The 445,583-nt window shown below is 67.6% G+C and carries 391 protein-coding genes, 7 tRNA genes, 1 rRNA gene, 3 pseudogenes and 1 riboswitch; of the genes and pseudogenes, 226 read left to right on the plus strand and 176 right to left on the minus strand.

Annotated elements, in window-relative coordinates:
- Nucleotides 1-90, plus strand: a 5S ribosomal RNA gene (gene rrf, locus C5B85_RS04195); the annotation flags it as partial.
- Nucleotides 91-259: 169 nt separating this feature from the next.
- Here rrf and C5B85_RS04200 read toward each other — a convergent pair.
- From C5B85_RS04200 to C5B85_RS04220, 5 genes are read right to left on the minus strand one after another with little or no spacing between them, the layout of a single operon-like run.
- On the minus strand, nt 260-1,567 hold the full coding sequence (locus C5B85_RS04200) for a DUF58 domain-containing protein (protein WP_104284811.1): 1,308 nt from the start codon (nt 1,565-1,567) through the stop codon (nt 260-262).
- A gap of 55 nt (nt 1,568-1,622) precedes the next feature.
- A complete protein-coding gene (locus tag C5B85_RS04205; RefSeq protein WP_104284812.1) occupies nt 1,623-2,576 on the minus strand; it encodes a MoxR family ATPase in 954 nt (317 codons plus the stop codon).
- Nucleotides 2,573-3,898, minus strand: a complete 1,326-nt coding sequence (locus tag C5B85_RS04210; protein ID WP_104284813.1) for a DUF4350 domain-containing protein — start codon at nt 3,896-3,898, stop codon at nt 2,573-2,575. Before C5B85_RS04210 ends, C5B85_RS04205 begins: the two co-directional genes overlap by 4 nt.
- Complete coding sequence (locus C5B85_RS04215) at nt 3,895-4,572, minus strand: DUF4129 domain-containing protein (protein ID WP_104284814.1); 678 nt, start codon at nt 4,570-4,572, stop codon at nt 3,895-3,897. The genes C5B85_RS04210 and C5B85_RS04215 overlap by 4 nt, the downstream gene beginning before the upstream one ends.
- Nucleotides 4,572-5,933: a hypothetical protein gene (locus tag C5B85_RS04220; RefSeq protein ID WP_146077838.1), complete on the minus strand. Its 1,362-nt coding sequence runs from the start codon at nt 5,931-5,933 to the stop codon at nt 4,572-4,574. Before C5B85_RS04220 ends, C5B85_RS04215 begins: the two co-directional genes overlap by 1 nt.
- Before the next feature lie 118 nt (nt 5,934-6,051).
- Here C5B85_RS04220 and mtrA point away from each other — a divergent pair, with 118 nt between their 5' ends.
- From mtrA to secA, 6 genes are all read left to right on the plus strand, one after another.
- Nucleotides 6,052-6,741, plus strand: coding sequence for an MtrAB system response regulator MtrA (gene mtrA / locus C5B85_RS04225; RefSeq protein WP_104240392.1), 690 nt, complete (start codon nt 6,052-6,054; stop codon nt 6,739-6,741).
- Between the two features lies 1 nt (nt 6,742).
- Nucleotides 6,743-8,776: an MtrAB system histidine kinase MtrB gene (mtrB, locus tag C5B85_RS04230; protein WP_258070582.1), complete on the plus strand. Its 2,034-nt coding sequence runs from the start codon at nt 6,743-6,745 to the stop codon at nt 8,774-8,776.
- Nucleotides 8,773-10,491, plus strand: coding sequence for an LpqB family beta-propeller domain-containing protein (locus C5B85_RS04235; RefSeq protein ID WP_104284816.1), 1,719 nt, complete (start codon nt 8,773-8,775; stop codon nt 10,489-10,491). The genes mtrB and C5B85_RS04235 overlap by 4 nt, the downstream gene beginning before the upstream one ends.
- A gap of 77 nt (nt 10,492-10,568) precedes the next feature.
- On the plus strand, nt 10,569-11,369 hold the full coding sequence (locus C5B85_RS04240; RefSeq protein WP_104284817.1) for a ComF family protein: 801 nt from the start codon (nt 10,569-10,571) through the stop codon (nt 11,367-11,369).
- A 111-nt stretch (nt 11,370-11,480) separates the two neighbouring features.
- Nucleotides 11,481-12,149, plus strand: a complete 669-nt coding sequence (gene hpf / locus C5B85_RS04245) for a ribosome hibernation-promoting factor, HPF/YfiA family (protein WP_104284818.1) — start codon at nt 11,481-11,483, stop codon at nt 12,147-12,149.
- Nucleotides 12,150-12,290: 141 nt separating this feature from the next.
- The gene (gene secA, locus C5B85_RS04250; RefSeq protein ID WP_104284819.1) at nt 12,291-15,239 is read left to right on the plus strand and encodes a preprotein translocase subunit SecA; all 2,949 of its coding nucleotides are present in this window, start codon (nt 12,291-12,293) and stop codon (nt 15,237-15,239) included.
- Between the two features lie 102 nt (nt 15,240-15,341).
- Here secA and C5B85_RS04255 read toward each other — a convergent pair whose 3' ends face one another.
- On the minus strand, nt 15,342-15,800 hold the full coding sequence (locus C5B85_RS04255) for an Rv3235 family protein (protein WP_146077839.1): 459 nt from the start codon (nt 15,798-15,800) through the stop codon (nt 15,342-15,344).
- Between the two features lie 148 nt (nt 15,801-15,948).
- Here C5B85_RS04255 and C5B85_RS04260 point away from each other — a divergent pair, with 148 nt between their 5' ends.
- Nucleotides 15,949-16,545 (plus strand): hypothetical protein, encoded by a 597-nt coding sequence (locus C5B85_RS04260; protein ID WP_104284821.1) that lies wholly within the window; start codon nt 15,949-15,951, stop codon nt 16,543-16,545.
- A gap of 60 nt (nt 16,546-16,605) precedes the next feature.
- On the opposite strand, the gene C5B85_RS04265 is transcribed toward C5B85_RS04260, so the two are convergent.
- Entirely contained in the window at nt 16,606-16,917 is a 312-nt protein-coding gene (locus tag C5B85_RS04265; RefSeq protein WP_104285135.1) for a helix-turn-helix domain-containing protein, read from the minus strand.
- 127 nt (nt 16,918-17,044) lie between these two features.
- On the opposite strand from C5B85_RS04265, the gene C5B85_RS04270 reads away from it, so the two are divergent.
- Genes C5B85_RS04270 through C5B85_RS04280 form a run of 3 tightly spaced genes read left to right on the plus strand, consistent with a single transcriptional unit; the run spans nt 17,045 to nt 20,687 of the window.
- Nucleotides 17,045-17,671, plus strand: a complete 627-nt coding sequence (locus C5B85_RS04270; RefSeq protein ID WP_146077840.1) for a hypothetical protein — start codon at nt 17,045-17,047, stop codon at nt 17,669-17,671.
- A gap of 1 nt (nt 17,672) precedes the next feature.
- The gene (locus C5B85_RS04275) at nt 17,673-19,175 is read left to right on the plus strand and encodes a septum formation inhibitor-activating ATPase (RefSeq protein WP_181064273.1); all 1,503 of its coding nucleotides are present in this window, start codon (nt 17,673-17,675) and stop codon (nt 19,173-19,175) included.
- A 9-nt stretch (nt 19,176-19,184) separates the two neighbouring features.
- A complete protein-coding gene (locus C5B85_RS04280; RefSeq protein ID WP_104284824.1) occupies nt 19,185-20,687 on the plus strand; it encodes a sensor histidine kinase in 1,503 nt (500 codons plus the stop codon).
- Nucleotides 20,688-20,735: 48 nt separating this feature from the next.
- Here C5B85_RS04280 and C5B85_RS04285 read toward each other — a convergent pair whose 3' ends face one another.
- Entirely contained in the window at nt 20,736-20,984 is a 249-nt protein-coding gene (locus tag C5B85_RS04285; protein WP_068476994.1) for a WhiB family transcriptional regulator, read from the minus strand.
- Nucleotides 20,985-21,163: 179 nt separating this feature from the next.
- Between C5B85_RS04285 and C5B85_RS04290 the strand changes: the two genes are divergently transcribed.
- Complete coding sequence (locus C5B85_RS04290; RefSeq protein ID WP_104284825.1) at nt 21,164-21,580, plus strand: hypothetical protein; 417 nt, start codon at nt 21,164-21,166, stop codon at nt 21,578-21,580.
- Here the strand turns inward: C5B85_RS04290 and bcp are convergent.
- Entirely contained in the window at nt 21,577-22,056 is a 480-nt protein-coding gene (gene bcp, locus C5B85_RS04295) for a thioredoxin-dependent thiol peroxidase (protein WP_104284826.1), read from the minus strand. The genes C5B85_RS04290 and bcp overlap by 4 nt on opposite strands.
- An 89-nt stretch (nt 22,057-22,145) precedes the next feature.
- Here bcp and C5B85_RS04300 point away from each other — a divergent pair.
- Nucleotides 22,146-22,218, plus strand: a tRNA-Lys gene (locus C5B85_RS04300).
- 254 nt (nt 22,219-22,472) lie between these two features.
- Nucleotides 22,473-23,780, plus strand: coding sequence for a D-arabinono-1,4-lactone oxidase (locus C5B85_RS04305; RefSeq protein WP_181064274.1), 1,308 nt, complete (start codon nt 22,473-22,475; stop codon nt 23,778-23,780).
- 144 nt (nt 23,781-23,924) lie between these two features.
- Here the strand turns inward: C5B85_RS04305 and C5B85_RS04310 are convergent, their stop codons facing one another.
- The gene (locus C5B85_RS04310) at nt 23,925-25,178 is read right to left on the minus strand and encodes an MFS transporter (protein WP_181064303.1); all 1,254 of its coding nucleotides are present in this window, start codon (nt 25,176-25,178) and stop codon (nt 23,925-23,927) included.
- A 144-nt stretch (nt 25,179-25,322) separates the two neighbouring features.
- Between C5B85_RS04310 and C5B85_RS04315 the strand changes: the two genes are divergently transcribed.
- Nucleotides 25,323-26,114, plus strand: a complete 792-nt coding sequence (locus tag C5B85_RS04315) for a thioredoxin domain-containing protein (protein ID WP_104284829.1) — start codon at nt 25,323-25,325, stop codon at nt 26,112-26,114.
- A gap of 12 nt (nt 26,115-26,126) precedes the next feature.
- Nucleotides 26,127-26,774, plus strand: a complete 648-nt coding sequence (locus C5B85_RS04320) for a vitamin K epoxide reductase family protein (RefSeq protein ID WP_104284830.1) — start codon at nt 26,127-26,129, stop codon at nt 26,772-26,774.
- Nucleotides 26,775-26,880: 106 nt separating this feature from the next.
- Here the strand turns inward: C5B85_RS04320 and C5B85_RS04325 are convergent, their stop codons facing one another.
- Together C5B85_RS04325 and C5B85_RS04330 are read right to left on the minus strand one after the other, a co-directional pair.
- The gene (locus tag C5B85_RS04325; RefSeq protein WP_146077842.1) at nt 26,881-27,513 is read right to left on the minus strand and encodes a hypothetical protein; all 633 of its coding nucleotides are present in this window, start codon (nt 27,511-27,513) and stop codon (nt 26,881-26,883) included.
- A gap of 130 nt (nt 27,514-27,643) precedes the next feature.
- On the minus strand, nt 27,644-27,835 hold the full coding sequence (locus C5B85_RS04330; RefSeq protein WP_068476980.1) for a hypothetical protein: 192 nt from the start codon (nt 27,833-27,835) through the stop codon (nt 27,644-27,646).
- A 429-nt stretch (nt 27,836-28,264) separates the two neighbouring features.
- On the opposite strand from C5B85_RS04330, the gene C5B85_RS04335 reads away from it, so the two are divergent.
- Genes C5B85_RS04335 through C5B85_RS04345 form a run of 3 tightly spaced genes read left to right on the plus strand, consistent with a single transcriptional unit; the run spans nt 28,265 to nt 34,075 of the window.
- Complete coding sequence (locus C5B85_RS04335) at nt 28,265-28,876, plus strand: TetR/AcrR family transcriptional regulator (protein ID WP_104284832.1); 612 nt, start codon at nt 28,265-28,267, stop codon at nt 28,874-28,876.
- A 22-nt stretch (nt 28,877-28,898) separates the two neighbouring features.
- A complete protein-coding gene (locus tag C5B85_RS04340) occupies nt 28,899-31,856 on the plus strand; it encodes an MMPL family transporter (protein ID WP_104284833.1) in 2,958 nt (985 codons plus the stop codon).
- Nucleotides 31,853-34,075 carry a YhgE/Pip domain-containing protein gene (locus C5B85_RS04345; protein WP_104284834.1) on the plus strand — a complete coding sequence of 741 codons (2,223 nt, stop codon included), beginning with the start codon at nt 31,853-31,855 and terminating at the stop codon, nt 34,073-34,075. The genes C5B85_RS04340 and C5B85_RS04345 overlap by 4 nt, the downstream gene beginning before the upstream one ends.
- 313 nt (nt 34,076-34,388) lie before the next feature.
- Here C5B85_RS04345 and C5B85_RS04350 read toward each other — a convergent pair whose 3' ends face one another.
- Genes C5B85_RS04350 through C5B85_RS04360 form a run of 3 tightly spaced genes read right to left on the minus strand, consistent with a single transcriptional unit; the run spans nt 34,389 to nt 37,606 of the window.
- Complete coding sequence (locus C5B85_RS04350) at nt 34,389-35,204, minus strand: sugar phosphate isomerase/epimerase (protein WP_104284835.1); 816 nt, start codon at nt 35,202-35,204, stop codon at nt 34,389-34,391.
- 55 nt (nt 35,205-35,259) lie between these two features.
- Nucleotides 35,260-35,985, minus strand: a complete 726-nt coding sequence (locus tag C5B85_RS04355) for a response regulator (RefSeq protein WP_104284836.1) — start codon at nt 35,983-35,985, stop codon at nt 35,260-35,262.
- Nucleotides 35,975-37,606: a sensor histidine kinase gene (locus tag C5B85_RS04360; protein ID WP_181064275.1), complete on the minus strand. Its 1,632-nt coding sequence runs from the start codon at nt 37,604-37,606 to the stop codon at nt 35,975-35,977. The genes C5B85_RS04355 and C5B85_RS04360 overlap by 11 nt, the downstream gene beginning before the upstream one ends.
- 164 nt (nt 37,607-37,770) lie before the next feature.
- Here C5B85_RS04360 and C5B85_RS04365 point away from each other — a divergent pair, with 164 nt between their 5' ends.
- Nucleotides 37,771-39,150, plus strand: coding sequence for a cation:dicarboxylate symporter family transporter (locus C5B85_RS04365; protein ID WP_104285136.1), 1,380 nt, complete (start codon nt 37,771-37,773; stop codon nt 39,148-39,150).
- Between the two features lie 112 nt (nt 39,151-39,262).
- Here C5B85_RS04365 and C5B85_RS04370 read toward each other — a convergent pair whose 3' ends face one another.
- From C5B85_RS04370 to C5B85_RS04385, 4 genes are all read right to left on the minus strand, one after another.
- Complete coding sequence (locus tag C5B85_RS04370) at nt 39,263-40,591, minus strand: hypothetical protein (RefSeq protein ID WP_104284838.1); 1,329 nt, start codon at nt 40,589-40,591, stop codon at nt 39,263-39,265.
- Complete coding sequence (locus C5B85_RS04375; protein WP_104284839.1) at nt 40,588-40,947, minus strand: PadR family transcriptional regulator; 360 nt, start codon at nt 40,945-40,947, stop codon at nt 40,588-40,590. The genes C5B85_RS04370 and C5B85_RS04375 overlap by 4 nt, the downstream gene beginning before the upstream one ends.
- A 425-nt stretch (nt 40,948-41,372) precedes the next feature.
- On the minus strand, nt 41,373-42,338 hold the full coding sequence (locus C5B85_RS04380) for a magnesium transporter CorA family protein (RefSeq protein ID WP_181064276.1): 966 nt from the start codon (nt 42,336-42,338) through the stop codon (nt 41,373-41,375).
- A 25-nt stretch (nt 42,339-42,363) separates the two neighbouring features.
- The gene (locus C5B85_RS04385; protein WP_104284841.1) at nt 42,364-43,602 is read right to left on the minus strand and encodes a DUF418 domain-containing protein; all 1,239 of its coding nucleotides are present in this window, start codon (nt 43,600-43,602) and stop codon (nt 42,364-42,366) included.
- 97 nt (nt 43,603-43,699) lie between these two features.
- On the opposite strand from C5B85_RS04385, the gene C5B85_RS04390 reads away from it, so the two are divergent.
- The 11 genes from C5B85_RS04390 to serA all read left to right on the plus strand — a co-directional run bounded on the left by C5B85_RS04390 (nt 43,700) and on the right by serA (nt 57,534).
- On the plus strand, nt 43,700-46,780 hold the full coding sequence (locus C5B85_RS04390) for a Na+/H+ antiporter subunit A (RefSeq protein WP_104284842.1): 3,081 nt from the start codon (nt 43,700-43,702) through the stop codon (nt 46,778-46,780).
- Complete coding sequence (locus C5B85_RS04395) at nt 46,777-47,445, plus strand: Na(+)/H(+) antiporter subunit C (RefSeq protein ID WP_082775349.1); 669 nt, start codon at nt 46,777-46,779, stop codon at nt 47,443-47,445. Before C5B85_RS04390 ends, C5B85_RS04395 begins: the two co-directional genes overlap by 4 nt.
- Nucleotides 47,442-49,007 carry a Na+/H+ antiporter subunit D gene (locus tag C5B85_RS04400; protein ID WP_068480700.1) on the plus strand — a complete coding sequence of 522 codons (1,566 nt, stop codon included), beginning with the start codon at nt 47,442-47,444 and terminating at the stop codon, nt 49,005-49,007. The genes C5B85_RS04395 and C5B85_RS04400 overlap by 4 nt, the downstream gene beginning before the upstream one ends.
- The gene (locus tag C5B85_RS04405) at nt 49,007-49,714 is read left to right on the plus strand and encodes a Na+/H+ antiporter subunit E (protein WP_104284843.1); all 708 of its coding nucleotides are present in this window, start codon (nt 49,007-49,009) and stop codon (nt 49,712-49,714) included. Before C5B85_RS04400 ends, C5B85_RS04405 begins: the two co-directional genes overlap by 1 nt.
- Nucleotides 49,714-49,998, plus strand: a complete 285-nt coding sequence (locus C5B85_RS04410; RefSeq protein ID WP_104284844.1) for a monovalent cation/H+ antiporter complex subunit F — start codon at nt 49,714-49,716, stop codon at nt 49,996-49,998. The genes C5B85_RS04405 and C5B85_RS04410 overlap by 1 nt, the downstream gene beginning before the upstream one ends.
- Entirely contained in the window at nt 49,985-50,485 is a 501-nt protein-coding gene (mnhG, locus tag C5B85_RS04415) for a monovalent cation/H(+) antiporter subunit G (protein WP_104284845.1), read from the plus strand. Before C5B85_RS04410 ends, mnhG begins: the two co-directional genes overlap by 14 nt.
- A 50-nt stretch (nt 50,486-50,535) precedes the next feature.
- Nucleotides 50,536-52,236, plus strand: a complete 1,701-nt coding sequence (ilvD, locus tag C5B85_RS04420) for a dihydroxy-acid dehydratase (RefSeq protein WP_068480740.1) — start codon at nt 50,536-50,538, stop codon at nt 52,234-52,236.
- An 81-nt stretch (nt 52,237-52,317) separates the two neighbouring features.
- Entirely contained in the window at nt 52,318-54,120 is a 1,803-nt protein-coding gene (locus tag C5B85_RS04425) for an acetolactate synthase large subunit (RefSeq protein WP_104284846.1), read from the plus strand.
- 3 nt (nt 54,121-54,123) lie between these two features.
- Nucleotides 54,124-54,630, plus strand: coding sequence for an acetolactate synthase small subunit (ilvN, locus tag C5B85_RS04430; RefSeq protein ID WP_068480690.1), 507 nt, complete (start codon nt 54,124-54,126; stop codon nt 54,628-54,630).
- A gap of 102 nt (nt 54,631-54,732) precedes the next feature.
- Entirely contained in the window at nt 54,733-55,758 is a 1,026-nt protein-coding gene (gene ilvC, locus C5B85_RS04435) for a ketol-acid reductoisomerase (protein ID WP_104284847.1), read from the plus strand.
- Between the two features lie 183 nt (nt 55,759-55,941).
- Nucleotides 55,942-57,534, plus strand: a complete 1,593-nt coding sequence (serA, locus tag C5B85_RS04440; RefSeq protein ID WP_104284848.1) for a phosphoglycerate dehydrogenase — start codon at nt 55,942-55,944, stop codon at nt 57,532-57,534.
- A 285-nt stretch (nt 57,535-57,819) separates the two neighbouring features.
- Here serA and C5B85_RS04445 read toward each other — a convergent pair whose 3' ends face one another.
- Entirely contained in the window at nt 57,820-58,353 is a 534-nt protein-coding gene (locus C5B85_RS04445; RefSeq protein WP_104284849.1) for a hypothetical protein, read from the minus strand.
- Between the two features lie 88 nt (nt 58,354-58,441).
- Here C5B85_RS04445 and C5B85_RS04450 point away from each other — a divergent pair, with 88 nt between their 5' ends.
- Genes C5B85_RS04450 through C5B85_RS04460 form a run of 3 tightly spaced genes read left to right on the plus strand, consistent with a single transcriptional unit; the run spans nt 58,442 to nt 61,095 of the window.
- The gene (locus C5B85_RS04450; protein ID WP_104285137.1) at nt 58,442-59,509 is read left to right on the plus strand and encodes a 3-isopropylmalate dehydrogenase; all 1,068 of its coding nucleotides are present in this window, start codon (nt 58,442-58,444) and stop codon (nt 59,507-59,509) included.
- The gene (locus C5B85_RS04455) at nt 59,506-60,633 is read left to right on the plus strand and encodes a branched-chain amino acid aminotransferase (protein ID WP_104284850.1); all 1,128 of its coding nucleotides are present in this window, start codon (nt 59,506-59,508) and stop codon (nt 60,631-60,633) included. The genes C5B85_RS04450 and C5B85_RS04455 overlap by 4 nt, the downstream gene beginning before the upstream one ends.
- 51 nt (nt 60,634-60,684) lie before the next feature.
- The gene (locus C5B85_RS04460) at nt 60,685-61,095 is read left to right on the plus strand and encodes a hypothetical protein (RefSeq protein WP_219819332.1); all 411 of its coding nucleotides are present in this window, start codon (nt 60,685-60,687) and stop codon (nt 61,093-61,095) included.
- On the opposite strand, the gene C5B85_RS04465 is transcribed toward C5B85_RS04460, so the two are convergent.
- Both C5B85_RS04465 and C5B85_RS04470 read right to left on the minus strand, forming a co-directional pair.
- Nucleotides 61,092-61,604: a hypothetical protein gene (locus C5B85_RS04465; protein WP_104284852.1), complete on the minus strand. Its 513-nt coding sequence runs from the start codon at nt 61,602-61,604 to the stop codon at nt 61,092-61,094. The genes C5B85_RS04460 and C5B85_RS04465 overlap by 4 nt on opposite strands.
- 100 nt (nt 61,605-61,704) lie before the next feature.
- A complete protein-coding gene (locus C5B85_RS04470) occupies nt 61,705-63,150 on the minus strand; it encodes a PucR family transcriptional regulator (RefSeq protein ID WP_104284853.1) in 1,446 nt (481 codons plus the stop codon).
- 138 nt (nt 63,151-63,288) lie between these two features.
- On the opposite strand from C5B85_RS04470, the gene gabT reads away from it, so the two are divergent.
- A complete protein-coding gene (gene gabT / locus C5B85_RS04475; protein ID WP_104284854.1) occupies nt 63,289-64,638 on the plus strand; it encodes a 4-aminobutyrate--2-oxoglutarate transaminase in 1,350 nt (449 codons plus the stop codon).
- Between the two features lie 267 nt (nt 64,639-64,905).
- Here gabT and C5B85_RS04480 read toward each other — a convergent pair whose 3' ends face one another.
- From C5B85_RS04480 to C5B85_RS04520, 9 genes are all read right to left on the minus strand, one after another.
- Nucleotides 64,906-65,718 (minus strand): sulfite exporter TauE/SafE family protein, encoded by an 813-nt coding sequence (locus tag C5B85_RS04480; RefSeq protein ID WP_104284855.1) that lies wholly within the window; start codon nt 65,716-65,718, stop codon nt 64,906-64,908.
- On the minus strand, nt 65,715-67,085 hold the full coding sequence (locus tag C5B85_RS04485; RefSeq protein WP_258070583.1) for a Zn-dependent hydrolase: 1,371 nt from the start codon (nt 67,083-67,085) through the stop codon (nt 65,715-65,717). Before C5B85_RS04485 ends, C5B85_RS04480 begins: the two co-directional genes overlap by 4 nt.
- Nucleotides 67,082-68,338 carry an alanine--glyoxylate aminotransferase family protein gene (locus C5B85_RS04490; protein WP_104284856.1) on the minus strand — a complete coding sequence of 419 codons (1,257 nt, stop codon included), beginning with the start codon at nt 68,336-68,338 and terminating at the stop codon, nt 67,082-67,084. Before C5B85_RS04490 ends, C5B85_RS04485 begins: the two co-directional genes overlap by 4 nt.
- 20 nt (nt 68,339-68,358) lie before the next feature.
- Nucleotides 68,359-69,984 (minus strand): AtzH-like domain-containing protein, encoded by a 1,626-nt coding sequence (locus tag C5B85_RS04495; RefSeq protein ID WP_104284857.1) that lies wholly within the window; start codon nt 69,982-69,984, stop codon nt 68,359-68,361.
- Nucleotides 69,981-71,093: an acetamidase/formamidase family protein gene (locus tag C5B85_RS04500; protein WP_258070613.1), complete on the minus strand. Its 1,113-nt coding sequence runs from the start codon at nt 71,091-71,093 to the stop codon at nt 69,981-69,983. The genes C5B85_RS04495 and C5B85_RS04500 overlap by 4 nt, the downstream gene beginning before the upstream one ends.
- Before the next feature lie 113 nt (nt 71,094-71,206).
- Nucleotides 71,207-72,622 carry an allantoinase AllB gene (gene allB, locus C5B85_RS04505; RefSeq protein ID WP_104284859.1) on the minus strand — a complete coding sequence of 472 codons (1,416 nt, stop codon included), beginning with the start codon at nt 72,620-72,622 and terminating at the stop codon, nt 71,207-71,209.
- Nucleotides 72,619-73,374: an aspartate/glutamate racemase family protein gene (locus tag C5B85_RS04510; protein ID WP_104284860.1), complete on the minus strand. Its 756-nt coding sequence runs from the start codon at nt 73,372-73,374 to the stop codon at nt 72,619-72,621. Before C5B85_RS04510 ends, allB begins: the two co-directional genes overlap by 4 nt.
- A gap of 3 nt (nt 73,375-73,377) precedes the next feature.
- A complete protein-coding gene (locus C5B85_RS04515) occupies nt 73,378-74,970 on the minus strand; it encodes an NCS1 family nucleobase:cation symporter-1 (RefSeq protein WP_104284861.1) in 1,593 nt (530 codons plus the stop codon).
- A gap of 122 nt (nt 74,971-75,092) precedes the next feature.
- Nucleotides 75,093-75,755, minus strand: a complete 663-nt coding sequence (locus C5B85_RS04520; protein WP_258070584.1) for a TetR/AcrR family transcriptional regulator — start codon at nt 75,753-75,755, stop codon at nt 75,093-75,095.
- Between the two features lie 180 nt (nt 75,756-75,935).
- Here C5B85_RS04520 and C5B85_RS04525 point away from each other — a divergent pair, with 180 nt between their 5' ends.
- The 3 genes from C5B85_RS04525 to C5B85_RS04535 are packed head-to-tail and all read left to right on the plus strand — an operon-like array spanning nt 75,936 to nt 79,844.
- The gene (locus C5B85_RS04525) at nt 75,936-77,306 is read left to right on the plus strand and encodes an NAD(P)/FAD-dependent oxidoreductase (RefSeq protein WP_104284862.1); all 1,371 of its coding nucleotides are present in this window, start codon (nt 75,936-75,938) and stop codon (nt 77,304-77,306) included.
- A 52-nt stretch (nt 77,307-77,358) separates the two neighbouring features.
- Entirely contained in the window at nt 77,359-78,267 is a 909-nt protein-coding gene (locus C5B85_RS04530; RefSeq protein WP_104284863.1) for a universal stress protein, read from the plus strand.
- Entirely contained in the window at nt 78,264-79,844 is a 1,581-nt protein-coding gene (locus C5B85_RS04535) for an APC family permease (RefSeq protein WP_104284864.1), read from the plus strand. Before C5B85_RS04530 ends, C5B85_RS04535 begins: the two co-directional genes overlap by 4 nt.
- Before the next feature lie 202 nt (nt 79,845-80,046).
- On the opposite strand, the gene C5B85_RS04540 is transcribed toward C5B85_RS04535, so the two are convergent.
- The gene (locus C5B85_RS04540; protein ID WP_181064277.1) at nt 80,047-81,357 is read right to left on the minus strand and encodes an LCP family protein; all 1,311 of its coding nucleotides are present in this window, start codon (nt 81,355-81,357) and stop codon (nt 80,047-80,049) included.
- Between the two features lie 201 nt (nt 81,358-81,558).
- Here C5B85_RS04540 and C5B85_RS04545 point away from each other — a divergent pair, with 201 nt between their 5' ends.
- Nucleotides 81,559-83,160 carry an APC family permease gene (locus tag C5B85_RS04545; protein WP_104284866.1) on the plus strand — a complete coding sequence of 534 codons (1,602 nt, stop codon included), beginning with the start codon at nt 81,559-81,561 and terminating at the stop codon, nt 83,158-83,160.
- A gap of 358 nt (nt 83,161-83,518) precedes the next feature.
- Here C5B85_RS04545 and C5B85_RS04550 read toward each other — a convergent pair whose 3' ends face one another.
- A complete protein-coding gene (locus C5B85_RS04550) occupies nt 83,519-84,178 on the minus strand; it encodes a hypothetical protein (protein ID WP_104284867.1) in 660 nt (219 codons plus the stop codon).
- An 84-nt stretch (nt 84,179-84,262) separates the two neighbouring features.
- On the opposite strand from C5B85_RS04550, the gene C5B85_RS04555 reads away from it, so the two are divergent.
- The 5 genes from C5B85_RS04555 (at nt 84,263) to C5B85_RS04575 (ending at nt 89,453) form a co-directional block, all read left to right on the plus strand.
- Nucleotides 84,263-85,033 (plus strand): fumarylacetoacetate hydrolase family protein, encoded by a 771-nt coding sequence (locus C5B85_RS04555; protein ID WP_104284868.1) that lies wholly within the window; start codon nt 84,263-84,265, stop codon nt 85,031-85,033.
- A gap of 254 nt (nt 85,034-85,287) precedes the next feature.
- Nucleotides 85,288-86,421: a GNAT family N-acetyltransferase gene (locus C5B85_RS04560; RefSeq protein ID WP_104284869.1), complete on the plus strand. Its 1,134-nt coding sequence runs from the start codon at nt 85,288-85,290 to the stop codon at nt 86,419-86,421.
- Nucleotides 86,422-86,462: 41 nt separating this feature from the next.
- A complete protein-coding gene (gltX, locus tag C5B85_RS04565) occupies nt 86,463-87,986 on the plus strand; it encodes a glutamate--tRNA ligase (RefSeq protein ID WP_104284870.1) in 1,524 nt (507 codons plus the stop codon).
- A gap of 226 nt (nt 87,987-88,212) precedes the next feature.
- Nucleotides 88,213-89,298, plus strand: a complete 1,086-nt coding sequence (locus C5B85_RS04570; protein WP_104284871.1) for an NAD(P)/FAD-dependent oxidoreductase — start codon at nt 88,213-88,215, stop codon at nt 89,296-89,298.
- Between the two features lie 83 nt (nt 89,299-89,381).
- Nucleotides 89,382-89,453, plus strand: a tRNA-Gln gene (locus C5B85_RS04575).
- Between the two features lie 238 nt (nt 89,454-89,691).
- Here the strand turns inward: C5B85_RS04575 and C5B85_RS04585 are convergent.
- Nucleotides 89,692-90,846, minus strand: a complete 1,155-nt coding sequence (locus C5B85_RS04585) for an FAD-dependent oxidoreductase (RefSeq protein WP_104284872.1) — start codon at nt 90,844-90,846, stop codon at nt 89,692-89,694.
- Between the two features lie 178 nt (nt 90,847-91,024).
- Nucleotides 91,025-92,227: a hypothetical protein gene (locus C5B85_RS04590; protein WP_146077843.1), complete on the minus strand. Its 1,203-nt coding sequence runs from the start codon at nt 92,225-92,227 to the stop codon at nt 91,025-91,027.
- A gap of 176 nt (nt 92,228-92,403) precedes the next feature.
- On the opposite strand from C5B85_RS04590, the gene C5B85_RS04595 reads away from it, so the two are divergent.
- Nucleotides 92,404-93,615: a carbamoyl-phosphate synthase large subunit gene (locus C5B85_RS04595; RefSeq protein ID WP_104284874.1), complete on the plus strand. Its 1,212-nt coding sequence runs from the start codon at nt 92,404-92,406 to the stop codon at nt 93,613-93,615.
- Nucleotides 93,616-93,703: 88 nt separating this feature from the next.
- Here C5B85_RS04595 and C5B85_RS04600 read toward each other — a convergent pair whose 3' ends face one another.
- Together C5B85_RS04600 and C5B85_RS04605 are read right to left on the minus strand one after the other, a co-directional pair.
- On the minus strand, nt 93,704-93,967 hold the full coding sequence (locus tag C5B85_RS04600; RefSeq protein WP_146077844.1) for a hypothetical protein: 264 nt from the start codon (nt 93,965-93,967) through the stop codon (nt 93,704-93,706).
- 73 nt (nt 93,968-94,040) lie between these two features.
- Nucleotides 94,041-94,916: a phosphatase PAP2 family protein gene (locus C5B85_RS04605; RefSeq protein ID WP_104284876.1), complete on the minus strand. Its 876-nt coding sequence runs from the start codon at nt 94,914-94,916 to the stop codon at nt 94,041-94,043.
- A gap of 304 nt (nt 94,917-95,220) precedes the next feature.
- Between C5B85_RS04605 and C5B85_RS04610 the strand changes: the two genes are divergently transcribed.
- The gene (locus tag C5B85_RS04610) at nt 95,221-97,209 is read left to right on the plus strand and encodes a BCCT family transporter (RefSeq protein ID WP_104284877.1); all 1,989 of its coding nucleotides are present in this window, start codon (nt 95,221-95,223) and stop codon (nt 97,207-97,209) included.
- 108 nt (nt 97,210-97,317) lie between these two features.
- Nucleotides 97,318-97,689: a RidA family protein gene (locus tag C5B85_RS04615; RefSeq protein ID WP_104284878.1), complete on the plus strand. Its 372-nt coding sequence runs from the start codon at nt 97,318-97,320 to the stop codon at nt 97,687-97,689.
- A 202-nt stretch (nt 97,690-97,891) separates the two neighbouring features.
- Here the strand turns inward: C5B85_RS04615 and C5B85_RS04620 are convergent, their stop codons facing one another.
- From C5B85_RS04620 to C5B85_RS04635, 4 genes are all read right to left on the minus strand, one after another.
- Complete coding sequence (locus C5B85_RS04620; protein WP_258070585.1) at nt 97,892-99,082, minus strand: alpha/beta hydrolase; 1,191 nt, start codon at nt 99,080-99,082, stop codon at nt 97,892-97,894.
- 296 nt (nt 99,083-99,378) lie between these two features.
- Entirely contained in the window at nt 99,379-99,654 is a 276-nt protein-coding gene (locus tag C5B85_RS04625; protein ID WP_104284879.1) for a hypothetical protein, read from the minus strand.
- A complete protein-coding gene (locus C5B85_RS04630) occupies nt 99,651-99,980 on the minus strand; it encodes a hypothetical protein (RefSeq protein WP_104284880.1) in 330 nt (109 codons plus the stop codon). The genes C5B85_RS04625 and C5B85_RS04630 overlap by 4 nt, the downstream gene beginning before the upstream one ends.
- A 34-nt stretch (nt 99,981-100,014) precedes the next feature.
- Nucleotides 100,015-100,794 carry an SDR family oxidoreductase gene (locus tag C5B85_RS04635; protein WP_104284881.1) on the minus strand — a complete coding sequence of 260 codons (780 nt, stop codon included), beginning with the start codon at nt 100,792-100,794 and terminating at the stop codon, nt 100,015-100,017.
- 289 nt (nt 100,795-101,083) lie between these two features.
- On the opposite strand from C5B85_RS04635, the gene C5B85_RS04640 reads away from it, so the two are divergent.
- Both C5B85_RS04640 and C5B85_RS04645 read left to right on the plus strand, forming a co-directional pair.
- Entirely contained in the window at nt 101,084-101,404 is a 321-nt protein-coding gene (locus C5B85_RS04640; protein WP_104284882.1) for an ATP-dependent DNA ligase, read from the plus strand.
- Between the two features lie 144 nt (nt 101,405-101,548).
- Nucleotides 101,549-101,875, plus strand: a complete 327-nt coding sequence (locus C5B85_RS04645; protein WP_104284883.1) for a hypothetical protein — start codon at nt 101,549-101,551, stop codon at nt 101,873-101,875.
- Nucleotides 101,876-102,404: 529 nt separating this feature from the next.
- On the opposite strand, the gene C5B85_RS04650 is transcribed toward C5B85_RS04645, so the two are convergent.
- Together C5B85_RS04650 and C5B85_RS04655 are read right to left on the minus strand one after the other, a co-directional pair.
- The gene (locus C5B85_RS04650) at nt 102,405-103,811 is read right to left on the minus strand and encodes an ArgE/DapE family deacylase (protein ID WP_104284884.1); all 1,407 of its coding nucleotides are present in this window, start codon (nt 103,809-103,811) and stop codon (nt 102,405-102,407) included.
- A gap of 74 nt (nt 103,812-103,885) precedes the next feature.
- Nucleotides 103,886-105,232, minus strand: a complete 1,347-nt coding sequence (locus C5B85_RS04655; protein ID WP_104284885.1) for an MFS transporter — start codon at nt 105,230-105,232, stop codon at nt 103,886-103,888.
- Nucleotides 105,233-105,395: 163 nt separating this feature from the next.
- Between C5B85_RS04655 and C5B85_RS19110 the strand changes: the two genes are divergently transcribed.
- On the plus strand, nt 105,396-106,670 hold the full coding sequence (locus tag C5B85_RS19110) for a helix-turn-helix domain-containing protein (protein ID WP_219819333.1): 1,275 nt from the start codon (nt 105,396-105,398) through the stop codon (nt 106,668-106,670).
- Nucleotides 106,671-106,935: 265 nt separating this feature from the next.
- On the opposite strand, the gene C5B85_RS04670 is transcribed toward C5B85_RS19110, so the two are convergent.
- The 3 genes from C5B85_RS04670 to C5B85_RS04680 all read right to left on the minus strand — a co-directional run bounded on the left by C5B85_RS04670 (nt 106,936) and on the right by C5B85_RS04680 (nt 110,823).
- Nucleotides 106,936-108,615, minus strand: coding sequence for an HNH endonuclease signature motif containing protein (locus C5B85_RS04670; protein WP_146077845.1), 1,680 nt, complete (start codon nt 108,613-108,615; stop codon nt 106,936-106,938).
- An 815-nt stretch (nt 108,616-109,430) separates the two neighbouring features.
- Nucleotides 109,431-110,312: an anti-sigma factor gene (locus tag C5B85_RS04675; RefSeq protein WP_104284889.1), complete on the minus strand. Its 882-nt coding sequence runs from the start codon at nt 110,310-110,312 to the stop codon at nt 109,431-109,433.
- Nucleotides 110,305-110,823, minus strand: a complete 519-nt coding sequence (locus tag C5B85_RS04680) for an RNA polymerase sigma factor (RefSeq protein WP_104284890.1) — start codon at nt 110,821-110,823, stop codon at nt 110,305-110,307. Before C5B85_RS04680 ends, C5B85_RS04675 begins: the two co-directional genes overlap by 8 nt.
- Nucleotides 110,824-111,130: 307 nt before the next feature.
- Between C5B85_RS04680 and C5B85_RS04685 the strand changes: the two genes are divergently transcribed.
- Together C5B85_RS04685 and C5B85_RS04690 are read left to right on the plus strand one after the other, a co-directional pair.
- The gene (locus tag C5B85_RS04685; RefSeq protein ID WP_104284891.1) at nt 111,131-111,853 is read left to right on the plus strand and encodes a CHRD domain-containing protein; all 723 of its coding nucleotides are present in this window, start codon (nt 111,131-111,133) and stop codon (nt 111,851-111,853) included.
- Entirely contained in the window at nt 111,850-112,539 is a 690-nt protein-coding gene (locus C5B85_RS04690; protein WP_258070586.1) for a class F sortase, read from the plus strand. The genes C5B85_RS04685 and C5B85_RS04690 overlap by 4 nt, the downstream gene beginning before the upstream one ends.
- 25 nt (nt 112,540-112,564) lie before the next feature.
- Here C5B85_RS04690 and C5B85_RS19500 read toward each other — a convergent pair whose 3' ends face one another.
- The gene (locus tag C5B85_RS19500) at nt 112,565-112,690 is read right to left on the minus strand and encodes a hypothetical protein (protein WP_258070587.1); all 126 of its coding nucleotides are present in this window, start codon (nt 112,688-112,690) and stop codon (nt 112,565-112,567) included.
- 96 nt (nt 112,691-112,786) lie between these two features.
- Between C5B85_RS19500 and C5B85_RS04695 the strand changes: the two genes are divergently transcribed.
- Nucleotides 112,787-113,476, plus strand: a complete 690-nt coding sequence (locus tag C5B85_RS04695) for an RNA polymerase sigma factor (protein ID WP_258070615.1) — start codon at nt 112,787-112,789, stop codon at nt 113,474-113,476.
- A 106-nt stretch (nt 113,477-113,582) separates the two neighbouring features.
- Here the strand turns inward: C5B85_RS04695 and C5B85_RS04700 are convergent, their stop codons facing one another.
- The 3 genes from C5B85_RS04700 to C5B85_RS04710 form a co-directional block, all read right to left on the minus strand.
- The gene (locus C5B85_RS04700) at nt 113,583-114,326 is read right to left on the minus strand and encodes an SDR family oxidoreductase (protein ID WP_104284893.1); all 744 of its coding nucleotides are present in this window, start codon (nt 114,324-114,326) and stop codon (nt 113,583-113,585) included.
- Nucleotides 114,319-115,323, minus strand: coding sequence for a C-terminal binding protein (locus C5B85_RS04705; RefSeq protein ID WP_104284894.1), 1,005 nt, complete (start codon nt 115,321-115,323; stop codon nt 114,319-114,321). Before C5B85_RS04705 ends, C5B85_RS04700 begins: the two co-directional genes overlap by 8 nt.
- An 84-nt stretch (nt 115,324-115,407) precedes the next feature.
- Nucleotides 115,408-116,223, minus strand: coding sequence for an IclR family transcriptional regulator (locus C5B85_RS04710; protein ID WP_181064279.1), 816 nt, complete (start codon nt 116,221-116,223; stop codon nt 115,408-115,410).
- A gap of 185 nt (nt 116,224-116,408) precedes the next feature.
- On the opposite strand from C5B85_RS04710, the gene C5B85_RS04715 reads away from it, so the two are divergent.
- The 6 genes from C5B85_RS04715 to kduI all read left to right on the plus strand — a co-directional run bounded on the left by C5B85_RS04715 (nt 116,409) and on the right by kduI (nt 122,698).
- Nucleotides 116,409-116,774 carry a cupin domain-containing protein gene (locus C5B85_RS04715; RefSeq protein WP_104284896.1) on the plus strand — a complete coding sequence of 122 codons (366 nt, stop codon included), beginning with the start codon at nt 116,409-116,411 and terminating at the stop codon, nt 116,772-116,774.
- Entirely contained in the window at nt 116,771-118,549 is a 1,779-nt protein-coding gene (locus C5B85_RS04720; RefSeq protein ID WP_104284897.1) for an ABC transporter permease subunit, read from the plus strand. The genes C5B85_RS04715 and C5B85_RS04720 overlap by 4 nt, the downstream gene beginning before the upstream one ends.
- Before the next feature lie 8 nt (nt 118,550-118,557).
- Nucleotides 118,558-119,676, plus strand: coding sequence for an ABC transporter ATP-binding protein (locus C5B85_RS04725; RefSeq protein WP_181064280.1), 1,119 nt, complete (start codon nt 118,558-118,560; stop codon nt 119,674-119,676).
- A gap of 23 nt (nt 119,677-119,699) precedes the next feature.
- The gene (locus tag C5B85_RS04730; RefSeq protein ID WP_104284899.1) at nt 119,700-120,800 is read left to right on the plus strand and encodes an extracellular solute-binding protein; all 1,101 of its coding nucleotides are present in this window, start codon (nt 119,700-119,702) and stop codon (nt 120,798-120,800) included.
- A gap of 74 nt (nt 120,801-120,874) precedes the next feature.
- Nucleotides 120,875-121,846 (plus strand): 2-hydroxyacid dehydrogenase, encoded by a 972-nt coding sequence (locus C5B85_RS04735; RefSeq protein ID WP_181064281.1) that lies wholly within the window; start codon nt 120,875-120,877, stop codon nt 121,844-121,846.
- Between the two features lie 15 nt (nt 121,847-121,861).
- Complete coding sequence (gene kduI / locus C5B85_RS04740; RefSeq protein WP_258070588.1) at nt 121,862-122,698, plus strand: 5-dehydro-4-deoxy-D-glucuronate isomerase; 837 nt, start codon at nt 121,862-121,864, stop codon at nt 122,696-122,698.
- A 108-nt stretch (nt 122,699-122,806) separates the two neighbouring features.
- Here the strand turns inward: kduI and C5B85_RS04745 are convergent, their stop codons facing one another.
- From C5B85_RS04745 to C5B85_RS04755, 3 genes are all read right to left on the minus strand, one after another.
- Nucleotides 122,807-123,559, minus strand: a complete 753-nt coding sequence (locus C5B85_RS04745; RefSeq protein WP_104284902.1) for a MerR family transcriptional regulator — start codon at nt 123,557-123,559, stop codon at nt 122,807-122,809.
- Complete coding sequence (locus tag C5B85_RS04750; protein ID WP_104284903.1) at nt 123,556-124,800, minus strand: MFS transporter; 1,245 nt, start codon at nt 124,798-124,800, stop codon at nt 123,556-123,558. Before C5B85_RS04750 ends, C5B85_RS04745 begins: the two co-directional genes overlap by 4 nt.
- 155 nt (nt 124,801-124,955) lie before the next feature.
- Nucleotides 124,956-125,897 (minus strand): zinc-binding dehydrogenase, encoded by a 942-nt coding sequence (locus C5B85_RS04755; RefSeq protein WP_104284904.1) that lies wholly within the window; start codon nt 125,895-125,897, stop codon nt 124,956-124,958.
- A 139-nt stretch (nt 125,898-126,036) separates the two neighbouring features.
- Here C5B85_RS04755 and C5B85_RS04760 point away from each other — a divergent pair, with 139 nt between their 5' ends.
- Nucleotides 126,037-126,642 (plus strand): TetR/AcrR family transcriptional regulator, encoded by a 606-nt coding sequence (locus C5B85_RS04760; RefSeq protein WP_104284905.1) that lies wholly within the window; start codon nt 126,037-126,039, stop codon nt 126,640-126,642.
- 45 nt (nt 126,643-126,687) lie between these two features.
- Here the strand turns inward: C5B85_RS04760 and C5B85_RS04765 are convergent, their stop codons facing one another.
- The 6 genes from C5B85_RS04765 to phnD form a co-directional block, all read right to left on the minus strand.
- Nucleotides 126,688-127,317, minus strand: coding sequence for an FMN-dependent NADH-azoreductase (locus tag C5B85_RS04765; protein WP_104284906.1), 630 nt, complete (start codon nt 127,315-127,317; stop codon nt 126,688-126,690).
- 75 nt (nt 127,318-127,392) lie between these two features.
- Nucleotides 127,393-128,076 (minus strand): TetR/AcrR family transcriptional regulator, encoded by a 684-nt coding sequence (locus C5B85_RS04770; protein ID WP_258070589.1) that lies wholly within the window; start codon nt 128,074-128,076, stop codon nt 127,393-127,395.
- Complete coding sequence (locus C5B85_RS04775) at nt 128,073-128,846, minus strand: tyrosine-protein phosphatase (protein ID WP_104284907.1); 774 nt, start codon at nt 128,844-128,846, stop codon at nt 128,073-128,075. The genes C5B85_RS04770 and C5B85_RS04775 overlap by 4 nt, the downstream gene beginning before the upstream one ends.
- A complete protein-coding gene (gene phnE / locus C5B85_RS04780; RefSeq protein ID WP_104284908.1) occupies nt 128,843-129,685 on the minus strand; it encodes a phosphonate ABC transporter, permease protein PhnE in 843 nt (280 codons plus the stop codon). Before phnE ends, C5B85_RS04775 begins: the two co-directional genes overlap by 4 nt.
- A complete protein-coding gene (gene phnC / locus C5B85_RS04785; RefSeq protein WP_181064282.1) occupies nt 129,666-130,517 on the minus strand; it encodes a phosphonate ABC transporter ATP-binding protein in 852 nt (283 codons plus the stop codon). Before phnC ends, phnE begins: the two co-directional genes overlap by 20 nt.
- A complete protein-coding gene (gene phnD / locus C5B85_RS04790) occupies nt 130,514-131,407 on the minus strand; it encodes a phosphate/phosphite/phosphonate ABC transporter substrate-binding protein (protein WP_104284909.1) in 894 nt (297 codons plus the stop codon). Before phnD ends, phnC begins: the two co-directional genes overlap by 4 nt.
- 127 nt (nt 131,408-131,534) lie before the next feature.
- Here phnD and C5B85_RS04795 point away from each other — a divergent pair, with 127 nt between their 5' ends.
- From C5B85_RS04795 to C5B85_RS04810, 4 genes are all read left to right on the plus strand, one after another.
- Entirely contained in the window at nt 131,535-131,879 is a 345-nt protein-coding gene (locus C5B85_RS04795; RefSeq protein WP_104284910.1) for a nucleotide pyrophosphohydrolase, read from the plus strand.
- Nucleotides 131,866-133,614: a DUF2075 domain-containing protein gene (locus C5B85_RS04800; protein WP_104284911.1), complete on the plus strand. Its 1,749-nt coding sequence runs from the start codon at nt 131,866-131,868 to the stop codon at nt 133,612-133,614. The genes C5B85_RS04795 and C5B85_RS04800 overlap by 14 nt, the downstream gene beginning before the upstream one ends.
- 712 nt (nt 133,615-134,326) lie before the next feature.
- Nucleotides 134,327-136,906 (plus strand): helicase C-terminal domain-containing protein, encoded by a 2,580-nt coding sequence (locus tag C5B85_RS04805; RefSeq protein WP_104284912.1) that lies wholly within the window; start codon nt 134,327-134,329, stop codon nt 136,904-136,906.
- A gap of 496 nt (nt 136,907-137,402) precedes the next feature.
- Entirely contained in the window at nt 137,403-138,680 is a 1,278-nt protein-coding gene (locus C5B85_RS04810) for an APC family permease (protein WP_258070590.1), read from the plus strand.
- Nucleotides 138,681-138,894: 214 nt separating this feature from the next.
- Here the strand turns inward: C5B85_RS04810 and C5B85_RS04815 are convergent, their stop codons facing one another.
- Nucleotides 138,895-139,131: a hypothetical protein gene (locus C5B85_RS04815; RefSeq protein ID WP_146077846.1), complete on the minus strand. Its 237-nt coding sequence runs from the start codon at nt 139,129-139,131 to the stop codon at nt 138,895-138,897.
- A 380-nt stretch (nt 139,132-139,511) separates the two neighbouring features.
- Between C5B85_RS04815 and C5B85_RS04820 the strand changes: the two are divergent.
- Nucleotides 139,512-140,225, plus strand: a pseudogene (locus C5B85_RS04820) (transposase); the annotation flags it as partial.
- Nucleotides 140,226-140,236: 11 nt separating this feature from the next.
- Here the strand turns inward: C5B85_RS04820 and C5B85_RS19755 are convergent.
- The 3 genes from C5B85_RS19755 to C5B85_RS04835 all read right to left on the minus strand — a co-directional run bounded on the left by C5B85_RS19755 (nt 140,237) and on the right by C5B85_RS04835 (nt 141,712).
- Complete coding sequence (locus tag C5B85_RS19755; protein WP_374953080.1) at nt 140,237-140,503, minus strand: DUF86 domain-containing protein; 267 nt, start codon at nt 140,501-140,503, stop codon at nt 140,237-140,239.
- A complete protein-coding gene (locus C5B85_RS19760) occupies nt 140,421-141,104 on the minus strand; it encodes a nucleotidyltransferase family protein (RefSeq protein WP_374953081.1) in 684 nt (227 codons plus the stop codon). The genes C5B85_RS19755 and C5B85_RS19760 overlap by 83 nt, the downstream gene beginning before the upstream one ends.
- 71 nt (nt 141,105-141,175) lie before the next feature.
- Nucleotides 141,176-141,712 (minus strand): hypothetical protein, encoded by a 537-nt coding sequence (locus tag C5B85_RS04835; RefSeq protein WP_104284915.1) that lies wholly within the window; start codon nt 141,710-141,712, stop codon nt 141,176-141,178.
- A gap of 94 nt (nt 141,713-141,806) precedes the next feature.
- On the opposite strand from C5B85_RS04835, the gene C5B85_RS04840 reads away from it, so the two are divergent.
- From C5B85_RS04840 to C5B85_RS04865, 6 genes are all read left to right on the plus strand, one after another.
- Nucleotides 141,807-142,337: a hypothetical protein gene (locus C5B85_RS04840; RefSeq protein ID WP_146077847.1), complete on the plus strand. Its 531-nt coding sequence runs from the start codon at nt 141,807-141,809 to the stop codon at nt 142,335-142,337.
- Between the two features lie 546 nt (nt 142,338-142,883).
- Entirely contained in the window at nt 142,884-145,685 is a 2,802-nt protein-coding gene (locus C5B85_RS04845; protein ID WP_104284917.1) for an AAA domain-containing protein, read from the plus strand.
- Between the two features lie 80 nt (nt 145,686-145,765).
- Nucleotides 145,766-146,848, plus strand: coding sequence for a PLP-dependent cysteine synthase family protein (locus C5B85_RS04850; RefSeq protein WP_219819336.1), 1,083 nt, complete (start codon nt 145,766-145,768; stop codon nt 146,846-146,848).
- A gap of 100 nt (nt 146,849-146,948) precedes the next feature.
- Entirely contained in the window at nt 146,949-147,905 is a 957-nt protein-coding gene (locus C5B85_RS04855) for an ADP-ribosylglycohydrolase family protein (RefSeq protein WP_104284918.1), read from the plus strand.
- A gap of 66 nt (nt 147,906-147,971) precedes the next feature.
- Nucleotides 147,972-148,565 carry a TetR/AcrR family transcriptional regulator gene (locus tag C5B85_RS04860; RefSeq protein WP_104284919.1) on the plus strand — a complete coding sequence of 198 codons (594 nt, stop codon included), beginning with the start codon at nt 147,972-147,974 and terminating at the stop codon, nt 148,563-148,565.
- Entirely contained in the window at nt 148,562-149,347 is a 786-nt protein-coding gene (locus C5B85_RS04865) for an SDR family oxidoreductase (protein ID WP_104284920.1), read from the plus strand. Before C5B85_RS04860 ends, C5B85_RS04865 begins: the two co-directional genes overlap by 4 nt.
- A 94-nt stretch (nt 149,348-149,441) precedes the next feature.
- On the opposite strand, the gene C5B85_RS04870 is transcribed toward C5B85_RS04865, so the two are convergent.
- The gene (locus tag C5B85_RS04870) at nt 149,442-149,804 is read right to left on the minus strand and encodes a zinc ribbon domain-containing protein YjdM (protein ID WP_104284921.1); all 363 of its coding nucleotides are present in this window, start codon (nt 149,802-149,804) and stop codon (nt 149,442-149,444) included.
- 105 nt (nt 149,805-149,909) lie between these two features.
- Here C5B85_RS04870 and C5B85_RS04875 point away from each other — a divergent pair, with 105 nt between their 5' ends.
- Entirely contained in the window at nt 149,910-150,335 is a 426-nt protein-coding gene (locus C5B85_RS04875) for an SdpI family protein (RefSeq protein WP_146077848.1), read from the plus strand.
- Nucleotides 150,336-150,380: 45 nt separating this feature from the next.
- Here C5B85_RS04875 and C5B85_RS04880 read toward each other — a convergent pair whose 3' ends face one another.
- The 4 genes from C5B85_RS04880 to C5B85_RS04895 are packed head-to-tail and all read right to left on the minus strand — an operon-like array spanning nt 150,381 to nt 152,639.
- Nucleotides 150,381-150,683, minus strand: a complete 303-nt coding sequence (locus C5B85_RS04880; RefSeq protein WP_104284923.1) for a cupin domain-containing protein — start codon at nt 150,681-150,683, stop codon at nt 150,381-150,383.
- Between the two features lie 43 nt (nt 150,684-150,726).
- Nucleotides 150,727-150,927 carry a hypothetical protein gene (locus C5B85_RS04885; RefSeq protein ID WP_146077849.1) on the minus strand — a complete coding sequence of 67 codons (201 nt, stop codon included), beginning with the start codon at nt 150,925-150,927 and terminating at the stop codon, nt 150,727-150,729.
- Nucleotides 150,928-150,964: 37 nt separating this feature from the next.
- Nucleotides 150,965-152,137: an NAD(P)/FAD-dependent oxidoreductase gene (locus C5B85_RS04890; RefSeq protein ID WP_258070592.1), complete on the minus strand. Its 1,173-nt coding sequence runs from the start codon at nt 152,135-152,137 to the stop codon at nt 150,965-150,967.
- Nucleotides 152,130-152,639 carry a MarR family winged helix-turn-helix transcriptional regulator gene (locus C5B85_RS04895; protein ID WP_104284926.1) on the minus strand — a complete coding sequence of 170 codons (510 nt, stop codon included), beginning with the start codon at nt 152,637-152,639 and terminating at the stop codon, nt 152,130-152,132. Before C5B85_RS04895 ends, C5B85_RS04890 begins: the two co-directional genes overlap by 8 nt.
- Nucleotides 152,640-152,752: 113 nt before the next feature.
- Between C5B85_RS04895 and C5B85_RS04900 the strand changes: the two genes are divergently transcribed.
- The 4 genes from C5B85_RS04900 to C5B85_RS04915 all read left to right on the plus strand — a co-directional run bounded on the left by C5B85_RS04900 (nt 152,753) and on the right by C5B85_RS04915 (nt 155,281).
- Nucleotides 152,753-153,817 (plus strand): LLM class flavin-dependent oxidoreductase, encoded by a 1,065-nt coding sequence (locus C5B85_RS04900; RefSeq protein ID WP_104285146.1) that lies wholly within the window; start codon nt 152,753-152,755, stop codon nt 153,815-153,817.
- Entirely contained in the window at nt 153,810-154,598 is a 789-nt protein-coding gene (locus C5B85_RS04905; RefSeq protein ID WP_104284927.1) for an NADPH-dependent F420 reductase, read from the plus strand. Before C5B85_RS04900 ends, C5B85_RS04905 begins: the two co-directional genes overlap by 8 nt.
- 108 nt (nt 154,599-154,706) lie before the next feature.
- Complete coding sequence (locus C5B85_RS04910) at nt 154,707-154,889, plus strand: antitoxin (protein WP_104240552.1); 183 nt, start codon at nt 154,707-154,709, stop codon at nt 154,887-154,889.
- Nucleotides 154,890-154,972: 83 nt separating this feature from the next.
- Nucleotides 154,973-155,281, plus strand: a complete 309-nt coding sequence (locus C5B85_RS04915) for a hypothetical protein (RefSeq protein ID WP_146077850.1) — start codon at nt 154,973-154,975, stop codon at nt 155,279-155,281.
- Nucleotides 155,282-155,298: 17 nt separating this feature from the next.
- Here C5B85_RS04915 and C5B85_RS04920 read toward each other — a convergent pair whose 3' ends face one another.
- The 5 genes from C5B85_RS04920 to C5B85_RS04940 all read right to left on the minus strand — a co-directional run bounded on the left by C5B85_RS04920 (nt 155,299) and on the right by C5B85_RS04940 (nt 161,080).
- The gene (locus C5B85_RS04920) at nt 155,299-156,606 is read right to left on the minus strand and encodes an NAD(P)/FAD-dependent oxidoreductase (RefSeq protein ID WP_104284929.1); all 1,308 of its coding nucleotides are present in this window, start codon (nt 156,604-156,606) and stop codon (nt 155,299-155,301) included.
- Between the two features lie 53 nt (nt 156,607-156,659).
- Nucleotides 156,660-157,550, minus strand: a complete 891-nt coding sequence (locus tag C5B85_RS04925) for a sugar phosphate isomerase/epimerase (RefSeq protein ID WP_104284930.1) — start codon at nt 157,548-157,550, stop codon at nt 156,660-156,662.
- A complete protein-coding gene (locus C5B85_RS04930) occupies nt 157,547-158,752 on the minus strand; it encodes a dihydrodipicolinate synthase family protein (RefSeq protein WP_258070593.1) in 1,206 nt (401 codons plus the stop codon). The genes C5B85_RS04925 and C5B85_RS04930 overlap by 4 nt, the downstream gene beginning before the upstream one ends.
- Nucleotides 158,749-159,906 (minus strand): Gfo/Idh/MocA family protein, encoded by a 1,158-nt coding sequence (locus C5B85_RS04935; RefSeq protein WP_104284931.1) that lies wholly within the window; start codon nt 159,904-159,906, stop codon nt 158,749-158,751. Before C5B85_RS04935 ends, C5B85_RS04930 begins: the two co-directional genes overlap by 4 nt.
- Before the next feature lie 136 nt (nt 159,907-160,042).
- On the minus strand, nt 160,043-161,080 hold the full coding sequence (locus tag C5B85_RS04940) for a LacI family DNA-binding transcriptional regulator (protein WP_104284932.1): 1,038 nt from the start codon (nt 161,078-161,080) through the stop codon (nt 160,043-160,045).
- A 100-nt stretch (nt 161,081-161,180) separates the two neighbouring features.
- Between C5B85_RS04940 and C5B85_RS04945 the strand changes: the two genes are divergently transcribed.
- Nucleotides 161,181-162,329 (plus strand): glycerate kinase, encoded by a 1,149-nt coding sequence (locus C5B85_RS04945; RefSeq protein WP_104284933.1) that lies wholly within the window; start codon nt 161,181-161,183, stop codon nt 162,327-162,329.
- A 53-nt stretch (nt 162,330-162,382) separates the two neighbouring features.
- Here C5B85_RS04945 and C5B85_RS04950 read toward each other — a convergent pair whose 3' ends face one another.
- Nucleotides 162,383-162,898 carry a macro domain-containing protein gene (locus C5B85_RS04950; protein ID WP_104285148.1) on the minus strand — a complete coding sequence of 172 codons (516 nt, stop codon included), beginning with the start codon at nt 162,896-162,898 and terminating at the stop codon, nt 162,383-162,385.
- Between the two features lie 53 nt (nt 162,899-162,951).
- Entirely contained in the window at nt 162,952-164,196 is a 1,245-nt protein-coding gene (locus C5B85_RS04955; protein WP_104284934.1) for a Fic family protein, read from the minus strand.
- Between the two features lie 211 nt (nt 164,197-164,407).
- Here C5B85_RS04955 and C5B85_RS04960 point away from each other — a divergent pair, with 211 nt between their 5' ends.
- Nucleotides 164,408-166,018, plus strand: coding sequence for an L-lactate permease (locus tag C5B85_RS04960; RefSeq protein WP_104285149.1), 1,611 nt, complete (start codon nt 164,408-164,410; stop codon nt 166,016-166,018).
- Here C5B85_RS04960 and C5B85_RS19115 read toward each other — a convergent pair.
- The 7 genes from C5B85_RS19115 to C5B85_RS04990 form a co-directional block, all read right to left on the minus strand.
- Nucleotides 165,988-166,179, minus strand: a complete 192-nt coding sequence (locus C5B85_RS19115) for a hypothetical protein (RefSeq protein ID WP_181064283.1) — start codon at nt 166,177-166,179, stop codon at nt 165,988-165,990. The genes C5B85_RS04960 and C5B85_RS19115 overlap by 31 nt on opposite strands.
- A gap of 695 nt (nt 166,180-166,874) precedes the next feature.
- Nucleotides 166,875-167,273 carry a VOC family protein gene (locus C5B85_RS04965; RefSeq protein WP_219819337.1) on the minus strand — a complete coding sequence of 133 codons (399 nt, stop codon included), beginning with the start codon at nt 167,271-167,273 and terminating at the stop codon, nt 166,875-166,877.
- Nucleotides 167,274-167,733: 460 nt separating this feature from the next.
- Nucleotides 167,734-170,814, minus strand: a complete 3,081-nt coding sequence (locus tag C5B85_RS04970; protein WP_104284935.1) for a glycoside hydrolase family 38 C-terminal domain-containing protein — start codon at nt 170,812-170,814, stop codon at nt 167,734-167,736.
- A gap of 103 nt (nt 170,815-170,917) precedes the next feature.
- Nucleotides 170,918-171,724, minus strand: a complete 807-nt coding sequence (locus tag C5B85_RS04975) for a carbohydrate ABC transporter permease (protein ID WP_258070616.1) — start codon at nt 171,722-171,724, stop codon at nt 170,918-170,920.
- A gap of 112 nt (nt 171,725-171,836) precedes the next feature.
- Nucleotides 171,837-172,781, minus strand: coding sequence for a carbohydrate ABC transporter permease (locus C5B85_RS04980; RefSeq protein WP_104284937.1), 945 nt, complete (start codon nt 172,779-172,781; stop codon nt 171,837-171,839).
- Nucleotides 172,781-174,142 (minus strand): extracellular solute-binding protein, encoded by a 1,362-nt coding sequence (locus C5B85_RS04985; RefSeq protein WP_104284938.1) that lies wholly within the window; start codon nt 174,140-174,142, stop codon nt 172,781-172,783. The genes C5B85_RS04980 and C5B85_RS04985 overlap by 1 nt, the downstream gene beginning before the upstream one ends.
- Before the next feature lie 263 nt (nt 174,143-174,405).
- Entirely contained in the window at nt 174,406-175,641 is a 1,236-nt protein-coding gene (locus C5B85_RS04990) for an ROK family transcriptional regulator (RefSeq protein WP_104284939.1), read from the minus strand.
- A gap of 202 nt (nt 175,642-175,843) precedes the next feature.
- Between C5B85_RS04990 and C5B85_RS04995 the strand changes: the two genes are divergently transcribed.
- Together C5B85_RS04995 and C5B85_RS05000 are read left to right on the plus strand one after the other, a co-directional pair.
- The gene (locus C5B85_RS04995; protein ID WP_104284940.1) at nt 175,844-176,506 is read left to right on the plus strand and encodes a carbonic anhydrase; all 663 of its coding nucleotides are present in this window, start codon (nt 175,844-175,846) and stop codon (nt 176,504-176,506) included.
- 50 nt (nt 176,507-176,556) lie between these two features.
- Nucleotides 176,557-177,165 (plus strand): class I SAM-dependent methyltransferase, encoded by a 609-nt coding sequence (locus C5B85_RS05000; protein WP_104284941.1) that lies wholly within the window; start codon nt 176,557-176,559, stop codon nt 177,163-177,165.
- A gap of 41 nt (nt 177,166-177,206) precedes the next feature.
- Here C5B85_RS05000 and C5B85_RS05005 read toward each other — a convergent pair whose 3' ends face one another.
- A complete protein-coding gene (locus C5B85_RS05005) occupies nt 177,207-178,568 on the minus strand; it encodes a threonine/serine exporter ThrE family protein (RefSeq protein ID WP_104284942.1) in 1,362 nt (453 codons plus the stop codon).
- A gap of 276 nt (nt 178,569-178,844) precedes the next feature.
- Here C5B85_RS05005 and C5B85_RS05010 point away from each other — a divergent pair, with 276 nt between their 5' ends.
- Nucleotides 178,845-179,915 carry an AI-2E family transporter gene (locus tag C5B85_RS05010; RefSeq protein ID WP_104284943.1) on the plus strand — a complete coding sequence of 357 codons (1,071 nt, stop codon included), beginning with the start codon at nt 178,845-178,847 and terminating at the stop codon, nt 179,913-179,915.
- A 59-nt stretch (nt 179,916-179,974) separates the two neighbouring features.
- Here the strand turns inward: C5B85_RS05010 and C5B85_RS05015 are convergent, their stop codons facing one another.
- The 8 genes and pseudogenes from C5B85_RS05015 to C5B85_RS05050 all read right to left on the minus strand — a co-directional run bounded on the left by C5B85_RS05015 (nt 179,975) and on the right by C5B85_RS05050 (nt 189,896).
- Entirely contained in the window at nt 179,975-180,943 is a 969-nt protein-coding gene (locus C5B85_RS05015; protein ID WP_181064284.1) for an FUSC family protein, read from the minus strand.
- A 99-nt stretch (nt 180,944-181,042) separates the two neighbouring features.
- Nucleotides 181,043-182,122 (minus strand): linear amide C-N hydrolase, encoded by a 1,080-nt coding sequence (locus C5B85_RS05020; RefSeq protein WP_104284945.1) that lies wholly within the window; start codon nt 182,120-182,122, stop codon nt 181,043-181,045.
- Between the two features lie 51 nt (nt 182,123-182,173).
- Nucleotides 182,174-183,981: pseudogene (locus C5B85_RS05025) on the minus strand (oleate hydratase).
- Nucleotides 183,982-183,984: 3 nt separating this feature from the next.
- Entirely contained in the window at nt 183,985-184,902 is a 918-nt protein-coding gene (locus tag C5B85_RS05030) for a DMT family transporter (RefSeq protein WP_104284946.1), read from the minus strand.
- A 3-nt stretch (nt 184,903-184,905) separates the two neighbouring features.
- On the minus strand, nt 184,906-185,610 hold the full coding sequence (locus tag C5B85_RS05035; protein ID WP_104284947.1) for a hypothetical protein: 705 nt from the start codon (nt 185,608-185,610) through the stop codon (nt 184,906-184,908).
- Between the two features lie 82 nt (nt 185,611-185,692).
- Nucleotides 185,693-187,102 (minus strand): glutamate decarboxylase, encoded by a 1,410-nt coding sequence (locus C5B85_RS05040; protein WP_104284948.1) that lies wholly within the window; start codon nt 187,100-187,102, stop codon nt 185,693-185,695.
- A gap of 71 nt (nt 187,103-187,173) precedes the next feature.
- On the minus strand, nt 187,174-189,129 hold the full coding sequence (locus C5B85_RS05045; protein ID WP_104284949.1) for a YhgE/Pip domain-containing protein: 1,956 nt from the start codon (nt 189,127-189,129) through the stop codon (nt 187,174-187,176).
- Complete coding sequence (locus C5B85_RS05050; protein WP_219819339.1) at nt 189,126-189,896, minus strand: ATP-binding cassette domain-containing protein; 771 nt, start codon at nt 189,894-189,896, stop codon at nt 189,126-189,128. The genes C5B85_RS05045 and C5B85_RS05050 overlap by 4 nt, the downstream gene beginning before the upstream one ends.
- A gap of 828 nt (nt 189,897-190,724) precedes the next feature.
- On the opposite strand from C5B85_RS05050, the gene C5B85_RS19510 reads away from it, so the two are divergent.
- Nucleotides 190,725-192,008 carry a LuxR family transcriptional regulator gene (locus C5B85_RS19510; RefSeq protein ID WP_181064285.1) on the plus strand — a complete coding sequence of 428 codons (1,284 nt, stop codon included), beginning with the start codon at nt 190,725-190,727 and terminating at the stop codon, nt 192,006-192,008.
- A gap of 63 nt (nt 192,009-192,071) precedes the next feature.
- Here C5B85_RS19510 and C5B85_RS05060 read toward each other — a convergent pair whose 3' ends face one another.
- From C5B85_RS05060 to C5B85_RS05080, 5 genes are all read right to left on the minus strand, one after another.
- Entirely contained in the window at nt 192,072-193,067 is a 996-nt protein-coding gene (locus C5B85_RS05060) for a putative zinc-binding metallopeptidase (RefSeq protein ID WP_104284951.1), read from the minus strand.
- Nucleotides 193,068-193,208: 141 nt separating this feature from the next.
- Nucleotides 193,209-194,027, minus strand: coding sequence for a carbohydrate ABC transporter permease (locus C5B85_RS05065; RefSeq protein WP_104284952.1), 819 nt, complete (start codon nt 194,025-194,027; stop codon nt 193,209-193,211).
- Nucleotides 194,024-194,938 (minus strand): carbohydrate ABC transporter permease, encoded by a 915-nt coding sequence (locus C5B85_RS05070; protein ID WP_104284953.1) that lies wholly within the window; start codon nt 194,936-194,938, stop codon nt 194,024-194,026. The genes C5B85_RS05065 and C5B85_RS05070 overlap by 4 nt, the downstream gene beginning before the upstream one ends.
- A 42-nt stretch (nt 194,939-194,980) precedes the next feature.
- Nucleotides 194,981-196,339 carry an ABC transporter substrate-binding protein gene (locus C5B85_RS05075; RefSeq protein WP_104284954.1) on the minus strand — a complete coding sequence of 453 codons (1,359 nt, stop codon included), beginning with the start codon at nt 196,337-196,339 and terminating at the stop codon, nt 194,981-194,983.
- Nucleotides 196,340-196,455: 116 nt separating this feature from the next.
- Nucleotides 196,456-197,547 (minus strand): carbohydrate kinase family protein, encoded by a 1,092-nt coding sequence (locus tag C5B85_RS05080; RefSeq protein WP_104284955.1) that lies wholly within the window; start codon nt 197,545-197,547, stop codon nt 196,456-196,458.
- Nucleotides 197,548-197,667: 120 nt separating this feature from the next.
- Between C5B85_RS05080 and C5B85_RS05085 the strand changes: the two genes are divergently transcribed.
- Complete coding sequence (locus C5B85_RS05085; RefSeq protein ID WP_104284956.1) at nt 197,668-199,026, plus strand: 6-phospho-beta-glucosidase; 1,359 nt, start codon at nt 197,668-197,670, stop codon at nt 199,024-199,026.
- 86 nt (nt 199,027-199,112) lie between these two features.
- Here C5B85_RS05085 and C5B85_RS05090 read toward each other — a convergent pair whose 3' ends face one another.
- Nucleotides 199,113-199,916: an SDR family oxidoreductase gene (locus C5B85_RS05090; RefSeq protein ID WP_219819340.1), complete on the minus strand. Its 804-nt coding sequence runs from the start codon at nt 199,914-199,916 to the stop codon at nt 199,113-199,115.
- A gap of 247 nt (nt 199,917-200,163) precedes the next feature.
- Here C5B85_RS05090 and C5B85_RS05095 point away from each other — a divergent pair, with 247 nt between their 5' ends.
- Nucleotides 200,164-200,949, plus strand: coding sequence for an SDR family oxidoreductase (locus tag C5B85_RS05095; RefSeq protein ID WP_104284958.1), 786 nt, complete (start codon nt 200,164-200,166; stop codon nt 200,947-200,949).
- 138 nt (nt 200,950-201,087) lie between these two features.
- Here the strand turns inward: C5B85_RS05095 and C5B85_RS05100 are convergent, their stop codons facing one another.
- Nucleotides 201,088-202,464: an MFS transporter gene (locus C5B85_RS05100; protein WP_258070595.1), complete on the minus strand. Its 1,377-nt coding sequence runs from the start codon at nt 202,462-202,464 to the stop codon at nt 201,088-201,090.
- 186 nt (nt 202,465-202,650) lie between these two features.
- Between C5B85_RS05100 and C5B85_RS05105 the strand changes: the two genes are divergently transcribed.
- Genes C5B85_RS05105 through C5B85_RS05115 form a run of 3 tightly spaced genes read left to right on the plus strand, consistent with a single transcriptional unit; the run spans nt 202,651 to nt 205,660 of the window.
- Complete coding sequence (locus tag C5B85_RS05105; protein ID WP_104284960.1) at nt 202,651-203,313, plus strand: response regulator transcription factor; 663 nt, start codon at nt 202,651-202,653, stop codon at nt 203,311-203,313.
- Nucleotides 203,310-204,728 carry a HAMP domain-containing sensor histidine kinase gene (locus C5B85_RS05110; RefSeq protein WP_104284961.1) on the plus strand — a complete coding sequence of 473 codons (1,419 nt, stop codon included), beginning with the start codon at nt 203,310-203,312 and terminating at the stop codon, nt 204,726-204,728. Before C5B85_RS05105 ends, C5B85_RS05110 begins: the two co-directional genes overlap by 4 nt.
- Nucleotides 204,722-205,660 carry a TAXI family TRAP transporter solute-binding subunit gene (locus C5B85_RS05115; protein WP_104284962.1) on the plus strand — a complete coding sequence of 313 codons (939 nt, stop codon included), beginning with the start codon at nt 204,722-204,724 and terminating at the stop codon, nt 205,658-205,660. Before C5B85_RS05110 ends, C5B85_RS05115 begins: the two co-directional genes overlap by 7 nt.
- 49 nt (nt 205,661-205,709) lie before the next feature.
- On the opposite strand, the gene C5B85_RS05120 is transcribed toward C5B85_RS05115, so the two are convergent.
- Nucleotides 205,710-206,981 (minus strand): DUF445 domain-containing protein, encoded by a 1,272-nt coding sequence (locus C5B85_RS05120; RefSeq protein ID WP_104284963.1) that lies wholly within the window; start codon nt 206,979-206,981, stop codon nt 205,710-205,712.
- Between the two features lie 106 nt (nt 206,982-207,087).
- On the opposite strand from C5B85_RS05120, the gene C5B85_RS05125 reads away from it, so the two are divergent.
- The 3 genes from C5B85_RS05125 to C5B85_RS19515 all read left to right on the plus strand — a co-directional run bounded on the left by C5B85_RS05125 (nt 207,088) and on the right by C5B85_RS19515 (nt 209,389).
- Entirely contained in the window at nt 207,088-207,375 is a 288-nt protein-coding gene (locus C5B85_RS05125; protein ID WP_104284964.1) for a hypothetical protein, read from the plus strand.
- 281 nt (nt 207,376-207,656) lie between these two features.
- Nucleotides 207,657-209,264 (plus strand): HNH endonuclease signature motif containing protein, encoded by a 1,608-nt coding sequence (locus tag C5B85_RS05130; RefSeq protein WP_181064286.1) that lies wholly within the window; start codon nt 207,657-207,659, stop codon nt 209,262-209,264.
- Nucleotides 209,261-209,389 (plus strand): hypothetical protein, encoded by a 129-nt coding sequence (locus C5B85_RS19515; protein ID WP_258070596.1) that lies wholly within the window; start codon nt 209,261-209,263, stop codon nt 209,387-209,389. Before C5B85_RS05130 ends, C5B85_RS19515 begins: the two co-directional genes overlap by 4 nt.
- Before the next feature lie 201 nt (nt 209,390-209,590).
- On the opposite strand, the gene C5B85_RS19120 is transcribed toward C5B85_RS19515, so the two are convergent.
- The 3 genes from C5B85_RS19120 to C5B85_RS05140 form a co-directional block, all read right to left on the minus strand.
- On the minus strand, nt 209,591-209,728 hold the full coding sequence (locus tag C5B85_RS19120; protein WP_156475896.1) for a hypothetical protein: 138 nt from the start codon (nt 209,726-209,728) through the stop codon (nt 209,591-209,593).
- A gap of 107 nt (nt 209,729-209,835) precedes the next feature.
- Nucleotides 209,836-210,645, minus strand: coding sequence for a Cof-type HAD-IIB family hydrolase (locus C5B85_RS05135; RefSeq protein ID WP_104284966.1), 810 nt, complete (start codon nt 210,643-210,645; stop codon nt 209,836-209,838).
- 2 nt (nt 210,646-210,647) lie between these two features.
- On the minus strand, nt 210,648-212,114 hold the full coding sequence (locus tag C5B85_RS05140) for a PLP-dependent aminotransferase family protein (protein WP_104284967.1): 1,467 nt from the start codon (nt 212,112-212,114) through the stop codon (nt 210,648-210,650).
- 98 nt (nt 212,115-212,212) lie between these two features.
- On the opposite strand from C5B85_RS05140, the gene C5B85_RS19125 reads away from it, so the two are divergent.
- Both C5B85_RS19125 and C5B85_RS05145 read left to right on the plus strand, forming a co-directional pair.
- Nucleotides 212,213-212,359 (plus strand): hypothetical protein, encoded by a 147-nt coding sequence (locus C5B85_RS19125; RefSeq protein ID WP_181064287.1) that lies wholly within the window; start codon nt 212,213-212,215, stop codon nt 212,357-212,359.
- 312 nt (nt 212,360-212,671) lie between these two features.
- Nucleotides 212,672-213,571, plus strand: coding sequence for a type II CAAX prenyl endopeptidase Rce1 family protein (locus C5B85_RS05145; protein WP_181064288.1), 900 nt, complete (start codon nt 212,672-212,674; stop codon nt 213,569-213,571).
- 106 nt (nt 213,572-213,677) lie between these two features.
- On the opposite strand, the gene C5B85_RS05150 is transcribed toward C5B85_RS05145, so the two are convergent.
- Both C5B85_RS05150 and C5B85_RS05155 read right to left on the minus strand, forming a co-directional pair.
- Nucleotides 213,678-214,001, minus strand: a complete 324-nt coding sequence (locus tag C5B85_RS05150; protein WP_104284969.1) for a branched-chain amino acid transporter permease — start codon at nt 213,999-214,001, stop codon at nt 213,678-213,680.
- Nucleotides 213,994-214,866: an AzlC family ABC transporter permease gene (locus tag C5B85_RS05155; protein ID WP_104285152.1), complete on the minus strand. Its 873-nt coding sequence runs from the start codon at nt 214,864-214,866 to the stop codon at nt 213,994-213,996. Before C5B85_RS05155 ends, C5B85_RS05150 begins: the two co-directional genes overlap by 8 nt.
- A gap of 80 nt (nt 214,867-214,946) precedes the next feature.
- Between C5B85_RS05155 and C5B85_RS05160 the strand changes: the two genes are divergently transcribed.
- From C5B85_RS05160 to C5B85_RS05175, 4 genes are all read left to right on the plus strand, one after another.
- Nucleotides 214,947-215,381: an Lrp/AsnC family transcriptional regulator gene (locus tag C5B85_RS05160; protein ID WP_104284970.1), complete on the plus strand. Its 435-nt coding sequence runs from the start codon at nt 214,947-214,949 to the stop codon at nt 215,379-215,381.
- Nucleotides 215,378-216,616 carry an MFS transporter gene (locus tag C5B85_RS05165; protein WP_104284971.1) on the plus strand — a complete coding sequence of 413 codons (1,239 nt, stop codon included), beginning with the start codon at nt 215,378-215,380 and terminating at the stop codon, nt 216,614-216,616. The genes C5B85_RS05160 and C5B85_RS05165 overlap by 4 nt, the downstream gene beginning before the upstream one ends.
- Before the next feature lie 193 nt (nt 216,617-216,809).
- Nucleotides 216,810-217,691 carry an SDR family oxidoreductase gene (locus tag C5B85_RS05170; protein ID WP_104284972.1) on the plus strand — a complete coding sequence of 294 codons (882 nt, stop codon included), beginning with the start codon at nt 216,810-216,812 and terminating at the stop codon, nt 217,689-217,691.
- Nucleotides 217,692-217,744: 53 nt separating this feature from the next.
- A complete protein-coding gene (locus C5B85_RS05175; RefSeq protein ID WP_104284973.1) occupies nt 217,745-218,023 on the plus strand; it encodes a Rho termination factor N-terminal domain-containing protein in 279 nt (92 codons plus the stop codon).
- A 75-nt stretch (nt 218,024-218,098) separates the two neighbouring features.
- On the opposite strand, the gene C5B85_RS05180 is transcribed toward C5B85_RS05175, so the two are convergent.
- Nucleotides 218,099-218,761: an MBL fold metallo-hydrolase gene (locus C5B85_RS05180; RefSeq protein ID WP_104284974.1), complete on the minus strand. Its 663-nt coding sequence runs from the start codon at nt 218,759-218,761 to the stop codon at nt 218,099-218,101.
- A 172-nt stretch (nt 218,762-218,933) separates the two neighbouring features.
- Between C5B85_RS05180 and C5B85_RS05185 the strand changes: the two genes are divergently transcribed.
- The 18 genes from C5B85_RS05185 (at nt 218,934) to C5B85_RS05265 (ending at nt 244,112) form a co-directional block, all read left to right on the plus strand.
- Nucleotides 218,934-219,009 (plus strand) — tRNA-Glu (locus tag C5B85_RS05185).
- 257 nt (nt 219,010-219,266) lie between these two features.
- Nucleotides 219,267-220,133, plus strand: a complete 867-nt coding sequence (locus C5B85_RS19685) for an ATP-binding cassette domain-containing protein (RefSeq protein WP_308471325.1) — start codon at nt 219,267-219,269, stop codon at nt 220,131-220,133.
- Nucleotides 220,130-220,957 carry an ATP-binding cassette domain-containing protein gene (locus C5B85_RS19690; RefSeq protein WP_308471326.1) on the plus strand — a complete coding sequence of 276 codons (828 nt, stop codon included), beginning with the start codon at nt 220,130-220,132 and terminating at the stop codon, nt 220,955-220,957. Before C5B85_RS19685 ends, C5B85_RS19690 begins: the two co-directional genes overlap by 4 nt.
- Nucleotides 220,958-221,089: 132 nt before the next feature.
- Complete coding sequence (locus C5B85_RS05195; RefSeq protein WP_258070597.1) at nt 221,090-221,986, plus strand: PP2C family serine/threonine-protein phosphatase; 897 nt, start codon at nt 221,090-221,092, stop codon at nt 221,984-221,986.
- A 2-nt stretch (nt 221,987-221,988) separates the two neighbouring features.
- Nucleotides 221,989-223,665, plus strand: a complete 1,677-nt coding sequence (locus C5B85_RS05200; protein WP_104284976.1) for an FHA domain-containing protein — start codon at nt 221,989-221,991, stop codon at nt 223,663-223,665.
- 2 nt (nt 223,666-223,667) lie between these two features.
- Nucleotides 223,668-225,431, plus strand: a complete 1,764-nt coding sequence (locus tag C5B85_RS05205) for a protein kinase (RefSeq protein WP_104284977.1) — start codon at nt 223,668-223,670, stop codon at nt 225,429-225,431.
- A gap of 131 nt (nt 225,432-225,562) precedes the next feature.
- Nucleotides 225,563-226,249, plus strand: a complete 687-nt coding sequence (locus C5B85_RS05210) for a hypothetical protein (RefSeq protein WP_104285153.1) — start codon at nt 225,563-225,565, stop codon at nt 226,247-226,249.
- 181 nt (nt 226,250-226,430) lie between these two features.
- The gene (locus C5B85_RS05215; protein ID WP_104284978.1) at nt 226,431-231,773 is read left to right on the plus strand and encodes an Ig-like domain-containing protein; all 5,343 of its coding nucleotides are present in this window, start codon (nt 226,431-226,433) and stop codon (nt 231,771-231,773) included.
- 71 nt (nt 231,774-231,844) lie between these two features.
- On the plus strand, nt 231,845-232,813 hold the full coding sequence (locus C5B85_RS05220; protein ID WP_104285154.1) for a MoxR family ATPase: 969 nt from the start codon (nt 231,845-231,847) through the stop codon (nt 232,811-232,813).
- Nucleotides 232,813-234,036, plus strand: coding sequence for a DUF58 domain-containing protein (locus C5B85_RS05225; RefSeq protein ID WP_104285155.1), 1,224 nt, complete (start codon nt 232,813-232,815; stop codon nt 234,034-234,036). The genes C5B85_RS05220 and C5B85_RS05225 overlap by 1 nt, the downstream gene beginning before the upstream one ends.
- The gene (locus C5B85_RS05230; protein ID WP_181064289.1) at nt 234,033-236,438 is read left to right on the plus strand and encodes a transglutaminaseTgpA domain-containing protein; all 2,406 of its coding nucleotides are present in this window, start codon (nt 234,033-234,035) and stop codon (nt 236,436-236,438) included. The genes C5B85_RS05225 and C5B85_RS05230 overlap by 4 nt, the downstream gene beginning before the upstream one ends.
- Nucleotides 236,431-237,282, plus strand: a complete 852-nt coding sequence (locus C5B85_RS05235) for an FHA domain-containing protein (protein WP_181064290.1) — start codon at nt 236,431-236,433, stop codon at nt 237,280-237,282. The genes C5B85_RS05230 and C5B85_RS05235 overlap by 8 nt, the downstream gene beginning before the upstream one ends.
- A 230-nt stretch (nt 237,283-237,512) precedes the next feature.
- A complete protein-coding gene (gene leuC / locus C5B85_RS05240; RefSeq protein WP_104284981.1) occupies nt 237,513-239,039 on the plus strand; it encodes a 3-isopropylmalate dehydratase large subunit in 1,527 nt (508 codons plus the stop codon).
- Complete coding sequence (leuD, locus tag C5B85_RS05245) at nt 239,039-239,668, plus strand: 3-isopropylmalate dehydratase small subunit (protein ID WP_104284982.1); 630 nt, start codon at nt 239,039-239,041, stop codon at nt 239,666-239,668. Before leuC ends, leuD begins: the two co-directional genes overlap by 1 nt.
- Nucleotides 239,665-241,035 carry a UDP-N-acetylglucosamine 1-carboxyvinyltransferase gene (murA, locus tag C5B85_RS05250; protein ID WP_104284983.1) on the plus strand — a complete coding sequence of 457 codons (1,371 nt, stop codon included), beginning with the start codon at nt 239,665-239,667 and terminating at the stop codon, nt 241,033-241,035. Before leuD ends, murA begins: the two co-directional genes overlap by 4 nt.
- Before the next feature lie 2 nt (nt 241,036-241,037).
- Nucleotides 241,038-241,844 carry a 1-acyl-sn-glycerol-3-phosphate acyltransferase gene (locus tag C5B85_RS05255; RefSeq protein ID WP_258070598.1) on the plus strand — a complete coding sequence of 269 codons (807 nt, stop codon included), beginning with the start codon at nt 241,038-241,040 and terminating at the stop codon, nt 241,842-241,844.
- Nucleotides 241,841-242,848 (plus strand): NAD(P)H-dependent glycerol-3-phosphate dehydrogenase, encoded by a 1,008-nt coding sequence (locus C5B85_RS05260; RefSeq protein WP_258070599.1) that lies wholly within the window; start codon nt 241,841-241,843, stop codon nt 242,846-242,848. Before C5B85_RS05255 ends, C5B85_RS05260 begins: the two co-directional genes overlap by 4 nt.
- 73 nt (nt 242,849-242,921) lie before the next feature.
- Entirely contained in the window at nt 242,922-244,112 is a 1,191-nt protein-coding gene (locus C5B85_RS05265) for a D-alanine--D-alanine ligase family protein (RefSeq protein WP_104285157.1), read from the plus strand.
- 64 nt (nt 244,113-244,176) lie between these two features.
- Here the strand turns inward: C5B85_RS05265 and C5B85_RS05270 are convergent, their stop codons facing one another.
- A complete protein-coding gene (locus C5B85_RS05270) occupies nt 244,177-244,674 on the minus strand; it encodes a DUF3515 domain-containing protein (RefSeq protein WP_104284985.1) in 498 nt (165 codons plus the stop codon).
- A 24-nt stretch (nt 244,675-244,698) separates the two neighbouring features.
- On the opposite strand from C5B85_RS05270, the gene thiL reads away from it, so the two are divergent.
- Nucleotides 244,699-245,844 (plus strand): thiamine-phosphate kinase, encoded by a 1,146-nt coding sequence (thiL, locus tag C5B85_RS05275; protein WP_104284986.1) that lies wholly within the window; start codon nt 244,699-244,701, stop codon nt 245,842-245,844.
- Here the strand turns inward: thiL and rsmD are convergent.
- Nucleotides 245,793-246,404 (minus strand): 16S rRNA (guanine(966)-N(2))-methyltransferase RsmD, encoded by a 612-nt coding sequence (gene rsmD / locus C5B85_RS05280; RefSeq protein WP_104285158.1) that lies wholly within the window; start codon nt 246,402-246,404, stop codon nt 245,793-245,795. The two genes, thiL and rsmD, sit on opposite strands and share 52 nt — an antisense overlap.
- A 106-nt stretch (nt 246,405-246,510) precedes the next feature.
- On the opposite strand from rsmD, the gene C5B85_RS05285 reads away from it, so the two are divergent.
- The 10 genes from C5B85_RS05285 to mutM all read left to right on the plus strand — a co-directional run bounded on the left by C5B85_RS05285 (nt 246,511) and on the right by mutM (nt 257,475).
- Nucleotides 246,511-247,572, plus strand: a complete 1,062-nt coding sequence (locus tag C5B85_RS05285; protein ID WP_104284987.1) for a MoxR family ATPase — start codon at nt 246,511-246,513, stop codon at nt 247,570-247,572.
- A gap of 60 nt (nt 247,573-247,632) precedes the next feature.
- A complete protein-coding gene (locus C5B85_RS05290) occupies nt 247,633-248,898 on the plus strand; it encodes a DUF58 domain-containing protein (RefSeq protein WP_146077853.1) in 1,266 nt (421 codons plus the stop codon).
- Nucleotides 248,895-251,363, plus strand: a complete 2,469-nt coding sequence (locus C5B85_RS05295) for a transglutaminaseTgpA domain-containing protein (protein ID WP_104284989.1) — start codon at nt 248,895-248,897, stop codon at nt 251,361-251,363. The genes C5B85_RS05290 and C5B85_RS05295 overlap by 4 nt, the downstream gene beginning before the upstream one ends.
- Nucleotides 251,363-253,513, plus strand: coding sequence for an ATP-dependent DNA helicase RecG (locus tag C5B85_RS05300; protein ID WP_104284990.1), 2,151 nt, complete (start codon nt 251,363-251,365; stop codon nt 253,511-253,513). Before C5B85_RS05295 ends, C5B85_RS05300 begins: the two co-directional genes overlap by 1 nt.
- Nucleotides 253,514-253,562: 49 nt before the next feature.
- On the plus strand, nt 253,563-254,333 hold the full coding sequence (locus tag C5B85_RS05305) for a copper resistance CopC family protein (RefSeq protein WP_104284991.1): 771 nt from the start codon (nt 253,563-253,565) through the stop codon (nt 254,331-254,333).
- 108 nt (nt 254,334-254,441) lie between these two features.
- The gene (gene coaD / locus C5B85_RS05310; protein ID WP_068484299.1) at nt 254,442-254,942 is read left to right on the plus strand and encodes a pantetheine-phosphate adenylyltransferase; all 501 of its coding nucleotides are present in this window, start codon (nt 254,442-254,444) and stop codon (nt 254,940-254,942) included.
- 62 nt (nt 254,943-255,004) lie between these two features.
- On the plus strand, nt 255,005-255,604 hold the full coding sequence (locus C5B85_RS05315) for a DUF177 domain-containing protein (RefSeq protein ID WP_258070600.1): 600 nt from the start codon (nt 255,005-255,007) through the stop codon (nt 255,602-255,604).
- Between the two features lie 41 nt (nt 255,605-255,645).
- Nucleotides 255,646-255,849, plus strand: coding sequence for a 50S ribosomal protein L32 (gene rpmF / locus C5B85_RS05320; protein WP_068484295.1), 204 nt, complete (start codon nt 255,646-255,648; stop codon nt 255,847-255,849).
- A gap of 10 nt (nt 255,850-255,859) precedes the next feature.
- Entirely contained in the window at nt 255,860-256,603 is a 744-nt protein-coding gene (gene rnc / locus C5B85_RS05325; protein WP_104284993.1) for a ribonuclease III, read from the plus strand.
- A gap of 2 nt (nt 256,604-256,605) precedes the next feature.
- Nucleotides 256,606-257,475 carry a bifunctional DNA-formamidopyrimidine glycosylase/DNA-(apurinic or apyrimidinic site) lyase gene (mutM, locus tag C5B85_RS05330; RefSeq protein WP_104284994.1) on the plus strand — a complete coding sequence of 290 codons (870 nt, stop codon included), beginning with the start codon at nt 256,606-256,608 and terminating at the stop codon, nt 257,473-257,475.
- 45 nt (nt 257,476-257,520) lie between these two features.
- On the opposite strand, the gene C5B85_RS05335 is transcribed toward mutM, so the two are convergent.
- A complete protein-coding gene (locus C5B85_RS05335; RefSeq protein WP_104284995.1) occupies nt 257,521-258,243 on the minus strand; it encodes an MBL fold metallo-hydrolase in 723 nt (240 codons plus the stop codon).
- A gap of 53 nt (nt 258,244-258,296) precedes the next feature.
- On the opposite strand from C5B85_RS05335, the gene C5B85_RS05340 reads away from it, so the two are divergent.
- A complete protein-coding gene (locus tag C5B85_RS05340) occupies nt 258,297-258,836 on the plus strand; it encodes a TetR/AcrR family transcriptional regulator (protein WP_104284996.1) in 540 nt (179 codons plus the stop codon).
- Nucleotides 258,837-258,914: 78 nt separating this feature from the next.
- Here the strand turns inward: C5B85_RS05340 and C5B85_RS05345 are convergent, their stop codons facing one another.
- The 4 genes from C5B85_RS05345 to C5B85_RS05360 form a co-directional block, all read right to left on the minus strand.
- Nucleotides 258,915-259,529, minus strand: a complete 615-nt coding sequence (locus tag C5B85_RS05345) for a LysE family translocator (RefSeq protein WP_104284997.1) — start codon at nt 259,527-259,529, stop codon at nt 258,915-258,917.
- A 42-nt stretch (nt 259,530-259,571) separates the two neighbouring features.
- Complete coding sequence (locus tag C5B85_RS05350) at nt 259,572-260,393, minus strand: AraC family transcriptional regulator (RefSeq protein ID WP_104284998.1); 822 nt, start codon at nt 260,391-260,393, stop codon at nt 259,572-259,574.
- Nucleotides 260,394-260,436: 43 nt separating this feature from the next.
- Nucleotides 260,437-260,886: a ribonuclease HI gene (rnhA, locus tag C5B85_RS05355; protein WP_104284999.1), complete on the minus strand. Its 450-nt coding sequence runs from the start codon at nt 260,884-260,886 to the stop codon at nt 260,437-260,439.
- A gap of 63 nt (nt 260,887-260,949) precedes the next feature.
- Nucleotides 260,950-261,642, minus strand: coding sequence for a bifunctional 2-polyprenyl-6-hydroxyphenol methylase/3-demethylubiquinol 3-O-methyltransferase UbiG (locus tag C5B85_RS05360; RefSeq protein ID WP_104285000.1), 693 nt, complete (start codon nt 261,640-261,642; stop codon nt 260,950-260,952).
- Between the two features lie 173 nt (nt 261,643-261,815).
- Here C5B85_RS05360 and C5B85_RS19765 point away from each other — a divergent pair, with 173 nt between their 5' ends.
- Both C5B85_RS19765 and C5B85_RS19520 read left to right on the plus strand, forming a co-directional pair.
- Entirely contained in the window at nt 261,816-261,929 is a 114-nt protein-coding gene (locus tag C5B85_RS19765) for a hypothetical protein (RefSeq protein WP_374953085.1), read from the plus strand.
- Between the two features lie 105 nt (nt 261,930-262,034).
- Nucleotides 262,035-262,214, plus strand: coding sequence for a hypothetical protein (locus C5B85_RS19520; RefSeq protein WP_258070601.1), 180 nt, complete (start codon nt 262,035-262,037; stop codon nt 262,212-262,214).
- An 80-nt stretch (nt 262,215-262,294) separates the two neighbouring features.
- On the opposite strand, the gene C5B85_RS05370 is transcribed toward C5B85_RS19520, so the two are convergent.
- Nucleotides 262,295-263,398, minus strand: coding sequence for a GNAT family N-acetyltransferase (locus C5B85_RS05370; RefSeq protein ID WP_104285001.1), 1,104 nt, complete (start codon nt 263,396-263,398; stop codon nt 262,295-262,297).
- A gap of 139 nt (nt 263,399-263,537) precedes the next feature.
- Between C5B85_RS05370 and C5B85_RS05375 the strand changes: the two genes are divergently transcribed.
- Nucleotides 263,538-267,512: an AAA family ATPase gene (locus C5B85_RS05375; RefSeq protein WP_104285002.1), complete on the plus strand. Its 3,975-nt coding sequence runs from the start codon at nt 263,538-263,540 to the stop codon at nt 267,510-267,512.
- A 36-nt stretch (nt 267,513-267,548) separates the two neighbouring features.
- Nucleotides 267,549-269,981, plus strand: a pseudogene (locus C5B85_RS05380) (DEAD/DEAH box helicase); the annotation flags it as partial.
- Nucleotides 269,982-270,064: 83 nt separating this feature from the next.
- On the opposite strand, the gene C5B85_RS05385 reads toward C5B85_RS05380, so the two are convergent.
- Nucleotides 270,065-271,171 (minus strand): TerC family protein, encoded by a 1,107-nt coding sequence (locus tag C5B85_RS05385; RefSeq protein WP_104285004.1) that lies wholly within the window; start codon nt 271,169-271,171, stop codon nt 270,065-270,067.
- A gap of 373 nt (nt 271,172-271,544) precedes the next feature.
- Here C5B85_RS05385 and C5B85_RS05390 point away from each other — a divergent pair, with 373 nt between their 5' ends.
- Nucleotides 271,545-272,429: a hypothetical protein gene (locus C5B85_RS05390; protein ID WP_146077854.1), complete on the plus strand. Its 885-nt coding sequence runs from the start codon at nt 271,545-271,547 to the stop codon at nt 272,427-272,429.
- 31 nt (nt 272,430-272,460) lie between these two features.
- Here C5B85_RS05390 and C5B85_RS05395 read toward each other — a convergent pair whose 3' ends face one another.
- Nucleotides 272,461-273,027, minus strand: coding sequence for a histidine phosphatase family protein (locus tag C5B85_RS05395; protein ID WP_104285006.1), 567 nt, complete (start codon nt 273,025-273,027; stop codon nt 272,461-272,463).
- A 99-nt stretch (nt 273,028-273,126) separates the two neighbouring features.
- Between C5B85_RS05395 and ftsY the strand changes: the two genes are divergently transcribed.
- From ftsY to C5B85_RS05420, 5 genes are all read left to right on the plus strand, one after another.
- Nucleotides 273,127-274,002, plus strand: coding sequence for a signal recognition particle-docking protein FtsY (gene ftsY, locus C5B85_RS05400; protein ID WP_068484267.1), 876 nt, complete (start codon nt 273,127-273,129; stop codon nt 274,000-274,002).
- 53 nt (nt 274,003-274,055) lie between these two features.
- On the plus strand, nt 274,056-274,433 hold the full coding sequence (locus tag C5B85_RS05405) for a hypothetical protein (protein WP_104285007.1): 378 nt from the start codon (nt 274,056-274,058) through the stop codon (nt 274,431-274,433).
- 105 nt (nt 274,434-274,538) lie between these two features.
- Nucleotides 274,539-274,934, plus strand: coding sequence for a hypothetical protein (locus tag C5B85_RS05410; protein ID WP_104285008.1), 396 nt, complete (start codon nt 274,539-274,541; stop codon nt 274,932-274,934).
- A gap of 87 nt (nt 274,935-275,021) precedes the next feature.
- Nucleotides 275,022-276,383 (plus strand): MFS transporter, encoded by a 1,362-nt coding sequence (locus C5B85_RS05415; protein WP_181064291.1) that lies wholly within the window; start codon nt 275,022-275,024, stop codon nt 276,381-276,383.
- A gap of 91 nt (nt 276,384-276,474) precedes the next feature.
- Complete coding sequence (locus C5B85_RS05420; protein ID WP_104285009.1) at nt 276,475-277,230, plus strand: SDR family oxidoreductase; 756 nt, start codon at nt 276,475-276,477, stop codon at nt 277,228-277,230.
- Here the strand turns inward: C5B85_RS05420 and C5B85_RS05425 are convergent.
- From C5B85_RS05425 to C5B85_RS05435, 3 genes are all read right to left on the minus strand, one after another.
- Nucleotides 277,211-278,392 (minus strand): sorbosone dehydrogenase family protein, encoded by a 1,182-nt coding sequence (locus C5B85_RS05425; RefSeq protein WP_104285010.1) that lies wholly within the window; start codon nt 278,390-278,392, stop codon nt 277,211-277,213. The genes C5B85_RS05420 and C5B85_RS05425 overlap by 20 nt on opposite strands.
- Nucleotides 278,393-278,488: 96 nt before the next feature.
- Complete coding sequence (locus C5B85_RS05430; RefSeq protein WP_104285011.1) at nt 278,489-278,704, minus strand: SCO4848 family membrane protein; 216 nt, start codon at nt 278,702-278,704, stop codon at nt 278,489-278,491.
- 24 nt (nt 278,705-278,728) lie between these two features.
- The gene (locus tag C5B85_RS05435) at nt 278,729-279,295 is read right to left on the minus strand and encodes a gamma carbonic anhydrase family protein (RefSeq protein WP_104285012.1); all 567 of its coding nucleotides are present in this window, start codon (nt 279,293-279,295) and stop codon (nt 278,729-278,731) included.
- A gap of 79 nt (nt 279,296-279,374) precedes the next feature.
- Here C5B85_RS05435 and ffh point away from each other — a divergent pair, with 79 nt between their 5' ends.
- Nucleotides 279,375-280,946 (plus strand): signal recognition particle protein, encoded by a 1,572-nt coding sequence (gene ffh / locus C5B85_RS05440; protein WP_104285013.1) that lies wholly within the window; start codon nt 279,375-279,377, stop codon nt 280,944-280,946.
- 108 nt (nt 280,947-281,054) lie between these two features.
- Nucleotides 281,055-281,831, plus strand: a complete 777-nt coding sequence (locus tag C5B85_RS05445) for a GntR family transcriptional regulator (protein ID WP_104285014.1) — start codon at nt 281,055-281,057, stop codon at nt 281,829-281,831.
- A gap of 65 nt (nt 281,832-281,896) precedes the next feature.
- On the opposite strand, the gene C5B85_RS05450 is transcribed toward C5B85_RS05445, so the two are convergent.
- The 3 genes from C5B85_RS05450 to C5B85_RS05460 all read right to left on the minus strand — a co-directional run bounded on the left by C5B85_RS05450 (nt 281,897) and on the right by C5B85_RS05460 (nt 284,711).
- Nucleotides 281,897-282,304, minus strand: coding sequence for a tautomerase family protein (locus C5B85_RS05450; protein ID WP_104285015.1), 408 nt, complete (start codon nt 282,302-282,304; stop codon nt 281,897-281,899).
- Nucleotides 282,305-282,492: 188 nt separating this feature from the next.
- A complete protein-coding gene (locus C5B85_RS05455; RefSeq protein WP_104285159.1) occupies nt 282,493-283,497 on the minus strand; it encodes a sugar phosphate isomerase/epimerase in 1,005 nt (334 codons plus the stop codon).
- A complete protein-coding gene (locus C5B85_RS05460) occupies nt 283,497-284,711 on the minus strand; it encodes a Gfo/Idh/MocA family protein (RefSeq protein ID WP_104285016.1) in 1,215 nt (404 codons plus the stop codon). The genes C5B85_RS05455 and C5B85_RS05460 overlap by 1 nt, the downstream gene beginning before the upstream one ends.
- A 130-nt stretch (nt 284,712-284,841) precedes the next feature.
- Here C5B85_RS05460 and C5B85_RS05465 point away from each other — a divergent pair, with 130 nt between their 5' ends.
- Nucleotides 284,842-285,909 (plus strand): LacI family DNA-binding transcriptional regulator, encoded by a 1,068-nt coding sequence (locus tag C5B85_RS05465; RefSeq protein ID WP_104285017.1) that lies wholly within the window; start codon nt 284,842-284,844, stop codon nt 285,907-285,909.
- Nucleotides 285,910-286,019: 110 nt separating this feature from the next.
- Here the strand turns inward: C5B85_RS05465 and C5B85_RS05470 are convergent, their stop codons facing one another.
- On the minus strand, nt 286,020-287,246 hold the full coding sequence (locus tag C5B85_RS05470; RefSeq protein ID WP_181064292.1) for a galactokinase family protein: 1,227 nt from the start codon (nt 287,244-287,246) through the stop codon (nt 286,020-286,022).
- A 330-nt stretch (nt 287,247-287,576) separates the two neighbouring features.
- Between C5B85_RS05470 and C5B85_RS05475 the strand changes: the two genes are divergently transcribed.
- On the plus strand, nt 287,577-289,109 hold the full coding sequence (locus C5B85_RS05475) for a DEAD/DEAH box helicase (RefSeq protein ID WP_104285019.1): 1,533 nt from the start codon (nt 287,577-287,579) through the stop codon (nt 289,107-289,109).
- Between the two features lie 169 nt (nt 289,110-289,278).
- Here the strand turns inward: C5B85_RS05475 and C5B85_RS05480 are convergent, their stop codons facing one another.
- The 12 genes from C5B85_RS05480 to C5B85_RS05535 all read right to left on the minus strand — a co-directional run bounded on the left by C5B85_RS05480 (nt 289,279) and on the right by C5B85_RS05535 (nt 303,338).
- The gene (locus C5B85_RS05480; RefSeq protein WP_104285020.1) at nt 289,279-289,950 is read right to left on the minus strand and encodes a GntR family transcriptional regulator; all 672 of its coding nucleotides are present in this window, start codon (nt 289,948-289,950) and stop codon (nt 289,279-289,281) included.
- On the minus strand, nt 289,947-290,999 hold the full coding sequence (locus C5B85_RS05485; RefSeq protein ID WP_104285021.1) for a DMT family transporter: 1,053 nt from the start codon (nt 290,997-290,999) through the stop codon (nt 289,947-289,949). The genes C5B85_RS05480 and C5B85_RS05485 overlap by 4 nt, the downstream gene beginning before the upstream one ends.
- 106 nt (nt 291,000-291,105) lie before the next feature.
- The gene (locus tag C5B85_RS05490; RefSeq protein ID WP_258070602.1) at nt 291,106-292,731 is read right to left on the minus strand and encodes a sugar porter family MFS transporter; all 1,626 of its coding nucleotides are present in this window, start codon (nt 292,729-292,731) and stop codon (nt 291,106-291,108) included.
- A 6-nt stretch (nt 292,732-292,737) separates the two neighbouring features.
- Nucleotides 292,738-293,610, minus strand: coding sequence for a sugar phosphate isomerase/epimerase (locus C5B85_RS05495; RefSeq protein ID WP_104285022.1), 873 nt, complete (start codon nt 293,608-293,610; stop codon nt 292,738-292,740).
- Nucleotides 293,611-293,622: 12 nt separating this feature from the next.
- Entirely contained in the window at nt 293,623-294,645 is a 1,023-nt protein-coding gene (locus tag C5B85_RS05500) for a Gfo/Idh/MocA family protein (RefSeq protein WP_104285023.1), read from the minus strand.
- A 26-nt stretch (nt 294,646-294,671) separates the two neighbouring features.
- The gene (locus C5B85_RS05505) at nt 294,672-295,583 is read right to left on the minus strand and encodes a sugar phosphate isomerase/epimerase (protein ID WP_104285161.1); all 912 of its coding nucleotides are present in this window, start codon (nt 295,581-295,583) and stop codon (nt 294,672-294,674) included.
- A gap of 99 nt (nt 295,584-295,682) precedes the next feature.
- Nucleotides 295,683-297,581, minus strand: a complete 1,899-nt coding sequence (gene iolD, locus C5B85_RS05510; protein ID WP_374953082.1) for a 3D-(3,5/4)-trihydroxycyclohexane-1,2-dione acylhydrolase (decyclizing) — start codon at nt 297,579-297,581, stop codon at nt 295,683-295,685.
- A gap of 56 nt (nt 297,582-297,637) precedes the next feature.
- On the minus strand, nt 297,638-298,570 hold the full coding sequence (gene iolB, locus C5B85_RS05515) for a 5-deoxy-glucuronate isomerase (RefSeq protein WP_104285025.1): 933 nt from the start codon (nt 298,568-298,570) through the stop codon (nt 297,638-297,640).
- 65 nt (nt 298,571-298,635) lie between these two features.
- On the minus strand, nt 298,636-300,159 hold the full coding sequence (locus tag C5B85_RS05520) for a CoA-acylating methylmalonate-semialdehyde dehydrogenase (RefSeq protein WP_104285026.1): 1,524 nt from the start codon (nt 300,157-300,159) through the stop codon (nt 298,636-298,638).
- Nucleotides 300,160-300,247: 88 nt separating this feature from the next.
- Nucleotides 300,248-301,156: a deoxyribose-phosphate aldolase gene (locus C5B85_RS05525; RefSeq protein WP_104285027.1), complete on the minus strand. Its 909-nt coding sequence runs from the start codon at nt 301,154-301,156 to the stop codon at nt 300,248-300,250.
- The gene (gene iolC, locus C5B85_RS05530) at nt 301,149-302,117 is read right to left on the minus strand and encodes a 5-dehydro-2-deoxygluconokinase (RefSeq protein ID WP_104285028.1); all 969 of its coding nucleotides are present in this window, start codon (nt 302,115-302,117) and stop codon (nt 301,149-301,151) included. The genes C5B85_RS05525 and iolC overlap by 8 nt, the downstream gene beginning before the upstream one ends.
- Before the next feature lie 117 nt (nt 302,118-302,234).
- Complete coding sequence (locus tag C5B85_RS05535; RefSeq protein ID WP_104285162.1) at nt 302,235-303,338, minus strand: glutamate--cysteine ligase; 1,104 nt, start codon at nt 303,336-303,338, stop codon at nt 302,235-302,237.
- A gap of 122 nt (nt 303,339-303,460) precedes the next feature.
- Here C5B85_RS05535 and C5B85_RS05540 point away from each other — a divergent pair, with 122 nt between their 5' ends.
- From C5B85_RS05540 to trmD, 5 genes are all read left to right on the plus strand, one after another.
- Nucleotides 303,461-303,670 (plus strand): hypothetical protein, encoded by a 210-nt coding sequence (locus C5B85_RS05540; RefSeq protein ID WP_146077855.1) that lies wholly within the window; start codon nt 303,461-303,463, stop codon nt 303,668-303,670.
- A gap of 144 nt (nt 303,671-303,814) precedes the next feature.
- On the plus strand, nt 303,815-304,231 hold the full coding sequence (rpsP, locus tag C5B85_RS05545; RefSeq protein WP_104285030.1) for a 30S ribosomal protein S16: 417 nt from the start codon (nt 303,815-303,817) through the stop codon (nt 304,229-304,231).
- Nucleotides 304,232-304,233: 2 nt separating this feature from the next.
- The gene (locus C5B85_RS05550; RefSeq protein WP_068484100.1) at nt 304,234-304,464 is read left to right on the plus strand and encodes an RNA-binding protein; all 231 of its coding nucleotides are present in this window, start codon (nt 304,234-304,236) and stop codon (nt 304,462-304,464) included.
- Nucleotides 304,454-305,065, plus strand: a complete 612-nt coding sequence (gene rimM, locus C5B85_RS05555) for a ribosome maturation factor RimM (protein ID WP_181064293.1) — start codon at nt 304,454-304,456, stop codon at nt 305,063-305,065. The genes C5B85_RS05550 and rimM overlap by 11 nt, the downstream gene beginning before the upstream one ends.
- 74 nt (nt 305,066-305,139) lie before the next feature.
- A complete protein-coding gene (gene trmD, locus C5B85_RS05560) occupies nt 305,140-305,916 on the plus strand; it encodes a tRNA (guanosine(37)-N1)-methyltransferase TrmD (RefSeq protein WP_104285032.1) in 777 nt (258 codons plus the stop codon).
- Between the two features lie 47 nt (nt 305,917-305,963).
- Here trmD and map read toward each other — a convergent pair whose 3' ends face one another.
- Entirely contained in the window at nt 305,964-306,731 is a 768-nt protein-coding gene (gene map, locus C5B85_RS05565) for a type I methionyl aminopeptidase (protein ID WP_104285033.1), read from the minus strand.
- A gap of 76 nt (nt 306,732-306,807) precedes the next feature.
- Between map and C5B85_RS05570 the strand changes: the two genes are divergently transcribed.
- The 9 genes from C5B85_RS05570 to dprA all read left to right on the plus strand — a co-directional run bounded on the left by C5B85_RS05570 (nt 306,808) and on the right by dprA (nt 315,578).
- Nucleotides 306,808-307,374 (plus strand): hypothetical protein, encoded by a 567-nt coding sequence (locus tag C5B85_RS05570; protein WP_104285034.1) that lies wholly within the window; start codon nt 306,808-306,810, stop codon nt 307,372-307,374.
- 202 nt (nt 307,375-307,576) lie between these two features.
- Complete coding sequence (gene rplS / locus C5B85_RS05575) at nt 307,577-307,927, plus strand: 50S ribosomal protein L19 (protein WP_068484112.1); 351 nt, start codon at nt 307,577-307,579, stop codon at nt 307,925-307,927.
- Between the two features lie 104 nt (nt 307,928-308,031).
- Complete coding sequence (gene lepB, locus C5B85_RS05580) at nt 308,032-308,910, plus strand: signal peptidase I (protein WP_104285035.1); 879 nt, start codon at nt 308,032-308,034, stop codon at nt 308,908-308,910.
- On the plus strand, nt 308,907-309,560 hold the full coding sequence (locus C5B85_RS05585) for a ribonuclease HII (RefSeq protein WP_104285036.1): 654 nt from the start codon (nt 308,907-308,909) through the stop codon (nt 309,558-309,560). The genes lepB and C5B85_RS05585 overlap by 4 nt, the downstream gene beginning before the upstream one ends.
- A gap of 12 nt (nt 309,561-309,572) precedes the next feature.
- Nucleotides 309,573-309,896 carry a DUF2469 family protein gene (locus C5B85_RS05590; protein WP_068484088.1) on the plus strand — a complete coding sequence of 108 codons (324 nt, stop codon included), beginning with the start codon at nt 309,573-309,575 and terminating at the stop codon, nt 309,894-309,896.
- A 115-nt stretch (nt 309,897-310,011) separates the two neighbouring features.
- Nucleotides 310,012-312,111 carry a RecQ family ATP-dependent DNA helicase gene (locus tag C5B85_RS05595; RefSeq protein WP_219819341.1) on the plus strand — a complete coding sequence of 700 codons (2,100 nt, stop codon included), beginning with the start codon at nt 310,012-310,014 and terminating at the stop codon, nt 312,109-312,111.
- Between the two features lie 147 nt (nt 312,112-312,258).
- Nucleotides 312,259-312,618 (plus strand): YraN family protein, encoded by a 360-nt coding sequence (locus C5B85_RS05600; protein WP_104285037.1) that lies wholly within the window; start codon nt 312,259-312,261, stop codon nt 312,616-312,618.
- Nucleotides 312,615-314,243 (plus strand): YifB family Mg chelatase-like AAA ATPase, encoded by a 1,629-nt coding sequence (locus C5B85_RS05605; RefSeq protein WP_104285038.1) that lies wholly within the window; start codon nt 312,615-312,617, stop codon nt 314,241-314,243. Before C5B85_RS05600 ends, C5B85_RS05605 begins: the two co-directional genes overlap by 4 nt.
- Before the next feature lie 6 nt (nt 314,244-314,249).
- A complete protein-coding gene (dprA, locus tag C5B85_RS05610; RefSeq protein ID WP_104285039.1) occupies nt 314,250-315,578 on the plus strand; it encodes a DNA-processing protein DprA in 1,329 nt (442 codons plus the stop codon).
- A 3-nt stretch (nt 315,579-315,581) separates the two neighbouring features.
- On the opposite strand, the gene C5B85_RS05615 is transcribed toward dprA, so the two are convergent.
- The gene (locus C5B85_RS05615) at nt 315,582-316,052 is read right to left on the minus strand and encodes a MarR family winged helix-turn-helix transcriptional regulator (RefSeq protein ID WP_104285040.1); all 471 of its coding nucleotides are present in this window, start codon (nt 316,050-316,052) and stop codon (nt 315,582-315,584) included.
- Between the two features lie 65 nt (nt 316,053-316,117).
- Between C5B85_RS05615 and C5B85_RS05620 the strand changes: the two genes are divergently transcribed.
- Nucleotides 316,118-318,241: an MMPL family transporter gene (locus C5B85_RS05620; RefSeq protein ID WP_104285041.1), complete on the plus strand. Its 2,124-nt coding sequence runs from the start codon at nt 316,118-316,120 to the stop codon at nt 318,239-318,241.
- Between the two features lie 70 nt (nt 318,242-318,311).
- Nucleotides 318,312-319,217, plus strand: coding sequence for a tyrosine recombinase XerC (locus C5B85_RS05625; protein ID WP_104285042.1), 906 nt, complete (start codon nt 318,312-318,314; stop codon nt 319,215-319,217).
- Nucleotides 319,218-319,500: 283 nt separating this feature from the next.
- On the opposite strand, the gene C5B85_RS05630 is transcribed toward C5B85_RS05625, so the two are convergent.
- A complete protein-coding gene (locus C5B85_RS05630; protein WP_146077856.1) occupies nt 319,501-320,859 on the minus strand; it encodes a hypothetical protein in 1,359 nt (452 codons plus the stop codon).
- Between the two features lie 210 nt (nt 320,860-321,069).
- The gene (locus C5B85_RS05635) at nt 321,070-321,561 is read right to left on the minus strand and encodes a murein hydrolase activator EnvC (RefSeq protein ID WP_181064294.1); all 492 of its coding nucleotides are present in this window, start codon (nt 321,559-321,561) and stop codon (nt 321,070-321,072) included.
- Nucleotides 321,562-321,916: 355 nt separating this feature from the next.
- On the opposite strand from C5B85_RS05635, the gene rpsB reads away from it, so the two are divergent.
- From rpsB to C5B85_RS05690, 11 genes are all read left to right on the plus strand, one after another.
- Nucleotides 321,917-322,864, plus strand: coding sequence for a 30S ribosomal protein S2 (gene rpsB / locus C5B85_RS05640; RefSeq protein WP_104285045.1), 948 nt, complete (start codon nt 321,917-321,919; stop codon nt 322,862-322,864).
- Between the two features lie 27 nt (nt 322,865-322,891).
- Nucleotides 322,892-323,722: a translation elongation factor Ts gene (gene tsf, locus C5B85_RS05645; RefSeq protein ID WP_104285046.1), complete on the plus strand. Its 831-nt coding sequence runs from the start codon at nt 322,892-322,894 to the stop codon at nt 323,720-323,722.
- 150 nt (nt 323,723-323,872) lie between these two features.
- Nucleotides 323,873-324,598, plus strand: a complete 726-nt coding sequence (pyrH, locus tag C5B85_RS05650) for a UMP kinase (protein ID WP_068483060.1) — start codon at nt 323,873-323,875, stop codon at nt 324,596-324,598.
- A 123-nt stretch (nt 324,599-324,721) separates the two neighbouring features.
- On the plus strand, nt 324,722-325,276 hold the full coding sequence (frr, locus tag C5B85_RS05655) for a ribosome recycling factor (protein WP_068483057.1): 555 nt from the start codon (nt 324,722-324,724) through the stop codon (nt 325,274-325,276).
- Between the two features lie 6 nt (nt 325,277-325,282).
- A complete protein-coding gene (locus C5B85_RS05660; RefSeq protein ID WP_258070603.1) occupies nt 325,283-326,473 on the plus strand; it encodes a phosphatidate cytidylyltransferase in 1,191 nt (396 codons plus the stop codon).
- Between the two features lie 55 nt (nt 326,474-326,528).
- A complete protein-coding gene (locus C5B85_RS05665) occupies nt 326,529-327,089 on the plus strand; it encodes a DivIVA domain-containing protein (protein ID WP_374953083.1) in 561 nt (186 codons plus the stop codon).
- A 94-nt stretch (nt 327,090-327,183) separates the two neighbouring features.
- Complete coding sequence (locus C5B85_RS05670) at nt 327,184-327,792, plus strand: hypothetical protein (RefSeq protein WP_104285047.1); 609 nt, start codon at nt 327,184-327,186, stop codon at nt 327,790-327,792.
- 81 nt (nt 327,793-327,873) lie between these two features.
- Complete coding sequence (locus C5B85_RS05675; protein WP_104285048.1) at nt 327,874-328,521, plus strand: transglycosylase family protein; 648 nt, start codon at nt 327,874-327,876, stop codon at nt 328,519-328,521.
- 128 nt (nt 328,522-328,649) lie between these two features.
- Complete coding sequence (locus C5B85_RS19355) at nt 328,650-329,414, plus strand: transglycosylase SLT domain-containing protein (protein ID WP_219819342.1); 765 nt, start codon at nt 328,650-328,652, stop codon at nt 329,412-329,414.
- 103 nt (nt 329,415-329,517) lie between these two features.
- Nucleotides 329,518-329,874, plus strand: a complete 357-nt coding sequence (locus tag C5B85_RS19525; protein WP_258070604.1) for a hypothetical protein — start codon at nt 329,518-329,520, stop codon at nt 329,872-329,874.
- Nucleotides 329,871-330,629, plus strand: a complete 759-nt coding sequence (locus tag C5B85_RS05690; protein ID WP_104285049.1) for an alpha/beta hydrolase — start codon at nt 329,871-329,873, stop codon at nt 330,627-330,629. The genes C5B85_RS19525 and C5B85_RS05690 overlap by 4 nt, the downstream gene beginning before the upstream one ends.
- On the opposite strand, the gene C5B85_RS05695 is transcribed toward C5B85_RS05690, so the two are convergent.
- The 3 genes from C5B85_RS05695 to C5B85_RS05705 all read right to left on the minus strand — a co-directional run bounded on the left by C5B85_RS05695 (nt 330,601) and on the right by C5B85_RS05705 (nt 334,293).
- Nucleotides 330,601-331,626, minus strand: a complete 1,026-nt coding sequence (locus tag C5B85_RS05695; protein ID WP_258070605.1) for a putative zinc-binding metallopeptidase — start codon at nt 331,624-331,626, stop codon at nt 330,601-330,603. The two genes, C5B85_RS05690 and C5B85_RS05695, sit on opposite strands and share 29 nt — an antisense overlap.
- Nucleotides 331,627-331,691: 65 nt before the next feature.
- Entirely contained in the window at nt 331,692-332,738 is a 1,047-nt protein-coding gene (locus C5B85_RS05700) for an AI-2E family transporter (RefSeq protein ID WP_104285051.1), read from the minus strand.
- An 85-nt stretch (nt 332,739-332,823) separates the two neighbouring features.
- Entirely contained in the window at nt 332,824-334,293 is a 1,470-nt protein-coding gene (locus tag C5B85_RS05705; protein WP_146077857.1) for a DivIVA domain-containing protein, read from the minus strand.
- 332 nt (nt 334,294-334,625) lie between these two features.
- On the opposite strand from C5B85_RS05705, the gene C5B85_RS05710 reads away from it, so the two are divergent.
- Both C5B85_RS05710 and C5B85_RS05715 read left to right on the plus strand, forming a co-directional pair.
- Nucleotides 334,626-337,016: a hypothetical protein gene (locus C5B85_RS05710; RefSeq protein ID WP_104285053.1), complete on the plus strand. Its 2,391-nt coding sequence runs from the start codon at nt 334,626-334,628 to the stop codon at nt 337,014-337,016.
- The gene (locus C5B85_RS05715; RefSeq protein ID WP_104285054.1) at nt 337,009-337,998 is read left to right on the plus strand and encodes a tetratricopeptide repeat protein; all 990 of its coding nucleotides are present in this window, start codon (nt 337,009-337,011) and stop codon (nt 337,996-337,998) included. Before C5B85_RS05710 ends, C5B85_RS05715 begins: the two co-directional genes overlap by 8 nt.
- Nucleotides 337,999-338,089: 91 nt before the next feature.
- On the opposite strand, the gene glgB is transcribed toward C5B85_RS05715, so the two are convergent.
- From glgB to glgX (C5B85_RS05730), 3 genes are all read right to left on the minus strand, one after another.
- Entirely contained in the window at nt 338,090-340,294 is a 2,205-nt protein-coding gene (gene glgB, locus C5B85_RS05720) for a 1,4-alpha-glucan branching protein GlgB (protein WP_104285055.1), read from the minus strand.
- A 56-nt stretch (nt 340,295-340,350) separates the two neighbouring features.
- Nucleotides 340,351-342,609, minus strand: a complete 2,259-nt coding sequence (locus tag C5B85_RS05725) for an alpha-1,4-glucan--maltose-1-phosphate maltosyltransferase (RefSeq protein WP_258070606.1) — start codon at nt 342,607-342,609, stop codon at nt 340,351-340,353.
- A 79-nt stretch (nt 342,610-342,688) separates the two neighbouring features.
- On the minus strand, nt 342,689-344,821 hold the full coding sequence (gene glgX / locus C5B85_RS05730) for a glycogen debranching protein GlgX (protein ID WP_104285056.1): 2,133 nt from the start codon (nt 344,819-344,821) through the stop codon (nt 342,689-342,691).
- Nucleotides 344,822-344,958: 137 nt separating this feature from the next.
- Between glgX (C5B85_RS05730) and C5B85_RS05735 the strand changes: the two genes are divergently transcribed.
- Together C5B85_RS05735 and C5B85_RS05740 are read left to right on the plus strand one after the other, a co-directional pair.
- Nucleotides 344,959-346,170, plus strand: coding sequence for a cysteine desulfurase family protein (locus C5B85_RS05735; RefSeq protein WP_104285057.1), 1,212 nt, complete (start codon nt 344,959-344,961; stop codon nt 346,168-346,170).
- 83 nt (nt 346,171-346,253) lie between these two features.
- Nucleotides 346,254-348,131: an ABC transporter ATP-binding protein gene (locus tag C5B85_RS05740; protein WP_219819353.1), complete on the plus strand. Its 1,878-nt coding sequence runs from the start codon at nt 346,254-346,256 to the stop codon at nt 348,129-348,131.
- Between the two features lie 78 nt (nt 348,132-348,209).
- Here the strand turns inward: C5B85_RS05740 and C5B85_RS05745 are convergent, their stop codons facing one another.
- Entirely contained in the window at nt 348,210-349,478 is a 1,269-nt protein-coding gene (locus C5B85_RS05745) for a CynX/NimT family MFS transporter (RefSeq protein ID WP_181064295.1), read from the minus strand.
- A gap of 76 nt (nt 349,479-349,554) precedes the next feature.
- Between C5B85_RS05745 and C5B85_RS05750 the strand changes: the two genes are divergently transcribed.
- Both C5B85_RS05750 and C5B85_RS05755 read left to right on the plus strand, forming a co-directional pair.
- On the plus strand, nt 349,555-350,169 hold the full coding sequence (locus C5B85_RS05750; protein ID WP_181064296.1) for a TetR family transcriptional regulator: 615 nt from the start codon (nt 349,555-349,557) through the stop codon (nt 350,167-350,169).
- Entirely contained in the window at nt 350,166-351,860 is a 1,695-nt protein-coding gene (locus tag C5B85_RS05755; RefSeq protein WP_146077858.1) for an MDR family MFS transporter, read from the plus strand. Before C5B85_RS05750 ends, C5B85_RS05755 begins: the two co-directional genes overlap by 4 nt.
- Nucleotides 351,861-351,910: 50 nt before the next feature.
- Here C5B85_RS05755 and C5B85_RS05760 read toward each other — a convergent pair whose 3' ends face one another.
- Nucleotides 351,911-352,795, minus strand: coding sequence for a helix-turn-helix transcriptional regulator (locus tag C5B85_RS05760; RefSeq protein ID WP_181064297.1), 885 nt, complete (start codon nt 352,793-352,795; stop codon nt 351,911-351,913).
- A gap of 111 nt (nt 352,796-352,906) precedes the next feature.
- On the opposite strand from C5B85_RS05760, the gene mnmA reads away from it, so the two are divergent.
- The 8 genes from mnmA to C5B85_RS19130 all read left to right on the plus strand — a co-directional run bounded on the left by mnmA (nt 352,907) and on the right by C5B85_RS19130 (nt 364,626).
- A complete protein-coding gene (gene mnmA / locus C5B85_RS05765; protein ID WP_258070607.1) occupies nt 352,907-354,103 on the plus strand; it encodes a tRNA 2-thiouridine(34) synthase MnmA in 1,197 nt (398 codons plus the stop codon).
- Nucleotides 354,100-354,576: a hypothetical protein gene (locus C5B85_RS05770; RefSeq protein WP_104285063.1), complete on the plus strand. Its 477-nt coding sequence runs from the start codon at nt 354,100-354,102 to the stop codon at nt 354,574-354,576. Before mnmA ends, C5B85_RS05770 begins: the two co-directional genes overlap by 4 nt.
- Complete coding sequence (gene ligA, locus C5B85_RS05775; RefSeq protein ID WP_104285064.1) at nt 354,573-356,951, plus strand: NAD-dependent DNA ligase LigA; 2,379 nt, start codon at nt 354,573-354,575, stop codon at nt 356,949-356,951. The genes C5B85_RS05770 and ligA overlap by 4 nt, the downstream gene beginning before the upstream one ends.
- Nucleotides 356,952-357,069: 118 nt before the next feature.
- Nucleotides 357,070-359,496 (plus strand): DUF6882 domain-containing protein, encoded by a 2,427-nt coding sequence (locus C5B85_RS05780; RefSeq protein ID WP_146077859.1) that lies wholly within the window; start codon nt 357,070-357,072, stop codon nt 359,494-359,496.
- A 90-nt stretch (nt 359,497-359,586) separates the two neighbouring features.
- A complete protein-coding gene (gatC, locus tag C5B85_RS05785) occupies nt 359,587-359,886 on the plus strand; it encodes an Asp-tRNA(Asn)/Glu-tRNA(Gln) amidotransferase subunit GatC (protein WP_104285066.1) in 300 nt (99 codons plus the stop codon).
- Nucleotides 359,883-361,409 (plus strand): Asp-tRNA(Asn)/Glu-tRNA(Gln) amidotransferase subunit GatA, encoded by a 1,527-nt coding sequence (gene gatA, locus C5B85_RS05790; RefSeq protein WP_104285067.1) that lies wholly within the window; start codon nt 359,883-359,885, stop codon nt 361,407-361,409. Before gatC ends, gatA begins: the two co-directional genes overlap by 4 nt.
- Nucleotides 361,409-362,923 (plus strand): Asp-tRNA(Asn)/Glu-tRNA(Gln) amidotransferase subunit GatB, encoded by a 1,515-nt coding sequence (gatB, locus tag C5B85_RS05795; protein WP_104285068.1) that lies wholly within the window; start codon nt 361,409-361,411, stop codon nt 362,921-362,923. Before gatA ends, gatB begins: the two co-directional genes overlap by 1 nt.
- 107 nt (nt 362,924-363,030) lie before the next feature.
- Nucleotides 363,031-364,626: a hypothetical protein gene (locus C5B85_RS19130; protein WP_181064298.1), complete on the plus strand. Its 1,596-nt coding sequence runs from the start codon at nt 363,031-363,033 to the stop codon at nt 364,624-364,626.
- A 69-nt stretch (nt 364,627-364,695) separates the two neighbouring features.
- Here the strand turns inward: C5B85_RS19130 and C5B85_RS05815 are convergent, their stop codons facing one another.
- Nucleotides 364,696-366,444: a long-chain-fatty-acid--CoA ligase gene (locus C5B85_RS05815; protein WP_104285071.1), complete on the minus strand. Its 1,749-nt coding sequence runs from the start codon at nt 366,442-366,444 to the stop codon at nt 364,696-364,698.
- Nucleotides 366,445-366,527: 83 nt separating this feature from the next.
- On the opposite strand from C5B85_RS05815, the gene dinB reads away from it, so the two are divergent.
- On the plus strand, nt 366,528-367,823 hold the full coding sequence (gene dinB, locus C5B85_RS05820; protein WP_104285072.1) for a DNA polymerase IV: 1,296 nt from the start codon (nt 366,528-366,530) through the stop codon (nt 367,821-367,823).
- A gap of 90 nt (nt 367,824-367,913) precedes the next feature.
- On the opposite strand, the gene C5B85_RS05825 is transcribed toward dinB, so the two are convergent.
- The 4 genes from C5B85_RS05825 to glgX (C5B85_RS05840) all read right to left on the minus strand — a co-directional run bounded on the left by C5B85_RS05825 (nt 367,914) and on the right by glgX (C5B85_RS05840) (nt 374,834).
- Entirely contained in the window at nt 367,914-368,201 is a 288-nt protein-coding gene (locus C5B85_RS05825; RefSeq protein ID WP_104285073.1) for a DUF2277 domain-containing protein, read from the minus strand.
- Nucleotides 368,202-368,427: 226 nt separating this feature from the next.
- Nucleotides 368,428-370,224, minus strand: a complete 1,797-nt coding sequence (gene treZ, locus C5B85_RS05830) for a malto-oligosyltrehalose trehalohydrolase (protein ID WP_104285074.1) — start codon at nt 370,222-370,224, stop codon at nt 368,428-368,430.
- A 46-nt stretch (nt 370,225-370,270) separates the two neighbouring features.
- Nucleotides 370,271-372,592 (minus strand): malto-oligosyltrehalose synthase, encoded by a 2,322-nt coding sequence (treY, locus tag C5B85_RS05835; RefSeq protein WP_104285168.1) that lies wholly within the window; start codon nt 372,590-372,592, stop codon nt 370,271-370,273.
- 46 nt (nt 372,593-372,638) lie between these two features.
- Nucleotides 372,639-374,834, minus strand: coding sequence for a glycogen debranching protein GlgX (gene glgX / locus C5B85_RS05840; protein ID WP_104285075.1), 2,196 nt, complete (start codon nt 374,832-374,834; stop codon nt 372,639-372,641).
- A 139-nt stretch (nt 374,835-374,973) separates the two neighbouring features.
- Between glgX (C5B85_RS05840) and C5B85_RS05845 the strand changes: the two genes are divergently transcribed.
- The 5 genes from C5B85_RS05845 (at nt 374,974) to C5B85_RS05865 (ending at nt 379,091) form a co-directional block, all read left to right on the plus strand.
- Nucleotides 374,974-375,306, plus strand: coding sequence for a hypothetical protein (locus C5B85_RS05845; RefSeq protein WP_068493157.1), 333 nt, complete (start codon nt 374,974-374,976; stop codon nt 375,304-375,306).
- A gap of 24 nt (nt 375,307-375,330) precedes the next feature.
- Nucleotides 375,331-375,440: riboswitch (TPP riboswitch) on the plus strand.
- A 51-nt stretch (nt 375,441-375,491) separates the two neighbouring features.
- Nucleotides 375,492-376,157 (plus strand): ECF transporter S component, encoded by a 666-nt coding sequence (locus tag C5B85_RS05850; RefSeq protein ID WP_104285076.1) that lies wholly within the window; start codon nt 375,492-375,494, stop codon nt 376,155-376,157.
- Between the two features lie 5 nt (nt 376,158-376,162).
- Nucleotides 376,163-377,689, plus strand: coding sequence for an ABC transporter ATP-binding protein (locus C5B85_RS05855; protein ID WP_104285077.1), 1,527 nt, complete (start codon nt 376,163-376,165; stop codon nt 377,687-377,689).
- On the plus strand, nt 377,686-378,540 hold the full coding sequence (locus tag C5B85_RS05860; RefSeq protein WP_258070608.1) for an energy-coupling factor transporter transmembrane protein EcfT: 855 nt from the start codon (nt 377,686-377,688) through the stop codon (nt 378,538-378,540). The genes C5B85_RS05855 and C5B85_RS05860 overlap by 4 nt, the downstream gene beginning before the upstream one ends.
- Nucleotides 378,537-379,091 carry an ATP-binding protein gene (locus C5B85_RS05865; protein ID WP_258070609.1) on the plus strand — a complete coding sequence of 185 codons (555 nt, stop codon included), beginning with the start codon at nt 378,537-378,539 and terminating at the stop codon, nt 379,089-379,091. The genes C5B85_RS05860 and C5B85_RS05865 overlap by 4 nt, the downstream gene beginning before the upstream one ends.
- A 181-nt stretch (nt 379,092-379,272) precedes the next feature.
- On the opposite strand, the gene C5B85_RS05870 is transcribed toward C5B85_RS05865, so the two are convergent.
- Both C5B85_RS05870 and C5B85_RS05875 read right to left on the minus strand, forming a co-directional pair.
- Nucleotides 379,273-379,884: a hypothetical protein gene (locus C5B85_RS05870; RefSeq protein ID WP_104285078.1), complete on the minus strand. Its 612-nt coding sequence runs from the start codon at nt 379,882-379,884 to the stop codon at nt 379,273-379,275.
- A gap of 37 nt (nt 379,885-379,921) precedes the next feature.
- Nucleotides 379,922-380,269, minus strand: a complete 348-nt coding sequence (locus C5B85_RS05875) for a metallopeptidase family protein (protein WP_104285079.1) — start codon at nt 380,267-380,269, stop codon at nt 379,922-379,924.
- 75 nt (nt 380,270-380,344) lie between these two features.
- Between C5B85_RS05875 and C5B85_RS05880 the strand changes: the two genes are divergently transcribed.
- The 3 genes from C5B85_RS05880 (at nt 380,345) to C5B85_RS05890 (ending at nt 382,338) form a co-directional block, all read left to right on the plus strand.
- Entirely contained in the window at nt 380,345-381,112 is a 768-nt protein-coding gene (locus C5B85_RS05880) for a class I SAM-dependent methyltransferase (protein ID WP_258070610.1), read from the plus strand.
- 67 nt (nt 381,113-381,179) lie between these two features.
- Nucleotides 381,180-381,710, plus strand: a complete 531-nt coding sequence (locus C5B85_RS05885; protein ID WP_146077860.1) for a hypothetical protein — start codon at nt 381,180-381,182, stop codon at nt 381,708-381,710.
- A 22-nt stretch (nt 381,711-381,732) separates the two neighbouring features.
- On the plus strand, nt 381,733-382,338 hold the full coding sequence (locus C5B85_RS05890; protein WP_104285082.1) for a phosphoribosylanthranilate isomerase: 606 nt from the start codon (nt 381,733-381,735) through the stop codon (nt 382,336-382,338).
- 98 nt (nt 382,339-382,436) lie between these two features.
- On the opposite strand, the gene C5B85_RS05895 is transcribed toward C5B85_RS05890, so the two are convergent.
- Nucleotides 382,437-383,363, minus strand: a complete 927-nt coding sequence (locus C5B85_RS05895; protein WP_104285083.1) for a LysR family transcriptional regulator — start codon at nt 383,361-383,363, stop codon at nt 382,437-382,439.
- 72 nt (nt 383,364-383,435) lie between these two features.
- Here C5B85_RS05895 and C5B85_RS05900 point away from each other — a divergent pair, with 72 nt between their 5' ends.
- Nucleotides 383,436-384,398, plus strand: coding sequence for an EamA family transporter (locus C5B85_RS05900; RefSeq protein ID WP_104285084.1), 963 nt, complete (start codon nt 383,436-383,438; stop codon nt 384,396-384,398).
- 138 nt (nt 384,399-384,536) lie between these two features.
- Here the strand turns inward: C5B85_RS05900 and C5B85_RS05905 are convergent.
- Together C5B85_RS05905 and orn are read right to left on the minus strand one after the other, a co-directional pair.
- Nucleotides 384,537-384,612: transfer RNA gene (locus tag C5B85_RS05905), tRNA-His, on the minus strand.
- A 49-nt stretch (nt 384,613-384,661) separates the two neighbouring features.
- Nucleotides 384,662-385,282 (minus strand): oligoribonuclease, encoded by a 621-nt coding sequence (gene orn / locus C5B85_RS05910; RefSeq protein ID WP_104285171.1) that lies wholly within the window; start codon nt 385,280-385,282, stop codon nt 384,662-384,664.
- 79 nt (nt 385,283-385,361) lie between these two features.
- Here orn and C5B85_RS05915 point away from each other — a divergent pair.
- The 3 genes from C5B85_RS05915 to C5B85_RS05925 all read left to right on the plus strand — a co-directional run bounded on the left by C5B85_RS05915 (nt 385,362) and on the right by C5B85_RS05925 (nt 387,875).
- Nucleotides 385,362-385,434, plus strand: a tRNA-Arg gene (locus C5B85_RS05915).
- Nucleotides 385,435-385,487: 53 nt separating this feature from the next.
- Entirely contained in the window at nt 385,488-386,645 is a 1,158-nt protein-coding gene (locus C5B85_RS05920; RefSeq protein WP_104285085.1) for a GDSL-type esterase/lipase family protein, read from the plus strand.
- Between the two features lie 63 nt (nt 386,646-386,708).
- The gene (locus tag C5B85_RS05925; RefSeq protein WP_146077861.1) at nt 386,709-387,875 is read left to right on the plus strand and encodes a hypothetical protein; all 1,167 of its coding nucleotides are present in this window, start codon (nt 386,709-386,711) and stop codon (nt 387,873-387,875) included.
- A gap of 33 nt (nt 387,876-387,908) precedes the next feature.
- Here C5B85_RS05925 and C5B85_RS05930 read toward each other — a convergent pair whose 3' ends face one another.
- On the minus strand, nt 387,909-388,298 hold the full coding sequence (locus C5B85_RS05930) for a hypothetical protein (RefSeq protein WP_181064299.1): 390 nt from the start codon (nt 388,296-388,298) through the stop codon (nt 387,909-387,911).
- Here C5B85_RS05930 and C5B85_RS05935 point away from each other — a divergent pair.
- Nucleotides 388,297-388,893 (plus strand): TetR/AcrR family transcriptional regulator, encoded by a 597-nt coding sequence (locus C5B85_RS05935; protein ID WP_219819343.1) that lies wholly within the window; start codon nt 388,297-388,299, stop codon nt 388,891-388,893. The two genes, C5B85_RS05930 and C5B85_RS05935, sit on opposite strands and share 2 nt — an antisense overlap.
- Before the next feature lie 178 nt (nt 388,894-389,071).
- Nucleotides 389,072-391,732 (plus strand): aminotransferase class I/II-fold pyridoxal phosphate-dependent enzyme, encoded by a 2,661-nt coding sequence (locus tag C5B85_RS05940; protein ID WP_258070617.1) that lies wholly within the window; start codon nt 389,072-389,074, stop codon nt 391,730-391,732.
- On the opposite strand, the gene C5B85_RS05945 is transcribed toward C5B85_RS05940, so the two are convergent.
- Entirely contained in the window at nt 391,708-392,121 is a 414-nt protein-coding gene (locus tag C5B85_RS05945) for a helix-turn-helix domain-containing protein (protein ID WP_104285090.1), read from the minus strand. The genes C5B85_RS05940 and C5B85_RS05945 overlap by 25 nt on opposite strands.
- A 113-nt stretch (nt 392,122-392,234) precedes the next feature.
- Between C5B85_RS05945 and C5B85_RS05950 the strand changes: the two genes are divergently transcribed.
- From C5B85_RS05950 to nadE, 6 genes are all read left to right on the plus strand, one after another.
- Nucleotides 392,235-392,621, plus strand: coding sequence for a nuclear transport factor 2 family protein (locus C5B85_RS05950; protein WP_104285091.1), 387 nt, complete (start codon nt 392,235-392,237; stop codon nt 392,619-392,621).
- Nucleotides 392,622-392,720: 99 nt separating this feature from the next.
- A complete protein-coding gene (locus tag C5B85_RS05955; protein WP_104285092.1) occupies nt 392,721-392,930 on the plus strand; it encodes a heavy-metal-associated domain-containing protein in 210 nt (69 codons plus the stop codon).
- 7 nt (nt 392,931-392,937) lie between these two features.
- Nucleotides 392,938-393,147: a hypothetical protein gene (locus C5B85_RS05960; protein WP_146077862.1), complete on the plus strand. Its 210-nt coding sequence runs from the start codon at nt 392,938-392,940 to the stop codon at nt 393,145-393,147.
- A complete protein-coding gene (locus C5B85_RS05965; RefSeq protein ID WP_374953084.1) occupies nt 393,144-395,426 on the plus strand; it encodes a heavy metal translocating P-type ATPase in 2,283 nt (760 codons plus the stop codon). The genes C5B85_RS05960 and C5B85_RS05965 overlap by 4 nt, the downstream gene beginning before the upstream one ends.
- Complete coding sequence (locus C5B85_RS05970; protein ID WP_104285095.1) at nt 395,423-395,737, plus strand: metal-sensitive transcriptional regulator; 315 nt, start codon at nt 395,423-395,425, stop codon at nt 395,735-395,737. The genes C5B85_RS05965 and C5B85_RS05970 overlap by 4 nt, the downstream gene beginning before the upstream one ends.
- Before the next feature lie 132 nt (nt 395,738-395,869).
- The gene (gene nadE / locus C5B85_RS05975) at nt 395,870-396,691 is read left to right on the plus strand and encodes an ammonia-dependent NAD(+) synthetase (protein WP_104285096.1); all 822 of its coding nucleotides are present in this window, start codon (nt 395,870-395,872) and stop codon (nt 396,689-396,691) included.
- Here nadE and C5B85_RS05980 read toward each other — a convergent pair.
- The gene (locus C5B85_RS05980; protein WP_104285097.1) at nt 396,688-396,972 is read right to left on the minus strand and encodes a hypothetical protein; all 285 of its coding nucleotides are present in this window, start codon (nt 396,970-396,972) and stop codon (nt 396,688-396,690) included. The two genes, nadE and C5B85_RS05980, sit on opposite strands and share 4 nt — an antisense overlap.
- 95 nt (nt 396,973-397,067) lie before the next feature.
- Here C5B85_RS05980 and msrA point away from each other — a divergent pair, with 95 nt between their 5' ends.
- The 5 genes from msrA (at nt 397,068) to C5B85_RS06005 (ending at nt 401,306) form a co-directional block, all read left to right on the plus strand.
- Nucleotides 397,068-397,589 (plus strand): peptide-methionine (S)-S-oxide reductase MsrA, encoded by a 522-nt coding sequence (msrA, locus tag C5B85_RS05985; RefSeq protein WP_104285098.1) that lies wholly within the window; start codon nt 397,068-397,070, stop codon nt 397,587-397,589.
- A 301-nt stretch (nt 397,590-397,890) separates the two neighbouring features.
- Entirely contained in the window at nt 397,891-398,442 is a 552-nt protein-coding gene (locus C5B85_RS05990) for a single-stranded DNA-binding protein (RefSeq protein WP_104285099.1), read from the plus strand.
- Nucleotides 398,443-398,492: 50 nt separating this feature from the next.
- Nucleotides 398,493-398,948: a DUF6993 domain-containing protein gene (locus C5B85_RS05995; RefSeq protein ID WP_104285100.1), complete on the plus strand. Its 456-nt coding sequence runs from the start codon at nt 398,493-398,495 to the stop codon at nt 398,946-398,948.
- A gap of 46 nt (nt 398,949-398,994) precedes the next feature.
- A complete protein-coding gene (ettA, locus tag C5B85_RS06000; RefSeq protein WP_104285101.1) occupies nt 398,995-400,677 on the plus strand; it encodes an energy-dependent translational throttle protein EttA in 1,683 nt (560 codons plus the stop codon).
- 131 nt (nt 400,678-400,808) lie between these two features.
- Nucleotides 400,809-401,306 carry a thioesterase family protein gene (locus C5B85_RS06005; protein WP_104285102.1) on the plus strand — a complete coding sequence of 166 codons (498 nt, stop codon included), beginning with the start codon at nt 400,809-400,811 and terminating at the stop codon, nt 401,304-401,306.
- A 46-nt stretch (nt 401,307-401,352) separates the two neighbouring features.
- Here the strand turns inward: C5B85_RS06005 and C5B85_RS06010 are convergent, their stop codons facing one another.
- Entirely contained in the window at nt 401,353-402,234 is an 882-nt protein-coding gene (locus C5B85_RS06010; protein ID WP_374953086.1) for an acyl-CoA thioesterase, read from the minus strand.
- A gap of 146 nt (nt 402,235-402,380) precedes the next feature.
- Here C5B85_RS06010 and C5B85_RS06015 point away from each other — a divergent pair, with 146 nt between their 5' ends.
- Both C5B85_RS06015 and gdhA read left to right on the plus strand, forming a co-directional pair.
- Entirely contained in the window at nt 402,381-403,130 is a 750-nt protein-coding gene (locus C5B85_RS06015; protein ID WP_104285104.1) for a hypothetical protein, read from the plus strand.
- A gap of 77 nt (nt 403,131-403,207) precedes the next feature.
- On the plus strand, nt 403,208-404,554 hold the full coding sequence (gene gdhA / locus C5B85_RS06020; protein WP_104285105.1) for an NADP-specific glutamate dehydrogenase: 1,347 nt from the start codon (nt 403,208-403,210) through the stop codon (nt 404,552-404,554).
- Between the two features lie 38 nt (nt 404,555-404,592).
- Here the strand turns inward: gdhA and C5B85_RS06025 are convergent, their stop codons facing one another.
- Nucleotides 404,593-405,045, minus strand: coding sequence for a globin (locus C5B85_RS06025; RefSeq protein WP_104285106.1), 453 nt, complete (start codon nt 405,043-405,045; stop codon nt 404,593-404,595).
- The gene (locus tag C5B85_RS06030) at nt 405,045-405,971 is read right to left on the minus strand and encodes a mechanosensitive ion channel family protein (RefSeq protein WP_104285107.1); all 927 of its coding nucleotides are present in this window, start codon (nt 405,969-405,971) and stop codon (nt 405,045-405,047) included. Before C5B85_RS06030 ends, C5B85_RS06025 begins: the two co-directional genes overlap by 1 nt.
- 95 nt (nt 405,972-406,066) lie before the next feature.
- Here C5B85_RS06030 and C5B85_RS06035 point away from each other — a divergent pair, with 95 nt between their 5' ends.
- Nucleotides 406,067-406,546, plus strand: a complete 480-nt coding sequence (locus C5B85_RS06035) for a glutathione peroxidase (protein ID WP_374953087.1) — start codon at nt 406,067-406,069, stop codon at nt 406,544-406,546.
- 84 nt (nt 406,547-406,630) lie between these two features.
- Here the strand turns inward: C5B85_RS06035 and pepN are convergent, their stop codons facing one another.
- Nucleotides 406,631-409,186, minus strand: coding sequence for an aminopeptidase N (pepN, locus tag C5B85_RS06040; RefSeq protein WP_104285109.1), 2,556 nt, complete (start codon nt 409,184-409,186; stop codon nt 406,631-406,633).
- An 83-nt stretch (nt 409,187-409,269) separates the two neighbouring features.
- On the opposite strand from pepN, the gene C5B85_RS06045 reads away from it, so the two are divergent.
- Genes C5B85_RS06045 through C5B85_RS06055 form a run of 3 tightly spaced genes read left to right on the plus strand, consistent with a single transcriptional unit; the run spans nt 409,270 to nt 411,378 of the window.
- A complete protein-coding gene (locus tag C5B85_RS06045; protein WP_146077863.1) occupies nt 409,270-409,878 on the plus strand; it encodes a DsbA family protein in 609 nt (202 codons plus the stop codon).
- Nucleotides 409,878-410,423 carry a ribose-5-phosphate isomerase gene (locus tag C5B85_RS06050; protein WP_104285111.1) on the plus strand — a complete coding sequence of 182 codons (546 nt, stop codon included), beginning with the start codon at nt 409,878-409,880 and terminating at the stop codon, nt 410,421-410,423. The genes C5B85_RS06045 and C5B85_RS06050 overlap by 1 nt, the downstream gene beginning before the upstream one ends.
- Complete coding sequence (locus C5B85_RS06055; protein ID WP_104285112.1) at nt 410,416-411,378, plus strand: Fpg/Nei family DNA glycosylase; 963 nt, start codon at nt 410,416-410,418, stop codon at nt 411,376-411,378. The genes C5B85_RS06050 and C5B85_RS06055 overlap by 8 nt, the downstream gene beginning before the upstream one ends.
- 13 nt (nt 411,379-411,391) lie before the next feature.
- Here C5B85_RS06055 and C5B85_RS06060 read toward each other — a convergent pair whose 3' ends face one another.
- On the minus strand, nt 411,392-417,007 hold the full coding sequence (locus tag C5B85_RS06060; protein ID WP_181064301.1) for an SCO7613 C-terminal domain-containing membrane protein: 5,616 nt from the start codon (nt 417,005-417,007) through the stop codon (nt 411,392-411,394).
- A gap of 228 nt (nt 417,008-417,235) precedes the next feature.
- Nucleotides 417,236-417,898: a DUF6891 domain-containing protein gene (locus C5B85_RS06065; RefSeq protein WP_104285114.1), complete on the minus strand. Its 663-nt coding sequence runs from the start codon at nt 417,896-417,898 to the stop codon at nt 417,236-417,238.
- A 111-nt stretch (nt 417,899-418,009) separates the two neighbouring features.
- On the opposite strand from C5B85_RS06065, the gene C5B85_RS06070 reads away from it, so the two are divergent.
- Both C5B85_RS06070 and C5B85_RS06075 read left to right on the plus strand, forming a co-directional pair.
- Nucleotides 418,010-418,459 carry a GNAT family N-acetyltransferase gene (locus tag C5B85_RS06070; protein WP_104285115.1) on the plus strand — a complete coding sequence of 150 codons (450 nt, stop codon included), beginning with the start codon at nt 418,010-418,012 and terminating at the stop codon, nt 418,457-418,459.
- Nucleotides 418,460-418,564: 105 nt separating this feature from the next.
- Nucleotides 418,565-419,989 carry a DUF2252 domain-containing protein gene (locus tag C5B85_RS06075; RefSeq protein ID WP_104285116.1) on the plus strand — a complete coding sequence of 475 codons (1,425 nt, stop codon included), beginning with the start codon at nt 418,565-418,567 and terminating at the stop codon, nt 419,987-419,989.
- Between the two features lie 28 nt (nt 419,990-420,017).
- On the opposite strand, the gene C5B85_RS06080 is transcribed toward C5B85_RS06075, so the two are convergent.
- Entirely contained in the window at nt 420,018-421,877 is a 1,860-nt protein-coding gene (locus tag C5B85_RS06080) for a siderophore-interacting protein (protein ID WP_104285117.1), read from the minus strand.
- 52 nt (nt 421,878-421,929) lie between these two features.
- Nucleotides 421,930-422,925 (minus strand): ABC transporter substrate-binding protein, encoded by a 996-nt coding sequence (locus C5B85_RS06085; RefSeq protein WP_104285118.1) that lies wholly within the window; start codon nt 422,923-422,925, stop codon nt 421,930-421,932.
- Between the two features lie 181 nt (nt 422,926-423,106).
- On the opposite strand from C5B85_RS06085, the gene C5B85_RS06090 reads away from it, so the two are divergent.
- Genes C5B85_RS06090 through C5B85_RS06105 form a run of 4 tightly spaced genes read left to right on the plus strand, consistent with a single transcriptional unit; the run spans nt 423,107 to nt 426,845 of the window.
- On the plus strand, nt 423,107-423,868 hold the full coding sequence (locus C5B85_RS06090; protein ID WP_219819344.1) for a helix-turn-helix domain-containing protein: 762 nt from the start codon (nt 423,107-423,109) through the stop codon (nt 423,866-423,868).
- 1 nt (nt 423,869) lies between these two features.
- On the plus strand, nt 423,870-424,931 hold the full coding sequence (locus C5B85_RS06095; protein ID WP_181064302.1) for an iron chelate uptake ABC transporter family permease subunit: 1,062 nt from the start codon (nt 423,870-423,872) through the stop codon (nt 424,929-424,931).
- Nucleotides 424,928-425,974: an iron chelate uptake ABC transporter family permease subunit gene (locus C5B85_RS06100; RefSeq protein ID WP_219819345.1), complete on the plus strand. Its 1,047-nt coding sequence runs from the start codon at nt 424,928-424,930 to the stop codon at nt 425,972-425,974. The genes C5B85_RS06095 and C5B85_RS06100 overlap by 4 nt, the downstream gene beginning before the upstream one ends.
- 31 nt (nt 425,975-426,005) lie before the next feature.
- On the plus strand, nt 426,006-426,845 hold the full coding sequence (locus tag C5B85_RS06105; protein ID WP_104285120.1) for an ABC transporter ATP-binding protein: 840 nt from the start codon (nt 426,006-426,008) through the stop codon (nt 426,843-426,845).
- Between the two features lie 90 nt (nt 426,846-426,935).
- Here C5B85_RS06105 and C5B85_RS06110 read toward each other — a convergent pair whose 3' ends face one another.
- Both C5B85_RS06110 and C5B85_RS06115 read right to left on the minus strand, forming a co-directional pair.
- On the minus strand, nt 426,936-428,564 hold the full coding sequence (locus tag C5B85_RS06110) for a Mur ligase family protein (RefSeq protein WP_104285121.1): 1,629 nt from the start codon (nt 428,562-428,564) through the stop codon (nt 426,936-426,938).
- A gap of 249 nt (nt 428,565-428,813) precedes the next feature.
- Nucleotides 428,814-428,890 (minus strand) — tRNA-Pro (locus C5B85_RS06115).
- Nucleotides 428,891-429,032: 142 nt separating this feature from the next.
- Between C5B85_RS06115 and C5B85_RS06120 the strand changes: the two genes are divergently transcribed.
- A tRNA-Gly gene (locus C5B85_RS06120) sits at nt 429,033-429,106 on the plus strand.
- A 71-nt stretch (nt 429,107-429,177) separates the two neighbouring features.
- On the opposite strand, the gene C5B85_RS06125 is transcribed toward C5B85_RS06120, so the two are convergent.
- Both C5B85_RS06125 and C5B85_RS06130 read right to left on the minus strand, forming a co-directional pair.
- Nucleotides 429,178-432,243: a DEAD/DEAH box helicase gene (locus C5B85_RS06125; RefSeq protein WP_146077864.1), complete on the minus strand. Its 3,066-nt coding sequence runs from the start codon at nt 432,241-432,243 to the stop codon at nt 429,178-429,180.
- Between the two features lie 44 nt (nt 432,244-432,287).
- Nucleotides 432,288-433,409: a winged helix DNA-binding domain-containing protein gene (locus C5B85_RS06130; RefSeq protein ID WP_104285123.1), complete on the minus strand. Its 1,122-nt coding sequence runs from the start codon at nt 433,407-433,409 to the stop codon at nt 432,288-432,290.
- Between the two features lie 92 nt (nt 433,410-433,501).
- Between C5B85_RS06130 and C5B85_RS06135 the strand changes: the two genes are divergently transcribed.
- Nucleotides 433,502-433,879, plus strand: a complete 378-nt coding sequence (locus C5B85_RS06135) for a helix-turn-helix transcriptional regulator (RefSeq protein ID WP_104285124.1) — start codon at nt 433,502-433,504, stop codon at nt 433,877-433,879.
- Nucleotides 433,880-433,895: 16 nt separating this feature from the next.
- A complete protein-coding gene (locus C5B85_RS06140; RefSeq protein WP_104285125.1) occupies nt 433,896-434,381 on the plus strand; it encodes an SRPBCC domain-containing protein in 486 nt (161 codons plus the stop codon).
- A gap of 76 nt (nt 434,382-434,457) precedes the next feature.
- Here the strand turns inward: C5B85_RS06140 and C5B85_RS06145 are convergent, their stop codons facing one another.
- From C5B85_RS06145 to C5B85_RS06155, 3 genes are all read right to left on the minus strand, one after another.
- Entirely contained in the window at nt 434,458-435,897 is a 1,440-nt protein-coding gene (locus C5B85_RS06145; protein ID WP_104285126.1) for an MFS transporter, read from the minus strand.
- Between the two features lie 61 nt (nt 435,898-435,958).
- The gene (locus C5B85_RS06150; protein ID WP_104285127.1) at nt 435,959-437,203 is read right to left on the minus strand and encodes a M20/M25/M40 family metallo-hydrolase; all 1,245 of its coding nucleotides are present in this window, start codon (nt 437,201-437,203) and stop codon (nt 435,959-435,961) included.
- Nucleotides 437,200-438,411 (minus strand): M24 family metallopeptidase, encoded by a 1,212-nt coding sequence (locus C5B85_RS06155; RefSeq protein WP_104285128.1) that lies wholly within the window; start codon nt 438,409-438,411, stop codon nt 437,200-437,202. The genes C5B85_RS06150 and C5B85_RS06155 overlap by 4 nt, the downstream gene beginning before the upstream one ends.
- A gap of 117 nt (nt 438,412-438,528) precedes the next feature.
- Between C5B85_RS06155 and C5B85_RS06160 the strand changes: the two genes are divergently transcribed.
- Nucleotides 438,529-439,950, plus strand: a complete 1,422-nt coding sequence (locus tag C5B85_RS06160; protein ID WP_104285129.1) for a sodium/calcium exchanger protein — start codon at nt 438,529-438,531, stop codon at nt 439,948-439,950.
- A 12-nt stretch (nt 439,951-439,962) separates the two neighbouring features.
- Here the strand turns inward: C5B85_RS06160 and C5B85_RS06165 are convergent, their stop codons facing one another.
- Together C5B85_RS06165 and C5B85_RS06170 are read right to left on the minus strand one after the other, a co-directional pair.
- The gene (locus tag C5B85_RS06165; protein WP_104285130.1) at nt 439,963-440,715 is read right to left on the minus strand and encodes a response regulator; all 753 of its coding nucleotides are present in this window, start codon (nt 440,713-440,715) and stop codon (nt 439,963-439,965) included.
- Nucleotides 440,712-442,055: an ATP-binding protein gene (locus C5B85_RS06170; RefSeq protein ID WP_104285131.1), complete on the minus strand. Its 1,344-nt coding sequence runs from the start codon at nt 442,053-442,055 to the stop codon at nt 440,712-440,714. The genes C5B85_RS06165 and C5B85_RS06170 overlap by 4 nt, the downstream gene beginning before the upstream one ends.
- Before the next feature lie 189 nt (nt 442,056-442,244).
- Between C5B85_RS06170 and C5B85_RS06175 the strand changes: the two genes are divergently transcribed.
- From C5B85_RS06175 to C5B85_RS06185, 3 genes are read left to right on the plus strand one after another with little or no spacing between them, the layout of a single operon-like run.
- Nucleotides 442,245-443,240, plus strand: a complete 996-nt coding sequence (locus C5B85_RS06175) for a tripartite tricarboxylate transporter substrate binding protein (protein ID WP_258070612.1) — start codon at nt 442,245-442,247, stop codon at nt 443,238-443,240.
- Nucleotides 443,237-443,917 (plus strand): tripartite tricarboxylate transporter TctB family protein, encoded by a 681-nt coding sequence (locus C5B85_RS06180; protein WP_104285132.1) that lies wholly within the window; start codon nt 443,237-443,239, stop codon nt 443,915-443,917. The genes C5B85_RS06175 and C5B85_RS06180 overlap by 4 nt, the downstream gene beginning before the upstream one ends.
- A complete protein-coding gene (locus C5B85_RS06185) occupies nt 443,905-445,473 on the plus strand; it encodes a tripartite tricarboxylate transporter permease (RefSeq protein ID WP_104285133.1) in 1,569 nt (522 codons plus the stop codon). The genes C5B85_RS06180 and C5B85_RS06185 overlap by 13 nt, the downstream gene beginning before the upstream one ends.
- The last annotated feature ends 110 nt before the right edge of the window (nt 445,474-445,583 follow it).

Consider the following 445,583-nt stretch of genomic DNA (forward strand, 5'->3'; position numbering starts at 1 on the left):
CCCGGTTACATTCCGAACCCGGAAGCTAAGACTCTCAGCGCCGATGGTACTGCAGGGGGGACCCTGTGGGAGAGTAGGTCACCGCCGGACTTCTTCATATGCCGGGGTTGGTTGTTGAGTGAGCAGAGATGCTCCTCGATGACCAACCCCGGCTTTTTTGTACCCAAAAACTCAGCCAACGAATGCTGCCTGCCCCGACCAATTGTCGCTGGCTGTGGCTTTCTGACGCAGTCTTTAGCCTCCCAGTGAGCCGCGGCGGCTACAAGCGGCCGGAAGCCTTCAACTCGATGTAGTGGTCAGCAATAGCCGGCGGCAACGCCGTGGGCGTCCCCGTCACTGTCTCGCCACCAAGCCGACGAACCGTCTGGCGCACCCGCTCCTGGTCCAGGAGGGCACGCTCCGCGGCAGATGCCGCGTACGTCTGCTCGCGCGTATCCCTCCGCACGGACACCTCGTGGACGTCCGGGTTGAGCACCGAGCCAAGCACAACAACGTGCTTGCTCGTCAGCTGAGGAAGAGCCGAGATGACCGGCTCAAGGGTGCCGGCGGTCTCCAAGGTCGACAAGATGACGACAAGCGAACGATGGGTGGTCACTCCACGGACGAGGCCGGGGATCGCGCGCCAATCCGTCGCGATGAGCTCGGGCTCCACGTCGGCGAGGGACTCCACCATCCGGCTCAGCAGTTCAGCTCCGGAGACTCCCTGGATGCGCGCGCGTACGCGGCGATCCCAAGCCACCACATCAACACGGTCACCAGCGCGCGTCGCGAGGGCCGCCAGCAGCAGTGCAGACTCGATCGCGGTATCCAGCCGGCTCTCGTCCGCGACGCGCGCTGCGGAGGTCCGCCCGGTGTCGATGACGATGACCACACGGCGATCGCGCTCCGGCCGCCAGGTCCGCACGACCAGGTCCTGACGGCGCGCAGTGGCACGCCAGTCGATGGAACGGACGTCGTCACCGCGGACATACTCCCGCAGCGAATCGAATTCGGTGCCCTGACCGCGGACCATGAGCCGAGTCGCGCCGTCCAGCTCCCGGAGGCGCGCAAGCCGAGACGGGAGGTGCTTCCGTGAATTGAACGGAGGCAGGACCCGCAGGACGCCCCTGTTCGGCAAGCTCACCTGGCGCGCGGCGAGGCCCATGGGCCCCCAACTGCGCAGCGTCACCAATTCAGCGCGACGCTCACCCCGACGGGACGGTTGGAGCGGGAACTCAGCGAGGCGTCGCTCGCCCGGCGACACGTCCAGCTTCGCGCGCAGCTGCGTCCCACCGGCCGTCGGCTCCCAGCCGTCGCGCGCCTCCAGGCGGAGGGTGCGCGAACCCTGGTTGGTGATGGCGACCCGGCTCACTGCATCCTCGCCCAGCCGAACCCGAGCAGGCAGATCGCGCTCGAGAGATACCTCGCGGGGCGCGCCCGCGAGCAGCACATCCGCGATGGAGGCGAGGAGGACAAAGAGGAGCCAGATCGCCAGCGTCAGATACGCCGACTCGGTCGTCTGCCCGAAGAGCACAACGGGTACGGCTCCGACCGCCGTCAGCAGGACAAGACGTCCGCTCACCACCATGTGCTCACGCTTCCCTTCAGAGTGTCGAAATGCAATGCTCCGAGCCTGCTCGAGATCAGATGGGCACCTGGACCTGCGCGAGGACGGAGCGCAGGATCGCGTCTGCCCCGACGCCCTCAAGCTCCGCCTCTGGACGCAACTGCAGGCGATGGCGCAGGACCGGGAGGGCCATGGCCTGAACGTGGTCGGGCGTCACCGCCTGGTATCCGCTCAGGTACGCAAAGGCCTTGCTCGCGGACATGAGCGCAGTAGCCCCGCGAGGGGAGACGCCCATCCGCACGGACGGCGACTGCCTCGTGGCCCTCGCGATGTCGACGATGTACGCGAGAACGTCAGCCCTGACGTCGACGGCGGCGGCCTGAGCTTGAGCCTGACGGAGTTCCTCCGCCGAGAGCGCGCTGCGCACGCCTGCCGCCCGGAGGTCTCGCGGCGAGAAGCCCGCCGCGTGCCGGCGCAGCACCTCGAACTCCGCGTCACGCGAGGGGAGGTCCAGCACCAGTTTGATGAGGAAGCGGTCGAGCTGCGCTTCCGGGAGCGTGTAAGTGCCCTCGTACTCGATCGGGTTCATCGTGGCCGCAACCAGGAAGGGGGCCGGGAGCGCCCTTGTCACGCCATCGGCGGAGACCTGGCGTTCCTCCATTGCCTCGAGCAGCGCGGATTGGGTCTTCGGGGGTGTGCGGTTGATCTCATCCGCGAGCAGGATGTTCGTGAACACCGGGCCCTCACGGAACTCGAACTCGCCAGCAGCGGAGTCGTAGACGAGCGAGCCCGTGATGTCACCCGGCATGAGGTCGGGGGTGAACTGAACGCGCTTCGTGTCGAGGGACAGCGTCTCACTGAGCGCACGCACGAGGAGCGTCTTGCCGACTCCCGGTACACCCTCGAGCAGGGCGTGACCGCCGGCGAGCAACGCGACAAGCAGACCGTCGACGGCCCGTTCCTGGCCGACCACCGCCTTCGCGACCTCGCCTCGGACTCGCTGCAGGGCTTCACGGACATCGGTGCTCATACGGGGTCTCCGGACTTCTCGGCTGGTGCGCTCGGGTCGGTTGCGCTCGGGTCGGTCGTGCTCTGGTCGGGGGCGTTCGAGGCAGGGGAGGATGTTCGAACACCGCTCGGGTCTGCCGCTGCCGCGACTGCTCGCTCGAGCGTCAGCAGCGCCTGGCTCAGGTTGAGCAGCTCGGCCTCACTGCCCGGCACGGCATCGAGCAGGGTCCAAGACACAGCGGCCCGGTTGGCGCCGAGAATCGCGGCGCTCGAGGTGATGATCTCCTGCACGTGGCTGGCGCGCGCCAATCCGAGAGACTTCGCGAGTCGCGTCGTTGTTCCGACCCTGAGGTTGTCGATGGCGCGCAGTCGCGCGCGCTGCTGCGCGTAGAGCCGACCCCGCCCATGCATCGTTTCGGACGCCTCGACGAGCACCGGGAGGCGCTCTTCGACGAGGGGACCGAAGCGGCGCCCGCGCCACACCATGACGCCAAGCAGCGTCGCAAGCGCGATGAGAATCGTCGGTGTCAGCCAAGGTGGAACGAAGGAGTCGAGGGAGGGCTCAACGCCGAATGCGGCTTCGGCGTCAGCGGCGCCGGGTACATACCAGACGAGCGATTCGGTCTGGCCGAGCACGGCAAGCCCCATGGCGGCGTTGGCGACACTCAGCACTTCGCCATTGCTCAGGTTGTCCGTCGCGCCGAGCGCGGCGAGTTCCGTCCCGGAGGGGAGGGTCGTCTCGACGTAGGCGAAGCGCTCCGATTCCGGGTAGCAGGCACTGCCGACAGTGGCTGCTTCGTCGTCGAGCTGGTAGAGCCGCGCTCCCCGCTGCGAGATCTGCGGGGCGATCTCTCCGAGCGGCAAGGTGCAGTCGGGGCCAGCATCGACGGCGTCGTCCTCCTCGCCGACCGCTCCGAGCCCGCCGAGAGTGATCGACCCGCCCAACGCCTCCAGAAGTCCCCTGCCCGGAGCGATCAAGAGAATGCGATCCGCGTCGAGCTCTGAGATACGGGCCGCGAGATCGTCGACGGCGATGCCGTCCCGGTCGTGGACAACAAGCGTGGTCTCGCCGCCAGCGTCCTCGAGCTGGGATCGCGCCTCGTCTGCGGTGGTCGCCGTGCTGGTCTGCACGCCCTGATCGCCGAGAACGGTAAAGATCGCCTTCGCGCCGTTCGGGCGAGCGGAGTCGACCTCCAGGTACGGCGAGTTCGCGTTGGCGACTCCTCCGGCGATGAGTGCGCTCGACACGGCGACGACTACCGCCCCCGCCGCGATGAGCAGCCAGGGGCGCGCGCGTCTGACTCGCTCGGAGAAAGTGGGGGTGGCACCCTGGACCTCGGTCACGACAGGCGTCCAGCCAACGGGGTCAGCGCGCTGGGCTTCGTCGCCTCGAGAGCCGAGTCGAGGCTACGCAGGTGCTGCCAATCATCCTCTGACGCACCGAGGCCGAGGTAGCGCGCCGCGTTAAAGGAGCTGGCGGCGCGATGCAGTCCGTGCGCGTGTGCGGGAAAGGCCGCTATCGTCGCGTCGGCGACAGTCGTCGCTGTCATGCCGGGGCTCAGCGCGATGACCGTTCGGTTGTTCACGGCTCGCGCCAGCGCTCGGAACTGCTCGATGACCGCAGTCTCGAAGTCCTCGCGCGCCGCCGCCGCAGCAGCAGAAGCTCGCAGCTCCTGCGCCGATCGGTTGTCACCGTCGAAGAGGTCAGGCGGAATCGTCGTACTGCGCCTGGCCCGCTGGACGAGGATCGGCCGGCCGACGAGCAGAGCGATGACACCGAGAACGACGATGGCACCGATGATGAGGGCGATCGGCGAGAAGCCGCCCGGAACACCTTCGATGGGCTGCAAGATGTCGTTCACCCAGTTCCAGAAGTCTTCGATCCAGATGTCGAGCCAAGTCGGTGAGGCCTGCGTGTACTCGCTCTTCGAGAGCTCGCGCTGGAGGAGCTCGCGCGCCGAATCCTCGTCGATGTCGAGCGGAGGCTCTGCGGAGCCGGCCCAGAGGCCAAGCAGCATCAGCGCACGTATCCCGGCGCCGCCATGGGCTGCAGCTGCTGTTCCCGCTGGACATCGAAGTGAGCGTCGGTGATCTCAGCTCCGGCGGCAGACTGCTCCGCGTACCGCTGCAGAGTGACACCCAGCCCCTCCTTGCGCATCCGCAGGTCGAAGTAGAGGATCGTCGCGTTTCCGCTCGTCAGCACAAGCACGATCGCCCCGAGCAGTACCTGGAGGGCGGACGTGACCAGCAAGATGACGGAGAACGCCACGATGGTGCCTGCGTCGGGTTCCGACGCCTGCCCGCTGGCCAGCGGCGTGAGGAGCACCTGCCCCATGCTGACCGCCAACTGAGCGACTGTCGAGACCGCCCCTGTCGCGAAGTTCAGGATCACCTGGACGACGACCACAACACCGAGGACTCGCCAGAAGTTCCCGTGGGAAAGGCCCCAGCTGCGACGGATCGCGGCGATCGGACCGAGCCCCTCGAGGACGATGGCACTCGGAGCGAACATGATTTTGATACCGACCCACACCATGAGCACAACCGTCGCACCGCCGAGCAGCAGCGTGAAGATGACGCCGAGGCCGATGGAGCCAGCGATCGTTGCTTCGTCGCCACCAGAGCCAGCGAGGACGACGAACATGATGAAGGGGATGAGCAGCCAGCCCACGGCGATGAGCAAGAGAGAGCCGACGCCGACGATCACGGCGTAGCCGATCAGGCGCCAGATGCCCCGCCATCCTGCACGCCAGGCCTCTTTGAAGCCGAGCTTCTCGCCGATGGCGCCACGTGCCACGACTCGCACAAGAATGCCCTGCAGCAGAGCTGAGCCGATGCCCGCGAGGGCCAGGCCGAAGAGCGCGGCGAGCGAGGTGAGCGTGATCGAGGAGATCAGCATCGGTGCGATGTCCTCTTGGCTTCCCGCGAACGGGATGCGCGTGAACATGAGCAAGCCGACGACGACGGGGAGCAGGCTCGCGAACAGCGTCGTGACGCCCATGACGATCACGGCGCTGCCCAACGTGGTCTTGGGTGAAGTCCGGAACAAACGGAAGGTGGCCGCGAGGGCATCGCCGAAAGCGAGTGGGCGAAGCGGGAACAGGCCGGGCGCTGGCGCCGGCATCCATTGCCCACCCGGTTGCTGACCGTAACCGGGTTCTTGCGGCGGGCCATACTGCCAGCCACCGGAGCCGGGTGCGCCGTACTGTGGCGGCTGCTGAGCCGGCCACTGCCCTCCCGCTGGCCACTGCCCTCCCGCTGGCCACTGCCCTCCTGGAGGTGCGGCGCCTGGTGCCTGCCCGCTGGGGGTCTGCGCTCCGGGGCTCGGCGGATACGCGTGGTTGGGCTCTGGTGCGTGCTCGTATGGGCCATGCGTCACCGCTCCATCGTGGCACACTGCTCGGCGCGCACTCTGGGTTGAGCCTCTGAGGCGACTATGCCCGCTACGCTGAAGGAACCGCTCGGTCTCGTGCGGGTTCTGGAACAGGGAGGGTTCTGTGGGCGAACGCATCCTCGTGGTCGATGACGACCTCGCGCTCTCGGAGATGATCGGCATCGTTCTCAGGGCCGAGGGGTACGAACCCGAGTTCTGTGGCGACGGCGCCGCTGCCCTTGGCGAGTTCCGACGGGTGAAACCGGAGCTTGTGCTCCTCGACGTCATGCTGCCAGGCCTCGACGGCATCCAGATCTGCCACCTGCTGCGTGCCGAGTCCGGCACGCCCATCATCATGCTCACCGCGAAGTCGGACACGACTGACGTGGTTCGGGGTCTCGAGGCGGGTGCCGACGACTACATCGTCAAACCCTTCAACCCGAAGGAGCTTGTCGCCCGCATCAAGACTCGCCTGCGCGCGAGCCAGCCTGAAGTGCAGAGCATCATCCGCGTCGGCGACCTCACACTGAACGTCAACGCGCATGAGGTGCTGCGCGGTGAAGAGCAGATCAACCTCACTCCCCTCGAGTTCGACCTGCTCCTCACTCTCGCGGCGAAGCCGCAGAAGGTGTTCACACGCGAAGAGCTGCTCGAGCAGGTCTGGGGCTACCAGTACAAGGCGGATACACGACTCGTGAACGTGCACGTCCAGCGCCTCCGAGCAAAGGTCGAGCACGATCCGGACCACCCGAAGATCGTGGCGACGGTTCGAGGCGTGGGCTACCGCGCTGGGAACACGACCGCGTTCTCCTGACGTGAGCGCAGTCAGTCCGCGCGCGACGAGCTCTTCTTCTCGGCCTTCCGACGTCGATACCGACGGCATCCGCGTCCCATACAGGTGGCGCTCCGCCCGCGGTGTCTGGCGCAACCTCGTTTTCCTCTGGCGCACGTCGCTGCCGTTCCGGACGATCGCGCTCTCGGTCGCCCTGACGACCGCGACGGTGCTGTCCGTTGGGTTCGTGATGTCGAACTCCATCGCGAGCGACCTGTTCAACTCGAGGCTCCGACCTCTCGTGTCGGAGACCGAGCGTGCCGTGACCGCCGCGCAGACCGTATTCGCCTCTGGCGAAGAGACGGACAGCGCCGCTCTTGAGACGCTGCAGACGCTCGCGGTTGATGCCGCGCAGGACTCGGCCGCGAACAGCTACGGCGTGATCTTCATGCAGAGCGCTTCGACGGCCGGGCAGCAGTCGAACGAGCTGCGGGCCCTCGCGAAGGGGCCCGTCTCCGCGGACCTGGTCTCGACGGAATTGCGTGCCGCCGTGAGCGCCGGGGTCGACACCACTGCGACCGGCACGACGTCGGCGTCCCCGCAGACGCACTACCAGTCGATCGCGCTCGTGGACGAGCTCGGTAACGAGGTGCCCGGCATCGTGATCGGCTCCACCGTGACGGTGCAGAGCCTGGGCCAGTACGAGATGTACTTCGTCTACTCGATGGAGGAGACGCAGCAGACCCTTGATTTCGTTCAGCGCACCCTGGTCGTCGCGATGTTCGTGCTCGTTCTCCTCGTCGCCGTCATCACCGGCTTCGTCATGCGGGCCGTGATCCAGCCGATCCGCGAGGCGGCGAAGACCAGCAGGCGCCTGGCCGCGGGGCACCTCGAGCAGCGCGTTCCGGAGTCGGGCGAAGACGATATCGCGACGCTTGCGAGATCGTTCAACGAGATGGCCGACAGCCTCCAGGATCAGATCGAGCGCCTCGCGAACCTGTCCCAGGTTCAGCAGCGCTTCGTCTCGGACGTCTCGCACGAGCTGCGCACCCCGCTCACGACCATCCGTCTCGCGGGTGGGATGCTCTTCGACCGCCGCGACGACTTCGACACGGTGACTGCTCGATCGGTCGAGCTCCTGCACGACCAGATCGAGCGCTTCGAGATCCTCCTCGCGGACCTGCTCGAGATCTCGCGTTACGACGCTGGAGCGGTGGAGATCCTGCGCGAGTCGAACAGCCTCGCCACGGTCGCCGACGATGTCATCGGGGCCATGACTCCGGTCGCCCTCGACCACAGCACGCGCCTCGTTCTGAACGCGCCGGGCGGCTACGGGGAGTCGGAGTTCGATGCACGCCGGATCAATCGCGTCGTCAGAAACCTCCTCGGCAACGCCATCGAGCACGGCGAGGCGAAGCCCATCGTCGTCTCGGTCGACTCGAACGAATCGGCGGTTGCCCTGTCAGTGCGTGACTACGGCATCGGGATGACGGAGGCCGAGCGCACCAGGGTGTTCGATCGCTTCTGGCGCGCCGACCCTTCCCGCAAGCGCACGATGGGTGGGTCCGGGCTCGGGCTCGCTATCTCTCTCGAAGACGTCCGCCTCCACGAGGGGCGGCTGGAAGTGTGGTCGGAGCCAGGCAAGGGAACGAACTTCAGGCTCACCCTGCCGAGGTTCGTCGGCGGGAAGATCATGGGCTCCCCACTCCCGCTCGAACCTGGGGATGCCGGTGCCGCCACCATCATGATCGACCAGGAAGACGTCTCCTCTGAAGCGTTTACGGACGAGGACGTGGACACCCAGCCGATCGAACTGCCCGACCTCGTCGGCATGCGCTCCTCGAACGCGGAGCCGCTCGTCTCCTCGGCCCCCACGAACTCCATGGACGTCATCGAGAACGTGGACCTGGACGAGCCGGCTCAGGTGCCAGCGCCCTGGGACGACGCTGAAGCCGTCGTCGTGACGAGTTCGGCCCCCGAGTCTGTTCCGTCGCTTCCCAGCGGGGAGCAGGACGATGCGGTGGGCACTAACGACACCGACGAGAGCCGCGAACCGAACGAGGAGGACGCGAAGTGACACGAGCAGCGAACCTGCGCAGCGCGCCACGGGCCGTCGGCGCTGCGATCGTGATCCTCGCCATGCTCGTGCTGGTCGGTTGCGCGCGCATCCCCACATCCGGACAGGTCCTCGCTGGTGAGTCCGAGCAGCAGGAGAGCGACCAGTCGTACAGCTTCTTCCCGGACGCGCCGCGAGCGGGGATGAGTCGAGAGGAGATCGTCGAGGGCTTCCTCGACGCGGGAACGGGCACGCAGAACGACTACGAGGTCGCTCGTGAGTACCTGTCGGACTCGTTCAGGCAGGAGTGGGACCCGAACGCGCGCATTCTCATCACAGCGTCTGTGCCCGACGTCGTGGACGCGGGATCTGATCGCATCGAGGCCAGCTACAAGTCATCGGCGACGGTCGACGCCGACGGCCTCTACAGCGAGCTCGGGGGAGGAACGACCGAGCGTCTCGAGTTCTCGCTCGCCCAGGATGCGGAGGGGGAGTGGAGGATCACCGAAGCCCCACCGGGCATCGTGCTGCTTAGCCAGAATTTCCGCAGCCTCTTCAAGAGCTACACCCTCTACTTCTACAACGACACGCTTTCGCGACTCGTCCCTGACGTGCGCTGGTTCGATGCGCAGCAGACCGCGATGACCAGAATCGCCAGAGCCCTGGTCAACGGGCCAGCACCGTGGCTCGCCGAGGGCAAGGTCGTCAGCGCGATCCCCTCGGGGGTATCGCTGCTCGGAGCTGTGACGGTCGAGGGTGACGTGGCCGACGTCGATTTCTCCTCAAGCCTCTCCTCGACCTCCCCGGACCAGTACTCACGGATGCTCCTGCAGCTCACGGAGAGCTTCGGCGACTTCGAATCGATCACGAGCGTCACGATGTCCATCACGGGCGTACCGATCGACCAGGAGCTCCCGCCCGACTCCGACGTTGTGGTCAACCGACAGGTGACCAGCACACCGCTCGTTTACAAGGGCGGTGAGCTCGGTTTCCTGAGCGGCAGCAATGTGACGGCGTCAGACGAGACTGCTGCCCTGCAGGGCGCGATCGCCTCGCTCGGCCCGCAGCGGGGCGCGTACTCGGCCGACGGCGACGTCGCATCCTTCGTGACGCCGAACGGCGTCTTCACGACACCCATCAAGGAGCCAGCGCCACTGCTCGTCGACGCTCGGCCCGGTCCCCTGGCGATGAGCCTCGACAGCTGGGGCTACACGTGGACAGGCGGGACCGACGGCTCGGGCCTCCGCGCCACGGACGTCGAGGATCGTCAGCACAGCTGGCTCGTCCCGGACGAGCCTGTCGGCGCAACGGGGTACAGGGCCATCGCGGTTTCCCGCGACGGAGCCAGGCTCGCTGTGCTGGAGAACACGTCCGTCGGCGTGCGCATCGCCGTCATGGCGATCGAACGCGAGCTGGGTACCAACCGGCCCATAGCACTCGGCACTCCGCTCATCCTGGCTCCTGGGGGGATCTCGCCCATTGACCTGGCATGGGTCGATGAGACGTCTCTTGCGGTGCTCGCCACGGGCAGCGACGGGCCCTCCGAGATTCGCACGCAGACGGTCGGCGGGTCGGTCAGCGTCAACGGCGCGGTGAAGGACGGCCAGCAGATCACGGGCAGCAACACGCCAGCTGGGCTGCGGGTGCTCGACAAGGACCACAATATCTACGTGCCGAAGGGCAACAGGTGGCAGCAGTCAGAGGCCGTCGTCGACTTCATCCTGACCCAGGTGTGACGGGCACAGTTCTTGCTCTTCTCCACAGGCTGACCTGACACCCGTATCCCGGGTGCGAGCCGGGCCATTCTTGCTGGATGCCACCACCGCGATGGATGTTGCCGCGCTCGACACTGACCGAGCACGTGCGTGGGCGACTTCGGAACCTGCGCGAGGCCGCGCTTGACGCGCTCGCGGTGGTGCTGCCGGTCACCTGCGCGTCGTGCGGCGACGTCGACCGGGCGCTGTGCCGAAGCTGCGCAGAGCACCTCGCCCGCATCGCCCTGGTGCGAGAGTGCGGGGTGCGTATCAGCTCCGCCGACGGCCGCCGGATTCTGGTCTTCGCCGCCTCGGACTACGTCGGGCCGACCAAGGCGCTCGTCGCCGCGCTCAAGGAACGTGGGCGAGCGGATGCGGCACGCCCGCTCGCCGTGCTCCTGCGGAAGGCAGTTGGCGCACTGGCCGAGGCCGAGACGGCGGCCGCCGACGCGTTCGACGGTAGCCAGGCTCCCGCCTGGGTCGCCGTGCTCGCCCCGTCTTCAGCGAAATCGCTTCGCAACCGTGGCTACTCGCACCTCGCGCTGCTCTGGGGACTCGCGATGCCGGGAGTGCGCAACGCGAGGGGCCTGCGGGTCATCCGACGAGTCGAGGACCAGGCGGGACTCACCGTAGCCGCGCGTGCAGAGAACCTCCACGACGCCTACCGCTCGGAGCCAGGACTCGAGGGCGTGCGGGTAGTTCTCGTGGACGACGTCGTCACGAGCGGTGCCACGCTCCGCGAGTCAGTCCGTGCGCTCGAAGCCGTCGGTGCCGTTGTCGTCGGCTGCGTTGTCATCGCCGAGGCCGTGCGCAGAAACCCGCAGAGTCGAGGGGTGGAACTCGACACGCGCGGAGAGTAGGGCATGCCTGCGAAATCGCAGACAACGGGGAGTGAATTGGGGTCTACGATTGCCGCACAGCATCACGAGGCAGTGACACTTCGGCCTCGTGCAGAACGACAGGAGAGTGACATGGAAATCACGATCACCGGTCGCAACACCGAGATCCCGGACCGCTTCCGCGAATACGCCACAGAGAAGGCGCTCGCGAAGGTCTCGCTTCTCGATGGCAGGACGCAGGCGGCGGAAATCAAGCTGACCAAGCGCACGGATCGGGCAGGGAACCTGCTCGACAAGGGCAAAGTGGAAATCACGCTCTTCGGTCCGGGCCCGGTCATCCGCGCCGAGGCCGAGGCCGGTGACAAGTACGCAGCCTTCGACCTCGCGCTCGACAAGCTCGTCGAGCGTCTCCGTCGCAACAAGGACCGCAAGAAGATCCACCGCGGCCAGCACACGCCCCTTCGCCTGCAGGAGGCTGCCGCAGACAACTTCGCGCAGGTCGACGTCGTTCCCGCTGACACCGACACCATCAGGCTCGTGGAGAACGGCGGAACCGCCTCAGAGATCGCGGCAGAGGAAGAGGTCCTCGAGGAGCTGTACTCACCCGTCGTGATCCGCGAGAAGACGTTCGCGCCCAAGCGCCTCAGCAAGGACGAAGCGGTCGACCACATGGAGCTCCTTGGGCACGACTTCTTCCTCTTCATCGAAAGCGAGTCGCTTCGCCCGAGTGTCGTGTACCGGCGCCGCGGCTGGGACTACGGCGTCATCGCGCTTGACGAGAATGAGGTTCCCGTTTCCTGACCTCCTGGTCACATGCCTCGCCCCGGTCGATGCTTCCAGCATCGCTCGGGGCGAGGTGCGTAGAATCAACCGATACGCACAGCAAGGGCTGTGCTTCGCCGCGCGCTCTCGCGCCATTGCGTTAACCAGTAGGAGCAGACCTTGGCCTCAGTTCTCGAGAAGATTCTCCGCATGGGCGAAGGGCGCACCCTTCGTAAGCTCGAGAGCGTCGCCAAGCAGGTCGGCCGCCTTGAAGAGGCGTTCAAGGAGTACAGCGACGACGAGCTTCGCGACATCACGGCCTCGTTCCGCGAACGCCATGAGGCGGGAGAGTCGCTCGACGCGCTCCTGCCTGAAGCATTCGGTGCCGTTCGCGAGGCTGCCGGTCGAGTCCTCGGCCTCCGTCACTACGACGTGCAGCTCATGGGTGGCGCGGCGCTCCACCTCGGCAACATCGCCGAGATGAAGACCGGTGAGGGTAAGACCCTCGTTGCCACACTCCCTGCCTACCTCAATGCCATCGCGGGCAAGGGCGTGCACGTCGTCACGGTCAACGACTTCCTGGCCACCTACCAGTCCGACCTCATGGGCCGCGTGTTCCGCGCCCTCGGCATGACCACCGGCTGCATCGTCTCCGGCCAGTCGCCCGCCGAGCGTCGTGAGCAGTACGCAGCGGACGTCACGTACGGCACGAACAACGAGTTCGGCTTCGACTATCTGCGCGACAACATGGCCTGGCGCTCCGAGGACATGGTGCAGCGCGAGCACTTCTTCGCGATCGTGGACGAGGTCGACTCCATCCTCATCGACGAGGCGCGCACGCCGCTCATCATCTCCGGCCCCGCGCAGGGCGACGCGAATCGCTGGTACTCCGAGTTCGCCTCGATCGTGCGCAAGCTCAAGGAAGGCCGCGACTACGAGGTCGACGAGAAGAAGCGCACGATCGGTGTCCTCGAGCCCGGCATCGACCGTGTTGAAGACGCCCTCGGCATCGACAACCTCTATGAGTCTGCGAACACTCCGCTCATCTCGTTCCTGAACAACGCCATCAAGGCGAAGGCGCTCTTCAAGCGCGACAAGGAATACGTCGTGCAGAACGGCGAAGTCAACATCGTCGACGAGCACACGGGCCGCATCCTCAAGGGCCGCCGCTACAACGAGGGCCTGCACCAGGCCATCGAAGCGAAGGAGGGGGTGCAGATCAAGGCAGAGAACCAGACGATGGCCACGGTCACCCTCCAGAACTACTTCCTCATGTACGACAAGCTCGCCGGCATGACGGGTACGGCTGAGACCGAAGCGGCCGAGTTCATGAGCACCTACAAGCTCGGCGTCGTGCCGATCCGCACGAATCGCCCGATGCAGCGCAAGGACAACCCCGACCTCGTCTACAAGAACGAGAAGGTGAAGTTCGATCAGGTCGTCGAGGACATCGTCGAGCGGCACGAGACCGGACAGCCTGTGCTCGTCGGCACGACAAGCGTCGAGAAGAGCGAGTACCTCTCCAAGCTGCTCGCGAAGCGTGGCATCAAGCACGAAGTGCTCAACGCGAAGAACCACGCGCGAGAAGCCGCCATCGTCGCCCAGGCCGGGCGGAAGAGCGCCGTCACGGTCGCCACCAACATGGCCGGCCGTGGTACCGACATCATGCTCGGCGGCAATGCCGAGTTCCTCGCCGTCGCGGAGATGACCGCCCTCGGACTTGACCCGCAGGATAACGCCGACGAGTACGACGAGAAGTGGCTCGAGGTCTTCGGGTCGATGAAGGAGCAGGTCAAGAGCGAAGCTGACGACGTGGCGGAGGCTGGCGGCCTGTACGTGCTCGGAACTGAGCGCCACGAGTCGCGTCGAATCGACAATCAGCTGCGAGGCCGTTCCGGACGACAGGGCGACCCCGGTGAGAGCCGCTTCTACCTGTCGATGACGGACGACCTCATGCGGCTCTTCAACACGGGCGCCACCCGGGCGATCATGGCCGGCGACGGCACACCGGACGACCTTGCGCTCGAGTCCCGCATCGTCTCGCGCGCCATCCGTTCTGCCCAGTCGCAGGTGGAGTCTCGCAACGCCGAGATCCGCAAGAACGTGCTCAAGTACGACAACGTGCTCAACGAGCAGCGCACGGCGATCTACAGCGACCGCCGTCGCATCCTCGAGGGCGACGACATCGCCGACAAGGTGCAGAACTTCCTGACCGACGCGATCGACGACATCATCCAGGAGCACACGGGCGACGGAACCGGTGATGACTGGGAGTTCGACGCCTTGTGGACCGACCTCAAGCAGCTTTACCCGGTGGGTATCACCGAAGAGGAGCTCTTCGAGGAAGCCGGTGGGCGCAGCAAGCTCACGCGAAAGCTGCTCGAAGAGGAGATCCTCTCGGATGCTCGGCACGCCTACGAGCGCCGCGAGGAGTCCATCGGCGAGGACGCCACCCGCGAGCTCGAGCGTCGTGTCGTGCTGAGCGTGATCGACCGCAAGTGGCGTGACCACCTCTACGAGATGGACAACCTCAAGGATGGCATCGGCCTCCGCGCCATGGCGCAGAGAGACCCGCTCGTGGAATACACGCGCGAGGGGTTCGCGATGTTCCAGCAGATGCTTGGCAGCATCCGCGAAGAGTCCGTCGGCTTCCTGTACAACCTCGAGGTCACCGTCAAGAAAGATGAGACTCCGTCGGCGAGCGACACTCCCGACGTGCAGATCGTCGCAAAGGGGCTCGATGACAAGGAGCAGACCGCTCTGAGCTACTCCGCCGCCACCGACCAGGGCGAGGTCGAGGTGCGCAACGAGCGCGGCCAGCTCAACCAGCGGGCGACGGCCGAAGCCAAGCGCCGGGAGCGCGATCTCGGCACCTCGTCCGCACTCGACCAGGCGCGTGACGAGGCCGGCGAGGAGCCCGCCGCTCCTGCCGCGAGCCCCCGGCAGGCAACGCGCCCTCGTCAGCCGGTCTCGCGGTCTGGCAACCCAGCGAAGCGTCAGGCAGCTGAGCAGTCCGAGCCGTCTGCGAGCAACGCTCCAGCAGCGGGGAGTTCCTTCGGCAAGGGTGGGACGTCCAAGCCGGGCGACCAGCCAGCTGGCAACCGGGCTCAGCGCCGCCGCAAGAAGTAGCGGCCGGCCTCAGCCGGCAAGCCGTCGACGCCGAATGTCGTGATCGCAGCGGGCGCACCACCACGTGGTGCGCCCGCTGCGTCGTGAGCTGGACGATGTTGATCAGAGGACGTGGATGGCTGACGCTCGCCAACGACGGTCGAGGCCCTCGAGGCGCACGGTGACGGCTCTGACCCTCGCGCCGAAGTCGAGGACAACCACTGCATCGACGATGTTCTCGCTTGTGTCCTGCACGCGAAGGGTGAGTTCCACGAAATTCGGGCGTCGTGTCGGTCGCCGCCGCGCTTGTCGCGCGCGTGCCGCGTGCTGGGTGCGAATGAGCAGGTGGCGGAAGACGTCGTCGGTCACCCACCTCGAGAGCTGCTCGATGTCCCGGACCCCGGCGATAACCTCCACGACGCTGCGGGCGAGGTTCGAAATAAGCGGCTTCGGGTCGGGCAGGTCGCTCGCGGCCGTCCGTTCACGAACGAAGAGCGGGTCCGCATCGATGAGTTCGCCGGCGCTCGAATGAGCCGATGATTGAGTTGCATCGACGGCGCGTAGCGCCCTGATGCTGCGCACTGGCAACATGCGGCCCCCCGAATGATCTCAGGCGATTCCCCCCGAACCGTCTGGCGACATGAAACCACGCAGGAACCTCCGCTCGCCAGGTTCGAACTCCCCTGTGGATAACTCCGCCCTCCGAAAACGAGGCCCATACGCTGGCGAGGTGCGGTGGGACGACCTTTTCGACGACCTCGCGAGCGAGTTGCAGGGTGGGCTCGACGCCGAGGCGGCACGACGCGCCGTCGAGGACGAGCGGCTCCGAGTCGGCAGGTTGACCGTGCGAGAGCGACTCATCGCTCTCGCGGAGAGCGGGGATCGTCCCGTATCGCTGCTGATGTCAGACGGTTCCATCGTGGCGGTGAGGCCGAAGTCCTTCGGCAGCGACTGGCTCTCAGCTGAACTGCTCGCAGAATCGGGTCGAGCCCGTGTCTGCATCGTCCCGACCGCCGGTATCGCGTCCCTCGTCCTCGACGAGGAGCAACTCGTCGCGAGCCTGCGTGAGCCGCGGGGGAGCCACCCGGGTGACCTCTCGGGCCGTCTCGGCCTGCCGTTCGCGCTCCGTGACCTCGGACGCCGCCGTCAGCAATGCGAGTTTGTCGTGACGACCGGGACGATCGTCGGCACGATCGACCGGGTTGCACGTGATCACCTGGACGTAGCCGTCCATGAGCGCGGTGTGGCTCGGCGGGCCAAAGACGTCGTCGCCTACCGGATCATTCCGCTTGACGACCTCCGCCTTGTGATCCTCGCTGGCGACTAGGGAGACACGACCTATGTCGTATCTCCATAGAGCAGCGGTGGGACCGGAGCAGCGGTCGGACTAGAGCAGCGGTCGGAGGCGCGGGACGATGTCGTCCTGGTCTGATTCCGAAGTCAGGAAGTCTCCCGAGTCGGCGAACTCACTCTGACGGAGCGCGGCGACACGGCGCTGGTATTCGTACTGATCGTCGATGTACTGCTCGAGCATGGTGCGCTCGACTCGCCACTCACCGACTCCACCGATGCGAATGGCAGGCAGCTCCCCGCTCTGGACGAGTCCCGTTGCGATGTCCATCGTGACGTTGAGGATCTCGCAGACCTCGGAGAGGGTCAGGAAACGGCCGATTGACTGGGGGTCAACGGATGCGTTCATGCCGTCGATTATCGCGCGCGGATCGCGGAAGGGCACGTGCTGTGGATAACTTCTGCGCCTTCTCTCACGTTGCGCCACCATTGCAGGGTCGCCGCGCTTCTGGCGACCGACGATGGGGGAGTGTTGCATGAGCACGATTAAGGGGAGAAAGCCGAGACCGTGGGTGGACCCGAGGCTCTTTCTCGGTGCTCTCCTCGTGGCCGCATCGGTGCTCGGCGTCGTCGGAGTCCTCGTCACGGGCAACCGCATGGAAATCGCCTATGCGGCTTCCTCGACGCTCGCCCCGGGGCAGCTGGTCACCGTCGACGATCTCGTTGCGGTCGAGGTCGCCCTCGGCACGAGCAGAGAGGCCTACCTGGGGGCAGAGACGGCTCCGACTGGCGACTTCATCGTGACGCAGACGGTGCAGGCCGGTGAGCTCGTGCCGCGCTCGGCCATCGGCAACGCGGATTCGAGTCGTTCCTCCGTGATCGTCGAGGTGTCGGGCGGTCTCCCGACGGAGCTCGGGTCCGGTAGCGCCGTCGAGCTCTGGTCAAGCCAGGAGACGGCGCCGGGAACGTACGGTGCGCCGGTCCTCACCTCGGCAAACGCCGTCGTCGCGAAGATCCTGCCACGGGAAGGATCTCTCTCCTCGAGCCAGGCAGATCGCGTGGAGCTGCTCCTGCCGAAGTCCGAGATCCCGGCTCTGCTCGCCGTGATCAACAATGATTCGCGTCTCGCGCTCATCCCCGTCTACCTCGAGAAGGGGCAATAGCGTGTCGCGGATTCTGCTTGCCATTGATTTCGAGATCGAGGCCCGGCTCCTGGAGGGCATCATCGCCGCTGGGCACGACATCGTCGACAGGGTCTCGGGCGGCCTCGCGGCGGCCACTGCGCTCGAGCGCCTCCGGCCGGAGTTCGTCCTGCTGCAGGGCGCGCCAGAGACGCTCACCCCGCGCAGTTTTGCGGCCTGCGCGAGATTCGGTGCCAGGTGCATCGTGGTGATCTCAAGCGACCTGGAACGTCGCAATGCCGAGGCGTTCTCCGTGACGGAGATGGTCGACGCGACTGCGAACTGGAGCGAGATCGAGGAACTGCTCACCTCAGGCGGCGGCGACGTGTCGCGCGACGTTCCGACCGGCCCAATCCCGCAGCAGTCGCTGTCGTTCGCGAGGCCGCCTGCGGAGGGCGTCCTGGCTGCTGAGGGGGCGCTGCCAGAACCGGCTGGGAGAGAGCGCCCGCCTCTCGACGCACCTACCCGGTCCGCCCGCAGGCGAGCGGACCGGGCGCGTAGAGGTGCAGACACGCGGTCTGCTGCGCGATCGAGGTCGCTGCCGGTTCCGCTGCGTCGAACACGCCCGGATGGGCGGGGGATGCTGCTGGCCGTCTGGGGGCCGCACGGCGCGCCGGGTGCATCCACCGTCGCCGCAGCGGTCGCATCCAGCGCTGCCAACGCGGGCCAGCGTGTGCTCCTCATCGACGCGGACACCTTCGGCGGTTCACTCGCCCCGATGCTCGGTATCACCGATGAGGCGCCCGGTTTCGCGGCGGCGTGCCGGCTCGCGGGGGCGGCGCGTCTCACGCTTGGCGAGCTCGAACGCATCTCAGTGTCGCGCTCGTTCGGGAGGGGAGATCTGCGTGTGCTCACGGGAATCGCGAATCCCGCGAGGTGGCCAGAGCTCTCGCGGGACCGGGTGCTCACGGTGCTCGAGAAATGCCGCGAGGTCGCCGACTTCGTTGTCGTGGACGTGGGCTTCAGTCTCGAGAGCGATGACGAGATCGCAAGCGACGCGTTCTCTCCCCGCCGCTCGGCCGCGACGTTGGCTACCCTCACCGTGGCCGACAGGGTGCTCGCCGTCGCGGACGGCCAGGCCGTCGGCCTGCAGCGATTCCTTCGGGCTCGTGCGAACCTGGTCGAGGTCGTCGGGGAGACGCCGACGGATGTGATCGTGAATCGTGTCCGAGCAGACGCGGTCGGTCTCGGCGCGGCCGGCCAGATCAAGCACGTGCTCTCGCGATTCGCGGGGATCGAGGCGAGCGCGTTCATCCCGCTCGACCAGGCGGCCTGCGATCGGGCCCTGCTGGCGGGCGAGCCGGTGACCTACGCGAGCCCGCGCTCGGTGTTCGCCCGGGCGATCGGTGCCTATGTGTCGGACACCCTGCTGACAGCGACTTCAACGGCAGGGGCGCAGGAAAGCACGCAGCAGAAGAATCCTGGAAGTGCCGTATTTCGCCGCTTCTGGCGCGGTCTTGGCGAACTGCAAGCTCAGAACTCCTAAGCTGACCGAGTGTCGAGTCTCTCATCGCAACTCCAGCGCCGCGCAAACCTCAGTGAAGCTGAGCAGTCGTGGATCCTGCAGCTGAGCGCCGATTGGCAGCTCCTCACCGACCTCTCGTGCGCGGACGTGGTGCTCTGGGTGCACACGAAAGAAGATGACTTCGTCGCCGTCGCGCAGGGCCGCCCATCCAGCGCCCCGACCCTCTTCTACCGCGACCTCATCGGGCAGCCCGTGCGCGAGCAATGGGCCGTAGCCGTGCGACGCGCCTACGAAGAGGGCATCACCGTGCGCTCTACGGAACCGGACTGGTTCGATGAGATCCCGACGCAGCTCCTCGTGACACCGGTCTTCTGCCGGCTGCCGGGTGAGGGCGTCAGCGAGCACCCGATCGCCGTCATCACGAGGCACACGAACCTCGGCAGCACTCGATCCATCACCCGCCAGGAGGAGACCTTCCGTGATTGCGCGGACGAGATCTTCGCGATGATCGAAGAGGGGGCGTTCCCCGACCCCGAGGCGCCGCAGATCTCCAGGCGAGGAGCGCCACGTGCATCCGACGGCCTCATCAGACTCGATAGGGATGGCGTTGTCACCTTCGCGAGCGCCAACGCGCTGAGTGCCATGAACAAGCTCGGGTTCGGCGGCGAGCTCGAGGGTGAGGTGCTCTCCGAGGTCGCCTCGGCCCTGGTCCACGACAAGAGCAGAGTGACCGTCGATGAAGCGCTGCCCCTTGTCGTCACGGGGCGCGCCCCCTGGATGACCGATGTCGAAGCGAGGGACATCACCGTGACGCTGCGTGCGTTGCCGCTTCGCGCGCACGGAGAACGCACGGGCGCGATCGTGCTCTGCCGCGACACGACGGACGTCAGGCACCAGCAGCAGGAGCTCATCACCAAGGACGCCACGATCCGCGAGATCCACCACCGGGTGAAGAACAACCTCCAAACGGTTGCGGCGCTCCTGCGGATCCAGGCTCGGCGCTCTCGCAGCGACGAGGCCAGGGAATCCCTGACCCAGGCCATGCGCCGCGTTTCCTCGATCGCCGTGGTGCACGACACGCTCTCGGGCGGCTTCTCTCAGACGGTCGACTTCGACGAGGTCTTCCTGCGAGTGATGAAGCTCATCACCGAGGTCTCCTCGTCCTCCAACACCGTCGTCAGACCAGTTGTCAGCGGACGCTTCGGTACGCTGCCAAGCGAGTACGCGACCCCCCTCGCGCTTGCGCTGACGGAGCTCGTCACGAACTCGGTGGAGCACGGACTCGCGGGCCAGGAAGGCGAGGTGACAGTCACGGCAGAGCAGACCCCTGGCGGGCTCTCTGTCACGGTCGCCGACACAGGCTCAGGGTTCGTGGCAGGTCGGATCGGTGCGGGACTCGGCACGCAGATCGTCCGCACGCTCGTCGAAGGTGAACTGGGCGGTTCGATCGAGTGGCACTCGGAGCCCGGCCAGGGCACTCAGGTCAAGCTGCGCATCCCCAGCAGGTGGAAACGCGAAACGGGCGGCGCGTGAACGCCGCCCGCTGGGCGATCCGCAGCCGAAGTGCGGAGTTGATCGTTGTCAGGAAGCGCGTCGTGCGCGTGCCGCGCGGCGCTTGAGTGCGCGGCGCTCGTCTTCCGAGAGGCCGCCCCAGACACCGGAGTCCTGACCGGTGTCGAGTGCGTACTGGAGGCATACCTCCGTCACCTTGCAGGAAGCGCAAACGGCCTTCGCTGCGTCGATCTGGTCGACAGCTGGGCCGGTGTTTCCTACCGGGAAGAAGAGCTCGGGGTCTGCGTCCAAGCAGGCGGCAGTATCGCGCCAATCCATCAGTGGTGCTCCTTATCGAGTGCGCCTCGCGCACAAAAACGCTCCGCTGGGAGCGAAGTTCGTGAACCCGGGATGCGGTGACTGGCCTATAGACTTGGCCTCGATTTTGCATACCTCCGGGTATCTCTACCTAGAGAAAGATTTTGCCACAGCGTGATTTTCCAGGCAAGGGGTAATTCGTGAGCTTAGGCACGGCCAAGCGTCCGGTCACCGTCATTCTGCTTGCCGGGGTGCTCATTTTCGAGGCCGCGATCCTCGCGGCGGCGACGGTCTTCCTCATCGTGGAGACGGCCGCGCAGCAGGCGGAGTTCCTGGCCTCATCCCTTGCGCTTGCTGGGCTTGCGCTGCTCGGGGCCGTGCTGCTCGCGCTTGTCGCCGTGTCCATCATCCGCCTGCGCTCCTGGGTGCGCGGGGCCGCGATCACGTGGCAGATCATGCAGCTGGCAGTCGCCTGGGTGTTCCTTCAGGGCGATATTGCTGTCTGGGTCGGCTGGGCTCTCGTGGCCGTCAGCTTGCTCGGCATCGTCGCAGCCGTGCATCCGGCAACTGCCCGCGCACTGCGCCGCGACGACGACGAGCTGGAAACGGGCCGCTAGATCTCGAGGAGCTTCAGGATGCGGGCAACGTGGCCCGCGGCTCGGACGTTGTAGAGCGCGTGCACGATGCTGCCTGCTTCGTTGATCACGAAGGTCGAGCGGATGGGCCCAACGGCCACGCGGCCGTACTTGTTTCGCTCGCCGTACGCGCCGTACGCCGTCTGGACCTTGTGGTCGGCATCGCTCAGGAGCGTGAAGTCCAAGTGCTCGGCGTCGCGGAACTCGGCGAGCTTCTCCGGCTCGTCGGAAGAGATACCGAGGATCGTGTAGCCCGCCGCACGGAGGGGCGTGTCGCTCTCGCGGAAGTCGCAAGCCTCAGCCGTGCATCCTGGCGTGAAGGCCTCGGGATACGTGTAGAGAATGACCCGCTTGCCTCGGTAGTCGGAGAGCGAGACGGAGCTGCCGTCCTGATCGGTGAGGGTGAAATCGGGGGCGCTTGCACCAGGCTCGAGGCGGGCCGGAGTTGATGTCGTCATGCCCTCAATCGTGGCATGTTGTGGTCGATTGGACTTCGAGTTCAAAACAGTGCTATGCTCTCTCGGTCGCCACGGAAACGTAACGGCACGCACCTCTAGCTCAATTGGCAGAGCAATTGACTCTTAATCAATGGGTTCTCGGTTCAAGTCCGAGGGGGTGTACGAGATAGGCCCGGTAGCTCTCGCCAGCTACCGGGCCTTCTTGCATTCAAGGTCGACGCGGGCATTCAAGGTCGACGCGGGCATTCAAGGCCGGAGCGGCATTCAAGGTCGGCGCGGGCACTCAATGTCAGCGCGGGCACTGACCGCTGGCGCGCGAGTGAGCGGGAATCTGCCGTTCTCCGAGGCGAGGTGCTGGCAGAATGGGCATGCACTGGCTTGGCGCGGATCGCGCCGACGACGAGGAGGCAGATTCCGTGACGAATGCACCCGGTGAACTTTGGGCGAACTGGCCGCGAACCGCACGGGCGACCCCCTCGAGCATCGTTGCTCCGAGGACGCCGGTCGAGGTGCAGCGGATCGTCGCGGAGGCGTACAGCAGCGGCAGGCACGTCAGGCCTGTCGGGGCGAGCCACACCTCGAACGCGCTTGCTGCCGCGCCGGACATCCTGCTCGACACACGCGGTCTCCGGGGCCTGAACTGGATCGACCTTGACAGCCACGAGGCATCGTTCGGCGCGGGGACGACGATTGCCGAGGCGGGGGCGCTGCTCGAAAGCTATGGCTGGCAACTCGAGAACTTCCCGAACAATCCGGCCGTAACGCTCGGTGGGGCCGTCGCGACGGGGAGCCACGGTACCGGCGCGCGCTTCGCGAGCCTCTCGTCGCAGCTTGTCTCCGCGACTCTCGTGTCGGGCACGGGTGAGCTCGTGACGGTCAGCGCCCATCAGGACCTCGAGCTGTGGCCATCGGTCAGGCTCAGCCTCGGCGCCCTCGGGATCTTCACGGAACTCGTCTTCCGCATCGTTCCCGGCTACCGCATCCGCACCTCTGAGGAGGAGATGCGCATGAGCGGGCTCGTCGACGAGTTCGCAGTGCTCGCCTCAGGGGCAGACCACTTCTCGGCGAGCTGGCGCCCCCACACGGACGAGGTGTTCGTGACGCAGGGCTTCCGCGAGTCAGGCGAGATCGCGGATGAGCCGACGCCGTCGCGCCGCTCGGCTTCGTTCGGCGCGCTCGGCGAAATGCTGGCGATCGGCTTGTCCAAGTCGCTGCCACTGCTCACTCCCGCCGTGAACAAGCTCGCGAACCGCGTGCATCCGGTCGGCGAGTCCACCCTCGGGCCCATGCGCGCCCTGGCCGAGCCAGCGCCGGTGCGCTTCGCGTCGCTCGAGTACTCGTTCCCCATCGCTGAGACGCCGGAGGTGCTGCGCGCGCTCGACGAGACCCTCGAGCGGTCGCACCTGCACCTTCCCTACGCTGTGCGCGTCTCAACGACCGCGGCTGACGATGCGTTCCTGTCAAACGCATACGGGCGCACGGTTGGCAACATCACGGTGCGCGTGCCATCGACGCTCGACGCGCGCCCGATCTTCACCGCTGCGGAGGACCTCTTCCTGAGCCTCGGCGGCTTGCCGCACTGGGGGAGCTTCCACACGGTGCGAGCCGAGGAGTTCAAGCACGTCATCACGCGCTTCGGTGACTTCCACACGGCGCGTGAGCGCCTGGACCCGGAGGGCGTGTTCGACAACGCCCACCTGAGGCGGGTCCTCGGAGCGCACTGAGCTGGCTGCGCGCGGCCGCGCACGACCGCGCACCTGAGTCTCGGGATGGGTTTCGAGCTTCGAATGGGTTGCATCCCATCCCGAGGTGAGGAACCCATCCCGAAGCTGTTGAGGCGAGCGAAACGCGGCGCCCTAGATATACATCTAGAGCGGTTCGTCGGCCCGCGGGTCGTTCAGATTGCGCCAGGGGCGGTCGCGCCATCTGAACGCGCCCGCTCTATGCAGGATCCAGGCCGCGAGCATCGCCCCGATGGCTCCGGATGCACCGCCCACGAGGAGCGCGGCCCTCGGCCCGAACAGCTCGACGATCCATCCCATGACGGGAGCGCCGATCGGCGTGCCGCCGAGGAAGATCGCCATGTACAGCGAGAGGACCCGCCCTCGCATCGACGGCTCGACGCTTCCCTGCACCAGGGCGTTGGCCGTGGTGATCGCGCTGAGCGACGTGAAGCCGATGGGGATGAGCGCGATGGCGAAGAGCCAGAACGTGGGGGCGAGTGCGGCCGCGAGGCAGCTGAGCGCGAAGAACACGCTTGAGGTGAGCAGCACGCGGAACCGGGCCCGCTCGCGTTTGGCCGCGAGCAGCGCGCCGCCGAGCGAGCCGATGGCAAGGATCGACGAGAGCAGCCCGAAGCTGTCGGCGCCGCCCTGGAACTCCGTCGTCGTCATGGTTGCGGTGTAGATGGGGAAGTTCAGGCCGAAAGTGCCGAGGAGGAAAACGAGCACGAGCACGGCGACGATGTCCGGCCGCCTTGCGACGTAGCGGATGCCCTCGCGGATCTGCCCGCGCCCCCGCTTCGATGGGGGAGACGGCAGCAGCTCTGAGGTGCGCATTGCCATCAGCGCCGCGATCGTCGCGACGTAGGTGAGCGCGTTGAGGAGGATCACGGGCCCTGCGCCGATCACCACCGTGAGGACACCTGCGACGGCCGGCCCGAGCATCCTGGCACCGTTGAACGACGCGGAGTTGAGTGCTACGGCGTTCGACAGCAACTTGAGGCCCACGACCTCGGAGACGAACGCCTGGCGCGCTGGCGCGTCGAGGGAGGCGGCGCAGCCGAGGAGCAGCGCGAAGACGTAGACGTGCCAGAGCTCCGCGACGCCGGCTGTGACGATCGCGCCGAGCGCCAGGGCGAGCACGGCCATGACGGCCTGTGTCCAGATGAGCACCTTGCGCTTCGAGAGTCGATCGGCGATGACTCCGGCGTACGGGGCGAGGATGAGCTGTGGGCCGAACTGCAGTGCCATGACGACGCCGAGGGCTGTCGCGTCGTTGTCGGTGAGCTCGGTGAGGACGATCCAGGCCTGCGCGGTGCGCTGCATCCATGTGCCCACGTTGGACGTCAGTGACCCCGCGAACCAGATGCGGTAGTTCCGTTCACGGAGCGAGCGGAACATCGAACTCACGGCATCTGCTCCCTGGGGGTCGTCGGGTTCTCGGGGGGGCACAATGTAATAGTTGTGGCCGCAAGTAAATATGTGAAGGTCACAAAATGATCTCACGTACAATGACGCCGGTCGTCGAACCCGAGGAGAGCCGCAATGGCAGACAAGAACCGCGAACACATTCAGAAGCTTCGCGAAGAGGCGAACGCCATCCGCAAGCAGGAAGAGGCGAGAGCAAAGCGCGGACGCGTGCTCACGCAGGTCGGCATCATCGTCGGCGCAGTCGTCGTACTCGGTGCGATCGTGCTGCTCGCAGTGTTCGGTTCGACCTGGTTCGGCAAGAAGATCGAGATCACGGCAGACGGCACGGTTGCGGTCGGGCGCCTTGACGGCTCCACCGTGGAGCAGCCCATCACGGTTGCCGACAACTCGGCGATCGTCATCGGGGCAGCGGATGCGCCGGTCAAGATCGACTACTACTTCGACTACTCTTGCCCACACTGCGTGGACTACCACGAGCAGACTGGGCCGGTCTACAACGACCTCGTGGCATCTGGTGACGTTCAGGTCACCTACCACGCCATCAACATCGTGGCACCGTACGGTGCCGAGGCCGCAGCGGCGATCGCGGCGACGGTCGCCAACGAGCCTGGCGCGTTCTTCGAGGTGCACGACGGCCTCTTCGGCATCCCGGCCGAGACGCAGACCGGCTGGGGGCCAGCAGACTACGCCTCCGCGCTCGGCCAGCTCGGCGTCACGAACCAGCAGGCGCTCGCGGACACCACCAACGGCGAGTTCTCGAGCTGGGCAGCCTCGAACACGACGGCGGCGCGTGCGGCCGGCGTGAACGGAACGCCCACCATCATGATCGATGGAGAGATCCAGCAGACGCCGCCCGACGCCGCGACCCTCATGGGGCTCGTCGGCACGGCAAACACCGGCGAATAGCGGAGGCGAGACGTGGCGAGCTCCGCTGAATTGGCTGAGGCCCTCGAGGACGAGCAAGGCAGCGAATCCAAGCTGCCCTGGCTCGTCCGCACGCCCAAGAACGTGGCATGGGCGCTTGTCGTCTTCGGCAGTGTCGGGCTGCTCGCGAGCTTCTTCCTGACCGTCGAGTACATCCACAAGCTTCAGGCGCCAACCGAGGCCCTCGTGTGCGACCTGAGCCTCTTCGTGACGTGCGGGCCTGCTATGCAGTCATCCGCTGGCGCGATCCTCGGGTTCCCGAATATCATCATCGGCCTCGTGGCGTTTGCGGTGACCGTGGCCATCGGTGCTGGCATCTTCGCCGGCGCGAGCTACCGTCGCTGGTTCTGGGTGGCCTTCCAGGTCGGCCTCGTCGGTGCCGCAGCGCTCGTCAGCTACCTGCAGTGGTACAGCGCCTTCGAGCTCGCTCGTCTCTGCCTCTGGTGCATGATCATCTGGGCTGCGACCATTCCACTCGTCTCGACGGGGACGATCTTCAACATGGTGCACGGCCACCTCGGGTCCGGCGCTCAGCGCGTGGGGGCGAAGCTCGCCCCGTTCCTCCTGACGATCATCATCGTCTGGTATCTGGCGGTCATCGCGATCGTCTTCGCCGGCCTGCTGCCCTACTTCGCGGTCTAGCCAGCGGCCGCGCCCCGGAGCGCGTACGGCACGCACGCAAAGAACCCCGGTCCGAAAGGACCGGGGTTCTTTGCTGTGCAGTTCAGTGGCGTCGTGGGGAAGCGGTTCAGGCGATCTTCCGCTCGACGCCGACGGCGGAGGAGGCGCGTGCAGCGATGTCTGCCGGGCGCGGCGTGACTGTCTCGACGAGGTCTTCGAGTGATTCCTCGGGCTTCAGAAACGTTTCGATGGCCTTCTGTCGTTCTTGCTCGCTGACGGGAGCGAGGCGAGCGGGCGCTTCCTGTCCAGACTCAAGGGCGGCTACTGTGCCGAGCGTGTTCTGGATGCGGCGAACGAGGTCGGCAACCATGATCTCCGAGAACATGGCGTCGTCGCCCGGCTCGCGGTCTGGCCGCCACTCGAGGCGGTAGCGGCCCTCGGCGCCGAACATGTCGTCAAGGAGGAGCGTGAGCTCTTCGCGTGCCTCGTCGCTCATGATGGCGCTCGGCTCTAGGAGGCGCGGCGGCTCGAGCTCGCTGCCTGGGCGTTCGAGGCCCGAGAAATTGGGGTGGCCGCCGAGCGGCATCGCCGGGCGAGCTGACGGCGCAGAGGCAGCGGGGATGGGGGCTGGAATGGCGCCCACGTGCTGCTGCGAGGGTGCAGGAAGCGTAGCTGCTCCGTGCTGGGCGGGCTGAGCCGACTCTGTCGTCGACGTGACTTCACCCTCGGGGTGTCGCCGCTTGCGGAACCAACCGAACACGGAGTCCCCTTTCTGCACAGGTTTCGAGGCTCTTGCACCGGAACAGGTCGTCTGGCCCGGAATGAGACAGCACTAGTCTCACGGCGTTCGTGCGGCGCGTCGATAGACACGCCGCACGCCGCGCGGATTGTTAGTCGAGCTCTAGCTTCTTCTGGTTCGCGTCGTCCATGACGGCACTGATCGCGAGTGCGGTGGAGATGCCCCAAGCGAGCCAGACGAGCACTGCCCGCCAGCGCTTGGTCTCCATCGATGTCTGCCGGACGACGCCGACGATGCCGAAGACCGAGGACAGGATCGCGCCGTTAGTGAGGAATTTGCGCATGGCTTCCGCTCCCTGCTTGTGCCGGGGCCGCGTCGTTGTGATGGCGCCGACGTTCTGATGGACCCCGTCAGATTAGCGGTGTCATCTGGCTGATTCGTGAAGTGCCTCGTGAGTCGCCTGGAGTTCACTCCGGGGACCCCTGGGCACCGACGGGGTCGATTCGCCATTTTTAGGCCGAATCACTGCCTTCCCTATGTGTGCAACTGATCAAATTGGTGCGGACCAAGTTATCGTTGGATCCTCATTTTGACCTTGCGACGCTGTTGGACGGGCTCATGGGGGCATCATGTCGGCGGTCGCCTCGCGTGTCGAGTCCGCGCGGCACGCCCGCAGAGCGGCCGGAGTGCTCCAGGTCGGTCGAGGTGCGCTCATTGCGCACATCCTGACCGATCGGTTGAAGTCTGACCGTTCGGTCAATAGACTCTCGGGGTGACCGAGCAGCAGCCCCCATCGCAGAGCCCTGACGCCGACCCGCCGCAGGGCCAGCAGCCCCGTTCCGCGCGGACGCACCCGACCGATCTCCTCAAGGAGGCGGCGCTCGTCGAGTTCGCCGCGCACGGCTACGAGGGTGCCTCCCTGCAGGAGATCGCGAGCAAGGCCGGCTACACGAAGGCGAACCTGCTCTACCACTTCGGCTCGAAGCAGGGCCTCTTCGAGCAGGCCGTGCTCGAAGCCCTCGGTGCGTTCGAGGAACTCGTCGACTCGCTGCAGCGCCTCGACATCGGCGCCGAGGACGAACGACTCGTCGGGCCGTTCGTCGACTTCCTCCTCAAGCACCGCCTCGCCGTGCACATGTTCGTGAACCACCGCAGCACCGGAGCCGGCGAGTTCATCGCGACAAGAGTCGACTCCATCATCGAGCGGCTTGTTGCGGCGCTGTCCGACGACGAACCCGACCGTGCGCTTCGCATCGCCATCGGGCTCGCCGGTGTCACCTACTGCCTCGCCAACGAGAGCATCCCTGGCGAGGCCCGCACGCAAGAGCCGACACGCGACGAACTCGTCGCCGCGCTCACCTTCATCTCGGCCACGCGCCGGTAGTCCACAGGCAGGCAACAGACTCATGGCCCTTCTTCTCTTCCGAATCGCCCGAGGCTCGTACCGCCACCCGTGGCGTGTGCTCTCCGCGTGGATCCTCCTGCTGGCCGTCGCGCTCGGCGTCGGCGTGGCCGCAGGCGGTGCACTCAAGGAGTCGTTCGCGATTCCGGGCACCCAGTCGCAGGCGGCGCTCGACCGCCTTGGGGAAGTGTTCCCCGAAGCGGCAGGCGCAAGCGCGAGCGTCGTCGTCGTCACCCCGGCCGGGGAGTCCGTCGAAGACGAGCCGTACAAGGGCGCGATCGAGGACGCGGCCGAGCAGCTCGGCGGACTCGACGGCGTCAGCCAGGCGCTGTCACCCTTCTCGGAGTACGCGACTGATGCCGTGTCCGCCGACGCCGAGGCTGGCATCATCCGCGTGCAGTTCGACGGCACGAGCGAGGACATCAGCGAGGCAGTGATCGCAGAGGTCACCGAGATCGGAACGTCGCTTGAAACCGCAGGTCTGCAGGTCGGCTTCGACGGGCAGATCTTCCAGAACCTCGAGTATGGGCTGACGCCGACCGAGATCGTCGGCGTCGTCTTCGCGGCCATCGTGCTGCTTGTGACCTTCGGTTCGGTGCTCGCCGCCGGCCTTCCGCTCGCCTCCGCCATCGTGGGGGTCGGTGTGACGATGGGCGGCATCCTCTTCGCCGCGAAGTTCGTGGTCGTCTCGAGCGCGACACCGCTGCTCGCGGTCATGATCGGCCTCGCGGTCGGCATCGACTACGCGCTCTTCGTTGTCTCACGCCACCGCACGCAGCTCGCGAACGGGATGGACCCGGAGGAGTCGACAGCGACCGCCGTCGGCACGGCGGGCAACGCCGTCGTCTTCGCCGGCGTGACCGTCATGATCGCCCTCCTGGGCCTCATGATCGTCGGGATCCCGTTCCTCAGCGTCATGGGTGTCGCGGCAGCCGGCGCCGTGTTCGCCGCCATGGCCGCCGTCATCACGCTCATCCCAGCGCTCCTCGGCTTCGCGGGTGAGCGGATGCGCCCCAAGGTCGGGTCGCGCGCGTTCCGCCGCGAGACGGGCGCCAACGCGAAGCCCACGATGGGCAGGAGATGGGTGCGGCTCGTCATGAAGGCGCCGCTGGCGTTCGCGCTTGCCGTCGTGGCCATCCTCGGCACGCTTGCCCTCCCCGCGCTCGACCTCAAGCTCGCCCTGCCCTCCGGTGCCTCCGAGCCGGAGGACAGCGTTGCGCACGTCGGCTACGACCTCGTCTCCGAGCACTTCGGACCGGGTGCCAACGGGCCCCTCATCGTCATGGTCGACATAACGCAGGGCGACAACGAGTCGCTCCTCGACGATCTGCAGCTCATCGCCGACCGCGTCGCCGAGGTCGACGGCGTCGAGACCGTCGGCGACCCGTTGCCCAACCTGACCGTTGACTCCGCGATCATCCAGGTGGTGCCCTCGACGGGGCCGGACGACGACGAGACGCTTCGGGTGGTCGGCGAGATCCGCAACCTCGGCGATGAGCTTGAGCTCGAGACCGGCATGAAGACCTCGGTGACGGGCGCGACGGCCATCGCGCTCGACATCTCCGACCGTCTCAACCAGGCGCTGCTGCCGTTCGCCGCCGTGGTCGTCGGGCTCAGCTTCTTCCTGCTCATGATGGTGTTCCGCTCGATCCTCGTCCCGCTCAAGGCGGCGCTGAGCTTCCTGCTGAGCGTGTTCGCGGCCTTCGGCGTCGTCGTCGCGATCTTCCAGTGGGGGTGGTTCGCCGAAGCACTGCACGTCGTGCCCGGCCCGATCATCAGCTTCATGCCCATCCTGCTCATGGCCATCATCTTCGGGTTGGCCATGGACTACGAGGTCTTCCTCGTCTCCGGAATGCGCGAGGCGTACGTGCGAAGCGGGAACGCCAGGGAGGCGGTCGAGACCGGCTTCGCAAACGGCGCGCGCGTGGTCACCGCGGCCGCGCTCATCATGTTCTTCGTCTTCGCCGCGTTTGTGCCAGAGGGGGCTGGCGTCATCAAGGCCATCGCCCTCGGGCTCGCGGCCGGCATCTTCTTCGACGCCTTCCTCGTGCGCATGACCCTGGTGCCCGCCGTCATGGCGATGCTCGGCAAGCGGGCCTGGGCCTTGCCTGCCTGGCTCGACCGGATCCTGCCCGACCTCGACGTCGAGGGGGAGCACCTCCGGCACTACCGGCAGAACGCCGAGTGGCTGCTCGACCAGCCCGACGGCATCGCGATGGACGCGCTTGTCGCCGGTGCCGAATCGACGACGACGCGCCCGGTCACCGGCGGCATCGAACGCGGCGGTGTGCTGCTCGTCGAAGGCCAGCTCGCCGAACGGCGGCTGCTCGCGGCGACCCTCGCCGGTCGCATCGCCCCCGTGAGCGGGCACGCCCACGCGCACGGGCACCTCACGCCCGGAGACGAGGGCGCGCTCATGCGTCGCGTCGCCGTCGTAGATGCCTCGTCCATCGATGCCAGGTCGGCGGAACTCACCGTGGGCGCGCTCCTCGAGGAGCGGCTCCGCCTCGGCCGCGGAGTCGCGGGGGGAGCAGTGCCAGCTGCGCTCATCGAGCAGGCGGTCGCCGAGGTCTCTGCCGCCGTTGCCAGGCTGCGCGACGGATCACCGCGTGTGCAAGCAGACACGAGCCTCGGTGACCTCCGGCCAGCATCTCGAGGTGTCGCGCTGGCACGCATCGCCCTGGCGGAAGCACCAGAGGTCCTGATCCTCGACCTCGGCCCCGGAGCCGAGGCAGAGGCGGCCATCCGCCTCGCCGCGTCCCTCCTTTCGGAGACGAGCGCACTCGCTGCGCCTGAAACGACCATCGTCCTCGGGATTCCCGGAGGACTCGACCCCGCCGCCATCGTGGGCGAGGTGCGACGCCCCGCCGGCCGCATCCGACTCGATGCCCCACCGGTCGCCTCGGCCGACGCAGAATCCACGCACACTGCATCCAGCACGCACAAGGGAGCACTCGCATGAGCGCCGCCGTTCTCCACTCCATCACGGCCGACCGCGGGGCGCTGCGTCGCCGACGCGTCCGAAACCTGCTCGTCGCGATCCTCGTGCCCCTCATCGTCGCAGGCGCATACTTCGCGGGCCTCGCCGGAGCGGAGGCCCGAACCTCGGCGATCCCGGCGATGATCGTGAACAACGACGAGATGCAGACCCCGACCGCGCCAGACGGCACGGAGACGACCGTCATCGCGGGCAGGCTCGTCGTCAGCGCGCTGACCGACCCGGACACAGCGACGGGCTTCGACTGGCAGCTCGCCAACGCCAAAACCGCGAAGGCGGCGTTGGACGACGGCTCCGCGTACGTCGTCGTCACCATCCCGGAGGACTTCTCCGCACGCATCACCGGCATCGCCGACGAGGGGGCGACGCCCGCCACGATCGACGTGACCACCGACCAGTCCCACGATTACCTGTCTCCCGCCATCGCCAACGGGCTCTCGGATGCACTCACCGCCCAGTTCGGCACGCAGGTCACCGAGATGGTCGCCGTCCAGCTCTTCGATGGCATCGGGCAGACGGCCACGTCGCTGCGAGACGCGGCGGACGGCGCATCCCAGCTGGCAGACGGAGGCACGCAGCTCGGCTCCGGCGTCGCGCAGTTCGCCGACGGCCAGAGCGAGCTCTCGACGGGACTCGTGCAGAGCGCGGACGGCGCCAGCGAATTGTCGACCGGTGTGACCACCTACGTCTCCGGCGTCGGTCAGCTCTCGAGCGGCATCACCCAGTACACGGGAGGCGTCGACCAGCTCTCGGTGGGCATCACGCAATACACGAGCGGCGCCGACCAGCTCGCGGCTGGCGTTGGGCAGCTCGCACAGCAGACTCCAGGCTTGCGCACCGGCGGCCAGGAACTCACAGATGCTGGCACCCAGCTTGAGGGCTACTCGAGCGCTGTAACGCAGGGCACCGCAACCTACCAAGAGCAGATCAGGCCGGCGCTCGTCGCGCTCAACAACTCCACGGAAGGTCTCGTCGCGTGGTGCGCTGCACTCGCCGACCCGACCCTCAAATCCGAATGCGAAACGCAACTCGAGGGCCTCGCCGGCACAACCGGCGGCGTCGACGGCCTCGTTTCGACCCTCGACGGCGCGACGGGCGAGCTCACCGCCGTGACCGACGGAGCAACCGACCTGAAGGCGCTCGGCGCAGGCCTCGTCACGCTCGCCGACGGTATCGACCAGCTCAACACCGGCGCGACGCAGCTATCGGCAGGCTCGAGCAGCCTCACCGCCGGAGCCTCCGACCTCGCGACGGCAGGCGACGAGCTCGAGAGCGGCGCCACCCAGCTCGTCACAGGCGGCACCGAGCTCGAGGCCGGCGCGAGCGCGCTCGCAACCGGACTCGGGCAGCTCCGCGACGGTCAGCAGCTGCTGGTCGACGGTGTCGCCCCCATCCAGGAGGGCGTTGGCGAACTCACCTCCGGCGCGAGCCAGCTCTCAACGGGCCTCAGCGACGGAGCAGCGCAGGCGGAGGACGCCGTGGGCGACCCCGACGCGCTCGCGGAAGTCGTCGCCAACCCTGTCCAGGCCAACCAGGCCATGCAGCACGAGGTGAGCTTCGGCGAGATCCTCACCGCCCTCATCTTGCCTCTGGCACTCTGGCTCGCGGCACTCGCGACGACGCTCATGCGCCGCCTCGTGCCCACCGAGGCCTACGCCTCGATGGCGTCGAACGCGCGCATCCTGCTCGATGCGACGAGGCGGATGCTCCTGCCGCTCGCCGCCGTGCTCCTCGCCGTCATGATCATCGCGCACGGCTTCGTCGGGGTGCCCGTCGGCGCGGCGTTCGCGACGCTCGGCCTCGGCGCGCTCTGCGCGATCGCCCTCATCGGCCTGCACCTGCTGTTCACGACCCTCTGGGGCAGGCGTGCCGCGGCCGTCGCCTCCATCGGCCTCCTGAGCATCCAGGTGCTCGCCATGCGAGGACTCGTGCCGCTCGAGCTGAAGTCGCCGTTCGTCGAAACGCTCTCGGGGCTGCTCCCCGGAACGCACCTCGCCGCAGGGCTGCAACTGGCCTACTCGGGGGGCAGCGCATCCGGAGTCGTGATGGCCGCCGTCGGCCTGCTGATCATCGCCGCGGTCTCGTTCGCAGCGGCGAGCCTTGTCATCGGGCGCAGACGACGCTCGAAGCCGTCGCTTGTTGCCGGCCTCGCCGCCGGGCGCCGCGAGCTCGTCGCCGCGTAGGCGCGCTCGGGCCGCCGGGGCGCCCAGACCGCCGGGGCGCCCAGGCCGCCGGGGCCACCAAGGTCGCCGGGGCCGGTTGTGGCCGGTTGGCCACACTCCTCGGCGTGGCCACGCGTCTCGGTGCGGCGCTGCTGCATCCGACAGTCAAAGTCTCGGGATGGGGTGCGCGCTTCGGGATGGGTTGCAACCCATCCCGAGATGAGAAACCCATCCCGAGACGAGAGTGGGGGACGGGAGCGGGAGACGAGACGAGGGCGGGAGATGAGACGGGAGTGGGAGTGATCGCTCGACGGCGTCGGGCATTGCGCGGGCGTTAGACCGTGTCGGGGACCGAACGGCCGAGCTGCAGGTGCTCGTGGGCGAACGCGACGGTCTCGCGCAGCATGCGCAGGCGGTCCGGCTCGTTCTTCGCCTTGCGCGTGTTCACTTCGGCCACGACGTGGCCTGACCAGCCGATCGAGGCGAGGTACTGCAGCGTCTCGGCGACGGGCTGGCCGCCCTCGCCGGGAGCGAGGTGCTCGTCGAAGAGCTTGTCGTTCGCCTCGGGCGCCTGGCCATCGCAGAGGTGGATGTGGCGCAGGCGGTCGCCCGCGGCCTTCGCCATCTGCAGGGAGTCGCGGCCGGAGAGGGCTGCGTGCGAGAAATCGAGGGTGATGGCGTCGCAGTCCATCTCGACGGGGTCGATGCCGGGCTTGTACGCCTGCAGGGCGCGGCCGGAGACCTTCCACGGGAACATGTTCTCCACGGCGATCTCAGTGCCGGTGTCTGCGTTGATTTCGCGGACGATGTCGAGGAAGTTCTCCGCGTATCCCGACTGCCACCGGAACGGCGGGTGGACGACCACGGTGGAGGCGCCGATGTCGCGGGCAAGCTCGGCGGAGCGCTGCAGTTTCGTGCGCTGGTCGCGGCCCCACACGAACTGCGTGAAGAGCAGGACCGGGGCGTGGACGGCCAGCACCGGCAGCTGGTACTTGTCGATGAGCCGCTTCAGCGCATCCACGCTTCGTGAGGTCTGGTCGGTCGAGATCATGATCTCCATGCCGTCGAAGCCCGCGTCGCGAGCTATCTGGAACGACGTCTCGACAGACTTCGGGAACGTGCAGGAGGTGCTCATGCCGACGGTGATCATTTTCCGGAGATTACTCCTCTCCGCTGTCCGAAAGATGACGGACCCTCCAGACGAATCAGGTGAGACGGTATTCGAGCTCGGGCCGGCCGGGCGTTCCGTACCTGGGGGTGCGCTCGGCGGCGGAGGTGTCGACGAGGTGCTCGAGGTAACGGCGCGCCGTGACGCGGGAGAGCGTCAGCTGCTCAGAGAGCTCCTTGGCTGAGATGCCGGTTCCCTCCCCGGGCGCCCTGAGTGCGGCGATGACGCTTGCGAGCGTCTCGCTCGTAAGCCCCTTGGGGAGGCTCGCGTGGGGTGTGGCCTGGCGGAGCGACGCGAGTGTCTGATCGACCTCGTCCTGACTCGACACGATGTGGTCGAAGAGGCCTGCCCGGTATTCGCGCAGGGCTTCCAGCTTCTCGGCGAAGGTCTGGAATGTGAACGGCTTGAGCAGGTAGTGGGCGATGCCGAGCGAGACCGCCTGCTTCACGGTCGCCGCCTCGCGCACGGCGGTCACGGCGATGATGTCCACGTCGTGCCCCTCAGCTCTGAGCCGTCTGGCGACATCGATGCCCGTAGCGTCCGGCATGTTGATGTCGAGGAGGACCACGTCGATGCGCTCGGCGTCACCGGCGGCGGCCGCGCGCACGGCGAGGATCGCCGCGGACGCCGTCCCAACGACCCCGACAGCACGGAACCCTGATATGCGCTCGACGTAGGAGACGTGCGCCCGCGCCGTCAGCGGTTCGTCGTCGACAACAAGCACGTGCAGAGGCGCATGCCGGGCCGCCAGGTCACCAGTCATCTGCGGTTCGCCCCTCTCCTGAAACGCCGCTCGGGGTCAGCTCAGTCCCTCGCACCGGCAGACACACGGTGAACGCGGACCCCTCGACGTCGATGCTCCCGCCTGATCTGCGCACGGCCTGCCTGACCAACGCGAGGCCAACACCGCGCCCCTTGCCGGGCTTGCCGGAAACGCCGAAATCGAAGATGCGTCCGAGGAACTCCGGGTCTGGTCCGTCTCCGCTGTCGCTGACCTCGATGAGCACCTCGCCGTCGAGCTCCTCGACCAGCACGCGAACCGCGGGGGCTGGCGTGGCGCGGGCCGCCTCGAGGGCATTGTCGATGAGGTTGCCGACGATCGTGATGAGGTCCCTCGCCGAGGCGCTCGCGGGAACCCGGGCGGGCAGGTGCAGCTCGAAGCGCACATCCATCTCGTCGGCCTGCGACGATTTGCCGAGGAGCAGTGCGACAAGAACCGGGTCCTCGATAGCGCGCACGAGGCGGTCCGCCAGCTCCTGGCTGACGTCGAGGGTAGAGCTCGCGAGCCGCATCGCCTCGTCCGGCTGGCCGAGCTCGATGAGCGCGATGATCGTGTGCAGTCGGTTCGCGAACTCGTGCGCCTGCGAGCGGAGCGCCGCCGCGAGCGTCTGCGACGTCTCGAGCTCTCCGCTGAGTTCCTCGATGCGGGAGTGGTCGCGCAGCGTGACGACCGTGCCTGCGAAGCGCGGTGCATCCTGACCCGGCCCACGCGTAACGACGGCCTCGCAGTTCACGACGAGCACGTGCCGTTCGGTGACGACGATCTCGTCGACGACGGCGTCCTCGCGCAGCAGGACGTCGCGGAGAATCTCAGGCACTTCCAGTTCCCGCACCGGCACCGGGGCGGCCTGCGGGTCGAACGGCGGCAGGCCGAGGTACTCGGCGGCCACCCCGTTCGTGAGCGCGATCCTGCCCTTCGTGTCGATGAGGACAAGCCCCTCGTCGATCGAGCGCAGCACACCCTCGTAGTAGGCGAACATGCGGGCCAGGTCCTCCGGGCCACGGTTGTCCGTCACCCGCCGCAGGTACCGGCTCAGCGCCCATGCGCCCGCGCCTCCGATGAGCAGCGCGCCAAGCGCAGACCAGAGGATCAGGGCGATGCGCGATCCCGTCGCGACGTGCGCGTTCGAGACAGTCACACCGGCCGACACGAGGGCAACCACCTCGCCGTCCGCCCAGATCGGGGCGACGGCGCGCACCGAGGGGCCAAGCGTTCCCGTGTAGGTCTCGGTGAACGTGGAGCCCGCGAGCGCCGCATCGATGTTGCCCTGGAACAGGCGACCGATCTCCTCCGGATTTCGGTGTGTGATGCGCACCCGGTCCGTGTCCATGATCGTGATGAAGTCGATTCCCGTGGAGTCGGAGATGACGATCGCGTACGGCTGGAGGGCGCTGCTGGGGTCGTCAGCCGCGAGCTGCTCGACGACAAATGGGTCGTGGGCGATCGTCTCGGCGACCGCCAGGCTGCGCAGTGCGGCGTCGTCCTCCGCCTCGCGGCGCGCATCCGCCCACACGACGGCCACGCCGATGCCGGTGAGCGCCAGGATGGCGACGAACTGCAGCACGAAGAGGCGCGTCGCGACGCTCCAGCTTGCGAATCGCACGGCACCTCCTCGGCGTCGATGGGCGGGCCGCACCTGGTCTCGCTGTTGAGGGGCGCGGTGAAAACAGTATGAACGCAAGTCGCGGTCGTCATGTCGGTGAGCGGATGCTCAATCCATCGTTCTCGACGCAGCTCGCGTCGGATCTCAAGGGAGAGAAGACAGCAATGGCGCTCACATCTCAGGACACCAAAGCCCCGCGTAAACGCGGCATCGACAAGACCCACTGGCTCTACATCGCCGTCATCATCGCCGTGCTGGCCGGCATCACCGTCGGACTCGTCTTCCCGGAGTTCGGGAAGGCGCTCAAGCCCGTCGGCGAGGCGTTTGTTGCGCTCATCAAGATGATGATCGCCCCCATCATCTTCTGCACGATCGTGCTCGGCGTCGGCTCGATCGCCAAGGCAGCGACGGTCGGCAAGGTCGGCGGGCTCGCGCTCCTCTACTTCATCACGATGTCGACGTTCGCCCTTGGCATCGGCATGGTCGTCGGCAACTTCATCCACCCGGGCGAGGGCCTGAACATCGCGAGTGCGTCCTACGAAGCGGATGCGTCGAAGAGCGAGGGGACTGCCGACTTCCTGCTCGGCATCATCCCGACCTCGCTGTTCTCCTCGCTCACCGACGGCAGCATCCTGCAGGTGCTGTTCGTGGCCCTGCTCCTCGGCTTCGGTCTGCAGAAGATGGGCACGAAGGCCGCGCCCATCATCGACGCGATCGCCCAGATCCAGGCCCTCGTCTTCCGCGTGCTCGGCATGATCATGTGGGTCGCCCCGGTCGGAGCGTTCGGAGCCATCGCGGCGGTCGTTGGAGCGACGGGCATCGACGCGGTCATCGCGCTCGGCACGCTTATGGTCGCCTTCTACATCACGTGCGCGCTCTTCATCGTGGTGGTGCTCGGCTCGCTGCTCTGGCTCGTGGCCCGCGTCAACATCTTCAAGCTCATGAAGTTCCTCGGCCGTGAGTACCTCCTCATCGTCTCGACGTCGTCGAGCGAGGTGGCGCTGCCTCGCCTCATTGCGAAGATGGAGCACGTCGGCGTCTCCAAGTCGGTCGCCGGCATCACGATTCCCACCGGGTACTCGTTCAACCTCGACGGCACGGCCATCTACCTGACGATGGCGTCGCTGTTCATCGCCAGCGCGATGGGCACGCCGCTCTCCATCGGTGAGCAGGTCTCGCTGCTGGTCTTCATGATGATCGCCTCGAAGGGTGCCGCCGGCGTCACCGGTGCCGGCCTCGCGACGCTCGCAGGCGGCCTGCAGGCCCACCGCCCCGACCTCGTCGACGGCGTCGGCGTGATCGTCGGCATCGACCGCTTCATGTCCGAGGCTCGTGCCCTCACGAACTTCACGGGAAACGCCGTCGCGACGGTGCTCGTCGGAACGTGGACCAAGGAGATCGACAAGCAGCGCGTCGATCTCGTGCTGAGCGGTGGTGCCCCGTTCGACGAGGCGACCATGAACGAGGACGTGCACGGCTCGACCGATCACTCGCGCGACGCCAAGAGCCAGCAGGTCATCGACCAGGAGCGCGTCACGGCGTAGCCCGAACCGCTCACGCACACAGACCTGTGGGGTGCGCATCCGTTTCGAAAGATTCGGATGCGCACCCCACAGGTCTGCAGCGGGGAGCGCGGGGTCCGGCACGCTCGCCGGATCACATCCTCACATCGGGCCCGACGGGGACTGGCCGCAAGCTCTTGCTCCGAGCACGAACCCGCACGAGCCCAAAAGCCAACGCCGCAGCACCGAGGCACAGGAACGGGGCGATAATCGCGAGCTTGAGTATTGCCCCACCAAGCAGAAACCCGCCCGCAATCGCGAGCGCAGCCGCAGCCGGAATGGCCCATACCTGGAGGCCCCGGATTGCCGCGAGGCACAGGCCGGTCCCGAACAGCGCGAGCGCAGCAGCTAACACTGGTGCGACCATGAAGAGGAACCCCTCCATGAAGGGCCGGATCGTCCAGCAGGCCGCGACAAGGACGAGCGCAAGGCACCAGGAAAACGCGGCCCAGATCGCGACGCTGCCCATGCGCCGTCGCACCAGCGCGGCTCCGGCAATGAACGTCGGGAGAGGGGCGAGGACGGCCAGGACGAGAGCCGAAGAGCTCCATAGCTCCGCCCCGGCGAGGTTGAAGCGCTGGATGACGAGGCCGATGCAGCCGATTGCGCCACTTGAAACTGCGGTAGCGGCGAGTAAGGCAAGGTCGCGCGAAGCGACTCCCGCGACCGCTCTCGTTGTTCCTTCTCGTTGGGAGCGAGTCACGCTTGCTGCTACGACTACCGCGACGACCAACGTGCAGGCCACAAGCGAGTTGACGCCCGATGCGCCGAGCATCACGTTCGAGTAGACGATTCCGCTGAGAATTCCGAGCGCGCCGCCTAGGACCAGTCGAAGCCAGGTGGGGAACATCTCGCTCAAGGCGCTTCCGGCGGCAATCGTCGCGGCCACCATGAAAAGAGCGGTGCTCGCGGGCCAAGTGAAGTTGAGCGGGAACAGCAACTCCTCCTCGGCGCCTGGAACCGGAAGCAGCCAGAATGCGAACTCGGCGCTACCGGTCAGCGCGCTCAGCGCGAACGCGGCCGCAGAGAGGGTCGCGGGCCAGGCGCTCATCTGTAGTGCTCGGACCAGGAGCGTGACCACTGCGAAGCCGAAGGCCGCGACTCCGGCAGCGCGCCCGATGAGGACTGCGATGAAGAGTGCGGGGGTTATCGACATGAACGTTTCGCCAGTCGTCAGTCGCTGGAGGAGCCCGACCACCGCCGGGCCGGAGAAGCTGACAACGGCTACAAGCGCCAGGGCCAGGGCGATCTTGTAGCTCGCGCGTTCGGCCAGGCCGTGCACGCGGATCGACCAGGCTTCGGTGAACTCGGGCTTCGTGGCTCCGCGTGCCGCGGCGTCGTCCTCGAGCATCCCGAGGAACACGTCGCCGTTTTCCCCGCGCCACGCTTTCGGGTACCAGCGGAGCAGCTTGCTGTAGCTCACCAGGCCACCGCCGCGCTCATGCCAGCCGTGCCTGGGCGCAACGCCGCGGTCGGCGGCGTTGCAAGGCGCTTCTCCGCCGCGCGGGCTCGAGCCAGGAGGCGCTTGGTCTCGACTTCGAGCGCCGTGCGACCCGCAGGGGTCAGCTCGTAGTAGCGACGTGCCCGACCATCGACCGTCTCCTCGCCAGCCCGCTGGATGCGGCCGTCGCGCTCGAGGCGATCGAGGGAGGTGTAGAGCGTCGTGACGCGCAGTTTCACGGCGCCGTCGCTCAGCTCGTCGGCGTCCCTGAGGATGCCGTAGCCGTGCTGGCGGCCTCCTGCCAGCGCAGTCAGGATCCAGAATGCAACTTCAGTCATGTGTGGGAATATACCCACATCGGTAATATGTGGTCAATCGACATCTGAACTGGCTGGCGAATCGAGCCTCGGACCGCCTCGGACCGCCTCGGACCGCCTCTGACGGCCTCCGACCGCCTCGGAGGGCCTCCGACCGCCTCGGAGGCGGCGAGGTGGAACACTGCCGGGTTCCGGGCGTGCTGCCAATTAAGGGGCGAAGTGGCTTTCGAGCGCGCAGCGCCAGCCAAGGCGCCGCAAGATTCCGGGGCGCGGCGAACGGCTCGCTTGCATTTCGCCCCTAAATCGACGGCGCTTGGAGCTGAGCGGGGAACGGGGCAGCTTGGAGGCGAGGCCGCCGAGGCGGGGCAGGAGGAGTAAGGCTGGGAGCGTGGGGCGAGGTGTGGGACCTTGGATGGGTGTGGCGGCTTCGGCGCAGTCCGCGTCGGCTACAGCCAGTCGCGCTTCTTGAAGACGATGTAGAGCACCACGGACGAGCCGATGACGAGGGAGACGGAGGCGATGAGGCCCTCGACCTCGTTGTGGCCGGGGAAGTCGACGTTCATGCCGAAGAAGCCGGTGATAGCGGTCGGGACGGCGATGATCGCGGCCCAGCCCGTGACCTTCTTCATGATCTCGTTCATCTTGTTGCCCTGCAGCGCGATGCTCGTCTCGATGGCCGTCGAGACGTGCTCCGCGAGCGTCTCGGACCAGTCGGCAGCAAGCGCGGCGTGGTCGCCGACGTCGGCGAAGTATGGGTGCAGCTCGGGTGCGACCTTCTCCTCGCCCTGGTGGATGAGGAGGGTGATGACCTCCTTGAGGGGGAGCGTCGCGTGGCGCAGCTTCGAGACGCTCCGGCGCAGGGTGAACGCGCGCCGCTGCACCTCGCTGGTGTCCGGCCGTTCGCTGAAGAGTCCGTCGCTGAGCGCCTCGATGACCTCGTCGAGCTGCTCGACGGAGTCGGTGTGGCTGTCGACGACAACGTCGAGGAGCCCCCAGACGAGCCACGGAACCCCGAACTCCGAGAACTCCTCGTTTTCGTCGAGCCGTTTCGTGACGTCCTCGATGGGGAAGGCGGGTTCGTGGACGGTCACCAGGATGCCGGGCAGGATGAACGCGGTCAGCCGCGAGATCGTGACGTCGCCGGTCTCATCGCACGCCGAGCTCGACAGTGTCAGCAGCAGGTGCGAGTCGAAGCGGGCGAGGCGGGGACGCTCCAGACGGGACCGCGCGTCCTCGACCGCGAGGGCGTGCAGGTCGAGGAGGCGTGCGAGCTCATCGAGCGCGCCCACCTCCTCGAGTGTCAGGTCGACCCAGGCCGTGCAGTCCCCGGATGCACGGTGCTCGGTGAGGTTCGACAGCGAGTGCTCGCCGCCGACACGCTTGCCGTCGCGGTAGAGCCTCTTGGTCTGCATGCGGCTCATCGTACGGCCGCCCGGGTCAGGTGAACGGCGCTTGCGGCGGAAGCCGCGGCGAGCTCGACGGTGCCCGACCGTAGCTGAGCCTCCGGATCGCCCATTCGGCGGGGCCGGCCTTTCCGGCCTTCTCGAGGAGAACGGCTCCGAGCAGTGTCGCGAGCCACGTCGCGGTGCCGATCAGGAAGGCACCGCCGGTGCCGACGACACCACCGAGGCCGAGCGACCAGGCGGGCATGATCAGGAGGAAGATGACGGACTGCGCAAGGTAGCCGGACATCGAGCGGCGTCCAAGCGCGGTGAGCGCCCTGATCACAGGGCTCGGCGTGGCGCCGGAGTGCTGTGTGCTGGCGACGATGAGCGCGAACAGAGCCGCGTAGCCGGCACCGGCGAGGATGCCCGTGGCCGAGTGCAGGGAACCCGCTAGGAACCAGACGGGGCCGGGGTCGAACCCGAAGGCCAGACCGAGCGCGAAAGGGATGCCGCCAGCGACCGCGGCCGAGACGCCGCCGATGGCGATCAGGCGCAGCGTGCGGGCGTGCTCCCACGGACGTTCGAGCAGTTGGTGCCTCGCCATGAGGAGGCCGAGCAGCATGGGTGGGAGGATGCCCAGCACCGTGAGGGGAGCGAGCATCAGGAACGGCAGGAACTCGCCGACGCGGATGAGGTGCGCGTCGAGGAGCGTCTCGCTCAGCACCGACGGCATCATCGGCGCCGCACCGCCGCTGAGCGCGCCGAGGCCGGACGCCGCGGCCGCGTCGCCGCTCCCGAACGCCACAGCGAGCGGTGCAGTGATGCCGAAGACGAGCCACAGCACCCAGTTCGGCGAGCGCATCAGGAGGATCAGGACGAACCCTGCGAGCGCGTAAGTGTGCATGATGTCGCCCATGAAGAGGAGCAGTCCGTGCAGGGCGCCGAAGACGAAGAGCCAGAGGTTGCGCTTCACGAGCAGGCGCCGCACGGTCGGCCACGCCGTGCCGCGCCGCTCCTCCCGTGTCACGAGCTGGTGTAAGCCGTAGGCGAACAGCAGGGAGAAGAGCGGGAAGCTGCGGTTGTCGATGAAGAGCGCGCTGAGGACGTCCGCGACCCGGTCACCGACGCTGGCGTCCAAGGGGCGGAACAGAATGCCCTGATCCCTCCCATACAGGTACACGGTGAGGTTCGCGATGGCGATGAAGAGGAGTGCGAATCCCCGAGCCGCGTCTGGGGCGAGGGCTCGTGCGCTGGTCGCCGTGGGCTGGAGTCCTGGCGCGGGAGGATGCATGCCCCAACGCTATCGAAAGACGTATTCGGCACACGCGCAGGCAACTGCCAGGTAAAATAAATCAGTCCACACCGCTGCATGAGCTCCAGGAGGCCGAATGATCGCGTTCCTGGCTATCTTCCTCGGCGCGAGCATCCTCATCCCGGTGCTCCACAGGTGGCTACGGAACGTGACGTTCCTCGTTGCCGCCGCCATCCCCGCTGCCGCCTTCGTCTGGACGGCGTTGCTCGGTCCTCGCATCCTGAGCGGCGAGGTGCTCACGGAGAGCATCCCCTGGATCCCGCAGATCGAGATCGCGATCGCCATGCGAATGGACGTGCTCGCCTGGATCATGACGCTCATCGTGACCGGCATCGGCGCGCTGGTCCTCCTCTACTGCGGGCGCTACTTCAAGCCGGACGAGCCGGACCTCGGCCGCTTCGCCGCCGTGCTGCTCGCCTTCGCCGGCGTCATGTTCGGGCTGGTGCTCGCCGACGACATCTACCTCCTCTTCATCTTCTGGGAGGCGACGAGCGTGCTCTCGTTCCTCCTCATCGGCCATTACTCGTCGAAGCGCGCGAGTCGCGGTGCCGCCATGCAGGCCCTGCTTGTCACGACGCTCGGCGGCCTCGCCATGCTCGTCGGCCTCGTCATGCTGCACGCCTCGACCGGCACGTCGCTGTTGTCTGAGATCATCGCGAACCCGCCTGAGTTCGACGGTTTCACGATCACGGCGGTGATGCTCGTGCTCGCCGGGGCCGTCACCAAGTCGGCGCTTGCCCCGTTCCACTTCTGGCTTCCCGCCGCGATGGCCGCCCCGACCCCCGTCAGCGCGTACCTGCACGCCGCGGCGATGGTCAAGGCCGGCATCTACCTCATCGCGCGCTTCGCGCCCGGCTTCGCGGAGATGCCCGGCTGGCGCGAAGTGCTCATCACGATCGGCGTCGCGACGATGCTCATCGGCGGCTGGCGTTCGCTGCGCCAGCACGACCTCAAGCTGATCCTCGCCTACGGCACCGTCAGCCAGCTCGGCTTCATGACCGTCGTCGTCGCCTTCGGCACGCGGGATGCGGCGCTCGCGGGCCTGGCCATGGTCATCGCCCACGCCTGCTTCAAGGCGGCCCTGTTCCTGATCGTCGGCATGATCGACCACCGCACGGGGACACGCGACATCCGCAAGCTGTCCGGCCTCGCGAAGGCGGCCCCAGTCCTGTTCTGGATGACGGCGCTGGCCATCGCGGCGATGGCTGGCGTGCCGCCGATGTTCACCTTCGTCGCGAAGGAGGCCATCCTCACGGCGCTCCTCGAGGCCGGCGAAGCTGGCAACATGTGGGGTTGGATCGCGCTCGTCGGGGTCATCATCGGCACCGTCTTCACGGTCGCCTACTCGGCCCGCTTCCTCTGGGGTGCGTTCGCCTCGAAGCAGGACGTCGAGCGCGTGCGGTACGTGCCGGAGCACCTCGACTTCATGTTCTCCCCGCTGGTCCTCGTCGTCGCCTCCCTCGGCCTCGGCTTCGCCTCCGGCCTCATCGATCCCGTGCTCGCCATGTACGCGGACACGCTCCCGGAGCTGCCCGGCGTCAAGCCGTACCACCTGGCGCTCTGGCACGGGTTCGAGCCTGCGCTGTTCATCACGATCGGCACCTTCATCGTCGGAGGGCTGCTGTTCGTGTGGCGGGCACCCGTCGCTCGGGCACAGGCGAAGGTGCCACCGCTCATCGAGTCGTCGCGCGGCTACTGGACCACGATGCGCGTCGTCGACGTCATCGCCGCCCGCACCACGGCGACAACGCAGCGCGGCTCGTTGCCCTTCTACCTCGCGTCGATCTTCATCATGTTCGTCGTGGCGTCCGTCTTCACGCTCGTCACGATGGATACACCGGTCCCTGCGTTCGAGACGCAGATCCGCTGGCAGGAGATCGCGATCATCCTGATCATGATCCTCGCAGCGTTCTTCGTGACGAGCTCGGAGAAACGGTTCCAGGGCGTCATCCTCGTCGGAGTCACCGGCTACGGCATGGCTGGCCTCTTCGCCCTCTCCGGCGCCCCTGACCTCGCGATCACGCAGGCCCTCATCGAGACCATCACGCTTGTCGTCTTCGTGCTCGTGCTGCGCAGGCTCCCCGCCCGCCACGGCAAGGCGCTCAAGAACCCGCCGTCGTGGCTGCGCTGGCTCATCGGCGGCAGCGTCGGTCTCGTGCTCGCCGTCGTCGCATGGATCTCGCTCGCTTCCCGCCAGGCGATTCCCGACTCGGTGTTCTTCCCCGAGTTCGCCTACAAGGGCGGTCACGGCTCCAACATCGTCAACGTGACGCTCGTCGACATCCGCGGCTGGGACACGATGGGCGAGCTCTCCGTGCTCATCGCCGCCGCTACGGGCGTCGCGAGCCTCGTCTACCTCAACAACCGAGGCCGGTCGCGCGTCGACGCGGCCCGCGGCCCTCGCTTCCTGCGTGCATCCCGCCCGGTCACCGAGCCCATCGACCTCGCCGCCGTCAGCGCGGCAGGGCAGAAGCTGGGCAAGGCGGACAAGCTGCAGGGGGAGCGCCGCAAGGTCTGGCTCATCGCCGGGAAGTCGCTCGCGCCGAACAACCGCTCGATCATCCTCGAGGTCGTCGTGCGGCTCGTGTTCCACGCGCTGCTCATCGCCTCCCTCTTCCTCCTGTTCACGGGGCACAACACTCCGGGTGGCGGCTTCGCCGGAGGTGCCGTCGCGAGCCTCGCGCTCGCCGCGCGCTACCTGGCTGGCGGCCGTGCGGAGCTCGACGAGGCCGTGAAGGTAGATGCGGGTCGACTGCTCGGCATCGGGTTCCTGCTCGCGACCCTCACGGCGCTCGTGCCGATCTTCTTCGGCCAGGCACCGTTCACGTCCTCCTGGATCGACCAGGACATTCCAGGCATCGGCCAGTTCGTCTTCGTCACGTCGACCGTGTTCGACATCGGCGTCTACCTCATCGTCATCGCGCTGGTCATCGACATCCTGCGCTCGCTGGGTTCGGAGATCGACCTGCAGATCGAACAGGACGCATCCCCTGACTCTGACACGTCAGCGGCAGAGCACGACGGCCTGCAGGGCGAGAACGCAGAGGGAGGCGAGACGGGCTTCAACACCGGCGCTCTCGCTCGTGTCAACGAAGAGGTCGGAACCGACCAGAACGACATCGAACCAGTCGAATCCGAGGAGGTGACCCGCTCATGACCCTGTCCCTTGTGCTGCTCGTTGGCATGGCAGTGCTCTACGCCTGCGGCGTCTACCTGCTCCTCGAGCGCAGCCTGACGCGCATGCTCCTCGGGATCCTGCTCGTCGGCAACGCCACGAACATCCTCATCTTCTTCATGTCGGGCAGCTTCGGTCTCGCGCCCATCTACGACGCGGATGTGGCACCCGAGGACTACTCGGACCCGATCCCGCAGGCCTTCATCCTCACTGCCATCGTCATCACCTTCGGCGTGACGGCGTTCATGCTCGCCCTCATCTACCGTTCGTGGCGCCTGGCGCAGGCCGACACCGTGAGCGACGATGAAGAGGACATCGCGATGCGAACCGCCGATCTCTCGCAGGACGACGAGGAGTTCGACGAGGACGACTCGGGCGACACCGAGTTCGGGCAGTACGCCGAGGCCGCCGTCTCGACGGCGCGCATCGACATGGGGGAAGGGCCGGACTCGGGGTCTGGCAGGGACAGCTTCGCGGAAGCCTCCCTCAAAGCCACCGAGCCGAGCAACCGCCACGAGGAGCTTGAAGAGTTCCGGGCAGGCGAGCAGGACGCCGAGGGCACCCAGCCCGAGGTCGGCCTCGATTCCGGCTCGGATGACGCCGCCAACCGCAGAGACGACAACGCAGGGGAGGGGGATCGCTCATGACCTGGCTTGTTCCCCTCATCGTGCTCGTGCCGCTCATTGGAGCGGCCCTCGCGCTGACCGCGGCCCGCGCGGCCCGTCTGCAGATCTTCATCGCGCAGGCGACGCTTGTCCTCGCGCTCGCAGTGAGCGTCGGCCTGCTCGTCGCCGTCACCACGTCTGGCGAGGCGCTTGTCGTGCAGGGCGGCGGCTGGCTCGCGCCGTTCGGCATCTCCCTCGTCGTCGACCAGCTGTCGGCGATGCTCGTCGTTGTCACCAGCATCGTGCTGCTCGCGGTCATGGCCTTCTCGATCGGCCAGGGCGCGGCGGACGGCGACGACGAGACCCCGGTCTCGATCTTCTACCCCACGTACCTCGTGCTGTCGGCGGGCGTCTACAACGCGTTCATCGCGGGCGACCTCTTCAACATGTACGTGGGCTTCGAGATCCTGCTCGTGTCGAGCTTCGTGCTCATCACGCTCGGAGGCACGACGGAGCGCATCAAGGCCGGCGTCACCTACATCGTCGTGAGCCTCGTCTCGTCGTTCATCTTCCTGGGCTCGATCGCGCTCATCTACGGCGCCGTCGGAACCGTGAACTTCGCCGAGATCGCCGTGCGCATGGCGGAGCTGCCGCAGGATGTGCAGCTCATGCTCCACATGCCGCTGCTCATCGCCTTCGCGATCAAGGCGGCGCTCTTCCCGCTGTCGTTCTGGCTGCCGGACTCATACCCGTCGGCGCCAGCTCCGGTCACGGCCGTGTTCGCGGGCCTGCTGACGAAGGTCGGCGTGTACGCGATCCTGCGCACGGAGACGCTCCTGTTCTGGGACAACGACATCTCCGTGCTGCTCATGGTGATCGCGCTGCTGACGATGATCGTCGGCATCCTCGGTGCCGTCGCCCAGGCAGGCATCCGGCGAATGCTGTCGTTCACGCTCGTCAGCCACATTGGCTACATGATCTTCGGCGTCGCGCTCGGCACCGAGCTCGGCTACGCGGCGACGGTGTTCTACATCGTCCACCACATCATCGTGCAGACGGCGCTGTTCCTCGTGACGGGGCTCATCGAGCGAATAGCCGGCTCATCGTCCCTCACGCACCTCGGCGGGATGCTCAAGCGGGCCCCGTTCGTGGCCGTGCTGTTCTTCATCCCGATGCTCAACCTCGGCGGTATCCCGCCGTTCTCGGGCTTCATCGGCAAGGTCGGCCTCTTCACGGCGGGCGCGGCCCAGGGGAGCGTGCTCAGCTACGTGCTCATCGGCGCCGGTGCCGTGACGAGCCTCCTCACCCTGTACGCGCTCATCCGCGTCTGGAACCTCGGCTTCTGGCGCACACAGGAGCAGGTCGTCGACTTCTCCTCGCCCATGACGGAGCGGATCTCCGACACCCCCGAGTCGGCCGTCGTCACCGAGACGAAGTCGTCGTCGCGGCTCATGACGATCGCGACGACCACGATGGTCGCCGTGAGCGTCGCCATCACGGTCTTCGCCGGCCCCATCTACGAGTGGTCCGAGACGGCCGCGTTCGACCTGTTCCCTGCTGAGTACATCAGCTCGGTCTCCAATGGGGAGGTGCTCAAGCCGTGATGAAGGTCAAGGAAACCAGCGCCCGTAAGCCGCGGCGCCACGCGATTCTCGTCCAGCTGCCGCTGCTGCTCGCGCTTGTCGCGTTCTGGCTCGTGCTGTGGGGGCACGTCGACGTCATCAGCGTCGTCACCGGGATCATCTTCTCGGTCATCATCGTCGAGGTCTTCTACCTGCCGGCGGTCGACCTCTCCGGCCGCATCAACCTGTGGTGGACGCTCGTCTTCTTCGTGAAGTTCGTCTACCGCCTGGTGAGCGCGTCGCTCATCGTCGCGTGGCTGGCCTTCCGCCCCGCGAAGCCGCCGCTCGGCTCCGTCATCTCGGTGCAGCTGCGCACGCGCAGCGACTTCATCCTCACCCTCACGGCCGAGGTCAATATGCTCATCCCCGGCTCGATGGTCGTGGAAGTCGACCGGATGCACTCCGTGCTGTACCTGCACGTGCTCGACGCGTCGACCGACGAGTCCGTCGAGTCCGTCAAGGCGCTCGCGCTCGACGTCGAGGAGGGGCTCGCGCTTGCCCTCGGCACACGCGACGACCTGTGGCGCGTCAACCGCGACCGCGTTCGCCGCGGTCTCGGCCCCATCGGGCAGTCGCCGGCGCAGAAGAAGCACGAGGCGATCCGCGACAAGCAGTTCGCGCACGACATGCCCGTCATCGTCAAGGAATCGGCCAGCGGCCGATCTGCAGCTCAGGAGGGGGAAAAGTGATGGTCGTCGACGTGCTCGTCTGGATCTTCGGCACGATGTTCGCCGTCGCCGCGCTCCTCGCGGTGATCCGCATCATCCGCGGCCCCTCCATCGTCGACCGCATGGTCGCCTCCGACGCGCTCCTCACGATCCTCATCTGCGTGCTCGTCGCCGACATGATCATCCGCGGGCACACGGACACGCTCCCGCTGGTGCTCGCCCTCGCGATGACCGCATTCATCGCCTCGGTCGCAGTCGCCAGGCACGTCACAAGGCAGGAGGCGAACGCCAGTGAGCGCTTCTGACACGCTTCTCGCATCGGGTGGGCTTCTTGTGGCAAACGGCCCCTTTGACGCCCTCGATGTCATCTCCCTCATCTGCCTCGGCCTTGGCGCGCTCCTCTCGCTCGCCGCGGGTGTCGGCCTCATGCGGTTCTCCGACGTGCTCATGCGCATGCACGCGCAGACGAAGCCGCAGATCGCCGGCCTCATGTTCCTGCTCATCGGCCTCGCCGTGCAGCAGACGCACCTGCCGACGATCCTCTTCCTCATCCCGATCATATTCTTCCAGATGCTCACCACGCCCGCCGGGGCGACGATGCTCGCGCGAGCTGGCTACCGGAGCAGGCAGTTCGACAACGTGCCGCTCTACGTCGACGAGCTTGCGGCCGCGGTCGAGAGCGCGCAGCGCCGCACCGATGACGAGCTGGCGCGGGCACACGCGGTTCGGACCGGTCAGCCGGAACGCGAGCCGGCGCCCGAGCACGAGGGCCTGGGGCACGGCGAGAAGTAGCGTGTCACAGCGGCGCGGGCAGAGCTTCTCCGCGGCGTAGAATGGCGGGCATGCCTGAGCCAGAAATCGACATCAAGCCACGCAGTCGGGTCGTCACCGACGGCATCGAAGCCACCACCTCGCGCGGCATGCTTCGCGCTGTCGGTATGGGTGACGATGACTGGGACAAGCCGCAGATCGGCATCGCGTCCTCGTGGAACGAGATCACCCCATGCAACCTCTCCCTCAATCGCCTCGCGCAGGGCGCCAAGGAGGGCGTGCACTCTGGCGGTGGCTACCCGCTGCAGTTCGGCACCGTCTCCGTCTCTGACGGCATCTCCATGGGCCACGAGGGCATGCACTTCTCGCTCGTCTCGCGTGAGGTCATCGCCGACTCCGTCGAGACCGTTGTCATGGCCGAGCGCCTCGACGGTACCGTGCTGCTCGCCGGATGTGACAAGTCGATCCCCGGCATGCTCATGGCATCCGCGCGACTCGACCTCTCGAGCGTCTTCCTCTACGCGGGCTCGATCGCTCCGGGTTGGGTGAAGCTCTCGGACGGCACCGAGAAGGACATCACGATCATCGACTCATTCGAGGCAGTCGGTGCCACGAAGGCCGGCAAGATGTCCGAGTCCGACCTCAAGCGCATCGAGTGCGCGTTCGCGCCAGGTGAGGGCGCCTGCGGCGGCATGTACACGGCCAACACGATGGCCTCCGTCGCCGAGGCGCTCGGCCTCAGCCTGCCAGGCTCGGCCGCTCCCGCATCGGCCGACCGCCGCCGCGACATGTACGCCCACCGCTCGGGTGAGGCAGTGGTCAACCTGCTCCGCCAGGGCATCACGACGGGCGACATCCTCACGAAGGAAGCCTTCGAGAACGCCATCGCGCTTGCCATGGCGCTCGGCGGATCGACCAACGTCGTGCTCCACCTCCTCGCGATCGCTCGCGAGGCGCAGGTCGATGTCACCCTGCACGACTTCAACCGCATCGGCGACAAGGTTCCCCACATCGCGGACATGAAGCCGTTCGGCAAGTACGTCATGAATGACGTCGACCGCCACGGCGGCATCCCCGTCGTCATGAAGGCGCTCCTCGACGAGGGCCTCATGCACGGCGACGCGCTCACCGTGACGGGCAAGACGCTCGCCGAGAACCTCCGCGACCTCAACCCGGACCCGGTCGACGGCGACGTCGTGCACACGGTCAACAACCCCATCCACGCGACGGGCGGCATCACGGTGCTGCACGGCTCGCTCGCCCCAGAAGGAGCCGTCGTGAAGACGGCAGGCTTCGACGCCGACGTCTTCGAGGGCCCAGCCCGCGTGTTCGAGCGCGAGCGCGGCGCGATGGACGCCCTCACCAACGGCGAGATCGAAGCTGGCGACGTCATCGTCATCCGCTACGAGGGCCCGAAGGGCGGACCGGGCATGCGCGAGATGCTCGCCATCACGGCGGCCATCAAGGGCGCGGGGCTCGGCAAGGATGTACTACTCTTGACGGACGGACGATTCTCAGGCGGCACAACCGGCCTGTGCATCGGCCACATTGCACCGGAAGCGGTCGACCAAGGTCCCATCGCTTTCGTCCGCAGTGGAGATCTGATTCGGGTCGACATCGCGGCTCGCTCGATCGACCTACTCGTCGACGAAGCTGAGCTCGCCTCCCGCCGAGAAGGCTGGGAACCACTCCCTCCGAAGTTCACGCGCGGCGTGCTTGCGAAATACTCGAAGCTCGTCCGCAGCGCGTCCGAGGGGGCGACCACGGGCTAGCCCCCGGAGCCTCGGCTCTGACCTTGGGGCTCGGCCCCATCGACTGCGCTCGACTCATCGAGTACAAGAAGAACGGATCTCATGACGCAGGAAACTGCCGCCCGCATTGCCGCGGCGTCACCCTCCTCCGGGCGCGAGCCCGAAATGCTGACCGGAGCCCAGGCTGTTGTCCGCACCCTCGAGAACCTCGGGGTCACGGACGTCTTCGGGCTGCCCGGCGGCGCCATCATCGAGGTGTACGACCCACTCCTCGACAGCACCAAGCTCCGCCACATCCTGGTCCGCCACGAGCAAGGCGCCGGCCACGCCGCCGAGGGCTACGCATCGGCGAGCGGCCGGACCGGCGTCTGCATCGCGACGAGCGGCCCAGGCGCAACGAACCTCGTGACCGCGATCGCCGACGCCTACATGGACTCGGTGCCGCTGCTGGCCATCACCGGCCAGGTGTTCTCGCACCTCATGGGGACCGACGCGTTCCAGGAGGCCGACATCATCGGCATCACGATGCCCGTGACGAAGCACAGCATCCTCGTCCGCACGCCGGAGGAGATTCCCGCGGCCATCGCGTCGGCGCACCACATCGCGTCGACCGGTCGCCCGGGGCCCGTCCTCGTCGACATCACCAAGGACGCGCAGCAGAAGAAGGCGCCATACATCTGGCCGGTCAAGCTCGACCTCCCCGGCTACCGCCCGGTGCTCAAGGCGCACGGCAAGCAGATCCTCGCGGCGGCTCAGCTCATCGCGCAGGCCAAGAAGCCCGTCTTCTACCTGGGCGGCGGCATCGTCCGCTCCGGCGCGTCCACTGAAGTGCAGCGCCTCGTCGAGAAGACCGGGGCACCGGCTGTCACGACGCTCATGGCCCGCGGCGCGTTCCCCGACTCGCACCCGCAGATGCTCGGCATGCCAGGCATGCACGGCACGGTGCCTGCGGTGCTCTCGCTGCAGGAAGCCGACCTGCTCATCACAATCGGCGCCCGCTTCGACGACCGAGTCACCGGCAAGTCGGCGCTCTTCGCGCCGAACGCGAAGGTCATCCACGTCGACATCGACCCAGCAGAAATCTCCAAGATCCGCACGGCCGACGTGCCGATCGTCGGCGACGCGCGCGAAGTCGCGATCGACCTCCTCGCCGCCGTCACCGACCATGCGCCCGCCGACACGGCCCGCCTCGCGGACTGGTGGACGTACCTCGACGGTCTGAAGGCCGAGTTCCCACTCGGGTTCACCAAGCCGAGCGACGGGCTCCTCTCGCCGCAGCACATCATCCAGCGCATCAGCGAGCTCACGGGGCCGGAGGCCATCTACGCCGCGGGTGTCGGGCAGCACCAGATGTGGGCAGCCCAATTCGTCAAATACGAGCGGCCGAACGCCTGGCTCAACTCCGGCGGTGCAGGCACCATGGGCTACGCCATCCCGGCCGCCATGGGCGCCAAGGTCGCCGAGCCGCACCGCACGGTGTGGGCGATCGACGGCGACGGATGCTTCCAGATGACCAATCAGGAGCTCGCGACCTGCGCGATCAACAACATCCCCATCAAGGTCGCCATCATCAACAACTCGTCGCTCGGCATGGTGCGACAGTGGCAGACGCTCTTCTACGACGGCCGCCACTCGAACACCGACCTGAACACGGGACACGAGACGGTTCGCATCCCTGACTTCGTGAAGCTCGCCGACGCCTACGGCGCGCTCGGCATCCGCGTCACGAAGGAAGAGGAGATCGACGCCGCCATCAAGCTCGCCCTCGAGACCAACGACCGCAGCGTCGTCATCGACTTCGTCGTGAGCGCAGACGCCATGGTGTGGCCGATGGTGCCGCAGGGCGTCTCGAACAGCTTCGTCCAGTACGCCAAGGAACACAGCCCGACCTTCGAGGGGGAGTAGAACATGTCGAAGCACGTACTTTCGCTCCTCGTCGAGGACAAGCCAGGTCTGCTGACACGCGTCGCCGGGCTCTTCGCCCGCCGAGGCTTCAACATCGACTCCCTCGCCGTCGGCGCGAGCGAGGTCGACGGGCTCTCCCGCATCACGGTCGTCGTGGACGTCGAGGAGTTCCCGCTCGAGCAGGTGACGAAGCAGCTCAACAAGCTCGTCAACGTCATCAAGATCGTCGAGCTCGAATTCGACGCCTCCGTCCAGCGCGAGCACCTGCTCGTCAAGGTGAAGGTCGATTCGGCGACTCGCTCGCAGGTCATCGAGGCCGTCAACCTCTTCCGCGCCCGCGTCGTGGACGTCGCCACGGACGCGCTTGTCATCGAAACCACAGGCGACACGGGCAAGGTGCAGGCGTTCCTGCGCGTCCTCGAGCCGTACGGCATCCGCGAGATCGTCCAGTCCGGCCTCGTCGCCGTCGGCCGCGGATCCAAGTCCATGACCGAGCGGGTCGCGCGCTGACCCCGCGTCGCGCATCCGCTCGCCCTGTACCGACCAGCGCAGATGTGCTGATCAGCACTCAAGAACCCACAAGCCAAACGCCAACAATCAAGGAGCACACACGTGGCTGAAATCCTCTACGACACCGACGCAGACCTGAGCATCATCCAGGGCAAGAAGGTAGCCGTCGTCGGCTACGGCTCGCAGGGCCACGCCCACGCGCAGAACCTCCGCGACTCCGGTGTCGAGGTCAAGATCGGTCTCAAGGACGGCTCGAAGTCGGCCCCCAAGGCGCAGGAGGATGGCTTCGAGGTCCTGGGCGTTGCAGACGCAGCCGAGTGGGCAGACGTCATCATGATCCTCGCGCCGGACCAGCACCAGCGCTCGATCTACACGGACAGCGTCAAGGACAAGCTGACGGCCGGCAAGACGCTCGCCTTCGCTCACGGCTTCAACATCCGCTTCGGCTACATCGACGCTCCCGAGGGTGTCGACGTCATCCTCGTCGCCCCGAAGGCCCCCGGCCACACGGTGCGCCGCGAGTTCGTCGCAGGCCGTGGCATCCCGGACATCATCGCGGTCGAGAACGACGCATCCGGCACCGCTTGGGCGACGGCACTCTCCTACGCTGCCGCTATCGGTGGCACGCGTGCCGGCGTCATCAAGACGACCTTCACGGAAGAGACCGAGACCGACCTCTTCGGCGAGCAGGCTGTGCTCTGCGGTGGCACGTCGCAGCTCATCCAGTACGGCTTCGAGACGCTCACCGAGGCCGGCTACCAGCCCGAGATCGCCTACTTCGAGGTGCTCCACGAGCTCAAGCTCATCGTCGACCTCATCTGGGAGGGCGGCATCGCCAAGCAGCGCTGGTCGGTCTCCGACACGGCTGAGTTCGGCGACTACGTCTCCGGCCCTCGCGTCATCGACCCGAGCGTCAAGGCCAACATGCAGGCCGTTCTCGCCGACATCCAGTCGGGCGCGTTCGCGAAGCGCTTCATCGACGACCAGGACAACGGCGGCGTCGAGTTCGCGGAGTTCCGCAAGAAGGGCGAGTCGCACCCCATCGAGAAGACCGGCCAGGAGCTGCGCAAGCTCTTCGCCTGGAAGCAGACCGACAGCGACTACGTCGACGGGCAGGTCGCGCGCTAAGCGTCACCATCCTTCGGCAGTTCTGAACTGCGTTGGGCCGGCCTCGAGCATCAGCTCGGGGCCGGCCCTTCTTCCCGCGGGCAGCCCGCGTGTTACGGCGACGTGGGGCGGATGCGCGTTCAGCGATAAGATCGGTTCGGCCTGCGCCCGCAGACTCCCTGTCTCCACTGGAGGATTCTTCACGTGTCAAAGCCCGTCGTTCTGCTTGCCGAGCAGCTTTCCCCCGCAACCGTGGATGCGCTCGGTCCCGACTTCGAAGTCCGCCAGGTCGACGGCACCGACCGTCCTGCGCTCCTCGAAGCACTCGCCGAGGCCAACGCGATCCTCGTGCGCAGCGCGACCCAGGTGGACGCCGAGGCGATCGCCGCGGCCCCGAACCTGAAGATCATCGCGCGCGCCGGAGTCGGCCTCGACAACGTCGACACGCCCGCCGCCACGAAGGCCGGCGTCATGGTCGTCAACGCTCCGACCTCGAACATCACTTCGGCGGCCGAGCTCGCCGTCGGCCACATCATCTCGCTGGCCCGCCACATCCCGAACGCCAACGCGTCGATGAAGGCAGGCGACTGGAAGCGCTCGAAGTACACGGGCGTCGAGCTGTTCGAGAAGACCATCGGCATCGTCGGGCTCGGCCGCATCGGCACGCTGGTCGTCGACCGCCTCAAGGGCTTCGGCGTGAACCTCGTCGCCTACGACCCCTACGTGACGCCGGCGCGCGCCTCGCAGCTCGGCGTGCAGCTCCTCAGCCTCGAAGAGCTCATGGCGCAGTCGGACTTCATCACCATCCACATCCCGCGCACGCCGGAGACGACCGGTCTCATCGGCCAGGCGGAGTTCGCGCTCGCCAAACCGGAGCTTCGCATCGTGAACTGCTCGCGCGGCGGCATCATCGACGAGAACGCCCTCCGTGACGCCCTCGAGTCCGGCAAGATCGCCGGCGCGGCCCTCGACGTGTTCGTCACCGAGCCGCCGTCGAACCGCGACCTCCTCGACCAGCCGAACCTGCAGCTCACGCCGCACCTCGGCGCATCCACCGACGAAGCCCAGGAGAAGGCCGGCGTCTCGGTCGCGCGCTCCGTGCGCCTCGCTCTCGCCGGCGAACTCGTGCCGGACGCGGTCAACGTCGCCGGTGGCATCATCGACGAGTACGTGCGCCCGGGCATTCCGCTCATGGAGAAGCTCGGCCAGTTCCTGCAGGGACTCATCGGCACCTCTCCCGTGGCCCTCGACATCGAAGTGCACGGCGAGCTCGCCCGATACGAGGTCAAGGCGCTGCGTCTCGCCGCGCTCAAGGGCTTCTTCACGAACATCGTCACCGAGCAGGTCTCCTACGTGAACGCGCCGCTCCTCGCGGAGGAGCGCGGCCTCGAGGTGCGCATGAACGTCGACGAGGACAGCGACGAGTACCGCAACGTGCTTACGCTGCGCGCGACGCTCAGCAACGGCAAGACGGTCGCCGTCTCCGGCACGCTCACTGGCCCGAAGCAGATCGAGAAGCTCGTCGGCATCAACGGCTACAGCATCGAGGTCCCACTCGCCGCGCACCACCTCGTGATGGTCTACAGCGACCGGCCGGGCGTCGTGGCCGTCTACGGCGCCGCGCTGGGCGAAGCTGGCGTCAACATCGCCGGCATGCAGATCGCGCGCGAGGAAGAGGGCGGCCACGCGCTGTCCGTCCTCACGATCGACGAGCCCGCGAGCGACGAGCTGCTTGCGCACCTGCGCGACGCGATCGGCGCATCCGAGCTGCACGAGATCGACATCGTCGAGAGCTAGGCATTCTGCAGGCGGCCCGCCGCCTCGGCCAACGCTGCCTGCGTTTTCACCCCTGCGTATTCGCAAGGTTGGAAACGCAGGCAGCGTTTCGCTTTGGGCGGATGCGCGGGGTAGCTCGAGTTCCGCGGCTTGAAGGTCGAAGCGCGCCGCGGCGCAATCGCTGCCAGCCGATTGCCCCTTTGAAGGCCCTGCTGGAGGGCGAATCGCCGGGCAGCGATGGGCGCACGCGCGGCGCAGCGCGGGGCACGGCGTCGCGGGGGCGTTGACGCGGGGTGCGGGGCGTCCTCAGTGGCCGAGGGTCGCTTTGAGGACGGAGACGGCGACGCCGATGAGGGCGAGGCCGATGCCGGCGGCGAAGGTGCGGAAGGAGGGCTGCTCGCCGCGGATGCGCTGCACCGTGAACCCCATGACCGCGAGGCGCGCGATGATGACCACCTCGGCGGCGATCTGCGCCGTCTCGCCGTGCATAACACCAAGCGCGGCGAGGCCCAGGATGGCTGCGGGGATGGACGCGGCTGACGCGATCGGCACGGCATCCCGCAGCTCATGGAGGAGCTGCGTGTGTGCGGCGCGATCTGGGCGATCGCCGGCCTCAGCGCGAGTCGAATGCCCGACCGCGTCGGCGATGAGGTGTGCGAGCAGTGTTGTGCCGCCCGTCGCCAGCACGGTGATGGCCCCCTGGCCGGGGTTCTCGCCCGCGTGCACGAGCCCGAGGAGCGTGGCGAGCACGATGATGTTGCCGTACACGTAGGCCGTGAGGCGGCTCGCGGCCCGCTCGCGGGGCAGGTCGTCTTTGCGGCGCAGGATGGCGGTGGTCATGGGGACAGACGCTAGCCCAGCTGCGGCCTAAACTGGGGGAGCCGCGAACGCCGCCGGCAGGAAAGGACGCCTCGTGTCGGAACGTGCAGTGCCGGACAAGCTCGACATCGCCGTCATCCCCGGTGATGGGATCGGCCCGGAGGTCATCGCGGAGGCACAGCGTGCACTCCGCGCGGCGCTCCCCGAGGGCGTCGAGCTGAGCCTCACCGAGTATCCATTCGGCGCGGGCCACTACCTCGAGACCGGCGACATCATCTCCGATGCGGAGCTGCACGCGCTCGCGCAGCACGACGGCATCCTCCTGGGCGCGGTCGGCGGGGACCCGGCCGATGAGCGCCTGGCTGGCGGCATCATCGAACGCGGCCTGCTGCTCAAGCTGCGCTTCGCGTTCGACCATTACATCAACCTGCGCCCTGGCGCGATCTCGAAGGGTGTCAAGACCCCGTTGAGCGACCCGGGCGAGGTTGACTTCGTCGTCGTGCGCGAGGGCACCGAGGGGCCGTACGTCGGCAACGGCGGCGTCGTTCGCGTCGGGACGCCGCACGAGATCGCGACCGAGGTGTCCGTCAACACGGCCTACGGTGTTGAGCGCACCGTGCGGTACGCGTTCGAGAAGGCGCAGTCGCGCGCCCGCAAGCACCTCACGCTCGTGCACAAGAAGAATGTGCTCGTGAACGCCGGCGTGCTCTGGCAGCGCGTCGTCGACCGTGTCTCCGCCGACTACCCGGAAGTTGCCGTCGAGTACCTGCACGTCGACGCTGCTACGATTTTCTTCGTCACGAACCCGTCGAGATTTGACGTGATCGTCACCGATAACCTGTTCGGCGACATCGTGACGGACCTTGCCGCAGCCATCACTGGCGGCATCGGGCTGGCGGCCTCGGGCAACATCAATCCCGAAGGCGAATTTCCCAGCATGTTCGAGCCCGTTCACGGCTCGGCACCAGACATCGCGGGCCTCGGCAAAGCCGACCCGACGGCGGCGATCCTCTCCGTCGTTCTGCTGCTCGAGCACTTCGGACTCTCGGACGCAGCCGCATCCCTCGAAGGTGCCTGCCGTGCCGACCTCGCATCCCGAGGTGGGGCATCCAGGAGCACCTCCGAGATCGGCGACGCCATCATCTCCCGACTGACCGCGCAAGGAACACACGCATGAGCGACACCAGCAGCACCGCCACCGCACCGACCGAGGGCGCGTCCCTCGAGTTCACGATCGAGCGCAACCCGGCTCCGGCGTCCGCCGAGGTTCGGGATGCGGTGCTCGCCGACCCCGGGTTCGGCAAGCACTTCACCGACCACATGGTCATCATCGACTGGACGGTCGCAGAGGGTTGGCACGACGCTCGTGTCGTGCCGTATGGGCCGCTGCAGGTCGACCCTTCGTCTGCGGTCTTCCACTACGGCCAGGAGATCTTCGAGGGCCTCAAGGCCTACCGCCACGGCGGGGGAGAGGTCTTCGGGTTCCGTCCCGAACGCAACGCGCAGCGCCTGCAGAGCTCGGCGCGGCGCCTCGCGCTGCCGGAGCTGCCCGAAGAGCTGTTCCTCGAGTCGGTTCGCCAGCTCGTGCAGATCGACGAGCAGTGGGTTCCGGCTGCTGGCGAGGGCAAGACGCTATACCTGCGCCCGTTCATGATCGCGTTCGAGAACTTCCTCGGCGTGCGGGCGGCGCAGACGGTGCGGTACATGGTCATCGCCTGCCCGGCGGGCTCGTACTTCTCCGACCCGACGCGCCCCGTCGACATCTGGCTCTCGCAGGAGTACTCCCGCGCCGGTGCCGGTGGCACGGGTGCCGCGAAGTGCGGCGGCAACTACGCATCGTCGCTGCTCCCGCAGGAGGAGGCGTACGCGAACGGATGCGAGCAGGTGCTGTTCCTCGACTCGTCGGAGAACAAATACCTCGAGGAGCTCGGTGGCATGAACATCGTGCTCATCAAGTCGGACGGCACGATCCTGACCCCGCTGAGCGATTCCATCCTCCCGGGCATCACGCGCGACAGCGTGCTCGAGCTGTGCGAGCGCGCCGGTCGGAAGATCGAGCAGCGCCGCATCACGATCGACGAGTGGCGCGAGGGAGTCGCCGACGGCACGATCGTCGAGGCCTTCGCGTGCGGCACGGCGGCGGTCATCTCGCCCATCGGCAAGGTCAAGTCGCCCGACTTCACGATCGAGAACCCGGTCATCACGCAGGACTCGGTGAGCATGCGCATCCGCGCGGAGCTCACGGGTATCCAGAACGGCGAGCTGCCCGACCTCATGGGCTGGACGCAGCGCCTGGCGTAGCGGCTCGACGGGCTGACGAACTCGACAAGCTGGCGGACGGCGGACTGACGCGTGGTCTACGGATGGGCTGCCCGTAAGGGCGCCGAGTACCAGGAGCGGGTCATGGCTGCGCCATCGAGGCGCGGCTTTGTGCTGCTGGTGGTGCTCGAGTTGGTTCTGGCGGTCCTGTTCCCGGTGTTCCTCGCCTTTGGCGAGTACTGGCTGGGCCCAGTGGTGCTCGTGGTCGCCGCCCTCGCGGGGTGGGCGACCACGAGGTTCCTCGTGCACGTCTCGCCGTGGCTGCGACGGGTCGTCGTGATCTGCGCGGTGCTCGGGATGCTCGCGCTTGGTGTGTTCGCGAGTCCTGTCGCCGCGATGGGGCTGCTTGCGCTGTTCGCCTACGCGGGAGGCTGGTTCTTGACGTTCGCTGTGGCTCCTGCGCGGGCGGTCCGCTGGCAAGAGGTCACGCGGGGCCGTCGCTAGCTTCTGTAGAGCAGCGCCATGTACGCGCCGCGCAGCAGCTGCACTTCGAGGACCAGCTGCTGGAAGCTCCACGCGCGCGGAGGCTTGCAGGTGATGAGCGACATGGGCCCGTCGCGCAGCTCGAGGAGCTCGATGCTTTCGATCTTGAGCGCCGTCTCTGGTCTGGCGCGGGCGAGGAGCGCCTTGACGCCGTCCTCGTCCATGTCGGCGTCGCGGGGCGCGTCGAACTCGAACGTGAGCGTGTAGATGTCGATGAACAGCGAGTCGGTGTCGTCGAACTCGTCGCGGCGACCGTCTTCGCGCTGCTCCTCGCGGTACACGTAGCCGAGTACGTCGTCGCCGGCCGGCATCGTGACGATGAGGCCGCGGCCGAGTTCCAGCTGCTGCCGGAGCGAGCGGCAGACGTGGGCGAACGCGAGGTCCTCGACGTCGATGACGTCGACAGTGATGTCGACGGCTCCGTCGTCGCCGATTTCGACGCCGTTGGGGAGGGTGTAGGTGTTCGCCATGCCGTCAGTCTCCCAGAACGGCGGGGCGGGCGAGGACGGCGGGCCGGGTGAGAACGGCGGGGCAGGTCAGAACGGCAGGGCAGGATGCACACCCGGCGGGTCACGCCCCACCGGCCCGCAGCCGCCTGGCAGCCCCAGCGAGCCACAGCTGCACGCCCTCCGCCATGATCCGGGGGTCGAGGCCGGAGATCGCCGCGATCTGGTCGAGTCGGTAGCGCACGGTGTTGCGGTGCGTGCCGAGCTCGTCGGCGACCTGGGCGATCTGCCCGGAGTGGGCGAAGTAGGCGTCGAGGGTGGCGAGCAGCATGGAGCCGTGCTCCGCGTCGTGCGCCTCGAGCGGCCCGAGGACTTCGGCGGCGAGCTCCAGCACTGGCACGTCGCGGCTCGCGAGCAGCAGGGAGGAGATGGAGAGGCGCGCGGAGGTGGCGACGTCGACGTCCTGAGGGGCTCCCTGCAACGCATCCCGAGCCTCGAAGTAGCTCCAGCGCAGCGCGAGGGAAGCGGGGTACAGGTCGCCGATGCCGATGCGCGCGGCGATGCCAGCGGAACGCGCGAGGCCGATGAACGCCTCGGCGGCGGCCGGCATGCGCGTGCGCTCGGGCGCTATGACAATGAGGCGTCCTTCGAAGACGGCAGACACCGACGACTGCAGTTCGGCTGGCAGGGGGAGCGCGGTGAGTTCGGCCGTGCGGCGCTCGTCGGTCTCCGCGATGAGTACGCGCGCGGCCTGACCCGTCGCGACGCCAAGCGCCGTCAGCCTGCGCTCCGCATCCTCGACCGTGAACATGCCCCTGATGAGGTCGTGCAGCACATGGCCGGATGCGTCTCGAGCGGCCCGCACTCGTCTCGTGTCCTGGATGAGCTGCAGGCTGAGCAGCGACCGCGCGTAGTTCACGAGTCCTTCGTTGACGCGGGGGCTCGTGATGTGGAGGGTCGCGCCCGCCGACTGCCCCGTCGAGATGGGGAGCGCATCCCACCCCGTCACGGTTTCGTCCTGCACGTCGAGGCTCCCAGCGAGCAGCTCGCCAAGGCGGGTGACGGCGACGTGTGATTTCGTGAGCCTGGCGAGGCGAGCGGCGAGGCCCTTGATCCCACCGTCGGAGAGCAGCGATGTGACGAGCTGCTGTTGCTGGCGGTGCTCGCTCTCGAGGCGCGAGTGCTGCGCGTCGGTGCTCGCCTGCGTGACCACCTTCGTGAGGGCCGCGAACGGGGTCTCGTAGGCGACCTCGAAGAGCGGGAGTCCGGCCTGTTCCGCAGCGGAGACGAGGGCAGCTGGCACGGTGTCGTGCGTGAAGCCCGTGCCGACGCCGAGCGCCACGGTGTCGGCCGCGACGAGGGACTCGACAAACGAGCGGTACGCGCGGGTGCCGCGCAGGCGCATCCCGGTCGTGAGGACCAGCTGCCTGCCCGTGAGGAACGGCTGCGGGTTGAGCAGCTCCGTCGTGGCGACCCATTCGATGCCGGCGCGCAGGGCCTGCGGCTCGCCGGTGTGCAGGGTGATGCCAAGCGATGGGTTGGCGAGAAGCGTGTCGACGGTGGCAAGCATGACCTGATTGTAGGCACCTCCTAGACGGATGCACAGAAGCGGTGAGAAGCGTCGTGCGCGTGCCCATTCGTCCCGTGGGGGAGAACCGCGTAGCCTTCAAGCCATACCAAGAGGTCGAACCCCGAGGAAGGAAGCACCGTGACGGAGTTCCGCATTGCCCAGGAGCGCAAGCTCGAAGGCGCCATTCCAGGCCCCAAGTCGCAGGCTCTGACTGCGCGTCGTGAGGCGAGCGTCTCCGCATCGCTTGTTCCCGCAGTCCCCGTGTACGCGGCAGACGTCGATGGTGCCATCATCCGCGACGTCGACGGCAACCAGTTCGTCGACTTCGGCGCCGGCATCGCCGTCACCAACGTCGGCGCGTCGCACCCCCGCGTCGTCGCGGCCGTGCAGGAAGCCGCGTCGCACTTCACGCACACCGCCTTCGGCATCACCCCGTACGAGGGCTACGTCGCGGTCGCTGAGAAGCTCATCGAGATCACGCCGGGCACGCACGCAAAGAAGGCCGTGCTCCTTAACTCCGGCGCGGAAGCCGTCGAGAACGCGGTCAAGATCGCCCGACACTCGACTGGCCGCAACGCCGTCATCGCGTTCGACCACTCGTTCCACGGCCGCACGAACCTCACGATGGCCCTCACCGCGAAGAACGTCCCGTACAAGGACGGCTTCGGCCCCTTCGCACCCGAGGTCTACCGCGCACCCATGAGCTACCCGTACCGCGACGGCCTGACCGGCGCCGAGGCGGCAGCGCGCACGATCGACGTCATCGAGAAGCAGGTTGGCGGCAACAATGTCGCGGCCATCATCATCGAGCCCATCCAGGGTGAGGGCGGCTTCATCGTCCCCGCCGAAGGCTTCCTCCCCGCGCTCGTCGAGTGGGCGAAGGCCAACGGAGTGGTGTTCATCGCCGACGAGGTCCAGGCCGGCATGTGCCGCACGGGTGCCTGGTTCGCGTCCGAGCACGAGGAGATCGTGCCAGACCTTGTCACGATCGCCAAGGGCGTCGCGGGCGGAATGCCGCTCTCCGCCGTTGTCGGCCGCGCCGAGATCATGGACAGCGTGCACGTCGGCGGACTTGGCGGCACCTACACGGGCAACCCGGTCGCCACGGCCGCAGCGCTCGCCACGATCAGCGTCATGGAAGACGAGCAGCTCGCTGCCCGCGCCCTCGAGATCGAGACCATCGTGAAGACGCGCTTCGAGGCGCTCAGCGCTGAGCTCGGCGAGAACACGATCATCGGCGAGGTTCGCGGACGCGGCGCCATGCTGGCATTCGAGTTCGTCGAGGCTGGCACGGCGACGACCACCAAGAAGCCCAACCCGGCCGCCGTGAAGGCGATCGTCGCCGACGCGCTCGGCCAGGGCGTTGTCCTCCTCTCCTGCGGCACGTACGGCAACGTCGTCCGCCTCCTCCCGCCGCTCACCATCACGGACGAGCTGCTGAACGACGGCCTCGACGTGCTCGAAGCCGCCATCCGCGCGCAGGCGTAGGACACTCCGCGCCCGTCAGGGCGCGCACCAAGCCGCCGGGCGAACGCCTCGGCACAAGAATCTCGACGCCCCGGCACATCCCGCGCCGCCGGGGCGTCGAGGTGTCTGTGCTTGCATCCGCTGCCGCCGCTGGCCCCATCCGCTGCCCCCATCCGCTGCCCGCGGGTGCACACACGCGAAAAATGCAGGTTCGTTTCGAAACGAACCTGCATTTCTCGTATGGATGCACGCGGGCGGGGGACGCGGGGGACGCGCGCGCTGCGCGGGTCAGGCGGCGGGCGCCTGCTTGGCTTTGCGCTGCGCCTTGATTGTCTTGTACGCGTTCTGTCCGGCGATGAAGAGCAGGTAGGCGCCGAAGAGGATGCTGCCGACCCACGGGTTGATGAGCACGGCGCACCACACGCCCAGGAGGCTCGTGAGGGCTGCCGTGAGGCCGATCGCGGCGGCCGCCTTGAGGTCGACGTTGCCGCGGCGGGAGTTGCCGATCGTGCCAGTGATGGTGGTGGGGATCATGACGAGGAGGCTTGTGCCCTTCGCCTCGAGGTCGCTCGAGCCGAAGAGCAGCATGAGCGTCGGCACGAGGATGACCCCGCCGCCGACGCCGATGAGCCCGGAGATGATGCCGGTGACGAGCCCGAGCGCGACCAGCATGAGCGCCGTGAGTGCCGTGATGTCGACCTGGGCGTCGCGGCTGGGGACGGCGAGGAACAGCGAGATGGCGACGCCCAGCAGGAAGACGATGAACATCCACCGCAGCACGATGAGTGGCAGCTTGTTGAGCAGCCACGAGCCGATCCACGCGCCGGCGATGGCGCCGACGATGAGGATGAGTCCCGCGATCCAGTTCACGGAGCCCGTCAGCACGTAGCCGATGACGCCGACGATGGCCGGTGGGATGATCGCGGCGAGCGACGTGCCTGCGGCGAGGCGCTGGTTGAAGGCAAGGAAGCCGGTGAGCGCCGGCACGATGATGGTTCCGCCGCCGACGCCGAGGAAGCCGGAGAGGAAGCCTGCCGCGAGGCCGATCGAGATGAGCACGATCCAGTCACGGCGGGTCCTGGTGGTGGCTGGCGTGGTCATGAAGCTCCTTGGGTGCTGCGGTGTTCGGCGCCGAGGTGGGCGACGGCTTCTGCGAGGGCGCGGATGCCGAGAGCGACGTCGCCGAGCGATACTGCCTCGTCTGGGTGGTGGCTGACGCCGTCGGGGTTGCGCATGAAGAGCATCCCGACGTCGGTGATGGCCCCGATGGCCATGCCGTCGTGCCCGGCTGGGCTGAACAGGGTCGTTGGGTCTTCCGGCCTGCCCGAGCCGAGAATACTCCGGTCCGCGGCCCTTCCGGGTACGAGGCTCGAGCGGATGCCCTCGCTCACGACGTCCTGCAGCAGCGGCGCGCAGAAGAGGGCTGGTGCGTTGTGCACCTCGCGGGTGTGCCAGCGCAGGCGCCTGCGGCCCATGATGGCGTCGAGCTCGCGGGAGATCTGGTCCCAGACGCGGTCGCGTTCGCCGTCGAACTCGCCGCGCAGGTCGAGGCTGAACTTCGCCTCTCCCGGCACGACGTTCATGGCGCCGGGGAACGCCTCGAACTGACCGACGGTGCCGATGATGTGGTGCTGTGCGGAGCAGATGCGTTCGACGGCGAGGGCGGCCTCGCTCGCGCCGAGGAGCGCGTCGCGCCGCATGTCGTATGGCGTTCCGCCTGCGTGCCTCGCCTCGCCCTCGACGACAAGCTGGAAGCGGCGGGCGGAGGCGATCGACGAGACGACGGCAAGCGATTCGCCGCGCGCGTGCAGCTCCGGCCCTTGCTCGATGTGGGCTTCGAGGTAGCCGACGAGCTCGTCGGGGCGGCGGGCGGCTCCCGCGATGCGGCCGGGGTCGAGGCCGAACTCGAGGGCGGCCTCACGCAGGGTGGTGCCGTCGGAGTCTTCGAGCTCCCACCAGGCGTCGTCCCATGTGCCGGCGACGGCGGAGGAGCCGAGGAGGGCTTTGCCGAAGCGGGCACCCTCTTCGTCGGAGAACGCGGCGACCTCCATGCCGAAGTCGAACGGAGATCGAGCGTTCGCATCCGCTCTGGCGGGTGAGTCGACCCGGCGCTGCAGGAGGCGTACGACCTCGATGGCCATGAGTACGCCGACGACCCCGTCGTAACGACCGGCATTGACGACGGTGTCGAGGTGGGAGCCGAGCATCAGCACTGGCGCATCGGGGTCTGCGGCGGGAAGGAGCCCGAGCTGGTTGCCAGCCGCGTCCTGCCTGGTCTGCAGGCCGACCTCACGCATCCACTCGGCGGCGAGCCGGTTGACGCGCGCGTGCTCGGGGGAGAGGTGCACGCGAGTGATGGCGCCCGGCGTCGACGTGATGCGCGCGAGCTCGTCGCAGCGCGCCATGACGCGGCGGGCCGCGAGCTCGAAGATCGCGGGTTCGAGGGCGCTCAGCCTGGCTGCCGTCACGAGGCGGCCCCGGGGGCGTCGAGTGGATGCGCCGCTTGGCGGAAGACGTCGGCAGCCGCCTCGACGCCGCCACCGATCGGCAGGGATGCGCCGTGCCGGCGCAGGACGGCTTCGAGCGCGACGAGGGTCGTGAGCACGGTGTCCTTCCGTGCGTTGTAGCCCATCGTGCCGATGCGCCAGACCTTCCCGTGCAGCGGCCCGAAGGACGTGCCGATCTCGATGCCGAAGTCGTCGAGCATGTCCATACGCGCCACGTCGCCGGGAGCTCCCTCCGGGATGACAACCGCGACGACGTTGTTCATCTTGTGCGCGATGTCGCCGAAGACCTCGAGTCCGAGGGCCTGCACGCCGGCGAGCATCGCGGCGCCGGCGATGCGGTGGCGGTTGATGACGTTGTCCCGGCCCTCGCGCAGCAGCACGGCCGCGCACTCGCGGGCCGCGTAGAGCATTGACGTCGCCTCGGTGTGGTGGTTGAGGCGGCGGGGCCCCCAGTAGTCGAGGATCATGCCGAGGTCGAAGTAGTTGGAGCGGATGAAGTCGCTGGCCGACTCGTCGCCCGCCTCGCGGATCCCGGCCTCGATGCGTGTGCGCGAGCGGATGACCTCGACGGCGCGGTCGGAGAGGGTGATGGGGGCCGAGCCGCTTGGGCCGCCGAGGCATTTCTGCAGGCCCGCCGTGGCGGCGTCGAGGCCCCACTCGTCGGCGAGGAACTCGTTGCCGGCGATCGACGCGGTGGCGTCTGCGTAGAAGAGCACGCCGTGCTTCGCGCAGATCGCGCCGACCTCGTCGAGCGGCTGGTTCATGGTGGTGGAGGTGTCGCCCTGGACCAGCGCGAGCAGCGTCGGCTTGACGCGCGCGATGGCCTCTTCGATTTGGGAGACGGGCACGACCTGTCCCCACGGCACCTCGACCGTGTGCACTTCGGCGAGGGCGCGTTCGGCGATCTCGGCGAGGAGGTGGCCGAAGCGCCCGAAGACGGGCACGAGCACGCGGTCACCGGGGCGGATGAGCGAGACCAGGGCGGCTTCGATGCCGGAGCGGGAGGTGCCGTCGATGAGCATGGTCGCGTCGTTGCCGGTCGCCCACACCTGCCGGTACAGCTCCTGCGTCTCGCTCATGGCCTGGGTCATGAACGGGTCGTACTGGCCGACGAGCGTGCTCGACATGGCGCGCAGCACGCTCGGGTACGCCGAGATGGGGCCTGGCCCCATGAGGAGGCGGGCGGGTGGTTCGATCGGGGGAATCGTGGTCATCGGTTTCATTCTTTCGTAGCTCACTCGCCTGCGGCGGCGGGGGTGGAAGTCGGGGTGGATGCGGCAGTGGATGCGAGTTGCCGGCCAAGTCGGACGAGGGCCATGTCGGACCCGGCCCGTGCGACGAGGCAGACGCCGACGGGGGCTGTCGGCGCACCCATCGCAGTGGGCACGCGGAGCAGCGGGGCCGAGAGCGCGGGGAGGCCGGCGACCGCCGCCGGGGTTGTCATCCGCAGCGTGGCGGTGCGGATCGCGTCGATCGTGGCGGCGTCGGCGGTGCGGCTCGGTGCGGCACCCGGCGCGGTCGGGAAGAGCAGCACGGCGTCACCCACGAGCGTCTCGAGGCGCGCCTTGAGCGGGGCGAGGGCGTCGCGCGCCGCTTGCTCCTGCGCATCGGTGATGTGGGCGGCGGCAGCGAAGCGCTCCGCGACGGCGGGCCCCGTGGAACCTGGGTGCTCTTGCAGCCAGCGCCGGTTGTTGCGCCAGGCTTCCGCGCCCTGCACGACCCGGAATGGCTCCTGGTAGCTCGCGAGTTCGCCGATCGAGACGCGCTCGACCGGGGCATCCAGCACACCGCTTGTCTCGAGCTCAAGCAGCCAGGACTCGAAGGCAGCCAAGGTCTCGGCTGAGGCAGCCGCGAGGATCTCCGTCGGCACGAGGAAGCGGGCGGGCAGGTGGTCGCCGCGCTGTCCCGCGGCGCTCGCGGTCGAGTCGGAGCCCTCGTAGGAGAGGCACCAGTCGGCGACGCCCTGCAGCGTCTCGCCGTCGCGCGTGAGCCAGCCGACGGTGTCGAACGACTGCGCGAGCGGCAGCAGGCCCTGCCGGGGGACGAGGTCGTGGGTCGTGCGCAGGCCCCAGAGCCCCTGGTAGGAGGCTGGGATGCGCACCGAGCCTGCCGTGTCGGTCGCGAGGCCGATGTCAGCCTGCCCGAGAGCGACGGCGGATGCGGGGCCGCTCGACGACCCGCCAGGCAGCGCGCCGGGAACGGTGGCGTTCGGCGGGGTGCCGAAGTGCGCGTTGTCGCCGGCGATCGAGTACGCGAACTCGTCGGTGCGGGCGATGCCGCGCAGCGAAGCGCCGCCGCGCAGCAGGTCACGCACGGCGGGGGCTGTCCTCGTCTCGGCTTTCGCCGAGTCGAGGTAGGCCGGGTTGCCTGCGCCGATGCGGTAGCCGCGGATCGCGAAGAGGTCCTTCACGGCAACCGTCAGTCCCAGAAGCGGCCCCTCCCACGCTCCCTGGAAGAGCGGGTCGCCGACGGTGCGCCAGATCGAGCGGTCGAAGGCGCGCGGCCTCGGCGTGACGTGCGCGGCGGTGATGCGCCAGCCGCCATCCAGGAGCTGCCAGAGCTGGGTCTGGAGGCCGCGGCCGCCCGTGGCGAAGAGCGAGGTGGACACGAGCAGCGCGATTCCGTCCGCCAGGGGGCGGTACTCGATGCTCTCGATCGTGCGCTTCGCGACCCCGCCGCGCTGCGAACGGAAGGCGCTGATCTGGTTGTGTCCGACCAGGAGTCCGGCGTCGTCGCCGCGCATCGTCTCGGAGCCGGGCGCGAACCAAGCGTCGAGCTCGTCGAGGTCATTCGCCTGCACGGCTCGCTCGTAGGCCTCGTAGGCCGCGAGGAGCTCGGCTGGTGGTGTGGGTGCGGTCACTCGGCTGCTCCTGTCTGCGAGTCGTCGCCCGTCGGGACGTCGGCGAAGTCGGCTTCCCGGATGCGCGCGTGCACGCCGCAGACGACGTCGACGACCTGCGAGATATCGAAGTCGGTTGCCGCCGAGAGGTACGCGTAGGCGAGGTGCTCGTCCATTCCCCACCGTGCGTGCAGCAGGTCGAGGGATGCTCGCACGCAGTGGCGCATGGCAACGTTCAGGTCTGGGTCGAGGCCGGTCGGCACGAGGTAGTCGGGGGTGCGCACGAGTGGGCCGGTGATGTCGCCGAACTCGCGGCGCGCATCCGCGGCCGGGACGACGTCGAAGGTGAGCGTCGCGCGAAGGGAGGCTTCGAGCGCGGTCAGTGCGACCTCGCCGTCGCCCTGCGCGAAGTGCGGGTCGCCGACATAGGCGAGCGCGCCGGCGACCTGGACGGGCAGGTAGAGCACGCTGCCCTCGGTGAGGAGCTTGATATCGATGTTGCCGCCGTATGGGCCCGGAGGCACCGAGTGCAGACGGCCGCCCTCCGCAGGAGCGACGCCCATGGTGCCGAGGAACGGGGCGAGTGGGAAGGCCACGCTGCGGGTGCCGCCCTCGGTGAGCGGCATCGTGCCCACGAGGCTGCCGTCGCGCTCCTCGACGGGCGTGAAGACGCTCACGGTCGTGCCGCTCCTCGGCAGCACGCCTGGCAGTGCGCCCTTGCCGTGGCGGTTCGAGACGACTCCGTACGGCACGCGAGGCTCGAGCTTCACGACCGTGATGCGCAGCAGGTCGCCTGGCTGCGCGCCGCGGATGGCGATGGGGCCTGTCACGACGTGCGGGCCGTCGTGCGCGGCGTCGCGAGCCGAGTCTCGGGCGATCTCGATGGCGTCGAGCAGCACGGCGTCGGGATGCACGCCGTGCTTCCCGAAGAATGCGACAGGGTCCTGACCCTGGTCGGGGAGCAGGCCCTCGTGGCTCACGGTGTCGATGACGACGGTGGCGCCTGGCTCGATCGTGAGCACGGGTGCGTCGTCCCGACTGGGGAGTCGACCCCAGAGCGAGGTCGCCCGCCCGGAAGGCAGGTAGCTTGTGCCCTCTCGCAGGGAGGCGCCAGGCTGCAGGATCGGCATCGGGGCGAAGGCCGGGGTGGCCGCGCCCACGCCGAAGACGTTCGCGTTCGCGTTTGCAACCGCGTTCGCACCTCCGTGCGCGATGCCTGCCGCGGCGGTTGTTCCGGTGGCGGTCATGCGGTCTGCTCCTCTTTGAGTTCCAGCGTGGCTTTGTGTTCCAGCGCGGCTTTGCGGTCCAGCCCGGCTTTGCGGTCCAGCCCGGCCGCCGTCGGTGCGGCCGGTGCGGCCGGGGCGAGCACCTCGCGCCCGCGTCGTGCGGAGAGCCCCTCGGCGCGAGTGTAGATCTGCTCACCGTGCAGGTACGTCGCGACGACGGCCCCGTGCATCCGCTGCCCGTGCCACGGGCTGATCTTGGTGCGGTACTCGAGGTCACCCTCCTCGAGGGTGTGCTCGAGCTCTGGCTCGAAGACCGCGAGATGCGCGGGCACGCCGATCGCGATGCGGCCGCGGTCAGCGAACCGGACGAGGCCGGCTGGACCGGTCGTGAAAAGCGGGAGGATCGACTCGAGGGGGATGCCGCGCCGCCGCGCCTCCGTCCAGACCGCGATGAGCCCGGTCTGCAGGCCGGCGATGCCGCCCCACGCCGTGCCGAGGTCGGGCCCGCCCTTGAGCTCGAGGGTCGCGGGGGAGTGGTCGCTCACGATCGCGTCGATCGTGCCGTCGATGACCCCCTCCCAGAGGGCGTCCTGGTTCGTGGTCCCACGGATGGGCGGGCAGCACTTGAAGCGCCCGTCGCCGTCGGGCACCTCCTCGGCTCTGAGGCTCAGGTAGTGCGGGCACGTCTCGATCGTGATGCGCACACCCTCGGCCTTTGCGTCGCGGATGACGTCGAGCGCCTCGGCGGCGGAGACATGCACGATGTGCGCGCGGGCCCCCGTGCGCCTCGCGGCGTCGACGACCGCACGGACCGCCTCGACCTCGGCGATGGGGGGCCTCGTAGCCACGAAGTCGGAGAAGACGGGGCCGGACGCCTCGCCGAGGTGCGCTTCGAGCTCGGCGTGAGCGATGAGGAGACCGTCGATGTCCGCGAGCTCGGCAAGAGCAAGCTCGAGGTCGGCGAACGACAGGTGGCCGAACTCGTCGATGCCGCTCGGCGCGAGGAAGCATTTCACGCCGACGGCCCCGGCCGCCAGCAGGGGCCGCAGCGCGCCGAGGTTCTCGGGGACTGCGCCGCCCCAGTAGGCGAGGTCGACGGCGAGCTGGCCCGCGGCCGCGGCGCGCTTCGTCTCGAGCGCGTCGACGGTCGTCGTGACGGGGATCGAGTTGAGGGGCATGTCGACGACGGTCGTGACCCCGCCGGCGGCAGCGGCCGCCGTGCCGGTCGCGAAGCCCTCCCAGTGCGTGCGCCCCGGCTCGTTGAGGTGGACGTGCGTGTCGACGAGCCCTGGCAGGAGCACCTGGGCAGGAGGTAGGACAACATCGGCGCCTGGATCGAACGGCCCGAGGCCCGTGAAGACGCCACCTTCGACGGACACCGTCGCGGGGGCGAAGGCGCCGTCGATGAAGACCCGTTCGGCGGCGATCCTCACGCGATCACCACGGCGCGGTCCTGCACCTGAACCGTTGGCAACGGCCGGGCCCTGCCTGGCCTCGCGTACTCGTCGCGCTTGCTTGTGCCAGCACCCATCCGGGACATCGCCGCGACGAGCCCGACCGAGGCCGCAACGCCGTCGATGACGGGCACCCCGACCCGCTCGGAGAGCCGAGCGCACAGGTCGGCCATGCCGGCGCATCCGAGCACCACGGCGTCGGCTCCGTCCTCGCGCACCACTCGCTCGCACCATGCCGCGATCTCCTCGAAGGCGGCTGACCCGGTCTCCTCGAGCGCCAGTACGGGGATTCCCGTGCCATACGCCGAGACGCACGCCCGTTCGAAGCCGTACCGCAGTACGAGGTCGTCGGCGCGGCCGAGGGTGCGCGAGAGGGTCGTGACGATGCCGAACGTGCGGCCCGTGAGTACAGCTACGTGCATGGCGGCCTCCGCGATGCCGACCACGGGCACATCGAGGAGCTCCCGCGCGGCGTCCAGGCCCGGGTCGCCGAAGCAGGCGATGACGTAGCCGTCGCTCCCGCCAGCCGCGAGGTCACGCTCGATGAGCTCGACGACGACGGATGCCGCTCGCACCTCGTCGAAGTGACTCTCGATGGCCTCGGGTCCCTCGCCGGGAGCCGGGCACACGGCCACGATCTCGACGCCAGGGCCCGCCACCTCCCGGGCGGCGGCCTCGACCTTCTGCGTCATCGCGACCGAGGTGTTCGGGTTGATGAGGGTGATGCGCACAGGTCAGTCCTCCTCGATCGATCCGTCGGAGATGCCGGCCGTCTCGCCCTCGAACGTCGGCATGAGCGGGCGGCGGCGCTCGAAGAGGACAAACAGCGCGAAGCCGAGGCCGCAGCCGATGAACCAGCTGAAGTCGGCGAGGTAGCTGAGGTCGAGGATGCCCGCCTCGGCGAGCGGACGCGTCAGCACCGCGATCCCGACGGTCGGCACCCCGGCGAGCACCATCGCCCAGACCGCGTTCGGGTTGAAACCCCGCTTGTACCAGTACGCGCCCGTCTCGCTCATCGTGAACATCTCGTCGACCTTGATGCGCTGCTTGCCGATCACGAAGTACCCGGCGATGAGGATGCCGAAGAGCGGGCCGATGAGCGCGCCGAGCACACCGAGCGTGTTCTGGATTGCGGCGTCGTTGTTGTACCAGTTCCACGGGGTGAGGAGCACGGAACCGACGGCGGCGATCATGCCGCCCATGCGCCAGCTGATCTTGTTCGGCGCGACGTTCGAGAAGTCGAAGGCAGGGGCGATGAAGTTCGCGACGATGTTGATGCCGACGGTCGCCGTGACGAACGTGAGGCCGCCGAGCAAGATCGCGAAGTGCGTGTCGATGCGCTCGACCGTGTGGATCGGGTCGGTGATGAGCTCGCCGAACACGGGAACCGTCGCGCTCGCGGTGAGCACGGTCAGGATCGAGAAGAACAGGAAGTTGAGGGGCAGGCCCAGGAAGTTGCCCTTCTTGACGGCCTTGTAGCTCTTCGCGTACCGCGAGAAGTCGCCGAAGTTCAGCATCGGGCCGGAGAAGTACGAGACGACGATGGCGATGGCGGTGAACATGACCGGGATGGACGCCCAGAAGTCGAGTGGTTCACCCGCGGAGAGGTTGAAGTCGATGTTCTCCCATCCCGCCTGGCTGACGAGGTAGATGGCGAGCACGATCATGACGACGTAGACGGCAGGTCCCGCCCAGTCGATGAAGCGGCGGATGGACTCCATCCCGCCCCAGAACAGTGCCGCCTGTGCGAACCAGAGGATGGCGTAGGAGATCCAGCCGAGCGCCGAGAGCCCGAGGAACGAGTAGTCGGTGCGCAGCACCTCGCTTGCCGGGATGAACTTGAGGAAGACGATGTTGAGCGACTCCGCGGCGAGGAACGTCTGCACGCCGTACCAGGCGATCGCGATGAGGCCGCGAATGATCGCGGGGATGTTGGCGCCCTTGACGCCGAAGATGGCGCGGTTCACGACGGGGTACGGCACGCCTGTCTTCTGGCTGGACTTGGCGACGAGGTTCGTGAAGAACTGCACGATGAGGATGCCCACGATGAGCGCCACCAGCACCTGCCAGCTCGCGATGCCGAGGGCGAAGAGGCTGCCGGCCGTGACGTAGCCACCGACGCTGTGCACATCCGACATCCAGAAGGCGAAGATGTTGTAGGAGCCCCAGCGCTGCTTGCGCAGGGGAGCGAGGTCCTCGTTGGCGAGCCGCGGGTCGTAGCTCGGCTTCATGTTGACGTCGTCCGCGAGGTGCGCCGCGGTGTCGGCCGCGGTGTCGGCGGCGCGCGCGGTGCTGGATGCGCCAGTCTGTGCCAGTTGATCGGTCATGCGTTGAAGTTATGACTTCACGCTTGTCCGGAGGTTTCTGCAATGTAACGCTCGTGTAAATCCACGGACGGCTTGACTGTTCAGTGAGCACTTCACGCAGTGCGCGAAGGGGAGGCGCGGTGTCAGGCTCCCGCTGCCACGCCGAGCCCGCGGACGAGCGCCTCGAGGCCTCGCTCGAACGCCTGCTCACGCAGGGCCTCGGGGGAGTGCGCCGCGACGGATGCCGCGAGCGTCGGTGCCGCATCCGCGTGCTCTCCGAGGTCGAAGATGTCGAGGGGGGCGTTGAGGTCGTACGCGGAGCCGTAGATGAACGACTCGATGGCGACGATCGCCGGCATGATGCTCGCGTCTGGCCAGCCCGCCTGACGGAGCCCTGATGCGACCCTCTCGTACATCGCGAGCGTGTCGGTCGCGCCGGCGACCGGCATCTTGGCGATCGCCTCGACGAGCGAATCGTGCTCTTTCATGACGAGGCGGTAACTGCGTGCCCACGCCGCCAGGGCCGCATCCCACGGCTCGGTCTCGAACGCGGAGGCGTCGACGGCCGCCATGAGGCGGTCCTCGATCCAGCGGAGAATCTGCCGCTTCGAATGCGCGTGGTTATAGAGCGCGGCTGGGGTCACGTCGAGCGCCTTGGCGAGCTTCGCCATCGTCAGGGAGTCGTAGCCCTCATGGGTGGCGACCCGCATGGCGGCGTCGGTGATGCGCTTCTGCGTGAGGATGCGCGTGCGGGGTCGCCCAGCACGCCGTTGTCCGTCAGACTGCACATGATCGCTGATGCTCACAGGTCCTCCCGTCACCCGACCATATCGCCTCGCAAATGCGGCTTGTCCACGAGGGCGGTCTGGACTAACGTAAATTAATCCTGTTTATTTGGGCGGCTCGGCCACAACCTTGCCACCGCCCTGAGTCACTTCGACGGCGAAGCCAGGGCGCTTGGTGCTGTCACAACGGAAAGAGCGAAAATGCAGACCATCGAACGCGACGTCGTCATCATCGGAGCTGGCCCATCCGGCCTCACCGCAGCGCGGCGCCTCACGCAGGCAGGCAAGACCGTCGCCGTCCTCGAGGCGCGCGACCGAGTCGGCGGCCGCACCTGGAGCAACATCATCGACGGCCAGTTCTTCGAGATCGGCGGCCAGTGGGTCTCTCCCGACCAGACGGCCCTGCTCGCCCTCCTCGAGGAGCTCGGCAAGGACACCTTCTCTCGGTACCGCGAGGGCAAATCGGTCTACATCAGCCCCAAGGGCGAGCGCACCGTCTACGAGGGCGACACCTTCCCCGTCAGCGAGCACACCGCCGCCGAGATGGACCGCATGATCGAGATCCTCGACGGCCTCGCCGCCGAAATCGGCGCCGTCGAACCGTGGGCGCACGCCAAGGCTCGCGAGCTCGACACCATCTCGTTCCACCACTGGCTGCGCCAGCAGTCCACCGATGAGGAGGCCTGCAACAACATCGGCCTGTTCGTCGCCGGCGGCATGCTCACCAAGCCGGCGTTCGCGTTCTCCGCCCTGCAGGCTGTGCTCATGGCCGCATCCGCCGGCTCGTTCTCGAACCTCGTCGATGAAAGCTTCATTCTCGACAAGCGCGTCGTCGGCGGCATGCAGTCGGTCAGCCAGCAGATGGCCGCGGAGCTCGGCGACGACGTCGTGTTCCTCAACAACCCCGTGCGCTTCCTCCACTGGGAAGACAACGGTGCAGGCAATGCCGCACCCGTCACGGCGGTCGCCGACCACATCACCGTCAAGGCGCAGCATGCCATCATGGCCGTGCCGCCGAACCTCTACTCTCGCGTCTCGTTCGTGCCGGCGCTGCCGCGCACGCAGATGATCGTGCACCAGCACATCTCCATGGGCCTCGTCATCAAGCTGCACGCCACGTACGCAACGCCGTTCTGGCGCGAAGACGGCCTCAGCGGCACCTCGTTCGGCGCTGGCCACCTCGTGCAGGAGGTCTACGACAACACCAACCACGAGGACGAGCGCGGCACGCTGGTCGGCTTCATCACCGACGAGGCAGCTGAAGCCATGTGGGCGCTGAGCGAAGACGAGCGCAAGGCCGCGATCCTCGGGGCCGTGGCCGAGTTCCTCGGACCGAAGGCACTCGACCCCGAAGTCTTCTACCTCTCCGACTTCGGCGCAGAAGAGTGGACCCGCGGCGCCTACGCCACGAGCTACGACCTCGGTGGGCTCGCCCGCTGGGGCGCCATCCAGCACGACCCGGTCGGCCCCATCTTCTGGTCGAGCTCCGACCTCGCGGCCGAGGGCTACCAGCACGTTGACGGCGCCGTGCGGATGGGCGAAGCTACGGCGAAGCGCATCCTCGGGTCCTGAGCGCCCTCGGCATCCTGAAATCAGCCAACATCCCAAAAATTGGAGAGGCAGCATGACGCAGCGTTTCGTAGTGGGCTACATCGCGAGCGACCGAGGGCATGACGCTCTCGCCCTCGCATCCTTCCTAGCCAAGGGCACCGACACGGAACTCATCGTCGCGATGATCACCCCGGAGACGTCGCCGTACAGTGGCACGCACCCGCTGCCGCTCGACGACGCCGACGGCATCATCGGGAAGCAGATCGACACGTGGATGAGCGAAGCCCTCGCGCAGGTGCCTGCAGGCATCGCCGCGAAGGGGGTGGTGCGCAGCGCGTCCAGCGAGGCGCAGGGCCTCCTCGACGTGGCCTCGGAGTTTGGTGCCGTGGCGATCGCCATCGGGGCGGCCACGACGGCGCTGCTGCGCCAGTTCACGGTCGGGACCGTCGCATCCACGCTCCTGCATGCCTCGCCCGTTCCCGTGGCGCTCGCACCGGCCGGTTTCGCCGAGGAAGGACCCGTCACGCGCATCACGACGCTGTTCGGGACCCGCTCGGGAGCCGCCGCGCTCATCGGCACGTCCGTCGAGAGCGCGCTCCAGCGTGACGTGCAGCTCCGCCTGCTCTCGCTGGTGCAGCTCGACCGGGTGCCGCCGAGCCAGGTGCAGGAGGTCGAGGAGTTCGTGCGCGAGTTCGGCGGTGCAGTGCTCGCCGGCCGCGCCGAGGCGCTCCTCGAGTCGGGCAAGGCCACGGTCGAGACGGTTGAGGGCGAGAGCCTCGAAGCCGCCCTCGAGCGCGCCAACTGGAAGCCGGGCGACGTCGCGTTCGTCGGCTCCAGCCGTCTCGCTCAGGGAGGCCGCATCTTCCTCGGCGCTCGCGCGCAACGTCTGCTACGCGTGCTGACCGTGCCGATCATCGTCGTGCCGCGCGCGGCGCAGCCCGCAGAGCCTCCGAAGACCCCAGAACAGGCGACCCAGCAATGAGCACAGCAGGAAACGACACCGAGCGGGGCGGGCTCAGCTCCAAGGGCCTCTCCGCCGGCAAAGTCGGCGTCATCGGCGCCACCATCATCGGCGTCTCGTGCATCGCCCCGGCGTACACGCTGACCTCGGGCCTCGGGCCGACCATCTCGCAGGTCGGAGTGCAGACACCCGCGATCCTCTTCATCGGCTTCATCCCGATGGTGCTCGTCGTCTTCGGCTACCGCGAGCTCAACTCCGCGATGCCAGACTCGGGCACGACCTTCACCTGGGCCTCGCGGGCGTTCGGCCCGTGGATCGGCTGGATGGGCGGATGGGGGCTGATCGCGGCAACCGTCCTGGTCCTCTCCAACCTCGCGGCCGTCGCCGTGGACTTCTTATTCATCCTGCTGGCGCAGATCTTCCAGAATCCGGAACTCGCCGACCTCACGACGGTGCTGTGGATCAACATCCCCGTCACGATCCTCTTCACGGCGCTTGCCGCGTGGATCTCCTATCGGGGCGTCGAAGCGACCGAGAAAATCCAGGTCGGGCTCGTCGCGTTCCAGCTCATCGCGCTCGCCTGGTTCATCATCGCCGCCTTCATGCACCTGAACAACGGCACCGCCTTCGACCCGACGCCCGTCGAGCTGTCCTGGTTCAACCCCTTCGAACTCGGGGACATGTCAATGGTCGCCGCCGGCGTCTCGTTGTCGATCTTCCTCTTCTGGGGCTGGGACACGGTCATCACGATGAACGAGGAGGCGAAGGACCCGAAGAAGACCCCGGGCCGCGCCGCCATGCTCACGATCATCATCATCATGGTCATCTACCTGCTCACGACCCTCGCAGTGCTCGTCTTCGCGGGCATCGGCACCGAGGGCCTCGGAGCCGGGAACCCGGAGAATCAGGAGAGCATCTTCGCGGCGCTCGCCGGCCCCGTCATGGGTCCGTTCGCCCTGCTGATGTCGATCGCCATCCTGTCGTCGTCTGCTGCGTCGCTGCAGTCGACGATGGTCTCCCCGTCCCGCACGCTCCTCGCCATGGGGCACTACGGGGCGTTGCCCAAGCGCTTCGCGGAAGTCAGCCCGCGCTTCAAGTCGCCGTCGGTTGCGACGCTGGCGTCAGCTATCGCCGCCGTCGTCTTCTACGTCGTCATGAGGCTTCTCTCCGAGAACGCACTGTGGGACACGATCGCGGCCCTTGGCCTCATGATCTGCTTCTACTACGGCGTCACGGGGCTCGCCTGCGTCTGGTACTTCAGGCACAGCCTCTTCACCTCAGCGAGGAACTTCTTCTTCAGGTTCCTGTTCCCGCTGCTCGGGGGCATCGTCCTGCTGTACTTCTTCTACGAGACGGCAGTGGCGTCGCTCTCGCCGTCGTTCGGCTCCGGCTCCGCGATCTTCGCGACGAGCTATGACGCTGACGGCATCGCGCAGGACGGCATCGGCCTCGTGTTCGTGCTCGGCATCGGGGTGCTGCTGCTCGGGGTCGTCATCATGGTCGTGCAGTCGATCAGGAACCCCGCGTTCTTCCGCGGGGAGACGATCCAGGTCGGCAACGACCGCGACACGCAATCCATCGAGGTGCTGAAGGACTAGCTGCACTCCCGCCCGGCCCGATCCCGGGTCGGAGACAGAAACAGAAACTGGAGTTGCGCATCCCGGTCAGTCGATCGGGGTGCACAACTCCAGTTTCTGTCTGTGCGCTCTGTGTTTTTCACTTCGTGCGCTTTGCGTTTTTCACTTCGTGCGCTCTGTGTTTTTCACTTCGTGCGCTTTGTCCTGCAGTGCTCGCGCTCGGTCAGCTCGCGCAGGTGGTGTCCTCCGCCGTCCGGCCGACGATGTCGTCCGAGAGCGTCAGCGGCTCGCTCGGCGCATCCCCCACTTCGCCGGACTGGGCCGCATCTTCCGGGGTGTCAGGGACCTGCTGGGCGGGCGCATCCGGTGCCGCGTCGTCCTGGAAAGACAGGGGGAGGTCGGCCCGCAGCGTCGCGAAGATGGCGTCGGTCTCCTCCGTCAGGGGCTCCACTCGATTCGAGTCGGCCCAGTAAGGGACGACGGGCAGCTGCAGCATGACGATGCGGTTCAGGTCGACGTTCGCGAGCGTCTGTGCCAGGGCGACGAGGCTGCTGGGCTGCGCGAGCGCCTCGTCGACGGTCATGGTTTTCGATGCGGAGTCGGCGAGCCCGTAGAGGGCGGCGGGGTTCGTGAGCGTGCCTGCGCTCGTGACCTTCCTGGCGAGGGAAGCGAGGAACGCCTGCTGGGCCTGGATGCGCCCCAGGTCGCTGCCATCGGCGAATCCGTGACGGGTGCGCAGGAACGCGAGGGCCGCCTCGCCCTGCAGGCTGTGCGTGCCCGCCGTCATGTAGAGGCCGGAGTAGTCGTCGGCGATGTCGTTCTCGACGCAGACGTCGACACCTCCGATCGCCTCCGTGATGCCGATGACGCCGTCGAAGCCGACGACGATGAAGTGGTCGATCGAGAGTCCCGTGAAGGCGCGGATCGTGTCGAGCGAGCAGAAGGGGCCGTTCTCGAGCGCGGCGTTGATCTGGGCGGCCTCCTGTGCCGGCACGAGGTTGCCCTCTGGCGTTGTGCACTCCGGGGTCGGCAGCATCGTGTCGCGCGGGATGCTGATGAGGGTCGCGTCCTCGCGATCGGCCGACACATGCAGCAGCATCATGACGTCGGACCTGGCCCCTCCGGCCTCGCCGTAGTCGGCGCTCGTCTGCCCGGCTCGCGAGTCGGAGCCCATGATCAGGATGTTAACGGCGCCGTCCCATCCGGAGATCTCGGTGCCGGTGCCGTCGGCGCGCCCGACGGAGTTGTCGGCGAGGTTGCCGACGACCTGGAAGTAGGTCGCCGAGACGAAGCTGACGCCGGCGACCATGGTCACGCAGACGACGGCGGCCGCCGCGACCATGAGTCGGCGTCGGAGGAACTTCGCGCTTGTCCGTCTGCGCCGCGACGCGTGGCGGCCGTGGCCAGTGCTCGGGCGGCGGAGGGAGGGGGTGGATGCGCGTCGCTGCGATCTCGTCGCGAGCTTCGGCTGGTCGTCGCCCTCACCGTCTAGCAGGGTCTCGACGGCGGGGTGCGGGTCTGTGGGCCTCTTCATGGTCCCTCTCGCTTCGAGGTTGATGCCCACCATCGGTCGAGGGGGAGGACACGCGCTGGCAGTTGCCAATGTCTCGCGCGCTCCGTCGGAATGCAAACCGAGTGGGGTCGAGCAGCCGCTGGCCTTTCTGTCGATTCACGTTATATTTCCGGGCCGTTTCGGCCCATTGACGGCTCTGCGGGGATGGGCCATCATCACCAAATGACAACTTCGGAATCCTCAGCGGCCGCGAAGCTCAACGAAGAGCTGCACGGCGGGGGACTGAGCGCCAAGGGCCTCTCAGCTGGCAAGGTCGGCGTGCTCGGGGCGGCCGTCATCGGCGTCTCCTGCATCGCGCCCGCCTACGCCGTCACGTCGGGGCTCGGCCCCACCATCGCGGAGGTCGGGGTGTACACGCCGGCTATCATGATGGTCGGCTTCATCCCCATGCTGCTGGTCGTCTTCGGCTACCGCGAGCTCAACACGGCGATGCCGGACTCGGGCACGTCGTTCACGTGGGCGACCCGCGCGTTCGGCCCCTGGATCGGGTGGATGGGCGGATGGGGGCTTATCGCCGCCACCGTCCTCGTGCTCTCCAACCTGGCGGCCGTCGCCGTCGACTTCTTCTTCATCATGCTGGCGCAGATCTTCCAGAACCCGGAGCTCGCCGAACTGACGCGAGTGCTGTGGATCAACATTCCCATGACTGTGATCTTCACGGCCCTGGCGGCGTGGATCTCCTACCGCGGTGTGGAGTCGACGAAGAAGGTGCAGTACGTGCTGGTCGTGGTGCAGCTCATCGCGATCGTCTGGTTCATCATCGCCGCGTTTGTGCACGTCGGGAACGGCACAGCGTTCGACGCGACACCCGTCGAGCTGTCGTGGTTCAACCCGTTCGAGGTGGGCTCGCTCGCCGCGATCTCGGCCGGCGTCTCCCTGTCGATCTTCCTCTTCTGGGGTTGGGACACGGTCATCACGATGAACGAGGAGGCGAAGGACCCGGAGAAAACGCCGGGCCGCGCATCCATGCTCACGATCTTCGTCATGGTCGCCATCTACGTGCTCATGACACTCGCCGTGCTCGCCTACGCGGGCATCGGCGAAGTGGGGCTCGGAGCCGGAAACCCAGAAAACCAGGAGAGCATCCTCGCCACGCTCGCCGAGCCGATCATGGGGCCGTTCGCGCTGCTCATGACCGTCGCCGTCATGTTCAGCTCGGCCGCGTCGCTGCAGTCGACCATGGTGTCGCCGTCGCGCACGCTCCTCGCCATGGGGCACTACGGTGCGCTGCCGAAGTCGTACGCGAGCGTCAGCCCGCGCTTCAAGTCGCCGTCGGTCGCGACCATCGCCTCGGCCATCGCCGCCATCGTCTTCTACATCGTGCTTCGACTGCTCTCCGAGAACGCGCTCTGGGACACGATCGCGGCCCTCGGCCTCATGGTCTGCTTCTACTACGGCGTCACGGGGCTCGCCTGCGTCTGGTATTTCCGCCGCTCCCTGTTCGCGTCGACGCGCAACGTGTTCTTCCGCTTCGTGTTCCCGCTGCTCGGCGGCCTCGCCCTGCTGTACTTCTTCTTCGAGACCGCCAGGGCGTCGCTCTCGCCGTCGTTCGGCTCCGGTTCAGCGATCTTCGCGACGAGCTACGACGCCGACGGCATTGCCCAGGACGGCATCGGCCTCGTGTTCGTGCTCGGCATCGGCGTGCTGCTCCTCGGCGTCGTCCTCATGGTCGTGCAGTACTTCCGCAGCCCCGGCTTCTTCCGCGGCGAGACCATCAAGACGGGCGCAGACGGCGACGCCGAGCCGGCCCCCGCGCTGCAGTAGGCGTCGGGCGGGCCTCGTGCTTTAGAGCAGCGGGCGTGTTCGCATGGCTGGACAGTCTTGCCGGAGCGCGGGACGTCATCTGTGAGTCCAGGGTTGTTCGGAGGGGGGTGTGAGGTTTGGTCGCCGTCGGCAGCCCACGGGGGCATCAAGGCGCCAGTCATTGCCGTGGTTCGATGCACCGTGAGAAGGCGATCGGGATTGGACTGCCCGAACGGGCTGAGGCGACGAGTCGATCCTCCGGCCATCCCGGTTACGGGCTCTGAGGTCGTAGAGCGCGACGTGTCTGAGGAACGCGAGCTGTCAGCTCTCCCGGATGGGGCTGTCGGACCCGGGGCCGCCGCGCCATGCGCGGCGTTTCTCAGGAGTTATAGGCGCTTAACCTACGTAGAATTGAACGCTTGCGATACGTCTCAACGCCGAGGCCAACAAGGAACGATGCCGCGAGGGTGAGCACGCTGGTGTCGACAGATGCTCTGACGAGTTCTCCCTCGCCCTCCCAGAGTCCAATCGCCGATGAAGTTCCGAAACCTAGGAAAAGCAGGCTAATGGCCATGCCGGACAGCGGCACGCCGAGCAATGCCAAGATCCGCAGAGGCTGAGAGGTGCCGGGAGGGGTCAGGTGGAGCCAGGCTCGAGTGGACCATTCCGTCAGCCAGACGAGAGTGATTCCCAGGGTGACGGTCAACGTCTCTTTAGCAAGCAGAGAGAGTCGAGAAGCGGCGTCGAGGCTTGCGACGAACTCCCCGGAGACCTGCGGGGGTGGCCAGTCGGCGGGCAGTACAGGGATTGTGCCGTCAGGGAGTGGCAGTGGAACCCGCTCTACTGATAGGCCTGCGCCCGACTCCTCGACTAGATTCTCCGCGTCGATCTCAGGCAGCCAAGATGACAAGAGGAATCGAGCAATTGCGAAGAAGGCGAAAAGCGCTATGAAGGCCAGGAGTGTTCTCAGTATTGCCGACGCCCAGCTCTTGCGCTCTTGGTTCTGGACGTTTAACTGTCGGCGCCTACTAATGGCCACAGGGTCTCCATTTCATTGAGCTGTGCATGGACCGGTCCTATCGTACCCTGCCACGTAGATAGCAGGGGGCTGTAGGCTGGCCCGGTGAAGATCGCGCGCTTCGAATACCAGGGTCAGCTCACTTTCGGCATCCTCGACGAGGAGGAGAAGGTTTACGTCAAGCTGGCGGGTGACCCCCTCTACCTCGGCTACGAGACGCTCGACGAACGCATCCCGATCGACCAGGTGCAGCTCCAGTCGCCGGTGCTGCCGCGCTCGAAGGTCATCGGCTTCGGACGTAACTACGCGGAGCACGCGAACGAGCTCGGCAACGAGGACGCCGAGGCTCCCATGATGTTCCTCAAGCCGAACACCTCGGTCATCGGTCCGCGTCACCCCATCGTCCTGCCGCCGCAGTCGGAGCGCGTCGATCACGAGGCGGAGCTCGCCGTCGTCATCGGCCAGGTGGCCCGCAACGTGCCCGCGTCCGACGCCGGCCAGGTCATCTTCGGCTACACGATCGCCAACGACGTCACTGCCCGCGATCTGCAGAAGAGCGACGGCCAGTGGGCTCGCGCGAAGGGCTTCGACTCGTTCTGCCCGCTCGGGCCGATCATCGAGACCGACTTCGATCCGTCCAGCGGGCGGATCACGGCGGAGGTCAACGGGGAGCTGCGCCAGGAAGGCGACCTCTCGCAGATGATCACCTCGGTCGCCAAGCTCGTCGAATACGCCTCGAGCGTCTTCACGCTGTTGCCCGGCGACATCATCCTCACGGGCACGCCCGCGGGCGTCGGTCCGCTGGCGAAGGGTGACACCGTCACGTGCACGATCGAGGGCATCGGCTCGCTCTCGAACCCCGTCACGGCGCGCTAGCCGCCGCGCGAGCCTCACGCAGTTCGCCGGCGTCTCGCCAGCCCATCGCTGCCAGCCGTTTCCCCTCTAACGATGTTCGTAGAGGGGGAAACGGCTGGCAGCGATTTCGTGTCCCACGGTGAACGCGGTGCCGTGCGTGTGGATGCGCGGGGGCTTGCCGGTCGACACGCCGCCCCTTGAGGTGCGTGCTGGGCCTTCGATACCCTTGCCGGCTGCGATGTTGCAGCTTCACCGCGCCAACAGGAAGCCCTTCGATGTCGTCCGATACCACTGCCACCGGCAGTTCTGCCACCGCCCGCACTGCCCCGGACGGGTTCACCGCCGAGCCCCTCCCGATTCCCGCGTCCCTCGACGACGCCTCGGCCGGGCCATTCCATGAGATGACCGCGCTGCGCAACGCCGTCGCGCGGGACACCTATGCCAGCGACGACTTCGTCCTGCCAGCTGAGGTGCTGCTGCCCGGCTACGAGCCGAGTGACTACGAACGCAGGGACGGGCGGCTCATCCGAGAGCACGGGCGGCTTGTCGGCCGCGTGCTCCTCGACCTCCCGCTGACCGAGGACGTCGAGATGGCGAAGGTCATGCTCGAGATACACCCGGATGCGCGGGGTCGCGGGTTCGGGTCCGCGGCCTATGAGGTGGGGGAGCGACTGGCGCGGGAGGCGGGTCGCACCGAGATCCGCACCTGGGTCGTGCATCGGGAAGTCGTGGGTCCGCGCATCCCGTCGCCCACCGGTGTCGGCGACGTGCCGGCTCTCGATGCGGCCGCGCAGATGCTCGTGCGGCGCGGCTTCCAGCTCGGTCAGGTCGAGCGGATGAGCGTGCTCGAGTTGGGTGAGGAGCACGACCCGGCGCTGCGGGCGCTCCGGGACGAGGCTCGCGAGGCGGTGGGCGACGACTACCGCTACGTGTCGTGGACCTACCCGACGCCAGACGAGTACGTCGACGACTACGCACAGTTGAAGGCCCGCATGAGTACCGATGCGCCGCAGGGGGACCTGGCCGAGGACGAGCAGCAGTGGGACGCCAAGCGGGTGCGCGACGAGCTCGAGGCGACGGCGCTCGCCCGAGGCGACCAGGTGCTTGTCGGCGCGATCGAGCATGTGCCAAGCGGGCAACTCGTGGCCTTCACGGAGCTGCAGCGCTTCGACGACGGCACGAAGCGCGCCGACCAGGAGGACACGCTCGTGTTGCGCGAACACCGGGGGCACCGGCTGGGGATGCTCGTCAAGGCCGAGAACCTGCTCGCGTGGCGCCTGCTGTCGCCAGCCACCGAGCGCGTCTACACCTACAACGCCGAGGAGAACCGCCCGATGCTCGACGTCAACGAGGCGCTCGGTTTCCGACTGTTCGTCAGCGAAGGCGCCTGGCGGAAGACACTGGACTGATCGCCCAGCGCCTGGCCGCGCCCCGGTAAGCTGGGGGCCTCATGACTGCATCCTCTTCTTCGCTCGTAACCACCGCAACGGGCAGCGATGTCCGCGTCCGCTTCTGCCCGTCTCCCACGGGCACCCCGCACGTCGGGCTCATCCGCACGGCCCTCTTCAACTGGGCGTACGCGAAGCACACCGGCGGCACCTTCGTGTTCCGCATCGAGGACACGGATGCGGAGCGCGACTCCGAGGAGAGCTACCAGCAGATCATCGACGGTCTCGGCTGGCTTGGCCTCGGCTGGGACGAGGGCGTCAACGTCGGCGGCCCGCACGAGCCGTACCGCCAGTCGCAGCGCACCGACATCTACCTCGACGTCATTCAGAAGCTCCGCGATGCCGGCCACCTGTACGAGTCGTTCGCGACTGGCGAGGAGATCGAGGCGCGCAACATCGCGGCCGGTCGCGATCCGAAGATGGGCTACGACAACTACGAGCGCGACCTGTCTGCCGACGAGATCGCACGCCTCAAGGAGGAGGGTCGCGAGCCGGCACTGCGCCTGCGTGTGCCGGACACCGACCTCTCGTTCGACGACCTCGTGCGCGGCGAGATCACGTTCAAGGCGGGCTCGTTCCCCGACTTCGTGCTGGTCCGGCCGAATGGCAAGCCGCTGTACACGCTCGTGAACCCCGTCGACGACGCGCTCATGGGCATCACCCACGTGCTCCGCGGCGAGGACCTCCTCTCGTCGACGCCGCGCCAGATCGCGCTGTATCACGCGCTCATCGACGTGGGAGTCGCCGAGTTCATTCCGCGCTTCGGCCACCTGCCGTACGTCATGGGTGAGGGCAACAAGAAACTCTCGAAGCGCGACCCTGAGTCGAACCTCTTCCACCACCGAGACCGCGGCTTCCTTCCGGAGGGCCTCCTCAACTACCTGTCGCTGCTCGGCTGGTCGATCGCCGCCGACCGTGACGTGTTCACGATGGACGAGATGGTCGTCGCGTTCGACGTCGAGGACGTCAACCCGAACCCGGCACGCTTCGACCTCACGAAGGCCGAGGCCATCAACGGCGAGCACATGCGCCTGCTCGCTGCCGACGACTTCGCGTCTCGCCTCGTCGCTCCGCTGCAGCTCGCCGGCGTGCTGTCGCTCGAGCCGACGGATGCGCAGCTCGAGCTCCTCGGGCGCGCGGCGCCCCTCGTGCAGGAGCGCATGCAGCTCCTCGGCGAGGCCCCCGAGATGCTCGGCTTCCTCTTCGTCGACGCCGCCGACCTCGAGGTCGAGGACACGGCCGTCGGTTCGCTCAAGGGCGACGTGACGGGTGTGCTCGACGCATCCATCACGGCACTCGACGCGCTCGACGCGCCGGATGCGTGGACCACCGAGCGGATCGAGGCTGCCCTCCGCGGCGCCCTCATCGACGGGCTCGGCCTCAAGCCGCGCGTCGCGTTCGGGCCGATCCGCGTCGCCGTCTCCGGCCGCAAGATCTCCCCGCCCCTCTTCGAGTCGCTCGAGCTGCTCGGCCGCGAGCAGTCGCTCGCACGTATCCGCTCGCTCGTCTCGCGTCTCGCGGCGTAGTTCGCGACGCGCATCCACCCCGAGACTAGTTTTCGGAGTGGAGGCATGGCGTGGCGGGGTGGGAGTGGTGGCGTCGTGGAGTCGCGGCGTCGCGCGCTCAGCGCGCCGGAGCCTTGCGTGAAACCGCCGCGACTCGCGCCGCCCTCGCACGTCGTGACGGGTGAGGCTAACCTCAGTGGATGCCCGTTCGGCCGAGCTGGCGGGCGCGAGACTCCGGGAGGACTGCATGACTGAGGCGTTGGGAACGCACTACGACGTCGTTGTCATCGGGGGCGGCCCCGCGGGGCTGCAGGCCGCGCTGATTCTCGCGCGCCACCGCTACTCGACGCTCGTGCTCGACGGCAACAGGCCACGGCATTCGGCGACGCTCGAGGCGCACGGCTTCCTCACCCGCGACCACACGGCCCCGAACGAGCTGCGGCGGCTCGGGCGGGAGGACGTCGTGGCCTATGAGGATGCGGAGATTCAGTTCGCCCAGGTGACACGGGTGCGTACCCTCAGCGACGGCGAGGCGGCGGGCGCCGGAGCCTCACAGGGGGCCGCGTTCGAGGGGTCGTTCGCGTTCGTGGCGGGTGGTGTGCCCGTCGCTGATGGGCTGAGCTTCAGCGCGGATCCGCGCGAGGTCGCGTCGCGTCGTCGGGACGGCGTGCGTGTGCCGTACCGGTTCGCCGTCGAGGCGAAGGGCGTGCGGGGCACCCCGGCCCGCGCCGTGTTCGCCCGTTCAGTCATCCTGGCGACGGGCCTCACCGAGGTGCTTCCGGCCCTGCCCATGTTGCGCGCGTTCTACGGCACGAGCATCCACAGCTGCGTCGAGTGCGACGGCTGGACGCAGCGCGATCGCCGAGTCTCGGTCATCGCGGCGCCAGGGGTGACCGACCTGTACGAGCGTGCCGTCCAGCTCACGCGCTTCAGCGGTGCCCTCACGGTGTTCGCGGGGGAGAGGCAGCTGGGTGCGCTGCAGGAGCTGGACCTCCTGGAGCGTGGTGTTGTCGTCGAGACCCGCGAGGTCGTCGACGTCGAAGGCGGGCCGGGTGGGGTCACAGGCGTTGCGCTCGCCGACGGTGACGTCGTGACGGCCGAAGCGGTTTTCGTGCGCCCGAACTACGTCGCGAAGCTCGACTTCGCGAGCGAGCTCGGCATCGAGTTCGATGGGCTTGGCCTGGTGGCGGCGGATGCGCACGGCCGTACCAGCGTGCCCGGCATCTACGCGACGGGCGAGCTGACGGGTCCTGGCCCGCAGATGCTGATCGTCGCTGCAGGCAACGGGGCGCAGACCGGTATGGCCGTCGATAGGGATTTGCTCGGCCTGTAGGTCCGGTCCTGAGCGCCCCGCGCCACGCTGATTTGATCAGCCTCCGGGAGTGCGCTATGCTCTCTGAGGCGCTTCGGTGCCAGTGGGGTATGGTGTAATTGGCAACACGGAGGTTTCTGGTACCTTTGTTCTTGGTTCGAGTCCAGGTACCCCAGCAAGTTTGAACTTCCCACAGTTCTTGAATTTCGCGCAGTCCTGTACGACACGAATTGGCCCCGCCGAGCGGGGCCTTTCGCGTTCCCGCCTCAAGATCTGTTCCTGCTTCAAGCTCTGCGGAGTCGCTCGCGCAAAGGCGTCAAATCCAGACGCAGACCCGGACCCGGACCCGGACCCGGACCCGGCCCGAGACGCGCGGGCGCGGGTGCAGACATGGGTGCAGGCGCGGGCGCAGGCTCAGCGGAAGATTCCAGCGCGGGCGAGCGAGAAGTGCGGGGCCGCGTGTGCGCGTCCCAGCGCGACGTTCGCGAGCACCTCGCCGACGGCCGGCGCGAACTTGAAGCCGTGCCCCGAGAAGCCCGCGCCGACGACGATGGGGCCGGAGCTGTCGAGGATGAAGCCCGAGTCCGGAGTTGTCGTGTAGGTGCAGCTGATGTCGACTGCAGTCTCCGCATCCGCGCCCGGGACCCACTGCCGAACGTATTCGCGCAGCTGCTCGAGCTGGTCGGGGTCTGCGGTAAAGCTCCGCTGGTCGGGATCGGTGACGGGGCCGACCCCGTGCCAGCCGACTTTGATGCCCTCGCCCGGCGTGTGCATCCCGTAGATGCCGGATGGCCACCACTCGCCGCCGATCGCGGCGCTGCGGAGGTTGAAGGAGGGGAGGAGCTCGGCTGCTGCGGCGAACTCCGGTCGGACGCTGAAGTGCGCCGGCTGCTCCTGCGTGACGACGAGCGGTGGCAAGGGCAGGTGCGCGCCGAGGAGCTTCTGCGTCCAAGCCCCTGCTGCGACGATGACGCGGCGGGCCTTGATCGAGACGGCCTCGCCCTCCGCTCCGAGCGCCGAGACGCTCACCTCATGGTCGGCCCGCGGCGTGACGTCGGTGACGCGCAGACCGTGCCGGACGATTCCGCCGTGAGCCGCCGTCTGACGATGCAGAGCGTTCACGGTGCGGTCGGCGTAAAGGCGACCGCGGGGGAAGAACCGCACGGCGTCGTCAAAGCGCAGCAGCGGCCAGCGCTCTTGCGCGACCGCGGCTGGCAGCTCCTCGGAGTCGAAGGTGCCCGCCCGGTCGTCGTCATTGCCGGGTGCCGCAGGCCGAGACCCGCGGTCGATGAAGCCGATCTCGTCGAGGAGCACGTCGCCTGAGTCGTCTTCGAGCTCCCGCCAGAGCGTGTGGGCTCGGTGCAGGAGCTCGAGGTAGTGGGGCTCGGCGTAGGCGGGGTTGAAGTTGCGGGTCGCGCCGTGGGATGCGCCGTGTCGATGGCCCGGCTCGTAACGCTCGATGAGCGCCACGCTCACTCCGCGGCGAGCGAGGCTCCAGGCAGCGGATGCGCCCATCACCCCGCCGCCCACGACAACGACTTCGACGTCGATCTGCCCAGTGAGTGACATGTCCGGCTCCCGTTTCGGCTGGCCCCGTCGCACGGGGAACATCGCCGGACGCTACCAACCCGAACGTCGTCGGGTCGTCGGACTCCATGCGGGAAGTCATCCGAGCACACGTGGCTTCAGAGTTCTAACTTCGGCTGCTTCTCCTTGATGTCGTGGGCCGTGAGTGGCGGATTCAGGACTACCTCGCGGCAGCAGTCGCAGCTTCGGCGGGCTCCGCGGGTGCGGAGACCACGACCCGGTCTTCCGTTGCCGTTGCATCCACGGCTGGTGCCGACGCAGGTGACGCCTCCGGTGCAGGTGCTGCCGCTGCTTCTGGTTCTGGCGCTGGTGCTGGCGCCGCACCGTCGTCGATCGGCTCGGCCGCGGACGCCAGGTGCGCGTAGTCGCCGAACGCGTCGACCTTGGCGCCCTGCTCGTGGAGCAGCGCAGTGAGCTGTTCGATCTGCTCCGTGGCGAGGGGGCGGCGTCTGGCACGTTCACGGCGCACGAGGAGGTCGAGGAATTGCGCTTCGTCGGAGACGACCGCGGTGCGGTCTGCGGATGGGGTCAGGGAGGCGGCGTCGGTGTGGACGGTAGCGGTGGCAGTTGAGTAGAAGACGCAAGTGTCGATGGTGATCGCCTCGCCGAGGGCTTCCTCGGCGAATCGGGCGAGCTGTGCCGCCTGCGTGAGCGCCTGACTTCGCGGCGACGTGTCGCCGAGGTGGGTGATCACACGCAGGGCGCCGTCCGCAGGCTGGTTCGATTCGTCGGCGGAACCCGAGGCGCGGCTCCCGACGATCTGGAGTGCGAAGGGCGGACGCAGTGCCGTGTCGTCGATGAGGTGCGCAAACGCAGGCACGGCGTCGCCTGGACGAACGCCGTCGAAGATCACGCCGTCCCAGGCTCGGTGGTCGACGAGGAGCGCGCCGGCGTCGGTGAGCAGCACGTGGTCGAGCTGCACGACGTGGCGGTTAGTGCTCATGCCCTGCTGGACCAGGATGAACGTGCGCGTCACGAGGACACCGTTGAGCCCGAGGGTCGCGCTCGCCTGCAGGATGGCTTCGCGCGACACGAGTTCCGTCTCGACGGACCGACGGGCGCGGTCCTTGAGGAAGTCGACGAGCATCCGCCGGTCTTCGAACGCCACTTCGTGCTCTGACGCGAGCCGCTCAAGGCGCTGCTCGCTCTCGTCCAGCACCGCCTGCTTCTGCTGCTGGAACTCCGTGTAGGCGCGCTCGGCTTCGGCGTTGAGCGCCTTCCGCTCGGCCTCGGCCGCGTTCTGGCGCTCCTCGAGCGTCGCCCGCCAGCGATTGTTGGCACGGATCCGAAGCAAGAGAGCGATGATGCCTGCGATTGCCGCCCCGAGCACAAAGCTCAGCGCAACCCACCCCTGAGTTTCCATGAGATCAGTACAGCACCGGCCGCCGACATTGCTGATGAGCGCCGTGCGGGGAGTCCGCTCGTGAGGGCGATCCGGGGAGTTCCAAGGGGAGTTTCCTCTCGAATGTCCGGGTCGGGAGAGCGGGGCCACTTCACTAGGCTGACGTGACCCCGCTTCCCCCTCGAGAGGATCCCCCCGTGCGAGTACTTGTCACCAGTTCCCGGAACACGTTTGCGCTCGACCTCATCCGCAAGCTCGGCAGCACGGGGCACACGGTGTTCGCGAGCGATACGTACGAGGGGGCCATCGGAAGCCACTCCCGCTTTCTCGCCGGACATTTCGTGACGAACTCGCCGCGATTCAACACCGATGAGTTCATCAAGGACCTCGTGAATATCGTGGAAGAACACAAGATCGACGTCATCATTCCGACGTTCGAGGAAGCCTTCTACCTCGCCGCCCGCGGACACGAGCTGCCTGACGGCACCAGCATCTTCACCGGCGGGTTCGAGCAGCTCGCCCGCCTGCACGACAAGGCCAGCTTCAAGCGCCTCGCCATCGAGGCCGGCGTGCCCGTGCCTGAGACGATCGTGGCGAACAGCCCCGAGGAGCTGCAGGCGGCAATCGATAAGTACCCGAGATTCTTCGCGCGCGCCGCATTCTCGCGTGGCGGCGTGGGACTGCTCACGAACACCGGCCCGCTTGCCGGCAAGATGTCGGTGGACGACGCGGTGCCGACGCCCGACCAGCCGTGGCTCGTGCAGCCGTTCGTGGACGGACCGATGATCTGCACGTACAGCATCGTGGTGGACGGCCGCGTGACGGCGCACTGCACCTACCGGGCACCCGAGCAGTGGGCGCACAGCACCGGCATCTCGTTCCTCGCGATCGACAGCACGGAGACGCTCGACTACACGCAGAAGCTCGTCGACACCCTCGACCCGAACTACACGGGACAGCTCTCGTTCGACTTCGTCGACAACGACGGCGGGCTGTTCGCGATCGAATGCAACCCGCGCCCCACGAGCGGCGTCATCCTGCTCGAGGCGGAAGAGGTCTCGGAGGCGTTCAAGGGCAGTAACCCGGAGACGTTCGTGGTTGCGCCCGGCGTCGAGCGTCAGGTGAAGCTGGCCGTGCTCGCGGATGCGTTCGCCGAGCCCATCAAGCACCTCCCGAAGTCGCTCCACGACCTGCTGCACGTGCGGGACGTCGGCGCCGGCTGGCATGACGAGCTCGCGATGCTGTGGAGCCCCGCGACGATCGTGCACGGGGCCCAGCTCTCGCACGGCGAGCGCAAGGAGCTGCTCGCGGCCCTTGGCGCGGACATCGTCTGGAACGGCGAGCCGATCGATGGGATGCTCCCCGAGGACCTCGCGGCGCTCGAGGCTGTGCACGCGCAGCGCGTCTGACACCCGGCCCTGGCGTCCACGCGACGGTGCTCCTCACCAGCCATGGTGAGGAGCACCGTCCTTGCATTGTCGAGTCAGGCGGAGCTGGCTAGGCGATCGCGCGGTAATGGAAGTAGTAGCCGTTGTCGGTGAAGCCGCCCTGCTGCGGGTAGTACGTGCATCCCTGGCTGATCTTCGTCCAGGAGGAGATGTACGTGATCTTCGCCGCCTCGCAGTCGCTGACCGTCGCGAACGGACCGACGCTGTAGTTCGGCGTGACGGCTTGGGCGGCGGTCGCCCCGCCGAACATGAGGCCACCCGCGACGACGGCACCGGCGATGACAGTGGACACCCGCTTCTTGAGATTAACCATGCCCGCGAACCTAGCCAGCGTGCATCCACGACTCGTCAGTGTCCCCTGGGAGACCCTGGCAATCTGGTGCGGCTCAGGCGGCCGGGCGTTCCGCTCCCGCAGCTCCCTCTGATCCGTCTGCTCCCTCCGCAGGGCGCCGTGCGTGCCGGTGCTCGCGGATGGACAGGTAGAGCCGGTGCGCGAAGATCACGAATGCGAGCCATGCGGCGCCCAGGACCCAGCCAGCGAGCACATCCGTGAACCAGTGGTGACCCAGGTAGACGCGTGACAGGCCGACGGTCAGGGCGAAGAGGACTGCGCCGAGGGCGATGAGGACGCGCGCCCGTCTCGTCTGGCGTCGGAGGATGAGCAGGTAGGCGATGACGCCGACGACGGCGACGGCGTTGAGGGTGTGCCCGCTGGGGAACGACGCCGAGGTCTCGTACGGCGGCACGGCTTCGGCCTGCTGGGGGCGGACGCGGCCGATGAGGTTCTTCCCGGCGACGGTCATGAGGAGCGACCCGCCGCCAGCGGCGACGATGAGGATGACCGGGGTCCACGACCTGCGCCGTATGGAGAGCACGAGCAGCGTGGCGATCGCGATGATGGGCATCCCGATCTGCCCGGCGATGTCGGTGTATCCGGTGATGATGGAATCGGCGACCGGCGATCGCAGGGTGATCGCGTAGTCGAGCAGCGGCTGGTCGAGGCCGGCGACCCCGTCCCTGTCGGTCACGGCCTCGTAGATCTCGGCCGCGAGGACGCTGAGCCCGACAACGATGGCCAGCCCGATCACGAGCAGCAGGATCAGGGCGCTGTTGGGGCCGACCTTGTCGCCGACGACCTGCACGCGCTTCTCGACGACGCGTCCCGCGTTTGAACGGGGCGGCCGCGGGGCGCGATTGTCGATGGTGGTGTCCTGGGCGAGCTCGCCTTGGACGCCCTGGGTGGAATCGTGGGGGTGGGTCACCGCACCAACTCTAGGTGGGGCGACTGAGGCTCACGCCGGGGTGGCGACAGTGCGTCAGTTCGAGGAGAGCCCGACTGTGCGGTTCTGCCCCAGGATGGCGTGTGCGTTGCCGTCGAGGATCTCCTCGCGGGACGGGGTCCCTTCGACATGGTGGGCGGATGGTCGTGCAGTGCCGGTTTGACGCCGACGTCTGCAGCGGGTCGCGCTTCCGCCATCGCAAGGCAGCCTCTGAGATTCCTCGGCCCTTCGGGTAACGTTGCACCCCGTTTGCCTTCCCCCGAGAGAAACGGATGATCCCCGCGCTATGAGCTCACAGGACACACCACCCTCCTCGCCCGGACCGCAGTCCGCGTCGTACGGACCGCAACGCAAGCCGGTGACGCGCATCATCCGGGAGGTGATCGACCCGGATCCGATGCATCCGGCCCTCATCCCCGGTATCGGCGTCGAGGAGACAGGTCGGGCTTTTCGAACGAACTGGTGGGTGTTCGGCGTCGCCGGTGCTGGTGTCGTCGCCGTCATCGCCTGGGCCCTCGTCGACCCGGCGAGCATCTCGGCCGTCGGCTCCGTATCACTCGACTGGGTGACGGAGAACTTCGGCTGGCTGTTCTCGCTCCTGACGATCGTCGTCGCCATCTTCATGCTCGTTGTCGGCTACGGGCGCACCGGTGGGGTGCGCCTCGGCGCGGACGATGAGAAGCCCGAGTTCTCGATGGTGTCCTGGATCGCGATGCTGTTCTCCGCGGGCATCGGCATCGGGCTGCTCTTCTACGGCCCGATGGAGCCGCTCACGTACTTCCTGGCGCCCCCGCACGGCTTCGACGTCGCCCCGGGCAGTGTGGATGCGATGCACACGGCAATCGCGCAGACCGTGCTGCACTGGGGGCCGATGGCGTGGGCATACTACGCGCTTGTGGGTGGCGCCATCGCGTACGCGGCCTACCGCAGGGGCCGACCTCCGCTGATCTCAGCGCTCTTCGACTCGGTGTTCTCGCAGCGCACGCAGGGCTGGTTCGGCCCGCTGATCGACATCTTCGCGATCCTCGTGACGCTCTTCGGCACGGCCGTCTCGCTGGGGATCGGGGCGTTGCAGATCGCGTCGGGCGTGGAGATGGTGACGGGGCTCGGAACGCTGGGCAACGGCTTCATCATCGCGGCCATCGCCGTGCTCACGGCCCTTTTCATCCTGTCCGCAGTGTCGGGCGTGAAGCGGGGCATCCGGATCCTGTCGAACATCAACATGGTCGTAGCGGGCCTCCTCGGCCTGTTCGTGCTCGTCGCCGGACCGACGCTGCTACTGGCAAACATCATCCCAGCCGCCGGCGTCACGTACTTCAGCGAGCTCGGCACCATGCTGATGCGCAACGCCTCCATGGGCGACGAGACGGAGGTGTTCATGCAGGCCTGGACCACGTACTACTGGGCGTGGTGGGTGTCGTGGACGCCGTTCGTTGGCCTGTTCATCGCGAAGATCTCTCGTGGCCGCACGCTGCGTGAGTTCGTGACGGTTGTTATCGTCGTGCCGTCCGCGGTGTGCCTTGTCTGGTTCGGCATCGTCGGGGGCACCTCGATGTGGCTGGAGACGCAGGGAGCCGGCGTGAGCGCGGCCGGTTCGCCTGAGGCGCAGCTCTTCACGCTGCTGGACGCGCTGCCGCTGGGGGCGATCACCAGTGTCGTCGCCCTGGTGTCAATCGTCATCTTCTTCGTCACGTCCGCCGACTCCGCCTCCATCGTGATGGGCTCGATGAGCCAGCAGGGTAAGGCCGAGCCGTCGCGCTGGGTCACCATCTTCTGGGGCCTCATGCTCGGCCTCATCGCCGCCTCGCTGCTGCTCGCGGGCGGGCGAGATGCGCTCTCGGGGCTGCAGGCGATCATGGTCGTCACGGCGCTGCCGTTCGCGTTTGTCGTGATGGGCATCATGTGGGCGTGGGCCAAGGACCTGCGCACGGACCCGTACATGATGCGCCGCCGCTACGCGAAGGAGGCCATCGACGAGGGTGTGCGCGCCGGCATCGCCGAGCACGGGGACGACTTCGTGTTCGGGGCGAGCGTCGTCGAGGCCGAGCACGGGGCTGGCGCCTGGCTCGATTCCGAGGACCCGGCACTGACCGAGTGGTACACCGACGCGACAACGGGGATGCTCGACATGGTGAAGGCGGACAACTCGTCGGAGCAGGGTGCGTCACCGAGCGAGCTCGAGGAGCGGGCCCGGATCGAGGCGCCGGCCGCGAGGGAGGCACTCGAGGCAGGTGAGACCGGGCGCGACGGCGACCAGGGCCGTGTCGGAGTCTGACGCGACCGCATCCTTGCAGCTCAGCGTCGTGGCATGCTCTCATCTGGACATTGCCTGCCAGGACCCGCTCCCTGCGAGGAGCGTGCCTGCCCACATGAAGGAGCCCCCATGACCGAACGCATCAACATCTCCTCTGGCTCGCCCTACGAGGCGACCGTCGGATATTCGCGGGCCGTGAAGGTCGGCAGCCAGGTCTTCGTGGCCGGCACGACGGCGCCGGGCGTCGACGCTGAGGAGCAGGCGCGGGAGATCTTCGAACGCATCGGTGCCGGGCTCGAGCAGGCGGGTGCCTCGCTGAGCGACGTCGTGCGCACGCGAGTGTTCCTCGTCGACATCGAGCGCGACTTCGACGCCGTCGGCGCGGTGCACGGCGAGGTCTTCGGCGAAATCCGCCCGGCGTGCGCCTTCATCGGCACGGCCGGCCTCGTCGCGAAGGACCTCCTGCTCGAGGTCGAGGTCGACGCCATTATCAGCGAGTAGAACGCGTCGCGGCGCGACTCCTTCCGAGAGGTTGCGGCTCGCGCTCGCGCTCGGGCTCGGGCTCGCATCCTGTCAATTTAGGGGCGAAGTGGTCCATCGGTTCGGTGAGGCCCTCGAAGTTCCGCCTAGTGCCTGGCGTGCTTTCGCTGAGCGAAGTGGGCAGAGCCCACTTCGCCCCTAAATTGATGAGAGCGCACCCGCACTACGGCCGGATCGTGCTCTCGACGAGCGTCGCGGCGCCGAGCAGCTCCGGGATGCGCGCAGCGAGTCCGCGCCTCGGCAGCCGGTTGAGGGCCGCCGCGGCTCCGGGTAGCGCATGTTCGCGGCACCGCGCGAGCGCCCGGATCGCGTTGAGCAGTGCGAGCGGGTGCGATTCGAGGGCGGAGTGGCCGTTCTCGATGTGCACGAGCACCGCATCGCGTGCTGTCGCGGCGACGCCTCGCGCGATGGGCGGCGGGGTGCGCAAGTCGCGTGTGCCCACGAGCAGCACGAGGGGCCACGGAAATTTCGGGGTCTCGGCGGCCAAGTTGAAGGGTTCGCCCGCGAAGGCGGGGAAGAAGCCGGCGATCTCCGAGTAGGTGAGGGCGGGGTCGAGGGGAAGTCCGTCTGGGGTGCCGCCGTAGCCGAGTTCCCGGAAGCCGATGACGCCGGCGAGGTCGAACTCGTAGATGCCAGGGAATCGCGCGATGGAGCGGTCGCGGGTGGCGTAGAGCTGCAGGGCACTCCAGGCAGCCGTGTGCGCGTGGTTGGCGCGCTGCCGCAACACGGGGAGGAGGAGCTCCTCGCCGCCCAGCTCGTACGCTGCCCTGGACACGTCGAGCAGGATGCGCGAGTCGACGCCCTGGTCGACGAGCGCGTGCACGGCTTCGGCCGTGGCGGTATCGCCGTGCCAGAACAGCTCGCGCACCGTGTGGCGCTCCAGGTTGAGCGACTCGGCCGACTGGAGGGCTGAGTCGAGCAGCATGCCGGCGACGCGTTCCGGGTAGCGGGCGCCAAAGGCCGAAGCGAGGTAGGTGCCGTAGGAGGCGCCGACGATGTGCGCCTGGCCGATGCCCTCGTGGTCGAGCACGGCGGCGAGGTCGTCGATGACGTCGCTGATGCGCATCGCAGACGCCGGCAGGTCCCGGCCGTGCAGGTCAGCGCGCGAGAAGCCGATGCCGCGGTGTTCGACCATGATCACGTCGAGACCACCCTGGGCGGCGCGCCTGCGGAAGCCGACGTAGGGGAGCAGCGACCCGAGCCCCGGGCCGCCGGGGATCACGACGACGGGCGTGGATGCTCGAGGCCCGGTCCGCACGTACGCCAGGTCGAATTCGGGCGTGCTCTCCGTAGCAGGGCGGCGCAGACGACGCGCGTGCCGGTCGGCGAGCTGCGGAGGAATCTGCGGGGCCACGCGCTCAAGCTAGCAGGGGAGCGCCGCGACCCTTCTGGGGGAATTCTGCGTCTCGGGTTCCTAGGTGTGCGTCCTTATCCCGCGTGTGCACGCGGTCACGCCCGGTGACGGAACGGCCAGCGCTTGTTCACCTTCGGCTGTTCGGCTGTTCGGCTGTTCGTCTGCTCGTCTGGGCGTCCTGGTGCGATGGGGCTCCGCTCGACGAACAACGACGAGAGGAACGCGCTGAGTAGCGCCAGGGTGCTGAGGCGAGGTCGCGCGCGGAATTGCGGTGGCGCTGGGGCGATTCGCGCCGCCTATCGCCGGTCGCGCGACTTGTGGCGCCGAGCGATGAGCCAGCCGGTGAGAGCCGTCATGGCTACGGCGGTCAGCCAGACCCACACGTGGGTCCGGTTGCCGGCGAGGGACAGCGGGTAGCTCTCGCAGTAGGAGAGGGAGGTGTCGGTGTAGTTGTCGACGCAGATCGTGTAGTCGTGTGTCGGCGCCAGGACCAGCGAGATCAGGACGACGATGACGGCCGTCCAGAGCCAGATGCGCGCGGTCGATCGCGGGCGGAGGAACGGAGGGGTCACGCGCTCTGGTCTCCAGTGTTCCCCTGCTGGCGGTCGACGGAGCGCGTGGTGCGCTGCTTCCGAACGAAGCGGAGCACCACCACGACCATGATGGGCGCGGCGACGGCGACTCCGACGGCGTTCAGCCAGAACGAGAAGGACGTGGGCAGCCCAGCCGGTGAGTTCCTCGCCTCAATGCAGGTCTCTGGGCCAGTTCCGAGCTGCCCGCAGTACGTCTCGAGTGTGAGCGGAAGGTAGAGCCACGTCGCGAGCGCCGCTAGCGTGAGGGCGATCACGCCCGCGACGACCCACAGGCGGATCGTCCGGCCGCGGTCGTCGAGAGTCATGTGTCATGTCTAGCGCATGTGCCGAGGATGTCGCCTACCCGACCTTGAACCCGCCGTTACTCGAGAGCACCTGCCCGTTGATCCAGGCGCCCGCAGGGGAGAAGAGGAAGCGCACCACGTTGGCGGTGTCCTCGGCAGTGCCGAGGCGACCCGTCGGGGTCGCGTCCGTGCACCACGACCGGGTCTCGTCGTCCATCCAGCCCGTGTCGACGGGGCCAGGGTTGATGACGTTGGCTCTGACGCCGCGGTCGGCGAGCTCAACGGCGGCAGCCGTGACGATGCGGTCGAGGGCGCCCTTGCTGGCCCCGTATGGCAGGTTGTCGACCGTGTGGTCGCTCGTGAGAGCGACGATGCTGGCGCAGGCGGTTCCGGGGTCGGGCACGATGGGCAGCTGCTCCGCGAACGCCTTGATCAGCAGCCACGTCGCGCGGGCGTTGACCGCGAAGTGGCGGTCCCAGCTCTCGAGATCCGTGGTGAGAATGGAGCTGTCGACGGACTCCGCGTGCGACAGCACGAGGCCGGCGAGCGGACCGAGGCCCCGCGTTTCCTCGACGAGTCGCGCCGGGACGCCCGGGTCGCTCAGGTCTCCCTGGACGAGCTCGACGGATGCCCCGAGTTCGCGGCACAGCTCCGCCACGTCGCGCGGGTCGTCGCCGGAGCGCTCGAGCCCAACGCGGTCGTCGTACGGCTGCCAGTAGTTGAGCGCCAGGTCCCAGCCGTCGCGAGCCAGGCCGATGGCGAGCGCAGCCCCGATCGAGCGCCGACGGCCCACGCCCGTGATGAGCGCGACGCGTCGCGGTGTTCTTCCGGTCATGCATCCACCGTACGAGGTGCCCTTGCTCCGAGGCGACGAGCAGCCACCATGTCGGAGCGTCGATTTCTAGGAAGGCGAGGCGGACATCTCGTGCGCCGTGTCAGCGGCGCTGCGGCTCGAACTGAGCCAGCGTCGATGTGGGAATCGGCGAAAGTGTAGGGATTGCGCGGGCGGCGTGTGACACTCGAGAGACTTCGGTCCCCAGCCCCTCCTTCACTTGTTCGGGCGCACGCCGAGCGGTCGAGACGGATCCGTCGCCTTGGTTCCTCATCATTCGAAGGCGACCCCCATGGGTTTCATGTACTACGGCAGTCAGAGCCACGAACTCGAGATCGACGACCGCTCGCTCGCTCACCTCAAGATCGCCCTGCTGAGCATGCTGAGGGCGGGGAACAGCGTCGCGTTCTCCATGTCGCGTCCCGCGGGTCAGGGCAGCGGCCGCGAGACGCTGTGGATCAGCCCGGCCACGGACCTGCGGTTCCGCTTCGTGGGCGGACGTCTGCCGGCGATCAACGACCAGTGGGTGCGCGCCATCATCGGCTCGGCCAACTCGACTGCGGGCATGCGAATCTGCCAGGAGCCTGCCGGTACGAGCTCGCTCGCGGCCTGAGCGACCTGATGTGCTTGAGCCGGTAGACCTCCTGCGCCGCCCGCCGCGCCGCCGCGCCGCTGGGTGCCCCGGGCATTTTGAAGCATGCGCGCCGCGATTGAACCATGTTCGGCCACGCCGTCGGAACGTTCTAGGCTCTGTCCTGTGAACGCGCGCGCAGACGAAGCAGGCCAGCAGTCGGAACCCGAGCTGATGCTCCGCGTACGCGAGGCGTACCTGCGCACGCGGGAACTGCGCTCGCGGCTCGCCGCCCTGCGCAGCGAAGACCTGCAGCTGCCGGATTCGCAGTCGTTGTCGCTGCGCGACCGTGCCGAGCGCCAGGCGGCCGACCGCGAGCGGCTCGAGGCGGAGCAAGCCACGAAGCTCGAGCTGGACGCCGCCGAACGGGCGCTCGCCGACGCCGAGGAAGCGGTGCAGGACTCCCTCAGCGGCAACGGCGATGAGTGGATGCACGGGGCCGGCACGCGCTGACGCGCTCTGCGCTGACGCGCGCTGACACGCTCTGCGCGGCTCGCTCGGCCCGTCTCGCGCGCCGGTCAGGCCGTTCACGCGATTGACGGCCTCATGGGCGGTGCCAGAGGCAAGGATCGGCCCGATCGGCGCGACCTGCTCCTCGCGCACCAGTTCGTCGCTGTCACTCAGTCCGGTCAGAATGCAGCACGCGCCCGGTGAGCCTATCCAGCGGGCGCTCCTCGAGGAATGCGCCGCTTACCGGCGTTCCGCTGCTCCCGGGGCACGTCGCATCGCGCGAGCTGCTGTACGTCGGCGCTGACGGGGAGGACGGATTCGTGAGCGCTGACGGGGCGCATTGAATGCAAGCTGTGACGAGCTGTGACGAGCTGTGACGAGCTGCGGCAAGCTGCGGCGAGCTTCGTCGCGCTATGACGCGCTGAAGCAGTGCGGTGCTGCGATGGGATTGCATAGCGCATGCAATCGGCCGTGCACGCTTCCGCGGTGGGGAGCGCGCACGGCCGATGAGGGGAGGGCTCGTGGGTGGCGTCTACTCGACCCCGCACCATTCGGCGATGAAGAGCGCGATCGACTTCGTGATGCGGCGAACCGATTCGAGGTTCACGCGCTCGTCGTAGCCATGGATGGCCTCTGAGATGGGCCCGTAGACGAGTGCCGGCGTGTCGGCGTACTGCACGAAGACGCGCCCGTCGAGGTAGCCGGGGGTGACAAACGACTCGAGCTTCGCCCCGCCGAAGGCGGCGCTGTGGCTGCGCTCGAGCGCCTGTTCAGCGGCGCCGCCTTCTTCGAGCACGTAGCCCTCGGCGTAGAAGCCAGTCTTGGTGGCGGTCGTGACGATGGGGTTGCCGTTGCCGTCGGCCGTGACGCTCGCGAGTGCATCGGTGATCTCTGCCCAGGCCAGGTCGGCGGTGATACCGGGGTAGAGGGCGACGCGCACGTCGACTTCGCACCAGGCTGGCACGCTGGAGCCCCAGTCACCGCCCTGGATCTTGCCGACGTTGAAGTTGATGGGGTGGTCGAGCTCCTCGAAGTATCGGTGCTCGCCCTGTTTGGCGTTCCAGGCGGCTTCGAGCTTCCGCAGCTCGCCGACGACGAAGTAGGCGGCGTCGATGGCGTTGAACCCGGTCTGCATTTCGCGCGGGTGGGTGGGCTTGCCGTCGACCCGGAGGCGCAGCCAGATGACTCCCGTGTTGGCGCGCACCAGCATGTCCTCTTCGGGCTCCGGGATGAGGACTGCGTCGGCCGAGTATCCGCGCAGGTGGGCCGAGAGGGAACCGTTGCCCGTGCACTCCTCTTCGACGACGGACTCGAAGTGGATGCGCCCGGTGGGGGTGAGTCCGGCGGCCCGAACGGCGTCGAAGGCGTAGAGGTTCGCGACGAGGCCGGCCTTCATGTCGCCGCTGCCGCGTCCGTACAGCCAGCCGTCGCGCACGGTCGCGTCCCAGGGGGAGCGGGTCCATTGGCTCTCAGGTCCTTCGGGGACGACGTCGATGTGGCCGTTGAGGATGAGCGAGTTCCCGCGCTCCTCCTGCGGCGCGAAGGTGCCGACGACGTTCTCGAGGCCGTCGTAGGAGATCTCGATGGCGCCGGCCCCGGGGTGGGCGGCGAGTTCGACGGGGTCGAGCTGCCAGCGGTCCATGGCGAGGCCGCGGCCGGCCATGGCGCCGTACAGGAGGTCCTGGGCTGACGACTCGTTGGCGCGCAGCGACGGGTGGCGCACGAGTTCCTGGGTGAAGGCGGTCTGGCGGTCGAAGGAGGCGTCGACGGCGTCGAGGATGCGCTGGCGCTGCTCGTCGGTGAGGGAGCCGGCTGGTGCGGTGGCAGCGCTCACGCTGTGGCCGGCAGTGAGGGTGCTCGTGGAGGTGTCCTCAGTGCCGGCGGCGGCGCTCGCCGCGGTGGTTGACGGAGTGGTGGAGGGGCTGGTTGGTGTGGTCATGGTCGTGTCCTGCTTTCGCCTGTGGTGCTGCCGGGCAGCGGCGCCCGGGTGGGGGAGGGTGCTCGTGTCGGCGCTCAGGAGGCGGCTTCGTCTATCTCGACGATGTCGTCGCGGAGGCGCATCCGCTCGCCGAAGGCTCCGCCGATGACGGTGATGACGCAGATGCCGATGAGGACGAGCACGGCCGGCCAGGACGACCCGTCACCGACCGTGATGAGGGCGGTGGCGATGAGCGGCAGGAAGCCGCTGATCGCTCCGGCGAGGTTGTAGCCGAGGGAGACGCCGCTGTAGCGGAGGCGGGGCGGGAAGAGTTCTGCCAGGAGGGCGCCGGTGACGGCGTAGGAGAGGGTGATGAGGGCGATGCCGATGCTGACGGCGGCGATGATGGCGATGGGGCTCTCGGTGTCGATGAGCCAGAAGAGGGGGAAGGCGGCGATGCCGGTGGTGAGGCCGCCGACGACGGTCATGCGGCCGGGGCCGAAGCGCTCGGCGAGTCGGCCGGCGAAGATCGTGACGCCGATCTGGAGGACGGCGGCGATGAGGGTGGCGTTGACCATGACCTGTCGGTCGACTTCGAGCACGTTGGTGCCGTAGGAGACGACGAAGGTTGTCATCATGTAGAAGCCTCCGACGCCGAGCATGGCGGCGGCAACGGCGACGAGGAGGCGCAGTCCGGACTTCCGGAAGAGCTCGACGACGGGAACCTTGACATGCTCGCCGGCGGCTGCGAGTTCCTGGAAGACGGGAGACTCTTCAACCTTGAGGCGGATGTAGAGGGCGATGCCGAGGAGCGGGAAGGCGAGGAGGAACGGGAGGCGCCAGCCCCACGCGTCGAAGGTCTCAGGCGGCATCATCAGCACGAGCGCGAAGGCGCCGGAGGAGACGAGGGTGCCGACGGGGGAGCCGATCTGGACGAGGGCGGCGAAGCGACCGCGCATCTTCTCGGGGGAGTGCTCGATGGCGATGGTCGTCGCGCCGCCCCATTCGCCGCCGACGGCGAAGCCCTGTACGAGGCGGAGGACGGCGAGCATGACGGGGGCTGCGATGCCGACGGCGAGGTAGTCGGGGAGGATGCCGATGAGTCCCGTCGCGCATCCGATCATCACAATCGTGGTGAGGAGGGCGGGGCGGCGGCCGTAGCGGTCGCCGATCCACCCGAAGACGACGGCGCCGATGGGGCGGGCTGCGAAGCCGACGCCGAAGGTCGCGAAGGCGGCGAGCGTGGCGCCTGCCGGGTTGAGGTCGGTGAAGAAGAGTCGGTTGAAGACGAGGGCCGCGGCGGTGCCGAAGAGGAAGTAGTCGTACCACTCGAGGGCGGTGCCGACGAAGGCGGCGAAGGCGATGCGCCGAGCTTCTTTGAGGCTGACTTTGGGTGGCGCGGTGGGCACGCTTGAGGTCGATGTCTGCGGGTCGTGGGACATGGTGGCTCCGATGTTGGGGAAAGGCCTGCATGTGAACGTGCACGTCTGCGGTGACGTTGGTGTTCCTATGCAACCCCGTCCTGGCTGGGTCGGGCAATTGTCAGGCCCACTCGATTGCACGCCTAGAATGGGCAAATGCACAATCTGGATGGGTTTCGAGCCGGTGAATGACGCGTCTGTTTCGGCGCCGTTGCAGCGCGGTATCCGCTCGTGCCTTGACGACCTGGACGAGATCACGACCCTGTACGTGATGCAGGTGCGCAAGCTCACCGGCTACGTCGAGTCGGTGATCGCGGAGCGGGATGTGCACAGCACGGCGTTCACGACGCTCGGGCTCATGTTCCGGCAGCTCGGTGGGGAGCGACTCGAGGACGAGCTGCGGGCGCACTCGAGAGCTATCGGCCGCAAGCGGGTTCGGCAGGGGGTGCCGCTCGAGTCGCTGCTGCGTGCGGTGCGAATGGACTTCCGCTTCATCTGGCAGGCCCTCAACGACCGTTTGCCGGGGGAGGCGGATCGACTCTCCGATGATGTGGTTGCGATCTGGGAGGTTGTGGAGGCGCACACGACGAGCGTGCAGTCGGGGTACATGCTCGAACTGGGGCAGGTGAAGGCGGAGCTCGAGCAGGAGCAGGCGTTCCTGTTGCGTCGTCTGCTGCGCGGTGGTGTCGACGACTCGCAGTTGCATGTGCAGGCGGCGGAGGCGCTCGAGATTCCGCTCGTTGGTCCGTACTGGGTCGCGGTTGCGCATCAGGATGCGGCGGCCACCTTTGCCGCGGACGTGCGGGCCGTTTTCCCCGCGGCCGTGTGCCTGCGCCTGGACGGTGTGGAGTTCGCGGTAGTCGCTGGCTCGTCCGGTGTGGGCTCGTCTGGTGCGGGATCGGCTGGCGTGGGGTCTACTGGCGTGGGGTCTGCGGGCGTGGGGTCTGCGGGCGTGGGGTCTACTGGCGCTGAGTCGGCCGGCCTGCGGTCTACTGGCCTGCGGTCTGCTGGCCTGTCGGTGCAGTTGGCGCTCGCGGACCTGCAGGTGGGCGTGTCCCAGTCGGCGGCAACGCTGTCGTCGCTGAGCGAGATGTGGCAGCTGGCGTCCGAGTTGGCTGAGGTGGCTGTGCCGGGACGGGCCGCGCTGCTCGCGCAGCATTGGCCGGGTCTTGTCGTGAGGCGGCTTGGGTCGGTTGCGTCGAGCCTTGCTGCGGATTCGCTTCGAGATTTCACTGTCCTGCCTTCGTCGGAGCGGGCGCTGCTGGTTGAGGCTGTCGAGGTGTACATGGCCACCGGTTCGGCGTCGAAGGCCGCGGGGGCGCTGTTCTGTCACCGGAACACGATCATGAACCGATTGGCGAAGTTCGCCTCGGTGACCGGGCTCGACCCGACGGTTCCCGATGACGCCGCCACGATCAAGATGGTTCTTGCCGCTGAGCGAAGTGCGCAGCAGGAGTGATCGCAGGACCTGACCGGTCGTGCGGTACGCGACGTCAACGTGCCTGCGGTCGAGAGTCCTGGTTTAGGCGGGCTCCTGTTTGGGAACTTCCGCTCTCCGCTCTCCGCTTTCCGCTCTCGTTTTCCGTTCGCAGGTCGCTGGTCTCTGGTCGTCTCCGGTCTCTGGTCGCTGGTCGCTGGTCTGTGGTCGTCTCTGGTCTCTGGTCGTCTCCGGTCTCCGGTCTCCGGTCTCTGGTCTCTGGTTTCCAGTCTCCCCGTCTGGGGTTTCAGGGTCTTCGGTTTGTCTCTGGGCGGGCGGCTCGGCCGCTGCTCATGCCGCTGCTGATGCCACTGCTGGTGGCGTAGCCGCGGCGGCGCGCGGTTCTGCGTGGGACGTGGTGGCCGAGGGCGGGGACGACGTGCCAGCGTCCGCTGCTGCCGTTGATGAGGACGAGTCGTCCGCGGTGGACTTCGTGGTGGTGGAAGGAGCACAGCAGGATGCCGTGTTTCACATCGGTGGGTCCGCCTTCGCTCCATTGTCGCGCGTGGTGCACTTCGCACCAGCGGACGGGTGCGCTGCACCCTGGTGCTCGGCACTGTCTATCGCGGACAGCGATGGCCCGGCGTCGGGCAGTGGTGAAAAGCCGTTGTTTGCGGCCGAGGTCGAGGATCTCGCCATTGGCGTCTCGAGTCGCGACTCGGGTGAAGCTGTCGCACAGCATCTGTGCGGCGACGCTGGGCGGGATCGGCTCCCCGGTGCGCTCGAGGTGGGGGACGTCCTCGGGGCGTTCCGCTGTTCCAGCGAGGCCGGCTTCGGTGGTCACGATGATGACCGTGGGCGCTTCGCCGCCGGTTCTGGGCGCGTCGGGTGACTCGGCGTAGGCGCGCACGACCATCGTCAACGCGTCCATGCGCTGCTGTTCGATCGACCGCGGATCCACCAACGGAACCTCGACGTCGTCATCGCTCTCACCGCCATTGGGGTCGTCGCTGTCACCCTCGCCGCCATTGAGGCCGTCGTCGTCGTCGTCGTCGTCGTCGCCGTCGCCGTCGCCGTCGCTGTCGTCGCCGCTGAGCGCGTCGCTTTCACCTCCCCAAAGTCCGTGGCAATCACTGCCGCCGCTGTCGGCCACCGACGGGAATCCATCGGATCCGAGGGCTGGGGCGAGTGGTTCCCCGCACTCGGACGTGGCTGGGAACTCCACTTTCCGCCTCGGCGAGAGCAGTGCATCGAAGACCGACAGCAACTGCTCGCCCTGCTCGGGCGTCGCCGTGAACTTGCCAACGACCGCGCCGTCACTGCGGCGAGAGATCCACAGGCCGCGCTCCTCCGCGATCTTGTCGGCCCGCGGTTCGTCGCCATCCGGGTCGAGGTATGACACCCACGTCGCGGCTTGCACCTCCAACACCTTCGGCACGGCGGGCTGCTCGTCCTCAGGGTTCAACCCGCACGCGGACGCCACGAGCTCCACCTCGGCCCGCGTCAATTCGTCGACCTCCACGCGGTTCCCGGTGTGATCCAGACCCTTCGTGATCGCCGACGCCTGCGCCACCGACATGACCCCTGAACCGACCGCGTTCGACACGGCCGCGTACCTGGGCGGGATCGGCTCGCCCGTGATGCTCATACGCTCCCGCGTCGCCGCGGCCACCCGAACGAGCGTGCTCGCCTCGAACGGCCGCACGGCGAGCACCTGCTCCAGCATCGCGGTCAGGTTCCGGAATCCCGACTTCCGCGCCACCGACTCCGCCCGCGGCGACTCATCCTCCCGCCGCAGCAACTCGCCAGCGACCTCTACCAACGCCGCGTCCAGCACGCGCCTGCGAGCCGCCAACTCCCGCAACACGACCACGATCTCCGCATCCGGAATCCCCGTCAACTGGCACCGCGCCTCGAGCAGCGCATCCACCACAGCCGTCTCCATCGACGACCGGCGATACGCCTCCTGCTCCGACTGCGATGCCACGATAACCTCCCCCAAGATCACGACCAGCCTAGCTCAAGGACCCGAATAAATCCAGTCATTCACCAGGTATTTATTCTGTGAATTGGTTGATATCTTCGAGAGTGGTGTGAGGGAATCGAGCGACGGAGTCTGGTGCGTTGCACGACGCGAGCCCCCATCGGCTGATTCGTCACCCGGATCTGCTCGACGCTTCGGTCCACCAGATCACAGACCACCGACAAAGCGCGCACCCGCACCTCAGCTCGCCCCTCTCGCGGTGGCATCTCTCATTCAGCGCCCCGGTCAGGTTGCGCTGTCGACGCGATCCGCTTCGCTCGCGGTCGCCCTGCGTTGCCTGCGCCAATGCTGGTCATAGCGCCTTGCCCTGACTCGCATCGCAATGTCCGCCATCCCGCGAAGCCGCGAAGCCGCGACGCCCGGATGACGACGCTTGCAGGGCGGTGTCCGCACCGCGATGCCCTGCGTCCCGCGAAGGTGCGAAGGCGCGACGCTAGGTTCCTCGGCCCGCGTCCAGAACGCCCACAGACATGCCGCCCAACGCCGAGGGGCCAAGTCGCGGCCGTAAGATGCCCCTCGACTTGGGGCTATGTCGCCGATGCCACGAAGTGGCTGCAAGGTGCTGCTCGACCCGGGGCTCCGCCGCCGGTGCCTCCACCTGGCCGGAAGCTACTACTCGGCTTGGGGCTATGCGGCCGCTGCCACAAGGCAGCCGGAATCGAGCCGTCGACTCGGGACTCTGCCGCCCATGTCACGACGTGATCCGAAGCTACCCCTCGACTCGGGGCTCCGCGTCCGACGCCTCCACGCAGCCGAGGCTATCCCTCGACTCGCGGCAGCGCCGCCGATGCCACGACGTCCCCGGTCTTGCCGCGGATCTCCACGCTCGTGACCTCCTCGCGGAGTGCGGCCGCGTTGACGGCGCAGTTGATCTCGACCTCTGAGCCCAGGAAGGTCCCCGAGCCGACGTCTTCGCCCGCGGCGTCGACGACGACCACCGAGTAGAACTCACCGCTCGGCAGCCCGTTGACGGTGAGTAGCGTCTCGGTGCCCCAGGTGTGAGCGACGACGCTGCCATCGATCTCGACGCCGACGGGTTCGCCTTGGAAGTCGACGGGCTCGACGGCACCGAGCGTTCCGGGGTCGCCGACTGGCGGCGGCGTTTCAGGGCGGGGGAGGAAGAAGCCGCCGACGACGCCGACCACGAGGCCGACGGCAGCGATTCCTGCGAGCAGGGCGCCTCCGAAGCGTGGACGACGCATCGGTGTGACAGGCGTGCCGCCGACCTCGCCGACCTCGTCGCGTCCACCAGCTCTATCAATGCCTCTGCGCGCGGCGACAACGTCACCTGCGTCAGCTGTGCCGGTAGCGCCAGCTGACCCATCCGCGTCAGTTGGTCCGACCAGACCAGCGGGTCGAATGTGTCGGTCCTCGTCGCCGAGTTCGCGGCTGTCGACGCCGCCATCTGCAGCCCCTAGTGCCAGCACGGCATCGCGAAGCTCGTCGCCCGGCGTCGCATCCACCCACTCGGGAAGCCCCGAGAGCTGCCCCGTGAGGGCCCGGAGTTCCTCCAGCTCCGCATCGACTGTGGGGTCGGATGCTCGCATGCGCTCGAGTTCGGCTGCTTCGGTTTCGGTCAGCTCGCCCACGAGGGCGGCGGCGATGAGCTCGGCGCGGCGGTCTGCGTTGTGGTCAGTCACGAGCTCCTCCTGTTTCGTCGAGGTGACCGCGGGCGGCGCGGAGGCCGTAGAAGACGCGGGTGCGGAGAGTGGCGACGGGCACCCCGCAGCGGGCGGAGAACTCAGCGTAGCTGTAGCCCGTCAGGTGGATGGCGACGATCGCTTCGCGCTGTTCGTGCGGCAGGCGGGCGAGGGCTTCGGTGAGTCCGAGCCCGGTGAGAGGGTCGGGTGTCTCGGCTGCCGGCTCGCCGGTGTCTGTCGGGGGATCGCTCGCTGAGATGCGGGGCAGTCGTTCGCGGGCACGCAGCGCGTCCGCGATGACGTTGCGGGCGATGGCGAACAGCCAGGTGCGCTCACCGCCCTTGGTGTGATCGAAGCTGTCGCGGGCCCGCCACGCTCGCAGGAATGTCTCCTGCACGCAGTCCTCAGCGAGCGCACGGTCGCGGAGAGCGTTGACGCTGAAGCCGAGTAGCACCCCGCCGTGGTCGCGGAACGCAGAGTGGAGGTCGAACGAGTGTGGCGCATCCGCCATCCGTGCGTGTCCTCTCGTTGTCGTCCCCCTTGCGGGGTCAACGATAACGGCACTGCTCACGGTTCCTCCCTCCGGCACCTCAACTGCGGTTGGTAGAGACCAACGGCGGTAGGTAAAGGGGTGTACTCACGGAATCGGTGCCGCGTTCAGAATCGGCGCGAAAAACTTGCGCGAAGAATCTCCGCCAAGACCTTCCGCGAAGAAGTTTGAGAAAAGTTCAGGCAGTCATGAACGCGGGAGGGATCGGCGCCGTATGCCCCTGTACGACGGCTCCACCGGGGAGCTGCGAAGCAGGAAGGCACCCCTCATGCCCAAGCACACGTTCGCGAAGTCGCTCACTCTCGGCGCCACAGCTGTCGCCGCCATCGCTCTTGTCGCTGCCGCGCCCGCAACCGCGGAGACGGAAGTCTCCGAACCCGACTCGTTCACGAGCGCCTACACGGTCATGGCGACCCCGGATGCGGTCATCAACAACGATGGCGATGTGACGCCGGGGGAGCCCGGTTCGATGGGCCAGTTCGACTTCCGTATTAACTCCGACCTGAACATCATCTGCTACGACATCACCCTCACGGGTGTGACGGGCGAATACGAGAGCCCGGCGAAGACCGCGACGCACATCCACGAAGCCGCCGAGGGGCAGGCCGGCCCGCCGCGCATCGCGTTCCCGAACCCCACCGACAACGGTGACGGCACGCGCACGAGCAGCGGCTGCCTTGAGGGTCCGTTCACGACGGGCCTCAACAGCGACGCGGGTACGGACACGGGCGAGGGGTTCACGCTCAAGCAGATCGAGGCGAACCCGGCCGGTTTCACAGGCGACTCGCACACGGCTGACTTCAAGGCCGGCGTCGTGCGCGGCCAGCTCGTGCAGGTGCCGGTCGGTGGCGTCGACACGGGCGCCGGCGGCGCTGCTGCTGCCGGTGGCCTCGACGCCACGACGCTCGGCTTCCTCGGCCTCGGTGGCCTCGCCGTGGTGGGCGCGGCTGGCGTTGCGGTTGCGCGCAAGGCTCGCGCCGCGGGTCAGTGACCACGAAGCTCGTTCGATTGCCGGGGCGCGCACTGCGCGTCCCGGCGCTCGCCGTTGCAGCTTTGCTCCTTGTGAGCGGATGCGCGGCCGCGCCGAGCGGGGTGGGTTCAGCTCGCGAGGTCACCCGGTCGCCGGCGGCTTCCACCGAGGTCACGCCGGCGGCCCCGGCCGAGGCTTCGAGTGTGGCGCCGTCGCCGGAGGCACCATCTCCCGCGGGGACGGGCGGCGTCGAGGTGCTGCCTGAAGGCATCGAGCCGACCGCCGTCTCGATCCCCGCCATCGACGTGGAGGACACGCTCATCGACCTCGGCATCGCCGCCGACGGCAAGATGGAGGTGCCCGTCGATTTCGACGAGATCGGCTGGTTCACGGGCGGCGGGAAGCCTGGTGGGCGCGGGCCGACGGTCATCGCAGCGCACGTTGATGGCCTGGCAGGCCCTGCCGCGTTCTTCCGCCTCGACGAGCTCGCTTCGGGTGACGTCGTCAACGTGACCGACGCCGAGGGCGGGGTCACGAGCTACCAGGTCACCGAGGTTGTGACCGTCGACAAGGCGGAGTTCCCGACGGCGCGCGTCTTCGGCGCTGTTCCGGGGGACGAGCTGCGGCTCATCACGTGCGGTGGCTACTTCGACCGCGACGTGGGCCACTACGACAAGAACGTCGTCGTGTTCGCGGCGGTGGTCTAAGGGCTGCTGGCGTCCGGCGCCTCGCTCAGAAGAGCGTGCCGGACGCTGTGATGATGCCGACACTGATGATGGTGCCTCTGCCGGATGCTCGCGGATGCTCGCAATCCTGATACGGCACGGCTCCGAATGGTGTGCGGATGTGTCGAAGCATCCGGGTTCCGCTCTCCGCTCTCCGGGTCGGGGGACCCTCTCCCTGTGGCGGCTTCCAAGCGTCCGACTGGAAGCTCCAGAAGTGAGGTCCGTGACGATGCTCACGCTTGAAGCAGCACCGGCAGCACCGGCAGCACCGGCAGCACCGGCAGCACCGGCAGCACCGGCAGTACTCGCCGTATCCGCCGTGAGGGAGTTGCCGAACCGCACCCGTACGAAGGCCATGGCTCAGTTCCGGAGCGTGGCCGCCCCAGACGACAGCGACGAGTTCCTCGCGGGGCTCGCGTCGCTCGGCGATGCCCGCGCCTTCGACCTGCTTGTGCAGCGATACCGAACCCTCATGTACGTCTGCGCTCGCCGGCGCCTCGGTTCCGACGCCGAGGCCGAGGACGTCGTGCAGGAATCACTCGCGCAGGCCTGGACCAAGATGTCGACTCTCAAGGACCTCGCGGCCGTGCGGTCCTGGATGCTGCGCATCGTCACATCCCGCAGCGTGGATGTGCTCAGGCGCCGACGCGAGCACGACCGGGTCGACGAGTGGGAGCCCGCAGCGTCGGAGAACGAGTCGCCGACGACAAACGCGCAGCTCGCGCTCCTTTCCGCAGCTCTCCACGTCGCCCTCTCGAACCTCCCCGAGCAGCAGCGCCGATGCTGGGTCTCGCGGGAGCTCACGTCGATGAGCTACCAGGACATCGCCGACCAGCTCGAGATCCCCGTGAGCACCGTTCGCGGGGCCATTGCGAGGGCGCGGAAGGCGCTTGCGGTTGCGATGGCGGATTGGCGGTGAGTGGAGCGGCTCGCTCTGGCAGGGCGGACTGGCGTTGATCGGGCGAGCGGGCTTGCCCGCGATTAGCGCGGCTGGACGCGCCGTCGGACTGGTTTCCCCGTTTCTCCTATCGGCCGAGCCATCCGCCGTCCACGGGCAGGATCGTGCCGTGCACGTAGTCGGCGTACGGAGTACAGAGGTACACGACGGCGTTCGCGATGTCTTCTGGCAGCGCCCACCGGCCAGCAGGGATGCGTTCGTTGAGCTGCCTGAAGCGATCGGGGTCGGCGAGCAGTGCCTCGTTCATGTCGGTCTGCACGTAGCCGGGGGCGACACCGTTGACGTTGACGCCGTGTGAGGCCCACTCGTTGCTCAGTGCCTTGGTTAGCTGCGCAACAGCACCCTTGGATGCTGCGTACGCGGGCACCCGCAGGCCGCCCTGGAAGGAGAGGAGCGACGCGAGCGTGACAATCTTGCCCTCACCCCGCGCCACCATGTGGGCTCCGAAGCCCTGGCTGAGCTGGAACACCGCGCTCGTGTTGATCTGCATGACCCGGTTGAAGTCTGCGAGCGGAAAGTCGACGGAGTCATGGCGGATCTGCGTTCCAGCGTTGTTGACGAGGATGTCGACGGCGCCGATCTCGGCGATCGCCGCCCCGATCGAGTCTGCGTCCGCGAAGTCGACCGAGACGCCCGTGAGGCTGCGCTCGAGCTCGTCGGCCAGGCGAAGGAGGCTCGGTGAGACCGGCCCGCGTTGCAATGTCGTCACGTCCGAGCCGCTCCGCATGAGCGTGGCGGCAACCGCTTCGCCGATGCCGCGCGAGGCTCCCGTGACGACGGCTTTCTTGCCATGCAGTACGTCGTCAAACATCCGCTGCCCCCTTGGGCGCCCGGGCGGCCAGCGCGAGAGCGTTGACGGTGTTCCGGACCTCGCGCCCGGCGCAGACGTCCAGGATGTTCTGCATGGCGCGGCGCTTCAACTCAGAGAATGACTCCTCGCTGTACCAAGCGGCGTGGGGTGTGAGCAGGACCTGCTCGAAACGCAGGAGCTCGCTCGTGAGGGGGAGTGGCTCCTCCTCGAAGACGTCGAGTCCCGCGGCCGAGACGATGCCGGAGTCGAGCGCTCGAACGAGCGCGGTCGTGTCGACGACCCCGCCTCGACACGTGTTGACGAGCTTGATTCCGCGCTTCATGCGCGCGAACGCGTCGTCATCGAGGATGTGCTTCGTCTGCGGGATGAGCGGCAGGTGCAGCGAGAGGATGTCAGACTGCGCGAGGAGCTGATCTGGGCTCACGACAGGCGTTCCGTCTGGTGTTGTCTCTCCCGGCCTGAAGCGTGGATCGCTCCCCATGACGTTGAGTCCGAGTCCTCGCGCCTTGCGCGCTGTCGCCTCCCCGATGAGGCCGAGCCCGTACAGGCCGAGCGTCGTCGCCGAGAACCGGTGCAGTGGCTGCGCGGGGCCGAGGTCGGAGATGCCGCGGCGCATTCCCTTGTCGAGCACGGGCAGTCCGCGCAGGAGTGCAACGATGTGCGCTATCGCGTGGTCGCTCACGTCTTCGGTGCCGTAGTCGGGCACATTGCAGACCGCGACGCCATTCGCGGTCGCGGCCTCGACGTCAACCGTGTCGACTCCGACGCCGTAGCGGCCCACAGCTCGCAGGTCCGGCAGTGCGGCCAGCACGTTCGCGGTGACGGGCGCGTACTGCGTGAGGATCGCGCTCGCGCCGCGGGCTGCGGCGATGACGTCGGCTTCACTGCTGCACTGCGCGAGAAGCAGCTCGTACCCGGCCTCGTTCGCGATGACGCGCTCGATCTCGACGCTGCCATGGTCGCAGTCGGTGATCACCACTTTTTGGGCTTGCTGCATGAGATCCTCCCGTGGACATAGAATTTTGAGACATCATTCCATAATCCAAGGTTAATGTCGCCCGCTAGGAGTTCGGGGTCGAAGCTAGAGTCCCTCTGGTGCTCCGAGGACGGCGGAGACCCGGCGGCCCGCGCGGATGACTCGGTCGCCGAGTTCATGCAGGCGCTCATCGGTGTCGAGGCGGTTCGATGGGCCCGCGATGCTCAGTGCCGCGCACACGACGCCCGAGAAGTTGAAGATGGGCGCCGCGACTCCTCGAATGCCGTCCCGGTTCTCGCCTCTGTCGATCGCATAGCCGCGGTCGCGAGTCTCCGCGAGGTCGCGGTAGAGCTGGTCGAACGAAGTGATGGTGTGCACTGTGCTCCCGACCAGGGCCTCGGGGAGGCGCTCGCGCCTCTGGTCGCTCGGGAGCTGGGCCAGGATCGCCTTGCCGATCGCGGTCATGTATGCGGGTCGTGTGTCGCCCACCTTGCTGAAGATGCGGATGGGGTTCGGGCTGTCGACGAGTTCGATGTAGACGACGTCCTTGCCTGTCAGGACGCCGAGGTGCGCGGTCTCTCCCGACTCGGCGACGAGCTCGCGGAGCACTGGAAGTGCCGCCCTGCGGTAGTCGAGGCGACTCAGGTACTCGGCGCCGAGCTTTGCCGTGAGCATGCCGAGCGAGTAGACGCCAAGCTCTTCGTCGAAGTGCAGCATGTCGCGCCTCGTCAGGGTGAGGAGCATCCGCTGCGTCGTCGCCTTGCTGTATCCGAGGATGCCGGTGCACTCGGCCAGGGTCACGCCCGGGCGCGGTGCGGCCGCGATGTACTCGAGGATGTCCATGGCCTTTTCGAGGCTCTGGGTTCCCGTTACTCGCTCCGCTGAGGTCAGCCCTCCCGATGAGATCACTCGATCAGTCATGGATTTCCATTCTTCCTGGGCGGGCTGTCGCGGCGCCATGGCGATCGGCAGTGCTCCGGCACATTTTACAAAGCTGCAACGAAATTTCTATTGCAAGTGCTCGTGAGCTTATGGGACAGTGTTTCAAATTTCAACGCGTGCCAGTCAGCTTGGAACGCAGCTCCGCTCAGAAAGGTGCATGACATATGGGCGCATTCCCCCTCGACCCAGTCAGCCAGCAGAACCTCGCCGCGATACCTCTCGGCCCCAGTGCGAACCCGGCACGCGTCATTTCCGGCGCACCGGAAGCCCACGAGCTCGTCCTCCACGAGGATGCAACCACTGAGATCGGGGTCTGGGAGATCACAGCCGGGAGCTTCCACTCGAGCAAAGTCGGCATCTCCGAGTACATGTACTTCCTCGCAGGCACCGGAACGATCACTCGAGAGTCCGGAGAAGTCGTGCCGTACCGCCCAGGGGACTACATCTCGCTGCCAGATGGCTCACACGTCGTGTGGGATGTACAGGAGCGAAGCCGCAAGCTGTACGTGATCACGCAGTCGCCAGCATGACCGTGCTCAGCCCCGAGCAAGGGCCAACGATGTCCCTGAACACGACGGGGATCCCAACCCCGCGTCCGCCGAAGCGCTCGGTGTTCGACCTGGCACGCCTTCCGAAGATCGCCCTCGCCCTCGCAGCGACTGGCTTCTTCGTGATCTTCTTCTTCTGGCCCCTCTTCGATGTGGTGCTCCGCAGCGTCAGCGTCGACGGCGTCATGAACTGGGCTGACCCCCAGTTCACCCTCGACCATTACTTGCGCATTCTGCAGGACGACTACCTGCACCTTGTCGAGTGGCGCACCGTGGTGCTCGCCTTCAACTCGACGCTCATCACCTTGCTGCTCGGATTCCCAGTCGCCTACTTCATCTCCCGCCTACCGGGCAAGGCGGCAGGCATTGTGCTGCTCCTCGTGCTCATCCCCTTCCAGGTGTCGATCGTCGTCCGCCTCTTCGCGCTGACGTCGATCCTCAGCCCGAACGGCCTCCTCAGCCAGGCAGGGCAGGCCATGGGCGGTGAGAGCTTCTCACTGCTCTACACCCAGGGCGGAACATTGGTCGGCACGGTCATGTACCTCCTGCCCTACATGATCCTCATCCTGTACTCGGGCATGACAGGCGTCGACCACAACGTGATCCTCGCGGCCAGGACCTTGGGCGCCAACGGCGTGCAGACCTTCGTCAAGGTGTTCCTGCCGCTCGTGCGCACCTCGATCCTCAGCGCCACACTGCTCTGCTTCATTCTCGCGCTCAGCTTCTTCATCGTGCCCGCCATCCTCGGCGGCCCGCAGGAGCAGACGGTCGCCGTCTACATCCAGCAGCAGATCGACCTCTTCGAATGGGGCGTGGCGTCCGCACTCGGCGTCGTCTTGCTGCTCGCCACGCTCATCCTCTATATCGCGGTTATCCGAATCGGCGGGGGATTCCAAGCGCCGGGCATCGGAGGACAGACCAAGGGGGTGAGCCAGGAGCAGCGCTTCAGCTGGACCCCCGGCACCGTCTTCACCGGGGCCGTGACCCTCGTCGCTCTGGCAGTGCTGCTGCTGCCGGTGCTCATCGTCTTCCCGCTGTCGGTGGGGGAGACGCAGACCGTGGTGTTCCCGCCGCGCGGTTTCACCCTCCAGTGGTATGGAGAAGTGCTCACCACCACAACGTGGCTCAACCCGATCGTGCGCAGCCTGCTCGTCGCGACCCTGACCGGCATCTGCTCCACTGCGCTTGCGCTGTACCTTGCTCGCGTCGTACAGACCGCAAAGTCAGAGCGCACCAAGGTGATGGTCTCAGGGCTCGCGTTTGCCCCGATCATCACGCCAGCCATTCTGCTCGCCATTGGCATCTACGCGGTTGAACTTCGACTCGACCTCGCTGGCACCATCCCCGGGCTCGTCTTCGCGCACACGCTCGTGTCGTTTCCGCTCGCCTTCGCGATGATCAACACGTCGCTGGCCTCCCGCGGGCTCGACCTCGAGACAGCCGCCTGGACCATGGGGGCATCACGCACCACGGCGTTCTGGAAGGTGACCATGCGCGGCATGATTCCCGTGCTCATCGGGGCCTTCGGTCTTGCCTTCATCACCTCGTGGGACGAAGTGGTGCTCGCGCTCTTCCTGCAGACCGGGCCGGTCAAGACCCTCCCCGTCACCATCTACCAGTACCTGGAGAGCGGCATCGTTCCCACAGTTCCCGCGATCGCCGCGATGCTCACGCTCCTGGTCGTCGCCGTCATCATCATCCAGCGCATCACGCAGTCGCGGAAGGCCGCCGCCGCGGCCCGCGCAGACAAGAAATGAGAATCGACATGTCGTCCACGAACGCAGACGCCACGGCAGGCGGCAAGCGCGGCGAAGTCAACGTCGACAAGGTGACCTGCGACTTCAGCGGAACCCGGGTTCTGCACGAGACCGACCTCACGGTCAAAGCCGGCGAGTTCTTCACTCTGCTCGGACCCTCCGGCTCAGGCAAGACCACGCTGCTCCGCATCATCGCCGGCCTCATCGACTTCACGTCCGGCCGCGTGTCGATCGACGGCTCCGATGTCACCAGACTCCCCACGCAGCAACGAGACATCGGGTTCGTCTTCCAGAACTACGCCCTGTTCCCGCACCTCACGGTGTCGCAGAACATCGCCTTCGGGCTCAAGCTGCGCAAGGTGCGCGGGCCCGCGCTGGCCAAGCGAGTCGACGAGATCCTGGAACTCACGGAGCTCGGAAACCTCAGAGATCGCCACCCATCGCAGCTCTCGGGAGGGCAGCAGCAGCGTGTGGCCCTCGGCCGAGCACTCGCGCAGCGACCACGCGTGCTGCTCCTCGACGAGCCGCTCGGCGCGCTCGACCGCCGGCTGCGGCAGGACCTCGGCTCCGAGATCCGCCGCATCCAGCAGGAGTCGGAGACCACCGCGATCTACGTGACGCACGACCAGGAGGAGGCATACATCCTCTCCGACCGGATGGGCGTGATGGAGGCGGGTTTCATTCGGCAGGTGGGTGCGCCCCGCGATGTGTACAGCGCACCGACGAGCGCCTTCGTGGCGAACTTCCTCGGCGAGACCAACACGTTCCCCGGCGAAGTACGTGGGCAGGAGGCGGGGGCGACCGTCGTGCGTGTGGGTGACTACGCGATCAGCGCGACCGGCCAGCCCAAGCTCGCCGCCGGAGAAGCCTGCACCCTGAGCGCGCGCCCCGAGCAGATCCGCCTGAGCGTCGACCTCGCCGCCGTGCCCGCGGGCTTCCAAGCCGTCGCCGACGTGACCGTCACAGAAGCCCGCTTCTTCGGCCAGACGATTCGCGTGCGCCTCTCCGACGCCAACGGCTCCTACCTTGTCGACCTCGACTCCTCAGATTCCATCCCCGAGGCCGGATCACCCGCTGTCATGAGCATCCGCTCGCACAGCGCCGTGGTTCTCCCCGCCACTCGCTAATCGCATCAACGGAAGGAACGCACATGCAGAAAAAGCTGTCCAGGTTCACCTCGATAGGTGCCCTCGCAGTAACCGGAGCCCTTGTCCTCACGGGATGCGGCTCCGCTGGCCCCGAAGCCGGCGCAGGCGGGGACTCGTCCGGGCTCTCCGGCGACGTCCTCTTCTACGACACGAGCGGTGGCGACGTGTGGGAGGGGCTCAATGAGACCCTCTTCGCCGACTTCACCACGGAGACCGGCGTCACGGTCACCGACGACTACAACGAGGCGTCGACGAAGTTCTTCGCCGCAGCGCAGAACGGCGCCGTCGACTGGAGCCTCGTGTTCCTGCCCTCGCTCAGCGACGCGCAGGAAGCTGCAGAGAAGGGCTACCTGGCGGAGATCGACACGAGCATCGTGCCCGTCGACAAGCTCGTCGACGGCACGTACTCGGAGACCGGCATCGAGGTCGGCACGTTCGGCATGGTGCTCGCCTGGAACACTGAGAGCTTCCCCGCAGACGCGCAGCCCCAGACCTGGAGCGACCTCTACGACACCACTGCGTTCCCAGGCAAGCGCTGCTTCTTCAACAACCCGCAGTACGGCTGGACTCTCGAATCCGCACTCCTCGCCGACGGCGTCGCCGCGGACGAGCTCTACCCGCTTGACGTCGATCGCGCCTTCGCGAAGCTCGACACCATCAAGAACGACATCACCTGGTGGTCGAGCGGCGCCCAGTCGATCGAGAGCTTCGAGAACGGCTCCTGCGACCTCGGCATCGTGTGGGCGAACCGCGCCTCCGTTGCGGCGCAGAACGGATTCCCCATCGACGTGAGCTGGGATCAGGCCGGTTACGCGAACAGCGTGTGGGCCATCCCCGCCGACGCACCCAACCCGGAAGCCGCGCAGCACCTGCTGAAGAGCGTCATCGAGAACACCGAGGGGCAGATCGCCTTCGGCTCACGCGTGCCGACCCCCATCCCCGCAGCCACGAAGGGCCTCGAGGTTGACGGATTCGCCGCCGAGGTGCAGCCGTTCCTTCCTGTCGGCGAGAACACCGAGACCGCGATCACGCTGGACGCTGATTACTACAAGGCCAACAACGCCGACCTCACCGACCAGTTCAACCGCTGGGTCGCGCAGTAGTCATTTGCCGGGCCCGGGGGAGTAACGCCCCGGGCCCGGCCCTCATCCCCCGACGCAGAAAGTAAGGAAGCATCGTGAGAATCGTTTGCATCGACGGCGAAGCGCAGTACTACGACATCGTGAAGCGCGACGTCATCGAGCCGCTCGCCGCGGCGGGCCACCAGCTCGACTGGTTCGAGGAGCGTTTCGCCGACGCTGACGCCACCATCGCCCGAGCGCAGGGCTACGACGGGCTCTACATCATCGGAGACCAGGGTCCGCTCCCGGAACGCCTCCTCTCCGAAGTGCCGAGCCTCAAGCAGGTCAGCTTCGTGGGCACCGGCGCCCACCGTTTCGTGAACGTCGCGGAGGCAGAGGGCCTGGGGATCACCGTCACCAACGTTCCGGACTTCGCGAGCCGAAGCGTCGCTGAGCACGCCATCGCGCTCATGTTCGCCGTCGCGCGGCGAGTGCCAGAAGGCGACCGCATCGTTCGGGCAGGCGCGTGGCAGAAAAATCAGGGCATCAAGCTGCGCGGCCGCACGCTCGGCGTTGTCGGCACCGGGGCCATCGGTCGCGAAGTCATCGAGATGGGTCACGCCCTCGGCATGGAGGTGGTCTTCTGGAACCGCACCAAGCGCCCCGAGGTCGAAGCGAGGCTCCCCGGTCGACGCGTGGAGCTCGATGAGCTCTTCCGTGTGAGCGACGTGGTCTCGCTGCACCTCACCCACACGCCCGAGACGGAAGGGCTCATCTCAGCAGAACTGCTCCGGTCGCTGCCTGACAATGCGATCGTCATCAACACCGCGAGAGACGAGATCCTCGACCGCGAGACGCTCTTCGCGCTCCTGGGAGAGGGCCGCCTCTTCGGCGCGGGCATCGACGTGTTCGAATCCGAGCCACCGCAGCTCGATCAGCTGCCGATCGATCAGCCGAACCTCATCCTCACCCCGCACATCGGCTTCCACACGGACGAGGCGGACGAGGTGTTCGCCATCGCAGGCCAGAACATCATCGCGTTCGCCGAAGGCGCGCCCCGCAACGTCGTGCGCAGCGCCGCACTCTAGCCAGCAGCATCCGACATGAAGGAATCAATGGACATCCGCCACGCCACTCACCCCGACGAGCTCGCGCACCTCAGCGACGAGCAGCTGCGGGCCCGCTTCGTGATCAGCGACCTCTTCGTGCCAGGGGAGCTCGCGCTCGTCTACAGCCACGAAGATCGCATGGTGCTCGGGGGCGCGACGCCGCGCCCGGGGACCACGCTCACCCTCGAAACGCCGGCAGAGCTGCGCGCCGAGTTCTTCTGCCAGCGCCGCGAGCTTGCCGTGACCGGACTGAGTGGCCAGGGAGTCGTCGTCGTCGACGGAACCCGCTACGCGCTCGGCCACATGGATGCTCTCTACATCGGTCGAGGCGCCCGCGAGGTCTCGTTCGAAGCAGAGGTCGAGGGCACCCGCTTCTTCCTCTCCTCAGCGGTCTCTGGAGAAGCGCACCCCACGACCCTCATTCCGAAGGCGCAAGCCCTCACGACCGAGACCGGCGAGGTGGAGCACGCGAACCGGCGCATCGTGCGCAAGCACATCCACGAAGACGGAGTGCGCAGCAGCCAACTCGTGCTCGGCATCACCGCCCCCGAGACCGGCAGCGTCTGGAACAGCATGCCGCCGCACACCCACGACCGGCGCACGGAGGTGTACGCCTACTTCGACCTCGACGAGAACGAGCGCGTCTTCCACTTCATGGGGCTGCCGGGACAGACCCGCCACGTGCTGCTCAAGGACGGCGACGTCGTCATCTCCCCAGCCTGGTCGATGCACTTCGGCGTCGGCACCACCAATTACTCGTTCCTCTGGGTCATGGCCGGTGAGAACCAGTCGTTCGCCGACATGGACCAGATCGCGGTGCCGCAGATCTAGTCGCGGAGATGCGGTCGGACGAGTGCCGACCGGTGTAAGCAGTCGGCAGCGGGGAGTGGAAAAACAGGGATGCGCCCGGAGCTCCAGGTTCCGGGCGCATCCTCTTTTCTAGGCTGCGGGCCCATCCAACCGCTCCCCGACGATCGCCATCGCTCGCTGCTGGGTCTCGTTGAGCATCGACTCGGAGTACTCGTCGAAGAGGCCAGCCGCGTCGGACAGGTCGAGCTCGGGCGCATCCGCGCGCAGCGAGCTGACGACCTGCGCGAAGGTCTCGACGAATTTCTCGACGAAGCTGACGAAATCTGCCTCGCTGGTCTCATCGCTGAGTCGGTGGAACTCGGCCGTAATGGCAACGATCTGCGGCACCAGCTCGGGATCGCTGAGCTGCTCGTAGTAGCCGACCAGGTGCGGCATCCCCTCCTCGCCGACGAGGTGCGCGAGCAGCACGGTCTGGTCGCGGTCCATCTGCTCGAGCTCGGGGGAGAGGTGGCCCGAGAGGGTGCCCATGAAGGCGGCGAGCTCCGGCGGCAGATCCGGCGTCGTGGGCAGGTCGCGCAGCTGAGCGATGAGGGCGCGCTGCGCGGTGAGGCGGTCGATCTGCGCCGCGAGTTCTGCGTCGAGCCGGTCGAGCATCGCGGGCGTATCAGCGCCGTGCTCGTCGAGGAGATTCGGCATGTCCTCGAGGGTGATGCCGAGTGCGGCCAGGCGGCGGATGCGCAGCACCCGGATCAGGTCGTGCACCCCGTACTGCCGGTACCCGTTCGACGTGCGGGGCGGCTCATCCAGCACCCCGACCTGGTGGTAGTGCCGCAGCGCGCGCACCGTGACGCCGGCGCGGCGGGCGAGCTCGCTGCTGTTCATCGCACACCACCCGCGTTCACGCTCGCTGCCTGGGGTTCAAGTGTACGAAGCGGGCGGGCGGCGAGGCCGTAGACGAACGCGCATCCCCACGCCCCGAGCAGCACTAGCGCGGCGGCGTTGACACTCGCGTATTCGGTGAGCAGGGCGGCGAGCATGATGCCGACCGACGGGGCTGCCGTCGTGAGGGCGTTCTGGGTGCCCATGATGCGGCCGCGCAGCTGCTCGGGGATGCGCTCGATCATGAGCACGCCCATGAGGCTGCCGAAGAGCCCGCTTGCGACGCCCATGACGAAGGCGCCCGCGAACACGACCCACACCGCGGTGAGCAGGCTGATGAGGCCGATGCCGACCGTCGTGCCGATCATGCCGACCACGAACCAGGCGCGGCGCGGGCCGCGGGTGCCGGCGACGGCGTAGGTGCCGCCGCCGACGAGCATGCCGAGGGCGAGCGCGCTGAGCACGAATCCGAGGAGCCCCGGCTGTTCGACCTGCGTGAAGTAGACGGGCAGCACGAGTCCCTGGAGTCCGGCGAGCACAAACACCGACACGAGGCTGAGTGCCGTGGTGGCGACGAGGAAGGGGCTTCGGAACAGGGCCCGCCAGCCGTCGCGCAGCTGCGACCATCCGGTGCCGACCGGGGTGGATGCACGCGAGCCGTCGTCGGCGACGATCTCGCCGACTGCCCTCGGGATGATGAGTGTGATGAGGGCGGCGAGGAGGGAGGTGGCGGCCGTGACCCAGAGCACGGTGGAGCCGTCGAAGAGCACCATGAGGGTTCCTGCGGCGGCGGGGCCGATGAAGATGGCGACGGCGCTGAGGCTCTCGCGCACGCCCATGAGGCGTTCGGCGCTGATGTTGCTGTGGCGCACGATCGCGGGCAGGAGTGCTTCGCGGGCCGTCATGCCCGGGACGTCGCCGAGGGACCCGATGATGCCGAAGAGCACAAACCAGCCGAGGTTGAGGCCCGAGACCAGGTCGATGATCGGCAGCGCCGCGATGGAGGCGGCGGAGATGAGGTCGGTGACGACGGATGAGGTGCGCCGGTTGATGCGATCGATGACGACCCCCATGAAAAGGCCGGCAAGCACCGCCGGGATGGCGGTGGCCGCGGCGACCGTGCCCGCCCCGAGCGCGCTGCCCGTCGTCGAAAGCACGATGAGCGGGAGGGCGATGCCCGCGATCGAGTTGCCGAGCAGCGACAGGACGTGCGAGGTGAGGTACGTGACCGGCAGGAGGTTCATGTACCCCAGCAGAAACTATGACGTTGGGGCGGGGTCAAGTGGAGGACGCACTTGTAGCCTTTTGAGCGGTGCGATGCCGTCGCCGCTCGCCTCGCCGGCGTGATCCGGAGCCGGGAGTGCCGGTGAGGCGAGCGGCGCAGTCGGGGTTATGCGTGTCAGTCGAGAATCGCGACGAGGCGGCCGTTGACGCCGCCAGCCTTGAGGCGTTCGAGGCCGGCTGGGATCTCGTCGAACGTGATCTCCTCGGCGGCGATGCGGAGGTCTCCGCTCGCGACGAGGTCGATTACGGCCTGGAGGTGCTCGGGGTTGCCGGCAACGGTTGCGCCGCGCAGTTCGATCGCGCGCGAGACAAGGTCGATGGAGTTGATCGTCCACTCAGCCTTGCCGAGGCCGACGAGCACAACACGGCCGCGGTTCTTCACGGCGCGGATCGCGCCAGTGGTCGTCGTGCCGAAGCCGGCGAAGTCGATGACGACGTCAAGGTCGCGGCCTTCGAGGGCCGACACGTCACTGTGAACTTCTTCGACGCCGAGCGACGTCGCGGTTTCCCACAGCGACTCGCGTGGCTCGACGCCGTACACGGTCGCTCCCTGCAGGATAGCGATGCGGGCGCCCATCATGCCGAGGCCGCCGAGGCCCACGATGCCGACTCGGTCGCCCGCCTTCACCTCGCCGAAGACGACAACGCCGGTGTAGGAGGTGAGACCCGCGTCGGTAGCTGCTGCGGCCTGGCCCCAGTCCATCCCCTCGGGGATGCGGACCAGCTTGGTGGCCGTGACGAGGATGTACTGCGCGTAAGCGCCGTCGCGCGAGACACCGGGTGCGTCGTCGGGGGAGATGGCGCTCGCGACGGCATCGCCAACGCTCCAATCGGTGACGCCTTCGCCGAGAGCCTCGATTGTGCCGGATGCCTCGTGGCCGAGGATCGCGGGGAAGGGGATTGTGATCGGGATCACACCCTCCATGTAGCCGACATCACTGTGGCAGAGGCCTGATGCGCGCACTTTAACCAGCACCTGACCGGGCCCGGGAGTTGGGCGTTCGATGTCGGCTTCCTGCAGGGAGCCGTGGACTTCGTTGAGCAGCCATGCCTTCATGGTCAGCCTTTCCTTCGAGCATTCGACGTTGGATGCGGCCGACGTGCAGTCCTGGGCGCAGACGCGGGAGGATGGACGCCAGTCGACATCTCGGAGTCTACGCTTTCGATAGACAGTGTCTAGTCAAGGAACGGTGAGCATGGCCACCTCTCAGGAGCGCAAACGGCAGAACCTGCGCGTCGTCGACGACGAACAGGCCCGTGCGACGAGGTCCCGTCTGCTCGCGGCCGTGCGCGAGATCGCGGCGGAGAACGTGCAAAGGCCGAGCGTGACGCTGCTCTGCGAGCGCTCCGGGGTCGCCAGGAGCACCTTCTACACGCATTTCGCGACAGTCGAGGATCTCGCCGTGCAGGCCCTGACGGAGGTGTTCGGTGAGGTGTCCGCCGACGATGTGCGGCGTCGCATCCAGCACCGCGAATCCGGACGGGATATCGCGCGCGACGGTCTCGATCGGGTTATTGCCGCACTCGAGGGGTCACGTGAACTGCTCGACTACACGATCGGGATCGGCTCGCGCGCCGCCGTGCTCGAGAGTCTGATTGGGCAGTTCGCGGCATCCACGCTGGTCACCGTCGTGACCGAGTACTCGGAGTTGGATGCGTCGGTTCAGGCGTTCATCAACGACTATGTGAGTGCCGGCACCGCGCACACGATCCTCGCGTGGATGGAGAACCCGGGAGCCCGAGGTCGCGACGATCTGATCGAGCAGCTCGTCGACCTGTTGCCGGCGCGGCTCGTCAGCTGACGATTCCGGCAATCCCCTCGTTCTGACGCGGATCGGCCCGCGCGGTCAGAGCGTCGACGCGAGTTCCCGCACCTGCTCCCGTGCCGCCTCGAACTCCCGCGCGGCGGCCTCGCTGCCCAGCGCTGGGACAACGTCGGCGAGGGTGCGGCTCGTCGCGACGACGGTGACCTCCATGCCGAGACTTTCGCCGAGCACGATCTTCAAGGCCGCCGACCCGTGGTCCCAGGACTCGCTGGGGCTGCCTGCGTCGTAGCTTGCGCCGCGGGCGGAGATGACCACGGCGGGCCGGCCGGCGAGCGGTTGAGTGGCCTCGTCGAAGGGCGAGGTGATGCCCGGCACGTGAATGTGATCGACCCAGGCCTTGAGCGTCGAGGGCATCGAATAGTTGTAGAGGGGCGCACCGATCACGACCACGTCGGCCGCGAGCAGCTCGCTGAGGAGCTCCTGCTGCAGCGCAGCCGCGGAGGCAGGCACCTCGACGCCGCCGCGAAGCCGCGGGGGCCAGTGCTGCGCGACGGACTGCAAGTGCGGGAGCTGGTCGCGGTGCAGGTCCCGATACACGACGGTGTGGTCTGCACCCCTGCTTGTCCAGGTCTCGGCGAACACCGCGGTCAGAGCGCGCGTGCGGGACGTCGTGAGGTCAGCGGAGGAATCGATGTGGAGCAGTGTTGGCACGGCAGCATCCGTTTCGCAGTCGGGTCGGGGGGAGGGGGAGAGAGCACCCCGATGGTATCGGCGTGGGGTGCTCGCTCATCCGTCTGAGGTCATCCCGCGCCACGCCACCTCGAGCCCCGCGCGGCAGCGGGCGCGAGCGGCTGGGTTGTCGAAGCGGTCGCCGCGCACGACGAGCTGGTAGTAGAAGATGCCGGCGATGAGGTCGAAGCACGCTTCGACGTCGAGGTCAGCGCGCAGCGACCCCGCAGCGACGCCGGCGCGCAGCGCGTCTTCGATCGGGCTGCGGCGCACGGAGACGTGCGACTCCCAGTACGCCTGCTGCAGCGCCCGGTCGCTCATGACGAGGCGGATTCGCTGCCGGAACCGCTGGTCCGGGTAGCTCGTCTCGTCGAGTTCGGCGGATGCCCCCATCAGGAACTCGAACATACCCGCGCGCAGGTCTTCAGCGTTTGCCAGCGGGGCCGGCATCGTGCGCCCGACGTCGAGCGCGGCCGCGATGAGCGTCGTCATCGACGGCCAGCGCCGGTACAGCGCCGCCCGGCTCACACCGCTCCGGTCAACCACCCTCGACACGGTGACGGCCTCGTCGGCGTCGATGATCGCGAGTGTCGCCGCGAGGATCTGCCCGTCGAGTTCCTCGGTGCGGGGTCGACCGGGGCCGCGCCGCGTCTCGGCATCCTTGCCCGCGGCTGGGTGCGCCGCGGCGCCCGCATCCAGGTCCACGGATGCGGGCGCCTCGGCCGTTGCGAGAGACGTCACGCGAGGGCCTTCGCCTGGAGCTGCGCGACGGTCGCGTCGGTGAGCCCTGCCGCGCGGAGCGGCGCGAGCGGGTCGCCGTGGCGCTCGCGGAGGCGCGCGAGGAGGATGCGCATCGACACGTCCATGGGTTCGGCCCCGTCGAGGAGGGACCCGTTGAGCTTCGACACCTCTTCGAGGTCCATGCCGAACTTCGCGAGCAGCACGCTCATCGTCGGGCCGATGCGGGTGAGGATCGCGCCCATGTTGGCGTCGGTCTTCGCGTAGTCGCGCACAATGTCGTCGTCCGCTGCGCCGAGCGCGAGGAGCAGCATCGCGGCGAGCACGCCCGTGCGGTCGCGGCCGGCCGCGCAGTGGAAGGCGGTAGCGCCGGGGGAGACGCCGATGATGCCGAGCGCTGCGGCGAGCTGCGGCGCGGCCGTCTCGACCATGAGCGCATACATCTCGCCCATGCCGGCGTGCGCGCTCTCGTGCTCGTCGGCGGTGGGCAGCCCGCCACCGACGCTGCCCATGAGGGGCAGGTGGTGGTAGGAGACGGCGTGCGTGGCGAGCGGGCCGCGCCCCGTGAGGGCGACCTCGTCGGCGGTGCGCAGGTCGATGACCGAGGCGAGCCCGCCCGCGGTCAGCTCGCGTGCATCCGCTTCGGTGATGACGGACAGGTCGTCGGCGCGGATCGCGAGGCCGTCGCGGAGGGTGCCGCCGGCGATGGGGGTGCCGCCGAGGTCGCGCAGGTTGACGGGCGCGGAGAGGGTGATGTCGAGCGTGGTGGTCATGTGAGTCGCTTTCGGATGAGGGCGCTGCCCTGGTCGATCAGCGTGACGAGCACGATGATGCAGATGATGATGGCGCTGAGGTGTCCGTAGTCGTACATCTTCATCGCCGTGGTGAGCTCGAGGCCGATGCCGCCGGCACCGACGAGGCCCAGGATGGTGGCGCCGCGCACGTTGCCCTCGAAGAGCAGCAGCGTGTAGGAGACGAGCAGCGGTGCCGCCTGCGGGAGCACCCCGTACTGGATGAGCTGGCGGCGGGATGCCCCGACGGCCTGCATGGCCGACATGGGGCCGCGGTCGACGGATTCCATAGCCTCGGCGTAGACCTTGCCGATGGAGCCGATCGAGCCGAGCGTCATCGCGAGGATGCCCGCGAACGGCCCGAGGCCGACCGCCGAGACGAACATGAGCGCGAAGACGAGGTCTGGCACCGAGCGGATGATGTTCATGACCCATCGCGCCGGGTAGTACATCCACTTCGGGGCGATGTTCGACGAGGCGGCGAACGCCATGAAGAGCGACAGCACGGCCCCGAGGACGGTGCCGACGATGGCCATCTGCAGGGTCTCGATGAGGAGCGAGAAGATGGTGCCGAACTTCGAGAAGTCGGGCGGGAACAGGCGCGAGAGGAACTCGCCCATGTTGATGGCCCCGTCGCCGAGCTTCGCGAAGTTGAACTCGGCGCCCGCGAACGACCACAGCAGCACGATGACGGCGACCGGGATGCCGAGCATGAAGCGCGCTCGCGGGATCGAGAAGGCCCGTTCGAGGCGGTCGCGCTCGGCGGTCGTAAGGGTGGGGGCCGTGGATGCGCGGGGCGGCTTAGGCGCGGTGGTCGTCATCGTGGGCCTCCTCGTCGTCGTAGAGCACGGAGAGCTTGTCGGCATCGAGCGCGCCGGTTGGCGCCGAGACGAGCATCTCGCCGTGGCGGAGGCCGATGATGCGGTCGGTGTGTCGGAGGGCGAGGGGCAGCACGTGGAGGCTGACGAGCACGGGGATGCCGTCGCGGGTGGCGATGTCGCGCAGCAGTTCGAGCACGGAGTCGGCGAGCTTCGGGTCGAGGGATGCGACGGGTTCGTCGGCGAGGATCACCCGCGGTTGCTGCATGAGGGCGCGGGCGATGGCGACGCGCTGCTGCTGGCCGCCGCTCAGCGAACGGGCGGGGTCTTTCGCCTTGTGCGCGATGCCGACGCGGTCGAGCAGCTCCATCGCGCGTTTGCGGTGCTCGCTGCTGAAGCCGCCGATGAGGTTGATGGGTCCCGCACTGTGGAGGGTGCCGGTGAGCACGTTCGTGAGCACGCTGAGGCGGGGGATGAGGTTGAACTGCTGGAACACCTGCCCGACGCCTGCGCGCAGCTGCCGGAGCTCGCCCCGGCGGAGGTTGGTGACATCGTGGCCGGCGACTCGTGCCGTCCCGCCCGTGATGGGGGCGAAGCCGGTGAGGCTGCGCATGAGCGTCGACTTGCCGGAGCCGGACGCGCCGAGGAGGGCGACCATCTCGCCGGGGTGCAGGTCGAGGTCGACGCCGTCGAGCACGGTCGTCTCGTCGTAGGCGACCCGGAGGCCGCGCACGGTGACGAGGGGGAGGCGGGTGAGTGCATCCATGTCGCTGGCCGTTGTGGTTGCTGGTGCGGGCGCAGTGTTGGCGCTGGGTGCTGGGGCAAGGTTGGTCATTCGAGGTCCTCGAGCTGAACGCCTGCGACGCCGGCGATCTCGACGAAGCCGTCGAAGACGGAGGGCTCGGGGTCGACGGAGACGGGGAGGCCGATGAAGCCTGAACCGAGGGCGCCGAGGGCCTCGGCGTTCTCTTCGACGAAGACGGCCTGGATGGCGTCCTGGATGACGGTGCGCTTCTCGTCGCTGAGCTCGGGGCTGCCGAGGACGCTGCCCATGACGGGCATGGGGGCGCTCTCTCCGACGCCGCGCCACTCGCCGTCAGCGAAGGGGAACATGGGTGCGCCGAGCTCGGTGAGCATGATGGAGGTGCAGGCGGCGTCGACCTGGCCCTGTTCGAGGGCCGCGAAGGAGCCTTCGTGTCCGCCGGCGAAGATCGCCTCGTAGTCGGTGCCCTGCTCGAGGCCGGTCTCGTGGAGCATGTGGACGGGCATGAAGTAGCCGGAGCTGGAGGCTTGGTCGGCGAAGGCGACGGTCTTGCCTTCCAGGTCGGTGAGTTCCTGCACGGGGGAGTCGTTCAAGACGACGCAGGTGGAGACGGGGTCTTCGCTGCCCTCCCAGGCGAGCAGCGCATCCACTTCACCCGTGTTGACGGCGAGGGCGGAGGGGAAGCCGCTCATGATGCCCATGTCGACGTGGTCGGCGCGGATCGCTTCGACGACACTGAGGTAGTCGGGCACGTCAGTGACCTCGACCGTGTAGCCGGTCTCGGCTTCGAGGAGCTCAACGAGCGCGTCGATCGGGTTGGCCTGGGTGGGGTCTTCGCCGAGGGGGATGGTGGCGATCGTGATGGTGGTGTCGTCTGCGGTGGCTTCGGCCGTCTGGCAGCCGGTGAGGGCGAGGGCGCTGACGCCCATGATGCCGAAGGCGAGGAGCGGTGAACGGCGCATGTTCGGGGTCCTTCCGAGGGATGCTCCCGGGATTTCGAGAACACCGGTATGCAAACTCGCGAAGGTGACCGGCAATTACGAGACCGGTGGACTGGAAATTAGCGCGCAGGTGAACAGTTGGGGTGGGATGGCGGTGCGGTACGTTCGAACGGTGGTGAGTGACGAGACAGCGAAAGAGATCCGAGCCTTCGTCGAGGAGCGCGACTGGTCGCAGTTCCACACTCCGGAGAACCTGGCGAAGAGCATCTCCATCGAGGCCGCCGAGCTCCTTGAGTGCTATCAGTGGGATGCTGATGCCGACGTTGTTCGCGTGCGCGAAGAACTCGCTGACGTGGTGACCTACTCATTCATGCTCGCGGATCGCCTGGGCCTCGATCTTGACGAGATCGTGCTTGCCAAGCTCGCAAAGACGCGAGAGAAGTACCCGGTCGAGCTGTCCAAGGGGCGGAGCACGAAGTATGACGCGCTTTGAGATCGAGCCCGTCCCCTTCCGCCCGGACGCGGTCCAGCGGTGCTCGGCTACTGCTGATGAGCGGCGCAGGAACTGGCCCGTGGTCTATGTACTCGACGGCCCCCGGGGTGCGCGTCGCGGCTCGGTGTATGTCGGTGAGACCATCAGCGCAGAAAGTCGACTGACGCAGCATCTCGCGAGCGGGACGAAGGCGGGCATGCGCTCGGCGCGCATCATCCTGGACGACACCTTCAATAAGTCGGTTTGCCTCGATCTCGAATCGCACCTGATTCGCTGGTTCGCCGGTGACGGCGAATACACGGTGTTGAACGGCAACGAGGGCGTCGCCGATTCCGCCTATTACTCCCGGGAGGACTACCGGGAGTCGTTCGAGGAGATCTTCGAGCAGCTGAGGGCTGAGGGGCTCTTCGAGCAGACGATTCCGGAGATCGAGAACAGCGACCTCTTCAAGCTGTCGCCGTTCAAGGCGCTCTCCCGCGACCAGGCCATGGCCGCAGACCAGATCTTGAAGGGCCTGTTCGAGGACCTCGAGCTCAAGCGCGATGTCAGGTCGATGAGCGTGGTCGAGGGGAGTCCCGGCACCGGTAAGACCATTGTGGCGATCTACTTGCTCAAGCTTCTCGCCGAGATTCGTGACTGGGATGAGAACGAACCGCGCGAATCGAACACGCTGTTCGCGGACTTCTTCGTGCCGGAGAACAAGAAGCTGCTGCAGGGCACTCGGATGGGGCTGGTTGTTCCCCAGCAGTCGCTTCGTCGTTCGATTCAGAAGGTCTTCAAGAAGACCCCGAACCTCCACCCCAAGATGGTCCTCTCGCCGTTCGGCCTCGGTAAGGTCGTCGACCCGTTCGACATTCTGTTCGTGGATGAGACGCACCGGCTCAACCAGCGGGCGAATCAACCATCGGGAGTCCTTAACAAGGATTTTGGGGAGATCAACGCGCGCCTCTTCGGCACCGATGATCCCCGCCACACGCAACTCGACTGGGTGCGCGCGCAGTCGCGGCACAGCATCTGCATGCTCGACGTCAATCAGACTGTCCGCCCGGCCGACCTCCCCAGGGAGACGATGCTGGCGCTGGTGGATGAGGTGCGGGGCGACGAGCGCCACTACCCGTTGATGACGCAGATGCGCGTGAAGGCGGGGTCGGACTACTTCGGCTTCGTGAATCGGCTGCTCCGCGGTGAGAAGGGTCTTGCTGTCCCGGATTTCGGCGAGTACGACCTGCGGTTCTTTGGCGACGTCGGCGAGATGCGTGCTGCAATCCGGGAGCGGGATGCGGAAGTCGGCCTTTCGCGCATGGTCGCTGGGTACGCGTGGGACTGGGTGTCCCGGAAGGATCGGGACGCGTATGACATAGAGATCGATGGCGAGCGGATGCGGTGGAACAGCACCGACAAGGATTGGATCAACTCACCCAACGCGTTGGAAGAGGTCGGGTCGATCCACACGGTGCAGGGCTACGACCTGAACTACGCGGGCGTCATCATCGGGCCGGACCTCAAGGTTGACCCTGAGACTGCCGAAATTCGGGCGGACAGGGCTGCGTACCGCGACAAGAAAGGCAAAGAAGCCAACAAGGTCCTCGGGAAGTCTTACGGTGACGCAGAACTGCTGGAGTACATCCGCAACATCTACGCGGTGCTCATGACCAGGGGAATGCGGGGCACCTACGTGTATGTCTGCGACTCGAGCTTGCGAACACGCATGCGCGAACGAATCGACCCGGATTGAGTGAAAAGTCTTGGTGTCATTTCCGAGACCTGAGGTGAGGTGGTCGCACTGGTTGCGCTGCGCCTTGCAACCGCACCCCGCTGGTCTTCAGATTTATCCCGCTCGGCTCGGCCTAAGCGTGCAGCAGGCGATGAGTGACTCCGCGCCAGCCGCCAAGTTTGAAGTTACGGCGACGCGGCAGCGCAGCAGTCACAGTACCCGTGCTGTTGCTAGAGCCGACGGTGATCTCAGGTTCTCTTTGCGCGGCGTCAGCGGGATCGCCGAGAGCCGGCCCTGGTCTATCACGTCAAGTTCTACATGCAACTCAGGCTTCTATAAGCACGGTGTTCGCTGTCTTTCGCTCAAGGCACCGTCGAAAGTCGGCAACGGCACAGCTCATAGGCGTGGCCATGCTCCGAGTATGATTTCGACGAAACGGAACCGGATATCTGCTGGTCGACATTGATCTCGACCTCAAAGTTTGGGGCCTCGACACATGGAAAATCCGTGCGAACTAGTCCGACCGTAGAAGGGAAACGGCACCGACCGAGATCCTCTACAAGGAGCGATTCGTCCACCGCGTGGTGTGTGAGCCAGGCCGTGCAGCGGTCTCTGCATTCCTTCGTCTTCGAGATCCGCTGTTCAGATGAGTGCCAGAGTGGATAGAGTGGTCGAGGCTAGTGTATTCGCGTGAATCTAGCTGATTCATCCACATGAATAGGGGAAAAGCGACATGCCCATCGACCTCAGTAACCTTGGACGTCGCCGAGGAGCCGTATCGACGCAACCTCGCGACATTTTCGATGCACTGCCTTCTCGCCCCTGGCCGCGGTTGAGGTTAGAGCAAGGTGAAGTGTTGAAACTCTGGCACGAAAGGCGTGCTCAGCGAGACATTGTTATCAAGCAAAATACGGGCGGCGGCAAGACCGTGGCCGGCCTCTTGATCGCTCAGTCCAGTTTGAATGAAGCGGTAGGGCCTGCTGTCTACCTTGCTCCGGACACGTACTTAGCGTCACAGGCGTTGCACGAAGGTGAGCGCCTCGGCTTGAGCGTCACGGATAATGCGCGCAGTGCGGATTTCCGCGCGGGACGCTCGATTCTCGTCACAACCTTCCAGAAGGTTGTAAACGGTCAGAGTGTCTTCGGCGTCGTCGGCGGTTCGAGGTCCGTCACGAATATTGGCACCATCGTCGTTGATGATGCCCATTCGGCTCTCGCAATCACCGAGAAGCAATTCAAGGTTTCAGTTCCTGCCTCCAGTCCTGTATATGACGCGATGTTCCGACTTTTCAATGACTCACTGAGGGATCAGGGGGAAGCTGCATGGAAAGGTGTGCGGGAAGGACAAGTCGGGGCTACGATTCGCGTTCCGTTCTGGTCGTGGAACGGGCAGCAGCTCGCTGTCAGGAACATTCTTGATGCTGCCTATTCTGAAGCTGATGGACAGGCATCTTCGTGGCTGTACTATTCGTGGCCACTCGTCTCGCAGGTGCTGCATCTCTGCGCAGCAACGGTTACTGGCCGAGAGTTCGAAATAAGGCCTCCGTGCTCCCCTATTGAACTCATACCTGCCTTTGCCAATGCGCGTCGCCGGGTCTATCTCACGGCTACCTTGTCAGATGATAGTGTGCTGGTGACAGATTTTGGTGCAAATCCGAAGGATATCGAGCGGCCAGTTACTCCGGAGCGGGCATCTGACCTTGGAGACCGTCTGATCCTAGCCCCTCTCTCAATAAACCCGTCTGTCGTGGAAGACTCTGTGCGTGCTCTGGTAAAGGACTTCTCAGTCGGTGCCTGGGGTGACGGCGAAGGTGTTTCGAGGCCAGTCAATGTGGTTGTGCTCGTGCCATCGGACAAGCGTGCCAAGCTTTGGAGTGCCTACGCAGATCGTGTTTGTTACGTCGAGGACCTCCCGGATCTGGTTGCACAATTGAAGTCTGGTGAGCAACTCGGTGTGACAGTTCTTGTCAACAAATACGATGGCGTCGATCTCCCAGGTGAAGCCTGTCGTTTACTCGTAGTAGATGGGGTTCCTTTCCCCTTGAGTCCCAGTGAGTCAAGAATGGCCGCCGCGCTCCGGGGGACTGAGACCTACGCTGCAAGACAGACACAGAAGATAGAACAGGGAATGGGGCGCGGGGTACGCGATGCTGAGGACTACTGCGCGGTGCTGCTTTTGGGTAGTGAACTAGCGCTGAGCCTCACGAGCCCCCACATGCGAGAGCACTACTCGGCGGCTACCCGTATTCAGATCGACTTAAGCCTCGATCTGGCCGACATGATCAAGAACGAAGGTCTAGAGCATGTTCGGCAAGCGCTGGGCGTGTTCCTGCGGCGTGAGCCTGCATGGTTGGAAGCAAGTCGCGGCGCGACAGCAGGCGTAGAGTATGACCAAGTCAGCGTCGTTCACGAGGTCGAGAGGGCTCGGCGCAGAGCATTCGATCTGGCTCGGGCTGGACAATTCTATGAAGCGACGCAGGTTGTTCTTGACGGAGCGCGGGCCTTGACTCCTCTCGAGCAAGGTTGGTATCACGAGGAAGCAGCCGCTTATGCCGCTCACTTCGATTCGAATCGTTCTCAAGAAATCCTGAGAAACGCACGGTTAAACAACATCCACGCATTGCTGCCCGTGACGGCCGTGCCGATTGCGAAGCTGCGCCCAAGCGCGCGCCAAGCGCAAGCACTCCATGGATACCTGAGTGCCACTTATGCGAACAGTGTTGAGCTTGAACTCGGGTTCGCCAGCGTTCTTGACTCGATCGTCTTCGATGCAGAACAAGTTGAGGCTGCGGAGCAAGCATTCATGGATCTGGGCTTGCACCTGGGATTCGCAGCTGATCGACCGGACAAACGATACGGAACCGGCCCAGATGTAGTCTGGGCTCTGCCCGACGACCAGGCGCTCGTTATCGAACTTAAATCCGGTGTTACGCGACATGATGCTCGCATCATAAAGTCAGAAGTGGATCAAGTAGCGGGCCATCTGAATTGGTGTGCGGAGAATTTCGGGGAGGAGATTACGCTTCGTCCTGTTTTGGTTCACCCATCGGCCAGTCACATGCCCAATGCTACGCCGCCGTCGGGCCTTCGCATGTTGACGCCAGACGCAGTGGAGAACCTCAAGGATCGAGTCAAGAGTTTTTCTAGGGCTGCTGCAGCGGATGAAAATTGGCTGAGTGTGGATAAGTTGCGCGAACTTCTTGCGCAGCATGGATTGACTGGCCATTCATCAATTGCAAATAGTGCGCTGGTGGCTCAAATGTCTGAGGGTTTTGTCGCGAATATCCTTCGCAATGAATCAGACGCTGGGTAAGTTGGTGTTGACAGGCAACGGAGCGCTTCGAGTGACTCTGGGTGATTGGACTGCCATTGAGCAAGTTTGTGGCCGTCGGTCCTTGCTCTGGAACTCTTCGAATCAAATTGAGCTTGCAAGCGTGGTCTCGTGCGCTGAATGGCGAAAGCAGTGCTCGTGGTTTTGTTGAAGCCGTTTCGCTGAGCTGCTCGTCGTGCGGGATTCAGAACTAACTGGTTCTGACTCGCGTCGATGCACGCGCCTAATGCGGTTCGCGACTACTGGGATTCGGACCGCACGGCGCGAGGTCAAGGTTCTTAGTAGGTCATAAATTCGCAACAGCATTCTCGATTTGTTGACGAACGAGCCGGTGTTAGGTGTTCATGCGTGAGGGATGCGAATCCTGGTGCCTGCCGCGCGTGAAACGCATGCACCCGCTAGTCGGCCACGGAATCAGGAGCCGCCAGGATCACGGCGAGTAAGCGCCCTCCTCGGCCAGCCCATGTCAAGGACACGCTTGCAAGTACTCACCCGCATGCTCGGCGTGCACAGAACCGGGTTTACGGCTATCGCGGCCGCCACCGCGATCCTGCTGCTGTTCTCCGTCGGCTACGCGTGGATGACCCCGCACGTGCCCGACGCCGGCGCCTTCTACTCCTACGTCGACCGCGGTCTCGGGCGACGCCTGGGGCTGGGCACCGCATCCATCGCCCTGCTCTCCTACGTGCTGCTCACCGTGTCGATGACCAGCTACTTGGGCGTGCAGGCCGGCAACCTCTTCGAGCTGTGGACCGGGATGCAGGTGCCCTGGTGGCTCATCTCCGCCCTCATGATCGCGATCGTCGGGTTCCTCGGCTACCGCAACATCGACCTCTCCGCGAAGGTGCTCGGCGTCGTGCTGGTGCTCGAGGTCGTCGCGGTTATCGTCATCGACGTGGGGGTGCTCGCGTCCGGGCGCGAGCTCACGACGCTGCCGTTCAGTGTCAGCGAGGCCGTCTCCGGCACACCCGGCCTCGGGCTGCTGTTCGCGTTCCTCGGCTTCTTCGGCTTCGAGGCAACGGCAGTGTTCCGCAACGAGGCCCGCGACCCCGAGCGCACCGTGCCCCGCGCTACCTACATCGCCGTCATCGCGGTGGGTGCGCTGTACTTCGTCTCGTCCTGGCTTGTCATCGCGGGCCTCGGCGCCGACAACGCGGTCGCCCTCTCGAACGAGGACCCGGCCGGAGTCGTCGTTGGTCTCGCCGGTGACGTGGTCGCGCCGATCATGGCCGACATCGTGCAGGTCCTCGTCGTGACGAGCATGTTCGCGCGCATGCTCGCGTTCCACAACATCGTCACCCGCTACCTGTTCACGCTGGGGGAGCGGGACGTGCTGCCGCGCACCCTCGCCGCCATGCACCCGAAGCACTCGGCACCGTCGCGCGCATCCCTGTGGGTGACGATCATCACCGCCGTCGTGGTTGTCGTCTCCGCGCTCGCCCAGCTCGACCCGGTGCTGCAGATCTACACCTGGTACTCCGGCGCGGGCGCGGTGGGCGTCGTCGTCATGATGACCCTCGCGAGCTTCGCCGTCGTCGCCTTCCGTGCGCGGCTGAAGCGGGATGCGGCCGAAGGGACGGCTTCGTCGTGGGTCACTGTCGCGTCGCTGGCCGGCGGCATCGGGCTGGTGTTGGTGTTGATCATCGCGATCTGGAACTTCCCGTTCCTCGTCGGCGGCGTCATCGCGGCGATCATCTGGGGTGCCGTGCTCGCAGGGTTCTTCGCGGTGGGGATGCTGCTGCCGAGCAAGCGGTGACCTGCCGCGAACTCCGTCACCTCGCGTTCTGCCGGTTCTCGGCTGCGCGCCTCAGATCTGCAGACAGAGACCCACGCACTCCGCTGATGAGCTCGCGGCCCTTGACGAGGATTCGCCACCGGTTCAGCGATCGGAACCCTCTTGCGTGAGGCGAGTGTGCGCAGGCAAGCGGCGGTACTTGTCGTGCCGCCGCTTGTCTGGCGCCCGCGTGCTACTAGAAACCGAAATCGGGCCCGTCGTCGCGCGTGCTTGGCAGTGCAGGCTCAGGGGGCCAATGTCGAGGGGTTGTCTTGGCCTTTTCCTTCTTCGCCTCAGCGCGGAGATCGCTCTCGCTAAACGGAGAGTCGGTGCGTTCGGTGAGCCGCTTGAGCACCTTCAGTGCTTGCGCGCGGGTCAGGTGGCACCCAAGCAAGAACCGCAGGGCTTCGTCGTGGGAGAGACGCTTTGTCATCATGTTTTCCTTCCGTTTCGACGAGGTTCGCAGAAACGAAAGTGGGCGTTCGGGGAGGTGGCTACGCCCATAGGGAGCCAACACGGGGCCAACGTATCGCGCTCTCGCGGGGTGGTTCACAGCAAGTTTCCAGGATAAAACAAGCATTGCGTTCGTGAATTCGCTTTTGGGTACTCACCACCGTCTTCACGATCACCCTTCTACTCACTTGCATCGTGGACCGCGGATCCTAGGACTCTGGTCGCCCCAGCCCGGTGGTGCGTCCCCATCCGGCTCTCCGCAATCGAGAGTGAAGGAGCGGGTAGCGCGTCGTTGCGCTGGTAGAGGTCGAGGCCTTACCGGATGGAAGTTCTTACACTCCCCGTCCGAAAGATCTCGACGTGCCTAACGCTACCCTCCAACTTCCTGACCTCACCGCGTTCTGCGGTCTTGACGAGCTCGGGTTGGAGGTGACCGGGCAGGTCATCTCCGAACGTCGCAGGGTGCTCGCGCGCCGGGTCCTTGAACCTAATGACTGGTGTCATCGTTGCGGTAGCCAAGGGTCGGCGCGGGACTCCATCACGCGCCGCCTCTCGCATGTGCCCTTCGGGTGGCGACCGATCGTGCTCGTGATCTCGGTCCGCCGATACCGCTGCTCCGAGTGCGCTCACGTGTGGCGTCAGGACACGTCAGCGGCCGCCGCACCGCGGGCGAAGCTCCCCCGAGCAGCGCCGCGATGGGGACTGGTCGGTCTCGTCGTCCAGCACCTCTCCGTCGCTCGCCTCGCGGAATCCTTGGACGTGTCCTGGAACACCGCGAACCGCGCCATCCTCGCCGAAGGACGAAGGCTTTTGATCGACGACCCCACGCGCTTCGATGACGTGACGGTTATCGGTGTTGATGAGCACGTCTGGCAGCACACCAAGCGCGGCGACAGGTTCGTGACCGTCATCGTCGACCTCACCCCAGTCCGTGCGAAGACGGGGCCAGCCAGGCTGCTTGACATGGTCGAAAGACGATCAAAGGCAGTGTTCACGGCCTGGCTGCAGGAGCAGACGCAGGCCTGGCGCGACCGAGTCGAGGTCGTCGCGATGGGCGGCTTCAAGACCGCGGCCGAGGCTTCACGTCAGCCTGCCCACCGGCGCAATGCGATCCCAAGCGCGGGAAGGTGACTCAGGACGACGTCGCGAACTGTCTCAAGATCAACACCGAAATACTGGTGGACGAGAATGTTGCGCAAGCCGCGGATCTGCGGCCATGGAATCTCCGGGTGCGCGTCGATGGTCTCAGTCGGCAGGTGCTTCGCTGCCTCACCGAGGATCTGCAGATTCCGCTCGAAGGCTTCGGTCGCCATGTCGAGATCGACCTGTTGGCTGTCGCGATTCTCGAGCACACCGATGTACCTCGTGCACCGATCGATGGACTGGAGGATGTCGGCGACTCGCTCGCGTCGGCTTCAACTCACAGAGGGACCGCGTCAGCCAGTGTTGCTTCCGAGACAGGACGCTTGAGAAGTTGGCGCGGGATGATGTCGATGTCATCGCGCCGAACAGCAGGCGCGTTTCTTCCATCAGTCCGGATGCGCGCATGAGGAGGTTGCCATCAACCGGGTCCATCTCCGCGAGGAGGTCAACGTCACTGTCATCACGCGCCGTCCCGCGAGCGACGGAGCCAAACAACGTCGGATTCGTCGCCCTGTACTTCGCGAGGAGCGCCAAGAACTCGACGCGACGCTCGTTGATCATCTCTCGCAGGGCGAGCGTCTCAGGAGTGACCGCGGGCATCGACATGGCCTGAGAGCACCGGCGGCCTCTCCGCAAGAAATAGAAGTTTGAGTCAGCCGATCTGGATGTCAGACACAGTCTGGCGCACCAACTTCTTCTCGTAGCTGCCTCGGCTCCCGTCCGCCAGACCGCCCGGCCCCGCGGATCCATCACCCGCGCCTGGACGAGCCGCCTCTCAGGCCAAGTTTTAGCGAGGGCCACGGCAAGCATCGCGACTCCATAAGTGCCAGGGGCAGACACCACCCCACGCAGATCCGTGCTTGAGGCGGTGACTGCGATTCCTATACTTCGGAGATCTTGACGTCGTCCGGTGCTTCCGGGGTGGTCTCGATCTCGCCAGTGGCCAGATCTAACAGGATCGAAAATCCCGTACTGGCTTCCAGGTCAACGGAGTTCTCGCGCGGTTGCCCGTCGCTGTCGGTCCCGGCAACGTAATTGCAAGCGAACTCGGCCTTGATCTGGCCCCTGAGCTCCAGTGTGCTGTCAGCGCCGGATCGCTCAACTTCCGCGAGAGCGTCTTCGAGCTCGTATGTCGGGGAGGGGGAGTGTGCGATCTCAGAGTTGGCGCCCTTATAGGTGCTCGCAGCTTCAAATAAGTAGCCAGCGATCTCGTCTAGCTTCTCGGCTAGGGCAGCCCCCGGGCTGGAGTCAGGGTTCAGGAACTCGCAAACCTCTAGCGCTTGCTTCGCCTCAGCGGGGTCGCAAGAGAAGAGAGCCGCCGGGTCGTTGTCGGGGTCAAGGCCGTGATCTTCGAGCAGAACAGCAAACGGTGTTTTCGTCGGCAGAGAGAAGTACTGGACCGATCCATGAGTGTGCATACCTGATGGTACCGGCTCGTCACCGAGCCTCGTCGAGCATCTGCCATCATGAGCCTATGAACACCGGGGGAGAGGCGCGGGCGCGCGCGATGGCATGGCAAGTGGCAGCATGATCGTCGGCGGCGTGGCCGTGATCGCGGTCCTGGTGAGCGGATGCGCGCCGACGGCCAACGAGGGCGGCTCAGCGACGACAACACCATCGGTTGCCTCAAGCGAAGCGACACCGTCGGAAACACCGCGGCCGACGATTCCCTACGGAGCGGAAGACGTCGAAGGTGACGTGCTCGCCTGCCAGAACGTGAACGCATCCGTCAACCGCATGTTCGACTTCGCCGCGGTGAACGCAAACTACAACGCGAACGAAGACGTCTTCGAGCAGTTCTACGGAGCAGCAATGGCGCTCCTCTACTCGGGCGACGGCGTCGAGGTAACCCCAGCCGTGAGCACCGCACTCGGCGCGCTCGTCGAGACCTTCACGTCAGCACCGCCGTCAACCCAAGACGGCGTCTCCGGCTACTGGGACGTCGCGAAGGCCTACACGGACGACCCCCGCCGGAGGCGAACTCACCGAGGAACTCGAAAGTGGCATCACGGCGTGCGCCGACGCCGGCTACGAATGGGTTGACTGGGCGTAGAAGCGCGTGCCGGGCCGACTGGTGCTAAATGCATTCCCCGTAGAGGCCTTGCACCACGCCGCCGGCCTGCTCGACCTCATCCGACGCGGGGAACCAATCGAGTTCGCCGAACGGCTTCTTGTTGACCATATCGGTGTGCGCCTGCTCAAGATGCGCCTTCCAAAGTGCCCACGACTCGGCGGCTTAAACAGCGTTGATGACGTCGATGCGCGCTGGATGGCGTCGACGGTGTCGTATTCAGGAATAACGACGACACCCACAACGGCGCGCTGTTCCGAGTGGTTCCACGCACTGCACGAGTCAGTCGACATCCCGCCACTTCAGCCTGCTAGCGCGAGGAACAGGACCGGGACGGCTGGGAGTGCAGCCCAGGTTCGACCAAAACCTGCGGGTTTGCTGTCGATCGCCAGAGACTCTCCAATGCAGGGAGAAGATGAGCTCGTCACTCTAGAGGTGCTCACGGGCCCTACGGCAGTTATCCACAGGGGAGCGATACCCGCTACGGTCGAAGAGTCACAGCCGACCGGGGGAGTCACATGCTGGATGCACGCAGAGTCGCGGTATTCGTGTCGGCGAAAGCCGGCGCCGAACTCAGGGATCGCACAGGTGAGATCGTCAGCGCGAGTGTCGACAGCGGGTCCTCGCGCACGCGCATTCGCTACGCCAACTCGGCGAAGGAATTCGCGTACGGCACCGAGCGGGCCCGGCTCTGCCCGGCTGGACCACAACACGACGTTCGGACGGCGAGCGTTTACATTAACGGCCAGCATCGGGACAACGTGATCGACGTCGTCGAATTCGACACCCCATATGGGCCGCAACGTCGTGTCTTCTGGCGAGAAGCCGACGGCGAGGCGCACCACCTGTACCCGGCTGAGCAGGTGCTCGTCGTTCCGTCGATGCAATCGATAGCCGGCGCATCCGTGCTCGAGTACCTCACCGCGTCAGCCAAGATGCTCCCGCCCGACGGGAACAAGCCGGACCCGACGCAGCGGCTCTACGAGCGAGGCCTCAGCGCGCCCCACAACAGCGCCCTTGCCGCGTACCTGCGCGCCGCCGACGGGCAGCTCCCGCCCAGTCTCGCGGAAAATAGTGCACCAACCATCGCCCCGTTCCGCTCGAACCTCAGCCAGCGCGACGCCCTGCAGACGGCCCTGAAATCGCAGATCTCAATCATTGAAGGCCCGCCCGGAACCGGCAAAACCGAGACAATCCTCAACATCACCGCGAACCTCATCGCGCGCGGCGCCAGCGTGGCCATTGTCTCCTTCAGCAACGCCGCAGTCGACAACGTGCGTGAAAAGCTCGAACGCGAAGGGTTCGGGTTCATGGTCGCCACCCTCGGCAGCAAGGCCAAACTGCCCGCCTTCTTCGAGGGGCAGGATGCGCGTGAGCGCGCCCGAGCCGCGTTCGCTGCCGCACCCGCCGAGCGGGTGCCCGACGACCAAGTCCTCCACGACCTGCATACAAAGCTTGAAGGCCTGCAACGAGCGGAACGGGACCTCGCGCGCCTCGTGCTCGACGAGTCCGCTCTTCAGCTCGAGCAGCGCCACTTCCTGAAGCGCCTCGCGTCGTCCGACACCCCAGACCTCTCGCACCTCGCACTGCTGCGCCGCCCCGCGTCCCGTATCCTCAGCTACCTCGTCGCCACTAGTCGAGACCGCGAGAGCGACGGGGCGCTGCGGAAGCTCGCGCGCGGCATCCGCCGGTACTTCGAGTACGGCTCCACACGAGGCGTCGACCCGCGCGACACGGCGACCGTGCTCGAACTGCACCGCCACTACTACAAGCGGCGCCTCCACGAGTACGCCACCGAGCGTGCGGCCCTGCAACAGCAACTCGAACAGGACAACCTCGAGGGCCTCAAATCGCAGCTCCGACAGGCTTCACTTGCCAAATTCCGCGCCTCGCTGCGCGAACGCTACGCAAGCGAACCCAAGCGATTCTCTGGAGCCACCTACAAGGCGCAAATCCCACAGCTGCTCGCCGAATCCCCCGTCGTACTCAGCACATGCCATTCGCTGAAGAACAACCTCGGCGGGCACCTCGTCGACTACCTCATCGTCGACGAAGCCTCTCAGCTCAACCTGCTGCCAGCCGCATCCGCGCTCGCCTGCGCCCGTAACGTCATTGTTGTCGGCGACCAACGACAACTGCCACACATAGTCGCCCCCACACTCGAGCGGTCGCCGCTCACCGCACCCAACCCACACGTCGACGTCGTCAAGCACAGCCTGCTCACCTCGGTCGGCGCGCCGGCCGGAGCCTCAATCCCGCGCACGCTGCTCCGCGAGCACTACCGGTGTGACGCGCAGATCATCGGCTACTGCAACGCCAAGTTCTACGACGGCCAACTGCTGCCGTTCAAGACAAGCGATGCCGCCGCGCATCCGCTGCGTCTGTGGACCACACCGCCAGGCAATCACATGCGATCGCCCGGCGGTAAGGCTGGCACCAATCAGCGCGAAGTTGATGTGGTCCTCGGCGACGTCATACCGACGCACTTCGCAGCACACGATCGCGACAATATCGGAGTCACCACGCCTTTCCGCCTGCAGGCCCGAAAGTTCGAGGCAGCCGATGCCACCCTCGACGTCGACACCGTGCACAAATACCAGGGCCGCGAACGCGACGTGATCATCATGAGCACCGTGCTCGACCAGACGAAGGCGGGGGAGAAGAGGCTTCAGTTCGTAGACGACCCGAAGCTCATCAACGTCGCCGTCTCGCGCGCCAAGACGAACTTCGTGCTTGTCACTGAGAACGGCAAACTGCCCGCAAGCCGCCACCTCCGAGACCTCATCGGCTACATCGAATATCAGAACCCAGACGAGCCAAGCATCGAAAGTGGCATCGTCTCCGTTTTCGACCTCTTGTACACCGAGTACGCCGCAGTGCTGGAACCGTTGGCCGCGCGAGTGAACCGCTCGTCCGAGTTCCTCTCGGAAGACATCATCGGCGCCGTGCTCGCCGACCTTTTCGCCGAAGACGCCTACACCGACCTCCGTGCGGTGCGCGAAGTGCTCCTCGAGGATCTCGTGCAGGACCCGACACTTCTCACCGAGTCCGAACTTGGCTTCGTCTGCCGCAACGCGCGCGTCGACTTCGTCATCTCCAACCGGGTCACCCATCGTGTTGTGCTGGCCGTCGAAGTCGACGGATGGGCGTACCACGAGAACAACCCCGAACAGCTTGCGCGCGACAAGGTCAAGGATGCGATCCTCGCGAAGCAGGGCGTGCCCTGCGTGCGGCTCCGAACAACCGATAGCGGCGAGATAGCGAAGCTCCGTGCCGCGCTCGATGCGCAGAACGCGTCCCCCGCCCGTTCAACTGCGTGAAGCCCCGGCCGGCGGGTCGGCAGTGTCCCCACGCAGTTCCGTCATCATGCCGCGCCGTGCATTCCCGGCATACTGAAGTAATGCCCCACGACGCTTCCCCCGACCGCCGCTGGATGCAGAACGCGATCCGGATGCTCGAGGCCGACGCCAACCGGAGCGCCGACACGCACCTCCACGTCTTCCCGCTTCCGCTCGAGTGGGGCATCGACCTGTACCTCAAAGACGAGTCGGTGCACCCGACCGGCTCGCTCAAGCATCGCCTCGCGCGCTCCCTCATCCTCTATGCGATCGTCAATGGGCAAGTCGGGCCGCGCACCACGCTCGTCGAGGCGTCGAGCGGGTCGACCGCCGTGTCCGAGTCGTACTTCGCGCGGATGCTCGGGCTGCCGTTCGTCACCGTCGTGCCCCGCACCACAAGCCGCGAGAAGATCGAGCTCATCGAGTTCTACGGCGGGCGCTGCCACTTCGTCGACGAGCCCCTGCACGTGTACGCCGAGGCCGAGCGTCTCGCCGCTGAAGTAGACGGGCACTACCTTGACCAGTTCACCAACGCCGAACGCGCAACCGACTGGCGCGGCAACAACAACATCGCCAAGAGCGTCTACTCGCAGATGACCCTCGAACGCTTCCCCATCCCGAGCTGGATCGTCGTCAGCGCGGGCACCGGCGGTACCTCCGCCACCTTCGGCCGCTACGCCAGGTACTGCGGGCACGACACCCAGCTCGCCGTCGTCGACCCGGAAGGCTCTGCCTTCTACGAGGCCTGGAAGACCGGCGACCGCACCCACGCGACCGGGCGCGGCTCGAAGATCGAAGGCATCGGCCGCCCACGCGTCGAACCCTCCTTCATCGAGACCGTCATCGACGACATGATCCAGGTGCCAGATGCCGCATCCGTCGCCGCGATCCGCGTGCTGCGAGAGAGAACCCAGCACTGGGCGGGCGGGTCCACGGGCACCAACCTCGTCGGCGCCTTCCAGATCATCGCGCGGATGCTCGCCGCGGGGGAGCAGGGCAGCGTCGTCACGCTCATCTGCGACGGGGGAGCCCGCTACGCGAACACCTACTACGACGACGCCTGGGTCGCCGCGCAGGACTGGGATCTCGAGCCCCATCTCGAGCGGATGCACCAGTTCTTCGACACCGGCAAGTGGACCGACTGACCCATCCGGGAGTGGCCTGGCGCGCTCACGTGCGGTCGCATCTCGGCACGTCAGCGCTGCATCCAGCTTCAACGTCGGTGGAGTCCGCCACAATGAGCGCATGATCCTCACCCCGGCCCAGCTCGACCGCGCTCGAGGCGCCGTTCTCGCCTCCGCAGTCGGAGACGCCCTCGGCTCCCAATACGAGTTCGGCCCGTCGCTCTCCGACGAGACACCAGTCGGGTTCGGCGTCGGGGTCTTCGGGCACGGCATCGGCGAGTGGACCGACGACACCTCCATGGCGATCCCCATCCTCCGCGCCAACGCCGCAGGCGAGTCGCTGCTCGACCCAGCCGTGCTCACGCGAATCGTGGAAGCCTGGCGGGACTGGGCGGTCGACGCGAAAGACGTGGGCGCCCAGACCCGCACCGTGCTCTCATCCATCGAGGGCCCAGCAAGCGAGGCCAAGGCGCGCGACGCCGCGCTCGCACTCCACCGCAGCGCTGGGCGCAGCGGCGGCAACGGCGCGCTCATGCGCACCGGCCCACTTGCGCTCGCCTACCTCGCTGACGGCCAGGAAGAAGCGCTCGTCGAGGCGGCCACCCGCGTCACGCAACTCACCCACTGGGAAGACGACACTGCCGACGCCAGCGTGCTCTGGTGCCTGAGCATCCGCCACGCCATCCGCACCGGCGAACTCGATGTTCTCGGTCAGGTGGATGCGCTCCCCAGCGAGCGGCGAGACCGCTGGAGTGCACTCATCGAAGAGGCGCAAGCGACGGGGTCCCACCCGCGCGACTTCGCCGCGCAGAACGGCTGGGTCGTTCGAGCCTTCCAAGGTGCCCTCGCGGCGGTCGCCGGCGCGGCAACTCCGACGGACGCCCTCGAGCGGGCTGTGCACGGCGGCAACGACACGGATACCGTCGCGGCCATCGCCGGTGCGCTTGCCGGCGCGGTCTTCGGCGCCGATGCGCTTCCCGCTGGGCTCGTCGAACGCGTCTACGGCTGGCCGGAGCTCCGGGGTGACGACCTTGTGATCCTGGCCGACGCCGCCGTCGGCGGAGTGGACGCCAGCTAGCGGCCTTCGTCGAACCCCGGGGCGAGACTTTCTGGACAACAGTCCGAAACTTGCTAGGCTCGTCGGGTGCCAACGATCGCCACGCCCCGCTCGCCCGACCCGCGCCCCGCCCGCACGCAGGCCGCGATCGTCGCCGCCGTCGAGTGCCTCTCGGCTCGCGGTGACGAGGTCACGGTGCCCGCCATCGTCGCCGAAGCCGGCGTGAGCCGCTCGACCTTCTACGCGCAGTTCCGCGACCTCGACGCGCTCGCCGTGCGCATCCTCACCGAGGTGTTCACCGAGATCGAAGCCCTGGACCTGAGCCTCCGCGCCTCAGCGACCCCGATCGAAACGGCCCGGGCGACGACCTCGCAGCTCGTCGCCGAGTTCGCGAAGCGGCGCACCCTCTACGCGGGTGTGCTCGGGAGCCGCACGACCACGGAAGCGCACCGCGCCGTGCGCGCGGCGTTCGCCGAGCAGGCCCTCGGCACGATGCGGCTCACCGTTCCCGAGGGGCTCGACCCAAAGGTCGCCGCCGAGTACGTCGCCGGCGGCAGCCTCGCCGTGATCACCGCCTGGCTGCTCAGCGAGACCCCAGAACCCATCGAGCGCGTGCAGCAGCAGCTGCTCGCGCTCCTCCCCGCCTGGCTCATCAACGACGATAAGGAAACCCCCTCATGACCCGCACCTACGTAGTCACCGGCTCCGCCTCCGGCATCGGCAAGGTCACCGCCGAGAAGCTCCGCGCCGACGGGCACACCGTCATCGGCGTCGACCTCAAGGGCGCCGACATCAACGCCGACCTCACCACCGTCGAGGGGCGGGCGGAGCTCGTCGCCCGCGCCGAAAAGCTCAGCGGCGGCGTGGTCGATGGCGTGCTCGCGATCGCCGGCCTCGTCATCCCGGCCCCCGTCACCGTCGCCGTGAACCACTTCGGCGCCGTCGCCACGCTCGAGGGTCTCCGCCCGCTGCTCGCGAAGTCAGACGCGCCCCGCGCCGCCGTCGTCGCGTCCCTTGCAGCCCTCGAAGAGGTCGACCAGCAGCTGCTCGAGCTCATCGAGTCGGGCGACGAGGCCGGCGCGCTCGCCTACGCCGACTCGCTCGGCGCCACCGCCAACGCGACCGGCTCCTCGGTGCTCTACACGACCTCGAAGCAGTCGATCGCGCGCTGGGTGCGCAGGAACGCCCCGAGTGAAGAGTGGGCGAAGGCCGGAATCGCGCTCAACGCCGTGGCCCCCGGCGTCATCCTCACCCCCATGACCGCGGCCGCGCTCGAGACCGAGGAAGGCCGCGCGGCGATGGATGCGGGTGCCCCGGCACCCTACGGCGGCCCGGCCGCCGACCCCGTCCAGGTCGCGAACCTGCTCGCCTGGCTCACAAGTGAGGACAACGGCTACGTCACCGGTCAGGTCATCTTCATCGACGGGGGAGCGGAAGCGATCCGCCGACCCGAACAGGTGTAGGTCACAGCGTCCTCAACAGGGCGGGACTGACCGGCGGCGGAGCTGGCTTCGCGCGTCGGTCAACCGTCGCGGCGTCGTCGATGGCAGGCGGGCGTCAGACGACCTTCTTCACGACGCTCGACTTCAGTTGCATCTGCCCGAACCCCGGCACCTTCGCGTCGATGTCGTGGTCTCCGACGCCGTCCGTGATGAGGCGGATGCCGTTGACCTTCGTGCCCACCTTGACGGTTCCGCCGCCAGCGCCCTTGACCTTGAGGTCCTTCGCGATCGTGACGGAGTCGCCGTCGGTCAGCACGTTCCCGACCGCATCCTTGATCGTCGGGGGTGCATCGGAATCGTCGTCAGCGGCGACGCCGGCCGCCCACTCGTGACCGCACATCGGGCAGACGAGCAAGGCGCCCATCTCGTAGGCGAGGTCGCTCGCGCACTCGGGACACAGGGGAAGCTGATCAGGCATCGAAGCTGACCTCCAGGAAATCTCACGGAACTGAACTCCGCCAACGCTAGGGCACGCGTCGATGCTCGGGTGGCCGCGGCGTTCTGAGTGCCGACGAAGCGCGACGTGCCTACCGAGCATGCGTCGCGCGGCGTCGGTATTCTTGTGCGGATGGATGCGCCCCTTGAAGTTCGAATCGTCCTGTCAATCGTCATGGCCGGTGCTGGGCTCCTCGTCATGTGGATGGCCCAGGCCGCGGCCTCCGGCCAGCTGAAGCGGAACGACATCGCGGGCATCCGGACGCCAAGCACGATGTCGAGCGACGTCGCCTGGCTCGCGGCGCACGTGCGGTCGAAGCGCGCAACGATGACCGCAGGCATCCTGGCGCTGGTGAGTGGCCTGGTGGTGCTGATTCCGATGCCAGGGCCGGTCATGATCGCGGTTGTCATGGTCGGATGCGCGGCCCTGCTCGGCTTCGTCCTCTACGGCGCCCGCGTCGGCAGCCGAGCGGCGAAGGCGGTCGGGGAGAACCCGAAGGGGTCAGCTCGGTAGACGCACGACGGCAGTCGCGCGAACGACGGCGCGACGCCGCGCGACTCAGGCTGCCGGCACTGCCTTCGCCTCGACCTCAACGAACGTGAACTCCTCGTCACTGTCGTTCACGATGTTGTGGTGGCCGCCGGCCTCGCGGCTGTAGCTGACGCCGGCCGTGCACTCCATCGCAAGCGGATCGGCCGACTCGGTCTCCACCGTCAGCGTTCCCGTCGTCCGCGGCACGACCACGTACGGCATCGTGTGCGTGTGCCAGCCGGTCTCCGCGCCGGGCGCGAAGCGCCACTCGGTCACGCGGAACCGGTCGTCGTCGACCTGGACGGTGGGGGTGGCGTTGGGGCGGCTCATGCGACGACGCTAGCGGTCCCGCCTGCGGGGCACGCGCATCCGCCTAGTTCTGCTCCTCGGCCGGGTCTTCATCTTCCTGCTTCGTCTCCTCGGTGCGGTCGCGGAGCTTATCGGCCATCGCGGCGGCGCCTTCGCGCCCGTGCTCGCCCTCGACCTCTTCGATGATGCCGCGAAGGTTCTCGTCGCCCGTCGAGGAATCGTTCGAGTCGTCGGACGCGGGGGATACGTTCTGTGGGGTGCTCATGCCGCGACCGTACGCACCGAGGCTGGACGGCGGCACATCACCGCCCGACTGCCGGCGCCCGTCGGCTCGCGTTGCGCTCGCTCCTCCCCAACCCGAGCTTCTCGATCGCCCGCACCGCATCCCGCCCCGCCCTGTTCGCCCCGACGGTCGACTGCGACGGTCCGAACCCGATGAGGTGGATGCGCGGCTCGTCGGCCACCTGCGTGCCCCGCATCGTGATCCCGCCGCGGTCGTTGCGCAGCCCGAGCCCGTCGAGGTGCGTGAGGTCGGCCCGGAACCCGGTCGCCCACAGGATCGCGTCGACCGGCGTGAACGAGCCGTCGGCCTCGCGCACGCCCTCCGGCTCGATCGCCGTGAACATCGGCCGCCGCTCGAGCGCCCCGCGCTCCCGGGCGGCTATCGCGTACGGCGACCAGCCGAGGCCCGTGTACGAGACGACGCTGCTCGCGGGCTCGCCCGCCTCGACGTCGGCAGTCACCCGCGCGATCGTGTTCCTGCCCTCGACCTCTGGGTTGAAATCGTGCTCCAGGAACACCGGCTCGCGCCGCGTGTACCAGAATGCCTGCGCCCCGCGCGAGATCTCCTCGAGCTGTTGCACGGCCGAGATGCCGCCGCCCACGATCGCGACCCGCTGGCCCGCGAACTCCTCCGCTGACACGTAGTCGCGCGTGTGCAGCTGTCGCCCCTCGAACGACTCCTGGCCACGGATACTCGGGAGCAGCGGGTTGTTCCAGGTTCCGGTCGCGTTGATGATCGCGCTGGCACGCCATATGCCGGCGCCGTCTGTGCGCACCAGGAAGTCACCGCGCGGGTCCGAATCGGCGCGCGCCGCTTCAAGTACCCGCACCGGGCGGACGATGGGCAGCGGATGTGCCTCCTCGAACTCGGCGAAGTACCGCGGCACCGCATCCCGGCTCGACTCATCCTCGCTGCCTGGCGTGCGGGCGAACGTCGGCAGGTCGAAGATGCCGTTCACGGTCGCCATCGTGAGCGACTCCCAGCGGTGCTGCCACGCGCCACCAGGCCCGGGGTTCGCGTCCAGCATGACGAAGGTGCGGTCGGCGTCCGGCGCAGCAAGCGCGCTCACGAACCCCCGTCGCTTCAGGTGGAAGCCGGCCGAGAGGCCGGCCTGACCTGCGCCGATCACGACGACCGTCGCGAAGCGAACGGCGCCAGCCGTGATCTCGTCAGTCAAGATCTCGTCAGGCACGATCCGAACCGCCCTCCTCCTCGTCGAGCCCGAGGTGCCCGCGCAGCGCATCCGTCAGCGACTCGACCTGGGCCAGCTGCTCGGGGGAGAGGGCGTCGAGGAAGAGCTCCTGGATCGCCTTGAGGTGCGGCACCGAGCCGCGCCGGAAGGCCGTTGCGCCCTCGTCGGTGAGGCTCACAACCGATCCCCGCGTGTCTTCTGGGCACGGGTCGCGGCGCAACAGTCCGCGCTTCTCCATGCGGCCGAGCTGGTGCGAGAGGCGGCTGCGCTCCCAGCCGATCGACGACGCGAGCTCGGAAGAGCGCAACGAGCGACCTGGGGCCTCGCGCAGGGCGAGCAGCACACCGTAGTCACCCGTCGAAAGCGCCGACTCGCTCTGCATGCGGCTCGCCAAGCGGGAATTGAGCACGCTTGTGGTCTCGATGAACCCACGCCAGACACGCAGCTCCTCGGTGCTGATCTGGGTGCGGGGGCTGATCTGGGTGCGCTGCTGCTTGCTCATGGGTTTCTCCGCTCGCTTCTGCCTCCATCATGCCACGTAGTTGACATATCAACTACACCGATGCATGATTGACGCGTCAACTACTTGGGAATGTGATGAGCGTGAGGGAAGCGATGAGCGCAGTGGATGCAGCCCAGTTCGGATTCGAGATCGGCCTCAACTCGTTCGGCGACGTGCCGAACGTCAACGGGCGGCCTCTGTCGGACGCCGAGACCGTCCGCCTCCTCGTCGACGAGGCGCGCCTCGCCGAGAACGTGGGCCTCGACGTGTTCAGCATCGGCGAGCACTACCGCGAGGGCTTCGTCGACTCGGCCACCCCGGTGATCTTGGCCGGCATCGCGACCGCGACCGAGCGCATCCGCCTCGGGTCGGCCGTCACCGTGCTCAGCACCAACGACCCCGTGCGCCTGTACAACGAGTTCTCCACCCTCGACGCGCTCTCGAACGGGCGCGCGCAGATGGTCGTGGGGCGCGCATCCCAGACCCAGTCGTTCCCGCTGTTCGGCTACGACATCGCCGACTACGAGCAGCTCTTCGAGGAGAAGCTCGATCTCTTCATGAAGCTGCAGCGCAGTGAGTCGGTGACCTGGTCTGGCACCGTGCGCGCGCCGCTGATCGACCAGACGCTGCATCCGACCATGCGCCCGGGCGGTATCCCCACCTGGGTGGGTGTCGGCGGCAGCCCCGACTCGGTCGTGCGTGCTGCCCGCTACGGCCTGCCGCTCATGCTAGCCATCATCGGCGGCCAGCCAGAGCGCTTCGCCGGCCACGTCGACCTCTACTACAGGGCCCTCGAGCAGTTCGGGATGCCCGCCAACCGGGTCGGCCAGCACGCCCTTGGCCTCGTGGCCCAAACCGACGAGGACGCCGCCGAGATGTGGTGGGAGTCATGGAAGCCCATGGTCGAGACGATGGGCAAGGAGCGCGGCTTCTACCCGCCCACGAAGGACCGCTACCTCATGGAGCTCGAGACGGGCGCCCTGTTCGTCGGCTCGCCGGACACGGTCGCGAAGAAGATCGTGCGTATGGTCGAGGCGCTGCGCATCAGCCGTTTCGACCTCAAGTACGACGTCATCGGCCTGCCCACGGATGCACGCGCCCAGACCATCACCCTGCTCGGCACCGAGGTCGCGCCCCGAGTTCGTGCGCTGCTCGCGAAGGAGTCCATCAATGTCTAACGTTCAGCCCTCCGCGAGTCTGCCCTCCGCGAGTCTGCCGGCCGCGAGTCTGCCGGCCGGGAGTCTGCCCACGATCGGGATCCTCGGCGCAGGCAAGGTCGGCACTGTGCTGGCGCGCCTCCTCATCGGCAGCGGCTACCGCGTGCTCATCTCGGGCTCCGGCGCGCCGAGCAAGATCGACCTCATCATCGACGTGCTCGTGCCGGGCGCGACCACCGGCATAAGCGCCGAAGTCGCAGCGCAGGCTGACGTGGTCATCCTCGCCCTGCCGCTCGGGAAGGCCCTGCCGCTCGACGGGCGCGAGGCGATTCCCCGCGACGAACTCCGCGGCAAGCTCGTGATCGACGCCATGAACTTCTGGTGGGAGATCGACGGCGTGCGCGACGACCTCAACGACCCGTTCACGGCCAGCAGCGAGCTGGTGCAGGAACTGCTGCCCGACTCTCGCGTCGTCAAGGCGTTCAACCACATGGGCTACCACGACCTCGACGAAGGGCCCGTGCCCGCCGGTACACCGGGGCGGCGTGGCATCGGCATCGCGGGCGACGAGGACGCCGACCTGGCGAGCGCCGCCAAACTCGTGGATGCGGCAGGCTTCGACCCCGTGCTCGTCGGCACCCTGCACGATAGCGTTCTGCTGCAACCTGGCAGCGAGCTCTTCGGGGCCAACTTCTCGGCGGACGACGTGCGCGCGACCGCTGAGCGATTCCCCACGACCGAGCGCGGCCTTGAGCTCGAAGCGCTCCGCGCGACCCGGGGGAGCACGGTACCAGCCGCCTGACCGCGAGCCTGAGCCGCGCCAAGCTCCCGCACACCGCGCATCCACGTGCGGATGTTGGACTGCTGGTGTGGCGCAATCGCGTCGACCCGACGAAGCGAAGGAGACCGAATGGTATTCGAGAACATCGGCGACAAGGCAGCGCAGGCGGCGAACAGCGAGCAGGGCGAGCAGTTCACCGACCACGCGTTCGACGCGGCCGGGGACCACGCTGACACGGCGATCGGCAATCAGCACGACGAGCACATCCAGAAGATGCGCGACGGAGCCGACGCGGCAGTCGGCACCGAGTAGCGGCAGCGAGCAGCGCCCCACCGCGGCACAGCCGCAGACTTCGAAGGCCCGCCCAGGTGGCGGGCCTTCGGCGTGCCCGCAACGTGCCTGCACGCTTCCCGGATGCGCTCCTCGCCGGCCCGGTCATCCTCGCCGCGATCCTCTTCGTCGCCACCGCGTTTGTCGTGCGTGCCCGGCCGCCCGCAGTGAGCCCACCGGCTGGGCTCGCCTACACGGGCGTTACGCTCGCGGCCGGCATCGGCATCATCGCGGTGTTCGGGGTCTCGTCTCTCGAGACGCACCTCCTGATCTACACCCTGCTGCACTGCCGCGCTGCCGCCCGGCGCGGCAGTGCAGCTCGCCCAGCTCGCGCGTTCGCTCTCCGAAGATGGGGCCGGGCGCGCCCTCGGTGAATGAGTCACGGATCGTCCTACCGGATGCGCGTCTGCAGCTCCTGCGCATCCGTCACGCCGTCGTCGATGACCTTGCGGGCCGCGTCGCGCAGCGATTCGTCCTCGCCGACGTCCCAGAGCAGCACGCCGACCGGGGCGCCCGACTCGTCGCGGAAGTACACGACTCGGCTCTCCTCCGACTCGCCCGACTCCGGAAGTGCCTCGACGAGCACGTCGAACTCGGGGTCGATCGTGCCAATCGCTTCCCACCGCGTACCGAACACCATGGAATAGAAGTACGGCGTGTGCGAATACGGCTCGGTGGCCCCTGCCATCGACTGCCCCGCGGCCGTGCCCATCTCAGTCGCATTATCGACGTGTTCGACCCGCGTCTGGCCGAGCACCGGGTCGGGGTAGACGGCGATATCGCCAGCAGCCCAGATTGACGGGTCGACGCTGCGCAGCAGCTCGTCGACGACGACGCCACCCTCGTCGACAACAAGCCCCGCGTCCTCAGCCAGGTCGACCACGGCCTTCGCGCCCAGCCCGAACACGACGAAGTCCGCCTCCGTCTCGGCGCCATTGTCGAAGACCACCGTCACACCGTCCGGGGAAGTCGCGGGCGAGTTGGGCCCGCTCTCTGCGTCGGCACCCGCACCCGCACCCTGATCCGCATCCAATTCCGCCGTCTCATCGAACGGCGCCTTGACCTCGGCGCGTACCGCCTCCACGCGCCCCCCCGGCACCAGCCCGACGCCGTGCTCGACGAACAGGTCCTGGAATCGCTCCGCCAGCGAGGGCGGGAAGGTGGATGCGCCGAGCACCTCGTCGGGGAAGACGAGGTCGACCTCGACGTGGTTCTGCGCGAGGGCCGCTGCGATCTCGGTGCCGATGTAGCCACCGCCGACAACCACTGCGTGGGCGCCGTCCTCGCTCAGTTCGCGGAGCCTTCGGTAGTCACTCGCCGAGCGGAAGAAGAGGATGCGAGTGCTCTCGGGCACCTCGATCTCGACGGGCTTCGACCCGGTCGCGAGCAGGAGCTTGCCGTACGTCACCGTCTCGCCGCCGTCCGTCGTGACGGTCTTCGCTTCGCGGTCGATGCCCGTGACGAGGGTGCCGAGCGTGATCTCGGCACCCGTCGCCTCGCTCGTCCCAAGCGGCGTCTGGTCCCACGTGAACTCGGGGTCGACCCAGAGCTTCTTCGACAGTGCCGGCCGTGCGTAGGGTTCGTCGACGTCGGCGCTCAGGATGCCGATCGTGCTCGTCTTGTCCAGTTCCCGGATGCCGCGAGCCGCCGCATCCGCCACCATTCCGCCGCCAATGATCAGGTAGTCGTAAGCGCTCATGCCTCGAGGCTACGAACCCAGCTCGGGTGCCTCCTGAAAGGAGCGTCGGGTGCTCACCCGAGCACGGGCACGCGCACCGGTTCCGCGAGGTGTGTGCCGACGTGCTCGCCGAAGGCCTCGACGGTGTCGGCGACGGCCTCGTCGAAGCCCTTCGCCCACAGTTCGGCGTTGAACACCTCGACCTCGACGTCGCCCGTGTACCCGGCGTCGTTCACCCACTTCGTGAGCCGCGCGAAGTCGATGATGCCTGCGCCCGGCAGGTGTCGGCTCAGCAGCACGTCGGCTGGCAGGGGAGTGGCCCAGTCGCACACCTGGTACGAGGCGATGCGGCCGTCCCTGCCGGCACGCGCGATCTGCTCTTCGGCTTCCGGGTCCCACCAGACGTGGAACGAGTCGATGACCACGCCGACGGCCGGGCTGCCGACACGGTCGGCGAGGTCGAGCGCCTGCTTGAGCGTCGACAGCACGGCCCGGTCGGACGCGTACATCGGATGCAGCGGCTCGAGCACGAGCGTCACTCCGGCGGCCCGCGCCTCCGGTGCGAGCTCGGCGATGGCCTCTTCGAGGCGGCCTCGGGCCCCCGCCAGGTCGCGGCTGCCATCTGGGATGCCGCCCGCGACCATGATGAGCGACGCCGACGAACCGGCGGCGCCGGCGGCCGCGAGAGTCGCGGCTTCGTCGATGGCCCTGCGGTTGTCGTCGATCGCGGCACGGCGTTCAGGGCCCTCGGTCATCGTCACGAAACCGCCGCGGCAGTGGCTCGAGAACCGCAGCCCCGAGTCGGCGAGGATTCGCGCCGACTCGGCCAGCCCCACCTCTGCGACCGGCTCTCGCCAGAGCCCGATGCTCTGCACGCCCTGGCGGACGGTGGCGTCGACGGCCTCCCGCAGCGAGGCGTGCTTGATCGTCGCCTGGTTGATCGACAGGCGTGGGTTCGCGGTCATGCGTCGACTCCGTTCACGTGCAGCATCGAGTGCCAACGGTGGGCTGCGAGGTCAGGTCGCTCGAGGGCGCCGCATGCGTTCGCGAGCTCGACGATGCGGGAGAGGTGCGGGAGGCTGCGAGCCGCGTGCAGGCCGCCCACCATCTGGAACGCATCCTGGTGCCCATTGAGCCAGCTGAGGAACGCGACCCCCGTCTTGTAGTAGAACGTGGGCGCCGCGAACACCTGGCGCGACAGCTCCTGAGTGGGTTCGAGGATGCGCCGGAACTCGGCCGGGTCGCCGGCATCGAGCGCCTGCACGGCTGCGGATGCGTTGGGCGCGAGCACGCTGAACGCGCCGAGCAGTGCATCCGAATAGATGCCATCCGCGTCGTCCTCGATGAGCTCGACGTAGTTGAAGTCGTCGCCCGTGAACATCGTGACCCCCTCGGGGAGGCGGGCGCGCACGGCCCGCTCGGCGTCCGCGTCCAGCAGGCTCATCTTGATGCCGCTGACCTTGTCGGCGTGCTCCTCGATGAGGTCGATGACCAGGTCGGCAGCCTGCTGCCAGGCGTCCGCGCCGAAGTAACCGCGCAACGACGGGTCGAACGCGGTGCCGAGCCAGTGCAATACCGCTTTCGACGAGACCGCGCCGAGGACCGTGGTGTAGACGCGTCGGTAGTCGTCGGGCGACTGCGCAGCGCGAGCCAGATGGCGGCTTGCCATGATGACGGGCAGCGCACCCTGTGCCTCGGCGAACTCCAGCTCCTCGAGGTAGGCGCGCTCGATCTCGTCGAGCGTCAGCACCTCCTCTGCGCGGGAATCGGTGTTGACGCCGACAGCGATGCTGCCACCCGCGTCCTTCGCCGCGGCCGAGCTGCGTGCGATGAGCTCGCGCGTCGCTGCCGCGTCAAGGCCCATGTTGCGCTGGGCCGTGTCCATGGCGTCCGCGACGCCGAGCCCCCACGACCACAGCTGCCTGCGGTAGTCGAGCGTCGCATCCCAGTCGATGTCGGCGGTCGCGCCCGGCACATTCTCCGCCGTCGCGCGCGGGATGACGTGCGCCGCCGCGTACAGCTGACGGGAGCGGAGCCCGCCCGTCGGGCGCTGGAAGGCGGGAGGCTCGAGCAGCTCGATCAGAGATGAGTCACCTGCGGGGGAGAGGAGGGCGAGGCGAGTGCCGGTGGTGTTACGCGCTGCGGCGATGAGCTCGGTGGAGTTCACTTCGAACCTGCCTGCTCCGCCAGCGACACGCGGCGGCCCGAGGCGTTCGACTCGAGGGCTGCCTCCGCGAGCAGCATGCCCGCAGCTCCCGAGCGGAAGTCGTAGTCGTGCTTCCCGTCGTCGAGCACGTAGCGGAGGAACTCGATCCACTGCAGCTTGAAGCCGTTGTCGACGGCGTCGTTCTGGGGCACCTCGATCCAGTCGGCCGAGTAGTCGTGCTCGTCGCGCAGGTCGGGGTTCCAGGTGGGCTTCGGCGTGACGTTGCGGGGCTGGACCTTCGCGCCGAACAGGCCGACGACGGCGCTGCCGTGCGTGCCGTCGACGTGGATCTCGACGAGCTCGTCGCGGTTGACGCGGACGGTCCAGCTGGAGTTGAACTGCACGATCGGGCCATCCGCGAGGTCGAAGATCGCGTAGGCCGCGTCGTCGGCAGTCGCCGTATACCGCTTTCCCGCCTCGTCGACGCGCTCCGGGATGTGCGTGCGCGTCTCGGCGTAGACCGAGGAGATCTCGCCGAAGAGGTTCTCGATGACGTAGTTCCAGTGCGGGAACATGTCGACGACGATGCCGCCGCCGTCCTCGGCGCGGTAGTTCCAGCTCGGGCGTTGCGCCTGCTGCCAGTCGCCCTCGAAGACCCAGTAGCCGAACTCCCCGCGTACCGAGAGGATCTCTCCGAAGAAGCCGCTCTCGATGAGACGGCGCAGCTTGATCAGTCCCGGCAGGTAGAGCTTGTCGTGCACGACCCCGTTCTTGACCCCGGCGGCCTCGGCCTCTTCCGCGAGGGCCAGCGCATCCGCGTAGCTCTCGGCGGTGGGCTTCTCCGTGTAGATGGCCTTGCCTGCCGCGATGGCCTTTCGGATCGCCGGGACGCGCAGGCGCGTGATGAGCGCGTCGAAGTAGACGGGGAAGTCCTCGTCGGCGAGCGCCACGTCGAGGTCGGTCGTGTACTTCTCGATCTCGTGCTTCGCGGCGAGCTCGCGGAGGCGCTCCTCGTTGCGCGCCACCAGGTAGAGCTCGATCGGGCGGCGCGTGCCGTCGGAAAGCGGAATCCCACCTTCGTCGCGCAGGGCGAGCAACGAGCGAACGAGGTGCTGGCGGTAACCCATGCGCCCCGTCGCGCCGTTGACGATGATCCCGAGCTTGTCCGTGGTCATATCCATCCTCTCGTCTGCGCCTCGGCTTTGAGGCTTCGATCAGCGTATGGGAAAGCGCTTACCGAAACAAGCGTGAGAAAGAAACGGATGCGGTGGGCTGACCGGCTGTGTGCGGCCGATTCGGTCGCTGGGTCGGTCAGCTCCGCTGCGGGGTGCTCTCGCGAATGACGACGGCCGTGTTCACGGGGAGCACGACGGGGCCGTCCTTGCCGCGCTCGGCGAGGGCGAGGCGCACTGCGCGGTAACCCATGTCGCTCAGCGGCGCGACGACGGTCGTGAGCGGCGGGGTGACGTCGCGGACAAGAGCGATGTCGTCGAAGCCCGCGACCGACACATCGCGGCCTGGCTCCTTGCCGAGGTCCCTGAGCGCGGTGAGGACGCCGGTCGCCATGAGGTCGCTTGTCGCGAAGATCGTGTCGGTGGCCGGGAACCTGGAGAGGAGTGTGCGCAGCGCCTCGTAGCCGCCGTCCCGCGTGAACGCGGTCGAGATGACGGCGTCGTCCCGGACGCTGAGGCCCGACTCGGCGAGCCCCGCGCGGAACCCCTCGACTCGATCGCGGTTCGTGAGGAGGTCGAGGGGGCCAGTGATGACGCCGAATTCGCGACCGCCCTGATGGACGAGCTGGCGCGCGAGTTCCTGCGCGCCGTCGCGGTTGCGCAGCTCGACGACGTCGAACGGGGATGGTGCCTGGGCGACGAGGACAACTCGCCCGCCGGAGGCGTCGTACGCGATCAGGTGCTCCTCGAGGGCCGCCTGCTGGGGGTCGTCGAGTCTGCGGGACCCGGTAAGGATAATGGCGCGGGGCCGCTGCCCGCGGAGCGTGCGCACGATCTCCAGCTCGCTCGTGACGCTGCGCTCGGCGGCGGCGATGGTCACGATCAGGTTCGCTTCCTCGGCGCCGCGCATGACGCCGGCGGCGATGGCGCTGAAGTAGGGGTCGGCGATGTCGCTCACGACAACCGCGATGGTCGAGGATGCGCCCCTCGCGACGGCCTGCGCACTGAGGTTCGGCGAGTAGCCGAGTCGGTCGGCGGTCTCTTGGACGCGCTTCTTGATCTCCTCGTTCACACGCCTGCCCGCGCTGCCGTTGATGGCCCTCGAGGCGGTGGCGATCGAGACGCCAGCGGCTTTCGCGACCTCGCCGAGCGTGACGTGGTTTCCGTGTCGACTCACGTGGTTCCTCCCCTGCGCGCGGCCCGGCGTGCCACCCTGACGTTCCCGAGCCTAGCGGGAAACGTTTTCCAGAATTGTCCCGGGTCGGTAGGTTGGTGGCATGCAACGCCGCACCGTCATCGCACCCGATTCGTTCAAGGGCACCGCTTCGGCGGCCGAGGTCGCGGCGGCGATCAGGCGGGGGTGGCTGCGCGCCAGGCCCGACGACGATTGCGTCGAGGTGCCGATGGCCGACGGCGGCGAGGGTACAACCGCGGCGATTGCAGGATCCGTTCCCGGCGCTCGGGTTGTCGTCGTGCCCGTCGAGGGGCCGATTGGTGCCCCGGTGGATGCGGAGCTCGTGGAACTGCCGGACGGCACCTGGGTGGTCGAGCTCGCCGAGACCAGCGGAATCGCGCTCCTGGACGCTGTTGACCACGACTCGTGCTTCCGCGCCTCGACGGTTGGGCTCGGGCAGGCCATCCGCTACGCGGCGGAGCACGGCGCTCGGCGCGTGCTGGTCGGCTTGGGGAGCAGCGCATCCACGGATGGCGGCGCGGGGATGCTGACGGCGCTCGGCGTCCGGTTCCTGGACGCCAACGGCGCCGAGGTCCCGCTCGGCAACGGCGGACTGCACTCGTTGGAGAGTGTTGACCTCTCCGGGCTGGTTCCGCTTCCCGCCGACGGTTTCGTCGCGCTGACCGACGTCGTGAATCCGCTGTTCGGGGCGCTTGGTGCCGCTGCTGTCTTCGGCCCGCAGAAGGGTGCGTCACCCGAGGATGTTGTTGTGCTCGATGCCGGGCTGGCCCGCCTCACCCAGGTGCTCGAGAGGTCACCCGAGGCGAGCGGCGACGTGCTCGCCCTCGCCGCGGAAGCGGGTTCCGGCGCGGCGGGTGGCACGGGGTTCGGGTTGCTCGCCATCGGCGCGGAGATCTCCGCGGGTGCCGTGGCCGTCGCCGAGGCGGTCGGCCTGCGCGAACTCCTCCGCGGGGCGGACCTCGTCATCACGGGAGAGGGCAGTTTTGACGCGCAGTCTGAGGCAGGGAAGGTTCCGTCGCTCGTGCGCAAGCTCGCACTTGAGGAGGGGGCGCGGTTCGGCGTCATCGCGGGTCGGATCGGCCTCGGGAGCGAGGAGCGTCAGGCGCTCGCGGCGGGAGGGGTGAGCATCCTGTCGCTGTCCGAGCTCGCGGGGTCGGGGCAGCGTGCAATGGACGAGACGCTCGAATGGCTTGAGGTCGCGGGTGAGCGGATGGCGGCGGAGCTCGCCTAGCGGGCTCAGAAGTTCGCGCGCTTCGGCGCTTCGCAACTTCGCGACTTCGTGACTCAGATGTCGAGGCCACGCGCCGAGATCGCGCGCTCGACCTCGGCGACGATCCCGGGGTCGCGTGCCACGATGCGCACCTCGTCGGCGTGCGTGCCCGAGCGTGCGATGGTGTCGACCGCGGCGGCGATCGCGTCGTCGAGCGGCCACGCGTAGATGCCGGCGCTGACGAGCGGGAACGCGACCGAGGTGGCGTCGAGCTCATCGGCGATCTCCAGGGCACGCCGATAGCAGGATGTGAGGAGCGAGCGGTCGCGCTGCCCAGAGTCGTAGTCGGGCCCCACCGTGTGGATTACCCACCGGGCGACCAGCTCGCCGGCGGTCGTGTACCCGGCGTCTCCGGTCGCGAGCCCGTCGGGGAACCTCGCGATGCAGTCGCGCAGCACCGCGGGCCCACCCGCGCGGTGGATGGCGCCGTCGACGCCACCGCCCCCGCGCATGCCGTTGTTGGCCGCGTTCACGACCGCGTCCACGTTCTGCTCAGTGATGTCGCCGAGAACTGCCACGATGCGCGTCATGAAGGCAGTCTCTCGCAGCGGCGTCAACGGATCCGGTGAATGCGGCGCTGAGATCAACGACGGGCACGTCGGGTGCCCGCCGCGAAGTCCTCCAGGGCGTCGAGGATCGCCGAATGCTGCCACACCTTCCCTCGGCGCCTGCCGGTCTGCTCCGTGAGGACGCCGCGTTCCGTCAGCAGAGACAGCGCGCGATTCGCGGTCACGGCATCGACGGCGAGGGCACGCTGCACGAAGGCCGAATCGACGATCGGCTGACCGATCAGCAACGGCAGCAGTCGCAACCCGGTCGCCTGACGGCGCACGCCCGCGAGGAGCTCACGCGATTCGTCGAACGCCGAGCGCAGTGCATCCACGAGATCCCCACCAGCTGCTGCCGCGAACCTCGCAGCCCCCGCGAAGGTGCGCACGATCGGCTCGGCGTCCCCGGCCCTAAAAGCACCGAGGGCATCGAAATAGCGATCGAGGTCGGTCAGCAGCCCAGCGGAAAGCGGCACGGTGGTCTGCGAGGCGAAGCCGCTGGCGCGCAGCATGACCTGCACGAGGGCGCGGCCCGTTCGTCCGTTGCCATCGACGAACGGATGGATCGTCTCGAATTGCGCGTGCGCGACGGCGATCTGCAGCAAGGCGGGCAGGTCAACGCGGTTGGCGAACGTGAGCAGGTCGTCGAGCGCTGAAGGGACGAGCTCGGATTGGGGTGCCACGAAGTCGGCCTCCCGCGGGCCGGCGTTTCCCTTCCCTATCCAGACGAGTTCCCTGCGAAGCCCGCCGGCATGCTCCTCCATTCCGCGCTGGTGCGTGAGCAGCTCGCGGTGCATCGTCAGGATCGCGTCGACGGACAGGCGCTCCGTCAGGGCGACCGCCGCCTCCATTGCGCGGACGTTTCCGAGGACCGTCTGTGAATTCGGGGAGGCTCCGGCACCGATCTCTGCCAGCGCAAGCTGCTTCGCGCTCACCGTCAGGTTCTCGATCTGCGAACTGGATGCGCTCTCCGTGCGCAGCAGGATCGCCGACATCGGGCCGAGGGTGGCGTTCTCCATGCCAAGGGCGAGCGAGGCGTGTCGATCGAAGTCGCTTAAGGCTCGCGTTGCATCCTCGAGGTCGGCCCCGAGCTCGCTCGTGAGCGTGGGTGACCAGGCTGCGAGCTGTGCCGGTATTGCCGACGAGTACGTGCCTGTCTGTCGTCTCACCTCGGAACGGGAAAACAAGCGGGGGTCGGATGGGCGCCAACTGTGGAGTGCCGCGCCGACTGCTGACACGGCGATCCCCGGCACGGTCGCCGTGTCCTCCTGTGTCGCCATGTCTCCATGTTAGTAACACTTATGCCGAGAAGTGTTACTAAGGAACAATCATCCTGACATCATCGCCGACGCGCAGTGTCGCGCTCGCAACACGCTGAGCCCTTCCCGTGCCGCGAAACGCTCGCACCGCGACACCCGCGGCCACTACTGTGACCAGCAGAGCCGAACACTTCCCCCGCGCTGATCGGAGCCTCCCGTGATGATTCAACAGCTGTGGATGCAGGACATCGATCCCTTCGGGAACCCGTGGCTCTCGGCGCTCGTCGCCGTGATCCCCATCGCGATCTTCCTCATCTGCCTCACGGCGCTGAAGATGAAGGGAATCCTCGCGGCCGGCATCGCCGTCGTCGCCGAGATCATCGTCGCCCTCGTGGCGTTCGGGATGCCCGCCACGGCCGTCGCCGGATCCGGCTTCCTCGGCATCCTCACGGCCATCTGGCCCATCGCGTACATCATCGTCATGGCCGTGTGGCTGTACCGCCTCGCCGTCGCCAGCGGCCGTTTCGACGTGATCCGCGCATCCATTTCCGGCATCTCACCTGACCAGCGCATCCAGGTGCTGCTCATCAGCTTCGCCTTCGGCGCCTTCCTCGAGGGTGCCGCCGGCTTCGGCGTGCCCATCGCCATTTGCGCTGCCTTGCTCGTGCAGCTCGGCTTCAAGCCCGTGAAGGCAGCCATGCTGTCGCTCGTCGCCAACGTTGCGGCGGGCGCCTATGGGGCCATCGGCATCCCCGTCATCGTGGGCGCGCAGGTCGCAGGCGTCGAAGTGCTCGAAATGTCACGCATGATGATGCTGCTCCTGCAGCCGCTGACATTCCTCGTGCCGTTCCTGCTTGTCGTCATCCTCGACGGCTGGCGCGGCCTCCGCGAGACCTGGCCGGCCACACTCGTCGTGAGCATCGTCTTCAGCGGAGTGCAAGCGTCGGTCCTCTGGTTCCTCGGCCCAGAGCTCGCCGACCTCGGCTCCGGCCTCGCCGCCATGCTCGCCCTCTTCGCCTTCGGCCGCGTGTGGCAGCCGAAGCACATCTTCCGCGAGGGTGGGGGAGAGGCGCCGGCCGTCGAACGCCACAGCGTGCGCGAGATCGCCGTCGCCTGGAGCCCCTTCTACATCCTCACCGGTCTCATCCTCGTGTGGAGCATCCCCGCCTTCAAGCAGCTCTTCGCCGCCGACGGGCCGCTCGCAGCCGCCGTCGTCAAGTTCCCCATCCCAGGTCTCACGGGGCAGATCACCCTCCCGAGCGGCGACCCCGTCGCCAGCACCTGGGACTTCGCGCCCATCAGCGCAACCGGCACGGCGATCCTGCTCGCCGTCATCGTGTCGTTCCTCACGACACCGAGCCTCAAGGCCGCCGATCTCTGGGGGCAGCTCGTCGCGACCTTCCGCGAACTCTGGCAGGCGCTTGTGCTGATCGCGCTCATTCTCGTGCTCGCGAACATCGCCAACTACTCGGGCGGCTCCGCCAGCATCGGCAGCGCGCTCGCCGCCGTCGGGCCTGTCTTCCCGCTGCTCGCCCCCATCATCGGCTGGCTGGGCGTGTTCCTCACGGGCTCGGTGGTCAACAACAACACCCTCTTCGGGCCATTGCAGGTCGCGACCGCTGGCCGTATCGGCGTCTCACCCGAGTTGCTTGTTGCCGCCAACACAGCTGGCGGTACGACGGCCAAGGTGATCTCGCCGCAGTCCATCGCGATCGCCGCGGGCGCGGTTGGGCTCTCGGGACGCGAGGGCGAGATCCTCCGCACTTCCATCGGCTACAGCCTCGGGATGCTCGCCTTTATCTGTGTGTGGAGCTACACGCTCTCGGTGCTCCTGCCCGGGTAGGCGCAGCATCCGCAGATCGCCGCTGCCGCCGCTGCCGTTGCTGCTGCCGCCGTTGCTGCTGCCGCCGTTGCTGCTGCCGCCGCTGCCGCTGCCGCCGCTGCCGCCGCTGCCGCCGCTGCCGCCGCTGCCGCCGCTGCCGCGCCGCGCTCCGCCCGCTCCAAGGGCGCAGAGTTGTGGCGTTGTGCTGTTCGGGATGCAGGCAACAGCGCTCTGCCACAACTCTGTGCCCGCGAGCCGCCTGCGTGGCGCACGCGCCACCCGCATCCGCTGCTGGCCGGGTGCTTCGGGCCACAGGATTGTGGCGTTGTGCTGTTCGGGATGCGCGGAACAGCGTTCTGCCACAACTCTGTGCCTGCGAGCCGCCCGCGAGCCGCCTGCGAGCCGCCTGCGTGGCGCTCGCGCCACCCGCATCCGCTGCTGGCCGGGTGCTTCGGGCCACAGGATTGTGGCGTTGTGCTGTTCGGGATGCGGGCAACAGCGTTCTGCCACAACTCTGTGCCCGCGAGCCGCGCGCGAGCCGCCCGCGAGCCGCCCGCGAGCCGCCTGCGTGGTGCACGCGCCACCCGCATCCGCTGCTGGCCGGGTGCTTCGGGCCACAGGATTGTGGCGTTGTGCGGTTCCGGATGCGCGGAACAGCGTTTTGCCACAACTCTGTGCCTGCGAGCCGCCCGCGAGCCGCGCGCGAGCCGCCCGCGAGCCGCCCGCGAGCCGCCTGCGTGGCGCACGCGCCACCCGCATCCGCTGCTGGCCGGGTGCTTCGGGCCACAGGATTGTGGCGTTGTGCGGTTCCGGATGCGGGCAACAGCGTTTTGCCACAACTCTGTGCCCGCGAGCCGCCTGCGCCTAGCAGTCGCAGCTACTTCGAGACGAAGAACTCCAGCGCGATCTGGTCGGGGTCCTTGAAACTGAGCGCGTAGCCGTACGGGGCCTCGACGATGCCGCTGTGCTCGATGCCGTGCTCGCTCAGGTGCCGGGCCCACGCGTCGAGCTCGTCGCGGCTCTCGACCGAGAGACCGATGTGGTCGAGCCCGGGCGAGAACGGCGAGAACGACTCCGAAGTGTCATCGCCCCGGTCGTGCTGCGTGAGACCCAGGTTCGTGCCTCCCGGCAACGCGAACAGCTTGCGGTGCAGCTGCTCGCCGTCGATCTCGGTCGCCGGCTCGAAGCCGAAGACCTGCTCGTAGAAGGCGACGCTCGAGTCGAGGTCGCGCACGGTCACTGCGAGGTGATGGATGTTCGTGAATGTGGGCATCATCGCTCATTCCTGCGCATCGGGGGTCGCGCGCTCAGGAGGCCATCTAACGCCTGCGCCGCTGGGAAGGCCCAGCGTGCAACCTCTGGGTGTCTGAGAGTCCGAGCCTCCCGGCGCCCGGTTCGATCCGGGCCAGGGCGCCCACAGGGGTGTGGCTAAGTGCGGTTGCGGCGCGTCGCAAGCGCCTTTGCCCACAACTTTGCGCCGGGCGACAGCGGGCGGCAACGGGCAGCAGCGGGCGGCAGGGTCGGGCAGCGTCGGGCAGCGTCGGGCAGCGCCGGGCAGTGCCGGGCAGTGCCGGGCAGTGCCGGGCAGTGCCGGGCAGCGCCGGGCAGCGGGAGACAGCACGGGTGTCGCCCGGACACAGCTGTGGCGAACCGGTACCCCAGGAGTCAGAGGGTCTGGTTCGCCACAGCGTCGGACCGGGCGGGCAGCGCAGACTGCGCCGCCCGGTCTCCCCAGGTCAGCTCAGTGCCGACACCCCACGGAAGCGCAGCGTGACCAGCTGGAACGGGCGCACCGAGAGCGCCAGCGCACCCTCGGCATCCACGATCGCCGTCTGGTCGACGTCTCGTTCGAGCAGGTCGGTCTCAGCGACCGACTCGAACGCGAACCCGGGCGTCACGACTGCCCGAGCCTTTGCACCGCGAGCCTCATAGAAGCGGACGACGACGTCGCCGCTCTTGTCTTCTGCGAGCTTGACGGCCTCGACGACAACCGCGGGGTTGTCGACCGTGAGCAGCGGCTCGATGGCCGCACCGCCCGTCACGGGACGCGGCCCGACGTTGAGCCGGTAGCCCTCGGCCGCCGCATCCAGCACATCCGCCCCGACTCGCACCGAGGTGCGCAGCACGTGGCGGCCCTGGTCGGCGTGCGGGTCGGGGAACGTGGGCGCGCGCAGCAGCGACTCCCGCACGAGCGTCGTCGTGCCGCCGCCGTCGCGGGTCGTGCGCGTCACGTCGTGCCCGTACGTCGAGTCGTTCGCGACCGCGACTCCATAGCCGGTCTCGCCGACGTGCACCCAGCGGTGCGCGCTCGTCTCGAACCGGGCAACATCCCACGACGTGTTGCGGTGGATGGGCCGGTTCACGTGCCCGAACTGGATCTCCGACGACGACCGTTCCGCGTGCACGTCGAGCGGGAAGGCCAGCTTCAGCAGCTTCTGCCGCTCGTGCCAGTCGACGTCCGTCGTCAGGTCGAGCGTCGGGCGGCCCGCACTGAGCGACAGCTCCTGCACGAACGTGCTCGAGCCGTCCGAACGAGACACCTTCACGACGACCCGGTCGGCGCTCTCCGTGACGACCTCGATCGACTCGACCGAGCGGATCGGGCGGCCGTGGCGCTGGTAGTGCACGTCGATGTCCCACGCATCCCACTGAGCGGGGGTGTCGCGGTATACCCAGAGCTCGGCCGCGCGCTCGCCGGCCGGAACCAGCTCGCGGTCCGCCGCGACGTCGTAGAGCGACGAGACGAGGCCGTCGGCGTCGATCGTGACCCGCACCAGCGAGTTGTCGAGCACGAGGTTGTCGCCGGAACGCGAGAGCGTCACGGCGGCGGCAGCAGCAGCAGCGGCAGTAGCAGCGGCTGGTCCGGATCCGGAAGCAGAGCCGGCACCGGATGCGCCACCGCCGAGTGCGGGCACACCATCGACCGCGTACGGCCCAGCATTCGCGAGCAGTGCCGTTTCACCGGCGCCTGTCAGCGAGCCGAGCGCCGAGGCGATGAGCGTCTCGAGTTCGCCCGCGACGCGCTCGTAGTGCTCCTCTGCGACCTGGTGCACCCAGGCGATGGAGGAGCCGGGCAGGATGTCGTGGAACTGCTGCAGCAGTACCGTCTGCCAGGCCGAGTCGAGCTCCGCGTACGGGTAGGCGGCTCCCTTGCGGATGGCAGCGGCGGTCGCCCACAGTTCGGCCTCGCGCAGGAGGTGCTCGCTGCGGCGGTTGCCGCGCTTCGTGCGCGCCTGCGAGGTGTAGGTGCCTCGGTGGAACTCGAGGTAGATCTCGCCTGACCAGATCGGGGGCTGTTCCAGTTCGGCCTCCGCCTGCTCGAAGAACGCCTGCGGGCTGGTCATCTCGACCGTTGGGGAGCCCTCGAGGTTGCGGGTGCGTTCGGCCGCCGCGACCATCTCGCGCGTTGGGCCGCCACCGCCGTTGCCGTAGCCGAACGGCACGAGCGACGAGTTGGCTTCGCCCTTCTCCTTGTAGTCGCGCTGCGCCTTGTGCAGCTCCTCTTGCGAGAGCACGGAGTTGTAGGTGGCGACGGGTGGGAAGTGCGTGAACACTTGCGAGCCGTCGATGCCCTCCCAGTTGAATGTGTGGTGCGGCATGACGTTCGTCTCGTTCCACGACGGCTTCTGCGTCAGGAAGTACTTCGACCCTGCGGCCTTCACGATCTGGGGGAGCGCTGCCGAGTAGCCGAAGGAGTCTGGCAGCCACACTTCTGGTGGTTCGATGCCGAACTCGCGGATGAAGAAGCCCTTGCCCGCGACGAACTGGCGGGCCATGGCTTCGCCGCCCGGCAGGTTCGTGTCGGACTCCACCCACATGCCCCCGACGGGAACGAAGCGACCCTCGAGGACACGCACCTTGATGCGTTCGAAGAGGTCGGGGTAGTGCTCCTTCATCCACGCGAACTGCTGCGCGGACGAGCAGGCGAAGAGGAAGTCGTCGTTCTCGTCCATGAGCGAAAGCACGTTCGAGAAGGTGCGGGCGCACTTGCGGATGGTTTCGCGCACGGGCCACAGCCAGGCCGAGTCGATGTGCGCGTGCCCGACGGCAACCAGATGGTGGGCGCTTGCGTAGGCGGGGGAGGCGAGCAGGGGGGCGAGCACCTCGCGCCCGGCCTTCGCAGTGCCGGAGATGTCGTCTGGGTCGAGCGTGTCGATGAGGCGCTCGAGCCCGCGCAGGATCTCCGCGCGCCGTGGCTGCTCCTCGCCGAGCTCGCGCCACAGGCCGTCGAGGGTCCACACGTCCTGCGCGAGCTCCCACACGGTGACGTCGCGCAGGCCGATGTCGAGGATCCGCGTGCGGTAGATGGGGGCATCGCCCGAGGTGGCGAGGTCGCCCATGGGGGTCGGCGCGTAGACCGACTCGCCCTGCACATCCGGGTTCGAAGCCGCCTCGATGTACAGGTCGATGGTCTCGCCTGGTCCGACTTCCAGCGGCACTGCGGTGTTGCGCGGCTCGATGGCCTTCAGGATGTGCCCCTCTGGGGTCCAGACGAGGCCCTCGGCCTGGAAGCCGGGGTGGCCGCTCACGAAGCCGAGGTCGACAAGCACCTCGACGCGCGCATCCGTCATCTCCCAGTCGGCGGGCACCGTACCGGTGATGTGGAACCACGTGGTGCCCCACGGGCGGCTCCACTCGGAGCCGACGGCGAACGGCGCGTACTCCTGGGCGATGGCCTCGCCGAACGGCACGGGCTCGCCCGGCACATCCCACGAGGTGACCGTGAGCGGTACGCGCTTGCGGTAGATGGCCGGAGTGAGGCGCTCGGTGACGAACCGGCGGATGCGGAGGTCGACGAACTGCGTTGGGTCAGGCATGGTGCGCCTTTCTGCGTTGAAGGGAACGTTGGGAAGTTCGAGGGTTTGGGCGCGCTCGCACCGCTCGGGCGGCGACGGCCCGGCATGCGGAGCGAGCTAGAGGTCAGCCCTTGACGGCTCCTGCGAGCGCAAACGAGCCGCCGCCGAGGCGGGACACGAGCACGTACAGCGCGAGAACCGGCAGCGAGTAGAGGAGCGAGAACGCGGCCAGCTGTCCGTAGGCGACCGCACCGTACTGGCCGAAGAACGAGAAGATGCTCACCGCGGCGGGCAGCTTGTCGGGGCTCAGCAGCAGGATGAACGGGATGAAGAAGTTCCCCCACGTCTGAATGAAGACGAAGATGAACACGACGGCGATGCCGGGGCGCATGAGCGGCACCACGATGAGCCGAAGCGTCGCCATGGCGGAGGCGCCGTCGGTCCAGGCCGCCTCCTCGAGGGAGACGGGCACCGAGTCCATGAAGTTCTTCATCATCCAGATCGCCATGGGCAGCGAGGTCGCGGCGAGGAACAGGATCGTCCCGAACATGTTGTCGATGAGGTTGAACGCCACGAACAGTGCGTAGACGGGCACCATCATTGCCGTGATCGGCAGGCAGGTCCCGAACAGCACGCCGTAGAGGAACGGCTTGTTGATGCGCGACTTGTACCTGGAGAGCGGATACGCGGCGAGGATCGCTGCGAGCACCGTCACGATCGCGCAGCCGCCGGAGAGCACGAGGCTGTTCCAGAGCGGGATGAGCGAGATCTCCGGGGTGAGGACGGCCGTGAAGTTGGCGAACGAGGGGGCTTCCGGCCACTTCACCGACAGAGTGGCGACCTCGTCGAACGACGCGAGCACCAGCCAGACCAGGGGGAGGAGGAAGACGACGCCGATGACAACGAGCACGATGTTGGCGAACCAGCTCATGGCCCGTCCGCGCGGGGCGGCCGCGCTCGTCTCGATGTGGTGAGTGCCGGTCGCTATCGACCTGGTGGTGGGCGCGGGATCAGCCGCGGCCACGGACGTGTGGGTTGTCATATCAGTCCACCTCCGGTTTGAGCGCCCGAATGTAGGCGACCGAGAAGAGCGCGCCGACCAGCAGGAGCATGGTGGCGATCGCGGTGCCGAAGCCGAGCTGACCGAAGCGGAACGCCTCCTGGTAGGCGAGGAGCGGCAGCGTGGTGCTGTCGGTGCCGGGCCCGCCGTTGGTCATCACGAAGATGAGCGCGAAGACGGAGAGCGTCTGCAGGGTCGTGAGCATGAGGTTCGTGGAGATGCTGCGGCGGATCATCGGCAGCGTGATGAGAGCGAAGCGCTGCCATCCCGTCGCGCCGTCGACCTCTGCCGCTTCGGTGATCTCCGGGGGCACGTCGTTGAGCGCCGCGCGGTAGACGAGCATCGAGAACGCGGCCCCTCGCCAGGTGTTGGCGAGGATGACGCTCAGCAGCGGCAGCGTGTAGAGCCAGTTCGGGCCGGTGATGCCGACGGCCGCGAGCATCGTGTTGAGTGTCCCCGCGTCGCTGAAGAAGGCGTACGCGGCGAACGCCGCGACGATCTCCGGCAGCACCCACGCGGTCACGACGATCGTGCTGACGGTGCTTCGGACGACCTTGTTGGACGACTGCATGAGCACGGCGAGGCCGAGCCCGAGCACGTTCTGTCCCAGGATCGCGGAAGCCACGAGGAAGACGAGCGTGATGAGCACCGACTTCGGGAAGTCGGGGCTCGCGAAAAGATCGGTGTAGTTCTGGAAGCCCACGAACTCCGCACTCGAGGCGCCGACGCCACTCAGCGAGGAGTTGGTGAAGGAGCCGTAGAACGACGAGATGACGGGGCCGAGGAGGAAGACGGCGAGCAGGCCAACCGCGGGAAGCAGCGGCACGCCGCGAGTGAGGCGCGTCACCGCCTTCCGACGCTTCGGCGCTGGCCGCCCGGCCTCGGGAGCGCGGGGCGCCCCCGAGGCCGGTGTGAGGGTGGCGGTCATCAGCTCGACGCCGACGTCGTGTTCTCTTCGCCGACGATGCCGATGACTGCCTTGTCGTAGGCGGCCGCGGCCTCTTCAGGCGTCTGCTGGCCGGTCATGACGGCCTCCATAGCCACCGTGATCGCTGCGGAGACCTGCGAGTAGTCGGAGTTGGCCGGGCGGAAGTTCGTGTCTGGCACGAGGTCCGCGAAGAACCCGAAAGTCGGGTTGGCCTCCGTGTACTCCGGCGCCTCGGCCACGTCGGTGCGCACCGGCACCTGGCTGGCGGCGACGTCGTAGCTCAGCGCGTTCTCCTGGTTCAGGGCGAGGCTGATGAAGTCCCAAGCCGCATCCGGGTTCTTCGTGCCCGCACCCATGGCGAGTGTCCATCCACCCGACATGCTCGTGACGCCAGGGTCCTGCCCGTCCTGCGTCGGCATCGGGGTGACCTGCATGACGTCTGACCACTCCGGCCACGGCTTGGAGCCCGACTCGAGCCAGGTGCCGCTCACCCAGGAGCCGTCGAGGCTCATCGCGAGCTGTCCGCTTGGGATCCAGTCGGTGTTGATGTTGGTGCCGACGTTCTTGTCGAGCGCCTCCTGCGGGGTCGGCCCGAGGCCGCCCTGGTAGATGTCGCTGACGAACTTGAGGGAGTCGATGAAGCCCTGCGAGCCCGTCACCCACTTCTGCTCGTCGGTGTTGAAGAGGTCGTCCTCGGTGCCGGTCAGCAGCATCTGGAAGCCCTGCATCGAGGCGCCCTCGGACATGGCCTTGCCCGAGTAGATGTTGAAGGGGCGGATCGCGGGGTCGTGGGCCTTCACTGCCTCGGCGGCCGCGATGATGTCATCCCACGTCTTCGGCTCCCACGGAACCTGCACGCCTGCGGCTTTCAGGATGTCCTGGTTGTACCAGAGGGCGCGGGTGTCGGTGCCCATCGGGATCCCGTAGACCTTGCCGTCGTCGCCGAGGCCCGCCTGGCGAGCGTTGTCTGGGAACTGCTCCCAGTCTGCCCAGTCCGCGACGTAGTCGTCGAGGGGTGCGAGGTAGCCGGCCTCGACGTCGGTCTTGACCATGAATGTGTCCTCGTACATGACATCTGGCGCCGTCGCGGGGGAGCGGTTCATGAGGGCGAGCTTCGCGAAGTAGTCGGCTTCCTGCGCCTCGATGGGGATGAGCTCGACCGTCATGCCCTCGTTGGCCGCCTCGTACTCGGCCTTGACCTTCTGCATGTGGTCGTCCATCTGGGTGAATTGCCCGAACTTCTGGTAGGCGACCTTGAGGGTGTTCGAGTCGCCTCCACCCGCGTCGCCTCCAGCGCATGCGGACAGTGCAAGCACAGAGGCGGCGGCGAGTGCCACGACCCCGAGTGTGCGATTTTTCATGGTGCTCCCTTGCTCCACGACCGTTCTCCGTGTGGCTCGACATCGGTGTCTCGCCTTCGGCCTGCCATAAGTAAACCGATTGGACTAACTCGTGTCAAGACAATCTTGCAAGCCTGTGGATGCAAGCCGGGGGAGGGTTCAAGGTGCGCTTGAGGTGTGCACGATGCAGGGTCCAAAGTGCTCCGCAGATGCGCTCGAGGTGCGCTCCGGGGTGCGTTTCGAGGTGCGTTCCGAGGTGCGCTTCGAGGGGCGTCCGCGTGGGCTCAGTGCGAGATCAGGAGCGCGGAGGTGTGCGGCGCGAGGCTCTGGTCGAGAACCAGGCAGCCAGCGCCGATAGCGGCGACGTCCTCGCCGATGCCGGAGTTCTCGATGTGGATCGGGTGCTTCGGGATGAGCGCGGGGTCGGTGTTCACGAGGTGCCGGATCGCGCCGAGGAGCGCCGGTTCGATCCGTCGCCAGAACGGGCCGCCGAAGACGATCGTGTCGACGTCGAGGAGGTTGACGATGGAGACGATGGCCCGCGAGATCTGCGTTGCGACGCTCGTGACGATCTCCCTCGACACCACGTCGTGCCGCACGGCGATCCCAGCGAATTCCGTGAAGAGGCGGTCGACGTCGTCGAAGTCCGCGCGGTCGACGGGGGAGTCCGCGTGGATGAGCCCGGCGGCGAGCGCCTGCTGCACGATACGGTGGGGCACCACCAGGTCGCCGACGCAGCCGCGTCGCCCACACGAGCAGACGGGGCCATCCGCCTGCACCATGATGTGGCCCATATCTCCGGCGTTGTCGCTCGCCCCGCGCAGCACCTCGTGGTTGATGACAAGCCCGATGCCGATGCCGGTGCCGTAGTAGAAGAACGCGAAGTTGTCGCGGCGGGGGCCGGAGTCGACCCACAGCTCGGCGATGGCGGCCGCGGTGACGTCCTTCTCGAGGACTACCGGGAACCCCGTCGCCTCGCTGAGGGCATCCCGCAGCGGCACGACGTCCCAGCCGTCGAGCATGGGCGGGTCGATGACGTTGCCGCGCGAGGAGTCGAGGGGGCCGGGGGCCGCAATGCCGACGCCGAGCACCTGGTCGCGCGGGATCGACTGGCGTTCGAGGATCGCCGAGATCTGCTGCGCCATGTCGGCGATGACGACCGCTGGGTCTGGTGCCGTCGGCGTCCGTGTCCGGTGGTCGGCGACGACGGAGCCCGCAAGGTCGAGCAGGGCGTACGTGATGACCGTCGGGTCGAGGTGGACGCCAACCGTGTACCGGCTCGACGCATTGAGATGCAGGAGAGTGCGCGGCTTGCCCGGCCCGGTGATGAGGCGTTCGCCCTCACGGACGAGGCCGCCGTCGATGAGGCGGCGCGTGATGTTCGAGGCGGTCTGCGCGGAGAGGCCGCTGGCCTGCGCAACTTCGACCCGGCTGAGGCCGTCTGGCGCGCGGCGGATGAGGTCGAGGATGACAGCCTGGTTGAACTCGCCGACCGCAAGCAGATTGTGTCCACGGCGCACGCGCCACCTCCCATCGACCCTGATCTTGGGAACTGACGTTCTCACATTTTCTGGAACGGCGTTGACGGCTGGCGATTCATCAGGTGAATCGTGCGCCCCGAGGGTGAGTACGCTTGGACGGCGCCACACCCCCGTGCGTGGCAGTCGCATCCGCACCGGGGTACATCTCGGCAGTCACAGGTTTCAGTACGAAGGAGCAACGATGACGGCAGCAAGAGTCTCACCACAGGAAGCCTGGGACGACCTCGTCCAGGGCAACGAGCGCTTCATCAAGGGCGACCTGCTCCACCCGCAGCAGAGCGCAGCCCGTCGTACCGAGATCTCCGGAAGCCAGGCGCCGAACGCTGCGTTCCTCGGCTGCTCCGACTCGCGCGTCGCCGCGGAGATCCTGTTCGACTGTGGCCTCGGAGATCTGTTTGTCGCTAGGAACATGGGCCAGATCGCCAACGAGAACACGACCGCGACCATGGAGTTCGCCGTTGCTGAGCTCGGCGTCGCCGTCATTGTCGTCCTCGCCCACGGCTCGTGTGGCGCGGTCAAGGCCGCCATCAATCAGACGACGGCGCACCCACGCGACGTGACGCCCGCCATCAAGGACGAGCTTGCACGCATCCAGCCTTCGGTTCAGGAAGAGTGGTTCACAAGCGACCAGTCGACGCCGTATGTCGACGAGGCGCAGATCGACCCGGACGCTGTCGGCCGCCGCCACCTCTACTCGACCATCAACGCCCTCGTGCGCAGTTCGCGGGTCATCAGCGACGCCGTTGCGAGTGGCGCGCTCAGCATCGTCGGCTGCCAGTACGAGCTCGCCGACGGCCGCGTTGCGCCTGTGACCGCGATCGGTCAGCTCGCCATCACTCGCTGAACTCGGCGTGTTGGCCTCATGGGATTTCGTGGTCACTTCGAGGTGACCGCATGAGTGCTGACAGCTCCGTTCTGGCTTACGCCGAGCGCGCCCTCGAGTACGCGGACGCGCTCGGAAGTATCGCGGCGATGGCCCAGGAGGACCGCGAGCTGATCGGGCGATGGGCGGGCGAGATCGATGGTCCCGTGCTCGATGTCGGCTGTGGACCTGGGCACTGGACGGCCTGGCTCCATGCTCGCGGTGTCGATATCGTCGGGCTCGACCCCGTTCGCGAGTTCGTGGAGATCGCCCTCGATCGGCACCAGGAGTGCGACTTCCGGCAGGGCACCGTCGAAGCCCTCGACGTCGCATCGGCGAGCCTTGCAGGCGCGCTCGCCTGGTACTCGCTCATCCACCTCGAGCCGCCCCGGATTCCGGGCGCGCTTATGGAACTCGCCCGCTGTATCCGCCCAGGTGGCGGTCTGCTGATCGGCTTCTTCGAGGGTCCAGTTGTCGCGCCGTTCGGTCACAAGGTGACGACGGCGTATGCCTGGCCCGTCGCGGAGTTCGCGCGGCTGCTCGACGACGCCGGTTTCCTCGTCGAGGAAGTGCATGTCCGCACCGACACGGGGCACCGGCCTCACGGTGCGCTCGTCGCGGTGCGTGCATCCGGTTCCTGAGGGAGCGGCCTCGGTGACGACGTGCGGAGCGCTTGCGCGCCTCACAGCGATCCGCGCCTCGAGCCCCTCCAGTCTCCGGAGTTCGAGCTGACCGCGGCCCGGTGCACGGTCCCGTGGCGATTCCAAGCACGAGCGGCAGCTCCCGTGTCCCGACTGATCCCAGTCCCCAGAACCATGCCGATCGCGATCGCGACGATCGACCCGATGGTCTGCATGAGCGTTCCTGCAGCACCCGCCGCCCCGGAAGCGGCCTCGCTCAGGCCGATGAACCCAAGCGCGCCCGGGACGAGCATCCAGTACGCGCACGTCAGCATGACCGCGGGCGGGGGCGCCGCTCTGAGGTGTGACGCAAGGTAGATGGCGGGAACCGCGACGAGCGCCCCGATCATGCCGGAGAGCTCCGTGCCAAGCAGCAGGTGCCCGAGCAGCTGCGCCGCGTAGGCGAGGGCCAGCGCGAACACGATCCACACCATCGACCGCTTGGGCGCGACCTCCGAGAAGTAGTAGCCCACACCGACGAGCAGGATTCCGACCCAAGGTGCCCACGCGCCGAGGCGCTCGCTGGAGGTGTTCTCAGTCAGGGAAGCTCCCGTCACCGTGATCCCGACGTACACGCCAAACGCCAGAAGTCCGAGACGGGCGAACCCGTAGACGAGCCGGCTCGCACCGGCCATGATCTGCCCATTGGTCAACTCGACCGCCGCTATCGTCAGCGTCAAGCCAGGCAGCAGGCTCACAAGCGCGGGCGCGACGAGCAGCAGCACGTTCCCCTCGGTGATGCTCTGGCTCGCCAGCGACACCGCGACCGTCGCCACGAACGCGGTGAGGACCGGGAGAACGAGTGAAAGGGTGCGCGCTTTCGACCCGATCATGAGGATGAGCCCCACTACTAAGCCGAGGGCGGCGTAGATCGGCACGGCAGTGGGGGTCGGGTTCATGACCATCCCGAATCCGAGTGTGAGGAGCACCTGCCCGAGCAGCGAGAGGAGGAATCCGAAGCGCGGCTTCAAGCGCGTGATGCGCTCCACCTCGCTCACCACATGTGCCGGCTCAAGCTGGTCGCTCGCGGCCCGCTGCACGAGCTCCTCGATGGAGCCGGCCTGGTCGAGACGCAGCGGTTCCCCGGTAGCCGGGAACACTGCCGTCTTCTCACTCTTCGGGTCCTCGATGATGATCAGCGTCGGAAGCACGAACACGCGAAGATCTGGCCGCCCGTACGCGCGTGCCAGTCCCTGCAGGGTCACCTCGACCTCGTTCGTGGCCTGCGACGCCTCAAGCAGCGCGGGCCCGAGTGCCCCGAACATCGCTCTCAGGTCGATGTCGCTCGAGGCGGCACCATTGTCGGCGCCGGTGGGTTCGATGGCTGCAAGCAGTCGCTGCACGCGCGTTTGGCGGAGATTCATGCGCTCGATTCACAATCCAGGCGGAGGGGTATCGCCTCTGAGTCGCGGACATTGATGCGCTTCTGCCCGTCACTCACGATCCTAGGGTTGCGAAGTACCGAAACAGGAGGCTTACCTGTGGGTGAAAACCGGGAGGGCCGCAGGTTAGTCCGCGGGTGATCTTCTGCATGTCCTCCGCGCAGAATCCGAGGTTGCAGCGTCTCCGTGCGGAAGTGTTGATGTCCACGTGGTTATCCCCAAAGAACGCGGACTGCATCCGCCGAGAGGTTCTTCTTCATGCCTGAAGATCGCAATCCTGCCCCTGGCCTGTTTCGTCGAAACCCTGTCGTGTGGGGGTTTTCTGTGGCCATCGGCTTGCTGCTCGCCGCGCTGCTCGCCACGACCGTCGTGCAGCTGCAGTCGGTGCTGCTCTCGGTGTTCATCGCCTTCTTCGTCACCCTCGGGCTTGATCCGCTCATCCGCTTGCTGCAGCGCTGGGGACTGAAGCGCGCCATGGCGATCATCACCGTGATCATCGCCTTTGTCCTGGTCGTCGCGGGGCTGGTGTGGATTGTCGTCCCCATCCTCGTCAACCAGGTCACGTCGCTAGCGACGAGCGTGCCCAAGGAGATCTCCCGCTTGAACGAGGAGGGATGTTTCGACACGATCAACACCGCGACGAATGGTGCGGCGACCAACGCCCTCGACTGGGCGCAGAAGACGGCGACCGACCCGAACACCTGGGCGACGGTCGGCGGGGGTGCGCTGAAGGTTGGCTCGAGCGTCGTCAACGGTGTCAGCACGGGCCTGTTCGTCTTCATTCTCACGCTCAACTTCATCGCGACGCTCGGCAACATCAAGAAGGCCGGCTACTCGCTCATCAACGCCTCCGTGCGACCCCGCTTCGAGGAGTACGCGGAGCGCATCATGGCCTCCGTCGGGTCCTACCTCAACGGCATGGTCGTGCTCGCGTTCATCAACGCCGTCTTCAGCGGCCTGCTGCTCGGGATCGTCGGCACTCCCTACGCGTTCATCGTGGCCGTGATCTGCTTCTTCATCACGCTCATCCCGCTCATCGGAACGATCATCACGACGATCTTCATGACCGTCATCGCCCTCTTCACCTCGCCGGTCGCCGCGCTGATCGTGCTCATCGCGATGCTCGTCTACATGCAGGTCGAGGCCTACGTCCTCACTCCGAAGGTCATGTCGAAGGCCGTGCAGATCCCCGGCTCCCTCGTGCTCATCGCGGCGCTCGCCGGCGGCACCCTGCTTGGCCTTGTGGGAGCGCTCGTCGCGATCCCCCTCGCCGCTGGCGTCGTGCTGCTGGTGCGAGAGCTCGTCGTCCCGAAAGCTGCCCGCGGGTAGCGAAGAACCAAGGACCAGGAACCAAGTACTAAGAACCAGGAACCGAGAACCAAAAGCGCCTAGCGTTCCACAGCTGGGCGTCGCAGACAGGCAACCGCGAGGCTGCCGATGAGGGCGATGACGGTGGCGAAGACGACGGACTCGAGGCGGTAGAGGCCGAGTGCGAAGGCGGAGTGCTCCGAGGCCGTCGTGAGCAGGATGGCGGGTGTGAGGAAGAGGATGAACAGCGCGTAGTTTCCGGCGTTGATGTAGGCCACGCAGAGCACGATGAAGATGGCGGCGAGCACCAGCGGGACCGGTGCTGGCAGCAGCGACACCATCAGTGCGAGAGCGACGCCAGCGACGGAGCCGAGGATGCGCGACCAGCCGCGCTGCGACTGCTGATCTGCGCTGACCGCGAGGATGACGCTGAAGGACAGCAGCGTCCACTCTCGGTAGGGGAAGTCCAGCAGCTCGGCGAGGTAGACGATCAGGAAAGATCCGATCGCGGTGACCGCTGCGTAGCTGATTCGGTCGGACAGCGGGACAACGGCTGCATCCGGCTGCTTCCTGGATTTTGTGAGCGCCGCGAAGGCAACGATGACGGCTGCTCCGATCACGGACCCCAGCATCGCCTGCCAGAGCTCGGCCCCCGACTGGGAGAGCGACGCGAACGCGAGAAGGTTCACGGGGGACCTGGTCAGGAAAGACGACTCGCCGACGGTGACGAAGGCCTGCACGAGGGAGACGAGGACAACTGCTGCCAGCGTCGCCCAGAGTCCGAGGCCGCCGACGGCGAACCCGAGCGCTGCGACGGTGAGCGACCACATGACGGAGAAGAGGCGCGTGCGCCAGCTGCCCGCGCGGACGACGCTGAGGAGGAACAGGAGAGTCAGGTAGCCAGATGTGGCCGTGTTTGGGCCGATCAGCAGTTGGCTCAGTCCGAGGATCACTGCGGCGACGGCGACCAGCGCGACGGCGACCAGCAGCTGCTTCGGGGAGATTGCGGCGCTGAGCTGCTTGTCGTTCAGCCGAGGGTTCTGCTCCACGTCGAGTACTTCTCTCTCAAGGCCTGGGCAAGTGATTTCTTGACCCATCGAGTGTGCGAACGGCGGCCCCTCTGCAGAGGGGCCGCCGCTGCGCTGGTGCTACTTCTTGCTGCCGACGTAGCCCTGCACGAGCGTCTTCAATGCGGTGAACTCGTCCTTCTTGTTGGCGACGAATTCGAGTGCCTTGACGCCGGTGGCGAGCACCTCGGTGACTTCCGGCCCGACATCGGTGAACTTGTGGCTCACGTTGCCTGCGAGTCCGCCCTCGAGGGCGAGCTGGCTGATGAGGTCGAGCTTGAGCACCTTGCTGCCTTCGGTGAAGCTCATGTCATCGAGGTCGATCCAGACGATGTTTGGGCGGGTCGTGGATTCGAACACGTACCGCTTGTTCGTCAGGTCGAGCACAACCTGCCAGATCGTCTGCGAGGCGTCCGGCTTGCCGGGTTCCGGCGTGCGGAACGGCTGTGCGGCGTTGCGGATGATGCTGAACATGGCGGCGATCGCGTCGAGCTGTGTCTTCGGCTGGACCTGGTGCTCCACGTACCAGGATGCGCGCGCGAAGCGGTCGCTCGCGAGCGTCGAACCCGGCAGGGGCTTGTCGCCGCCCAGCCCGTCGTACTGCTTGACGAGTTCGAGCTGCTTGTCGAAGGTCGGCGAGTTCGTCATGACCTTGTAGTCGCGACTGTGGTGGACCGTTGGGGTGCCGTCGGTGTACTCGATGATCGCTGAGTCGCCTGTGGCGTCATTGATCGCGAGGTGCAGCGTCGGCACGAGGTGGCCGGTGGGGTCGAAGAGCTGTGCGATCTGCACACCGGTCGACTCGGTCCATTCGACGGCTTCAGCGACGGTCGCGAAGTTGTCGAGGTAGTACTGCAGCCAGATGGCCTGGCTGAGCTGGGTTGCGGAAGCCTCTGGCTTCCCGTAGTTCGACTCTGCGAGCCACAGGATGTGGCCGGCGAACCCTTCCTCGTTCATCCCGTCGGTCGCGATGAGATCGAACGCGGTGGCGACGATGCTCCCGTACTTCGCTGTCCAGGTGAGGTCACCTGCCACGCCGTCGGTGCGTTCGATGCCCCTTGGGTACTTCCAGATGTTCGTGAGGAGGTCCATGTGGAAGTCCATGTTCCTGCCGACGATGACCGATCCGTTTGCGTTAGGCCAGACAACTCGAGTGCACATGCGTATGCGCCGTCCTTTCGTGGTGGTGAATGTGTTTGCGCTGGTGGTGCGTCAGGCGATGGCGTCGTCGCTGCGGCTGCGTACGCCGGTGTCCTGTGTGGCGGGGATGAGGCTGAAGTCCGTGAGGAGTTGTCCGAGTTCTGTTTTGTCGAAGCGGTTCACGAGGTGCCGCTTGACGAAGCTCGGCCCTGGGACGTCGAGTTGCTCGCCGTCGCGGAGGATGTTCGTCGAGTGCAGGAGGAAGCGGAGGTCGTAGGTGGAGTTGAAGACCTCGGGTACGCCGCGTTCGACGCCCAGGAGCTCGTAGGTCGCTTCCATGGCGGTGCGCACGGAATATTCCGTCGTGAAGATGCAGTCGCGCGTGGTCTCGGCAACTGGCCGATGAACGCGAAGTTGACGCTGCCCTTCGGTACGACTGCGGGCCGGTCACCTGCCTTGCGTGGCATGAAGAACGAGGTGACATACGGCATCATGACGGGCACGGTCTTGACACCGGTGGATGCGAGTTCCACGATTTCGTCGACGGGCACGCCCATGTGGAAGAGCCATTCCTGCGTGATCTCCTCGCCGGTGCAGTCCTGCATGCTCTTCTTCACGAAGGCGCCGGGGGTGTCGACGAAGAGTCCGTAGATCCAGACGACGATCTCGGTGTCCTTCTGTGCCTTGAAGTGGGGCTGACGGTTGACGGTCCAGCTCATGAGCCAGGGCGAGTCTCTGACCGTGACGATGCCGCCTGTGACGACTTTGCCGGCGAACGGGTCGCGCTCGGCGATGCGTTCGATGTACTTGGGGACCCGCTCGTCGAGCGTGGTGGCGGTGGCCGATTCCCACTTGGATTTCTGAATGTCGCCGCAGAAGACCTCTGGTCGACCGAAGGCTTCATCTTTCGCGGCGATGCTGCGCCACAGGTCCCATGCGGGTGCGGGTCCGGTGTTGAGTCGGGCAGCCGTGTGGTGGTCGCCCTGGTCGGAGTTCTCGGTCAGGGATCCGATCGTGATGTAGGCGAGGTCGTCGGCGGTGAGGTCGACGCCGCCCTCTTGGCCGTCTCGAACCCAGTCGATGCGCGTCGCCTGCTTGATGTCGCCCGCAAGATCGAAGTGCACGTCGGTGACCTTGGTGCCGTACTGGAAGGTGACGCCTCGCTCGAGGAGCCACTTCTGCATGGGGAGCACAAACGACTCGTACTGGTTGTACTTCGTGAACTTCAGTGCTGACATGTCTGGGAAGCCGCCGAGCTGGTGCACGAATCGGTGCAGGTAGAGCTTCAGCTCGAGGGCGGAATGCCACTCTTCGAAAGCGAACATCGTGCGCCAGTAGAGCCAGAAGTTGCTGCCGAGAAAGTCATCGCTGAAGATCTCGTCGATGCGCTTGTCTTCCATCTGCTCGCGTGTGGCGAGGAAGACTCCGACGATCTCCTTCTGCGCCTTCTCGGACAGGCCGAACTTGAAGTTGGTCCCCGCATCCTGGCCTTGCTTCTCGGTCACGCGACGCTTCGAGGAGTTCGGGTCGTCGAGGTTCAGCCAGTAGAACTCGTCGAGGACGCTCGCATCCTCGATCTCGAGGGACGGCACAGTGCGCAGCAGGTCCCAGAGGCACTCCATGTGGTCTTCGAGCTCGCGGCCGCCGCGAATGACGAAGCCCTTCTCTGGGTACTTGATGCCATCCAGTGCTCCTCCCGCGATGTTCATCTCTTCCAGAATGGTGATGCGGTCACCGCTCATCTGAGCATCGCGGATCAAGAAGATAGCGGCGGCAAGACTGCCGAGCCCCGCACCGACGAGCCAGGCACTTTTCTCGTCGACACGCTGGGGTTTACGCGGCCGTGCAAATGCTTCGTAGTTTCCACTGCTGTAGTGCATCGTTTACTCTTTCTCTTCGGCTTGGCTGGGGGTAGGGGTGAGAGTTCCTCGCGGTGCGTTCTCGGCACGAGCGAGGCTGAAGACGCCGAGCATCGCTGTGGCTCCCGCCAAGAGGAACGCGAGGGCGGCCCACGGGGGCGCGTTCGTGGCCTCGCGGAGGATCACGATGCCCAGAATGACGGCGATCGTGGGATCGATGACCGTGAGCCCCGCGACTACGACCTCCGGCGGATTGTCGAGGTGGGCGCGTTGAACGAAGATGACGGAGAGCCCGCCCGCAACACCTATGCCAAGAATGCTGACGATCGTGAGAATGTCTGTCGAGTTGAAGGGCATCTCGTGTGCTTTGAGGATGGCCTGCACTCGAAGGATGACGGTTTTCCCCAAGGTCGCGACGAACGCCGAATAGATTCCGCCGAGGAGGACCCAGAGAAGTGGGGGAGTAGGCCGACCCTTTCCAAGGATTTCGATGATCGCGGTCGCGAGGAGCACACTTCCCAGGGTGATCAGCACTGCGATCAGCTGCGTGTCCTCGATCGGCTCCTGCGTACTGACGATGGCGGCGACGACCACGAAGCCGCCGACGCCGATCACGCACAGGAGGATCGAACGGAGCACGGCAACGGAGGGTCGAACCTTGTGGATGACGCTCGTCATGACGACGGAGAAGACGAGCGCGGCCACGCCGATGGGTTGCACGACGATGAGCGGCGCAAAGGCGAGGCTCGCGACCTGCACGATCATGGCGACGACCAGGGCGACGCTGCCGAGCAGCCAGACGCGGTTGCGCAGCATGTGCACGGTCGCGTCCTTGCGGCCGGTCGATTTGGTCTCCGCGAGGTGCACTCCGCGCGACTGCAGGAGATTGCCGACCGCCATGAATGCGGCAGAGGCGAGGGCGAGGGCGACGCCGATGAGCACGCGCTAGCCGTTCTGCGAGGTCTGCGCAGCGGTGCGCTGTTGGCTGCGGTGGCGCGATGCTGCGCCTGGGAGCACGACGAGAGACGCGACGAAGAAGCAGATCGCGCCGGTAAACGTTCCCCAGGTCGCGAAGTCGTCATTGACCGTGTTCCCACCCGGGAGGATGAAGGAGCCGATAGCTGAGACGGCGAAGGCGACGCAGCCGACGAAGTTGATGACGACGGACCAGCAGGCGGCTGAGCTGAGCCTCCAGCTGGACCCGGTGTGGGCGAAGGCGATGAAGGCCACGCAGCCGCTGATGAGGAATGCGACGGAACCTCCAGCATCCGGGTTCCAGACGAGCTTCTCCTGCGCGGTGATGCTCTTCGCATGGAGGGCGGCGGTGGTGCTCACGTTGAAGAGGAGTGTGCCGAAGGACTGCGTGGATGCGGTGAGCCATTCCGCGCGCACCATGCGGCCGGGCGCGTATGGGACGGCGACGGCGACGGCTCCGCTGAGGAACACCTGGATGAGCCCTGCTGCGGTGAAGAACCAGGCACCGATGAAGAAGAGGAGGTTGGAGAGCTGGGATCCCATCTGCTCGCTGAGCACGGGGGCGGACCCGGCGGCGAAGAGGGCGGAGCCGATCATGAACAGCCAGCACTGCTTGACGACTGTCGGCACGAGCAGGGAGCTCGTTCGCGCGAGGGGAAGGGCGGCGCTCGTCATGTCCGATTCTCCGTGGGGTGCGTGGGGGAATTGTGGTGCACGGGCGTCGGGCGGGGACCGGTGATCCCCGCCCGGTGCTCGATCAGTGGTGGAAGTGCACGCCGCGGCCGGCTTCGCGGGGCAGGGGCACTTCGAGGGAGTCGAGGTACTCGATGTCGCCCTTGATGTCGGCCAGTAGCGAGGAAGCGAGGTCGCGGCTGAGACCAACCTTCACGACGATGCGCTGCAGGATGACATCGCTCATGTCGTCCGCCATGGGGTAGGCCGGCACGAGCCAGCCCTTCATGCGCAGGCGGTCAGCGAGGTCGTAGAGGCTCCAGTTCTTCGTGTGGCCGTCCTTCAGGACCCACGCGAACACGGGGATCGTGGCGCCTCGGCTGACGAGCTCGAACGGGCCCATTTTCTCGATCTCGGAGGAGAGGTACGTCGCGACGTCGATGGAGTTCTGCTGCACGAGGCGGTAGCCCTCGAAGCCGAGGCGGAGGAACTGGTAGTACTGCAGCAGTACCTGCGCGCCCGGTCGGGAGAAGTTCAGGGCGAGGGTGGGCATGTCACCACCGAGGTAGCTGACGTGGAAGATCATGCTCTCGGGGAGCACAGCCGTGCTGCGCCAGACGACCCAGCCGACTCCGGGGTAGACGAGACCGTACTTGTGGCCGGAGGTGCTGATGGAATTCACGCGGTCGATCGCGAAGTCCCAGCTCAGTTCGGGCTGGCAGAAGGGAGCGACCATTGCGCCGGAGGCACCGTCGACGTGGATCTTCACGTCGATGCCGGTGGCGGCCTGGATCTCGTCGAGTTTCTTGGCGAGGGCCGCGACGTCGTCGTAGAGGCCCGTGAAGGTCTGGCCGAGGATGGCGACGACGCCGATGGTGTTCTCGTCGACGTACGTCTCGAGGTCGTGTCCGTCGAGCACGAGGTGGTCGGGGGAGACGGGCACGTAGCGCGCCTCGATGTCCCAGTAGTTGCAGAACTTCTCCCACACGACCTGCACGGCCGCGGACATGATGAGGTTCGGCTTCTCCGTCGATTTGCCTTCAGCGCGGCGCTTTTCCTGCCAGAGACGCTTGAGTGCGAGGCCGCCGAGCATGCAGGCCTCGGATGAGCCGATCGTGGAGGTGCCGATGGTGTCTTCCGTGTTCGGGACGCTCCACAGGTCTGCGAGCATCCGCCAGCAGCGGTCTTCGATCGCGGCAGTACCCGGGTACTCGTCCTTGTCGATCATGTTCTTGTCCGCGGCCTCGGCGTAGAGCTTCTTCGCCTCGTCGTCCATCCACGTCGACACGAACGTCGCGAGGTTGAGGCGCGAGTTGCCGTCGAGCATGGCCTCGTCGTGCACGATCTGGTAGGCCGTCTCCGGGAGGCTCTGGTCTGCCGGGAGCTTGAACTTGTCGAAGACCGTCGCCTCGCCCGGTCGGACGAAGACGGGATTGATGTCGAGATTCGGGTTGATGTTCGTCGACTGACGGGCGCTGCTCGTGTTCTTCTCCATGGGGACTCTCTCTTCTCGTTCGGACCGGGACTTCGTGGAAGTGCAAGGGGTTCGTGGTGCTGTCGGCACGGTCAGACCTCCACCGGCGGATACAGGCGGTCCATGTTGTACTGCCGGTTCCTTCTCGCTGCCCAGGTCGAGATGGCGATGAAGGCGACGGTCATGGAGAGGATGACGATGATCGCTGTGAGCAGCCGGTCGTCGATGCCGCCGAGGATCAGCTGTCTCAGTCCGTTGTTGGTGTATGTCATCGGGTCGATGACGTTGATGTACTGGAACACGTTGGTGGTCGTCGGGACGGGATAGATGCCGCCGGCGGAGGTCAGCTGGATCATGAGGAAGGCGAGCGTGAACACACGTCCGACTGCCGGGCCGAAGACCGCGTTGAACATCTGGATCATCGCCATGAACATCATCACCATCAGCAGGAGGAACCCGTACGTTCCCCAGGTGTGCTCTGGATGCAGCCCGATGCCGAAGTAGATGACCAGGTAGAGGATGGTCGCCTGCAGGAACCCGACGAACACGGTCGGCACGTACGAGGCGAGGATCACGCGGAAGGATCCGAGGCCCTGGGCGAGTGGACGCGCCTGCAGCGGGGTGAAGAGCATCCACGCGATGATGCCGCCGACGAAGAGCGCGAGGCCGAGGAAGAACGGTGCGAAGCCGTAGCCGAAGGTCTTGGCCTCGTTGTGGATCGTCTCTTTCAGCTCCACCGGCTGGGCGAGTGCCTGAACGAAGTTCGACTGTTGGTCTTCGTCCCAGTCGGGGAAGAGGTTGAGTGCGGTTTCGGCAGCATCGGCGAGCTCGATCGTGCCAGCTGCGAGCTGGTCTGTCCCCGACGACAGCTGTGTGGCGCCTGCGGAGAGCTCGCCGAGGCCGGTATCCAGCTGATCGGCTCCAGAGCGCAGCTGATCAGCGTCTGAGGAAGCGGTCGCGAGGTCGCGCTGCACGGCGCCGTCCTCGATGGCCGTCATGATGACGTTGACGCGGCTCTCTGGGTTGTTGAATTCGCCCGCGAGCAGGTTCATGTCGGCGTGCAGGGCGTCGAAGACCGTGACGAATTCCTCTGTCAGCTTGGAGTCCTCGATGTGCGTGTGCACGCTCTCGAGGCGGGCCGCGATTGCCTGTTCGACTGGATCGTCGCTTGCAGCGAGCTCGGTCATGATGGTCTCGAGCTCACTGTCGGCTCGCGCTTGGGCTGCGGCTGCTTCGTTGAGTGCGGTCGCGATGGTGTCAGTGCTCGTGACGACGTCTGACGACAGCTCGCGCAGCTCGGCACCTGTGATCCCGGATGCGGAGATAGCGCTGTCGACGCGAGTGACCGCCCCCTGGACCGCCTCGTCGAGCGTGTCGATGGCGCCGGCAAGCGTCGCCGATCCTTCCTTCGCGGTCACCAGGTTGTCCGCGATCTCCTTTGCACCGCTGTTCGCCGTCTGCATCCCCGAGTTGAGTTCCTCGACGCTGCCGACAGCTTCCTTGAGCGTTGGGATCTCGGCCCGGACGGCTGCCAGCGCCTGGTCGAACATCTGCGCTGACACCTGCTGGTTGACCATGACGATGACTTCTTCTGCCGCGTCCTGGCCGATGATCGTCGAGAGGTAGTTGTTGGAGTCGTTGTATGTGAACTCCAGCTCTGCGGAGCGGGACTCGTTGGTGGTCACGGATGCCACGGCTTCGCTGAAGTCGGCGGGCACCGTGATCGTGAAGTAGTACTTGCCGTGGGCGAGTCCGTCGACGCCGTCCTCCTCGCTGGTCTCGGTGAGGTCCAGCTGCTTGGAGTCGATGAGGCCCTGGACGACCGAGTCGCCGGCGGTGAGCGGCTCTCCCTCGACTGTTGCGCCCTGGTCGAGGTTGATGATCGCGACCGGGATCTTGTCGACGTTGCCGAACGGGTTCCAGAACGCCCACAGGTAGAGAGCTCCGTAGAGCAGTGGCATGAGGATGACGACGGCGAGCGCGAGCCGCGGCATGCGGCCACGGTAATAGCGTTTGAAGTCGCTCCCCGGGGAGAACGCGGCGATCATCGTTCGTCTGCCTCTCGTTCGAGCACGGCGAACTCCTTGTTGGTGAGGTTGTCGACGACGATCTGCTCGCGAACTCCTGCGTCCGGCGACACGCCGTTGACATCTGCGGTGATGACCGTCTGCTCCCTGCCCAGCGCGATGAGACGGCCGAGCAGCTTGTGTGCGCTCTCGATGCTCGACAGCTTGTCGATGCCGCCGACGACGAGCACTGGGGGTTTGCGGATGTTGGCGACGGCGATGCGCAGGAGCGCACCGGTCAGCTCTGGGAGCTCCTCCACCATGGCTCCCATGCTCGGGAGCGAGTACTCGCCGAAGACGGGCGCGCAGATTCGCTCGAGATCAACGGCCTTCGACTGACGCACCCAACGGGCGCCGGGTGCGGCCCATCTGATCTGCTCGGTGATGATGTCGTGCACGCGGATGGTCTGGCCGATGCCGTCGACTTCGTCGATGTTCGCGAGCGCCGCCTGCTTGAACAGGTGGTGGGCATCGTTCTCGCGCCCGAACGATTCGAGCTGTCCGCTCGTGGGCTTCATGCGCCCCGCGAGGGTCAGGAGCAGTGCTGTTCGTCCGCGTCCGCCAGCTCCAACCAGTACGGTGACCCCACCAGATTTGACCGTGAGATCGACGGGGCCGTAGATGTGCCCCCAGGAAGCTCTGACTCCCATGCCCTGGGCGACGAGGATCGGTTCACCGGCGGCAGCGAGGTCCACCTCACGGGTCGTCGACTGCGGCTGTTCGCCGAAAAGCTGCTGTAGGTCGCTCACGCGATGCTCTCCTGACTTGTTTTCCGGTGCATTGCGCGGTTAGAGCCCGTTCTTCCCGATTTGGCTGTCTATTCCCTCTTGAATGTGCCTCTTCGAGTCATTGAAATGACCGGTTCTGCGCGGGGGGATCCGTTGCCGATCAATTGTTTTCGGGGTCATGTTCGTCACCATATCTTCGGCATTAGAACGACGGTTCGGCCTTTGGGGAATTTCATCCACGACATCGTCACCCGCATCACCCGCGTTATCACCCGGCAGATTCTGCGTCAAGCCACGCCCGGCTGTCGGGATGTTGGCGTATGAAGCCAGATCGCGTTAGGGTGAGATCGCATTTCACCCCGGAACTCACCCTCTGCCGCCAGGCAGTCTCATGTCACCCAGCGATGAAGTTGGCTTTGATGAGAAGGAATTTGGCGACCGACAAAAGGCATTCTCACTCGACCCCCAGAGTGTTCATCGGCCTGCGGCATTAATGTGCGCGCGCTCCGGTTCGTGATTCGTGGGCGCTCTCATAAGCGTCGGCAAAAACGTACCTGAGTGCCGAGAGGATCGTGAATGATGAATGCCGCAACTGCCTCGGAATCACTCGACGGCCTCAATGATGCGCTTGCGTCGAGGGATCCGAGAACGATCGCCCGGGCGGCGATGGCCGGCATCTGGCCTCTCTTCGACAACCACTACCTTGCACTCACTGCGGCAATCGAGCAGATCCCGAATTCGTTGCTGGAGGATTACCCGGTTCTTTGGGTCTTGCACCGGGTGAACCCGGTGCTCACGCATCGTCGCCCGATGTTCAAACCGAAGGTCAGTCCAGATTCCCTCCGAGCTATGTCCACGGACGAGATCGACATGCTCACCCTGGCGCAGATGATCGCCCACCGGTACAGCGGCGATGTGACGGCAGCGCAGGCGTATGCCACGCGTCTCTCCGACCGGGTCCGGTCGAAGGGAACCGATTTCCGGGAGCGGCCGGACGGGCCGCTGTGGTTCTACCACCAGCAGATCGGCTCGACGATGCTCGCCGCCGGTGATACCGGCGCCGCCCTCACTGAGCTCGCGACCTCGCACCAGATCGGGCGAATCGAACGTCGCCCTGACGTGCAGCGCCTCGCCCTGTCCCGCCTCGCCCTGGCACACGCCAAGCGCGGCTCGTTCGAGGAAGCGGAGCGGATCCTCGCCGAGTTGCCACGGCTCGCCGAATCGACGTCGCCATACTGCGAACCCAGCTATGTCTCAGAGCACACGGCGGCGGCGCTCATGGGCGCGGAGCGCATGGTCGATGACATCGACGAACAGTTGGCGCGCCTCGAGCCCTTCGACAGCATCCAGATGACCTGGCCATATGCGCTGCTCGCACGGACGCGATCGCTGATCACGCGTCACCGCCCGGAGGAAGCCCTCGAGTACGTGCACCTGTCGCGGGACGCTCACGCTGAACAGCACGGTTCCCTGGCAATCGACGTCATGAACGCGGCCTCCATCGATGCGCTGTGGGCGCTCGGCGCGAAAAAGCAGGCACGAGCGGCGGCACTGAATGGGGAGCGCAAAGGCTTCCTCGAGGCCAGCGCAGCCGTGCGCCTCGCGCTGGCCGACGACCAGCTAGATTTCGCGGAGGCGCACCTTGGGCGAATGTCCGAGCGCCGCACGCTCTCCCCGGCTCAGCACGCTGAACGGGCGCTCCTTGCCGCCTGGTTCACCGTCGCGAAGACAGGATCGCTCGACTCGGTCTCGGCGCAGCGGGTGATGCACATCGCCTATCGCCGCAACTCACGGCGGATGCTGAGCCAGATCCCGCAGCAGGTGATCACGCACGTGAGGTCAGAGCTCGATGAGCAGGCGAAGCTCTCGCTCGATGCGACGCTCACCGGCCTCGACCATATCCGCGTCCAGACACGTCCGAACTTGACCCAGGGGGAACTCCGGGTTCTGCACGCACTTCGGCGTCGGAAGACGAATGCTGAGATCGCATCCCAGCTCCACGTCTCGCCGAACACGATCAAGTCCCAGCTTGGCTCCATCTACAGGAAGCTGTCCTGTTCGACCCGGGCCGAGGCCCTTCAGGCCGCCGTTGGCTTCCAGCTGTTCACCGGCGACGACGCCGGACGGGACTGAGCGTCGTCGTCCCGGACATGCGGCATTGCGGCCCGCCGGCGACCGGCGTCTGGCTCCCGCGGGTTAGGCGTGGGCGCTCGAGGGGTCCCTCAGCGAGTGGATGAAGGCGAGCTTGTCGATGACCTTGTCCGGCAGCACAAACGGGTAGAGGTCACGCTGTCCGAGCGAGCGGTTCACGACGTTCATGGCGGTCGCGAACGGCATCCAGCTCCCCACGACGACCTCCCTGGCGGAGGCATCTGGGGCCAGAGCCGGCACGAGCTCGAAGGCGATCGCCGTCTCGAGCGTGTCCCTGATGTGCAGGTAGTGGGCCCACGTCTCCGCGAAGTCCTCGTACGGGTGCATGGTCGCGTAGCTGCTGAGGTAGTTGCTGCGCCAATTCTCCGGAGGCCCTTCCTCGTAGTGACGGTCGATCTCGGACTGGTAGTCGGCGCGCTCGTCGCCGAAGAGCTCCCGCGCCTCGTCGATGCACGAGGTCTGCTCGACGAGCTGCCACTCGTAGTAGTGGCCGCTCTCGTGGCGGAAGTGCCCGAGCATGGTGCGGTACGGCTCGGCGAGGCGCTGGCGCACCTGCTCGCGATAGCTGTCGTCGCCCTCGGCGAGGTCGATGGTGATGACTCCGTCGGCGTGGCCGATCGTGACGCTCTCCGACACGCTCGACAGCAGGTCGAATACCGGCGTCCGGCCCACCGTTGCGGGCTCGCCGTTCTCCTTGGGGCGCGTTGCGAACCCAAGCCGGGTGAGGTCGCGCAGCAGGTGCCGCTTCGATTCCTCGGCGATCGGAAAGAGCCGCAGTCCCTTCGCGTCAGCGTCGCTTGGCCGAGTGCGGGTGAGCTGACAGCTCTCGCACAGCCCGCCAGCCTGTGCGGTCAGCCACGTGCAGCCCGCCAGCTCGGCGTTGCTGCACTTCCGAAGGTCTCCGTCCCGTGCGACGTTGCCCCCTTCGACGAGCACGTCGTCGAGGCCAAGCACGTAGCCCAGCTTCGACGAGCATCGCTCGCAGGACACCGAGTCGAAGAAGACCTCGTTCTTGCACACATCGCAGTCGAACCGTCGCACGGGGAAGCCTCTCTCGGGCCGCAGCTCGGGGGTGCCGCGACGACCAGCGCATCACTGTACGCGGGGCGGGATGCGGGCCAGCGGGGCTTGACATCCTGAGCTGCCCTGGTGGCCGCCGCCCAGCTGCCCCCGCACGACGCTCTACTCCCTGACGGCCCCCTCGAGCATCCCCTGGATGAAGTGCCGCTGCAGGAACACGTAGAGCACAACAACGGGCAGCGCGACCATGATGGCGCCCGCCGCGAGTAGCGCCGTGCCTTGCGTGTACTGCCCCTGGAAGAACGCCAAGCCGAGCGGCGCCGTGCGCACGCTGCCATTCGGCGACATGACAAGCGGAATGAGGAACTCGTTCCAGGTCCACATGAACGTCAGCAGCACGAGCGTGAGGATGGCGGGCCGGCCGATCGGCACCAGCACCTGCCACAGGATGCGCATGGAACCGGCCCCGTCGAGCTTGGCCGCGTCGATGAGGGCCTGGCTGGAGGAACGGAAGTAGGTGCGCATCCAGAACGTGCCGAACGCGATCGACATGGCGATCTGCGGGAACGCGACGCCCCACACCGTGTTTGTCAGCCCGACCGTGCGCAGGTCGAAGTAGAGGGGCACGATGAACGCCTCCGTCGGCACCATGATGCCGAGCAGGAACAGGTAGAAGATGGGCGTCGCGCCGCGGAACTTCAGGGTGCCGAGCGCGTAGCCGGCGAGGATCGACGCGAGCACGGCGACGACGACCACGATCACGGCGACGACCACCGAGGTGAGCATGTACTGCCCGAACCTGGCGACCTCCCACGCCGTGGGGAAGTTCTCCCAGTGGAAGACGCGTCCCTCCTGCGCGACGCTCGCGTTCTCCGGCCCGAATGCGAGCGTGACGATGACGCTGATCGGGCCGAGGATGACCAGGCCGAAGACGCAGAGGATCAGGTAGTTCGCGACCCTCTCGAAGGGGGAGACGTTCATGCGCGGTCCCCGATCCGGTTCACGACGAAGTTGATGGCGAAGACGATGAGTGTGAGCACGGCGCCCACGGCCGTCGCTGCGCCCACCTCGCCCAGCTCGAACGCTCGCCGATACACCTCGAAGCTCGGCACGGTCGTCGACGTGCCCGGCCCGCCGCTCGTGGTGACGTAGATGAGATCGAAGGTCTTGAGCGCGGCCACGATCGTGAGCGTCAGCGCGACCGTGATCTCACCGCGCACCGAGGGCAGGGTGATCGAGAAGAACTCGCGCACCGGTCCCGCGCCGTCCAGTCGCGCCGCTTCGTAGAGCTCCTTCGGCACGCGGCTCATGCCGGCCATGAGCAGCACCGTCACGAGCCCAAGCGACACCCAGGAGCCGATGAGCCCGACGGCGGGCAACGTGAAGGTGTAGTCGCCGAGCCAGGCGCGCGTCCAGCTCTCCAGTCCCACGAGGCGGAGCAGCCCGTTGAGGGGGCCGTCTGGCGCGTAGATTTGCCGCCACGTGACCGCCACGACGACCATGGCGATGACCTGCGGCAGGAAGATCAGGGTGCGGAAGAACCCCAGGCCGCGGACCCTCGCCCGCGTGAGGATCGCCGCGAGCATGAGACCCAAGGCGAGGGGCAGAATCGAGTAGAAGAAGATGAGGACAAACGCGTGCCCGAACGCTTCCCGAAGGCGCTCGTCCTGCACGATCTGCACGTAGTTGTCGAACCCGACGAACGTGGATGCGCCCAGCCCGTCCCACTCGAAGAACGAGAACTGCACGGCCCGACCGAGCGGGAACAGCAAGAAAGTGCCGTAGAGGAGGAACGCGGGCGCAAGGTACGCGAACGGCACCCAGGCGGGGGTGCCTCTCCTGGCACCCCTCGCTGGGCGGCGTTCCCGCTCCGTCGTGCTCGAGTCAGACATACGCGGCGAGGTTCGAGCTACTCATTCGCGCTCACTCTCGGGTCACTCGTTCGCTGCAGTGAAGGCCGCATAATCGGTCTCCAGCGCCTCGGTGAACTGCTCCGGCGTGAGCTGACCGTCGATGAGCCCCTGCAGGGACTGCCCGAGCGTGTCGCCGAAGGTCGGCGTCGCGTAGTCCAAGTACGGGAGCACGCTGCCCGATTCGGTAACCTCGCCGAAGGCCCCGTAGATGTCGGCGAAGACGCCGGACTCCGGCGCGAGCTCAGCCGAGTTGTTGACGGGCAGGTTGCCGGTGTCGGCGAGGATCTGCATGGCCTCGTCGCTCGTGAGGAAGTCGATGTAGGCCGCCGCGACGTCGGTGTTGTCGGCCGCGGAGGTCATCGCGAACGGGAGGCCGGTGCCGCCGGTCGTCGCGAGCGCACCATCGCTGGTCTTCGGCACGAAGAACCCCAGGTCGTCGCCCATGCTCGCCTCGAGGTCGGCCGCGAGCCAGGAGCCCCCGATCAGGAAGACGCCGTTGCCGCTAGCGAGGGCCTGCCAGGCCGCGTCGTAGTCGGTGCCGTTGACGCCGCTGTTGAAGTAGCCGTCGTCGACCCAGCTCTTGAGCTCCGTGGCCGCCTCGACGTTCTCCGGCGTGGTCCAGCTGGCGCCAGGGTTGCCGAGCCCGAGGTTCGTGATGCTCTCCGCATCCACGTACTCACCCTGGAGCGGGCCGAACACGTGCCCGGCCGGCCACTGCTCGATGTTGCCGAGCTGCATGGGCGTCTCGCCAGCCGCCTTCGCCGTCGCGAGCGCCGCGTCGAACTCGGTCCAGGTTCCAGGCACCTCGACGCCGAGCTTCTCGAGCTTCGCCTTCGAGTAGAAGATCCCGACGACCTCGCCAACCTGGGGGAGTCCGTACAGGTTGCCCTCGCCGAACACCTTCGCGTCCTCGCTGTACGTCGAGTACTGCAGGATCGACTCCTGGTAGCGGTCGAACCAGCCGTAAGCCTCCGCGTAGTCGTCGAGCGGGCGCAGCTGGCCGGCCTCGACAAACGCGCCCATCGTGTTGCGGCCGTTGTTCGCCTGCACGACGTCAGGCGCGTTGTCGTCCGTCAACGCAAGACGCAGCGTGGTCGCCAGGTCATCGAACGCCTGCGAGTTCCGCTCGATCGTGACGTTCGGGTACTTCTCCTCGAACGCGGCGTTCAGCTCCTCTATCTGCTCGTTCTGCCCACCGCGCACCTCCTGGTCCCACACCGTCAGCGTGACGTCGCCGAACTGCGAGATATCGGTGCTGATGTCACCGGCAGGCTCGGCGGGCCCAGCCGTCTGTCCCGTGCCTGGGGCGCAACCCGCCAGTGCGAGGGCAAGCGTCAACCCGCCAGCGACTGCCGCGGTTCTCCGGTGCTTCTGGTTCATGTTCGGCTTCCTTCTTTTGCTGACTGCGGGGGAGCAGGGGGGAAAATGTCAGTGGGGGTGTGCGCAGGCCTGTTCTTCATGGCGCAGGACTGTGCCTCATGGCGCAGGACTGTGCCTCATGGCGCAGGGAAGTGGTCGATGAGCCGAAACGTGGCTTCCGCGCGGCGCACCGCCCCGGGGCGCTCCGACGGGAGCACATCCTGCAGGAAGCCGTAGCGGCTGATGAGCTCGGCGTCGCCGGAAGCCCGCGTCGTGTCCCACCAGTCGGCGATGTCACCCCAACCAGGGGCCGCGAGGGAGCCACCGAACTGCTGCACGGCGAGCGCCGAGCAGAGCGCGGAGAACGTGAGGCGCTGCTCCAGCGACCAGTCGCGCAGCGTGCCGAGCACAAAGGATGCGCCGAACACGTCGCCAGCGCCCGTCGCGTCGTACGCGCGGACCGGCACGGCGGGAACGCGGACCTCCTCGCCCGTCGCGGAGTCGATGCCGATGGCGCCGTCCTTGCCGCAGGTCACGACAACAAGCGGTACGTGCGCTGAGAGGGCGCGGGCCGCTGCGAGCGGGGAAGCCGTGCGCGTGTACTCGACCGCCTCGCGCTCGTTGGGCAGGAACGCGTAGCAGGAGGCGAGCGGCTCGAGGACGGCCGGGTCCCACGTCCCGGTGTCGTCCCAGCCGACATCAGCGAAGATCCGCGTGCCCTGCTTCGCCGCCCGCAGCCACCACGGCTCCTGCTCGAGGCTCGACATGACTCCGAGCTCAGTGAGCGCCGTGCGGCTCGAGACGCCGTCGCTCAGCAGCGCGTCGCTCGAGATCGGGCTCGGGTGCCCATGCGTGATCATGCTGCGGTCGCCGTTCTGCGCGACAGAGACCGTCACCGCGGTGTGCCAATTCTCGAAGCGCCGCGAGTGGCTGAGATCGATGCCCTCGTGCTCTTCCAGCAGCTCCCAGCACCAGCGGCCGTAGACGTCGTCGCCGAAGACCGACGCGAGCGAGGTCGTGAGGCCGAGGCGGCTGGCAGCGACGGCCAGGTTGGCGATGCCGCCCGGAGTCGATCCCATGCCTTCGGCCCACACCTCGGTGCCGGCGCTTGGTACGCCGTGCAGGTCGGTGAAGACGATGTCGAAGAAGACCGAGCCCGCGAGCACGACGTCGAAGCGCGCATCCGCGACCGTATCCGCCTGTGGCATTTCGTGGTGTGCCGAAGCCATCGCGCATCCTCTCGCTCTCAACAGCAGTGTCTGAGCTTCAAGTATGTTCGATCACTGGTGGGGCGCGCGTGCCAGTTCCCGCGCGGTGGTCGTCGACGCGAAGGTAGAGGTGATGTTCTCGTGAAACTCACGATCATCGGTGGCGGAGGCTTCCGTGTTCCCCAGGTGTTCGAGGCGGTCGCGTCTGACGAGGCCCCGGTGCGCATCGACGAGCTGGCCCTCCACGACGTCTCGCCCGAGCGGCTCGCGATCATCCGCGTCATCGTCGAGCGCATCGCGAGCGAGAAGCGCTTCGCCCCGCGCATCACCGTCACGACCGACCTCGAAGAGGCGCTGCGCGGCACGGACTTCGTATTCAGCGCCGTTCGTGTCGGCGGGACGGCCGGGCGGGTCGCGGATGAACGCATCGCCCTCGACCTGGGCGTGCTCGGCCAGGAGACCGTCGGCCCCGGCGGGCTCGCCTACGCGCTCCGCACGATCCCGCTCATGGTCTCGCTCGCCGAGACGATCCGGCGGGTTGCGCCGGACGCGTGGGTCATCAACTTCACGAACCCGGCAGGCATCGTCACTGAGGCGATGCGGGGTGTCCTCGGTGACCGTGTCGTCGGCATCTGCGACACCCCGATCGGTCTCATGCGGCGCGCTGCGGCGGTCGCGGGGGCCGGAACGACGGCGAGCGCGGGCGCTCCGAGCGGTGCGTCGACAGTGGCGTTCGACTACGTCGGCCTCAACCACCTCGGCTGGCTGCGCTCGTTGCAGGTGGACGGCGTCGAGCGACTCCCTGAACTGTTGGCTTCCGATGCCTCACTGCAGCGCATCGAGGAGGCGCGCCTGCTCGGCTTCGACTGGGTGAGGGCGCTCGGCGCGCTGCCCAACGAGTACCTGTACTACTACTACTTCACGCGCGAGGCGAACGAGAGCATCCGGGCTGCTGCCACCACAAGAGGCGAGTACCTCGACGCGCAGCAAGGATCGTTCTTCGCGAACCCCGGCTCGGACCCCCACGAATCTTGGCTGCGCACCCGTCACGAGCGTGAGGCGAGCTACATGGCGGAGAGTCGCGAGGAGGGAGAGGAGCGGGAGGTCGAGGACGTCGCGGGCGGCGGCTACGAGACCGTCGCGCTCGACCTCATGGCGGCGCTCTCGTCCGGCACGCCGGCCACGATGATCCTCAACGTGCGCAACGGTTCGCTCGTTCCAGCGCTCCCCGAGGACGCGGTGGTCGAAGTCGGCTGCGTCGTGGACGCCGACGGCGTGCACCCGTGGCCGATCGCCCCCGTCGATGGCGAGATGCTCGGGCTCATGATGCAGGTGAAGTCAGCCGAGCGGCTTGTCATCGAGGCGGCGACGCGGGGCTCTCGCGAGCTCGCGTGGCGAGGTTTTGCCGCACATCCGCTCGTCGATTCCGTGGGCGTCGCGCGCAAGCTCGTCGCCGGCTACAGCGGACACTTCGAGAGCATCGGGAAACTGCTGCGGTAGCTCCGGCCGGGAGGCGTCGGGGCGGGCGCGGCTTTCGCTCAGCCCGCCTGGCGGCGAGCACCGGCCTTTGCCGCGTCTGTATGCGGTTACTTGGCGCCCAGTGCCCGACTCATCCCACGCAGCAGGAGCTTGCGGGGCGCGAGCTTTGAGCCGAGGGTCAGGACGGTGTTCACGGGGCCGGGAACGACCGATGGGCCCGGCCTCGGCTTCTTCAGCTCGCGGAGGGTGATCGAAACGACGCTGCGCGCCGTCATGCGCGGCAGCCCGGAGCCGATGTCCTCACCGGCAACCTCGAAGAACTCGGTCGAAGTCGGCCCGGGGGAGAGCGCGACGACGCGGAGGCCTGTGGCCGCCGACTCGGCCCAGAGCGCCTCAGTGAAGCTGCGCACAAACGCCTTCGTGGCGCCATAGACGGCGAAGCCAGGCGTCGGCTGGTAAGCGGCGACGCTCGCGACGTTGACAAGGAAGCCGTCGCCTGCCCGCAGCTCGTGGATGTAGGCCTGCGTGAGGTCGACAAGCGCGGCGACGTTCAGGGCGATCCCGGCGCGAACCCGCCCAGGGTCTTCTTCGTGGAAGGCGCCGCTCGTGCCGAAGCCGGCGTTGTTGATGAGACTCGTCACGCGCACCCCTCGGCGTTCGAGCTCAGCCTTGAGCGAGGATGCGGCCCCCGGCTCCCCGAGGTCGGCTGCGATTGTCGTCACCGACACCCCAAATCTGCCGCGCAGCTCGGCGGAGAGCTCCTCCAGCTTGGCCTCCCGGCGAGCGACCAGCGCGAGGTCGCTTCCGCGCGACGCCAGCTGGCGGGCGAACTCAGCGCCGAGGCCCGAACTGGCGCCCGTGACGAGCACAGTCTGAGCGCCGAAACGGAGGGGAAGCATCCGGGAAGTCATGTCGCCAATGTACGGGCGAGTCTCTCGCGAAGGCTGCACGTCCAGCGAGCGACGTCCTCACGGCACGGGAAAACCTAGGCGGCCTACTAAAGCGGACTAATTCCGTGTCAGGTACGTGCCCTCGCCCTAAGGTTGAGATGAACCCCCTCAGTGCCCACGTTCCGCGCCACAGCAGTCTTCGCCGCGCCAGTTCTGCGGCTCATATCTCACTGAGCGATACGCTCCCTCAGCGCGAAGGACTTTCCCAATGACTCGTACGTACGTCGTCACAGGCTCAGCCACCGGTATCGGCAGGGCTACGGCCCTCAAGCTCCGAGAAGACGGGCACCGCGTCATCGGTGTCGATCTCTTCGGCGCCGACATCAACGTCGACCTCACAAACGCCGAAGGCCGAGACGAGCTCGTCGCACAGGCCACGGAGTTGAGCGGCGGCATCATCGACGGTGCCCTCGCGATCGCCGACCGCATGCGCCCATCCTCCGAGACCGTCTCCGTCAACCACTTCGGTGCTGTCGCCACGCTGGAGGGACTGCGGCCGCTGCTCTCCCTCTCCGACGCGCCCCGCGCCGCCGTCGTTGCCACGCTCGTCGCGCTCGAGGAGGTCGACAGTCAACTGCTGCAGCTCATCGAAGCCGGTGACGAGGCGGCAGCCCTCGCCTACGCCGACCAGCTCGTCTCCGACGTCACGCCTCTGGGGTCATCGGTGCTCTTCACGACCTCGAAGCAGTCGGTGGCGCGCTGGGCGCGGCAGGCCGCGACTCGACCGGAGTGGGTCGGTGAAGGTATCGCCCTCAACGTCGTCGCTCCCGGTCGCGCGTTCACGTCGATGACGGCAGGGGCCCTCGAGACGGATGAGGGAAGGGCCGCGCACGGGCGCGACGAAGCGGTTCGAGCCGGCGAGTTGACAGGGGACGCGAGCCACGTCGCGAACCTCCTCGCATGGCTCACCAGCGAGGACAACGGCTACGTGACAGGCCAGGTCATCTACGCCGACGGCGGCGCCGAGAGCACGCGGCGCCCCGCCCTCGTCTGACTCAGTCCGCGCCTCCACCACCCCGGTGCATCCCGACGACGGGTGCAGGCTCGTTCGGAAACGAGCCTGCACCCGTCGCATGGCTGCGATCCCATCGAGGATCAGCGGCCGTCAGCGAGGAGACGCGGTGCCGACGGGTCAGCGGATGCCGGCGACCTCGCGCTCGGCGCGCTTCTCCTCGCGCTCGGCGTCCTTCGCCCGCATGGCCTTCTCGTCGTCGAGCCAGTTCACGCCCTTGTTGTTGAGGAAGAAGACGTAGACGACCAGCGACGCAGCGATCGCGATGGTGACGTAGATGATGAAGAGCGGCACCTGCTGGGCTTCGCCCGCCGCCGTGTAGAGCAGAGGAGCGGTGCCGCCGAAGAGGGAATTCGCCATGGCGTAGCCGAAGCCGACGCCGAGGGCCCGGATGTGCGTCGGGAAGAGCTCCGCCTTCACGACCGCGTTGATGGAGGTGTAGCCCGTGAGGATCACGAAGCCGCCGACCAGGATGCCGAATGCCGCGAGCTCGTTAGTCTGCTGCGGCAGGTAGGTGAGCAGGAACCACGTGTAGAGCACGCCGCCGGCGCCGAAGAACACGAGCAGCGTCTTGCGGCCCACGATGTCGGAGAGCCAGCCGCCGATGGGCTGCAGCAGCATGAGCACGGTCAGCGCGATGAGGTTCAGGATCGTGCCGGAGATCACGTCGTCGCCGGCAAACGCCTTCTTGACGATGCCCGGCCCCGTCACGGAGTACGTGTAGAACGCGACCGTGCCGCCCATCGTGATGAGGAAGCAGAGGAGGAGCGGGCGCCACTGGTGCATGATGAGCTCCTTCATCGAGCCGGAGGAGCGCGACTTGCCGTCCTTGACCGACTCGATGGCCGACTCGCTGAGCGACTCATCCATGGTGCGGCGAAGATAGAAGACGACGATCGCGGCGACGCCTCCGATGCCGAAGGCGATGCGCCAGCCCCACTCGGAGATCGCCTCAGTCGGCATGGCAAGCACCATGACGAGGAGCGTCGCCTGAGCAAGCACGTGGCCGCCGACCAGCGTCACGTAGTGGAACGACGACAGGAAGCCGCGGCGTCCGCGGATCGCTGCCTCCGACATGTACGTGGCACTTGTGCCGTACTCGCCGCCAGTCGCGAAGCCCTGCACGAGGCGGCACATGATGAGGATGATCGCGGCACCCGCACCGATGACCTCGGCTGACGGGGTGAGCGCGATGACGAACGAGCATCCGGCCATGATCGAGACCGAGACGGTCAGCGCGAGGCGGCGCCCGTGCCGGTCAGCGAAGCGCCCGAAGAACCAGGCGCCGATGGGGCGCATGAGGAAGGTCACGGCGAAGATCGCCCAGATGTAGATCTGCGAGTTCTTGTCCTCAGAGTCGAAGAACTGGAACTCGAAGTAGGAGGCGAAGACCGAGTAGACGTAGACGTCGTACCACTCGACGAGGTTGCCTGCCGAGCCCTTCAGGGTGTTGGAAACTGAGCGGCGCAGGCTGCCCGGCTGTTGTGTCGTCGTCATTGACTTCTCCATCGTCGTTGATCTGCTTCTGCCATCGGGGTGGAGCCCCGGCCCCACCTCGGTGTGGGTGTACTCGACAACTTTCGGCAGTTCGCAAGGGGCGGCGGGCGGATCCTTACATTCCCTTTACGTCTTGACGAGGGGCATCGGCGGCGGTGTTGCCCGCCGCGCGCCTACCATTGGTGCATGCGTGTGCTCGTCGCCGAGGATGACGCGTCCGTCTCCGCCGCCCTCACGGCTGTCCTCGGGCGTGCCGATCACGCCTGCCTGCAGGTCGCCCGCGGCAGCGACGTGCTGCTGCAGCACCGTGACGTCGAGCTAGTGCTGCTCGACCTCGGCCTCGAGGACATGGACGGGATCGAGGTGCTCAGGCGGCTGCGTCAGGTGAGTCAGGTGCCCGTCATCGTGGTCACGGCGCGCGGCGACGAGCGTTCGACGGTGCGCGCCCTCGGGCTCGGGGCTGACGACTACCTCGTGAAGCCCGTGCGCATGCACGAGCTGCTCGCCCGTATCGACGCGGTCGCCAGGCGGCGGGCGCCGGCCACGGAGCCGGAGGTCGTGCAGGTCGGCGAAGCCCGCATCGAGCTGCTCGCCCGACGGGTGGCGGTCGGCGACGACGAGGTGTCGCTCACGCCCACCGAGTTCGAGCTCCTCGCCGTGCTCGCGAAGCGCGTCGGCCGGGCTGTCAGTCGCCAGGAGCTCCTCGACCAGGTGTGGGGTGACGCGTACGCAGCGACCTCGCGGTCGTTCGACGTGCACCTCGCGCAGCTCCGCCAGAAGGTGCCGGCCGTCGCGATCACGACGATCCGCGGGTTCGGCTACCGGCTCGAGACGAAGCCGGCGCCGTGAAGCTGCAGGTGCTGCTGCCGCTCATGCTCTTCGGCCTGCTCACGGTCATCGCCATCATCGTGCCGGCGAGCGAGGGCATCGCCGTGAACCGCACCCAGCAGCTCACCCTGCAGCGGGCGACCTCGATGGACCAGATCGTGCAGCGCTCGGAGGCGGCGGTCGCGAGCGACGACCCGACTGGGCTCGACCGCTACCTCGAGCGGTTCGCCGAGACGTACGGGGAGGCGGCGATAGTCGTCGACAGCGAAGGCCGGGTCGTGTCGTCCGTCGGCGGCGTCGAGATGGATGCTCGCGTCCAGTCCTTGGTGCTCGCCGCGTCCCGAACGGTGCCCCAACGATCGATCCCCACCATCTACCCGTGGAGCGACGACACCCACTTCATCGCCGAGCCGTTCGCGAACGGCTCGAGCGCAGCATCCGGTGCCGTTGTGCTCGAGGTGAACCAGGCGGAGGCCAAGATGCAGATCACGGGCTGGTGGGTGCTCGTCGCGCTCGCGGGCCTGCTGCTGTTGCTGCTGCTCTTCGCGGCCTCCCAGTTCTGGACGAGCTGGGTGCTGCGCCCAGTGCGCGCCCTCGACGCCGCGGCCAACGCGCTCGCGGAGCAGCGCGAGCCGGACCTCGAGGCGGCGACGGGGCCGCTCGAGCTGCGGCGCCTGTCGTCGTCGTTCGCTCGCATGTCTCGGGGGGTCGAGGATGCGCTCGAGCAGCAGCGCGGGTTCGTCGCCGAGGCGTCGCACCAGCTGCGCAACCCGCTCGCGGCGATCCGGCTCCGCATCGACGCCCTGCCGAGGGACGAGGCTGACGAGGCGGACCTGGAGGCCGTCGGCGGAGACCTCGACCGGCTCGAGCACGTCGTCGATCGGATGCTGGTGCTGGCCAACGCAGAGCACCGCGCGACCGCGGAGGCAAGCGGCAGACGCACAGGCTTCGCCGACGGCGCCGCCCGTGAGCACCTCACGTCGGCAGCCATGCTCGCGGCGCCCCACGAGGATCACTTCCGAGAGGCGGGCATGCGGTTGTCCGTCGTCGGAGTCGCCGAAGTGCGGGTCGCCTGCCGGAAGAGCGACCTCGAGGAGATAGTCGAGACCCTGCTCGACAACGCGCGGAAGTACGCGGGGGAAGGGGCGGAGATCCGCGCGGGGTTCGTGCTCGAGGAAGTGTCCGATGAGCACGAGGGTGCCGCCAGGCGCGCGGTGCTCGAGATCAGCGACGACGGTCCGGGCGTCCACGATGACGAGCTCGTGCACTTGGGCACGAGGTTCTGGCGCTCACCCGCGCACCGAGCCAAACCTGGAACCGGGCTCGGCCTCGCGATCGTCGGCGAGCTCGCGAGAGCCAACCGAGCCACTGTGGACTACGACCGAGCACCCGAGGGTGGGCTTCGAGCTCGCGTGAGTCTGGTTCGCACGTGGTGAGTCTCACGCGGCGCGGACTGCTGCTCGGCGCCGGCGCTGGGGCCGCCGCGGCGGCGACTCTCGCGCTCGGCGGATGCTCGCTCGGCCAGTCGCCCCCACGCATCCGCATGGCCTGCGGCGAGCAGGGCGGCACGTACGTGCAGTTCGGGGAGCTGCTCCGCGACGCCCTCCACGCGGACGGCATGACGGGCCTTGAGGTCGTGACTACTGGCGGAAGCCTCGCCAACCTGGCGCTGCTGCAGGCGCGAGACGCCGAGCTCGCCATCGTGCTCGCCGACGCGGCGGCCACGGATGCGCAGAACAAGGTCGCCATCGGGCGCGTCTACCAGAACTACCTGCAGTGCTTCGTGCGCAGCGACGGGCCCATCGGCGGTGTCGGCGACCTCGCCGGGCGGCGCGTGTCTGTCGGTGCGCCGCAGTCTGGAGCGGCGCTCACGGCGAGGCGGGTGCTCTCCTCGCTTGGCATGCTCGAAGGGCCAGGCGCCGCGGTCGTGTCCGAGCTCTACCTCGACGACGCCATCGCCGCGATCGAGGCCGGAACAGTCGACGCGATCTTCTGGTCGGGAGGGCTGCCGCTGCCAGCAGTGCAGAACCTCGAGGCGGGTGTCGAACTCGTCGACCTCACGAGCGCCCTCCCGGCCATCGAGCTCGAGTATCCGGGCGTCTACGCGCTCACGGCGGTGCCGGGGAGCACCTACGGAAGCGAGGAGGCTGTGCCGGCGATCGGCGTCTCCAACTACCTGCTCGCGCGTCCCGACCTGCCGGACGATGTCGCCCACTCGCTTGTCGACGTGCTCATCCGGGATGCAGCGCAGCTTGTGCCTGCGGGGTCGCTCGGCGTGCAGTACCTGACGGCCTCGAACCTCATCGACACGAGCCCCATCGCGCTGCATCCGGCCGCTCAGCGCCGGTACCGCGAGCTCTACGGGTAGCACCCCGAGAGGCGTCAGACACCCCCTAGCCCAGGCAGGAAGACGCTCCCTAGCCCAGGAAGGCGTGGGCGATCGTGAAGATCGTGACGCCAGCGAGCGCCCCCACGATGGTGCCGTTGAGGCGGATGTACTGCAGGTCGCGACCCACCATGAGCTCGATCTTCTCGCTCGTCTCCTCGGCGTCCCAGCTCGCGACAGTGTCGGAGATTATCGACGAGATCTCGTGCCGGTACCGGTCCACGAGGAAGACGGCGGCGTCGGTGACCCACGTGTCCACTCGCTGCTGCAGCTGCGCATCCGTCGTCAACCGCTGGCCGATGTCGACGAGGGCAGCAGTGACTCGCGTGCGAAGGGCGCTCTCGGGGTCAGCGAGCGAGCGGAGGAGGCCGCTCTTCGCGGCGTTCCACGCCTCCGCGGCGAGCTCGCGCATGCGGGGGCTGTCGAAGATGTTCCCCTTCGCCCCCTCGAAGCGCGCGATGAGTTCGGGGTCGTGCTGTAGCTGGTCAGAGAGGCGAGCCAGGTAGCCGTCGATCGCCGCCCGCGCGGGATGCGCATCGTCGGCGCGAACGGCGGCCACAAACTTCACGGCCTCGTTGTAGGCGGTGTTGTCGACGAGCTTCGTCGCGACCGAAGGCACCCAGGAGGGAAGGCGCCGCGAGACGAGTCCGTCGAACGCGCCCTGGTTCGCGGCGAGCCACGCGGCGGCGCTGTCGGCGGCGAGGTCGACGGCGCCGCGGTGGGCGCCCGTGGCGACGACACGCGACATCCACTCGCCGAGGGGCGGGGCCCACTGCGGCTCCACGAGGTGCTCGCGGGCGAGGTCTTCGATGAGGCCCTGGACGTCGTCGTCGCTGAGCGCCTCAAGCACGCCCGTCGCCATGATGGACGCCTCGGAGGCGATGCGCTCGGCGTGCTCCGGCTGCTCGATCCACTCGCCAAGGCGAGACGCGATCGACGTCGCCTGCAGCTTCGTGCGAACGACATCGCCGCGCAGGAACTCGGTCTCGACGAACTCGCCGAGGGTGCGCCCGATCTCGTCCTTGCGCTTCGGGATGATCGCCGTGTGCGGGATCGGGATGCCGAGCGGATGCCGGAACAGGGCCGTCACGGCGAACCAGTCAGCGAGGGCGCCAACCATGCCGCCCTCGGCGGCCGCGCGCACATACGCGAAAGCGGGCAGCTCGCGCTGCAGGGCGAAAGCGATGACAAACACGACCGCCATGAAGAGAAGGGCCCCGAGGGCGACCGCCTTCATGACCCGCAGGCTGCGTCGGCGCTCCTGATCGGCAGGGCTCAGGAGCTCGGTCGGGGTGCGCGACATGCGGTCATCCTCGCACGCGCAAGCGGGGCGGAGACTGCGCGCCGCCCCATGGCTTGCGCGGGTCTCCGGGGATTCGCCACGACAAGCGGTTCGGCACACTGGATGCATGACCTCGCACCCCCAGCGTTCGTTCCGGTCCGCAGCCGACGGTTCTTCCGCGACCTCCTTCATGTGGTGGGTCGTGTTGCTGGTCATCGGGGTGCTGAGCGGCGTCGTCTCCTCGCTGGCGTCGGCGCAGCTGGCCGTCGTCGCGGAGCACCAGGAAACGTTGGGCGTGGTGCTCTGGGCGGCGCTCATCATCAGCGGCGTGTGTGGGGTCGGCGCGTTTGTCGCCTTCATCCGCACGGCCTATGTGCTCCTCGACCGGAGCGACCGGCGCTGGAGCGGGGAGTAGCCGAGCGGGTCAGCCTGCGTCTCGTCTCGGTCGCTGCCGGTCCGGGGTGGCAGAGAATTGGGAGCGGCCGAGGGCATGCGTCAGCTCCGTAGCGTGGCTCGCTGTCGCCTACTAGGAATCCTAGGTCCCGGGCTCGCGGATTTACTCTGCTCACCAGGGGATATCCGGCGCCACGATTTCTACTAGTAAGTAGATGCGAGCTTCTTGTAAAAAACCTGGTCAAAACCTAGATTTGATCGCTGTCCAGTGCTAGGCTGGTGATGATCTTGGGGGAGGTCATCGTGGCATCACAGTCGGAGCAGGAGACGCATCACCAGTCGTCGCAAGATACGGCTGTTGTTGACACCCTCCTTGAGTCGCGGTGCCAGCTGGCGGGTCTCCCGGATGCGGAGATCCTGGTCGTGCTGCGTGAGCTCGCGGCACGCCGGCGCATATTAGATGCCGCGCTCGTGGAAGTCACTGGCGAGCTGGCGCGGCGCGAGGATGAGTCGCCGCGGGCGGAGACAGTCGCGCGGAAGTCGGGGTTTCGGAACCTACAGGCCATGCTGGAACAGGTGCTCGCCGTGAAGCCGTTCGAGGCGAAGACCCTGGTGCAGGTCGCCGCAGCCACGCGGGAGCGGATGAGCGTCACGGGCGAGCCGATCCCGCCGAAGTACGTGGCAGTGTCGCGGGCGGTGGGCTCGGGCGTCATGTCGGTGGCGCAGGCCTCGGCGATCACGAAGGGCCTGGACCACACCGGCAACCGCGTGGATGTCGACGAGCTCGCGCGTGCCGAGGTCGAGCTCGTCGCATCCGCGTGCGGCCTGAACCCGGAAGATGAGCAACCCGCGGTGCCGAAGGTGCTGGAAGTGCAGGCCGCGACCTGGGTGTCGTACCTCGACCCCGACGGCGACGAGCCGCGGGCGGACAAGATCGCCGAGGAACGCGGCCTGTGGATCGCGCAACGCGGCGATGGTGCAGTCGTGGGGAAGTTCATCGCGACGCCCGAGCAGGGCGAGCAGCTGCTTTCCGTGTTCGACGCGCTGCTCTCGCCGCGCCGGAAGGTGGAGTTTCCGGCGACATCCGACTGTGGAGAGCCAACCGCGCCAGTGCTCGGACCGGACGGACTTCCGCCGGCCGCAAACCAAGGCGTCTCTGACTGGGTCGGCTCCGATCCTGACGGTTCCGACCCTGACGGCTCGGACCTTGACGGCTCCGACTCTGACGCCTCCGACTCTGACGGCTCCGACTCTGACGGCTCCGACGAGATACTCGAAGTTCCGGTGGTGGACCCACGCTCGATCGAACAGCGGCGGATCGACGCGCTCGACATGATCCTCCGCTGCTACGCGGAATCTCCCGACGCGCCCCGTACCGGCGGTGAAGCGCCCACAATCGTGATCGTCACCGCCGAGACCGGCTTGGTAGGAGAAGCAGAACGCCCCGAAGACGTGCCTCACCTCGAGCGCACGGGGGAGCCCATCCCGCCATCGTTCGCGGCCAAGACCATGTGCGACGGCTTCATCCGTATCGCTACGCGAACCGCCACCGGGGAGATCCTCGACCTCGGCCGGAAGCAGCGCCTCTTCACTACGGCCCAGCGCCGAGCGATCTTCGTCAGAGACCGAAGCTGCCGAGCTCCCGGGTGCGGAGCGCCAGCACGCTGGTGCGAAGCGCACCACGCACGACCGTGGAGTGAGGGCGGGGTGACCGATGTGAGAGACGGCATCCTGCTGTGCTCGTTCCACCACCACGAAGTCCACCGAGACAGACTCACCCTCATCCTCCGTCCCAATGGCAGATGGAGCGTCGTCGCGACCGTCGGCCACCACGTCCGCCGCCGAAACCCACGACGCCGCACCTCCGAGAGCACCGACGCCCCACACCCCGAATGGAACCGCAGAACATGAAATCTGGATCCGGAACCACGAAACACGAAGTCGCAGGATCCGGAATGCTCGGAATGCTCGAAATGCTCGAAATGCTCGAAATGCTCGAAACGCTCGAAACGCCCGAAGCGCTCGAAGTGCTCTGAACTCTTTGAAGGCTTTGAACGCTCTGAACGGGCTACCCACGAACGCGAAAGTGCCGCCGAGATCACGAGGACCAGGGCGGCACCGGTGGCTGTCTAAACCCGCTCAGAAGTGAGCAGGGCACCCGCTCAGAAGTGAGCAGGGCACCCACTCAGAAAAGAGCAGAGCACCCACTCACAAGAGAGCGGGGTGCAGCAGTGCGACTAGAGCTGCGGCTGACGAGTGTTGTAGCCGAAGCGCGTGGGGCGCTGCGCGTACCCATCCTTGCGGACGGCGCGAACAGTCTCAGCGGCGAAGGCGACAACCGCCACAACCCCGATACCAATAGCAAGAAGTTCCATGAGTCCACCTCCGTGATCTGCCGGCGGGCGCCGGATATTGCAATCCAATCGCATACACCCGGGCGTGTCGCGGTCCACTCGGAAGTCACTGGACTGGTCGCCGCAGGTCAGTCCGCGACCCCGGCCAGCCACTCCTCGAGGAACACAGCAACCCCATCGTCCGTGTTGCTCGGAATCACCGACTCCGCCACCGCGAGCGCCTCCGGGCGCGCGTTCGCGACTGCGATCGGATGCCCGACAACCTCGAACGCGGGCAGGTCGTTGTAGTTGTCGCCGAAGTAGTAGAGCTCCTCGCGCCCCACGCCCAGCTGCTGCGCTACCGCGAGCAGGCCCGTCCCCTTCGAGCAATCGGCGTTCGCGATCTCCAGGTACGTGTCCTTCGACCGGTAACTCACCACGCCAGGGCGCCCGGCGAGCGCCGCCTCGAGTGCATCGACCAGTGCGGGGTCTCCCATGCACATCACCTTGTGCGGGGGAGACGTATCCACATCTCCGGACGCAACGAACTCCAGCGTCGACGCAGGCTCCGGATACACCCACGTGTGGGTGCGCTCACGCTCCGTCCACTCGTCCTCACCCCACGTGAACCAACGCTCGCCGGCGAAGAAGCTGGCGTGCAGGCCAGCGGCCTCGCAGTGCTCGGCAATGAAACGCGCATCCGCGGGCGAGATCGGCACGTCGTGCTGCACCTCGCCGCTGCCGGAGAGCACCAGACCGCCGTTGTACGCCACGAGCGGCGACCCGATTCCGTCGTACAGGCGCTCGAGCACCCGCATCGACTCGGGCGGGCGCGACGAGCACAGCACGAAGTGGTGACCCGCCGCCCGCACCGCCCTGATCGCCTCGATCGTGCGGGGGGAAAGCGTCCGCTGCGCGCTCAGCAGGGTGCCGTCGATGTCGCTGAAGAAAAGAACCATGACTACACCATCTCAGGCAGGCGCGTGTCGGCCATCGATCGAACGTCGCGCGCCGAAAGCTGCGCCCACGAGTCGGCGAGGATGCGGGTGCCAGCCTCGAGATCAGCGATAGGAGCTGTGAACGGCACTCGAAGGAAACGCTCGAGGCTCCCATCGATCGAGAACTTCGGGCCAGCGACAAGCGCCAGGCCCCGCGCCTCCGAGAGAGACGTCATCGCCGAGCTCGCCGACTGGGTGAGGTGCACCCACATCGACAGTCCCCCATCCGGCAGGGGCACGTGCCACTCCGGCAAGTGCAGGCTCAACGCGTCGTGCAGGGCGTCGCGGTGCAGGCGCATCTGCTCCCGGCGCCGCGGCAGCAGCACAGGCAGCGCCCGCACGATCCGCTCCGCGAGCAGCTGCTCGATCTGCGGGGTCCCAAGGTCGCCAGCGGGCCTCGCCTGCACGAAGCGCCGGATCAGCGCTGCATCCGCCCGTATCCATCCGATACGAAGCCCCGCCCAGGCCGCCTTGCTGAGCGACCCGACGGTCACGACCCCAGAACCCGAGAAGGGGGACGCGCCCCGCGCGTGACGCGCGAACGGCCCGTCATCCCACGGCCGGTCGATCGACAGGTCGGCCGTCGTCTCGTCGACGACCAGGATCGTGCCGGCCGCTCTGGCGGCCTCAGTGACCCTGATACGGTCTTCCGGCCGCATGGATGCCCCGGTCGGGTTGTGGAAGTCCGGGATGAGGTACGCGAGCGCCGGGCGCATCCGCTCGATCGTCTCGACGAGGTGTTCGATCTCCCAGCCACCCGTCGTCACGGGCGTCGCGATGAGCCTCGCCCCCGCCCGCCGCATCGCCTCATACGCGTGCGGGTACGTCGGCGACTCGACGAGCACCACGTCGGACCGCGTCAGCAGCGTGTGGGCCGTCAACGAGATCGCGTGCTGGGCGCCCATCGTCACGATGATCTGGTCGGCCGTCGTGGGAAGGCCACGAGACGTGTACCGCTCGGCGATCGCCGACCGCAGCGAGAGGGTTCCGAGGAGGTCGAAACCGGGGGCACCGAGCGCAAGCGGCATCGAGGCCGAAGCGTCCGCGATGATCTCGGCAAGCCCCTCGACAGGGGGCGGCACGGCGCGCGCGAAATCTACCCCGTAGTTCTCGCCCTCGCCGCCCGGGCGGTGGTCCTGCCTACCCAGCCGGGGGAGCGTCACTCGGCTCCCGGACCCCTGCCGACTCAGCACATGGCCGCTGTCGCGCAACGACTGGTACGCGGCCACGATCGTCGTTCGGCTCCGCCCGGACTGCACTGCGAGCTCACGCTCGGAAGGCAGCCTCGTCCCCACGGGAATGCGCCCGTCGACGATCAGCAGGCGGATGCGCTCGGCGAGGGCCTCGTACGCGGCCGAGTCGTCGCGAAGCTCACCTGCCAGCGACAACAGGGTGCGGGCGGAAATGCGAGAACCAGAATTCGACTCCATGGGTCCAGTATGCGCGAAGTGGACCGCGACGGCCAGGCCAGTATGAGGATTGGATGTGCCTACTCGCAGCATTCGTCGACCGGCACGGAGGTGGCCCCATGGAACTCATCACACTCGTCATTACAGCAATCCTCGCTGCTGTGCTCGCCGTCGCCGGCGTCACGGCAACGCTGATGGTCATGCTGCGTGACGGCTACCGTGCCCGCCCATTCCAGTCCAGTTACGACTCCCGGCAGCCGAACTAGCGGGCCAGCCGCTCGGGCCAGCCGCTCGAGCCAGCCGCACGAGCCAGCCGCACGAACTGGTCACACGAGCTGGTCGCCAAAGTCAGTCGCACGAGTTAGCCCTCAAGTCCGCTGCGCTCGTCCGCTGCGCAAGTCCGCTGCGCTCGTCGGTTGCGCTCGCGTGCTGCCGCCCATGCAACCGGAGCATGCACTCGGAGCATGCACTCGGATCACGCGACCGGAGCATGCGACCTGCCCTGCCGTCCTGGGATCCATCCGGAGCCCCGCCGAGGGTGCGGTCAGTACACTGGCCGCAACTTCGGGGGAGGCCACATGACCAATGTTGATCGGGGAGCCAGCCTGACATCCGCTGTTGGCAAGGGTGCCGCCGTCTCGAGGGCCCTCGCCGCCGCGGCCGTTATGGCGATCGGCCTCGTTGCGTCAACGGAGGCATCCGCGCACCTGTTCGGCGTCGATGCAACCGCGGCGAGCGGGTTCGGGTCCAGAGTGCTGGTGGCCTCTTGTGTCACGGTCATCGTCGTTGGGGCTGTCCTCCTGCTGCGGCGACGCCTCGACCGCCGCGTCCTCGCCGGCATCGGGCTGACGGGTCTCAGATCGGGCGCGTCTGGGTTCGGCCTCGGCTTCGGGGTGCTCGCCGCCTCGGGGCTCGCCGTGCTCCTGCTGTTGGACCTCACCGGCGTCATCCGGCTCCTTTCGATCAACCCGCCGCAGCTCCTCAGCTTCCTCGCAACGAACACCGTCGTTGCGCTCCTCCTCGAAGCCATCCCAGAAGAGCTCGCGATCCGCGGCTACGCGCTCACCAACCTGCGCGATGCGTTCCCGCCGGCTGCAGCTGTTGTCCTCAACATCGCGACGTTCCTGGTGGTGCCCGTCCTCGCGCTCGCCCTGCAATGGATGCTCTCCGAGGCAAGGGGGGCGAGCGACGGTTTGCTCTTCGCGCCGGCCGGCAACGATCCGATCGTCTACTACACGATGCTCGCGGCCTTCGGGTACCTGCTCGTGTGCGCGCGCGACTCCACCGCATCCGCCACCGTCTGGACCTGCATCGGCGCCCACCTCGGCTGGCTCACCATGAACCGCCTCGTGCTCGGCGTCGAGGGCGTGCAGTTCGAGATGGATGAGCTCGGCATGCTCCTTTTCTTCGCCGGGTACGCGAGCATCTCGATCATCCTCTTCAGCTGGCTGCGCGGGCGGCACAGGGTCGCCGCGTAGTTCGGCGTCGAGTCAGCGAGTCAGCGAGTCAGCGAGCCAGCAAAGCTAGCGACGTCAGCGAGCCAGCAAAGCCAGCAAGCCAGCAAAGACCCAGCGTCGGCGGCTGCTAGAAGAAGTTCACGAGGGCAACAAACGTCGCCGTGCCGAGCCCGACGCTGAGGAGCGTTCGCCTCCCAAACCCCAGGTGCACGCCGATGGTCACCGCCAGTGCGATCGCGGCCCACAGGGTCGTGCGCGGCTCGCTCGCGAAGTCGCTGAACGTCACCGCCGCGAGGATCGCGAGGATTCCGGCGGGCATCCACACGGCAAGCCGCTGCACGGTCTTCGAGTCGCGCAGAGGCTTGAGCGCTGCGAACGGCAGCGCGCGAAGTCCGAACGTGATGCCGCCACAGACCGCGAGTGCGCCGATGAACCACCACACGTCAAACATCGTGCACCGATGCTTCCTTGCGGTCACGCCTCGCGGCGAGGAAGGCACGCGCCGCGAGTGCTACGGCGAACAGGATGAGTGCCGCGAACAGGGGCGCGCCGGGCACGAAGAGCAGCCCGAACGAGACACTCAGGCCCGCGATGATCAGCGACGGCACGTCCTCGCGGGAGCGGATCGCGTCGAGCGCGAGCACCGTGAACAGCGCGCACAGCGAGAACTCGAGGCCCTTGATCTCGCTAGGCAGGACGCTCGCGAGTGCCACCCCGAGGAGCCCGCCGCCGACCCAATACGTCTGCAGCGCGAGCTGCAGGGTGAGGAGGCGTGTCGCCGAGCGCTGGGAAGGCGGGATGGGGGTGACGATCGCATACGCCTCGTCCGTCATAGCCCAGATCGAATACAGGCGCGCAAGCCGCCCGCGCACGAGGTGCAGCGGGAACGAGAAGGCGTAGAAGACGTGGCGGAAGTTGACGAAGAACGTCGTGAGCGCCATGGTCGCGATCGGCGTTCCCGCGGCGATCAGGCCCACAAGGAGGAGCTCGATCGACCCCGCGTAGACGAACAGCGACAGCGACGGCGCGACCCACCACGGGAGTCCCGCCTGGAGGACCAGGACACCGAAGGCCACGCCGAGCGGCACCACTCCGAGGCCAGCCGCAAGCGAATCGCGCAGCCCGGCGCGGATGCGCTCACCCCGGGTCGCAGGAACGGTGAGCGGGACGCCGTCGAGGACCCCGCCATCTTCACTGGCTCGCAGGGTTTCGCTGGCAGGCAGTGTCTTGCTGGCCGGCAGCGTCTCGCTGACCGTTGGGGTCGCCGCGGGCCCCGGGGGGCACGCGTCGCGCGCTTCAGGGCCTGCAGTGGTCATGCGAAAGATCTTGGCACGGAAGTCGCGCATCCCGAGAGCCAATCGCACGCTTCAGACGCCACTTTCGGCAATAATCAAGTGTGGACACCATCGATCGCGCAATCGTGCGCGAACTGCAGGCGAACGCCCGACTCACCAACGCTGACCTCGCGCAGCGGGTGGGGCTGACCCCGGCACCCTGCCTCCGGCGAGTGCGGCGCCTCGAGGAGGACGGCGTCCTGCTCGGCTACCACGCGGAAGTCAACCCGGACAAGGTGGGCCGCGCCTTCAAGGTGCTCATCGACGTCGACCTCACGAGCCAGGCCCACACCACTGTTGAGGCGTTCGAGTCGCAGGCAGTCGAGCTGTCCGAGGTCACCGAGGTGCGCCGCATGTTCGGCTCGCCCGACTACGCGTTCCGCGTCGAGGTGGCCGACCTGGAGAGCTTCGAGAAACTGCTCCGCGAGAAGGTGTGGCGTCTCCCCGGCGTCCACCGCGTCACCTCCCACTTCACGATGAAGGTGCTCAAAGGGTGAGCAACGCGTCCTCGAAGCCCGCGCCGCGAGGCGAACAGGCGTGGCTCGCTGCGGCGCCCGCCGTGCTCATGATGGCCTGGGGCGGGAACCAGTTCACGCCCCTCCTGCTCCTGTACCGCAAGGTCGAGGGCTACTCGGCCCTGCAGGTCGACCTCTTCTTCGGCGCCTACATCATCGGCCTCATACCGGGCTTCCTCATCGCGGGCTCGCTCTCCGATCGCTTTGGCCGCAAGCCCCTCATGATCGCCTCGGTCGCGTTGAGCGTCGCCGCCGCCGCGGTGCTCGCGCTCGGCAGTGCGAGCCCGACGGCCATGATGGTCGGTCGCCTCCTCTCGGGGGTCTCCGTGGCTGTCGCCATGGTCGTCGGCACCACCTGGATCCGGGAGCTCTCGACGGGCACCGTTCCGCCCGCCGTCGCCGCGAGGCGCGCATCCCTCACCATCACTGCAGGTTTCCTGCTCGGCGCGGTCGCCGCCGGACTGCTGGCCCAGTGGGCTCCTTGGCCGACCCTCACCCCCTACATCGTGCAGCTAGTCCTCACGGCGATCGCCGCAGCCGCGCTCGCCCGGGGAGCCGAGACTGCCGGACCGCGGTCCAGGCGCACGCGTGGGCCAGGTCCTGAGGGTGAGGCTCCGCCGAGACGGCCTCTCGTGGATGTCCACATCGCACCGGAGCATCGACGGCGCTTCTTCACGGTTGTCCTGCCGATGGCCCCGTGGGTGTTCGCGGCCCCGGCGCTCGCGTTTGCCGTCTCGCCCGCGATCGTCGTCGAGCAGCTCGGCGGGCTCGAGATCGCTTTCGCCGCCCTCCTCACGCTCGTGACGCTGACGGTCGGGTTCCTCATTCAACCGAGCGTGCCCCGCATCGCGGCGCGCGTCGGGGGAGCGTCTGGCTCGGTCGGGCTCATCTTCCTGGCCCTCGGCACGCTCCTGGTCGCCGGCAACGTCGCCGTGCAGTCGCCGCTGCTCGCCTGCGCCGCCGGTGTCTTGCTGGGTGGCGCCTACGGCATCTGCATGCTGACAGGACTTGTCGAGGTGCAGGCGATGGCCGGAGGGCGCAACCTTGCCGGGCTCACCGGCCTGTACTACGCGCTCACCTACATCGGCTTCGCCCTCCCAGCGATCCTCTCGGCGCTCGCCCCGACCATCGGCACGATCACGCTGCTCGTCGCGGTTGCGGCACTGGCTCTCGGATCCTCGGCGCTCGTCGCCCTCGGAGTTCGGCGCACGAAGTAGGTCGTCAGGCGACAAGGTGGGTCGCCGCGGGGAACGGTACGTCGTCTCGAGAAAGCTGAGCGCTTGTGCACCGGTTGGTCAGTGAATGCCCACGTTCGGTCCCTAGCGTGGTGGGTCACGGACGATCGAGACCTCACCGCAGGTCGCCGACCGCCAGTCACAACGCACAACCGACCCCCCACGGAGGCGCATTATGACCGCACTCACAGACCCAAGAAAGCTCTTCAGTGACAGCGGATTCCCGGCCCAGGGGCAGCAGCAGCCCGGGCTCACCGGCGAGACGACGCCGGCGCCAGACCACGGCGAGCACAGTTACACGGGCCACGGCAGGCTCAAGGGGCGCCGTGCCCTCATCACCGGTGGCGACTCGGGCATCGGGCGAGCCGTCGCGATCGCTTACGCCCGAGAGGGCGCCAAGGTGGCGATCTCGTACCTGCCAGAAGAAGAAGAGGATGCGCAGGAGACCGCGCGCCTCATCAACGAGGCAGGCGAGACGGGGCTGCTCCTTCCGGGCGACCTCCGTGATGAGCAGTACTGCACCGAGATCGTCCAGGCGACCGTGGCCGCGTTCGGTGGCATCGACCTTCTGGTGCTCAACGCCGCCTACCAGCGCGACCGCACAAGCATCGGGGAAACTGCGACGGAGGAGATCCGCCGGGTCATCGCGACCAACCTCGAGGCGCCCATTTACACGCTTCGGGCGGCGGAGGCGCATCTCCCTCCCGGCTCATCCGTCATCTTCTCGTCGTCCGTGCAGGGGTACGAGCCGAGCGATGGGCTCTTCGACTACGCGATGACCAAGGCAGCACTCGTTTCGCTCACCGAATCGATGGCGAAGGAGTTCGGGCCCAAGGGCGTGCGCGTCAACGCAGTCGCACCGGGACCGGTCTGGACCCCGCTCATCCCGGCGACGGGGTGGAGCGAGGAAAAGCTCGCGAGCTTCGGGCAGGACACGCCCCTCGGCCGCGCAGGCCAGCCCGCCGAGCTCGCCGGTGCATACGTATACCTGGCCTCGGACGACGCCACCTACACCACCGGCGCGATCATCGCCGTCACCGGTGGCAAGAACCTCTGACGGATGTGCCATCAGACGGGACCCGGCCGGGTCCAGATTGAAGGGAGCGTGCGATGCCGAAGAAGGCAGGATCAGACGACCAGCCGAGCCTGAAGGACCAGGAGCTCTACGAGAAGCTCCGCGACGAGGGCAACTCGAAGGAGAAGGCAGCTCGAATCTCGAAGGCCGCGGCAAAGAAGGGGCGCCGAGCTGTCGGGAAGAAGGGCGGCGAAGCCGGTTCCTACGACGATTGGACGGTCGCCGAGCTCAAGGAACGCGCCAAAGAACTCGACCTCACGGGATACTCGGGGAAGCGCAAGAACGAGCTGGTCGAGATGCTCCGTTCGCACTGACAACGCGCACTGACAACGCGCACTGACAAGCGCACTGACAACGCGCACTGACGGTGCGCGCCCAGCAGGTGGGCGTCAGTCGAGCTCGAGCGTCTCGAACGGCTGCAAGTCGATGAGCTGTGCGCCCGCTCGCTCGGCCGACTCCCGCAGCCTGGACGTCGCCAGCGTCTTCCCGACCTTTGCGAGCAGCATCTCGTGCACCGGCAGCACCCGCTTCGGCCGCAACCGCTCGATGTAGTCCATGGACTCGGCGACGCGCATCCATGGGGCGTTCGCGCACACGGCCAGCACGTCGATGTCGACGCCATCCGGCGCGATGTAGGCGTCGCCGCCGTAGTAGAGGGCGCCGTGCTCGACGAGCACGCCCACGTTCTCGATACGCGGGATCGAGCTGTGGATGATCGCGTGCTCGCCTCCGAAGAACTCCAAGTCGAACCCGCCGACCAGCACGGACTCGCCCGCCGCGACGTCGATCACCTCGCCGATGTCCGGGAGGTTCGCCGCCAGAATCTTCTCGGCCGCAGACGGAGTCGTGAAGATGGGTGTCTTCGGGTTCCTTGCCAAGATGCGGGTCAGCTGTTCAGGGGTCCAGTGGTCGTCGTGCTCGTGCGTGATGACGATCGCAACCGTTCCGGCGGCTTCCGTGATCGGCGTCGTGAACTTGCCTGGATCGATGAAGAGTCGCGAGCCGCTCTTCTCAATCGAGAGCGCGGCGTGCTCGAGCTTGGTCAGGCGCATGGTCCTCCTCGGTTCAGCTGGCCCATTGGACACCGGACCGACGCTTCAACGCTAGCAACCGGTGTCTGGTTGGACCCTCAACAAGCCCGGAACGGTGGGCGACGCGCCGCTCCCATCAACCCGACTTGCGCTTGCTTCACTCGGTGTGCCAGAATATCCGAGTTGCCAAAACGGTCCCATCGTTTAGCGGCCTAGGACACCGCCCTCTCACGGCGGCAGCGCGGGTTCGAATCCCGCTGGGATCACCATCAGAAGCCCGGTTCGAGATTTTCTCTCGCACCGGGCTTTCTGCATGCCTGCCCTTTATTGCACTTCGTGTCTCTCATCGCCCGGTTGACGCTTGTCCGGAGCAGGGTTACGTTGGGTTGATTCTTGTTCCCGAGAGATTGGCAGGCCGGTGAGGATTCTCGACGCCTTCGCTACGCACACTGTGCGCTGACGACCGTCGATCCCACCTTCAGAGGCTTCCGGTGTCAGTGCGCGCGCTGAACAACCAGGGAGCACCGTGTCTACGACGACACCGCACAACACCTATCCACTCGCGTTCGACCGCCTCGGCTTCAACTGGCCGGACGGAACGCCGGCCATTGACGCGCTCACAGGCGCCTTCCCGCCGGGCAGAACGGGCCTCGTCGGCCGAAACGGCAGCGGAAAGTCCACGCTGCTGCGTCTGCTCGCGGGCGAGCTCGCCCCGACGGGCGGTGCGCTTCGCGTCGACGCTGAGGTCGCATACCTTCCGCAGCAGCTGACACTCGACATCGAGCTGCCCGTCACGGCCCTGCTCGGCGTCGACGTCAAGATCGCCGCCCTTCGCGCCATCGAGAGCGGCTCCATCGCCCCCGCCGACTACGAGACGCTCGGCGATGACTGGGACATCGAGGTGCGCGCGGAAGCAGAGCTTCGCGCTCTGGGCCTTGACGAGGCGATGCTCACGCGCAGCGTCGGCGGTCTCTCCGGCGGTGAGGCGATGCTCGTGGCTGTCGCCGGCCTACGCCTCGGCGGCGCCCCCATCGTGCTGCTCGACGAGCCGAGCAACAACCTCGACCGGCATGCGCGCGAGACGCTCACCGCGCTCGTCGCCTCATGGCGCGGCACCTTGATCATCGCAAGCCACGACGAGGAGCTGCTCGAGCACGTCGACCAGATCGCTGAGCTGCGCGGCGGAGAGATCAGCCTCACGGGCGGCGGTTACACCAACTACCTCGAGCACCTCCAGCGAGAGCAGACCGCGGCGGCTCAGGCCCTCCGGTCAGCGGAGGGGGCGCTCAGATCCGAGCAGCGCGACCGAAGAGAGGCTGAGGTCAGGATCGCGAGCAGCCTGAGGGCCGGAAAAAGGCACAGGCGAACAAGCGTGCGCCGAAGATCCTCATGAACGGACAGAAGGCGCGGGCGCAGGTCTCCGCAGGAAAGCTCCGAGGGGAGCACGACTCGCGCCTCGCCGACGCTTGCTCTGCCGTGGAACGCGCGGAGGGACGAGTGCGCGACGACGCGAGCATCCGCATCCAGCTCCCCGACCCGGACGTCGCGACCTCTCGTCGCCTCGCGACCCTCGAGCTGCCGGACGAGTCCGGGGAGCTTCGGCCCGTGGTGCTCATGGGGCCGGAGCGGATCGCGCTCACGGGGCCGAACGGCTCGGGCAAGACCACTTTGCTCGACGCGATCGCGACCTCAGCGAGGGCACTTGGCGGAGGCGGCATCGACAGAGTGGAGGATTCGACGCGGGTCGGCACTCGAGGTGGCGCCTGGGTCACGGCGTCCACCACCCGTGTCGGCTACCTGCGTCAGCGCCTCGACGGTCTCGACGACGCGGCAAGCGTGCTCGATAACGTGCGACGCGCGGCGCCGGACACGGCCGTCCAGGAGCTGCGCGCCCAACTCGCACGCTTCCTGCTGCGGGGCGCCGTCGTCGATCGGCCCGTCTCGTCGCTCTCCGGCGGCGAGCGCTTCCGGGTGTCGCTTGTGCGGCTCCTGCTCGCGACCCCGCCTGCGCAGCTTCTGCTCCTCGACGAGCCCACCAACAACCTCGACAGGGAGTCGGCCGCACAACTTGTCGATGCGCTGCGCGACTACCGGGGCGCTCTGCTGGTGGCGAGCCACGACACGCGCTTCCTCGGCCGCCTCGAACTGACCGGGCAGCTCGAGCTGAGTGGAACCGGGGGCCTCGAATCGGCGGGCAGATTCGTTGAGGAAGCGTGAGAGTGAGGTGGTCTCGCGGGCCGGTCTCGCAGCAGGGCCGCCGCAATGCCACAATGGACGCACGCGCGAACTACGCGTACAAGGTGTGCCTTCGGGGCAGGCCACCCGGGCAGAGTTCCAGAGGTGCTATTTGTGAATACTGAACTGGCTTCGTCGTACGCACGCGCGGAGGAAGCGGTTGCGCTGCGCGTGAGTGCCGCCAGCGACGTCGGAAGCGTGCGCCAGGTCAACGAAGACTCCGTGCTTGCGCGCATGCCCGTGTTCTTCGTCGCTGACGGGATGGGCGGCCACGCTTACGGTGACCGGGCGAGTCAGACCGTCGTCGCGACCTTCGACGAGGAGTTCCAGGTTGAGGAACCGGCCACGCCGGACCGCGTGCTGCGCACCATCGACCGCGCCAACCAGGCAGTGCAGAACCTCGTGACCGAGGCAGACGGCCCCGGTGCCGTCGCGGGCACCACCCTGTCCGGAATCGCCCTCGTCGACCTCGCCGACCTCGGTGCTGAGTTGCTGCACTGGATGATCTTCAACGTCGGCGACTCCCGCGTGTACGGCTGGAACGGCCGCGCCCTCGTGCAGGTCACCGTCGACCATTCCGCCGTGCAGGAGATGGTGGCGATGGGCCTCATCTCGGCGGCGGATGCGCTCATCCACCCCGACCGCAACGTCATCACGCGCGCCGTCGGCTCCGAGAGTGACGTCGAGGCCGACATCTGGCTCATGCCCGTGCACGGCCACCAGGTGTTCCTCGTGTGCTCTGACGGGCTCACGAAGGAGCTCAGCGACGAGCAGATCTCGCAGGTCATGCTCGAGTATCACTCCGACCCGGAGCCGGAGCTGACCCTCGCGGAGACGCTCGTGCAGACAGCTGTCGAGGTGGGCGGTCGCGACAACGTGAGCGTCGTCGTCATCGACTCCGAGTACGCGAATGCGAACGCCGACCAGGATTCCGGGACGCCAACCGTAACGACAGGACCGATCGCCGCCCCGCCAGCGGACGACACCTTCGAAGACACGACGCCGAGGTAGACATGACCGAGGCACTCCGCGAGGTCGAGGCTGCAGGTCCCGTGATCTTCCGCCAGCGCCGCCACGCCCTGCTGATCTTTCGGCAGCTCGAGTCGTCGCAGTTGGCCGATCCAGCGCTCGACGAAGACTGCGACGCCGACCGTGCCCTTGGGGCCGCCCGCCTCGCCTTCGCCGAAGGCACGCTCTCGCACGACCGGGTCTTCGCGGCCCTCCTGGGTGGCGGCCCGCTCAGCGAGGTCGCCTCGTTCGTGTACCTGATCGCGGAAGGCAACGGGCTTCGTGCCTTCGCCCGCGGGCCACTGCGCATCGTCGAGCTCGTGAACGCGCCGCAGATAGGACTACGCGCGGCGGTCATCCACGCCGGTGACGCCTTGACCTGGGTCGAGGCATTGCTCCCCGCTGCCAGAGGCGTCGAGGTCACCGTCAACGATGGCCGGCGTGGACTCCAGGATGTGCCCATCCAGCTGCTCTTCGCGGAGCACGATGAGGAGATTTCCGAGACGCTTGCGCCCATTCTCGAGACGTCGGCGTCGGCGTCGGCGTCGGCGACGACGGCCGACCCGGACCTCGACGGTGCCATGGGACCCGGTGAGGCGGTGCACGAGGATTCTCCGCCCGACGAGCCGACCACATCCCAAGCTCAGGCGGCTGATGCGAGCGATGGAATCGCGGAGGCCACGATCGTCGAACTGCCGCTCGAGGACGACGAGGCTTTCCAGCGCGAGCAGGATTCGAAGTCAGCGTCAGCGTCAGCGTTAGCCTCAGCTACAGAGCCGCAGTCAGATGACGAGTCTGGCTCCGAGTCTGGCTCCGAGTCTGAGACCGAGTCAGGAGGAGACCCGGAGGCGGACGGCAAGCTGAACCGCAGCGCGCATACCTTCCCTGTCCCGATTCTCGAACCGGATGCGCAGGCGGACCTGATCGGGGAGCACGACGGCCGGACGATCCTGAGCGACGAAGCGAGCCGAATCCGGCAGGCCGCGTCAGCGCGCCGCGCGGCCCGCCAGCAATCGGATGAACTCGGGGAGCACGACGGCTTCACCGTCGCGGCTGGCTCGTTGCGCGACCTTCGCGGCGGCGCGACCAATCAGGCGGGTCTCGGCGAGCTCGGCGAAACCGTGCTGGCGCAGGCGCTGTCCTTCGAGACCCACCCAGAAGTCGGAGTCGCGACGCAGGCAGCCCCTGCAGCCCCGCCCGCTTCGACGACCCCAACAGCTCCTCCTGTCGCTCCTGTCTCGAGTGCCGCTGCGGAGTCCTCCTCCGCTCACTCGTCGCCAATGCCTGTGGCAAGCACGCCACATCAGCGCCCAGCCCTCGGCGAGGCGGCCTACATCGTAGAGCTGTCCACGGGTGGCACGGTCGAGCTCGCGGGCCCGCTTGTGCTGGGCAGAGCACCCAACATGGGGTCAGAGCAGACGGGAGGCGTCGAGCCCCGTCACGTCAAGCTGTCAGGTGCCACCGACATCTCTCGGAACCACGTGCTCCTGAGCGTCGAGGGCGGCGTCATCGTCGTCACTGATCTGCACTCGCGCAACGGCACGGACGTCGTCATGCCCGGCCGCGGCCCGCAGCGCCTTCGTGCCGGCGAGCCGACCGCGGTCATGCCTGGGACGGTCATCGACCTCGGCAGCGGCATCTTCCTCTCCGTGCGGAACCTGTCCATGACGGCGAGGCACTAGCTTTGGCCGGGCAGCGACGCTCGCCAGCGGAGCCGCCCGAGATTCCCGGCTACGTCTACCGAAAGCACTTAGGTTCCGGCGGGTTCTCCGACGTCTTCCTCTACGAGCAGCAGTTCCCGAGACGGCTCGTCGCCGTGAAAGTACTCCTGGGTGGAGACGACCTCGGGGAGACGAGCAGGCAGGCGTTCATCGGCGAAGCCAACCTCATGGCGCAGATGTCGTCGCACCCCTACATCGTCACGATCTTCCAGGCGGACGTGGCCGGCGACGGCCGACCCTACTTCGTCATGGAGTTCGCGTCAGGGCTGAGCCTCTCCGAACGTTACAAGCGCGAGAAGATCCCGGTCGAGGAGGTGCTGCGCACTGGCGTGCGCATCTCGAGCGCAGTCGCGACGGCGCACGCCGTCGGGATCCTGCACCGGGACGTGAAGCCCGCGAACATCCTCACCAACGACTTCGGCTGGCCTGCGCTCACCGATTTCGGTATCTCGTCAGCGGTCGACGATGAGCTCGCCGACGCGGGCGAGCTCGTGGAGGCTGCCCCTGCGGGTGGCGGCGGACTCTCGGTCCCGTGGTCCCCTCCTGAGATGTTTGAGGACGAGCCGAGGCCGGATGTTCGCAGCGAGGTCTTCTCGCTGGGCGCCACGGTCTTCTCGCTCGTCGCGGGTCACACGCCGTTCGAGCGTCCCGGCCAGAAGAACACGACGCTCGACCTCATCTCCCGCATCGAGCGGGGCGCCATCTCACCCATCGACCGAGGGGACGTGCCGCGTTCGCTCGTGAGCGTGCTCCACAAGGCGATGGCTCGCAATCCCGCTCACCGATACCAGAGCGCCGTCGAGTTCGCCTACGCGCTGCAGCGGGTCGAGTTGGAGCTGAACTACGCACCGACGGCCATCGACGTCCCGAACATGACGATCTCGGCTCCCGCCGCGACCGGCGGCGGGGACGCCGACGCGACGAGCCTGCGCCCCGTCTCCCTGGTCAACGCCCAGGTGCACGAGGGGGCGAGGGCGAGCAAGGCGGAGTTGACCTCCGCGCGCGCCGTCGTGCGCGTCGCGGCCCAGCAGACTCCTGGCGGCTTCGCTGCGCGCTACGAGACTGCGAGCGGGCCCCGCCCTGGCAGGAAGGTTCGGGGAACCGAGCACACCGGTGGTCCGCCGATCGACGACTCAGGCCCGACGACAGCTCGCCGCATCACGACGCCGGGCCGGGCGGTCCCCGGACCCGCGCCGCTGGCCCCAACCTTCGGGGGCGCCCGGGGCGGTCAGGGCCCCGAGCTCCACGGCGACGATGCGTCGATGGCCGATGAACTGGCCAGAGTGAGCGAGGCCAACGCCGCGGCAAGTCAGAAGCGGCTGTCGCGCAACGGGCTCGTCGGCATCATCGCCGGCGGGTTGGTGGTCGTGATCGGCGTTGCCGCTGCGATTGCCTGGATGCTCACCCCGGGTGGCGAGGAGATCGGACGAGCGACCGCGACTCCCGTGGCCATCGAAGCTGGGGGATTTCCCCCCGTCCTCGTCGCTCCCGTCGCAGTCCGAAGCCTCGATGGGTCCGTCACCTTCTCCTGGTCGAACCCCGACCCGATGCCTGGCGACGTCTATTACTGGACGATGGGCGAGGGCGGCAAAGACGGGTCGACAACAAGTGAAACGTCCGTCGTCATCCCGGGAATCACCGATGGTGCTCTCACCTGCATCGAGGTAGAGATTCGACGCGGCGGGAAGGTCAGTCCGGAGCCGCTCGAGGTCTGCTATCCGCAATGACCTCGCCGATCGGCCATGATGGTCATATGAGTGAGAGCAAGTACACCTCGGCCGCAGAAGCGGGAGAGGTCCCGGAAGAGGCCGTCGAGATCCCGGACAGCGACGAGCGCATCGTCAGCCAGGTACCGCCGCTGGGGCCGCTCCGCCTCGAGTTCGTGGGCGAGTGGTACGAGCTCGACCCGGCTGAGCCGTTCACGATCGGCCGCGACGCCGACCTCGTCATCGACGAGAACCCCTACCTGCATCGCCAGTTCCTGGTGCTCCAGGCGGAGTTCGGGATGTGGTGGCTCTCGAACGTCGGTTCGGTGCTCTCGGCGACCGTGACCGACGATTCGGGGCAGGTGCAATCGTGGCTCTCGCCCGGCGCGAAGCTGCCTGTCGTGTTCCAGCACATGCAGGTCATGTTCACGGCCGGTTCTACGACCTACGATTTCGCCATCCATTCGGCGTCGGACTTCTACAACACCTCCCACGTGAACATGTCGCCGTCCGGCAACACCACGCAGGCGGTCATCCACCTCACCGAGTCCCAGCGAGAGCTGATCCTCGCCCTTGCGGAGGACGTGCTGCGCAACTCCGTGCCGGGACGCGGCGTCATCCCGAGCTCGGCGGATGCGGCGGCTCGCCTCGGCTGGACCCTCCCCACGTTCAACCGCAAGCTCGACAACGTCTGCGACAAGCTCGACAAGTTCGGAGTCTCCGGGCTGCGGGGCGGCCGCAACAAGCTCGCGTCGAACCGCCGCGCTCGGCTCGTGGAGTACGCCATCTCGACGCGACTCGTGACGCCGGAGGACCTCGAGACCCTCGACCGCCGCTGACGACGCCACGCACCACCGGGCCTCCTCGGCGAAGGTCCGGCCCGTTCGACATGACGACGCACCGCCTCCGGAGGACTACGGGCAGCTCTACCGGTCGCGCCCGCGTCGAATCCTCGTGCACAATGAAGCTTGATGCGCCCTGGGATGAGGCGCTGACGAGTTCTGCCGGGGGTGGGGAAGCATGCGCCGTACTGCGCCGACCTCGCGAGGCCGCCGACAGCTCGCGATGACGCTTGTGCTGGCGTTGCTCATCGGCACGCCTCTGCTCTTCGCGCTGCTCCACGAAGGCTTCCCTGCCGCTGAGATCGAGCTGGAGAGCAGCGACGTCTGGGTCTCCAACAGCCAGGATCTTCGCGCGGGTCGCCTCAACGCGCAGATCCAGGAGCTCGACGCGAGCGTGAGCCTCGTGACGGCTGACGTCGGCATCCTGCAGGACGGCGACACCGTGTTCCTGCACGACCAGACGAGCGGATCGCTCGGTCGCGTCGACCCGGCCATGACCGACCTGCGCGAGAGCATCCTGACCCCGGCGGGCAGCCGGAGCGCCTACGGTGCTGGCGTGATCGCGCTGCTCGACCCGGCTTCGGGGAATCTGTGGCTCATCGATGGCACGCAGCCTCTCGCCTTCGACGCGGCCACGGCTGAGCCCGTCGCCGAGCTCGGCACCGACGCGCAGGTCATCGTCACCTCCCTCGGTACGGTGCTCGCGGTCTCGCCCGAGCGGCAGGAGATCCTGCGCATCGAGGGCATCGGCGCCGAGCAGCGTTGGGAGCCCCTCGCGAGCGTGCCGGGCGCCTACGAGCTGACCGCCGTCGGGGAACAGCCGGTCGTGTTCGACACCGAGGCGAGCGCGCTGCTCGTTGACGGCCAGACACGCGAGGTTCCCGAGACCGCGCTGCGAGTGCAGTTGCCGGGGGCTGCCGCTTCCGAGGTTGTGCTCGCGATGGCCGACGGGGTCCTGCGGGTGCCCTTGGCCGGCGGCGAACCGACGGCCGTCCAGGCCGGTATTGTCGGCCCGCAGGCCACTCCATCTGGAACTGCCCGCCCCGCCGTCGTCGGCGGATGCACGCACGCAGCCTGGGCTCAGGCCGCCGCGACGATGGTGGTGTGCGGTGACGAGGAACCGCGAGTGCAGTCGATGTCGAATCCTCCACTCGGCGAGATCCTCTACCGCGTGAACCGCAACGTGGTCGCCCTCAACGACGTCGCAACCGGCCAGGTGTGGCTGCCGCAGGAGAACATGCGGCTCGTGGAGAACTGGAACGAGCTTGTGCCGCCGGAGGACACCGACGGCGTCGAGGGCGAGAACGAGGCCACTGAGGAGTCCTTCGAGGCCACGCTCGCCGAGCGAGGCGAGGAGAACACCCCTCCCGAGCTGATCGACGACTCCTTCGGTGTGCGCGCAGGCGCCACGGGTTACCTGACGGTGCTCGACAACGACTCGGACGTCGACGGCGACATCCTCACGATCACCGGGGTCGCGGGCGACGTCCCCGAGTCCTTCGGTGAGCTGAGACTCATCGACAACGGACGCGCCTTGCAGTTCCGCGCCGCCGAGGGCGCATCCGGCGAGCAGACGCTCACATACACCGCCACGGACGGCAGGCCTGGCGGCGTCGCGGATGCGCGGCTCACGATCCGCATCCACCCAGCTGACGCGGAGAACCAGGCCCCGACGACGAACCGGACGAGCACCGTCGCCGTCGAGGCCGGCCAGAAGATCTCCTACAACGTCATGCCCGACTGGGTCGACCCGGAGGGCGACCCCATCTTCCTGCAGGGGGCGACGCCTCCAGTCGGCGACGGGGTCGGGTTCACGCCTGACGGCCGCATCACCTTCACCGCCATGAGCGCCGAACTGGGGGAGCGGGTTGTGCCGTACCTCGTCTCGGACGGCACCTCGCAGGCAGCAGGCGAGCTGCGCATCCGCGTCGAAGCACCGGGAACCCTCGGTCCGATCGGCACCCCCGACTACGCGAAAGGCGTCGTGGGCGCGCCCATCACCACGCAGCCACTCGTGAACGACCTGTCGCCGAACGGACAAGCCCTCGGGCTCGTCGAGATCGCCGAGCTCGGCACGGCGACGGGAGGGGCGAGCTTCAACCCCGACCTCGGTACCGTGACCTTCACCTCAGAGACCGCCATAACCGCCTACGTGCAGTACACGCTCACGGCCGGGGGCGCGACGTCGGTCGGCATCATCCGCTTCGACGTCGAAGAGCCCGCCGAGGAGCCGACGCAGGTCACGGCCGTCCGTGACCTCGCCTATCTGCGCCCTGGCCAATCGAACGCAGTGAACGTGCTGGGCAACGACGTCTCGACCGGCACTGGCGTGCTCTCCGTGCAGAGCGTCGAGACGACGGACGCGGCGCGGATCGCGGGCCTGGCCGTCGAGCTCATCGACAACACGATCGTTCGCCTCTCGTCACAATCGGCGATCCAGCAGCCCATCGAGCTCCCGTACACGATCACCGACGGCGCCGCCACCTCCGTTGGGTTCATCGTCGTCGTCCCGGTCGAACCGGCCATCACCCACGAGCCCCCGGTCGCGGTCGACGACACACGGCGTGTGCGCGCGGGTGACTACACGAGCGTTTCCGTGCTCGAGAACGACTCCCACCCTGATGAGGCACAGATGTCGCTGACGCCTGAACTCAACACCGTGCAGGTCGGCGACGGCTACGCCTTCGTGTCCGGTGACGACGTCCGGCTCCAAGCGCCGAGCGAACCGGGCACCTACTCGCTCGGCTACACCGTCATCGACGAGCACGGGGAGCAGGCGGGCGCCAACGTCTCGTTCCAGGTCACGGCTCCCGACGAGTCGAGCAACAGGCCGCCAGCACCGGGCGTCGACACAGCTCGAGTGTTCGAGGGCGCCAGCGTCCGCATCGACGTGCCGCTGAGCGGCATCGACCCGGACGGCGACTCCGTCGAGCTCACGCAGCTCATCGACGTGCCGAAGCTCGGCTCGGTGCGCGAGATCACGCAGACCTCGTTCATTTACGAGGCATTCGCTGGAGCCGCCGGCACCGACATCCTCCGCTACGAGGTCGTCGACGGCTACGGCCAGCGAGCGGAGGGCACGATCAGGGTCGGTGTCGTCGCTCGCCCCGCCGCGACTGCGCCTCCCGTCGCCGTCGACGACAACGTCCGCGCCAAGCCTGGCTCCCGCATCGCGGTGCCCGTCCTGCAGAACGACTCTGACCCGAACGGGTACAAGCTCGAGCTCGTGCCAGAGCTCGTCGGCGTCGACCCGAGCTTCGACGCTGAGGTCGACGGCGAGTCCGTCATCGTCACGGTGCCAAGCGAGGGCGACTTCATCTCCGTGCCGTACACGATCACGAACGGGCAGGGCGGGCAGGACGCCGCGTTCATCCACATCACGATGAGCGCCGATGCGCCGACGCTCCCACCCACCGCGACCGACCACGTCGTGCGCCTCGACGACTTCGCCGGGGGCGAGACGCTCAGCGTCAACGTGCGCGACGGCGCTGCGAACCCGGGGGGCCGCGTGAGCGAGCTCGCCGTCGACCTCGTCGGTGCCGGCGCCGGCGCTGCACAGGTCGAGGAGGACGGGCGCGTGACGGTGTCGCTCAGCGACGTGAGGCAGATCATCGTGTACCGGCTCACGGCCGCGGACACGGGCCTCACCGCCGCGGGCTTCCTCATGGTTCCCGCGCTCATCACGGAGGAGTCGAAGCGACAGTCGCCGTTCCTCATCCCCGACCTCCCCGCCCAGAAGGTGAAGGTCGGCGAATCGATCTCGTGGGACGTCAACGACCTCGTACGCGCGCCGTCCGGCAACCGGGTCGTGCTCATCAACCCGGAACAGGTGTGGGCTGAGCAGGCCGACGGCAGCGCCCTCGTGCAGGGCGACACGAAGCTCAGCTTCGCCCCGAAACCGGGGTTCCGCGGGCCGGCGTCCATCACGTTCCAGGTCTCGGATGCGCAGGGCGACAACGACCCGAACGCCGGCATCGCGACCATCCGCGTGCCGATCACGGTCGGCGACCCCGACTTCTTCGACGTCGCGCCGACGTTCGTGGCACCGCAGCTGACCGTCGAGCAGGGGACAGAGCAGAGCTTCGACCTGCGGACGGCCACGGGCCACCCCAACAAGGACGTCCTCCCGCAGGTGCAGTACTCGAAGCTGACGGGTGGCACCGGGGACCTGAAGGCGACCCTCGACGGCAGCACCGTCAAGGTGGGGGCTGGCCTGTCAGCGAAGGTCGGCACCGTCGCGAAATACACGGTCACCTACACGTTCCGCGACTTCGTGCAGACCGGGACCGTGACCGTGACCGTCGTCTCGACGTCCAAGCCGCTGCCGCGCGCCGTGCCGGACGAGCAGCTCGCGCGCCGCAACGAGACCGTCACCATGAACGTCACCGGCAACGACTTCAACCCGTTCCCCGAGTCGCCGCTCAAGCTCATCTCCGCGAGCGAGGTGTCGGGAGCCGGCTCCGGAGCCACAGTGTCGGTTGTCGACGGCCAGGTCCGCATTGTTCCGAAGGCGAACTTCATCGGCACCATCACGGTCAGCTACCGCATCGGTGACCAGACCGGCGACCCGTTGCGCGAGACGACGGGGCTCGCGACCGTCCAGGTGCAGGACGTGCCCGGTGCGCCGACCACGGTGACGCTCGCGAAGGGCAGTTCGCTCGGCACGCTTGTCGTGAGCTGGTCAGGGGCTGTCTCGAACGGGAAGGAGATCACCGGCTACGAAGTGACGCTGACGGGCGGCGCAACGCCGATCGAGAAGTCAGCCGGTCTCGCGAACAGCGTGACGTTCACAGCGGCGGACGGCCTTCTGCCGGGCCGCGAGTACACGGCCACCGTACGTGCCGCAAACGAACTCGGATTCGGGCCTCCCGCCACCTCCGTCGGCGCGAAGCCGATCGACCTGCCACAGGCCCCGCAAGGGCTCACCGTGCCGGACGTGCTCGCGCCACCCGGCGAACTCACGGGCACGCTGACCGCAAGATGGTCTGCCCCATCGGTGGACGGCGGCGGCCTCACCGGCTACGACGTGACGGTCCAGATCGGCACTCAGGCCCCGACGACCACAAGCGTGCCAGCAACTCAGCTGTCGTTCGAAATCACCGGCATCACGATCCCAAAGTCAGCGTCGACGCCGGTGAGCGTCTATGTCGCGGCGAAGAACGAGGCTGGCGTCTCGACCGCGACAGGGAAAATAGTCGGCAACCTGATTTACACGCCCCTCTACAAGATCAGCGTCACCGGTGGCGATGCCGTTGACGGCAAGCCGGATGAGGTGAAGAGCTTCCACATCAAGGGGGAGGACTTCCTGGCGAGTACGACCTACAGCGTCAAGTGCTACAGCAACGGGAAGCCGGGCGACGACAAGCTCGTGGGGGAGCAGGGTGGCGTGAGCGGTCCAGCGCTGAACGCCGACGGTGGAGTCAGGGTCCCGGCTTGCGAAGGCAGCCTCGGCGGCTACTGGGTGGAGATCCTGGACAAGGGCACCGTCGTTGTACGAAGCGACGTAGTCGAGAAGTGGTAGGCCGAATGTCGGTGGATGAAGAGACGATCAACAGACCCGGCGCGCAGCAGCCGTCGCGAAGAGGAGCCAGCATGACAGTGACCGAAGAGCAGGCCGCCTGGTTCCAGGATGCGTTCGACCGGTTGGCGGCGAACATCGAGCGTGCGGTCGTCGGTAAGCGCCACGTCGTCGAGCTCACGCTGACAACCCTCTTCAGCCAGGGTCACCTCCTCCTCGAGGACGTGCCAGGGACAGGCAAGACGGTGCTCGCCAAGGCGCTCGCGAAGACGATCGACGGCACCAACAGTCGCGTGCAGTTCACGCCAGACCTGCTGCCCTCCGACGTCACGGGTGTCACGATCTTCGACCAGGTGAAGCGCGACTTCGAGTTCCACCCCGGCCCGATCTTCGCGTCCATCGTGCTCGCCGACGAGATCAACCGCGCCTCGCCGAAGACGCAGTCCGCGCTCCTCGAGGTCATGGAAGAGGGGCGGGTCACGGTCGACGGCACGCCGCATCCGGTGCCGGCACCGTTCCTCGTCATCGCCACCCAGAACCCCGTCGAGCAAGCCGGAACGTACAAGCTGCCTGAGGCGCAGCTCGACCGCTTCCTCATGAAGACCTCGCTCGGCTACCCCGACCATGCGAGCACCGTGCGCCTGCTCATGGACGCCGGGAACCGGCAGCGCGCCGACAGCGTGCCAGCGATCCTGCACGCGGAGAACGTCGTCGTCATGCAAGAGCTGGCCGCCGAAGTGCACGTCGACGAGTCGATCATGGCCTACGTGTCGGAGATCGTGACGGCCACGCGCGCTGACCGCGACGTGATAGTCGGCGTCTCCGTCCGCGGTGCCCTCGCGCTTGCCCGCGCCGTGAAGGCGTGGGCCCTCGCGCACGGCCGCCGCTATGTCATCCCAGACGACGTGCGCACCCTCGCACACCCGGTCCTCGCGCACCGCCTGATCCTCGACCCAGAGGCCGAGTTCTCCGGCACGACCCCCGACCAGGTCATCGACCGCTGCCTCCTCGAGGTCCAGCCTCCTCAGCACCGGGCCGTCTAATGGCTGAAGGGCACGAACCAGGAGAAGCCGAGCTCGCCGAACGCGACCGGCTCACGATCGGCGACGCCATCAAGTGCGTCACGCCGCTCGGCTGGATCGTGCTCGTCGCCGGCATCGTGCTGCTCGCTGCCGGAACCGTCTTCGGCTGGCTCGAGCTCATCGGCATCGGGGGAGTCCTTGTCGGAGTGTTCGCGGCAGCCGTTCCCTTCACGATCGGCCGCGAGAGCTTCGGCGTGCAGGTGGAGCTCGAACCGCGACGCGTACGCGTCGGCGACCGCGCGCTCGGCCGCCTGCAGGTGACGAACCTCGGGGAACGGCGCGTCCTCCCGACGCGCCTCGCCCTCCCGGTCGGGCAGGCCACGGCAGAGTTCAGCGTTCCGCAGCTCGCGCCAGACGAAACCCACGAGGACCTCTTCGCCGTGCCCACCACACGACGCGCTGTGATCGAGGCCGGCCCGGCCCGGTCACTGCGAGGCGACCCGCTCGGGCTCCTCGAGCGAGCCACGAAGTGGACCGGCGTGCTCGAGCTGTTCGTGCACCCGCGAACGGTGCGCATCACAGCTCAGGTTGCTGGACTCCTCCGAGACCTCGAGGGTGTGACCGGTGAGCGCATCACCGATGACGACCTCGCCTTCCACGCGCTGCGTCCCTACGAACCGGGAGACGACCGCAGGAACATCCACTGGCGGACAAGCGCCCGCACGGGACTCCTCATGGTCCGTCAGTTCCAGGAGACCAGGCGCTCGCAGGCCAACGTGCTGCAGACGCTCGAGACAGCCGCCTACGCCTCGGAGGAAGAGTTCGAGCTCGGAGTCGAGGTGCTCGCCTCACTCGCCCAGGAACTCATCCACTCCGGCGTCTCCGTGAGCGCCATGACGCAAAGCGGGCAGCTGCCCACTCGAGCGGTCTCGTCGATGCTCGATGGCAGCAGCCGACTCGAGCCGCTCGAGGCGGCGGCGCCATCGCTGCGCGACTTCGTGGCGCTCAGCGCACGGCGGCTCCCGCAAGCCAGCATCGTTTTCCTCGTATGTGGGAGCGGCACGACGGACGCACAGCTCGGGCAGCTGCAGTCCGTCTTCGCGGCCGATGTGACGCTTGTCGTCTTCCGATGCGCGATCGGGCACCCCGCGAGCCGCACGCGCCTGCGCGAGACCGTGGTCTGCACGGTGCCCGAACTCGACGACCTGCCCCGCCTAGTGCGCGAGACGCGGGTGCGCACATGACGGCGGTGCACGGACAGACGGGTCGTGCACCGAGCCGCGAGAAGCGCCGCGTCGTCGAAGCGAGCACCCTCGTCGATGCTGGCGTCGATGCTGGCGTCGATGCTGGCGTCATCGCGGCGCTCACGCTCATCGCTTCGCTCGGCTTCGCGCCTGCCTACGGCAGCACCTGGTTCCTGCTCGCCGTCGCCGGCGGACTCCTGATCGGCATCGGATCCGCGCTCCTCGGCTCAAAACTCGGGCTCACGCGGTTCAACACCCTTCTCGTAGCGATCGCCGCCTACTTCCTCCTGGGCACGGCATTCGCGCTTCCCCAGTCAGGCCTCGGCGGGGTGCTCCCCACGCTCGCGACGCTCGCCGACCTCGCCAGAGCGCCCGTCTTCGCCTGGCGCGACGCTGTCACCCTCTCGACTCCGCTCCTCGCGCCCACCCACCTCGCGGTGCTCCCGTACTTCGCAGCGACCATCTCTTCCCTCGTCTCGATGCTCGTGCTGCTCTGGATTGCCCCGACGAGACCAGGCTCCATCTGGTCGCCGACGGTGGCGTTGCTTGGCCCCCTCGCGGTGCTCGCCAGCGCGATCTTCGTCGGGACGGAGGACAGCGTCGCTGGCGTCCTGCGCGGCGGGGCCTTCGCGCTCATCGCGCTCGTCTGGCTCAGCTGGCGTCGAGGCTTCGGCAACATCGCATCGAAGGACGCGAGGCGCGCACTCGTGCGATCCCGCGCCCTCGGCACCGGCGTTCTTGTTCTTGTCGCCGCGCTCCTCACCACCGCTGGCGGCTTCGTGGCGTCAGAGACCGTCGCCGACCAGCGCGTCGTCGCGCGAGAGCAGATCACTCCGCCGTTCGACCCGCTGTCTCACACGAGTCCGCTCGCCGGCTTCCGTGAGTACTCGAAGCTCCAGCCTGACGCGGTGCTCTTCGACGTCAGCGGTCTCGAGAGCGGCGACCGTATCCGCCTCGCGACGCTCGAGAGCTACTCGGGCAAGTCCTGGCAGATCGCCAAACCCCAAGAATCGTTGGACGCGACGGGCAGCTACAACCTGTCAGGCAGGGTCGTTCCGAGCAACCCGTTCGTGACCTCGTCGTCCGACCGAGCTCTCGGCGTCTCCGTCCGCGACTACTCCGACATCTGGCTGCCGAGCGTCGGCGTGCCCACCGATGTGAACTTCACGGGCGGCAGCCTGCCGGAGCGCAGCGGAGACTTCCGCTTCAACTCGCGTACCGGGGGAGGCCTCGTCACGTCTGGCCTCCGCGAAGGCGACACCTACGAGATCGCCGCCATGGCGCAGGACCTCCCGGTTGAGGGGCAGCTCGACAACGTTGATGTCGTCGACCTCGACTACCCGGCGATGCCAGCGGCGCCGGCCGCGCTCGTCGAGCGGATGCAGAGCTACATCGCAGGCGAGACCTCCCCCTACCTCCAGCTCAAGGCCATCGAGAACGCTCTCATCGCCGAGGGGTTCCTCAGCCACGGGACGGCGAGCGACACCGTGCCATCGCGGGCAGGCCACGGACTCGACCGTATGCAGGAGCTCTTCGACCTCCGCTACCTCGTCGGCGACCAGGAGCAGTACGCGTCGGCAATGGCCATCATGGCCCGTCAACTCGGATTCCCGGCACGTGTCGTGATGGGCTACGCACCGGAGCAGGTCTCGGCTGACGGCACAACCGAGGTGCGCGGGTCCGACGTCACCGCCTGGGTCGAGGTGCCCTTCGAAGGGTTCGGCTGGGTCGCCTTCGAACCGACACCAGAGCAGACAGACGTGCCCGTCAACACGACCACGGAGCCGCAGTCGAAGCCGAAAGCGCAGGTGAGGCAGCCGCCTCAGACACAGGAGAAGCCGGAGGAGCTCCTCACGAGCGCCGACGAGCCGCGGCAGGAGGAGGAGCCGGATGATGAAGAGACCCTGCCGGCCTGGCTCGTTCCCCTCAGCGTCGCGCTCGCGGTGCCTCTTGTGCTCTTTCTCGCGCCGCTCCTCGTCATCGCTCTCCTGAAGAGGAGGCGGCGCCGGAAACGGGAGCACGAGGGCAGTCCGGACCTGCGCGCTGCGGCCGCCTGGAGCGACAGCATCGACCGGTTCGCCGAGCTTGGGTACCGGGTGCCGCCGAAACGGACGAGGCTCCAGACCGCCGAGGCAGTGCATCCCTCGCTCGTCTCGATCGCCGACCGGAGCGACAGGGCGGTCTTCGGCGACGAGCTGCCGACCGACGAACAACTCGAGCAGTTGTGGGTCGACGTGGACACCTCCGTCGCGGAGGCGAAGAGCGCCGCGGGCTTCTGGCGCCGTCTGCGAGGACGATATACGTTCCGCACGACCCAGCGAGCCGTATCATGGCGACGTGGAACGTTCGGGGTTCATCCAAGTACCGCCGGGAATGATCGGCCAGGGGCCGGTCATGCCTGAATCGGCCGACCGGTCGGGTCGACCCGACTGGTCGGGTCAGGCAGCAGGCAACGGGGGAGCAGCAGAAGCTCCGGCCGATGACTGGCTGCGCGCGGAGCTCGACGACGAGTACCCGCTCCCACCCATGCCAGCGCCGCGCCCACGGCTCTCACCGCAACCGCTGCCGCATTCTCAGTCACAGCCTGGGCAGGTGCAGCAGCAACCGCCGGCGCAGGTCCTGCCACCCGCCGCCCCACGCTTCGGCGAGGCTGCACAGCCGACAAGCGCGCCACTCGAGTCGCTGCTCGGGCAACCCGCCGCGGGGACCTACGTGTCCTCAGCGCCGCCGTCGGTCCCGCCGTCGATCCCGCCGTCGGTGCCACCATCAGTGCTGCAACCACCCATCGCCCCGGGCGGAGCATCCTCCGCGACGCCGCGCGGAGATGCCGCGTTCGGCGCGTCAACGGAGCAGCCAGAGCAGCAGGGGCACCCAGACCAGCGCGAGCCGCAGAACCACATCGAGCAGCCGCTCCCCGAATGGGTGATCGTACTCTCCGACGGGGTCAGCCTCCCCATCTACGGGCCCGTGGTCATCGGACGAAACCCCTCGCAAGAACGTTTCCCCGACGCTTCGGTCTCGGCGGTCCCCGACCTCACGCAGACGATGTCCAAGACTCACGCACGGTTCTGGGTCGACGGGGATCGGCTGTACGTCGACGACCTCAATTCGACGAACGGAGTCGCGCTCTTCCCAGGCGGGAATGCGCATGGCGCCCTCGCGGTTGAGCCTGGAGTCCCAGCGGAGCTCCGCTCAGGCGACGTTGTGCAGCTGGGCGAGTACCGGCTCTCGATTCGCCGGAGCTGAGGCCTGCTCTCGTTCACCTCACGTCAGGAGCCGCATGGTCAAGGCGATGCAGCTCGCGCCCCTCGGGGCCGCCCCAACTGCCCAGAAGTCGCAGGCAGGCGCAGTGTTAGCATGGTCCGCATGTCTGCTGGCCTGCTCCTCCTTTGCTGCCGCGACGGGGCCTGACTTCGAAGGTGCATCCCGTCGCGGTGTCGATGGCGCCTGAGCAGATGCGAGGAGACACAAGCAACATGAAGACGGATAGCAGCACGGACGCGGCGCAGGGCACGGACGCAGCGCAGGGCACGGACGCAGCGCAGTCAAGGACCCTGGCGCAGAAGGTGTGGGAAGACCACCTCGTCGCGAAGGGCGAAGACGGCTCGCCGGACCTCATCTACATCGACCTGCACATCATGCACGAGGTCACGAGCCCGCAGGCGTTTGACGGCCTGCGCGTAGCCGGCCGACCGGTCCGGCGCCCCGACCTCACGATCGCGACGGAAGACCACAACACCCCGACGGTCGACATCCTGAACCGCATCGCCGACACGACGAGTCGCACGCAGATCGAGACATTGCGCCGTAACGCCAAGGAGTTCGGCATCCGCCTCCACCCGCTCGGCGACGCCGAGCAGGGCATCGTGCACGTCGTCGGTCCGCAGCTCGGCCTCACGCAGCCGGGCATCACCGTCGTGTGCGGCGACTCGCACACCTCAACGCACGGGGCCTTCGGGGCCATCGCGTTCGGCATCGGCACAAGCGAGGTCGAGCACGTGCTCGCGACGCAGACGCTCGCGATCAAGCCCTTCAAGACGATGGCGATCAACGTCGACGGCACGCTCAAGGAAGGCGTCACCGCGAAGGACATCATCCTCGCCGTCATCGCGAAGATCGGCACTGGCGGTGGCGCCGGTTACGTGCTCGAGTACCGCGGCTCAGCGATCGAAGCGCTCTCCATGGAGGGGCGCATGACGATCTGCAACATGTCCATCGAGGCGGGCGCCCGGGCCGGCATGGTCGCGCCAGACGAGAAGACCTTCGCCTACCTGGCAGGCCGCGACCACGCTCCGAGCGGCGACGACTGGGATGCGGCGCTCGACTACTGGCGCACGCTGAGGACGGACGATGACGCCGTCTTCGACGCCGAGGTCTTCATCGACGCTGACAACCTCGAGCCGTTCGTGACGTGGGGGACCAACCCGGGCCAGGGGATCTCGCTCAACGGTGTCGTACCGGAGCCGTCCGAATTCGCTGACCCTAACGATCGCCAGGCTGCCGAGCGAGCGCTCAAGTACATGGCGCTCGAAGCTGGTCGCCCCATGAAGTCCATCCCCGTCGACGTCGTCTTCATGGGCTCATGCACGAACAGTCGGATCGAAGACCTGCGAGCGTTCGCGTCCGTCATCGAGGGACGGAAGAAGGCCGACGGTGTTCGCGTCATGGTCGTTCCCGGTTCGGCGCGAGTGCGTCTCGAGGCGGAAGCTGAGGGGCTCGACAAGATCATCAAGGAATTCGGCGCTGAGTGGCGCTTCGCGGGATGCTCGATGTGCCTCGGCATGAATCCAGACCAGCTCGAGCCAGGTCAGCGATGCGCCTCCACCTCCAACCGGAACTTCGAAGGCCGACAGGGCAAAGGCGGGCGAACGCACCTCGTGTCGCCCCTCGTCGCCGCCGCGACCGCCGTTCGAGGTACGCTCTCGAGTCCGTCCGATCTCGACGAGCCCGCCGCATCCGCGCCTGGCCATGATGCACAGCTGCCGCAGGAGGTGACCGTCTGATGGAGAAGATCACTCGCATCGAAGGCACCGCCGTGCCCCTGCGTCGATCCAACGTGGACACCGACCAGATACTCCCCGCCGTCTACCTCAAGCGCGTCACCAAGACGGGCTACGAGGATGCGCTCTTCAACGGTTGGAGGCAGGACCCGGAGTTCGTGCTCAACCGGCCCGAATACCAGGAGAACCCCCGCATCCTGCTCGTCGGACCCGACTTCGGTACTGGCTCGTCTCGCGAGCACGCCGTGTGGGCGCTCAAGGATTACGGCTTCCGGGCCGTCATCGGTTCCCGTTTCGGAGACATCTTCCTCGGCAACGCCGGCAAGCAAGGGCTGCTTGTCGCCACGCTGGAGGAGCACATCGTAGAACAGCTCTGGGACGCCGCAGAAGCGGACCCGAGCACGACTGCGGTCGTTGATCTCACCACGAACACCGTTACTGTCGGAGACATGGCGGCGACGTTCGAGATCGACGACTACACGAGATGGCGTCTGCTCGAGGGCCTCGACGACATCTCGTTGACGTTGCGTGACGAACACGCGATCTCCACCTTTGAGTCACGCCGAGAGGCGTGGCGTCCGCGGACCCTTCCAATCCGCAGGTCCACCACCGCAGGGAGTGCAACTCAGTGAACACGATCACCAACGACTCGGCTCGCGCCGGCGCATCAGTCGGTCTGACCGGCGACACCATCGTCTTCAACGGCGGACGCCCGCTCTCAGGTCGCATCGAGGTGCGTGGCGCCAAGAACCTCGTGACCAAGGCCATGGTCGCGGCGCTCCTCGGCGAAGAAGTCAGCGTCCTCCGCGACGTTCCGGATATCTCCGACGTGCGCGTCGTCGCCGGTCTCCTCACGCTGCACGGTGTGAAGATCGACCGCAACGAGGTCTCCGGCGACTTGCGCCTCGACCCGACGAACGTCGAGACGGCCCACATGGCCGAGATCAACGCGCACGCGGGCTCCAGCCGCATCCCGATCCTCTTCTGCGGCCCGCTCCTGCACCGCCTGGGCGAAGCGTTCATCCCCGACCTCGGCGGCTGCCGCATCGGCGACCGCCCGATCGACTTCCACCTCGAGGTGCTCCGCAACTTCGGCGCCGTCATCGAGAAGCTGCCGAGTGGCATCCGGATGAGCGCGCCAGAGGGCCTGCACGGCGCGAAGGTCACGCTCCCATACCCGTCCGTCGGCGCCACGGAGCAGGTCCTGCTCACTGCTGTTCGCGCGAACGGCCGCACGGAGTTGCGCAACGCGGCCATCGAGCCGGAGATCATGGACCTCATCAACATCTTGCAGAAGATGGGCGCCGTCATCTCCGTCGACGCCGACCGAGTCATTCGCATCGAGGGCGTCGAGCGTCTCGGCGGGTACAGCCACAAGGCGCTCTTCGACCGCAACGAGGCAGCGAGCTGGGCCTCGGCGGCGCTCGTCACGAAGGGCGACATCTACGTGGGCGGCGCGAAGCAGCCCGAGATGCTCACCTTCCTCAACGTCTTCCGCAAGGCAGGCGGAGCCTTCGAGATCCATGACGACGGCATCCGCTTCTACCACCCGGGCGGCGAGCTGCGCCCCGTCGTCATCGAGACCGACGTGCACCCCGGCTTCATGACCGACTGGCAGCAGCCGCTTGTTGTCGCCCTGACCCAGGCGCACGGCGTCTCCATCGTGCACGAGACGGTGTACGAGCAGCGCTTCGGCTTCGTCGACGCACTCGTCGAGATGGGCAGCGACATCCAGCTGCACCGCGAGTGCCTCGGCAGCCAGGAATGCCGCTTCGGGCAGCGCAACTTCCAGCACTCCGCCATCATCTCCGGCCCGACGAAGCTCAAGGCAGCCGACATCGAGGTCCCTGACCTTCGTGGCGGCTTCAGCCACCTCATCGCGGCGCTTGCAGCGGATGGCACCTCACGTGTCTCCAACGTCGGCATCATCGCGCGCGGCTACGAGAACTTCATCGCGAAGCTCGAGACTCTCGGAGCTGACTTCACGGTTGAGGCGTAGGGGTGTCCGCTGAGAAGCGGGGATCTGCGCAGCAACGTCGTTCACCAGAGAAGAGCAAGCCCTCGATCTTCTGGTTCCTCGCGGCGGTCGCCTTCCCACTGAGCTGGCCGATCATGCGCTGGGAGATCGAGGGCAAGCTCCCGGAGCACGGCGCGTTCATCGTCGCCCCGAACCACACCAGCGAGATCGACCCGCTCATCATGGGCATGGCGGTCTGGAAGCTCGGCCGCGCGCCGCGCTTCATGGCGGCCGACCGCCTCTTCCGCGTGAAGGGGCTCGGCTGGATCCTCCGCAAGAGCGGGCAGATCCCCGTCTCGCGCGATGTGCGCGGCGCCAATCAGGCGGCGATCGCGTCCGCCCAGCAGCTCGCACGGCTCGGGCAGGGCGTCATCATCTACCCGGAGGGCACGCTTACCCGTGAGCCGGACCTGTGGCCGATGCGCGGCAAGAACGGCGCGGCGCGAGTCGCGCTGAGCGCCGACATCGCCGTGTACCCGACCGCGATCTGGGGTGCGCAGAACATTCTGCCTCGCTACGCCAAGCGGCCAACGCTCGGGTGGCGGAAGACCATCACGGTGCACGTCGGCGAGCCAGTCAGCCTCGCCGAGTTCAGCGGCCGGATGCACAGCGCGAGCGCCATGAAGGGCGCGACGGAGCTCATCATGCGTGACATCACGGGACTGCTCGAGGGCATCCGAGGCAAGAAGGCTCCTGCAGAGCTCTACGACCCGGCGAAGCACGGGCAGACGGAGCACGGCAAGTTCCGGCAGAACCGGAGCGGCTCTTCCGGGGAATCGGGCGAAGCGTGAGTTCTGCGCAGCGCGCCGTCGTCCTGGGCAGCGGCAGCTGGGGAACGACATTCGCGAAGGTGCTCGCGGATGCGGGGCACGACGTGACCATCTGGGCGCGTCGCCCCGAGGTCGCGAGCGAGATCAACGAGTCGCACCGCAACACCGGCTACCTGCCTGGCGTCGACCTGCCGAGGAACCTTCGCGCAACCACTGACCTCGTGGACGCCGTTCGCGGGCAGCACTTCGTGTTCGTCTCGGTCCCTGCCCAGACGGCGCGTGAGCTCGCGGCCCAGCTGGTGCCGCTCATCGACGACAACTCGGTTGTTGTCAGCCTCATGAAGGGCGTCGAGCGCTCCAGTGGTCTCCGCATGAGCGAAGTGCTCGAGAGTGTTCTGCAGGTTCCCGCGGAGCGAATCGCGGTCGCAAGCGGGCCCAACATCGCGCTCGAGATCGCGAAAGAGCAGCCGACGGCGATCGTCGTCGCATCGGACAGCGAAGCGACGGCCGTGAGTGTCGCCAAGCTGGCCCGCAACTCCTATCTCAAGTCGTTCGTGAACGTGGACGTCGTCGGCACGGAGTTCGGTGGGGTCCTCAAGAACCTCATCGCCATCGCGGTCGGCATCGTCGACGGTGTCGGCTACGGCGAGAACACCAAGGCGTCCGTCATGACGCGCGGCCTCGCAGAGATCTCGGACTTCGCGGTCGCCATGGGGGCACAGGCGTCGACGATGATCGGCCTGGCGGGCCTCGGCGACCTCATCGCGACCTGCGAGTCGCCGCTCTCACGCAACTTCACGGCCGGCCGGCTCCTCGGGCAGGGCTACGTCTACGACGACGTGGTCGCCCAGATGCAGCAGACCGCGGAAGGGCTCAGGTCGGTTGGTGCGATCCTCGAGCTCGCGGAACGCCACGGCGTCGACATGCCCATCGCGAAGCAGATCGACGACGTCCTCCACGGGCGCATGAGCCCGGCGGACCTGGCACCACACCTCGCGACCGACGACGGTCCGAGCGGCGAGTAGCGCAGAGCCCGGCTCGGGCGACCCCGTACCCTTGGAAGCCGTGAGCGAAGAGTCGCTCGTGGAAGGAAACCTCATGTCGACTGCTCAGCCGAACGCCACCGCATCCGCCGACTCGCGGCCCCTCATCGCCGTCGTCTTCGGGGGCCGATCGAGCGAGCACGCGATCTCCTGCGCAACGGCGAGCGGCGTCCTCGGGGCGATCGACCGCGAGAAGTACCGCGTCCTGCCGATCGGCATCACTCGCGACGGCGCCTGGGTGCTGGAGGACGACGACGCGGACAAGTTCGCGCTCGACCCCGAGAACCTGCCGGAGGTCGTCGACAACGGCACGCGCATCCACCTGCCTGACTCCGCGAAGCACCGCGAGGTGACCGTGTCGCGTGTCGAGGGCGATGCCCTTGGCGCGGAAGCGGGTGCTGAGCTCACAGAGCGCACCTCGCTCGGCGAGGTCGACCTGGTCTTCCCGATCCTCCACGGCCCGTTCGGCGAGGATGGCACCGTGCAGGGCATGCTGGAGCTTGTCGGCCTGCCGTTCGTCGGTTCGTCGGTGCTGGCCGCGAGCGTCGGCATGGACAAGCACTACACGAAGATCGTGCTGCGGGATGCCGGCCTGCAGGTCGCAGACGGCGTCACGATCACGCAGCACCAGTGGGACACGCAGGGCGAGTCGCTTGCGTCCGAGGTCGTCGAAGGCCTTGGTCTCCCCGTCTTCATCAAGCCGGCCCGTGCTGGCTCGAGCGTCGGCGTCAGCAAGGTCGCGGCCCTCGAGGAGTTCGCCTCCGCCATGGCGACGGCCCTCGCCGAGGACGACCACGTGCTCGTGGAGGCCGCGGTTGTCGGGCGCGAAGTCGAGATCGCTGTGCTCGAGTCGCGTCCGGGTGAGCGCGCACGTGCCTCCGTCGCCGGTGAGATCGTCATGACCAAGGCCGAGTTCTACGACTTCGAGGCCAAGTACCTCGATGATTCGGGGGTCGAGCTGCGCTGCCCCGCCGATCTGAGCGGCGAGCTGCTCGAGGAGATGGCGGAGCTCGGGGTTCGCGCCTTCGAGGCGCTCGGCGCTTCTGGGCTCGCGCGCGTCGACTTCTTCCTCACGGAGGACGGGTTCGTCGTCAATGAGATCAACACGATGCCCGGATTCACGCCGATCTCGATGTTCCCGAAGTGCTGGCAGGCGAGCGGCATGAGCTACCCGGAGCTCATCACCGAGCTCATCGAGGTCGCAAGGGCCCACGCGGCTGCACGCGAGGCTCGCCTCACACGCTAGCGACCAGGCCGTGAGCGCGCGCCCGGTTCAGACGGCCTGTCTCAGGCGGTCTGGACTGCGCGCGCTACTGCGAACCTAGGACGTCGTCGGCGCCCACGCAGCCGCCGGTCTCCGGGAGCTTGGAGACGGCGTCCGTGAGGTCGATGAGCACGTTCGTGCCGGAGGCGACGTCGGAGTTGACGATGACCTCGACCGCAGGGGTGCGCCCGTAGCTCGTGAAGCGGTAGGTCGGAGCCTGGCTGTCGTCGACGATCCAGTCGATGTCGTTGATGCTCTGGCATTCTGCGGAGGTCGGCCCCGGGGTCGGCACGCCGCAACGGAGCAGCACGCCTGCCGGGCTGCCCCACGCGCCCGTGGCCTGGGCGTTCGTGAGTCGCAACTCGAGCCCGTCGACAGTGGAGGGGAGGCGCACGGAGACTTCGGCGCATTCCGGAGCTGCGGCATCCGGCGCCGGTTCCATCGGCACACTGGCGCTGTTGCAGGCGGTGAGAAGTACGACGGATGCGGCGGTCGCGAGCACGGCTGAGCCGATTCGCGAGACGGTGCGGGAGGTTCGAGACATTTGCTCCCAGGCTATCGTGAACGGGTGCCTGCTCTCCCCGACGAAGCCGACCGCCGCCCTGTCCCTGCTCGCGCCCACGCCGCCCTGACCGTGGGCGAGTGCGGCGAGACCGAGCTGCTGCGGCGCATTCTCGCCAGGGTCCCCGCGGCCGACGCCGCCATGCTCGGGGCGGGCGATGACGCCGCCGTGCTCTCGGCCGGTGACAGGCGCGTGGTGATCACGACCGACCTCATGATCGAGGGGCCCGACTTCCGGCTCGCCTGGTCGTCGGCCCGCGACCTGGCGCGCAAGGCCTGCGCTTCGAACCTCGCCGATGTCGCGGCGATGGGTGCAGTCCCGACGGCCATCACGGTGGCGCTCGCACTGCCGGGTGAGACTTCGGTCTCCTGGGTCGAGGAACTCGCGGAGGGCTTCGCCGAGGGCCTCGCCGAAATGGCTCCAGGCTGCGGCGTCATCGGCGGCGACCTGTCGACAAGCGGGCAGCTCACGATCGCGATCACCGCGTTCGGCGATCTGCGCGGGGGCGAGGCGGTGCGGCGGTCCGGCGCTCAGCCCGGTGATGTGCTTGCGCTCAGCGGGCCGGCCGGGCGCAGCGGCGCGGGACTCTCGCTCCTCTACTCGCTCGCCAGGGATGCACGAGGCACCGCGCTCGCCGAGGGCATCGCGGCCCTCCGCTCGCGGGGTGACGCGGTGGCCTCGCTCGTGGACTGGCATCTCGCGCCGACGATCGACGCCTCGCTCGGGCTGGCGGCCCGAGACGCAGGGGCGACGGCCATGATGGACGTCTCCGACGGCCTCCTCCTCGACGCCACGAGACTGGCCAGGGCCAGTGGCGTGCAACTGGATATCGAGACCTCGACGCTCCTGTCCGACGTCGAAGCGGTCGAAGCCGCGCTGACCGCCGCGATGCCAGGGCTTGACGCTGACGAGCGGCAGGCACGCGCCCGAGAGCTCGTGGTGGTCGGCGGCGAAGACCACGGCCTGCTCGCGACCTTCCCTGCCGGGGTGACACTGCCGGACGGCTTCAGGGCGATCGGTCGCGTGCATCCGCTGCTCGACGACGACACCTCACGCGTCCTCGTCGATGGTGAGCCGAGGGAGGCTCGAGGCTGGGACCCCTACGCCTGGGACTTCTCGTCGTCGGACTCTTCGACGGGGCTCGCCTCGTAGCTGTAGACGATCGTTTCACCGTAGGACTTGCGGCGCAGCGCCTCGAAGCTCTCCGGCACGACGGGTGCGGGGGAGCGCGACCCGCGCTCGATCACGACGACCGCCTCCGGCGCGAGGTGCGGTACGAGGGCATCAAGCGCTTCCGTGAGCTCGGGCTCGCCCAGCTCGTACGGGGGGTCGATGAAGACGAGCTCGAAGAGCTGGCCGGGGGGCGTCCGCAGGAAGCTCGACACGGAGTTCTGCGCGATTCGCGACGTCACCGTGCGGCGCCCCTGCTCGCGTGCCACCCGAGCCAGCAGCTCGGCGTTCGCCCGCAGCACGTTGGCTGCCGACTTCGACTGCTCGACGAGCACGGCGGTGGATGCGCCTCTGCTGAGGGCCTCGAACGCGAGCGCACCGGAACCGGCATAGAGGTCGAGCACGGCGATGCCGCCGAGGTCGAGCAGGGATTCGAGCGAGGAGAACATCGCCTCACGGACGCGGTCGCTCGTGGGGCGCGTGCCGCTCTTGGGGACGGCGAGCGAGTGGCCCCTGGCGGCTCCTGCGATGATGCGTGTCACGCAGCGATCGTAGCCGCGGGAGCGGAGTGCCATGCACAGCGGAGAGCGGCTGGCCGAACTTGTCGGGGGTGCGTGGAATGATGGGCACTTGAATTCGGAGGTGGCCATGGAATACGGCAACAGCGCGGAAACCGCAGCAGCGGGGGCCCTGCCTGCTCAGCGGACTCCTTCTGCAGAGCGAGCTGGACGAACGCGCGCATCGAGCACGACTGTCGCACTGCAGGAAGGCGCACGGCAGATCCGCGAGAGCGTGTCTTCGGTCATCTCCGGCAAGGACGAGCAGGTGCACCTCGCCGTCGTCGTGCTCCTCGCGGGGGGCCACCTGCTGGTCGAGGATGTGCCTGGCGTCGGCAAGACGGTGCTCGCGAAGACGTTGGCCGCGGCAATGGACTCGAGCGTGAGCCGCATCCAGTTCACTCCGGACCTTCTGCCTTCCGACGTCACGGGCGTCGCGATCTACGACCAGGTCGAGCGCCGCTTCGAGTTCCAGCAGGGCCCCGTGTTCGCGAACGTCGTCATCGGCGACGAGATCAACCGTGCCTCGCCGAAAACCCAGTCGGCGCTGCTTGAGTGCATGGAGGAAGGGCAGGTCACGGTCGACGGCGTGACTCACAAGCTCCCAGCGCCCTTCACGGTGTTCGCGACCCAGAACCCCTCGGAGATGGAGGGAACGTACGCGCTGCCGGAGGCGCAGCGAGACCGCTTCATGGCGCGCATGTCGATGGGCTACCCGGAGCGTGACGACGAGCTGGCCATGGTCGACCGACGCGACTCGAGCGACCCCCTCGCGAGCGTGCGCGCCTCGCTGAGCGCGACCGACGTGTCGAACATGATCGAGCAGGCCTCGCGTATCTACGTAGCACCCGCCATCAAGCAGTACATCGTCGACCTCGCGCGGGCCACCCGCGAGTACGCTGACGTGCGCGTCGGCGTCAGCCCGCGGGCAACCCTGCACCTGGTCCGTGCTTCGCGGGCGGCCGCGGCCGTCGCCGGTCGCGACTTCGTGGTGCCAGACGACGTCGCGAAGCTCGTCGGTCCGGTCTTCGCGCACCGGCTCGTGCTGAGCGCCCGAGGGTCGCGCGGCACTGCTGCCTCGGCGTCCGCCGCCCGCATCATCGATCAGATCTCACAGCAGATCGCCGTCCCCACGAGCGCGGCGACCGCGTAGCGCGTGGCGACGAGGCGTATCGAGAGGCGGCTCAGGCCCACCAGCCGTGCCATCGGCCTGGTGGTGGTCGGCGTGCTGCTGGCGGCCGCGGCCGTCGTGTTCGGCCGCGGCGAGCTGCTCGCCCTTGGCGGCTTCCTCGTTGCGCTGCCCCTCGTCGCCTTCGTCCTTCGCCTCATCTGGCGTCCGCGCCTCGACGCAGAGCGCACCATCTACCCGACGACGCTGGCCGTCGGAGACCGGATGCGCGTGGTCACCGAAGTGCGCAACCGCTCCTGGATCGCACTCGAGCCGAGCTCCTACATGGACCTCCTTCCTGGCGCCGAGCCTTCGAGCGTCGGCGGCGTGCTGCCCGCGATCGGGTCGCGACTCAACCGCAACGAAGACAAGCGGCGTCGTCGGGTCGCCTACGGTGTCGACTCCATGCGCCGCGGCGTCCACGAGGTCGGCCCGCTGTTCTTCGACAATGTCGACGGCCTCGGGTTGACGAGGCGGGTACTCAAGATCGGCGAGGCGACCTCGGTCGAGGTCTGGCCGCGCGTCGTCGAGCTCCCGGCCATGTCGGTGCCGAGCGGCAAGAGCGGCGGCGAGGTCGAGGCTGGTGTCGCACAGTCGGGCGACTCCGACGACGTGCTCACGCGCGACTACCGGCGAGGAGACCCGCTCCGGCGCATCCACTGGCGTGCGACGGCGCACGCCGGGGAGCTGCGTGTGCGCCAGGAGGAGCACCATGCTGAGGACACGTCGGTCGTGATCCTCGACACGAGCGAGGCCCTGGCAAGCGAGGAGCCGAGAGCTCCGCTGACGCTCATCGACCTCATGAACGAGCAGAACGCGCCCGCGACCGCCGTCGATGCCGAGTTCGAGCTCGCCGTCTCGCTCGCCGCCTCGGTGCTCGCGCGCTTCCACCGCTTCGGCTACGAGACCGAGCTGTTCGAGACGCACGCCGACCCAGAGGGCGATACCGAGAGCACGCGCACCCCGTCAGAGGAGGCCCTGGAGGGGGTTATGCGCCGCCTCATGCTGACGCAGCCCCACTCGCTAGACGCCGAGCGGCGCGAGGCCTGCGCCGAGGTCGTCGACGACATCTCCCGCATTGCGCGCACGCCCGTCGTGTACGTGCACAGGCACCTCGGGGGAGACGGACTGAATGCCATCCGCTCGATCTCGTCGTTCGCAGCCCCTGCGCTCGTGCTCATCGTCTCCGCGAAGCCCGTGCCGCCCGCCACCCTGAAGTCGTTCACCGAGGCGGGCTGGAACGTCGCCGTCTACTCACCCGCCCGAGCCAAGCCGTTCACGCCGGTGCTCGAGCTGGAGGCCACCGCATGAGCACGCAAGCGACGACAACGGCGCAGATGCGTCGACGCCAGGGCTGGAAGGGCACGCCGGGAGCAAACGGCTCGTGGGTGGTCACCGTCTCCCTCGCGATCCTGATCTTCAGCGCGACGAACCTGCTCTGGCCGATCTTCGACACGAACACGTGGTCAGCGAAAGCCATCGTCCTCGTCACGATCATGCTCGGGGCGGCGGCGCTCGTGCGCACCTTCACGGGCTCGCAGCTGTGGGCGCTCATCGCCTCGATCGTCGGCGGTGTCGTCGTGCTCGTCGGATTCACCGGGCGCGGGTCGCCGCGCGCAACCGTCGAGGGCTGGGGCGCGCTCGCCGATCAGCTCGTCGAGCAGCTGCGCTCCGACGCCGCGCCGCTGCGCGAGACCGAAGCTATGACGATGCTCGTGCTCATCGGCGTCGCTGTCATCGTGGTGCTCTGCGACTTCTTCGTCTTCGGCATCAGGGGCCGCTCGCTTGCGATGCTGCCGTTGCTCGCCTTCCCGCTCATCCCGATGGCGCTCGGCATCGACGCCTTCGATGGCTGGGCCTACGTGTTCGCAGCGCTCGCGCTCGCGGTCTTCCTCTACGCGGTCTCGAGCTGGCACCAGCGGGTGCACGATGAGGAGCTCTCGTATCAGGGCTTCCTTGTCGACAACCGAGGCCTCGCCGGCCTCGGAGGGGCGCTTGCCGTCACCGCGGTCTCGCTTGTCGCCGTGCTCGTCGCCTCGACGGTCGTCCCGGCGCCCACCGGCATCGACGCCATCCGGCAGGCCTCGACCTCCGGCCTCTCCACGAACCGCGCGAACCCGATCATCGACCTCGGCGAGGACCTGCGCCGCAACAACCCTGTCGAGGTGCTCCGCTACGCCACGACGACCGACCAGGGCTCGCTCCCGTACCTGACGCTGCAGACGCTCAGCGACCTGAGCGGAAGCGACGACTGGATGCCGGGCGCCTTCGACGGGAACCTGCCTATCGACGGCGGTGACCTGCCCCTCCCCGCCGGCGTCACGGCGGGGGCGCAGTCCAGCGAGTTCACGACGCGCATCGTGCTGGGCGACGGCGTCAGCTCGTTCCTCCCACGCCCAGGCTTCGCGGCCAACGTCATCGATCTGCAGGGGGAGTTTCTCCTCGATGAGCAGACCGGCGACGTGCGCAGCGCAAACGATGAGGCACTCGCGCAGAACTACGAGATCCAGACGGTCGTGCCGACGCCGAGCTTCGAGGTCATCTCCCAGCTCGACGTCGAGGTCCCGCCCGAGCTGGAGCCCCTGACGCAGGTGCCTGAGGGGCCGAGCGCCGACCGCATCCGCGAGGTTCTCAGCGGGATCGTCGACGAGAGCGCGCCGGACGGCACCCAGGCGCTGCAGCTGCAAGCGTTCTTCGCCGACGGATTTGCCTATTCGGAGACCGCGCCGGTCCAGCAGGGGTACGACGGCACGAGCCTCGACGTCATCGCCGAGTTCCTGGAAGCTCGCGCGGGCTACTGCGTGCACTACGCGTCTTCGATGGCGGTCATGGCCCGCATGCTTGGCATTCCCTCCCGAATCGGCGTCGGCTTCACGCCCGGCTCCGCTGGTGAGCTGAACGCTGAGGGCCAGCCGGTCTACACCGTGACCAGCGATCAGCTGCACGCGTGGGCCGAGCTGTACCTGCCCGGACACGGCTGGGTCATGTTCGAGACGACGCCGGCGGGCGCGCTCGGCAATCTCGTCGCACCCGGCCCCGGCGAGACGACGGCGCCCACCACCGACCCGTTCGAAACGACGACCCCGAGCCCGACGCCCGTCGAGACCGAGAGCACGGGCGCACCAACCGCGCCGCCAGAGACGCCCACCCCGACCCCGACGGCGACTGACGGCACGGAGAGCGCGGGGGAGCAGGAGAGCGACGAAGCTGAGGTCGACCTCACCGCCCTGTTCGTCACGCTCGCGGTCATCGCCGGCCTGCTCGCCGTCGTCGCGCTCCTCCTCATTCCCGCCTTCCTCCGCGGTGCCAGGCGTCGCGCGCGGAGGGTCGCGGTCCTCACTGGCTCACCGCCGCAGCACCCGAGCCCGGGCGGCGCCGCCTGGCAGGAGGTGTCCGAGAGCGCGGTCGACTACGGCGTCCGTCTCCCTGCCGGGCTCACCCCGGAAGCGGTTGTCGACGCCATCGCGCGTGCCACCCAGGCCCCGGAAGGCCAGGAAGCTGCAGGCACCCACTCCGACACAGATCCGGATGCAGCCGTCACGACAGCCGCCGCGGGGCAGACGAGCGAGGCTCGGGCAGCGCTCGACCGCATCAGGGTGGAGCACGAGCATGCGGCGTTCGCTGACCCCGGTAGCGGGCAGTCGCTGACCCCTGAGCAACGCGCGGAGCTCTGGAATGATGTCCTCGTGGTCCGTTCAGCGCTCCGTTCCTCAGCCATGCCCGCTGCGCGCCGCCGGGCGGTGCTCGCGCCAGCCTCCCTGTCAGGGAGACGCTGATGGACGCCATCGGCCTCGAGACGCCGCTCGAGGACGTCCTCGGGAAGCGTGACGCCCAGCAGATCAAGAAGCAGCTCGACGTGACGACGGTCGCCGGGATGCTCGAGCACTACCCTCGCCGCTACGCGCGCCGAGGCGAGATGACGGCCATAGAGTCGCTGCCGCTCGGCGACCACGTCACGCTCGTCGCCCGAGTGCTGCGTGTCAATGATCGGCAGATGCGCGCGAGGCGCGGCTCCATCCTCGAGGTGGAGATCACGGATGAGAAGGGCATCGTCTCGCTGACCTTCTTCAACCAGAGCTGGCGGGCGAAGCAGCTGCAGCCAGGCGTGACGGGGATCTTCTCGGGCAAGGCCTCCGCCTACCGGGGAGCGATCCAGCTCGCCCACCCCGAGTACGAGCTGTTCGAGAACGCGCCGCTCGACGCGCTGTCCGAGCGACGCGACCAGTGGCTCAAAGAGCCGATCCCGATCTACCCCGCGACGGCCAGCCTCCCGACGTGGAAGGTCGCCGCCGCCGTCCAGGCCGTTCTCGAGGCGGTCCCCTTCCTGCGCGACCCCGTGCCCGTCGAGACACGCGCCATGTTCGGGATGTACAGCTACGACGAGGCGATGCGGGCCATCCACCAGCCCGAGACGTTCAAGCTGCTCGAGCGTGCCCGTGAATCGCTGCGCTTCACCGAGGCGTTCGTGCTGCAGGCCGCGCTGCTCCAGCGGCGCGCCATCTCCGAGCTTGTCGCCGCCCGAGCGAGGACCGACGAGATCGGGCCGATGCTGGCGGCGTTCGACACGCTCGTGCCGTTCGACCTGACGCCGGACCAGAAGACGGTCGGCCGCCAGATCGCGAAGGACCTCGCGCGTGGTGTGCCGATGCACAGGCTTGTGCAGGGTGAGGTCGGCTCGGGCAAAACGCTTGTCGCGTTGCGAGCCATGCTGCAGGTGGCCGATGCAGGCGGCCAGTCGGCGATGCTCGCGCCCACCGAGGTGCTCGCCTCGCAGCACTACCGGTCCATCATCGATTCACTCGGGCCGGAGCTGGCCGAGCAGCTCAAGCCGACGCTCATCACGGGCAGCATGCCCAAGGCCGAGCGGAAGCGCGCGGCGCTCCGCGTCGTCGCCGGCGAGGCGAAGATCATCGTCGGCACGCACGCGCTCCTGAGCGACGACGTCATGTTCGACGACCTCGGGCTCGTCATCGTCGACGAACAGCACCGATTCGGCGTCGAGCAGCGCGAATCGCTGCGCGCGAAGGGCGCCCAGCCCCCGCACCTGTTGGTACTCACCGCCACGCCCATCCCGCGCACGGTGGCCATGACCATCTTCGGAGACCTCGACATCTCGAGCATCGTGACGATGCCGAAGGGGCGCCAGAAGATCGAGACGTTTGTCGTCGCGACCCGCGAGCATCCCCACTGGCTCGAACGCGCGTGGCAACGGGTCGCCGAGGAAGTCGACCGGGGAAGGCAGGCGTTTGTCGTGTGCCCGGCCATCGAGCCCTCGGAACCGGCAGTGCCCGCGGAGGGCGAGGAGGCACCCCACCCGATCGCGGCAGTCATGGAGCTCGCCCCGACGCTTGCCGTGCATCCGCTCTTCGCCGGCAAGCGCGTCGCCGCAGTGCACGGCGCCATGCCGAGCGACGAGAAGGATGCCGCTATGCGCGCCTTCGCGGACGGCAAGATCGATGTGCTCGTCGCCACGACGGTCATCGAGGTCGGCGTGAACGTGCCGAACGCCTCCGTCATGATCGTGATGGATGCGGACCGCTTCGGCGTCTCGCAGCTCCACCAGCTGCGGGGTCGCGTCGGCCGAGGCGAGCACCCTGGGCTGTGCCTGCTCGTCTCGAACTCCGAGGAGGAGTCGACGGCGCGCGAGCGCATCAACGCCGTGGCGGAGACGCTCGACGGGTTCGAGCTCGCTGAACGCGACCTCGAGCTGCGCCGCGAGGGCGACGTGCTCGGAACGGCGCAGTCCGGTGGGCGCACGTCCTTGAAGCTGCTCAGGGTCATCGAAGACACCGACCTGATCCGCTCGGCGAGGGACGAGGCGGCCCTGCTTGTCAACGACGACTGGAGCCTGAAGCGCTGGCCCGACCTGACCGCCGCCATCGGGAGGCACAGCTTCGAGGAGCGGGAGTTCCTCGGGAAGTCCTGACTCGCCCTCGGCCTCTGGCTGCCGTCGGGCACTGGCCTACGATGGTCGGGTGACCTCTTCCTCCTCTGCACACGCGCTCCGGATCGCCTCCCGCCTCATGCTGGCGGCGATGCTGGCCTTCTTGGCGCTCGCGCTTGGCCTCGGATCGCAGTTCGCGTCCGCGCACGACCAGCTGGTCGACTCGAGCCCGTCCGCTGACGAGCAGGTGGATGTGGCCCCGGCGAGTGCGACGTTGACCTTCTCGGCGGAGGTGCAGGCCGAGGGCACGCTCGGGCCGCAGCTTGAGCTGTTCGCGGTGAGTGCCGTCGAGGAGACGGCAGTCGCCTTCGAGTCGCCCGCGACCGTCGACGGCACGGCTGTCACACAGCCCCTCCCCGAGCTGGCAGCAGGAAACTACTCGCTCAACTGGCAGGTTGTCTCCTCCGACGGCCACCCGATCTCCGGCACGATCCCCTTCACGGTTTCGGTCGGCGTTGCCTCGAGCGCTGACGCGCAGCCGTCCGAGTCCGCCTCTGGCGGCTTCGGGGCTGCAGAGAACACGCAGGGCTCCACCCTCACGAACAACGACGCAGGCGCTTCAGCCGAGACCGAGCAGTCCAGCACACCCGCTCCTGCTGACTCCGGCATCCCGCCGTGGGCCTGGGTGCTCATGGGTCTTGCCGGCATCTCCGTCGTGCTTGTCTCGTTCATCCTCTTCCGCCGCAAAGCTGCGGACCTCGAGGCCAGCCGCAAGCCACAGTCCGACAAGCCACAGTCCGACGACCCACAGTCCGACGACCCGAGGGCTGACGGGCTCGACGACACGCCCAAGGGGCTCTGACGGAGAACGGTCCCGTCCCTCGCTGTTCTGGCGCGAGGTTCCGCTCGCTCGCCGGAATGAGGTGCTGCGGCGCGCGACGCGCAGGATGCGCCCCGTAGTCTTGTCGGCATGAGCAGAATCGCTGTCGTTCCGGGCTCGTTTGATCCGGTGACCCTTGGCCACCTCGATGTCATCCAGCGCGCCGCCACGGTCTTCGAGGAAGTGCACGTCGTCGTCGTCCACAACCCGGACAAGCACGCGCTCCTGCCTATCTCCCGACGTGTGGAGCTCATCGAGCAGGCGGTCTCGGCGACCGGCATCCGCGGCAACGTGCGTGTCGCATCGTGGAGCGTTGGCCTGCTTGTCGACTACTGCACCGACGTGGGGGCGAAGGTCATCGTCAAGGGCATCCGTTCGCAGGCAGATGTGACGTACGAGACGCCCATGGCGATCGTGAACCGAAACCTCGCACGCGTCGAGACGATGTTCATGTTGCCCGACCCGAGCCACGCGCACGTCTCCAGCTCGTTGGTCCGCCAGGTCGCCGGCCTCGGGGGCGATGTCTCGCCGTACGTGCCGCGGGTCGTCTACGAGTACCTGCAGGGCGACACCGACACCTCCATCGAGTAGGGCTCGGGATGCACTCCGAGCTGAGGGCGTACAATCTCCCGGTGACTTCCTCTCCGTACCTCGTGAACATCGCGACCATCGTGGGCAAGGCCGGCACGATGCGCACGCTCGAGCTCGACTTCGATGCGCCTGAGCGCATCGGCGAGGGGCTCGGCTACATCGAAAAGGGCACGCCGGTTGAACTCGACGTGCGTCTCGAAGTGCTGCACGACGGAATCCTGGCGACAGTGGGCCTCGCTTCGCGCATGAGCGGGGAGTGCAGCAGGTGCCTGACACCCCTGGACGAGCCGCTTCAGGTCGATTTTGCAGAGCTTTTCGCGTATGCTCGCGACGAAGCCCTCGAGTACGAGGTTCACGACGACACTGTCGACCTTGAACCGCCCGTTCGCGATGCGGTAGTGCTAGCACTGCCATTCCAGCCGGTTTGTCGGCCGGACTGCCTCGGCCTAGATCCCGAAACCGGCGAGAAGCTGGTGGAGCCGCTCGAAGAGCAGGCGCCCGCGGTTGACCCGCGTTGGGCAGCGTTGGCAGAGTTTGGCGCTTCAACAGAAGCAGCCGAGGAACCAGCAACGGGTTCTGAGGAAGCCGCGGATCCTCGCGAGACAGATTCTCGTGAGAATGTGCGCAACCATGATTACAAGGGGGAGCCGGGCCAGAACTGAGCCCGCCTCCCTGCACGATGAAAGATGAAAGGTAGACGCCGATGGCTCTCCCCAAGCGCAAGATGAGCCGCTCGAACACGCGTTCGCGCCGTTCGCAGTGGAAGGCCTCCGTGCCGACCCTCGTCAAGACCGTTGAGAACGGCAAGGTCACCTACAGCCTCCCGCACCGCGCGAAGGTTGTCGAGGACGCAGCTGGTACTCCGCTGTTCTTCGAGTACAAGGGCCGCAAGGTCGCAGACGTCTGATCCTCGCGTCATGCACGACGTGAAGATCATCGACCCCGACGCCGCACCGTCAGCTGAGCTGGCAGGCGGCCTCGGGGTCGACTTCGTTCCCGCGCTCCTCGAGCTCGCGCTGACCCACAGGTCGTATGCGGTCGAGAACGGCGGTATCCCCGACAATCAGCGCCTCGAGTTCCTCGGCGATTCGATTCTCGGGCAGGCCGTGACGGTCATGCTGTACCGCACGTACCCCGACTACACGGAGGGGCAGCTGTCGCGTCTGCGCGCATCCCTCGTGTCGACGGTGGCGCTTGCTGAGATCGCGCGAGGAATCGACCTCGGCGCCTTCCTGCACCTTGGCCGTGGTGAGCACCTCACCGGCGGCAATAACAAGGACTCGGTGCTGGCCGACACGATGGAAGCCGTCATCGGCGCCGCCTATTTGTCGGCCGGTGTGGACGTCGCGACCGAGCTGATTCTGCGCCTTGTCGAGCCGAAGCTTGCCGTCGTGTGGCGCCTCGGTGCTGAGCAGGACCCGAAGACCGCCTTGCAGGAGCTCGCCGACACCCGCGGTGCTGAGCCGCCGAGGTATGAGGTCGAGGGCTCCGGGCTCGAGCACGACCGCAGCTTCACTGCGACGGTGACGGTGCTCAAGAAGAAGCGCGTGCTCGCGCAGGCTCAGGGGGTCGGTACGAGTAAGAAGCAGGCTGAGGTGGCCGGTGCGCTTGCCGCCTGGCACCAGTTGAACGAGGGCGACGGCGCCCCTTCGGTCTCCTAGCCGTGCCCGAGTTGCCTGAAGTCGAGGTTGTCCGCCTCGGCCTCGCGCCCGCGGTGACGGGGGCGACGGTGTCTGCCGTCGAAGTGCTCGACGAGCGTTCGCTGCGCCGCCATGCCGGGGACTCGACTGACTTCGTGGGCGCCCTGGAAGGTGCGCGCATCCAGGCTGTCTCGCGGCGAGGCAAGTACCTGTGGATGCCGCTCGAGGGGCGCGACGAGGCGCTGAGCGCACACTTGGGCATGAGTGGCCAGATGCTGCTGCGCACCGCGGATGCGGCCGACGACCGGCACCTGCGGGCGCGCATTCGTGTCGATGGTCCGGCTGGCGACTTCGTGGTCGCGTTTGCCGACCAGCGCGTGTTCGGCTCGCTCGCGATCGACCGTCTCGTGCCGACCGTGGACGTCGCGGGGGAGCATGTTCCGTCGCAGGTCGCGCACATCGCCCGGGACCCGCTCGATCCGAACTTCGACGACGACGCCTGGGCCGCGGCGATGCTGCGGCGGAAGACGGGCGTGAAGGGGGCGCTGCTCGACCAGACGCTCATCTCCGGGATCGGCAACATCTACGCGGATGAGGCGCTCTGGCGCGCACGCCTGCACTACGCGCGCAGTACCGCGGGCCTCTCGCCGTCGAAGGTGCGGGAGCTGCTGCAGCACGTGCGCGAGGTGTTCGCGAAGGCGCTTGCCGAGGGCGGTACGTCCTTCGACGCGCAGTACGTGAACGTCAACGGGCAGGCGGGCTACTTCGCGCACTCGCTGAAGGTGTACGGGCGCCAGGGGCAGCCCTGCCCGCGGTGCGGTCGCCCTATCGTGCGCGAGAAGTGGATGAACCGAAGCTCGCACTTCTGCGAGAAGTGCCAGCGCGAGCGGTAGTCGCTCCAGCCCGCGACGTCGGCTCCGCTCGGACGAGCACTGCGGTCAGCGTCGGCCTGCGGCCACCGACTCGACTGCCGCCACCGCCGCATCCACTCCCTCGCTCCACGGGGCACCGTGGCCGGGCAGCACCCACTTAGCTTTGGTGCTGACGATGGCCTGCAGGGATGCGATCGCTTGGGCGGGCTCGTCGGTGAATGGGGCCGGCTGAGGGCCTTCCGTGCCCGTGAGGACGTGGCGGGTGGTGAGCCCGTCGCCCACGAAGACCGCATCCGCTGCCGGCACGTACACGGCGATGCTGCCCTCGGAGTGGCCGGGCATGCTGATGATCCGAGGCGATCCGGGCAGGTCCAGTGTCTCTCCGTCGTGCACTTCGACCACCTCGGTCAGCCACTCGGTTCGTGCGCCACCCTTGCGCAGCGTGTAGGCGGCGAACCCGAGGAGGGGGCCGAGCTTCATCGACTGCTTCGCGGTGGCCGGCTTCGGACCGCCCTTCGCCCGTTCCGCGTCCCCGGCGTGGATGAAGACCGGTACACCGTGGTCGCGTCGGAGGCGCTCCGCGAAGCCCACGTGGTCGGAGTCGCCGTGCGTGAGGATCACGCCCCTGACATCGTCGACCGTGAATCCCAGCGTCGCGAGCTCCGTCACGAGCTCGCGCCAGTGGCCGGACAGGCCCGCATCGATGACCGTCACGCCCTCCGGCGTCACGACGAGGTAGGCGGCCACGATGTTGTTGCCGATGCGGTGCAGCGAAGCGTCGAGTTTCATGATGGCTAATCTATGTAGCCATCATGGCTACTGTCAATAGCTATAGTGGGGGCATGCCAACTCCGGACAGGACCTCCCGCGACGCCATCGTGCTCGCTGCCCGCGACCTCCTCGAGAGCGAAGGTCTCGCTGGCCTGAGCATGCAAGCGGTTGCCGCGCGCGTGGGCGTGCGGGCCCCCTCGCTCTACAAGCGCGTAGCGAACCGCGAGGAGCTCATCCAGTTCGTCGCCGAGGCGAGCCTCGTGGAGCTCGGTGGGCGGCTCGACCAGGCTGGCAGTCTCGCGCAGCTCGCCGACGAGTTTCGGGCCTTCGGTCATGAGCGACCGGCGGCTTTCCAGCTGATCATGAGGCCGGGGGCAGGTACGCCCGTCGCGCGGCCCGAGTTCGGTGCGGCCGCGAGTCGGCGCACCCTGCGGCTCGCAGGCGAGCTGGCGGGTCAAGAACGTGCGCTCGAGGCGGCCCGGACGCTCACGGCCTGGGCTGCCGGCTTCGTGAGCATGGAGCTCAACAGCGGCTTCAACCTCGGCGGCGACGTCGACGAGGCGTGGCGCTTCGGGCTCGCGAGCATCACCCGAGCCATCAGCACGCAGTAGCTCGCGTCGACTCGCGAGCTACTGCTGCCGGCTGGCGTAGCCATCTCTCGATCCTACGGGTGGGCCTCTCGGGGCGTCTCAGGCGAGTTCCAACGCCAACGTCACGAGCATCGACACGCCCAAGACGACGAGGAAGGCCCCCGCGGCCTTCGTGAGAAGCGGGATCCACCGGGAGAGCATCGCGAGTCCGAGCTTCGAGCCGATCATGATCGCCACGAAGAGGTCCCAAGCCAGCACGACGGTGACCATCCAGGCCCCGTAGAGCACAAGGGTCGATGGCTGCGCGGTGGCGAGTGCCGCCGCCAGGCTGACGTAGAAGAGCACGTTTTTCGGGTTGAGGAGTCCGGAGGCCAGCCCCAGGAGCAGGTTGCGAGCCCACGTGGCTCTGGCGGCTGTCTCTCGTGCAGACAGATCGGTGTGCGCTCGGCTGCGGAGGAAGGCCCTGCCGATGTAGATCAGGAAGACGCCCCCGGCTCCCTGCAGAACCCACAGGATCTCTGGTTGCGAGATGAGCGCGATTCCGGTGAAGGTCGCTCCGATGAGAAGGCCGTTGGCGAGCGCGATTCCCACGCACACACCGCTCGCGACTTTCCACCCGTTCGCCATGGCGCTTCGTGCGATGAGGAAGAAGTCGACGCCGGGAATCAGGAGCGCAAGGAAATGGGCGACGGCGACACCGAGAAATTGATCCATGGGCTTCCTGGGCGAGTGAGGTGGACTCGCCCAGTGTGCGGATCAGGTGGTCGGCGGGTCTTGTACGAAATTGCGTCGGCGGCGGTAGGCGCCGGGGGAGGCCGCGACGTGAGCGCGGAACACTCGGTGGAAGTGGCTCTGGTCGACGAAGCCGAGCGAGTGCGCCGTGTCGGCGATGCTCTCGCCTGCGCGGAGCCTGCGGCGTGCTTCCAGAATTCGAGTGTTCTGCCGCCAGGCGAGCGGTGAGAGTCCCGTTGCCCGCTTCATCTCCCTGATGAACTGGAATCGGTCCATGCCGATGAGGTCGGCGAGATCGTCCAGCCGGGGATTTGTCGCGTCGTCGCGCAGCCGCCGAAGGGCCGGGTACAGGGCGGAGGCCAGTTCCGGCTCGATGCTGCCCGCGACGCGCAGCTCGGGAAGTACAGCGTCGAGCTGGCTGAGCAGTCGGGAGAATGCGCGTTCGAGCTCGGACTCCCGGCGATCCGCGAAGACCGCGTCGGTCGCGGCGTCCACGGCAGGTCTGAGGCTGGGGTCGCGGAGCACGGAGATCGATGCGGTGAGTCCAGCGGGGCCAGCCTGCGGTGAGAGCGACGTGAGCCACGCCTCGTCAACGTGGATCATCCGGTACTGCCAGCGTCCATCCAACGGGTTGCACGCGTGAACCTGACCGGATGGGATGAGGATCACGTCGCCTGGTTCCAGACGAACTGGACCCGTGGGCATGCCCGCGAAGTTCGAAGCACCGGATTCTATGAACCCGATCGAGAATGCGTTGTGAGTGTGGGCTCGGTAGCACGAGTTCTCCTGCGAGGAGCGCCTTGCCTCGAGGTGGGCGATCACGCTGCTCCGCGCGAACTCAGTCACGGCGAGCGCTCAACGCTTCGATGGTGGCGGGACACGAGCGAGGCTAGCCGCGGCCGAGTGCCTGGTCGACGCCCTTGTTGGCGAGCATGTCGGCGCGCTCGTTGCCGACGTCACCAGAGTGGCCCTTCACCCAGCGCCACTCGATGGTGTGGCCGCTGTCCTCGACAAGCGCGTCGAGCTCCTTCCACAGCTCCGCGTTCTTGACGGGCTGCTTCGAGGCGGTCTTCCACCCCTTCGCCTTCCAGCCCTTGATCCACTCGGTGATGCCCTTGCGGACGTACTGGCTGTCCAGGTAGAGCGCGACGTTGCACGGCTTCTTGAGGGCGCTGAGGCCCTCGATGACGGCCTTGAGCTCCATGCGGTTGTTTGTCGTGTTGAGTTCGCCGCCGAACAGCTCCCGCTCGTGGTCGCCCGACTTCAGCCAGACACCCCAGCCGCCGGGGCCCGGGTTGCCCTTGCAGGCCCCATCCGTGTACATCACAACATCGCTCACGTGCGTCCCTCATCTCCGTCGCCGACCACGCAAGAGTAGTCGGGGGAGTGCCTCGCCGCAGACTCAGCGCAGGCGGCGGACGAGCACGACGCTGTCCTCGAGCGTGCCGGGCACACCGTCCGGGGAAGTGACCTCGCGAGTTCGCGACTCGGCGATGAGAGTCTCCCACTCGCCGGCGGGGAGGGCCAGGTCGGCGAGCTCGCGCTTTGGATGCACGAACAGGTGCGTGGGATGCTCAGAGTTCAAGACCCAGGACGGCGGGCCCGCGTGCGCGACCGTCAGCAGGTGCCCGCCAGGCGCGAGCATGAGCGCGGCCTCGCGAAGGATCTGGGTGCGCGGCAGGTGGACGGGCGACTGGAAGAAGCTCGCCGTGACGAGGTCGAGCGGCTCGTCTGGGCGCCAGGTCTCGAGATCGCCGGCCACGAAGTCGAGCATCGACGCATCGACGAGCGCCGCCAAGGCCGCCGCGCGTGCGCGCTCGATGGCGACCGTCGAGATGTCGATGCCCGTGACCCGCCAGCCCCGCTGGGCGAGCCAGATCGCGTCGCCGCCCTCACCGCATCCGAGGTCCAGAGCGCGGCCTGGCGTGAGCGCGCCGGCCACGCTCGCGAGGTTCGCGTTGACGCGGCCAGACCAGACCGCGGGCTTCGCCGAGTAGAGCTCTTCCCAGAACTCGGTGGGGGCCTGCGGCTGATCCGTGGTCGCGGCAGAGTTCGTGCTCGAGGCGGCGGAGGCGTGGTGGTGGTGCGAGGTCATGGGCTCAGCATGCGCAGTCACGCTGACATTGGCAAGGTCGCTTGCGAGAACCGCAAAACGCGGATGAGTGTCGTCCGTCTCCTGTCTCATCCGTCGGCGGCTGGCAAATCACAGGAACGAGAGTCGGGCCCTAGCACATGCGATATTGATGAAATCATCATGGACGCATGTCCATGATCCAGGTTCGCAACGTTCCGGAAGATCTTCACCGCGCGCTCAAAACCCGCGCAGCGAGGGAAGTGCTCACACTTTCCGAACTCGCTCAACGAACTCCGTCGATCCGTTGAAGTCCCAAGCGCGAGCGAGCTGCGCGAGCGGCTCGCGGCGCGAGCTACCCGTTCGTGCAGAGGTGAGACGGCGGCCGAGTCCACGCGTGCCGAACGCGAGACGAGATGATCGTCCTCGATACGTCGGCAGCGTTCGAGGCCGATGAGGCACGCAGTCGCCTCCGCGACCTCAACATCCAGTTCTACGATCACGAACTTCCTGACGATCGCATCTGGGAGCTTCGCGCGAACCTCACCGCCTACGATGCGAGCTACGTTGCACTCGCCGAACTGCTCGACGCCTAGCTGTTGACCGCTGATGCTCGGCTCAAGAACGCCCCTGCGCACGCCGCCCGCGTGCTGCTGATCGGGTCCCTAGGCCGGCCTCACAGTGCCTTCTGCCAGCCGCCTTCCGGGGCGAGGGGCGTGAAGCCGAGGGCTTCGTTGACGCGCAGCATGTGAGAGTTCTCCTCGGCGTTCCAAGTGAAGACACCGGTGCACTCCGGGTAGCGCTCGGCGAGCTGCACGAGGTTGGCCGCCTTCACGAGCATCCCGAGCCGCCTGCCGCGGTGCGTCGACGTGACGAGCGTGTTGTCCTGCTGCGCGGGGCGCGTGGTGTCGTCGAGGTCGAGCTGCAGCATCGACTGGGCCACGAGGCGACCGCTCGGGATGTGCAGCACAGCCGCGTTGAGGAACGTCGCGCCTGCGGCGAGCGCCCGGCGCTCCATCTGGGAGACGCGCTCGGCGTCCCACTGCTCCTCGTCGATCGCGAGCTCGCCAGCGGGCGCGTCGATCGACATGTCGCCGTTGAGACGCGCGAGGTCGTCGAGGTACACGGCGTCGCTCTCACCCTCCCAGGTCAGCAGCCGGTAGTCGGCACCGGCCCGCGCCGCGGCGGCTTCCGCGTGCGCGCGCAACTCCTCGGCGGGCACCGGCAGCCGCAGCTCGCTGATGCGCTCGGTCTGACCGAGCTCCCAACCGTGCTTCAGCAGGAAGCGCGCGGCCGGGTCCGCCGCCGAGACGCTGCCGTGCCCCGTCGGCGCCGGCAGCCGTTCGCCGCCGGCCGTCGGATGCTCGACCCAGGCCTGCAGGAACGTGCGTCCGTCCGCCCGCGCCAGCTCCTCGAGGTGGGCCGATGCAAACGCGCCGATGCCCCGGCGCCGGTGGGGTGCATCCACGACGACGTGCGGGTAGGCGTGGGTGGGTGAGTCCTGAGGCGAGACCATGAGCTTCGCGGCGGCGACGGGCGCCTCGACAGCGCTGCGCTCGCCGTCGCCCGCGAAGACGAGGAAAAGGCGGCTCGAGACGGGCCCAGGCATCGTCCAGTCGGCGAGCACGCGCTGGCCCGTCTCGAGCAGACGGCCCTTGCCGTAGGTCGACGCGTAGCCCTGGTTCACGAGCGCTGAATACTGCTCGAGGAGGCGCCAGGCCTCCGTGTCGCGGCCCGACGCTGGGGCTGGAGGCGTGAGCTCCCGAATGAAGTGGTCCACTCCGGTACCGTAGCTGTCAGGCTAGGGCCCCGTCAGCCCCGCCAGCGCGCCGATCACGGCGCCGCCACCCAGTTCCAGCGCCAAGCGCAATCCGACCCAGAGCGAAGTCCGACCACCAGCGAGAGGCCAGCGAGCGCGCATGCATCTGAAGAGCCTCACGATGAAAGGCTTCAAGTCGTTTGCGCAGCCGACGACCCTCGCGCTCGAGCCCGGAGTGACCTGCGTCGTCGGGCCGAACGGCTCCGGCAAGTCGAACGTCGTGGACGCGCTCGCCTGGGTCATGGGGGAGCAGGGCGCGAAGAGCCTCCGCGGCGGCAAGATGGAGGACGTCATCTTCGCCGGCACCGCGACCCGCGGGCCGCTCGGCCGCGCCGAGGTGACCCTCACGATCGACAACGCCGACGGGATGCTCCCGATCGAGTACAGCGAGGTGACGATCCGCCGCACGCTGTTCCGCAACGGCGGGTCCGAGTACGCCATCAACGGCGACGGCGTGCGCCTCCTCGACGTTCAGGAGCTCCTGAGCGACACGGGTCTCGGCAAGGAGATGCACGTCATCGTCGGGCAGGGGCGGCTCGACGCAGTGCTCCGCGCGACGCCCGAGGAACGCCGCGGCTTCATCGAGGAGGCAGCAGGGATCCTCAAGCACCGTCGCCGCAAGGAGAAGACGGTGCGCAAGCTCGAGGCGATGGAGGCCAACCTCACCCGACTCCGCGACCTCACCAACGAGGTGCGCCGCCAGCTGAAGCCGCTCTCGCGGCAGGCCGACATCGCCCGCCGTGCGCAGGGCATCCAGGCCATTGCCCGCGATGCGAAGGCGCGCCTGCTCGCCGACGATGTCGTGCAGCTTCGCGCTGCCCTTCGGCTCGCGACCGGCATCGAGCAGGAGCGCTCCGAGGAGCGGGTCGTGCTGCAGGAGAAGCTCACGGCGGCCCTCAACCGGGCCGAACTGCTCGCCGCCGAGAACCGGGGCGACGCGGCCGACGGCGCCCGCCGCGTCGTGTTCGACCTCGAGAGCGTGCGCGAGCGCATCCAGAACCTCAACGCGCTCGCCTCGCAGCGCAAGGGGCTGCTCGTGTCTCGCCTCGAGTCGCCGGCGTTCGTGCCGACCGTGACCCTCGAGGCTGTTGACGTCGCCCGCCGCGAGGCCGAGGTGCTGGTCGACCGGGCCGCCGAGGCCGAGACGCTCTGGGACGCCACGAAGGTCGCGACCCAGGATGCACGTGCCGCGCTCGACCGCATCGACGTCGAGATCCAAGCGCAGGCGACCCGCATCTCCGCCTACGACCTCAGCCGCAGCGAGCTGCGCGGCGCCGCCGACACGGCCGCCTCGAAGCTCGCATCGGTGCGTGGCGAGGTGCTCAGGCAGCGCAACGCCCGCGATGCGGCGAACGACCGCCTCGCGCAGGCCACGAAGGCGAAGGAAGCGCTCGACGCGAGCGCGGCCCAGAGCGCCTCCGACTCGAGCGAGCTTGACGCCCTCTACAAGCGCGCCGAGGCCGCGCAGCGCGAGGCGGAGCAGCAGCTCGACGCCGGGCGCACGAAGGCCCACGAACTCGAGCGCGAACGCGACGCCCTCCAAGCTCGCGTTCAGGCGCTTACCCTCGCGACGGCGGCCAAAGACGGCACGGCGGCCCTCCTCGCCGCCCGCCTCGACGGCGTCGAAGGCCCCGTCGCCGAGCACCTCCGCATCGACGAGGGCTACGAAGCAGCAATCGCAGCAGCTCTCGGCTCGACGGCGGATGCCGTGCTCGCGAGCGACGCCGACGCCGCCTTCCGGGTGCTCGAGCACGCCACGGGGGAGAAGCTCGGCCTCGTCGAGGTAGTCGCCGAGCTGGGCGCTCCTGCGTCGTCGACCAGCACAGCCCACGCCGCACTTCCTGCAGGGCTGCGCCCCGCCGTTGATCTCGTGCAAGCGCCACCCGCGATCGCCGCACTGCTCGCCCGTGTCCACGTCAGCGAGACGCTCCACGAGGCACGGGCCGCGGTTGCTGAGCTCGCGTCCGCCTTCGAGGGAAGTCCCGCAGCCAACGGGCTCACCGTCGTCACTCGCGCGGGCGAGGTCGTCACGAGTACGTCGCTGCGCGGTGGCTTCGCGGAAGAGGGAACCAGCCGACTCGAGCTGCTCGCGGCCCGAGACCGCGCATCCGCTCGCCTCACCGTCGTCACAGACCAGCTCGACCAGGCCGCGCTTGCGCTCGCCGAGCACCGCGCCGCATCGCAGGCCGCAAAGGCTGAAGCGAAGCGCACGCTCGACGCCCTCCGCGCCTTCGACGGCGCGCTTGCCGCCGAACGCGAGCAGCTCAACCGGGCCAGCGCGCGAGTGGATGCGGGCACCTCCGAGCTCGCGCGCGCCGCGAAGGCCTTCGACCTCGCCTCAGGCGGCGTCGAAGCGGCCGAGCAGGTGGCAAGCGCGGCCAAGGCGGCGCTCGCGGAACACGAGGCCCTGCCCCGCCCCGAGCTCGACTCCTCGGCGCGCGTCGACGCCAACGCCGGAGTCGAGCGCGCCCGCGAGGCAGAGGTCGAGGCGCGCCTGCAGCTCGAGACGCTACGCGAGCGCTCGCGCAGCGAACGCCTGCGCGCCGAGTCCCTCGAACGGCAGCTTGAAACTGACCGCCAGGCCGCAGACAAGGCCGCCCGCGAGACCGTCGTGCGCCGCGCGGAGCTCGCCCAGACCGAGCGTGTGCTCGTTGCCATCCCTCGCCTCGCCGCCGCCGTCCAGGAGTCGCTCGCCGAAGCCCAGCGGCAGCTCGCCGAAGCCGAGCGCGAGCGCGCCGCCCAGCACGAGGAACTCGGCCAGCTGCGCCAGACCGAGCAGCAACTGCGGGCCCGCCTCAGCGAGATCACCGAGGACGTGCACTCCATCGAGCTGCAGATCTACGAGAAGAAGAGCTCGCTGCGCTCCACGCTCGAACGCGCCGCGAGCGAGCTGCGCCTCGCCGAGGCCGTGCTCGTCGCCGAGTACGGGCCAGACCAGTTGGTGCCAGCCGACGACGACGCCCTGCGTGCCAAGGCCGAGCGCATCGCCTCCGCGCTCGCGGAGCAGCGTGCCAGGCACGAAGTCGCCGCAGAAGACGAAGAGCCTGCTGCCGACGCCGGAGACTCGGCGGCCGCGACCGGCGCTGAGGAGCCGGAGACGACCGGTGAGAACGAAGCGACGGGTGCAGGTGGCCAGCCGAGCGCTTCCAGCGCTTCCAATGCATCCAGCGCATCCAGCGCAGCGGCTACCGCCGAAGATGCCAGCAACACTGCACTGCCCGCCGCCGTCACCGACATGGCCGAACCCGCTGGCAACGCAACACAGCCCAACATTCCGGCCAAAGCCCCGGCCGTGACCTCGGCAGCTGCCGGAGTCGTCCCGGCCATCGAGGAGCAGCTCGACGACGACCTCGCCGCGACCTTCGAGGACGATGCCGAGGAGGAGTTCGTCGGCGTGCCGTTCGTGCGCGCCGAGCAGCAGGCGCGCCTCGCCGCAGCCGAGCGCAAGATGTCGACGCTCGGCCGCATCAACCCGCTGGCGCTCGAGGAGTTCGCGGCTCTTGAGCAGCGGCACGCGTTCCTCGCCGACCAGCTCGACGACCTCGCGGCGACGAAGGCCGACCTGCTGCGCATCGTGGGCGACATCGACGAGCGCATGCGCACCGTCTTCGAGGCGGCGTTCGAAGACACGAGGGAGGCGTTCCACACGGTCTTCCCGATCCTCTTCCCCGGCGGCTCCGGCGACATCACCCTCACCGCGCCGGACGACATGCTCACGACGGGCATCGAGGTCTCCGTGCGGCCAGCCGGCAAGAAGATCGAGCGCCTCTCGCTGCTCTCGGGTGGCGAGCGCTCGCTCGCGGCCGTCGCCATCCTCGTGTCGATCTTCAAGGCGAGGCCCAGCCCGTTCTACATCATGGACGAGGTCGAGGCCGCGTTGGATGACGCCAACCTCGGACGCCTCCTCGCCGTGTTCGAGGAGCTGCGCGCCTCCAGTCAGCTCATCGTCATCACGCACCAGAAGCGCACCATGGAGATCGCCGACGCCCTCTACGGCGTCTCGATGCGCCAGGACGGCGTCTCCGCGGTCGTCGGGCAGCGCATCCAGCGCGATGAGGCACAGCCCGCCGCGTAGCCCGCCCGCCGTCCCCGCCCCGCCCGTGCCGCCGAGGCGCACGTCATCCTGTCGACGCCGACCGGTACCGGCAAGTCGCTGGTTGCGATCGCGGCCCACGCCGCCTGCCTCGCGCAGGGGGGACGCAGCTACTACACGGCACCCATCAAGGCGCTCGTGAGCGAGAAGTTCTTCGCACTCGTCGAGATCTTCGGCGCCGCGAACGTCGGCATGGTCACGGGCGACAGCTCCGTGAACCCGGATGCGCCCATCATCTGCTGCACGGCCGAGATCCTCGCGAACCTGGCCCTGCGCCAAGGGTCGGACGCCGACGTCGACCAGGTGGTCATGGATGAGTTCCATTACTACGGCGACCCCGACCGCGGATGGGCGTGGCAGCTGCCGCTGCTCATGCTGCCCGACGTGCAGTTCCTGCTCATGTCGGCGACGCTCGGCGACGTCACCGAGATCGTCGAGGACCTCGAGCGGCGCACGCAGCGCGACGTTTCGCTCGTGACCGGGGTCGAGCGTCCCGTGCCGCTCGACTTCTCGTACGTCGTGGCGCCGACCCACGAGACTGTCGAGAAGCTCGTCGAAGAGCGCAAGACGCCCATCTACATCGTGCATTTCTCGCAGGCCGCGGCCATCGAGCGGGCGCAGGCGCTGTCGAGTCTGAAGGTCGTCGACCGTGCAGGCCGGGATGCGATCGCCGAAGCCATCGGCGGGTTCCGCTTCACGACTGCGTTCGGCAAGGTGCTGTCTCGGTACGTGCGGGCCGGCATCGGCGTGCACCACGCTGGCATGCTGCCCCGCTACCGCCGCCTCGTCGAGACCCTCGCGCAGAAGGGCCTCCTGCGGGTCATCTGCGGCACCGACACCCTCGGCGTCGGCATCAACGTGCCTATCCGCACGGTCCTCATCACGGCCCTCGCGAAGTTCGACGGGCAGCGGATGCGGCACCTGTCCGCGCGCGAGTTCCACCAGATCGCGGGGCGCGCCGGCCGCGCGGGCTACGACACGGCGGGCACCGTCGTCGTCGAGGCGCCAGAGCACGAGATCGAGAACGCCGCCGCCGTGCGCAAGGCGGGCGACGACGAGAAGAAACGCAAGCGCATCGTCAAGAAGAAGGCGCCGCAGGGCTTCGTGTCGTGGGGCGAGAAGTCCTTCGAGAAGCTCGTCTCCGCCGAGCCCGAGCCGCTCACCTCCCACATGCACATCACGGCGTCGATGATCATCAACGTCATCGCGCGCGGGGGAGACGTCTTCGGCAACGCGAAGAAGCTCGTCTACGACAACCACGAGAAGCCGGCCAGGCAGCGAGAGCTCGCGCTGCGGGCGATCGGCATCTTCCGCACGCTCGTGACGGCAGGCATCGTCGAGATCGGCAGGCAGGGTCGCATCACCCTCACCGTCGACCTGCAGGCGAACTTCGCGCTCAACCAGCCGCTCTCGCCGTTTGCGCTCGCGGCCATCGAGCTGCTCGACCCTGACGCGGAGGCGGCTCCCGGCGACCGCGGTTCCGAGGAGAACACGAGTGGCGAGGGCGCGGTCGGCTCCGGCCACTACGCGCTCGACGTGGTCAGCATCATCGAGTCGACCCTCGACGATCCGCGCCCCGTGCTCTCGCAGCAGCAGTTCAAGGCGCGCGGCGAGGCGGTCGCGCAGATGAAGGCAGACGGCATCGAGTACGACGAGCGCATGGAGCGGCTCGAGGAGATCACGCACCCCAAGCCGCTCGAGGGCCTCCTCGCCCAGTCGTTCGAGCTGTTCGCGCAGCACGAGCCGTGGGTGCGCGACTTCGAGCTCTCGCCGAAGTCGGTGGTGCGTGACATGTTCGAGCGGGCCATGAGCTTCGCCGAGTACGTGAACTTCTACCAGCTCATGCGCAGCGAGGGCCTGGTGCTCCGCTACCTGAGCGACGCCTACAAGGCGATCCGTCAGACGGTGCCAGACGAGGCGAAGACCGAGGAGCTGCTCGACATCATCGAGTGGCTCGGCGAGCTTGTCCGCCAGGTCGACTCGAGCCTCATCGACGAGTGGGCGTCGCTGGTCGACCCGGAGCAGCAGGCAGCGAGCGACGAGCCCGTCGTGCCGCCGGCCCCGCCGAGCGTCGTGGGAAACCGCCGCGCCTTCACGGTGCTCGTGCGCAACGAGATGTTCCGTCGCGTGCAGCTCGCTGCCCTCCAGCGCGACGAGGCGCTCGCCGAACTCGACCCGGACGTCGACTGGTCGAAGGCCCTCGACGGTTACTTCGACGACCACGACACGATGGGGGTGGACGCGGCAGCACGTTCGCCGAAGCTCCTCACGATCGACGACTCGGAGGGGCGCCAGTCTGGCGGCCTCTGGAGCGGCGTGTGGCGCGTGGAGCAGATCATCGACGACCCGGCTGGCGACCACGACTGGCGCATCCGCGCCGACGTCGACCTCGCTGAGTCACACGAGGCGGGCGAAGCCATCGTCCGCGTCACCGACGTGTCGCGCCTCTAGGTCGGGCAGGAACGACGAAACCGGATGCTCGCGACTCGCGCGTGCATCCGGTTTCGTCGTTGCTGGTGGCCCAGCGGGGGAGACTAGCGGTGGTCTGATTCGTGGGTCGCGACCGGTGCCGCGTCCGTGTTCTCGGCGGTCTCCGGCGTGGTGCCTTCGACGCCGGCGACTGCGGCTTCAGGGCCGCCAGTCGCTGAACCGACCGCGCTCGCTTCGGGCTCTCCGCCCTTGGCGCGCGTGTAGATGATGCTCGCGATCGTGGCGACGATGAGGACGCCGAAGATGAACGTGAGCGAGAGCCAGATCGGGATCTCGGGGATCCAGAGGAGGGGTTCGCCGCCGTTGATGAACGGCAGCTCGTTCTCGTGGAGGGCGTGGAACATGAGCTTCACGCCGATGAAGGCGAGGATGAACGCCAGGCCGAGGTCGAGGAACACGAGGCGTTCGAGGAGGCCGCCGATGAGGAAGTACAGCTGGCGGAGGCCCATGAGCGCAAACGCGTTCGCCATGAAGACGAGGTACGGCTCCTGCGTGATGCCGAAGATCGCGGGGATCGAGTCGAGCGCGAAGAGCAGGTCCGTGAAGCCGAGGGCCACGATGACGAGGATGAGCGGCGTCCAGACCTTCTTGCCGTTCTCGACGATCTTCCACTTGTCGCCGTCGTAGTGCTCGCTCGCGGGGATGACCTTGCGGACGAGGTTGACCCACTTGGGCATCTCGGGCTCTTCGTCCTTGAAGGAGTCGATGGCCTGCTTGACGGCCATGTAGAGCAGCCAGGCGGCGAAGAGGTAGAAGACTGAGACCCAGGCTTCGAGGATCGCGGCGCCCGCGATGATGAACGCGAAGCGCATGACAAGCGCGATGGCGATGCCGATGAGCAGCGCCTTCTGCTGCGCGATCTTCGGCACCTTGAAGCTCGTCATGATGATGAGGAAGATGAAGAGGTTGTCGACGGACAACGCCTTCTCAGTGGTGTAACCGGCGATGAACTCGCCAGCGTGCTGCCAGTCCCACACGAGACCGACGCCAAACATGAAGACGACGGCGAGGGCGATGTAGAAAATCGACCACCAGCCTGCTTCCTTGAGGCTCGGCTCGTGCGGTGTCTTCACGTGGGTGAAGAAGTCAAAAACAAAGAAGCCGATGACCACGGCAATGGTCACCGCCCAGATCCAAATGGGAACGTCCACGGGTCCTCCGGAGGGGTGTGTTCGGCGAATCGGCCGAAGGTCTCTTCCGTCGGCAGAAACCGACCGACGCGCCCGGGTGGCTGATGACAGTCACCGTGATGACGAGCGCGTCGCAGGAGGAATACTCCCCTTCAACGAGTGCCATCGTACACGGTGCACGTTTCCGCACCAAGGGGTGTGTGCGTCGACGCGGGGCCCGTTGCGACGGATGATCGGTTGGGGGCAGCTCGTTTAGTAGCGTCCGCGAAACCCGAGATGTTGGCGCATTGTCCGAACTCATGACTGTGACTACGGGAAGCATCACCGCGCGGGTTGTGCGCCGCTCACTTCCCAAGTGAACTTTGCCTCGGAGAGACTGAGGAGAGGAACAGACTTGCAAGACACAGATGCTGAGGGCGGAACGGGATCGGTTGACGAGGAGAGCGACAACAACAGTCGAGGTCGGATTGTGTTCCCTGCTCTGGCCGCGGCAGGAGTCGGTTTTTTCGTGCTTGTTCTGACCTGGCGCGCTCAAACGCACCTTACGACGGCAGCACTCATCGTGATCGCGACCTTCGTCCTGACACTCCTGATCACGATCTTTAGCCAAGGAGTCATGCGGAGGGTCAACGAGATTCAGCGAATCGGGTGTGCATTCTTGCTGGGCGGAGCGGTTCTCTTCGGCGGCGCGAACTACTGGGCTTGGCTGGCGTATAAGGGCCTGATGGAGGCCAGCTACGCCATGATCTTCGGAGTTTCGTCGTGGCTGCTCGCGCTGGTCTGTGCTCTGCCGGTGCTCTCTGCTGGGAACGCGTCGGGGCCAGCAGTCCTTCGCGGCGTTTCGGCGATCATGGTCGCGCTCGGATTCGTCTTGCCAGGTGCTTCGGCAGCTGCATCGGAAAGACCGATGAGCTTCAAGATTTACGGGGCTTGCGCCGAATTGGTGCCGGACGATGTGACTCGAGTTTCGTATCTGGTGGCGCCCGGGGACCAGCCGCCGAGCGCCGCGGACTGGGAAATGGCCCCAGGTATTTCGTATTCCCACGGCATACCAAGCGGTCTCATGGATTGGCCGGCAGTGGTTGCCGAGGGCGATCAGATGTATTTCCTTGCCTACGGGAGCCGCGGTGAGTACTTCGGCGGGGACAAGTTCCCCGAACTGGGGCAAGCGTACGTCGGAGCCGTGACCCGCATTCTGGCTCTGGGGCACGATGCATCGTTGATCAACGATGACGATTGGGAGTCGGGTATGAAGGGACGCGCCGAAAACTGTCAGTAGTCTCCGTCAGCCGCAGAAGTCGGGAGAGCGTCTACGGCGTAGGAACGAGCGGGTAGCCGTTCAACAGCGTCACCTTGAGTGCCCCGTCGCTCTGGGGTCGCAGGATGCTCAGGGCGAGGTTGCCGATGTGGGGCGCCTGCGCGCCGAGGATCGCGGTGAGGACAAGGCGAATGACGCTGCCGTGGCAGACGATAAGCGAGTCCTCGTTCGGATGGGCGGCGGCAACCTCACCGATCGCGGCCAGTGACCGTGCGACGACGGCTGCGCGCGGCTCGACGCTCGGGTGGTCGAGCGGGCGGCGCGTGCCGTCCGGCATCCAGTACTTCTCGCCCTCGAGGACACCGAAGCTGCGCTCGATGACCCCGGGGAGCAGGGTCGGCGCGCCGAGGCCGGTTCCTTCGCCGATGATCTCTGCCGTGGCTCGGGCCCGGGAGAGCGGGGAGCTGTAGAGGTTGCCCCATCCCTGCCCGACGAGGAGTCCGGCTGCGTCGCCCGCCTGGTCGAGACCTCTGGCGTTCAAGGGGATGTCGGTGGCTCCCTGCAGGAGTCCCGTCGCGTTCCACTCGGTTTCGCCATGGCGGATGAGGCCGATGCGCATAGTGCTCCGTTCGAGGTTTCAGGCCGCGGTCGCTGAGGATTCAGCTGCCGGCTGAGGGGTCAGCACCCATGGTGTCAGAGCGCTGACTACGCTTGGCACATGGCTGAACGCACTCCCTGGTCACTGTCCGGCGCTCTGCGCGGCATGTTCGGCAGGCAGAAGATCGACGAGACGACGTGGGACGACCTCGAAGAGGCGCTGATCACAGCGGACTTCGGGCCTGATATCACCGACGAGATCGTCGAGCAGCTGCGTGACCAGGTTGCCAGGTTCCACACGGAAGACCCGAAGGACCTGAAGCGGATGCTCCGCGAGCTCATCGAGGAACGGCTCTCGAAGTTCGACACGACGCTGAACCTGCGTGAGCGTCCCGCGGTGACGCTGGTGGTCGGCGTGAACGGCGTCGGCAAGACGACGACCATCGGAAAGTTCGCGAACTTCTTGCGCATCAACGGCCGCACGGTGGTCGTGGCGGCGGCAGACACGTTCCGCGCTGCCGCCGTCGAGCAGCTCGCGACGTGGGCGCAGCGAGCCGGTGCCGGCATCGTCCGCCCGCAGCAGCACGGGCAGGACCCGGCGTCTGTTGCCTATCAGGCGGTGGAGATCGCGATGCGCGAGGGCCTTGAGATGGTGGTCATCGACACGGCTGGCCGTCTCCAGACGAAGAGTGGCCTCATGGACGAGCTGTCGAAGATCCGACGCGTTGTCGAGAAGCTGGCTCCCGTCTCCGAGGTGCTCCTGGTGCTCGACGCGACGACCGGCCAGAACGGTGTCGCGCAGGCTGAGGCGTTCATCCAGCACGCCGGCGTGACGGGGCTTGTCGTCACGAAGCTCGACGGTTCGGCCAAGGGCGGGTTCGTGCTCGCCGTGCAGGAGCGCACCGGTCTGCCCATCAAGCTCATCGGTCAGGGCGAGGGCATCAACGACCTGGCAGGCTTCACGCCGCACGTGTTCGCGGAGAAGCTCGTCGGCTGACTGGCGCTTACAGGCCTGGCGATCGCTGACGGAAGAGGCAGGGGAGGGTGCTGATGGAGAACGACACGTTGTTTGCTGTGCTGTCGGTTGCGCTGGCGGTGCTCCTCGGTGTCGCCGGCGGAGCATTCCTGGCTGTCGGTTCTGCGCCGGTGCGGTCCTGGACGCTGACGGCGCTGGCGACGGCGAGCCTGCTCGGCGGCGCTGTCCTGATCTGGTCTTCCTTCGGATCCCGGCCGTGGATCGGCGTGGTCTTCGTGTTCGTGGCGGTCGCGGCGAACATCGTGGCGAGTGCGCTGCGGTGGCGGAGGCTCCCGCAGCTCACCGGCGCGAGGCTGCCTGAGCTGCTCCGACTTGTTGTGCTGCGGCCGGACATCCTTCGTCGGATGGCGGCGGATGCCGCGCAACTGGAGGACGAGAAGCTCCGGCGGTAGGCAGCCCCTCGATCGCGCCGTCTCCCTGATTCTGGCGGCCTGGACGCTCACCCAGCTGTCGGCGTCGCGGAGTAGCCTTCAGGCCACGTGTCGAGGAGGTCGCTCATGATGACAGATGCGCTGTTCGTGTTCCTGGCCTACGCCCTGGCCGTGGTTCTCGCCGGCAGCGGCGGTGTCTTTTACGCGCTCGGATCCGTGCCCGTCAATTCATGGCCCGTCAAGTCGTTTGCCCTCGCGAGCCTCGCCGGAGCGGGCCTGCTCGTCTGCACGGCGTTCCCGACCCTCACCTGGATTGGCGTCATCTACGTGCTGGTCGCGGTCGCTTCCAAGTCCGTGGCGAGCGCGCTGCGCTGGAGGGCGCTGCGCGCGTTCCGTGACGTGCCCTTCCCCGAGCTGCTGCGCTTCGAGCTTCTGCGGCCGTCGATCCTGCGTCGGATGGCGGCGGATGCGGGCGGAGCGACGGATGGGGTCGTGCATCCGCAAGACTCTCGAAAAATTTAGTCCACTCGGTTTTCCCGCGCAGCGAGACGAAATGACGATTTTGCCTTTCGGCGGAAGCAAATGCCACCGTTCCGGGTTGTCTGACTCGTGAACCGCCAGCAACGCCAGATCCTCGTCATCGCGATCCTCGCCTCGTTTGTCGCTTTCCTTGACGGCTCGGTGACCAACGTCGCGCTGCCGGCAATGGTCGCGGAGCTCGGGGGCGGGCTCGGCACGCAGCAGTGGATCGTGGACGCCTACCTCATCACGCTCGGCTCGCTCATCCTGCTCGCCGGGTCGCTGTCCGACGTGTTCGGGCGCATCGCAGTGCTGCGGTTCGGGCTCATCGGCTTCGGCGTTACGAGCATCGCCATCGCGCTCTCGCCGACACCGGAGTTCGTGATCGTCGCGAGGGCGTTGCAGGGCGTCGCCGGCGCGCTCTTGGTGCCAAGCTCGCTGGCGCTCATCATCTCCGCCTTCCGGGACGCCGCCCAAGCAAAAGCGATCGGCGTGTGGACCGCATGGACGGGCGCCGCGTTCCTTGCCGGCCCCTTCCTTGGCGGCCTGGCCGCCGACTACCTGACGTGGCGCCTCGTGTTCGGCATCAACGTCATCCCGATCCTCGTGACCCTGTGGATGCTCACTCGCCTCGACACCAGCTTCGATAAGCCCTCAGGTGGTCGTATCGACGTGCTCGGCGCGGTGCTTGGGTTCCTTGGCCTCGGAGGGCCAGTGTTTGCGCTCATCGAGCAGGGCAACTACGGCTGGGGGAGCCCCGTCGTGTTCCTGCCCTTTGCCCTCGGCCTCGTGAGCTTCGCCGCCTTCCTGATCTGGCAGGCCCGTGCGCCGCACCCGATGCTGCCGCTTGGACTGTTCCGCATCCGCAACTTCTGGGCGGGCAACATCGCGACGGTGTTCATCTACGCCGCGCTCTCACTTGGCGGCTTCGTGCTCGCCATCTTCCTGCAGCAGATTGCCGGGTTCAGCGCGACCTTCGCCGCGCTCGCAACGCTGCCCATGTCGATCGCGAACGTGACCCTGTCGTCCTGGTTCGGATCGCTGAGCGGACGCTTCGGGCCGCGCATCTTCATGACGGTCGGCCCAATCCTGGCCGGCATCGGCACGCTCATGTATTCGGGGCTCGGCTCCGAGGTGAACTACTGGACCCAAGTGCTTCCTGGCGTGATCGTCTTCTCGCTTGGGCTCTCCATGACGGTCGCACCGCTCACCTCCGCGATCCTCGGCTCCGTGCCGACAACGCAATCCGGGATCGGCTCGGCCACCAACAACGCCATCTCCCGCGTGGCCGGGCTCGTCGCGATCGCCATGATCGGGGTCATTGCGGGCGGCGCCATCGACGTCGACAGCTACCAGCCGCTCATGTTCGTGACCGCCGGCCTCCTCTTCGCTGGCGCGCTCACCTCGTGGCTCGGCGTCAGGAACCCGAAGCCGGAGGTCGTGCCCGCCTAATGAACGCAGTCCGCTTGCCGCCACCTCGGACCAGAGAGCCGTGTGGGGCGGAAGACGTGCGTGCGTCGGGAGGCGCTGAAAGGATGGATGCATGAAGATCGCAATCGCCGGAGGCACGGGCACCGTGGGCCGCCTTGTTGTTGACGAAGCCCACGCGCGTGGGCACGAGGCCGTGGTGCTGACCCGCTCGAACGGCGTAGACCTGACAACGGGCGCGGGCGCCGAGTCTGCGCTCGCGGGCGTCGAAGTCGTCATCGACGTGCTCAACCTCACGACCATGAACAAGGACGAGGCCGTCTCGTTCTACGAGACAACCACCAGGAACCTGCTGGCGGCCGAGGCTCTGGCGGGCGTCGCGCAGCACGTTGCGCTGTCGATCGTTGGCATCGACACGTCGCCGTCCGGCTACTACGAGGGCAAGCTCGCGCAGGAGCGAGCCGTGAAGGCCGGCGGGGTGCCGTGGACGATCCTGCGCGCCACGCAGTTCCACGAGTTCGCGCCACAGATGTTCGCGACGCTCAGGCGCGGGCCGGTCATGCCGATCCCCGTCATGGCGACGCAGCCGGTCGCCGCCAGGGAGGTTGCCGGGATGCTGGTTGACCTCGCTGAGGCCGCCGCACAGTATTCAACCGTGCAGCTCGCCGGACCCGCCCCCGAAAAGCTGGTCGACATGGTGCGAAGCTACGGGCGGGCGACTGGGCAGAAGGTGCTGTACGTGCCGCTCAGGCTGCCGGGCGCATCCATGGTCGCGATGCGCGACGGGACGCTCCTGCCATCCGGTGAGTATCGGACGGGGCGGGAGAGTTACGCGCAGTGGCTCGAGCGGGTCACGACGCGCTCAGCGTGAACTCGAGGAGGGTGTCGTCGCCCTCACGGGGTGAGCCGCGCCCGTCGGTGTTGTTGGTGAGCACCAGCAGGGTGCCCTGCGACGTCACGACAGCGTCGCGGAGTCGGCCGAACTCGTCGACGTAGAGCGCCTCGTCGCTCGCCTCCGAGGCTTCGGGAATGGCGATCTTCCAGAGCCGCTCGCCGCCGAGCCCCGCCATGAACAGGGTGCCGCGCGAGTAGGCGAGCCCGCTCGGGCTGGCTTCGTTGGTGGGCCACTGCAGAACCGGATTCAGGAACGCAGGGTCATCGCCCTGGCCCTCGACCGTTGGCCAGCCGTAGTTGCCGCCAGCTTCGATCTTGTTGAGCTCGTCCCACATGTTCTGTCCGAACTCGCTTGCCCAGAGCCCGCCCGAACCGTCGAAAGCGAGGCCCTGCGGGTTGCGATGGCCCATCGAGTACACGCGGTTTCCAAACGGGTTGTCGGAAACGGGCGAGCCGTCGAGCTCCATGCGCAGGATTTTGCCGTTGAGCGAGTTCTGGTCCTGGGCGAGCTCGGTCTGGGAAGCATCGCCTGTGGAGGCGTAGAGATAGCCGTCCGGACCGATCGCGAGCCGGCCGCCGTTGTGGTTCCCGGCCTTCGCGATGCCGTCCACGATCACCTCCGGCACGCCGACGCCGATCCCACCCTCCCAGGTGACGGGGAAGCGCACGATGCGATTGTCTGAGGCGCCCGTGTAGAAGGCGTACAGCCACTGCTCGGCGTCCTCGCTCGAACCAGCGAGCGCGAGGCCGAGCAAGCCACCCTCTCCGTCAGGCACCACGTCACCGATCGTCGTCACGACCCGGTTGGGGTTCGATCCATCCGCGGACACCTCGACGATCTGACCGGTGTCGCGTTCGCTCACGAGGAAGTCGCCCGTCTCGAGCTCGACGACCGACCAGGGGGCCTGCAGACCCGTCGTGACCACTCGTGGGTCCCCGTTCGGGGTGACAGGGCCCGGGTCCGCGGCGGCAGTCGAAGCGGATTCATCTGCGGTGGATGCCGGGGCAGTGGATGCCGGGCTTGGGCTGGCCGAGCCGGTCTGGGTGGGCTCTGCCTGCGGGCCGCTTGGCGTGCATCCGGCGAGGGCGAGGGCCGCGACGGCGGCGAGGGCGAGGAACGGGGCAGAGCGCTTCGTCATGGTGGCGGCCAATCGGTTGACGACGGATGCGACCAGTCAAGCCGAGCAGCCTGTGCCGGTGCTCCGTGTCGCGCGCCTCGCTCTCGCTGAGGAGGCCTAATCCGTCAGCAGCAGGATGCCGAGGAGCGCCTGCGCGATTCCGATGACCAGGGCCGTCAGCACAAGCACGGCGTGCACCGTGAGGAAGCGCGTGGGGCGGCCATTCTCGTCGCGCGCACGAGGATCGTTCGAGACTCGGCGATAGAAGGACGGCCAGACGAGGACGTTGAAAACTGCACCAACGAGGAGGGCGACGCTTGCGAGGAGGACCATCTTCCAAGCCTATTCGCGAGGGGCCTATTCGCGAGGGAGGGTCGCTCCGAGCGCCACCGCCGCGCTCGCGGGGCTCTGGCGTTTCGCGAGCGTGACGTAGCCGGCAGCGTGGGGGATGAAGGCCGCGCTCTCCTCCGTGGTCAGCTCGCGACGGACCTTGGCTGGTACGCCGGCTGCCAACACGCGGTCGGGGATGTTCGCGCCCTCAAGGACGACCGCGCCGGCGGCGACAAGCGAGCCGGCGCCGATGACTGACCGTGAGAGGCAGGCGGCTTTCATTCCGATGAGTGTCCCGTTGGCGATTGTGGTGCCGTGCAGGAGCGCCTGGTGGCCCGCCGTGACGTCGTCGCCGATGATCGTGTCGACCTCTCGTTCGACGTGGACAACTGTGCCGTCCTGCAGGTTAGACCTGGCGCCGATCACGATGCGGCCACCAACATCCGCTCGAAGCACGCAGCCGTACCAGACGGAGGAATCCGGCCCGATCTCGACGTCACCGATGATGACGGCGCCCGGTGCGATCCAGGCAGATTCGTGGATGCGGGGCGTCTTGCCCTCGAAGGGGAGGATCAGGGGAGCGGCGCTGGTCATGCTCCGATGATCGCAGTTGTGGTTCTCTCAGGCCACCCCGCGCGCCAGACTCCGTCACCTCGGCTAAAATGGGCGGACTATGGCCATTTTCGGGAACCTCTCTGACCGGCTGACGCAGACGCTCGCCGGCCTCCGCTCCAAGGGCAAGCTCACGCCCGCCGACGTCGACGGCACCGTGCGCGAGATCCGTCGCGCCCTGCTCGAAGCCGACGTCGCGCTTCCCGTGGTCAAGGACTTCGCCGCGCATGTGCGCGAGCGCGCCCTCGGCGACGAGGTCAACCGCGCCCTCAACCCGGCGCAGCAGGTCGTGCAGATCGTCAACGAGGAGCTCGTGCGCATCCTCGGTGGCGACACTCGCCAGATCGAGTTCGCAAAGCAGCCGCCGACGATCATCATGCTCGCCGGTCTCCAGGGTGCAGGCAAGACGACGCTCGCCGGCAAGCTGGCCAAGCGGCTCGCGGGGGAGAAGCACACGCCGCTCCTCGTCGCGGCCGACCTCCAGCGCCCGAACGCCGTCACGCAGCTGCAGGTCGTCGGCCAGCAGGCTGGCGTGCAGGTCTACGCGCCGGAGCCAGGCAACGGCGTCGGCGACCCGGTGCGAGTCGCGAAGGATGCGGTCCGCTTCGCGCAGGACAAGCTGCACGACGTCGTCATCATCGACACCGCCGGTCGTCTGGGTGTCGACCAGGAGCTCATGAAGCAGGCGGCCGACATCCGCCGCGCCACCAACCCGGACGAAGTGCTGTTCGTCATCGACGCGATGATCGGCCAGGACGCCGTCGCCACCGCCAAGGCGTTCCAAGAGGGCGTCGACTTCACGGGTGTTGTGCTCTCGAAGCTCGACGGCGACGCTCGCGGTGGTGCTGCTCTCTCCGTGGCGCAGCTCACCGGCCGCCCCATCATGTACGCGTCGACCGGTGAGGGGCTCGACGACTTCGAGGTCTTCCACCCCGACCGCATGGCGAAGCGCATCCTCGACATGGGTGACATCCTCAGCCTCATCGAACAGGCCCAGAAGGCGTTCGACGAGGACGAGGCGATGGAGATCGCCAGCAAGCTGGCGACCGAGAACTTCACGCTCGACGACTTCCTGAAGCAGATGCAGCAGCTCCGCAAGGCTGGCAACTTCAAGAAGATGATGGGCATGCTCCCCGGCATGGGCCAGATGAAGGAGGCGCTCGAAAACTTCGACGAGCGCGAGCTGGTCCGCACGGAGGCGATCATCCAGTCGATGACCACTGCCGAGCGGCAGAACCCGAAGCTCCTGAACGGCTCACGTCGCGCTCGCATCGCCCGCGGTTCCGGCCGCACGGTCACCGACGTCAATGAACTCGTCAAGCGCTTCGAGCAGGCGGCGAAGATGATGAAGACCGTCGCCCGCGGCGGCACCCCGCAGATCCCGGGAATGGGTCCTATCCCGGGTCAGCACGGCGGTCGGAAGGCCGCGGCGAAGGGTGGCAAGAAGAAGCAGCAGGGCAAGCGCAGCGGCAACCCCGCGAAGCGAGCGCAGCAGGCGGTCGAAGAGGCCGCAGCCCCGAAGCGTCCGGGCGGCGCCTTCGGCGGTGCCGGATTCGGGCGGCCAGCCGCAGGCGACGGGCAGCCGAACGAGGCCGAGCTCGAGCAGCTGCAGAAGTACCTGGGTCGCGGCTAGACACTTGCTCACCGTGGCGATGGCTGCGCCTCGCCGCGGGTGGCGGGCGGAACTTCCCGTCGCCCGAGTAGCATTGTCACGTCATCAAGTCGTCCGAGGAGTGCGCCATTGAGCAATGAAGCTGCAGCAACAGGCGAGGCCCGGCTTCCGCTCGGGCTCTTCGTCGGTATCGACCGGTCGAGCCCCGTTCCCCTGTACCACCAGGTCTCGGAGCGTATCGAGAAGGCAATCCGCGACGACACGCTACCCGCGGGGTCGAAGCTCGAGAACGAGATTTCGTTGGGTCACCGGCTTGGGCTCTCGCGCCCGACCGTTCGCCGGGCAATCCAAGAGCTGGTCGACAAGGGCCTTCTTGTGCGTCGTCGCGGTGTCGGCACGCAGGTGGTGCACGGCCCCGTCACCCGCAACGTCGAGCTGACGAGCCTCTTCGAGGACCTCGAGCGCTCCGCGCAGAAGCCGACCACGACGCTGCTCTCCCGTCGCGTGGAGGCGGCCACGCCTGAGCTCGCCGAGACCCTCGGTATCGAAGTCGGGAGCCCGACTCTGCACATCTCGCGCTTGCGCAGCGCCGACGGTGTTCCGCTCGCGATCCTCGACAACGTGCTGCCAGAGCCATTCGTCGAGCTCACGGAAGACGAGCTTGTCGAGCACGGGCTCTACCAGCTGCTGCGTGCCCGAGGCGTGACGATGCGGGTCGCGAAGCAGCGCATCGGTGCCAGGGCTGCCTCCCGCGAGGAGGAGCGTCTGCTCGACCTCGCCGGGGGAGCCGCGGTGCTCACGATGTCGCGAGTCGCCTTCGATGCCACTGGCCGCGCGGTCGAGTACGGCCGCCACTGCTACCGACCTGACCTCTACACGTTCGAGATCACGCTCGTCGAGCGCTGACCTGACGAGAAATGGAGAACGCCCACGGCTCAGCCGTGGGCGTTCCTCGTCTGCGGGAGGGCGTTCTACGCGCGGTTCGGAACCGCGAGCTCGCCCGTGAGGTACTGGGCGCGACCGAAGCCGAAGGTCCAGTCTTCCGGTCCGTTCTCGACGTAGCCGATGAAGACGTCGTTGCCCTCGACGCCGAGCTCACCGAGCGCTTCGGCGATTCGTGCGTACAGCGACTGCTTGGCCTCGGTGGTGCGGCCTCGCTGCGTGAAGATCTGGATCATCACGACGCCGGAGGAGCGGTCGAAGCCGAGCCCGGCATCCTGAGCGATGATCTGGCCGCTCTGGTGCTCGGTGATGATCTGGAACCGATCGCGGGCGGGGATGCCGTACTCGGCGACGATGGCATCGTGGATTGCGTCGGCGATGGATGAGATCTGCTCAGGCGTGCGGCCGGCATTGACGTCGATTCGTACGAGAGGCATGGTGCGGTGTCCTTGGGGTCGAGGGGTGACGCGTGTCGTCGTGCTCACAGCCTAGCGCCATAAGTCCTAATGTCCTAACAAACCATCGTGACGAGTCTGAGAGCCACGAAGGGCCGCATCCGAATGGATGCGGCCCTTCGTGGTCAGGCGCCGAGCTCTCGCAGAAGAGCAGCGCCCAGATCAGAAGGTCAGAGCGACGCCTCGAGCGCCGCGTCGGCGTCGGTCAGCACCTTCGCCGCGACCTCGAGTCCTTCGATGCGCCCGAGCGAGGTGTCCTCGTGCTCGATGTTGACCCACATCTCCGGGTCGACCTCGGAAAGGGCGCGGAGGAACTCGGTCCAGAACTCCGTGTCGTGGCCGCGACCGAGTGCGACGAAGTCCCAAGCCGAGTTCTTCGGCCACTCGTTCGCCCACTCGTCGCCGCCCAGGTTGGTGCGTGGCTCGTCTGCCGACAACTTGCGGAACTGGTTGTCGAGCACGCCGTAGATCGCGGCGGCGTGGTTGACGCGAACGTCCTTCGCGGCGGCATGGAAGACCCACTTGCCGAGGTCGCGGACGACGGCCACCGGGTCCATCTGCTGCCAGAAGAGGTGCGAGGCGTCGAGCTCGACGCCGATGTTCGTCGTACCGGCACGCTCGATGAGCTCGCGGAAGTTCGCCGGGTTGAAAGCGACGTTCTGCGGGTGCAACTCGAGCGCCACCTTCACGCCGTGCTCGCGGGCGAGCTCGTCGATCTCAGCCCAGAACTTCGCCGCGACGTCCAGCTGGTAGTCGATGATGTCGAGCGCCGCCGAGTTCCAGGCGTTGACGACCCAGTTCACGGTGGTTGCGCCCGGCTCGCCGCCGGGGAGGCCGGACATCGTGACGACGCGGTCCTGTCCGAGACGGGCCGCGAGGCGGATCGAACGCCGGATGTCCTCGGCGTGCTTCTCACCGATCGCGCGGTCGGGGTGCAACGGGTTGCCGTTGCAGTTGAGGCCGGCGATCGAGACGCCCGTGCCCTCGAACTGGGCGAGGAACGCATCCCTCGCCTCGTCGCTCTCGAGGATCTCGTCGAAGTTCGGGATGTGGGTTGCCGGGAGGAAGCCGCCCGAGTTGAGTTCGATGCCCGTGAGTCCGAGATCGGCGATGACCTTGATTGCCTCGGGGAGGCTGCGGTCGTGGAGGATCGCGTTGTAGACGCCGAGACGCATCATGCACCTGCCTTCGCGGTGATCGTGCTGGACGAGTCGATGGCGACGGTCGCGCCACCCGCGGCGGCCGACTCGGCGACGGCGCCGAGCAGTTCCATGTTGTGGATGCCCTCGGCGAACGTGGCGCAGCGGGGGAGCGCCTCGTCCTCTGGCACGCCTGCGACCTCTTCGAGGAAGGAGCGCGCCTGGTAGGCGAAGGCGTCGTTCTGTCCGAAGCCGACGCTCGGTGCGTCCATCGCGAGGCCGCCGCCGATGTAGGGGTGATCCGGGCCGAGGATGACCTGGCGGTAGCCGTTCTGCGCGCCCTCGCCGGTCTTGAGGAAGAGCTCGATCTCGGACGGGCGTCGCTGGTCGAAGCGCGCGGCGCCGTTCTCGCAGAAGACCTCGAAGATGAGGCTGTTCGCGTGGCCAGGGGCGACGCGGGAGACCTCGAAGCCGCCGACGCCGTGCTCGAACTTCGCCGAGAAGGCGGCGTAGTCGTCGTTCTCGACGGACTCGAACGTGTCGCTGACTGCCGCGTGGTCGTGGCCGAGTACGGCCCCGAGGGGGAGGGGGCGCTCGGTGATGACGGTGCTCAGGCGGCCGCCGCTGATCTCCTGGATGTCGCCGCAGAGGAACTCGGCGACGTAGGCGAGGTGGCTGCCGACGTCGGCGAGTGCGCCCGTGCCGGGGCCGCCCTTGAAGCGCCAGCTCATGGGAGCCGTGGGGCTGGAAGCGTAGTCGGTCCAGTAGCGGCCGCTGAAGTGAAGAACCTCGCCGAGCGTGCCGTCCTGGATGAGCTGGCGGATGTAGGCGATGCCTGGCGTGCGGCGGAACGTGAAGCCGACGCGTGCGATGGAGTCGGCGCGCTCTGCGGCCTCTGCCATGGCGTAGGCGTCCTCGATGGAGTCGCTGAGCGGCTTCTCGCAGAGCACGTGCTTGCCAGCGGCGAGGAGGCCTTCGACGACCTCGCGGTGCAGGGAGTTGGCGATGACGACGCTGACGACGTCGATGTCGTCGGCGGCTGCGATGGCCTGCCAGGACGAGTCGGTGCGCTCGTAGCCGAAGCGCTTCGCGGCGAGGGCGCCGAACTCCGGGTTGACGTCTCCGATGGAGACGAGGCGGATCTCGGGCAGCGTGGGGCTGTAGAGGGTGGATGCAACGCGGTAGGCCGCGGCGTGTGCGCGACCGGCCATGCCTGCGCCGATGACGGCGACGCCCAGTGACTTGGACATTGGTTCTCCTGTGTTTCTGCGAGGGCTTTTGTGGGTGAGCGCAGGCGACCGACGACGGTGTTGGAGCGCTACACTGGAAGGTAGGTCATGAAATAATGTCCTGTCAAACAATCGAACTCCGGAGTGTCGAATGACCCCATCTCCTCGTCAGAAGAGACCGACGATCTACGACGTCGCCGAACGCGCCGGAGTCTCCAAGTCCCTCGTGTCGCTGGTCCTCCAGAACTCGCCCCGAGTGAGCGACGAGAAGCGCGCCGCGGTGCGCACGGCCATCCAGGAGCTCGGCTACCTGCCGAGTCGGGCGGCCACTGCGCTCGCCGGGAACCGGACACGCGCGATCGGCGTCATGATCGACGACTTCAGGAACCCCTGGTTCGTGGACCTCCTCGAGGGCATGCAGGAGGTGCTGAACGGTCCCGGGTTCCACGTGACGGTGGCCGACGCGAACCTGAACGCGCATCTCGAGCAGTCCCCGACTAGCGGCTTCCTCGCCGCCGGGGTCGAGGGTCTTGTCATCGGCGGTGACGTCGATTCGGTGCCAGCGGAGGGATTCCCCGTGCCGACCGTGGTTGCGGGGAACCGAGCCACGGTGCCAGTTGGTGCAGACCTCGTCGCCAATGACGATGAGGCTGGCGCCCGCCTCGCGGTCGAGCACCTCCGGGCGCTCGGTCACACGCAGATCGGGCACGTCACGGGAAGTGGTCGTGCTGCCGAACTCCGGCGCAGCGCCTATGACGCGGCCATGCGCGAGGCGGGGCTGGCCCCCCGAATCATCGGCGGCACGGGCGTCACCGACCAGGACGAGGGGCGTCGGGCATCTCGTGAGCTGTTCGAGCGCTGGCCGGAGACCACCGCCGTCTTCGCGGCGAACGATGTCATGGCGCTCGGCGTCCTCGGAACGCTCGATGAGCTCGGGATGCGCGTGCCGGCGAACGTGTCGATCGTCGGCTACGACGACTCGCACCTCGCGGGAGCCGACCACCTGTCGCTCACCTCAGTCGACGACCGCAGTGCCGACGTCGGGCGGGTCGCCGCGGAACTCCTCCTGGCCCGTATCGACGGGCGGCTCCCGAGTGCGAGCGAGCTGACCGCCTCGAGTGAGCTGACCGTTTCCGGCGAAACTTGCGGGGTCCGCAGGCTCATCCAGCCGACGCTCACGGTGCGCGGGTCGACGTCGGTCGCGAGCCGCTCAAGCTGAGTGCCGCGGGCCAGGCGGTCAACGGTCGCGAGGGTTGCGCCTCAACGGTCGCGAGGGTTGCGCCTCAACGGTCGCGAGGGTTGCGCCTCAGCGGTCGCGAGGGTTGCGCCTCAGCGGTCGCGTCTGGCGCCGGCTTCGGGCTCGAAGGAGAGCACAAGCGGCGCCTCCCACCCTTGCTCGGCGTACGCGCTCAAGACGCTCTCGCGCAGCTCGTCGACCTTGTCGACGGGGTGCATGACGAACACAGAGCCTCCGAGGCCAGTGCCGGTCATGCGCGCGCTCGCCGCTCCGAGGTAGGTTGCGAGCTCGACCGTGAAGTCGATTCTGGCGGTCGAGACCTCGAAGTCCTCGCGCAACGACGTCTGTGATGCCGCGAGCAGGTGATTGCGTTCCTGGGGTGACTCGCCCGTTCGCATGAGCTTCGTGAACTCGAGCGTGCGGGCGATCTCGGAGACGACGTGCCTCGCGCGTCTGAACACGACCTCGTCGAGTTTATCGGCGGCTGCGTCGAGCTCGGCTGGCCGTACCTCTCGCAGCGTTTGGAAGCCGAGGGCTTCCGCGGCCCTCGCGCAGTCGTCGGCCCTCGCCGCGAACTCGGCCGACCAGTTCCGGTGCGCCTCCTTGGTGTCGATGAGCACGCGCGCGAGGCCCGAATCTGCTGAGCTCGTCGCGGCGAGAATGGAGACATCCGAGCCGCGTGCATCGAAGAACACGTCCTCGTCGCTTCGAGCCGCATGCACCGTGATGTGGTCGCTCAAGCCGCCCGGTGCACCGACGATCTCGGCCTCAGTCTGGCGCCCGATCTCGGCGAGCTCCTCGACGTTCATGCCGAGGCCCCAGAAATCGTTGAGCGCGGTGCTGATCGTCGCGCAGATGGAAGCCGAGGAGGCGAGACCCGCCCCGATGGGGACATCCGTCGTCAGGAAGATCTCGAGCCCTGTCCCGAGGAAGAAGGGGACACCAGGGTCGGTCTCGTCGCCGTCGCCCCGTGTGCCCTCAGGTGGGTTCTCCCGCGCGAAGCGGAGCATGCTGGCCACCGTCCCGAGCGGGTAGGCGCGCCAGTCTCGAGCGGGGATCTCCGAGGAGATGGACCTCAGGTCGGTGACGGCTTCGTCGGTCGAGAGGTCGGTGACGATGCGGATGCGACCATCCTCGCGCGGGGCGATCGCCGCGCTCGAGCGGAGCGGGATCGCGCAGGCGTAGCCGACCCCGTCCTGCAGATCGGTGTGATCACCCATGATGCTGACCCGGCCGGGCGCTGACCAGACGCCGAGGGGCTCGCGTTCGAACGCGGCTCGAAAGCCATTGCAGACGATCGTTGTCAGGTCTCTGCTCATATCGTCACCGTTTCTCGGGCCTGGGCGATCGGTGTCCGCCCGGTGTGTGCGCAGGGTGATTCTAATAAAAGTGTCCTGAATGACCGCCGAAACACGCATCCACGGGCCTTCCTTCTGGTTGGGAGCGGTGTGACGTGCTAGGGTCTACAGCTTGTGGGTCCTATTTCCCACGATCGTCGTACCGTTTGTTGTTCGAGGGCACCTTTCCTGCCTCGGCACGATTTCACGAGTTGCGGCGAACGGGCACATTCGCCCGCATCATCGCCGCAAGAGCGCAGCACACGAGTGTTGTGCGTTCTCTGCGTGCCGATTGAAAGGCAACACCTCCATATGACGGAAACAACCTCAACTTTCGCCGAGCTCGGCGTCCCCAAGTCGCTCGTGAGCGTGCTCGATGCAGCAGGCAAGCACGAGGCATTCCCCATCCAGCAGTCGACGCTTCCCAGCACTCTTGCTGGCCGCGATGTGCTCGGACGCGGCAAGACCGGCTCGGGTAAGACCCTTGCCTTTGCTATCCCCCTCGTCGCACGCCTCGCCGGCGCGGTATCCGGCGGCAAGCGCCGCCCGGGCCGCCCGCTCGGCCTCGTGCTGCTCCCGACCCGCGAGCTCGCGACCCAGGTCGCCGCGGTCATCGAGCCCCTCGCCAAGGCCGCCGGCCTCACGGTGACGACTGTCTTCGGTGGCGTCTCGCAGCGCCCACAGGAGACGGCATTCCGAGGCGGCGTCGACATCGTCGTGGCCTGCCCCGGCCGTCTCGACGACCTCATGAAGCAGCGCATCGTCAACCTCGACGCGATCGAGGTCACCGTGCTCGACGAGGCCGACCACATGGCCGACCTCGGCTTCCTGCCCGTCGTCACGCGCATCATGAACGCGACCCCGCAGAGCGGCCAGCGACTCCTCTTCTCCGCCACGCTCGACAACGGCGTGGACAAGCTCGTCAAGAAGTTCCTGAACGACCCGATTCTGCACTCGGTCGACGAGTCCAACTCGCACGTCGCCGCCATGACGCACCACGTCTACGAGGCGGAGACGCCCGAGGCGAAGACCGCGCTTGTGCACGCTCTCGCGAGCGGAAAGGGCCGTCGCATCATGTTCATGCGCACCAAGCACCAGGCGAAGAAGCTCGCGAAGCAGCTCACGGCGTCCGGCATCCCGGCCGTCGACCTGCACGGCAACCTGTCGCAGAACGCCCGCGACCGCAACCTGGCTGCCTTCTCCGGTGGCGAGGTCAACGTGCTCGTCGCAACCGACGTCGCCGCCCGCGGTGTGCACGTCGACGCCATCGAGCTTGTTGTGCACGTCGACCCGCCCGCCGAGCACAAGGCGTACCTGCACCGCTCCGGCCGCACGGCCCGCGCAGGCTCCGAGGGTGACGTCGTCACCCTCATGCTCCCGAGCCAGCGCAAGGACACCGAGATGCTGCTCCGTCGCGCCAAGATCGGCGTGACCCCGCAGCGCGCGAACGTCAACTCGCCCTTCGTGGCCGAGCTTGTCGGCGAAGTCGCCCCGACCGTGCGCCCCGTTCCGGGCGGACCGGGATCCGGCAACGTTGAGGTCAGCCAGGGCCGCGGCACGTCGCAGGGCGCCAACGCGCGCCGCAAGCGTGACGCTGCACCGGCACGAGGCGGAGCCGCCCGCGGTGGCTCCAGCAACGGTGGCGGCCGCGGCCGCGCAGCATCCTCCTCATCGCAGGGCTCATCCGCGTCGCGTCCAGCGCGCGGACAGGCTGGCGAGGGTGCGGCTCAGGGTCAGCGCCGCGGCGAGGGTCGCCCGCGCCGCGCAGGCGCCTCTTCGCCTGCAGCACCGTCGCGTGGCGGCGAGCGCGGCTCGCGTCGCGCCAGCTGGTCGTCCGGCCAGTAAGCAGCAGCAGAAACGCAATATCCCCGAACGGGCGGTCCGAGCAATCGGCCCGCCCGTTCGGCGTTTGGCCCCGTCTCCCGTGCGCATCCACACGGGAGATGCCGCTTCGATTGCGAATGAAGCTGCATTTCTCGTGTGGATGCACAGGGCACCGTGCAGGTGTGGTGCGTCAGGTGAGGGAATCTGCCACCAGGTGGGCTGTGAGGGCGTCGAGGTGGGTGCGGACGGCGGCCGGACCCTCGCGCTCCAGGAGACGCAGGTAGTCCTCGTGGTCGTCGGCGAGCCCCGCAGCGCCGTAGTGCTCGTGGGCTCCGGCGAGCAGCAGCCGCACTTCGCTTTCGAGGGAGCGGGCTGCCGTGCTGATCCGTGGGCTTCCGGCCGCGTCGATAATTGCCTGGTGCACGGCCGCGTGCGCCGTCTCGACGAGTCGCCAGGAGTCGGGGTCGTGCGCCTCAAGCTCGCGCACTCGCGCGATCGCGGCGAGGATGGGCCGCCGCACCGCGTCAGGCCATCCTTGGGGGTGCCTGGCGTTCAGGATGCGCACGGCTTCTGACTCGAGGGCGCAGCGCAGGTCCTGCATGGCGCGGATCTCCGCGTCGTCGAGCTTCGTGACCTCGACCCCCTTGTAGGGCGCGGAGTGGACAAGTCGTTCGGCGGCCAGGGCGGCGAGGGCCGTGCGCACCGTGTGTCGCGAAAGCCCGAATTCGGCCGCGAGGTGTTCTTCGCGCAGCGACTGGCCGCGGGCGTAGCTCCCCTCGAGGATCCGCTCGCGAAGCGTCGTGGCGAGCCTCGAGGCGGCGGTCGGTCGTGGCGAGTGGTCAGGCGCTCCTGCGTGTGTCATCGTGGCTCCCGCTCCGTCGAATCTGCGTACGGATGGGTGCTCGGGGTAGTCGGGGCCGTAGTCGTCGCCGTGTCGGGCGCGGCTAGCATTGTCTTCGCCGCTGCCGCTCGTGGCGTGAAGACTCTCGTGGATCCCAGCACCAGCACGACGATTCCAGCCGCCAGGACCGCGAGCCCGAGTCCCTCGAGCGCTTCGAGCTGCTCTCGAAGCACGAGCAGGCCGAGGATGCTTGCGGTCAACGGCTCCGCGAGTGTCAGCGTCGACACTGTCGCGGCCTGCAGCTTCGCGAGCCCCGCCCCAAAGCAGAGGTAGGCGATGGTCGTCGTGACGATGCCGAGCCACGCGGCGGTCACGAGGCCGGACGGGGCGAGCATCCACTCGGCACCGCTCGCCAGCAGGAGGGGGATGCTCATGACACCTGCGACACCGAAGACCGTGCCCATGGTGACGTCGGCGCTCCAGCCTCGGTTCATGAGGGCCTTCGCCGAGAGGGTGTAGATGCTGTAGCTCGCGCCAGCACCGATGGACGCGGCTATCCCGCCGAGGTTCGCGCCATCCGCGTCTCCCGCGCCAGCGGCCGCGATGAGCGCTACGCCGAGGACGGCGATCGCGGTTGCGACGCCCCAGCTCATGCCCGGGAAACGACGCTCGAGCGCCCACTGCAACATCCCGGTGAGGACGGGTGCCGACCCGAGCGCGAGGACGGTGCCGACGGCGACACCGCTGCCGGCCGTTCCCGCGAAGAAGAGCGGCTGGTAGAGGAGTACCCCGAGTGCTCCCAGGGCGACAAGACCGAGATGGGCACGGTTCAGGGGGTGGTGTGCGGTCGCTTGGGCAGTGGCGGTGGCGGTGGCGGTCGCGGTGTGGGCTCGAGCGGTGCGTCGGCGCAGGACGGCGACGAGCGCCCACGCGCCCAGCAGCGTTCCGCCGAGGGCAAGGCGGGCGGAGCCGAGCGAGAACGCGCTCACGTCCGGTGAGCCAAGGGCCTGCACGGTCCCGGTCGTGCCGAAGCAGACGGCGGCGAATAGGACGAGGAGGAGAGCAGTCACCGGGAGATTGTTACACAATCTGCCGTCTTGTGGTGGCTGTGGCAGAAACGAGCGGTGGGCTCGGCCGAATCGGCCGAGCCCACCGCTCGTTGTTGAAAGTGTCGAGCTACTTCTTCGCAGCCGGAAGGAAGATCGCTCCGGTCGTGACGTCCTCATCCAGTGCCTCGAGCGTGCGGCCGCGGGTCTCCGGGATCTGCGTTGCGACGAAGATGAGCGCGACCACATTCAGCGCGCCGAACAGGAAGAAGGTTCCCGTGATGCCCATGCCGTCGACGAGCGAGGGGAAGTACAGCGAAAGGAACCCGTTCGCGACCCAGAGGAAGAAGATCGAGACGCCCATGCCGATACCGCGCATGTGCAGCGGGAAGACCTCGGACAGGTAAACCCAGACGGCCACGTTGAGGAACGTCTGCATCGACCCGACGAAGGCGACGACGAGGAACAGGATGACCCACGGGCGCAGCGGGTTGCCGACCTCGAGGAGCATCGAAGACAGGCCGATGAGCAGGTGGCAGATCGTTGTCAGTGTGAAGCCGATGATGAACGTCTTGCGGCGGTCGAACTTGTCCATGTAGGAGAGTGCGATGAACGCACCGACCACCGCGATGACGCCCGGCGCGATGTTGGCGATGAGGGCCGCGCTCGAGTCGAAGCCGGACTCGATGAGCACGATCTGGCCGTAGTACATGATCGAGTTGATGCCCGTGAGCTGCTGGGCGACACCGAGTCCGATGCCGATGAGCAGGATGCGGAGGAGCCACTTGTTGCCAAGGATCGCCCTGAAGCCGACCTGCTTCTCGTTCCCCTCTTCGATCGCGACCTTCTCGACCTGAGCGAGTTCTGCTTCAGCGCGCTCGGGGGAGCGGACCGTCTTGAGAACTTCGAGTGCCTCAGCGTCGCGGCCCTTCTCGACGAGCCAGCGGGGCGACTCTGGCATGCGCAGCATGCCGAAGAACAGGCAGATTGCCGGAATGGCGCAGATGGCGAACATGATGCGCCAGACGCCGTCGAGGTGGCCGAGCGTGTTGCCGAGGATGGCGTTGATGATGAAGGCGGAGAGCTGGCCGATGACGATGGCGGCTTCGTTGCGGCCCGAGATGGACCCGCGGATCTCGTACGGCGCTAGCTCGGCCAAGAAGACCGGGACGACAGTTGACGCGCCGCCGACGGCAAGGCCGAGGAGGATGCGTCCGACGACGAGTACTTCGAAGTTCGGGGTGAAGACGACGACGAGTGTGCCGAGGAAGAAGAGCACGGCGAGCATGATGATCGTCTTGCGGCGGCCCCAGCTGTCGGAGAGGCGGCCGCAGAAGATTGCGCCGATGGCCGCTGCGAAGACGAGGGAGCTGGTAACGACACCCTCGGTGAGGGGTGTGAGTCCGAGCTCTTCGGTCATCGGGTTCAGGGCCCCGTTGATGACACCCGTGTCGTAGCCGAAGAGGAGACCGCCGAAGCACGCGACGATCGAGATCAGTCCGAGCCGCGAACGATGCGGCCCTGCTGTGAGGGGCGGAAGTGATTTCTCGGCGGTGTTACCCGCCGGATGCGATGAAGCCATTTGGACGTCCTTGTCGTGGATGCTGCGAGGTGGAGCAAGGTTGTGCGGTGCTGCGAGGCGCGTTTTCTGCGAACGCGTGTCTTGATGATAACCGAAGAATGACAGGATGTGAATATGTCCTGACAAATTGGTCAGGGGCAAGTGTGGCCCCGCAGCTCGGAGCTGCGGGGCCACACTGGGTCAGGAGGAGGCGACAAGCTCCCTGATCTTCTCGAGCTGGAACTTCGAGACTTCGTCGGCCCGCTCGTCCTCTGCAAAGACGTTCGAGACGATGAGCGCGTCCGGGCGATCGAGGTATCCGACCTGCTTGAGGGTTGCGAACAGCTCAGCGAAGTCGACGTCGCCGTCGCCGATCCGCAGGTGCTGGTGGATGCGCGCCTCGTTCCCTGGAGGGTTCGAGATGTAGCGCAGCCCGTGCGAACGGTGGTGGTCGAACGTGTCCGCGGTGTACACCGCGCCGAGGCGCTCTCCCAGCTCGGGCAGGAGGGTCGCAGCCCGGTCCCCGTAATGGAAGGTGTGCGAGGCGACGTACACGAAGCCCACGTTCTTGCTGTTGAGGCCGCGGATGACGCGCCACCCCTCGAGCCCGTCCTCGACGAAGTCGTTGGGGTGCGGGTCGATGTTGAGCTGGATGCCCTCGCGCTCGAGGATCGGCAGGAGCGTCTCCATGGAACGGTGGAAGGCGTCCTCCGACTCGTTGAACTGCGAGGGCTCTCCGCTGAACTCGGTGTTGATGACCGGGATATCCAGGAGCGAGGCCAGCTCGATGACGCGAGTGAAGTTGCGAACGGCCGCGAGGCGACCCGCTTCTTCCGGTCCGGAGATGCGCTGGACCGGAAGGATCGCGGGGATCTTCACTCCAGCATCCGCTGCCCGTTTCTTGAACTTCAGCGCGTACTCGTCGTCGGCCGACGGGTGGCGGAAGAACCACGAGAAGTCGGGGTGCGGCGTGATCTGCAGGTACTCGTAGCCCAGGCGGGCCGCGATGTCCGGGAAGTCGAGGAAGCCGGCGTCGTGGTGGAACGGCGTCGGGTCCAACGCGATGCGAACCATGGGTGTGCCTCCTTATGCCTTGGCGTAGAACGCTGGGCGCTCGACCTGCTGCACCTCGACGATGCCGCCGTCGAACGCCTTGACGCCGGCCTCGCAGGCGAGGGCGACGCGGTAGCCGTGGAAGGCGTCCGGGCCGTCGATGGTGCCGCGGGCGACCGCGTCCACCCAGCGCTGGATCTGCACGTCGTAGGCCGCCGCAAAGCGGGTCACGAACGAGCGGTGCTCTTCCTTGGCGAACGAGCCGTCCGACCAGGTCTGCACGCCGTTGGCCTGCCCGATGCGGGCGAGTCCGTTCGAGAACACGGCTTCCGTAGCGACCTGGTAGCCGAACTTGATGCTCACGTTCATCTCGACGTCGACGAGGATGCCGTTCTCGAGCTCCAGGAGCACGAGGATCGGCTCGCGCAGACGCTCAGGCGAATTCGGGTTGCGGCGCATGTACTTGATCTCGATGCTGCGGATCTCGCTGCCAGCGAGCCACGGGATGACGTCGAGTTCGTGCACGACCGAGTCGTTGATGAGCATGTCCTGCGTGTACGTCTCCGGCACGTCGGGGTTGCGGTGCACGGCGCGAAGCGCGAGCAGCTCTCCGGCTTCGCCAGACTCGATGATCTCGCGCAGGCGGGCGTACTCGGCGTCGAAGCGGCGCATGAAGCCGAGCTGGATGAGGGGTCGGTCGGAGGCGGCCATCTCGGCCTCGACGACCCGCAGCGACGACGCAGAGTCGGCCGTCAGGGGCTTCTCGCACAGGATGGGGAGCTTCGCCGCGAGGGCGGGCAGGAGGACGGGCTCGTGGAATTTGCCTGGTGTCGCGATGACAACCGCGTCGACGGCGTTCGCCGCGATCGCGTCCTCGATGCTCGTGAACCATTGCGCGCCCGGTGCGTTCTGCAGGGCCGCGGTGCCGCGTCCCTCGTCAGGCTCAATGACGGCCGAGACGACGGCGCCGCTGATGCGCTTCGTGATGCGTGCGATGTGGTCGGCGCCCATGAGGCCGGCGCCGACGACGCCGACGCGGAGGTCAGTTGATGACATGTCGTTGTTTCCTGTTCTGCTCAGGGCTACTTGGCGCGGGCGGCGGGAGTGGAGCCGCAGATGTGCTTGAGCGTGCGCTCAGCGATCGGGTACGGGCGGTCGGCGGAGCAGCCGAACATGTCCTGCTCGACGATGCCGAAGATGTTCGGGTCGATCTCGGCGGCGCGGGCCACGATGGGGCCGAGCTCCGGGATGCCGTTCGGCGGCTCGACCATGATCATGTCGGCGGCTGCTTCAGCCCACGACACGTCGTTCTTGAGCACGTCGAAGAGCTTGTCCGGGTCGACCTGCTTGAGGTGCAGGTAGCCGATGCGCTCGGGGTAGGCGTTCATGAGGCGGAGGCTGTCGCCGCCGTAGTACGAGAAGTGACCCGTGTCGAGGCAGAGATTTGTGTACTTCGCGTCGGTCTCGCTGAGCAGGCGTTCGACCTCGCGGTAGGTGCCCACGTGGCTGTCGGCGTGCGAGTGGAACTGCTGCTTGACGCCGTACTCCTCGAGGAGCGCCTTGCCGAGGCGGTCGTGGCCAGCCGCGAGGCGCGTCCACTGCTCGGCATCGAGCGTGCGCGGTTCCTTCGCCTGGCCCGTGATGTCGTCACGCCACATGTCGGGGATCGTCACGAGGTGCTCGGCGCCGAGCTTCGAGGCGAGGCCCGCAACGGCGATGGCCTGGTCCCAGGCGCGCTGCCACTGGCTCTCATCCTCATTGTGGAAGCCCGTGAACACCGTGCCGGCGGAGAGCTTGAGGCCACGCGACTCGAGCTCGTCGGAGAGCTGGTTCGGGTCGGTGGGGAGGTAGCCGTACGGACCGAGCTCGATCCACGTGTAGCCGGCCTTCACTACCTCGTCGAGGAAGGTCTGCCACGGGATCTGGCCGGGGTGGTCGGGGAGCCAGATGCCCCAGGAGTCAGGGGCGGTTCCGATTCGGATGCTCTGCGACATCGTCGTCTGCTTTCTGTTGATGGTCGTGTTGATGTTCGAGGTCGTGCGTGTCTTGCGTTGAGGGGCCGGCGGTGGGAGATCCGATCCGGCCCCCACCGGTCAGCCGAGCAGGGGCCGCTGAGCGGCCTTCTGCTGCTTGTAGTCCTCGAGCGCGCTCTTCGTGGAGTCGAGCGTGGAGGTCTCGGCGACCGGCACATCCCACCATCCCTCGCCGTCAGGCGCGTAGATGAGGGGGTTGCTGTTGATGTGGATGAGCGTTGAGGTGTCTGATGCCTTGGCCGTGGCCATGGCATCGCGGAGGTCGTTGATCGCGTCTGCGCTGGGCTCGATCTCGATCGTGTCGATGCCGTAGCTGCGCGCGTTCGCGGCGAGGTCGATGGGGAGGACCTGGTCGCCCTGGAAGTTCGATCCCGCTTCGTCGAAGGCGCGGTACCAGGTGCCGAAGCGCTCGGACCCGACTGTCTCGGAGAGGTGCCCGATGGAGGCGTAGCCGTGGTTCTGGATGAGCACGACGATGATCTTGATACCCTCGGCGACTGCTGTGACGAGCTCCGTGTGGAGCATGAGGTACGAGCCGTCGCCGACCATGACGATGACGTCCCGGTCGGGGGCAGCACGCCGCACGCCCATGCCACCGGCGATCTCGTAGCCCATGCAGGAGAAGGCGTACTCGACGTGGTAGCCGAGCGAGTCGCGCACGCGCCACAGCTTGTGGAGGTCGCCGGGGAGCGAACCGGCGGCCTGCACGATGACGTCGCGCGGGTCGCTCGATTCCTGGACGACGCCGACGATCTCGGGCTGGCCGGGCAGGTCGAGTCCGCTCGGCTCGAAGGCGACGTCGACGGCCGCATCCCAATCGCTCTTCTGCGCTGCGATCTGACGCGAGTAGTCGTCGCTCACGCGGAAGCCGGAGAGGGCGCCGATGAGCTTCACGAGCGTCTCGCGTGCATCTGCCACGACGGGCAGCTGCGAGCCGTGTTTGTAGGCGTCGAAGGCGGCGACGTTGATGTTGACGAAGCGCACGCCGTCGTTCTGGAAGACGGTGCGGCTCGCCGTGGTGAAGTCGCTGTAGCGGGTGCCGATGCCGATGACGACGTCTGCCTGCGCTGCGAGGCGGTTGGCGGCGGTCGTGCCGGTCGCGCCGATGCCGCCGAGGTACTGCGGGTGGTCCCAGTTGAGGGATCCGCCGCCTGCCTGGCTCGTGCCGACGGGAATGCCGGTTGCCTCGACGAAGGCGCGCAGCTCGTTCTCGGCGCCCGAGTAGATGACGCCGCCGCCGGCGACGATGATCGGGTTCTTCGCGTTCTTGATCGCCTCGACAGCGCGGGCGAGCGGGCCGGCCTCGGGGAGGGGGCGGCGGATGTGCCACTCGCGCTCCTCGAGGAAGGCGAGCGGCACGTCGATGAGCTCTGCCTGGACGTCCTCCGGCAGCGCGATCGTGACGGCACCCGTCTCGGCCGGGTCGGTGAGGACGCGCATGGCGGCGAGCGCGATCGAGAACAGCTGCTCGGGGCGCTGCACACGGTCGAAGAAGCGGGAGAGGGGACGGAACGCATCCGTCACCTGGATGCCCGTGTCGTGTGGGAACTCGAGCTGCTGCAGCACGGGGTCGGAGACGCGCGTCGCGAAGGTGTCGCTCGGCAGGAGCAGCGCTGGCAGGCGGTTCGCCGTGGCGAGGGCTGCACCGGTGAGCATGTTGGCTGCGCCCGGTCCGACGGATGCGGCGCTCGCGTACGTCGCGCGGCGGCGGTGCATGCGCGCGTAACCCACCGACTGGTGCACCATCGCCTGCTCGTTGCGAGCTTGGAAGTACGGCATGAGGGTCGGGTCCTCGACGTTGGCCTGCTTGAGCGCCTGGCCGATGCCGGCGACATTGCCGTGGCCGAAGATTCCGAACATGCCGGGGATCGTGCGCTCGCGCACGTCGCCGTCGACGGTGTACTGCTTGCCGAGGAACTCGACGAGGGCCTGGCCGACGGTCATTCGCTTGGTTGACATCTGCGTCATCTTTCTGCGTTGGTACTGAGCTGTTGCTGGTGCGCTGGAGGCGGAGGTTACCGCTGGGGGCCGTACGGGAGGCGGGAGTCGAACTCCTGGGAGGTCCACTGCTCGCGCACCCAGCCGTGGGCGGGGTCGTCGCTGATGAGCCACTCGCGCGCCTCGTCCGGACCCGCCATGACGTTCAGGTAGTACAGGTCGTAGCCGGGTGCCGCGACGGCGGGGCCGTGGTAGCCGAACGGGACCAGCGCGATGTCTCCCGTGCGCACGATCTCGTTGATCGAGATCTCGCCGGCAGGCGACGTGTAGGTCGCGAACATGCCGAAGGCGTCAGCGCCCTCCGGGACTGTCGCGTTCTTGGTGGGCTCGCTCTCGAAGTAGTAGATCTCCTCGAGGCGGCTCTCGTGGCCCGGGTGGTGCTCGTCGTGCTTGTGCGGAGGGTACGACGACCAGTTCTCGGCCGGCGTGATGACCTCGCACACGATGAGTTTGGCGGCCTGCAGCGATCCGGGGATGCCGAAGTTCTGCACCTGTCGGCTCGATCGGCCGGCGCCGCGGAGCTCGACCGGCACGTCGCTCTTGCGGAGCACCTGGAAGGGGAAGACCTGCGTGGTCGGCGCCTCGGCGACGGCGACCCTGCCGCTGCCGGTCACCGTGGCGCTGGTCCCGACGGGCAGGTAGGCCACGTCGGCTGGCCCGTCGAAGACTGAGGGACGGCCCTCGAGCTCGACGGATGCGGGCGCATCCGCACCGTCGAGCTCGAGGCGCGCGTTTCCGCGGAGGGGGATGACCATTCGCTCAATGTCGCCTGCCGGCAGCTCGAGGCGCAGACCATCGGAGAGGTCCGCGACTCGGATGCCGGTGTGTTCCCAGCCGGGGAGCGTCGCATCAACAACGCTCTCCCAGCCGTCTCGCGAGAGGGCTCCGCGGGCCCTGAACCAGGTGTTCTCTGCTGTGTCCCTGTGGGGAGATGCTGCGTGTGAGGACATTGCTCGTGAGTCTTTCTAGGTGCGAATGGTCCGGCTAGCCGTGTGGGCTAGTCGTGCTGGGCTGGTTAGTCGTTTTCGGGGAAGCCGAGGTTGATGCCGCCGTGCTTGGCGGGGTCGAGCCAGCGGCTGGTGACGGCTTTCTCGCGGGTGTAGAAGTGGAAGCCCTGCAGGCCGTAGGCCTTGGAGTCGCCGAAGGCGGAGTCTTTCCAGCCGCCGAAGGAGTAGTAGGCGACGGGGACGGGGATGGGTACGTTGATGCCGATCATGCCGACCTGGATCTCGTTCTGGAAGCGGCGGGCGGCGCCGCCGTCGTTGGTGAAGATCGCGGTGCCGTTGCCGAACTGGCCGGTGTTGATGAGCTCGACGCCTTCCTCGAAGCTCTTGACGCGGACGATGCCGAGGACGGGGCCGAAGATCTCTTCGGTGTAGGCGCGGCTCGTGGTGGGGAGGTTGTCGATGAGGGTGGGTCCGAGCCAGAACCCGCCGTCGGCGCCTTCGGCCGTGATGTCGCGGCCGTCGACGAGCACGTCGGCGCCGTCGTCTTTCGCGATCTGGATGTAGGAGGCGATCTTGTCGCGGTGCACTTCCGACACGATGGGGCCCATGTCGGGTTCCTTGTGGGTGTCGGTGGGGGTGCCGTCGCCGATGCGGAGCTTCGCGATGCGCTCGGTGACCTTCTCGATGAGCTGGTCGGCGACGGGCTCGATCGCGAGGACAACGCTGATGGCCATGCACCGCTCGCCCGCGGATCCGTAGCCGGCGTTTATGGCTTGGTCGGCGACGAGGTCGAGGTCCGCGTCGGGGAGGACCAGCATGTGGTTCTTCGCGCCGCCGAGCGCCTGGACTCGTTTGCCGTTCTTGGAGGCGGTTTCGTAGATGTATTGCGCGATGGGGGTGGAGCCGACGAACGAGATCGCGGCGACGTCGTTGTGGTTCAGGAGGCCGTCGACGGCTTGCTTGTCTCCGTGGAGGACGTTGAAGACGCCGTCGGGGAGGCCGGCTTCTTTCCAGAGTTCCGCGAGCCAGAGGGCGGCGGAGGGGTCTTTCTCGCTGGGCTTGAGGACAACGGTGTTGCCGACGGCGATCGCGATGGGGAAGAACCACATGGGGACCATGGCGGGGAAGTTGAACGGCGAGATGATGCCGACGACGCCGAGGGCCTGCTTGATGGAGAACACGTCCACACCGGTGGAGGCGTTCTCGGTGAAGTCGCCCTTCATGATGTGGGGGAACCCGGTGGCGAGTTCCACGACCTCGAGGCCGCGCTGGATCTCGCCCGCGGCGTCGGAGACGACCTTGCCGTGCTCGGAGGTGATGATCTTCGCGAGCTCGAACTTCCGCTCGTTCAGCAGCTCACGGAACTTGAAGATGATGTTCTGGCGCTTCGCGATCGACGTGTTCGACCAACCGGGGAACGCGGCCTTCGCGGCGGCGATCGCGGCGTTGATCTCGGCGTCGTCGGCGAGAGCGACGTTGCCCGTCGCGGTGCCGAGGGCCGGGTTGAAGACCGGCGAGGTGCGCGTGGGCGCTGCCGTCGAGTAGGCGCCGTTGATCCAGTGCTGGATCGTGGGCAGAGCAGTGTCAGTCATTGATCTTCCTTCGCTGTGGTGCGCCGGCCGGAAGCGGCGCTGGTGGATGCGGCAGCTGCCGCGACGAGAGGGTGCTAGGGGTCCGAGTTCAGCTCGGGATGTGCACGAGGCGCGCGGCCGTGTCGACGGCCGTGGCGACGTCGCCATCGGCGGGGTAGAGCAGCGTTCGGCCGACGACGAGCCCGCGAACGCCCGGGAGGGCGAGGGCGTCAGCCCATTTGGCGTACACCGCTTCCTGGTCGCCGTTCGGCTCTCCGCCGAGCAGGAGCGTCGGGAGGGTTGTCGCCGCCATGACGCGCTCCATCTCGGGAACGACCGGCAGCTTCATCCACGTCGAACCCGAGCTGTTGCCGAGCCCCGAGGTGATTGCGATCGAGTTGATGACGGCGTCGGGGGAGAGGTCGTTGACGATCCGCCCTTCCTTCCACTCGCTCATGAACGGCTCGAGCATGATCGGGAGAGATGCTGCCGCCGCGTCGTCGACGGCACGGGCGTTGGCCTCGAGCGTTGAGACGGTGCCGGCGTCCGCGAGGTTGACCCGCACGAGCGTCTTCGCGAAGTCGATGCCGTCGCGAACCATCGAGTCAACGTCGTAGCCCGTGAAGCGGTCGTCCATCTCGAAGCTCGCCCCGCGGAGTCCGCCGCGGTTCATGGAACCGACGATGAGCTTGTCGTCGAGGACGCCGAGCAGGGCAAGGTCATCGATGATGTCGGGAGTGCCGAGCACACCGTCCACGCCGGGGCGGGAGAGGGCAAGCGCGAGGCGGTCGAGCAGGTCGTAGCGGTCGGCCATCGCCATGGCGTCGTCGCGGACGCCGAGGGCGCCGCGTGCGGGGTGGTCGGCCGCCACGAAGAAGAGTCTGCGGTCTTCAGGGAGAAGCGACGAACGGCGCTTCCGGCCTGCGAGCGCTTCCCTGAGTGCGGCTGGGCCGTCGGCGCGCGCGTCGCGGAGCTTGTCGAACGCGGCTTCGTCGAGGATCCGGTACGTGTCAGGCAAGGGAGTTCTCCTTCAGGATCTCGTCGACCTCCGCGGTCGATGGCATGGCGGTCGAGCACTCGAGTCGCGAGGCCACGATTGCGCCGGCGACGTTCGCGAAGCGCAGGATGTGCTCGAGGTCCCACCCGGCGATGAGCCCCTTGCAGAAGGCGCCGCCGAAGCTGTCGCCAGCTCCGAGGCCGTTGATGACATCGACGAAGTGCGTCGGCACCTCGATGGATCCCTCTCGGGTCTTCGCGAGCACGCCTCGTGGGCCCTGCTTGACGACCGCGATGTCGACGCCTCGCTCGAGGAGCGCATCCGCTGCCCGCTGGGGCTCGGTCTCGCCGACGGCGACCTCGCACTCCTCTTTGTTGCCGATGGCGATCGTCGACTGCGCGAGGATCGGCTCGATGGCTGCCGTCGCGGTGGCGGCGTCCGGCCAGAACATGGCGCGGTAGTCGAGGTCCAGGATGGTGTGGTCGCGGCGGGCGCGAGCGGCGAACGCGGCGTGGTGCGCGGCCCTGCTCGGCTCCTCGGAGAGGCCCGTGACGGTCGCCCAGAAGATCTTCGCGTCGCGGATCGCGTCGAGGTCGAGCGTCTCGGCCCCGATGTTGAGGTCGGGGGCCTTCGGCTGACGGTAGAAGTAGAGCGGGAAGTCGTCTGGCGGGAAGATCTCGCAGAACGTCACCGGAGTGGCGAGCGAGTCGTCCCGAGTCACGAAGTCGCTCTTGACGCCGAGGCGTTCGAGCTCCCGCACGATGTAGCGGCCGAATGGGTCGTCGCCCGTGCGGGTGATGACCGCGGAGTTCAGGCCGTGCTTCGCGCCGGCGACGGCGACGTTCGTGGCGCTGCCGCCGAGGAACTTCCCGAAGGTGGAGACGTCCTCGAGCCCGACTCCGGTCTGGAGGGGATAGATGTCGACGCCAACACGGCCAAGCGTGATGAGGTCAAAGGATGACGTAGCTGTTGTAGTGGTCATACGGCTCTGTACAACTTTCAGTCCGATGGTGAACGAGGACAAGAGTCAGCATACACCTAATGTCCTGACAAAGTAACAAAGTCAGTTTGCAGGATTTCGCCGACGGGTCGAGGACCGTCAGGCCTTGAGTTCGGCGATGAGAGAGTCCACGACCGGGACAAGCGCACCGCCGTGCTCCTCAGCCACGCGCCGCTGGCGGTCGCTCGACGAGCCGCTCTCGATGATCTCCGCGATAACGGCGAGCTCATCCGCGCATCCGAGGTGCTCCGCCACCTGCAGGTAGTCGCCCTCGATTCGCTCGGCGAGCACCTCGGTCACGGGACGCTCGTTGCCGTCGGTGTCCTCGATGATGATCGCGTCGAGGCCGTAGCGCGCAGCGCGCCACTTGTTCTCGCGCACGAACCAGGAAGGCAGGCGGTCCGTCTCCCTGCCGGCGTCGAGCTCTCGTGAGGCGTGCTCGACGATGACGTGATTGAGCGCGACCATAGCCCCGAGCTCGCGGAGGTTCGTCGCGCCATCCGAGATGCGAATCTCCACCGTGCCCCAGTGCGCGGAGGGGCGCACGTCCCAGCGCAGCTCCTGCACCTCGTCGACGATGCCCGTGTGCAGCACGTCGTGCGCAACGCGCTCGTAGTCCTCCCACGTCTCCATCTCAGGCGGCAAGCCGCCGGTCGGAAGCTGCTGGAAGATCATCGTGCGGTGCGAGCTGAAGGTCGTGTCCTCGCCCTGCCAGTAGGGGCTGGATGCGGAGAGCGCGAGCATGAGTGGGTAGTTCGCGAGGGTCGCCCGCATGATCGCAGGCACCTTGCGGCAGTCCTCGACCCCGATGTGGGTGTGCACACCCCAGATCGCGAGCTGGCCGCCCCAGCGGCCGGATCTCTCGGCGACCATGCGGTACCGCTCGCCTGGTGAGCGCTGCTGCTCGCGCCACCTGGAGAAAGGGTGCGTGCCGGAGCCGATCACGCCGGCGCCCGCCGCGTCCGCCGCCGTCAGCAGAGAATCCCGCAAGCCACGCAGCTCGTCAACCGCCGACCCGGCAGAACGGTGCACGCCCGTCACGAGTTCGACGGTGTTCGTGAGGAACTCCTTCGTGAACCGCTCGTCGCCGAGGCGGGAGATCAGTTCTGGGCCGATGCCGGTCAGCTCGCGCGACTCAGCGTCGACGATACCGAGCTCCCATTCGACACCGAGTGTCGAACGCTCTGATGAGGCGAAACGCATGGTGAAAGCGTAGACGCACGAAGGGCCGCGGCGTGTCTGCATTGCGGGCGAATTCGCATCGGCCGCAATATAGAGAGAGGAGGAGGGCGACGGCAGGCGCCGCCCCGGAAGTGGAGGCCCTCATGCGCTACTCGGAATCGCTCGCGGAGCTCGCGACGGCCGGTGCCCAGGACTTCGTTCCGTACGTGATCGGGGCCGTTCTGCTCGTCCTGATCGGGGGCATCGTGCTCTTCTTCGTGCAGCGCAGGCAACGCGCCGCGGAGCGGGCGGAGCAGTCTGTCTCAGACTTCGACGGGCGCCCGACATCGGGTGACGATTCTACGGTTGGCTAACTGGCCAAGTATCTGCCAAACTAGGCAGTTGAGTCTCGCAGGCTCGACCCTCTAATCCGGCCTGCGGTTCACCATTGAGCTCTGCCGAGTGTGCCCCACGCCCTCCGGCTGTCGTTCGCCGATACACACACCATCAGGAGACACGTGGCTGTCAAAATTCGTCTGAAGCGCCTTGGAAAGATCCGGGCACCCTACTACCGCATCGTCGTCGCCGACTCGCGCACCAAGCGTGACGGTCGCGTCATCGAGGAGATCGGCAAGTACCACCCCACCGAGAACCCCTCGTTCATCGAGGTCAACTCGGAGCGTGCACAGTACTGGCTGAGTGTCGGCGCACAGGCCTCCGAGGCTGTCGTCGTACTCCTCAAGCTCACGGGCGACTGGGGCAAGTTCAAGGGCGAGGGCTCGACCGAGAACCAGGTCAAGGCACCTGAGGCCAAGGTCCCCTTCGTCGCAGATGCTGGCAAGAAGCCCGTCCTGCGCCCCAAGGCTGAGCCGAAGGCAGCTCCGGCCGCCGCAGAGGTCACCGAAGACGCAGCGACTGAAGAGGTCGAGGCCTAGTCATGCTCGCTTCCGCGCTGGAACATCTCGTCAAGGGAATCGTCGATCACCCCGACGATGTCCGCGTGGACCGCAGCACTGCTGCACGCGGCGAGGTCCTCGAAGTGCGTGTGCACTCCGAGGACCTCGGCCGCGTCATCGGTCGCTCCGGCCGCACTGCTAAGGCGCTGCGTACCGTTGTGACCGCACTTGCCGATGGCCGCCGAGTTCGCGTCGACGTAGTTGACGACTGAGGTGGCAGGTAAGAAGAAGGGCATCACCCAGCTCCGGGTCGGGCGCCTCACGAAGGCCCACGGCCTCAAGGGTGCCATCAAGCTCGAGCTCTTCACCGATGAGCCAGACCGGCGCTTCGTGCCCGGCGCGAGCTTCAGTCTCCAGGTGCCGCCGGAGCATGAGTGGCACGGCAAGAGTCTGGAGCTTCAGGAGCTCCGCTGGTACAACGGGCACCCTGTCGGATTCTTCGTGGGGGTCGATGACCGCACCGCGGCCGAGAGTCTCGCCAAAGCGATCCTCTGGGTCGACTCGAACGACGCCGAGGAGCTCGAAGACGACGCCTGGTACGACCACCAGCTTGTTGGCCTCGACGTGCGGCGCGATGGCGTCTCCGTCGGCACGGTCATCCGCGTCGAGCACTTCCCGGCCCAGGACCTGCTGGTCGTCAAGACCGCAGACGCCGAGGTGCTCGTGCCTCTCGTGAAGGCGATCGTTTCCGAAGTCGACCTCGAGGCCGGCATCGTCAGCGTCACACCGCCCAACGGCCTCTTCGAGGAGATCGAAGAGGCTCAGGCGGCGTCGAAGGCTCCGGCCGTCGAGCCGAAGGCCGACGCCGAGTAGTCTCCGCTCTCCATCTGCGTGATCATGCGCGCCCGCGACCAGTCGCGGGCGCGCAGCCGCTTAAGCTGGACCCCATGCGCGTCGACATCGTCACCATATTTCCCGAGTTCTTCCAGGTGCTCGACGTCTCCCTCCTCGGCAAGGCGCGGCAGGATGGCATCATCGACGTCCGCGTGCACGATCTGCGCGACGCGACGACCGACCGGCACCGCACGGTCGACGACACCCCGTACGGCGGCGGCGCAGGCATGGTCATGAAGCCCGAGCCGTGGGGGCAGACGATCGACGGAATCCTCGATGACGCCGCCAGTCTGTCCGCGGTCCCCGCGGAAAGCCCTGAGTCGCCGGAGGGCGCGGAGCACGTTGACGCAGCGGAGTCGGTTGACACCCGCCCCCTTGTCGTCTTCCCGTCGCCGGCCGGGACGGTCTTCACGCAGGCGACCGCCAGGCGGTACGCCCTCGAGCCGCACATCGTCTTCGGCTGCGGCCGCTACGAGGGCATCGACCAGCGAGTGTTCGACAACACCGCTGAGCGCGCCAGGGTTGAACTCGTGAGCCTCGGCGACTACGTCCTCAACGGGGGAGAGGTCGCCGTGACCGCCATGATCGAGGCGTTCGGGCGGCTTGTGCCAGGGGTCGTCGGAAACCCCGAGTCGCTGGTCGAGGAGTCGCATGAGGACGGCCTGCTCGAGTACCCGAGCTACACCAAGCCGGCCATGTGGCGCGGGCGAGAAGTCCCAGACGTGCTGCTGAGCGGCCACCACGCGAAGATCGCCGCGTGGCGGCACGAGCAGCAGATCGAGCGCACGCGCCGCGTCCGCCCAGAGCTGCTGCCGCCAGAACTCCGCTAGCTGCTTGCCGCCTCGGCGCTTGCTCCCCGCTTGACGGCGAGTCCGCGCTAGCTGCGCGCGGTGAGGATGATGGGGTCACCGTCGGTGATGACAACCGTGTGCTCGCTGTGCGCACCGCGTGATCCGTCAGCGCTGCGGAGGGTCCAGCCGTCAGGGTCCTGCACGAGCTTGTCCGTCGTCTCGAGGAACCACGGCTCGATGGCGAGCACCAAGCCAGGCTTGAGCGGCATGCCTCGGTTCGCGCGTCCGCGGTTGGGGACGCTCGGCTCCTGATGCATGGTGCGCCCGACCCCGTGGCCGCCGAATTCGACGTTGACGGGATAGCCGGCGTTCTTCGCGACCTGCCCGATGGCGTGCGAGATGTCGCCGAGCTTATTGCCGGGACGAGCCGCTTCGATAGCCGCCTCGAGCGCCACCTCTGTCGTGTCGATGAGCCGCAGGTCGGCTTCTCGGGGCGTGCCCACGACGACGGTGATGGCCGAGTCGCTGACCCAGCCGTCGACTGCGACGGCGAAGTCGAGCGTCAGCACGTCGCCGTCCTTGAGCGCGTAGTCGTGTGGCAGGCCGTGCAGGACGGCGTCGTTGACCGAGGTGCAGATGACCTTGCCAAACGGCGAGTTGCCGAAGGAGGGGTGGTAGTCGATGTAGCAGCTCTTCGCGCCGCGCTTCGTGATGAGCTCGTGGGCTCTGGCGTCGAGCTCGAGGAGGTTCGTGCCGACGGCGGCGGTCTGCGAGAGCTCGTTGAGGACCTCGGCGACAAATCGCCCCGCGGGTCGCATCTCTTCGATTTCGTTCTGGGTTCGCAGCTCGATCATCCGGCAATCGTACCGGCGCTCGTGCCGTGAGCGAACGCTCAAGCCTCTGCTCGGGAACCTCCCGTAGCGTTGGGTCATGGGCATCGGCCGTCTCGTCTACCGCGCACTTCTCCCTGCTGCGCTTTTCCTCGCCGCCTGGCAGTTCGTGGGCTGGCTCATCCTGGGCGCCCCCGTGGCTCGCCTGTTCGTCTTCGGTTTCGCCGGCCTTGCCGCTGTCGCCGGACTCCTCATCCTGTCCGCGAACTTCTGGTTGCGGCCCGACATTCGCGAGACGAAAGCCCTTCAGCTGCGCGACCTGCCCCTCATCCTCGTGCCGTGGCTGCTCTGGGCGGTTGGTGCTGTCGTGCCGGATGCTCCCGGGCTCTGGGTGCTCGCCGCCGCGTTCCTGTCGATGGTCGTCGCCGGATCGATAGCACGCCGCCGACTGACGGCGGTCGTCCAGGAGCGACTGGCCTCCGCCCAGGCCGCTGGGCCGCAGGCCAACCCGTTCGGCATGTTCGGCGGGATGCCCGGGATGGCCGGTCCCGGCATGTCCGGTTCGCAGGGAAACCGGACGCCGCCGTCTGGGCCAGGGGGAGCATCTGGACCAGACGCGGGCAAGGTGATCACGCTCGACCCCGAACCCGACGACGACCGGCGGTGACCCGAACCGCCGGGATCCGGGCCGAGCTGCGCGAGCGTTCGCATTGCGGGCATTCGCATTGCGGGCGTCAGGCGGGCATGGTTTACTAGATCCTTGTGCCGCGGCTCGACTCTGCCACAGGGGATGAGAGCACTTCGCGATGCACGCCAACCTCTTCACTGACCTTCGCAGCCGACCTGTGGCGACTGCAGAGAGCGAAATCATGACCAACGTTATCGACGTCATCGACGCAGCATCGCTGCGTAGCGATGTCCCAGACTTCCGCCCCGGCGACACCGTCAAGGTGCACGTGAACATCGTTGAAGGCACGCGCTCGCGCGTCCAGGTCTTCCAGGGTGTTGTCATCGCACGTCAGGGGGCCGGCGTTCGCGAGACCTTCACGGTCCGCAAGGTCAGCTTCCAGGTGGGCGTCGAGCGTACGTTCCCCGTGCACACCCCGGTCATCGAGAAGATCGAGATCGTGTCCCGCGGTGCTGTGCGTCGTGCGAAGCTCTACTACCTCCGTGGTCGTCGTGGCAAGGCCGCGAAGATCCGTGAGAAGCGCGACAACTAAGCTTCCAGCTGTAGGCGAATGGCTCCCCAACGCGGGAGCCATTCGTGTCGATCCACACACTGACTGAGAGTTCCGCCACAGCGGACCGAGCGCGAGGGGGAGCCATGGGCGACGCGGGTTCGCGCGACCGCCGCGCTCCATCTCACGGCAGGCCCCCGCACGACGGCAGGCACCGCGTGGGCCGCACCGACCGGCCCTCGGGTCTCGGCTCCTCCGAGATCGCCGACGCGCCCATCCACGCCACTGGCCTCATCGCCGAGAACGAGCCGGCTCCTGCACCGAGTCGCGGACTCGGCAAGGCCATGCTCTCGTTCGCTCGCGACCTCGTCATCGTCGCCGTGCTCGCGATCGTCATGTCGATGCTCATCAAGACGTTCTTGCTCCGGCCCTTCTATATCCCTTCCGCCTCGATGAACGACACCCTGGTCGTCGAAGACCGCGTGCTCGTGAACCTCCTGGTCCCTGACCTCGTCGGTATCGAACGAGGCGACATCGTGGTGTTCGAGGATCCGGGCGGATGGCTGCCGGTCGTCACTCCCGCCGCGAAGTCACCTTCCCAGGCTGCGGTCGACGGTGCGCTCGAGTTCGTCGGGCTCAAGCCCGAAGAGACGAGCAATCACCTCATCAAGCGCGTCATCGGACTGCCGGGCGACGTCGTCTCGTGTTGCAATGAGTACGGCCAAGTTCTCATCAACGGGCTGCCCATCGGCGAGCCGTACCTGCTGCTCGAGGACGGGCAAGCCGCATCCGGGATGCCGTTCGACGTCACGGTGCCCGAGGGGCACCTCTGGGTCATGGGCGACAACCGTTACAACTCCGAGGACTCCCGCTACCACCAGGACGAGCCTGGCGGCGGGTTCGTGCCGGTTGATGATGTGGTTGGCAAGGCGTTCCTGCTCAACTGGCCGCTTGACAGGTTCACGTTCCTCGGCAACTACCCGGAGGTCTTCGACCGGGTGCCGGAGCGGACGGGCCAGGAGTGACCCCGCCCGTAGACCCGACGCTCGACGTGGAGCGAGAGCTGCTGCTCACGGCTCCCGTCGTCATCGGCGTAGACGAGGTCGGTCGCGGCGCGATCGCAGGCCCGGTCGCCGTCGGCGCCTGCGCGATCGACGTCGCTCGGATGGAACTCCCATCTCCCGCTGGTGTGCGCGACTCGAAGCTGCTGAGCGCGAAGCGTCGACTGGAGGCCCGCGCGGGAATCGAGGCGTGGGCGATGAGCGTCGGCGTCGGCTATGCCAGCGCCATCGAGATCGACGAGCGCGGCATCACTGCCTGCCTCGGTGCGGCAGCCAAGCGGGCCCTGGCCGAGCTGCACGCGAGCGGCGTGCCGGTCGCGGATGCGGTTGTGCTGCTCGACGGATCGCACGACTGGCTCTCCCCGTGCCTCTCGACTCCGCTGCGCGTCGTGGTGCGCCCGAAGGCCGACCGCGACTGTACCTCGGTAGCCGCGGCATCCGTGATCGCGAAGCTAGAGCGTGACGCGCTCATGATCTCGGCGGCCGAAGCGCACCCGGAGTACCTCTGGGAATCGAACAAGGGGTACGGTAGCGCGGCTCACCTCGCGGCGATTGCCGCGACAGGCCCGAGTGAGCTCCACAGGCACACGTGGCTCCGCGCCGCGACCCCGTAGACTGGGCGGATCATGGACGACGAGAATTTCGACGATTACGAGCGCGAGCAGGAGCTCTCCCTGTTTCGCGAGTACCGCGACGTCGCGGGGCAGTTCAAATACGTGATCGAGACCGAGCGCCGCTTCTACCTGGCGAACAGCGTGGACCTGGTCAGGCGCGACACCGAGCACGACTTTTACTTTGAGCTCACGATGAAGGACGTCTGGGTGTGGGACATCTACCGCTCCGACCGCTTCGTGAAGCAGGTGCGGGTGCTGACGTTCAAGGACGTCAACGTCGAGGAGACCGGCTCGAAGGAGTTCGAGCTCCCCAAGGAGCTTGCGCTCGACGAGTAGCCTCCCGGCACCAGCTCCTGCCTCGGCGCCAGCTCTTACCTCGGGGCCAGACGCGTCCTGGCGCGCGACGCGCCGCCTGGACGCCGATGTCGGTGGTTCGTGGGAGCCTCGTGGAGTGACAGAGACGACGATTCCCGACGCCACCGCATCCGCCGCGACACAGATCCTCAGGGCGCTGGTCGGCCGCGATGACGCGGTCTTCCATGACGGTCAGCTTGAGGCGATCTCGGCGATCGTGGATGAGCGACGTCGAGTCCTGGTTGTGCAGCGCACGGGCTGGGGCAAGTCGGCTGTGTACTTCATCGCGAGCCTCATGCTGCGTGCGCGCGGCGCTGGGCCGACCATCCTCATCTCGCCGCTGCTGGCGCTCATGCGCGACCAGGTGGAGGCCGCGGGCCGGGCCGGGGTCAGGGCTGTGTCCATGTCATCCGCGAACGCGCACGAGTGGGCGAGCATCCGCGAGCAGCTCGCGGCCGACGAGATCGATGTGCTCCTGGTGTCGCCTGAGCGTCTCAACAATCCGGAGTTCCGCGACACGCAGCTTCCCGAGCTCCTTCGCCGTACTGGCCTTGTCGTGGTCGACGAGGCGCACTGCATCTCCGACTGGGGTCACGACTTCCGCCCCGACTACCGTCGCATCGCGTCACTCATCTCCGGTCTCGGCACGGATATCCCGGTGCTCGCGACGACGGCTACTGCCAACGAGCGAGTTGTGCACGATATCGAAGAGCAGCTCGGCCGGAGCGGCATCCTGACCATCCGCGGCCCGCTTGCTCGCGCGAGCCTGCGGCTCGGTGTGCTGCGGCTCGGCAACGCGCGCGAGCGTCTTGCCTGGCTGCTGCAGCACCTTGACGAGCTGCCGGGGTCGGGCATCATCTACACCCTCACGGTTGCGGGGGCGGAGGACACCTCGGCCGCCCTGCGTGAGGCCGGTATCCATGCGCCCGCGTACACGGGCAAGACCGACCCGGACGAGCGCGAGCGCCTCGAGGGCGCCCTCAAGCGCAACGAGGTCAAGGCGCTTGTCGCCACGAGTGCGCTCGGCATGGGCTTCGACAAGCCCGACCTCGGCTTCGTGGTGCACCTCGGGGCCCCGTCCTCGCCCGTGGCGTACTACCAGCAGGTGGGTCGTGCGGGTCGTTCGAGCGCGTCTGCCGACGTGCTGCTCTTGCCGGGCGAGGAGGACCGCGCGATCTGGGAGTACTTCGCGACGGTGTCCATGCCAGACGAACAGCGCGCGCAGGCGGTGCTCGCAGCACTGGGTGGTTCACCCAGATCGACCGTCGCCCTCGAGTCAGCGGTCGACCTCCGCCGCTCGCGCCTCGAGCTGCTCCTCAAGGTGCTCGACGTCGACGGCGCCGTTCGGCGCGAGCAGGGTGGCTGGGTCTCGACGGGGCAGCCGTGGAGCTACGACGGCGATCGGTACGCGCGTATCGCGACCGCTCGTTCGGCCGAGGCGCAGGCGATGATCGACTACGAGCGCACCGGCGGCTGCCGCATGGAGTTCCTGCAACGGCAGCTCGACGACTCGACCGCGGCGCCGTGCGGGCGCTGTGACAATTGCGCCGGCATCTGGTTCGACGCGACGACGGATGCGGCAGTTCAGGCGAGAGCTGGGGCTGCGCTCGACCGTGTCGGCGCGGACATCGCGCCTCGGCGCCAGTGGCCGAGCGGCATGGCGAGCCTCGGCGTCGACCTCAAGGGGCGCATCCCGAAAGAACAGCAGGCGTCCGAGGGGCGGGTGCTCGCGCGCCTCAGTGACCTCGGGTGGGGTGGGCCGCTGCGGGAACTGTTCGCGTCGGCGGGTCCCGACACCGTCGTGACGGGGCCGCTCTTGCAGGCCTGCATCCGGATCCTGTCGGAGTGGAAGTGGGATGCGCGCCCGCAGGCCGTCGCGTTTGTGCCGTCGCGGTCGAGGCCGCTGCTCAGCGCGTCGCTGGCTGAGGGCATCGCGGGCGCGGGGCGCCTGCCCCTCCTTGGCTCGTTGGATCTGGTCCGCGGTGGACCTGCCGGGCAGCCGGGCGGGAACAGCGCGTTCCGGCTTTCCAACGTCGAGGGCCGCTTTTCGGCGGCCTCGCTCGAGATCCCGGCGGGGCCCGTGCTCCTGATCGACGATTTCGTCGACAGCGGTTGGACCATGACGGTCTGTGCACGCGAGCTTCGCCTGGCCGGGGCGAGCGCCGTGCTGCCGTTGGCCCTCGCGCAGAAGGGCTGACACGTAGCGCGGGCGCGCTCGCCCCTGGAGGAGGCGAGCACTCTGCTGACGTGGCGCCTGTGGAGAAGCGGTTGTCCACAGCGTCCCTCGTCGTTGCGCGTCAGTGGGTCGTGGCGGGCCAGACTCCCGGCAAGGGAGGTGGTGCGGATGCGTGCCAAGGATCAGCTGGGTCGGCTCGGGGAGAATCTCGCGACCGCGTACCTCGAGGAGCGCGGCCACGACGTGGTGGAGCGGAACTGGCGTTGCCGGGAGGGTGAGATCGACGTCGTCTCGCGTCAGGGCGGGTACATCGTGTTCACGGAGGTGAAGGCGAGGCGGTCGACCGCTGCCGGGCACCCGCTTGAGGCGATCACCCCGATGAAGCTCGCGCGGATGCGGCGGCTCGCGGGGCTCTGGATGCTCGCGCATCCCGACGAGCGGGGCGCGATGCGGCTCGACGTCATCGCGGTGATCGCACCGCACGACCGCACACCCGTCGTGGAGCACGTGGCGGGAGTTGGCGCATGACGCAGGGCACGGTCGGTCACTCGGTCGCGATCGCGCTCGAGGGTCTCGGCGGAGAGCTCGTGGAAGTGGAGACGCAGATCAGCCCGGGCCTGCCGTTCTTCAAGCTCGTGGGGCTGCCGGACACCTCACTCGGGGAGGCGCGTGAGCGGGTGCGAGCTGCGCTGCAGAGCTCGGGGTGCCCGCTGCCGGCGAGCCGCGTCATCACGAACATGTACCCCGCCTCGCTGCGCAAGCACGGCGCGGGTTTCGACCTTGCGATCGCGGTCTCGTTCCTCGCGGCGGCCGGCATCATCTCGGCCGAGTCGCCGACGAAGGCCGTCCACATCGGGGAGCTCTCGCTGACGGGGCAGGTGCGGGCGGTCATCGGCGTCCTGCCGGCCGTCGCGGCCGCTCGAGCCGCGGGCTTCGAGACCGTGGTGGTGCCAGCAGACTCGAAGGCTGAGGCAGAGCTCGTGGAAGACATCCGGGTAGTTGCCGTCGCCTCGCTGCGCGCCGTTGCCCTGCACTACGGCGCGGACGCCGCCGACCTCACGGAGGAGTTGGACTACCCATCCAGCTCCGCCGCCCGGGCAATCACGCGAGGCGAGCGGGGCTCCGAGGACGACGCGCAGCGGCACGAGGTGGGGCCTGCGCTCGACCTTTCCGACGTCGTGGGCAACGAAGCGGCGGTGCGGACGCTTGTCATCGCCGCGGCCGGTGGCCACCACCTGCTGATGCTCGGCCCGCCAGGCGCGGGCAAGACGATGCTTGCGGAACGCCTGCCAGGCATCCTGCCGGATCTCGAGCCAGAGGAGGCCGTGACGCTGGCCGCGGTCCGCTCGCTGCGCGGCATGCCGCTGTCCGCGCGCCTCGACCGCAGGCCGCCGTTCGAGGCGCCGCATCACACGGCGTCCGCGGTTGCGTTACTCGGCGGCGGCAGCGGCATGATCCGCCCCGGGGCCGTCTCACTCGCGACGGGCGGGGTCCTGTTCCTCGACGAGGCGCCGGAGTTCGCGCGCCACACGCTCGACTCGTTGCGGCAGCCGCTCGAGAACGGCGTCATCGAGATCCACCGTGCACAGGGGAGGGCCGCCTACCCGGCGGAGATGCAGCTCGTGCTGGCCGCGAACCCGTGCCCCTGCGGCAATCACGGTGACCGGGACGCGCAGTGCAGGTGCGATGCCTCGGCACCGCGACGCTACCTCGCCCGACTCTCGGGCCCGTTGCTCGACCGAATCGACCTGCAGCTGCGCGTCGAGCGCGTCTCGGCCGCCCGCGCGCGGCTCGTCGAGCACGAGGCGCAGCTCGGAGAAGCCGGGGAGCCTCCAGTTCAATCAGCGACCAGCACCGCGGCCGTCCGTGAGCTGGTCAAGCAGGCGAGATCCCTGGCCAGGCATCGGCTGGCATCCACTCCCTGGAGCATCAACGCGCGCGTCGTCTCGCGCTGGCTTCGCGCCCCGGACAACCGGCCGAGGCGGGAGGCCTACGCGCCGCTCGCGGTTGCGCTCGAGCGAGGGCAGGTCACGATGCGCGGGCACGACCGGGTGCTGCGCGTCGCCTGGACGATCGCCGACCTCGCCGGGGCCGCTCGCCCCGAACTCGAGCACATCCACGAGGCCCTCTCGTACCGGATCAGGCTGGGGTAGACGGAAATGACAGCACAGTTCGGCCAAGGTGACGGGGACGCCGGGCCACGAAGGAGCGCAGCCAAGGAGTACGAGCGGGAGCCAGGCCTCGATGAGTTTCGCGCAGCCCTGATGGGAGTCAGCGGTCCGAGCGGGGAGGCGATAAGCGACGACGAGGTGCGCGCCCGCGTCGCCCAGCTCGCCTGGTCCTGCACCGTCGAGCCCGGCGACGCGACGGCCGGTCTCCTCCTTGGCGCCCTCGGGCCGGTCGCGGCGCTGGAAGCCGTGACCTCCGGCTCGCTCCTGCGTCGCGCTCGGGAGCGCGGTGCTGGCGCCGGCATTCCGCTCGCGGACCTCGCGTCGGCGCTCGAGAGATGGCACGACCGTCTCAGCATTGCGCGCACCGTGGCGATCCTGCGGAGCTCAGCGAGGCTCGGGGTGCGAGCCGTGTTGCCCGGGGACAGGGAATGGCCAGGGCAACTCGACGATCTCGGACCGCACGCACCCTGCGCCCTCTGGGTGCGCGGGTCCGTGGACACGCTCCTGCAACTTGCCCCGTCGGTTGCGCTTGTCGGAGCTCGCGCGTCTACGACGTACGGCGAGGAAGTCACGGTGCGGCTCGCGAGCGGGCTGGCTGGCCGTGGGTACGCGATCGTCTCGGGCGGCGCCTACGGCATCGACGCCGTCTCGCACCGCGTGGCGCTCGCCGAGGGCGCGCCGACTGTCGCCGTGCTTGCCGGCGGGCCGGACCGCCTCTACCCGCAGGGCAACAGGTCGCTGCTCGAGCGGATTATCGCCGAAGGCGCACTCATCACAGAGCTGCCAGTCGGACAGGCACCCACTCGCTGGCGGTTTCTCCAGCGCAACCGCATCATCAGCGCGCTCTCCTCCGCCACGGTTGTCGTGGAGGCAGGCCGAAGGTCGGGGGCCGCGAACACCGCGGCCCACACGCTGACTCTCGGACGACCGCTCGGTGCGGTGCCCGGCCCGGTGACGAGCGCCGCTTCCGTGGGATGCCATCGGCTGCTGCGTGAGTCAGACGCGACGCTGATCACGTCGGTCGATGACATCGTCGAGATGCTCGGGCAAGGCCAGGGGAGCGAGCTCGCGCTTCCGGACGGCGAGGTCTGGCCGGGGGACAGGAGCTCGGCTCAGGATGCTGGACGCCTGTCGTCCAACGCGGTCCGGGCCAGGGACGCTCTCCGGGTCGGGAGGCCGCAGCGCGTCGACGCGATCGCCTCAGCGGCGGGGCTCACGTCGGCCGAGACCTCGGCCGGTCTCGCTGAACTCGAACTCGGCGGCCTCGCGCGGGAGGCGGTCGGCGGGTGGGTCAAGGCCTCCAATCGGCGACGCTGAAGATCAGCGCGGCGGCGGGAGGTGCTCTCGGTAGCTCGCTACGACACCCTCCAGGTAGCGCACGATGACCTCGCGCTCACCCTCGTCGAAGTCCTGGGCGACAGCATCGATGTCCATGATCATGGGAGCAAGCAGGCCCCGGGCTTTCGCGGTCGAGTCCTCGTCGGGAACCACCAGAACGCCACGACGGTCGTTCGGGTTCGGCTCACGTCGCACATGACCAGCCTTCACGAGCCGATCGACCACGACGGTCACCGCCGCGGTCGTAATCCCGAGCCTCCGGGCGATATCCGAGGGAGTGAGATGGCCTGACGAGATCAGGTGCTGCATCGCGACGAGGTCCGTGTGGTTCACCTCGAGCTCCTTCGCGACCACAACCTCGTACTCGTCGGAAATCGTGAGGATTTCCCGCAGCAGAGCGGTCGACTCATGGACGCGCGGAAACGCGCGACCCCGCTCATCCTCGGATTGCATGACGCCCATCCTAGCGCTAGGTTAGCTAAAGAAATTGATTACTAGTGAAATTAGGCGGTTCGTTCATGGGCGGGATCATCCGATTCATCACCGGCAAGGCGAGCGGCGCGATCGTCATTGCAGTCTTCGTTGCCCTCAGTGGCCTCGCCTTCTTCTGGGGGTCGGGAGAGAGCGGCGACGTCGCACCGGCGGGAGACCTGCCCGCGTCTGCCGAGTCCGCGAAGGTCGAAGAGGCGCTCGCGACCTTCGAAACCGAGGACCGCTCTGCTGCACTTTTCGTCTTCCACCGTGACGGCGAGGCGCTCACCCCGGACGACTTCGCCGCCGTAGCCGCGGCGAGCGCCGGTATCGCCGAAGCCGCGGGAGTGGACACGCTGCCACCCGCGTTCCCAGCGGAAGACGGTGAGGCCATGATCCTCACGGTGCCGCTCGACGCAACCACCGACGTCGATGCGCAGTCCACTCGTGCGGAGGCCATGCGCACCGCCGCAGCCGACGGGCTTCCCGAGGGGCTGGTGCCCGTCATGACCGGCCCGGAGGGCTTCGCCGTCGATATCGCGGCGGTCTTCGAGGGGGCGAACTTCACGCTCCTGACTGTCACCGTCCTGGTCGTCGCCTTCCTGCTCATCGTCACCTACCGGAGCCCCGTGCTGTGGCTCATTCCATTGTCCGTTGTCGGCCTCGCCGACGGCGTCGCCGGCATCGTCGCGACGCGCATCGTGGGCGCATTCGGGCTGACGATGGATGCGTCGATCAAGGGCATCCTCTCGGTGCTTGTCTTCGGCGCTGGCACCAACTACGCACTGCTCCTCATCGCCAGGTACCGCGACGAGCTGCGCGTCTCCGCAGACCGTCGCGAGGCCATGGCAACCGCGCTCCGAGGTGCGGGACCGGCGATCATCGCGAGCGGCGGCACGGTCGCGCTGAGCCTCGCGACGCTCCTCTTCGCCTCGCTCGGGGGCAACGTGGTGCTTGGCCTCGCGTGCGCCATCGGCGTTGTGGTCGCGATGGCGTTCGCGCTTGCGCTGCTCCCCGCGACCCTGGTGCTCTTCCCTCGGGGGATCTTCTGGCCCGTCGTTCCCCGCGTCGGCGACGACCAGCACGGCAAGGGGTTCTGGTTCAAGCTTGGTACCGGAGTCTCGAAGCGCCCGGCCATCGTGGCGGGGGCCGGCATCGTCGTGCTCATCGCACTGGCCGCCATCGCCCCGAGCATCAAAGTTGGCCTCGCCCAGACGGAGCGATTCACGTCGACGCCAGAGGCGGTTGTCGGACAGGAACTGCTCAACGACCACTTCCCTGACCTTGCCGGCGCTCCAGCCATCGTCGTCGCACAGTCGGGTGAAGCCGAGGCGGTCGCGCAGAGGGCGTCCGAGATCGATGGCGTCGCTTCGGCCTCGGTGGGTGACTCGAACGGAACGGTGACGCGCATTGATGTCGGTCTCTCATCTCCCGCGGAGACCGAGGAAGCGCTCGCGACGGTCGAACGACTGCGCGCCGAGCTCTCCCAGATCGACGGGGCGGAGGCCATTGTAGGAGGGCTCGACGCCCAAGCGCTTGACGAGCAGGCAGCCCAGGACCGCGACCAGCTGCTCCTGTTCCCGCTCATCCTCGCCGTGGTCTTCGTCGTTCTCCTGCTTCTCCTGCGCTCGCTCGTCGCGCCGATCCTGCTCCTGCTGACCGTCGTCGGCTCGTTCTTCGCCTCAGTCGGAGCGAGCTGGCTGCTCTTCACGAACGTCTTCGGCTTCCCTGCCCTCGACACCTCGGTGCTGCTGTTCAGCTTCCTGTTCCTCGTCGCCCTCGGCGTCGACTACAACATCTTCCTCGTGACGAGAGCGCGCGAGGAGGCCGTCAAGCACGGCACGAGGGATAGCATGATCCGCTCGCTGTCCGCGACGGGTGGGGTCATCACAAGCGCCGGCATTCTGCTCGCTGCCGTGTTCGCGGCCCTCGGCGTCCTGCCCCTCATCACGCTCACGCAGATCGGCATCATCGTGTGCGTCGGCGTACTGCTCGACACCCTGTTGGTGCGAACGGTCATCGTGCCTGCCCTTGCTTTCCTCACCGGTGACCGATTCTGGTGGCCGAGCAAGGCCATCCTCGGCGACCGGAAACCTGCGCATGCGGGGCCTGCGCATGCGGCGCCGGCGGAGCCGAAGCGCTCGGAGTCCAAGTCGGCGCACACGAAGTAGAACCTCTGGGTCATCACGTCTGGGTTGAGTCGCCGCCCGGCTCTCTGGGCGGCGACCTACGATGGGCGTCATGCAGGAGCTCTCCGTGGCCGTCGACGCGTACTTGCGCTCGCTGCGCTCCGAACGCGGGTTGTCGCCCCGCACGACCCGGGCCTACGCGGGCGACCTGAGTCTCCTCCTCGACTTCTGTGAGCGAGCGGGTGTCGCAGACCCGAAGTCGCTGAGCCTCGAGGTCTTCCGCGACTTGCTCTGGCAGCAGACGCAGGGGGGCAAGGCGGCCTCGAGTATCGCGCGTATGGCGGCCTCGTTCCGTGGATTCACGTCGTGGCTCGACGAGACGGGACGGGGTGCCGATTCTGCTCGTCGCCTGAAGAGCCCGAAGGCGGGGTCGACGCTGCCTCGTGTGGTCTCGGCAGACGGGATGCGGGGCATCTTGGGCTCGCTCGCAGATCGTGCGGCCACCGGGGACCCCGTCGAGCAGCGTGACCTCGCGATCATCGAGCTGTTGTACGCCTCTGGGATCCGTGTTTCTGAGTGCTGTTCGCTCGATGTGGGGGCCGTCGACCTCGAGCGCCGAGTTGTGCGGGTTGTCGGCAAGGGGGACAAGGAACGCGTTGTGCCTTTTGGCGCCCACGCGGCGAGGGCCATCGATCGCTGGCTGGCGTCCGGTCGCCCCGCGCTCGAGCAACCTCGATCGGGTCGTGCGCTCTTCTTGGGCGCTCGCGGTGGGCGACTGGACGTTCGAACGGTGTACGCGCTGTCCCGTGAGGTGCTCGGGGCTGCGCCAGGTGGTGGGCCTTCCGGGCCGCACACCTTCCGTCACACCGCCGCAACGCATCTGCTTGATGGGGGAGCCGACCTGCGTGCTGTGCAGGAGATCCTCGGGCACTCGGATCTCGGGACGACCCAGATCTACACGCACGTCTCGGCCGAACGACTCAAGGCCTCCTACCTGCAGGCGCATCCGCGAGCCTAGGGAACCTCCTGCGACAGGCAGGTTGTCGTTGTCGTTGTTGTTGTCATCGTGGTTGTTGGTCTCGGCGTTGTTGACACCTGTGGGTTGTAGGCCGTGCGCGTCGCCGCGACGGGTGGGTGGGCCCGTCGCGGCGCGCATGCGCGGCGTGGATCGCTGTCTGGGTGTGGCGCCTCCTCTCTTGGGCTCAGCCCGCGGTCGATGTTTCTGGCTGTGATCGCCTGCCGGGACTCACTGCCTGAGTCCTCCTCCTTGTGCGTCGGGCTTTTCGTGGGCGTCGGGCCGGTCAGCTTTCCCGTCGGCGGCTCAGGAGGCCCCAGGCGAGTGCGCCGGCGCCGATGACGAGGGCGCCGGCCCCGAGCAGGAGCGGCCAGTTGACCACCGCGGCTCCTGTCTGCGCCAGTGTCTCCGGCTGAGGGGTCGTCGGCGCAGTCGCCGGGGCAGTCGCCGGGGTAGTTGCTGCCGCGGTGTTCGCAGGCGTCGCTGTGGGCGGGACCGGCAGCGGCGTCGCGGTGGCGGTGGCGGTGGTGCTGGGCAGAGCGCTGGCGCCGGTGGTTGGCGTGGCCGATGAAGCCGGCGGTGTCTGCGCGCTCGTGGCAGTCGGGATCGCTGGCACGGTCGTCGGTGCGGCCGGAGGTTCGGTTGTGGGCGCTGGCGGCTGCGTGGCTGTCGGCGTCGGCGCGGGTGTGGCTGATGCCGTTTGGGTCGGCTGGGGTGTCGGGATGCGCGGGGGAGCGGCGGTCCGCGTCGGCGTGGGTACCGCTGTGGGCGTCGCTGACGTGGTGGGCGTCGTGGTTGGTGTCGGGGTGGTCGCAGGAGTCCGAGGCACCCGGTCCTGGCCTACGGCCGTGAACTCGCCGGGGACCGTGCCTCCGCTGCTCCCGAGCAACTGCGCGCCGGGCGTGTGCAGGAGCAGAATCTTCGCGGCCCACTGCTCCGACGGCGACGTGACCTTCGCCGTGCCGCTCACCGTGACGGGGCCGCGCTCGAGCGCACTGGCCGTCACCACGATCGACGCGGGCTCGCCAACCGCAAGCGTTGCGGTGTCGGTTCCCGTCGATGCGAACGTGGCGCCGCTCAGCACAGCCGTGCCCGTGGCTCCCGCAAGATTCGAGGCGAGCACGACGGTGCCCTTCTTCCCGTCCACGGCATCGGTGGTGAACTGAAGGCTCCCGGAGTGGCTCGCGGGTGCTCGAGCCCCGACCTTCGCCGCTCCCTCTCGGATGGTGGTGAGCGTGCCACTCACCTCCGCCCTCCGAGTCTCGGGGACCCGCCCGAGGAAGTGCTCGTCGCCGCTCGTGCCGTGGCTTGCGTAGCTCTCGGGGGCCGCGAGCGACCAGACGAACATCGCGACGGCACTCGTCACGGCCGGGTCGGTCGACTGTCCGTGGGTGGAGATCGCCCAGTTCACTCGCGCAGTGCTGTCGTCGCTCATCTGGAACTGCTGGCCATCGACGACGCCCCCTTTGGTGGTCTCGTCGAGTGGTCGCGGGAGCCAGGGCTGCAGACAGTACACGTTGCGCCCCTCGAAGCTGTACGCGCCGATTCGCCCCTGCCCTCCGTTCTGCGCATCGTCGAAACCGGGTCCGTAGCCGGCGGCGCTCGCGGTCTGTGCTCCCGAGAACAGCAGGAATGTCGCTGCCATCGCGAGCATCACGAGTCCAGCGCCGGCTCGAGCGAGGCGAGCCCGGAGGCCGCGAGCTGCGTGAGCGCCGCGTCCCCGCGAAGGTGCATCGTCGTGTGCGGTTCGGGGCCGTTGGTGGCTGCGGGCCTTTCGAATGTTGAGAGGAGTCATGTGGTGCCTTTCTGGTGTGTGGTTGAGAAGTGCCGCTCGGTGAGTCAGCGGTTCGGTGGTTCAGCGGTAGAGCGGGAGGAGCACAGCCGCTGCTGGACGAAGTCCGTCGAAGAGCGATGCGGGGTCGCGGTAGGCGCCCTCCTGGCGGACTCCGAGGTGGAGCGCCCCTTCCGGCGTGTGCCGGTGCTCCGCGCTCACAAGGCCGAGGCGTTGCCCGGCGACGACAACATCTCCTGGCTCGAGCTCGGAGACGACTGGCTCGTAGCTCGAAAGGGCACCGTCGGCGTGCTGGATCGAGAGCACGGGCCTGTCGACGACGAAGCCCGAGAACCTGACTGTTCCCGCCGCGGGCGCGAGGACGACGGCACCCGGAGCTGCCGGGATGTCGATGCCTCGGTGGCCAGCGCCATAGGGTGCATCGAGGTCAAACGCTCGAGAGACCACTGGCGGTGCTTCCACCGGCCACAGCCAACCGGCCGTCGCGGCCGATGCGCCAGGCGCCGGCAGCAGGCTGAGCTCGCAGAGCAGCGCTGCTGTCAGAAGGCAAGCCACAATGCGAGCTCCTCGGGCGGTGGTCGTTGGAAGCGGTGGCGGGTGGCGCATGCAGTCATGGTGCTTCGTCGCGAGGGAGTTCTTCGAGCGAGATGACCTGCCTGTGGATTACGGTTCTCCACAGGGTCCGCGACAACAGAGTCGCCGCCCCTGTTCCTTGCGTCACCGCGCGTGTGTAGACTGTCGCCAGCAGCCCGCAATGCGGGCTGACTTCGCGTGCCCATCGAGGTGTGCATCCATCGGTCTCCAGCACTGCTGTGCGAGAGCGGATGTGCACTGGGCACCAGGCTGTGCGGCCGCCGGTCGCAGAGAACAACCGCGCGCAGAGATGCGCATTCGAAAAGGGAGAACGACCATGGCTGTCGTTACCATCCGCCAGCTGCTTGACAGCGGCGTGCACTTCGGGCACCAGACCCGCCGCTGGAACCCGAAGATGAAGCGATTCATCTTCACCGAACGCAGCGGCATCTACATCATCGACCTCCAGCAGTCGCTTGGATACATCGATGCTGCATTCGACTTCGTCAAGGAGACGGTTGCCCACGGCGGCACCATCCTCTTCGTCGGCACGAAGAAGCAGGCACAGGAGTCGATCTCCGAGCAGGCAACTCGCGTGGGCCAGCCCTACGTGAACCAGCGCTGGCTCGGTGGCCTCCTCACGAACTTCGGCACCGTCCAGAAGCGCCTCAACCGTCTCAAGGAGCTCGACCTGGTCGACTTCGACGACACGACGCGCGGCTTCACCAAGAAGGAACTCCTCATCCAGCGTCGCGAGCGTGACAAGCTCGAGAAGTCGCTCGGTGGTATCCGCAACCTCTCGAAGACGCCCTCGGCGCTCTGGGTTGTCGACACCAAGAAGGAGCACCTCGCGATCGACGAGGCCAAGAAGCTTGGCATCCCGGTCATCGCGATCCTCGACACGAACTGCGACCCTGACGACGTCAACTACCCGATCCCGGGTAACGACGACGCCATCCGCTCCGTTGCACTGCTCACGCGCATTATCGCCGACGCAGCAGCTGAGGGCCTCATCCAGCGCCACCAGAAGCCGACCGAAGGTCAGGCAGAGGTTGAGCCGCTCGCTGAGTGGGAGAACGACCTGCTGCAGGGCGACGCGCCTGCCGCCGAGGCTGTCGTCGAGGCACCTGCCGAGACCGTCGAGGCACCTGCCGAGACCGTCGAAGCGCCTGCTGAGACCGTCGAAGCGCCTGCTGAGACCGTCGAAGCAGCAGCTGAGCCCGCCGAGGCAACCGAGGCCGCTGAAGCGGTCGAGGAAACCGAAGCCGTCGAAGAGTCCAAGTAACTTCAAGCATTAGGGAGAACCCCACACATGGCTAACTTCACTCTCGCTGATGTCAAGGAGCTGCGCGAGCAGCTCGGTACTGGCATGGTCGACACGAAGAAGGCGCTCGAAGAGGCCGACGGCGACAAGGAAAAGGCCGTCGAGATCCTCCGCCTCAAGGGTGCGAAGGGCAACGCGAAGCGCGCTGACCGTTCCACCAGCGAAGGCCTCGTTGCCGCGAAGGACAACGGAAACGGCACTGCGACGCTCATCGAGCTCGCAACCGAGACCGACTTCGTGGCGAAGGGCGACAAGTTCATCGCTCTCTCCGAGAAGGTGCTCGATGCTGTGGCCGCCGCCGGCGCGTCGACCCTCGACGAGGCTCTCGCAGCCCCCGTCGACGGAACGACCGTCAAGGAGACCATCGACGGTGTCGCCGCGATCCTCGGCGAGAAGATGGAGCTCCGCAAGGTGGCTCTCCTCAAGGGAGCCAACTTCGAGATCTACCTGCACCGCACCTCGCAGGACCTGCCACCGCAGGTCGGCGTCGTCGTGGCGTACGAAGGCGACGACGCGGCTACGGCTCGCGGCATTGCTCAGCACATCGCGATGTTCGACCCGCAGTACCTCACGCGTGAGGACGTTCCTGCCGATGCAATCGACAAGGAGCGGGTCATCGTCGAGGAGATCTCGCGGAGCGAGGGCAAGCCAGAGGCCGCCCTTCCGAAGATCATCGAAGGCCGCCTGACCGGCTTCTTCAAGCAGATCGTGCTCCTGGAGCAGGACTACGCTCGCGACAACAAGCAGACCGTGAAGAAGATCGCTGACGCCGCAAACGTCAACGTTCTCGACTTCGGCCGCATTCGCGTCGGCGCGTAGCACCACACGTTCACGAATTCGGGGCCGGATGCGCATGCATCCGGCCCCGTTTCGTGTCCCCGGAGGTGCCAGCGAACTTCGCCCCGAGATATGCGCGTGCTCCGCACAAGGTAGGCTCGTGGACGATCAGCGACCCTACAAGGAGCACAAATGTCACCACAGGCCCCGCGCAGACGCGTTCTCCTCAAGCTCTCTGGCGAAGCGTTCGGTGCAGGCAAGATGGGGGTCGATCCAGAGGTGCTCACGAGCATCTCCAAAGAGATCGCCGCTGCTGCACGCGACGTGGAAGTCGCCATCGTCGTCGGCGGAGGAAACTTCTTCCGCGGCGCTCAGCTCGCGAACGCCGGCATGGACCGGGCGCGAGCTGACTACATGGGCATGCTCGGCACGGTCATGAACGCGCTCGCGCTCCAGGACTTCATCGAGCAGGCGGGCACCCCGGCCCGTGTGCAGTCCGCCATCGAGATGCGCCAGGTTGCAGAGCCCTACATCCCCCTGCGCTCGAAGCGCCACATGGAGAAGGGCCGCGTCGTCATCTTCGGCGCTGGCGCCGGTCTCCCATACTTCTCGACCGACACGGTCGCGGCACAGCGCGCGCTCGAAGTCGGCGCAGACGTGGTCCTCGTCGCCAAGAACGGTGTCGACGGCGTCTACACCGCCGACCCGCGGCGCGACCCGAGCGCTGAACTGCTCCACTCGGTCACCTATCAGGACGCCCTCCAGCGTGGCCTCAAGGTCGTCGACTCGACGGCGTTCAGCCTCTGCATGGACAACGGCATGGACATGCGAGTGTTCGGCATGAGCCCAGAAGGCAACATCGCGCGCGCGATCCTCGGTGAAGACATCGGAACGCTCGTCACCTCGAGCCTCGACTAGCCGACTGCCTCGGCAGGCAGCTTCAACCGCGAATATTTCGTCAGCGCGCCGCGCCTTTGCGCGTGGCGTGCCCATCCCACCACCTCGGTAGGATGATGCAGAACGCCCTGGAAAGGACACCCCGTGATCAACGACGTGCTCACCGAGACCAAAGACAAGATGGCGAAAGCCGTCGACCACGCGAAGGAAGACTTCGCGACGGTGCGAACGGGGCGGGCGAACCCTCAGCTCTTCACGAAGATCCCCGTCGACTACTACGGAACGGCCACACCTCTCGAGCAGCTCGCTTCCATCGCGGTGCCAGAGGCCCGCGTGCTCGTCATCACGCCGTACGACAAGTCGGCGCTCAAGGAGATCGAGAAGGCCATCGTGTCGCGCCCGAACCTCGGTGTAACGCCGAGCAACGACGGCAACCTCATCCGCGTTGTCATGCCCGAGCTCACCGCTGACCGCCGCAAGGAGTACGTCAAGCTCGTGCAGACGAAGGCGGAAGAGGCGCGCGTTGCTGTCCGCAACATCCGTCGCAAGGCGAAGACTGACCTCGAGGCACTCAAGGACGAGGTCGGCGAAGACGACATCACGCGCGGCGAGAAGGAACTCGAGACCGCTACGAAGGCGCACATCGACCGCATCGACGAGGCTTCCAAGCACAAGGAAGCCGAGCTCCTCGAGGTCTAGCCGCTCGTGTCCACGACTGGGAGTGACGGGGCTGACCCCGGCGAGCGCCCGGACCCAGCGGTCCGGGAAGTTGCAGCGGAGCCCGAAGCGCACGGCACGGCGAGCGCTTTCGGGCCAGCTGCTGCTGAGAGTGAGGGCGAGGCCGCACCGCCCGCCGGGGACCCATCGGTCGCTGGCGAGCTCCCGGTCATGGCGGACGGTGAGGCCGCCCCGCCGCTGACACCCCTTCGCGCCCAGTCTCGCCTTGGCGATACGGGAGCGAACATCTTGCACGATCTCGAGTCGCGTGCACAGCACGCGCGCACGCAGGTCCGCGAGCAGCGAGACAAGCTGCGCGCGCGCAACGACGCGATCAACGCTCGCAGCGGCCGCAACCTGGCCTTCGCCGTACTTTTCGGTGTCGTGCTCGGGGCGATGCTCATCTCGAGCCTCATCTTCATCAAAGAGCTCTTCATCCCGTTCGCGATCGCGATGGTGGTCTTCGCGACGATCGAGCTCGCGAGCGCCATGCGCGGCGCGGGCCGCGACGTGCCGAGAATCCCGCTTGTCGCCGCGGCCGTCGCGATCATTCCCGCCGCGTACTACTTCGACGTCGTCGGCCAATGGATCGCGTTGCTTGTCGGCGTCCTCGTCGTCACCGTGTGGCGGCTCGTCGAGGCCTCGGTATCCAGTGCCAGGCCACCGCGGAAGTCTGTCTGGGCCGACTTCCTGGCTGCCGCCCTCATTCTCATCTACGTCTCATACCTCGGCTCGTTCACGGTGCTCCTCACCGCCCAGGAAGACGGGCAGTGGTGGGTGCTCGGCTTCCTCATCATCGTCGTAGCGGTGGACGTTGGCGCCTACGTCTTCGGGTTGAACTTCGGCAAGCACAAGCTCGCTCCGAAGATCAGCCCGGGGAAGACTTGGGAGGGGTTCGCGGGCGCCGCGCTGACCTCCGTGGTCGTCGGCATCCTCGTCAGCATCTTCCTCCTCGACCAGGCATGGTGGTTCGGCCTGGTCATGGGGCCGCTCCTCCTCATCACGGCAACAGCGGGCGACCTCACCGAGTCGATGATCAAGCGTGACCTGAAGATCAAGGACATGAGCTCCTGGCTTCCGGGTCACGGTGGCTTCTTCGACCGAATCGACTCGATCCTCCCGTCCGGAGCGATGGCCTTCGCGTTGTACTTCTGGAGCGCCGACACAACCCTCTGGTGATGCCCCGCCGGGGAGCCTGCGCCATCTTCGCCCGCAATGCGGCAGAATGGTCCGCGTGAGCAGCACTTCATTCCCTCTGGCATCTCGTGGCACCCTCGGCTACGACGCCGAAGAGGTCGACCGTGCATTCCGCGTCGCCCGGCAGCGTTACGACAACTTCGACAACGGCACGCAGGGCAAGCGCCTGTCCACGAGCAGCATCCGCCACACGGCGTTCACGATGCGCAAGGGCGGGTACTCCGCACCGCACGTGGATGCAGCCCTCGAGCGCCTCGAGGACGCGGTTGCGATTCGCGAGCGCGATGAGCACATCGACCGCGTCGGCCGCGACGTCTTCCTGCGCGAGACCAAGACCACCGCTCGCGCGGTGCTCGCGAGGCTCCGTCGCGAAGACGGCGAGCGCTTCGACCGCGTCTCCGTTCTGCAGCGTGGTTACGACGTCAAGGAGGTCGACGAGTTCTCGAGTCGCCTCGCGGACTTCCTGCGCGGGGGCACTGCCATGTCGCTGCGTGAGGTCCGAGGCGTCGCCTTCACACCAAAGCGCCACGGCTATAAGGAGACGCAGGTCGACCTGCTCATCGATGCCGTCATCGACGTCATGCTGGCCATTCGTTAGGAACACCTTCCACCTGCGCTTGGCCTGAGCGTTGTCAAATCGTGACCTTCCCGTTACGATTGCCGGGTCCCCTAGACCCGTCGGATGGAGCTCCATGCCGGAAACCACTGCAACGCGCGGAGAGCGTGCGCGCCAGCGCCGCAAGCAACGCGCGAAGCGCCGAGCCGCGATCTTCGGATCAACGGCCCTCGGCGTCGTCGCAGCTGGAGCCATCGCCGTGACGACGCTCACGGGCGCAGGCGCCACGGCTTCGGCCGACGCGTCCCTCACCCCGAGTGTGCAGGAGCTGTCTCAGGAGCAGGCTCAGGCCTACGCGGTACTCGCCGTCTCTGGCGAGAGCTCGCAGGGCGCCACGATCGACGACCGCGGCTCGAGCGTGAGCATCGACGTCGTGCCTACCGATCCCGCTTCACTCAAGAAGATCACCGAGGAGATGGTCAAGACCCAGTACGGCTGGGGTGCTGACCAGATGTCCTGCCTCGACAAGCTCTGGATGAAGGAGTCGGGCTGGAACTATCTGGCCGAGAACGCCGAGTCCGGGGCGTACGGCATTCCGCAGTCATGGCCCGCTGAGAAGCTCGCCACGATGGGTGCCGACTGGAAGACCAACCCGATCACCCAGATCAAGTGGGGGATCGACTACGTCGACCGAGCGTGGGGCACCCCCTGCGCCGCCTGGAACCAGCACAACGGCTCCTACTGAGTCGCCAGCGACGCTCCGCATGACCGCAGCGTCCCTTCTGGCTGAAGACCTCGCATTCGCGTTCCATTTGGGAGTACCCGCATGACAACAACACTCATCCGCACCGGCTCGACGCGAGCCTCTCGTCCAGCGGGCCTTCGCAGGCGTGTCGGCGCACGAGTAGTTGTCCCGACGCTCGCCGGCATCGCGATCGCGGCTCTCGCGGTCACCGCGACGGTCCAGCTCGGAGCGCAGAATGACGGCGAGAGCGGCGTGCTGGCGGTTGCATCCGTCGACGAGCTCACCGCCGCCGGGGCGCAGGGCTACGCCGTGAGCCTCGTCTCCGCTGTCGACGACACGCAGGCCTCCGATGCCCGCACGAGCGACATCGCGAGCATCGTCGTGACCACCCCGACGCCAACCCCCACGCCGGAGCCCGAGCCCGCGCCGGCCCCCAAGGCGCCATCCCCGGAGAGCAGCACCTCCGGTGGCAGCTCTTACGAAGAAGCGAACGTGTCCTCTGACCCGAGCATCGACGCGACGCTCGCGCGGATCGCTCAGTGCGAGTCCGGCGGCAACCCAGCCGCGGTGAACCCGGCGGGCTACTACGGGCTTTACCAGTTCTCCATCCCAACTTGGCAGTCAGTTGGCGGTACGGGCCTCCCCTCGGAAGCGTCAGTTGCCGAGCAGACGATGCGCGCGAAGATGCTGCAGGCGAAGGCCGGCTGGGGCCAGTGGAGCTGCTACTAAGCCTCGCTCGATGAAGTCTCGGAGCTAAGTTCTGCGGGAATGCCCGTGAGACTGACACTGGTTTCGTTGCCATTCCGTAACCATTCCGTTATCCTCGGGGGGTACCTAGTTCCAACCCCGGGAGATCAATGACCACGTTGCAGCGAACCGGCTCGACGCGAGCAGCGCGTCCGACAGCCGCACGACGCTCGCGGGCGAAGATCATCGTCCCCATCGCAGCCAGCACCGCGGTCGGCGCACTCGCGCTCACGGCCGTTCTGCAAGCCGGCGTCGCCGGTGGTACATCGCCGGCCCTCGCGATCGCACCGAGTGTCGCTGATCTCACCGCGGCCGGTGCGCAAGCGTACGAGGTCAGCCTCGTCTCCGCTGTTGAGGCGCAAGATGACGGTGCGGTTGCTGACGAAGCCGCAGCTGAAGCCGCGGCGGTCCCAACCACAACACCCCGCAGCAACGACCTGGCGGGAATCGTCGTGACGACGCCCACCCCGACTCCGACGCCCACCCCGACCCCGACGGAAGAGGAATCCAGTTCCTCGACCTCTTCTTCGTCGAATTCGTCGAAGAGCAGCCCGACGTACGTCGCTCCGGATCCGGGCACTTCGAAGGCCGTCGCCGCCGACGTCGTCGCGTCGATGGGCTGGGGCACCGGCGAGTTCGCCTGCCTCGAGAAGCTCTGGCAGCGCGAGTCCGGGTGGAACGCCGCCGCAGAGAACCCGTCTTCCGGTGCCTACGGCATCCCGCAGTCGCTACCCGGCAGCAAGATGGCCACTCACGGCTCTGACTGGCGCACGAACCCCGAGACGCAGATTCGATGGGGCATCGACTACATCAAGGGCCGCTACGGCACTCCTTGTGGCGCGTGGGCGCACTCGGAAGCCAAGAACTGGTATTGATTCGCCGGTTCTGACGCTGCACTCATCACAACGCCGCGTGGCCTCATGGTCACGCGGCGTTGTCTGTCAGCCCCGCTCTGCCGGACTTCCTAGAATGGATGTCATGCCCCGCTCGAACCGATCCCGCCGTCAAGGCGGCGAGACCTCGCCGAAGGCGAGGGGCGGCCGGGCGGCGAAATGGCAGCAGGCCGCCGTCGAGCGAGAGGCCGGGGGAGCCGATCAGCTCGAGCATCTGCGGGATGGCTGGCGCCGCACCGAGGTGCGACGCGGGATCTCCTACACCGTCCAGCCGATCGCGGCCGCACGTGCGGTGAAGGCCTACGTCTGCCCGGCCTGCCAGAACCCTGTCGAGGCCGGGACCGCCCACGTCGTCGTCTGGCGGGCAGAGGGCATCCTCGGGGACGAGCAAGCCCTGGCGGCCCGCCGCCACTGGCACAACCACTGTTGGAGGATGGCGTGAACGAAGCATCGAAGACCTCTGAGGCTCCAGCCGCCGTCGAGATCAAGAGCGGAACCGTGCTGCCGGCGCGCCGCGAGGAGATCGAGCTGCGCACGAGCGACGGCCTCACGCTGGTTGGCGAGCTGGCCCAGCCGCTCGATCGGGAACCCGTCGCGACGCTCGTCACGCTGCATCCGCTGCCAACCGCAGGCGGGTTCATGGACTCGCACGTGCTGCGCAAGGCCTCGCTTCGGCTCCCCGCGCAAGCTGACCTCGCGGTGCTCCGTTTCAACACGCGTGGCACGACGTCTCCGCGGGGCACGAGCGAGGGTGAGTTCGGCGACGGTGAGACTGAGCGCGCCGACGTCGAGGCGGCTATGGCGTTTGTCCGCGAGCGTGGCCTGCCGAACCCGTGGCTGGTCGGCTGGTCGTTCGGCACCGAGCTGGCGCTCAAGCACGGCCACGAGCACGGCGACGTTCAGGGACTCATTCTGCTCTCGCCGCCGCTGCGCCGCACGAGCCAGGCCGAACTCGACCGATGGGCGGATGCGAGCATCCCAGTGGTGCTTGTTGTGCCAGAGCACGACGACTTCCTGAAGCCGGACGAGGCGGCAGAGCGCATCGCCCACCTCCCGAACCTCGAGCTTGTGCCCATCGAAGACGGGCGCCACCTGTGGGTGGGGGAGAAGCAGACCAAGCGCGTGCTGACCGAGATCGTGCAGCGCACGAACCCGGCAGCCCTGCCGCTCAGCTCGTCGTGGCCGAGCGGCGTGTGATCCGCGTCACGATGCGGTGCATGAACCCCAGCTTGACCTCCGTCGGCGCGTTCAGCACAAACGGGTAGAGGTCGTTCTGCCCCATCGCCCGACTGAAGCGGTTGAGGAGCAGCGACACCTCATGCCAATCCGCGAGGACACGCTCGATCGGCTCGTACGTGTAGTCGATCAGCGGGGTGATCGCGGGCTGCAGGTGCACGCGGGATGCGGCGGCGGTCCAGAGCGAGCCGAGGATGTGCAGGTAGTGGGCGAAGGTCTCGGCAAAGTCCTCCCACGGGTGCATCGTCGCGTACTCGGAGATGAACGACGCTGACCAGCCCTCTGGGGCGCCGAAGCGGTAATGGTGGTCAAGCGCCTCGCGGTAGCTAGCCCGTTCGTCGCCGAAGAGCTCCCGGCACTCGTCGAGCAGCGCCTCGTCGTCGAGCAGGATCGACTGGTAGTAGTGGCCGATCTCGTGCCGGAAGTGCCCGAGCAGCGTCCGGTACGGCTCGCCGAGGCGCACGCGGAGTGCCTCGCGGTGCGCATCGAGCGTCTCGGCCAGATCGATCGTGATAATGCCGTTCGCGTGCCCGATCGTCACGCGCTGGCCAGAGCTCCGGCTCGAGAGGAGGTCGAAGCCCAGTCCACCATCGCGCTCCAGGTAGCTCTCGATCGGCAGTCGCAGATGGAGGCACTGCGCGAGCAGGCGCCGCTTGTCGGCGTTCGCCTCGGCGAGCTTCTCGAGCGCAAGCGTGTCGTCGGAGTCGGGGCGCTTGCGGACCAGCCGGCACGAGAGGCAGGAGGACGTGGCGATGCCGTCTTCCACGAGCCAGTTGCACTGCCAGTCACGGTTGCCACAGGCCCGCCAGAGGCGGCCCTCGACGAGCACTGCGCCGCCGCTCACGTCGACGAACGCCTGGGTCTCATCGTGGAAGGCGATCGGCGTCGCGCAGGCGTCGCACGACAGCGACTCGAGCATGACGAGGGACGCGCAACGGGGGCACTTGATGCTCTGCACGCCTCGAATCATATGGGCAAGGAAGGCGCGTCCGTGCGCACCGTCGAGCGGGGGCTCGAGGGGAGTCAGCGTTCGTTCTGCGAAGGGATCCAGACCTGCTTGACGATGAGGAGGATCGCCGCAGCGATCGGAATCGCGACGAGGGCGCCGAGCAGGCCGAGCAGCGTTCCGCCGGTGAGCGCGGCGATGACGACGATGGCACCCGGCACCTGCACCGCCGAACTCATGATGCGCGGGCTGATGACGTACGCCTCCACCTGCATGTAGATGACGTAGTAGATCGCGGCCATCCACCAGACGCTGCTGTCGACCGGCATGAGCGCCAGCTGCAACAAAACGATGATGACCGAGGCGGAGAGTGTTCCCACGAGCGGAATGAGCGAGCCGAGGAACGCGATGAGCGCGAAGACGGCTGGCATCGACGCGCCGATGATCGACAGGAACGTGAACGACAGGATGCCGTTCGCGAGCCCGAGCGCTACCTGGCCGAGGACGAACTTGCCGACCGACGCGGTGATCTGCTCGGTGAGCTCCGCAGTGCGGGCCCGCTTCGATGCAGGCAGCAGCTGGTAGAAGCCGCGCTTGATGCTGTTCATGCTGGAGACGAAGTAGAGCATGAGGATGAAGACGATGAGCACGCCGAAGAAGGCGTTCACGATGCCGAAGCCGACCTCGAGCACACCTCCGCCGATGGTTGCGAGGTTGTTGCGCAGCCACTCGAGCGCGTCGGTCACGAACTCCTGCGCCTGCAGATCGGGGAAGCGCTCGTCGACCCACTCGATGACGTTGGAGCCGGCCAGGTCGTTCACGATTGATGAGTAGCGAACCGAGAGCTGCTCGACCTGGCTCGCGATGCTCGGGATGAGCGCCCAGACGACAAGACCGAGTGCGATCGCAGCGCCGCCGAGCGATGAGATGATCGCAGCCCACCTCGGCCAGCGGTGTCGCTCGAGGAACGCGATGATCGGCTCGAAGCCGAGCGCGAGGAAGAGGGCCGCGCCGATGTAGGTGAGGATCGTGCTCAGCGAGGCGATCATGCCGCCGAGGACAAGCGCAGTGAGCACGCCGATCGTGGCGATGAAGCCGAGTCGGAACGGATTCTCGATGCGCATGCGGTGTTCCCCCTGGTCGGATCCCGGCCGTAGGCCGGGATCCGAGTCTAGACGCGCAGGATTGCTCTAGATCGCGTCGTACGGGTCAGCGCTGTCGAGGTGCGTTGCGCTTCTGGTTCGGGTTCTGACGACCACCCTGGCCGGCAGCCTGCGCGGGAACCTCAGCCTCTGCCGGAGACTCGTGCTCAGCAGCCCCGGACGCCTCGTCGGCCTGGGGCTCCTGCTGCGCACCGCCGCTCGAGAGGGCAAACGCGTGGGCCTCGGCGGCCGCGTCACCGGAGTTGTTGCTCTCTTCCTCAGACGCAGACGAGCGCTTGGTGATCTGCTCGTCGGCCTCCGGGAGGCTGAAGTCGGTGCGGGAGAAGGCGCGCTTGAGCTGGTCCAGGTAGCTCTGCACCTGGTCGCGCTCCTCGCGGAGCTCCGAGAGGCGCTGCTCGGCGTTGTCGAGCAGGCTCTGCGTGTGCTGCTCCACCTCGGTGTTGCGCTCACGAGCCTGCTTGTTGCTCGTTTCGAGGAGGTCTGCTGCCTTGCGCTCCGCCTGGTCCTGCGTCTCCTGCGCGCGACGGCGTGCATCCGCCATGATCTTGCCTGCCTCGCGGCGCACCTGCTCGCTGCGCTGGTTGAGGTCAGCAAGCTGCTCGGTCGCGTCGTCGATGAGCTTCTTGGCAGCGGCCTCGGCCTTGCGGCCCGCTGCCACGAGCTGCTGCTCGAAGGCGTTGCGGCGCTTGGAGAGCTCGACGTCGAGCTCGGTGCGCTTGGCGTTGAGCTCGCGCACGGAGGCCTCGCGGAGCGCGTCGATCTCGCCCTTGGCTACCTGGCGCTCGGCCTCCTGCTCGTGCTCCATCTGCGTGCGGCGTGCTGCGGCTTCCCGCTCGAAGTCGGCACGCGCCTTCTCCATCTCGCGCTGACGCTCCGCAAGCCGTGCCGAGGATTCGGCGATTTCGTTCTCAACGGCTTGGCGCTTCGTCGCGAGGTCCTCGTCGACGGATGCGCGCAGCGCGCTGAGCTCGAGGTCGGTCGAGTGACGCTGTTCGCGGAGCTCCGTCGTGACCTGGTCCTTGACCGTCTCGATCTCGCGCTCTTGGTTGGTGCGCGTGAGGTCGGCCTCCTGCTTGGCGTTCTCGAGCAGGCTGTCGGCTTCCGAACGCGAGTCGCTCAGCACGCGGGAGGCGCGGACATCGGCCTCACGTGTCACGCGCTCGGCGTAGTCGTTGGCTTCCTGGTGGATGCGGGCCGCATTGCGGTGGGCCTCGCTCAGGATCTTGTCGGCTTCGCGCTGCGCCTCGGCGGTGAGCTTCTGCGCTTGCTGTTCCGCGGTCGCGAGCGTGCCGGCGAGCTTGGTCCCCAGCCCCGAGTACGTGGGGTTGCCGACCTCGTTGAGCTCGGTCTCGAGCTGTTTGATCCGGGTGCGCATGGCAGCGATCTCACGGCTGGCGCCGGAATCCTGATTGCCGGCCTGCGCGAGCTGGGTGCGCAGCGACCTGATGACCTCGTCGACCTCTTCGCGGTTGTAACCGCGCATTGCAGTGTTGAAGTTGATGTCGTCGAATGCCAAGGACGCCTCCGCGTGAGTCAGGTTGCACGTGCGCGCCGACCGCGAGCGCACGTTCTGAAGTCTAGAGGGCAGGCACGCGGAGCATCCTGACTGCACGGAAAGAAAGAGGACAGATCACTCGGATGGATGGCGTTTGGCTTCGCGAGGGCAGGCACTTTGCCTGAATTCGAGGCCGAAACCGGCGTATTCCAGGGGAAGCGCGGGCACGGTGCGTTAGATTGAGGGGTCGAGAGTCTTCATGAACCTCATGCAAGACGACGGCACCCTCGCGAGAGGAGCACGTCGAGCGCACAAACGATGCACGGCGCAATCACTCGAGAAGGAGTCACTCAGTGAGATTCATCCTAGCCGCGATCGCATTTCTCGGAAGTGCGGCGCTGCTTGTCGTCGGCTGGCTGCAGGTCACAGAAGCACGTGCCGCAGACACGGTTGTCGCGACGGGCACGCTGACCCAGGAGTCGCCGTTGCTTGTCATCCCAAGCGACACGCTCATCGAGCATGCGGGCACGCAGTCCATCACGATCAGCGGCGACGGGCCCATTCGTGTCGCGATCGGCCGTCAGGCCGACATCGCCGGCTGGGTCGGCACGACGCAGCACGAGATCGTCACGCTCGACGACACGACCGGAGCGCTCGTGTTCACTCCGGGAGAGGCGTCCGCTGACGAGACGACGGCGCCGAGCATCCTCGGCAACGACCTCTGGTTCCAGGAATACGAGGGCGACGGAGAGCTCGAGCTGCAGCAGACGCTGCCGGTCGGCTTCGCGCTTCTTGTGCAGTCAGACGGCGAGGCGCCTGCGCCAAGCGAGGTCTCGATCTCCTGGCCGCTTGACGGCCGCGCACCGATGGCAGGACCTCTCCTGCTTGGGGGCGGGGTCCTCCTGCTCATCTCTCTCGGTCTGCTCCTCTGGGCGCTGCTCAGCATGCGCCGCCGTTCGAAGCCTCAGCGACAGGCTCGGGAGGAACTCGAGTCTGAGATTCCCGCCGCGGTCCCGGCAGAAGGAGAGAACGTCGCGACGACTCCTGCGTTCTCGTTCGAACGGTCTGCCCCGAATGCCGATGACGGCCTCGATGCAAGCGACCTCGACCCGGTCGAGCAGTCGCAGAGCGTTGTCGCGGCCTCGGTGAGACTTGCCGAGGGTGACGCTCCCGAAGTGGGGCGGGCACGTGAACTCGACCGTTCCGAGTTGCACGAGGAGTCCGGCCATGCCTGGGCGCCGCCAACAGCAGTCGGGCAGCAGGGCCAGCAGCCGGAAGCACCCGCGTTCCCCTCATTCCGCGCGCCGAGCGCGGATGACACAGCTGCGCCGCCCGCGCCAGCTGGCGCCGGAGCACCGGCGGCCGTGGACGACCCCTTCAGCTGGAGCGCGCCTGTCGATTCGAGCGAGCAGCCCGAATCGAGCGCACAACCCGAGTCGGCGTCGCAGCCTGAGCCTGCTGAGCCTGCTGAGTCAAGCGACCTCGATTCCTCCTCTGACGCCAAGGGCAACGACGGAGACGACAACTCGTCCACCGGTGGCGAGCCCCCCGCAGGCGGCGCTTCAGGCGCTGGCGAGAAGACGCCTACCGCGGATGCTCCCGCAGCTGCACCACAGGAGTGGCGCCGGCCGCGCGGCCGCGACCGCACCCAGGCCCCAAAGCGCCTCTTCAGGCTCATCCCGCTGCTCTTGGTCGGTTCGATAGCCCTCACCGGGTGCTCGGCAGACTTCTGGCCGGAGCAGTTCGGCGGCTCGACAAGCGCGCCGACGACTCCGACCCCGACTTCGTCGATCGACCAAGCACTCATCACCGAGGGCGAGGCGCTGCCCGCCGTCAACGCGCAGCAGCTCACGCAGATCCTCGACGACGCTGCCAAGCTCGCGCAGGAGGCGGACGCCGCCAACAAGGCCGACGGACTCAAGCCGCGCTTCACGCAAGCCGCCTACCAGGAACGCGCTTCCGAGTACCAGGCCAAGGGTGCGGACAACACGCTGCCAGGGCCGGTGGCCTTCCCGACGGGGGAGGTCGTCTACGCCGTGCCGCAGGCCTCGGAGTCGTGGCCGAAGTCGATCTTCGTGGTTCGAGAGGCCGGCGGCGAGACCCCGACGGCACCGTTCGGGATCATGCTCACGCAGTCGAACGCCCGTGATGCCTACAAGGTGGCATCCATCGTGCAGCTCACTCCCGACGTGACGCTGCCGGAAGCCGCACCGGCAGAGATCGGCGCTCCAGGTATCGACGGGCTCGAGCAGCCCCTCGTGGTCGCACCCGAAGAGCTGGCGGCTGCCTACGCTGACGTCATCAGCAACGGCGACGGCTCGCAGTACGCAGCCCTCTTCTCGCCTGACGGCGATTCGCTGCGCACGCAGATCGCCGAGGCTCGGGCCACGGTCTCTGGCGAGATCGACGCCAACGCGGCGCGCATCGAGTTCCAGACGCGTGCGTCGGACGACCCTCCCTTCGGCGTGCAGACGCTGGACGGCGGGGCGATCGTTGCCGTTTCCATCGAGGAGGTCGAGAAGCTGAGTGCGCGCACGCAGCTCGCGACCCTCAGCGTTCAGGGACGCACCGCTGCACTCGCGGGTGCCAGCTCGTCCTCGCTCGGATTCGAGACGCTCTACACCAACCAGCTCATGTTCTACGTGCCGTCGGAAGCGACAGGCGGCGCCATCCAACTGCTCGGCTTCGCCAACACCATGACAGGCGCACGCCAGCTCAACGCCAACGAGGTTACCTATGGCTGAAACCCCTCCACTCAACCCAGCAAGTCTCTACGGAGCAGTTGATCTGTCCTCCCTCGTGCAGCGTGCGAACGCTCCGGCGGGCCAGGCACCAGGCGCTCCCACCGCTCCGGCTCCCGGGCAACCCGCTGACGCTGTCCAGCCGGTCGCGGGCGAGCCGGTGGCCACGCTACCTGACCTCGTCATCGACGCTGACGAGCAGACGCTCGAGCAGTTCATGCAGCTCTCCCAGTTCCTGCCCGTCATCGTCGAGATGCACGCGAAGTGGTCGAGCGATGCGCAGGCCCTCTCGCCGACCCTCGCCAAGATCGTCCGCAGCGCGGAAGGTCGGATCGTGCTTGTGCGCGTCGACCTGGATGCGCATCCCCAGCTCGGCCAGCAGCCGCAGGTCATCGCCATCATCGGTGGTCGCCCGCTTCAGTTGTTCTCCGGCAACCCACCGGAAGAGCAGATCACGCAGATCGTCGGCGAAATCCTCCAGGTTGCGGCCCAGCAGGGGCTGACCGGCCACGTCGCGGTCGACGGAGCACCCCAGAGCGAAGAAGAGGCGCAGGAGCCGGTGGCTCCGCCGCTGCCCCCATTGCACGCCGAGGCCTTCGAAGCCCTCGAGCGCGGCGACTACGCGGCCGCGGTAGACGCCTACGAGCGTGCACTGGCCGAACGCCCCGCTGACGAGGAAGCACGCGCCGGCCTCGCCCAGGTGCAGCTGCTTCTGCGCCTGCAGGGCAAGACCCTCGAGGACATTCGCCAGCGTGCCGCCGCGGGCCCGGACGATCTCGAGGCGCAGCTCGACGTCGCCGACCTCGACCTCTCCGGCGGTCACATCGAGGATGCGTTCGACCGCCTGCTCACGATCTTCCCGAAGCTCGACGCCGAGGGCAAGACGACCGTGCGCGAGCGCCTGCTCGACCTGTTCCTCGTCGTCGGTGTTGCGGACCCACGCGTGGGGGCGGCACGAGCGAGACTCACGAACCTCTTGTTCTGACGTCGCCCAGCGATGACGAAGCCCGGATGCGATCTTCATCGCATCCGGGCTTCATCGATTCCGTCGGAGGTGCTGTCTAGGCGGACACGACCTAGCCCTCGTACTTGAACCAGACGGCGGCGAGGGGCGGCACCGTGACGGCCGCCGACTGCTCGAACCCGTGAGACGGGACCCCATCGGTCGTCACGGCGCCGTAGTTGCCTGCACCGGACCCCGCGTATGTTTCCGCGTCGGTGTTGAGCACCTCGGACCAGCGACCGGCGTGGGGGAGCCCAAGGCGGTACCCGCTGATGACCTGGTTCGAGAAGTTGAAGACCATCGCGACGTCAGGGGTGCCATCGTGGCCACGGCGGGCGAATGCGAGCACGCTGTTGGCCGCGTCGTCACCGCTCAACCACACCATCCCGGAAGGGTCGTCATCGCGCTGCCAGAGCGCGCCCTCGTTCTTCGCAAGGCGGTTGAGGTCGCCGACGAGCCGCTGCACGCCGGCGTGGCCGGGGTTGTCGAGCTGCCACCAGTCGAGGCCACGCGACTCGCTCCACTCGGTCTGCTGCGCGAACTCCTGTCCCATGAAGAGGAGCTGCTTGCCGGGGTGCCCCCACTGGTAGGCGAGGAAGAGGCGCGTGCCCGCGAGCTTCTGCCATTCGTCGCCAGGCATCTTCGAGTACAGGGATCCCTTGCCGTGGACGACCTCGTCGTGGCTGATGGGGAGCAGGAAGCGCTCGCTCCACGCGTAGACGAAGGAGAAGGTCAGGTCGCCCTGGTGGTGGGAGCGGTAGATGGGGTCGCGCTCGACGTAGCGGAGGCTGTCATTCATCCAGCCCATGTTCCACTTGAGCCCGAATCCGAGGCCGCCCCACTCGGTGGGCTTCGTCACTCCCGCCCAGCTCGTCGATTCCTCGGCGATCATGGCGATGCCCGGGTAGAGCTTGTACGCGGTCGCGTTGACTTCCTGGAGGAAGGCGATGGCCTCGAGGTTTTCCCGCCCGCCGTGGATGTTCGGCACCCACTCTTCGCGCGAGTAGTCGAGGTAGAGGATCGATGCCACGGCGTCGACGCGGAGTCCGTCGATGTGGAACTCCTCGAGCCAGTAGAGCGCGTTGGCGACGAGGAAGTTGCGCACCTGAGAGTCGCCGAAGTTGAAGACCTTCGTGCCCCAGTCGAGCTGCTCGCCAAGGCGCGGGTCGGCGTGCTCGTAGAGCGCCTGGCCATCGAACTCCGCGAGACCGAAGCTGTCCTTCGGGAAGTGCCCTGGCACCCAGTCCATGATGACGCCGTAACCGGCCTGGTGCAGACGGTCGATGAGGTAGCGCAGGTCGTCAGGCGAACCGAGGCGCGACGTGGGCGCGTAGTAACCGGTGACCTGGTAGCCCCAGGAGCCACCGAACGGGTGCTCTGCGAGGGGCATGAACTCGACGTGCGTGAACTCGAGGCCGTCGAGATACTCGACGAGCTGGTCGGCGAGCTCGCGGTAGCCGAGGCCCGGTCGCCAGGACATTGCGTGGAGCTCGTAGGTGGTCATCGGGCCCGTGTGCGGGTCCTTCTGGGCGCGCTCGCCCATCCAGTCGTCATCGCCCCACTCGTACTTGCTTGGCGTCGCGACGACGGATGCGGTCTGCGGCGGCTGCTCCGCGTGCAGGGCCATCGGGTCGGCCTTCTCGACCCAGTCGCCTGAGGCGGTGCGGATCTGGAACTTGTACGTCTCGTGCGGTGCGACGCCGGGGACAAAGAGCTCCCAGATGCCGAGGGCGTCGAGGCGGCGCATCGTGTGCGCCCTGCCGTCCCAGCCGTTGAACGAGCCGATGACCCTGACCGCCTGAGCGTGTGGCGCCCAGACGACAAACGAGGTGCCCCAGACCGGCGCGTGGGTGCCCCAGTGCTCCAGGTGGTGCGCGCCGAAGACGTGCCAGAGTCTCTCGTGGCGTCCCTCGCCGAAGAGGAACTGGTCGACCTCGCCCACGACGGGAAGGAACCGGTACGGGTCATCGACGGTGTGCGGGACGCCGTCGCCGTAGACAGTCTCGATCCGGTAGTCGTCGAGGCCCAGGTCGTGAGCCCCCTGCCAGATGCCGTGCGCGAGGTGCTGCAGCTCGACGCGTTCGCCGCTCGTGGCGAGGATCGCCGTGACACGCTCGGCAAGCGGGCGTCTGGCGCGGATGATGGTGCGCTCGCCCTCCTGCAGATGCTGCCCGAGGATCGAGTGGGGACCAGAGTGTGTGCCGTCCGCGACAGCGCGCAGCTCGCCGTCCGGGATGCCGATCGCGGCGGGTGCCGCGGGCTGGAGTTCATCGGTCATGGTGTTTCCGTTCTCGAGATCATCCGGTCGCGCCAAGGGCGCGACTGGGCGACGGGTCAGAGTGCCGAGTGCCTGACGCGCAGGATGTGCGCGGGCAGGGTGGAAGGGTCGAGGCGTACGTAGTTCGCGCCGCCCCAGATCCACTCGTGTCCGCTGAGGAGATCCTCCACACCGAACTCCGTGTCCGGCGCGAAGCCGAACTTGGTCTGGTCGATGTAGACCGTGGCCTCTTCGATACCGGAGTGGTTGAGGTTGACCGCGACGATGACCGTATTGGAGACACCGTCGGGGGAGTACTCGGCCGGGAGGTGCTTGGAGAAGACGAGCACGTTCTCGTTATCGCTGAACTGCACCTCGAAGTTGCGGAGCTGCTGGAGGGCGGGGTTCGCGCGCCGCAGCTCGTTGAGCTTCGTGAGGAGCGGTGCGATCGAGTACCCGCTGGCCTCCTGGGCGGCCCAGTCGCGCTGCTTGTACTCGTACTTCTCGTTGTCGATGTTCTCTTCGGAGCCTGGTCTGGCCACGTTCTCGGCGAGCTCGAATCCTGCGTAGACGCCCCAGAGTGGCGAGGAAGTAGCGGCGACGATGGCGCGGATCTTGGCCGCGTTGCGTCCACCCTGCTGCAGGTACTCCGTGAGGATGTCCGGGGTGTTGACAAAGAAGTTCGGGCGGAGGAAGTCGCTCGACTCCTTCGACACCTCCGTGAGGTACTCCTCGAGCTCCGTCTTCGTGTTGCGCCACGTGAAGTACGTGTACGACTGCTGGAAGCCGGCCTTGGCGAGCGCGTGCATGACGGCGGGGCGCGTGAACGCCTCGGCGAGGAAGATCACCTCCGGGTGCTTCGCGTTGACCTCGTGGATCAGCCACTCCCAGAACTGCAGCGGCTTGGTGTGCGGGTTGTCGACGCGGAAGATCTTGACACCGAGTCCGATCCAGTACTCGACCGTGCCGAGGACCTCGGCGTACAGGCCGTTGCGGTCGCCGTCGAAGTTGATCGGGTAGATGTCCTGGTACTTCTTCGGCGGGTTCTCGGCGAAGGCGATGCTGCCGTCAGGCAGCTGCGTGAACCAGTCGGGGTGCTCGGCCACCCAGGGGTGGTCGGGAGTCGCCTGCAACGCGAGGTCGAGGGCAAGCTCCATGCCGTTCTTCTCGATCTCGCCGACGAAGTACCGGAAGTCCTCGACGGTGCCGAGGTCGGGGTGGATGTCGCGGTGCCCGCCCTCCACGGCGCCGATCGCCCAGGGAGATCCCGGGTCTCCCGGTGCCGTGGTGAGCGAGTTGTTCGGGCCCTTGCGGTTCGTGTGGCCGATCGGGTGGATCGGGGGCACGTACAGCACGTCGAAGTTCATGGCCGCGACGGCCGGGATGCGCTCGGCGGCGGTGCGGAAGGTGCCGGACGTCCAGCTGCCGTCCGCTGCCTGCCTGGCGCCCTCGGAACGAGGGAAGAACTCATACCAGGCGGCGTTGCCCGCAAGCGCCCGTTCGACCAGGACGGTCCGCGTCGCAGAACGTGTGACGAGCGAGCGAACGGGGTGCGCCTCGATGACCTCAAGGACGTCATCGGCGAGGAGGGAAGCGAGACGGAAGGACGCGGAACGGGACGTGAAGCGCGACGCGGTCGCCGCATCCCGCAGCACGGCGCTCTGGTGATCGGTGAGGTCAGGATTCGTGGCAGCACGGTCGACGACAAGCGCGCCGAGCTCGAGCATCACGTCGACATCGATGCCAGCGGGGATCTTGATCTCAGCGTTGTGCTGCCACGTCGCGAAGTCGTCGTTCCACGCCTCGACCCACCACTCGTGCGCGCCTGCGACGGTGACCTGGGCCTCAGCCAACCAGGAGTCGGTGCCCTTCGGGCCGGGCTGCATGCGGATGCGCTCGGCCTGCGCTCCCGGGGCGCTGATGACCAGCTCGACACCGATGATGTCGTGTCCCTCGCGGAAGGAGACGCACGAGAATGGGACGACGTCTCCGACGTATCCCTTCGTCGGGAAGAGATTGTCGACGAGCTGCGGCTGCAGGTCGAGGATCGGGATGCGACCGATCGCCGGGACGTATCCAGAACCGGGGAAGCCGTCGCCCGTCGGCGGCAGAGCGGTGTCCACGGCGGCCGCAGCCGCTGGCTTGGCCGCCGTAGCCTTCGGCTTCCGCGCTCGGGTCGCTTTGGCTGGGGCCTCCGCAGGAGCGCCCCCGGCGCGTGCAGTCTCGGCCGCGTCGGCGGCTTGCGCCGCCTTCGACGGAGTGCTCGCGCGCTTGGCGGATGCCCGGCGAGGGCGGCTCGGTGGGATCTGGTCTTCTGACGCTGGTGTCGTTGCCACAACCGAACGCTACCAACACCCACCCGCATCGGGGCTGTCCGCGTGTCACGGAATGTGAACGGCGTCGCGCCGCGTCGGATCAGATGTGGTGGTGCGTCTGTTCGACGTCCACCGCGTAGACCTGGACGGACGGGCCCTCGATGCCGGTCAGCTGTCCGGGGACAAGCACGCGGCTGCCGCCGAGCGCCTCATCCGGGTGCTCGTGCGTCGAGTCCCACAGGAGTCGGTAGCCGGTGACGTCGTCGACGGCCGGCGGGCGAAGAGCCGCATCGTCCTCGCTGCCGTGTACGACGATCAGGAGCCGGTCGACGAGCATCCGCACGCCGTCGACAAGCTCCGCGTCGCCCGTGAAGTCGGCGTCGGCCTCCGGGATATACGCGTCGAGCAACACCTGCAGCGTGCGCCCTCCCGGACCCTGCCAGGAGCCGTCGCCCATCGGGTTGCCGAGCGCGTCGAACCAGCGTCGCCTCGTGCCGTGCTCGCTGAGCGCGTGGCCGTGGTTGAAGCTGCTCGGGCGAAGGACCTGGTGCGAGCCGCGCAGCTCGATGAGCCGGCGCGTGTGCGCGAGCTGAGCAAACTGGATCTCGTTGAGATCCCAGGAGAACCACGTGAGTGGCGAATCCTGGTTGTACGGGTTGTTGTTCCCCTTTTGGGACCTGGCGACTTCGTCACCGGCCGTGAGCATGGGAACCCCGGCGCTCAGAAGCACGGTGCCGAGGAGGTTGCGCATCGTGCGACGACGGAGCGTCTCGATGCTGCTGCTATCGCTTGGCCCCTCGACGCCGAAGTTCCACGACCTGTTGTCGCCGGTGCCGTCGCGGCCGAGCTCGGCGTTCTGCAGGTTGTGCTTGACGTTGTAGGAGACGAGGTCGCGCAGCGTGAAGCCATCGTGGGCGGTCACGAAATTGACTGAGGCCAGGGGCCCTCGGTCGTCGCTGAACATGTTGGACGACCCCGCGAACGAGGTGCTGAACGCGCCTGCGCCCTCTGGGTGAACGCCGTAGCTGCGGGCCTCCGCGATGTCGCGCACCCAGAACGAGCGGGCGTGGTCGCGGAAGCTGTCGTTCCACTCCGACCAGTCCTCAGGGAAATTGCCCGTCTGCCAGCCGCCCATGCCGACATCCCACGGCTCTGCGATGAGCTTGGTGTCCGCCAGGCGCTCGTCGTTGACGATCGCCTCGAGGAGCGGGTGATGCCGCTCAAACGCGTGGTGCGCGTTGCGGCCGAGCGTTGCCGCGAGGTCGAAGCGGAACCCGTCGATGCGGAACTCCTCGACCCAGTACCTGAGCGAGTCGAGGACGAGCTCGCGTACGACCGCCTCCGACGTGTCGAGCGAGTTGCCGCATCCGGTCTGATCGACCGGGTTGCCATGCATATCGTGGCGGTAGTACGTGGCGTTGTCGAGCCCGCGGAACATGGACGTCTCGTCGCCGCGCCCACCCTCGGAGGTGTGGTTGTAGACGACATCGAGGTACACCTCGATGCCGGCGGCGTGGAGGTGCTTCACCATTCCCTTGAACTCGCGGGCGATGGCGTGCGGGCCCGCCGCTCGGGCGGAGGGGGAGGCGTACTCGGCGTGAGGGGCGAAGAAGCCGAGCGTGTTGTAACCCCAGTAGTTCGACATGCCCTGGCGTCGCAAGAATGACTCGGAGGCGAAGGCGTGCACCGGCAGCAGCTCGACGGCCGTGATGCCGACCGACTGGAGATAGGCGATCGTGTCCTCGTGGGCGAGACCCGCGTAGCTTCCGCGCAGGTCTGCCGGCATGTGCGGCGCGAGCTGCGTGAAGCCCTTCACGTGCGCCTCGTAGACGACAACGTCACGCAAGGGGAGCAGCGGCGCGCGCACCTGACCCCAGTCGAACGGCTCGGTCTCGACGACCTGGGCTGCCCAGACAGGGACCGCAACCGTTCCGACGTTCGCGACCTGCTTGGCGTACGGCTCGACAAGGAGCCGGTGCTTGTCAAACGCGTTGGTGCCGCTCGAGGGCCCGTCCGCGCGCACGGCGTATCGTTGCCCGTTCACGAGCTCGGCGCACTCCGCCTGCCAGATGCCGCCAGGCATGCTGGCCATCTCGATGGTGCGCGTGATGGTCCCGTCGGCCTCCAGGAGGCAGAGGGTCATCGCCGAAGCGTGCGTCGAGAAGACGCGCAGGCGCGCGATCCCCTGGTGGTGGGTGACGCCGAGGTCGGAGCGGGTCTGTGAATCGAGCATGAGGCCTAAACTGTTCGAATTGAGTGACTGACGCCGCTGGACGGCGCCACCGAGCACGTTTGTGCGCCGACTGATGCGCACAGATCGCGCAATTCTATGTCGAGAGTTCGTCAGTCGAGAGCAGGGCGGGAAGTGAAATGGCCGTTTACCTCGACCACGCGGCGACCACGCCGATGGTGCCTGAGGCGCGGGAAGCGCTCCTCGCCGGACTCGAGCTGACCGGGAATCCGTCGTCGATCCACGGACACGGCCAGGCCGCGAAGCGGATGCTCGAGGGTGCGAGAGAACGCGTCGCGTCTGCCCTCGGCACCGACCCGATCGAGGTTGTCCTCACATCGGGTGGAACCGAGGCGATCAACCTCGGGGTCAAGGGCCTGTACTGGGCTAGGCGCCAGCAGGATCCCGCCCGCACGCGCATCCTCGCCCCACGGGGAGAGCACCACGCGACCGTCGACGCCGTCGAGTGGCTCGCGAACCACGAGGGCGCGTTTGTCGACTGGCTGCCGGTCGATGGCGCCGGGCTCGTCGACCTCGTGGTCGCCGAACAGCGGATGCGCGAGCACGCCGCAGAGATCGCCCTCGTCACGGTGATCCTGGCGAACAACGAGGTCGGCTCCATGCAGCCGGTTCGGGCGCTCACTGCGCTCGCCGCCGAGCACGGGATCCCGGTGCATGTCGACGCCGTCGCAGCCTTCGGGCACGTCCCTGTCTCGCTGCGGGACCTCGGAGCGGCCGCGCTCAGCGTGTCGGCCCATAAGATCGGCGGACCCGTCGCGATGGGGGCGCTTGCGCTTGCACGCGCCCACACCGTCGAGGCCCTGATCCACGGGGGCGGGCAGCAGAGGGGAGTGCGCTCGGGGACGCAGGACGTGCCTGCCGCCCTCGCGTTCGCAGCGGCGTCCGACGCGGCCCTGTCCCGGATGCAGGCAGAAGGTACCCGCCTCGACTTGCTCGCGAAACGGCTCGCGGAGGGACTCACTCAGATCTCGGGTGCGCAGCTCCGGGGTGCGCCCCTCGACGGGACGCTCAACGACGGGGGCGTCGAGGTGCGAGCACGGGTGCCGGGCAACGTGCACTTCACCTTCGACGGCTGCCAAGGCGACTCGCTGCTCTTCCTCCTCGACATGGCCGGCTTCTCGGTCTCCACCGGCTCGGCCTGCCAGGCCGGCATCGCCGAGCCATCGCACGTGCTGCTTGGCATGGGACTTCCCGAGCGCTCAGCGCTCAGCGCTCTTCGCTTCACGCTTGGCGCATCCACGACAGAGGCCGAGGTCGACGCGCTTCTCCGCGTGCTCCCGAGGATCGTGGAGCAGGCGCGCACGGCCGGCTTCTCAGACCGCACCGTCTGACCTCGCGGGGTTGCGCCCGCAGCGCATCCGCGACGCATCCGCGTCTGAGTGTCGGTGGATGCGCCTACGCTGACGCCATGACGATGCGAGGCGCAGGAGGCGGGCCACCAGCCGGGGGCCGCGTGCGCGACGAATCCGTGATCCGAGCGGCGAACGAGCAGGCCCCGGAGATCGATGACCTGTGGCAGCGGGTGCTCCGACTGTTCTCGCCGTACCGCGGAAAGATCGCAATCGCGCTGGTGCTGGTGCTCATCACCGCGGCCATCTCGGTGCTGCCCCCGCTGCTCACGGAGCAGGCGTTCGACGTTGGGCTCTTCCCGCCGGGCGGGACCGGCCCGAACATCGGCGAGTTGTGGAAGGTCGTCGGCCTCATGGCGTTGCTCTGGGTCGCGTCGAGCGCCCTCGGGGTCGTTCAGACCTACTTCACGGCGAGCGTCGGCAACTCGGTCATGGGTGATCTCCGAGTGCGCCTCTTCGAGCACCTGCAGCGCATGGAACTCGCGTTCTTCACTCGCACGAAGACGGGCGTCATCCAGTCCCGACTGCAGAACGACGTGGGCGGCGTCGCGTCGACGCTGCAGTCCATGATCACGAGCGTCGTCGGCAATATCGTGACGGTCCTCGCGGCGGTGGTAGCGATGGCGCTGCTCTCGTGGCAGCTCACGATCATCGCGTTTGTGCTCATGCCGGCACTCGTCTGGGCGCAGCGCCGTGTCGGCCAGGTGCGCGCGCGTATCGCGACCAAGACGCAGGAGTCGCTCTCGGAGATGACCGCGATCACCCAGGAGTCGCTGAGTGTCTCTGGCATCCTGCTCGCGAAGTCGTTCGGGCGCGAGGAGGCCGAGGGGCAGCGGTACCGCGCCGAGAACTTCAGGCAGATCGGTCTGCAGGTGAAGCAGACCATGAGCGGGCAGACGTTCTTCGCGTTCGTCTCGATCGTGTTCTCGCTGGTACCCGCCGCCGTCTACATCGTCGGGGCCTACCTCATCACGGGAGGCGTCGATCTGACTGCAGGGGCGATCGTCGCGTTCACGACCGTGCAAACGAGGCTCACGATGCCGCTCATCGGGCTCATGCGCATCGGTCTCGAGGTGCAGACCTCGAAGGCCCTCTTCGCGCGCATCTTCGAGTACCTCGATATGACGCCAGCCATCACGCCGTCGTCAGCGCCTGCGGCGCTCGACGCCTCGAAGCTCGGCGAGGTCGAGTTCGATCACGTGTCGTTCCGGTACCCGGATGCGGAGATCGATTCGGCACCGACGCTGGACGACGTGTCGTTCACGGTCCGCCCTGGCGAGTTCGTCGCCTTCGTTGGTCCGAGCGGAGCGGGGAAGACCACGATCGGCTACCTCGTGCCGCGGCTCTACGAGGTCTCCACTGGCGCCGTGAAGTTCGCTGGCATCGACGTGCGCGACCTCGACCATGACGCGCTCATCGCCAACACGGGCATCGTGAGCCAGGAGAGCTACCTGTTCCACGCGTCGATCGCCGAGAACCTGCGCTTCGCGAAGCCGGACGCGTCGCAGGCGGAGATCGAGGAGGCTTGCAGACAGGCGAACATCCACGAGACGATCTCCAAGTTCCCCGACGGCTACGAGACGCTCGTCGGAGAGCGCGGCTACCGCCTCTCTGGCGGAGAGAAGCAGCGGGTCGCGATCGCCCGGGTGCTGCTCAAGGACCCGGCGGTACTTGTTCTCGACGAGGCGACGAGTGCGCTCGACACCCGCTCCGAAAGGTTCGTGCAGCGGGCCCTCGACGCCGCCTCGCGTGGGCGCACGGTGCTCGCCATCGCACACCGGCTGTCGACGGTCAAGGACGCCGACCTCATCTGCGTCATCGACGAGGGTCGCATCGTGGAGCGGGGCAACCACGCCGAGCTCATGGCGCGGGGAGGCCTCTACGCGGCACTCCACGCCGAGCAGCACACCGAGCTTGGCGCGCTGCCGGAGCGAGAGCTGTGACGTGGTCGGGCAGTCGAGACGTGGTCGGGCAGTCGTGACGTGGTCGGGCAGTCGTGACGCGGCCGGCGAGACCCGCGCCTACCGAGCAAGCTGGATCTCGTCTTCGATCTTCCACTTCCCTGCGAGTGCAGGGGCGAGTGGGATGACGGCGAGGGTGAGCACGGCGAGGAGGCCGAGTGAGATCGACCAGTTCCCGGTGGCCGTGGCGAGCACGCTGACCGTGAGCGGCGCGAGGGCCGCGAGCGCGTAGCCGACGAGCTGCACGAAACCGCTCAGGATGGCGGAGCCGCGCTGACCTGCCGCTCGCAGGCCGATGAGCGTGAGGCAGATCGGGAAGATGAGCTGGCCGAATCCGATGAGCACAACCCACAAGACGGGCGCCGCGGTCGGAGCGAAGATGAGCCCCGCATAGCCCAGGGCGAAGCCGGCAGCCGCAGAGATGAGCGGCCAGGTGGTGCCGAGGTGCTTGATGACCAGGGGAGTGGCCAGGGAGAGGGGGATGCCCATGGCGGCGAACAGCGAGAGGTAGCCGGCCGCGGCGACCGTATCCGCCCCCGCTCGCTCCTGCAGGATGGTCGGCAGCCACCCGAAGCAGCAGTACGCGTTCATCGAGGAGATGGCGAACGTGGCAGCGAGAGCCCACGCGCGCTTCGACCGCCAGATGGACTTCGCGGGCTTGGCGCGCGTGCCGTCGGGGAGCGTGATCGCCCCGGTCGTCGGCGCGACGTCGCCGCGTGCGGCGCGCACCTGCGCGCGCACGAGCAGGACGAGCCAGGGAACGGCGGCCGAGGCCGCGACGATGGCCCACATCGAGAGTGAGGTGCGCCAGCCGGATGCAAGGGCGACGGGGGCGGCGACCAGCGGCGGCAGCATGGTGCCGAGTGCGACGATGATCGCGTAGGTCGAGGTCATGGTGGGGATGCGTGACCTGAAGTAGGTGACCACGACGGGCGGCAGGAGGATATTGCCGATGCCCATTCCGAGCAGCGCGATCCCGCTGCCCCCGAGGAGGGTCGGGACGTTCGGTGCCGCACCGCGCAGGAGGTGACCGGTGATGATCGCGGCGAGTGCGACGACGATGAGCAGTTCGAGGCGGACTCGTCGCAGGAGCCACGGGGTGATGAGTCCGGCGATCGCGAAGGCGACAGGGGGGAGCATCGTCAGCACGCCAGTGGTAGCGCCCTCGAGTGGGAGGTCCACCGAGATGAGGTCGAAGATCGGTGAGGCGTTGGTGACGGCCGTCCGCAGGTTCAGAGCGAGGAGGACAAGCGCGAGGACGGCGACGGCCGTCCAGATCCACGGTGACCTGGCGCTTTCCGAGGGGTTCTGGGAGGGGAGAGATGACACGAGGTGCAACTGTACCCAGCACGTGCACAGGAACGTTGCACTTGTGAAAGTTTGCACTCATGCATATTCTTGAGTGGTGTCGAACTCAGCCCTCTCTCTCCGCGAACGCAACCGCATCGACTGCTGGCACGCCATCCACGACGCTGCGGCCGACCTGACGATCGAACGTGGCCTCGACGAGACGACGATCGACGCCATCAGCGATCGGGCGGGCGTCTCGCGCCGCACCTTCTTCAACTATTTCCCGAGCAAGGAAGACGCGGTCCTCGGCATGCAGGCGCCAACGCTGCCGGCGGGGGCGCTTGACGACTACCGCGCGGGCGACGGCGACTCCTTCGGTCGCACGATGCGGCTCATGCTCGCTGTTCTGGACTCGGCGATCCCCGACCATGACGACTTCCCCAGGCGACGCACGCTCGCCGACCAGCATCCCGTGCTCGAGGAACGCCTCAGGCGCCACATCAGCGCGGCAGAGGACATCGTCCTCGCGATCCTGACCGCGCAGGACGCCGATACCGCGGCCGAGTCCCTCCCGGGCGGCATCGAGTCGGCGAAGGCGCTGCTGTCGCTCGCCGCGACCATCCTCCGCTTCACGAGCAGGTACGACCCGCACGGCATTCTCGTCGACAGGGAAGCCGCCATCAACAACTCCATCGACATCTTCCGGAAAGCGATCTCAGAAGCCCTATGACGACTCCCCCCAGCATCGATTCGCAGGCCCGCGCCGACGCTTCGACAGGCGAGAATGCCCAGACTGGCGAGAATGCCCAGACTGGCGAGAAAGCCCAGGCAGCCACGGCCGCGCTGACAAGCCCCGCCTCGCACGCCACTCAGCGGACTGCCGCGGCCGGCGCCGCCGGTTCTCACAAGCGCAGCATCGTTCCCCTCTTCCTCGGCCTCATGGTCACGATGCTCATGGCCTCGCTCAACAACACGGTGCTCTCCAGCGCCATGCCGACCATCGTCGGCGAGCTGCACGGCGTCGAGCACATGAGCTGGGTGGTGACTTCCTTCATCCTGGCCTCCACCGTCATGATGCCCGTCTACGGCAACCTCTCTGACCTCTTCGGCCGCAAGCCGCTGCTGCTCATCGCTATCGGACTCTTCATCGCGGGCTCCGTCCTCGGCGGGCTGGCCCCGTCGATCGAGCTGCTCATCGGGGCGCGCATCGTTCAGGGCCTCGGCGGTGGCGGCCTCATGATCCTGTCGCAGGCCGCCATCGCTGACGTCGTGCCCGCCCGCGAGCGTGGCAAGTACATGGGCGTCATGGGCGCGGTGTTCGCCTTCTCGTCCGTGGCGGGCCCGCTCCTCGGTGGCTGGTTCACGGAGGGCCCGGGATGGCGCTGGGTGTTCTGGATCAACCTGCCGCTCGGCGCGCTCGCGCTCCTCGCGACAGTCTTCCTCCTGCGCCTGCCGAAGCGTCCCGCGCACGAGCGCACCCGCATCGACGTCGGCGGTATGGCTCTCATCTCCCTGGCCACGACCGCGCTGGTGCTTGTCGGCACCTGGGGTGGTTCGCAGTACGAGTGGACCTCCCCGACGATCCTGCTCCTCGCAGCGCTCGCGGTGGTCTCGGCCGTCGGCTTCGTGTTCGTCGAGCGCAGCGCTGCGAACCCGATCATGCCGCTTGGCATGTTCCGCGACCGCAACTTCATCCTGACGACGATCGCGAGCCTCTCCACGGGGGTCATCATGTTCGGCACGCTCGGCTACATGCCCACGTATCTGCAGATGGTGACGGGTTCGGGCCCGACCGTGTCTGGCCTCCTCATGACCCCGATGATGGGCGCTCTGCTCATCACCTCCATCCTGAGCGGCCAGTACGTCTCGCGGACGGGACGCTACAAGTGGGTGCCGATCGCGGGTTCAGCAGTGCTCGGCGTTGGCCTCGGGGTGCTCTCATTTGTCACGGTCGACAGTCCAATCTGGCTGATCTGCGTCGCTCTCGGCATCATGGGCGTCGGGCTCGGCGGCAGCATGCAGTTGCTGACCCTCATCGTGCAGAACTCGTTCCCAGCGCGCATCGTCGGCACGGCGACGGCGGCGAACAACTACTTCCGCCAGGTGGGAGCGACGCTCGGCTCAGCAGTTGTCGGCTCGGTCTTTGCCGCGCGCCTGACGCAGATGGTCGCCGACCGTCTTCCCGCTGGGGCGGCGGCAGAGGACGGCGCGAGCTCGTTCACGCCCGCGGCGATCGCCGAGCTGCCTGATCAGCTGCGTGCCATCATCGTCGGGTCGTACAACGAGGCGCTCATCCCGATCTTCCTCGCCCTGGTTCCCCTGACGGTCATCTCGATCATCGCGCTGTCGTTCCTGCGCGAGAAGCCGCTCGCGACCGGCTCGGAGCCCGCAACGACGACCTCGGCGACGCACATCGGCTGATATGCGCACCCGGGCCGGAGAGTGCACCGCTAGGGAGTGTCAGACACGACCTAGATGCAGAGCTCCGGCCCGAGGTCGATGGTCGATCCTTCGGCCGTCATGGTCGCCAGTCCGCACCAGCGCTCGCTTGTCTCCGGGCTGATACCGAGCGTCGTGTACACCGACTGCACGTCGTGAGCTGACACCGACTGGCCGCGTTCCGAGTCGCGATCGACGGCGGGGTAGACGGACATCGTCAGCTCGTTGCCTGCGGCCATGCCGTCATATCTCGTGACTCGACCCCAGACCGCCTGGCAGCTCGTGGAGTACATCATCTGCACCTGCGTCTCGCGGTCGCGCATCTCGCTCGCGGCGACAACCGCGTCGTCGCGGCAGATCGTCTGCATGGGATCCATGCCGTCGGCGATCTCGGCGTAGGGGTCCGGCTTGGCGTTCAGCTGCCCGACGCCGAACCAGATGCCGCTCGTCACGGCCGCCGAGACGAGGGCAGCGGCAAGGGTCGTGGTCACGAGTCTGCGCTTCGAGATGCCAGCCGACGGGGCAGCTGCCGAGCCGGTTGTCGGGGCAGCGGATACGCGCGGCGGCAGCTGCGCGGCCGTCGCGGGTGCTCCAGCTTCCACGTCCGTTCGTCGAGGCTCCGGCGCTGCTGTCTGGTCGGCGACCGGCGCGGCGTCGATGTTTGCGTTTGCGTTTGCGTTCGACGCAAGCGCGCTGCGGCGTTCGAGCCACGGGTCCGGGTCAGCGCCGAGCGCCCTGACCAAGCCCGCGACTGTCTTCTCGGTCGGTAGGCGATTTCCAGCGAAGGCGTCGCCCACCACGCTTTTGGAGATGCCCGTTTCGTCGGCGAGCCTCATGATGGTCGGCTTGCCCGCCTGTTCGCGCAGCGCCTGGAGATCGGTGGCGAATGAGGAGGGGGAGTCTGGGATGTCGCTCACGCGTTGCCTGCCTCGGGTAATCGTCATTCACTGCCGCTGAACATGGTCAAAATATCAGAGTCCGAAGACCGTCCCGGGGGCTCTGTCGGAGGCCCGACGTACACTTATGCGGTGAAAGTTCTAGCCGCAATGAGCGGCGGGGTCGATTCCGCTGTCGCAGCAGCCCGAGCCGTCGAGGCCGGGCATGACGTCATCGGCGTGCACCTCGCCCTCTCCCGAATGCCAGGTACCCTCCGCACGGGGTCGCGGGGGTGCTGCACCATCGAGGACTCGATGGATGCGCGCCGCGCCGCCGACCTCCTCAGCATCCCGTTCTACGTGTGGGACTTCTCCGAGCGGTTCAAGCTCGACGTCGTCGACGACTTCATCGCGGAGTACAGCGCAGGCCGCACGCCGAACCCCTGCATGCGCTGCAACGAGAAGATCAAGTTCGCCGCGCTGCTGGAGAAAGCCATCGACCTCGGGTTCGACGCCGTGTGCACCGGTCACTACGCGACGCTCGACACGGGTGACGACGGCCTCGTCGAACTGCACCGCGCGAGCGCCTGGGCCAAGGATCAGTCGTACGTGCTCGGCGTGCTCACGCAGCAGCAGCTCGAGCACTGCTACTTCCCGCTGGGGGACACCCCGTCGAAAGACCTCATTCGCGCGGAGGCCGCTGAGCGTGGCATCAGCGTGGCGCAGAAGCCCGACTCTCACGACATCTGCTTCATCCCGGACGGCGACACCAGGGGATGGCTCGGCGACCGCATCGGAACCGCGACCGGCGAAGTCGTGGATAGCGCGGGTGCGAAGCTGGGCGAGCACGACGGTGCCACCGCCTACACCGTTGGGCAGCGCAAGGGGCTCCGCCTGGGCGTGCCAGCTCCCGACGGCAAGCCGCGGTTCGTGCTCGAGATCCGACCGAAGACCAACGAGGTTGTCGTTGGGCCGAAGGAAGCGCTCAACATCGCCGAGATCGCGGGTCAGCGGATGAGCTGGACCGGCGCCGCGAAGGCCGAGGCCGACGGAGAGTTCCGCTGCGACGTGCAGATCCGCGCTCACGCCGATCCCGTGCCCGCGACCGCGCGGGTCACCGCAAGCGCGGAGAGCACCCGCGACGACGCGACGATTCCAGGCGTCGAATGGAGTGTCGTCGTGGATGAGCCCCTCGTCGGTGTCGCCCCCGGCCAGACTGCGGTGGTCTACGTCGGCACACGCGTGCTCGGCCAGTTCACTATTGATCGCACGGTCAGCGCAGTTCAGGGCGATGCAACCGTCGCAGGGGAATCCGGGGCGCAGAGCGCTGGCGGGCAGGAGGCAGCATGAGCAAGCAGGCAGAGGGCTCCGTACTGAAGGACGGCGAGGCGATGGATCTGCTCACCGACCGAGCGGAGCGCTGGGCGGAGAAGTACAAGAACCTTTCCGATCCTGAGCGGTGGCGGAGCGATTACGACGAGCACTTCGCTGCTCCCGCGCTTCAGCTGGCGAAGAGGTGCACCCTCGAGTCCCGCCCGTTCGGCGCGAAGGACTGGATCCTCGCGCTGGTGCTCTGGTTCCTCATCGGCGGCACGGTCTTCCTCGCCTCGAACTTCCTCATGCAGCTGGAACCCACGTGGCAGATCGTGTTCGCGGTCTTCGCGCTCCTGGTCGCCATCGTCGGCATCGTGCAGAGCTACCTCGAGACGACAAGCGAGAAGCGCGCTGCGAAGCGGCTCTCGGGCAAGCACGAATGGCTCCTCAACGTGAGCCGCAAGGCCGCGCTGGCCAAGCTCAGCTCCCGCTCCGGGGCGGCGGCATGACCTCCTTCGAGGACGCACGCGTCCGCGTCGACGAGCTGCGGGAGCTTGTAGCCGGCTACCAGGCCGCCTACTACGAGCGCGACGCGCAGCTGGTCTCGGATGCGGAGTACGACGGACTCGTCCGCGAGCTCGACGAGCTCGAGCGCGAGCATCCGGAGCTGCAGTCGCAGGACTCGCCGACGCAGACCGTCGGCGGCGGCGTCGCCGAGGGGCTGCGTCCCATCGAGCACGCGGAGCGGATGCTCTCGCTCGACAACGTCTTCTCGCTCGACGAGTTGCGAGAGTGGTGCGCCAAGACCGAGGCATCAGCTGGGCGACGCGTCGACTGGCTTACTGAGCTGAAGATCGACGGACTGGCCATCGCCCTGCGGTACGAGCACGGCAAGCTCGTGACCGCGGCGACCCGCGGCGACGGCCGCACGGGGGAGGAAGTCACGCAGAACGCCCTGCAGATCGATGGCATCCCTGCCACCCTCGCGGGCGAAGGGCACCCGCCGCTCGTCGAGGTGCGTGGCGAGGTCTTCATCCCGGTCGCCGCCTTCGAGGCGCTCAACGAGTTCCAGGCTGCGCTGCGGCCCCGCGCCGTCGAGGAGTACAGGGCCAGGTGGGAGGCGCGTCCAGCCGCAACCCGCGGTGAGTTCGACGAGGCAGCCGAACTGGCGCGAGCCACCAAGCGGTTCCCGGACTTCGCGAACCCCCGCAACGCCGCAAGCGGCGGGCTGCGCCAGCAGCTCGAGAAGAAGAGCGGCCTCGAGCGCGAGGCGGGCGAGCTCCGACTCCACTCTCTCCAGATGTACGTGCACGGCATCGGCGCCTGGCCCGCGCCCCCCGTGGAGTCGCAGAGCCAGGTGTACAAGCTCCTTGCTGGCTGGGGTCTGCCTGTGACGCCGTACGCGAAGGTCGCCGCATCCGTCGACGACGTCGTCGAGTTCGTCGAGCGCTACGGCGCGGAGCGCCACTCCGTCGAGCACGAGCTCGACGGCATCGTCGTGAAGGTCGACGAACTCGACCTGCACGACGAGCTCGGCATGACGAGCCGCGCTCCCCGCTGGGCCATCGCTTACAAGTACCCGCCAGAGGAAGTCCACACGAAGCTCCTCGACATCGCGGCGAGCGTCGGCCGGACCGGACGCGTCACGCCGTTCGCGATCATGGCTCCTGTCAAGGTCGCCGGAAGCGTTGTGCGGATGGCCACCCTCCACAACCAGGACGTGGTGCGCGTCAAAGGCGTGAAGATCGGCGACACTGTCGTGCTGCGCAAGGCAGGCGACGTGATCCCCGAGGTGCTTGGCCCCGTCCTCGAGCTGCGCGGCGACGACGTGCGCGACTTCGTGATGCCGAGCGACTGCCCCGAGTGCGGCACACGGCTGCGCCCCATGAAGGAGGGCGACGTCGACCTGCGCTGCCCGAACGCGCGATCGTGCCCCGCCCAAGTTCGCGGTCGAGTCGAGCACATCGGCTCCCGTGGCGGTCTCGACGTAGATGCGCTCGGCGAGGTCACAGCCGCCGCGCTGACCCAGCCGACAGTCCCCGAGCAGCCGCCGCTCGAGACGGAAGCACGGCTCTTCGCGCTCACCCTCGAGGAGATCGTCCCCATCGAGGTCGTCGTCAGAGACTCGGAGACCGGTGAGCCGAAGACCGACGAGGAGACAGGCGAGCTCGTTCGTCGCGCGCCGTTCCAGAAGGTATCGCTTGTGTACCCGCCCGGCTCCGAGGAGATGACTCCCGCGGAGCGACGCAAGGCTGGCATCAAGAAGGACTTCAGGCTTGTCGAGCCTTCCAAGCAGGCCACAACTCTGCTCGAGCAGCTCGAGGTAGCCAAGACGAAGGACCTCTGGCGTCAGCTCGTCTCGCTCAACATCCGCCATGTCGGCCCGGTCGCGGCGCGCGCGCTCGCGGACTGGTTTGGTTCGCTCGAGGCCATCGAGGCTGCGCCCGCCGAGGAGCTCGCGCAGGTCGAAGGCGTCGGGCCGACGATCGCCGACGCGATCGTCGAGTGGCTTGCCGAGGACTGGCACCGCGACATCATCGAGGCCTGGCGGGCAGCAGGAGTCCGCTTCGCGACTCCCGATCATCCTGGCCCCGGAGCTCGGGCAAGCACGGAGGGGCCGCTCTCGGGACTGAGTATCGTGGCGACGGGAACCCTGGAGGGCTTCACGCGGGACGGCGCCAAGGAAGCGATTATCGCGGCGGGCGGCAAGGCGGCGGGGAGCGTGTCGAAGAAGACGGACTTCGTTGCCGCTGGGCCCGGCGCCGGCTCGAAGCTCACGAAGGCGGAGGAACTCGGCATCCCCATTCTGGACGCCGATGGGTTCCGACTGCTCATTGAGGGTGGGCCAGGCGCTGTCGAGCATCTGCGAGCCGACGAAGAATGAGGGCCGGCCTGGCTCTGACGACCAGGAGCGGACTCCGAGGCTGCGGCCCGGTCGCTCGGCTACAGTGTGCAGGCCGTGGCATCGGCTCGCCGCGGAGGAACGGGGAACCATGCTCAGTGTGAGCTTGCAAGATCTGGCGGACGACGCCGCCATCCTCCACTTCGACGCGCAGGCGCAGCTCACGGAGCAGCTCGGCGACGCCGGATGGGATGTCGACCTCACCGCCCCGTCGATCACGTACCAGACACAGCCGAACGCAACGGTCCTGCCGGTGCAGCTCATCGGCAGCGTCGCGCAGAGCGCTGGCACGTGGATGTGGGGCTGGAACAACGTCAACAACTTCCCGGAGCAGGCCATCGCGCTCGCCGGGCGGGTACGGTCGTTTGTTCTCGACGGAGGGCCGGAGCAGCTGTCGTCCTCAGTTGTGAAGACGGACGAGACGCCGCCGCTCGTGCTTGTGCTCGCCGCCAAGTCGCTCACCCGTTCGCGCGACAGCGTGGTGGTCGAGGCTGCCCCTGGCGTCCAGGTGCATCTCATGGTGCAGGCGGGTTCGGACACCCCCACGACCGCGGAGCGCGCCACTCGCGCCATTCTCGAAGCGCTCGACGCGGGCGTGCTCAGTGATCACGTGCGCGCGCTCCACGCTTACGCGGCCCGTACAGAGTCTCAGCTCCAGCGCACGGGGGAGTCCAGCTACGAGCTCACCACGAGCGCCGGCAACGTCGAGGTCACCCTGGACGACGCCAAGCGAATCCTCGTGGTGCGGGTCGCCCCAGACCAGACGACCGCCAACAGCGGCGGCGCCTCGGTGGCAGCGCTAGAAGAGGATCAGCCCTCCGACCCCGTGGACCCCGCAGAAGACGCGCGTCCTGCCGAGGCCGTCCAAGCGGACGAACCGGCATCGGCGGGGGAGTCCCCGGCCGAGGAGCCGCAGGCATCTCGCAGCGAATTCGCGGAGCCAAGTGCACCGGCCGTCGTCTCGCTCGAGAAGTCGCCGCTGACCGAGTCTCCAGAGCTGCTGCCTGACTCTTCAGATCCGGGCGAGCCCACGGCCGCCGCATCGGATGAGTCGGATGCGGGCATCAGGCTGGACCAGGCGCCGGCGGATGCGCCCGCAGAGCCGCTTCACGAGCTCCAGACCGCAGACGTGCAGCCCGCGCCGGTCCCGGTTGTCCCGCCTGCAGGTTCGACGGCCCCGACGCCTCCGGTTGTCCCCGCGTCTGCCCCGTACGTTCAGGCCCCGCAACGTTCGGTTCAGCCGGATGAAGCAGCTACTTCCACAACAGCAGGCAGCCCCGCAGCCCCGTCCTCGGTCGTGTCCTCGGCCGTCTCGCAGTCGCCGAGCGCGCCCTGGCAGCCTTTTGACGCATCCCCGCGGTGGGAACGTACCCCTCCATCGGCAGTTGCTCCGCCCGTTGGCGGACCGCCACCCGTTCCCGCGCCCGCACCCGGCGAAGGTGCCGCCCAGGGATTCCTGCCGCCGCACCTCGCTAATCCACCCCAGGCCGCTCCCTCGGCGTACGGAGCCCCGCCAACGGGCGCCCCGGCTGGCCAGTTCGGCGGCCCGACGCAGCAGCCCCCTTCCGGTCAGCCGCCGCAGTTCGGCCAGCCAGGCCAGTTCGGTCAGCCAGGCCAGTTCGGTCAGCCAGGGCGGCCGTACCAGCAGGCTGCGCAGTTCGGCCACCAGGGCCAGCCTTGGAATCAGGGTCAGCCCGGGAACCAGGGACAGCCCGGGAACCAGGGACGATTTGGCAACCAGCGCCAGCCGGGCACTCAGGCCCAGCCCGGGCAGCCGGACTGGCCGCAGCAAGCCCCGCACCAGGGCCAGTCATGGCAGGGTCAGGCTCCTCAGCAGGGCGGGCCAGCTCAGCAGGGAAGCTCCTGGCAGCAAGCTCAGGTGCAGCCTCCCGTTTCCGGGGCTGACTACGGCGCTCCGCAGCAGCAAGGCGACCCTCGGCAGGCGCCTCAGCAGTTCCCTGGCCAGCAGTACCCGGGCCGGCAGAACCACGGCCAGCAGAACAATGGCCAGCCGTTCCAGGGGCAGCAGCTCTCGGGCCAGCCGTTCCCAGGTCAGCAGGTCCCTGGTAGCCCATTCCCCGGCCAGCAGGTCCCCGGCCAACAGTTCCCGGGCCAGGAGTTCCCGGGCCAGGAGTTCCCGGGCCAGCAGTTCCGTGGCCAGCAGTTCCGTGGCCAGCAGTTCCGTGGCCAGCAGGGCGGCTTCGATCCCGGGCAGCAGGGCCAGCCACAGCAGTTCCCTCAGCCGCGCCAACCCCAGCAGCGGCCGCAGGAGGGTGCCTGGAATGGCCAGCCTCCCTTCGGGCAGGCGCCGCAGGGACAGCCTCCGTTCGGGCAGCCACACAACGGACAGCCGCACCAGGGTCAGCGCCCGCCGCAGCAGGGACCGCAGCAGGGTCAGGCTCCGTACTCGGGGCAGCAGCCATACCCGGGGCAGGCGCCGCAGCAGGGGCAACCCGGCTTCGACCCCCGCTGGCCGGATAACGGTCAGCAGCCCTGGCCGCCGCAGCAGCAGCCACCACGCCAGTAATCAGCAGCCATCACGCTAGGGCCGAGCACGGCCGCGCCCCGAGCGCGGCCTAGACTTGTCCAGCCCTGGCCGACGCACTATCGGAGACGAATGACCGACATCACTGCCGCCGACGTTGAGCACCTCGCTCAGCTCGCGCGCATCGACCTCGCCGAAGGCGAGATCGAGCGCGTCACCGGCGAACTCATCGAGATCCAGCACCTCATCCAGAAAGTGCAGGAGGTGGCAACGCCAGACGTCAAGGTGACAACTCACCCGATCGCGATGCACAACGTGACTCGCGCCGACGTGGCCGGCGAGCCGCTTGACCGCGACGCCGCGCTCGCGGGTGCCCCGGACAGCGACGGGACCCGATTCCGCGTCACCGCAATCCTGGGGGAGGAGCAGTGAGCGCCGACATCACGCGCCTGAGCGCCACCGAACTGGCAGCCGCGATCGCTGCTGGCAGCATCAGCTCCATCGAGGCGACAACCGCGCACCTCGAGCGCATCGAAGCTGTCGACGGTGACGTCCATGCGTTCCTCCACGTCGACGCCGACGCCGCGCTTGCCGCCGCGGGGCGTGTCGACGCGAAGCGGCAGGCAGGAGAAAAGCTCGCGCCGCTGGCTGGTGTCCCCGTCGCCGTCAAGGACAACATCGCCACGAAGGGCACGCCGACAACCGCTGGGTCGCGCATCCTCGAGGGCTGGGTCCCGCCATACGACGCGACCGTCGTCGAACGACTCCGCGGCGATGACCTCGTCATCATCGGCAAGACCAACCTCGACGAGTTCGCGATGGGTTCCTCCACGGAGCACTCCGCGTACGGCCCCACGCACAACCCCTGGGACCTCGAGCGCATCCCGGGTGGATCCGGCGGAGGCTCCGCCGCGGCCGTAGCCGCCTACGAGGCGCCGCTTGCCCTCGGCACCGACACCGGCGGGTCCATCCGCCAGCCCGCATCCGTCACCGGCACCGTCGGCATGAAGCCCACCTACGGCGGAGTCAGTCGGTACGGCGCGCTTGCGCTCGGCTCCTCGCTCGACCAGATCGGGCCAGCAGCCCGCAACGTGCTCGACACGGCAGCGCTCCACGACGTGCTCGCGGGTCACGATCGCCGCGACTCCACCTCGCTCACGGGGGAGTGGCCGTCCTTCACTGATGCAGCCATCGCAGGCTGCCAGGCCGACTCCGTGCGCGGGCTCCGCATCGGCGTGCCGAAGCAGATCGCCGACGGGGCAGGCTTCGAGGCAGGGGTCACGCAGCGCTTCCAGGAGGCGCTCGCCGCCCTCGAAGAACGCGGGGCGATCATCTCCTGGATCGAGACACCGCACTTCGAGTACGCGGTGGCCGCGTACTACCTGATCATGCCGGCTGAAGCATCAAGCAACCTCGCCCGTTACGACTCCGTGCGCTTCGGGCTGCGGGTCACGGACGCCTCCGCGACAACCGTCGAGAAGGTCATGTCGGCAACGAGGAGCAAGGGCTTCGGCGATGAGGCGAAGCGCCGCATCCTGCTCGGCACCTACGCGCTCTCGGCTGGCTACTACGACGCCTTCTACGGCTCTGCGCAGAAGGTGCGCACGCTCGTGCAGCAGGACTTCGCCGCCGCGTTCGCCGAGGTCGACGTGCTCGCCGCGCCCACCTCGCCGACAACTGCCTACAAGCTCGGCGAGAAGGCCGAAGACCCGACCGCCATGTACCTCGCCGACCTCACGACGATCCCCGCGAACCTTGCCGGCGTCCCCGGCATCTCCGTGCCGGGAGGCCTCGCACCGGAGAACGGACTGCCCGTCGGCATCCAGTTCATGGCGGCAGCCCGTGACGACGCGCGCCTCTACACGGTGGCCGCGGCACTTGAACAGACTCTCGAAGACCGATGGGGCGGACCGCTGCTCGCGCAGGCGCCCCAGCTGAAGGCAGGTGCACGCTGATGGCCAAGCCAGAGCTGATGGACTACGACCGCGCGCTCGAACTCTACGAGCCCGTCATCGGTCTCGAGGTGCACGTCGAGCTCGGCACCAAGACCAAGATGTTCTCCGACACCCCGAACCATTCCGGTAACGAGGTCGGCGGCGAACCGAACACCAACATCGGACCCGTCGACCTGGGACTCCCAGGCACGCTGCCGGTGGTCAACGAGCAGGCCGTTCGCTACTCGATCGCGCTTGGGCTTGCGCTCGGCTGCGAGATCGCCGAGGTCTCGGGCTTCGCTCGCAAGAACTACTTCTACCCGGACAATCCGAAGAACTACCAGATCTCGCAGTTCGACGACCCCATCGCCTTCGATGGGGAGGTCGAGGTCGAACTGGAGGACGGCACCGTCTTCCACGTGCCCATCGAGCGCGCCCACATGGAAGAGGATGCAGGCAAGCTGACGCACGTCGGCGGCTCGACCGGGCGTATCCAGGGTGCCGAGTACTCGCTGGTCGACTACAACCGTGCGGGCGTGCCGCTGGTCGAGATCGTGACCCGGCCCATCTTCGGAGGCGAGGCGCAGACGCCGCAGCTCGCGGCCGCATACGTGTCGACGATTCGCGACATCGTCCGGGCGCTCGGCGTCTCGGAGGCCCGCATGGAGCGCGGAAACCTTCGCTGCGACGCCAACGTCTCGCTGCGTCCGCGTGGCGAGGAGAAGCTCGGCACGCGCACGGAGACGAAGAACGTCAACTCGTTCAGGTCGATCGAGCGTGCCGTCCGCTACGAGATCCAGCGCCAGGCGGCGCTGCTCGCGGCCGGCGGCAGCATCACGCAGGAGACGCGCCACTGGCATGAGGACACGGGACGCACCTCGTCTGGCCGTCCGAAGTCGGATGCCGACGACTACCGGTACTTCCCGGAGCCGGACCTCATGCCGTTGAGGCCCAGCCGCGAGCTGGTCGAGGAGCTCCGAGCGACGCTCCCGGAGGCGCCCGTCGCCCGGAGGCGTCGCCTCAAGGCGGAATGGGGCTTCGCGGACCAGGAGTTCCAAGACATCGCGAACGCCGGACTCCTCGAGGTCGTCGACGCGACCGTCGCTGCCGGAGCGACCGCGGCTGGCGCCAAGAAGTGGTGGATGGGCGAGCTCTCGCGCATCGCCAACGATCGCGGCGTGCAGGCCACTGACCTGGCGACACCGCAGCAGATCGCCGAGCTCGACGGACTCATCACGGCCGGCACGGTCAACGACCGACTCGCTCGTGACGTGCTCGAGGGAGTGCTCGCAGGAGAGGGCTCGCCCGCCGAGGTCGTCGAGTCGCGCGGCCTCGCCGTCGTCAGCGACGACGGGCCGCTCATCGAGGCCATCGACGCGGCCCTCGCGCAGCAGCCTGACGTGCTCGCGAAGATCCGCGACGGCAAGGTGCAGGCCGCAGGCGCGGTCATCGGTGCGGTCATGAAGGCGATGAGGGGCAAGGCGGATGCCGCACGTGTCCGCGAGCTTGTCCTGGAGCGCGCGCAGAACTCGTAGGACTCAAGTCGTACACCGAGGAATTGTCGGGCACGACCTAGGTGCCTCTGTGGCTCTGACGATAACGTCAGAGCCACATGGCCTCGGTGAACGGAGAAGTGAATCGTATGGGCAAGAAATCTGGCAAGAAATCCCGCGTCGAGCGGCCCGATGCTACACAGGGCGGGCCACGCGCGAAGGTCAAGAAGGAACGGGTGCAGCCGCCCAAGACCGTGGTGCGCCCCGGCTCCGCCGACGAGGCCGCGGACCTGCCTGCCGTGGCACGCGAGGCGGCGGCAGATACCGCTGCCAAGAAGCAGGGAAAGCCCCAAAAGAAGGACAAGGCCGAGAAGAAGGACAAGGCCGGCAAGAAGGACAAGGCGGGCAGGAACGACAAGGCCGGCCAGAAGGATAAGGCTGCCAAGAACGATAAGGCCGCTCAGAAGGAGAAGTCCGGCAAGAAGGACAAGCCGGATAACTCCACTCCGTCGGCCAAGAAGGTCAAGGCTGACAAGGCTGACAAGAAGGACAAGAAGGACAAGAACGCCAAGTCCGCTTTGGTGGACACGTTCGACGGGCAGCCGACGTCCGAGGCCGCAGAGACAACACCGGCCCAGACGACACCGGCCCAGACAACACCGGCGGGGACAGAAGCCCTGGCCGACTCGTCATTAGCCAAGCCGGCGAAGCGCTCGCGGGCTAGGGATGACGGCAAGAAGCCGAGCAAGGCGTCACCAGCGCCGACGGCGTCCAGCGGAGTCAAGAAGTCTTCGGCGAAGAAGCCGAGCCAGTCCGCTCCCAAGGCGGACAAGCAGGCCGATGAGCAGGTTGACGCAGGCGAGCGGGCGCACACGGTTCGAGTTACGGGTCTGCTCGCGGACGACGGCGACGATGCACACGGCTTTGCGCGGCTCGTCCGGGCGATGCCTGGGATCGTCGCTCTTGTCGAGCAGCACGAGACGGCGGTGCACCGGGCCGTCTTCGACAGCTACGTGACCGCGGTGGTCGAGTTCGGCGTCGACGCTGCTGACCTCGCGCCGATCGACATCCGAACAACGGCTCCTGATGCGCTGACGGCCGCGGAGCCGGCTCCGGCGTCGGGCCGGAGCGGTTCAGCACGGGCCGGCGGCACCTCGGCCGGATCGGCCAGGGCCGAACGAACGCGCCGCCCGTCCGGGATCAATAGCGCCCAGCCTGAGGTGGTGCAGTCCCCGGAAGCCACCACCGGGCAGAAGGCGGCCGGTTCTCCAACAGCAGCGAAGCCGGATCCGGTGCGCAGCCCACGCTCGTCCGTCCGGGCCTCCACTCGGGCCGGAGCCGGCCAGGGGCGAGCCTCGGCCCCCAAGGTCGCCCCGGAAGCGGCCACGGGGAGCCGCGCGGGAACGACGCCGATCGCTTCCCGCACGCGAGCCGGTGCTCGCGGTGGCGCCGCGGGCCGCTCCCGTGCCGCCGCTCAGGCGAAGAGCCTGGAAGAACGAGCTGCTGAGCTCAAGCCGACGAATAACGGGCAGCGCATCGCACTTGCCATCGACTCCATCTTGAGCGCCGACAGCGAAGTCTCGTCGGCGACGATCTCGGGCGAATTCGAGCGCATGACGTGGCGGGTGCCAGTCAACCTGGCCGCCTCAGTCCGACAGGCGGCACGCGCTGGCCTCGTGGACCTCGAGGGCCCGAGCGGCACGCGCCTGACGGCCGAGGGCGAACGGTACGTCTCAGGAAGCTGAGTCCCGAGCAACGCCAACGCCGAAAGCCCGTCCCTGCAACGCAGGAGGCGGGCTTTCGTGTGTGCTGGACTACTTCGCCTCGGGGTTGGCGGCGGGTGCGTCACCTTTGTCTGCCGCGGCGGCTGTCGCGTTGCGGTCCTGCTGGAGGGCATCCCGGACCTTCTTGCGCAGCACCTTGCCGATGAGCGACTTCGGGAGCTCCTCCCAGACGACGTACGAGCGGGGGACCTTGTGCTCCGAGAGCCGTTCGCGGACGAACGCGCGCGCCGCGGCCTCGTCGAAGGTCGCCCCGACGTCGAGCACAACAACGGCGGTGACAACTTCGGCCCCGCCGCCTCGCTTGATGCCGACTACTGCAGCCTCTGCGATTCCGGGGACCTCGGTGACAACTCGCTCGACCTCGGAGGGCGACACGTTGAAGCCGCCCGTGATGATGAGCTCCTTCTTACGGTCGACGACGGTCACGAACCCGTCCTCGTCCTGCACGACGAGATCGCCTGAACGCACCCAGCCGCCCTCGATGAGCACCTCGGCGGTCTCCTCCGGGCGGTTCCAGTAGCCCTGGAACGTCTGCGGGCCCTTGATGAGCAGCTCGCCGACTTCACCCAGCTCGACCTCCCGACTCGGGTCGCTTGGATCCGTGACCTTGATGAACGTCGACGGGAACGGGATGCCGATCGTCCCGGTCTTGCGCTTGTCGGTGAACGGGTTGCCGAGCGCCACTGGCGATGTCTCGGTGAGGCCGTACCCCTCGACAAGCTGACCGCCGGCGACGGCCTCCCAGCGGTGCACGATGGCGTCGTTCAGTGTCATGGCCCCCGAGATCGCGTAGATCACTCCGGAGAGGTCGAGCTTGCCCTCCTTGGCGACGCGCGCGAGGCGGTCGTACATGGGCGGCACGGCGGGAATGAACGTGGCAGGCGACTTCTTGGACGCCTCGACGACCAGTTCGGGGTCGAAGGTCGGGAACAGCACGGCCTTCGCGCCGACGCTCACGGAGTAGATGACGGAGAGCAGCACGCCGAATGCGTGAAACATCGGGAGAACGCCGTAGATCGTCTCGTTGCCAGCCGTGAACTCTGGCATCCACGCGGCACCCTGGCGTGCGTTCGACCAGAGGTTGCGGTGCGTGAGCATCGCACCCTTGGGGTTGCCGGTCGTGCCGCTCGTGTACTGCAGGCTGGCGAGGTCCTCTGGCCCGGGCGTCGGGATGCTGGCGTCGAGCGGCTGCTGCTTCGCGAGCTTCTCGAACGGGACGGTGCCAGGGGCCTTCGCGCTGAGCTTGGCCCGCGACTCCCGGGCCTTCGCGATGGGCAGGCGCAGCAGCAGCTGCGTCTTCAGTGGCATGCCCTTCGTCACATCGACCGCGATAACGTGGCGGATGCCGAGGCTGTGGGGGAGCGACTGCACGGTGGGTGCTGCTTTGTCCCAGGCGATCACGATCTCCGCGCCGTGATCCTCGAACTGCGTGCGCAGCTCGTCGCGTGTGTAGAGCGGGTTGTGCTCGACGACGACGGCCCCGAGGCGGAGCACTGCGTAGAACGCGACGACGTGCTGCGGCGCGTTCGGCATGATGAGGGCGACCCTGTCTCCGCGCTTCACACCGATGCGGCGCAGGCCTTGGGCGAACCGCAGCACCTGATCCTGCAGCTCGGCGAAGGTCGTCTGCGCGCCGAAGAACTCGATCGCGGGCTTGTCGGGGAACCGTTCGGAGATCTCCGACAGCATGTCGGGGAGTGAGCCGTTCGGGACTTCGATGTCCTTCGGGGTTCCGGGGGCGTAGAAGGCGGTCCAGGCGCGAGACTCGTTGAGCTGCATGCGCAGAGTCTATTCGCGGAGAGCGTCGGGCAGATGTCCGGGTGCGTCCTGCGGATGTCGGTGGGACATCGCACAATGGATGCATGACCAGGAAAGACATGGGTGTGCGGCAGACGGGTGCGGCGTCCGACCGCGACTCGTCTGCGAGCATCCTCCATGTCGACATGGACGCCTTCTTCGTCGCGGTCGAGCTCCTCGAGCGGCCCGACCTCATCGGCAAGCCCGTCATCGTCGGCGGCACGAGGGAGCGCGGGGTCGTCTCGAGCGCAAGCTACGAGGCGAGGGCTCGGGGCGTGCGCAGCGCCATGCCGATGCACCAGGCCATTGCTCGATGCCCAGAGGCGGTTGTGCTGCCTGGCAGCATGCACAAGTACCGGGAGGCGTCCCAGCAGGTCATGGAGATCTTCCGGGAGTTCACGCCGCTCGTCGAGCCGCTTTCGATCGACGAGGCGTTCCTCGACGTGTCCGGCGCGAGTCTTCTGTTCGGATCGCCCGGCGAGATCGCGGCACGGCTGCGCGAGCGTGTGAAGGCGCAGACCGGGTTGACGTGCTCTGTCGGCGCCGCGTCCACGAAGTTCGTGGCGAAGCTCGCATCCGGCAAGTGCAAGCCGAACGGCATGCTCGTGATCCCGCACGAGGAGACGATCCCGTTCCTGCATCACCTCCCGGTCGGGGCCCTCTGGGGCGTCGGCGAGAAAAGCGAGGCGAAGCTGCGGGGAATGGGCATCCACACGGTCTTCGACCTCGCCCACACGCCGGTGCCGGTGCTCGAGCGGGCGGTGGGCAAGGCGGGAGCCGCGAAGCTCAGCGCGCTGGCGTGGGGCAGAGACGAGCGGGGCATCGAGGAGGCGCACCGCGAGAAGTCGATCAGCCACGAGCAGACGTTCTTCGAGGATGTTGACGATTTCGTCTTCCTGGAGCGCGAGGTGCGTGCACAAGCGGATGCCGTGGCCACGCGCCTGCGTCGCGCAGGTCTGCAGGCTCGCCAGGTTGGCATCAAGCTCCGCTGGTCCGATTTCTCGACGATCACGCGCTCGCACACGCTCGCCGAGCCGAGCGATGTCGGCCATTCGCTGTACCTGGAGGCACGCGAGATGCTTCGGGCGGCCCTCGTGCCCCCAAGGCCCGTCCGCCTCATCGGCGTGCGCGCCGAGCGTCTCGTGGAGGCCGGCAGCTCAGGCCAGCTTTCGCTCTTCGGCGCCGAGGAGGACGACGACTGGGAAGCTGCGGAACGGGCAGTCGACCAGGCCGTCGCGCGTTTCGGCAAATTCGCGCTACGCCCGGCCTCGCTGCTCGGTCGGGGCGAGCGGAGTGACGGAACGGTCGGCCTGAGCGAGCGTGCGAACCGCACGCAGGACGAGTCGCCCGACCGCCACTGAATCGCGCCGGGGGCCCGCCGCGGAGGATCGCGCCGAGGACGCATGGAGGCCGCCCCGGACGACACTGTTCCGAGCATCCGATGCTGCGCGCTACGAGGCCGTCTTGGCGGCTTCCCGTGCGGCGATGCGCGCCTGCACTTCTGGTCGGCGCAGCGGCGGGACAGTCTTGGGCGGCTGACGCCGCTCTGGCAGGTCCTCAAGGAGGTGCTCCGTGATGTGCGCGATCTCGCGTACCGCATTCTCGAAAGCCTCGCGAGTGCGGTCGGTTGGATGCGTGATTCCAGAGACCTTGCGCACGTACTGGCGTGCTGCGGCTTCGATCTCGGTGTCGTTCGCGGCGGGTTCGAGCCCACGCAGCTCAGTGATGTTTCTGCACATGCGGGTCAGGCTACGCCGACGCTCCGCAAGCGACAAGCGACAAGCGACAAGCGACAAGCGAGTCTGCCTTCGGGAGCTGGGCCGGGTACGGCTTCGCCCGCGTGTGCAACTTGCGTGATGAAAGCGTGTTTTCGGGTCGCCGGACGCCCGGAACGTCATGTGATCACGGAGGTCGGTCAGCGCCAGGCGCCCGGCGGAGGAAGCAGGGCGCCTGGCGGAGGCTGAGTCAGGCGCGTGTCGCGCGGACGACGGCGGCGCTCTCCGCGGGGAGGCGGAGTGGCACGAAGGCGGTGCCGACGGGCGCTCCGGTGGTGGTGCCTGTCGTGGTACCGAGCGTTGCCCGCGCATCCGTCGCGAACAGCACCTCGGTGGCGCGCTCGACGCGAAGCTCCCGCTCGAGGCCGGAGAAGTTCACGGCGATGAGGAGGCCGCCGCGCGTGATGACCAGCGTGCCGTGCTCCTGCGAGACGTCGACGCTGCTCGCATCGAGCCACGGCGTGGTGACGTCGGCCTCGCGCCGACGCAGCGCGATGAGTTCGCGGTACACCTCGAGGAGGCGCGCGTGCTCTGGCTTCTCGAGCTCGCTCCAGTCGAGCTTCGAGCGGTTGAAGGTCTCCACATCCTGGGGGTTCGGGACAACCTCCGCGTCCCACCCCATGCGTGCGAACTCACCGATGCGGCCCTCGGTCGTCGCCTTCGCGAGCTCGGGCTCCGGGTGCGAGGAGAAGAACTGGAAGGGCGTCGTGGCCCCCCATTCCTCGCCCATGAAGAGCATCGGCGTGAAGGGCGAAGTGAGCTCGAGGGTCGCTGCGATGGCGAGCTGTCCCGGAGAGAGCGTCGCCGTGAGGCGGTCGCCGATCGCGCGGTTGCCGATCTGGTCGTGGTTCTGTGAGGAGACGACGAGTCGCCAGGCCCGGGTCTGCGCGGGCAGGGGGCGGCCGTGGTGGCGGCCGCGGAACGTCGAGACGGTGCCGTCGTGGAAGAAGCCATTCGTGAGCACCTTCGCGAGCGCGTCGAGGCCCGCGAAGTCGGCGTAGTAGCCGCTTGTCTCGCCCGTGAGGTTGACGTGCACCGCGTGGTGGAAGTCGTCTGACCACTGGGCGTCGAGTCCGTAGCCGCCCGCCTCGTCCGAGGTGATGAGCCGAGGGTTGTTGAGGTCGGACTCGGCGATGAGCGTCAGCGGGCGGCCGACATGCGCCTCGAGCTCGTCGACGTCACGTGCGAGCTCCTCGAGGATGTGCACGGCACGGTCGTCGACAAGAGCGTGCACCGCGTCGAGTCGCAGCCCATCGACGTGGAAGTCGCGGAGCCACATGGCGACGTTGTCGCGAATGTAGGCCCGCACTTCGTCGGAGTTCTCACCGTCAAGGTTGACGGTGTCGCCCCACGCCGTGGCGTGGTGGTCGGAGAGGTACGGGCCGAACTTGCCGAGGTAGTTGCCGGACGGCCCGAGGTGGTTGTAGACGACGTCCTGGATGACCCCGATGCCGCGCTCGTGGCAGGCATCGACGAAGCGCTGGTAGGCGGCGGGCCCGCCGTAGCCCTCATGAACGGCGAACCAGTCGACCCCGTCGTACCCCCAGCCGTGGGTGCCGCTGAAGGCGTTGACCGGCATGACCTCGACGAAGTCGACGCCGAGCTCCTGCAGGTGGTCGAGTCGACCGATGGCCGAGTCGAGGGTGCCTTCCGGCGTGAACGTGCCGATGTGCACTTCGATGATGACCGAGCCGGCAAACGACCGACCTGTCCAGTCGCCGTCGACCCACGGGTGGCGGTCCGCGTCGAACGTGCGGGAGAGTCCGTGCACGCCATCGGGCTGCCAGCGGGATCGGGGGTCCGGGATGGGGGTCGTATCGCCGTCGACGAGGTACCCGTAGTCGTGGGTCTCCTCGTCGAGCTCGAGCGCCGCATCCGGAACCCACCAGTCGGCTTCGGTGCGGCGCATCGGCACCTCGGTGCCGTCGAGGAGCAGGGTCAGCGTCTCGGCGTGGGGTGTCCAGACGTCGAAGCGGGAATCGCGCACGGAGATCTCCTTGGTGGAAGGCGAGGTGTGTGGATGCGGGCGGCGGCTAGGACTTGGCCAGGAGGGCCACGGGGTACTGCTGCAGGATCGCGGCGAGCGGCACGTCCTTGCCGCCTGTGTAGACGGCGGCGGTGAGCTGGTCGATCCACTCGCCCTCTGGCAGCGGGATGGTCGTGCCGATCCAGCCGCCGCCCTGCTCGAGACCGATGGGCAGGCGGGTGCCGATCGTGATGGCGCCGCCGCGGGAGAAGGCGAGCGCGTGCTCGGCGGCCGGACCGTTCGCGTCGATGCCTTCGTACTCGGTGAAGAGCTCGGGGCGACTGCGCCGCAGGCGCAGGCACGCGGCCGTGACGAGGAGCTTGGCGGCCCCGGAATCGTCGATCTCCGGTACCGCGCCGTGCAGGATGGCATCGAGCGCCGAAGTGCGCGACGAGTAGTCCACGGGCTGCCGGTTGTCGGGGTCCACGAGCGTGCGCGCCCAGAGCTCCGTGCCCTGGTAGACGTCGGGGATGCCCGGCATCGTGAGCTGCACGATCTTCGCGGTGAGCGAGTTCGACCAGCCGGCCGACTGCGTCTCGGCGACGACGTTCTGGACGACGTTCGACGCGACGGGGTTGTCGAAGACCGCGTCGACCGCTGATCGCAGCTGCTCTTCGAACTCCTCGTTGGGGTTGGTCCAGCTCGTGTGCAGGTCAGCCTCGCGTGCCGCCTTCTCGAGGTAGGCGTTGAGGCGCTCCCGTGACGCGGGCCAGGCCCCGACGATCGCCTGCCAGGTGAGCTGGGCAAACGCGTTGTCGTCGATGGGGGCGACGTTCTGCAGCTCCGCGACGCTCTCGGCCCAGAACTCGGGCACCTCGCTGAGAGCCGTGATGCGGGCTCGCGTGTCCTCGCCCCGCTTCGTGTCGTGGGTCGAGAGCGTGGTCATGGCGTCGGGCCAGTCGCGGGATCGTGCGGTCTGCAGCTCGTGGAACCGCTCCGGCGTGATGGAGAACACGTTCGGGTCTCCACCGACCTCGTTGAGGGAGGTGAGACGCGCGTACCGGTAGAAGGATCGATCCTCCACGGCCTTCGCCATGATCATGCCGGTTGTCTGCTGGAGACGCAGCGCAGCCTCGGCCTCAGGCGCTTCCAGGAACGGCAGGATGCGGGCGATGGATTCCGCGAGGTCGGGTCGCTGCTCCTTCGCAGCCTGCGCCGCCTGCGTGAGGTGGTTGGCCCCGGTCGGGAGGTAGCTGCGGTAGACGCTGAAATGGGCGGCAATCTCCGAGACCGAGTCCTCGATGAGTTCGTCCTCGAGGCCGGTCGAGCGCAGCTCGCGGGCGATCCTGCGGATCTCGGCGTTCAGCGAGATGTCCGCGACGGCACGCTTCGCCTCGTGGATGAGCTGCTCCCAGTCGATCGGAGCGCCGTCCGCTCCGGCGAGCTCGTCGAGGAGCTCCTCGGCGTCGGCATCGACGAGGACGCGGTCGATCTGCCCGAGTGCGTCGTAGCCGGTTGTGCCTGCCGTGCGCCAGTCCGCGGGCAGCGACTCGTCGCCCTCGAGGATTTTCTCGACGAGGACGTACGCGCCGCGCGTCCGGTCGGCGAGGTGGCGCAGGTAGCCGCCGGGGTCGCGCAGCCCGTCCGGGTGGTCGATGCGGAGCCCGTCGACGAGGCGGTGCCGCATCCAGTCGAAGATCTCCTCGTGCGCTTCGTCGAACACGTCGTCGTCCTCAACGCGGATGCCCGCAAGCGACGTGATCGTGAAGAAGCGGCGGTAGTTCAGGCGGGTGTCGCCCTGGCGCCAGTGGATGAGCTGGTAGTGCTGGTTGTCGAGCACCTCGCGCACGGACGCGCCCTCCGGAGCGGAACCCTCGGCCAGCGGGTACTCGGTCGAGTGGTAGCGCAGCACACCGGCCTCGGCGTCCACGGTCACGTTCGCGATCGCGTCCCCGCGTTCGCGTGGCATGTCGTCGTCGCCGACGGTCGGGATGAGGAGCTTGCCGCTCCCCGCCTCCCAGTCGATGTCGAAGGACTCGGCGTGCGCCGCGTCCTGTCCGTTCGCGAGCACGTCCCACCACCACGGGTTGTCGCGTGGCGTGCCGACGCCCATGTGGTTCGGCACGATATCGACGAGCACCCCGAGGCCCAGCTCGCGTGCCTGTGCGGAGAACCGCTCGAGCGCCTCTCGGCCACCCCGCTCGTCGTCGACCTTCGAGGGGTCGACGACGTCGTAGCCGTGGGTGCTGCCCGGGGTCGCCTGCAGGATGGGCGAGAGGTACACCCATCCGACGCCGAGCCGCTCCAGGTAGGGGAGCTGCTCGGCGGCCGCGTCGAGGTCGAACTCCGACGTCAGTTGGAATCGATAGGTGCTGGATGGGATGCGCATCATGGTCTCCGTCGCGCGAGGTGCTTCTGAAGTTGGTCAGGCCGGGTCAGCTGCCGAGGGGAGGCCGCGTGATGATCGGGATAGGCGTTGTCATCGCCGCGACGGAGGCGGCGACTGAGTGGTCGGGCTTCTCCTTGAGTTCGGCCTCGCGCAGCACCACAAGCGAGCGGGGCTCGAGCGGGATGGTCGCCCCGGGCTCGACCGCTTCGAGGTCAGTGTGCATCCCGGACGTGTCGATCACGATGTCCCAGAGGGACGTGATCTCCACGCTGGGGATCGTCGCCTCTACGACGGTCTCGCTGGCGTTGAAGTAGACCATGAAGCTCACGTCGGTGATCTCCTCGCCGCGTTCGTCACGGCCGGCGATGGCGTTCCCGTTGAGGAACATGCCCATCGACTTCACGAACTCGGCGTTCCAGTCTTCCGACGCCATCTGCGTGCCGTCGGTCGACAGCCACACGATGTCGGGCAGGGCTGAGCCCTCTGCTCGCTCCTCGACGCGGCCGTTGAAGAAGCGCCGGCGGCGGAAGGTCGGGTGATCGGCGCGCAGCTGCGCGACGGCCCTCGTGAACTCGATGAGCGGCTCATCCGCGCTCTCCCAGTGCACCCAGCTGATTTCGCTGTCCTGCGCGTAGGTGTTGTTGTTGCCGTTCTGGGTGCGGCCCAGCTCGTCTCCGTGGAGGAGCATCGGGACGCCCTGGCTGAGCAGCATCGTCGCGATGATGTTGCGCTGCTGCCTGGCCCGCATGGCGTTGATCTCTGGGTCATCGGTCGGCCCTTCGACGCCCAGGTTGTAGGAGCGGTTGTGGCTCTCGCCGTCGTTGCCGTTTTCGCCGTTGGCGTCGTTGTGCTTCTCGTTGTATGAGACCAGGTCGCGCAGCGTGAAGCCGTCGTGGGCGGTGACGAAGTTGATGGATGCGAAGGGGCGTCGTCCTGAGTGCTCATACAGGTCAGCCGAACCCGTGATGCGGCTCGCGAACTCGCCGAGCGTCGAGGGCTCGCCGCGCCAGAAGTCGCGGACGGTATCGCGGTACTTGCCGTTCCACTCTGTCCACTGCGGCGGGAAGTTCCCGACCTGGTAGCCGCCGGGGCCGACGTCCCACGGCTCGGCGATGAGCTTCACCTGCGAGACCACCGGGTCCTGCTGCACGAGGTCGAAGAAGGTCGAGAGCTTGTCGACGTCGTGCAGCTCGCGCGCGAGGGTCGACGCGAGGTCGAAGCGGAAGCCGTCGACGTGCATCTCGGTCACCCAGTAGCGCAGCGAGTCCATGATGAGCTGCAGCGAGTGCGGGTGGCGCATGTTGAGCGAGTTGCCGGTGCCCGTGTAGTCGGTGTAGTACCGCTTGTCGTCTTCCTCGAGCCGGTAGTACGCGCCGTTGTCGATGCCGCGGAAGCTGAGGGTCGGTCCGAGGTGGTTGCCTTCGGCCGTGTGGTTGTAGACCACGTCGAGGATGACCTCGATGCCGTTGGCGTGCAGCGTGCGCACCATCGACTTGAACTCCTGGACCTGCTGGCCTGCCGTGCCCTGCGAGGCGTAGTCGGCGTGCGGTGCGAGGAAGGAGATCGTGTTGTAGCCCCAGTAGTTGCGGAGGCCCTTCTCGATGAGGGTGCTGTCCTGCACGAACTGGTGCACGGGCATGAGCTCGATCGCGGTCACACCGAGGCGCTTGAGGTGCTCGACGATCGCGGGGTGCGCGATACCCGCGTACGTGCCGCGGATCTCTTCCGGCACATCCGGGTGCAGCTCGGTGAGTCCCTTGACGTGCGCCTCATAGATGAGTGACTCGTTGTAGGGGATGCCAGGCTTCCGGTCGCCAGCCCAGTCGAAGTAGGGGTTGATGACAACGCCCTTCATCATGTGGGGCGCGGAGTCGAGGTCGTTGAACGAGTCTGGGTCGCCGAAGTTGTAGCTGAACAGCGACTGATCCCAGTCGATGTCGCCCGTCGTCGCCTTCGCGTACGGGTCGAGGAGGAGCTTCGCCGGGTTGCAGCGGCTGCCGTTCGCGGGGTCGTAGTCGCCGTGCATCCGGTAGCCGTACTGCTGACCTGGCTGAACGTGGGGGAGGTAGGCGTGCCAGACGTGCGCGTCCTGCTCGTGGAGCCTCACCCGCTCCTCGTTGCCGTCGTCATCGAAGAGGCAGAGCTCGACCTTGTGGGCGGCTTCGCTGAAGATCGCGAAGTTGGTGCCACTTCCGTCGAACGTCGCTCCGAGGGGGTAGGCATTTCCGGGCCACGTTTTCATGCACGCTCCTATTGCTTCATCGAAGAACATCGCGTGTGGATGCAGGCACTAAAGCTACCAAAGGGTGGGAGGGGCCTCGCCCGCCAGCACACAGGAGTTCTCCTGGTTGGCAGGCATGTCGACGACCTACGCTGGCCGCATGACGAACCTCACACAGAACCTCACCGACTCGGTCAAGAAGCTCGGCGTCACGCTCGCGTACGGCGAGAAGGTGGAGCTCGGCAAGTCCACCATCCTCCCCGTCGCCCTCGTCTCGTATGGCTACGGCGGCGGCGAGAGCACCGAGGAGGGGCAGGAGAACTCCTCAGGTGCAGGCGGCGGTGGCATGGCGATTCCGGTCGGAGCCTACGTCGATGACGAGTTCGGCACGAGCTTCCGCCCGAACATCATCGCGCTCATCGCCGTCTCGATTCCGCTCGTCTGGACCGTCGGTCACGCGCTTCCTCGCCTCATCAAGGCGCTCAAGAAGTAGCTCAGGCCACGGTTCGGCCTATACTCGGGGTGTTCACGGGAGTCCGGTAGTCCGGGCTGAGAGGAAGGCACAAGCCTTCGACCGTCAAACCTGATCTGGGTAATGCCAGCGCAGGGAGGCACATCTCCGAGCAGAGCCACCCCAGGCTCTGCGCCCGTGCACTTTCACTCGAAAGGGCACACAGCATGACAACTTCTCCAACTCCATCGCCGACCGCTGCTTCGCAGGCACCGGCGCAGGCCCCCGCCCAGGCGCGGGCGCCGAAGAGCCGCTTCCGCTGGCGGGTCATCGACATCGTCACGGCCGCCGTCCTCGGCGTCGCGACCGGGCTCATCTTCATCGTCTGGAACAGCGTCGGCTACCTGTGGTTCACGGCGATGGATGCGTTCACGCCCGGCGTGGGCGGCATCGCGGTCGGTATCTGGCTGCTCGGCGGCGTGCTCGGCGGGCTCATCATCCGCAAGCCGGGCGCCGCGCTCTTCGTCGAGGTGCTCGCGGCCTCCGTCTCCATGCTCCTCGGCAGCCAGTGGTCGATCGAGACCGTCTACTCGGGCATCGCCCAGGGCCTCGGCGCCGAGCTCATCTTCGCGCTCTTCTTCTACAAGCGCTTCGGCCTCGGCGTCGCGATGCTCGCGGGCGCTGGTGCCGCCTTCGCCGCGTGGGTGCTCGAGCTCTTCCTCAGCGCCAACATCGAGATGGGACCGGCGTTCCTCACGATCTACTTCGTCTCGATCGTGCTCTCGGGTGCGGTGCTTGCCGGCATTGTCGGCTGGCTGCTGACCCGTGCGCTCGCGGCGACCGGCGCCTTGAACCGCTTCGCCGCCGGCAGAAGCTCAAAGCGAATCGGCTAACGCACGTGGGCGCGAGAGTCGAGGCGAGGGGGTGGGGCTGGCGCCATGCCGACCGGGCGAAGCTGGCCGTCAGCCAGCTCGACCTGACGATCGAGCCCGGCGAGGCCGTGCTCCTGCTGGGGCCGTCTGGCGCGGGCAAGTCGACGCTCCTCGCGGCGCTCGCCGGCGTGCTCGGCGACGACGAGGATGAGGGGCAGGAGCTCGGGTCCCTGCTGATCGACGGCAGGCACCCGACGGATGCGCGCGGGGTCACCGGACTTGTCCTCCAGGACCCCCAGGCCAACACCGTGCTCGCGCGGATCGGCGACGATGTCGCGTTCGGCTGCGAGAACCTCGGGGTGCCGCGCGCGGAGACCTGGGTCCGCGTCCGCGAGGCACTCGACGCCGTCGGGCTTCGGATGCCGCTCGACCGTTCGACCGCGCAGCTTTCCGGCGGCGAGCGGCAGCGGCTCGCGATCGCCGGGGTACTCGCCATGCGCCCCGGCCTCATCCTGCTCGACGAGCCCACCGCGAACCTCGACCCTGCCGGCGTCGAGGAAGTCCGCGAGGCGGTCATGCGGGCGGCCGCTGTGACGGGCGCGACGCTCATCGTCATCGAGCACCGCGTCGACGTGTGGCGCTCGAGCGTCGACCGGGTTGTTGTGCTCGGCACAGACCAGCATCTGCTCGCCGACGGCTCCCCGGACATCGTCCTCGAGCAGCAGCGAGTTTCGCTCTTGGACGCCGGCGTGTGGATCGGCGGGCATGAACCGCTTGTGCCGAGGGCCCCGATGTCGCCTGGCGAGGACCTGCTCGTCGCGGACAGGCTGGGCTTCGGACGCGCCGACCGTGCACTCCACTCGCAATTCGGGGCGACGCTGCGCGCAGGGGAGTCAACGGTTGTGCTCGGTCCCAACGGCGCGGGGAAGACGACGCTTGCGCTCACGCTCGCCGGCCTGCTGAAGCCCATCGAGGGCGAAGTGCGGGCCACGCAGGTGCTCCGCGACGCGGGAGACATGGCGAGCGAACGAAGGAGCGGTTGGTGGCTCGGGCGGCGCCGTCCCGCCCAGCCCGCCGGCCCGCATCCGTCTGCCTGGCGATCTCGCCAGCTGCTGACGCGAATCGGCACGGTGTTCCAGCAGCCAGAACATCAGTTCGTCGCGGGAACCGTGCGCCGCGAGCTGGAGGTCGGCCCGGATGCGGCGGGACGCGGCAAGCGGGAGACGAGCGAACGCGTCGACGAGCTCCTTGCGGCGCTTCGCCTCTCGCACCTCGCAGACGCACACCCCTTCACGCTCTCCGGCGGTGAGCAGCGCCGCCTTTCGGTCGCGACGGTGCTCGCGACGGCACCGCGTGTCCTCATCTTCGACGAGCCCACCTTCGGGCAGGACCGGAGGACCTGGACGGAGCTCGTCACGATCATGGCCGGGCTTGTCGCCGAGGGGCACTCACTTGTCTCCGTGACCCACGACGAACAGCTCGTGCGGGTGCTCGGCGACCAGTGCATCCGCATCGGCGCCCACGACCGCAAGAACGAGAAGGTGCCAGCGTGAGCGGGGGAATCGCCTCGGCCGGCGCTCGGCCGGCAAGGTCGGTTGAGGTCGACGGCGACGGCGTCCCCCTCGAGGTGCTGCCCGTCGGCGGCAGGTTCCTCGACCGAGTCAACCCGGTCACCCCCTTCCTCGCCGCCGTGCTGTACTCGATTCCCCTCCTCACGACGCTCGATGTCGTCTCGGCAGTCGTGGCGCTGGCGCTCTCGCTGTTCGCCTTCGGGGTCGCAGGCGTGCGCCCCATGGAAGTCGTGCGATCGAGCTGGATCCTCCTCATCGCCGCTCCCGTCTCCGCCACCAGCATGCTCCTCTACGCCAAGCCGGGCGGCACCAGCTACGGACAATTCCTGTACGCGAACGTCACGGACAACTCGATCCAGCTGGCCATCGCCGTCGGGCTGCGCGTCCTCGCGATCGGGGTGCCGACGCTCGTCGCACTGAGTCGCATCGACCCGACGCGTCTCGCCGATGGACTCGCGCAAGTTGCGCACCTGCCAGCGCGGTTCGTCGTCTCGGCGCTCGCGGGCATCCGCCTCTTCGCAGTTTTCCGGGACGACTGGACGGCCATGAGCCAGGCCAGGCGCGCTCGCGGACTGGGCGACTCTGGCGCGATCCGTCGGCTCATGACGATGGCATTTGCACTGCTGGCCCTCGCGATCCGGCGCGCCGGGATGCTTGCCACCGTCATGGAGGCCCGCGGCTTCGGAGCGGAAAACGTCACGCGAACCTGGGCTCGTCCCTCGCGCCTCGGCTGGCGAGACCTCGTGCTGGTGCTCGCCGGCGTCGTCATCGCGGCGGTCGCCGTCGCCGTCGCCGTCGGGATGGGCTCGTACCGGCTGGTGGGGAGCGCGTGAGCGCGGCAGCAGGGCTGCTCGACCGGGTGCTTGCTGACGCTGACGGCGGCCGCCCGGTGGTCCTCATCGACGGTGGTTCCGGCTCTGGCAAGACGACGCTCGCGGGCGAGCTGCTCGCCGAGTTCCGGGCTCGCGGCTTCGACGGCGCGCAGCTCGTGTCGCTCGACGACGCCTACCCGGGCTGGCGAGGTCTTGCTGCTGCCTCGCAAGCCGTTCACCGCGACATGCTCAGGGCGGAGCGCCCCGGGTACGAAAGCTGGGACTGGGCGGCGGATGCGCCCGGGCCGTGGCGGGACGTCAACGGTTCAGCCCCGCTCATCATCGAGGGCTGCGGCTCCCTGTCGCGCGAGAGCGCGCCCCTCGCGACGACGAGCGTCTGGATCGAACTCGATGAGGCGCACCGGAAGCCTCGCGCGCTGTCTCGTCCAGGCGACATCGGCGTCTTCGAGGAGTTTTGGGAGATGTGGGCTGCCCAGGAGCGCGAGCACTGGCGGCGAAACGCGCCGTTCCTGCTCGCTGACGTCGTCATCGAGGTCGTCCCCGACGCCTGAGCCCTCGCCCACGAGTCTGCCTTCGGGCGGCGCCGTCTCTCAGCCCACCCCGGTCAATTTAAGGGCGACTTGGCTTGGGCCGATCTCGAGTGGCTTGATGTTCCGGGGCTGATCGCCGACGAAACGCGCAACTCTCCCTTAAATTGACGCGGGGTCGCGGAGAGGCCTGGGTGATTGAGGGTCAGCGAGGCGTTGCCCTGCGCTTCTTGGCGCCGTTTCTGCGGCGCGCGCGGACGTGGCGCACGGTGAGGATCACGGCCAGCACGAGGCCGACAAGTGCTGCGAACAGCCAGGCGCCGCCCGTGATGAGGCCGTACACGGCGTCTTCGTAATTGATGCCGGTGCCGGGACCGGCGTCGAGCGAGAGATCCGTGCCGATGCTTTCGGCGACAGGATCGAGCACGCTTCCAACCAGCGCGCCGATTCCCGTGGCGAAGGGGATAGCGAGAGCCCAGCCCCAGAGCACGGACCCGAAGGTCGGCCCCGTCGCGATCACAGGTCGCCGCGCGGCCTGCAGGCTCCGCACTCCCAGCAGGATCAGCACGACCAAGCCGGCGCCTGCCGAGACGAACGTCGCCCAGAAAGCGAACGCTGCGAGTAGGCCCTGGCCGGCTGAGACAAGGGGCGCGACCGTGCCGACGGCGTCAACGGTGATGTTCGCGGCGGCGAGCGCGGACAGCAGCCCGACCACGGCCATCCAGATCGCGAAGGCCGGGGCGGCGAGGAGCAGGAAGATGCCCCAGAGGAGGTGGCCGACCCGCAGAGGCTCGCGCGCTGGTGCCGATGGCTGCATCCAGGAAGCGTACCGGGCGCGGCCCGTTCGGTTGCGCCTACGCCCAGCCGAGCTCGTGGAGTTGCGCGTCATCAATGCCGTAGAAGTGCGCGATCTCGTGCACGAGCGTCGTGTGCACTTCGTCACGAAGCGTCGCCTCGTCGTCGCAGATGGAGAGCAGCGGCTCGCGGAACAGCACGATGCGGTCGGGGAGCTCGCCGAAACCGTATTGGCCGCGGTCGGTGAGCGCGAAGCCCTCGTAGACGCCGAGGAGGTCGAGCGAGCCGTCCTCCGGTCGGTCTTCGACGACGAAGATCACATTGTCGAGGCCGTCCACCATCTCGTCTGGCAGGGCATCCAGTTCGTCGACGACCAGGGCCTCGAAGTCCACGCGCGACATGTCCATCCGCCTATTCTCCCGCAGGCTCGCTGGGCGGGACATGCTGTCCGACCCACAGGCCTCGCTCGCTAGCCTGGCCATGTGGATGATTCGACGGATGCGCGAGCGTGGCGGGAGGCGCACGCCGCATCACAGATGATCGGCTGGGACTTCAGCCACCTTGACGGGCGGCTCACGGCCGACGAACCCGCCTGGGACTTCAACGCGGAATGTCGGGCGGCCCTGACAACCGCATCCCGAGTCGCGGACCTCGGAACGGGCGGCGGTGAGCAACTCATCGCACTGCTCGAAGCCGTCGGCCGCGGCCCTGACGAAGGGCTCGAGGTCGCGGCGACAGAAGGCTGGGAGCCGAACGTCGTCGTCGCCCGCCGCAACCTCACGCCCTTCGGAATCCGGGTGTACGCGCACGATGTCGAGGAGGGGGAGCCGCTCCCGTTCGCGGATGGCTCCCTCGACCTCGTCATCGCTCGTCACGAGGCGTTCGATGCCCACGAGGTCGCCAGAGTGCTGGCGCCCGGCGGACGCTTCTTGACGCAACAGGTTGACGGCCGGGAAGCCCACGAGTTTCGAGAGTGGTTCGGCGGAGAGCCGCTGCACGCTGATGTGACCCTGGCCAACTCCGAATCCGAGCTGCGCGCGGCGGGGCTGCGTATCGAGGTGGCCGAGGAGTGGGCGGGGCAGATGGTGTTCGCTGACGCTCTCACTGTCGTGGAATACCTCGCTCTCGTGCCGTGGGACGTTCCCGGGTTCCGGGTGGAAGACAATGTCGCGCAGCTCAGGCGCCTCGACTCGGCCCGGCCGATCAGCGTCACGCAGCGCCGTTTCCGACTGATCGCCGTTCGCGACTGATGCCCGTCACATCCGGGCGGCTCGGCGGCTCTGAGCTCCGCGCGGAGCGCACCAGTAGCCTCAACCTATGACGAAGCTCACACGGGGACGTGCCGCCAGAATGGCCGATTCGTCCGGTCGGCGAACGGTCCCACGGTTCGTCTTCGCCGCAACAACGACGGCCGCGGCCGTCGCCGGCGGACTCCTGCTGCTCTCGGTTGCGGTCGCGATGACCGATCCGAGCATGACGCTGCCGGATGCGCTTGGCATGCTCCTGCTTGTGGTGCTCCTGATGCCGGCCGTCTCGCTCGGACTGATTCTGCTGTTCGGCTGGCTTGTTCTGGTGACATTCACGCTCTTGCGAGACCGAACGCGATGGGCTGGCCTGCTCGCCGGTTTCCTACCTGGCCTGTTCTTCGCAGCAATGGCCTTGGCTCCCTCGCTCGGAGGGCTGGTCGGTGCGGAGGACCCTGCTTCAGCGATCGGCCCGTGGGGGTTGGTTCTGCTGCCCTGCGTCGCGTGGAGCGCGATTTCCGCGGCTGGGCTCGCTCGGCTGCTGTCACGCGAGCCGCGGCGTCGGGCAGCACGGCGCACCGGTGACTCGCGCCCGAGCAGCTGAGGCGAAGGCCTAGAGTTCTCGCGTGTACGTCAAAGTGTGTGGCCTGGATTCTGTCGAATCGGCGGCGGTTGCCGTCGAGAGCGGCGCCGACGCGATCGGCATCGTCATGAGCCGCACGAGCCCGCGCAGGCGCACTGCCGACGAGGCGGCCGAGATCTTCCGGTCCGTGCCTGTGAGCGTCGACCGGGTGCTGGTCGTACACGACATGCCAGCGACCGCTGCCGCCGAGATCGCGGCCGCGGTGGGCGCAAACGTGCTCCAGCTCCACGGCTCCTACACCGGTGATGAGGTGCGGGCGGCTGGTGCCATCTTCTCGCGCATCTGGCGGGCCACGTCGCTCGCCGACGATCCCGAGTTGAGCGTCGGGGCGTTCGGCGAGGAGCTGCTGCTGCTGGATGCGCCGAAACCCGGCTCGGGAGAGCGTTGGGATCTCTCAGAGCTCATCAGTCGCAGGCCGGGCGGGCGATGGCTGCTTGCCGGTGGCCTGCATCCGGCGAACGTCGCGGAGGCCATCGGCGAGGCCGCCCCGTGGGGTGTTGACGTCTCCAGCGGCGTCGAGTCGGCGCCGGGCGTGAAGGACCATCAGCGCATTCGTGCGTTCGTGTCGTCGGCGAAGCGCGGCGGCTGACGCCTCTTTGCCCGAGGTTCAGCTGTCCAACTTGCGTGACGAAGGCGACGCTAGGTGCCGCACCGGGCGTCCATCCGCAAACGGAGCACTGCAGGCGGTCAGGAGTGCGGTGGGCCGGCCTTCGCGAATCGTGCCTCGAGGTCAGCACCCGCTGCCGTGAGGTGATCCAGGACGGTGCGGACGGCGAAGCGGGCGTGGCGGTCCGGGCGTGCAAGCGCGACGATGCTGCGCACCGAGCGGACGCCGTCGAGCGGGCGAAGGACCACCCCGGGGCGTGGGCGCGTCGTGAACCGGGGAAGGAGCGCGAGTCCCGTTCCCATGGCGACGAGTGCCTCAACGAGGCGGTTGTCCCGGAGTCGCTGCGCGCGCTCAAGGTTGGTGCTCGTCGCATTCTCGACCGCGATGAGGATGCTGTCGAACGGGTAGCCGACGGGAACGCCCACCCAGGTGGTGCCGACGAGATCGTCGGGAACCAGGCGGTCCTTGAAGACGAGCGGATGCTCCGACGGCAGCGCGACATCGATGGGCTCGCGAGCGAGAACCCGAGTGTGCAGGTGCTCCGCCCCGCGCGGCACATCCCCGGTGAGGCTGTGCCCGATCACGATGTCGGCGTCGAGCGTCCGCGCTGCGTACTCGGACTCGGCCAGATCGAAATCGTCGAGTTCGAGCGTGATCGCCGACCCCGCGGTGCGCCGCAGCAGGCCGGGGAAAAGGGCCTCGCTAGCGCTCGGCAGGGCGCCGATCGGGACAACGCCACTGGGCTCGCCCAGGCTCGACTCGAGCCTCGACTGCACCTCGGCGAGGGCGCGACCAACATCGTCCGCTCCGTCCGCGAGGATCTGACCCGCCGCCGTGAGTCGCAGGCCGCGAGAGAACGGCTCGACGAGTCGCACTCCAAGTTCCCGCTCAGCGGTTTTGAGTTGCTGGGAGACGGCAGAGGGGGTGCGGTGGGTGGCCTCGGCGACTGCCGCAAGCGTGCCGCGCATGGACAGCTCTCTCAGCAGTTCGAGATGGCGAAACTCCATGTAGGGAGCCTACAGTGATGCGTCACGGATCATCACTGGTGCTTCAGAGTGAGTGCGTCGCACACTGAAGTCGTGCCCCCTCGCCATATCGCCCTTGCCTGCCTCGTCGCGGTCCTCTGGGGAGTGAACTTCCTCGCCATCCACGCGTCGCTCGAGCAGTTCCCGCCGTTCTTCCTCATCGCGCTGCGTTTCGGTCTCCTCGCGATCCCGACGATCCTCTTCATCCCGCGCCCGAACGTGAAGCTCCGGTGGCTCATCGGGTACGGGCTTGGCTTCGGCACCCTCCAGTTCGTCGGGCTGTACCTCGGCATGGCAGCCGGCTTCCCGACCGGGCTCGCCTCGCTTGTGCTGCAGATGTCGGCACCCTTCACGGTGCTGCTCGGCGCGATCTTCCTGCGGGAGAAGCTCACGACGCGTCGCGTGATCGGCATCGCGGTCGCGGTTGCCGGCCTGCTCCTCGTCGGTGTGGCTCGCGGAGGCGCGGGCAGCTGGTGGCCGTTCCTGCTCGTCGTGATCGGCGCCTTCGGTTGGGCGATCGGCAACATCTCGAGTCGGCTGGCCGAGCCGCCGAAGCCGCTGCACCTGACGATGTGGATGGCCGTCGTGCCGCCCATCCCGATGCTCGCCGTCTCGCTGCTCGTCGAGGGGCCTGACCAGATCTGGTCGTCGCTCGCGACCGCCTGGACCGCCGCCGCCGCCCCGGCCTGGGTTGGCCTCGTCTACACGATCGTGCTCGGCACGGTCCTGGGATCGGGCATCTGGGTGTGGCTCATGAAGCGCCACCCGGCCGGCGTCGTCGCACCGTTCTCGATGCTCGTGCCAGTCGTCGGCATCTCGACGGCATGGCTCGTGCTGGGGGAGCGGCCAGGCCCGCTCGAGCTGGTCGGCGGCGCGATCGTGCTCTTCGGTGTGCTGTGGGCGAGCAAGATGCCGGCCGCAGCGCCTGTGCTCGAACCGGAGTCGAGCATCCCTGACCCACCGTCGGACCCGCCCGTCCCCGACGCTCCGAAGCTCGAGGCCACCGCGCCTCACTAGAAGCACGCGGGAGATGCACCTTCCCGGCACTGGGAACCTGCATCTCCCGCGTGGATGCGGCCGCCGACGACTCGGCCGCACGACGAAGGCCCCGATTTCCCTGCATTTACAACTGCAGGGAACTCGGGGCCTTCAACATGGGGTGAGTAACGGGGCTTGAACCCGCGGCCTCCTAGACCACAACCAGGCGCTCTACCAGCTGAGCTATACCCACCATGTTTGTCACACGCGTGCTCTCGCTCGCCTGCGACTACGAGAGTCTATTACAGATTTTGGGCGAAGTCGTTCACCACTTCTGCTGCGACCTCTCGGAGCTCCTCGCTGGTCGGTCCGGGCTCCGGCACAAGCACGGCCTTGCGGTAGTACTTGAGCTCGCGAATCGACTCGAGAATGTCGGCCTTGGCGCGGTGCCCGCCGTCCTTGTCGGGGGAGTGGAAGTAGACGCGAGGGAACCAGCGGCGCGACAGTTCCTTCAGCGTGGACACGTCGACGTTGCGGTAGTGCAGGTGCTGGTCGACCTCCGGCATGTACTTCGCGAGGAACATGCGGTCGGTGCCGATCGTGTTGCCCGCGAGGGGCGCCGTGCGGGGCACGGGCACGTGCTTCTTCAAGTACGCGAGGAGCTGCGCGGTGGCCGCCTCAAGCGTGGCGCCGTTCGGGATCTCCTCGATGAGGCCGGACGTCGTGTGCATCTGCGTCACGAACTCGCCCATGTTGGTCATCGCGGCGTCGCTCGCGGAGATGACAATCTCGAAGCCTTCGTCGAGGATGTTCAGGTCGCTGTCGGTCACGAAAGCGGCGACCTCGACCAGTTCGTCGATAGACGGGTCAAGGCCTGTCATCTCGCAGTCGATCCAGACGAGACGTTCCTGAGCAATAGCCATGAGGGACATCGTAGTGATTCCCTGCGTTTCGTGGCGGCCAGTGCAGGGTTTCGAGGCCCGCTATGCTGGCTGGGATCGCGCCCCAGTAGCTCAGTGGATAGAGCAACGGCCTTCTAATCCGTCGGTCGCAGGTTCGAATCCTGCCTGGGGCACTCTTCTCCGTAGCTCCTCGGCCCCTGCCGTCCCCAATTCCGGAGGCATCCACGTGATCGTCACCCAGCCGTCGTCCGAGTTCCTCCGTGGAGCCGCTGAGTTCGAGCAGACTGACAGGGGGCTGCGGCCGCACCGGCTCCCCACGAACGTTCGTACGCAGTTCCCGGACCCGCAGCTGCTGCTCGTCGAGAGCCAGCCGTCCGGTGTTCGCGTGGTGTTCGATACAACTGCTGAGCGAGTTGAGCTAGAGCTGCTCCCGACCAGGTCCGTCTACACGGGCATCGAACGGCCGCGCGGCCGCGTCGACGTCTACGTCGACGGCAATCGAGCGGTGAGTGACGAGCTGGCCGGCGGTGACGCTGTCGAGGTCGACCTGCAGACAGGAGCGATGTCACTCCACCAGGGACCGTCACACACAACCGCTATCGGGGACCTCGCACCTGGCGAGACCAAGCGCGTCGAGTTCTGGCTGCCCCACAACGAGTCGGTCGAGCTGGTCGAGCTGCGTTCGGACGCGCCTCTTGAACCCGTTTCCGCATCCGGGCGCGTGTGGCTGCACCACGGCAGCTCGATCAGCCACGGATCGAATGCGACCTCACCGGGCGGCATCTGGCCTGCGGTCGCGGCCCGTCGCGGCGGGGTTGAGCTCGTGAACCTCGGGCTCGGCGGCAGCGCCATGGTCGACCCGTTCCTCGCTCGCCTCATGCGCGATACGGCGGCGGATCTGATCAGCGTGAAGCTCGGCATCAACGTCGTGAACGCCGACGCCATGCGGGTGCGGGCGTTCGTGCCGGCCGTCAACGGCTTCCTCGACACGATCCGTGACGGGCACCCCGAGACTCCCATCGTGCTCATCTCACCGATCTTCTGTGCCATCCACGAGCACACGGCGGGCCCCGGCGCGTTCGACCCTGCGTCGTTCGCGACCGGCAAAGTCAAGTTCATCGCGACGGGCGCCCCGGGGGATGAGTCCCAGGGGCGGCTCACACTCAGTGTGATCAGGCGCGAGCTCGCGGCCTTGGCCGAGCGCCGCGCATCCGACCCGAATCTCTTCTTCCTCGACGGCACCGGGCTCTACGGCGAAGCGGATGCGAAACTCCTGCCGCTGCCGGACGACCTGCACCCGGGGCCGGACGCACATCAGCTCATGGGTGAACGCTTCGCCGACTACGCGTTCGGCGCCGACGGTCCGTTCGGCGCGCGTTCCTGAACTGCCCCGGCGAGTCATCCGCACCGACCGACCGGCGTCGAGCCTGGCCTGCGACGATGGGGTGTGGCCTCTCGACTCCCGATGATCCTCGACGCGCTTGCCCTCGCTGAGCGTGATGCACCCGTCCAGCGGCTGATGGTGGCCTTGGGTGGCGAGAAGTTCGCGGCCACCGAGCGATACTTCGGAGAGCCGGCCGTCCTGTCCCGCCGTTTGCGCTTCACGTCGGGTGGCGAGCTCATCCTGCACGACGACACACTCGTGGCAGTCGTCCTGCACACGGTGCCGACGCCGTCTGCGACAGCCGCGATCACCCTGTCGGAGTGGATCCCTGGTGCCAGCAACGCGGCGACCCTCGACGACCTCAAGAAGTCCATCGACGGGCGTCGACGCTTCGCCGGATTCGGGACTCCCTACTTCGAACTCGGCGGCGGATACGCGCGGGCCGAATTCAAGGACCATCGCGGTTGGAACGACCCCGGCAATCTCGTCGGCCTCGCCTTCACTGTCGAGCAGCCCGGCCTCACCTGCCGCCCCGAGGACGACAACTGCCCGGCCTGCAGTGAGCTTTTGGTACGTGACGACGCCGAGTCGCTCGACGTCGAAGGCACGGTCCAGGCGCTCGCGGCCGCAGCTGCGTCTGGACTCCTCAAGGAAGACGCAAGCTGGGTCAGCATCGGCGATCTCCTGCCCTTGCATGAGTCGGGCCTCATGGGGCGGGTCGAAAGCCAGCTGACATGCCAGACGTGTCGACGCATCCTCTGTATCGCACTCGAGAAGGATGCTGAACCGACCCTCTCCTACCTCGCGCTCAACGAGACCAGGCAGCACCGGCTCGGCCCGATCCCGCCCGTCGACAAATGGGGTGACGCGGCGCGCGTTGCTCGCGAGCGTGACGCCATGCACTACGTGGACCACGAGTCAGGCCGGTGGTTCTTAGTCGAGCAGGGCGATCAGCTGTACCTCGATGCGAGGTACGTGGTCACGAACATGGTCGACGACTCCGCGCTGATTCAGCTCGACGCGGCGGAGCTCGAGCAGTACCGGGTGGCCGGTCGGGCGTACCTCGCGGAGCTTGCGGAGCGCATCCACTACGGGTCGCCCCACCGTGAGGAATCGCCGTTCTTTGCCCGCGACCTCAAGCGGGGACCGGAGGGGGCCGCGTATCGCGAAGCGGTGAGCAAGGCGATCGTGAACCACACCTGGCTGGCCCAGCAGCGATCAGAGGGCTGAGCTGAGTCAGAAAGCGCGTCGATCACGGACCGGCTACAGCTTCGCGAGCACGGTCGGGATGAGGATCGGCGCGTTGACAAGCATGTGCAGGAACATCGTCGCGACGAGGTTGCGGCGGATGAGCGTGAACGCCACGAGCGCCAGCGAGCCGACGAGTTGGTGGAAGAGCCAGCTCGGCCCGAAGAACACGACGTGCGGCGCGATGAAAATCGCCAGGCTCACGGCTGCCGTGGTGATGAGCAGGATCACGCCAGGGATGCTCATGCTCGTGATGATTCCGACGCCCTCGTTGTCCTCCTGGGGACTGGCGATCCACGACCAGGCCATGACCCCACCGAAGGCGTAGAAGGCCCACTCGATGTTCTTGCCGGACGGTTTGGTGAGGAGCAGGGATGCGAGACCTCGTCGTTCGCCCCAGACCATGAGAGCGACAAGCAGGAGTGCTCCGGGCGAGGGGCGCGCGTCGATAGTGGAGGCTGGTTATGAACTCATCTCCGAGCTGGGGTACGCGAGTGCTACCACCGCAAGGATCTGCGCCAGGGCTGGCATCTCGTCTGGGACCTTTTTCCACTACTTCCCGACGAAGATCGACCTGCTTGTCGGCATCCTCGAAGCGGATGCGACCGACTCGAAACTCCAGGCGGAAGCGCTGAACTCGCTCGCGGCGGAAAGTGCCGAGGCGGGGCTGCAGGCCTGGCTCGAAGCGCTCCTCGAGGAAGCGGGCGACCCGCACCTCGCTGGCTTCGTCGCGGCACTCGGCGCCGCGGGACGCGATCCGCGACTGGCGGAGCTGCTCGCCGACGCCGCTTCGCTCCAGGAGAAGAAGCTTGAGGCGATCATCTCGGCGGGCCAGCAGCAAGGCCTGTGGCGGTCGGACCTCGCCCCGGGCCGCCTCGCCGTTTGGGTCGGCGTGATCGCCGACGGGCTCCTCTCGCGCACCGTCGAGGATCCGAACTTCGCTGCCGTCCAGGGTGCGGATGAGCTCCGCGACCTGATCGACCGATACCTGGCGCACTAAGGGCTGGCGCCCAAGGCGTATCGCGTCGCAATTCGTCGTGTGGCAGGGAGGACGCCCGCGCTCTGGAAGAATGGCCATCGTGACGAGCTCCGATGCCGCAGGTCTCCACGAATCCGCCCCAACCGCGATCGACGCTGATCGGCGCGCCTCAGGCCAGAGTCTCGAGCGTGACCCTGGCATGCCGACCAGCACCTGGCGGCTTCGCAGTGACGCCTGGGAGTACCTGCGCTTCGCGATCAAACGTCTCGAGTCCGGGCACGAGACGGCCAGCATCCTGGACGGGGACGGCGAGATCGCCCGCAATCTGCGCGCCCTCGAAACTCTCGAGCTGTACTGGGCTGGCTTCGGTCAGCGGTACGTCGCAGAGATCCGCGAGGCGCTCGACAACGGTGAGTACTCGACGGCGCTGGAGCGCATCGGGCGGGTCGTGAGCCGCCTTCGCGGCACGAGCATCCCGGCGGACCACCGTGACGACCGACTCGACGAGGCGGAACGGGCCGAGCTGCAGGACGACGCCGATCCGCGCCCCCGCTTCGAGGTGCTCCTGGTTGACGAGACGACCACGGCCGACCGTGACGCCCTGCGTGCCGACATTCTCAAGCTCCGCAGCTCCGCGGATGCGTTCGTCTACGACTACGTGATCGTGCCGTCGGCCGACGACGCCGTCGCTGCCGTGCTCACGAACCCGAACATTCTGGCCGTCATCATCCGACCCGGCTTCAGCGACCGCAGCCAGCAACGTCTGAGCCGCGACATGCGCGAGACCATCGATCTCGCACACGTCGACTCGTCCGCCGCGATCGCGACCTCACGGTCGAGCCTCGCGTCGGTGCAGCGTGTGCTCGGTCTCGCCGACACGCTCAACACGCTGCGCCCCGAACTCGACCTCTACCTCGTCGCCGGTGCCCACATCGAGGATCTCGCCGGGGTGCTTACGCGCCGCTTCCGCCGGGTGTTCCTCCGCGAAGACCAGCTCGAGTTGCACCTGTCGCTGCTGCGCCGCGTCTCGCACCTCTACGACACCCCCTTCTTCACGGCCATCCAGGAGCACGCCCGCCGCCCCGCCGGCGTGTTCCACGCGCTGCCGATCTCGCGCGGCGGCTCGGTGGTCACGTCGAAGTGGATCACCGACCTCGTCGACTTCTACGGCCTGAACCTGCTGCTGGCTGAGACGAGCGCAACTTCCGGCGGGCTCGACTCGCTGCTCGCGCCGGTTGGGGCGATCAAGAAGTCGCAGGAGCTCGCGGCTCGCGCGTTCGGGGCGAAGCACACGTTCTTCGTCACGAACGGCACCTCGACGGCGAACAAGATCGTGCACCAGGCGCTCGTCTCTCCCGGCGACATCGTGCTCGTCGACCGCAACTGCCATAAGTCGCATCACCACGCGCTCATGCTGACGGGGGCGCGGACGGCGTACCTCGAGGCCTATCCGCTCAACGAGTTCGCGTTCTATGGGGCGGTGCCGCTCGAGCGCATCAAGCAGCTCCTGCTCGACTACCGCGCGGCCGGTCGCCTCGACGAGGTGCGTCTCGTGACGCTCACGAACTGCACCTTCGACGGCATCGTCTACGACCCAGAGCGGGTCATGGCCGAGTGCCTCGCGATCAAGCCCGACCTGGTGTTCCTGTGGGACGAGGCGTGGTTCGCGTTCGCCGCGTTCCACCCCATCACCCGCCGACGCACGGCGATGGCGGCGGCCAAGCACCTCGAGGACCGCCTCGCGTCGAGCGCCCACGCGGCCGCGTACCAGGAGCAGCGCGCGCGCCTCTTCGACCCCGAGACGGGGGAGGCCGCGGCCGACGAGGTCTGGATCTCCGAGCGTCTCCTGCCGTCCCCGGATGCGCGCATCCGTGTCTACGCGACGCAGTCGACCCACAAAACCCTCACCGCGCTGCGGCAGGGCTCGATGATCCACGTGTACGACAAGGACTGGTACCGGGAGGCGGAGGAGCCGTTCCACGAGGCGTACATGACGCACACCTCGACATCACCGAACTACCAGATCCTCGCCTCGCTCGACCTCGGCAGGCGCCAGGTCGAGCTCGAAGGCTTCGAGCTCGTGCAGCGCCAGCTTGACCTCGCGACGAGCATCGCGCAGGCCATCGCCCGCCACCCGCTGCTGCGCCGCACGTTCCGGGTCCTCTCCGGCCACGACCTCATCCCCGCCGAGAACCGGGCCAGCGCGCGTCCCATGCCGCACCGCGACGGGTTCTCGACGATGTGGCAGGCGTGGGAGGAAGACGAGTTCGTCGTCGACCCGAGCCGCATCACGGTCGAGATCTCCCGAACGGGCGTCGACGGCGACACGTTCAAGCATGAGCACCTCATGGATCGCTACGGCATCCAGGTCAACAAGACGAGCCGCAACACCGTGCTCTTCATGACCAACATCGGCACCTCCCGCAGCTCCGTCGGGTACCTCATCGAGGTGCTCGTGAAGCTCGCTGAGCGTTTCGAAGAGGAGAGCCAGGCGAGAGAGATCGACGGCGAGCGGCCAGCGCCCGCCCCCATGCCTCCGCTGCCCGACTTCAGTGCGTTCGCGCCGGAGTACGCCTCGGCCGACGGCCTCCCGGACGGCGACCTCCGCACGGCGTTCTTCCGGGGTCAGCGCCGCGCGAACATCGAGCACCTCAGTCACGCGCAGCTCACCGAACGCGTGGCGGGCGGCGCCAGGCCCGTCTCCGCCGGCTTCGTCACCCCGTACCCGCCCGGATTCCCAGTGCTCGTGCCGGGTCAGCTCGTCACCGACGAGGTGCTCGACTTCATGGCGGTGCTCGACACCCGCGAGATCCACGGCTACGACCCGGTGCGCGGCTACCGCATCCTGCGCGAAGACTGATCCCCGCTCGAGTGGGCGGCGGCGAGGACCTCGTCGTCGGCTCGCTCGTCGAACGCGTCACGTGAGACGAGTACCTCCTCGATATGCTCCTCTGCCCAGACCTGGAGGGCGAGGAGCGGCTGCTCGAGGCTCGCCCCGAGCGGCGTGAGCGCGTACACGCGGTGCCCCTCGAAACTGGTGCGCTCCAGCATCCCGTCGCGTTCGAGTGACCGGAGGGTGTCGACCAGCACCTTCTTTGAGATGCCCTCGATCATGCGGTGCAGTTCGCTGAAACGCTTGGGCCCCTGCGAGACGGTGATGACAATCATCGCCGTCCACTTGTTCGCGATCTGGGCGAGCGACGTGCGTGACGGGCAGGTCGCGGAGAAGACGTTCCACTTGGGGCTCACGGGTGACCTCCTGTCGACGGGATGCGGGCTGATATCGGGATGCGGTTGGTCACGATGAAGTGACCTGCGCTCGGCGCGTAGAACTGGAGTCACACCGAGAGAGGAACACCATCATGAACGCATTCGAGACTTTCACCAAGTACGACACGAGCCTCGCCGCGGGGGATCTCCCTGCCGTCGCCGTCATTCTCGCCCCTGACGTGATCTGGCACCAGCCCGGCAACAACCCGCTGTCTGGCCGTGTGGTCGGGCCGGAGGGCGTGCTCGCCCACCTCGGCCGGTTCTTCGAGCTCAGCGGCGGCACATTCCGTCTCGTGACGCAGACAGCCGCTGCCAACGGCGACCTTGTTGTTGCCAACGTCGAGTTCTCCGCTCAGCGAGACGGGCGCACGCCGCTCGCGCAGTCGGGGATCGACGTCTTCAGGATCTCAGGCGGTCTCATCGCCGAGGTCTGGCTCTTCAGTGAGGACCAGGCTGCCGAGGACGAGTTCTGGTCGTGACGCTCGTCTGACTCACACGAGGGAATACCTGCTGGGGGTATAGGGTTGTACATGCCGTACATACCCCCAGGGGGCACTGCCCTCGGCAAGGAGACCACCATGACCAGCACCACCTACCTCGTCACCGGAATGACCTGCGGCCACTGCGAGCGCGCCGTCACCCAGGAAGTCAGCGAGCTGGCAGGCGTCGAACGCGTTGCCGTCTCCGCTGAGACCGGCACGCTCGTCGTTGAGAGCGGAACACCCCTCGACGACGCGGCGGTCATCGCCGCCGTCGACGAGGCCGGCTACGCGGCGACCAGAGCCTGACGTGAACGTGCCGGTCAAGCTCAGCCTCTACGCGGCGCTGCTTGCGGCGGTCTTCGGCGCGGCCTTCTTCACGGCTCAGGTCGTCGCTGAGGCAGACCGGTCCGACGATTGGCGTCCGTCGATTCTCGAGATCACGCAGGGGCCGGCGGCAACCGAGGCGCCGGGTGGCACCGACGGGCACTTCGAAGCGCCCGAGCACGGGGAGGGTGAGAAGTGAGCACAACAACCGACTTCGAGTTGGAAATCGGTGGGATGACGTGTGCCTCCTGCGCGATGCGAGTCGAGAAGAAGCTCAACAAGCTCGAAGGGGTGACCGCGAGCGTCAACTACGCCACCGAGAAGGCCCGCGTTCAAGGGCCAGAGGGGCTCGACCCGCAGTCGCTCATCGACGAGGTCGAGAAGACCGGCTACACCGCGGCGCTCCCCGCGCCAGAGGACCACGATGCTGATGGAACGACCATCGAGGGTGCGGACCTCGAGCTCGTGAGCCTGCGCCAGCGCCTCATCGGCAGCATCGTGCTCGCCGTTCCCGTCATCGTCCTGGCCATGGTGCCGGCCTTCCAATTCACGCACTGGCAGTGGGCGTCGCTGGCTCTCGCCTCTCCGGTGATCGTCTGGGGCGCCTGGCCATTCCACCGGGCCGCGTGGCTGAACCTCCGCCACGGCAGCGCCACGATGGACACGCTCATCTCTGTCGGTACGATCGCGGCGTTCGTGTGGTCGCTCTACGCCCTCTTCTTCGGCACGGCCGGGGAGGCGGGGATGAAGCACCCGTTCGAGTTCACGATCGCGCCGTCCGACGGCGCCGCCAACATCTACCTCGAGGTGGCTGCCGGCGTGACGATGTTCGTGCTCGCGGGCCGCTACTTCGAGAAGCGATCCAAGAGGCAGGCGAGCGCCGCCCTGCGCGCGCTGCTCGAGCTCGGAGCGAAGGACGTCGCTGTCCTGCGCGGGGGAGCGGAGACGCGCATCCCAATCGGCGAGCTCGCCGTGGGGGACGAGTTCGTCGTGCGGCCTGGTGAGAAGATCGCGACCGACGGCGTCGTCGTCGGTGGGCGCTCCGCCGTCGATGCGTCCATGCTCACGGGCGAGTCGGTGCCCGTCGAGGTCGTCGAAGGAGACCGAGTTGTCGGTGCCACGCTCAACGCCGGCGGGCGCCTCGTCGTTCGCGCTACCAAGGTCGGCGGCGACACGCAGCTCGCGCAGATGGCACAGCTCGTCGAGGACGCGCAGACCGGCAAGGCGGAGGTGCAGCGTCTCGCCGACCGAATCTCGGGTGTCTTCGTGCCCATCGTCATCGCGATCTCGGTCGCGACCCTCGGAGCCTGGCTTGGCGCGGGCTTCCCTGTCGCGACGGCCTTCACTGCGGCCGTCGCCGTGCTCATCATCGCGTGCCCCTGTGCGCTTGGTCTCGCGACCCCGACCGCGCTCCTCGTGGGCACAGGCCGGGGAGCGCAGCTGGGGATCCTCATCAAGGGCCCCGAAGTGCTCGAGTCGACCCGCCGAGTCGACACGATCGTCGTCGACAAGACCGGGACGGTCACGAGCGGCAAGATGGCGCTGATGGGGGCCTGGACGACCGACCGCGTCGAGAGGGAAGATCTCCTGCGCCTCGCTGGCGCGCTTGAGGCGGCGTCGGAGCATCCCATCGCCCGGGCGCTCGCCGCTGGCGCCGCGGCCGAAGTCGGCGCGCTGCCAGCGGTGGAGGACTTCCGGAACCATGAGGGCACGGGAGTGCAGGGGATCGTCGAAGGTCACCTGGTGGTCGTCGGGCGCGAGCAGCTGCTCGCTGACTGGGGTATCTCCCTTGGCGACGAGCTTGCGAAGCGCAAACGCGATGCAGAGTCCGTCGGACAGACCACGGTCATCGCGGCCTGGGACGGCGAGGCTCGCGGCGTGCTCGCAGTCGCGGACACCGTCAAGCCGACCAGCGCGCAGGCCATCGCCGAGCTGCGGAGCCTCGGGCTCCGCCCGGTTCTGTTGACCGGCGACAACACGACCGTCGCGACTCAGGTCGCCAAGGTAGTCGGCATCTCCGAGGTCATCGCCGAGGTGCTACCTCAGGAGAAAGTCGACGTGATTCGTCGTCTGCAGGACGAGGGCCGCATCGTGGCCATGGTCGGCGACGGTGTCAACGACGCGGCGGCGCTTGCGCAGGCCGACCTCGGCCTGGCCATGGGAACCGGGTCCGATATCGCGATCGAGGCGGCCGATGTCACACTCGTTCGCGACGACCTTCTGGCCGCAGCGGATGCGATCCGCCTGTCCCGGAGCACGCTCGGCACCATCAAGGGCAACCTCTTCTGGGCCTTCGCCTACAACGTCGCGGCGATCCCGCTCGCGGCGCTCGGGATGCTCAACCCCATGCTGGCGGGAGCCGCTATGGCGTTCTCCAGCGTGTTCGTCGTCGGCAACAGCCTCCGGCTGCGTGCCTTCCGAGGCCTGAAGAGCACCGGAACTTCTCCCGATTCACACCCACGAAAGGCGACATCATGAACGAGACCACCGAGACGGGCGGCCACGCCCACCACGGCTACATGGAGGACAAGAGCAAGTACCTCACGCGCCTGAAGCGCATCGAAGGGCAGGCGAGGGGCATCCATCGGATGGTCGACGAGGAGCAGTACTGCATCGACATCCTCACGCAGATCTCGGCCATCACCTCTGCCCTCGAAAATGTGGCGCTTGGACTCATGGACGACCACCTCAAGCACTGCGTCGCGGATGCGGTGAAGCTCGGTGGCGCTGAGGGCGAGCTGAAGCTGAAGGAGGCGTCGGACGCCATCGCGCGGCTCGTGCGGAGCTGACCGGTTCCGTGGGGACGTCGCGAAAGAGGACAGGTCGGCCTGTCTCTGATGCCGGGGACGACGGCGCATGCAGGCCATACCCGCGAAAATGACTCCCCGCCGAAACAGGTGCTCGCTAGGATCGGTCGCACCATGAGTGCACAACAGGAAATCATCACAGCCCTCGGCGTCAAGCCGGTCATCGACCCTGCCGGGGAGGTTCGCGCGCGAATCTCCTTCATGCGGGAGTACCTCGTGGCGACAGGCGCCAAGGGGCTCGTGCTCGGAATCAGCGGCGGCCAGGACTCCTCGCTGCTCGGTAAGCTCGCACAGCTCGCGGTCGAGCAGGTTCGGGCAGAGGGCGGCGAGGCGACGTTCGTGGCGGTCCGGCTCCCGCATGGCGTGCAGGCGGACGAGGACGACGCGCAGCTGGCACTGGACTTCATCCAGCCAGACGAGCGGATCACCTTCGATATCAAACCGGCCACCGACGGGCTGCAGCAGGCTTTCCTCAGCGCCACGGGGCGCGCCATCACTGACTTCAACAAGGGCAACTCGAAGGCTCGCCAGCGCATGATCGCGCAGTACGCGATCGCGGGCGAGCGGGGGTTCCTCGTGCTCGGTACGGACCACGCTGCGGAGGCGGTCACGGGCTTCTTCACGAAGTACGGCGACGGCGGCACCGATCTCAACCCGCTCGCCGGGCTGACGAAGACGCAGGGGCGCCAGCTGCTCGAGGAGCTCGGCGCACCTGAACGCCTCTACGTCAAGGCGCCGACTGCCGACCTCCTTGACGAGACTCCGGGGCAGACCGACGAGGCGAACCTCGGGCTCAGCTACGGGCAGATCGACACCTACCTGATCGGTGGCGACGTAGGCGCGGAGACCGCGGCCCGCATCGAAGCGCTCTACCGGAAGACGGAACATAAGCGTCAGCTCCCCGTGCTCCCCACCGACACGTGGTGGCGCGGCTAGAGATAGCGGAAGGCAGTGACGGCTTCGGCGAAGTCGGAGAACTCGTCGAGCGCCAGGAACGCCGTCGACGCGCGGCTCATGCGAGTGGCCGCGTAGGCCACGCCTGTGCCGCGTCGGTGCTCTTCGACGTACCCGCGCACGCCGCCGTCTGGTCCCGTCACTCGCCAGCGCGCGGCGTGCACCTGTGTGGCGGTGAGCCCCGCGAACCGCTGCGTGAACGGCCCCGTGCGGGGCGTCAGGGTGGGGGCGGAAATGGTCTGCGTGAGCTGCGTTGAGGTCATGTCGTCAGGGTAGGGACGACCACCGACATTCGTGGGGGTGGCTGAGTTCGCGCAAGGCTGAGCCAGGACGTCGCTCACCCGCGTAGCCTTGGCGCATGACCGAATTCGTGCTTGCAGGTGGCTGCTTCTGGTGTCTCGACGCCGTGTACAGGAACGTCAAGGGCGTCAGCGACGTCGTCTCGGGGTACACGGGTGGCGAGCATCCGCAGCCCGACTACGAACTCGTGTGCACCGGCTCGACCGGGCATGCAGAGGCAGTGCGCGTCGTCTTCGACGAGAGCGTGGTGCCCGCCGACGTGATCCTCGACATCTTCTTCACGCTGCACGACCCGCGCCAGCTCAACAGGCAGGGCAACGATGTCGGCACGCAGTACCGCTCTGCGATGTACTACACCGATGATGCCCAGCGCGAGCTCTTCGAAGCCGCCCGCGACCGCGCCGACGAGCTCTGGGGCGGCGGAATCGTCACCGAGATCTCGCCGCTCGGCCAGTACTTCGACGCCGAGGACTACCACCAGGACTTCTTCGCCAAGAACCCGGGACAGGGCTACTGCAACTTCGTCGCAGTGCCGAAGGTCAACAAGGTGCGCGCGAAGTTCACGCAATACATGCTCTGATCCGCAGCGCCAGGCTCTAACAAGCACCGCCAGGCTCAGACAAGCACCGCCAGGCTCAGACAAGCACAGCCAAGCTCTGACAAGCACAGCACGGCCCCGCCGAAACACTCGGCACTCTGACGACACGGCGCCTGTGGACGGAACACCGTCCACAGGCGCCGTTCTCGTCGGTCCTCTCGCCCCTCGACGGACACACACTGGTGCCGCGATCCGGCGCGGAGCTTTCGGCACGAGCGCCGCGCCGGATCGCATCGCATCGCATCGCATCCAGAATGCACAGCATCCGAATACAGGGGGAGACATGCAAGACCACATCACGCTCATCGGGAACCTCGGCAGCGAGCCGGAGGCGAAGACGATCACAGGCGGACAGCACGTCGTGAACTTTCGCATCGCGACCAACTCGCGGCGCCTGAACCGATCGACGAACAGCTGGGAAGACGTCGAGCCGAACTGGTATGACGTCTCGGCCTGGGGCGACCTCGCGACACATGCGGCGTCGTCGTTCCGGAAGGGGCAGCGCGTCATCGTCGTCGGGAAGCTGCGAATGCGGAAGTTCGATTCGCAGAACGGTCCGCGCACCAAGCACGAGGTGGTGGCGGATGCGCTTGGCCACGACCTCACGGCTGGAACCTCGATCTTCGCGAGACTCGAGCGAGCTCCTCGCGAACAGGCCAGCGGGGAGATGCGGCAGGGCTTCGGCGGATCGCAGGGCTCTGAGGGACCGCGGGGCTCCGAGGCGTCGCAGCTGCAGGCACCGCCGGAGGACGATGGCGCAGCGGAGCCGCCAAGCGAAGCGGAGTGGCACAAGCCATCCGTCGCCGACGAGGGGGAGTACCCGACGCCCTTCTGAGAGCCGGCGCCACCTACACTGGTGACCGACCCGTCCGAGAAAGGTCCCGAATGCGCAGCTCCCGTCTCTTCGCCCCAGTGGCTCTGGTGGCGGCGCTGGCGCTCGCGGGATGCTCGTCGCAGGAGGCTCAGCCCCCTGCCGAGACGAGTGCGGCGGCTGAGCCCACGCAGGCGGCCCCGGCAGTCTTCGTTCCTGGTGGCGCCGCAGGCGACAACAAACCCATCTTCGACGAGACGAACTTGCAGACGATCGCGACGAACGGCTCTGCAAGCTCGGTGGAGTTCGTCAACGCGCTCAGCGCGATCGGCTTCGACAAGGCGGCCATGGAGGTCACCTTCGACCGCACGAACGTGGACCTCGAGGCCGACTACATCATCGTCTCGGTGAAGATCGGCGAGGAGTGCCTTGTGGGCCAGCGCGGCCCGCGTGGCTACACCTCTGACATCGTCGCCCCCGTCAGTACGGGCAAATGCCTCATCGGGCTCACACAGCCCATCACCTGGTAGCGAAGCCCCGCGCGCCGAGTGCCAACCAACTCCTAGACTGGAACCCATGGCCGAGTACATTTATCAGATGATCCGCGCCCGCAAGGCGGTCGGAGACAAGCTCATTCTGGACGACGTGACGATGTCGTTCCTCCCAGGCGCCAAGATCGGCATGGTCGGCCCCAACGGGGCCGGTAAGTCGACGATCCTCAAGATCATGGCTGGCCTCGACACGCCCTCGAACGGTGACGCGACCCTCACCCCGGGGTTCACGGTCGGCATCCTCATGCAGGAGCCGGAGCTCGACGAGACGAAGACAGTTCGCGAGAACGTCGAGCTCGGTGTTGCGGAGACGAAGGCGAAGCTCGACCGCTTCAACGAGATCTCGGCGCTCATGGCTGAGCCTGACGCCGACTTCGACGCGCTCATGGAAGAGATGGGCACGCTCCAGGAGTACATCGACCACGTTGATGCCTGGGATCTCGACTCGCAGCTCGAGCAGGCGATGGACGCCCTCCGCCTCCCACCGGCAGACGCCGATGTCAGTGTCCTCTCCGGTGGAGAGAAGCGCCGCGTCGCGCTCTGCAAGCTCCTCCTCGAGAAGCCCGATCTGCTGCTGCTCGACGAGCCCACGAACCACCTTGACGCTGAAAGCGTGCTCTGGCTCGAGCAGCACCTCCAGAAGTACCCAGGCGCAGTCATCGCCATCACGCACGACCGGTACTTCCTCGACCACGTCGCCCAGTGGATCGCCGAGATCGACCGCGGACGCCTCCACGGATACGAGGGCAACTACTCGAGCTACCTCGAGAAGAAGCAGGAACGACTCCAGGTTCAGGGCAAGAAGGACCAGAAGCTCGCAAAGCGCCTCGAAGAGGAACTCGCCTGGGTTCGCACGAACGCCAAGGGGCGTCAGGCGAAGTCGAAGGCGCGTCTCGCTAGGTACGAGGAGATGGCTTCCGAGGCCGAGCGCACAAGGAAGCTCGACTTCGAAGAGATCCAGATCCCCGCGGGCCCGCGCCTCGGCAGCATCGTCCTTGAGGCCAACAAGCTGAAGAAGGGCTTCGGCGAGCGTGTGCTTATCGACGACCTCAGCTTCTCCCTGCCCCGCAACGGCATCGTCGGCATCATCGGCCCCAACGGCGTGGGAAAGACGACGCTCTTCGAATCGATCGTCGGCTTCGAGGAGCTGGACGGTGGCGAGCTCAAGATCGGCGAGACGGTCAAGCTCTCCTACGTCGACCAGTCGCGCGGCGGCATCGACCCAGAGAAGAACGTGTGGGAAGTCGTCTCGGACGGCTTCGACTACATGCAGGTCGGGAACGTCGAGATCCCCTCCCGCGCATACGTCTCCACGTTCGGGTTCAAGGGTCCAGACCAGCAGAAGAAGGCCGGGGTGCTCTCCGGTGGTGAGCGCAACCGCCTCAACCTGGCGCTCACGCTCAAGCAGGGCGGCAACCTGCTGCTGCTCGACGAGCCCACGAACGACCTCGACGTCGAAACCCTGTCGAGCCTCGAAAACGCGCTGCTCGAGTACCCCGGATGCGCCGTGGTCATCACGCACGACCGGTGGTTCCTCGACCGCATCGCCACGCACATCCTCGCCTATGAGGGCACCGAGGAAGAGCCGAGCCGCTGGCACTGGTTCGAGGGCAACTTCGAAGGCTACGAGGAGAACAAGATCGAGCGCCTCGGGCCAGACGCGGCCAAGCCGTCGCGGATGACCTACCGCAAGCTCACCAGGGACTAGTCCCAACCGGAACCCCGGGGCCGCACAGCGCGGCCTCGGGGTTTCCTCGTCCCCGCTACCTCCAGTCTCGCCACCCCCGGTCACGCTCTCTCCAGACGCGCCGCCCCTGACCAGAAGGACCACCCACACCGATGCGCTTCCACGTCCCAACGCTCCTCCGCTGGAGCGACCTCGACGCCTACAACCACGTCAACAACTCACGGGTCCTCACCCTCCTCGAGGAGGCCAGAGTCCGCGCGTTCTGGAACATCGGCGCCTCCAACGACGAAGAGCGTCCGCTCGCCATCATCGACGCCGCCGCCGAGGGCGGTGACACGCTGACGCTCATCGCTCGCAACGAGATCGAGTACCTGGCCCCCATCCCGTACTCGACGAAGCCGCTCGATGTGCAGCTGTGGATCTCGAAGATGGGAGCCGCCAGCGCCGAGGTCGACTACGAGATTTGGAGCCCCGCAGAAGGAGAGCCAGCCGGCGCAGAGCGAGTGCGGTACGTCATCGCATCCTCGACCCTCGTCTTCATCGACGCCGAGACGCAGCGACCTCGCCGCATCAACGACCGTGAACGCGAGGCCTGGACGCCGTACCTCGACGAGCCCCTCAGATTCCGCGGCGGACGCGGCAACGCCTAGCCAACGCCGAGACCTCAGACGGCTCCTCCACCGCCGTAGCGGCGCATCAACCGCGCTTGCGGCGCACCATGCCCTCCTGAGCGACCGTCGCGACCAGTGCACCGTCACGCGAAAACAGCTGCCCGCGCGACAGGCCGCGGCCACCGCGCGCGACGGGGGAGTCCTGCACGTACAGCAGCCACTCGTCAGCGCGTGCATCCCGGTGCCACCAGACGCCATGATCGAGGCTCGCCGCGCGCAGCCCCGGCGTCGACCACGTGAGGCCGTGCCCGCGCATGATGGGCTCGAGGATCGAGTAATCGCTCGCGTACGCGATGGCCGCGCGGTGCAGCAGCGGGTCGTCCGGCATGCGCTCGACCGCCTTGATCCACACCGCCTGCGCGGGCGTCGGGTCGCTCGCGGGCTCGAGATACACGGGCCCGTTCACGTGGCGCATCGTGAACGGTCGCTTCAACAGCCAGTAGGCGGCGAGCGACTCCGGCGCCTCGGATCCGAGCGCCGCCTTGACCGTCTCGAGCAGGTCGGCCTCGCTCGGCAGGTCCTCCGGGTCGGGGATGCCCTCCGGCATCGCCACCTCGTGTTCGAAGCCCTCGTCGACGTCCTGGAACGAAGCGATCATCGACCAGATCGGCTGACCGCTCTGGAAGGCGCTGACCGCGCGAGTCGTGAACGAGTTACCGTCGTGGATGCGATCGACCGCGAACGTGATGGGCAGCTTCACGTCGCCAGGGCGAAGGAAATAGCCGTGCATGGAGTGCACCGGACGGCCATCGGCGACAGTCCGGGCGGCAGCGACCAGCGATTGGGCGGCGACCTGGCCGCCGAAGACGCGGCCGTGCGGCATCCACTGACTCGGCCCGGTGAAGATATCCTCGCGAGTTCGCGCACCAGTGTCCGTGAGGTCGAGCGTGTGCAGGAACGCCTCGATGGGCGACAGCGCCTCGAGTGCGTCGAACGAGAGCGGGGCCGGCTGGTGCGGCACGGACGAGTGCGAGGGCGACTCGGGGAGCAGATCTGCCATCCCTGCAGTCTAGAGACCCGCCGCCCCACGAGAACTGGGTAGGTTAGGAGACAATGTCTCCCGTCCTCCGCATCTTCGACCTCCGTGCTGCTCGCGACCTCGAATCGTTCTTGGGTCGAGCCGGCCGCGTCGAAGACGGTGCCGTGCGGATCGTCGCGACCGGTGGAGTCGCTGCGTTCTGGGTGCCGGTGCTTCGACCGCAGGGCATTCTCGACGCTTCGCCGCTCGTGCTGGGTGTTCGCGCCCTTCGCGCCGAGCTCCTGCGGGCTACAGACGACGACGTGCACGCTGGAGCGTTCGACGTGACCGTGCCGTTGCGGGCGCTGCTGGACCGGCTCGCTCGGCTTCGCAGCGGAAAGGGAGGCTCCAGCGCAGACGAGCACAAAGACGCCAGTGCAGACGCAGACGGTCGGGCGGATGCGACAGTCGGGTTCGATCTCAGAGTGCCGCCCGAGCGTCTCCGCGAGTCGTGGGCGGGCATCGCAGCGCCGACCGGCGGGTGGGGCGTCGTCGGAGTTCTGCCAGCGGCCAGGCTCATCGCGGCGGCTGATCAGGGCATCGCCGAGGTTGCCGAGGCTGTGCCAGGGAACCTCGGGACAGCGCTTGTCGAACGGGTGCGCACGGACGTCTGGACGCGCGTGGTCGACGAGCAGAGCGGGCTGACCAGCGGGGCCGCCTTCGCTGCCCTGAGCCTCGGCTTCCTGCGCTCGGGCGAAGACGCCCGCATCCTCGCCGCCGGAGCCTGGCTCCGCCTCGAAACCACGCAGGGCAACGTGCTCCTGCGATCCAACTCGGCACGCTAAGCGCTGCCGCCGCCCCTGAGCGAGTCTCTCGCTCAGCATCCGCGCACCCCCCGTGCGCCTCACCCCCGGAGGACCCCATGGACCGCAGCATCGATCGACTGAAGGCCGATATCTTCGCCAGGAACGCGGGCGAACCGGAGTTCCATCAGGCTGTTGCGGAGGTGCTCGACACGCTCGGTCCGGTTCTCGACCGCCACCCGGAGTACTTCGAGCTCGCGGTGATTCGACGGCTGAGCGAGCCCGAGCGGCAGATCATCTTCCGGGTGCCGTGGGTCGACGACAACGGCCATGTGCAGATCAACCGCGGCTACCGGGTGGAGTTCAGCTCGGCGCTCGGCCCGTACAAGGGCGGGCTGCGGTTCCACCCTTCGGTGAACCTCGGCATCGTGAAGTTCCTCGGCTTCGAGCAGATCTTCAAGAACTCGCTCACCGGCATGCCGATCGGCGGCGCGAAGGGTGGCGCGGACTTCGACCCTCGGGGTCGCAGCGAGCGCGAGATCATGGCGTTCTGCCAGTCGTTCATGTCGGAGCTGTTCCGTCACATCGGGGAGCACACCGACGTGCCCGCCGGGGACATCGGTGTCGGAGGGCGCGAGATCGGCTACATGTTCGGCCAGTACAAGCGCCTCACGAACCGCTTCGAAGCAGGCGTGCTGACGGGCAAGGGAATGACGTGGGGCGGGTCGCTGGTCCGACCGGAGGCCACGGGATACGGGACGGTCCTCTTCGCGAAGGAGATGCTCGGCGCGGTCGGTGATGACCTCGATGGCAAGCGGGTCGCGGTCTCCGGTTCCGGCAACGTTGCGATCTACGCCATCGAGAAGGCGCAGGCTCTCGGCGCGAAGGTCGTCACGGCGAGCGACTCCTCCGGTGCGATCCACGACCCGGACGGCATCAACCTCGAGGTGCTCAAGCAGCTCAAGCTCGTCGACCGCGGACGAATCAGCGAGTACGTGGACCGGGTGGGCGGTCGTTCCGAGTTCCTCGCCGAGCCTGGCGCCATCTGGCGCGTGCCCGTCGATATCGCACTGCCCTGCGCGACGCAGAACGAGCTCGACGGGGAAGCCGCCGCGGCGCTCATCGAGAACGGTGTGCGCGTCGTCGCCGAGGGTGCGAACATGCCGTGCACGAAAGCCGCAGCCGAGCGCTTCCGCGCCGAGGATGGCGTCCTCTTCGGCCCGGCCAAGGCCGCAAACGCTGGCGGCGTGGCAACAAGCGCGCTCGAGATGCAGCAGAACGCGCAGCGTGATTCGTGGTCGTTCGAGCACACCGAGGCTCGCCTGACGGAGATCATGCGTGACATCCACACGCGTTGCCAGGAGACCGCGAGCGAGTACGGCAAGCCGGACGACTACGTGCTCGGCGCCAACATCGCCGGATTCTCCCGGGTTGTCGACGCGATGCTCGCACAGGGCGTCGTCTAAGCAGGAGGCGTCTCGCACCCAGGCCGGTCAGGCCGGGCTCAGGAGTCGGCTTCGGCTCCTGGGCTCGGCTCGAACGTGTTGACCATGGCGGTGGCCGCTCGGTCGAAGTAGTCGGCCATCTGCTGGCGGTGGATGGGGGAGAGGTCGAGCTGGTCCATTGCGGCGTGCATGTGCCGTAGCCAGTGCTCTCGCGCCTCCGGGTTGATGTGGAACCCGTTGTGGCGCATCCGGAGGCGCGGGTGCCCGCGCTCGGCGCTGTACTCGCTTGGCCCTCCGAAGTACTGGGCGAGGAAGTGCCCGAGGCGCCAGGTGGCACCGTCCAAGTCGTCCTGTGGGTACATGCGCCACATCAGGGGGTCCTGACGGACACCCTCGTAGAAGGCCGCCGCGAGCTTGTCGAACGCCGGCATGCCGCCGATCTCCTCGTAGAGCGTCGGCACGGCTGCGGCCCCGCCTTCGGAGGCTCGCAGGTGGATGGGGTTGCCGGTCATCAGGCGGTCCCTCCCGTTGTGGACTGGCCGTCAGCCCCGTCGAGCACGATTGCCTTGAGGGATGGCAGATTGATATCGGCCGACTTTAGCGCGTCCTGCGTGCGGGCACGGAGCTCGCGCTCCACTTCCCAACGCGTGCCGGGGCGGACGCGAATGGTGAGACGAAGGACCACGGCGTCAGAGGAGATCGACTCCATGCCCCACATTTCCGGGGTGTCGATGAAGTAGTCGAGCCATTCCGGGTCCTCCGTGAGCTCCTTTGCGGCGTGCAGCATGACGCGCTCGACGTGCGCGCGTGAGGTCTCGTACGGTACCGCGAGGTCGAAGACGACCCGGTTCCAGCCCTGTGAGAAGCTGCCGACGCGTTGGATCTCGCCATTGCGGACGAACCACAGCGTCCCCTCGACGTCGCGGATCTGCGTGATGCGCACTCCGACCTTCTCGACGACACCCGTCGCCTCGCCCATGTCGATGACGTCTCCGACGCCGAGCTGGTCTTCCATCACCATGAACAGGCCGTTGAGGACGTCGCCGACGATACGCTGCGCGCCGAAACCGAGACCGGCACCGACCGCAGCGCTCAGGATGGACAGCGACGCGAGGATGCCAGGGTCGATCTTGGCGATGATCATGACGACGAGGATCACGACCACGACGACGTTCACGATGTTCGTCAGTACGGACCCGATGGTGCGGGTGCGCTGCACGGTGCGCACCGCTGCCAGCGGTGAGCGCACCGACAGCGCCTGCGTATCTGTAACCCCGCGCTTCTTCTTGACGCCGCTCACGATCTGCTTCACCGAACGGTCGATGAGCTTCAGCAGGATCCAGCGGAAGACGAATGCTCCGAGGATGTAGAAGACGATCGTGATGGGGATGTCGAAGGGGGTGAGCGCGGTCGTGAGGGAAGTCCAGAATTCTGCCATAGCGCAACGAGTGTAGGCGGATGCGCCTATCCGTCTCGTGTGAGCGGCGTGCGAGGAATAGGTGAGCCTCGCATCCGGTTGCCCTCCGTATGAGCCTGAATGTGAACGACATCGAAGTCACCACCATCGACGGCGAGGCCAAGAAGCTCGCAGCCTACGAGCCGGTGAAGCTTGTGGTGAACGTCGCCTCGAAGTGTGGGCTCTCCGGGCAGTACGAGAAGCTGGAGGAGCTGCAGCGCCAGTACGGCGCGCAGGGATTCACGGTGCTCGGCTTCCCGAGCAACCAGTTCCTGCAGGAGTACTCCGACACCGACAAGATCAAGGAGTACTGCTCGCTCACGTGGGGCGTCAGCTTCCCGATGTTCGAGAAGGTCAAGGTCAATGGGCGGTCGGCGCACCCGCTCTACGCGGAGCTGACGAAGACTCCGGATGCGAACGGCAAGGCGGGGCGCGTGAGCTGGAACTTCGAGAAGTTCCTCATCGGCCGGGACGGGACCGTCACTCGCTTCCGCCCGACGACCGAACCCGACGCGCCAGAGGTCGTCTCGGCCATCGAGGCCGCACTCGCCCAGTAACTGCACGGGCTGGCGGAGAAGACAACCGCAACGCGAAAAGGTCGCCTCCCGGCAGGGAAGCGACCTCTTCGTGTTGCAGCAGAACTACTCGGACTGCGCGTCACGCTCCTGAGCTGCCAGGGCGCGCACAACTCCTGCGCGACCCTCGATGATCATGCGGCGGAACGCGGGGGCCGCGCCCTCGTTGTTCGCGAGCCACGCATCTGCGGCGTCTCGGATGCGCTCGGTCGCAAGGCCGGCCGGGAAGAAGCCCTCGATGAGCGTCTCAGCGATCTGGAAGCTGCGGTCAGCCCAGATCGTCGAGATGTGACCGAAGTAGCGGTCGACGAACGGCTCGAGGAGCGTTTCGTCGTTGACCCTGTCGAAGCCGGCGACAGTGGCCCGCACGATGGCGTTGGTCGCGTCCGAGCGATCCATGACGGATGTCCAGGCTGCTTCCTTGCCGTCGGGCGTCGGGAGCGCCGCGCGTGCGTGAGCAGCGCTGCGCTCGCCGTCCGCAGTGCGGTCGCTCTCGAGCCGTGCAGCGATCTCCGCCTCGCCAGCGCGGCCGCCGGCGACAAGCGCGTAGAGCAGCTCCCAGCCGAGGTCGGTGTCGATCTCGAGGCCCTCGAGCTTGAAGGTGCCATCGAAGAGCGCCGCGACGGCGTCGAGCTGCGGGTCGGTTGCCGCGAGGGAGGCGAACGCCTTCACGAAGCTGAACTGCGCGTCTGAACCCGCCTCGGCCTGCTTCGCGAGCTCGAACAGCTCATCGGTGACGACCTCGACGATCTCGGCGCGGTCTTCCGGCGCCGTGTAGAACTTCGCCGCCGAGGTGAGCTGGCCAAGCACCGTGCGGCGCGTCGTCGACTCGGTTTCGGTGCCGATGACGCCAAGGACGGCGCGAATGAAGTCGCGCGCGCGCAGCTCCGCATCCCGAGTCGCGTCCCAGAGCGAGCTGACCACGAGCGAGCGGGAGAGGGGTGCGCGGAGCTTGGGCAGGTGCTGCTGCACCGTCGCGACCGAATGCGCGTCGAGGCGGATCTTCGTGTACGCGAGGTCGTCGTCGTTCACGATGATGAGGTCGGGGAGGGCCCCGCCGATGAAGCTCGGGACCTCGGTGCGCTCGCCGTCGACGTCGAGTTCGAAGCGGTGGATGCGGACGAGCTCGTCGCCCTGCACGTTGTAGAGGCCAATCGCGAGGCGGTGCGGACGGATCGTGGGGTGCTCTGCGGTTGCCGTCTGCTCGATTGCGAACGACGCGAAGTTGCCCTGCTCGTCGAGCTCGTACACGGGGCGCAGCGTGTTGACGCCGGCCGTCTCGAGCCACTTGGCGCTCCACTCGGTGAGGTCGCGGCCACTCGTGACCTCGAGCTCGGCGAGCAGGTCGCGCAGCTCCGTGTTGCCCCAGGCGTGCTTGGTGAAGTACGCGTTGATGCCGGCGAAGAAGGCGTCGCGGCCGACCCAGGCGAAGAGCTGCTTGAGGACGGAGCCGCCCTTGGCGTACGTGATGCCGTCGAAGTTGACCTGCACGTCGTCGAGGTCGCGGATCTCGGCGACGATCGGGTGCGTGGAGGGCAGCTGATCCTGGCGGTAGGCCCAGGACTTCTCGCTGGCGTTGAAGGTGACCCAGTTCTCGGTCCACTCCGTCGCCTCAGCTGTCGCAAGGGTCGAGATGAACTCAGCGAATGACTCGTTGAGCCACAGGTCGTTCCACCACTTCATGGTGACGAGGTCGCCGAACCACATGTGGGCCAGCTCGTGCAGGATCGTGACGACGCGGCGCTCACGCACCGCATCCGCGACCTTCGAGCGGAAGACGTAGGACTCGGTGAACGTGACGCAGCCCGCGTTCTCCATAGCGCCAGCGTTGAACTCGGGCACGAAGAGCTGGTCGTACTTCGTGAACGGGTACGGAACCCCAAAGGCCTTCTCGTAGTACTCGAAGCCTTGCTTCGTGGTGCGGAAGATGTTGTCGGCGTCGAGGTTCGGCGCGAGGGATGTGCGGCAGTAGACGGCGAGCGGGATCGTGCGGCCGTCGATGGACGTGAGCTCGTCGCGCACGACCGTGTAGGGACCCGCGACGAGCGCCGTGATGTAGCTCGAGATGCGCGGCGTGGTCGCGAAGTGCCAGACGGCGCGCTCATCGTCGATGGGCTGAGGCGCCTGCGACGGCTCGTTGGAGATGACCTGCCAGGAGGCGGGGGCCGTGACGTGGAAGGAGAAGTTCGCCTTCAGGTCGGGCTGCTCGAACACCGTGAACATGCGGCGGGAGTCCGGCACCTCGAACTGCGAGTAGAGGTAGACCTCGCCGTCGGCGGGGTCGACGAAGCGGTGAAGGCCCTCACCCGTGTGCATGTAGATCGCATCGGCGTCGACGGTCAGCGTGTTGTGCTCGGCCAGGTTCGGCAACTGGATGCGCACACCGTCGTTCACGGCCGAGACGTCGAGCGCCTCGCCGTTGAGCACAACACTGTGCACCTGGCGGGTGATGGCGTCGATGAAGGTGGACGCGCCCGGAACTGCCGAGAACGTCACCGTCGTGATCGAGCGGAACGTCTCAGGACCCGTCGTGAGGTCGAGGGCGACGTCGTAGTGCTCGACACCGAGCACAACTCCTCGACGCTCGACCGACTCAGCGCGAGTCAGGTTCTCTCCGGGCATTCCAGCTCCTTTGGTGTCAGGGGGCCCGGGTGTTCCGGGCCTGCGGCGCGGCCAGCCTAGTCCTGCCGAGTAGGCTTATGCGTATGCCCGCACCGATCAAAGTAGATTTCTGGTTCGACCCGATCTGCCCATTCGCTTGGATGACCTCGCGGTGGATCGACGAGGTCGCCAGTCAGCGTGACCTTGATGTCACCTGGCACATCATGAGCTTGGAGCTCCTGAACGAGGAGAAGGACATCCCGCAGTCGTACCGCGACATGCTGCAGGGAACGTCCCGCCTCGGCCGCGTCGTCGCTGGCGTCGAGCAGGACCTTGGGAACGACAAGGTCAAAGCGCTCTATGACGCGCTCGGCACGCGCATCCACCCGGGCGGACGCAAGGACCGCGACGTGGTGCTGCAGGAGGCCATCGCCGAGCTCGAGATCCCGCAGTCGATCGTCGAGCGTGCCGATGCAGGCGAGTTCGACGAGCGCTACCGCGCGAGCCACCTCTCCGGCATGGAGCGCGTCGGAGATGAGGTCGGCACGCCGATCATCGCGATCGACGGCGTGGCGTTCTTCGGCCCAGTCATCTCCCCGGCTCCGAAGGGCGAGGAGGCGCTTCGTCTCTTCGACGGCGTTGTCATGGCGGCGTCCGTCGACGGCTTCTTCGAGCTCAAGCGCAGCCGCACCCGCGGACCGGTGTTCGACTGATGCGCATCCACGTCGCTACGGACCACGCCGGACTCGAGTTCTCGCAGCAGCTGCAGCAGCATCTGAGCGACCAGGGCCACGAGGTCGTCGACCACGGGCCCGCCGAGTACGACCCCCTCGACGACTACCCGTCGTTTTGCATCAACGCCGCCCAGGCCGTCGCCAACGACTGGGCCAACGGCTCCAAGTCGCTCGGCGTGGTCTTCGGCGGCTCGGGCAACGGCGAGCAGATCGCGGCCAACAAGGTCACGGGCGTGCGCGCCGCGCTGGCCTGGAGCGACGCCACGGCGCAGCTCGCCCGCGAGCACAACAACGCCAATGTGATCTCGATCGGCGCGAGGCAGCACGAGATCGTCGACGTGCTGCGTTTCATCGACGTCTTCATCGCTGAGCCGTTCCCGGGCGAGGAGCGGCACCTGCGTCGCATCTCGCAGCTGGCCGAGTACGAGCAGACCGGCAAGATCGCCGGCAAGTCCGTGCTCGGTGCCGTTGGTACGGTCGTGCCGCCGATGGTGGAGTCGGAGACGCCGGCGGGGAATGCCTGAGGGCCACTCCGTCCACCGCATCGCTCGGCAGTTCACGGCGAACTTCGCCGGGCGAGCGGTCGCCGCATCGTCCCCCCAGGGCCGCTTCGCTGAGGGTGCCGGGGAGATCGACGGCCGCGAGATGATTGAGACGTTTGCCGTCGGCAAGCACATGTTCTCGCGCTTCGACGGTGGCGTCTGGCTCCGCGTGCACCTCGGCATCTACGGTGCCTGGGACTTCTCGGGCCAGGTGTCGACGACGCTCGGGCAGACGGGGGAGTACTCGCGGAAGCGTCCCGGTGTGACGATCGAGGACTCGCGGGGCGAGACCTCTCTGGCGAGCATCGGCGCTCCGCGTCGCACGCGCCTGAAGATGGCGGAGGCCGAGCGCGAGCAGGAGCTCTCGCAGTGGCCCCCTGAGCCCGTCGGTGCTGTGCGTCTTCGCCTCCTCACCTCCGAGACGTGTGCCGACCTGCGTGGGCCGACGGCGTGCGAGCTCATGACGGGCGACGAGGTCGCCGCGCGCATCAACAAGCTCGGACCTGACCCGCTTGTCGACCGCGGCGCGAAGGCCGAGGCGCGGTTCCTCGAGCGCGCCAGGGGGAAGCGCACGCCGATCGGGATCGTGCTCATGGATCAGCAGGTCGTCAGCGGGATCGGCAACGTGTATCGGGCGGAGATGCTCTACCGGGCCGGCATCAACCCGCACACGCCGACGTCGCGACTTACCGACGAGCAGCTCAGCGAGCTGTGGCGCGACTGGACGAAGCTCCTCAAGATCGGCGTCGAGGTCGGCCAGATGATGACGATCGACGGGCTCCGCGGGAAGGCCAAGGCTGCCGCGCTCGAGAACCGAGAGGACCGGCATTGGGTGTATGGCCGCGCGGGGGAGCCGTGCCGCGTCTGCGGCACCCCGATCGCGCTCGAGGAGATGCAGGCGCGCAAGCTCTACTGGTGCCCCGGCTGCCAGCTCTGACCTTCCGGCGGCTTCACCGCAGGGATCGGATGGATGCTGCGGCACGCTTCGCGTCGCGCAGTCGCGCCTCGTACGTGGTGGCGATGACCACGAGCACCGTGCCCGCCAGCGCGAGCCACACCCACCAGGGCACAACACCTGCGACCACGGCAAGCTGCTGCCGGAATGCGGTCACAGCGTGGAGCACGGTGATGATCGCGCCGAGGACAAGCGGTGCCTGAAGCCGCCCGACGGCACCCCAGATCGTCACTGCGACGGCGACGAGGCCAACCGCGATGAGACGCCACGGTGCGGGGTCCGCGAACTGCGCCAGGTAGCTGGGCACGAGGAGCAGTGTCAGCCCGGGGGCCAGTGCTGGCCAGCTGCGCAGCGCTGGCCGCTTGGCGAGGAGATGCGCACCACCCGCGAGCAGGGTCGCGGCGAGCGGGACCGTCGCGAGTTCGAGCCACCGGACGGGGCTCTCGCTCTGCACGACGCCGATGAACGCGACCAGGGTCGCCGAGGCGAAGGCCATGACGGGCAGGCGCAGCGCTAGCGGCCCCCCTGGTGTCATCATGCCGTCTTGCTTGTCTCGGGCCAGCGTCGGCAGGAGCTCAGGACGGAGCAGCGCAGTGAGCGCAAGCGCGCACAGCGCGACGACCCAGGTGAGCGCGAGCGTCTGAGTGTTCGCGACCTCGCCGCGCAGGATGCTCGGGAGAGACGACACCACAAGAGCTGCGACCGCCACTGGAACGAGCACGGTCGATGCGAGGGATGCGAGGCGTGGGTTCTCGAGCTGGTGCTGGTGGCGCCAGAGTGCGCTTGCGAAGAGCAGCACGAGGCAGGCGGGGAGGACACCCCAGAGCGGCAGTGCGATTGCAGTCAGCGGCCCTTGGGCTGCGAGGACGAGGGCGGGGCCGAGCACGGCCGCCGAGATCGCGGCGCCGACGCCGAGGGCGTTGACGGATGCTCGGAGCGACGCAGCGACGGGGACGACGGTGCACACGACGACGATCGCGAGCGTGAGGAGGGCAAGTGCGAACTCAGGCACCGACAGCGACAGGATGCGCGGACCTGCGGCATCGAGCGGCTGCGCCACGGCTGCGATGGCTCCTGCACTGAGCCAGATACCGGGAGCCGCGGCGAGCCACAGCAGGCTCTCGACGCTGGATGCGCGCGGCTCGCCCCTGCGCGGGTGGAGGTTTGCCGTCGTGACACCGGCCGCGAAGAGCACGAGGAAGGCGCCGCCGAAGGCGACGAAGATGGAAGCTTCGTCCCAGTTCGCGAGCACCTCCCACACCCACGCGAGTGCCAGCACCGGCACGCCGAGGTAGCGAAGCGCGGCGTAGGGCGACCGAGCGCCGAGCTGCACGCTCGACACGATCGCTGTCGCTGCGAGGAGCGCGATCGCCAGCGGAAGCGGCGTCCAGTCGTCGAGACCGTCGCCGAGCCCGGCCGAGGCCGCCGCCGGTGCGAGCGCGGTGCCGAGGAACGCTGTACCGAGCCCGAGCGTGCGGAGCGCGATGCCGTCGCCTCGGCGGGCCCCGTGCGGCGCCAGGAGCACGCCGAGCAGCGCGGTGAGCGCTCCGATCACGCCGGCGGTCGCGACGAGCTGAACCGGGTTCGTGGTCCCGAGGTGGATGAGCTGGGCGTGGTGGACGAGCATCCAGCTCGCCAGGACGCCGGCGGTGTAGCTCGGGAGCCTCGTGAGGAGGCTTGCCTCGGAGATGAGACGGACGACGAGGAGAATTGCAGCCGCGACGACGCCGACCAGGAGCACCGTGATGCCGGTCTGCTGCGCGATCCAGATGTTCTCGGGCGCGGTCGGGGTCCAGCGCACGACGGAGAGGCTCTGCGATGCGAGGGACAGGAAGCCGACGACGGCGACTCCCGCGCGTCCGGCCGGGCTGAGGAGCCTGACGGGAAGGCCTGCTGCGATCAGCGAGGCGAGCAGCGCGAGTCCCAGCAGCAGGAGGCTGCCCTCGAAGCGCACGGTGAGGAAGAGGCCGATCAGGACGGCGGCGCCGAGTGCGCCGAGCAGCGCGACAAGGAAGCTCCGGCGTGCCTTGGCCTCGTCTGCTGCCCAGACGGGGCGGAGCAGCAGCCACGTGACCGTGCCGACCAGCAGCACGCAGGCCGTGAGCCAGATCAGCACCTCCACGCTCGTGAGCAGTGCGGAGAACATCCCGTTTCGGTTCACATCCCCGGTGAGGTTCGCTGCGACGTGTGCGAGCGCCGCCAGCAAGGCGACGCCGCCCGCCGAAGCGCTCAGCGAGACGAGCACCGGTCGCGCATGGGACGGGAGCCTGCGCAGGCTGACCGCTCCCGCGACAGCCAGAGCGACGGCCGCGCCGATGAGGAAGTACAGCAGCGCGCCAGTGGGAGTGTCGGCCGAAGCGACCGCGGGGACAACACACGCCAGCGCGAGGCCACTCGCGAGCACGATGGCGGCCGCGCGGGCCGGTTCGCCTGCTTTGCGGGCCCTGCCGAACCACCAGAGCAGCAGTGCAGCCGCGACAAGCGGTATCCCTGCAGGAAGGTGGAAGGCCTCTGGCGTGCTGATGCCCGGCGTCGCGAGTGCGAACACGTACCAGGCGGCTGTGAGGAGGCCGACACCGATCCATGCCAGAAACGCTCGGCCTCGCGCCTGGAACAGGCCGGAGGGGGAGAGCGCGAGCAGGATGGGCACGGCAGCGGAGACCGCGGTTGTCGCAGCGAAGTACTGGGCGCCCGCCGGCTGGCCGAACGCGCTCGTGAAGACCGGGGTGCTCGCGAGTGAGACGACGGCTACCGCGCCGGCCGCGAGCTCGGCGGGGAGGGCGCGTGCCGCTGGCGCGCCGCGAAGTCTGGCAGCGAGCATCCCACCTGCGGTCAGGGCGGCTGCTGCGACGCCGAGCGATGCCGCGACGGCTGGAAGGTACTGGGCAGTCACCGACGACGTGACCGCGGCTGCGAGGGTTGCCCAGAGCGACGGGGCGAGGACTGCCAGGAGCGGTGCGATCGCTGGCACGTCGCGCTCCTCGGTTCGCCGCAGGGCCACGACGACGATCGCGATGCAGAGCAGACCGCCGAATGCGGCACCCGCGAACCAGAGCGCGCCGAGCGGCCACGCGGCGGCAGTCAGCGCGGCGCCATCGTCGCTGCGGCTGGCCGTCGACCTGACCAGGGCGAGTAGAGCGAACGACGCCACGGCGGCGGGGAGCGCTGCCGTGTAGGCCAGCAGGGTGCGCTCCGCAGCGGCGAGCCACGGCCGCGGGAGTAGGAGCGTCGCGGTGAGGAGCAGCACGATGCCGAGGTAGGCGCAGGTTATGGCGAGGTTGGTGCCGGAGGCGCTCGACGTGCTCCATGCGTCGCGCACGAAGGCGACGAGGAGCGGAACGGCGAGCAGCTGCACTGCCGTGAGCGCGGTGAGGACCGGCCGGAGCGCTGCTGCCGGGGCCCTCGTCGAGAAGCGCAGGCAGAAGGTGAGCGCGGCGGCGGCGACAAGCGCGACGATCTCGAGCGGGGGCACCGCAAGCCCCGAGCCGATGATGGCGAGGATGGCGACGGCGGCGACGCACTTGGCGACAACACGCAACGCGGTCTTGGGCGGCGCGTTCTCGGCGCCGGTGGCGGCGGGGCCCCTCGCGAGCCTGATGGCGACGAGGACGGCCGCTGCGGCGATCGCCAGGTTCGCGATGGTGACGCCCGACGAGTCGGGTGCGCTGGCGGCGGCGCACAAGGCGAGGAACGATCCTGCTGCCGTGAGCGCGGGAGTGAGCTGCCGCATCCGCCCAGGAACCAGCTGGAGGATGCCGGCGGCGAGCGCGAGGCCCACCGTGCCGGTTGCTATGGCCCACCAGGTGCCGCTTTCTGCACCCGCGAAGGCTTCTGCCATGCCCGCCTGGTCGGCGCGGACAAGCGCACGGAGATAGTCGACGTGCACGACGTCGATGGCAAGGGACATGACCGGGACGGCGGCGGCGGCGATGGTCGTCCAGGTCCAGGCGGTGACGGCGAGCTGCAGCGACGCGGCTTGTGCTTGCGCCGAGGAGACCTGTGCGTGCGTCGAGGAGAAGAGGCGCGCCCGGAGCACCTGTACCGCGGCGAGCGCCACAGGAATGAGGGCAAGCGAGAGCGCAAGGCGAATCGGCCCGACGAAGCCAAGCGGCACGGCACCGAGCGCGAGGGCGGTGAGGATTCCGAAGGAGATGAGCAGGCTGCGGCCGCCGAGCGCTCCCCGCTCCCGGCTGATCAGCCAGGCGAGCAGAGCCGCGGAGGCCGCTGCAAGGGCGAAGAGCAGGCCGTAGCCGAGCCACGGTTCGTCGCCCGTCGAGGCCGCCGCGCCGGCGAGTACGCCCGCGCTCAGGGCGACGACGCCAGTGACGGCGAGGATCCAGCGCTCGAGTGAGCGCGGCGTGGCGTCGCTGAACGAGTCCGCGGTGCTCGCCGGAGCCCCCTGGCTGAGCTGCGGTGGCTGCCTGACGCGCAGCAGCACGTGCAGACCGGACGCCGCCCCCGCGAGGACAAGGGCGAGCACAAGTCGCTGGACGGGGGTGAGGATCCCCGGAGTCGCCCCGGCGGCCGTGAGGGCGATGGCGGGCAGCACCGTGAGGCTCGCGGCGATGCCAGGGGCTCGAAGGTGGGCGAGGCGATGCCACGCCTCGAAGGCTGCGGTTGCGACGAGCAGGCCGACGCCCCAGTAGAGCGTCCCTGGAACCCGGTCAGCACCGAACAGGCCGGTGGCCTGAACGGCCCACACGTCGAGGATCACGAGGACGATGCCAAGAGCTGCGATGCCCTCGGCCGTGGCCGCGAGCCTTCGGCGCTTCAGGATGCTCGCGGTTGCGATGACCGCGAGCGTCACGCCTGCGGTGATGGCGGCCTTGACCTCGACACCGAACACGACCCACGCGAAGGTGAGGAAGACGATCGCGGCGATGCTGAGGAGCCCGATGCCGAGCACAAGCAGCAGGAGCTGCACGCTCGAGCGACGTGGCCGCGCCGGCTGAGGGGACTGCGCAGGGAACAGGGGCTGCGCGGGCGGAACCTGACGCGCTGCTGGGGCGCGCTGTGCCGCCCAGCGGTCGACCGGTGACTGTGCGGGGGCCGGCGGATGTGCGGAGTCAGACGTATGTGCGGAGCCAGACGGATGCGCGGGCTGCGCAACCTGGGGATGCTGGACATTCGCGTGCGGGAGATGCTGCGGCGCCTGGCGACCCGGAGCTGGCGTCACCGCGGCGGCCTGCGCCGCACTGGCAGCTGCATCCGCCCCCAGATGGCCGGCCGCCCCACCGAGGAGCCGTGCGTGGTCGGCGGCCAGCAGCGCCTCGCTGCCCTGCTTCTGCTCCAGAAGCGCGTGCTGGCGGCGTGCCTGCTCGGCGTGTGCCTGCTCGGCGCGGAGCGCGGCGGCGGCCGCGGCGCGCGCCTGTTCGTTGGCCGCGACGATGAACTCGCCGCGGGCGAGCAGCGGGTCTCGGGCTTGCGCTCCGAGCTCGAGGAGACGGCCGATGACGGCCTGATCACGTGTGAAGCCGCAGTGCACGCAGGAGGTTCCGGGCGCTCCGTAGGTCTCGAAGCACGACGGGCACTTGCTCGGGTCGGTGAGATCGCCCAGCGTCTTCGGGAACCGTGGCCTCTGGGCTTGTCTGCCCGCTCCTGCGTCAGTCACTCTGCGTATCCCCCTGGGGTTGTCTGGCCGTCAGCCTAGCGAGCGTGCCGCGAAGATGCCGGTTTTCAGCCAGGAGTTGGGGAGGACTGCCCCGCAGGCGGGGCTGCAGTCACGTCGAGATCGAGCCGCAGAGGTCGAGCCACAAAGGAGTTCAGGCGGGAGTCCAGGCGGTGGGCTCAGACGCTGAGCTCAGGCGCTGAGCTCAGGCGCTGAGCTCAGGCGCTGAGCTCAGGCGCTGACGAGCGGGAGCCGCTTCCGCCAGTTGCCGATCGAGATGGCGATGCGGCTCGCGGCCTGCTCATCCCAGTCGACGGCGAGCCCGTTGCTGCGCATCGTCGTCGCGATGAGGAGGCCGAGCTGGCGCTCGTCACTCGCACGCTCGTCCGGCTTCCTCGTGGCGTCCGTCGTGAACAGACCGAACGCCAGGTACAGCTGCGCTTCGTCGCCCGACAGGCGCTCGGCATCCTGCTGGTGGAAGAAGACGTAGCCGGTCTGCCCGTCTGCGGTCTTCTCGGCTTCGATCTCGGTATGCCCGCAGTTCTGGCAGCACGCGAAGTTCATGCGGGCGACGACGCCGGCCTGCTCGAGGTCGGCGAACGCGGCACGGAGCTTCTCGTAGTCGCCTTCGCTCGACCAGTCGCGCTGGCAGTCGGCGAGGTCGTCCCACGTCGCGGTCACGATGCGCTCGATTTCGTCGGCGCGGACGGGCAGGGCCTCGTCCTCGGCGAACGAGCCCGCGGTCTCGAGGGCTTCGTCGAGCGAGACGAAGCCTGGCCTGATGAGTTCGACGGTCTTCGCCCGGAGAGTCTCCCGCGGGTTGTGAACGCCGTGCGGCTGGTGCTCGGCCTGGGGTGTGGTCGAGGCTGGGCGGAGGTACTTGAACAGATCCACGGCGGAGACTCTACGTCTCCACGCCTGGTACGTCCAACTGCGAGCTGTTCAGGGTCGCCTTCATGCGCGGCTGACTTCCGGATGACGGTCCGGCGGGTGGAGACTGAGGGCATGGCTGAATGGAACGTGCGCTCTGTGACCTCGTCGGACGAGCCCGAGTGGCGCGAGCTGTATCGCGGCTACCGCGAGTTCTACGGCGTCCCGGCCGATGAGGCGAAGCTCGACGTCGTCTGGTCGTGGCTGGGCGACGACGCCCATGAGACGCACGGCTTCGTCGCCGTCGATGGTGAGGGCCATCTGGGCGGGATCGCGCACGTGCGTCGCTTCGCACGGCCCCTGTCTGCGACGACCGGGCTCTACCTCGATGACCTCTTCACCTCCCCGGCCGTGCGTGGAGGCGGGGCGGGGAAAGCGCTGCTGCTGCACCTCGGTGACTACGCGCGCGAGTCCGGACTCAGCGTGGTGCGCTGGATCACCGCCGAGGACAACACGGCGGCGAGGCGTCTCTATGACGTGGTCGCGAAGCAGACGGCCTGGGTGACCTACGACATCGTGTCGTAGTTCCTGCGCGAAGAGGCGTCTGCGTCTACCGGCGTTCACCGTTTCGGGGGAGACTTGGCCGGATCGGGCCTGAGCCCGACACTCTGACGAGGAAGGCCATCCCCGATGCCGACACACCTCAGCCGGCTGCAGCGCGATCGCGCGCCCCGGCCGACCCGAGACGAGCTCTACGCCGCGGGTAAGGCGCTCCGGAAGACGCAGCCGCACGTCGAGCATGCGATCTTCGTCGCGGGTGAGCGGGACCCAGCGGCGATCCTTGCCGAGCAGAACGCCGCGAGGCTGCCCGAGCTCGTGTCGCTTCGTATGGGCAGGATGCTCGCGAGCCCGTTCACGTTCTACCGCGGGACCGCGGCGATCATGGCGCACGACCTGGCCCAGGGAGTCAGCACGGGTATCCAGGTCGTGGCGTGCGGCGACGCGCACCTCAGCAACTTCGGGCTCTTCGCATCGCCGCAGCGCACGCTCGTGTTCGACCTCAACGACTTCGACGAGGCAGCCTCAGCACCATGGGAGTGGGACCTGAAGCGGCTCGTGGCGAGCGTCGTCATCGGAGCGCGCGACCTCGGGCTGACCGAGGAGAAAACGCGCAAGGCGGCTCGGAAGGCGGCGGCCGCCTATCGCGAGGGGATGCGTGAAATGGTCGGCCACTCGAGTCTCGACCGCTACTACTTGCGGCTCGATACCGACCTCGCGCATCCGTCGTTCACGACGGATGCGCAGGACGTGCTGGCGAAGGCGACGAGGAGCGCGAGGAAGCGCACCTCGCAGCGGTTCGTCGACAAGCTCACGGAGCGCGCTGCGGACGGGACTCGGCTCATCGTCGAGAACCCGCCGGTCATGACACATGTCTCGCCGGAGTCCGAGGCGCGCGTCGAGGAGTTGTTTGAGAAGTACCGCGCCACCGTGAGCACCGACGTCGCGTTCCTGCTCGGCAACTTCACGCTCACGGATGTCGCCCGGCGGGCCGTCGGGGTCGGCAGCGTCGGCACGAGGTGCTTCATCCTGATCTTGACGGGGCCGGCCGGCGAGGCGCTGGTGCTGCAGGTGAAGGAGGCGCCGGCATCGGTCCTCGAGACCTACGGCGACGTCGATCCCAGGCGACTCCTGCAGGCTCGCTCGCGCCAGGAGTACGACGAGCTCGGCGAGGGGTACCGTGTCGTCAGCTGCCAGCGCATCCTGCAAGCCGTCTCCGACCCCTTCCTCGGCTACCTGCGATTCGCGGGCGAGGATGGCATCGTGCGCGACTTCTACGTGCGGCAGTTCAGGGACATGAAGGGATCCGTGGAGCTCGAGCAGCTCACCCCGTCGGAGTTCTCCAAGTACGGGGAGGCATGCGGGACCCTGCTCGCGCGCGCCCACGCGCAGAGCCCTATCGCGCCGATGATCGCGGGGTACCTCGGCAAGAGCGGCTCGTTCGACGGCGCTATGGCGGAATGGGCGATCGGCTACGCCGAGCAGTCGGCGCTCGACTACGCGGAGCTGCTGGCCGCCCGAGACCGAGGGGACTTCGAAGCTGTCTCGGACCGCTAGGCGGCCGAAGCTCTAGCGGTCGCGAGCTCTAAGGGTTGCGAGCTCTCGGGCTTGCGAACTCTCGGGCTTGCGAACTCTCGGGCTTGCGCCGAAGCTCGAGCGCCTCGTGGTCCCAGCCGAGGGGCGTCGAGCGAACGAGTTCCCAGCCGGCTCGCCCTGCGAGCGCCTCGAGGTCCCGCAGGCTTCTCGGCGCGGCCCCGGTGGCGGCGTACGTGAGGAGCGCGTGCTCGGCTTCGTGGGGGGAGGGAGCTTGGCCCTCCGGTGGCACAAGCTCGACGACGACGGCGGAGGCCGCCCACTCGGCGAGCCCCGCGAGGAACGCGACGGCCTCCTCGTCGGTGCGCTGCGCAAGCGCAAGCGCCGCGGAAGCGACCTGCGCATCGGCCGCACGGAAGCTCTCGACTGCCACGAAGTCGCTGCCAGGCTGAGCCCGCCGCGCCGCATCCAGTTCGAGGAGCGTACCGACGACCGTGACTTCCGCTGTGCCCGCAAGGGCGTTCGCGAAGGCGACGCTTCCCGGCCCCGTCACTGCGACCCGGCGAGCGGAGTTCAGGGTCCGCAGGTCCTTGACGCCCCTGGCGACGAAGTCGAAGCCGATGGCCGCCTCGACCTGCTCCTGCAATCGAGCGGATCGGTTGACGGAGAGCTCCCGCAACGTCGACCCGTTGGCGGCTGCGTATGGCGACGCACCCGTTCGCAGCGCGGTGTCCAGTGCGGACAGCGAAAGCAGGAGCTCGGTCTCGGCCGTGTCGTCAAGGCTTTCACGGAGGTGCTCGTCTTCGAGGATCTCATCGCCGGTAGGCCCGAGGGCCACGAGGCCATCGGAGATCCGCACGGCGTCGAATGAGCCGAGCACCTGCACGAGGACGCGAACGCCGCCAGGTGCAAGTTCCAGCTCTGCTGCGAGCGCCTCGACCGAGCGCGGCGCACTCGCGATGGCGTCCAGGAGGCCAGTCGACAGCGCCGCCCGCGCGGCGAACCATGGAACGGGCGAGAGGACAACGTCCAGTTCGAGCTGCTGCGGCTTGGTCGCATCCGTCGTCTCGACAGCCGGGACCACCTCGGCCGCCTGCTCGGCCGCCTGCTGGGCCGACTGCTCTGTCGCGTGCCAGTAGCCGGTGATGTTCACGTGGGTCTTCGGCATGCCGAGGTCTCGCGCGCACCAGCGCCTCAGCGGAAGGAGCGAGCGGCTCTCGGCGGCCGCCCACACGTAGCCGCTGCCGGCGGGCAGCTCCAGCGCTCGGACTGCGGAGACCAGGTTCGCCTCCTGATCCGTGCCAGCAACGACCCACTGCAGCTCGTCGCCGTCGCGGATGCTCAGCTCTTGGATGGCGTCCTCATCCTGCACCTCGACGATCACGATCGCTGGTGCGTCGTCGTGGCGTTCATCGAGGAAGCGGCCGATGGCCGGGAGTGCGGTCTCGTCTCCTGCGAGCAGCATCCAGTCGACGTCAGGGGGAAGCACCAGCGAAGATTTCGGGCCGACGACGTGCAGCGAGTCGCCGACGACAGCTGCTTCCGCCCAGCTCGCCGCCGGCCCGTCGCCGTGGCGCACGAAGTCGAGCTCGAGCTCGCCTGCCACCGGGTCGAAGCGACGTGGGGTGTAGTCGCGGGTCAGTGTCACCTCGCTGTCGGTCCAGTCGATCGAGTGCGCACGCTGGACGGGCAACGCGTCAGCGATCGGGCCGCCATCGGCGAAGACCAGTTTGATGTGGTCGTCGAACCCCGTGCTGACGAACTCCGGCAGGTCGAAGCCGGAGCCCGTGAACCCCTCGAGCTGCGGGCCGGTGAGTGTGACGCGACGCATTCGCGGAGTCACGTCGACAACCCGGCTCACGGTGAGCTCGCGGAGGACAAGGGGATGGGTGACGAAGTTGCGCTGCGGCATGGGCTTTCTCGTTGGGGCGTGCGGTGGAACTCTCGGGGGTGCTGCAGTCCGTTTAGGCGAATTGCTGCTGGATGTTGTCGAGCAGGTCCATCGTGCGGATGTAGTCGGCGCGGTAGGCCCAGTAGGGCAGCTCGTAGACCTGGTTGCTCTGGAACGCGGGGAGACCTGCGTAGACGGGGTCGCCAGCGAGCGTCGCTGGGTCGGCACCTCCATCGACGAAACCGAACGCGAAGATCATCGGCGCGGTGAAGACCTGGCTCACCTGCTCGGTCGACAACTCGAAGGAGTCGCCCGTGCCGTACACCTCGAAGTCGGGGTTGTCCGCGATGACCGGCGCGGGCTCGAAGCCGACCGCCGCGAGCGTCTGGGGCAGGGCGGAGCTCTCGGGAAGCGAGTACGGTGTGCCGTCGGCCGTGAGCACGAGGTAGTTGACGGGTGTCGCTGGCACTGTGATCGCCTCGGCGACCTCAGCCACCTTGTCGTCGTAGGCCGTCAGCAGCTCCTGCTCCTTCTCGGACTGGCCGAGCACGTCGTCGGCGATGAAGCCGAGCTGCTCCTGCCAGGTGAGGAGCGTGTTCGAGACGATGACGGTCGGTGCGATCTCCGTGAGGCGGTCGTAGCTCTCGACTGCCTGCATCGACGGGAAGCCCTGGCCGCCGGCGATGATGAGGTCCGGGTCCTGCGCGAGGATCGCCTCGTAGTCGAAACCGTCCTCACCCCATGGGAGGACAACCGTTTCGTCCGCCGCCGCCTCGTCGGCGTAGGCCTCCGGGTAGTCGCCACCACCTGGGCCCGGGGTCTCCGGGATCGTCGCGAGCACCGGCACGTCGAGTGCGTAGAGGTAGCCGGAGAGGTTCGCGTTGAGGACCACGATGCGCTCGGCATCGCCCGGGATCGTGACGTCGCCCTGGTCGGTGGTGACCACGCGCTCGGCTGGGGCGGCTTCGGTTGTCGCGGTCGAGTCGGGCACGGTCGTGGTGCAGGCGGCGAGGGACCCGACCGCCACGAGTGCGGCGAGCAGGGCGATGGGGCGGCGGAGAGTCGTCATGATTCCTTGAGGGGCTGGTGGGGCATCTGGGCTGGTGGGACTTCTGGGGCCGGCGGGCGTGGGTCCCGGATCGACTCGATCCGTCCCCGCGGCACAAATCATTAGGCTAGCCTTGCCTGTGTCATGTCGGACCTCACCAGCATGACATCTCGTTCACCAGGGCGACGACTACAGGAGAGCCGTGAACTTCGCTGAGCTGGGCCGCGCGGTCGCGCGCGCCAACGCCATCCGCTTCCACGGCCACGAGCCGCACAGCCACGACGTTCCGCACCTCGTCTACCTCGTCAGCGGGACGGGGAAGCTCGATGTCGACGGCCGTACCGTGCTGCTTCGCGCACACCAGTCGGCCTGGCTCGCCGCCGACGTCGAGCACTCGCTCGAGCTCTCCGACGACGGCATGGCCCTTGGCCCGTTCCTCGACCCAGGCGCCGTCCCGCCAGGCGGTCGCACGCGCATCCTTGGCCAGATGCGGGACCTCGACGACCTCATGCTGGTGCTCCTGTGCGTTGCACCCGAGAGCGACGAGGAGCGAAACCCGTTCCGCAGCGCGATCGAGCAGGTGCTCCGCGCCGTCACCCGCGAGCAGTTCCCGCTGACGCTTCCCGAGCATCCCGTCGCGCACGCGATCGCACTCGAGGCGCCGTACTTCGACGGCACGCTCAGCGAGCTCGCGCAGCGGCATTTCACGAGCGTCCGCCATGTGCAGCGCCTCTTCCTCGACGAGACCGGGCTGCCCTTCGCCCGTTGGCGCACCCGAGCTCGCCTCAACGTCGCGATCGTGAACCTGCGGGCGGGCCAGGGGATGCGCACCGCCATGCTCGAGTCCGGGTACACGACGAAGCACGGGCTGCTGAAGGCCGTGAGCCGCGAGTGCGGCCTACCGCTCGAGGAACTACTCAGCGCCCCGCAGCGCACCGTGGAGCTTCTTGACGAGGCGGCCTGACGTGACCGCCTCCGCAACCGAGACGGTCCTCCGCGACGGGGAGCAGAAGTCGAAGTCGCGTGCCCTATCCGACGGGGCCCGCTTCGCTCTGCTGGTCGCAGCCATCGTGGTCCTGGCGGCCACAGCCTTCTGCAGCCTCTTCGTGGGCTCGCGCGGGCTGGACCCCGCGGTGGTGATGGCCGCGCTGCTGCACCCTGACGGCTCTCCCGAGCACGTCGTGATCCAGAACCTCCGAATCCCTCGAACCGCGCTCGGGGTGCTCGTCGGTGCGGCTTTGGGAGTTGGCGGGGCGCTCATCCAGGCCTTCACCCGGAACCCGTTGGCCGACCCCGGCATCCTCGGCGTCAACGCCGGAGCCGGGTTCGCGATAGTGCTCGGCTCCGCGGTCTTCGGCGTCACGAGCGTCGCGCTGTACCTGCCGTTCGCCTTCGCCGGCGCGATCGCGACGACCCTCGTGGTCTACGGCATCGCACGCCGCGGGGGCGGGGGAGCGACACCGCTGCGGCTCACGCTCGTGGGCATCGCGCTCGCGGCCGTTCTGAACGGCATCTCCTCGACACTGGCGCTCATGGACCCAGACACCTTCGACCGCCTCCGTTACTGGGGTGCCGGAACCATCGCCGATCGACCCGACGGGACGATCCAGGCGGTGGCGCCCTTCATCGTGGCGGGGCTCGTCATGGCCCTCCTCCTGGCGAGGTCGCTCAACGTCTTCGCTCTCGGTGACGAGCTCGCGCAGTCGCTCGGGGCGCGCGTGAACACGGTGCGGATCCTGACGATCGTGGCCGTGACGCTGCTGTGCGGTGCCGCGACGGCGGCAGCTGGCCCCATCGCCTTCATCGGACTCATGGTCCCGCACGCCGTCCGATGGCTCACGGGCCCAGACCAGCGGTGGATTCTGCCCTTCTCCCTCGTGCTCGCGCCCGTCTTGCTCCTGATCTCCGACATGCTCGGGCGCCTCGTCGTCTACCCGGGCGAGCTGCAGGTCGGTATCGTCGCGGCCTTCCTCGGCGCACCAGTGCTCATCTTCCTGGTCCGCCGCACGAGGGGAAGTGCGCTGTGACGAGGGCGGCAGAGCAGGTTGCCATCCGGAGCCGCGGCGACCGCGTCTCGTTCACGGTGCGTCCGCGCGGTCTCGTTGTCGCCGGCTCGCTCCTGCTCCTCATCGCGGCGTGCTTCCTCGTCTCGCTCGCGCTCGGGAAGTACACGGTCGCAGTGCCCGACGTCATCGCGGCCCTCGCCGGCACGGGAAGCGAGCAGGTCCGCCTCGTTGTCGTCGACTGGCGTCTGCCGCGGGCGCTCCTCTCAGCGCTCTTCGGGGCGGCACTCGGGCTCAGCGGTGCCATCTTCCAGTCGCTGACCCGGAACGCCCTCGGCAGTCCGGACGTCATCGGCTTCAACATGGGCTCATACTCCGGGGTGCTCGTCGTCATGCTGGCGGGCGGCAGCGGCTTTCTGCTCATCGCGAGCGGGGCCGTCATCGGCGGCCTCGTCACGGCGTTCCTGGTCTACCTCTTCGCGTACAAGCGCGGAGTCCAGGGCTTCCGTCTCATCATCATCGGCATCGCCCTGAGTGCCATGCTCGGGTCGCTCAACACCTGGATCATGGTGAAGGCCGACGTCGCCTTCGCGATGCAGGCCGCGGTGTGGGGAGCAGGAACGCTCAACGGTGTCACCTGGGTCGAGGTGTGGCCGTCCATCGCGCTCTTCGTCGTCTTCGCCGTTGCGCTCGCGGTGCTGGCCCCCGGTATCCGCCAGCTGGAGCTCGGCGACGAGAACGCCAAGCTCCAGGGGCTCAAGGTCGAGCGCTCGAAGGTGCGGATGATCGTGCTCGGCGTCGGCTTCACGGCGCTCGTGACGGCCGCCGCAGGACCCATCTCGTTCATCGCTCTTGCGGCGCCGCAACTCGCGCGACGCCTCACCAGGGCGGGCGCATCCATCGATCTGGTCGCCTCGGCCCTTGTCGGCGCCGCGCTCTTGAGCATCGCCGACCTCATCGCGCAGCACGCGCTCCCCGGCGTCTCGCTCCCGGTGGGCGCGGTCACCGTGAGCATCGGCGGCCTCTACCTCGTCTGGCTCCTCGCAAGGGAGACGAAGACCAGGTGAGGACTTCCAGGACAGACAGGCGGACAGGCTGATGAACAATCAGACAAGCACACGGACGAAAGGCGGTGGCGGCGTGACGCAGCTCACTGGCGCTGGGCTCGTGGTCGGCTACGGCGATCGGGTGGTGATCGAAGGCGTCGACGTGTCGATACCCGCAGGCTCCTTCACGGTGATCGTCGGGCCCAACGCCTGCGGCAAGTCGACGCTCCTCAAAGCCCTCGCGAGGCTCATCCCCGTGAGCTCGGGGCAGGTGACGCTCGACGGCAAGGCCATCCACGAGCTGCCATCGAAGGAGCTCGCCCGGAGGCTGGGCCTCCTGCCGCAGTCGTCGCTCGCTCCTGACGGCATCACCGTGCAGGACCTCGTATCGCGCGGACGCTTCCCGCATCAATCGCTGCTCTCTCGCTGGTCACGCGAAGATGAACGGGTCGTTGCGGAGGCCATGGCGGCGACCGGCGTCACCGACCTCAGAAACCGCCTCCTCGACGAACTCTCCGGCGGGCAGCGGCAACGCGTCTGGGTGTCGATGGTGCTCGCGCAGGAGACGCCCATGCTGCTTCTGGACGAGCCGACGACCTTCCTCGACATCGCACATCAGGTGGAACTGCTCGACCTGATCGAGCGGCTGCGCGGCGAGGGCAAGACTGTTGTCGCCGTGCTCCACGAGATCAACCTCGCCGCCAGGTATGCCTCGCACCTGATCGCGATGCGGGACGGCAGGATCGTCGCGGAGGGGCGCCCGAGCGAAGTCGTCACGGAGGAGCTGGTGGGGCGCGTCTTCGATCTGCCCTGCCGGGTCATCCCAGATCCTGACACGGGCACGCCCGTGGTTCTGCCGAGGCGGCGGCCCGTCCCCGCGGACGTTCGGTAGGCCCGGGCGGGCCCGGGGCGACCGAAGGGAATCCCGTGGTCGAGCCGCTCCCGACGTCCGCCTGGGAAGCGAGCCGCTCCCGATTTCAGGCTAGGAGGCGCGCCGCTCCTGGGTCCCGCTGATCGCATCCGCCGACCCGAACGCGGATGGTGCGTGCTGCGCGAGCCAGCCGTGCTCGCGCAGTGCGGTCGCGGCCGCCTCGCGCGCGGAGTACGGCACGATGCGTCCGTCCACCTCGACGTCCGCGCGGTGTCCGTGCCCGCCGACGAAGATCAGGTCGCCGGGCTTGGCCATCGCGACGGCGTGGTCGATACCGGTCGCCGAGTCGGCGATCTCGTAGAGCTCCCGCTCCGGGAACTCCGTGCGGATGGTGTCGACGAGGGTGCGGCGGATGCCGTCGGGGTCCTCCGTGCGAGGGTTGTAGTCGGTCACGATGACGACGTCGGACTCCTCGCTCGCGGCGCGCGCCATCTCGGGGCGCTTGCCTTTGTCGCGATCGCCGTCGGCGCCGAAGATCATGAAGAGGCGACCCGGCGTGAAGGGGCGGAGAGCGTGCAGCACGGCGCGGAACGACGCCGCCGTGTGACCGTAGTCGACGTAGACGCGGAGTTCGGACTCGCCCGAGACGAGGTCGAGGCGGCCAGGAACAACAGGGTGCAGCCCATCGGTGGCGTCGAGGGCAGCCCGGATCTCGTCGAGCGACGCGAGGCCTGTGCCGACAACCGAGACGATGGCGAGCGACAGGTCGAGCGCGGTGAAGGCGCCGGGGAGCCCGATGCTGGAGCGGAGTTCCTCACCGCTCGGCCCGCGCAGGGTGAAGTCGGTGCGCTCGATGCCCTCGGCGTCGATGTGCAGCACCCAGTCGGCGTCATCGGCGCCCTCCGTCGTGTCCCGAGCGACGGTCACGACCGGGATCTGGGACTCGCGCGCCGCGCGGCGGCCCCAGTCGTCTTCGATGGCGATGACTCCGCGCTTCGCGTGCTTCGGCGTGAAGAGCGTGAGCTTCGACGCGAAGTAGTTCTCGAGGGTGCCGTAGACGTCGAGGTGGTCCTGCGAGAGGTTCGTGAAGATGGCGCTCTCGAACGGCAGTCCGTCGACGCGTCCGCCGTCGAGTCCGTGGGAGGAGACTTCGATGGCCGCGACCTGGACACCGTCCTCGGTCATGCGGGCGACAAGCCCGTGCAGGTAGTCGGACTCGGGGGTCGTGAGGCGGCCCGAGAGTCGCGTCTCGAGCTTCGCGTCGCCCACGATGCGCTCGACGGTTCCCGATAGCCCGGCTTTGAGTCCGAGGGAGAGGAACAGCGCGTGCAGCAGGTAGCTCGTGGTCGTCTTGCCGTTGGTGCCGGTCACGGCGAACAGCGGCGGTGTTGCCGCCCCGGTCCCGAAGATGGTTGAGGCGGCGACGCTCATCACGGCTCGGGGATTGTCGACGACGATGGCGGGCAGCTCGTGCTCGGCGGCTTGTGCAGCCCCCGCCTCATCGGAGAGCACGGCGACGGCGCCGGCTCGAACAGCGGAGGGGAGGAAGTCTGCCCCGTGCTGCCTGGCACCGGGGATCGCGACGTACAGATCACCCGGGCGGATGCGCCGCGAGTCGCTCGAGACGCCCGTCACCTGCACGTGCGCGCTGGCAGGAGACGTCGTGCCACCGGTCGCGTCGGCGACAGTAGCGAGGGGAACAGTGTGCGGGCTGTTGGGGCGTGCCAGGTCTGACTGCAATGGTGGTCCTCTCGGAGTGCGCTCGGGCGCCGCGGATAGCCTTCACTGCAACGCGTCGGCCCGACGCCGGGGCGACGGGACTCAGTCACGCCAACGTGCAGGTAACAAGAAGATAACGACGGCTTCTATGTGGATCACGTGGCGAACGTGTGAGCCGTCTATGTATCTCGCATGAGGGAACGCGAAAGGCCCCCTCGAGAGGGGGCCTTCGGCGGGACCTGAGCGGTGTCATACGCGCTGTCAGGTCTTTGGTCGGGGTGACAGGATTCGAACCTGCGACTTCCCGCTCCCAAAGCGGGCGCTCTACCAAGCTGAGCTACACCCCGGTGCCGATCACTCGGCGAACCGCAGGTAATGCTACCGGACTCACGGGGTCGTTCAGACCACATCCGCTGGTCTGACGCGCGGGGTCGGCGGCGAGTTCACGCACCTCGCCAAGATGCGGTAGCATTCTCTTCGTCCCGATTCGGGGCTGTAGCTTAGTGGTAAAGCCTCTGTCTTCCAAACAGATGATGCGAGTTCGATTCTCGTCAGCCCCTCCAAGGAAAAGCCCGGTCAGAGCGAGAAGCTCCGGCCGGGTTTTTCAGTCAAGAGCGACGTCGCGGCCGAGCTCCTACAGCAGCAGCCCTCTGATGTCGTCAGCCGAGAGTTCGGCGCTGAAGAGCTCGTCATCGTCGATGACCGCGTCGAAGAGCTTCGACTTGCGCTCCTTGAGTGCCATGACCTTCTCCTCGATCGTGCCCTCGGCGATCATCCGGTAGACCATGACACGTCGCTCCTGCCCGATGCGGTGCGTGCGGTCGATGGCCTGCTCTTCGCTCGCCGGGTTCCACCAGGGGTCGAGCAAGAAGACGTAGTCGGCTTCCGTGAGGTTCAGCCCGAATCCGCCGGCCTTCAGGCTGATGAGGAAGACCGGAGCCGTGCCCTCCTTGAAAGACGCGATGACGTCAGCGCGCCGTGTCGTCGCCCCGTCGAGGTACACGAACGGGATGCCCTCGGCTTCGAGCCGAGCTGCGACGAGCTTGAGGTACGAGGTGAACTGGCTGAAGACAAGCGCCCGGTGTCCCTCGGCGGCGACGTCGGTCAGGTGCTCGAGCAACGCATCCAGTTTTCGTGATGGCACGCTGCCAGGCGGCATTCCGTCGAGACCCGCCTGGATGAGCGCAGGGTCGAGGGCCAGGAGGCGCAGCAGCGTCAGCGAGCGGAACACGGTGAAGCGGTTCTTGTCGAGGTCCTCGAGCAGGCCGAAGAGCTTCTGTCGCTCACGCTGCAGGTAGAGGTCGTAGAGCTCGCGGTGCTCTTCGCTCAACTCGATGAACAGCGTCTGCTCCTGCTTCTCCGGGAGTTCCGGGGCGACCCGCTGCTTGGTGCGTCGCAGCAGAAAGGGGCGGATGCGTGCCCTCAGCCTCGCGAGCCGCTTGGCACGCACCTCCGCGCTCGCGGGCTCGCTGAGACCCGCGCCGACGCCGTCGCTCACGCCCTGCCGCTTCCCCTCGATCGTGCGCACGTACTCCTCGCCGAAGCGCCGCGCCGAGGGGAACAGGCCAGGTGCCGTGATCGCGAGGAGCGAGTGCAGCTCGGTGAGTGAGTTCTCGAGCGGGGTGCCCGTGATGGCCAGTTTGAACGGCACCTCGAGCTCGCGCGCGCATTCGCTCACGAGCGAGTTCGCGTTCTTCACGAACTGGGCTTCGTCGAGGACAAGGCCCGACCATCCGGTGTCTTCCGCCACTGCGCGGTAGGCCTCGAAGTCGAGGCGGAAGAGCGCGTAGCTGGTGACGACGATGCTCGCCCGGGAGGCGAGGTCGGCGATCCGGCGCCCGGATGCGGCCTGCGTCGCGTCGACGACGTGTGTCGTGAGCTCAGGGGTGAACCTGGCCGCCTCGGACGCCCAGTTCGCAACGACCGAGGTCGGGGCGACAACCAGCAAGGGTGCCGGCACGCTGCCTGGAGGTGCCTGCTCACGCGCGTGCTGTGCGAGCGCAAGCGTCTGCAGGGTCTTCCCGAGTCCCATGTCGTCGGCGAGGATGCCGCCGAGCTTGTTGCGCCACAGGAATGCGAGCCAGTTGAGGCCCTCCTGCTGGTACGGGCGCAGGGACGCCTTGAGCCCGCGTGGAGGGTCGACGGGCGACGGCGCGTCCTCCCGCAGCTCCCTCAGGAGCTCGCGCCACTCGACCGCCGGCTTGGCCTCGTCTGCGAGGTCTTCGAAGTCCGACCACAGGCTCGCGTGCCTTCGACTGATCTGAATCCGGTTCGGTTCCCACTCGTTGAGGCCCTGCGCTTCACTGATGAGCTCGCGCAGCGGCTCGAACGCCGGGTGCTTGAGAGAGAGGTAGCTGCCGTCGATGAGCAGCAGCCTCGGCCGGCCGAGCGCAAGCGCCTTGAACAGCTTCGTGAAGGGGATCACCTTGCCGTCGACCGTGACTGTGACGCCGAGGTCGAACCAGTCGTGGCGCTCGGTGGGCACAGTCGTGACCGTCAGGTTCGGGGCGCCGCGAAGCTCCCGGTAGGCGGGGGGCGTGCCGACGGTCTCGACGCGGACGCCGGGGAGGCGCTCGAGCAGTGGGAGGGTCTCGGCAGCGAAGCGGGCCGCGTCGATCTGCGTGAGCGTGACCCGGACGGGGAGGGAGCCGGCCGCATCGGCGTCCTCCGGCATCCAGTCGCGCGGCAGCAGGCCCTCGTCGAGCACGGTCGAGAGTGCAGGTGGTGCCGCTCGCGCTCTCGGGCCCGCCCATTTCCAGCGCAGCTCGAGGCTGTGCCGCGCGCCGAATGTGGTGGTGAGGACAAGTTCGGGAGGAGTCGGGTCGGGGATGCGGACAGAGGCGTCTGCGCTCCCGAGTCGCATGCGAGCAGCGAGCTCGGGCAGGTGGGCTCGCTCGAACTCCTCGGCGTCGCCGCTTGGCACGGTGAACGCAGCCCGTTGAGCCTTGCCTGGTTTGAGCAGCCCGAGCTGGGCCACGCTGAGTCTCGTGTCGCTCGGGGCCAGGCGGATGCGGTCGGGCTCGTCGGCGTCGAAGACGTAGACGCCGTGGTCACCGACGGGCCGGGCCGTGTCGAAGCCGGCCGCGGTTTCGCCGAGCAGCAGGAGTGGCGCGACAACCAGCCCGTCCTCGGCCCTCCGAGCGTCGAGCGAGAGGCTCGACGTCGGCTCCAGGGTCACGCTCGCGCGCTTCCCCGTACCGACGAAGGCGATCTCGAGACCGATGGCCTCCTCGAGCATCGTCCACATCACGGGGCTCGGCGCCTCGTCGAGGAACACCCACTCGCTGTCCTGGCCGGGCTCCGGCGGCCGCGCGGCCCGGTGCAACGCGAAGAACTGCGCGAACCACGCCTGGTGCCGCGGGTCGATGTCTCGACGTCCGCGGAGGTGCTGCAGCTTCGCCCACGTGAGGTCTCCTTTGACCCACTTGCCGCGGACGCCCTGCATGACGGGCCTCACCCCAAGGCGCAGCTCGTCGAGCCCGACGCCGGCGCCCTCTTCGCCCGTGAACGCCCGCCGGGACGTCGGGCCATTCCAGCGGTACATGGTGCGGGGGATGAGCTCCCGCACCTCGAACTGCAGCGCCAGCGGCACAACTCGCTCTTGTGGGGTCGGTGCCTCGGCCGCGCCCGGCTGCTCGAGGAGCCGTCCGAGTGCGCTCCGCCAGGACGCTGGCGCTTGGGGATCACTCGGAGGGGTCACCGGTGCAGTCTACGAACCACCACCCCCAATCGCGCTCTCGAGGGTTACGCCAGGAGCTGCTCACCCATGGCGAGTGTGCCCTCCACGCCGAGGAAGGCGGAGTAGCGGTCAGCCTGCGCGCCGATCTCACGCTCGGCGGTCGCCGAGAACACTCCGGAGATCGGGCTCGCGACCACGCGTGTCCGTTTCGCGGTGCTCGTCTTCGACCAGAGCCCCACGCACCGCCCGCCGCGGATGACCGTCGCCCGGAACATCCCGTTGCCGCCGGGCACGATCAGTTCGGCATGATCCGGATGCACGCTCGCCGAGCGGTCCTGGTACCCGAGGACCCACTCGTCGAAGCCGGGCAGGAGCAGCGTGGGCGCCCATTTCGGCAGTTCCCTCGAATCCAGCGCCGCCGCCTCGACGAGGTAGCTCGCGCCGTTGAAGCGCACCTCAGCCACCGCATCGCCCAGCTCGGTGACCGCGGCCCTGAGCTCGGCCAGCGGCAGCTTGCACCAGTACTGCAGGTCCGCGAGCGTCGCCGGGCCGTGCCCGCGCAGGTAGCGCCTGACGAGCTCACGTACGGCCGCATCGTGGTCCAGCGTCACCGAGTCCGTGATCCACTCCGCGCCGATGACCAGTTGCTGCTCAGTGCCGGAGAACGGGCCGTAGACCAGCGTCTCGTCGAGCGAGAGCAGCCACAGCAGGTGCGCGCCTCGCTGGGCCCCCGTCGCGATGCCGTCGCGCTCCCAGGCCGCGAAGAGCTCGGCGCGAGTGAGGCGCCTGGACTCGCCGCGTGCATCCATCTCGCGGGAGAGAGATACCCGAGCGGCCTGCTCGGCTTCCGCGTCGATCTTCAAGTCTTGGTGGCGCTTGCGCATGGAGGCGCGTGCGCGCTCGGCGGTCAGCTGCTGCACCCAGTGCAGATCGCGTGCAGGCACGACGTGCAGTGTGCCTCGCAACGGCCAGCAGCGAACGAGCTCGCCGCGGTCGAAGCTCGCTCGCACCTCGTTGATGGGCGCACCCGAGCGGATTCCAAGCGCCCAGAGTGCGCCCGGCAGGTCCTGCCCCTGGAGAGCCAGGAGTCGATCGGCGGCGCCCATGACGCTCGGCCGATCGCCGGTGAGTGCTTGCGCTCGTTGGCGCAGCCCGAGCAGCTCTGGGCGCGAGAGGTCCGAAGTCATGAGGCCAGTCTCGCGGATGCGGCCTCGCGCACGGGGGCTCCACAGGCTTGCGCCCTTGCGGTCGCCGCACGCGAGGCGTAACGTACAACCAAATGGTTACACGACAGCTTAGCGAGGACGAGGTCAGCCGCATCTTCCAGGCACTTGCGGATGCGACACGGCGAGACATCCTCGCGCGCGTGCTCCGCGAGGAGCAGTCGGTGACAAGCCTCGCGGAGGCTTACGCCATGAGCTTCGCCGCCGTACAGAAGCACGTCGCCGTGCTCACGCGGGCGGGTCTCACGCAGAAGCGACGGCAGGGGAGGGAGCAGCTCGTGCAGGCCGACAACGCCACGATCCAACGAGCGACCCGGCTCCTCGAGTCCTACGAGCAGCTCTGGCGAGAACGCACCGCGCGAATCGACGACCTGCTCGCCGACGACGACAACACCACAACACCAACCACGCGCGCCGACGCCGGCGAGCAGTGATCGAGAGGAAGAGACAATGCCTGTCATCTCAACGCAGAAAGACGCGGAACAGCTCACGCTGACCGTCGTCACCGAGCACGCGGCCACGCCGGAGCGCGTCTGGCGGCTGTGGGAAGACCCGCGGCAGCTTGAGCGCTGGTGGGGCCCGCCGACCTGGCCATCGACGGTCGACTCATTCGAGTTCGAGCCGGGCGGCCACGTTGCCTCCCACATGACCGGCCCAGACGGCACCAAGGCGGGGGAGTGGTGGGAGTTCGTCACCATCGAGCCGCACCACACGCTGTCGTTCGACAACGGCTTCGCGCACGACGACGGCTCGCGAAACCTCGAGCTCCCCGTCACCCGTTGCACCGTCACGATCGAAGCCGTCGGCGACGTCACCCGCATGACCACCGTCTCCGTCTTCTCCTCGCCCGCCGACTTCGACAGCGTCATGGAGATGGGCATGGCTGAGGGAATGACCGAGGCCATGGGCCAGATCGACGGCGTCCTCGCGAGTTGAGACGTCGCAGAGACACGATGGCGCTCAATGCAACGGCTAGCCCGTTGCGCTGAGCGCCACTGCGTGTCGTCTCCGACTACTTGTTGATCTTGCCGACCAGGTGCTCGCCCGCGGCGATGCGCTTGGAGTCGTCGCTGCCCGGGATGACGTTGCCCCGCAGCGAGCGCCCGGCGGTCTCCTTGAAGCTGAGCACGGAGATGAGCCCGATGAGGCCAGCGCCGGCCAGGTAGAAGCCGGGGATCAGCACGTTGCCGGTCTGGTCGATCAGCCACGTGTTGGCGGATGCCGCAGTGCCACCGAAGATCGCCGTCGAGATGTTGTAGCCGATCGCGAAGCCCGAGTAGCGGACGGCGGTCGGGAACAGGGCGGGCAGCGTCGAGGAGATCGTCGAGATGATCATCACGAGGAACAACCCGAGGATCCCGAGTCCGGTGATCTGCGCGATGACGGACCCGGTCTGGATCAGCATGACGGCGGGGACCGAGAACACAGTGAAGCCGATGCTCGCGGCGATGAGCTGGGGTTTTCGGCCGATGCGGTCCGAGAGCGCCCCAAACGGCACGATGACCGCCATCATCAGGAGCTGGATGATCACCAGCGAGAACGTCGATTCGGCGGTGCTCTGGTCGAGCGTCGTCGAGAGGTACGTGGGCATGTAGGTGAGCACGAGGTAGAAGGCCACGTTGATGAGGATCACGAAGCCGAAGAGCTTGAGCACCTGCAGCGGGTAGTTCTTGAGGAGCGAGACGAGCGCGCCGATCGCGGTCTGCTTCTCGCCCGGCTCCTTGACGTCGTCGACAAACGTCTCCGACTCGCTGAGGTGGCGGCGCATCCAGAGTGCGACGAGACCAAGCGGGAGCGTGAGCAGGAACGGCAGGCGCCACCAGCCCTCGAGCATCCCGTCGTCGCCCACGATGAATGCAAGGGTCGTGCAGAGGATTGCAGCCGCGCTTGCACCGGCAAGGGTGCCGAACTCGAGGAACGAGCCGAAGAAGCCGCGCTTGTCGTCCGGCGCGTGCTCGGACATGAAGATGGCAGCGCCTGCGTACTCGCCACCTGCCGAGAAGCCCTGCAGCATGCGGAGCAGGATGAGGAGGATGGGTGCCGCGAAGCCGATCGAGTCGAAGGAGGGGAGGAGCCCGATCGCGGCCGTGGAGAGGCTGATCATGATGATCGTGAAGATCAGAACCTTCTGGCGCCCGATGCGGTCGCCGAGAGGCCCGAGGACCACGCCGCCGAGGGGGCGCACGAGGAAGGAGACGGCGAAGGTCGCGAAGGTCAGGATGAGCGGAAGTGCGCTGTCCGAGTCGCCGTCGAAGGTGAAGAACAGTTGCGAGACGTAGATCGCCAAGTAGCCGTAGATGCCGTAGTCGAACCACTCGATGGCATTGCCGATCGCGGAGCCCGCGACGGATCTGCGTGCCGTCTTGCGCTGGATGGGCGTCAGGTCGATCTCGCGGGTGAGCGGCGGCAGGGTCGAACCCTGCCCGCCTGGACTGGACTGATTCGAGGACATAGGTGCTCCTAGCGGCAGTTCCACACGGGTAATGGCCCAGTCCAGCGCGCGGACCTGGGTATTACCGGGACGCCTCCGCGAGGCGGAGCGCTATAAGCGCGTAGGCGCGCGCGGCGAGCAGGAGGTCGGCGACCTCCACCCGCTCCTCCGGCTGGTGGGCCTGTGCCTTGACGTCGCCTGGACCGAGGATCACGACGGGCACCTCGTGGTGGCGCGCGATGAAGCCGCCTTCGCAGGCAGCGCTCCACCCGCCGATGCTCGACGTGCCGCCCGCGTCGGCGACGGCGCGCACGGCGGTGGCGGGCAGGACGGAGTCGGGAGGTGTGAGGAACCCGGGCATGGCCATGTCGAGGTGGCCGGTGACGGTGATGCGCTCGCCGTTCAGCATCCCGCTCCGCGAGATCGCCGAGCGGATGCGCGCGAGCACGTCCTCGAGGATCTCCTCCGGCTCCTCGTCGGGCAGCACCCGGCGGTCGACGTAGAGTGTGCACTCCTCCGCGACGATCGAGGTGCCGTGGCCTCCGGCGATCATGCCGACGTTCCAGCTGCCGGTGCCGATGAGGCCGGGGACCGCCGCGGAGTGCTGGGCGATACGTGCGGCGTCGTCCTCGATGGCCTGCACGGCGATGGCCGCCGCGACGATCGCGCTTGCGCCGTCCGCCGGGTTGCCTGCATGGGCGGCGGCACCGCGGAGGGTGATGATGAAGTTCGTGGCGCCCCGGCAGGCGACCACGGTGTCGAGGCCGGTCGGCTCGGCGACGACGCAGGCAGAGTACGGCAGAGCATCTCCCGCGGCGCGCACTTCGCGCGCGGTCGGCGCATCCGCGATGTGGCGGAGCGCGCCGGTGGCGGTGTCTTCCTCGTCGACCGTGCAGAGCAGGGCGAGGCGAAGCTCCGGTCGCTGAGCGTGGACGGCCGACATCGCCGCGACGACCGCGGCGAGGCCGCCCTTCATGTCCACGGCGCCGCGGCCGATGAGCATCCCATCGACCAGGCGCGGCTCGAAGGGGTCGCCGAGCCAGCCGGCACCGGCGGGGACGACGTCGCTGTGGCCGAGGAACAGGAGAGCGGGTCCGTCTCCGTCGCCCATCTGCGCGAGGAGATTGTGCCGTCCGGGGGCGACCTCGGTCAGCGTGACCTGGGCCCCGGCCCGCTCGCAGAGAGATGCGAGGACCTCGACGGTCGCGGCTTCCGTCTCGCCGGGGTTCTCGCCCCGCGCGCGGATGAGCTCGGCAGCGTCAGCGACGATCCCCTCGAGGTCGAGGCGCTCGAGCACGGCAGTCTCTGCCGCGCTGGGCCCGCTCACGCGTCACCCTTCACGATGAGCTCGCGCGGCGCGCTTGTCAGCACCTCGACGCCGGTCTCGGTGATGCGGATCGACTCGGAGACTTCGAAGCCGAAGCCCGTCATCCACATGCCCGCGATGAGGTGGAAGGTCATGTTGGGGGCCAGCACCGTCTCCTCGCCGGCGCGGATGCTCACGGTGTGCTCGCCCCAGTCCGGCGGGTAGCCGATGCCGATCGAGTAGCCCAGGCGCGAGGCCTTGCTGAGTCCCTGCTTCGCGAGCACCGCATCCCAGGCTGCGACGGCAGCATCGGGGGTCTGGCCAGGGCGGAGAAGCTCGAGCGCGGCCTCGAAGCCGTCGAGGGTCGTCGCGGCAACCCGCTGCAGTTCGGCGCTCGGCTGGCCGAGGCTCACGGTGCGCGCGAGCGGCGCGTGGTAGCGGCGGTGGGCGCCCGCGAGCTCGAGGGAGACGGCCTCTCCGGCGACGATCTGCGCGCTCGACCACGTGAGGTGAGGCGTGTCGGCGCCCTCGCCGGCCAGCATCATCGGAACGATCGACGGGTAGTCGCCCTCTGCGTCTCCGACTCCCGCTGCCTGCGCCGCTTGGATCTCTGCGGCGACATCGCTCTGCCGCCTGCCTCCTCGCAGCGCCTTGATACCGACCGCCATGGCGTTCGAGCTCACGGCGGCCGCGGTCCTCATGAGGGAGAGCTCCGCCTGGGACTTTACGAGGCGCACCCAGTTGACGAGCTCGCGGCTGTCCACGAGATCCCACTCCGGGAGCCGACGCTGCAGAGTCAGGAACGAGCGGACCGAGAAGAAGTGCGCTTCCGACTCGTAGCCGACCCGCATCCGCCTGGCCGCCTGGCCGCGCTCACGCAGCTCGGTCGCCGCCCAGTCCATGGGGTGCACCTCGGCGCGGTGCACGAGGTTCTCTGGGTATCCGGCGACCTGATCGCTCGGCAGCCACGTCGTGTGGTGCGCGCCGTGCGCGTCCATCGCCCGCATGACCAGCAGGAGGTCGCCCTCGGCCGGCACGTAGAGGAACTGCGGCATGTAGAAGGACCAGGCGTTATAGCCCGTCAGGTAGTAGAGGTTGGCCGGGTCGGTGACGAGGAGCGCGTCGAGGCCCTCGTCTTCCATGCGCACCCTCGTATTCGCGAGCCTGACGTCGAACTCCTGACGACTGAAGTCGGACGTGTCCTGGTTGAAGTCTGCGAGCTGCGACATGTGGCTCCTCCCTCTCTTGCGGCGGTCTCGAGAATCTACTCGCTCGGAGGGGGGACCGAGTGCATGTAGTTCAATGGAGGCGCGATCATCACCCCGTTCATCGCCCAGGGAGCTCACGTGCCAGACAACTCGACGCCAGAAGACTCCGAGACGGACGACGGCGCGGTCGACTACTCGCAGCGCGACTACCAGGCACCGACGGGCTATCGGGCCCCGGACTTCGTGTCGAAGTGGGCGGCGCAGGACAGCAGGGGCGACGCCCAGCGGCTCGCTGACGAGCAGCGCGAAGCGGAGCGCGAGGCCCAGGAGGCGGCGGAGGATGCCCGCGAGACGGACAGCAATTGGGACGAAGGCAGCACGCCGACGGGCCTGCCCGACGCGCCGCGCACACTCGAGGAGCTTGATGCGCTGGTCGACCGCGACGCGGCCTCGCAGTCACCCGGCTTCGTGCTTCCGGGGGCCGGTCCTGGCGAGGAGGTCACACAGCCCCTCGACGCGACCCTCGAGCGCCAGGAGCTGCTGACCCGCGTCGCGAGCGACAGCAGCGCCCTCCTCGGGAAGCGTGTGCGGGATGTGCAGAGCGCGGTCGCCGGCGGCCGACCCGGGAACGGCAAGGGAAGCGTCGGGCGCCCTAAGCGGACTCCGCCCAACCAGCTCCCGACGCCGCCGGCTGCCGCAGCCTCCACGCCCAAGACGGACACCAAGACGACGAAGAAGGGCGGTGGTGGCTGGTTCGGCTTCATCGCCGCGATCCTCGCCATCACGTTCGCGATCTCCGGGATCACCTTCATCGCCTGGGTGGTCATCGTCGTCTCGCTCATCTCGAGCATCGCCCTCATACGTGCCGGTGGCGGACGACGGGCGGTTGGTGTCATCACGCTGATCATGACGGTCGTGGCGCTTGTCATCCAGCTGATCGGTTCGACCGGCGGTTCGATCCGCGGAGCCGTGACGGAGCTGTCTGGCGGCACGGGGACGCTCGACCTCACCGCAACGGCCAGCGTCTCTGGTACGGGCAATGCGAGGTTCGATGTGGTCCTGCCTGGAGGCTCGGACGACATCGGCCTGCTGCGGGTCGAGTTCGAGGGCGAGCGGCTCCGCATCTACGACGTCGACGTGGAGGGCGAGCAGATGGGCGGGTCGTCCCTCTCCGCCTACGACGACTATTCGGGCCTTGCCATCATCAACGAGTGGACCGACGACGAGTTCCGGGCCATCGACATCGAGGCCGAGGGGGACTGGACGGTGACGCTCGTCTCACTCGAGACGCTTCCGTCGTTCGACGCCGAGTACTCGGGTTCTGGGTCGGAGGTCGTTCTCTACACGGGCAACGGCGGCGACGCGACTTTCGCGTTCGAGCCTGACCAGAGCATCGGGATCGACACGTTCGGCGCGGACAGCTGGTACGAGAGCACCAGCGAGGTCACGTCGCTCACTCGCCCGTTCCAAGCGGGCCCCACGATCATCCGGGTCGAGCTGTATGACGAGACGGCGTGGAGCATCCGCTTCGACGGGACAGCGCCGACTCCGACCAGCTGACCGCGAGTCGGGTCAGGTCGAGCGGCGGTAGCGGAGCTCGGGACGGCCGCGCTTGCCGTACACCGGCTCGACCTCGGCGAGGCCGCGAGCGCAGAGGTGGTCGAGGTAGCGGCGAGCGGTGACGCGGGAGAGGCCGCACACCTCGGCGATCTCGAGGGCGGACTGCCACTCCGACACCAGTCGGGAGGCGACAAGCTTGATCGTCGGCTCCGAGAGCCCCTTGGGCAGTGGCCTTCCCCGGCCGGCCGGCACCTGGATCGATGATGTTCCCGAGCGATCCAGCGTCTGCGACGGGGTACCGGCACCGCGACGGGCCAGCAGCCCGTCGATGTCCTGCTGCCGAAGCGGTGACGTTGGCGTTCCCTCGGCGGTCTTCCTCGGAGACGCGACGCGCGTGTCGCGGTAGTTGGCGAGCCTGGCCTCGAAGTTCGCCCGAGAGAAGGGCTTCACGAGGTAGTCGGAGATGCTGGCCGTCGCGAGCTGCGCGACCGAGAGCCGGTCGTTGGCGGAGGAGATGATGATGGCGTCGAAGGCGTCGTCAAGCAGCAGTCGCAGGCGGCGCAGCACCTCGACGCCGCTGAAGTCTGGCAGGTGCACGTCGAGCAGCACGAGGTCGATGTCCATGCTCGCGGCGACCTCGAGAGCCTCTTCACCCGTGCCGGCGGTGGCGACGACCTCGAAGCCGTCGACGCCCGCGAGCATGCGCTCGTGCAGGCGCCTGACGGCGGTCTCATCGTCGACGATGAGGGTTCGGATGGCGGTCACGGTGTGATTCTCTCAGGGCCCGCTGCTCCTGGATGCGCGTCCGGAGCTGACGGCGTGTGCTGGTTCGGCAGCGTCGCGACGAATCGTGCTCCTCCGAGTTCGCTCTCCGTGATCACGAGGCCGCCGCCGCGCTCGCCGGCGATGCGCAGCACGAGCCCGAGGCCGACGCCGCGCGGGATCTCGAGGCCGTCTCGCGACTCCGTCGCCTTGGTCGAGAATCCCGTCTCGGTGACCTGGTCGCGGATCTCCGCTGCGACCCCTGGCCCGGTGTCGTCCACCTGCATCCGCACCCCCGATCGTTCGGCCTCCACTGCGACCCGGACGATCCCGAGTGAGCCCTGCGCTTCGACGGCGTCGATCGCGTTGCCGACGAGGTTGCTGAGCACGGTGGCGGCGGCGTCGTCGAAGGCGAGCTCGAGGAACGCGCGGTCTTCGCTCTCGATGTCGGCCTGCAGCACACCACCGTGCTCGCAGAGCCGGGTGCCGGCAGCAGCGAGGATCGCTCGGATGCGCACCGGCGCTTCCGCGAGTGACTCCTCGAGGTCGGGGTCAGCGGCGAGCGAATCAACCGGCGTCAACGTGCGGATGTAGTCAAGCGCCTCGGCACGCTCGTCGACTTCGATGAGCCCGAACAGCACATGCAAGCGGTTCGAGAACTCGTGTGTCTGCTCGCGGAGGGCGGAGGCGAGGCGGCGCTGCGTCTCGAGCTCCTGGGCGGCGACGGCGAGCCGCTCGAACCGTCGCCCGAGCACCATGGAGACGCCGGCCGCGGCGGCGAGCCCGAAGAGCGCCGCTCCGAGTACCCAGGGCACGACCTGCCAGACCCTGTCCTCGAGCTGCTCGGAGATCGACGACTCGAGAATGCCGACCGACGCCGTCCCGATGACGACGCCGTCGCGCCACACGGGCACCTTGGCGCGGAGTGTCGCTCCCACAGTGCCGACCTCGGTGCCGACGAAAGTCTCTCCGCCCAAGGCGACGCTGGGGTCGGTGGACACCATCTCGCCGCGTCGTTCCGGCACCGGATGCGTGATGCGGATGCCTTCCTCGTCGGTGATGACGACGTAGTCGACGCCGGCGGACTTGGCAACGAGGTCGGCGATCGGCTGCAACGTGGCTCCAGCGTCGGGTGTGCCGACTGCGTCGACGACTGCGGGCAGTTCGGCGAGGCTCGTGGCGACGTCGAGCGCGCGCTCTCCGGTCTCCTCCCGAATGGAGGTGTGCTGCACCTGGAGTGCGACCAGCAGCGTCGTCAGCATGCAGACCAAGACGATGGAGAACTGCACGGCCACGAGTGTGAGCACGCGGGGACCGCGAAGGGCGCTCAGCTCCCTGCTCATGTGGCCACCTCCTCGTGTGCCGACTCTTCGTGTGCCACCTCTTCGAAGACGTGTGCCCTCGGGACGACCCTACGTGTCCACAAAGACCACAAAGGCCAGAAGGCGTCGACGCTCAGCTCCGGTGCAATCGTAGACAGCAGCGCAGACCAGCGCGGCGACAGAGTCGTTGCCAACGGAAGGAATACTCCAGTGAGTAGAACAAGACTCCCGAACAAGCTGCTCGCCTCTCTCTTTGCCATCGTCACGGTTGTTGTTCTCGGCTTCGCGGTCGTGGATGCGAGCAGTGCGGGTGCCGGAGCGTCGGCGAGAAGCAAGCTCACGATCATGGCCCCAGCGGCACCGGGCGGCGGCTGGGACGCGTTCGCGCGTGAGGCGCAGCAGGCGCTCAGAGCGAACGGCATCGTCAACAACGCCCAGGTCGTGAACGTGCCGGGCGCCGGCGGGACCATCGGCCTCAGCCAGCTCCTGCAGATGCAGGGCCGCGACGACATGCTCATGGTCACGGGAGGCGTCATGGTCGGCGCGACCGTCCTCTCCAACACAGGCGAGTCCCTCGCCGACACGGTGCCGATCGCGCGCCTCGCCGACGACTACAACGCGCTTGTCGTGCCCGGGTCGTCGCCGTACAACACCCTCGATGAATTCGTCGAGGGAATGAAGAACGACCCGGGCGGCCACTCGATCGCCGGCGGCTCGCTCGGCGGCATCGACCACCTCCTGAGCGGCATGCTCGGCAAAGCCATCGGGGTCGACCCGAAGGACGTCAACTACGTCGCCTACTCGGGCGGAGGCGAGGTCCTCTCCTCGCTGCTCTCCAGCACCACTGCGGCGGGCCTGTCCGGCTACAACGAGTTCAGGGACCAGATCGAGGCCGGCACGCTCAAGGCGCTCGCGATCTCGGCGCCAGAGCCCGTCGACGGCATCGACATCCCCACTTTCGAGCAAGAGGGAGTCGACGTTGCAATGGTCAACTGGCGTGGCGTGGTCGCACCTCCCGGCATCGATGACGCGACTCGCGACGAGCTCGTCGACATCGTCACGGAGCTCGAGAACAGCCCGGAGTGGGCGGAAGCACTTGACCGCAACAACTGGACGGACAGCTTCCAGCCAGGCACCGATTTCGAACAATTCCTCGTGACCGAGACCGACCAGGTCACCGCACTCGTGAAGGAGCTCGGACTATGAGTCAGCTGCAAAACCCACGCGAGGCGCGCAGCGCTCGCGAGTCGCGGGGCCCCGCGACCGACAGCATCCAGACGGAGCCGCGCTCCTGGTGGCACGGCAGGAGCGAGCTCGGCGTCGCCGCGTTCGTCTTCCTCCTCGCGGTCGTCTTCGCGATCGGCACGGCCACCATGGAGGTCCCCGCCACGGCAGGCGTTCCAGGACCGCAGTTCTTCCCCACGATCGTCGTCGTCCTCCTCTTCATCGTCTCGATAGCGCTCGCGATCACTGTCATCCGCAAGCCAGCCCGCGACGACGAGGACGAAGCCGACCAGATGCTGGAGATCTCTCCAGAGCTGCTCGAGGACATCGGGCAGATCGACACGACCTCCGAGATCCGCGTTGTCACCGCGGCGGCGGGGGAGGAGCGCAAGAAGCGCGACGGCACCGACTGGAAGACCCTCGGCATCGTCTTCGCTGCGCTCGCGGGCACCGCCCTGCTCCTTGAGCCCCTCGGCTGGATCATCACCGCCGCCGCGCTGTTCTGGGTCGTCGCCTACGCCCTCGGCAGCAAGCGCCACCTCTTCGACATCGGAGTCGCGTTCCTCTTCTCGTCACTCGTGCAGCTGTCGTTCTCGGCGGGCCTCGGCCTGACGCTGCCGTCCGGAATCCTGAGCGGAGTCCTCCCATGGATCAGCTGACCCACCTCCTCGAGGGCTTCTCGGTCGCCCTCACCCCGATCAACCTCCTCTGGCTCCTCATCGGCGCCGTCCTCGGCACCGCCGTCGGCGTCCTGCCCGGCCTCGGTTCCGCCATGGCCGTCGCGCTGCTCCTGCCCGTCACCTTCAGCCTCGACCCCACCGGCGCGTTCATCATGTTCGCGAGCATCTACTTCGGCGGTCTCTTCGGAGACTCGACCTCGGGCATCCTGCTCAACACTCCCGGAAACTCGTCGGCAATCGCGACGACGTTCGAAGGCCACAGGATGGCCAAGGACGGCCGCGCCGCGAAGGCCCTCGGCACCTCGGCCATCGGCGCCTTCGTCGGCGGCACGATCGCGACGGCCCTTGTCGTGTTCTTCTCGCCCTTCCTCGTGCAGCTCGCGACCCAGTTCGGCCCGGCCGAGTACTTCGCGCTGGCGGCGTTCGCGTTCGTCGCGATCTCGTCGGTGGTCGCCGACTCCGTCATCCGCGGCCTCATCGCACTCGGAATCGGCCTCGCGATCGCGCTTGTCGGCGTCGACGGACCGTCCGGCGCGTCGCGCTTCACGATGGACCTCCCGCAGTTCTTCGACGGCATCTCGATCATCGTCGTCACGGTCGGCCTTCTCGCGATCGGCGAGGTACTCCACGTCGCCAGCCGCATCCACCGAGAGGGCGGGCTCACGAAGATCCCCGCGTCCGGCTCCCCGTACCTGAACTGGCGCGAGTTCAAGCAGGCGCTGCCCGCCTGGCTGCGCGGCACCGCGTACGGTGTCCCGTTCGGCGCGATCCCCGTCGGCGGCTCCGAAGTTCCGACGTTCCTCGCCTACGGCACGGAGAAGCGCCTCGCGAAGCGCCGCAATGACCCGGACTTCGGCACGCGCGGCTCCATCCAGGGTGTCGCGGGCCCCGAGGCCGCAGGCAACGCGACGGCTGGCACGGCGATGGGTGCCCTGCTCGCGCTCGGCCTCCCGACCTCGGCCACCGCTGCCATGATGCTCGCCGCGTTCCAGCAGTACGGCATGCAGCCGGGCCCGCTCCTGTTCGAACGCAGCGGTGACCTCGTCTGGCCGCTCCTCGCGAGCCTCTTCATCGGGCTTGTCATCCTCCTCGCCATCAACCTGCCGTTCGCGGCGGTCTGGGCGAAGCTGCTCCTCATCCCGCGCCACTACTTGTACGCGGGGATCACGGGCTTCGCGATGCTCGGCGTCTACGCCATCGCCTCCTCGACTGTCGACCTGTGGCTTGCGCTCGCCATCGGCGTCTTCGGGTTCGTGATGCGTCGCTACGCGATCCCGCTTGCCCCCGTGCTCATCGCCGCCATTCTCGGGCCGCTCGCCGAGACCGAGCTTCGCCGTGCGCTCGCCGTCAGCGAAGGCGACATGGGCATCCTGGTCGACTCGCCCATCACGATCGCGATCTACGTGCTGATGGTCGGCGCGATCGTCATCAGCGCCGTCCAGCACTTGCGCACTCGCACTCGAGAGAAGCAGATCCAGAAAGCCAAGACTGAAGCCGTCGCGGTGCAGGCCGCCGCGAGAGAAGACGCCGGGTAGCCGGTCGGCGCGGGGGATGCGCCGCGACGGGCGGGTGGATGCGCGGGGGGCGCGCCCACCCGCCCGTCGGCATGCGCGCGCGTCTGCGCCGCCGCCTGCCTGCCCTCCGC

This window comes from Pseudoclavibacter sp. AY1F1 (assembly GCF_002931075.1).
In the GTDB taxonomy this organism is placed as follows: domain Bacteria; phylum Actinomycetota; class Actinomycetes; order Actinomycetales; family Microbacteriaceae; genus Pseudoclavibacter.

Coding starts and splice junctions, on each gene's coding strand:
- C5B85_RS05430 (WP_104285011.1), bottom strand. CDS start 278,704: ATGGTCCTCCTCGCAAGCGTCGCCCTCCTCGTTGGTGCAGTTTTCAAC.
- C5B85_RS05140 (WP_104284967.1), bottom strand. CDS start 212,114: ATGGAGTCGAATTCTGGTTCTCGCATTTCCGCCCGCACCCTGTTGTCG.
- ligA (WP_104285064.1), top strand. CDS start 354,573: ATGACCTCCTTCGAGGACGCACGCGTCCGCGTCGACGAGCTGCGGGAG.
- pyrH (WP_068483060.1), top strand. CDS start 323,873: ATGTCACCACAGGCCCCGCGCAGACGCGTTCTCCTCAAGCTCTCTGGC.
- C5B85_RS05135 (WP_104284966.1), bottom strand. CDS start 210,645: ATGGTTCTTTTCTTCAGCGACATCGACGGCACCCTGCTGAGCGCGCAG.
- C5B85_RS05035 (WP_104284947.1), bottom strand. CDS start 185,610: ATGACGAGCGCCGCCCTTCCCCTCGCGCGAACGAGCTCCCTGCTCGTG.
- C5B85_RS05615 (WP_104285040.1), bottom strand. CDS start 316,052: ATGCAATCCGAGGATGAGCGGGGTCGCGCGTTTCCGCGCGTCCATGAG.
- C5B85_RS04205 (WP_104284812.1), bottom strand. CDS start 2,576: ATGAGCACCGATGTCCGTGAAGCCCTGCAGCGAGTCCGAGGCGAGGTC.
- C5B85_RS04240 (WP_104284817.1), top strand. CDS start 10,569: ATGCCACCACCGCGATGGATGTTGCCGCGCTCGACACTGACCGAGCAC.
- C5B85_RS05170 (WP_104284972.1), top strand. CDS start 216,810: ATGACCGCACTCACAGACCCAAGAAAGCTCTTCAGTGACAGCGGATTC.
- C5B85_RS04720 (WP_104284897.1), top strand. CDS start 116,771: ATGACCGTGCTCAGCCCCGAGCAAGGGCCAACGATGTCCCTGAACACG.
- C5B85_RS05980 (WP_104285097.1), bottom strand. CDS start 396,972: ATGACCTCAACGCAGCTCACGCAGACCATTTCCGCCCCCACCCTGACG.
- C5B85_RS04570 (WP_104284871.1), top strand. CDS start 88,213: ATGACTGAGGCGTTGGGAACGCACTACGACGTCGTTGTCATCGGGGGC.
- C5B85_RS04955 (WP_104284934.1), bottom strand. CDS start 164,196: ATGGCGACACAGGAGGACACGGCGACCGTGCCGGGGATCGCCGTGTCA.
- C5B85_RS04895 (WP_104284926.1), bottom strand. CDS start 152,639: ATGAGCAAGCAGCAGCGCACCCAGATCAGCCCCCGCACCCAGATCAGC.
- ettA (WP_104285101.1), top strand. CDS start 398,995: ATGGCCGAGTACATTTATCAGATGATCCGCGCCCGCAAGGCGGTCGGA.
- C5B85_RS05040 (WP_104284948.1), bottom strand. CDS start 187,102: ATGGAGAAGAACACGAGCAGCGCCCGTCAGTCGACGAACATCAACCCG.
- C5B85_RS05125 (WP_104284964.1), top strand. CDS start 207,088: ATGACCTCGCACCCCCAGCGTTCGTTCCGGTCCGCAGCCGACGGTTCT.
- C5B85_RS05885 (WP_146077860.1), top strand. CDS start 381,180: ATGACGAAGCTCACACGGGGACGTGCCGCCAGAATGGCCGATTCGTCC.
- C5B85_RS06070 (WP_104285115.1), top strand. CDS start 418,010: ATGGCTGAATGGAACGTGCGCTCTGTGACCTCGTCGGACGAGCCCGAG.
- C5B85_RS19355 (WP_219819342.1), top strand. CDS start 328,650: ATGACCACGTTGCAGCGAACCGGCTCGACGCGAGCAGCGCGTCCGACA.
- C5B85_RS05755 (WP_146077858.1), top strand. CDS start 350,166: ATGACGACTCCCCCCAGCATCGATTCGCAGGCCCGCGCCGACGCTTCG.
- C5B85_RS05630 (WP_146077856.1), bottom strand. CDS start 320,859: ATGGCAGCGACATTCCTGCTGTTCTCGGGAGCACAGACCGCGAGCGCC.
- gdhA (WP_104285105.1), top strand. CDS start 403,208: ATGGACCGCAGCATCGATCGACTGAAGGCCGATATCTTCGCCAGGAAC.
- C5B85_RS05020 (WP_104284945.1), bottom strand. CDS start 182,122: ATGTGCACTCGAGTTGTCTGGCCTAACGCAAACGGATCGGTCATCGTC.
- C5B85_RS06045 (WP_146077863.1), top strand. CDS start 409,270: ATGCCCGCACCGATCAAAGTAGATTTCTGGTTCGACCCGATCTGCCCA.
- C5B85_RS04535 (WP_104284864.1), top strand. CDS start 78,264: ATGAGCACAGCAGGAAACGACACCGAGCGGGGCGGGCTCAGCTCCAAG.
- ftsY (WP_068484267.1), top strand. CDS start 273,127: ATGGCTGAACGCACTCCCTGGTCACTGTCCGGCGCTCTGCGCGGCATG.
- dprA (WP_104285039.1), top strand. CDS start 314,250: ATGACAGCACAGTTCGGCCAAGGTGACGGGGACGCCGGGCCACGAAGG.
- ffh (WP_104285013.1), top strand. CDS start 279,375: ATGGCCATTTTCGGGAACCTCTCTGACCGGCTGACGCAGACGCTCGCC.
- C5B85_RS04610 (WP_104284877.1), top strand. CDS start 95,221: ATGAGCTCACAGGACACACCACCCTCCTCGCCCGGACCGCAGTCCGCG.
- C5B85_RS04755 (WP_104284904.1), bottom strand. CDS start 125,897: ATGAAGGCATGGCTGCTCAACGAAGTCCACGGCTCCCTGCAGGAAGCC.
- C5B85_RS19525 (WP_258070604.1), top strand. CDS start 329,518: ATGCCCCGCTCGAACCGATCCCGCCGTCAAGGCGGCGAGACCTCGCCG.
- C5B85_RS04630 (WP_104284880.1), bottom strand. CDS start 99,980: ATGACTCTCGACGACCGCGGCCGGACGATCCGCCTGTGGGTCGTCGCG.
- C5B85_RS06025 (WP_104285106.1), bottom strand. CDS start 405,045: ATGACCGGCAACCCCATCCACCTGCGAGCCTCCGAAGGCGGGGCCGCA.
- C5B85_RS05895 (WP_104285083.1), bottom strand. CDS start 383,363: ATGGAGTTTCGCCATCTCGAACTGCTGAGAGAGCTGTCCATGCGCGGC.
- C5B85_RS05735 (WP_104285057.1), top strand. CDS start 344,959: ATGGCCGTTTACCTCGACCACGCGGCGACCACGCCGATGGTGCCTGAG.
- C5B85_RS05460 (WP_104285016.1), bottom strand. CDS start 284,711: ATGTCCAAGTCACTGGGCGTCGCCGTCATCGGCGCAGGCATGGCCGGT.
- C5B85_RS05930 (WP_181064299.1), bottom strand. CDS start 388,298: ATGGTCTGGGGCGAACGACGAGGTCTCGCATCCCTGCTCCTCACCAAA.
- C5B85_RS05100 (WP_258070595.1), bottom strand. CDS start 202,464: ATGACGACGACACAACAGCCGGGCAGCCTGCGCCGCTCAGTTTCCAAC.
- C5B85_RS04640 (WP_104284882.1), top strand. CDS start 101,084: ATGGGTTTCATGTACTACGGCAGTCAGAGCCACGAACTCGAGATCGAC.
- C5B85_RS04590 (WP_146077843.1), bottom strand. CDS start 92,227: ATGGAAACTCAGGGGTGGGTTGCGCTGAGCTTTGTGCTCGGGGCGGCA.
- C5B85_RS04215 (WP_104284814.1), bottom strand. CDS start 4,572: ATGCTGCTTGGCCTCTGGGCCGGCTCCGCAGAGCCTCCGCTCGACATC.
- C5B85_RS04835 (WP_104284915.1), bottom strand. CDS start 141,712: ATGCACACTCATGGATCGGTCCAGTACTTCTCTCTGCCGACGAAAACA.
- C5B85_RS05540 (WP_146077855.1), top strand. CDS start 303,461: ATGCGCTACTCGGAATCGCTCGCGGAGCTCGCGACGGCCGGTGCCCAG.
- C5B85_RS05105 (WP_104284960.1), top strand. CDS start 202,651: ATGCGTGTGCTCGTCGCCGAGGATGACGCGTCCGTCTCCGCCGCCCTC.
- C5B85_RS04985 (WP_104284938.1), bottom strand. CDS start 174,142: ATGAAAAATCGCACACTCGGGGTCGTGGCACTCGCCGCCGCCTCTGTG.
- C5B85_RS04715 (WP_104284896.1), top strand. CDS start 116,409: ATGGGCGCATTCCCCCTCGACCCAGTCAGCCAGCAGAACCTCGCCGCG.
- C5B85_RS04935 (WP_104284931.1), bottom strand. CDS start 159,906: ATGACCACGGACAAGCTCGGGATCATCGTCAACGGCGCGACGGGGCGC.
- C5B85_RS05770 (WP_104285063.1), top strand. CDS start 354,100: ATGAGCAAGCAGGCAGAGGGCTCCGTACTGAAGGACGGCGAGGCGATG.
- C5B85_RS05620 (WP_104285041.1), top strand. CDS start 316,118: ATGGGCGGGATCATCCGATTCATCACCGGCAAGGCGAGCGGCGCGATC.
- phnC (WP_181064282.1), bottom strand. CDS start 130,517: ATGACCAACCTTGCCCCAGCACCCAGCGCCAACACTGCGCCCGCACCA.
- C5B85_RS04615 (WP_104284878.1), top strand. CDS start 97,318: ATGACCGAACGCATCAACATCTCCTCTGGCTCGCCCTACGAGGCGACC.
- C5B85_RS04395 (WP_082775349.1), top strand. CDS start 46,777: ATGACCCTGTCCCTTGTGCTGCTCGTTGGCATGGCAGTGCTCTACGCC.
- C5B85_RS19500 (WP_258070587.1), bottom strand. CDS start 112,690: ATGCTTCGACACATCCGCACACCATTCGGAGCCGTGCCGTATCAGGAT.
- C5B85_RS04200 (WP_104284811.1), bottom strand. CDS start 1,567: ATGGTGGTGAGCGGACGTCTTGTCCTGCTGACGGCGGTCGGAGCCGTA.
- C5B85_RS06185 (WP_104285133.1), top strand. CDS start 443,905: ATGGATCAGCTGACCCACCTCCTCGAGGGCTTCTCGGTCGCCCTCACC.
- C5B85_RS05870 (WP_104285078.1), bottom strand. CDS start 379,884: ATGCAGCCATCGGCACCAGCGCGCGAGCCTCTGCGGGTCGGCCACCTC.
- C5B85_RS19760 (WP_374953081.1), bottom strand. CDS start 141,104: ATGCTTGCCGTGGCCCTCGCTAAAACTTGGCCTGAGAGGCGGCTCGTC.
- phnE (WP_104284908.1), bottom strand. CDS start 129,685: ATGACGACCACCGCGCCTAAGCCGCCCCGCGCATCCACGGCCCCCACC.
- C5B85_RS04815 (WP_146077846.1), bottom strand. CDS start 139,131: ATGACAAAGCGTCTCTCCCACGACGAAGCCCTGCGGTTCTTGCTTGGG.
- C5B85_RS19515 (WP_258070596.1), top strand. CDS start 209,261: ATGAAATCTGGATCCGGAACCACGAAACACGAAGTCGCAGGATCCGGA.
- C5B85_RS05590 (WP_068484088.1), top strand. CDS start 309,573: ATGGACGACGAGAATTTCGACGATTACGAGCGCGAGCAGGAGCTCTCC.
- C5B85_RS05005 (WP_104284942.1), bottom strand. CDS start 178,568: ATGAATCTCCGCCAAACGCGCGTGCAGCGACTGCTTGCAGCCATCGAA.
- C5B85_RS19510 (WP_181064285.1), top strand. CDS start 190,725: ATGTCCACGGACGAGATCGACATGCTCACCCTGGCGCAGATGATCGCC.
- C5B85_RS04585 (WP_104284872.1), bottom strand. CDS start 90,846: ATGTCACTCACTGGGCAGATCGACGTCGAAGTCGTTGTCGTGGGCGGC.
- C5B85_RS04800 (WP_104284911.1), top strand. CDS start 131,866: ATGACGCGCTTTGAGATCGAGCCCGTCCCCTTCCGCCCGGACGCGGTC.
- C5B85_RS05815 (WP_104285071.1), bottom strand. CDS start 366,444: ATGCAGCTCAACGAGTCTCGCGCCTGGACCGCCTTCTACGCCCCCGGA.
- C5B85_RS05375 (WP_104285002.1), top strand. CDS start 263,538: ATGCATCTGAAGAGCCTCACGATGAAAGGCTTCAAGTCGTTTGCGCAG.
- C5B85_RS19690 (WP_308471326.1), top strand. CDS start 220,130: ATGAACGGACAGAAGGCGCGGGCGCAGGTCTCCGCAGGAAAGCTCCGA.
- C5B85_RS05175 (WP_104284973.1), top strand. CDS start 217,745: ATGCCGAAGAAGGCAGGATCAGACGACCAGCCGAGCCTGAAGGACCAG.
- C5B85_RS04685 (WP_104284891.1), top strand. CDS start 111,131: ATGCCCAAGCACACGTTCGCGAAGTCGCTCACTCTCGGCGCCACAGCT.
- C5B85_RS04695 (WP_258070615.1), top strand. CDS start 112,787: ATGCTCACGCTTGAAGCAGCACCGGCAGCACCGGCAGCACCGGCAGCA.
- iolD (WP_374953082.1), bottom strand. CDS start 297,581: ATGTCAACCAAGCGAATGACCGTCGGCCAGGCCCTCGTCGAGTTCCTC.
- C5B85_RS05150 (WP_104284969.1), bottom strand. CDS start 214,001: ATGTTTGACGTGTGGTGGTTCATCGGCGCACTCGCGGTCTGTGGCGGC.
- C5B85_RS05570 (WP_104285034.1), top strand. CDS start 306,808: ATGGGCATCGGCCGTCTCGTCTACCGCGCACTTCTCCCTGCTGCGCTT.
- C5B85_RS06085 (WP_104285118.1), bottom strand. CDS start 422,925: ATGACGACTCTCCGCCGCCCCATCGCCCTGCTCGCCGCACTCGTGGCG.
- C5B85_RS05000 (WP_104284941.1), top strand. CDS start 176,557: ATGAGTGCTGACAGCTCCGTTCTGGCTTACGCCGAGCGCGCCCTCGAG.
- C5B85_RS04655 (WP_104284885.1), bottom strand. CDS start 105,232: ATGTCCCACGACCCGCAGACATCGACCTCAAGCGTGCCCACCGCGCCA.
- C5B85_RS05075 (WP_104284954.1), bottom strand. CDS start 196,339: ATGAACCAGAAGCACCGGAGAACCGCGGCAGTCGCTGGCGGGTTGACG.
- C5B85_RS06055 (WP_104285112.1), top strand. CDS start 410,416: ATGCCTGAGGGCCACTCCGTCCACCGCATCGCTCGGCAGTTCACGGCG.
- C5B85_RS05335 (WP_104284995.1), bottom strand. CDS start 258,243: ATGAAACTCGACGCTTCGCTGCACCGCATCGGCAACAACATCGTGGCC.
- C5B85_RS06135 (WP_104285124.1), top strand. CDS start 433,502: ATGGTTACACGACAGCTTAGCGAGGACGAGGTCAGCCGCATCTTCCAG.
- C5B85_RS05155 (WP_104285152.1), bottom strand. CDS start 214,866: ATGACCACTGCAGGCCCTGAAGCGCGCGACGCGTGCCCCCCGGGGCCC.
- C5B85_RS06180 (WP_104285132.1), top strand. CDS start 443,237: ATGAGTCAGCTGCAAAACCCACGCGAGGCGCGCAGCGCTCGCGAGTCG.
- C5B85_RS05200 (WP_104284976.1), top strand. CDS start 221,989: ATGACCGAGGCACTCCGCGAGGTCGAGGCTGCAGGTCCCGTGATCTTC.
- C5B85_RS05845 (WP_068493157.1), top strand. CDS start 374,974: ATGACGAACCTCACACAGAACCTCACCGACTCGGTCAAGAAGCTCGGC.
- C5B85_RS04340 (WP_104284833.1), top strand. CDS start 28,899: ATGGCCCTTCTTCTCTTCCGAATCGCCCGAGGCTCGTACCGCCACCCG.
- C5B85_RS19120 (WP_156475896.1), bottom strand. CDS start 209,728: ATGGAACTTCTTGCTATTGGTATCGGGGTTGTGGCGGTTGTCGCCTTC.
- gltX (WP_104284870.1), top strand. CDS start 86,463: ATGACTGCATCCTCTTCTTCGCTCGTAACCACCGCAACGGGCAGCGAT.
- C5B85_RS04880 (WP_104284923.1), bottom strand. CDS start 150,683: ATGAGCCGCCCCAACGCCACCCCCACCGTCCAGGTCGACGACGACCGG.
- C5B85_RS04530 (WP_104284863.1), top strand. CDS start 77,359: ATGACGCAGCGTTTCGTAGTGGGCTACATCGCGAGCGACCGAGGGCAT.
- C5B85_RS05625 (WP_104285042.1), top strand. CDS start 318,312: ATGCAGGAGCTCTCCGTGGCCGTCGACGCGTACTTGCGCTCGCTGCGC.
- C5B85_RS05935 (WP_219819343.1), top strand. CDS start 388,297: ATGAGAGCGACAAGCAGGAGTGCTCCGGGCGAGGGGCGCGCGTCGATA.
- C5B85_RS04775 (WP_104284907.1), bottom strand. CDS start 128,846: ATGACCACCACGCTCGACATCACCCTCTCCGCGCCCGTCAACCTGCGC.
- lepB (WP_104285035.1), top strand. CDS start 308,032: ATGGGCGACGCGGGTTCGCGCGACCGCCGCGCTCCATCTCACGGCAGG.
- C5B85_RS05480 (WP_104285020.1), bottom strand. CDS start 289,950: ATGACACACGCAGGAGCGCCTGACCACTCGCCACGACCGACCGCCGCC.
- tsf (WP_104285046.1), top strand. CDS start 322,892: ATGGCTAACTTCACTCTCGCTGATGTCAAGGAGCTGCGCGAGCAGCTC.
- C5B85_RS05450 (WP_104285015.1), bottom strand. CDS start 282,304: ATGCCTCTCGTACGAATCGACGTCAATGCCGGCCGCACGCCTGAGCAG.
- C5B85_RS05700 (WP_104285051.1), bottom strand. CDS start 332,738: ATGCGCATCGAGAATCCGTTCCGACTCGGCTTCATCGCCACGATCGGC.
- bcp (WP_104284826.1), bottom strand. CDS start 22,056: ATGACGACATCAACTCCGGCCCGCCTCGAGCCTGGTGCAAGCGCCCCC.
- trmD (WP_104285032.1), top strand. CDS start 305,140: ATGCGCGTCGACATCGTCACCATATTTCCCGAGTTCTTCCAGGTGCTC.
- hpf (WP_104284818.1), top strand. CDS start 11,481: ATGGAAATCACGATCACCGGTCGCAACACCGAGATCCCGGACCGCTTC.
- C5B85_RS04455 (WP_104284850.1), top strand. CDS start 59,506: ATGAGCGACACCAGCAGCACCGCCACCGCACCGACCGAGGGCGCGTCC.
- C5B85_RS06050 (WP_104285111.1), top strand. CDS start 409,878: ATGCGCATCCACGTCGCTACGGACCACGCCGGACTCGAGTTCTCGCAG.
- C5B85_RS19130 (WP_181064298.1), top strand. CDS start 363,031: ATGGGCAAGAAATCTGGCAAGAAATCCCGCGTCGAGCGGCCCGATGCT.
- C5B85_RS05605 (WP_104285038.1), top strand. CDS start 312,615: ATGACGCAGGGCACGGTCGGTCACTCGGTCGCGATCGCGCTCGAGGGT.
- C5B85_RS06155 (WP_104285128.1), bottom strand. CDS start 438,411: ATGTCGCAGCTCGCAGACTTCAACCAGGACACGTCCGACTTCAGTCGT.
- C5B85_RS05850 (WP_104285076.1), top strand. CDS start 375,492: ATGACAACTTCTCCAACTCCATCGCCGACCGCTGCTTCGCAGGCACCG.
- gatC (WP_104285066.1), top strand. CDS start 359,587: ATGACCGACATCACTGCCGCCGACGTTGAGCACCTCGCTCAGCTCGCG.
- C5B85_RS05065 (WP_104284952.1), bottom strand. CDS start 194,027: ATGAACGTCTCCCCCTTCGAGAGGGTCGCGAACTACCTGATCCTCTGC.
- C5B85_RS05455 (WP_104285159.1), bottom strand. CDS start 283,497: ATGCGTCTCGGCGTCTACAACGCGATCCTCCACGACCGCAGCCTCCCC.
- C5B85_RS04365 (WP_104285136.1), top strand. CDS start 37,771: ATGGCGCTCACATCTCAGGACACCAAAGCCCCGCGTAAACGCGGCATC.
- C5B85_RS05395 (WP_104285006.1), bottom strand. CDS start 273,027: ATGCGCATCGGCCTCATCCGCCATGGCGAAACCGAGTGGAACGCGACG.
- C5B85_RS04500 (WP_258070613.1), bottom strand. CDS start 71,093: ATGCCGATCCTGCAGCCTGGCGCCTCCCTGCGAGAGGGCACAAGCTAC.
- kduI (WP_258070588.1), top strand. CDS start 121,862: ATGAAGGAATCAATGGACATCCGCCACGCCACTCACCCCGACGAGCTC.
- C5B85_RS05225 (WP_104285155.1), top strand. CDS start 232,813: ATGGCTGAAGGGCACGAACCAGGAGAAGCCGAGCTCGCCGAACGCGAC.
- C5B85_RS04545 (WP_104284866.1), top strand. CDS start 81,559: ATGACAACTTCGGAATCCTCAGCGGCCGCGAAGCTCAACGAAGAGCTG.
- C5B85_RS04350 (WP_104284835.1), bottom strand. CDS start 35,204: ATGATCACCGTCGGCATGAGCACCTCCTGCACGTTCCCGAAGTCTGTC.
- C5B85_RS04855 (WP_104284918.1), top strand. CDS start 146,949: ATGATCCTCACCCCGGCCCAGCTCGACCGCGCTCGAGGCGCCGTTCTC.
- C5B85_RS06145 (WP_104285126.1), bottom strand. CDS start 435,897: ATGTCCTCGAATCAGTCCAGTCCAGGCGGGCAGGGTTCGACCCTGCCG.
- msrA (WP_104285098.1), top strand. CDS start 397,068: ATGACCGAATTCGTGCTTGCAGGTGGCTGCTTCTGGTGTCTCGACGCC.
- C5B85_RS06075 (WP_104285116.1), top strand. CDS start 418,565: ATGCCGACACACCTCAGCCGGCTGCAGCGCGATCGCGCGCCCCGGCCG.
- C5B85_RS04975 (WP_258070616.1), bottom strand. CDS start 171,724: ATGAGCTGGTTCGCCAACATCGTGCTCGTTGTCATCGGCGTCGTCTTC.
- C5B85_RS04270 (WP_146077840.1), top strand. CDS start 17,045: ATGAGCACGATTAAGGGGAGAAAGCCGAGACCGTGGGTGGACCCGAGG.
- C5B85_RS04730 (WP_104284899.1), top strand. CDS start 119,700: ATGCAGAAAAAGCTGTCCAGGTTCACCTCGATAGGTGCCCTCGCAGTA.
- C5B85_RS05425 (WP_104285010.1), bottom strand. CDS start 278,392: ATGACGAAGCGCTCTGCCCCGTTCCTCGCCCTCGCCGCCGTCGCGGCC.
- C5B85_RS05285 (WP_104284987.1), top strand. CDS start 246,511: ATGGAATACGGCAACAGCGCGGAAACCGCAGCAGCGGGGGCCCTGCCT.
- C5B85_RS05940 (WP_258070617.1), top strand. CDS start 389,072: ATGCCGACCAGCACCTGGCGGCTTCGCAGTGACGCCTGGGAGTACCTG.
- C5B85_RS04380 (WP_181064276.1), bottom strand. CDS start 42,338: ATGCAGACCAAGAGGCTCTACCGCGACGGCAAGCGTGTCGGCGGCGAG.
- C5B85_RS04345 (WP_104284834.1), top strand. CDS start 31,853: ATGAGCGCCGCCGTTCTCCACTCCATCACGGCCGACCGCGGGGCGCTG.
- glgB (WP_104285055.1), bottom strand. CDS start 340,294: ATGACCGATGAACTCCAGCCCGCGGCACCCGCCGCGATCGGCATCCCG.
- C5B85_RS04400 (WP_068480700.1), top strand. CDS start 47,442: ATGACCTGGCTTGTTCCCCTCATCGTGCTCGTGCCGCTCATTGGAGCG.
- C5B85_RS05955 (WP_104285092.1), top strand. CDS start 392,721: ATGACCAGCACCACCTACCTCGTCACCGGAATGACCTGCGGCCACTGC.
- C5B85_RS05230 (WP_181064289.1), top strand. CDS start 234,033: ATGACGGCGGTGCACGGACAGACGGGTCGTGCACCGAGCCGCGAGAAG.
- C5B85_RS05475 (WP_104285019.1), top strand. CDS start 287,577: ATGACGGAAACAACCTCAACTTTCGCCGAGCTCGGCGTCCCCAAGTCG.
- C5B85_RS04470 (WP_104284853.1), bottom strand. CDS start 63,150: ATGCTTGCCACCGTCGACACGCTTCTCGCCAACCCATCGCTTGGCATC.
- C5B85_RS05825 (WP_104285073.1), bottom strand. CDS start 368,201: ATGTGCAGAAACATCACTGAGCTGCGTGGGCTCGAACCCGCCGCGAAC.
- C5B85_RS05995 (WP_104285100.1), top strand. CDS start 398,493: ATGCGCAGCTCCCGTCTCTTCGCCCCAGTGGCTCTGGTGGCGGCGCTG.
- C5B85_RS05550 (WP_068484100.1), top strand. CDS start 304,234: ATGCTCGCTTCCGCGCTGGAACATCTCGTCAAGGGAATCGTCGATCAC.
- C5B85_RS05740 (WP_219819353.1), top strand. CDS start 346,254: ATGCGAGGCGCAGGAGGCGGGCCACCAGCCGGGGGCCGCGTGCGCGAC.
- C5B85_RS04480 (WP_104284855.1), bottom strand. CDS start 65,718: ATGACCACGCCAGCCACCACCAGGACCCGCCGTGACTGGATCGTGCTC.
- C5B85_RS05265 (WP_104285157.1), top strand. CDS start 242,922: ATGTCGACTGCTCAGCCGAACGCCACCGCATCCGCCGACTCGCGGCCC.
- C5B85_RS04910 (WP_104240552.1), top strand. CDS start 154,707: ATGGTATTCGAGAACATCGGCGACAAGGCAGCGCAGGCGGCGAACAGC.
- C5B85_RS06170 (WP_104285131.1), bottom strand. CDS start 442,055: ATGAGCAGGGAGCTGAGCGCCCTTCGCGGTCCCCGCGTGCTCACACTC.
- treY (WP_104285168.1), bottom strand. CDS start 372,592: ATGCGCATCCCATCCAGCACCTATCGATTCCAACTGACGTCGGAGTTC.
- C5B85_RS19765 (WP_374953085.1), top strand. CDS start 261,816: ATGATCCAGGTTCGCAACGTTCCGGAAGATCTTCACCGCGCGCTCAAA.
- C5B85_RS04805 (WP_104284912.1), top strand. CDS start 134,327: ATGCCCATCGACCTCAGTAACCTTGGACGTCGCCGAGGAGCCGTATCG.
- rpmF (WP_068484295.1), top strand. CDS start 255,646: ATGGCTCTCCCCAAGCGCAAGATGAGCCGCTCGAACACGCGTTCGCGC.
- C5B85_RS04560 (WP_104284869.1), top strand. CDS start 85,288: ATGTCGTCCGATACCACTGCCACCGGCAGTTCTGCCACCGCCCGCACT.
- C5B85_RS06130 (WP_104285123.1), bottom strand. CDS start 433,409: ATGACTTCGGACCTCTCGCGCCCAGAGCTGCTCGGGCTGCGCCAACGA.
- C5B85_RS04885 (WP_146077849.1), bottom strand. CDS start 150,927: ATGAGCACCCCACAGAACGTATCCCCCGCGTCCGACGACTCGAACGAT.
- C5B85_RS05970 (WP_104285095.1), top strand. CDS start 395,423: ATGAACGAGACCACCGAGACGGGCGGCCACGCCCACCACGGCTACATG.
- C5B85_RS05520 (WP_104285026.1), bottom strand. CDS start 300,159: ATGACTGACACTGCTCTGCCCACGATCCAGCACTGGATCAACGGCGCC.
- C5B85_RS04925 (WP_104284930.1), bottom strand. CDS start 157,550: ATGACCGCGAACCCACGCCTGTCGATCAACCAGGCGACGATCAAGCAC.
- C5B85_RS06140 (WP_104285125.1), top strand. CDS start 433,896: ATGCCTGTCATCTCAACGCAGAAAGACGCGGAACAGCTCACGCTGACC.
- C5B85_RS04750 (WP_104284903.1), bottom strand. CDS start 124,800: ATGAACCTCCTGCCGGTCACGTACCTCACCTCGCACGTCCTGTCGCTG.
- pepN (WP_104285109.1), bottom strand. CDS start 409,186: ATGCCCGGAGAGAACCTGACTCGCGCTGAGTCGGTCGAGCGTCGAGGA.
- C5B85_RS06005 (WP_104285102.1), top strand. CDS start 400,809: ATGCGCTTCCACGTCCCAACGCTCCTCCGCTGGAGCGACCTCGACGCC.
- C5B85_RS04900 (WP_104285146.1), top strand. CDS start 152,753: ATGAGCGCAGTGGATGCAGCCCAGTTCGGATTCGAGATCGGCCTCAAC.
- C5B85_RS05535 (WP_104285162.1), bottom strand. CDS start 303,338: ATGCGTTTCGCCTCATCAGAGCGTTCGACACTCGGTGTCGAATGGGAG.
- C5B85_RS04375 (WP_104284839.1), bottom strand. CDS start 40,947: ATGACTGAAGTTGCATTCTGGATCCTGACTGCGCTGGCAGGAGGCCGC.
- C5B85_RS04700 (WP_104284893.1), bottom strand. CDS start 114,326: ATGTTTGACGACGTACTGCATGGCAAGAAAGCCGTCGTCACGGGAGCC.
- C5B85_RS04265 (WP_104285135.1), bottom strand. CDS start 16,917: ATGAACGCATCCGTTGACCCCCAGTCAATCGGCCGTTTCCTGACCCTC.
- C5B85_RS05715 (WP_104285054.1), top strand. CDS start 337,009: ATGGCTGAAACCCCTCCACTCAACCCAGCAAGTCTCTACGGAGCAGTT.
- nadE (WP_104285096.1), top strand. CDS start 395,870: ATGAGTGCACAACAGGAAATCATCACAGCCCTCGGCGTCAAGCCGGTC.
- C5B85_RS04405 (WP_104284843.1), top strand. CDS start 49,007: ATGAAGGTCAAGGAAACCAGCGCCCGTAAGCCGCGGCGCCACGCGATT.
- C5B85_RS05950 (WP_104285091.1), top strand. CDS start 392,235: ATGAACGCATTCGAGACTTTCACCAAGTACGACACGAGCCTCGCCGCG.
- C5B85_RS05345 (WP_104284997.1), bottom strand. CDS start 259,529: ATGGATCAATTTCTCGGTGTCGCCGTCGCCCATTTCCTTGCGCTCCTG.
- C5B85_RS06105 (WP_104285120.1), top strand. CDS start 426,006: ATGAACAATCAGACAAGCACACGGACGAAAGGCGGTGGCGGCGTGACG.
- C5B85_RS19125 (WP_181064287.1), top strand. CDS start 212,213: ATGGAACTCATCACACTCGTCATTACAGCAATCCTCGCTGCTGTGCTC.
- C5B85_RS04445 (WP_104284849.1), bottom strand. CDS start 58,353: ATGACCACCGCCATCCTGCGCCGCAAAGACGACCTGCCCCGCGAGCGG.
- C5B85_RS04965 (WP_219819337.1), bottom strand. CDS start 167,273: ATGATGCCCACATTCACGAACATCCATCACCTCGCAGTGACCGTGCGC.
- C5B85_RS05420 (WP_104285009.1), top strand. CDS start 276,475: ATGAAGATCGCAATCGCCGGAGGCACGGGCACCGTGGGCCGCCTTGTT.
- C5B85_RS05670 (WP_104285047.1), top strand. CDS start 327,184: ATGCCGGAAACCACTGCAACGCGCGGAGAGCGTGCGCGCCAGCGCCGC.
- C5B85_RS04310 (WP_181064303.1), bottom strand. CDS start 25,178: ATGTTCCGCTCGCTCCGTGAACGGAACTACCGCATCTGGTTCGCGGGG.
- iolB (WP_104285025.1), bottom strand. CDS start 298,570: ATGTCCTCACACGCAGCATCTCCCCACAGGGACACAGCAGAGAACACC.
- glgX (WP_104285075.1), bottom strand. CDS start 374,834: ATGAAAACGTGGCCCGGAAATGCCTACCCCCTCGGAGCGACGTTCGAC.
- C5B85_RS05405 (WP_104285007.1), top strand. CDS start 274,056: ATGGAGAACGACACGTTGTTTGCTGTGCTGTCGGTTGCGCTGGCGGTG.
- gatB (WP_104285068.1), top strand. CDS start 361,409: ATGGCCAAGCCAGAGCTGATGGACTACGACCGCGCGCTCGAACTCTAC.
- C5B85_RS04650 (WP_104284884.1), bottom strand. CDS start 103,811: ATGACCACACCAACCAGCCCCTCCACCACTCCGTCAACCACCGCGGCG.
- phnD (WP_104284909.1), bottom strand. CDS start 131,407: ATGCGCCGTTCACCGCTCCTCGCCTTCGGCATCATGGGCGTCAGCGCC.
- rplS (WP_068484112.1), top strand. CDS start 307,577: ATGACCAACGTTATCGACGTCATCGACGCAGCATCGCTGCGTAGCGAT.
- C5B85_RS05300 (WP_104284990.1), top strand. CDS start 251,363: ATGGACGCCATCGGCCTCGAGACGCCGCTCGAGGACGTCCTCGGGAAG.
- C5B85_RS05145 (WP_181064288.1), top strand. CDS start 212,672: ATGACCAATGTTGATCGGGGAGCCAGCCTGACATCCGCTGTTGGCAAG.
- C5B85_RS04390 (WP_104284842.1), top strand. CDS start 43,700: ATGATCGCGTTCCTGGCTATCTTCCTCGGCGCGAGCATCCTCATCCCG.
- C5B85_RS04850 (WP_219819336.1), top strand. CDS start 145,766: ATGCCCCACGACGCTTCCCCCGACCGCCGCTGGATGCAGAACGCGATC.
- C5B85_RS05070 (WP_104284953.1), bottom strand. CDS start 194,938: ATGTCTGACTCGAGCACGACGGAGCGGGAACGCCGCCCAGCGAGGGGT.
- C5B85_RS05120 (WP_104284963.1), bottom strand. CDS start 206,981: ATGTCGCGCACCCCGACCGAGCTCCTGAGCCCTGCCGATCAGGAGCGC.
- C5B85_RS05045 (WP_104284949.1), bottom strand. CDS start 189,129: ATGATCGCCGCGTTCTCCCCGGGGAGCGACTTCAAACGCTATTACCGT.
- C5B85_RS04705 (WP_104284894.1), bottom strand. CDS start 115,323: ATGCAGCAAGCCCAAAAAGTGGTGATCACCGACTGCGACCATGGCAGC.
- C5B85_RS04870 (WP_104284921.1), bottom strand. CDS start 149,804: ATGCCTGATCAGCTTCCCCTGTGTCCCGAGTGCGCGAGCGACCTCGCC.
- C5B85_RS05675 (WP_104285048.1), top strand. CDS start 327,874: ATGACAACAACACTCATCCGCACCGGCTCGACGCGAGCCTCTCGTCCA.
- C5B85_RS19520 (WP_258070601.1), top strand. CDS start 262,035: ATGATCGTCCTCGATACGTCGGCAGCGTTCGAGGCCGATGAGGCACGC.
- C5B85_RS04845 (WP_104284917.1), top strand. CDS start 142,884: ATGCTGGATGCACGCAGAGTCGCGGTATTCGTGTCGGCGAAAGCCGGC.
- C5B85_RS05295 (WP_104284989.1), top strand. CDS start 248,895: ATGAGCACGCAAGCGACGACAACGGCGCAGATGCGTCGACGCCAGGGC.
- C5B85_RS04795 (WP_104284910.1), top strand. CDS start 131,535: ATGGCGGTGCGGTACGTTCGAACGGTGGTGAGTGACGAGACAGCGAAA.
- C5B85_RS04285 (WP_068476994.1), bottom strand. CDS start 20,984: ATGGATTGGCGCGATACTGCCGCCTGCTTGGACGCAGACCCCGAGCTC.
- C5B85_RS04330 (WP_068476980.1), bottom strand. CDS start 27,835: ATGCGCAAATTCCTCACTAACGGCGCGATCCTGTCCTCGGTCTTCGGC.
- C5B85_RS05500 (WP_104285023.1), bottom strand. CDS start 294,645: ATGTCATCAACTGACCTCCGCGTCGGCGTCGTCGGCGCCGGCCTCATG.
- C5B85_RS05180 (WP_104284974.1), bottom strand. CDS start 218,761: ATGCGCCTGACCAAGCTCGAGCACGCCGCGCTCTCGATTGAGAAGAGC.
- C5B85_RS04710 (WP_181064279.1), bottom strand. CDS start 116,223: ATGACTGATCGAGTGATCTCATCGGGAGGGCTGACCTCAGCGGAGCGA.
- C5B85_RS06015 (WP_104285104.1), top strand. CDS start 402,381: ATGTCTCCCGTCCTCCGCATCTTCGACCTCCGTGCTGCTCGCGACCTC.
- coaD (WP_068484299.1), top strand. CDS start 254,442: ATGAGCAGAATCGCTGTCGTTCCGGGCTCGTTTGATCCGGTGACCCTT.
- C5B85_RS06030 (WP_104285107.1), bottom strand. CDS start 405,971: ATGGCAGAATTCTGGACTTCCCTCACGACCGCGCTCACCCCCTTCGAC.
- C5B85_RS05220 (WP_104285154.1), top strand. CDS start 231,845: ATGACAGTGACCGAAGAGCAGGCCGCCTGGTTCCAGGATGCGTTCGAC.
- C5B85_RS04945 (WP_104284933.1), top strand. CDS start 161,181: ATGCAACGCCGCACCGTCATCGCACCCGATTCGTTCAAGGGCACCGCT.
- dinB (WP_104285072.1), top strand. CDS start 366,528: ATGACCAGGAAAGACATGGGTGTGCGGCAGACGGGTGCGGCGTCCGAC.
- C5B85_RS05270 (WP_104284985.1), bottom strand. CDS start 244,674: ATGTCTCGAACCTCCCGCACCGTCTCGCGAATCGGCTCAGCCGTGCTC.
- C5B85_RS04490 (WP_104284856.1), bottom strand. CDS start 68,338: ATGACCACGATTCCCCCGATCGAACCACCCGCCCGCCTCCTCATGGGG.
- C5B85_RS05435 (WP_104285012.1), bottom strand. CDS start 279,295: ATGACCAGCGCCGCTCCCCTGATCCTCCCCTTCGAGGGCAAGACGCCC.
- C5B85_RS05095 (WP_104284958.1), top strand. CDS start 200,164: ATGACTCGTACGTACGTCGTCACAGGCTCAGCCACCGGTATCGGCAGG.
- ilvD (WP_068480740.1), top strand. CDS start 50,536: ATGCCTGAGCCAGAAATCGACATCAAGCCACGCAGTCGGGTCGTCACC.
- glgX (WP_104285056.1), bottom strand. CDS start 344,821: ATGCTCGATTCACAGACCCGCTCCGACCTCGGCGTCACCCACCACCAG.
- C5B85_RS04540 (WP_181064277.1), bottom strand. CDS start 81,357: ATGAAGAGGCCCACAGACCCGCACCCCGCCGTCGAGACCCTGCTAGAC.
- C5B85_RS04515 (WP_104284861.1), bottom strand. CDS start 74,970: ATGACCGATCAACTGGCACAGACTGGCGCATCCAGCACCGCGCGCGCC.
- C5B85_RS04950 (WP_104285148.1), bottom strand. CDS start 162,898: ATGACGCGCATCGTGGCAGTTCTCGGCGACATCACTGAGCAGAACGTG.
- C5B85_RS04865 (WP_104284920.1), top strand. CDS start 148,562: ATGACCCGCACCTACGTAGTCACCGGCTCCGCCTCCGGCATCGGCAAG.
- C5B85_RS05410 (WP_104285008.1), top strand. CDS start 274,539: ATGATGACAGATGCGCTGTTCGTGTTCCTGGCCTACGCCCTGGCCGTG.
- C5B85_RS04315 (WP_104284829.1), top strand. CDS start 25,323: ATGGCAGACAAGAACCGCGAACACATTCAGAAGCTTCGCGAAGAGGCG.
- C5B85_RS04600 (WP_146077844.1), bottom strand. CDS start 93,967: ATGGTTAATCTCAAGAAGCGGGTGTCCACTGTCATCGCCGGTGCCGTC.
- map (WP_104285033.1), bottom strand. CDS start 306,731: ATGATCGAGCTGCGAACCCAGAACGAAATCGAAGAGATGCGACCCGCG.
- iolC (WP_104285028.1), bottom strand. CDS start 302,117: ATGACCACTACAACAGCTACGTCATCCTTTGACCTCATCACGCTTGGC.
- C5B85_RS05080 (WP_104284955.1), bottom strand. CDS start 197,547: ATGGCTTCGGCACACCACGAAATGCCACAGGCGGATACGGTCGCGGAT.
- C5B85_RS06080 (WP_104285117.1), bottom strand. CDS start 421,877: ATGCCGCAGCGCAACTTCGTCACCCATCCCCTTGTCCTCCGCGAGCTC.
- C5B85_RS05875 (WP_104285079.1), bottom strand. CDS start 380,269: ATGGACATGTCGCGCGTGGACTTCGAGGCCCTGGTCGTCGACGAACTG.
- C5B85_RS05360 (WP_104285000.1), bottom strand. CDS start 261,642: ATGACCTCGCACCACCACCACGCCTCCGCCGCCTCGAGCACGAACTCT.
- C5B85_RS04745 (WP_104284902.1), bottom strand. CDS start 123,559: ATGAACAGCAGCGAGCTCGCCCGCCGCGCCGGCGTCACGGTGCGCGCG.
- leuD (WP_104284982.1), top strand. CDS start 239,039: ATGGAGAAGATCACTCGCATCGAAGGCACCGCCGTGCCCCTGCGTCGA.
- C5B85_RS04980 (WP_104284937.1), bottom strand. CDS start 172,781: ATGACCGCCACCCTCACACCGGCCTCGGGGGCGCCCCGCGCTCCCGAG.
- C5B85_RS04525 (WP_104284862.1), top strand. CDS start 75,936: ATGCAGACCATCGAACGCGACGTCGTCATCATCGGAGCTGGCCCATCC.
- C5B85_RS04385 (WP_104284841.1), bottom strand. CDS start 43,602: ATGCATCCTCCCGCGCCAGGACTCCAGCCCACGGCGACCAGCGCACGA.
- C5B85_RS05505 (WP_104285161.1), bottom strand. CDS start 295,583: ATGTCGCAGAGCATCCGAATCGGAACCGCCCCTGACTCCTGGGGCATC.
- C5B85_RS04970 (WP_104284935.1), bottom strand. CDS start 170,814: ATGCCTGACCCAACGCAGTTCGTCGACCTCCGCATCCGCCGGTTCGTC.
- C5B85_RS05090 (WP_219819340.1), bottom strand. CDS start 199,916: ATGACTTCCCGGATGCTTCCCCTCCGTTTCGGCGCTCAGACTGTGCTC.
- C5B85_RS05495 (WP_104285022.1), bottom strand. CDS start 293,610: ATGGTTCGCATCGCGTTGGACCCGACGCCGTTCCACCACGACGCCGGC.
- rpsB (WP_104285045.1), top strand. CDS start 321,917: ATGGCTGTCGTTACCATCCGCCAGCTGCTTGACAGCGGCGTGCACTTC.
- C5B85_RS04920 (WP_104284929.1), bottom strand. CDS start 156,606: ATGAGCGCTTACGACTACCTGATCATTGGCGGCGGAATGGTGGCGGAT.
- rnc (WP_104284993.1), top strand. CDS start 255,860: ATGCACGACGTGAAGATCATCGACCCCGACGCCGCACCGTCAGCTGAG.
- C5B85_RS04465 (WP_104284852.1), bottom strand. CDS start 61,604: ATGGCGAACACCTACACCCTCCCCAACGGCGTCGAAATCGGCGACGAC.
- C5B85_RS04425 (WP_104284846.1), top strand. CDS start 52,318: ATGACGCAGGAAACTGCCGCCCGCATTGCCGCGGCGTCACCCTCCTCC.
- C5B85_RS04905 (WP_104284927.1), top strand. CDS start 153,810: ATGTCTAACGTTCAGCCCTCCGCGAGTCTGCCCTCCGCGAGTCTGCCG.
- C5B85_RS04680 (WP_104284890.1), bottom strand. CDS start 110,823: ATGGCGGATGCGCCACACTCGTTCGACCTCCACTCTGCGTTCCGCGAC.
- C5B85_RS04995 (WP_104284940.1), top strand. CDS start 175,844: ATGACGGCAGCAAGAGTCTCACCACAGGAAGCCTGGGACGACCTCGTC.
- C5B85_RS04725 (WP_181064280.1), top strand. CDS start 118,558: ATGTCGTCCACGAACGCAGACGCCACGGCAGGCGGCAAGCGCGGCGAA.
- C5B85_RS04760 (WP_104284905.1), top strand. CDS start 126,037: ATGGCCACCTCTCAGGAGCGCAAACGGCAGAACCTGCGCGTCGTCGAC.
- C5B85_RS05215 (WP_104284978.1), top strand. CDS start 226,431: ATGCGCCGTACTGCGCCGACCTCGCGAGGCCGCCGACAGCTCGCGATG.
- C5B85_RS05470 (WP_181064292.1), bottom strand. CDS start 287,246: ATGAGCAGAGACCTGACAACGATCGTCTGCAATGGCTTTCGAGCCGCG.
- orn (WP_104285171.1), bottom strand. CDS start 385,282: ATGGCTATTGCTCAGGAACGTCTCGTCTGGATCGACTGCGAGATGACA.
- C5B85_RS05600 (WP_104285037.1), top strand. CDS start 312,259: ATGCGTGCCAAGGATCAGCTGGGTCGGCTCGGGGAGAATCTCGCGACC.
- C5B85_RS04410 (WP_104284844.1), top strand. CDS start 49,714: ATGGTCGTCGACGTGCTCGTCTGGATCTTCGGCACGATGTTCGCCGTC.
- C5B85_RS04355 (WP_104284836.1), bottom strand. CDS start 35,985: ATGACTGGTGACCTGGCGGCCCGGCATGCGCCTCTGCACGTGCTTGTT.
- C5B85_RS04840 (WP_146077847.1), top strand. CDS start 141,807: ATGGCAAGTGGCAGCATGATCGTCGGCGGCGTGGCCGTGATCGCGGTC.
- leuC (WP_104284981.1), top strand. CDS start 237,513: ATGAAGACGGATAGCAGCACGGACGCGGCGCAGGGCACGGACGCAGCG.
- C5B85_RS05235 (WP_181064290.1), top strand. CDS start 236,431: ATGCCTGAATCGGCCGACCGGTCGGGTCGACCCGACTGGTCGGGTCAG.
- C5B85_RS05990 (WP_104285099.1), top strand. CDS start 397,891: ATGCAAGACCACATCACGCTCATCGGGAACCTCGGCAGCGAGCCGGAG.
- C5B85_RS04635 (WP_104284881.1), bottom strand. CDS start 100,794: ATGACCGGAAGAACACCGCGACGCGTCGCGCTCATCACGGGCGTGGGC.
- C5B85_RS05010 (WP_104284943.1), top strand. CDS start 178,845: ATGCCTGAAGATCGCAATCCTGCCCCTGGCCTGTTTCGTCGAAACCCT.
- ilvN (WP_068480690.1), top strand. CDS start 54,124: ATGTCGAAGCACGTACTTTCGCTCCTCGTCGAGGACAAGCCAGGTCTG.
- C5B85_RS05340 (WP_104284996.1), top strand. CDS start 258,297: ATGCCAACTCCGGACAGGACCTCCCGCGACGCCATCGTGCTCGCTGCC.
- C5B85_RS05465 (WP_104285017.1), top strand. CDS start 284,842: ATGACCCCATCTCCTCGTCAGAAGAGACCGACGATCTACGACGTCGCC.